Below are 327,648 nucleotides of genomic sequence, written 5' to 3' on the forward strand. Positions count from 1 at the left end.
TGGTCTACGACAAGTGCTCCTTAGAGAAAATATATACGACGCTCTGCGCTCCGAAATCCTCACCTGTCAACTGATGCCGGGTGAAGAAATCCACGAGCAGGATCTCGCCGCACGGTATGAGGTCAGTCGGCAGCCGATCCGCGAGGCGCTTCTACGGCTGCAGCAAGATCGCCTGGTCACCGTGCAGCCGCGCCAGGGATACCAGGTCAATCCGATTTCCATGAAGGACGTCAGGGATCTGTTTCAGTTTCGCCTCGCTCTCGAGCCTGCATGCGTCGCCGCTGCCGTCGAAAGCGCGAGCAATCAGACACTGGCCGATCTAGATCGCTTTCGGTCTATTGGCGCGCAAGAGGACTTCATCGATTACAACCGGGCCTTCCATGATGCCCTGGCGGCAGCATCGGGCAACGCGCGAATGGAGGCTGCCATCAGGGACGTCCTGGATCAGGCGGATCGGCTGGTTCGCCTGTCTGTCAGCACCATCAAGGGGCGAGATCCCCAGAAACTCGTTGCCGAGCATGGCGACATCATCGACGCCGTGCAGCGGCGCGATTCCCGAACTGCGCGCAAGCTCATTAGCGCTCACGTAATTTCCGGCCAAAAACGCGTGGCGTCCGCCCTCGGGCGCAGCGCTGTCCGTCCCTAATCTGGAGGAAGACCCATGAACCAGGCTACCCGCGAGCCAGCAGTTGAGACCCACGGCAATTTCATCGACGGCAAGGAAATCGAAGCCGGAACGGGGACGTCGATCGATGTGCGCAATCCCGCAACCGGTATGGTGATCGCGCGCATTCCGAATTCGACGCCAGCCGACGTCGATCGTGCCATGAAGAGCGCGCGTTTGGCCTTCGAAGGCCGCGAATGGGGTGGGATGGATATCCGCGCCCGCGCTCGCCTCATCAACAAGCTCGCCGATGCCTTTGAAGCCAATCTTGAGACGCTGTATCGTCTGGAAACGCTCAATAACGGCAGGCCGATCAATGAGACGCGCGCTCAGCTTTCTCGGCTTCCGGACTTCTTCCGCTATTTTGCCGGTCTTGCGCTTGCTCGTCGCGACGACGTTATCCCGGTCGAAGGATCTTATCTCAACTATACCCTGCGCACGCCGATCGGTGTCGTCGCCAACTGCACGCCGTTCAATCATCCGCTGATGATCATGTGCAAGTCGCTGGCAGCGGTCCTCGCTTCCGGATGCACGACCGTCGTAAAGCCCTCTGAATATACACCGCTGACGACCTTGAAGCTCGCGGAGATATTCTTCGAAGCGGGCCTACCCAAAGGCGTATTCAACGTCGTTCTCGGCTACGGCGCCGAAGCGGGCCGGCTCCTGGCGGAGCATCCCGATATCAACAAGCTGGTGCTGACCGGCGGTACGGAAGCCGGCCGGATCGCTGGCAGCGCCGCCGCCAAGGTATTCGCGCACCAGACGCTCGAACTCGGCGGCAAAACACCCGTGATAGTCTTCGATGACTTTGACATCGATCAGGCAGTGAACTACGCCGCGTTCGGTGCATTCATTGGCGCTGGCCAGACATGCGTGTGTGGTAGCCGGCATCTGGTACAGGAAACGATCTACGACGCCTTTGTCGAGAAGCTCGCCGCCAAGGCGCGCTCCATCCGCATCGGCGACCCGTTCAACCCGGAGACGCAGCTCGGACCCGTTATCTCGGCCAAGCAGCGTGAGCGCGTCCTTACCTATTCGCAGCTTGGCCGCGACGCCGGGGCCCGTGCGGTCGCAGGCGGCGACATTGCGACAGTTGCTGGGTTCGAAGGCGGCTACTTCGTTCAGCCGACCGTGTTTGCCGATGTCAATGCCGACATGCGTATTTTCCAGGAAGAAGTGTTCGGTCCCTTTACCAGCGTCACGCCCTTCAAGGATGAGGCGGATGCATTGCGCCTGGCCAATGATTCCCCCTTCGGTCTCGGGGCAGCGATCCGCACGCGCGACGTCGGCCGCGCCCATCGTGTGGCCGCACGCGTAAAGGCTGGCATCGTCTGGATCAATGATCACCACCGTCTGGATCCAGCCTCCCCATGGGGCGGCGTGGGCGAAAGCGGTATCGGCCGCGAATTCGGCCTGGAGAGTTTCAATGACCATTTCAACGTCAAGAGCGTCATGGTCGCGACCGAAGACAAGCCTTTTGATTGGTACAGCGCGACCGCGACGCAAACTCGTCTGAACTGACAGACACGGCGAGGCGCCAGCGGGAGGTTCGCTCCGCCTCGCGACCACGATTCATCTTAGGAGGAGACAATGTCGACCATCGTCAACGCGGGTGGGCGCCTCGACCGGCTGCCCGTAGGACCATTCCATTATCGCGTCATGTGGCTCATCGGAATCGGGATGTTCCTCGATGGCTTCGACATCTACGTCGCCGCAACGGTCTTGGGCGCGACGCTCGCGAGCGGCTTCTCGACACTGGGCGAGAATGCCATTTTTGTTTCGGCAACCTTCGTCGGCATGATGCTTGGGGCGTTCGGGACGGGTTTTCTCGGTGACCGTTATGGTCGGCGCTTCACCTATCAGATCAATCTGCTTCTCTTCGGCGCTGCGTCGATCGCTGCGGCGTTCGCACCGAATATGGAGGTATTGATCTTCCTGCGCTTCCTGATCGGCGTCGGCCTGGGCGCCGAGAACGTTGTCGGCTATTCGACGATGACCGAATTCGTGCCGTCGCGTTCACGTGGACGCTGGCTCGGTCTGATGGCCGTTTTTGTGGTGACTGGTCTGCCGGTCGCCTCCCTCTTCGGCTATCTGATCATCCCGGTTTTCGGCTGGCGCACGATGTTCATCATCGGCGGCGTTGCGGCTCTTGCCGTATGGTACATGAGAAAGAAACTGCCGGAATCGCCACGGTGGCTGGAATCGGTCGGCAGGATGGAAGAGGCGGAGGAGTTGGTTTCCCAGATCGAAGCCGAGGTTGCCGCCGGAAGGCAACTTCCTCCTCCGACCCCGGCGGCCACCCTTCCCCGCATCGAGCTGTCTGCACTTTTTCGCCCACCGATGCTGTCCAGGATGATCGTCGGCTGCGTGACACTCGTGGTCGTCAATACCTTGCTCTACGGCTTTGTTACATGGTTGCCCACTTTCTTCGTGAGCCAGGGTCTCAGCACCGCGAAATCCTTCGGCTTCGCCCTGCTCATGGGGCTCGGGGCGCCTGTCGGCTCGGCAATCGGCGCTCTGACCTCGGATGCATGGGGCCGAAAACCGACGATCATAGGCGCATCACTGCTCGCTATCATCTTCGGCATGATCTATCCGCAACTATCCGATCCCGTATGGCTGCCGATGGTCGGCTTCGCACTGACCGTACCGATCTATATTCTGGTTGCGGTTCTTTTCGGCATCTATATCCCCGAACTCTTCCCCACAGAGGTGCGTCTGCGTGCTTCCGGCATATGCCAGACTTTTGGCCGCGGTGCGACGATCGTAACACCCTTCATCGTCGTATCGCTTTTCCAATCCCACGGCATATCAGGGGTATTGGTTCTGATGATCGGCTTGCTGGCGGTCCAGATAATCGTGGTGGCCATTCTCGGTATCGAACCTCGGTCAAGGCGTCTTGAAGAACTTATGGAAGCAGAAACCGGCATTGCGCAAAGCACCGTCCCTGTCACCAAACATACGCTTGGTTGACGTTTCGTCCCGATCACCTTCTCAGGTCTGATGCGTTGATTTCACGGTGTTATGGTTCTCGCAAAGTCCACGAACGCCCGCCCAGTCGCTGGCAACTGCCGGCGACCGGGATAGGGAAGACAAAAGCCCGGATAGTACGGGCGCTAATCCTTCAGCATCCGCACCAGCCGGCCTTGCTCAACCAGGTCTTTAACTCAAATCATCACGACAGCTTCAACGCTTCGTTTCCATCCACGACCCGATCGCCAACCTATTTCATGTTCCGCGCCACGACATCCCTCCTGCCCATTATCGCGAGCTGCGAGGGGCCCCGATAGATTATAATGTGCCGTTCGGATGTAGGCCGTGCGAGGTATCTCGCGAAGTTGCGCGCGGCGAGCAACGTCAGAAACCTCGTCCCGTTCACGGTCCCCATATGTACATTCACAGACGACATAGTCGAAGCTGGGCCTCGGCGAAGGGCGGCTACATCAAGATGACGACCAGCAGCTGCGAACTGCTCGAATCCGTCACCTAGGAGATGAAGGCGGCCGAGGAGGCCATTGTCGGCGGCAAGTTCAAGCCGTTTGCGGGCGAGATCAAGGGCCAGAACGGCAACGTGAAGGTCGCCACCGGCCAGGAGCTGTCCGAAAACGATATCAAGGGCATGGCATGGCTGATCAAAGGCGTGCAGGGTACAGTGCCACGAAACTGATCGCGAGAGATCATTGACACAGACACCAGGCCCCGCATCCGGTGGGGCTTAGTCCACAACCTAAGGGGAAGGAACGCCGGTGGGCTCGACCGAAACACTCTTCACAAATGCTAAGCTAGCCGACGGCACGCTCAACGACATCGCAGTGCATGATGGACGCATCACCGCAATCAAGCCGGCGGGCTCCGGCGACGGCGCCGCGAACCTAGTCGATATCACCGGTTCCCTACTCGTGCCGGGCTTCGTCGAGGGTCACATACATCTCGACACGAGCTTCTATGGCGATAAGTGGATCCCGCACAAGCCGTGCAGAAATGGCTTCGACGTGCACGAGCGCGTCGCCTTTCAGGCCGAGAATATGGCCGCTGCCGCACCAATGGATGAACGCGCCCGCAACCAGCTCGACCTCTGCATCTCACACGGCACGCTCCAGATGCGCAGTCACGTGATGGTCGACGGCTCGGTTGGCCTGAAGTCGCTCGAAACCATATTGATGGTTCGCGAAGAATATAGTGATATCATTGACATCCAGCTCGTCGCCTTCCCGCAAAGCGGCATCCTGAAGAGCCCCGGCACGTCGGAACTGATGGATGAGGCGATTGCAATGGGCGCCGATCTCGTCGGCGGGCTCGATCCACTCTCCTTCGATCGCGATATCAAGGGCCACCTGGACGTGGTCTTCGGCATTGCGGAGAAGCACCGCGTCGACGTCGATATCCATCTTCACGACGCGGGCACGCTCGGCGCGATGACGATCGAGGAAATCTGCGTCCGCACAACAGCGCTTGGCATGCAGGGGCATGTCGCCGTCAGCCATGCCTATGGCCTTGGCGATCTCGCTCCGGAGGCAGCGAAGAAGATTGCCGCCCTGATCGCGAAAAGTGGCGTCTCCATCATGACGAACGCGCCCGGCAATCATAATTTCCCGCCTGTGGCACTTCTGCGCGCAGCCGGCGTCAACGTCTTCAGCGGCAGCGACAATATCCGCGATTCCTGGTGGCCATTCGGTGATGGCGACATGCTGCGTCGGGCAGAGATCATCGCCTACCGCTCCGGTTTCTACACTGACCCGGACCTCAGCGCCGCCTTCGAGACAGTGACGTCAGGCGGTGCCAAGGCGCTGCGGCTGCAAGGCTACGGCATTGCCGTTGGTGCGAAGGCCGATTTCGTGGCGCTTGCTGCTGAGCACGTGCCGGAGGCTGTGGTCGCTATTCCAAAGCCGCGACGCGTTTTCAAGGAAGGGCGCCTCGTGGCCGAGAATGGCGCCGTTGTCCGCTGATGTCCCATCCCGGCAAACCGACGACCAGGGCCGGTGGGCGGTCCCCCAGGGCCATGGTCACGACACCGCATTGGCTCGCCAGCGAAGCGGGCGCAAAAGTGCTGCGACGTGGTAGCAATGCGATCGAGGCGCTCGTCGCCGCGGGCGCGGCGCTGGCCATCACCTACCCCGCATTTCTGCGGGCTCGGCGGCGATGCCGTCTGGCTGGTGGCGGTGGAGACCGGCAAGGCACAAACCTTCCTCGGTATCGGTCGGGCGCCAGTCGTCATTGCGACGGAGATATTCCGCTCCGCGGTGCAGCTCCACCCTTACGACCGCCTGCCTCGTGGATAGCTGGGAGAGAGTGCTTGCCCATACCGCCGGCGAATGGGCAGGGTCGGAGAGTTTGCCAAGCTTGCTCGGAGATGCAATCGTACTTGCGGCGATGGAGCACGAGATATCGATGATCGGCGCCTTTCGTCCGCTCGGTGGACAAGCCAGCGTGATCCGCATCGGAGATAGTGGATTGATCGACCAAGCTCACGACCCGCGCAGCGATGGAGGTGCGATCCAATTATGAGCAAGTCCACCGATCATCTGTTCGATCTCGTCATCCGCAATGTCCGCATCGAAGAAAATGGCGCGCTGGTCGATGTCGCTATTCGGGACGGGCGGATCGCGGCCATCGAGCCAGACTTCCGCTGCGAGGCGATCGAGAGTGTCGATGGCCAAGGTGCCTTCGCCTTCGGCGGCTTCGTCGACACGCACATCCATCTCGACAAGGCTTGTATTCTCGATCGATGCGAAATTTGTGAGGGCACACTTGCCGAAGCCGTTCGGGAGACAGCCAGAGCCAAGGCCGGCTTCGCGGAAGGCGAAGTCTATGCCCGGGCGGCACGTGTCGTGGAGAAGGCGATTTCACATGGCACGGTGCGGATGCGTACCTTCGTCGAGATCGATCCCCGCGCCGGCTTCCGTTCCTTCGAGGCTATCAAGCGGATCCGCGACGAATATGCCTTCGCCGTCGACATCGAAATCTGTGCTTTCGCGCAGGACGGGCTGACCAACGAGCCCGAGACATTCGACATGCTCGACGCTGCCCTTTCAAGTGGCGCAGATTTGGTCGGAGGCTGTCCTTACACGGACCCCAACCCGAGCCGGCATGTGGAGATGGTCTTCGCGCTGGCAGTAAAGCACAACGTGCCGGTCGACTTCCATCTCGACTTCAGCCTCGACCCCGATCGGACCGACCTGCCGGCGGTGATCGACGCGACGCTCCGTCACGGCTGGCAGGGTCGTGTGGCGATCGGCCACGTCACCAACCTCTCGGCCATGCTGCAGGCGGACGTCCTATATATCGCCGACAGGCTGGCCGACGCCGGCATCGCGCTTTCGGTACTGCCGTCCACCGATCTTTTCCTTAACGGACGCGGGTACGAGCAGCTGATTCCGCGCGGCGTCGCGCCCGCCCATCTGCTGGCGGCCCGCGGTGTGGTCACCTCGATTGCGACCAACAATGTGCTCAATCCCTTCACTCCCTTTGGCGATGCCTCGTTGATCCGCATGGCCAATCTCTATGCCAATGTCGCGCAGCTCTTGCGTGACGAGGACATGGCCTCGGTCTTTGCGATGGTGGGCGAAGCGGCGGCGCGCCAGCTCGGTGTCGCCGGACAAATGCAGCCGGGCGCCGAGGCAACGATCGTGTTGCTTGACAGCCCCGGCCCGCGCGCGGCGGTGCGCGAGATTGCCCGCGTGGTTGCCGGCTGGAAAAATGGACGCCGGAGCTTCGATAACGGCAAGCCCCGGCTTCATAGACCGGCCTAACGTGCGGCGTAGATCGAGCGCAAAGGTACCAGACGAGCCGCCGCTTTTGCTTTGATTGCATTCGCTAGCGTGACTAACTACGCCGACATATTGCCGCAGCGGCCTCGATCCTCAATCCACCGCATTACGCAGATCGACCGGAAAGATAAATCCCGGAACCGGAGCTGTGGTTCGCCTGGCAATCAACTGAGGTTCGAGCCGAATCTTGCGCATCGTCGTCCGCCCTTTGAGCGTATCGAGCAGGAATCGTGCCGCGCCGTCTCCCATCTCTTTGGCGGGAACATCCATTGTGGTCAATGGCGGGCTGATATGGGCGGTGAAATCAAGATTGTCGAATCCGACAATCGATACGTCTTCTGGTACTCCGAGGCCCATTTCACGGCATTCTATAAGCGCGCCGAAGGCCAAAATATCATTGCCGCATATGATCGCCGTCGGGCGCGGATTGAGCGCCTGCAATATACGCAGCCCTTCTCGACCACTTGGGATGCTGTAGGGCCGCTCGACGATGGCTGCCGGATCGATCTTGATCTCGTTGCGGCCAAGTGCCTCGCATATACCCTGGACGCGCGTTGCCGCGCGGTCGTTGCCCTCCATGTAAGCGCAGATAATGCCGAAAGTGCGGTGTCCGAGGCCATATAGGAAGTCAGCGATTTCGAAAGAGGCATGCCGATTGTCTATGCCAATGCAAGGGTGCGGCCCGTCTGGCCGGAATACGTATGTATTGATGTAGGGTATGTCGGCCGCCGCGAGCATTGGATAGAAATCCGGGTGATGGGATTCTCCGACAAGCACAAGTCCCTCCGCGCCACGCTCCACCAGCATGGCGGTCTGTTCTTTCTCACGATCGAGGTCGTAGTCGAAAGTGGCGACAAGAACAGAATATCCCTCGCTGGCGAGACGCTGCTGCGCTGCATCAACCAGGCTGGCGTAGATGGCATGGTTCAGTGTCGGTATGACGATTCCAATCATACGCGAACGATGGGAACGCAAGGCTCTGGCTGCACTGTTCGGCATATAGCTGAGTGCACGTATCGCCGCCTGGACTCGCTCGCGCGTTTCCGCTGACACAAGATCCGGCGTATTCTGGACGCGCGAGACCGTTGCTGTGGAACAGCCCGCCAGCCGGGCTACGTCGGTCACTCGAACAGTGTCGCCTTGGTTTTTCTGTAATCGTTTTCTTTTTTCCGTCATCATGGTCAATCTTATAAACGCTGCCCTCATGCGTTGACAAGATACAAGTAAACTTTGCCGAGCAACCTATCCATATTTTCGCTCCGAAAAATGGCGGAATTTCCGCAGACGCAACCGGAAACTTCATTCAATAGCAGCCTTGCTCCCTTCGGCATGTTTGCGAGATTCCGTTTGACGGTTCTCGGAAACGGATGTAATCCATTACATCATCGTTGGAGATAATACGGCGTTTGGCGGAGGGGCCTTGCCCGTATGGTGCTTGCACCTGGGAGGAACGTATGACAGTTGAAATGGCATCGGTCGACAGGACCGAGGTTCACGGCGCCGACGATTTGGCTGCGGTACCGCGTTGGCTTCAATGGATCGACGGGGCCGCGATCGCCGTCCTGAATATCTCATTGATCGGCCAGGTTCTGCTGATTTTCGCAGCCACCATTCTGCGCAGCTACACCAACTCCCCGCTCGTGGTTGGCGTGGCTGAAACGGCCCATCCTTTTCTGGTGACCATTTCCTTCTTGGGCGGCGCCGTTTCCTACAGCCGCGGTAATTTCGTCGCCATCACCTTCCTGTCGGACAGGATGCCGGCACATGTAAAGCCGTTCCTCGCCGCGCTCGTCGAGTGGACGGTGATCCTGGTGACGGCACTTACCGCCTATTATTCCGTCCCTCTGTTATTTTCCAACCTGGAAGAGACGACGATCGTCCTTGGCATCGGCTACGCGTGGCTGACTTTACCGATCACGATCGGATGTATGCTCTTCGTTGCTCATGCAGCGGTCCGTTTGTTCCGGCTTCCTCTTGCAGCCGTTGTTTCCATGTTCCTCATTCCAGCGGTTGCAGTCGCGCTCTTCCTTATCGGCGAAGATGCGCTCGGTGCAAATCTTCCGGCCCTGTATACCGTACTCGCCGGCATGTTTTTGGTGCAACTGATCCTTGGAATTCCGATCGGCTTCGTCCTCGCCACGACAGGTATCGTGTGTGTTTTGTCATCACAATCTGCTGACATGGTAGCAGTTGTCATGAACGCCCAGCGCGGATCGGACGGGTTCATTCTGCTCGCTCTGCCGTTCTTCATCTTTGCCGGCTTCATCATGGACCGGGCCGATATCGGCTCCAGAATCGTGAACCTGATCGTTGCGCTGATCGGTCATATTCGCGGCGGATTGCTGCAGGTCATGGTGGTGGGTTGCTACCTCGGGTCCTGCATTTCCGGCTCCAAGGCGGCCGACATGGCAATGATCGGCATCCCGATGTCCAAGCAGCTCGAAGAGGAAGGCTATCCCGCTCCTGAGCGGGCCGCGGTGCTGGCGGCAGCGGCGGCAATGTCCGAATCCGTGCCCCCAAGCATTGCTCTCATTCTGATCGGATCGGCAACCGGCATATCGACGGGCGCCCTATTCGTCGCGGGCGTACTTCCGGCTGCGACGCTGGCGTTTTGCCAGATGTTGCTCATCCGCGTGCGCGCTTCGATGTTCGGATGGAAGCCGAGACAACGGGCGCCCTTCAGCCGGGTTATCTCAACCGGACGCAGCGCCTTTTTTCCCCTGCTCCTGCCCGTGATCCTCATCGGTGGCATCATTGGCGGTTTCGGAACGCCCACGGAAGTTTCCACCTTCGCTGTCGTATACGGGCTGTTTCTGGGCCTGCTCTACCGCAAGTTCACGCCTGCAACCTTCTGGCAGACGCTGACGAACGCCTCGATGCTGAACGGCATGGTCTTCTTCACTGTCAGCATGGCGACGGTCTTTTCCTGGGCGTTGACGTTGGAAGGCGTCACCAGCTCGCTTGCGGATTTCGTCGGCGGCTTCGGACCGACAGGATTTCTGCTGGCGGTGGTCGTCATTTTCATCCTGGTCGGAGCCGTTCTCGAGAGTTTCGTGACGATCATCATCCTGGCGCCATTGCTGATGCCTGTGGCGATGTCGCTTCACATCGATCCGCTGCACTACGGCATCGTGATGGCGGAGGCATTCGGCATTGGCGTCGTTCTTCCGCCGATCGGCATCGCGCTTTACGTCGCCTGCAAGATCACTGGCGCCAGGGTCGAACCCACCAGCCGCATATTGCTTTGGTATTTGAGCGTTCTTGCGATCGGCCTGCTCATATTGGTCGCCGTGCCATCGATAACAACAATCCTGCCCAGACTTTTCAACATCAAGGGTTGATGGGCAGCGAGGGGAAACAAGAGGAGAGTTATTATGTCAGCATTCGATTATACGAACAGCGCAAGCTCCAACGTCCTGTCGCGGCGACAGATATTGAAGCTCGGGGGCGCCATTGCAGGAGCTTCGCTTCTGCCGGCCGGTTTGGTCAGGGCGCAAGCGGCAAAGCGGCTTCGGCTCGCCCATCCCGCTCCCACCGAGCACGGCTGGCATCTCTGGGCGTTGGAATTCAAATCGCAGATGGAGACGCTGACAAACGGCGGTGTGACGGTGCAGATCTTTCCGAACGCGCAACTGGGGGGAGAGCGGGATATAGCGCAGGCAGTCCGCCGCGGCTCTGTCGAGATGGGAGGTATCGGCGTCGGTCTTTCGGGATGGGTGCCGGAGATGTCCATTACGGATGCTCCGTTCCTCTGGAAGACGCGCCAGCAAGCCTACAATGCGTTCGCCGGCGAATTCGGCGATGATCTGCGGAAGCTATCTCTCGACAAGGGGTTCAAGTTGGTCGGCTGGACTGATCTCGGCTTTCGCTGCATGACCAACAACGTCAAGCCAGTCCTGAAGGCGGACGATATGCAAGGTCTGAAAATGCGTGTACCCAATTCACGCGCCTATATCGCCCTCATACAGGCCCTTGGTGCCTCGACGGTCGCCGTCGATCTGAGCGAGCTTTATCTGGCGCTCCGGCAGGGCGTCGCCGATGGTCAGGACACGCCGGCGCCTGTTGTGAAATCCACCAAACTCTATGAAGTCCAGAAGTTCGTCTCCAAAACCGATCATGTACTGACGACCGCCTACATCGTCATCAATCCCGATGCCTATGCCAAGCTCTCGGATACGGAGCAGGCGGCTTTCAACAAGGCATCAAAGGCAGCCGATGATCACGTCAGGCAACTGACCGTGCAGCAGGAATCGGAATCCTACACCTTTTTCGCGGCCAACGGTCTTCAGGTCGCGACTGACGTGGATCGGGAGTCGTTCCGAGCCAAGACCGCATCGGTGCTCACCGGCAACCCCGATCTTTTCCCACCCAAATTGATCGAATTGGCCAATGCAACCGCTTCGTGACCGCACGGGCCAATTCCACAAATTCAACAATAAATGAGGTTCAATCGATGGAGCAGACCAAGTCTAAAACGGCCAACGCGCCTTTGGGGGCGAGACCGCAGCGCCCAATTACCGATGAGTTGCGCGAGCGAGTGCGGCGGGAATTGCCTGAAATTGCGGAGATCAAGAACGAGGACCTCCGCGCAAAAGTTGTCGAGGCGTGGGCTTTCTCGCTCGCCGGAAGCAGCTATGATTCGCTGATCGACATGCCGGCTTGCGGCGTGCCTGGCATATTCGAAGCGAAGAGCGGCAATCAGACAGATCATCTGCGCGCTGTCACACGCCAGGCCATTCTCGTGGCGGATGACTTTATCCGGAATTTCCCGCAGTTGGAGATAGACCGGGATCTGGTGGTCGCAGGCGCGCTTTGCCATGACATCGGCAAGCCGTGGGAATTCGATCCGGTGAACCGGGAGCGTTGGGCATCCTCGCGCCACACCGGGCGGCCGGCAATAAGGCATCCGGCCTACGGAGTCTATATTTGCCTGAGTGTCGGCTTGCCAGAGGAGGTCGCTCATGTCGCGGCAGCCCATTCGGCGGAAGGCAACATGGTCGCGCGCAGTATCGAAAATTCCATCATTCATGCCGTCGACGAAGCTTATTGGCAGGTCATGACCGCCGGCAATCAAGTCAATCCAGAAACAATACCGGCCGCTTTCCGACGCCCATAGGGGATTAGGAGCATCAGATGCAAGGGCTTCTCACCATTGAGCGGCCTGCTGCGTGTTGTTGAGGCATTTCCCGGTTCGCCGGCATGGAGGACTAAATGGTACAAGATAACATACGACTTGGTGTCGTCGGTCTCAGTTCAGATGAATCCTGGGCCGGCCGGGCGCATGTGCCGGCTTTGAAGGCGGTACCCGGTTACGAAATCCGTGCTTTGGCGACCTCCCGGCAGGAATCGGCCGCCGCTGCCGCCCAACGCTATGGCGTTCCGCATTTCTACAGCGATCCGGCCGAGCTTGTTGCCCGGCCGGATATCGATCTTGTGGTCATTGCGGTCAAGGTTCCCCATCATCTGGCCTTGGTCGATCTCGCTCTGAATGCGGGCAAGGCTGTCTATTGCGAATGGCCTCTAGGCAATGGCCTCAGTGAGGCCGAGGAAATGGCCGCACGCGCAAAGACCAAGGGCGTGCGGACCTTCGTCGGCCTGCAAGGGCACGCATCTCCGCCGCTTCGCTATATTCGTGATCTGATTGCGTCAGGTCACATCGGCGACGTGATATCCAGCACCGTCGTCGGTTCGGCCGGCGCCTGGGGCGCAACCGTGGAACCACGTTTGGTCTATGGGCTGGATAAGGCAAATGGCGTTTCGATGCTGACCGTGCAATTCGGTCATCTGATCGATGGGTTCTGCTGGTGCCTCGGCGAATTCTCCGAGCTTTCCGCAACACTTGCGACCCGGTATCCTTTGCCCAAGCGCACCGACAACGGCGAAACGGTCAAGAAGACCATTGCCGATCAGATAGCCGTGAACGGCCTGCTTCAGAACGGTGCGGTTGCCTCGCTTCACTATCGGTCAGGCTCTTCTCCCGCGGCGAATTTCTTCTGGGAGATCAACGGCAGCAAGGGCGACTTGGTCATAACGGCAGATAGCGGCCGTCTTCAATACAGCGACCTGCAGATCCGCCTCGCTTCCGCAGGGGGGAAACTTGAAACCATAGAAGTACCCGATAGCTACAGATTGGTTGCCGATGCGGCGCCGGGCAACATGCATTACACGCTTGCCAACACATATGCGCTGCTCCGTTCGGATCTACGGAATGGGACAGCGGAGGTACCGGATTTCGGCCACGGCCTGTTGCGGCACAAGATGATAGACGCAATCGAGAAAGCGTCCGAGAGCGGACACGGGCAGAGCTATTTGGCAAGTGATTGAAAATCTTGGCACGGGGTCACCATATTCTTTAAGCTTCCCCGCCGCCTGCCGGTCCTGGGTTTACAGCTTGCCCGCCTTCACCAGCTTATCGATGACATCACCGAGCACTTCGGCAATAGTCTTGCCCGCATCGATTGCCGCCTGCAGGCTCTGCACTAACGCATACGGCTCGAAATCGATCCGCTTGTCCTTGGTGACGACATGCTGCCGCTGACCGTCGCCTTGACCGACTGCTCGACGTCGTCGAGCAGGTATTTGCCCTCTGCACTCGAATTGTTTGTTGTCTGGCCGTTGGCATCCTTGCCGCCGTAGAGATCGATATTGGCATCGACCTGGTAGCCCTGGTACTTCTGCGAACCGACAAAGTCCAACCAGGTCAGCGTGCCGGTGTCGAGATTGACCTGGCCATCGCCGGAGATGATGCCGGAAGCGGCAAGATTGGTATTGCCGCCGACCGTGATGTTCTGGTCGCCGGTGGAATAGAGCCCGGCCGGCTGATCAATCCAATTGGTCGAGCCCTTGCCGGAGCCGAAGCCCGGCTGCACGCCGCCCAGCGTTAGGCCGCCAAGCGCCGTGCCGACATTGCCCATCGTCAGCAGGTCCTGCCCATCCGTCTTGCCGATCGTCCCTCCGGTAAAGGAGAAGCCGAGCGAGGACGAGCTGTTCGACTGGGTGCCGGTATTCGGTGTCGAGACGATGGAAAGATTGCCGCCGACGTCGCCGTTTATCGTGTCTGCCGAGAAGACGGTGTTGTTGAGCGTCGTGTCGCCCTTGGAGACGAAGGTGATGTTGTTCGACGCGCTGACGGTGGAGAGAACTTCAGTCGTCGAGGAGCTCGACGATTTCGACTGGCCGGCCGAGACGCTTGCCGTCGGGGTGATGCCAGTGACGCCGCCAATGCCAACGCCGACCGAGACGCCGATGCTGGCGCCGGCCGACTCGCTGTGCGAGGAAGCATCGGTCGTCGCATGGGCCCCGGCCATGTCGATATTGTTGGCCGATATCTGCAGGCCGCGGCTGACGAAATCACCATTGGTCGAAATGTCAACCGAGCTGCCCGATAACGTCGGCAGCACTGGCGTCGAGGTTGAAACCGACGTCTCGTTCTTCGACTAGTGAAGCCGGCCGTCAGCGAGACGGAAGCGAGATTGCCGGCATTGATACAGTCGGTGAGATTGGAGAGCGCCTGATAGGCCTTCAGACCGGCGAAGGCGACGTTGGCGGCGGACTTATGTCCAGGTTAGAATTATGTTCGACTCGACGCCACGTGGATCGTACGAAGATTCGATACTACCCCAAGCAAACGCATATTTTATAAACCCGTGAATGTCGCGGGAGTGTGGAGGGCCAAACGCGGCAATCAATACCTTATCGTGGTGCTGTCGAACTTTTTCGGGATCAGTGCGATCCTGATCCAGCAATACAAAAAAAACCTTCTTCAGCTCCTCGCGGAAAAAGCTCAGCATGGCTGAGGCTGGTCTTCCCAGAATGAGAATATTCGTAATCGAAATGTGCCGCCAGCCAGTATTTACCTCCCAATCGTTCCATACCGCAAAACCCATATCAAGAACCTGATGAAGGCTTGTGTTCCGGGCAAGCACCCGCCCTTCCTCCAAAAAAATGGAGCCGTCACTCCTGTCTATATTGCATATCATTTGTTTAATCCTTGAACGGAATGGAAAACAGCGGCACCAGCGAATTCTTAAAGTCGGGTATAAAAAACTGCGGAGCCCCGCCACTGCCCCACACCGGGTTTGCCGTGGTTGCGGAACTATATGCAGCCGATGTGTTCCCGTTCACCTGGTATATCGTAACGCCGTCTCGGTACGGCGGATAAGGTACATCAGTGTTGGGCTTTATCTGAAGCGCATTATAATATCCCTTTGCAGTACCGCCGGTGGCCAAATAGCCTTGCAGAGTGGTGTAATACACTGATTGACCCGGTGCGGCCCCCACTACATAACTTCCACCCGACAGCAGAATATCGACATAGTTATCGACGCCTGGATAGTAGCCGCTTCCCTGCCAAGCCCTAGCTTGCTGGGATGGCGAAAGTGCTGTGTTATTCGCTCCCGTATAAGCTGAACCACTCAGCGGTTCGAATTCGAATCCAAGGGATTGGTTGATAGCTGTCGCAGGTGCCCCACTTGTGGCTGCACCAATGAAAACTCCATTTATGACCTCCCAAGTCGCCAAAGCCTTGTCGACGGCTGCCCTAGCCTGAGCGGCTCCGGTGATCGTTTGTGCGGCGCTGTCGAGCTCGCCCGCAAAGTCCTTGGACGTAGTGTGCTCTGTGGCATAAACCTGCGAGGCAAGATTATAGAGGTTGAGCACCCGGGCAAAATACTGGGAGTTGATCGTCGCGTCCTGGTACTCATCGCCGTAAGCATGGAAATAATAGCAGTTGGTGCCGCCTGGTGCACATGCGGTATCACGAGGCGCTATGCTATCAAGGAATGCCGCCGCAGCGCTGTCCTGCGTCACGTCGGCGGCTGTCGCGTCAACCTGCTTCAGCGCCTGCATTGTTAGTTCGCCGACGGCGACATTGACCGCATCCTGACTGCAGCCGGAGGGACTAGTGGCGTTGCCGCAAAGACGCTGATCATAGGCGAACTGCGCCGCATTGTTCTTGATAAGGTTGGCCTCATCGATGTGCAGCTGCCGGTTATACTTTTCCGCGTCCAGCGCGGTAGCAGCACCTTGCGTGCCACCGGCCGCCATGCCAACCAGAACGGAGGCCCATTGACCAAGCGCATTGCGCTCGTCCTGTGTAAGATCGGGATTGTCTGCGAGTGCCTTGTCGACAACTGCGCCAATCAGCTCCTGCGCAGCGCCGGACAGCGCGCCTGTGCTAACGCTGCCACCTGAGATTAGAGCAGTGAGTGCACCAGCGGCCGCATGCAGCGCGACCTTTTCGGAGCCACCATCGGCGAGCCCGTACTTCTGCCCGAGATAGCCGATTGCCATATTCATCAGTTGCGACAGCGCCGCCGCACTTTGCTGCTGTGCCTTCAGTTTGTCGATGTCGAAAGGATCGACCTGGGTGCTGGCTTTGGAGGCGTCGGTGTTGAGCCCGGAGAGATCCTGCTGCTGGTTCGTCAAGTTCCAGTTGCCAGGCGTAATCGTCGCCAGCGTCTCGCCATGATCGTCTTGCTTGGCCGGCTGGCCGACGACCGGGACGGGAATGCCGGCACCGATCAGGCTGAAGCCGTAGCTCGTTGAGGAGGCCGACATCGAGTTTTCGATGTTGGAATAAAGGATCTGGTTGGCCGTCAGATCGTTATTCTTGGGATCGGCGGTCGAGCCGATGAATCCGCCGATGAGATCGATGGAACCGTCGGTGTTGACGTGATAGCCACCGGAGCCGGCGAAGATGCCGCTCTGTTGCGTGACGTTGGTATAGTCGCCGGTGATCTGCCTTGGTTATAGCCGCCAGAGATACCTCCGCTGCTAATGCCGAGTTGGGCGCTCTGCGTCTTCTCGTCATAGGATGCAGTGTCCTGGCGGCTCTCTATGACGATGCCATTGGCAGCGCTGGCATTGACCGTGTTGCCGGAAAGCACGCCACCCGCCAGCGTCAGCGTATCACCGGCGACGACCGTGACCGTATTCGTGCCGCTAACATTCGAATTGACCTGAGTGACCGAGCTGCCGTTCTCCTTGCCCGAGCTGTAGCTTGCGCTGGCGGTTGGGCCGCCGCCTAAGATATTGCCGCCAGCATCTATCCCAGCGGCAACACCAATGCTGACGCCACCAGCCTTGCTGCTGCTCTTGCTGTCACTCGTCGCCTGCACGCTTTCAAGGTCGACATTGCCGGCGGCGGAGATCAGCACATTGCCGTCGTTGGGATCATCGGACGCCGTCGGCGCCTCGCCGTCCTTGCCCATACCGGCGCTGATCTGCACGCCACGGCCGACGACATCACCGGATTGGGCGATGATGGTCACCGAGCTGCCGCGGATCGTGGGCGGAACCGGAATGGACGTCGTCGATTCCGATGAGCTTTCGCCGGAGCTTTAGCCGGCTTACTAGGAGAGTTTAATCGGAAATTGTACCGCGCGCCCATCGATAATATCAAAAACTGGCCTCAAAATCGCGGGCGACTTCGCATCTATTTGATGGAGTATACCTTCAAATTCACCCGGAATGGAGACATAATCTATAGGAACTCTCTCATATCGATATGTCCCACTAAACACACGGTTTACACCATTGATAATCACAAAATAAGATACCGTCTTATCTTCGCGATTTACGGATATTGAAGTAATCTCGACATTTTTCATCCTTATACGATCGCTTTAGAGTTAACGAATACTGAAATACCCCGAAATTCATTTTGGTTTATATACACTATACCCTGTCCAAGCTTTTTGAAAATCTGAGATCGTCATCGTATAAATTTGGCCGCGTTCGATCTTATTTGTGTCCCACCAACTGCAAATTAATCCCTCACCTCATCGCCTTGATGCAAGTAGCTACCTCACCGAAATAAATCGATAATATGCCCTGGAAGCGGGGGCGCTTTTTTTCCTATTTTTTTCTTCTTAATCCAGGAAAATACAATTAGATTGTCGCCGTCAATTCCCTCCTTAGCAAATATATCCATCGCCTCGTTTCTGAATTCTTCCAAACCACCCGAGAGGGGAACATCAATATATTTTCCGTCTTGTTTCCCCATTGTTTGGCCTACGTAGAAATCACCCGAAGAAACCAGGAAATCAACCAATGTTATCGCATCACTCAAGCGCTGCTCTGCTGATTTTTCAAAAGATACATCGTTCTCGTCTGCACTTACCATTCCCAGAATGTGCCCAAAAAAAGTCAGGTCGATATCGCCCTCATCATAGAGGTAGTTGACTATATCGTTCGCACGTTGCTCTGAGGTATTCATCTTTTACGGCTTTATGTGAATCTTATAGCCATTCTTGCTTCCCTTCGGAAACACGTCAATGGTGTTGCCGCCAGTCTCAGACTGGGTTCTCAGGCCAATCCTTGTACCGTCTGATTGTATTTTAAAGCCTTCGGGATACTTTGGCCCACCTGGCACGGTCTGATCAGCTCCAGCCGTGATTTCATCATATAGTTCTTGCAACTCAGCTTCCGTCTCGACATTGAATGCTTGGCCTCCCGTTCCATACGGAGTTGTTTTCTGGCGCACTATCGCTCGGATATCGGCTGCATCAAGGGCTTTCTCTGTACTAGATTGGTCAGGATCTTGCGACCCATCATCATCCGGATCTGGCGTTCCAGCGGCCGCACTTGAACCTCCGGTGGCGCCCGTGCCATCCCCCGACCCACTCTTCTGATTATAGACGATCTGGACGCCGTTACCGGCGCCGTTGACCATGCTGACGAAGGCGGCGAGGGTATCGGCCGAAAGTGGCTGTCCATCAGATCCGAAAGCGGATTCGACGCTGAACTGGCCATACGTACCTGTCACACCGAGCGTGATGTTCGCCACTGTCTAATCAGGAAACACAATATCGAGGTTGAGAAAGCCATTGTCTCGATTGCCGCTGAGACGGGCTTGTAGCCCATCGCCAAGCGATGCGGTCTTGTCGATCGATTGCTCACCAGAATTTGTATTCCAGAAGTACGCCAGCAGGCCGGCCGTTCCTGCAGCTAATACCGTTCCGCTGCCGCCCGCGAGCCACCTTGCAGCGTCAGAAGTTATCGAAATCGTCGTCGCATTGGCCGTCTCAGTGTAGCCGTAAGTGCGCTCCGTCACCGTGATGCTGCAAACCGTTCCGCTGGGCCGTTGAGCACACTCCGCTTTCTGCTTTTGAACGCTCGGATCGTTACTGTATTGTTCAAGTTTCTTTGCAGCTTCGGCATCTTGCGCCGAAATCTTGCCTGCAGCGGCTAGCTTGTCGATAAAATCGCCAAGCACTTCGGCAATCGTCTTGCCGGCCTGGATTGCCGCCGTGACACTCTGAACCGAGACATACGGCTCCAGATCGATATGCTTGTCCTTGGTGATGACGTTCTGCTGGGCCGGATCGGTGTTGATCTGATCGGCTGCCCCCGTCTGCCCGCTTTGTTCGAGCGCAGCCTGCTGATCGGGATTGCGGATGGTGATGTTGCCCGCACCACCGCTGCCGCTGATCGTCGCCTTCACCGACTGCTCGACGTCGTCGAGCAGGTATTTGCCCTCCGCACTCGAATTGTTTGTCGTCTGGCCGTTGGCATCCTTGCCGCCGTAGAGATCGATATTGGCATCGACCTGATAGCCCTGGTACTTCTGCGAACCGACAAAGTCCGACCAGGTCAGCGTGCCGGTGGCAAGACCGAAGCCCATAGAAAGCCACCGACTAGGAATTCCCCTCCGTCGGCCCGCCTAAGGTCACCCTTTTTAACGAGACATTGCGATTATTATGCAGAAGGAGAGTTTGGCACGTCGCGGACGAGCTTTGCCAAGTATATCAATATTAGCGGATCAAGCTCGAACCCAGAATACGATATTGATAATATGAGCTTGAAATCTTCGAGATTCATATCTGCGTTCGCTTCGCAGATGTATTCACAGAGCGTTTCAAACGCAAGTCTGCTTTCGCCATAACGAATATATTCGATGGCGAAATCAATCTGACATTGCTCGACTTTTCCACTAAATGACTGAGCGAGCAGGCTTATTTTCCTTTCGATTTCAGTCATGTTCATTTATTTGCTTGAGTCCGATTGGAGGACGACTCGAATCTCGTAGAAAGGGTTTCTGCGGTACGACCCGGCAATCCCGGAACAGCCTTTCCTCGCGCTATCCACGATCCTCAGGTCTTGCTTCATCAATTCCGCTGGCTTCCGAAACGCGAAGCTTTGATCTTGCATAGTGTTGGAGTCGGTTGGTGACGAATGAGACCTAAATTTTCGCGTCCGACGCACTTCCCTGCACGCCGACGACGACACTTTCGTAGAGGTTATCGAGATGCGAATACGCAGCTCCAAACACCTCATCGGCCTCGCCCGCTGCCAAAGTCATGGTGCTCAATTGCGAAACATCGAGGTTGAAGAAGAACAAGCGGGCCTCGCGTGTGCCTTCAACCAAAAATATTCTCCAGCAATCGAAGACGTCTACCGGAATGCAAATATCAAATCGTGCAGGCATGAAGCCCTCAGCTACATATTGAAGAATTTCATCACTGGTGCCATCCAAGGCTTCGGAGATTATTCGGAATGCTTCCGCTGGGGGCATATCAAGAAGTGCTGGGCAAAGCCTTTTGCCTCGATCACCTATGATGTATTTCATATTAACCACTAAATCGGCTAGCGACGTGACATCGTCATAATTTCCGACAACGTTGCCCTCCATCCAATAGCAGAATCGGCCGAATAACCGCGGCCCGCCATAATTCGCGTCCAACTCAAGCGTTATCCCGAATCTGGTTCTATCTCCGAAATCCATAGTCAATTCCCCAAGAATTTCCGCACTTCATTAGGGACCTTTGCCTCGGGTATTGTCCCACTGAAATGAACGGTACCTGCGTTATCCGAGAAATACCTATAATAGCCATCTTCACCCTTTCCATACCATGTCCCAATGCCACCACGAACCGCCCCATCTTCATAAACACTTTGCGCATCGGAGGGCTCTGGAGTCTTAGCTGGGTTATAAAGGGAGCTGCCGACATCATGCGCTTCATTAGCGTTGTACGGAGGTTTGATCCGACTTTCGACAACCGCCGGATTGTACGGACTATCAGAGAGAGCGGGGCTTTCTGTTTCTGGTGCGCGACCAGCCCCAACCATTTGTCGACCAAAAGCATCAACGTCGTCTGGCGTTGGCGCCTCACCTAAGACTCCCCCCACCCGCTGATATTTCTGGTACTCGCCATCGGGCCATTCGTCATCTTCCTGTCCCATCTGGCTGACGAAGATCTTATCTTCGGAGCTGGTAACAATAATCTTGGATCCGGGCTGAACGATGCCAATGATCGTAAGGGCAAGATCGGATGAAACGGCGCCGTATGCGGGGTCGATACCAGAGCAGCCTGTGCCGCTGGCCTGTTTTGCGCAGCTAGCAAGTGCCGCCTGGAGCTCTTTGTCGCCCAGGTGCAACAGAAGGTTGCGCGCTGTCTGACCGTCACCAGACGATATCTGCCGATCGGCGACCATCTTATCGAGCGCATTGCCGATTGCCTGCATCAGCGTCTGGCCGGCATCCACAGCCGCCTGCAGGCTCTGCACCGAGATATACGGCTCGAGATCGATATGCTTGTCCTTGGTGACGACGTTCTGCTGGGCGGGATCGGTATTGATCTGGTCGACCGCTCCCGTCTGTCCGCTCTGTTCTAGCGCCGCCTGCTGATCGGGATTGCGGATGGTGATGTTGCCGGCGCCCCCGCTGCCGCTAATCGTCGCCTTGACCGATTGCTCGACGTCGTCGAGCAGGTATTTGCCCTCCGCACTCGAATTGTTTGTCGTCTGGCCGTTGGCATCCTTACCGCCGTAGAGATCGATATTGGCGTCGACCTGGTAGCCCTGGTACTTCTGCGAACCGACAAAGTCCGACCAGGTCAACGTGCCGGTGTCGAGGTTGACTTGGCCATCGCCGGAGATGATGCCGGAAGCGGCAAGATTGGTGTTGCCGCCGACCGTAATGTTTTGGTCGCCGGTGGAATAGAGCCCGGCCGGCTGATCGATCCAATTGGTCGAGCCCTTGCCGGAGCCGAAGCCCGGCTGCACGCCGCCCAGCGTCAGGCCGCCAAGCGCCGTGCCAACATTGCCTGCCGTCAACAGGTCCTGCCCATCCGTCTTGCCGATCGTCCCTCCGGTGAAGGAGAACCCGAGCGAGGACGAGCTGTTCGACTGGGTGCCGGTATTCGGTGTCGAGACGATGGAAAGATTGCCACCGACCGTGCCGTTTATCGTATCGGCCGAGAAGACGGTGTTGTTGAGCGTCGTGTCGCCCTTCGAGACGAAGGTGATGTTGTTCGAGGCAGTGACGGTGGAGAGGACTTCAGTCGTCGAGGAGCTCGACGATTTCGATTGACCGGCCGAGACACTGGCCGTCGGTGTGATCCCGGTGGCGCCACCAATGCCAACGCCGACCGACACGCCGATGCTGGCCCCGGCCGACTCGCTACGCGAGGAAGCATCGGTCGTCGCCTGAGCGCCGGCCATGTCGATATTATTGGCAGAAATCAGCACGCTGCCATTCATCGGGTCATCGGCATGATCCGGATCAGCGACGGCCGAGATCTGCAGGCCGCGGCTGACGAAATCACCACTGGTAGAAATGTCAACCGAGCTGCCCGATATCGTCGGCAGCACCGGCGTCGAGGTCGAAACCGAGGTCTCATTCTTCGAGTAGGTGAAGCCGGCCGTCAGCGACACGGAGGCAAGATTGCCGGCGCCGATGCTGTCGGTGAGATTGGAGAGCGCCTGATAGGCCTTCAGGCCGGCGAAGGCGACGTTGGCGGCGGAATAGCCATCCGTGACATTGCCGAGCTTGGAGGCGAGGTTCTCGATGCTCTGGCCAGCGCCGACAAAGCTGGAGGACACACCGACGCTGACGCCGGCGAAAAAGCTGGTGGCGACCTCGTCGAAATTGGTGACGTCATTGCCAGAGAGGATATTGACGCCGTTCTGCCCAAAGATGGTGACGCCACCGCCGGCGGCGATCTGGCCTGCCTGGTCGTTAAAGGTGTCGCCGGCCGCAAGCGTGATGTCGCCGCCGGCGTTGATCGTCGACACCGCATTGGTGTCAGCGCTTTGGTTCACCTGGTCGGTGAAGCGACCGGCGCCGATGCCGATCGAGGCACCGCCGCCGCTGGTCGAGACCTGGATGCCGAAGCCGGAGCGCTTGTCGCTCTTCGAGGAATCGTCGCTTTCGTGACCCGGCAGGATGTTGATGTCGCCGGCCGCCTTGCCAGTAACGTCGCCGTTGGTTGCCTCGATCGAGGAGCCGATCACGTTGAGATCGCCCTTGGTCGCATTCAGGGTGATGTTGCCGTTGGCGGCAGTCAGCGTCGAGCCGACATTGTCCGTAGAGCTTTCGCTGGTCGTCTTGTCGTGGCTGCCGTAGATCGAGATAAACCCGCCGCCGGAGCCGACGCCGATGCCGGACTTCTTGGTCTGCTTGTCGCTCTCGTGCTCCTCCTCGGCCCCCATGATGGTGACTGTCGAGCCGGAGAGGCTGAGATTGCCGCCTGCGGCCATCTCCGAGCCGGAGACGACAGTCTCGTTGCCGGCATTGGCGGTGATGTTGCCAGAGGCGGAGATGGAGGAGCCGACGGTGTCTTCGTCATAGGTGTGGGTATGGGTCTTTGACGAGGACAGGAACCCGCTGGACTTGCTGTCGGAGGTGGTCTCGTCCGTATCCTTGCCGGAGGCAATGACGATGTTGCCGGCAGCTTGGATATTGGCATCGGCCGTGTGCGTGGCGTCGCCAGTAGTGACGTCGGAGGCCGAGATGGTGACGTTGCCGCCGGTGGAGGCGATGTTGACACCGGTCTGGCCGGAGATCGACGAGCCCTCGGCCGTCGTCGTTTCCTCGCTCGCCTTTTTCGAGCCGGACTGGCTGGAAGACGAGGCGCTGTCGGTCGCTTCGCCGATGGTGATGTCGCCCTTGGCGATGAGGTTTGCCGTGCCGCCTTGCGCAGCGATGTCGGAGCCGATGACGCTGACGTTGCCATTGTCGGCTTCGACCGTCACGTGGCCGCTGCCCGAGGTGATCGAAGAGCCGTTGTTGGTGAGCGAAGTCGAGGACGATTGGCCGCTCTTGTAGCCGTTGGCGGCACCCGCGATCGTCTTCGATTGGCTCGTCGTCTGGTCTTGGGAGGCGGTGATGGCGATATTGCCGTTGGTCGAGACAAGGCCGAGATTGCCCGCGGCATTGAGCGAGGAACCGGCAATCAGGATGCCCTGATTACCGGACACCAGCATGGCGCCGCCGGCGATGAGCGAGGAGCCCTGCTGCGTCAGGCTGGTGGTCGTGGTGATGGTGCCGCCTTGGGCAAGGCTCAGCTGGTCCTTGTTGAGGACGGTGTTCTCCACGCCGGCCGAGATGATGTTGACCGAACCGTTGGAGGAGAGGACGGAGAGATCGCCGCCGACCTTGGCGGAACTTGCGATGACATTGACGCCGTTCGTGCCGGAGATGTTGAGATTGCCGCCCGTCGTCACCGTGGTGCCAACAAGCGTTTGGACGCCGCCATTGTCCTGCTTGACGGCGCCGACCGTCACGGTCTGGCCGGAGAGCTGAGCCGAGCCGCCGGCCGCCACTTTGGTGCCGGAAAGCGTCAGGCTGCCGGCGCCGGCATCGACCTTCAGATTGCCACCGGCTGTTATGCCGCCATTGGCGGTGACGACCGTCTGGCCGCCGATGTTCATGGTCTGCGCGGCGAGCGTGATGCCGTTGGTGGCATTGAGGTTCATGTTGCCGCCGGCAAGGAAGGCGCCGCCATTGGCCTTGATATCGGTGGCATTGATGGTCATGCCGTCGGCGGCGGCAATGGCCCCGGAATTGTCCACGGAGCCGGCATCGATGCTGACCGTGTTGCCGGCGATGGTGGCCGCAGACGTGGTCTTGGCCCGATCGGCAGCCGAGAGATAGACGACCGGCACAAGTACCTGCGCGCCGTCGACGGTCTCAGTCTGGTAGATCACGATCGATTGGGTCAGCGACGCCGCCTGCTCGGGGGTAAGCGCCTGGCCGAGAGCAAGGCCGTTGGCCTCGGCGTAGGCCACACCATTGTCGAGCAGCGTCTTCATCTGATCGGTGGCGTTGTTGCCGGGGATGAAGGAGCCGGCGCCGAGGCCATCGCCGACCAGTTGCCGCAACTGCTCGTCGATGAGCTGGTTGTCGAAATAAGCGTCGCCAAGGAAGGGAACCTGGGTCTCGGGCGTATAGCCGATACGGTCGATGAAATACCCAGAACCGTAGAACGTCGACACGTCGAGGAAGGCCGCCCGTGTCTCGAACAGGAAGACCTGGCCCGGAACCGTGCCGCCGACGCCACCCGATTGCGGCTTGGCGAGCGAGGCGAGCTGGGTGCCGTTCACTTGCAAGACCTGGGCGAGATTGCCGCTGTTGCCGACGGCAGCCGTGAGCTTGCCCATCAGGCTATTCGGATTAACCGAGGTGTTACCCGCCGTGAGATTATTGCTGCTGATTGCAGCACCGCCGGACGCCGTCAGGCTATTGCCGCTGACCGAAGCACCGCCAGCCGCGGTTACGTTGTTGCCATTGACCGCGGTGCCTCCAGCCGCCGTCAGGCTATTGCCACTAACCGGAGCACCGCTGACTGCCGCCAAGCCGTTGCCACTGACCGAAGCACTGCCTGCCGCCGTCAGGTTGTTGCCATTGACCGAAGCACCGCCGGACGCCGTCAAGCCGTTGCCACTGACCGAAGCACCGCCGGACGCCGTCAAGCCGTTGCCACTGACTGAAGCACCGCCGGACGCCGTCAAATTATTGCCGCTGATCGACGTGCCACCAGCAGCCGTCAGGCTGTTGCTATTGATGGCCGGGCCGCTGCCGATCGCCGGGCCACCACCTGCAATCGACGGGCCGCTTGCGGCGGTCGCACCGCCATTGGCCGCTACGCCTGCCAGTGCGGCATTGACGTTGAACAAGGCGCCGCCCGCCGTCATGCTGTTCAAGGCGCCAAGCGGATTGCTCGCGGTCGCCGGAGCATCGATTGCAACCTGGCCGGCGATCGAACCATTGGCGGCGACGTTGTTGACCGTGCCGCCACCGTTGATGGCGAGCGCGCCCCGCGCCTGGATGACGCCCGACAGGACGCCGATCGCCTGCACGGTCACCGTGGTGCCGGCGGCGATATCCCTCGAAGCGTCACGATTGCCGTTGGGGTTGTCCGAATAGGTCAACGACGAGTCGTTGCTGCCGACGCAAGGATTGTTCGGGCCGCTGCAGTCGGGACCGCCATCGGTGGTGTCGGATTTGATGACGTCCGGATAATATTGGCAAGGTGTACTGCTATCGCAGATCGTTTGCGTCGTGCGGTTCAGCGTCGCGCCGTCATTGGTCAGCGTGCCCGCGACGGTGAGCAGCATGTCGCTGTCGGATTTGATCGAGCTGTAGGCGTTGGTCAGATTGACCGCATTGATGGTCAGGGGACCGCCGGCGCGGATCTTAGCTGAAGCGCCGGCACCCGAGATCAGTTGATCCTCGGTGACGATCTGGTTCACCAGATGATCGATCGTCTCCGTCCAGCCGTAGGTCGGCTCATGTTGTCCCGAGCCAGTGCCGCAACGTGTCTCGCACTTGTAGGTCTCGGTGATCAGGTCGTAGGCGCTGAGAATGGTGTTGGAGATCTGCACATTGCGCTGGATCGTCGGTCCGGAGGTCGTGGTGTTGGTCAGCCCGTTGGTCAGGATCGACATGCTGCCGCCGGACTGAATGAGCCCGGCGGAATTGACGACGGCACCGTTGCGCTGGCCGCCACCCGGGCCCGCAATGGCAAGGCTGTTACCCGCAAGGATGGCGCCCTGGTCATTGGTGAGCACGCCGCCGACGAACAGGTTGGCGTTGTCGCCGGCAAAGACGAGGCCGGAAGGGCTGTTGTAGAAATCGCCGGCGACGTTGAAGGTGAGATTGTTGCCGGCGGCGAGCTGGCCGGTGTTGGCAAGCGACGGCAGGGTGAGCGTCAGATCGTGCGCAGCAAGCAGCGATGTATTGGCGGTAGTGATGAGGCCCGCGGCGGAGATGGCGATGTCGCCGGAGCCGCCGGCATTGGTGACAGTGCTGACGTCGGCGTTGGAGAGGTCGGCATTGCCGGAAAGATTGAGCGCCAGACCCCCGAAGACGAGACTGCTGCCGGAAAGATTGGCGGAGGAAGCGTTGACGATCAACGTGCCGCCGCCCGCGATCCGGCTGCCCCTGGCGCCGGACAGATCGATGGCGCCGGTGTTGATCGTGAGATTGCCGCCGACGCGGGTGGTGTTGGTATAGGATATAGTGCCGGGTGCGGTGAGCGTGGCGTTGCCGAGGCTCTGCAGGCTGGCATAGCCGATGTTCTGCGTTGCCGAGGCGGCGAGATTGCCGCCAGACAGCAGCGCGTTGGCGCTGATGCTGCCGCCGGAGGCGGCAACCGTCATCGCGCCCGTCCGCTGCAGCATCAGGCTGCCGCCGGATGCAGCGTTGGTGGCGGCAAAGTCGACGCCGGACACCAGGGTGTCTATCGTCATCGACCTGGCGGCAAGATTGACGTTGCGAGCGGCAAGCGACTGGCCGGTGAGCGTGATCGCATTGCCGGCGGCAATCGCAAGGTCGCCATGTGCGACGGCATTGGCGCTGACATTGTTCGCCGCATTGGCCGTGATGGTGCCGGCGGCGAGCAGGCTGTTAACGGTCACGTTGCCGGATGTGGCCTTCAAGGTGAGATCGCCGGCCTGGCCGAGGACGATGTTGCCGGACGCCGACTGACCAGTTGCGGGGAAATCGACGCCGGCGACGATGACGTTGCCGCTGATATCCGAGCCGGTGATTGCGACGTCGCTTGCGCCGAGAAGCTGGCCGTTGATCGCGACCGCGCCGGGAGCGGTGGACGAACCGATCGAGACTCCGCCGTGGCTTGTAATGTTGCCGCCCGTGAACTTACTCGCGGCAACGTCAAGGCCGCCCGCTACAATCAGCGTGCCGGCTGTGGCACTTCCTGCATTTATGTCGAGGGCGCCCGTCGGCCCGAGGACAATCGCACCGTTGGCGGACCGGGCGGTGGCAGCGAAGTCGACACCGGTGATAGCTTGGTTGACTTGAACGGTTTGGCCGGAGAGTGAGACGTCGTTGGCGCCAAGGAGCTGGCCGGTGACGTTGACGCTGTTGCTGCCGGCAAGGGTGACGTCGTCGTGTGCCGTGACGGCGCCGGCTGCAATCGTGGCGGCATTGGCGTCAATAGTGCCTGCCGACAGCATGGTCGAGGTCGCGATGCCCACAGAGGCGTCAAGCTGCATGTCGCCGGACTGGCCAAGAACGATATTGCCGCCGGATGCCGTGGTGGCGGCAAAATCGACGCCGGAGATCAGTACCGGGGCGCTGATGCTGCCGCCGTTGATCGCGAGATCGCTGGCCGACAGAATCTGGTTGCTGACGGCGATAGTGCCGGCGTTACCATTTGCGGTGATCGCCACCTTGCCGTGACTGGTGATGCTATCGGCTGTGAGACTTGCTGCCTGGGCCACGAAGTCGCCGGCTGAAAGTATCGTCTGGGCGGCGATATTGCCGGTGGCGGTAAGGTTGATCGCGCCGGACTGCGCGAGCACGATATTGCCGCCCGCCGCATTGGTGGCGGCAAAATCGATGCCGGAGATCAGAACGGGTGCGCTGATGCTGCCGCTGGTGATCGCGAGATCGCCGGCGGCCAGAATCTGGCTCGTCACATCGACGTCGCCGACGATACCAACCGCACCGTGGCTGGTAATGCTACCGGCCTTGAGAGCCGCCGCCTTCGCTTCGAAATCGCCCGCCGAAAGGATCGTACCGGCAACGGCATTGCCGGCGACGGTGAGGTCCATGGCGCCGGAGGGAGCAAGCACGATATTGCCGCCGCTCGCCTCGGTCGCCGCAAAATCGACGCCGGAAACGAGAAGGCCAGCGTTGAGGCTGCCGCCGTCGATCGCGAGGTTGCCGCCTGACAGCACCTGGCCGTCGACGTCCACGCGACCGCTTGCGGTTGTCGTGCCGCTGGCCTTCAGGTCAGTATTGCCATGGCTGGTGATGCCGCCCGCCGTGAGATTGGCGGCTTGAGCGTTAAAATCGCCTGCGGAGAGAAGCGTACCGAGGGTGATGTCGCCGGTGGCTGCGAGCCGCACATCGCCGCTTGCCGACTGGATGATAGTGCCGCCGGCTGCAGCCGTCCGAGCAAAATCGACACCGGAGACGATGGCCCCGGCCTCTATGCTTGACCCGGAGATGCTGACATCGCTTCCACCGAGGATCTGTCCGCCGACATCCACCTGACCGCTTGCAGTCGTCGTGCCGGTGCCCGAAAGCGCGATACTCTTATGGCCAGTGATGGTATCGGCGGTGATGGTCGAACCGCTGGCATCGATGGTGCCGGCGGAAAGGAGTGTCGACGCCTGGGCGTTGCCGTTGACCGCGACCGTGAGGTCTCCGTTCGACGCAAGCACGATATCGCCGCCAGAGGCGTTGGTGGCGTCGAAATCGATGCCGGCGACGACGGTCTGGGCGGAAAGGCTCTGGCCGGTGATCAACACATTGCCGGCGCTGAGGATCTGGCCGCTGATGGTGGTGGCGCCTTGGAGCGTCAGATCGCCATGGGCCGTGACAGTATCGGCGGCAACCGTTGCGCCAGTGGCACTGAGGCTGCCGGCGGACAGCAGCGTGCTGGCGTTGACGCTGCCTGCGGAGGCAAGCGTGAGATCGCCGCTTGCGGTGAGCACGATATTGCCGTTGGCGGCAGCAGTCCCGGCAAAATCGACACCGGAAACGATGGCGCCTGCCTTAATGCTCGGGCCGGAGATGCTGATATCACTGCCACCTAAGACCTGGCCGTTAACGGAGGTGGCGCCGGAAAGCGTGATGTCCTTGTGACCGGTGACGGCATCGACGGTGATGGTCGCGCCGCCGGCATCGATATCGCCGGCCGCCTGTATGGTCGAAGCGGCGATGCCACCGTTCACCAAAACCGTCAGGTCGCCGCTCCGAGCAAGCACGATATCGCCGCCGGAGGCATTGGTGGCATCGAAGTCGATGCCGGCAACGACGGTCTGGGCGGAAAGGCTCTGGCCGGTGATCAACACATTGCCGGCGCTGAGGATCTGGCCGCTGACATCCACGCGACCGCTTGCGGTCGTCGTGCCAGTGGAACCTTTGAGTGTCAGGTCGCCGTGGGCCGTGACGTTGCTGGCGGTGACGGCCGAACCGGTAGCACTGAGGCTGGCGGCCGACAGCAGCGTGCCAGCGTTGACATTGCCGGTGGAGGCAAGCGTCAGATCGCCGCTTGCGGCAAGCACGATGTTGCCATTGGCAGCGGCAGTCCCGGCGAAATCGACACCGGCAACGATGGCACTGGCCTTGATGCTTGGCCCGGAAATGCTGATATCACCTCCACCAAGGACCTGGCCGTTAACGGAGGTGGCGCCGGAAAGCGTGATGTCCTTATGGGCAGTGATGGAGTCGGCGGTGATAGTCGAACCGCTGGCATCGATGGCGCCTGCGGCAAGGAGCGTCGACGCCTGGGCGTTGCCGTTGACCGCGACCGTGAGGTCTCCGTTCGACGCCAGCGCGATATCGCCGCCGGAGGCATTGGTGGCATCGAAATCGATGCCGGCGACGACGGTCTGAGCGGAAAGGCTCTGGCCGGTGATCAGGACATCGCCGGCACCAAGGATCTGGCCGCTGACATCCACGCGACCGCTTGCGGTCGTCGTGCCAGTGGCGCCTTGGAGCGTCAGATCGCCATGGGCCGTGACAGTATCGGCGGCAACCGTTGCGCCAGTAGCACTGAGGCTACCGGCGGACAGCAGCGTGCCGACATTGACATTACCGGAGGAGGCAAGCGTCAGATCACCGCTTGCGGCAAGTACGATGTTGCCATTGGCAGCAGCAGTCCCGGCAAAATCGACACCGGAAACGATGGCGTCGGCTTTGATGCTCGGCCCGGAAATGCCGACATTGCTTCCGCCCAAGATCTGACCGCTGATATCGGTGGCGCCGGAAAGCGTGATGTCCTTGTGACCTGTGACGGTATCGGCGGTAATAGTCGCGCCGCTAGCGTCAATGGCACCGGCCGCCTGTATGGTCGAAGCGGCGATACCACCGTTCACCGAAACCGTCAGGTCGCCGCTCTGAGCAAGCGCGATATCGCCGCCGGAAGCGTTGGTGGCGTCGAAGTCGATGCCGGCGATAACGGTCTGGGCCGACAGGCTCTGGCCGGTGATCAGCGCGTTGCCGGCACTGAGGATCTGGCCGCTGATGGTGGTGGAGCCTTTAAGCGTCAGATCGCCATGGGCCGTGACGGTATCGGCGGCAACCGTTGCGCCAGTAGCACTGAGGCTGCCGGCGGCCAGCAGCGTGCTGGCGTTGAGACTGCCGGCGGAGGCAAGCGTCAGATCGCCACTGCCGGCAAGCACGATGCTGCCGTTGGCAGCGGCAGTCCCGGCAAAATCGACACCGGCAACGATGGCACTGGCCTTGATGCTTGGCCCAGAAATGCTGACGTTGCCGCCGCCTAGGACTTGAGAATTGACGGTGGTGGTGCCGGAAAGCGTTATGCCTTTGTGACCCGTGACGGCGTCGGCAGTAATGGCCGCGCCGCTGGCGTCAATGGTACCGGCCGCCTGTACGGTCGAAGCGGCAATGCCGCCGTTCACCGAAACCGTCAGGTCGCCACTCTGAGCAAGCACGATATCGCCGCCGGATCTATTGGTGGCATCGAAATCGATGCCGGCGATAACGGTCTGGGCGGAAAGGCTCTGGCCAGTGATCAGCACATTGCCGGCACTGAGGATCTGGCCGCTGATGGTGGTGGAGCCTTTAAGCGTTAGATCGCCATGGGCCGTGACGCCGTCGGCGGCAACGCTTGCGCCAATAGCACTGAGACTGCCGGCTGATAGCAGCGTGCCAATACTGACATTCCCGGCCGAGGCAAGGCTCAGACCACCGCCGCCGGCGAGTACGATATTGCCGCCGCTAGCCGCCGTCCTGTCGAAATCGACACCGGAAACGATGGCGTCGGCCTTGATGCTCGGGCCGGAGATGTCGACATTGCTTCCGCCCAAGATCTGACCGCTGATATCGGTGGCGCCGGAAAGCGTGATGTCTTTCTGGCCAGTGATGGTATCGGCGGTAATAGTCGCGCCGCTGGCGTCAATAGCACCGGCCGCCTGCATGGTCGAAGCGGCGATACCGCCGTTCACCGAAACCAGTAGATCGCCTGATGGCGAAAGCGCGATCGCTCCGCCGGAGGCATTGGTGGCATCGAAATCGATGCCGGCGATAACGGTCTGGGCGGAAAGGCTCTGGCCGGTGATCAGCACATCGCCGGCGCCGAGGATCTGACCGTTAATGGTGGCGGCGCCTTGGAGCGTCAGGTCGCCATGGGCGGTGACGCTGTTGGCGGTAACAGCCGTACCGGTAGCACTGAGGCTGCCGGCCGACAGCAGCGTGCCGGCGTTGACATTGCCGGCAGAGGCAAGCGTCAGATCGCCACTGCTTGCGAGCACGATGCTACCGTTGGCGGCAGCAGTCCCGGCAAAATCGACACCGGAAACGATCGCGCCAGCCTTGATGCTCGGGCCGGAGATGTCGACATTGCTTCCGCCAAGGACTTGAGAATTGACAGTGGTGGCGCCGGAAAGCGTGATGTCCTTATGGGCAGTGACAGCGTCGGCTGTGATGGTCGCGCCGCTGGCGTCAATGGTACCGGCCGCCTGTATGGTCGAAGCAGCGATGCCATTACTGACCGACACCGTGAGGTCGCCTGCGTGGCCAAGCACGATCGTGCCGCCAGCAGCTTCGGCGGCACCGAAGTCGATACCGGCGACAACGGTCTGCGCCGACAGGCTCTGACCGGTGATCAGCACGTTTCCGGAGCCGAGAATCTGACCACTGACATCCACGCGACCGCTTGCGGTCGTCGTGCCCGTGGCGCCGCCGAGCGTCAGATCGCCATGGGCGGTGACGCTGTCGGCGGTAACAGCCGTCCCGATCGCACTGAGGCTGCCGGCCGACAAGAGCGTGCTGACGTCAATTGTTCCGCTCGAGGCAAGCGTCAGATCGCCGCTTGTCGTCTGTACGATGCTGCCATTGGCAGCGGCTGTTCTGGCAAAATCGAAGCCGGAAACGATGGCATCGGCCTTGATGCTTGGCCCTGAGATGCTGACGTCATTGCCGCCGAGAATTTGACCATTGACGGTCGTTGCGCCGGAAAGCGTGATGTCCTTATGGCCGGTGACGGCGTCCGAGGAAATGGTCGTCGCGCTGACATCGATAGCGCCGGCAGCCTGCACGGTCGACATCGCCGCGGCGCCGTTGACCAATACCGTGAGATCGCCGGCCTGGCCAAGCGCGATATTACCGCCGGCCGCATTGGTGGCATCGAAGTCGATGCCGGGGGCAAGCGTCTGAACCGTCAGGCTCTGACCGGTAATCGATACGTTGCCGGAGCCGAGAATCTGATCTGCGACGTTGATTGCGCCATTGAGCGTCATGTCGCCATGGGCGCTGACGCTGTCCGCGGTAACGGTCGAACCGGTAGCACTGAGATCGCCGGCCGACAGTAATGTGTCGGCTTTGAGTGCGCCGGAGGCCGTAAGCGTCAGATCACCACCGCCAGCGAGCACGATGGCGCCCCCGGAAGCAGCCGTCGCGGCGAAGTCGACACCGGAAGCGATTGCGCCGGCGGTGATGCTCGAGCCGGAGATGCCGATGTCGCCGCCGCCAAGGACTTGACCGCTGATATCCACGAGACCGCTTCCGGTCGCCGTGCCGGTGGCGCCGGAAAGCGTGATATCCTTATGACCCGTGACAGCATTGGCGGTGATGGTCGCACCGCTGGCATTGATGCTGCCAGCGGCTTGAATGGTCGAAGCCGCCACCGCGCCGTTGATCGCGACCGTCAGGTCGCCGGCCTGGCCAAGAACGATAGTGGCGCCGGCGGCATCGGTGGCGTCGTAGTCGATACCGGCGACGACGGTTTGCGCTGACAGGCTCTGGCCGGTAATCAGCACGTTGCCGGCACCAAGAATCTGACCGCTGACATCCACGTGACCGCTTGCGGTCGTCGTGCCGGCGCCGGCGAGCGTCATGTCGCCATGGGCCGTAACGCTATCGGCAGTAATGCTCGAACCGATAGCCTTGAGATCGCCGGCCGACAGCAGCGTACCGGCGTTGAGCGCGCCGGAGGCCCCAACCGTTAGATCGCCGCTGTTGGTAAGCACGACGCCGCCGCCAGAAGCAGCCGTCCCGGCGAAGTCGACGCCGGAAAAGATGGCGCCGGCCTTGATGCTGGAACCGGAGATGCTGATGTCGTTTCCGCCCAGGATTTGATCATTGACATCCACGCGACCGCTTGCGGCCGTCGCGCCGGTAGCGCCGGAGAGCGTGATATCGTTATGACCGGTGACATCATCGGCGGTGATGGTCGTGCCACTGGCATCGATGCTGCCGGCTGCCTGTATCGTCGACGCCGCAATGTCGCCGTTGACCAGCACCGTCAGATCGCCGGCTGACGAAAGTACGATATTGCCGCCGGATGTGTTGGTGGCATCTAGATCGATACCGGCAACGACCGTCTGGGCGGAAAGGCTCTGGCCGGTGATCAGAACGTTGCCGGCGCCGAGAATCTGGCCGCTAACGGTGGTGGCGCCGTCAAGCGCCAGATCACCATGCGCCGTAACGCTGTCGGCTGTGATGGCCGCTCCATGGGCGCTGAAATTACCCGCGGAGAGCAACGTCCCAACATCGAGCGTGCCGGCTGCCGACAGTGCAAGATTGCCGGTTCCAGCAGCCGTTGACGTGCCAAGCACGATCCTGCCGCCGGCGGCATCGGTAGCGGCGATATCGACGCCGGAGACAATGGCGTCGGCCTTAATGCTCGAGCCGAAGACGCTGACATTACCGGCGCCGAGCACCTGGCTGCTGATATCCACGCGACCGCTCGTGGTCGTCGTGCCAGTGGCACCAGTGAGCGTAATGTTCTTGTGGCCCGTAATGGTATCAGCGGTGATTGCCTGGCCGACAGCGTTGATCGCACCGGCCGCAAGCATGGTTCCCGCCTGGATCGCGCCGGCGCTGTCGTTGACGGTCAGATCGCCACTCTGCGTAAGCACAATATTGCCGCCGGCGGCCTTGGTCGCTGCAAAGTCGACGCCGGAGGCGAGAAGATCGGCGCTGACACCATTGCCGTTGCCATTGATGGTGACATCACCGGCGCTGAGCAACTGATCGGAAACATCGACGCCGCCATCGATGTCGACATTGCCGTGGCTCGTGAGAGCGTTTGCCTGCAGCAGCGTTGCCTGGGCATTAAGATCGCCGGCCGACAGCAGCGTGCCGACAACGATCGTGCCGGCGCCGGCGTTCAGATCGAGGGTGCCGGCCGGACCGAGAACGATGTTGCCACCCGCTGCATCGGTGGCGGCAAAGTCGACGCCGGAAGCGATTGTCGCCGCCTCTATGCCTTGGCCGTCTACGGATACATCACCGGAAGCGAGGAGCTGGCCGGCGACATCCACGCGACCGCTGGCGGTTGTGGTGCCGGTGGCGGCATCGATGCTGACGGCGCCGTTGGCCGTCAGGCTGTCGGCTGACAGTGAGGCGGCGTTGATCGCCACATTGCCGGACGAGAGCAAGCCGGCCGTGCTGATCGCGCCATTGGCCGTCAATTGCAGGTCGGCGGCGCTCGCCAGCACGGTCTTGCCGTTCGCAGCCGCCTGTGTGGCGGCGATATCGAGGCCGGAAGCGATCATGCCGGTCGACATCGAACGACCGGTGGCCGCAATCTTGCCCTGCGCAAACACATTGCCGGAGACGACGATGTCGAGGCCGGCGTTGAGGCCGATATTGCCATGGCTCAAGAGCGACGTAGCCGTGATCGTACCGGATGCCGCAGCGATCGAAAGCGCGCTATTGCTGCTGGCAGCACCCGTGAGGCTGACATTACCGGCCGAGGCCGACAGCGCTGCTGCACCACCGGCCGTCACATTGGCGGCGGAAATGCCGCCTGCAGACGTCATCTGCACATTGGCCGCGCTGTTGGTATCGCTCGCCACGCTCAGGAGGCCGGAGCCACTCGACAAAACGATATCGCTGTCGGCTGCCACCGATTGCAGCGTGATGCCCTGATCGGCCTGAACGGCGATCTTTGCCTTTGAGCTCACCTTGGCAGCCGTCACCTTGGACTTCGAGGTGATCGTGACACCTTGAGCACCCGACGCGTTGCCGATCGAGATCTTGCCGTCTGATGACAGTGACAGTTCGCCGCCATTGGCGGCCATGTCGCCGCTCATGTTGACGCCAGCGCCTTTCTCGGTGACGACTACCTTGATGCGGTCGGCCTGCATGGCGCCGAGCGCCGTGCCGTCGATCGCGTATTCCGGTGTGCCGGATGTGGCCGAAAGCGCCGTCGCCTCGCCGGTGGCATAGTCATATTTGCTGGCGCCGGCCGTCAGGCGCAGTGTCCTGCCATAGACAGGGCCGTTGACGTGAATGCTGCGGGAGACCACGTCAAAGAGATCGACCGCGCCGGGGCCGGCGGCGAAGTTGCCGCCATTGCCCTGAAAGGTGACGTCGCCGCCATTGACGGTAAAACCCGTCAGGCTTCCGTCGGCGCCGATATTAGGCACGCCGGTCGTCAAGGTGGCATGCGGCGTGTTGATGAAGCCGCAGCCGTCGCAGGTAATGCCGTTTGGATTAGCGATAACGACGTCGGCCTTGGTCCCGAAGATTTCCGTCGGGCCATTCAGCGCCGAGCGGTTGCCGCTGGTGACTTCGTTCAGGATGACCGAGGCCGGGTTCGACGCATTGAGGTTCGGATTGCCCGGCGTTGCGCCACCGAGATTGGAGATGCCGACCTCGCCCTTGTAGTTGTTGAGGATGACGCCTTGGGCGCCAACGTTGAAGTTGTCATATTTGTTGTGTGAAAGACCGGCAGCGTTGGGCGTGACGATATCGATCAGCGGCACGCCGTTCGGGGCAGCACCGACACTTGGCTGGTTGGCGGCGGGCGCGGTGGTGCTCGCGGAGACCGACTGGGCATTGGCGATGGTGGGCTGAAGAACAAGCAGCCCACTCAACAGCAGCGCCAGCGACTGGTGGGCAAGGCGCGTGAGCCGGCGGAACGAGCCGCCCTCGCCTGCTTCTATGCCGCGTTCTGCTGTCGCGGGCTTACGCCGCACGATCGTCCTGCTCATGGCACGCCTTCCGGTGCGTGATTCTTACGGCGACTGAATATCGCCGTGGTTGTGGTGGCATGCAGAGCGAGACCATGGCTTCGGGATGGGAGGCAACGTCGGCATGTGGTTGAGGTAAATGGATTTAAAACAAAAACGTGCTATTTGCTGCTTCAGGCGCCCTGCCTTTGGCAGGGCAACCTGTCGTGTGCTCTATTTCTTCACCAGCAGCCACTGCTTGACCTGATGCGTGAATGCATTCGCCAGCCGCTGCGCCAGGATATCTTCCGGCCCCGCCGCCTCTGCCGCATTGACGGCCATGGCCACAAATATTCCAAGCCCCTCTCCGCGCATGCCTGAATTGCCGGCGACAACATTCGGCTCTTCCGCGATGAGGCGACCAGTCTTGGCGTCTTCAAGCCTGACCGTCGCCGCGATGTCGCTGTCGCTGTGAATGAGGATGCGGCCAGCCTTGGTGCTCAAATCGACGACATGCAGGGTGACGACCAGTCGCGCATGTGTGGGGCCGCCGGGCAGGCCGATCAGTTCCTTCTCCATCGCGTTCTTCAGCGTACGAACGACAAGAGAAAGCTGCGGATCGGGTTTACCTTCAGTGAACAGGCCCGTCATCTTCACGTCAGGCGCTGTCTCGATACGGATTTCGCGCACCGAAGTTTGCTGAAGTGCCGCGATCAGCCGTGGATCGGTGGTGACACAGGAGGCAAGCATGGTCACGAGAAGCAAGGCTATCCCGCAAGACGCGCACCGCATCGACCGCACACTGAAGTTGCTGATATCGGACATCAAACGCATGGACATCATCACGCCACCTCAGCCGTCTCTCTTGGCCGGTGTCGTCTTCACACCGCCGTCGAGCTTCTTGTAGACTTCGCCCAATTGCGACTTGGGCACCGGGCACTTCCGCGAACGGGCAAGCTCGGTCAGCACCTGGTTGCGATTGCGCAAGGCGTCAATTTCGACCTTCTCTGGTGATTTGGGATCCATGAAGAATAACGCCGGCCAGAAGAGAAGAACGCCGGTGGCGCCGAGAATGACGTTTTTGCCTTGAGCTTGCGAGCGCTCCTTAACAGTCACGAGGATCTGGCGTTCGTTGGCTTCGAATTCGCGCGAGATCCCGCCGCAATCCATCCGGCTGTCGCCGACGTTGGTCGACGCGATCGGATGCGCTTCGCGGCCGCCGCAGCTCGAAAGCGCGATGGCACAACAGAGAAGCGCCGCCGCGGGAAGCGATGCCGAAGGTACCGTCTTGTTATCTTTCTGAATGAATAAGCCCATGATTTTCCTCTAAATATTAGTTACCAATGAACAGAGGAGCTGACGAAAAACAGCCCCGCATTCTTTTTATCGACAGTGCCGGCCAGCACGTCGGAATAGCCGATGTCGAGATTGAGATTGCCGCCGGCGAGCTTGGCACCAACCGTCCAGCCAAGCATGTCGCCGCCCTTGATCTGATACCGTGCTTGTGAGGCGATCCGCCCGTAGTCGAGCCCGACATAGGGACGCAACTCACCGAAGATTTTTGAAAGGGCGGCATTGTCGGCGAAGGGCTGCGTACGCCAGACCAGATCACTGCGGTCGAAAAAGCCGTTGTTGCCGTAAAGCATGGTCTCACGCGTGCCGCGGACGGTGGAATAGCTGCCGAGCGAGATCTGTTCGGCGCCAAACAGATTGTCAGGCGAATATTGTCCGGTCAGGATTGAATCGACTTCGAAGCGCTGTTCGCCGAGCTGGAACGGCCGGGTCATGGTGATCGTGCCGGTGAACTTCGAGAACCGCGGATCGGCGTCGCCTGCCCCAACATCACCCGGGTCGACGGCGTCGAACAGGTTGAGACCCTGGCCATAGGAAAGATCGAAGACCCAGAGGCCTCCAAGCATGCGTCGCGAGTGCGAAAGGCCGAGGTCGCCCACCGTATATTTGCGGCTGCCGACCTCGATCTTGCTGCCGAGCAGGAAATTGTTGGTTTCCTTGTAGGTCAGCCCGCTGTTGAAGGTGGTGATCGAATCCTTGTCACGGAAGATGACGCGGTCGGCACCGACGCCAAGCTGCTTGGAATTGCCCGAGGTGTGCAATGTTCCGAAATTGCCGGGAACCGAGCTGTCATAGCCGTACCAGGCACCGTTTGCAGAGAGTGTCCAATAGCCGTAGGGGACGCTGACATTGCCGGTATAGCTATCGCTCCTGCCCTGGCCGTCGTCACGCCAGGGATAGCCCGGGCCTGTGTGCTCGTAGCCAAAGCTCCACTGATCATTCACGCCGAAGAGATTGTCATAGCCGAACGAGGCCGAACTCTTGGAATAGCCCGTCTGCTGCTGGCCGAGATTGCTGTTGCCGACGGAGACATGCCAGGGATGACTGGGCTTGTTCTCGATGTTGAGGATCGATGTGCCGTTGATCTTGCCCGGCAGCATCGCCGTCTTGGCGTTATTGGAATTCAGCCGGTTGATCTGGTCGAGGCCCTGCTCAATATCTCGCAGATTGACGATATGGTCTTTCATGCCGGGAAATGCGGTGGCAAGCACGCCGGAGCCCGGCGCCGGCTTGCCGTTGATATAGATGTCGGCAAGCGTGCCCTCGACGGAGACCAGACGTAACATCTTGGTCTTGGCAATGTCTTGCGCCGGCACGAAGACGCGCGAGGTGACGAAACCCCTGTCGAGATAAAGATAGGTCAGATCGCGCAACAAGGTGTTGATTTCGCCGACGCCGATGCATCGGTTGCGATAGCGTGCCGTGACTTTGTCGACATCGGCGGCTGGGAAATGTTTGACCCCCTCCACCTCAACATCGGTGATCGGGAAACACGGGCCCCCTTTTTGCCCGCCATCTACTTGCCGTTGATCGACCGGCGCCTCCGATGGCTTCGGCGTGCTCTTGCGCAGCGCGTCGAGGCGCTGTTGCTCATTCTGCTGCGCCTGCCGGCGCGCGAAATCGTCATTTGGCGATTGCTGCGCAGCCGCTATCGATGCCGCCAAAGCTGTCGTGAGCAACACAATGACACCCATGATGTAGGAGGACATTGTGAAGGCAAGGCTGCGCTGGGCAGCCGTCGGTCGCCGGGCCGATGTCATGGGATCGTTCGGGTCGCGTCGTCAGTTGGAAGCGGGCTTCTCCAGTGCGTCCAAAGCCGCGGCCAATCCCTTCAACGAGAATTTGATGTTGACCTTCTGGCCATTCATCATCTGCACGTGACCGACCCCATCCGCCGCCTTTGTAAGGGCCGCGACCATTTTCGCGTCCAGTTTCTGCTGCGACCAGCAACCAGCCTGGTTGCAATTGCGATAGACAAGCTGAACGACGGGCTTATCGCCAGCATCAATGCCAAGTCCGGCCGGCAAATACATGTTGAGTGGCACAACCGTCGTCAGCACGAGATCGCTCGCCACCGGCTTCCCGCCCTTCTGCGTGGGAGCAGACGTCGCAGGCGTTTTGGCGATCGCCAAAGTCAGAACGTTCACGCTCTGCTCACCCTGCTTTACCGTCGCGATCTGAGCAGCTTCGCAACTCGTTGTCGCCGAACCGTCGGCTGCCTTGCCATCAACGCAGCGATAATACCAGTCGTCAAACTTCTGGACACGGGCTTGCGGTGCCGGCTGCTGCTGTCCGGCAGGCGCTGCGGCGGCGTCCTGCTGAGTGCCTGCATTGGTCGGCGCGGCTGCACCTGCCGCCGGCTGCTCTTGACCCATGCCGGATGATGCATAAAGGACGGATGAGACCAGAATTACAGATGCGAAATTCTTGACGGAAAACATGTCATTCAAAACGGCAAACGTCATGCAAAGCTTCCTAAGGTCAAAACTATTCGATTGAGCAAGACGGCACTTGCTCACCGACAAATCATCGAGTTCATGAAACAGCACCAAAACAGTGCGGCCGGTCATCGGCTTGACCCGCTCAATAACAGACTTCGTTCTACACACGGATAGTTAGAATTGCCGCAGCGTCGATTCGTGCTCGCTTTTGATGAGTGGCGTGTATTTTTGCAACAGAAGCGCTTACATTCACAGAGTATCCACCTTGCGTGAAGTTGAACTGCCGGCACTCAGTTTTTCGCCTCGGGTACAAAATACGATCCATTGGCGACGAGCCGCCGGGCCTTGAGGCGAGAACCGCCCGCCATGACACCATGAGAGGTGTGCCTCATTTTTGTGAATGGCTCCAATCCGGCGCGTTCGATAAAGCGGAGTCCGTTCCAATTAAATCAGGGAAGTCAGATGGCCGCTGAAATTGTCGAAACGGAATTTCTACACGTTGGGCGCCAGACACTGTACAATGATGAGATCACCATTGTCGCTACGGCCGAAGCACAGGTCTACATCGGCTCGTTCTGCGCGGTGGGTAAGAACCTTAAGATCATAACATTAAATCACGATTGGGATTATCCAGCATTACAAGGCACGTTCTATAGGCACCACTTTAATACCCCGCACCCCGGCGAAGTCGGTACACCCACGCGCGAGCGCACTAAGGCGACGTGAGAATCGGTAGCGATGTCTGGATTGGTGATGACGTTAAAATTATGAGCGGGGCAACGATCGGCGACGGCTGCTGCATCGGTGCGGGTTCCGTAGTTACTCAGTCGATCCCATCTTACACTATTGCAGCAGGAATACCGTGCAAGCCGCTGAAGAAGCGGTTCTCAGAGGGAGTCTGAGCGCTACTGTTGGAATTCCAATGGTGGAATTGGGACGAGGAAAGAATTCGCCAAAACGCGACATTTTTTCAGGCAAATATAGGCGCCATGGCGGCAGACGAAGTAGAGAGACTTTTGAAATAAAAAACTGCTACACCATTTGTGCGGCGTACGCCGCGAAGTCAGATACAGATGGAAACGGTAACGGTATGAGCGACGAACAGAGCGATTCCGTGCCTTGGCAGTAGATAAACCGTTTTGTTGACGCTATCGACGCATGTCCGCTATGCCGTCGGCCGCGGTAGGGAGGATGCACGCCTCTCACAGCAATAGGGAGGATGCATGCTTCTCACAGAAGAACCTATGTTTCTGCGTTATCTTAGGCGCTTGCAGAAAAAAAAAGAGGTTCGCTCACCTAATGGTCAACCCTTCGGGCGGCGCGGACAAGCCGTTTTCATTAATAACACCGCTGCAAGTTATCATTGGGGATGCTACGCGACCTCCATGGCAATTTACGAAGCGCTAATCAATGCTGGCTACTCAGTGGTAAGCTTCGACGTTGAAACGACGCACCTGGGCTTCGGTTCGGCCCCAGAAACATGTACCCCCGAGGTCATCGCCGCATATGGCGAACAGCTAGCGTCGGTCAATCCAATGGCTTACCGAGCGATCAGCGACAGCGATCTTGTTGTCGTCAACGGCGAAGGGACAATCCATAGATTTCATCAAGGGCCCCGTGCGCTTCTATCGACGATCAAGTTCGCGACCAGCATTGGGAAACGAGTGCATCTCATCAATCACTCGTGTTATCCGTCCGGCGGAGGCGATCCTGCGGCTCCACACGTGGAGGAGTTCTACAGAGAGTGCTTGAAAGACGCCGAGAGGCTTGTCGTTCGAGACACCGTTTCTTCGTTGAACCTCGATCGACTTGGCTTACCACATTCGGTAGGCTTTGATTGTCTACCGGCTTTTGTAAGCGGCCTTCAGCAAATTCCGTCGATGGAAGCTTCGATTGTTATTGGCGCAGCCTCTTGGTGGGAGCCTCACAGAGCAGCCAGCTTCGCTAAAAATCTCCTTGAGGCTGGTATCGATAGAAATCGGCGTATCATATTCCTTTCGGGCGGCTTTAAGCGAGGTCCTGAGGAGGATCCGGTTCACTTTGCCAATATGAAGGAAGTCATTCCCGAAATGGAATTCATAAATCCTCCCTCACTCGGAGAGTGGATGGGATGGATCAAGTCAGCTGAGATTGTTGTTACCGGCCGCTTCCATCACTTTATTGCGGCGGCAGCTGTTTCCGCTCCAATTGTCTATAGCCCCGGTAATACGCCAAAAATGGATGCTGTGGCGGAGATGATTGGAGCCCCTCCCTGCGTGGAGACGACAGGCGAGGGCGCCCATGTCCGATTGCGGGAAGCGATCGCCAGCCCATTCCGCACATCGGCAGATCAAGCTCAATGGGTGAGGAAGAGAGCGCTGGAAAATTTGCAATTCTGAAATGACGTTTTGCTCAAGTTTCCCAAACCCGGCGCGCTTATGCTGACTGCATCTCTGGATGGAGAGCAAGCGGCAGCAATACGAAGAGCTGAGGTCACCCTCATTTGGCAATGGGATATGGCGATAGTTATATCAATGTAAGCGGTGTCCCGATCGCACCTTGACCAAAATGCGTTAGGTAGTTTGGAGGAGGATTGACCACAGGCTTTTGCGACGGAAGGGCGCTATGAAATACCGTCGCCTGAAAAATCCCGCACCACGGCGTCTTTGATGGATCGTAATTCTGGCCGGCGGTCTTAAAGTAGGCCATCAGCTTCAGGCGGTCGCGTACCTCCTGCAAACCGACGTGCTTCTTCGCCTCGGAGATCCAAGGTAAATCGGTCATAAGCCTTTTCCTTTTTCCGGATTTACTTAAGTGTTCGCGGCACCATTGCGCAGTGCGAAATTCCCCGTAAAAAGTCTTCCGCATCCAATTTGGGGAAAGACGACTTCGCCATGGCCAGGACAGATCACAGCAACAGGCAGCATCCAATGCTCCGGGCTCTCGCCCGCAAGCAAAACGTCATGGCCGCCGTGATCCTGCGCGACATGCGGACCAGGTTTTTCAATCATGGCCTGGGGTTTATCGTCGTTCCGCTTTGGCCGCTTGTGCATATGGGCGTGCTAATTCTTATGCACACGGCGTCGGGTGGGAAGCCACCCTATGGAGAGAGCACGGCGGTCTTCTACGCGACCGGGCTCGTTCCCACGCTGACGTTTATGTATGTTTCCCGGTTCATGGGGTATTCGTTGGTCATGAACAAGGCGATGCTCGCATTCCCGGAGGTCCAGGTTTTTGACGTGATGATGGGCCGCGCGTTTCTCGAGATAATAGCAGCGTGCATCATGCTCTTCTTGATCGTCGCCATCCTATGGGCGCTCGGGGAAAACCCGTTTCCATTCGATCTTGAGCGGGCCGTATGCTGCTATTTGGCGACAATTCTACTGGCGGTCGGCTGCGGTGCGGTGATTGGAGTGGCGTCTATGTTCATGCCAGTAATCGTCACCGCATATGCGCTGATTATCATTCTACTTTACATCTCGTCGGGCACCATGTTCGTCGCGTCGAACCTCCCTGACCCGCTTGCCCATGCGCTCGCGTACAATCCTCTCTTAGTCTGTGTCGAGTGGATGCGGACAGCGTTCTATGAAACCTACAGCGATAAACTCGTCAGCCCGGAATATGTACTTGCTTGGGGTGTCGGAACCCTCTTCGCCGGCCTGTTAGTCGAACGCGTATTTAGGCGTCAGCTACTCGAGGCGTAGACCCGCGAATGGAGCAATTGCCGAAGCGCGGAAGACGTCAACCGTTCGTCCTGTATCTGGCTGGACATATCGCAGTTCATCATATCCCAGACGAGCGGCGAAATTCCATTCTGCCGTAGGGCGATCAAAGCACCATTGCATTGTGCGCCAAGGCCAAGCACCTGAGAAAGCTCCGGCAAAACATATAACGGATATGGCGGATCAGACCTGAATTGACCGTCGCCCATCGCCGTTCGCGATTGCACGACCCCGAGCTTAAACCAGCCCTCCGCTCCCGCTTTGTCTTCTTCTGCAAGGCACATGAACGCCAATTGCTGACATGCAGAGATCGTCTTGGTGGCCAGCATCGGCGCAAACCGGAGAAAGGGACTTTCCGCGCATCGCCGAAATGAATCGTGCGCCTTGTCCCTCTGCCCGTGTTTTTGTTCCAGCAGAGCCTTGACGTACAGCAACGAAACCGCCCACCGCACGTCTACGGCTCGGGTTTCATCAGTGATAGCCAGAAGATCCTCAAAGCCGGCGGTAAACGCCTGTACGGCCTCCCACGGCTGTTGCTGGCCCAAGATCAGATATGCCTTCACGCAGTATGCAGCGGCTATGTCTGAACGCTGTATAGAGGCCGCGATAATCTCATCCGCAAGCAACCACAGTTGTCGAGCGCTCATCACGCGGCTTTGTACAGAGACCATCGCCCGAACGAGCCAAGGGGTGTCGTACTGGCTGCGGAAGTCATCGAATGGGAAATCTGGAAACTTTGATGCCGGAAACTCCACACTGGCGGCCGTCACCGATTTCATCATCACCACGGCCTGCCATCCCTCGGTCCAATATTGTTGGTCCTTGAGATCGTATCGAGCCCATATCGGCTCTCTGACAGCCGCGGGGCTCTCGTTCGGTACATACAGAGCCTCAGCAATCAAGGAACCAGGCAGAGCCGAAGACAGCCACGCCTTATTCTGAATCTCCTGTCGATCCGGCGAAAATATTCCAAGCACGAGGCGTCCACCCGGATTCAATCGTTCGGCAAGGGCATCTAAAAGCTCCGCAGTCACATTCTCGGTGCAGTCAAAACCAGACAGCGCGATCATATCAAACTGGTCGTTTGCCGTTCCATCCGGTCTGTCGCCGGTCAAAACCTCCCTCGCAAGCGAATTGCCGGAGATCACACGGCGGGTGAAGCTGGCATGCTCACCGAGAGCGAGAACTCTGTCACGAGGCGAAACCAGCTTTCCGATCTCTGCCCAAAGGGAGCCTGCCATCTGCAAGTAAGCACGGTCTTTTGGGTCCGCTGCGTCCGTGTCTCGCTCGACAACGCAAAATTGGCAATCATTTCGAAGGCTCAATAGTTCGAAAGCCGATGCCCTCGGATGGAGCCTAAAACCGATGCCGTAAAGATCGTCAAGATGAGCTGCCATGCCCTCGCCTCCTGGAAGTGCGAGAACGATTGCTTTCCTGACGCTGGACACTAGACGCTGCATTTCAGAACCATCGCTAGGCCACCGATCCATAACGACGAAATCAAAATGCTCTTCTGACTGCTTATCTGTCGATGCAATCAGGCCGAACTTCCGAAGCTCAACCGCGAGTACCGTAGCATCTTGATTCAGGCATAAGACGGAGCCAAACCCGCATGCCTTCAAGAAGCACTGCACAAAAGCCGGGATCATCCCTCTACGGCTTCCAACTCTTGAATGCCCAAAACAAGCTCACTGACGATTGACCGCTTGATTTCAAGGCTCTCCTCGGCTCTCTGCAAAAGCCTTTGCAGACAATCGGAAAATGCTGCTGCACGACGAAACACGATCGAATGATTGGCTGCAGCCGCAATGAAAATATCGATCGATGGGACTCGAGATAATTTCGCAAGGTGCAAATGATCCATCCAGAAATGGCTCTGATATGGGTTGTTGAACTCCGATGCCGCGAAGATCGCCGCGGTTAGTCCCGCTCTCGAGCATGAGGCATAGTGCTCTTCCATATCAAGCAAATAATCTGGAGCATACTGAACAGCCAAGGACGGTGAAACGTGGAGCTTCCTCTTTAATCCCGCATCCGGGAATGTCTGAGGAGAGCAAGCCAGAACGTCGCTGTCTGCAATAAATCCACCGATTGCCAGCGCGGCATATCCTCCAGACGATTGCCCGAAGACCACGCTGCGCCGGCCAGTCACATGCTCACGGAGAAACGAAGCAATCCCTGAGATATCTGGCAGGATCTCAGAGCCGCCATACCACCAGCTAATCGTGTCTTGAAAGTAAAACACCCGAGAGCCAACCGAGCGAGCCGCGGACAACATTGAAAACCGTTCCAGATTCCCCGCGAAAATAATGAGATCCGTATTGCTCTCCCCGTTGCCCTCAAAAACAACGCACCCCAAGGTATGGGATACGTTGTTGAGATCCTGAATTATCAGACGCAGATCATCCAAGGGAATATTGGAAAGCGGTGTCTGCGAATATCTTACGCGAACTCCATGATTGACCGTATCCTCAAATATTACGCTCACTAATATACCTTTTTAGTATGTGCTCCCGATTTCGTGAACGTAGCCAATGATTCTAGAATTGGCAAATGAGGTCAGGGGCCCCTTAATGGTTCTTTCCCATCAATCGTTTGGCAGCAGACATGCCATCAAACCATCCCCGATACTTTTCAGCGATAATTGCATTTCGGAGGTTCGTTTCCTCCTTGTCTAGATTGTAAAGTGCAGCCGCCTTTCTGAAAGCAAGCTGCTCGTTCTCGACAATCTTCGACAGCTCGATTTCGCTGCTTGGCGCCAGTTCGTAGCCGAAAAATTGATAGAAGAAACGGGACTCTGTTGCCGATCGTTCGTATGTGTCCTTTGGCCCAAAATCATGGGAATGATAAACCGTGGCTGTCGGCGCGTAGATCTTCGAATACCCCGCCTCGATAATCGCTTTCGCCCAGATCTGATCTTCTCCGAAATCAACTTCCGGGTACGGCATTTCCTGCCAGACAGTTCGCCGCATGCACGAATTGTTATCGCTGTAGTAGTGCAAGACCTGTCGCCAGCCGATATCGCCGGACGCCCACTTTGCGGGGTCCGTATCCTTTGACAGCAGTAGAGGAAATCTCAGCATCTCATCGAAATGCTTGTTGATTTCATCTCGGATATGTCGCGGGTGCTCCGGATACGGCAAATGCCGGCCAAATAAACCCGCCGAGGATGGGAAATGGTCCATCATTTGACAGATATCGCTTGCCCAATAGCTTGTTGCCGGGATTGCATCCTGGGTTAGAAATGCGATGTATGGGCTATTCCCCAATGAAGCACCGAAGTTTCGGGTGCGCCCATGCTGGAACTCCCGCTGCGGAATTGTCGTGGTCTTGATATCTTTTTGAGCTGCCAGCCATTCAGCCGTCCCGTCCCTTGAACTTGAATCAACGCAATAGATCGCCATCTGCGGGTACAGGCTTTGCGAGCGAAGCGCTTCAACTACCTTCTCGATCTCGCCTATGCCGTTATAGGTCGGTATAACCACATCAAGCAGTTTTTCAGCCGACCTAACCACATTTGGCGCCTTCGCAAGATCCAAGCGCTCCAGTATCGCGGCTTCAACGGCCCTTGCGGACTTCTCCCAGGTTAGGGCGCCGACCCACTCAAACGCCTTCGCTGCCTGCCTCTGTCTTTCCTCAGGTGAGGCGATCAATTCGTTTATTTTGTTCTTGATGCTTTCCGGCTGAGGACCAGCGAGAGAAACGATCCCTTCCGGGAAAACGGCCCTTGTGCTTTCGCCGTCCAGCTCTATCAACGGTAGTCCGCACGCCATCATTTCTTGCGGTACCAAGGAATAATTGGTGGCAGAGAAACAGATACCGATATCGCAGACGTTATAGAGGTCTGCCAGCGCCGCACTGTCCAGAACTCCGTGGTTCCACGCCGGATAGTTCACTTCGTTGAATGGAAGCCTTTCCTGACCGTAGAAATGAACTTCGAAATCATCGCGTTCCCTGCCAAGCATATCCAGTGCCACAAGCGCTAGATTGACACACCGGCGGGATGTGGCTTCGCGAGCATAGACGGCGATCTTCGTCCTCTTACGATCGCCGAACCGCTTAGAAGCCTTTATCTTGTAAACCTCATGGTCATAGGCGAGATCGAAGCTACGCGCCCAACGGCCGTATCGCTTAGACATCAAGCCTTTCAGCCAGTCACCGGCACAAATGCACGCGAGATCGAAACTGTAGCTCTCCCGTGCAAGCAAGCTGTCTGAGCCTGTTGGATAGAATTCCGGCTCATGGTCTTGAACGAAATAAAACTTCTGCCTGAACTTTTCTGCCGCGGCCACCGGATAGACCGTGTTCCAGCTTGTGGCAATCAGAGCATCGCCGGCGGCGTCAATCACTCCGTCATCGGTGATTTTTATCTCGGCTCCTACGCACTGGAAATACTTCACGATATCGTCATATGCGTCTGAAGGCTGCTTATGAAGATCCCCGATGAATACCCAGATCGTGCACTTGTGACCCAATGTTTCAAGCAGATGAACCATGCGGAAGATGGTCATGTGTCCACCGCCGCCGCGGCTGAAATCTGGGATGACCCAATGGATATCAAGGCGGCCGGCTTCAGGTTTCCCGTGAACGGCAGGCTTCCCCTTATATTCCTTCAGTGACGCAATCGCGCTTAAGTAGCCCTGCACTGGTTTAGCGTCTTGGGAATACGCAACAGCCAAAGGCCCATCTGGTTTAGCCCGCCTCCCTTCTTTTCGGCCGGCAATGGCGTAATGGACCAACGGGTTAAGTCTATTCTGAAGAATATCCGGATAGGCTTCGAGATAGTAATGCGTCGAGAAATCCCGCGAAGGATCGCGCCGTTCCTGCCATCCCCACATGAGATAATGCTCGATCGGGTCGTGCCCAGATTTTGCAACGTCTGGATTTTGCGAACAGTAGAAATCCACATCAAAGAACGGCCTTACGGACTCAACGTCAGCTTGTGAGAACGTCGACGCCGTTCGTTGCTGATTCGCACCCTTCTCCACTGGAGATGGCGCCGCTTGATCGGAGAAAACCGCCTTTACAAAATGACCGAGCCGCTTTCTAATGGTTTTCATAATTCAATTTCCCGACAGGCTTAAAACTACTTTAACGACTGTTATCTGAATAACAGTCGATCAAGGCGCGTCAAGGCCTACGGGAAACAGTTTGTCTTACGAACAATGGAAAAGAGCAATCGTGGACAAGAGCCAAGAGGACCATTTCGCTTCATTGATCGCAACGCAGACGGCGATCCTTGCCAAAGTTTGCAATCTCCTGGTCAGCAAGAATATCGTTAGCCGCACAGAGTTCGTAAATGAAATGCATAAATTGCTGTCGATTGGCCTTGCCGCATCCCCCCAAAGGATCGGACCGCTAAACCATCTTCTCGCTTTGATAGATCAGTGAGCAACCTGCCCCGGCTGACCGAGCTTCTGTTGCGCCAATGAAACCGACTGCGCAATTTGGAGGGCCGTAACGGTTCCCGGCGACAGACCCATCTGCCTAATTGCAGTGTCCAAAATCTGGGGCAACGCAGCGACCTGTTCCGCAGTCAGAGTAATTGTCACGGAATTCGCCGGCGCAGGTGGGACTGGCTTAACTTCTTCAGCGGAAACGCCCGTCGCTAAGCCAGTGACAAATACAAATGCAGTTGCAATTCTTTTCAGCATTTTAATCCTCAACATGAACCTACAGCGTGAGCATAAAGAACGCCATTGGGGTCGACACACACAGCGCGGTTGCCTGTTCCGATAAGGCTAGACAGGATAACCGTGCCCAGGCCGCGATTGATGATGATAGGAGTGCTCAGGAACGCCCCGGTATCGGAGAACGCAGCGAACGCAAAATTCTTGCCCGCATTGCCACCGGTTTCAGCGGTTGAGGTTGCCCCAACCGTCCAACGCAGAGAACCGCCAGAATAGATGTTCGTGACACGGTTTGAAGTACCAGCCGCACCATTCAGTCCGAGTGCAGTCGATAGAGTCGCCTCAGCCGGCTTCAGGATCAGCGAATTACTACCGCTTGTTGCGGTCGAGTAGACATCCCAAGCACTGGTATTCGCCGCGGAGTACCACGTCAGGCTATGGCTGGGGGCCATGCCGATCGCCGGGGCGATGCGACCGGCTGCGATATCCAGCGATGTACTCCCGAAGAGATACCAATCTCGGCAGCCGCGCCATTAGTCACCATCTCTATGTAGGAGCTGATGTTCTGCGGATTGGCATGCTGACCATCGCCAGAGGTATAGCGCTTAACCGTGGTATGGCCAATCGGATTATAGCTGTGCGGGTCCGCCGCGGCAGTCGCCCAGCTGCGGCAAAGCGAGCTTAGAGCTGCGGCAGACCTGACATACCCATAGCAACAATCGCTCGTAAACGATTGGCAATATAGGCCAGGTGGCAGGTCATCGATGAATTCGGCCGCTGGGTTAGCCCAAGACACCGCTTACGAGTGCGCGAAGTGGCGGCATGAACAAGTTCGGGCGCGCCGCAGGCGGCGAATAACAACTATTCCGCGGCAGCCAGAGCTTCATAGTCCCTTGCCGCACTCTCAATCGCGTCGAGGCAATTCAACAGAGCAACCATGTCGCAAGCCTCCGGCCAGCCCATGCCGGTCAATGGGACGTCATCAAGCTTTGCGGGCTGCACTGTCACCCCATCGACCACCAGCCACTTACCGTCGACATCGTGTCGAAGATTGTATCGTCGCATCACGAACTCCTCCATCGGCGGGCGACCCTAAACACAAGACGCTAATTTTGAAAGCACTAAAAACACCGATCTCTACGGTGGCTGCGAACGAAAACGCGCCGGCAATCGCGGCAAGCAAGCCCACCGGCTGCCGTTGTCCGAGCGCAGAGGCAGCGACATCACGCATGGAACCGTGGACGAAATGGCAGAAAGTTCGTAAATCACCGCGGTCAGCGCGCATGTCGGCGGCGTTTTCTTGTGGGTCACACGCCTGCGCTAAACGCGGACAAAAAGACCGCCCCGGGCTGCGAGGCGGTCGATGCGGATTGGCATCCGCGACCTTTGGTGTGTAGGGGGCAAGAACACCAAAGTCGTTGGTGGGCTATCGCCCCATTGAGAGGAAGATATTGAGGCGATGAGGAAGGCTATCATCACGCAGCGCCTTTTGAAATTATACAGAGGTTGGCCCAAATGAGACCCAGGTATGAGGCATACAAGCGTGTTGCAAGGAATAATCTGCAACACATTGAAAAGCCAGGAAATCCGCTCGTTGTTAACCCTGAACCGGAAAATGTGGGTACTACGGGGATTTAGTGGGAAAAGACGAGAACAAGGCCGCGTGGGAGAGTGCTGAACATTCTTCAATTGGCTTCGCAACTGCCCTCAACTATTGCTTGCTCTGTCAGAAATTGCATTCTAAGTGGCCCTCGCCTGCGAATCCCCAATAATAATAGGTCGTCGTTGCAAGGGATCGGACGGCACCAGTGCTAGCGATAAACAATACGCTGGGGCCGTGCGGCTCGAAGCCCTTGAAGAAGTAGAACGCGCAGACCCGTTCGGCAAATTTGTCGATAACAGTGCACAGGCTTCAACGGTGTCAGCGCCGACCACAGCAAAACGGCTTTGGTCGTTGTTTTCGTATTAGAGAAAGGCTAAACGGGGCGGGATAAACTAAAACCGCCCACATCAGGCCTATCAAATTACTTGTCTGGCCTCATCAGGGTCGTGCCGAAAGGAGAAATGAAATTGGCGAAGAAAGCGTTGATAACAGGCATTACAGGTCAGGACGGCGCCTATCTTGCAGAACTATTGCTGCAGAAGGGTTATGAAGTTCACGGCCTTGCTCGGAGATCAAGCACTTCCGACGTCAATCTTAGCCGGTTGCAATGGCTTGGCATCGAGCGCGAGGTTCAAATTGTTGACGGAAATCTGCTGGATCTCTCCGGCCTCATTCGAACGATGCGCGACGTCAAACCTGATGAAGTCTACAATCTTGCTGCACAGTCTTTCGTGCGATCCTCCTGGCAGCAGCCATTCTTGACGGGACAAGTCACCGGTCTCGGCGTGACGAATGTCCTTGAAGCCGTTCGTTTGGAAAGCTCCGACGCCCGTTTTTATCAGGCGTCGTCTTCCGAAATGTACGGCCTCATTCAGGAGCCAATGCAGTCTGAGACGACTCCTTTCTACCCGCGCTCACCCTATGCAGTTGCGAAACTCTATGGCCATTGGCTAACCGTGAACTATCGCGAAAGCTTTGGCCTTCATGCCTCGAGCGGCATTTTATTCAATCACGAATCTCCCCTGCGTGGCATTGAGTTCGTGACCAGAAAGGTCACCGATAGTGTCGCTCGGATTAAGCTCGGCCTCGCGACGGAGCTCCGCCTCGGAAACATCGATGCGAAGAGGGATTGGGGGCATTCCAAAGACTACGTGCGCGCCATGTGGCTGATGTTGCAGCAGGATGTGCCCGACGATTACGTCATTGCAACGGGACGCACAACAACGGTACGCGACATGTGCGCGATTGCCTTCAAACATGCTGGTCTCGATATGGATAAACATCTTATCATCGACCCCGTGCTCTTCCGTCCCGCGGAAGTAGACATCCTTCTCGGCGACTCGACCAAGGCTCGACAGAAATTTGGCTGGGAGCCCAAGATTACGCTCGAAGACATGATTATCGAGATGGTTGAAGCCGATCTGAAGCGGCTCATGAAATGATACCTGGTTCCAGCTCCTAGGTCCTGTCCATGCCTCGCGAACATCGTCTTCTCATAACAGGTGCCAACGGCTTCGTCGGCACCTGGCTGCAACGCGAACTTGAAACACGCCGGCTTCAAGACGGCATCGATTTGACGGTATTGACCGCAGGTCATGGCGAGGTATCGGGTCTGACGGCGGATGTCGCCGACAAGAGCCAGGCGATGGCGCTTGTCGAGACCTCCCGCCCCTCGGCGATCATTCATCTTGCCGCGATTGCCGCCCCTAGCGATGCCCGCAAGGCTCCCGATCGCGCCTGGGATGTAAACTTTCGCGGAACGATGAATCTCGCTTACGCTCTGATGGAGTTTGCTCCGGATGCCCGCTTCATTTTCGCGGGGAGTTCAGAGGCTTATGGCGCCTCCTTTATCGAGAAGGCAGGCGCGCCGCTCGACGAAGATGCTGCGCTCAAACCCATGGGCGTTTATGGCGCGACGAAGGCCGCGGCAGATATGCTACTCGGCCAGCTCGCATATGAGGGAATGAAGACAATCCGCTTCCGCCCCTTCAATCATACCGGGCCGGGGCAAACAGACGCTTATGTCGTCCCTGCCTTTGCGAAGCAGATTGCGGAGATTGAAGCGGGTCTTCGTCCTCCGATTCTCAGCGTCGGAAATCTCTCTGGATTTCGAGATTTCCTCGATGCCCGGGACGTCGTGCGCGCCTATGCCGACGCGGCACTCGGCGATCTGGCCCCGAACGTTCTTGGCAAGGCTTTCAATTTGTCGTCAGGCCGACCGACGCAAATTCGCCGCATACTCGATCTGCTCATAGAGCTGTCACGAGTAGAGGTTGATATCGAAATCGACCCACAGCGCTTGAGAGGCTCGGAAGTGCAAACGGCATCCGGTCAAAACAAGGCTGCGCTTGCCGCTTTTGGATGGAAGCCGAAATTCGAGTTGCGCGACACACTCAATGATGTCCTTGCTGAATGGCGTCAGCGGGTGAAATCGCGATAGTGCCGGCATCCGCCACGCACCACATTGCCTAAGGGCCGGAGATAAGGATTTGCTGAGAAGCATCTGGAACTACCGACATTTCATCATCGCCTCCATCAAGGGAGAGTTGCGGGGACGCTTTGCGCGATCGCGCCTTGGGGCACTGTGGTTTATCTTGCACCCCTTGGCTCAGGCGCTGATATTTTCGATCGTCCTGTCAGAGGTCATGCGGGCGAAGATGCCGAATATGACCAACCCTGCTGCCTATCCAATCTATCTGCTCTCAGGCATGGCCGCTTGGGGCTTGTTCAGCGAAATTCTGATGCGCAGCATGAATGTCTTCATCGAGCAGGCCGCGGCCCTAAAGAAGATCTCCTTTCCACGGCTGTGCCTGCCGATCATTGTCTGGGGCAGCGCATTGATCAACCACGTACTCCTACTTGTTTCGATTGCTGTCATCTTCCTGTTCTTTGGACAATATCCCGGTCTTGCCTGGCTTTATCTAATTCCCGGGATGCTATTGATCTCCGCCTTAGCCTTCGGCATCGGCGTCTTCCTAGGCGTTCTGAACGTTTTCGTGCGCGATGTCGCGCAGGCCATGACCGTCGTAATGCAATTGTGGTTTTGGTTCACGCCTATCGTCTACGTGAAATCGGCGGTGCCAGAGAGTTTCCAAAACCTGCTGCGGTTCAATCCGATGGCCTCTTTGGTCAACCTCTATCAGAACGCCCTACTATTGAACGAGGGCCCATCATGGATGGGAATCCTGCCGTCCGTGGTGGTGGGCGCGATCATGGTACTGTTGGCGTTCACTCTCTTCCGGCGGGCCAGCGCCGATCTGGTGGACGCACTCTGATGAGTTCAGTACTGAACGTAGAAAACGTCTCCAAACGTTATCCAACTTATAGAAGCAATCTGCTGCGGTTCGCCAATTGGTTTGGCGCCTCTTTTGCTCCGACATCGGAATTTTGGGCTAGCCGCGACATCTCCTTTGAAATGCATCAAGGAGAAGCTGTTGCATTGATCGGTCAAAATGGCGCCGGCAAAAGCACCTTGCTGAAGATCGTCACTGGAACCGTACGGCCGACCAGCGGCGACGTTCGTGTTTCCGGCCGGATCAGCGCCATTCTCGAATTGGGCCTTGGTTTCAATCCGGAATTTACGGGTCGCCAGAATATTTACCAGGCAGGCGGCCTTATGGGATTCTCGGGACAGGAGCTTACCAATCTCATGCCGGAGATTGAGGCCTTTGCCGAGATTGGCGAATTTTTCGATCAGCCGGTGCGCGTCTATTCGAGCGGTATGCAGGCGAGGCTGGCTTTTGCGCTTGCGACGGCCAGCCGGCCGGACATTCTTATCGTCGACGAAGTGCTATCAGTGGGCGACAGCTATTTTCAGCACAAGAGCTTCGACAAAATAAGACAGTTCAAGGCCGAAGGAACGGCTATTCTCCTCGTGACACACAGCCTCGGCGACGTCAAAGCACTATGCGAGCGGGTGCTTCTCCTCGACAAAGGGAAGGTTCTGAAAGACGGCCCACCTGATGAAGTCGTGGACTATTACAACGCGATGGTGGCCGAACGTGAGAACAGCAAGCAGACGATACAGCAGAGCCGTGACCGTGACGGATGGCTAAAGACTCGCTCGGGCACGTTCGATATAGTTGTGAGCAATATTGACCTCCTGGATCGACAGAGTCTTACACGCGTTTCGACGGCGGTGGTCGGCCAGAAACTCACCTTGCGTATCGAACTGGAAGTGGGCCGGGCCGTACCCAAGATCGTTCTCGGAATTATGTTGCGAGACCGAACCGGGCATGTCGTATGGGGCACCAATACCTGGCATACGAACCAGGCGCTTTTCGATCAACCTGCCGGTCAACATATTCGATTTGACCTAGAGTTCGATTGCAATCTCGGGCCAGGCTCATTCAGTGTTACGACAGCCTTGACCGGTTCGGATACTCATCTTGATGCAAATTATGATTGGCAGGACAATGCGCTGGTGTTCGACGTGGTTAATACGTCCCTGCCATACTTCGTAGGCTCAAATGCCCTCCAGGCTCAGATTAAAATTGCGAAAGTAGATTGATGGACGGCCTTGAACGAACCCTAATGACCATCGGCTGCAAGGACTGCGAACATATCCCCAAGGTCGCGGATGCCGGTCGGATTATTGAAACCGAGAGCGGTCCGGTACAGATCATGCACAACGGCGTTAAAGTCGTTGCTGGCGGCTACCACGGCGATTGGATGGCGCATGTCATACGCGCGCTTCGTGGACATCATGAGCCGCAGGAAGAACTTATTTTCGACAGCTTGTTGCGCCTGTGTCGGCACAATTCGCTTATCGTCGAACTTGGAGCATTCTGGGCCTATTATAGTCTTTGGTATCTCCATGAGATACCGGGCTCTCGCGCAATCTGTGTCGAGCCCGACCCGCAAAATCGTGCCGTCGGTGAAAGAAATATTGCGTTGAACGACGTACAGCAACGTGTCGCGTTGCAAAGCGCATGGGTGGGAGAAAAGGAGCAGGCTGCGTTCGCGCTTCATGCGGAAAGTCTGGGCACCGAGTTGACACTCCCCTGCTTCAACATGGATTCGATTTCGAGGCTCGCCGGCGAAAACACGATCGAAATCCTTCATATGGATGTCCAAGGAGCGGAGCTGCCGTTTCTGAAGTCCATGGCGCAGGCAATCGAAAACGGACGGGTGCGATTTCTGGTCGCCTCGACCCATCATAGCTCCATCTCCGGCTCGAAGACGACGCATCGCGACTGTGTCGAGAAAATCACATCACTCGGCGGACGCATATTGATCGAGCATGATGTTCAGGAATCCTTCAGCGGCGATGGCCTTGTTGTCGCGAGCTTTTTCCGTCAGGACGCGAGTGTGACGCTACCTCATATAAGCCGCAATACTGCCCGCCATTCATTGTTTCCGGAACTATAATGTTTGTTTCTTACGCGCAAAATTTTGAAGACGTCATTCTTTGGCGAGCCCTGAAGCAGATCGAAAATGGGTTCTATATAGATATTGGAGCGCAGGATCCTGTCGTCGAATCGGTCAGCCGTGGCTTCTATGAAAAAGGCTGGCGCGGTATTCATGCCGAGGCAACGACGCATTATGCCGAAAAGGTGCGGCAAGACCGACCGGATGAGATTGTTATCCAAGCCGCGATCGGCAGCGGCGATGGCTCCATCCGCTTCTTTGAGGTTCCGGACACCGGCCTAAGCACCAGTGATCGCGATATCGCGGTGACGCATCAAACCGCAGGCCACAGCATCGTTGAAACCGATGTTCCACTTATGCCGTTATCGGCCGTCTTCGCGCAGGCTCAAGACCGGGAAATCCATTGGCTAAAGGTCGACGTCGAAGGTATGGAGGCATCGGTCATAGAGAGCTGGGCGCCGTCTCCTGCACGACCCTGGGTTGTCGTCATGGAAAGTACGTTGCCGAATTCACAGGAAACGAACTACGAAAAGTGGGAACCCAAATTGCTGGAGATGGGTTACAAGTTTGCGTATTTCGACGGTTTGAGCCGCTTCTACGTAAGCGAACAACATCAGGAACTTCTGCATTTCTTCGGCCCTGGCCCGAATGTCTTCGATGGTTTTGTGCTAGCGGATAAGACCCCCTACACCGCCGTCCTGCGGTCACGACTGGCCGAGCGCGATCAACAGTTGGAGCGCGCCCATACCGAACATGCCTATCAAATGGCGGAGCAGGCCCGGATCGTTCAAGAAGACGATCGACGAATCCGTATATTGGAAGGAGAACTCTCTGCATCACACTACCGAGAAGCGACAACCAGCTCGCAGTTGCACGAGGTTTACCAAAGTCTTTCATGGCGGCTGACGCGCCCGCTGCGTGAAGTCAACGCTCTGAAAGCAAGGTCACTCCGCCTGCCGCGAAACAGTGTAAAGATCCTGCTCGAAAAGATCATTCGCTGGCTTTCACGCCACCCTCAGTGGAAAGACAGATGTCTTCGGCTGCTTTATCGCTATCCGAAAATTAGGAGCAGGCTGGAAGCATTTGCAAGATCGCGTGGATATGGTGTAACGCCGCACGGTTTAGACGGCGGCCGCGAAGCAGAATGGTATATCGACGCGCCCAGAGGCGCTTCGGCCCGGTGGAAACAACTGCTCGAAGATATTCCAGCAAAAAGCGAGAGATAAGGGCCTATGCGGCTATGGATTGATGGTCAGTGCTTCCAGACGGCAAGCAGATTGCGAGGGATTGGGCGGTACGTACAGGAACTAGTGCTTGGAATTGTCGACAACCATCCAGATGTTGAACTTCTTGTTTCGCTCAATGCAGCAATGCCGCTGGAGGCGCTGGCGGCCCGCGATCATTTGCAGAAATGGATTAAGCCCGGCAACATCCACATATGGCATGGCGCTGCCGAAGCGGGCGAAGCGATCAACGGCTATACAGAAAAACGGCGGTTAAGCGAGGTTGCGCTTGCCTATCATGTCGCCTGTTTGAAGCCTGATATAGCACTCTCGACAAGTCCCTTCGAAGGTGTCGGAGAAAAGGCGGTCCCTCTTGTTCCGAACGACATCTCGGGAATGCCAATTGCTTCTATCTTCTACGATGCGATCCCCTATCGCTATCCTCAGCAATATCTCACGTCTTCTGCGATGCGAGCATACTACCATCGACGCCTCGCGCTCTATTCACGATATGACCTGAACCTTTGCATCTCGGAATATTCTCGCAACGAATGTGTTGAAATCTCAAGGAACCATCGCTCCATTAACATACTCGCCGGCGTCTCGAAGGATTTCATCGACGCGATCGAACATCCTGATATCAGGATGCCGCAATCGATCGAAAAGCCTTTTATCCTCTACGTAGGCGCGCTGGACTGGCGGAAGAATGTCAAGTCCGCCATCCAGGCCTTCGCGCAGCTCCCATCAGATGTGCGCGATCGCTATAGTTTCGTCCTGGCTGGAGATCACCCGCGAGCGCTCCTAAAGGATGAGGAGGACCGTTGGAAGAAGCTTGGTCTTCCAGAAAAAGATCTTGTGGTTCTCGGCCATGTCACTGACAGCCAGCTCGTTTCGCTTTATAAAGCGACAGATCTGGCAATTCAGCCCTCCTTGCTTGAAGGTTTTGGTCTTACTGCCCTGGAAGCCATGACCTGTGGCGCGCCGATCATTGCCTCGAATACGGGGGCTTTACCGGAGGTCATCGGCGACGAAGAACTTCTGTTCGATCCGGCCGATGTGAATGACATCGTTCGTGTCATGAAACATGCCCTTACCCATCCGGAAGCGACAAAGTCCGTCGCCGAAAGGCAGCGTTGCCGGGCTCAGGAATTCAGTTGGGCCAAATCCGCGGCCATTGCGGTCGAGGCTTTAAAAAAAGCTGCAGCTGCAGCCAATGTGAGGCCTGTCGGCGCCGAAGCCTCAGCGTCGGCGATCCAAGAGGCTGTCCTCCGAAACCTCGAAGACACAACCGTTCCGACCGACGCAATCGCCGAAACGCTGGCTCGCTCCGAAAAAGTGGCCTCCGCCGGGGCACGCCTCATCGTCGATGCGACCGCTACGTATCGCGTCGACCATAAAACTGGTATCCAACGCGTGGTCAAAAATATCTGCGCCAATCTTGGAGCAGCTCAGGACGAAAGTGAGAGCGGCGGGATCGAAAAGGTAATTGCATATAGCGATTCATCCGACGGCTGGTTCAGCATTCCCAACACTCTTGAGAAATCAGCCAGCCCCCTCGCCTTCACAGAAGACAATCGGCTGGAGTTCTCCTCCGACGACGTGATCTTGATGCTCGACAGCTCCTGGGAGTTTTACAGGCATCATTATATGACGTTGCGCTCTGCCCGCCTGCGGGGAGCCCGCGTAATCTCGTGTCTCTACGATACTATCCCGCTGCGCTTTCCGGCGTTTTGCAGCCCGATCATGCCGCCAATTTTTTCCGCCTGGTTCCAGACGGCCCTATCCTATTCGACAGCCTTTGTCTGCATCTCGAAGGCCGTCGCTGACGAGCTCACTGCCTTTCTCGAAGCAATCCAGTTTCCGAGAGAAATGAAGATAGGCTATTGGCATCTCGGTGCAGATTTCGCTGAAAATGGCGGTGCCACCGCGATTGATCCCGTTCGGCAAGATGAACGCCCGAGCATCCTTATGGTCGGAACGCTCGAGCCTCGCAAAGGCCATTCGGTCGCACTTGCCGCGTTTGAACAGCTATGGGACGAAGGTCTGGACATCAGCCTTACGATCGTCGGCAAGCCAGGATGGGGTGTGGAGCATCTCGTTCGAAAAATAGAAGGCCACTCCGAATACGGACGCCGACTGTTCTGGCACAATGGTATTTCTGATGATCAATTGCAGAACGAATACGCCCGCTGCAATGCACTTTTGGCCGCGTCCTATGCCGAGGGTTTTGGCCTTCCAATAGTCGAAGCGGGGCATTTTGGGAAATCAGTCATAGCGAGTGATATACCTGTGTTCCGCGAAGTCACCGCGCGCGGACAGAATTGCCAATTCTTTACCCCCGGTTCAGCAGAGTCTCTCGCGGACGCTGTCCGATCATTTCTCGCCGCAGCAGATGGTCCTCAGAAGAATGCGGAAGTCAACAACTGGACGACTTGGGGGGACAGCTCCAAGGAATTGGAAAGGGTCGTGTTGACTGAAGATTGGTATAAAATCTACCGGCCCACTTCAGACAAAGCATACGTACCGATCAGCAATATCGGAATGACAACGATGGTAGAGCCGCTGCCTCCCAGCGACACCCAAAATGAAATCGAGCTCGTTGATGGCCCGGCCGACGGCGGATCCACGGGAACGGTCAAGTACACGTTGCGCGTCACTAATCTTTCCGAAAAGCTATGGTCTAGCCTCGGCGCAAATGACGGGTCCTTCGCTATTACCTTAGGCTGTAGAGTACTGAGCGACGACGGAAGGACAGTTTTGGACGATCGCACAAGCGCCCGCATCCCATTCGTTCTGCCTCCGAAAGAGAGCTTGTACATTTCGATCGACATCCCCTCCGATCTAAAGAAAAGGGGCGGCGCTTACGCCGAGCTTGGCCTTTTTCAAAAGGCGGTCGGATGGTCGCGCGGTCCCTTGCGAGTTCCCCTATGATTGGAGGGGAGTCGCTAAGCCGGCACAATGTCCAGCGGCTAAGGATTGGCGTAGACGCACGAAATCTTGTGACTGAGATGACGGGAATTGGACGCTATGTCCTCGAAATGAGCCGTCATCTCCTTGATCTTGGTCACCAGCTCTATCTCTACTTGCCCGATACGCCGAACCGGGACCTGGAAAAGGAGCTTCCCTTCACGACGGTCCGCGCGTCTCGGTTTCCTGGCGGAATAAGGCGCATGATTTGGGCGCAGACACAGTTACCGCTACTTGCCGCGAAGGATCAACTCGACGTCCTTTGGGGACCTGCGCACCGGTTACCTTTTTTTTTCGATAAACGTGTCGCGCGTGTGGTGACGATACACGATCTGGTTTGGCGCGATATGGCTGCCACCATGCGATGGCAGACGTGGATGGGCGACCGCTGGTTAATGAAGCCTGCCATCGCAGTTGCAGATCAGGTGGTCGCCGATTCAGAGGCAACGGCGAACGCGATAAAACAACAGTTTCACGGCTTCGATGACAAACTGACAGTTATTTATCCTGGCCTCACAGCAATTTCGGAAGTGAATTCTACAAAAGATCTCTCGCAGTTTGGTATTGATCGCCCCTACATTCTTTTTGTGGGCACGCTTGAGCCTCGTAAAAACCTCCATAAGCTACTACAAGCTTATGCTTTACTACCTGAATCTACAAAAGATAGATTTTTTATTGTGCTTGCCGGCGGCCAAGGCTGGCGGCTAGGTGATCTAAAACAACTCGTTGCGGAATTGGGAATTGAAGCGTTTGTTCGACTAACGGGTTATGTGTCAGACGCCGATCTGGCGCAACTCTATGGCAACGCAAGGTTTCTTGCGATGCCATCCCTCTATGAAGGTTTCGGATTTCCTATAATAGAAGCCAACTCATGGGGAGTTCCCGTATTGACCTCAAACACGTCGTCAATGCCAGAAGTCGCCGGCGACGCGGGGATATTGGTGGACCCCGAAAACGTTCAATCGATAAAGGACGGGTTGCAGCGACTCGCGACTGACGATTCCCTGTACGCCAGGCTAGTTGAAAACTCCCGACCCAACGCAGCTCGCTTCAATTGGCAAAAGAGCGCGCTACAGCTCGTAGATGTATTCAAAAAAGCTATAATTGAGCGGGAGACTCGGCCACTGCAATAGTAGATTAAGCTTGATCATTCAAAACAATATTTGTTGCAGTATGGAAATTAAATGGCAGATCAAAATTTTCTTTACACGTTATTTATAACATAATATCGACTCGCAGAGGTTTTTCCTCGGCTTAAACTACGGTATAAACGTGAAATAGGACGCGAAACTACAAATTATATTTTTTAATTTTCTAGATATTGCCTTTAAATGGATCCGCGAGATTGAGAACGTGTCCAAATATGGACGACGTGGACAAATTTTGCTATCTGTGCTCCTGCGATGTGATACGTGCTCACTGTCCTCAACGGAAGCGAGTTGGAGATGCCACTTAAAGCGCTTGCGCTAATGGCGCCGCCGATAAGGCGTTTGTGGCACGACAGAATGGCACTGATTTCCGAGCGCGATGCCCTTGCAAAGGCCAACAAAGAGCTACTTCTCTCGCTCGAGGCTGGATCTCAGGTACAGCAAAATCCTTTCTTTCATTACAATTGCAGTTTCGATGCGTTAGACGTTCTGAAGAGACACGAGCAAACCAACCTCGTTGCCGATGACACTCACGTAACAAACTTCTTAGGCGTAAAGGTCTCCCCGAGATTTTTTCCAGGCATTCTCGACGGCAAAGCAGGAACGATAGAACCCCCTCCAATTCCTGCGAATTGGCACGCTGACATTGCAGAGTGGGCTGCTGCCTTGAGGGCAGTAGATCTGGCCGAAGAAAAGTTCAGGGCTGTTGAACTAGGCTGCGGTTGGGGCTGCTGGTTAAATAATACAGGGGTGGCAGCCCGAAATCGCGGCCTCAACGTCCAATTAATTGGTATTGAGGGCGATGGCGATCATGTCGAATTTGCCAAAGAGGCATTGGCTAGCAATGGTTTCTCATCCGGCGACTACAGAATAATTCATGGCGTTGCGGCTCCTCGAAAAGGCACGGCGCTATTTCCTGTCGTCGAGAATGCTGGCGCGTCGTGGGGCTCAGAACCAATTCTAAATGCAACCGATCTGCAAGTTCGCGAAGCAACTGCTTCGGGACAATTCCAGATATTGCCCGCTCTTTCGCTCGACGAGATCACGCTTGGCGAACCAATTGACCTCCTGCATATCGACATACAAGGCGGCGAAGCGGACTACGTAGACGCCACCGTGGAGGATTTAAATCAGTGCGTAAGATATATCGTAATTGGGACGCACTCCCGTCAAATCGAAGGACGCATAATGTCAACTCTATTGGCAAACGGTTGGAGCCTTGAGATGGAACGACCGGCTATCATCGGAATAGTCGGCGGAACACCGCAAATAGCCGTCGACGGTGTGCAGGGTTGGAAAGCTCCATCAACCGTCCGGCATTGAGTTTCATTCGTAGGTATAGATTGCACATGCGTCAGTTGTGCACTCGAGTTCAAGAATTGCAGGCAGCATGAAACCTAAGGCGACCTAGCTTGCCTGCGAGAAGACTATCAAGAGCTAGACTGCCCCGCACAAGCGAGATACTGCCACTTGCTGAAGCGTTTTGACGACGCTTTCATCCGGCCCATTGTTATCCGTCTACACGCACTCGAGCGACACAATCTGCGTATCCTCACGGTGACGGCTGCCTTGCGAGGTGACGGTCAGGGTGCTATCGCTTTGCGTGCAATGGAGAGAGGGGGAATCTTCATGAAGCAGCTCGCGTTACTTATTGGTCCAATACGTCGCCTCTGGCAGGAGCGACAAGATCTCATCGTGGAGCGCGATCATTTGCGCGCGGAGGCGAACCGCGTTAGCGAACTCTCGAGCAAGCTTGCAAAATTGGAAGCGAGCTTGAGTGTGGCCAAAGCGAGCAACGACTCCTTTTACTTGCTAGGCGGTGTGTTTTCCGGCAGTGCAAACGCGGAATATATGGCGCATTCGTATCCCATCGCATCGGACTTTTTTCATCCGGCCTACCGGGACTTCCTAACTTCCTTCAACGATCATCCGTTCCAGATGCACAGGAAGCTATGGGAGTTCGCGTACATTCAGCACAAGCTGACCATTGGTGGCATGATCGCTCCGGGAAAACGGGGCCTGTGTTTCGGCGCCGGGCAGGAGCCGTTGCCCGCCCTCTTTGCTGCAAGAGGCTGCAGCATTCATGCCACTGACGCGCCATCGGAAATCATTGGTGAGAAATGGACAGAAAGCAAAGAGTTCTCGCGCGCGCTTTCCGATATGAATTACCGCGGGATGATTGACGAAAAAGAGTTCTTCGAGCGCGTCACCTACTCCACCGCTGACATGAACCACATCCCTCCCGATCTCACGGGATTCGACTTCTGCTGGTCAGCTTGCTGCCTCGAACATCTTGGCAGCATCGAACTCGGCCTCGAATTCATTGCCAACAGCCTGAAGACGATCAAGGTTGGCGGCATCTCCGTGCAGACGACAGAACTCAACCTATCCTCAAATGAGGAGACTGTTGAAAATGGCGATACCGTCCTGTTCCGCCGCAGGGATCTGGAAGGCTTCATCGAGCGGATGCGCGATGAGGGCCATGAGGTGGAGGGACTAACGGTCACCCCCACGGCAACGCCGATTGATCACCATGTCGACGTACCGCCCTATAGCCACAACCCGCATCTTAAGCTTCTCCTGGGGCAATATGTGAGTACCTCGGTCGGCATCATGATCCGGCGCGGCAAATAGCCTGTACTTGGGAGAAAAAGTTGCCCACGCGCCGCCGACTTGGCCAAGTGAGTCTCAGCCCGCAATCGCCGAAACAAAAATGGCCGCCCTCGCTCACCAGCATCTTAGCCAGTGCCGATGCAGCACGGAAAAGATGCCCGGACGAGCCGATATGGTGGGGATGGAGTTGTCACTCCATTGGGTCTGCGTTACTGCTTCGCCCAAAGCGACTAATCGGGACGATTGCGGATGAATTTTGACCATATTGCCGAAGTGCTCATCCACGCGATGGTTGGGACACTGAGGTCATCAATCATTACGATCGTGCTGTTATTGATAGGGTTCCCCGTATCGAATTTTTTTTCGGCTCGCACTGGCGTAAAGGTGACCGCAGCATTCGGCATTATGTGTGGGATGCTTTTGGTTTCAGTAGCCTCTTGGTATGCTTTTAGGTTTGGTATCAGCGTAAAGCTGCCTTTTGCGACCTTAATCGTGATCGGCACAATCTGCGTAGTTGTTGCAGGTACTCGATATTTGAAGGCGAACGGACCCGCGACGATCCGCAAACAATTGCCACCATTGATGGCGACCGCGGCAACATTCCTGTTGCCGGTTTTTGCATACAGCATACTGAGTTTTGCCAAGATCAAGGTCGGCGCTTTGCCGCTGCTGACGAACGGCAACGGCGATCTTCTCGCGTACCTGAAATCGGGTGTAGTGCTTCTCGATTTGCCGTCAGCGACAACGATATTGAGCTCGATGGATCTCCGTGATTTCATCACGACCGACGTCTATGGTTGCTTTAATTTGGTTGCAATGTCGTCTTTCGTATTGCGGGTCGGCGTCGAAAAATGTGCGATACCAGTAATGGGTGTCGCCATAGGACTGGTCGCTCTTGGCATCGTCAATATATGTCAACGGGTGTTCGCTTTGCCCGCACGTCTGGCAGCCGTGATCGCCATATTGGTAACGACCTCCACGCTGTTCTCCTATATCGTTCTCTGCTATTTCCTCGCCCAGATGTTCTTCATGGGGCTCCTTTTGGTGTCGATCCTCTATATCGCCGAGGCCACCAACAAGACGGCATCATCCGTACACGCCGCCATTGCCACAATTTTGATATGCTCTGCCACCGTGATGTTCGTTTATCATCCCTGGTATGTCCAATACCTATTGTTGGCCTCATTCGCCTTCGGCGTCGCGCTCGTTGTCAGGAACTCGCCAGTTACATTAAGGAGTTTCTTTGCGGCGGGACTGGCCTCGCTTGGAATGTTGCTGGCCGTCAACCTTTTCGACCTCATCCTCGGCACCAGCCGCTACGTCATAGCCGCAAAGAAGATAATCTTTGCGGCTACCGCCGATGCGGGATGGCCAAAACCGTTTGTAAATCTTGCCTTGCTTCTCGGTGCACCAGTGCCATGGCAGGCGTCGGATTCATATCTTTCCGCCGGCATTCAATCACTACCCGTGATCCTTGTCGCCTGTGGCTGCCTGGTCATTGCTCTAAAATTCGACAGGACGGATAATCGAGCTGCCCGACTTTTCACACTCGGCTGTTTTGGCTTCTCAACAGCGCTTTATCTGGTGGCCTGGGGAGTATTTGGCGAATCCTATAAGCAATGGAAGTTTGCATCCACGTTACCCTTTACGATGGGGTTCGTTGTTGTGGCTTACATTCTCTGCCTTCTCCTCCTCCTATACCGTGGCCATGGCGCGCGAGCGATATTCAAGGGAGTGCTGACGGTCATCGCTCTATGTATAGTTGCGAATATCACGCTATATTTCACCGATGTGAGCAAAAATGCTTTCTATTTCCGCGAGAGCTTACGCGATGTGGCCAAAGCGGAAGATATTCCGACAGCGCAAGCCGTCTATATTGATGTTCCCGAAGTTATAGAGCGAATGGCTGCCGCTATCTACGTCAATAACAAACCAATCGTCTTTTCGCGCGCTACCAACTACGGCGCGAGCTCGAAGGAAGACTTGGTAAAATACACAGAGATAGCTTCCCTTCGCCAGGACTGCGTTGGACGAAAGAGCATTAAGTTGGTTACCGGCATTTCGGCAAAGGGCGCCGACCGCATGTTGCCGGTGAAAACTGAGATAGATTTGGCGGGAACTGAAACGGACTGCCTCAGATTGACTGGCTTCTCAGGTTCAGAATCGTGGGGACGTTGGACGAACGGAAACAACGCATCTCTCGAAGCCACATGTGAATGTGATTTAACAAAACAAGCGACCAATATTGTTCTTAAGGCCGGCACATATCTCGTGCCCGGCAAAGTTGAACGTCAGCGAATTATTTTCCGAGTGAACGGATCGGCACCACAGACGGTGGATATGAACTCAATGGACAAAAAAGACATCGTTCTGGCCGCTCCGGGTGATCCGGCAAATCCATCCTTGTTGGACGTTGAAATGGAATTTCCTGATGCTACATCGCCAGCCCGGGCGGGCTCAAGTGACGACCGCCTGCTTGGCTTGGCGATATCCAGCTTTTCGATTGTGCCAAAAGACTAGCACTAGACGCGCCACGTAAATGGTACCGCAGAGTTGCTTTTGGCGCGACGAAAGCAACATCGTTCCTGCATGCGAAGACGAGTGGGAAACCCGTTATGTTCAGGGCCTAAGTTAAGATCGACGATTGGACCGCTCCGGAGGCGGACAGTGCGAGCAAACTCTAGCTCCAAAGGCATTTGGCAGTAGAAACGCGGCGGCTCATCGGCCGCAATGTTTCGTTCAGCAGTTGATCCATTGCCGATAAATTATAGAAGACCAACAATCCTCCCGCTGATCCCGGTTTTGGATAATGTCGGCACTTGCGGGCAATCGGACTTTACCAAACCGCCGGGTCTGTATATCAGCTTCGATGGAATCAAATAGGTAGACCAGAGATTGCTATGGTTCCGCAAATTTCCCTGATTGTCCCCGTTTATAAGGAAGAGGCGAACATCCGCCCTTTTCTTGCTCGAGCCGAAGCGGTGTTCGAAAAAATGGGAAAAACATACGAGATTATTTTCTCCTTGGATCCGTCACCGGATCGTACCGAGGAGGTTATTCTCGAGGAAATCAATCGTAACTCCAATATCAAGCTCCTGTTGTTTTCGCGCCGGTTCGGACAACCCGCCGCCACCATGGCAGGCATATTGGCCTGCACTGGTGAGACGTGCGTCGTGATAGATGTCGACCTCCAGGATCAACCGGAACTGATCGAACAGCTTTATGGCAAACTCTCCGAAGGCTTCGAGGTGGTGTATGCCACGCGCCGCAGCCGACGCGGCGAGACTTGGTTCAAGCGTCTGATTTCGCATTTCGGCTATACCGTCATCAACAAGCTGAGCGACGTCAAAATCCCCCGCAACACCGGCGATTTCAGGATCATGACGCGCCGCGTTATCGAACAGCTGCGGCAACTTAATGAGACCCACGGATTTCTGAGGGGCTTGGTCGCATACGTTGGTTTCAAGCAGGGGTTCATCGAATATGATCGCGACGAACGATTTGCTGGAAAAGGAAACTATAACCGGCTGACCGGATCGTTTAAGATCGGTCTGAATGGGCTGGTCAGCTTCTCCTCGCGTCCCCTATTCATGATGTCGATTGCCGGTTTCATCCTTGCCGCATTCAGCTTCCTGCTTGGCGCGTGGTATGTTCTCCAGAAGATCATCGGGATAGATTTGTCCGCCGGCCTCTCAACGACAGTTCTAATCGTCACCTTCTTCTCAGGCGTCCAGCTGCTTGGGCTCGGCCTTATCGGCGAATACGTCGGTAGAATCTATGACGAGGTCAAGCGCCGGCCAATGTACATCGTCGATCGGCAGGTTAATTTTACGGAGCAGAAGTCGTGATCCCATTTAAGCTTCCCTCTCCCCAAGGCTATACCGAAGAGCCCGTGTGGAATGGCCGTGAGTTCGTTATAGGCGACAAGACGCTTCCTATATTGGAATACAGCGAAAATTTTGAAGGTTGGTCTGACGACCTTACCCAACTTCACGAAGAAGCAGCCGGTGAACATCACCCCATCGACGTGGCGTCCCGAACTCGCGCAATTAAAGAGATTGAGAAGTACAAAGGATCCGGCGATAGGGTCGTGATGGACATTGGTTGTTCATCGGGATTTTTGCTCCGAGACATGTCTAGCGCGCTTCCAGATTGTTCGCTGATCGGTGCGGATGTGGTCAAAGCACCTCTTATCAAGTTAGCGAGGGATCTTCCCAACATTCCGTTGGTTCGCTTCGATCTGCTGCAATGCCCGCTGCCGCCGGAATCCGTCGACGTCATTGTCATGCTCAATGTCTTCGAGCACATAGGAGACGATGTGCTGGCCATGAAGCGAGCATATGATCTTCTAAAGCCGGGCGGCCTCTTGGTCGTTGAAGTGCCCGCAGGACCCAGATTATTTGGTCCCTATGATGTCGAACTCCACCATTTTCGTCGATATACCCGGAGAGAGCTCCATCAAAAGCTGAGCAACGCGGGCTTTCGCATAGCAAGCGAATCTCACCTCGGCTTCCTACTGTTTCCAATGTTTGCTTTGGTGAAGCTGAAGGACAAGTATTTTGGCGCAAAAAGCGCCAAGAATACGGTGACACGTCAGGCCGCCTCGACTAGAAACAGCGTACTCATGGAACTGCTGATGAAGATTGAGGTCAATTTCCTGTCGGGAATCTCGCTTCCCTTTGGCATCCGAGTGACGATGACAGCCATAAAGTAGCACAATACGCTGACGCGTGTTATTGGCGGCCGCCGTGATGGGGATGGAAGCCTCGCTCACAGGGGTGGAGGCCACTGTCCACAGCAACGGGACGAAGTAAACGATGAATCTCCTTCACGACCCGAGGTTTCAGGTCATAAAGTACTTTTTGGTAGGAGCGTTGACTGCGGCGCTGTATTTCTCAGTTCTTTTCTTGACGGTAACGGTCCTCCATCTCCATCACGTCGTCGCCGTCAGTATTTCTTATTTCTGTGCAATTGCTTTCCATTTTTCCGCAAACAAAATATTTACGTTTAGAAGCAGGAGCCCCAAAATACTTATGGAGGCCCTGCGTTACATCTGCCTGGTCGTTGTGAACTACATCATCACTTTGATCGTCGTCTATATTGTGGTTGACGTCTCAGGTCAGTCCACATACCTCGGCGTTGGCGTCGCGGTTGCCGTCACGGTTGGACTGGGGTATGGGGTCACGAAACTGTGGGTTTTCCAGCATAGCAGGGGGTAATTTTGGCTAGCACATTTGTGGTGACGGGTTGCGCGGGCTTCATCGGAAGCAATCTGGTCGATCGTCTGCTCGGTGACGGACATGCAGTCATCGGCGTCGACAATTTTTCGACCGGCCAACGCCCTTTCCTCGAAGGCGCGCTAGCAAATGCGAATTTCCGGCTGGTCGAGATGGATATTCTCGATCTTGACCTCCTGAAGGCCGCTTTTCACGGCGCGGACGCAGTGTTTCACCTGGCCGCAAATGCTGATGTTCGCTTTGGTACGGAGCATCCGCGCAAAGATCTCGAGCAGAATACCATCGCGACCTATAACGTGCTGGAGGCAATGCGCGCTAACGGCGTTCGCAAGATCGCGTTCTCGTCGACCGGCTCGGTCTATGGGGAAGCGCCAGTCATTCCCACTCCGGAAGACGGTCCCTTCCCTATACAGACTTCCCTCTATGGCGCCTCGAAGGCTGCTGGAGAAGGCTTGATTTCGGCCTATTGCGAGGGCTTCGGATTCCAAGCCTGCATCTTCCGTTTCGTGTCCATTCTCGGCGAGCGCTACACACACGGCCATGTTTTCGACTTCTATGAGAAGCTGAAGAAAGATCCGACGCGTCTTCCGGTGCTCGGCAACGGCAAGCAGCGCAAATCCTACCTCCACGTTCAGGATTGCATCGATGCGATCCTCCTGGCGATGGAAAAGGCTGAAGCGAAGGTCAACATTTTCAATTTGGGTGTCGACGGCTATTGCGAAGTCAACGACTCGATCGGCTGGATATGTGAGACATTGGGACTGTCCCCAAAGCTGGAATATAGCGGCGGAGATCGCGGCTGGATCGGCGACAACCCATTCATTTTTCTTGATACCAAGCGCATCCAATCGCTGGGCTGGAAGCCGAAGTATTCAATCCGGGACGGCGTTTTGAAGACGGTTGAATACCTTCGGGCAAACGAATGGGTCTTTAACGCAAGGACGTAAAATGAAAGTTTGCGTACAAGGGCTTTGGCACCTTGGCTCCGTAACTGCCGCCTGCCTGGCCAGCGTTGGGCACGATGTGGTCGGCCTCGACGACAATTCGGAGGTCATCGCTGGCCTGAAAAAGGGGGCGGCTCCGCTCCTGGAACCCGGACTTGACGATCTTCTAGCGGCAGGTTTGGCCAGCGGGAAACTTGGTTTCACAACCGATCCGACCTCAGCGTTGGCCGACGCTGATGTTCTTTGGGTCGCCTACGACACGCCCGTCGATGATGATGATCGCGCAGATGTGCGATACGTTTCATCGAGGATCGAGGCGAGCTTGCCCCATCTCAAATCTGGCGCCGTCGTGCTCATCTCGTCGCAAATGCCCGTTGGCTCCATCGCGGCGTTGGAGACATATTCCCGGTCGATCGGCCGCGATCATCTGCACTTTGCGTGCAGCCCCGAGAATTTGCGTCTGGGCGGCGCACTAAAAGTCTTCCTCAGCCCGGACAGAATCGTCATAGGCGTACGGGATGCGATCACGAAAGAACGCCTTGCGGCGCTCTTGTCACCGGTGACCGACAAACTCGAGTGGATGTCGGTTGAATCGGCCGAGATGACAAAACATGCTATCAACGCGTTTCTCGCAACGTCGGTGACTTTCGCAAATGAGATTGCGGCCATCTGTGAGTTGGTCGGCGCCGACGCAAAGGAGGTCGAGCGCGGCTTGAAGACCGAGGCACGCATCGGTCCTAAGGCATATTTGTCGCCGGGTGGGCCATTTGCCGGAGGAACGCTGGCGCGTGACATCGAATTCCTTCGCGAGGCAAGCGGTGGCAAAGGTGGCCTCGCAACACCGCTTCTTTCCTCCGTAAAAGTCAGCAATGACGAGCACAAGACGTGGACACGCCGAAAAATTGGCGGTCTGGTGAATGCCTTGTCAGGGGTCAAGGTCGCTGTATGGGGTCTCACCTACAAGCCTGGCACCAGCACCTTGCGGCGATCGCAATCAGTGGAACTATGCGACTGGCTTATGGCTCAGGGTGCTGCCGTCCAGGTGCATGATCCGGCAGCCACTGAATTGCCGGAGCGGTGGGCAGGATCGGTTCACCGCCATCAAGATGCGGTTGAGGCAGCGCGTGGCGCCCGGATTCTGGTAATCGGGACCGAGTGGCCAGAGTATCGAAACCGTGTTGAAACGCTGCCGATGCCTGAATGCCGACAACTCGCAGTAATTGACGCAAATCGCTTTGTGCAAGCACAGGCAAAGGCATTGGGTTTAACTTACATCGCTGTAGGCAGCCCGCAGTCCGAAGGAATGTCCTAGTGGAAGAAAAGCCGCTTAAAGGCCGCGTCGCAATCATTACCGGCGCCAATCAGGGCCTGGGACTTGAGATCGCCCGTAGATACGTCACGGCCGGCGCTGACCTCATGATTTGTGCGAGAAACAGCGACCTGCTGGATGCTGCCAAGACAGAGCTCCAGGCTTTGGCAACTCCTGAGCAGCGGGTGTCATCTTTATCCGCAGACGTATCAAAGCAGGCTGATGTCGAAGCAGTGGTAAAAGCCACTCTGTCGGAGTTTGGAAGCTGCCAGATTTTGGTAAACAACGCTGGCGTCTACGGTCCGAAGGGCGAGATCGAAACCGTCGACTGGTCCGAGTGGGTCCGGGCCATGGAAATCAATATTTTCGGCTCAGTCCTGATTTGCCGCGAGCTCCTTGGGCATTTCAAGCACCAGAGTTACGGCAAGATCATACAGCTCTCAGGCGGGGGGGCCACCAATCCCCTGCCCCGCATAAGCGCCTATGCAGCGTCCAAGGCAGCAATCGTGCGTTTTGCCGAAACGCTCGCGGAAGAGGTCCGGGGGCTCGGAATTGACGTCAACTGCATCGCGCCAGGCGCGCTCAATACCCGTATGCTTGACGAGGTGCTTGACGCAGGGCCTGAGAAGGTGGGGCATGCGTTTTATGAGCGTGCATTGAAGCAAAAGGAAAGCGGCGGCGCCCCGATCGGGAGAGGCGCCGAACTCGCCCTCTTTCTGGCTTCCGCCGCAAGTGACGGAATTACCGGCAAGCTCATAAGCGCCGTATGGGACAATTGGGAGCACTGGCCGGAGCATAGCGACGACCTCGCTAAGACCGATGCCTATACGTTACGTCGAATTACGGGTCGAGATCGCGGCTTCACCTGGGGCGACAAGTAATGCCGTGGACAGGTGCAAAAAACCTGGTCGACGTTTCGCACGCCGACAGCTCTGACGAAGCTGCTTTGGCTTTCATTCACCTTAAATATAAGCGTCGTAGTCCGCAGTTTTTGCTGGAAAAGAGGCCAATATTTGAATCACAGCTTGCCGATGCCTCGGTCAAGAGGCTATCGGTTGCACCTCAACTTCGGCAGGACAAGGTTGTTTCGTTCTGATGACAGATGACGTATTCGGCGTAGCCATTATCGGTTGCGGATTGATCGGGCAAAAACGAGCGGGGGCGCTTGGTGCCAGGGCACGGTTGGTGGCATGTGCAGACAAGGATTTGCCCAGAGCCGAAAAGCTCGCTGCCAGTCGTGGCGCGCGCGCATTCAGCGATTGGCGGGACGTGCTGGGCTTGCCGGACGTAGATATTGTCATCATTGCCACACTTCATGACTCGTTGGCAGAATTGACACTGGCGGCAGCGCAAGCCGGAAAGCACGTACTCGTGGAGAAGCCGGCGGCTCGTTTTGCTGCCGAGCTTGTGCCGGTGATGGCGGCCGCTGAAGCAACCCGCGTAAAGGTGCACGTGGGCTTCAACCATCGCTACCATCGCGCCTTGCGCAAAGCCAAGGAGATCATCGATGACGGCGCTCTCGGTGAGCTGATGTTCATCCGCGCACGTTACGGGCACGGAGGTCGTATCGGCTATGATAGAGAGTGGCGGTCAAATCCCGCCCTGTCCGGTGGCGGCGAACTCATCGACCAAGGACCTCATCTCATAGATCTGTCGCGCTGGTTCCTCGGCGAGTTCGTCGATGTCTCCGGCTTCGCCAATACCTACTACTGGGACATGCCGGTCGACGATAACGGGTTCATGCTTCTCAAGACTGAAAAGAAGCAAGCAGCTTTCCTCCATGTCTCCTGCACGGAGTGGAAAAACATGTTCTCCATGGAGATCTACGGAAAGATAGGCAAGTTGGAGATTTCCGGGCTCGGCGGCAGCTACGGTGTAGAGCGACTGACCCACTATCATATGCTCCCCGAAATGGGGCCGCCTGAAACGACATCATGGGAATATCCAATGGCCGACAATTCATGGTCGGTCGAATTGGAAGAGTTTTATGACGACATCAAGCTCGATCGTCCGAGCGCAGCAGGGCTCGCTGACGCCTATGAGTCGTTGAGGATTATCGAAAAGATCTATCAGGAGTCTGGCTATGATCATCGCGCGTAGTCCGTTGCGCATCACCTTGGGCGGCGGCGGAACCGATCTGCCTTCCTACTACCGGGATCATGAAGGCTTTCTCGTCTCTGCCGCGATCGACAAATACGTGTATGTCACAGTGATGCGCCCTTTCACGGAAGGCATCTATCTAAAATATTCCCACCTGGAACACGTTGATAAGATATTGGACGTAAAACATCCGATTATCCGGGAATCGCTCCAGATGCTTGGGTTCAATACGCCGCAAGTGGAAATTACGACCCTTGCGGATATTCCTGCAGGCACCGGTTTGGGTTCCTCGGGAAGCTTCACCACTGCACTTCTCAAGGCGCTCTACACGCATCGCCGGCGTCATCTGCATCAAGAAGAGCTTGCCGAGCTCGCATGCCACATCGAAATCGATCGTCTGGGCGAGCCGATCGGCAAGCAGGACCAATATATCGCTGCCATCGGCGGCGTGACCTGTTTCACCTTCCACAAGGATGACAAGGTATCGGCCGAGCCGCTCGGTCTTTCGATGGATACGATGTTCGATCTGGAAGACAATCTTTTATTGTTCTTTACCGGCTTTTCTCGCAGCGCCAGCGGGATCCTCAAGGACCAGCAGGTCAGATCTCAGCAGCAAGACTCCGACATGCTGAAGAACCTGCATTATGTAAAAGACCTCGGCTATCGTAGCCGCGATGCATTGATCGATGGCAAGACGACCCTTTTTGGCGAACTCATGCACGAGCATTGGGAGCATAAAAAGCGCCGCTCCGGTGGAATGACCAATCCTAAGATCGATGAGTGGTACGAACTTGGAATGAAGAATGGTGCAGTCGGTGGCAAGCTCGTTGGCGCTGGTGGAGGAGGTTTCTTGATGTTCCTTGCCAAGGATCGCAACAAGCTGCGCCATACAATGGCGGCGGCCGGGCTCGAAGAAGTCAGATTCCGGTTTGACTTCGAGGGCACCAAAGTGGTTTTGGCTTCATGACGTTGGGCGTCTGCATACTGGCGGGTGGCCTGGCGACACGTTTGCGTCCGATTACCGAAAAGATTCCCAAGTCGCTGGTGGAAGTCGCGGGCGAGCCCTTCATTTTCCATCAGCTGCGTTATCTTCGCGAACAAAATTTGACCGACGTCGTGCTCTGCGTTGGTTACCTTGGCGAAATGATCGAAGATCTGGTGGGCGACGGTGCGTCATTCGGGCTCAATGTAAAATACTCTCCAGACGGCCCACGCCTGCTTGGTACGGGCGGAGCGGTGCGACAGGCGCTGTCCATGTTGGCAGACAGTTTCTTTATCCTCTACGGCGACTCTTTCCTGCCGATTGACTTCTCGAAGGTAGAGGCGGCCTTTCATGCGACGCGCAAACCGGGGCTGATGACGGTGCTCGACAATGGCGATCGGTGGGACAAGAGCAACGTCCTGTTTCGCGACGGGCAGCTGATTGAATACAATAAGCGCGAGCCAAGTCCAGATATGAAGTATATCGACTATGGCCTGGGGATACTGCAAGCGAGCGCACTAGAGACATACGAACCGGGAGAGGTCTTCGATATCGCCGACCTCTATCACGCTCTGTCAGTGCGCGGCCAATTGGCTGGTTATGAAGTCAGTGAGCGGTTTTATGAAATCGGATCCCATAGCGGTCTACAGGAAGCAGAAATCTATTTTAGGGAGCACCGGAAACAATGAGCTACGCTGAACAACACCTGAAAGAAGCTGCAGAAATCATCCAGAAGCTGGACATCAGCGCGATTGAGGGGATGGCCGACCTGCTGGCGACCGTGAAGGCAGAGGGTGGGCGAATCTTCTTCCTGGGCGTTGGCGGTAGTGCTGGAAATGCATCCCACGCTGTCAATGATTTTCGTAAGATCGTCGGCATCGAGAGCTATGCTCCGACTGACAATGTCTCGGAGCTGACGGCGCGCACCAACGATGAGGGTTGGTCCACAATCTTTGCCGAATGGCTGAAGATCAGCAAGCTGAATTCGAAGGATGTCCTGTTCATCCTTTCGGTGGGCGGCGGCAATCTCGAAAAGAACATTAGCCCCAATCTGGTCGAGGCTCTGAAGCTGGCAAGAGATGTTGGCGCAAAGATCACCGGCGTTGTCGGGCGCGATGGTGGCTATACGGCTAAGGTCGCGGATGTGTGCGTCGTCGTGCCGACGGTCAACACGGAAACGATCACGCCTCACTCGGAAGCTTTCCAGGCGGTTGTCTGGCATTTGCTGGTATCACATCCGAAGCTGAAAGCTAATGATACTAAGTGGGAATCGGCGGTACGCTAAATGGCCAAGGCAGTCTTCCTGGATCGGGACGGTGTGATAAACCGCGCTATGGTGCGCGAGGGCAAGCCCTATCCGCCGTCGACCGTCGAGGAGACGGAAATTCTGCCGGATGTCGCCGAAGCGCTGGCCAGGCTCAAGGAGCACGGTTACCTGTTAATCGTGATTACGAACCAGCCAGATGTTGCGCGAGGCACAACGACCAGGGAGGCCGTGGAGGCTATCAACAATTACCTCAGCGCCTCCCTACCGATTGACGAGTTCCGGACCTGCTATCACGACAGCGGTGATGGCTGTGATTGTCGCAAACCACGTCCTGGATCGCTTCTCGCTGCTGCAGCACTGCACAACATCGACATGACTCGCTCCTTCATGATCGGCGACCGTTGGCGCGATGTCGAAGCGGGACAAAATGCCGGCTGCAAAACGATCTTCATCGACTATGGCTACAGCGAAAAACAACCTGAAGCAGTAGACTGCCGCGTAACTTCGCTCGGCAAAGCTGCGGCTTACATTCTGGAGAAAGTGCAATGACCAAAGTGGAAGAGCTAAACGTCAAGATTTTTGCTGACGGCGCTGATAAAGCCGGCATGCTTGAAATGTATGCTAAGCCATTCGTCAAGGGCTTGACCACCAACCCGACGCTTATGAAGAAGGCGGGCATCACCGACTATCGTGCATTCTGCAAGGACATCCTGACGACGATTGCCGACAAGCCCCTTTCGTTTGAGGTGTTCTCAGACGATTTCGCGGAGATGGAAGCGCAGGCGTTGGAAATTGCCAGCTGGGGCGACAATGTCTACGTCAAAATCCCCGTAACCAATACCAAGCAAGAAACTGCCTATGCGCTGATCAAGAAGCTGGCGGCCAAAAAGGTGAAACTGAACGTGACGGCGATCATGACGCTCAGCCAGGTTCGTGATGTCGTTGCCTCGCTCGATCCGGATGTTGCAAGCTATGTATCCGTCTTTGCCGGACGTATCGCCGACACGGGCCGCGATCCTGTGCCCTTGATGGCCGCTGCAGTCGAAATGTTGAAGGTAGCTCCCGCCGCCGAGTTGATCTGGGCAAGCCCGCGCGAACTTCTCAACATCTTCCAGGCAGATCAGATCGGCTGTCACGTCATCACCGTGACCAACGATATTCTGAAGAAACTGTCGCTGGTCGGTTACGACCTTGATCAATATTCGCTGGATACGGTGAAGATGTTCTACAACGATGCCACGTCGGCAGGCTTCAAGCTGTAATCCACTCGAACTAGCTGGAGCGACCCCTTAATTCGACGAATTGAATAAGGGATAGAGATCACAGTGCTCCTGGGCACGATACCGGGTTCAGTGGATCGTGTCCTCGGTGTGGTCTCCTGTCCCTTGCTCAAGTGACAACGTCTTGGGGCGATCGATGTTCGTTTCGAGGTGTTCCCGCTGAATCCTCTGAGCAGCTGGATAAGTCGACGCAGACCCGTTTCGGACCTGCGTCAAAGGGGCTAGCGCGGTTCTTGTTTTTTCGGAATCGCCATAGAATTCCCAAATCTGAGGCACGTCTCCAGGAAGACCGACGCTGGCGGCGGGCGCTCTTCCCTGACGGGAGCGTTGAGACGCGCGCCGATCCCCTCACCCGCCATGGCGGAAGGCAACGCGGGGCAGCCGCGACAATCGCCGCGGCGCGGACACTCGGCCGGGATGCCGGCCTCGCCGTTCGGTTTGCACATGGTTTTCTCCGGGAATTCTCGGCGATGCTGCGGGCGGAGCCTCGATCCTCCGTCCGCAGCAGCCTCCTCAGGCCGCCAGCCTCAGCGCGTCGGCAAGCTGGGCGAAGTCGCTGGCCGATAGGCCCGGACGAACGGCGAAGTCGATGACCGCCTGGAAGATTGCCGGCGGCGCGTCCTTTTTCATGGCGCCCAAGAGTGCCGCGCGCTCCACCGGATTGATCGCCGGGACCATGATGCGCATGAAGGCCATGCTCTTTTCCGGCGGCAGGGAGGCGATGATGCGCATCTCGATACCGAGGATTTCGTTGTAGGTGAAGTTGCGCCACAACAGAGGGCCGGTCACCGTCTCCTCCTCGTGCATATGCGCGAGATCATCGGCGATATAGGCGGCGAAGGCAAGATAGAGCTTGCGGCCGCAGGCGGGCTTATGCAGCGGCCTGGCCTTTTCCCAGGCGGCGATCAGTTCTTCCAGCTCGCGGAAGGCGGTGCGGTGGTCGTCGTGCTGCTCGTCCAGCGTGACGGTCGAGACGCCCTTGTCGGCGAGCGCCATGTGGATGTGCTCATCCTCGTGATTGACGTGGGAAGCGGCGAGCATCAGGTAATTGCGAAGGTCGTCGATCAGGAAGCCCGTCTCCTCAGCGTTCTGGAAATCGGCCGTGCCGAGGCGTCCGAGCAGGTCGCAGCCGGCCTTGCGCAGGCCCTTGTGCACCGCGCCGTAGATGTCGTAACGGCCGTTGAGATCGGGAATGCTGGTAAGCGAGAATTCGTGGCTCATGATGGTTTTCCTCTCGTTGGCCGGCGTCTCTTCCTGTGCGCCGGGCTGATGGCCGAGAGATAGCCGAGGCCTTTCCGAGACGCTTCCTAAAACCATCCTAAGCAACCGCAGCGATTGCTAAGAATATCCTAACTAACTATCATCGCGGCATACCATGGGGAAAAGCAGTGCTGGGGTCGGAACTCGCGGAATTCATAGAAAGTCCCGTCATGATCCTGTTCGCGACGCGCGACGAGGCCGGCCGGCCGATGATTGGCCGCGGTTCCGGCGTGCGCTTCGACCGGGAGAGCGGGCATCTGCACTTTCTCGCCTCCCGCGGCCAATGGCCGAAGGCCGTGGGCGAGGCACTGCCCGGCCGACCGATTGCCACGACCTATGTGCGGGCCACCGACTACAAGGCCTGCCAGATCAAGGGCCGGGTCCTTGAGGCGGGGCCGGCGGATGCCGCCTTCCAGGCACTGGGCCAGGCTTATGTCGCAGAACAGCTCGCGCGGATGTTGGCGCTTGGGGTCACCCGGATGCAACTCTCCAGCACGCTCTCGGACCAGGAACTCGTCTGCCTGACGATCGAGCCTAAGGAGATCTTCGAGCAGACACCCGGGCCGGGCGCCGGGCGCAGGCTGACGCCGGAAGCTGTCGCATGATCCCACTCGAAAGGCTGCGCGACAGTTTCGAGGGCGTCATTCCCTCCGTCATCGCCACCACCGATGCGGATGGAATGCCCAATATCTCCTATCTCTCGCATGTGCATTACGTCGATGAGACGCATGTCGCGCTCTCCAACCAGTTTTTCTCCAAGACCGCCACGAATGTGGCGCGCAACGGGCTCGCGACCGTGATGGTGGTCGACGGCTATAGCGGCCAGCAGCACGTGCTCGACTTGGTGTTCGAGCGCTCCGAGACGGAGAGCGATACCTTCGAGCGGGTGGCGATCCATCTGGCGATCCTGGAAAGCCGGATGACCGGGATCATGAAACTGCGCGCCGTCGACATCTACCGGGTGGAGGACTGTCGGGCCGTGCCAGCCGCCCATCCGCTGGTCGAGCCGGAACAGCTTGTGCTGCCCGACCTGATGGGCAAGGTGGCGAGGCTGACGGCGCGGATGCCGGACTGCAGCGATCCGGAAACGCTGCTCGACGTGACGCTTGAGGGCCTTGGCGAGTTGTTCGGCTACCACCATTCCATGGTGCTGGTGCCGGACGGCGAACGCGGCGGGCTGACGACGATCGCCAGCCGCGGCTATGACCAGTTCGGCTTTGGCGCCGAAGTTCCGCCCGGGCACGGCATTATCGGGGTTGCGGCGGAGCGGCGGCGCAATGTGCGGATCACCGACCTGAGTCGCGGCCAGCGCTACATCCAGGCGGTGCGGGCCATGGCGGGCGTCGAGGATGCAACGCCGATCCCGCTTCCGGCGCTCGACAAGCCGCTCAGCCAGACCGCGCTGCCGCTTGTCTCGCGGGGAAGGCTCGTCGGCGTGCTCTTCTCGGAATCGGCGGAGCGGTTCACCTTCCGCCATCGCGACGAGGAGGCACTGACCGTGATCGCCGCGCATCTGGCCACCGCGCTCTCCTTTCTTTCCGAGGAACGCGAGCGGGCGGAGACGGGCTTGCGCGAGAAGGCGGAGGCGGAGGCCGACGAGGCCGTGAGGCTGCCTGGCGGTCGGCGCATCGCCGTGCGCTTCTATCCGCGCGATGGCTCGCTGTTCATCGACAACGATTATCTCATCCGGGGCGTGCCGGGGCGGCTGCTCCTGCACTTCCTCGAGGACTATGCACGCACCGGCAAGCGGGACTTTCTGAACCGTGAGATACGCCGGGACCGGCGCCTGCAACTGCCAGATTTCAAGGACAATCTGGAGACCCGGCTGATTTTGCTGCGCCGGCGACTGGAGGAAAAGGCAGGCCCGATCATGCTCGAGCGCGCCGAGCGCGGCCGCCTGCGGCTCACCCTTGCCGGCCGTCCCGAGATTGAGTTGGTGGAAGACTGACCGCGGCGGGTTTCCCCTCCTGGCTACTGGGCCGACGGAGAACCACATAATTCCTGATTATGAAGCCAGATTCCAAATAGATTTCAGATGGTTGGGAAATCAAAACCGCCTGCCACATAGGAGCGCGGTTTTTTTAGTTTCAACACTAAATATCCCGCCATGCTGCGGCGCGGAACACGCCATTGCCTGACGGTTCTAGAGACGATCATTGCTTTTCGGAATTGGGCGGGATCCCAAACCAGATTCGTGATCCATCATGGATGCTGGCATAGAAGCCAGTATCCATGACGCGACCCTATTGAGAGGAGTCCCCTCGCCCTCTCTCCACCATGGCCTCTTACCACGTCCGAAAATTCCAAACAGGAAGTCCAGAGGCTTCCTGACCATCCGGAAGGCCGATGTCGTGGCGCATGCGATCCGGCAGGTGGGAGATTTGGTTCTCCGTTTGGCGACGCCTCCAGACGACGAAAAACAACGCCCACGCCGTCTTCCAGACGCCGAATTTCTGGCACAGTTCATCGACTGTTGCCGAAAGGGTATCAACAACTAAAGATTGTGCTTCGCGCATAGTTTCTTCCCCGGCGCAATTACGCGGCCGGGTCCTTTCGAAGGTCATAAGACGCGCGGATACGGTCGCGGAAATGCGAACAGTCGCTCTGGTAGCCGGTGACGTCAGGATAATTGGAAAATGCTAAACGACAGAAATCCGGGGTTTAGTAACCCTGGTGCCAATGTCGGCTTGGGCTCGATGCACATCGCATCGACGCTGACACGGCCGTTCCGCCAGAGAAGCGTGCAAACACGAGAATAGATTTCATTTGACGCCTCCTCTGATTTGATTGCGAGAGCTGCAATGTTACACGAGATCGGTTTGTCGGCAAGTATGCAATTTCACATTGCAAACGCGAGGCAAGATTCGTTGCGAAAAGGCAACACTATACCGACGCCGCGCGCCAACTGTCTGGAAAACGATCGCGCGCCCTCCTCACCCATAAGGCTACGGCCCACAGCAACCATGCTGCAACAGCCGAACATGCTCCCCATGCTCAGCTGGCCGATCTGTTCGGGAAGCAATGCGACGCGGAACACGAGACATTGAGAGAAATCACCCAACCACCTGTAGGCGGCGAGATATCCCGTGGTGAGGCTAGACATTGCCCACTGAATATGAGGCTGGCTCGACTTTTGAGCCTGCTCGGGCGGTGCTTATGGCCTACGAGATCGTAGCTAAGCTTTCCAGCGCCCTTGATGTACGCTCAACCAATGCCGGTTCGCCGCAGACAAAAGCAAAGGGCCCCTGCGGCAGGCCAGCGGACCAGTCGAGCGAATGAGCGCAGCCAACCTCCGCCGCAATGATCGCCGCGCCGGCGACGTCCCATATATGTTCCCCGAAACCGATATAGAGATCGGCCTCGCCGAGAATAACGGCAATAAGGCTGGTCACCGCCGATCCCGTCCGACGATCGGCCAGTCCCAGTTCGTCGCGCACGAAACCGGACAGCCAGCGATCATTGTCCGTCGACATCCAGGTCGAAACGCCGGTATGCGCAATGCTGAGCTCCGTAGATCTGCCGCGCATCGGAAGCTTTTCCCCATTACGCCAGACACCCTTTCCTGATTCGGCCACCAGCAAAGTTCCCTCGACAGGCGCATTCAGTGCGGCGCCGATCGGGCGATCGGACGCCAATCCGATGGACACGCCCCAGGAGGAGCCGCCGCGGACAAAGTTATGGGTGCCGTCGATCGGGTCGATGATCCAGGTATGGCCGGATTTACTCGAAAGGTTATGCCCTTCCTCTCCAATGATGCCATCCTCGGGAAAGAGCCGGCTGATGCGGGATGAAATCATCGCCTCCACCGCGCGGTCGACATCGGTGACAAAATCGAGGTGACCCTTGGACATCACCGACAATGAAAGCTCACGTTGACGCGATCGGGCGAAGTCTCCCGCAGCGGTAGCCATTTCGGCCAGTTCTGAAATCAGTGGGACATCCTGCCTCAAGGTAAAAAACTCCAGATTGCATAATAAAATACAGTATTTCTAGCAAGTATAGGCGGTTTAATTTTCAACGATGAAAAATTATCAAGCGTTATGTCAAATGAATATTATATGAATATTTTGTGTCGCGGGATATTTCCAAATTTTTTCCATTTTATTCATCGAATTGTCACTGAACCTTCAAAGGTAATTCGTATTACCACTTTACACAATCGCTCCATCCGGACCTTACCAACATCGCAAAAAGGTGGACGTCATGAAACTTCGCACTGCACTAATGACAGCATCGCTTCTCTGCGCGGCCTATGCACAGGCAGGCGCGGTAGAACCAGTAGGCGCACCAGATTTCAACATCAAGACCAATGTAGATCTGAAAACGCTGACCCCCGCAAATTTCTACGACGTGCTCCTCCCGGCGGCCAAGGCGGAAGGCCACATCACCTTCTACGATTTCGGCGAATCGGAGAACGTCATTTTCGCCGAAATCATTCGTCGCTTCGAAGCCAAATACGGCGTCAAGGTCGAATATCATCAGGTCGATGGCGAACAGGCAGTACAGCAGCTGATCGCCGCCAAGCAGGCTGGCCAGCCTTCGCCGGCCGATGTCTTCTGGATGCCGAACGGCTCGGTCCGTGTCGCCGATCAGGCCGGCATAATCGCCAACCTGCCGCTCAACACCATGTTGCCGAGCGCTCCGGACCTCGAGCAGAACGCGGCGACCGTATCGCGCGGCTACGTCCACGGCGGCAAGGTCGTGCCTTACCACCGCAATCTGACCGCGATCGGTTACGATACGCGCGCCTTCCCCAATGGCAATGAACCGAAGAGCTTTGCCGAACTGCTCGCCTTCGCCAAGGCAAACCCGCAGAAGATGGCGGTGACCGATCCGACGCGCGGCGGCGCCGGCGGCGGCTTTCTCGAAAGCGCCATTCTTGCGATGACCAGCAAGGACTGCCAGGCCCACCTTTATGATTACACCGTGTCTGAAGCCGACGCGACCGCCTGGGCCAACGGCCCCTGCATGGATCCGGTTCTTGCCTATTTCAGGGAGTTGCGCCCCAACGTCGAATTCACCAACGGCAACACGGACTCGCTCAACCTGATGGCAAACGGCCAGGCCGAAGTGGCGACCGTATGGGAAGACGAAGTTTACGACTTCACCGGACGTGGTCTGCTGCCACCGACGGTCAAGTCCCGCCTTCTCACCGATGGCGAGGTCGGCGACGGCGACGGCGCCATGATGCCGTCTGGCGCCACTCACGTCGCCGGCGGTCTTCTCTTTCTCGATTTTCTGATGTCGGACGAAATCCAGCTTTATAAGCTCACCGTCAACGGATCGCGTTCCGCCCGCACAAAGCTCGACATTGAGAAGGCCCTGACTGCTGACGTCACCGGCCGCCTCGTGCCGCAGGACCAGTATCTGAACTATTCGCGCCCACGCATCGTCGGCGCCATCTCCGACGCTGCCGCCAAGCGCTTCGTCGAGACCATCCTGCAGGGTAGCTGATCGCGCCCATCCGCTCCTCAGCAAGGGCGGCGATCAGTCGCCCTTTTATCCTTCTTCATCGCTGGAATTACAGATCATGGCGCGCGTTCTCCTTGTCGACCTCCATAAGAGATTCAACGCCACGCTGGCCGTCGACAATTTTTCCCTCGACGTCGCTGAGGGCGAATTCGTTGCTCTCCTCGGCCCTTCGGGATGCGGCAAGACGACGGTCATGCGGATGATTGCCGGCATCGCCGAACCCGATAGCGGCGAGATCGCGATCGGGGGAAGGCGCGTCGATGGCTTGTCGCCCGAACACCGCAATGTCGGCCTGGTTTTCCAGTCCTATGCTCTGTTTCCGCATATGACCGTCGAAGCCAATATCGCCTTCGGACTTCAGATGCGCCGCGTTCCGCGCGACGAGATGCGCCGGCGCGTCACAGCCGTTCTCGACATGGTTGATCTCTCGCAGCTCGCCAAACGCCATCCGCGTCAGCTATCCGGCGGTCAACAGCAGCGCGTCGCGCTCGCTCGCGCGCTGGTCACCGAACCGGATGTTCTGCTTCTGGACGAACCGCTTTCCAATCTCGACGCCAAACTGCGCGAGCATCTGCGCGAGGATATCCGAAATCTGCAGCGCCGCCTCGGCATCACGACGATCTATGTCACGCACGACCAGTCAGAGGCGCTCGCTCTTGCCGACCGTATCGTCGTCATGAACAGCGGGCGCATTGTCGAGGAGGGTGGCCCGCGCGACCTCTATCAGACGCCGAGACGTCGTTTCACCGCCGAATTTCTCGGCCAGACCAATATTCTCGCCGCGACGGCTTCCGACGGCACCCTTCATTTTCCCTGGGGTGGCGAGCGGTCCGGCTGGAACGGTCAGCACGGCCGCCTCGACCTCTCGATCCGCCCGGAAGACATATCCATAGAGGCAGAGGCGACGGGCCCCGCGGTGGTGACCGATGTCACTTTTCTCGGTGCGGATATAGAGCACAAGCTCGATGTTGGCGGCTTGACGATGCGCGCGCGGGCGAGCGGACGCGGGGTGAAAATTCTGCCGGTCGGGACGCGGATCACCATCAGTCTTCCTGGCGATCTGCACGTGCTCTCGTAAAGGAGGCAATGGAATGAACCGACCGGCCGCCCTTCTCCTCCTGCTTTTGCCCGGTGTGGGATTTCTCGTTCTTTTCTTCGGGCTGCCGCTTGTTCTCGCGTTTCTCGCAAGCGTCGGCCTGGGTGCCCTCGGCGATAGCCATGGCTTCACATTGGAGCATTACCGTTCGATCTTCACCGACAGCGTCTATCGCGACGGACTGGTCTTCTCGATCTATATCTCGGTAGCGCCGACATTGGTCAGCCTAGTCATAGCCCTGCCGCTCGCCGTCCTCCTGCAGGAGAGCTTTCCCGGCAAGCGGCTCTTCCAGACGCTCTACAAGATACCGCTGGTCGTACCGGCAATCGTCGCCGCTTTCATCGTCATGACGCTCTTCGATCGCGGCGGCGAGATATCGCGGCTGCTGCAACCCTTTCACCTGCAACTGCCGAAGCTGGTGCGCGATCCTTGGGCGCTCGGCGTGATCATCGCCATGGCCTGGAAATCGATCCCGTTCATGACGCTGATCATCGGAGGCTCGGTCGCGGCGATCCCACACGATCTGAAACACGCCGTGCGCACGCTTGGCGGCAACCGCCTGACCGTCTTCTGGCGGATCGAGCTGCCCCTCGCGCTACCGGGTATCACGGCGGCCACGCTGCTCGTCTTCGTCGGAACGACTGGCGCCTTCGCGGTACCGTCACTGCTCGGGCCGATCTATCCCAAACCGCTGTCGCTGTGGATGTACCAGAGCGCGCTCGAGAAGAACGACTGGGCGACGGCATCGGCCATGGGCATCATGCTCTCGCTCGTCGCCTGCCTCGTGCTCGTTATCTACTATCGCATCACATCCGGCATGCGCACCGGCATCAGTGGAGAGACCAGATGACGATTGCCGTTTCACTTGGCTCGCGCCGGGATCGGGCAGATATCAGGCGTCGTCGACGACCTGAGGGATTGTGGTTGTCCGTCGGCCTCTATGCCGCGCTCACGCTGACGCTGTTGGCGCCGCTTGTCGTGACGCTCCTCTGGTCGCTGGTCGATCCGAAGGGAGGATGGTTCGCTCCCGATATTCTGCCGCGCGGCCTCTCTCTCGTCCATTGGCAGGCGATCGCTGAGGATCGCAGCCTGGTTTCAAGCATCGTCACGAGCCTGTCGATATCGGCCATCGTCATGGCACTCTCGGCAGTCCTGGCGCTGCCGACCGCCTTTGCGCTCGCCAAGATCCCATTCAGGGCCAAGCGGGTAGTGGAGATGTTCGTCCTGGCGCCGCTGATCGTTCCCGGACTGGTCGTCGGGATCGGCATCGGTTTCGTCTTTTTTCGCGTCGGCCTCGCCTATACCGTCCCCGGTGTCATCCTCGCGCAGACCATTGGCACGCTTCCCTTCATGATCCGCATTCTGTCGGCGACGCTGGAGAACCTGCCTATGGATCTTATCCATGCCGCCCGTACACTCGGCGCAAGCCCCCTCAAGGTTGCGCTGCGCATCGTCGTGCCGCTCACCTGGCCTGGTTTCGTCGCCGGCGGCCTTCTATCCTTCGTTTCGAGCTTCGAGGAATTCGAGAAGACTTTCATCGTCGGCGCCCCGCAGGTCGAGACATTGACCGTAAAGCTCTGGGCGGTTCTCGGCGGCAAGGTTCTGATTTTTCCAAACGCGGCTGTGGTGACCTTCATCCTGCTCGCACCCACCGTCATCATTTTCATCCTTGCCGAACGTGCGTTGCGCAACGAAAGCGCACTCGCCGCCGGTATGGGCAAGCTCTAGTCTCACCGATCAAGGAGAATTCAATGCTCAAGCTTCTCGCGCAGAACGCTGCCGAAGTTCACGTCTGCGGCCATCGCGGTCATTCCATCGGCGCACCGGAAAACACCATCGCCGCCTTTGCCGCCACGCGCGAACATGGTGGCGATTCAGCGGAGATCGATTGCGTGTTGACGGAAGACGGCGAGATCGTTCTGATGCACGACCAGACGCTGGATCGCACCACCAATGGCACCGGTCTCGTCTCCGCCAAAACCCTTGCCGACATCCGAGCGCTCGATGCCGGCGGCTGGTTCGACGAACGCTTTGCCGGCGAACGGATCCCGACGCTTGCAGAAGCGATTGAATTTGCGAAGACATATGATTTCGGCCTCGTTGTCGAGGTCAAGGAAGCACGCCAGATGGACCGGTTCGTCCGGCGCCTCGGCGCGGTTCTTGCCGAAATCGATGGCGCCGACCACCTCGTCATGATCTCTTTCGACCATGCCTTCCTGCGGGACCTGAAGGAGGCGCTGCCCAGCGTTCGCACCGAGGGCATTACCCATGCCCGCCATGCCGATTTCGTCGGCGTTGCGAAAGCGGCGCGTCTCGACTCTATCTCGATCGAGCATCAGATGTTCGCTCCGCAGGATGGGGCCGCCCTTCATAAGGCTGGCGTCGCCGTGCGTTTCCACCTGCAGCGGCCGGCCTACTACGATCGCTACAAGGCGCTCGGCATCGATCTGCTCGCGCCGGTTTCAGCCCATATCGCCGACGGCGTCATCGATACCATTTCCGGCGACGATGTCGCCTTCCTGGCCCAACTCAAGGCAGCAGGTGTTGCGAAATGAACGACTGGATCGCGCTCCCCACGGTCGAACAGGTCTCCGAACTGACAGTCGTCTCCCGTGATGAGCGCGAGCGTCTCCGCGATGGTCCGGTCGACGCCGCAACCTTCGCCGCAGCCTTCGATTCCATCCCGGCATTGCGCCAGATTGAAATCGGCGGGAATGGACCTCGGCGCACGCCCCCCCGTACTTCGCTGAGGGTGGCAAGCTGGAACGTCGGGCGATTGCGGCATCTCCAGGCGATCGGTGACACCTTGGCTCAGCTCGCGCCCGACGTCACGCTGCTGACCGAGATCGACAAGGGCATGGCGCGATCGGGAAATGGCCATCGCATCGCGGAGCTCGCGGCCCGCCTCGGCCAAGGCTACGCTTACGGCGTCGAATTCATCGAGCTCGATCGCGGCGACCCTGAAGAGCGGGCCATGCACGCCCATGAAATCGATCTTCTCGGCTTTCACGGCAACGGCATCATTACCGATCTGGTCCTGAGCCGGCCTTTCCTGGTGAGGCTGGAGGCTGAGGGGAAATGGTTCGGCTGGGAGCGGGAGGAACCACGCATCGGCGGCCGGATGGCGATCGGCGGGCAGATCGAGCTTGATGGCACGAAAGTGACCCTGGTTGCCGTGCATTTCGAAAGCCATTCCGACCCTGAGCATCGAGCCTCTCAGGCCGCGCATCTTCTCGATGTGATCGATCGCTATGACCCGGTTGCGCCGGTTCTGATCGGTGGCGATTTCAATACATCGACATTTTCGTGGGGGACAAAGTCGCACGACGCCGCAAGCGTCGCCGCGGCACTTGCCGCCGATCCCAGGCGACGCGTGGATGTCGAGCCCTATGAGCCGCTCTTCGCGCTGATGGCCAGGCGGAGATATGACTGGATCCGATGCAACGTTCCGGGCGTACCCACCGAAAGGCCGGACGAACCGACCGACCGCGTGCTCGGCAAGATCGACTGGTTTTTCAGCCGAGGGCTCAAGGCATCTCTTCCCGCCGTCATTTCGGCGCTGAAGGCGGATGGGACGCCATCCTCGGATCACGACTGCCTGATGGTGGAGATCGGACTTGCCTGAGCACGCCCCGCTGGCTGCGGCACGGCAACGAACGGCTGGCGTTGCGAAAGGCTGTGGTCGAAACGGCGTGACAAGATTGTTGTAGGCCCCATCTACAACCACGCCATTTCAGACCGCTATAAGGGGGTTCCCGTCCCGCGACTCGGTCGGGAGAAAGGTTATGCGGACACTTGTCGGCGACAACGAACAACAACGCGAATGACTGCCGGGAAGTGAAGCAATATGGCCCCGAATAAAAACAAAGAATCCCATTCCGTCACGTCTCATGACGTCGCCAGGGCGGCAAATGTGTCGCAGGCGCTTGTCAGTCGGGCATTCACCGGCAAAGGGCGTATATCGCCCGAGACCCGTGCCAGAATTCTGAAAGTCGCCGAAGACATAGGCTGGCATCCGAATGCACTTGCCCGCAGCGTGGTCACCGGTGATGCGCCACTTGTCGCCGTCGTCACGGCGCGATTGAACTTCGACTGGAGAGCGCAGGTACTCTCCCATCTGCTGAGATCGATCCAGGCATGGCACCTCAAGCCGCTGCTCTTTTATGCCGAGAACGATGAAGACGTCGATCGTCTACTTGAGGAAACGATGGAATGGCGGACGCGCGGCGTCATCGTCATGGCTGGCGATATACGGGCGCGCCGGGCGGAGGCGATCATCTCAGCCGGCAGGTTCCTGGCGACACTCAACCGGCCTGCCAACCACCCCGACGCCTTTGCCGTGGCGACCGATAATAGACAGGGCGGTGTCATGGCGGCCTCTCATCTTATCGAAGAAGGCCGGCAGAAATTCCTTGTCATGAGTGGGCCACAAAGTAACTGGGCAAGCGAACTCCGCACACAGGGTTTTGTCGATGCAATCCGTTCGCAAGGCGGATCGGCGGCCATTTGGCGCAACGAAGCCATGACGATGGAAGCCGGGAAGGAATGTGCAGCGGCATTTCTTGCGCTGCGCCATAACGAGAAGCCTGATGCGGTCTTTGCGACGGATGATGCCCTCGCGCTTGGCTTCATGGATGGCTTGCGAGGTCAGGCGCACGTTCCTTCGGATCTATCGCTTCTTGGCTTCGATAATATAGCCGCATCCGCCTGGCTGCCCTATCAACTGACGACATTCGAACAACCGCTCGATGAAATGGTGGGTCGGATCGTTCACCATATCGATCTGCATCAAAAGAAGCAGCTCGACACTTTTCATTCAACCATTCCCCATCGGATCGGTGAAAATGGTGTCGTCTACTGCCTACCGAAAATCATTCGACGGGCAACCACGAGATCTCCTGCTTGACCGGATTCGAACCACGACCAGCAAACCGCTCAGCTCCCTGGGGCGCCTAGCGGACGTTTCACTGCGTTTCTCAATGTTCATAAGTACCAGATATCGTTGATATATATCCGAGAGCGCACCTAAGATTCCGGCCATCCCTACACCCAGGCCCAAAACCTCTGCGCGAACATGAAGGCCTCCGGCGTCACTGTCTATACCGTAGGATTCAACGTCGTCGACTCTCAGAGAGCGAGAGACCTGGTCTCGAAATGCGCAACGGACTCATCGCATGTCTATCTGCAATCCACTGGACGGCTCTCAAGGACGCCTTCCACGCGATCGCCCAGGACATATCGAAACTGAGGGTCTCAAAATAACAGGGCTATCCGCGATTCTACTGTGACCTGGTGCCAGGCGGATGAAGCATATCCATGCCGCCAACAGCACGGTCGGACACTCCAAGCAGATCGGCCATTCTAATAAGATCGGCCACGGACTCCGCCCGCATCTTGCGCATCGCCTGGCCGCGGTGGACCTTCACGGTGATTTCGCTGAGGCCGATCTCGGCGGCGATCTGCTTGTTGAGGCGTCCGCGCGCAACGAGCGCCATCACCTCGCGTTCGCGCGCCGTGAGCGTGGCCAGGCGCTCCTGGAGATCGGCGGCCGAGGCCTCCTGCTGGAGCCGGGCGCGATCCCTCCCGAGGGCCTCCCGGATGGCGTCGAGAAGATCCTGCTCCCGGAAGGGCTTGAGGAGGAACTCCACCGCCCCGGCCTTCATCGCCCTGACGGACATTGGGACGTCGCCGTGGCCGGTCAGGAACACGATCGGGATGAGATTGCCAGTCCTCGCCAGCTCGTTCTGGAAATCGAGACCGCTTGCATCCGGCATTCTGACGTCAAGGACGAGACAGGCGGGTCCGTCGGACCGCGGATGAAGCAGGAAATCCTTTGGTGAAGCGAAGCTGCGAGTGTCGTAGCCAACGGACCGGAAGAGGCTGTCCAGCCCGTTCCGAACAGAAGGGTCGTCGTCGATGACGTAAACGGTCGGCCGCTGGTCCTCCATCTTCCTATCTCCTCGTACTGACGTCCAGTAGCAACGTGAAGCCGAACACCATGCCGTGCGGGAAGTTGGGCGCTGCGTAGATCGTACCACCGTGCGCCTCGACGATCGATCGGCTGATTGCCAGGCCCATTCCCATCCCTGCAGGCTTCGTGGTGTAGAAGGCCTCGAATATCCTGTCGAGGGCCGCGGGCACGCCGACACCGGAATCGCGCACGCTCACCGTCATTTTCTTTCCGTCGGTGGCCGCGCTGACCAGCAGTTCGCGCTGTTCGGGATTGACGTCGTTCATCGCCTCGATGGCATTGATGACGAAGTTCAGAATTACCTGCTGCAGTTGCACTCGATCCCCGGTCACTGTCGGCAGATCATTGGCAAATTCTGTCCGCAGCACGATGTGATTCTTCCGAACCTCGTTACGCATGAGCAATAGCGTCTCGGTGATCACGTCGATCATGTCGACTTTATCGAACAGAGGCGAGGCCCTCGCGACGAGGCGGCGGACGCGGCCGATCACTTCGCCGGCGCGATCGGCATCCTTTACGACCCTGTCAATGGCAATGCGCGCCTCGTCCTGGTTTGGCGGCGATGCCGAGAGCCAGCGTAGCGCCGCATTGCTGTTGGCAGCGATGGCGGTGACAGGCTGGCTGACCTCGTGAGCAATGGATGTGGCCAGCTCGCCCATGATCGTGACCCGCGACATATGAGCGAGAGCGGCTTGGGCCTGCCGTGCCTTTGCCTCGACGGAATCGATCCTGATCGCAAGATAGGTCGTCGCGCCTATGGCAAGTATGCTCAAGGCGCTATTCACGATGCCTGGCTTCGGATCGCCATGCTGGGTCAGCAGGTGACTTACGACAGTAAGAATGACGCAGCCAATTCCCACGACCATGACCGCCCGCGGACGACCGGATCGCACCGAGATCAGGATCACGGAGACGTATAGGACAGCGAAGGCCATCTCAAGGTCGGTCACCGTGTCGGCGATGAAGATGAGAGATGCAAGCACGGAGATGCCCAACCACAGAAGGGGCATCTCGGTCACGTATCGGACAAACTCACGCCTCATGCCGCGTCCTTCCCGTCAACATCGATTTGAACACAGGCCCGGCCTCGACAGCATGCAGCGGCGCCGCGATGGCCGCACCAGTGAAACTGCGGACTCAAGCGTCTCTCAAAACTAGCGCCAACACCGCTTCCTTGAAAGCCGATCACGAAACCGCGTGCGAGGGCGGTGATGAGATTGAAGGGCACTCGATTAAGTCCGATCGTCATGATTGTCGTTTCCAGCGTAATAGCGCGAAAGACGGCGGCGTTGGCGCCGCAGAATCGCAAGACTTGCACGATTGAGGCGCGCAGCAGTGCGCATGAGCACGCGTGTCTGGTAAGGCGACAGAACACCTTGGAAAAACAGTCGCGTGGTCCAACGCAGAACCCAGTGGGCACCCCAAAGAAGCGCCTGCATCTTCACTAGCGAGAAATACGTCTCGAAGCGTCCAGGTCCAGTCGCCAAAGTCATTCCGCAATGGCCGTGTTTGCGGCCGCAATGGCATGACTTGCGGCCATCCGCAAATAGGTGGAGTGCCGCAAGGACGCGGCCGCGTTCTTCGTTGTCTCTGCGCATGATGATCCCGCCTTGCGACCGGGCAGGTCGCGCGGTCCGACGCGCCGCCTAGAGTTGCGGGGCGCTCGAATCCCATGCGTGGTTTCCTGCCTCAGGCGCATACTGATTTCGAAGAGGTGTGATGAACGGCCGTCCCCTTGCTCCGGGGACGACCCGTCGTCGGTAATGATCGCTCATAGTCGCTTCCGCTGTTCTCTCAACTCGGATTTTCAAGCGTGAACAGGTCGGCATTTTCGTCATAAGCGAAGTATTCGGCGTAGCGCGCCCAGTTCGTCACCGCCTTCAGGGTGGTGTCGGCATAGTCCTCCGACATGTGGTCTTCGAGCTCGTCGCGGAAGCGGCGTGCCGGCGCGCGGTGCGTGGGGCGTTCATCAAGAACCCGGCGAATATGAGCGGCGAGCGGCACATAGGTCGCGAGATGCTGTTCGAACAGGCGTTTGCGCTCGTCGACGTCGCTGTCGGAGAAGCGCAGGCCCGGCGCCGTCAGCTTGATGTCGCCCCCCTCTAGGTCGGCGAAACGCAGGAGCTGAAGCGTCTCTGCCACGGGGAAGAGGTCGTCGATGTCGAGATGGAGGTGCGTGGCTAGCGGCGGCAAGTCGGCCTTGCCCCGATAAGGCTCGGCCGCGACCGTTTCGATCAGACCGGACATCAGGTTGGTCGACACCCGCGGCAGGGCCATGGCGATCCCCGTGCCTGGGAACAGCCCATCGCGCGCAGGTGCGCCGGTCTTCACGGTCATTCTGGCATAGATATCCTCGACCAGCATGCGGAAGGTGGGGTCGAGACGGTTGCGCGGCTGCGGCAGGTCCACGCGGATTTCGGCAATCACGCGGCCGGGATTCGATCCGAAGATCAGAATGCGGTCGCACATGAGAACCGCTTCCTCGATGTTGTGCGTCACCATCAGGATGGATTCGATCGGCATCCGGCCCTCGCACCAAAGGTCGAGAAGGTCGGTGCGCAGCGTCTCCGCCGTCAGCACGTCGAGCGCCGAGAACGGCTCGTCCATCAGCAGCACCTTGGGACGCACGACGAGGGCGCGCGCAAGACCGACTCGCTGGCGCATGCCGCCCGACAGTTCCTTTGGATAGGCACTCTCGAAGCCATCAAGACCGATGAGGTCGATGGCGGCAAGAGCGTGTTTGCGTCGCTCGGCCGGTGCAACACCCTGGGCTTCGAGACCGAGCTCGACATTCTGCAGGACGGTGAGCCAGGGAAACAGGGCAAAGCTCTGGAAGACGACGGCAATTCCCGATGTCGTGCCGACAACGGGTTTGCCTTCGAAGCTGATGGCGCCCTTGCTTGGTCGGATCAGACCGGCGATCGCACGCAGCAGGGTCGACTTGCCGGAACCGGATCTGCCGAGCAGGCCAACGATCTCGGCCGGACGGAGCTCCAGATCGACATTGTCCAGCACGACCAGCGAACCGGACGCCCCTTTGTCGTAGATTTGGCAGACCTGCTTGGCGGACACCAGGGGTGCATTTGCAGCAATCTCGGGCTTCTTCGTGAGTATGGTGGGTTCCATGTTTGTTACTCCGACTGGAATGGTTAGTTGAGACGCAGGCGGCGTTCGGCGAAGACGTAGAGCGGGCGCCAGAGGGTTCTGTTCAAGAGGGTTACAAAGAGCGACATCACCCCGATGCCGAGGATGACCCGCGGGTAATCGCCGGCCTCCGTGGCCTTGGCGATGTAGGAGCCGAGGCCAAAGGCCTCCAGCTTGGTGTGGCCCCAGCTCACCACTTCGGCGACGATGCTGGCGTTCCACGAGCCGCCCGACGCCGTCAGAGCTCCGGTGACATAGTAGGGAAAGATTCCCGGCAGAATGGCCCGCCGCCACCAGGTCCATGACCGGAGCTGGTAGACGGAGGCGGCCTCCCTCAGATCAGTCGGAAAGGCGCTTGCTCCGGCAATGACATTGAAGAGAATGTACCATTGCGTACCAAGCACCATCAGCGGTGAAAGCCAGACGTTCGGGCTCACCCCGGTCGCGACGATCGCAACGACCGCGAAGGGAAAGAGCACGTTCGCCGGGAAGGCTGCGAGGAACTGGGCGACCGGCTGAACGCGCTCGGCGACGGCTGGCCGCAGGCCGATCCAGACGCCGACCGGCACCCAGATCAGGCTCGCGACCGCAATCAGCAAGATCACGCGCAGCAGGGTGACAAGGCCGCCACTGAAGGCCTCCCATGCGTCGCTCCACGTCAGGGTCTGGCTCACAAAGGACAAAGCAGTCCAAATACCCCAAAGGCCGACGGCTGCGATCAGACCGAGCCAGGCATAGTCGAGCGCTCGTGTGGTCATGCTACGATCACGTCCCACGAGCGGCGCAGCTTGAGATGTCGCCGACAATCGAACGAGCATCAGGCTGCGCCATATCCAGCCGATCGGCCGCGTCAGGAGCTTTAAAAGGCGCGTGCGCTGAATCAGCGAGTAGACCCAGGAGCGGGGCTTGTCCTGCCCTGCCGTTTGCTCGAAGCGGAACTTGTCGGCCCAGGCCACGATCGGTCTGAAGAGGAGCTGGTCGTAGAGCACGATGACAATGCCCATGGCGAGCACTGCCCAACCCACCGCTGCAAAATCCTGCTTGTCGATCGCAACCGCAAGCCAGGAGCCGAGGCCGGGAAGCTGGACCGTCGTATTGCCGACGGTGATCGCCTCCGACGCGACGACGAAGAACCAGCCGCCCGACATGGACATCATTGTATTCCAGACGAGGCCGGGAGCAGCAAAAGGCGCCTCCAGCCGCCAGAACCGCTGCCATGCGGAGAGGCCGAACCCGCGGCTGACCTCGTCGAGATCGCGCGGTACGGTGCGCAACGACTGATAGAAGGAGAAGGCCATGTTCCAGGCCTGGCTGGTGAAGATCGCGAAGACTGACGCGCATTCGGCGCCGAGCTGACTTCCTGGGAAGATTCCCATGAAGAAGGTGACGGTGAAGGTGAGAAAGCCGAGTACAGGCACGGATTGTAGGATATCGAGGGCGGGAATGATGATCATCTCCGCCCGCCGGCTCTTTGCCGCCAGGGTCGCGATGACAAACGTGAAGATGAGTGACGCGGCAATTGCCGCGAACATCCGGAGCGTCGTGCGCAGCGCATATTGCGGCAGCCGTGCGGGATCGAGCGTGAGGGGCGCGCTTGCCAGCCCCTCCAGCGGCGCGCGCATCTCGGCCGCTCCATGCAGAGCCAGGACGGCCAGGGACGCGACGAATGCAAACGCGACGAGATCGTAGCCGTTCGGCAGGATGCGGGCCCGCGCCAGTTCGGCAACGGCGGCATGCCCTCGACGATCGTTGGAAAGAAAGACCATGTGTGACCTCATGGAAGAACAGGGTGTCGTCATCGGCATGTCCGTGCGGAGTCGTCATAGCCGCAATGATCGGCTCGACATCCGCGGACACGCAGTCGAAAGAAAGAGGCTCCGAGGAGGATCCTACGTCGCGCCGTGGCCGTGAGTGCCACGACTGCCACCTTCGTCGCGGATCGCGCGAGCTTCAGTGGTCCAGAAGCACTCCTGCTTTCCGTTGAAAGGATTGGTGTGCCAGACGGCAATAAGAGCGGGGCGCAGGACGTGCGCACGACCTGGGCGCTGCGGCCCAGCCTTGGCGGGCTGCGTTTGCATGATAGAAAATTTGGATGCGGCTGAGCGGCCGCGGAAAGGGATGATGTTGTTCATGGCTCACCTCCTCGGCCCGCTATCGGCGGGTCCGGATGGCGAGCCGGACAGGCTAGGCCCGACCAGCGCTCGCCCGGCGGATTCTGCCGGGAGCGGTCCAGGTTGTTATGATGACCATCCGGCGGCGGCCTGACACCGCAGCCGGACAGCGACTAAGGTAGCTGTCCATCTGCTTCTTGATAGGTTGTTTCGGTAACCAATGCACCGCGCTGTGGTGCGAAGGCATGGCCGTATTGTCATGGGGAAGGTGAGTGGTCAATCAGGCGTTGGTGCACTGCAATTACACCATCGTATAGTCGACGAACGCCGCCTTCCACGGCCCGCATACGGAATGGGAAACCATCAGCGGTTAGCGCGCGGCCGCTGATGAAGAGGACATAATCTTAAGGCGTATCTTGATTGAGTACTGCACGCTCCAAACGAAGTTCCGATCCGAATTGGCGAAGGATGAGCGCCGGTAATCCACGAGAATCGTCCGGCTCAAAGGAGATACGGAGGTCAACAACAGGCGAAGTAAAAGTTCTTTCGCCGCTTGCTACCAGCGGAACCGACTTGAGCGACCCAATCCGCAAAGTTAGATTATCAAAAGACCGCCTTACTGATAGAGCCTGCCTGAAAAAGAGCGCTTGCTCTCACTTCGTCCTGCCGGTCGGCAGACCGCACGCCGAAACCACATTCCCACGCAACTTGGCAATGATCGACAATCGCGATGCTTACGCCGGGGGTTGCATGTCGGTACATTAGGTCATCGAGCGACGACGGCGGGCCATTTCGAAGGGGAAATGGTGTTTCCGGCCTCAAGTCATGCAAAGCCTTCATGGCCCGATCATGGATAGATGACTTGTTCATCATTGGCACTCCAAGCAAGAATGGTGCGGCTAAGCGCAACGATTGCATTCAATGCCAGAACCATGACACTCAGGCGAACACATCCAAGCAGCCGTCGATCATGTGATGGCAATTTGAGGAATTCAGAGATGGTCATCAAACACCGACGCCGGTCTGCCTGGCAATTCCTTTTGCTACCCTTGCGGCTTGCCATAGCCCTGCTCGTAGTCATCAGCGAGATCGCCCGACCGCTATACCGACCATTCGTGAAGTGGTTCTCCTCGCTGCCCATCGTCGAGCACTTCAGCGAGCTTGTTGGTTCGTTACCACGAGCTGTGATTCTGGTTCTCTTCGTCGTGCCGCTTGCGATTGCTGAGCCGCTAAAGATTTATGCTTTATTCGTTATCGCCAGTGGTCATGTGATCACCGGGCTCGTAATAATCGCATTGGCTTACCTGATGAGCTTCCTCTTGGTCGAGCGCCTTTTCCACGCAGGCCGCGAGAAGCTGCTAACTTACGGCTGGCTCAGATGGACTATGGATCGCGTTGAGACTGTTCGAAACTGGGTCTCCGAGATGAAAGAAAGCGTCATCGCGACGGTGCGCGGTTGGCTCGGATATCTCGGGAACTAAGACGCCAAAGGTAACTCAAAGCTTCGCTTAAGGGCAGGAGGGCGCCCGACTTGACAGCTGCGTCAGTTTCCTGGCGAGAGGCCATGTTTGAAACCTCAATTGGTATTGCCGCAGCCGGTCGTTCGACCGTTGAACAAATCCCTCTCTATCCGAAGACAATCTGACAGGCCGAAGTGCTCGCCGGAAACAACCCGTCTTCGCCTACCGGTACGGGTACATCATCCAACGTCTTCACCTGCGCAATAGCTCCGCCTTTTGCAGTGAGTGCGAGGGTGCAGGACACGTCCTCATCATGTTCCGGGACATAGCGCCGCTTCCTGATTATCCAGTTCCCTTCAATCGACTCGTCCACATATGTCCTCGCGGGTATCCGCACCACGCGAGATCGCTGCCAGGTCAGCACGGCCGCGTCGCCAGAATTGCTGCGGTTCGTCGGTGCGCCAAACTTGTCCTGGAATTTCGAAATCGGTTTGCCACGCCATTGGCTGCCGACTTTGTTGTAAGGCGCTGCAGCGGCTATTCGAATGCCCTCCCCTAGCTTTGCAACACCAGCCTGTAGGCCTTTGACCGCTCCACCGCAGCCGGAAAGAATTAAAGGGAGTGCGGCAACGATCAAAAGCCTTTTTGTAAATTTCATTTCTGCTTCCAATTTCGCGACGTTTCGATCACAGGCATTTGCGATAAGATCGTGCTGGACCGGAAAACTCTAAGCGGGCTTCCAGAGCGCGTGTCCTTCTCGCGGTTCCGTGCCGTATACCGGTGGACTATTAACGGGCGTCAAAATCTATCGTTAAGATTGAATCGGGAATTTGCACCTCAACACGGCATTTCAAAAGGAGCTTTGAAGCATGCTAAGCGTCACGGTATCCGTTCTTGACAATCCTCGGAGGAAGATCACCGGGCGGTGCTTGATCCTCTGCGCCGGCGGACAACATCAGGCTCGTCATGGTGACCGGCGGCATCGGCGCCTCAACGGCTTCGCGCTCGGTGAACGGGTGATCGACGATCTCACTCAACGTGAATTTTTGAGTTAGCGTGCGGTCTGGACCTAGGAAGCCTCGATGGGCTCGCCCCGAGATCATGAATTGTGTATTTAGGTTTAACCGAACGCCCGGGGATGATCGAGGTTCTATCGCGGTACAATGCTATGATCGACGAAAAAAAGCTTGAAGAGCGTTTGGAGATGGTCGAAAAGGCCAAATCCTGGAGTCCGCGTGTCGTCTCGCGGCTTGAGATGCTGCTGCGCGCGGGCACGGACGAAGCACTTCATCGCATCAATCCGATTGAGTTCGCCAAAGAGAAATCGATTGCCGAGGCTGAAGCGATCGATCTTTTCCTCCATGCATGCGTGGCTGGATTATTCGATATGGATTGGCTGCTCGTTTGTCCGATGTGCTCCGACGTTGTCGAGAGCTTCCGGAGCCTGCGCAAACTGCACACGCATTTCCACTGCCACCTCTGTCAAAGCGATTACGACGCGGCGCTGGACGACTACATCACGGTGACATTTACGGTTTCGCCCGCCGTGCGCAGCATCCGCTTCCATACCCCGGATGCGCTTTCGGCCTGGGATTACGTCTTCCATTATAAATTGACGTCGGGCGGCATAATGCCCGACGGCGTGCCATGGCGGGAGGCTGCCAAAGAGCTGGTGAGAGTGCTCACCCGTATAGAGCCAGGTTCTACGGTCAATCTTGAGGTCGATGCCGCCGAAGGCGCGCTTCTGGGCCAGGATTTCGAAAGCGACGCCCAATTCTTCTTCCCAGTCGCAATGGGGACGGGTGCAACGCCATCCCACGTGCCGGTCATGCTCGACCACGGCAAATGCGTGGCCGCCACTGCAAACATCGCGCCGGGTAAGGTCGTCTTCGAAGTTCACAACGCTGGTACGCTGCCGGTGGTATTCGGCATCCTACAGCTTCCGATGGCGACGTTTCTGCGCCCGAGGCTTCACTTCAGTCCGTCCTTGTCCGGCAAACGGTTGCTGACGACTCAAACCTTTCGCGACATCTTTCGCTCAGAGGTGATCAGCGCCACTGAGGGCATTGCAGTTCTCGATATTACTCTCGTATTCACCGATCTCAAGGGCTCCACCGCCCTCTACGAGCGGATCGGCGACCTTAACGCCTACATTCAGGTGCAGCGGCACTTCCAGCATCTTCTCGACGCCACCGTTCGGCACAATGGCGCCGTCACGAAGACGATCGGTGACGCGGTGATGGCGGCGTTTTTGACTTCGGCCGATGCGGTGCAGGCGACGCTTGATATGCGCGAGGCCGTGGATCAGCTAAATCGGGACCGCTTGCAACGTGATTTCATCCTTAAAATCGGCGTGCACCGAGGTGCTGCGATTGCGGTGACGCTCAACGAGCGGCTCGACTATTTCGGTCAGACGGTGAATATCGCAGCGCGGGTGCAAAACCTTGCCGACGGCGACGAGATTTGCCTCACCGAAGAAGTTTACGGCGCGCCGGCTGTGGCGGAAATTATTGCGCCGTACCCGACGGCAAAAAGCGAGGTGGAACTCAAGGGCGTCAGCAAGACCATGTCGGTCTATCATTTAGGCCGGACAACATCGTAGCCCCTATCCAAGAAGACATATAGCCGATTGGAGCATCTTGGGTGATCCTGGCAAGCCTCAGGTCTAGCAGCCGCGTCAGCCAAGCATCGTCCCTCGTATGCCGGTGTTGACGTTGATCCGTTCCTTGCGAGCGCTCGGATCCGCCACCATCTTTTGCAAAAGTGCCCAGCGCTCTTCCGCCGCACGGTCATCCGGAGACCAGACTAACATCAGACAGCGGACATTCCAGGGGAGCAGGTCAGGCGCGCTGCTTGCTCTTATCGATTGGCCGAATTTTCCCGGGGTCCAAGTTAGGCAAATGGCGCAAAGTGACCTCGGGGTTCAGCGGATTTTGAGCCTCCGGCTCTAGCAAGAGCGTGCTTCCTTGGAGGGAATAGAGTTGATGATGTTTCATCAAGCCAGAAATAGAAGGCTTTGCGTGGATCGGTACGATTAATCCGCCGTCGAGCAGCGAAGGCAGGCCAAGCTCGGTTACCTCCCAACCGGTTGAGACTAAGAGTTGCACCAGCTTCGGGTGCGTTTCGACGATCACTGAAATAATGCCCGCAACAAGGCAGAATTCCATCACGCCGGTCATTAAGACATGTGAGGCTGGTATCCCATTGATTAGAATTTCCCCTTCCGCGACAGCGCAGCGAGTCCACTCGAAAATCTGGCGCGAACGCGGCCATGTTTGCCCGTTCATGATCTGCGGATAGACGTCGGATAAGAGATGAGGTTCAGTCGTCGGGAGTAATCGCGTATATCCCACGACAGTATCTTCAAAGAACAGCGCAAGGTGCAGGGCACGGTCGTGATCGAACTGGTCAATTTCCCGTCCGTCACTTCTGCGAAGTGCCTCCCAGCCGAGCCTTTCGACGAATTGCTCGTGCCGAAAACGCCAAATTTTCTCCATTGCTTGCCCGCTTGATGCGTTGCAACCGACGTAAAGTCTTATCATTCTTCCCTCTGTTTTGGGCGAGAATGCATGAGACTCCCTATCATTTAAATGAGTGAAATTACCTAGTTTTCACGCATCTGCCGCAGAACACCGTCGTACATGGTGTCGCGAAAAGACAAGGAATGCCAAAGGCCCTGCGCGACCCAGAACCAGCCCTGGGAGCCGCAGGCTCACGGCGTCTAGCGCCTCGCCGAAGTTGACCGCACGAACATCCGCCCACCGTTGAGGACACTGATTAGGACAGCAAAGCTTAAGAGGACCGATCTAAGGGACCGAGATTTGGCGCGCCAATGCTTTCGCTTGCATTGACGGCTCGACAGCATGGGAGCTTCTGGGGAACTTGCAACCGGCAAAGTCGATACTGGGCTCGCGGCTTCGCTCAGCCCTTACCCAGGATGTATGCTTCACCGAAGTATTCCGTAGCGAAAACTTTCCGCGATCATCTGCGCCGCGTTGACGACATTGAGCTTGCGTTGAACATTGAATATTTCGTTCTGAATGGTTCTATGTGAGCGGCCCAGAATTGCCGCGATCTCTACCGCTGTCTTGCCCGCAGCGCACCACTGAATGATCTCGCGTTCACGCGCTGTTATTCTCAAGAGGCCCTTATTTTCGGAGTTCGCTTTTGGCGTTAGTAGACTGCGCACTGTGTTATGGGCGTAAATAGATATGATATGCAGCGCCCCTCTCGCAGCATGCGACAGATCCACCTTCTCTGCCCCGAACGTTATAATTGCCTGAAAGCCGTCGGCCGTGTGCAGTGGCACGCTATAACCATCATTCATTTTGAATGCTCTGGCCTCGCTCATGACGCGGCGCGCATGGCGGCCGAGGTCTTGCCCCCGCAGTGCTTCTGACCAAACAAAAGCACCGTCTTGCATTTTACTCAGATGGATTACGGGATCGGCATGGACGTAATTGGCCGTTGAATAGCGTTCAAACCATTCACAGGGCCATCCGTTCAACAAGAAGTAAGGGTCAATGCGTTCCGTGGGCAAGGGTATGCCCGACATTGCAAAACAACTAAACCCAAAGTGGCGCGCTGTTCTGTCCAGCGACTTCAGTATATCCTCCCTGCTCTTCGCCACTGCGGTGTCCGACATAAAGTCGAACATTATGTTTGCGGTTGCCAAGGCTTCACTGTCCACTTTTCCCTCCAGGACATGCTATTTCGAGGAACTACTATTCTTTGTTCCCGCTTCTCGCAAAAGCTATTTCCCCGTTAATTGTTATAGATCAAAAGCTTAGCGAAGGAGGCGCCCCTTTGGCCAAATTGCCAAGGTAAGGCAAGACGGTTCATCATCAGCTCGGCATTTGCGAGTGACAATGCACGTCAAATACATATGCCATTGGGATGACGAGCCTACGACAATTCGCCTTTTTGACGCCGACAAAGGCGATGACGGTTACCGGCGCCTTAATTGATAGAAGCTGATTGGAATGGCAGCGAGAGCGGAGCATAATGTGGTTCAAGTCAGCACGATAATGCGAGCGTTTCGTCTTCATGTGCGACCCGACCGCCAACCTCTTCCATCTTCACCTAAACCGGACAAGCACTACTGAATATCGCAGGGTGCAAACCGCAGCCATGCTCACTTGGCGTGAGACAACTGTATCGATCGCCACATGAGCCGGGCACCTCTTCACTATTCTCTGCCTGGCGAAAAGGCGATGCTACCGGGTGGCTTCATCGGAAGTGACCATAAGCTAAGTAATAGTGCTTATTTACGGGTGCATTTATATAGCTAATATGAGTTAGAAAGACGGACGAGAATTGCGCCCCTGGGAATTTTTGGAGGCGCAACTCGCCGAATAGCACTCCCTCATTCAAGGTCAAGCGGCTCCCGAAAGCGTTTTGATAGTCGCAATTTCCACAGATCAAATATGCATCTCGGGCAGTTTCTTTGCCTCCTTCGGAAGGTTTGCTATTGCCTGAGTTTTTGGAATGGAAGGCGCAACCGCTGCGGCCCGGGCTGGCAGCGCAATGAGAAATACTGCCCGCCTACGCGTCAACTGAAATTTACCGACGACAGAGAATCAATGGCTTAACGCGGTGAATATGTGTTGGAAGCGCATCACAGCCCATTCGACCGCAATATTTTTCAATCTGGTTCCGGCAAGTCTCAACCGATCTTGGAGTTAGCCAATGACAGTTGCGTTTAGAAGTCAGCCAGCGACAGTTGCAGGCCCGCCCTATACAGGCCCGGCTATTGGCACTTCCGCGCCTGCAGTCGCACCGGCGCCTGCCTTCGCGCAGACCGATCTAGTTGCATTGTCGCGCTACTTTTGCCTTCTGATGATGCGTAACATCACAAGCGACGGCTATGTCATTGAGGATCCGGTATCGCCCGGTGTCTTTTCCCTCCCGGGCTGCATCATCGCTGCACCCTCCTATCCAGCGAACACCCCCGGCATCGACCAGGACTATGTTTTCAACTGGGTCCGCGATGGAGCTATTACGGCGATTGAGATGGCGCTTGCCGGCTTGCCGCCGGTTCCGGGTGGCGGCGTGCCGAGCCTGATCGACTACGTAAGCTTCGCCGCGCTCTGTCAGGCGAATGCGAAGAATTCCGCGACGGTCACACTTGGCCATGCCTGCTTCACCATCACTGGCGAGGTCCGTCCGTGGTCGGAGCAGAATGACGGGCCGGCCATTCAATCGATTGCTATCCTGACCTTTTTCGATCAGCTGGATGCTGCCACGCAGACAATCGCCAAACAATTGGTCGAGACTAACCTCGCTTATCTTCTCGAAGTCTATCAGAACAGGACGACAAATCTCTGGGAGGAATATGAGGGCTATTCCTTTTTCGCAAGAGCCGTACAGCTGCGCTTTTTCCGGGAAATTTCCGGAAATGCGATCGGGATTGCGGTGCCTGCAGGGGTGACCGATGCCATCTCGTGGCTGGAAAGCCAGCTGGCCAGCCACTGGAATGGGCAACTCTATGTGAGCATTCTGGATGGAGCGGTGCAAGCCGGTTACGACGCGAACATCGATATAGTCTCTTCGGTCTGCTATGGCGGGATCGAGCCGACCGATACCAAGCTTCTGGCAACGGCGGCCATCCTGCGACGCCAGTGGGCCGATCCTTCGTCTTCCAGCTATTACCCAATCAATGGCGCCGACGCGGCCAAAGGGCTCGGACCGCTCTTCGCGCGCTATCCGAGCGACCATTATGATGGCGATGTGGCCGCTCCGGTGGTCGGCGGGCATCCCTGGGCTTTGTGCACCGCCAACTTCGCCGAGTTTCAATATCGGCTTGCCAATGCCATCGAGGCCAGCGGCACCATCCCACTCGATCAGTTCTCCGAACCCTTCTTCGCGGAACTGGGGCTCGGCCCATCCAGCAGCGCTGCCGACGCTTCAGTTGCTTTGCGGGCTTCGTCTGACGCCATGCTGCGCGCCATCGTCTATCACAGCGATGACTATGAATTGAGCGAACAGTTCGATGGAACCACGGGCTATGAGAAAAGCGTCCGCAACCTGACCTGGAGCTACGCCTCTTTTCTCTCGGCAGTCAGAGCCCGCTCCGGTGGCACCCAGACCGCCAAGTCCAAACCCCGAAACCTTCGCAGCCCAAGATCCTGATGATTTCAGGCCCATCCGGCCTGACATCTCAATTGAACCCAAAGCGGCATGATCGGCAAAGCCTGATGCGGCTTTCCGGAATGATGGAGGACCAGAGTGCTTTTTCCCCTCGAAGCAGCGCTGAAAGCCGACGCCAAGACCGTCGAAGCGTCTGGCGACTACGATATCGTGATCGTCGGCGCCGGCATTTCCGGTGCAATCATTGCCAAGCAGGCTGTGGAAGCGGGCAAGCGTGTCCTTATCCTTGAAGCCGGAACCGGTGCCAATAGCACTCTGACAGGCTATAACGACCTGCTGACAACCTTCTATTCGGCAGCCAGCAAGGATAATCAGTCACCCTTTCCGCTGAATGCCAACGCGGCCATGCCCCGCAGCCCGCAGCTTCGCAAGCTGCAGGCGGGGGAAACCGATAGCTCGACCTATATCGTTCAATCCGGCCCTTATGTCAGCGATACGACATATACCCGCATTTTCGGCGGAACCACCATGCACTGGGAGGCAAAAACGCCTCGCCTGCTTCGCTCGGATTTCAAGACGCGCACCAATTTCGGCCAAGGGCTGGACTGGCCACTGGGCTTTGAGGAAATCGAGGACGATTACCGCCTGGCCGAGCGGGAAATCGGTGTATCGGCGAATGTCGAAGACCAGCAATATCTGCAGCAGACCTTCCCGGACGGCTATGTCTTTCCCATGCGCGGCTTGCCTCTTTCCTATTTGGACCAGCAGGTCAACAAGGGCATCGAAGGCACCAATGTCGAACTTTACGGCAAGACCTATCCCCTGAAGGTCAGGCCCTATCCGCAGGGGCGCAACAGCATACCAAACCCGGCCTATGATGGCGGGAAAGGTTACCGTCCAATCGGCGCAGTCAATACGCATCAGGTCGAAGAGGGCGGTCGCTGCCAGGGCAATACCAACTGTGTACCGCTCTGTCCCGTGCAAGCGCGCTACCACTCGGGCAAAACGCTTGCTAAGGCGTTCGCGGCAAACGGGAAAGAGGGCGGACGGCTTGTCGAATTGCTGTCGCAGGCGGTCGCATCGAGGGTCGACATCGATGCAGAAAGCGGGAAAGTCCGCTCGCTGGAGGTGAAGGTCTATAAGGACCCGGCCTCACCGGCCCATGAGACCATCACCGTGAAGGGCAAGGTCTTCGTGCTTGCGGCAGGCGCCATCGAAACGGCGCGTCTCATGCTGGCCTCCGGGCTGCGCAGCACCAGCGGCCTTGTCGGACGCAATCTGATGGACCATGCCTATCTGCTGAACTGGGCGTTGATGCCGCAAATCTGCGGCACGATGCGCGGAACCAGCTCGACGGGCGGTATCGTGGATCTGCGCGACGGCCCCTTCCGGGAAAGGCAGGCAGCCTTCGCCATCGATATCCATAACGACGGCTGGGGCTGGGCGACCGGCGCGCCGACCTCCGACCTTCTCGAATTGGTGGACGATCGCAACCTCCATGGGGCGGATCTTCGACGCGGCGTCATCGACCGGGTTTCGCGGCAGTTGTTGCTGGCATTCATGATCGAGGTCATGCCCGTCGAAAGCAACCGCATCACGGTGGATCCGCAATATACCGATGCCCTGGGCAATATGCGGCCCATCCTGTCCTTCACGGTTCCCGAATATACCATGAAGGGTGCCGCCTATGGCCGTCAGTTTGCGCGCACCGTCTTTGCACGTTTAGGCGCGCAGGATCATACCCGATACGACCCCAGCGACTTCGGCTATGTGGCCTACGAGAGACAAGGCTATGCGATCCGCGGCGGCAACCATCTGGCCGGCACCCATATCATGGGAACGTCGAAGACCAATTCCGTCGTGGACAAGAACCAGCGCAGCTGGGACCACGAAAACCTCTACCTCGTGGGCGGCGGCAGCATGCCGACGATCGGCACGGCCAATGTCACCTTGACGCTGGCCGCCATGTGCTTCCGAAGCAGCCGCGACATTCTGAAATCTCTGCATTGAACGAAGACCAACATCCGGTGCGCGGAATGAACGGACGACCTCGGCGCAAGCGACACCAAGCCGGCCTGTGCACCTAACTTATCTTCCATGGAGCTTGAGCATGCATTCTTACAGCATTAGGACGCTCGACGAGCTGAAAGAGTTTCTCCACCGGGCAATGCAGCTCGAACATGCGACGATTCCGCCGTATCTGACGGCGCTTTATTCGATAAAGCCCGGCGTCAACCAGGATGCGACCCAGGTTCTGCGCGTGATCGTCGTGGAAGAAATGCTGCATCTGACCATCGCGGCCAATATTCTCAATGCCATCGGTGGCACGCCGGATCTTACTAGGCCGGACTTCGCAGTTAGCTATCCCGCCTCTCTGCCGGACGGCGAGACCGATTTCAAGGTCAGCATCCAGGCTTTCAGTCGCGACGCGCTGGCGACTTTCCTGAAAATCGAGCGACCGGCCCAACGTCCCGAACATCTCGCTGGCAGGGGCCTGATACAGCGCAAGGCGTCCCCGCATACCACCGCGCTTGGCAGCCATCCGATGCACGAGGACCTCTATTTTTATAGTATCGGCGAGTTCTACGCGGCCATCGTAGAAGGCATCAAATACCTGGAAGCCGAAGCGCATCGGGTGGGCACAACCATTTTTACCGGCGACAAGTCACGCCAGATCACCTCGGAATATTATTATTCCGGCGGCGGCGAGCTGTTTCCCGTGACCGATCTGAAAAGCGCCTTGGAAGCCGTCGAGCTCGTCATCGAACAGGGCGAAGGCGACGGTGGCGGCATCTACGACGACGACGAGCACGAACTGGCTCACTACTATCGTTTCGAGGAGCTGGTCGAAGGCCGCTACTACCAGAAGGGCGACCAGCCCGGCCATCCCACAGGTCCGCAGTTGCACGTCGACTGGGAGGGCGCCTATCCCATCCAACAAAACCTGAAAGTGAACGACATAACCGGAGACCGGGAACTGCTTGAGGCGACGATCGCCTTCAACATACGCTACGGCGAATTTCTGCAGCTTTTGACGCGTGCCTATAACGGCCAGCCGAGCCTGCTGCTGGAAGCCGTTCCGATCATGTTCGAATTCCGCAACATGATCCTCGAACTCATCCGCAATCCCCTACGGGGCTGTCCCGGTAAGAACGGCAGCCCAACCTATGAGATCCCCTCCAGTACCAAACAGCCAGCCATTACCCGCCAGGCGGAGGTGACCGCATGAACAGCCGATTAGAGATATTCCTGGGCCTTTCTGTCGAATTGACGGCTTTCTCCCACTTCGATCTTCTGGGAACGGGCCTGACGGAACGCTATCTCGCTACACTCGACAAGGTGGTCGGCGGCGAGATCACCGACGCGCTGCTGGCCGCCTTCGTCGCCTTGCCGCCGGAAGACGAGGCCCGTATCCGGGCAATGCGCACGACCATTCTGGGCAATGAACTGCTGGGAGACGTGGCTCGCGCGCTGATTAAGCTCTGGTATTCCGGGACCTGGTTCGAGCTGCCCACCGCCTGGACGGAGCGCTTTGGTCCTAGGCCCGCGGATACCACCTTCGTCGTTTCACCCGATGCCTATGTCGAGGGTTTGCTTTGGAAGGCGATCGGAGCCCACCCCGCAGGCGCCAAAGCGCCCGGTTTCGGCTCCTGGGCCTTTCCGCCGAAAATTCCCCCTCTTCCGGGTCCCGACTATCAAAACCTGGTGCCACCGCCGTTGAATGGCCTTTAAAGAACTGGATCATTGTTATGACGACACATCTGCACCGACTGACGCCTGCCAAGGTCTGGCTTGGTGTCATCCCTACGCTCTGGTGGAATGACGATTTCATCAATATCGATATCGGCATCCCCTACGAGCAGGCTCTAAGTGAAATGGCGCTCGCCGGCTATGTTGGATGTGGCGTCGGCCATAAATATCCGACGGACCCGAAAGTGTTGCGACCAGCCCTTGAACTCAGGGGATTGCGGATCTCCGAGCCTTGGGTGAGCACTTACTTCACCATCAAAGCGATGAAGCGTCATACGCTGGACAATGTCGATGCTCAGCTCGACTTTCTCGAAGCCATGGAAGGTGACAGCCACGATCCGCGCAGGGCCGATCTGGTCGTCTCCGAGTTCGGCGGGGCGGTCAATCCGCTTCCGGTCGCCCTGTTCCCGAATTGCCCCGATTTCTCCGAGGACCAGTGGAAACACCTGATCGAAGGCCTGCATGAGGCCGGAGAGAAAGCCAGGGCCCGTAACCGCCGGCTCTGCTATCACCCGCATCTCGGAACCGGGGTGATGAAGACGGAAGCGATCCACCGGCTCATGGACGAGACGGATCCAGGCCTGGTCAACATGCTTCTCGATACCGCGCACCAGGCGGCTGCCGGTGTCGATCCGCTGGCATTGGCCAGAAAATACGCCCACCGCATCAAGCATGTTCATCTGAAAGACATTCGTGCCGGGGTGGTTGATGAGATTCACCGCGAGGGATTGTCCTTCCAGCAGTGTATCGAGGCGGGGATATTTACGGTCCCGGGGGATGGCTCCATCCAGACCTTTCCGGAAATCCTCGATGCGTTGGCCGAGGCGGATTTCGCCGGTTGGATCTGCGTCGAAGCAGAACAGGACCCGGCCAAAGCCAATCCGCTGCAATATGCGAAAATGGGTCGCGAATATCTGCGCAAGTTGCTCGGATGGTAGCCCAGGCACGGACTTTGTGTTTCAGCCCCGATAGCGATGTGGAGGAGCCGGGGGGATCTCTCCTCATGCTTAGATTCCAGATCTAAACCGCCTTTGTACAGTATAAAGTCGGCACACGCACCTCATGTCGGCTCCGTGAAAACCAATATTTACGAGTTTGCCTGCTTTCCATCGCGTTTCGTAAGATGTTTCAGAATATTCTTAAGGGATCGATCGCGAGGACGGAAGGTACATACTTCTCTATAAATTCCGAATTGATCACTAACCACGCGTTATTGGGTAACAATAGCTGGAGCAATGGCGATGACAGAGGCATTCAAGCGAGATATATATTTCAGCTTCTTTATGTTTACAGCCGATTTGAAGCCGAATGACGCGGGCTACACCCAGGTTCTCCTCAAACATCTGAAGGCCCTTACCGACATCGGCTACACTGGCTTTGATATGCATATCGCCCCACGACCGGCCCATGTCGGTCATTACGCTGAGGTCGAAAGCTATGTCCACCTCAAGAAGGCATTCGATCAGGCGGGTTTCCGGGATGTGAAATTCACAACCAATGTTGGGACCACGCGAACCTTCGATCCGACATCACCCTATGAGGAACAGCGCAAGCAGGCTCTGTCCTATCTCAAATCCCGCGTCGATATCACCTCGGTGCTGGGCGGGGAAAATACGATCATGTCCGGGCCGTTCCTCTACCCCTATGGTATCTTTCCGCTGACCGATGACGGTGAACAGATCTGGAGCGACGCGCTTCACGATTGGATAAAGCCACGATTCGCTGCGGCGAGCTCCATCTTTCGGGAGTTGGCGGAATATGCCTCCGAAAAGAGAGTGAAGCTCGCCATCGAGCCAGTCAAGAATTGGGAAACGCCTGCGCCGACCATGGTCTCGGAAGCGCTGGATTTCCTCGAAGACGCCGACATTCCGGTCTGTGGCGTCACGATCGATACAGCCCAGGTCGTGATGGAGAGCCAGGGTCCGGCAATCTTCAGGAAAAATGTCGCCCGTGCCACACAGCAGAACCGGCTGAACTACGTTCACATCTCGGCACCAGACCGGGGCGCTGTCAAAGACAGCTGGATTCCCTGGGAGATTATGTTGGGCGAAATCGAGCCGGTCTATTCCGGCCCCTACCTTGTCGAAGTCTTTAACGCGATTCCACCTTTCGAAAGCTCGATGAGAATGACGCGCAGACGCTTCTGGCGGCCCGGTGAGGACGAACGGGAGGCGAACGTCGACAGCGCCTACGACGTTGCGCGCGCGGCCCTGGAGACATTGCAGGAAAAGATCGCTTCTCACGGTCGTCAATCTCATCCGTGACGGCGCTCAGCCGCCCATGTTGGAAACAACCCAAGACGGCGACGCCGGAAAGGCAACCTCCATCCAAGACCCTCGAGGCCGGCATGGTAGCCAATACTGTCTGGCTGCCCTGCCCGAGTGAACGTCAAACATCAGCAAGCGACCTTTGAATCAGGGAGATACCTATGGTGGCGCAATTGCCGGATCCGATTAAAATCTTCAGGCGAGCAGGCGATCTTCGTATTCATACGTTCATTTCATCTTTCACAGATGACAATATCGCCAATGCAACGCACATAATCGAAAGCAAGAACAAGCTGGTTCTTGTCGATGGGCAATTCCTCGTTCCCTATGCGCTGCAGTTCAGGAAGTATGCCAATAGTATTGGCAAGAAGATCGAACGGATTTACCTGTCGCACAGGCATCCCGACCATTGGTTCGGTCTGGGAGCCGCATTTAGCGACATTCCGATTTATGCACTACAGGAAACGATAGAGTTCCTGAAGCAGGATGGGCAGGCTTCTCTACAAGACCATTGGAAATTGGGTAACCTCGTTCCGAACAGCCTGGTAATTCCCGAAGAAACTGTACGTGCCGGCGAGGAAATCATCGACGGAGTCAAATATGTATTTGACGAAGTCGTTAATACGGAGATCGATTTTCTTCTCACAATAGGTCTTCCAGACGTTGGCGTTTTCATTGCACAAGACCTGATTTATAGCGGGACGCACCTCTATCTTACGAAATACATGGAGCATTGGATTGGGATTTTGCAGAATATGCTGCTGTCCGACTATGACCTGTTCCTTCCCGGTCACGGCTTCCCGGCTGACAAAAATGAGGTTGCCAAAAATATAGAGTATTTGTCTGTCGCCATGGGGGCTGTTGGCAAAGGTCTCACCAATGATACTTTCAAGCGCTTCATGCTGGAAAGTTTTCCCGAACGAAAATGCCCCGCAATATTCGATATATACATGCCGCGCTTATTCGATAACGCGAGCGAGTTTTAATATATTGCAATTGCCGCCAACAGGGGAGCCTTTAGAACATGGGCGAGAAATTCACGGTTGGACAATATATGGTCGACAGACTTCATGAGCTGGGTCTGCGGCACCTCTTTTCCATAGCGGGCGATTATTCGATTGAATGGGTAAACAGTTACGTCGAGAAAAGCCCTATACGGGTCATAGAAGACGTGAATGAACTCAATGCGGGTTATGCCGCTGACGGCTATGCGAGACTGAACGGAATTGGTGCGTTGTGCGTTACCTATTCCGCAGGTGCGCTTTGCGCCACAAATGCGATCGCCGGATCCTACGTCGAGAAAGTGCCGGTTGTTTTGATCAACGGGGCGCCAAGCATCAAAAAAACGCTCACGTTCGAACAAACCGGCTACAGTTCGCATCACTTCATCAGTGGACGGGAAACGGATCTTCAGGTGTTCGAATACATAACTGCCGCTGCAGTCCGTATCGATAGCCCTCATCTTGCGCCGATGCTCATAGATTACGCGCTGACGCAGTGCATCACGGAGAGACGTCCGGTCTATATCGAGTTGCTGGAGGATATGGTGGACCTGGAATGCGCACGTCCGTTGACTGCATTAAAACCAGCGCCGGTTATGTCCGACGAAGACAGCCTGAATCAGTCGATTACGCAAATCAGCGAAAGATTGCAAAATGCTACCAAACCTCTGATCTGGATTGGTGTCGAGATCGACCGGTTTGGCCTTCACGACCAGGCAGAGCGACTCATCCGGGATCTCAAAATTCCCTACGTGACCGAGCTTTTGAGCAAGTCCATCCTGTCGGAAGACGATGCACAATTTGCCGGGGTATTTGATGGCAAATCGTCATCACCCTATGTTCAGTCTTTGGTTAAAGACTCCGATTTCGTATTGGCGTTAGGCGTCTGGTTGACGGACATCAATGATTTGGGCTGGCCTATCGATTTCGAAAAAACCGCATTTGCCTCCTGGGATACATTGAAATACGGCGCAAGCTTCGAGGCACAGGTTTCGCTGGCGGATCTCGTCAACGGCTTAATTGACAAAAGATTGACGTGCAAAACCCAAAGTTTTCCAGCAAAAACAGCCCCGCAAGCGCCGGCCGTGAACCTGGCAGACGGAATTACGTATCAGGGCTTCTACGATTTCATTCAGCACCAGATCGACGGAAATACTATCGTTGGTGCCGACGCGAGTTTGAATTATTTCGGGAGCATACTTCTGAAAGTGGGGGCGCGCCGCGGTTTCATCGTTCAATCATCTTATTCGGCGATCGGTTATATTGGGCCAGCCGCGACAGGGGTTTCTCTGGCGAAACAAGATAAACAAAGGCTGATGGTCTTTTCGGGGGACGGCGGGTTTCAGATGACCGCTCAATGCCTCTCGACACAAACCCGTTTCAATCTCAACCCGATCATCTTCGTGATGGACAACGGTGTCTATGGCGTGGAGCAGTGGCTTGCCGATGCATCGGTTTTTCATGGTAACACGCCGTTCTACAATTCATGCAACCTGCACCGATGGAATTACAGCAAGTTGGCAGAGGTCTTCGGCTGCCGAGGCTGGGAGGTGCACACCTATGGCGAACTGGAGGAAGCTGTAAATGGCGCCAAAGAAAACCTGAACAGCCCGTCCATCATCCAGGTTGTCGTGCCTCAGCGGTCGATCCCCGACAATGCGAATTGGAAGGCAAACTAGAGTGGCCGATGCCGCAGAAATTCTGGGGCGGCGAAAGCCGCTCTCGGGACGGCTTCCGCATAGTAGGTATCACACTGAACAACTGATCCAGTCTGTCATAGTGTGTTAAGACAATCTCGAAGCCTTTGGCGAAATGCTGGAAAAATTGTGCCGGAACATTTCCGACGACTAGACCAGTTGAAGGTCGATCTGGCGGTCGTTGGAGCAGCTCTGCTCCAACGTATGTGCGGTCTTCTTTAAAGATCCAGCCCCGCTTGCGAAGCCACACGTCAAGAGCACAACGGTCAATCGATACGGACCTATCCTCACTCGGGCATAGGACCATCTCGTTGAGGGCGATGTCCTTCTCAACATCGATCAAGCCAATGATAAATGAGACGGCCGTTCGACATAGATGCGTGACGAGCGTCTCGGCGATTGACTGCGCTTCGGATTATATTGACCTTCTCGCAAATGAGAGATTCACTTTCGGCGCATCCCTCAATCTTGTGGCGACAGCTTCTGCATCTCGGACAAATATTTCGTTCAAAGATACAAGATCGGAACGCTCCGAAATGCAGCGCGTCTCAGGATCATATGCACTTTGATGAAACCCATGGGACTGGAGCAAGCTGACGACCTCTGCCTTCGACGTCCCGAATCTCTGCAAGGTCCAGTCCTGCAATTCAATGACAAGCACTTTCAAATTCGGATTGCCGAGGAGGTTGGACGCCCCTATCAGAGCGTTCATCTCATACCCCTCCACATCCATCTTTATAGCTGCGGGGTTCAGCGCAATCTCCTGGTGGTCAAGGGCGACCATCTCGATGAGTGCAGTCTGCTTGTTCTCCACTCCGTCGGCAACTATGTGATCCAGCCCGCCTTTACTTGTCGTTATATTGACTGATCCTCGTTTTTCGCCAACAGCACAGTTATGCGTAAAAATTTTGGGTTCTAATTGATTGAGCCTGATATTTCTCTGGAGCTTACCGTATGTCTCAGGGTTAGCTTCGAATGCGACTGAGGTCGCTCCCGTGATTGTTGTGACCCAGATGGAGTATATTCCAACATTCGCTCCGACGTCGATAAATTGGTCTCCGTCGCGCAAAAAGTGGGCTAGAAGCATCATCTCTTCGTAGTCGGGAATAGAATTAGAATATACAGCAGAGCCGTAATTTTCCTTACGCCCCAATATGATATCAAATTTTCCGCCAACCGAAACCACATGCTCTGAGCGCATTGCTATCTTTGCAATGTTCCACAAAAAGTAATCACCTATGGCGCGAAATCTTGATCCATAGTTCAACGGATGTTGCCATATATTACGCATCACTGCGTATCTACCTCGCAGCATCCAATATATCCGATTGATCATGCCCTCCCCCCGAGTGCACATTGACGTAGAGTTCACTAACAAATGAATTCCCGCAACTAATCTCCGCGGTAGCAATCGGGCGCTTACTCCCGTTCGTCGGAAGACGAAAGGGAGTCTAGCTTGCAATAGCGGCCCTGCACGACATCAACATTTCATTCCAATCGCGCTTAGCCCCTTTATCACTCTCGCGTCGGAATCGCTTGTTTCCCAAGGCAGTGTCGATCGCGGATATGATCTTACGGAAATCGGCATCGTCGGTTGGCTCAAATTGCACCCCTAGGCGAGTGAGTTGAGCGTTAACTGCCCCAATGATCTCTGCCGCCCCCGCCCAATCCTCCTTGGCAGCAAGCACTCCGCTTATCGCGGACAGGGCGAGATTCACCACCATTGGGTAGTCGTATTTCTCTCCAATGGCCAGAGCTCTGCCCGCAAACGTGGCAGCATTCCGCCAATCACCGCTGTGTAGTCTAAAATGAGCAAGATTTTGGTACAGGTGCCCCGGCCAATAGGTGTCGCCCAGTTGGTCAAGTAGCTTCAGCGCTTCCTGATAGTGCTCTTCAGCGGTTGCTTCATGGCCCTCAGCGCGTTCCCCTTCCCCGATAGCAATAAGTGCAAGCACGGTTCCGTAGTCATCACCAATTCGACTTGATAGTTCCAACGAATTCGCGATCAACGCTCCCCCTGCCTCGAGATCGCCTGCCGTAGCGTTTGCGATGCCGGCAATAATCCCCGCACCTGCAATTCCTGCTTCGTTCTCCAGTTCGGAATAAATTCGGTGACTTTCGGCGCCGTATTCAAGCGCTGTCTGAGGGTCGCCAGACATGTATCTGATCAACGCCGCAGACTTCAAAATGCCTGCGAGCGGTTCCGGTTCGGCTGTTGCCCGCGCATGCTCCAGTGCCCTGTCTGACCACGTTCTCGCCTCGGAAAACTGGCCCCTGGATATCCAAAGCCACGTCAGTGCCTCAATCAGCTTTGCCGATTCCACAGCGCTGGAACCCTTCATCCGCCATTCCAACGCTACTCGAATGTTTCCAGATTCCTGTATTAGATGCTCCACGAAATCGCGCTGGTTGAACTTCAGGACATTCGGCGCGGACGAGAGAACTAGGTCGGCGAAATAGTCTGCGTGGCGATCCCGGATAACCTCGTACTCGCTCGAGTCTCGCAGTCGATCGAGGGCAAAATCGCGAATAGTGTCCAGCATGTTGAGGCGCGGTCGACCGAGAGCCATCGTCCTAGATAATAGACTTTTATCCAGGAGAGCTTCGACTTGTTCGACCACGTCGACATCACCCTTGAATAAGGATTCAGCCGCGTGGAGATCGAATCCGCCATTGAACACCGCCACGGCATAAAAAAACCGTCGTTGCCCTTCTGTCAGAAGATGGTCGCTCCAATCGATCATCATACGAAGGGTGCGATGACGAGGATCAATATCCCTTACTTTGCTTCGAAGGTCCTGCATTCTTGATTGAAGCCGGTCCTCCAATTCGGCGATACTTAATAGACCGACATGCGACGCCGCCAATTCAAGCGCTAGTGGTAGCCCGTCGAGCCGCCGACATATCCTAGAGACTAAAGTTAGGCTGTCACCTTTCAGGCTGAAGTCTGGTCGCTCGCGTTGCAGGAAATTGAGAAAGAGTTGAACGGACGGGTTTTCGCGAACCTGATCGTAATCTGCCCCTTCATCGGGAGGAGTTAGGGGACTTACGACGAGTTCGATCTCAGAGCGTAATTTGAGGAGCTCGCGGCTCGTGGTCACCACAGTGACACCGGGACATTTCCGAAGGATGACATTTACGACGGCCGCGCCATCTACAAGATGTTCAAAAGTATCAAGTATTAGCAATATTTCTGCGCTGCCGAGCGAATTGCACACGGTTTCCACAGCCGAAACGCCCGGCACCTCTTGCAGGCCGACGGCCTTGCAAATCTCCGAACCGATCAACTCCGGATCATCAATTTCTCTCAACTGTATGAAGAACACGCCACGGGAAAAGGAACTTATTGCTGTCCTTGCAGCATGGATTGCCAAGCTGGTCTTGCCTACGCCGCCAGTGCCGGTCAGGGTGATGAGCCGATTCTTCTTATCTACTATGATGCGATTGAGCTGGGCCATTTCGGCTTCCCGCCCGTAGAGCGTGGGTACGTCAGAAGGCAAATTGGTGCGGTTCGCGCCAATAGACGAGATAGGCGCGAAATCGCTTTGCAGTCCGGGGATCACCAGATCAAACAGGGCTTCCGGATACCGAAGGTCCTTTAGGCGATGGAAGCCGAGATCGCGTATTCCCACGCGCGTTCCAACCGGGCCCTGTGCTATCTCCTCACGGACAGTGTTCGAAATTACAATCTGACCTCCGTGCGCCGCAGAAGCGATACGAGCCGCACGATGAACTTCTATTCCAGTTATTGCGGTTTCGTGTCTCCTTACGTTTCCAGTGTGCAATCCCATCCGAACCAATGGCTTACAGCCTTGACGCCATTCTTCCGCAGTCAGTGCAACTTGCGCATCAATTGCGGCCTGAACGCCTTGAGCAGAGGCTGGAAAGAGTGCAAATACGGCATCTCCAACAACGTTTATCTCTTCGCCACCATAAGAATGAATGGCGTCGCGCAACAGCTCATAATGCCGAAAGAGCATGTTCTCATAGAGATCGGGGTAAGACTCCACTAGATTTGTTGATCCCTCGATGTCGGTAAACAGCATGCAAACGCTATTTCCCGGCAGGTGGTAAGGGCTTTCTACCTGGGTTTCCATAGCAGCACCTCTCCCGCTTTTGCTGCCTGATCCTGCGCAATCAAATATTTCCTTCGAAGACATTTCGTCAGAGCGAGTTGACCTAGGTATGTTCTTAGACGCTTAGAGTACGGTGAGTCATTTTCCACGAATTGCACCAGGTCGTTCCATGAGGCAGCACCATGGTCGTCGGCCAACTGACGTTCAGCTTGCCGGAGATCCTCGCTTTCTGGCCGAAGGCCACGTCGCTTCGCTTCGGAGACGGCCCTCTGATAAATGTTGAACTTCATCAGATAGGCCTCGAATTCGCCCGAACCCCGAAGTATATGCCAAATCAACGAGATCGGCACGGTGAATTCTCCGCTTTGGCGGTTAATTTCGTTGCGCAACCTGATGTAGGCCCTGCCGGAACAAAGAAGCCACTCGATAAATTCCGGCTCAATTTGCTGAAAGTCTGCGCCACTCAAAGGATCAGCGCTTCGCTCTCTACCGCTGCCTAGAAGCCCAAACAGTCGAGATGACCCGAACTGACGACCGGAACCGTTGTCGGCCTTCAGTAATCTCGAGACAAGCCGAGCAGCTTTAATCGCATCGGTGCGCTTTGTGTCTATCTCTCTCAAGAAGCCGAGGATGCCGCTAGGCAGTTGCAGATTGGCCCGTCGACAGGCACTGGACCACGTCCTGCGACTAAAGTGTAACGACTGAGCCGCCGCGATAATCTTTTCGGCCTCGGACGCTTCCACAAGGCCTTTCCTAATTGCTCGCCGTAAAGCAATCCTCATGTTGATAAGTGGTTCCGTAAGGGATGGAAACGGCATCTCCTCGCGAAACAGAACCGCGACCTCGTCCTCGTTGGATATCACTCGATCTTTGAACAACCGATATATGATCCCTGCGCCGAGCACCCCCGCGGGACGACAGTCGGCAGCTCGAAGTGCGCCCATGCTGGAGGCGCCGACCACAACCGCGCCGTCCTGAACAACGTCGACGACTTCACGTGGCGAAATGGAAAGCACACCGCCAAACAGGCCGTCGAGTAACAGAAAGTACCCGTGCCTTAGGATACGATAAGCATAAAGGTCCCCCCGACTTGCCGGAGGCCTTATGATCGCGTCTGGCAAAATGGACCGTATTTCCCATGCAGGGGCACTCGGACCAACAAACACAACCGGCGGCATTCTGCTTGCGTCCATCGCTACAACAGGTGTCTTGCGCTTCGCCAGCCGATGCGATGGCGATCGATTGAAAACAGCGAGAGGCCGGGGATGCGAACTCTTACAACCGGTAAGCCCAGTGACTTCCGTGTCATGTCGACTATTATCGTCTGTGTAACTCCAACTCCCTTCAACCTCTTGAGAATAAAATCGATTTCCGCTGCGAGGTCTGGCAACTTTGTGTTGGCAATCGTGGAGAAGTGATGTCTGGTCGAAGAATCTTGAAACCTACGCTCGGTACGCCGCGGGTGGGGTGGTATCTGGTTGTAGGAGTCACGAGCGCCATGAATAACTCCGAGCCGCGATTGGTATGATTCTAAGATCGCATGGGTGACAGCAGTCTCAGCAACAAGGTCCGCGCCCCAACCGACAAACGTCAGTGGCATCGGACCGTTGGTCCCACAAAAGGACGGATCGATCAAAGTGCATGAGATCACAGCGATCTCCAGATCAGTGGTTAGGTCTTCCAGAACGAGCTCTAGGTTTGCGTTTCTAGCGCGCTCGACAAGCGCTTTGGGTTTGGCAGGAAGCGACTCGAGATCAATCCGTCTGCCGATAGGTCCGGTGTCCCCCTCATCCCCATACTGTTTGAAGAACTGACATTGGCTGACAGAATCTCGTTCAACAATTTCCAGGATCGCGTTTCGCACAGCCTGACCATGGGTGAACCCTGCAGCCAAGCCATTGGTGTCAACCTGACCGAGGATACCTTCCTTTGCGGGGGATCGCGCCAGATCGGCTAAAATCCAGATCGGATGCGCGTTCATCAGTTCCCAGCCCTCGACCCATTCGAACAGCGATTCCGGGCGATAAGTCGTCTCGGGAGGAATGTCGAAAGACAAAGGATCTGCGACACGGGCATCCGAGACGGCAAGTTCGACATAACTGGCAATCCGAGGCTTGCTTTCGAACTCCTCCGCGGATACCCGCTCTACCGCCTCCATTAGCGCACCAATGCGAGCCGTTTCCTTGTTCGTTCCCTTGCCTAGATGGGTTGTTAAGTCTTTTGCCAAGGGGGTCACCGCAGCAAATACGGGAATACCCAAGACGTCGAGTGACGTGATATCGGTTACACGCGTAATCGGAATTTTACCGATCGCCGAGTTGAGAGATAGCTCGCGTTTGGCTTCTCTTGAAGCGCAATACCCCTCATCACAGCGGTCATAGAGCGGCCAACTGTCGAGCACATGAGGCGAAATCACGATTTCAGAATCCGCAGACGATAGAGTGTTCCTTGTTAAGATAAATATGCGACCCCGTTTTTTGGCCGATGTTCACCAGAACTCCGATTTCTTGATCGGACAGGTTTCCGATTACATCGTGCACCGCCTTCGGGAGCATATCCTCCTGTACGTCAGGGATCACATTCGCATCTTTCAGCTTCTTAAAGTTGGACTGGAAATCTGGCATCCTGACCTCCTTTGGGCCTGGAGAAATTTTCTAACTCTTTCCAGATCGCTGTCAATGATCGCGACAAATCGCTCGCCGCGCGCTGAGAACAATAGAGTTTTTTACGGGCATTTGTCGAGTATTATGGCATAGCTCGAAAGAGCTATCGGATTGGATAGCTGTTTTTAAACTGGTCCGTTCTCAAAATGCGCCTAGATTTATTATCCCTGATCCGTACCAAGAGGGGTGTCGTCATGGGTATGCTTAAAAGACAATCGAATAGTGGTATGATGAGGGGAAGAGTTGAACTCTGCTTGCCAACGCTTCACGCGGCTTTTGATGATCTTTGGCGAACAGATCCTGTTCGGGAAATAACCATTGCGTTCTTGGTCCTTCTTCATCAGATCATGCGAGCGTCCGTTCCCCTCATGCAAAGCGCAGCGGAACGATGCGACCAATTGAAGGGAGCCGATGAACTTGCGCCGTTGCTGGGGGAATATTATCGGCATCATGTAACTGAAGAAATGCATCACGATACCTGGGGCCTTGACGATCTTAAGGCTGCCGGATGCGATCCTAAGGCGGTTTTATCCGTCACACCCTCTGTCGAAGTCGCACGGTTGGTAGGCGCTCAATATTATTGGACCCTGCATCACCACCCGCTGATGCTGCTCGGATATATTGCTGTCCTTGAAGCTTTTCCGCCAGCAGACAGTAAGGTCGATGAGATACGAGATCGATCAGGTCTGCCGGAGCCCTGTTTTAGAACGTTGAGAATACACGGGGATCTTGATCCAACCCACAGCGAAGAGATCGATGAGACGTTTGATATGCTGCCATTAAACCAGTGGCATATTGAAATGGTTGGTTTAAGCGTCGTTCATAGCTGCAACACGCTGGCGGAAAGCGTCCGCGCTTTACGCCCACTTTATCTGCGCTAGCATAGCGAGAGCATCGGTGAGTCCGCTCTCGTGCAAATCGTCCCGAGCCATAAGCCAACGGCCTCAGCGATGGCGGGCTCGGGGAAGCGCAAGCGCTTGAACCCAGTCGTGGGCTGTTGCATCCCGGCACTTCCGCGCTTCAAAAGCCTACCTTTCCCGCACGCTACGATTTGCGTATATTAGTTATCTCTAAATTTATCGGGGTTCAACGATCGGCAAGAGGGGTGTTCGCCATGACAATTGGCCGCAGCATGCTTGCAGGCGCTGCTTTCTTCGCGCTTGGCCTTAGTTCGGCCTGGGCCCAGGAGGCCACAAGTACACCCGGTGCACCTGGAGCGACCGCGACAATCACGGGAAAGCAACTTCCGCCTCCAAGTCCGCCTTTCGGCGGCGTGATCAATGAGAAGGCCTCGGAATCGAAACCCTGGTGGGCACCGCGTGTTGTGCCGCCGAAAGGCGCTCCGAATGTGCTGCTCATCATGACCGACGACCAGGGGTTCGGCGCGCCGAGCACGTTCGGCGGCGTCATCCCGACACCGGCGATGGATCGCATCGCCAGCCAGGGACTGCGTTTCACGAACTTCCATTCCACATCGCTGTGCTCGCCGTCCCGTGCGGCGCTGATCACGGGACGCAATCACCACTCCGTCGGCTTCGGGGTCGTCGGCGAAATCGCGACCGGATATCCGGGTTACGATTCGATTATCCCGATTGAGAAGGGCACGATCGGCACGATCCTGAAGGAAAACGGATATGCCACGTCGTGGTTCGGCAAGGACCACAACACGCCGTCCTATCAATCGAGTCAGGCGGGCCCGTTCAACCAGTGGCCGACGGGCATGGGCTTCGACTACTTCTATGGCTTCGTCGGCGGCGATGCCAGCCAGTGGCAACCGAACCTGTTCCAGAACACCACCGCCATCTATCCGTTCGAAGGAAATCCCGGCTGGAACCTGGAAACGGCCATGGCCGACGAAGCGATCCACTACATCAAGCAACTCAATGAGATCGCGCCGGACAAGCCTTGGCTCGTCTACTACGTGCCCGGTGCCACCCATGCGCCGCATCACCCGACGCCAGAATGGATCAAGAAGATCAGCGACATGCACCTCTTTGACGAGGGTTGGAACAAGGTGCGTGAGAAAATCTTCGCCAATCAGCAGCGCCTCGGCATCATGCCCGAGAGCGCGAAGCTGACGCCATGGCCCGAGGGATTGCCGCAATGGGATTCCCTCAGTTTCGAGGATAAGAAACTGTTCATTAAGCAGGCGGATGTTTATGGCGCCTACCTTGCCTATGCCGACAACGAAATCGGAAGGGTCATCCAGGCGGTGGAGGACCTGGGCGAGCTCGATGATACCTTGATCATCTACATTGGCGGCGACAACGGGGCGAGCGCCGAGGGCATGATCAACGGCACGCCGAACGAATTCACCACCTTCAATGGTGTCGCTGTTCCCGTCAAGGACCAGTTCCTCTGGTATCCGTTCTGGGGCTCGGAGCGGACATTCCCCCACTATGCCGCCGCCTGGGCCTGGGCGATGGATACGCCCTTCAAGTGGGTAAAGCAGGTGCCGTCGCATTTCGGCGGCACGGCCCAAGGCATGGTTATGTCCTGGCCGGGCCACATCAATGACGCAGGCGGTATCCGCAGGCAGTTCCACCACTTCATCGACATTGTCCCAACGATCCTGGAAGCAGCCGGCATCCCGCAACCGGAGACGATCGACGGTATTAAGCAGGAGCCGATCGAAGGCGTCAGCATGGCCTACACATGGGACAAGGCAAATGCCAACGCCCCGACGCAACACAAGACCCAGTATTTCGAGATGCTGGGCAATCGCGCGATCTATCACGACGGATGGATCGCAGCGACGACGCCGGCGACACTCCCGTGGGAACTCAGCACCAAGACGCCTCCCGACGTGATCACGGGCTACAACTGGGAACTCTACAACGTCGACGAAGACCCGACGCAGTTCACCGATCTCGCCGCCAAGATGCCCGACAAGCTCGGGGAGATGCAGAAGCTCTTCTACGCGGAAGCGAAAAAGTACAATGTCCTGCCACTCGACAACTCGACGCTCGCGCGCTGGAACACCCCCCGGCCAAGTCTGACGGCGGGACGGACGGAATTCACCTATTCAGGCGAATTGAGCGGCGTGCCAGCCAGTGCGGCACCCAGCACCTTGAACAAGTCCTACACGATCACGGCCGAGGTCGAGATACCCGAGAGCGGCGCGGAAGGCATGATCGTCACCGAAGGAGGACGCTTTGGCGGCTACGGTCTCTTCCTTAGCAAAGGAGACTTCGGTGTCGGCCGGGGAAAGGTCGTGTTTCTCTACAACCTCCTCGACTTGAAGCGGACGATGTGGGAGGGGCCGGAGCTCGAACCCGGCAAGCATCAGATCATCTTCGACTTCAAGTCGGACGGGCCTGGTCTCGGGAAGGGCGGCACGGGCGTTCTGTCGGTTGATGGCAAGGAGGTCGCCAGGAACACTATCGAGCATGGCATCCCGGTTACCTTCCCGGAGGATGAGACCTTCGACGTCGGTCTTGACACCCGCACGGGCGTCGCCTTGCTGGAATATCGCTACGACACACCCTTCCGTTTCACGGGCAAGATCGACAAGCTGACCTTCCAACTGGAGCCTCCGGCAAAAGCCGGCCCCTAGCGTCAGCAGGTAAGGCAACAGCTCGGACGAGGACGGTTAGCGGAGGTGCGGACCGATGATGCGCGTGCTTGATGTCGCTGCGTTCGCGGAGATCGCCACAGGTCTCGCGCTCGCGGTCGTGCCTTCGTTCGTGGGGCAGGTGTTGCTCGGCGAGGGGCTGACGGGCGCGGCGATTCCGACGGCGCGGGTTGCGGGCATTGCCCTGATCGCATTGGGCATTGCCTGCTGGAAATCAGGTCTCCTCGCTATGCTGATCTACAGCGTGACCGTGACGTTCTATCTTGCCTACCTCGGATTATGGGGTGGCTTCAGCGGCATCCTCCTGTGGCCGGCGGTCGGACTTCATGCGGCCCTGTCGGTCCTGCTCTGGCGCAGTCGTCCGAAATCTAACACCACCTAGTTCATGTCTTCTTGGCAGTTCCTTACCTCCTGTTGGATCACCGTGTTTGGCCGAAGGGCGAGCTGGTCGCTTTTGGTTGCTGCCAAGCCACAACAGTTCGCGGTCGGGCTGCTTCGAGCAGGCGACTAAAGCGACGACCGATGCACAAAACGGGAAACTTCATTGCACTGTTCATCGACCTGGACCTGCGCTTGCTGCATCATGCGCACGCCTTGCATCCTGAGCACGTCGGTCTGGAAAGTGCGCCCAGGGGAGCCGGTGACAGGTGAGCGATAATCCGAATATTTTGCGGGCTGAGCTGTTAGCTGAAGAATTTGCAAACCCCAGGGATCATTTCATGTCTGAAGAGTATCAAGCGCTGCGCCCCGAATCCCGCGCCGCCGTGCCTTGGGTCGGCTTTGTTGCCATGTGCACCGGCATGTTCATGGCAATCCTCGACGTACAGGTCGTGGCAACGTCGTTGCCCACCATTCAGTCTGCATTGAACATCGATCCCGACCAGATGAGCTGGATACAGACCGCCTATCTGATCGCCGAGATCGTCGCGATCCCGCTGACGGGCTTCATGACCCGCCTTCTGTCGATGCGGTGGCTGTTCGTCGCTGCGATTGTCCTGTTCATTGCTGCGTCCATCGGCTGTGCGTCCAGCACCGGATTTGGTCAACTCGTCGCCTGGCGCGTGCTCCAAGGCTTCTCCGGCGGGACGCTGATACCGTCGGTCTTTGCCGCAGTCTTCATTCTGTTTCCGGATGAGCGACAACCCTTGGCGACAACAATCGCCGGCGTTCTTGCCGTTCTCGCGCCCACGGTCGGGCCTATTGTTGGCGGCTGGTTGACCGAAGCCTACTCCTGGCACTGGCTGTTCTTGATCAACGTGTTGCCTGGCCTCGCCTCGGCCCTGGTCGCGGCACGATATTTGCCGAGGCAGCCTATGGACCCGTCAGAACTGATCCAGATCGACATCCCGTCCCTGGTCCTGTTGGCGGGCGCGCTGACGACGCTGGAACTTAGTCTGAAAGAAGCTCCGACGAGTGGCTGGACGTCGGCCTATGTCGTCAGTCTCCTCGTGATATGTTTGCTCTCGGCAAGCACCTTCGCATGGAGGACGCTGCGAAAACGCCGCCCCCTCGTCGACCTCAGAAGTTTCGGCGACCGCAACTTTCTGATCGGTTCCACGCTGAGCTTCGTTCTTGGAATAGGCCTGTTCGGTTCGGTTTATTTGATGCCGGTATTCCTTGCTTTCATTCGAGGTCATAACGCTCTGGAAATAGGTATGACCATGATCGTCACTGGCGTGGCACAACTCATGACAGCCCCCATCGCAGTCGCGCTTGAAAAGCGCATGGACGCACGTGTGCTCTCTGGCGCTGGTTTCCTCGTCTTTGCCATCGGCGTCGGAATGAGTGCTTTTCAGGATCCGCGCACGGACTTCGACGCGATGTTCTGGCCGCAGATCGTCCGCGGCTCTGCCATCATGTTCTGTTTGCTGCCGCCGACCCGCTTGGCCCTCGGATCGCTTTCTCCCGATCGCGTTCCCGACGCAAGCGGTCTGTTCAACCTCATGCGCAATCTCGGCGGCGCAATTGGCATTGCTCTGATTGACACCATCGTCTACACGCGGTCCGATCCGCTCGGCGAAAGGATTTGGGATCGCCTCCAGGCCGGCGACATGAAGACGGCAGCCTTCGTCGGCGCTCCGTTGCAGGCGATTGCGGGACATACCGGTCCGTTCGACGCCGCGACCCGTTCCCTACTTGATCCTCTAGTCCAAACCGCAGCCAGTGTTCAGGCCATAAACGAAGCTTGGCTGGCGACCGCGACGTTAACCGGACTTGCACTCTTATGCGTGCCTTTTGCGAAACGGATACCCGATCAACGGGACGGCCATGCCTGATCTTCATGCACTGCCCGGCCGCGCGGTAGAGATCAGGAACCAACGCGCATTCGGTGATCGGCGATGCTATCAAGGCCATATTTCCGAAGTGGTAAAGGAGCAGTTCGAGATTGCCTGTTAAGCTCCTCAGCTTCGCGTCATGAGGTTCGGACGCTGATATGCGATCCTGTTTCTCACAGAAATACAAAACGCTATGGTGTTCGGCCAAGATCCGCCGCTACGTTTTGAACGCCGGCAATGGCCGCGACATCATTTCGGAAGCAGCGTAGCCTCGAAACCGATTTCGGTGTTCATGAGCTTCGAGACGGGGCAAAAGGCTTTCGCCTTGTGGGCAATGGCCTGAAAAGTCGCCTCGTCGGCTTCGGGAATCCGCGCGGACACCGAAAGGTGGACAGAGGTGATGCTGAAACCCTCTCCATCTTTTTCGATTTCGACTACAGATTTTGCATCCAAATGTTCCGGCGCCAGATTAACCGTTCCCAGCATTCGGACAAATGACATGGTAAAACATGCCGCATGCGCTGCACCGATCAGCTCCTCTGGATTGGTGCCCGGTTTATCGCCATAGCGACTGAAGAATGTGAAGATAAAGTCGTCCAAGGCACCACTCTCAGTCGATACCGAGCCGCTTCCGTCGCGTAAGTTGCCGCTCCACGCGGCAGATCCAAACCGTTTCATTGATGTTTATCCTCTCGATGATTTAAGGGGGCGCAGGCGGCACGGCTCGAGACGCGGCCATCCTTTCGATGAGCCTCATCCTGTAAACCGTGCGATAAGGAAGCAAAGCGATCAATACCTGCCGGCACTGGTGCGCATCCATAAAAAGGCGGGTGGCTAAGATTGCCCGCCTCATTCTCCCAATTTGCTCGCTGAGGCGCGACGTGGACACGACCGGAGCGACTATTCTCGTGGGACCAGCGTTTATTTGGCTTGAGATCTGGTATCAAATGCCGTTGCAACGCCTCGTCCCAATGTGCGAAGCTGCCTTCCCAAACGGTATCGTCTTCTTCCAAATACGAAACATCCGGATGCGGTCTGCCGGTCCATCGGCGCGGATAGGTCACTGCGATCATTTCGGCGCGACCATACTGATTGGTTGCCCAAGGCGCGCAGGCAATTTCAGAGACAATATCCGCATCGAGAGAGATGTTCATTCCTTGGGTCTGATAGGGATAGAAGTCTTCTATATTGTTTTGCGTATTGCTGAGGACGATATATCGAACGGGTTTTTCAAGCATTTTCAGAAATCTATTACGGAGACGCTCGTATTTACTTGCAATTCTCTCCACGTCGTCCTGGGTGACCGCATCGCTCAATTTCTCGTGCCAAAACCAAAGTTTGAAATCCTCCAGCCGCAGGGCTTCCTGGGCATGCGTGGGCACATAGAGGGAATGGGGCATGATCGGTCCGGAGTGCAGCCTTTCGACGACTTTTGCGATATCTGACGCGCTGACAAAGACCCAGTTGAAGAATGCGGACCGTTCGAGCAGTTGGTCGTTTAGGAGTGAGGAAAGGAACCCGGCGTGCCGCTGCAGCTGCTGAGCGGTTTGGCAGGATACACCGATGCTAATAAACGCCTGACTTTCGCTGACTATAGACATGCAATTATCCTCCTAGGCGTCAAGAAGACGGTGGGGAACCGGGAAGCGGCAGCTGCGCTCAACAAGGTGTGAAAGATGACCCTTGTCGACGTCCGGTTTTCACCTCCGGCGCGCGTGCTGGCTGTTTTGAACTACGAGTTCCGCGACTTCCTATAAACTTCGATCATCTCTTCCAAAGGAATACCATCTAGCGTTGCGCCGGTAAGTCGGCATTTCGAAAACTCCACCCCAGACAAATTGATATTCTGAAAACGCGAGCCTGACAGGTTCACATCGTTGACATGCCATCCGCTCATGTTGCTATCATTGAACTTGGCTCCAGAAAAATTGATCTGATTAAATGTGGTGCTTGAAAGATTGGCGTCGTTGAACATCGAACCCGACAAATCGGAATCATTGACATCCAGCTGTTCAGTCGCCCGATGAAGTTTCATTCGCTTCCTCACGTTCTTGTTTTCATCAGTATTTTGCCATCAGTCCAAGCCTGTTGGTCGCGAGGTCGACCAATGGCATCCTGTATATAATACAGGGATTTTGCGAAGGTAGCGTCGCGATGATTGTGATTGCGCTGTTTGGAAGGCCACCAAGGAGCGAGAATGATAAACATTGAAATCTCATTTCTCTCTCGTTTCGCAGACGCAGATTAATCGATGACACAAGGCGCACGAACAATGGTCGTTATGGACGCTGGAGAATCGCGCTTCCAGCTCCGTGCCGGTGGTTTGATCCGGTCTAACGGGCACATCCTCATTCATCGCGCCGTCGGAGACCCGTTCTGGGTCCTGCCGGGCGGGCGCGTGGAGTTTCACGAGGCGGGAGCCGAAACACTCGCACGCGAAATCGAAGAGGAGATCGGCTGCACGGCCGTAGTGGGTCCCTTGCGCTTCGTTATCGAGAATTTTTTCGAACTGGCGGGACGAAGAGTTCACGAGGTCGGCTTCTACTATGAGGCCGAGCTTGCCAGACCCCTGCCCTTCCACGAGACCGACATCGTGCACCGCGTCCGGGACGGAAGCGCCGACCTGGAATTCCGCTGGGCATTTCCAAACAAGGCCGTCCTCGATCAATTCGACCTTAAGCCTCTGCCGCTGCGCAGCCTGATCGAAACTATGCCAGCGGGCGTCCAACACCTGGTCCGTCGCAACGCGGTCTCATAATTGGTCCAGTCGGCTCGAAGCCGGGAACGTATAGGAAATGCGATCAAAACTATTGCAACCGAGCTGCTACATTTGCGGTCGGTTACCGATAGTGTCGCTGCGGTTCAGTATGGCCACACGATCGGAGCGGTGGCAGTCATTGTCGAGCGGTGGTTTGGAAAGCCGAAGCGGCAAGCGCATCCTGGATTAGCTTGTCGCGCTGACCGGCTTTCCTGTCATTGATAGCTACGGAGCCTGTATACCGACTGCCCCCACGAAAATCGAATAGAGTGACTTGGTCGCCGTGATGAACAGTTGGTTGCGTCGCGGTCCGCCGAATGTGACGTTGGATACGGTCTGCGGGATCAAAACCTTGCCAAGCAGCGTGCCATCCGAGGCGACGCAATGCACACCGTCGCCGGCGCTGGTCCAGATATTGCCATCACCGTCGACACGAAAACCGTCGGGTACGCCATTGTCCGTTTCGTAATGCACTGCACCACCCAGCAGACGGCCGTCGTCCGCAACATCGAAGACACGGATATGCCTCGGGCCATCGCGATAATGGGTGCCCCCGGAATCCGCGACGTAAAGCTTGCTTTCTCCGGGCGAGAAAGCAAGGCCGTTCGGCATGACGAAGTCGTCCGCCATCTTCGCCACTGCTCCGGTTTGCGGATCGACACGATAGACATTGCGGGTCGGCTGTTCGGGTTCGGCGCGGTAGCCTTCGTAATTGGACTGGATCCCGTAGGTGGGATCGGTGAACCAGACAGAGCCGTCGGATTTTACGACAACGTCATTGGGGGAATTCAAGCGCCGCCCTTCGAAACGATCGGCAATCACGGTGATGGAGCCATCCGCCTCGGTACGGATCACGCGACGGCCACCGTGTTCGCACGAAACAAGCCGACCCTGGCGGTCGCGGGTGTTGCCGTTAACGAAATTGGTCGAGCGAAAGACGCTCACATGCCCATCCGGCAGCCAGCGCAGCAGTTGCTGATTGGGAATATCGCTCCAGATCAGGCAGCCGAGGTCATGATACCAGACAGGCCCTTCGGCCCATCGACAGTCGGCGTAGTGCTCGACAAGTGTTTCGGTTTCGAACACAAGGAAACGGAAGCGGTCGTCACGGATGTCATAAAGCTGGGTGATTTGCTCTGCCATATTCAGACCTCATCGTTTTGTTGAACGCCAAGCGCAGATATTGGGTTCGGCTGCAATATTCCCTTCAAACCACGCATGCAAAGGCAACCGCGTCGAAGGGCTTGTCATCAATTCAATGCTGTTCGTGAGGCTCCCGTATGGTGCAGCAGCCAATCCGGGCTGCCGAAGGCTCCGGATTTCGAAAAACATAGGGTTCCCCGCCAGAGGCCAATGGTCATGCGCGAGGCAGGAATGCCTGGCTCACACTCGCCCTCGACTGAAAGTGTGTCCGCGTCGAGATGGCGGCAGCACGAGGCAAAGGTTTCGCCGCCGACGACGGTCAGGACGGCCGGAGCAGCAAGGTGGCGTGTGAGTGCGCCAATCCAATCGTCGATGAGCAGCGCGGCATCCAATGGTGACTGGCCAAGGGGAATGTCCGGTATGGCAATGCACGTACCCCGTGCACGCATAACTTCTTGGATGGCTTCGGCGCCTGCAACTCCGTCTGAACGGAAGCGTACGATACATCCAGGAAATGATGCGGCGAAGCGATTGATCTGGTCAAGCGTCACCGGATGATGCGATCCGATGACAACCAGATGTGGTGTGCTTTCCCGCCTAACCGGTACAGCCGGCTTGCCCGCAAGTGCCTGTGCAAGACCGGCAGCGCCACACCAAAGAGTGCACGGTGCATCCCGAAAGCGGGACACGACTTTGGAGAGATCTGCATCGGACCTTGCATCCGCTAAAATCAACTCGGTCCGATCCGTCTGCTCGCCGTCCCGCCCAATGCCATAGGACGAGAGCGCCGCCATCGGATCATCGATGCGCTCGAACAATCCGCCCGGTTTGGCGATGACTTGAATGCCATCGATCGTAAACCGACCCTGGGCGGGGAAGGCTGGCGCCAATATGACGCGCTCAAAAATTCCCGTCGCTAAAATTGCCGCCAGCTCGGCAGCCCAGTGGCCGCGCAACAGACTGTCGATTTTCTTGTAGGCGATGTCGGCGCCGCGAAAAGACGGCACCGTCCGGCGTGACAGTGCAATTGCCTCTGCGGCAGTGCCATCTCGGCAAGATAAGTTGAGGACAAAAGAGCCTGGTGGCTGGGCGACGCCCGGTTTGGTCAATACCGGAAGCGGTCCGAGCGCACCGGTGAATTGTGCAGCGCTGTCGAGCGCACCGGTCAAATCGTCTGCTATGAGGCGGAGGCAGCTCATGTGGGGCTCGTCACAGATTGCCGGAAGAAACGACGGTCACAACAACGCCCTGGTCGCGCAGGCGTTCGATTTCGGCAGGGTCGGCGCGATCATCCGTGATCATTTCGTGAATGTCTCGCATCTCGCAGATGCGGCAGAAGGCTGCGGCGCGGAACTTTGAGGCGTCTGCCAAAAGGACGACTCGACGGGCGGCAGCAATCATTGCTTGCTTCATCGCGGCCGCTTCGAGTGAAGTCTCCGTCAGGCTCGTACCGCTGATTGCATGTGTCCCAATGAAGGCAATGTCCGTATTGAGTTTGCCTAGAAAGCTTTCACCAGGCTCGCCCACCGCAGTCAGTGATCCTGCCCGCAACGTCCCGCCCAGCATGACAATCCGCATGTTGGCGCTGGTGGCAAGGGCCTGTCCGATTCTGAGATCGTTGGTGACAGCCGTGAGCGCGATACCGCGCTCCACGCAGGCGCGGGCGGCTGCTAGAACTGTTGAACTACTATCGAAAATGACGCTTGCTCCGGAAGGCACCGTGGCCGCGGCCGCAAGTCCGATCAACTCTTTTTGTGATCGGTCGAATTCGGCCGCGATCGCGGCTTCCGGCTCAAAGGTCGATTGCACTTGTTTGTGGATAAGGGCGCCCCCGTGCGAGCGCTCTAGATAACCACGCTCCTCGAGATGCTCGAGATCGCGGCGCACCGTTGATATCGATATGCCGATCTCCTCAGCCAGTTCCTGTATGGAAGCAGCCCCGCGCTTGCGGATATGTTCCAGCATCAAGGCTCGGCGCTGGGCGGGAATAAGCTCAGGTCGTCGGGTGGAAGGCATATCAGTTGGCTCGCCGATTGCGGTTGATCAGGAGCATTGCCAGGATTATCGCGCCAAAGATCATCTGCCGTACGGCGTCCTGCACCTGCATCAGCGATAGGACGGATGACATGAGCGTAATAAAAATTGCCCCAAAAAACGTGCCGGCATAGGTGCCACTGCCGCCGAGGATCGAAGTCCCTCCAATCACCACTGCCGCGATGACCGGTAGTAGGTAACTGTCACCCATTCCTTGATATGCTTGGTTCGCATAACCAACGAGCAGCAACGCCCCAGCGCTCGACATTAGCCCCGCAAAGGCAAATACGCCGATCGTTACCGCTTCAACCGGCGCGCCTGCCATGAACAAAGCGCGCTGTGATTGCCCGTAGGCATAAATATAGGTTCCAAACACGGTTTTACGCAAGAGAAACAGGACAATGGCGCCGACCACAACCCACAACAGGAAAGCGTTAGGAATGTCAAGGGTGCGACCATGAGCGATATAAACCGCAAGTGGAGGGGGCGCACCGTGGGGCTTGAACCCTCCGGTATAGAAGACCGTGATTCCGAGCAACATCGCATTGACGGCCAGTGTCCAGACCATAGCGGGTATCCGGAAGATCACGACACCGAGCCCGTTTATGGTGCCGATCGCTACGCCTGCCGCAAGCCCCGCGGGAATGGCGATGCTTTCAAGAAATGCGTTGCCGGATCCGGCGAGTGACGTTGACAGAATTGCCGTCCCGGTTACCGTTAACGGGATCGACAGGTCGATCTCGCCGAGGAGAATGACCAGCATCGCACCGGTCGCCAAAATTCCGACTATGGCGGCTATCTGCAATTGTTGCAGCAAGTAGCCGGCCGACAGAATACCGGGTGACACTGCTCCCGCGCCAAGGACAATCGCGACGCAGGCAATACAGACCAATATGACGGGCCGCTCGATCTTTGGCCGCAAAGTTTTCGTCGCGGGCATTTGGGAAGTTGTCTCAACAGGCATCAGATATAGCGCTCCAGGCGGGATCGTACGCGCAATATGCCGAGCGCGCCGACAATGATCGCGATTGCGAGAATCGCCCCCTCGAAGAAGGGCTGAGCGAGCGGTGGCAGGCCCGAAAAAAACATCAGGCTGGAAATTGTCTTGAGGATGAAGGCCCCCAGCGCCGCTCCTAGTGGCGAACCGACACCGCCAGACAACGCCACCCCGCCGATAACTGCTGCGGCGATGGAATTCAACGTGTAGGCCGGACCGATATTGGGATCACCCGTTAGCGTGACCATGCTCACGTAGAGCCCGGCAAGAGCGGCGAAAAATCCGCTCAGGCCGTAGGCAGCAAGCGTCACGGCAGGAGTGCGGATTCCGGTCATGACGGACGCCTCGTGCGAAGACCCTATCGCGTAGAGGCTGAGCCCGAAGCGTGTTGCGCGAAGGGGCAGCATAACGACAAAGAGCGCAACGCCGAGCAGGATCAATGACGAGGGAATCCCGTGCAGATCATAAGTCAGGAGATCGGACAAGGTGTCATCGATTGATCCACCGGGCGTCGGCCGCAACAGGAGGGCGACGCCCGAATAGACGCTGCCAAGCGCGAGCGTGGCGACGATCGGTGGTACCCGTCCCACCACGACCGCCGAACCGTTGACGAGGCCACAGAGGATACCAACGGCCAGAACGGCGACGACACCGCCTGCAACCTGCAGCGGCGACCCCGAAACGAGATAGGAAGCTAAGACATTGGCAAGCGCCACCATCGAGCCTACTGACAAATCAATCCCGCGCACAAGAATGACGAAGAATTGTGCAATCGCCGCGAGTGCGAGCAGGGTGCCCTGGTTTGCCCAAATGGTCAGAACATAGACCGACAGTCCGCGTGGGTGGATCGCTATGAACACGCCGAATAACACGGCAAGGAGAGCAGCCGTGAATGCCAGACGCGGAAAGCGGGGTAAAAGTCGTTTTGTCATTGTGCGGAGCTTCCCGCGTGGGCATTGAGCGCGGCTGCAATTAGGGCATCCGGCGTGACCTCGTCCGAGCTCATTTCGCGCGACACCCGGCCGCGATAGAAAACGTGGACACGGTGGCACAAGTGAATCAATTCCTCATAGTCTGTCGATTGGATGACGATTGCCAGCCCTTCGGCTGCCAGGTCCTGGAGGAGGCGATAGATCTGCGCCTTGGTGCGGACATCTATGCCGCGGGTTGGATCCATCAGCAGCAGGCATCGCGGGCCAAGCGCCAGCCATTTTGCAAGTACGACCTTCTGCTGGTTGCCGCCGGATAATGTCTTGACCGGGTCCGATAGCTGCCCATAGGTCAAGGCCAACCGCTCGACCAGCCGCTCAATGGCCGCGTCGGCAGGCGTCCTAGCCTGAAGCAAGCCGAATGGCTTGCGGCCCAAGGAGGCCAGTCGTAAATTATCCGCAATCGAGATATCCAGGATCAGTCCTTCCGTTTTGCGATCCTCCGGCACCAGCGCTATGTCCGTCCCCGGTGCTTTGGCGCGAACCGGCGTCATGGCGCCAAGGGCTTTCCCGTCGAGGGAAACGGTGCCCTCAAGTCGGCGCAATACCCCAAAAATAGCGTGCATCACATGCTGTTGACCTTGCCCATCAAGGCCGCCGAGGCCGATGATCTCACCTGGACGAACATCAAGGTCGATGCCATCGAGCACGGAAGACCAGCGGAGCCCACGACATGACAATATGGGTGAAATTTCCGCTGAGGGCGGTGCAATCCGCTCCGGAAAAAGCTCCTTCAGCGGTTGTCCGACCATCAGCCCGATCATGGCGTCGCGACTGCGAGAACCAGCGGCGAATGTCTCGATGTGGCGGCCGTTGCGAAACACCGATACCTTGTCGGCGAGAGCATCAATTTCGTACATGCGGTGCGAGATGAAGAGGATTGCTGTGCCCTCATCGCGCAGCCTGCGGATGACAGCGAATACGGTTGCGACGCGCTCGGCCGTAAGCGCTGAGGTCGCCTCGTCAAGGATAAGCACACGTGGGCGTCGATGAATGGCCTTTGCAATTTCAACCAACTGGCGGTCAGCCAGCGGCAGATCTGCGATCCGTTGTGCCAGCGCAATGTGCGTACCACCAACACTGTCGAGGGTACGCCGAGCCGCGTCGCGCGCATGTCGCCCGATCCAGGCGAATGGGCGCCCGCCATCACCGAGCATCAGATTGTCGCCGACCGTCAGGTGGGGCATGAGCGACAACTCTTGGAACATGCAGACAATGCCGAGAGCGCCGGCATCGCGTGGCGAACTGAAGCGCCGCGCAATGCCGTCAATCGTTATTGTGCCTGTGTCAGGCGCAATAACGCCTGCCAGAAGCTTCATCAACGTTGATTTTCCGGCACCGTTCTCGCCAAGTATGGCATGAACCATCCCGCGCTCGATCCTCAACGATATATCGGTCAACGCGGGCACGCCGCCGTAACTCTTCGATACGCCAGAAAGTTCGATCATTCCACTCATGACGCTCGTGCCCTGCGCAGCGACCCCTTCATGACGTTAGCCATTGTCCGAGGAATTCTGCCCCAAAAGCTCCTGCGGGGTGAACACTGGGAAGCACTGGGGATAGCCAGTCGTCGTGTAGAAGTTCGGGGGCAGGTCCGGGAAGAAATCCTTGCCTTCGACAAGATCGGCATTTGATTTATGCGGGATTGGCAGGAAAACTTTCTGTGGCAGTTCATTTCCCTTGAGAAGGACGACTGCTGCCTCAAGAGCAAGTGCAGCCATGGCCGGAGCCTGGGCTGCGGTGATACCCGGGTACTTGTCCTTGAACGCCAACTGCCGCGTACCGTTGCCGGCATCGACGCCGATCGGCACGATTGGATGATGTGCTGCCTCCATCGCATGTAGAGCGCCGATCGCGCCTTCCTGCACCAGAACACCATCGAACTTGCCATTGGTCGCGATGGCGTCCGCCGTTCCCTTTTCGGCCGTTCCCGCGTCCCAATTCCCGACCACTTGAACGACCTTCAATCCCTTGTACTGATCGAGAACCGAATGCATGCCTTCGTGGTTGTCGCGATCGACGCTGTTGCCGGGGAGGCCGGAAATTTCCAAAACCTGGCCTGTTACATCGCCTTTGGCCGCTTTGATACCGTCGACGACGGCCTGCGCTTTGAGCCGCCCGAGCTCGAACTGGTCCTCATTGACTTGTACGATCTTGTCGGAATCAAGCACGTTGTCGAAAGTGACGAGAACAGTGCCCGCCCGTTCCGCGCGCTTAACGACGGCATCGAAGGCCGTCGGGTTGACCGCGTTGATGATGACGGCGTCATAGCCAGCAGCAATGTAGTTGTCGATCGCGGCGATCTGGGCTGCAGAATCGTTGCCGACAGAGATGACTTTGAAATCGGAAAGCTGGTTCGCGTTGTCAGGTCGCGCGCCCCAGGCTTTGGCCGATTGGACGGACGTAATGCGCCAGTCATTGCCGACATAGCCGTTTACAACAGCGATCTTGTAAGGACCAGTCTTCGCCGGGTACTTGATCGTCTTCTTGTTATCCGACGCTGGGCTGAAGCACTCCGGTCTGTAGGTGGCGGCGCTAGCCGTGCCGGCAACAAGGAGCGCCAGCGAGGTAGCCGTTAAAAAATTCATCATCCGCGATCGATTAAGCATGCCTACTCCTCCCGCGACAAAATCACAGTCCGGGCACGTCGCTGATGCAATCCGGAACATTTTTGAAATAAAATGGCGTTTTATGGAATGTGTCAATCGATAAAATGTGGTGCAGTGCAGCGATTGGCGACCAAAATTGATGCAATGTGATATTTTTCAAATTGAATTGATACTTTTTGGCTTTTTCTGGAGCGCTTCTTGCGTTATGAAAATCAAAACAGGACATGGAGAGCACTAGTGAGGCAGCCAAGAATCGCGATCACCTCTGGGGATCCAGCTGGAATCGGACCGGAAATCATGGCGAAAGCGGCGGATTTTTTGTGGCCCCGGATCGAGGCAGGCGAATTGTCGCTTGCCTTGGTGGGGTCGCGGGCCGCGCATCGGCGCAGCCTTGCCTCGCTCGGTCTTGCGGATCGGGTAGAATCGATCGAACCGGATGCGGCGACAGATCGCATACGAGGTCTGACCTTCATCGACGTCGATCCTCGGTCCGGAAATGTGCCGATGGGGCGGTCCACGGCAGAAGGTGGCCAGATTGCCTACGATGCGATCGCAACTGCTGTGAAAATGGCGCTCGGTGGGGCGGCCGATGCGATCTGTACGGGGCCGATCAGCAAGGAGGCGCTCAATCTTGCCGGCTATCAATATAGCGGCCATACAGAATTGTTGGCGGACCTGACCGGCGCAAAGGACAGCGTCATGTTGCTGGCTCACGGCAACGTTCGGGTAAGCCATGTCACTACTCACGTTGCGCTGGAGGACGTCCCAAAGCGCGTTACGCCCGAACGGCTCGGCCGTGTCGTGACCCTCACGGATGAGGCCCTTCGCTCACTTGGCCTTGCACGCAGGCGCATCGCCGTCGCGGCGCTCAATCCCCATGCCGGAGAAGGGGGACTCTTCGGTCGGCAGGACATTGACGTGGTAGCGCCGGCGGTTCAGAAGCTGCGAGAAAGTGGTTTCGACGTGGAAGGACCGGTGCCGGGTGATACAGTATTCGTGAAGCTGCGCGCGGGCCAGTTCGATGCCGTCGTCGCCATGTACCATGATCAGGGTCACATCCCGGTGAAGCTGCTCGGGTTTTCTGTCGACGGGGCAACCGGACGCTGGGAGGCACTGAGCGGCGTCAATGTGACGCTTGGTTTGCCTATAATCCGCACCTCGGTTGATCATGGTACTGCCTTCGATATCGCCGGACAGGGCATTGCCAGCGAGACGAGCCTGATTGAGGCCATCGAATTGGCCGTAACGCTCACGGAAGCGCGAAGGGATGTATCTGTGTCGGGTTGAATTTTGGACCGGCTGCGCCGACCTCTCACAAGTCGCCTTTAGCCCTGCCTTGATGTGGAGGGCATAAAATTGCGATTTTGGTCGTCTCGACTTCGCTTCCCACCAGCCGATCGGACCTTGACGTCAACCCGCCCAGACGAAACTGGATTTAGACCGCCTATCTCGTCGCCGAGGTGGTGGCCAACCGAACCACTCCTCGAAAAGCGTTGCGATCTCGCCCCTCGTATTGAACTGCTCGATCCAGAGATTGATAACCCGGGACCAATCGACATCGCCTGCCGGAAAGACGGCGACGATCGCGGTCATTCAACTCGGTGACGTCAAGGCCGAGGACAGATCAGCTGTCGTGAAAGGTCGAAGAAAACAGTGCCGCCACACTTGCAGCCCGCGGCGGAGAACAACAGATGGTCTGAATAGGACGATTTATCGCGGCACTGCCACCGGCAGTTGGCCGCTGTCGCAGATGCCCAAACCCGGCTTATGAATTTAGGGGTGGATGAACGTCTCAATATCGTTCAAAGAGTGACCAAAAGGGCTGGCGCTCAGCGCCAGCCCTGGTCATCAGTTGTGGCGTATCTCCGTTCCGAGTACTTTCAAGCACTCCCGGATGAAAGCAGCAAGTGCGGTCCAGCCCTTGGCAGAAACCATCGTACCGTCAACATAGGCTTCTGTTGGCGACAGGTCGATATAGGTCCCGCCCGCCAACGTGACTTCCGGCTCGCAGGCACCAAGGGCACCCACCTTTTTACCGCGCACCACACCTTCGACCGCGATGAGAATCTGCACGCCGTGGCAGATGGTGAAGATCGGTTTTTGCTTCTCGTGGAAATGCCGAACGATCGCCTGGATGCGCTTGTCGGTGCGGATATATTCCGGACCGCGACCGCCGGCGCAATAGACAGCGTCGTATTGTTCAAGCTGCGTTTCCGCTTCCGAGAACGTCTTGTTGATCGTAAAGAAATGGCCGAGTTTTTCGGTGTAGGTCTGATCGCCCTCGAAATCATGGAGCGAGGTCTTGATCAAATCTCCGGCTTTCTTGTCCGGGCAGATGACGTGAACCGTATGTCCGACAGCCTCCATAGCCTGCTGGTAAACGAAAATTTCATATTCCTCGGTGAACTCACCGGTCAACATCAGTATCTTCTTGCCTGGCATGGTCTACTCCTCTTGACTTCAGGCGATGGGGCGGCGATTGCCGCCCCGACTATGTGCTGTTCAGAATGGGGAATCCGGGAAGTAATATTCCTTGGCGTTCGCTTGGGTGATCAAAGGGGCGTCGAGCTTTACGGTTCCGCGCACGGGTGCCTGGCCGACGAGATTTGCGACTGTCATGTAGATGGCGGTCTTGATCATCGATGGCGGATAGGGCGTTTCAACCGGAGTCATCGCGTCACCGTCGATCACCTTCTTGACGATATCCTTCATGCCATTGCCGCCAAGTGCAAGCTTGATATCCTTACGTCCAGATTCTTTGACTGCTTCCAAAACGCCGAGCAACATATCATCGTCGTTGGCCCAAACAGCGTCGATGTGCGGATATTTCGCCAGATAGTCCTGCATCAGCTTGAACGCCTCGTCGCTGTTCCAGTGGGCGTATTGGATGTCCAGCACCTTGATGCCGGTATCCTTGATGGCATCCTGGAAGCCTTTGATGCGTTCATCATCGATCACGGTCGGAATACCACGCAGCACGACCACGTCGCCTTTGCCGCCAAGCTTATCGATCATGTATTTCGCGGTGTTCTTACCGACGGCGATATTGTCGCCGGCGACATAAAGACTTTGAATCGTCGGATCCGTCAGTCCGCGGTCGACCACAGTGACGAACGTGCCTTTATCCTTGATAGCCTTGACCGGTTCGGTCAGCTCCTCGGAAGAATAAGGCAGGATGACCAGCGCATCGATCTTGCTTGAAGCGGAAAGATCCTCGATGGCCGAGACCTGTTCACTTGCAGATGGCGACGTCTTAACAATCACGTTGACGTCCGGAAATGCTGCGTTGATCTCTTTGGCTGCGGTTTGCGCGTGGTAAACGACCCCTGCCGTCCAGCCGTGGTCAGCCGCAGGGATAGAGACCGCGATTACCTTTTTGTCTGCGGCCAGGGCATGCCCCGCCGTCAGCAGCGAGCCAAGAGCGGCCGCCACTATCCACTTCTTACCTAACATTCATTCCTCCCAAGAAAATGGACCGACTGAGAATTGGCACCCGCGTGGTCCGGACACGAGCTATTTCGAGAACCTCTGTATGAGCATCGCGATGATGATGATGACGCCTTGAACGCCGGAGACGAGATATTCGGAAACGAAATTGGAAAGCACCATCAGGTTGGCGATCAGCTCGAGAATAACCGCGCCAGCCATTGTCCCCCAGATGTGCCCCTTTCCTCCCCGCAGAGCCGTGCCGCCGATGACGACGGACGTAATGACTTGGAGTTCCCACAGAAGGCCTGTCGTTGGCGTGGCTGCGCCCAGGCGAGGAATGTAACAGATGGCGGCGATGGCGACGCAGACGCCCTGGATGACATAGGCGATGGTTCGGGTCCTGATGATGGAGATCCCCGAATATCGTGCGACGTCTTCGTTTGCCCCCACCGCGGCGCATCGGCGGCCATATTTCATCTTGTAAAGTATGAGGGAGGCCACCGCCGCTACAACGATTGATATCAGGATCGGAATTGGAATACCCACGACCGAGCCGAAATAGACCGGGCGATAAGCTTCGCGCAGTGACCGGTCGATCGGGATCGTGCCACCGTCCGTCATGTAGGTGATGAGGGCCCGAAAAATTCCCATCGTTCCAAGCGTAGCGATGAAGGGCTCTATCTTGCCGATCGTCACGATCAAGCCGTTCAGCAACCCACAGAGCAAGCCGGCAGCGATCGCGACGACCATTCCAGCCGGAATCGCCCAGGTACCAAAGCCTGGTGCCAGGGTGTTCATGAACATAATTGTAATGCCGGTGATGAAGGCGGCCATCGAACCAACCGAGAGGTCGAGCCCTCCCGAGGAGATTACGAAGGTCGCGCCGACGGCGATGATGGCGATGAACGCACTGCGGGTGATGACATTTCCAAGATTTGTCGTTGAAAGGAAATCTGGATTAACCATGAACCCGATCAGCAGGAGTGCCAGAAGGGCCAGGAACGGCCCTATGTCCGTCCAGCCGATATTCCATTCACGCCCCGGTTTAACCGGCGTCGAACCCGTAATGACAGTCATGGTCTTCCTCCCTGATCCGCAGTGGCTGTCGCGCCGCCCGCGGCCAAAAGCGCTATGTTGTGTTCGGTCATCGTGTCACCTGCCACCTCGCCGGTGATGCGTCCCTCTCGCATCACCAGGATTCGATCGCAGACACCGATCAGTTCCTGCATTTCCGAAGAAATGACGATGCAGGCCTTTCCTTCTCCAACCAATCGTTGAATGAAGGAGTAGATCTGCGCCTTATTGGCGATATCAATGCCGCGGGTCGGTTCGTCGATAACCACGACGGAAGGATTGGTAAGCAGCACTTTGGCCAGCAAGAGTTTTTGCTGATTGCCACCGGAAAGCTGGCCTGCATTAACCCCGAAGCTTTTCAAGCGGATGTCATACTCGTTGACGGCGTCGACGAGCGCGGTCTGCTCGCGCCGTCTATGCATGAGGAGTCCAGGATGGAATCGACCAAGGGCAGAAAGAGTGAGGTTGGGTGCAAGCCGCTCCTGCAGCAGGAGACCTTTGCCCTTCCTGTCCTCGGTGAGATAGCCGATGCCGGCATCCATCCCCGCTCGCGGGGATCGCACATCGAGCGTCCTTCCATTCAGCTCCACTGTGCCGGTTGCCGGGCGAAGACCCATTATTCCTTCGAACACTTCCGTCCGGCCGGCACCGATCATGCCGGCGAAACCAAGTATTTCTCCCTTATGCGCTTTGAAGGAAATGTCCTTGGCATAGCCAGGTACGGCAAGGTTCTGGACACTTAGAATAACTTCGCCAATCAACTCGCCACTCTTCTCCGGGTACAGAGCGGCGAGGTCCCGTCCGACCATCAGCCGTGCCATCTCCATCTGGCTTAGAGTGTGGCCCGGAAAAGTCCCGACCATCTTGCCGTCCCGCAGCACGGTCACCTTGTCAGCAAGCCGTTGCACTTCGTCGAGGCGATGGCTGATGTAGAGGACAGCGGCACCCTGGTCTTTCAGTTGAAGAATAATGCCGAGCAACCTTTCGACCTCTTCCCCCGTCAGAACGGCCGTCGGCTCGTCGAAGATGACAAGCTTGTAGTCGTCAAGAAGGGCTCGTGCGATCTGCACGAGTTGGCGATCGGCAAGAGAAATGTCACGCACCAAAGCGTTGGGCGAGACGAGGCATCCCAGTTCTGAAAGTTTTTCGGCAGCAAGACGACGCATTGTTCGGTCGTCTGCCAGTCCACGGCGCATAAGCTCGCGACCAAGGAACAGATTTTCTGCGACGGTAAGCCCGTCGGCAAGCAGGATCTCCTGATGTACAAGCACAATTCCGGCTTTCTGCGCCTGCTCCGGCTTTAAGAAGGTGACCTCTTCGCCGGCCAGCGAGACCGTTCCGGCCGTGGGCTCGGCATAGCCGGACAAAAGACGCATAAAGGTCGATTTTCCCGCGCCGTTTTCCCCGATGATTGCGTGAATCTCGCCCGGTAAGATATCGAGGGTAACCTCGGACAATACCGTGACCGGGCCGTATTGCTTCGACAGGCCTTCAGCGCGAAGAACGGGGCGACTGACGAGATCATCGCTCTGCGACACGTCGCTGCTCCTTTCCCGATCGATACTCACGACATTGGCCATGTCTCGTCCTCAATCAAACGCCAGTACAAGCCGGTCCCGCGAATGCTCGATATGCTCACGCATCGCCTTATCAGCGGCGCAGGCATCCCCCGCGGCGAACGCGGCAAGAAGGGCTTCATGCTCGTCGAGAGCCTCCTCGGTCACGCGCGAGTGGAACATCAAACGAAAGATATGAAAGTGTGTGTGCTGATGGTTGAGCGTTTCTCGAATAAGCTTGTTTCCGGCAAACTCCATGATCCTGTCGTGAAAGACGGCATCCTGGCGGGCAAACGTCGAGTAGCGGATGCGTTCGTCGGTTCCCTCTCGACGGCCCATGACCCCAGCGGCTTCTCGAAGTGCTGCTAGCCTCGTCTCATCCATCGCGATCGCGGCTCTGGCCGCACTATCCGGTTCGAGCAAGAGACGAAGCTCGTAGAGTTCATCGAACCGGCGGCGGGTGATTTGCGGGGCCGCGCTATATCCAATTAAGTGGGTCTTGACCACCAACCCCTCGCCTTCGAGCCGACCAAGCGCCTCTCGGATGGGGGTCTGCGAGACGCTCAATTGCCTGACCAGATTATCCACGGGGATACGTGAACCGGGCGCGATCTTCAGCGACATGAGCTGGCCAAAAATCGCGTCGTAGACGCTTGCCGCGAGACTACTGCTTCGCTGGATCAGGGCACTGGTCGCCACGTCTTCCGATGACATGCGTCGATTCGAGTTGTGCATATTTTTGCCTCTTGACATGCACAAGGGCTAACACGATGCTGCGAGCAATTCAATCCCATATCCTATAGGATTTTATATTGGGTAACGATGTGAGAGTTCGACCAGCGGCGGACGTCCAAACAGCGACCGCGCTATCAAAGGGTTGCAGGGCTCAAAAGCCTCATGCTCGTTTGCTGACGACACCACTCCTCAGGTCCAACATCGGAAGCGTGTAGATGGGCAAGATCCACGACCATTCGGCCAGGAAGATATCGCTTCGGCTGCCGTGGGCTCTCACCGCCGATGGCCAGCCGACGGCGGGTGCGTCGCGTGCAACAAATGGACGGATAGCGCTCTTCAGCGATGCGACAGGGTATGGTCTTGGCATTGGGATAGAAGCAGGCACGCTCCAAACCGAGGCAGTTGCCAGGAAGGGCGGCGTGGCGTTTGCCATCCATGCGCCACCAAAGCCGCTAAGCCGCCTTTTATCTGATACGGTCCGCCCTTCTCGGCCCTTAGATCGCGATCCTCGATTGCAGCAAGGGTCGACGTTGCCTGTCCAAGGCGCGCCAAGGCCGTCGCCGATGAATATGCCATCGCGGCTCGGAGTTCAGACAAACACACTGCTTTCTCAGATCTCGAGTCACCGCTTGTAAAAGGACATCGACAATGAGCCATTTTGCCGCCATTCGGCTGCCGCACGAAATCCTGTTTGGAAAAGGGCAGCGTCACGCGCTGCCGAAGGTCGCTTTGAGGCACGGGACACGGGCCCTGATCTGCACCGATCAGCGTTTTGCCGGGACGGCAATATTTGCGGAAATATTGGCCGCGCTGGAAGACGCGTCGATCGCCGTCTTTGTCCACGACGGCGTCCTGCCGGATGTCCCGCGAAACTCGGTTTCCGTTTGTGTCGAGGGAGCACGCGGGTTTAAGCCGGACATGGTGATCGGGATCGGCGGCGGGAGCTGCCTGGACATGGCAAAGTGTGCCGCCCTTATTCTCAGCCATGGCGGCCAGCTGCAGGACTATTATGGGGAGTTCAAAGTTCCTGGTCCGACACTCCCTGTTATTGCCATGCCGACGACAGCTGGTACCGGTTCGGAGGTTACGCCCGTTGCGGTGGTGTCCGACCCCGACCGCACGCTCAAAGTGGGTATTTCCAGCCCCTACCTTATTGCCGCTGCGGCCATTTGCGATCCCGAATTGACCATGTCGTGCCCTGTGGGTTTGACAGCCGTCGCGGGCGCCGACGCGCTGACCCATGCCATCGAGGCTTTCACGGCGGCTCGACGCGGCACCGACGCATCCTTGGCTCAAAACCACGTGTTTATCGGCAAGAGCGCGCTGACTGATCATTTCGCCCTGCTCGCCATAAAATTGCTCGGGCGCAGTCTGGAGAAAGCTTGCAAGGACGGAGCGGACCAAGACGCGCGCGCCGATGTGATGATGGGTGCGCTTGCTGCCGGCTGTGCTTTCGGCACGGCAGGGACCGCGGCCGCACACGCCATTCAATATCCGGTCGGCGCACTTACCCACACCGCGCATGGTCTCGGCGTTGCGACCTTGATGCCTTACGTTATGAGCTACAACCGCTCGGCCTCGACGGAAGAACTGGCGGAAGTCGGCGCAGCCCTTGGCATCGTGCAGGCTGGCCTTGACGTGAAGGAAATGGCCGGGGCCGCTATCGAGGAGGTCCGACGGCTTTTCGCCGCAATCGGCATTACGCCGACGCTCAAGGCTCTCGGGCTTCCTGCAGACAAGCTCGACTGGACGGCCGAACAGGCGTTCGGCATCGATCGTTTGATCAAGAACAACCCCCGCCCTTTCGATCTCGAAGCCATGAAGCGCCTCGTGCAAGCGGCCTATGACGGCGACCTCGCCGCCAGCGCAATCTAAGAAAAGGAGTATCCCGATGACCATTGCCCAACCGATCCTCCCGCATGATCGTCGACTGCCCGATATTCAGGCTACCGCGCGCGGGCTTTACATCGATGGCCAGTGGCTGCCGTCGCAGTCGGGGCAAATGATCGAGGTCGTTGATCCGTCGACAGAAGCTGTGCTCAAGCAAAGTGGCCTCGGCCGCGAGGGCGGCCAGCATCACGGCATTGCCGAATTCATGGTAGCCAAATATATCGCAACGAGTTTTTGACGCGGGAAGAACGATTTGGAAAAGGATCCCTTCCGCATCCGCGGCCACGTCGCTGATTTCGATGCGATCGTCGATGACATTGTGGCGCGCAGCGCGGTGGCGCGCGACACGCTTCCTATGGTTCCTGACATTGCTTACGGCGACGATCCGACCGAAAGGCTGGATTTGTTTTTTCCGCAGAGGCGGCAGACCCGCATGCCGGTGCATATGTTCATCCATGGCGGCTATTGGCGGATGTTCTCCAAGCGGGACTACTCCTATATCGCCAATACAATAACGAGGACCGGAGCAATCGCCGTCATCGTCGATTACGCATTGATGCCCAATGCCAGAATGGCGCTTCTCATCAATCAAGTGCGGCAAGCCAGGCAATGGGTCTTCGAGCACATTGCAGAATATGGCGGCGACCCAACGCGCATGACAGTGAGCGGTCATTCCGCCGGCGCGCATCTGGCAAGTTTCGTGTTTCTGAGAGATACCAACCCGTCAGGGCTTGCCGCAGCTCTGTTGCTCAGTGGGCTTTACGAGCTTGAACCGCTTCGCTCCTCTTTCCTGCAACAAGAAATTCAACTCACTGACGAGGAGGTCGCCCGGTTCAGCCCTCTTTCCCACCAATTTGATCTGCGCACCAAAGTCTCGGTGTTGGCAGGCACCGACGAGACGCATCCGTTCTTGGATCAGGCCGACCGTTTTACCCGGCATCTCCGTTCACAGGGCCTCACCGTGGACCGCTCCGACGTGACGGACAGCAATCATATGACCACTGTCAGAGATCTCGGAATTCCCGACACACAGGCGGCAAACGCGCTGTTTCAAATTATTCGCAACGCCTAGCTCGCCCGAGAAACGACAGTCAGCCCGACACATGCAACAGCCCGTGCTGTCGTTGCATGTGTCGAAACCGGGGTGCCGCATCCGGCGGGCTATTCAACGACCCTATCCATGCGGCCGACGAGGAATACGTAGCAGAGGGCGGCGATGATCGCCAGGATCGAGCATAGCGCCAACGCAGGTGCAAAGCTGCCCCCCTGTACGAGATACCCAATTGCGATCGGAATAACGATGCTGGAAAGGCCCCCGAACAGGTTGAATACGCCGCCCGTCAATCCGATCAGCCGTTCCGGCGCCAGTGCGGAGACGTACGACCAGGTGATTGATGCCATTCCCGTGCCAAAAAACGCAACTGCCAGAAACAGAATGATGAGCGGTGGGCTATCGACTAATTGGGCGCCGACGATGAGGACCGACAGGGCAATACCCGTCAGAACGGGGATCTTCCGAGAGGCGCTCAAGCTAAAGCCCCTACGCAAGAGTGCGTCAGAAAGAAACCCGGAAACCAGGACGCCTGCAAATCCGGCGAGAAACGGCACCGAAGCGTAAAAGCCTGCCTTGATGAAATCCAGATGCCGATATTGGACCAAATAAGTGGGAAACCACGTCAGGAAGAAATTCGCCGAGGCCAAATAGCTGAATTGCCCGATGTAGAGCCCCCAAAGCTTCTTTTTACTCAAAACGATTTTAAGATCGGTCCAGGAGAAGGTCTTTCTATTCGCCTGCTCCCTCACGAGACGGGAGCTCAACTCTGGAACACCGCCTCCGGCTTTGATGAGGTCGAGTTCAGCGTCGTTCGTTCCCCGGAACTGTTGCGGGTCCCGATAGACAGTCGCCCAAAGCACAGCTGCAATGAGCCCAAGGATACCGGTCAGGATGAAGACTGAACGCCAGCCATAGCCCGCCTCGATCCAGACGAGTACCGGTGTCAGGAAACCAAGACCAACGTATTGTGCGGAGATGTAGATGCCGATTGTGCTGGCTCGTTCACGCTCCGGGAACCACGTGGTTACGATGCGGTTGTTGACGATATAACTCGGAGCCTCAAAGACGCCGACGGCCAATCGCAGAATGAACAAACTGACGATGCCGGCGACGAAACCAAGGCTGAGTGTGGCAATCGACCAAACCAGGATTGTCAGCGGGTAAACGACCCTTGGGTGCACGCGGTCGGCAAGCCACCCTCCCGGAATTTGCATCGCCGTGTATGTCCAGCCAAAAGCTGAGAACAGCCAACCCATCGTCACCGGATCGATTTTCAGCTCACCGGAAAGAGACGGTGCCGTAATCGACAGATTCGTCCGATCCAGGTAGTTGATGACTCCCGTTAAGAACAGAAGCGCAGTTATGATATAGCGGGTTCGGCTCGGGGCCGTCAGCGTTGCCGATATCGACATATATCCTCCTCCCAAATTTTTTTTGCAATCACCAGTTGGTAAAGCTTCCATCGCGGCGCCGCAGATGCGGCGGTTCAAAGAATTGGAATTCCAGTTTTTTCAAAGCATCTTCATTGACTTCAATGCCCAGTCCTGGGCGATCGGGTACCCTGTAGCTGCTGCCCTCCAGCGTGACCTGTTCGGGGAAGAGTTCGGCCGAATCGAATCCAAGCTGTTCGACCGGCGAGGCGCGGCATTCGAGCCAGGCAAAATTTGAAACAGCTGCAGCGAGATGAACGGTCGCGGCCGTGCAGATTGGGCCGAGAGGATTGTGCGGCATGAGATCGACGTAATGGGCTTCGCTCCATCCCGCGACCTTCATCGCTTCGGTGAAGCCGCCGACGTTGCAGATATCCAGGCGATTGAACTGATGGATATCGCGCTCGATGTAAGGCAGGAATTGCCATTTGGATGAAAACTCTTCGCCAATGGCGAACGGCACATCTGTCATCCTGCGTAACGCTTCGTACGCCTCCGGCGTCTCATCGCGAATAGGCTCTTCGATGAAGTCCAACGTCCCGCTTGGCATTTTCTGACAAAACGATGCGGCCTCCGCGACACTCAGCCGATGGTGATAATCGATCCCCAACACGGCCGCCGGTCCCAGTTCCTCTCTCGCCTTGACCATCCACGGTGCTGTGCGCGCAATTGACTCGCGTGGCTCGAAAATGTCGGTGGAATGCTGTCCCCATGGCACAAACCGGATACAGGTCCAGCCGGCACTCATGAGAGTTTTTGCCTGCTCGACCATTTCCGGACCAGGATCGGCGGGGGCCGTAGCAAAAGCTGGGACGAGGTCGCGCTGCTTCCCCCCTAGCAGGTCAAAGACCGGGACGCCCTGCGCCTTGGCGCGAATATCATGGAAGGCGATATCCAGCGCACCGATTGCCGCTGACAGAACACGTCCGCCTTCGAAATATTGGCTGCGATACATTTCCTGCCAAAGCGCGCCCGCTCGTCTGGCGTCGCGCCCCAAAAGAAACTCGCTGTAGTGTCTGATCGCGCCGACAACCGCATGCTCGCGGCCGGTTAACCCAGACTCACCCCAGCCATAGATCCCACTTTCAGTCGTTACCTTAACCAGAAGTTGGTTCCGGTGACCGACCCTGGGAGTAAAGCATTCAATTTTCGCAATTTTCATAGACGTCTACTTTTAAAGCTGTTGGAGATTGGAGGCTTCCAGGCGATCAGCGCCTTCGGCTCCTCGGATCACGAAGGCCATGGCGATATAGCGGGCCTCCTCCGCGCGACCGCCGGCGATGGCATTGGCGAGCGCCAGGTGCAGCGTCGGGTTTGGATCATAAGAGAGCCCATTTTCCAAAAGGGTAAGGTCAGCATGAAAAAGGGTGCGTAGCATCTCTTCGAGCGGGCGACGGAGACCTTGGATCAAACTGTTATGCGTTGCGTCAAGGATTGCCAGATGAAAGGCGATATCTGTCTCGATCGCCTCGGGAGACGGTGCTTCCTTCATCGAATTGGCGAGCGTCGATATTGCCGCTCTTTCGGCACTCGTCGCATTTGACGCCGCCATTGATGCGGCGCCCGGCTCAATCAACTCACGAAGCTGCGCGACCTCACGCCGAAATCGTGCGTGTGAAGAGCGATCGTGCAAGCGCCATCTGATGACGTCGACATCAAGACTGTTCCAGTCCGATCTGTCCGCGACCCGCGATCCGTAACGACGGGCAGTTCTAACAAGCCCTTTTCCCGCCAGCACCTTGACTGCTTCGCGAAGCGCATTTCGCCCGACGCCAAACTTGGCCGCCAAGTCGGCCTCCATGGGAAGCTGGGCACCAGGCTGCCATTCGCCTTGCACAATCGAGCGGCCCATGGCCTGAACTGTGTCTGATATCAGCCCTCTCGGCAGCATGCTTATCTCCTCTTGGGATGGGCTTAAATCCCATCTAGAAGAATGTCAATGCAGGGTTGACAAGATCGTGCCTCCGCTGATCGCGACCTTATCTTTCGTTCTGATCCCAACACAGAAGCCATCGAAGTGCTTCAACGATATGCCGGTCTGTTGGAATCCTTTCGTCGACGCCTGCCCTCCATTCCATATCGAATGAGGGCACGGATCGAAGAACACCGGGCCATTCTTGCCGCATTCGAGGCGCGTGACCCCGCGTCGGCGGCGAAAGCAGCGGCACGACACGTTCGCGCTGACGGCGACGAATTTCTGGAGGCTATGCGGCAGACCAAAGGAGATTGGCACGATCTGTGAGTTTTTGGCCAAGCCTCGGGAGAGCTGCAGTAAGCACTCGACGAGGCGCATGGAGGCGATCCCTGAAGATCGTGGGACGGCTGGATATGAGTCAATGAAAGGTTTAGAGCCCCAAACATATAGTCAATGGCAATTTTCCATGCTCGGGCCTATTCGCAGACGAATGGGGCCTTGTCGATTTTTGCGGGGGAATGATTAATGACGGTCGAATCTAGGCCACACAATCAATCGAGGCACGACGTTGTGGAACCTCTGCAGCTACCAGTGTCCTTGATCACTAGGATTTGAGACCCGATAAGACTTGGCCGGCAGCACGCAGCCCACTTTCCCAAGCGCCATGCGCAGTCGAGAAGTCGGATTGATGGGTCGCCTCTCCGGCGAAAAACAGCCGGTCGCCGATCGGTTGCGCCAGGATGGTGCGGGCACCGGCATGGCCGGGCAGCGCGTGGCTGTAGGAGCCACGAACCCAATCAGTGTGGCACCAGGACGAGGCCGCAAGCGGCCGCAGATGCCGGCGAATATTGTTTCCGATGAGCGACGACAGCTGGTCGAGCGCGAAGGAGAAGGCGTCGAGCAGGCCGGCCTGTTCGATGACGACGGCGCCCTTTCCGCCGAAGAAGCCTTCAACCACCGGGCGGCCGAGCGGCCTAATGTAATAGCTGCCGGTCTCGTCATTCCGGGGGTCGCCGAGCAGATGGGTTTCCGGCTCGAGGCCATGATTGCCGTGCAGCTCCATGAACAGCTTGTCCGCGAGGCCGAGCGGCAGCTGGCCTGCGGCATGCAGGTGATCGTCGGCCTGCGGATCGAAGGCGATGGTGCCGCGGGCGAGGACATTGGTCGAGACAGTGACGATCGCCGCACTAGCCGTGAGCGGGCCGCGATCAGTCTCCAGCCGAACACCCTCTCTGATCAGGGCGACCCGGCGAACCGGCGTCGACAGGCGGAGGGTCACGTCAGGAACGGCAGCCCCAATCAGGCTCCCGTAACCTTCGTGCACCCGCCAGTTGGCATCGGTCGCGGCATTGTCATAGGCAAGGAAATCGGCGACCGACAGTCGCTCCAGCGGCGCGCCGTTCAGATAGCCGCTGAGCGACTGGCAATAGGCATTCCATTTGCCATCGGGCTCCAGCGCGTCCGACGCCCTGTCGCTTTCGGGCGGATTGGTCCGCAAGCGGTTTTCAAGCGCGTCCCAAGCCGCGGCTGCAGCCGCTCGCTCATCCGGCGAGAAGCCGAGATTGCGCCATTGGTTCTGCCAGGCCGTCGCCCCGCGCTCGATCGTGAACCGCGCCTCGCGGCCGATGGCGACAAGGGGATTACGCTCGGCCGAATGCAGCCACCCGCAACCCATATCGAGCGGCATGCCGGAGAGTTCGATCGTCCAGGCGCGGCCGCCGACGCGGTTGCTGGCTTCGAGAATGACGACCGAGCGTCCGGCATCGGTGAGCTTTCGTGCCGCAGCAATGCCCGCCGCACCGGCGCCGATAACAGCCACATCGTAGTCCATCTTCACCGCTTTGCCCCCGCTTTCCGTCATCACCTTGATCGGCTTGAGTTTTACATGGGAGCTGCACCCGCTTCAATGCGCCCGAAAGCCTGCTACTATGCTGCCATGACCTTCTTCGAAACCCTCGTTGCATTGTTGGCTGTCGCCATCCTGCTGCTGCAGATCACGCGGCGCATGCACCTGCCCTATCCCGGTATACTGGCTGCCGCCGGCGTCGCGGTGGCGATGTTGCCTGGCGCGCCGACGATCCCGATCGATCCGCCGACGGCGCTTGCTTTGTTCATCGCGCCCGTGCTTGTCGACTCGGCCTATGACTTTCCGGTGGGTGCTGCGCGGCGCATGCTGCTGCCGCTATTCTTCTATGCCATCGTTGCCGTTCTGGTCACGACAAGCGTGGTGGTTTCAATCAGCATTCTGACTGTCGGGCTTCCGCTTGTGGTGGCGGTCGCGCTTGGCGCCATCGTTGCGCCGCCCGATGCTGCCGCAGCCACCGCCGTTCTTTCCAATCTGCCGGTCGCCCGTCGTGTTGATGCGCTGCTGAAAGGCGAAAGCCTGTTCAATGATGCGACGGCCCTGCTGCTGTTCGGCGCCGCGCTCACCGTCCAGGCACGGGGCGGGCTCGACGGCGCAACCGCGCTTCAGATCGGGTTCGCAGCACCTGGAGGAATTCTCTTTGGTATCGTCTTCGGCTTCTTCGTCTCAAGGCTTCGGCCGGTGACCGAAAATACGGTCGGCGGCACCCTGTTTCAGTTCGTCTATGCCTTTGCGACCTGGCTGATCGCCGAGCATCTGCACCTCTCGGCCGTGCTGGCGACGGTTGCGAGCGCCATGACGATCGCCGCCCTTGCGACAGTCGATGATTCTCCACGCATGCGGGTGCATTCCTTCGCCGTCTGGACGACCGTCGTCTTCCTGCTGAACGTGATCGCCTTCCTGCTCATGGGCCTGCAGGCACGCCGCATCCTGGAAGCGATGTCCGCCGAGGAACTTGAGCGGGCGCTCGGTTTCGCCGCCATTGTGGTTGTCGGCGTCATCCTCGCACGCCTGGCAATGGCCTTCCTCCTTCATGCGATCGTGGTGTCGCGCCACCGCCGCGGCAAAATGCTGGCGCCGTTTACGAGTGGGGAGACCCTGCTGGTCGGCTGGTCCGGCATGCGCGGCCTCGTGACACTGGCTACCGCCTTCGCGTTGCCGGGGGAGTTTCCGGAGCGGGACCTCGTCGTCCTGACCGCCTTTGCGGTTGTGCTGGCAACCCTGGTCATTCAGGGCGCGACGCTTGCGCCGATGATCCACTTCCTCAAACTCGGGCGGCAAGCGGAAGTCCACGAGGAACTGGAGGCGGCCCGACGCTCGCTCGCCGAAGCCGCGTTTCAGCGGCTGGAGAAGGAGGGTGGCGCTGAGGCTGAGGCGATCCGGACGATCTGCCGGGACCACTGGACCGAACCATCAGATAGTGCCAAGACCGCGCCGCTCGCTCGTCGCCGAAACCTGACGATCGCAGCTGTTATCGCCCAGCGTCAGCGCCTCGAGGAACTCCGAGACGCAGATCAGATTGGCCCGACGCAATATCTCGAACTGCAGGAAGACCTGGACTGGAAGCAGCTCTCGGTCGGTTCCGAAGAGGATCGGCGCATCACCGAGAGCTAGGCAGCAGCGAACCGACCTTGCCGTATAGGCATGAACGGCAGGCGAAGTGCGGCGATCGATCGGATAGCTGGCGAAGTCGGCCCTTTCACGCCATCGCTATCAATACCCCGTTCTTCTCAAGCCGCTAGTAAAGTGTCCTCTTGTATTCGTCTTCCAGATCGTCGTCCATTTTGCGCATCTCATCCTTATCGCTCGGCGCGCCGGTTGTTTCATCCAGAATGATCTTTATAAGTGACGGCATCTCGGTGCGACTCTGGAAATGATCCGGGCTCCACAGCTTAGAGCGCCGAAATGCCTTAGCGCAGTGCATGAAGACCTCACTCACTTTGACCACGATTGCGAGTTTAGGGGCGCGATCATTGACGCTCATGCTCTCCAGAAGGTCAGGGTCATTGACCAGAGTGGCGCGGCCATTCACGCGCAACGTATCGTCAAAACCTGGAATGATGAACAACAGGCCAACACTCGGATTGGCAAGAATATTGACGAGGGTATCGAGACGGTTATTGCCGGGCCGGTCAGGTATCGCCAGCGTGCGCTCATCAAGAATTTTGACAAAGCCGACGGGATCACCGCGGGGACTTACATCCGCTTTGCCATCCAGGTTCTGTGTGCCGATACATAGGAACGGCGAACGCTTGATAAACTGCTGTGCGTGTTTGCCGAGTGTATCCTGGCACTTCTGTATGGCCAGGGCATGTGTCGCCTCGAACAGACTTCGAAGGGATTGCTCATCTGTTATAGCGAACTCAGGATTAAGCTTGAACCCATTCATTCTATCACCTTTCGAGGTTCTCTTTTTGGTTTGGTCAGCCTCAACTGAGTGGTCTGTTTTGAATGTCAGCGCATTGGGGGTCTCTGGTCCTCCTAGTCGGTGAACTTCGGCACTAAGGAGTGACAATCATAGAAAGCGACATCAATATGATGTACGTACCTCATACCGGGTTGAATAGCGTAAATTTCGGTTGCAATCAAGCTCTCCTGAAATCGACCTTAGAGGCCCTCGTAAATCGCTTTATGCAGATGATAGGCAGGCGTTGCGTTTTCTTGTCCAGTGCGGAGTTACGCCCAACGCTGACAAGTTCCCGCAGTTGGCACAGGAATCCCGTCATTCTCCAGCCCCTTTAGATCCGAGGAAGCCGACCGCCCCGCCTCCTTCGAGGCGAAATGTGATATCGTTAGCCGCGACGACATCCGTGAATTCGCGAGCAAGATGAACGCCCCCCAAACCGTGGAAGCGTTTATGTTGCCGGAAATGTTACATCCGCTCGATCGACACCCGAGCTAATCAACGCGCTGCGCCAAAGCGCCGTTTAAGCGGCAACCACTTTGGCGCCATCGGCACCCTCGATATCAGCCGCGAACGCCGTTTCGACGTCGCTGAATTATCCCGAGCGTATCAGTTTGCCGGAAGGCAAATGCCAGAGTGTCGGCATGTCGCACGACATCGAGATCACCGACAGGTTCGGCCAATTTTTGTTCGCCGATCACGCCGCCGGGTAAGCCACCGAAGATGTGACTACTGCACAGAGATGCCGCACAGGAGCACGATCCGAGTAAGTGAGCACCGACACGCCGGATGCCGCCGGTCCGCCAGACCAATTCCGCTATGACGAATGAAAAAGGGCATGTACTTCATTCATTCTCTTTACAGGACATGTGCCTGCCGGACGAGCTCGGCCTTACGCCTTGAAGTCTCCAGTCCGAGCTCGATGAACTGGCGCGCGTGTTTGGCCAGCTCCACGTTGTCGTTCCAGAGATTGCGCCAAATAGCCGTTTTCAGGGATAGATCCTTGTCGACGATGGCCGTCGAGAAGGATTCAAAGGTCACGTAGTCGTTCCAGCCGATCGCAACAAGCGCATCGAAAACGGCGGCGAAATCGATATTGCCGGTACCGAGGTAGCCACGATGGCTTTCGCCGATATGGACGTAGCCGATCTTGTCAGCTGCATGACGGATCGCCAGCCCGACATCGGCTTCCTCGATGTTCATGTGGAACGTATCGAGATGGAGGAAGACGTTTGAGGCGCCGGTGTCCTTGATATAGGCCATGCCCTGTGCGGCGGTGTTCAGCAAGTTGCTCTCGAACCGGTTGACGATTTCGAGATTGAGAGTGACGCCGGCGGCTTTTGCCCGGTCGGCGACCTTCGACAGCGTGGAAACGCTCGTGTCCCAGCTCTTCCTGGTCAACGCGTGCTCCTGCTTGCCATGCGCCGAGCTCAAAATGCCAGCGAGCTTCGTGCCGCCGAGATCGCGCACCAGCGCCACTGCGCGCTCGAGGATGTCTTGGCCGTTGGAAACGACTGCCGGGTCGTCGCTGGAAACATCGCCCTCGGGCGGCAGTCCCATGCTGATCGCAACGTCGAGGCCGAGTTCCCGAATGCGCGAGGCAAGCCACGTCACATCCACCTGCTTCGGATCAAGGTAGGAGAATTCAATCAGCTTGAAGCCGAGTTCGTGCGATCTTGTGAGAGCCTTTTCCAGCTCGTTCTTCGACGAGCCGGCGCTCCAGACGAAGGAATGAACACCGATTTTGGACATGGGACGCCGCTTTCCGATTGGCAATGAAAATAGCGACCCGCCTGCACTGAGGCATTGCGGGTCGCTCGGGAGGAAACATTAGCGAGCTGCGGTCCAGCCCTTGTAATCCTTGATATTGTCGGCCGTAATCAGCTTCGGGTCGAGAAGGACAGTGTTTTCAGCCGGCTTCTTGCCGTTCAGCACGTCGACGGCCATCTTGAGCGCGTCGCCGGCCATGACATAGGGATCCTGCGAGGCGGACGCCTTGATCATCGAGTTGCCGCTGGCGAGCGACTTTTCGATGTCGGGCGCGCCGTCGACAGCCGTGATGAAGAACTCGTTGCGGTGCAGCTGCTTGGCGGCAAGCTCAGCACCGATGCCCGTCGGATCGTTGATTGCAAAGACGGCGTCGATCTTGTCGAAGCGCGTCAGCAAGCCCTGCATGACGGCGAGGCCGCCATCGCGCGAACCCTGGCCGTTCTGGTCGTCGGAGAGGATTTTTATGTCAGGGCTCTTCGACAGCACGTTCTTGCAACCCTGGACGCGGTCGAGGATCGAGGACGAAGCCGGGCCGTTAATGATGACGACATCGCCCTTGCCCTTCAGCTGATCGACGATGTACTGGCACGCCTCCTCGCCCGCCTTGATGTTATTCGTCATGACGGTGACATCGGCGCCCGGCGCCGAAACGTCGAAGGCGGCGACGATCACACCCGCCGCCTGTGCCTTCTTGACGGCCGGCGCGATGGCCTTGGCGTCGACGGCGTTCAGCATGATGATGTCAACGCCGGCGGCGATGAAGCTGTCGATCTGCGAAACCTGCTTATTGAGGTCGTAGTCGGCCGAAACCGAGGTGACCTGAACGTTCGGATTGATTTCCTTGGCGCGGTCCTCGATGCCCTTGATGGTTGCCACGAAGAACGGGTTGCCGAGCAGGCCGACCGAAATGCCGATCTTCTGAAGGTCCTTGGCCGCAGCCGGCATGGCGATGGCTGCCGCCAGAGCGGTGGCTGCGAGCAGTTTAGAGATCATACGCATATTTCCTCCTTATGGCGCTTCCTGCGCCCTGTTATCCGGTAACCCCGGTCCCTCGAGCCGCGCTTCACGTGCGGCTAAGCCCTTTCAGCCGGTAGCGGTCGAGCGCCACGGCGACGATGATGACAAGCCCCTTGATGATGTACTGCCAGATGTCGGAAACACCGACGAGGATGAGGCCGTTCGACAGAACGGCGATGATGAGAGCCCCAATCAGCGTTCCCCAGATCGAGCCGACGCCGCCGACGAAGCTGGTGCCCCCCAGGATGACGGCGGCGATCGCATCGAGCTCATAGGACTGGCCGAGTTGCAGGCCGTTGGCTGCGTAGAGACGCGCCGCCGACATGACCCCGCCGAGGCCGGAGAGAAGCCCGGACATGGAATAAACGAAGAGCAGCACGAGCGGCACTTTGATGCCGGTCAGACGCGCGGCTTCCACATTGCCGCCGACGGCATAGATCCAGGTGCCGAGCACGGTGCGCTTGAGGATCACCCAGGAGATCAGGATCGTCAGCAGCGCAATGATCGCCAGCCACGGCACGCCCAGAAAATTGCCATTGCCGATGAAGTCGAAGGGCAGATCCGGATTAAAAACAGTCGTGTCATTGCCGAGTAATCGGGCGATACCACGCATGGCGGTGAGCGAGCCGAGCGTCACGATGAAGGGCGGCAGCTTCAGAAAGGCGATGATCGAGCCGTTGACGACACCGCAGGCGAGGCCGACGGCAATCGCCGCCGGAATGCCCAGCAGGCCGATATCGGGCCAGAGCGAGACGATGACGCCGACCATTGCAGACGCCGCGAGAATCGAGCCGACGGAGAGATCGATGCCACCGGTGAGGATCACGAAGGTCATGCCGGCCGCCAGCACCGTATTGATCGATGCCTGCTGCATGACGATCGACAGGTTATTGACGCTCAGGAAGCGGCCGCTGAGCAGATGAAAGCCGATCGCCAATATAATGAGGACGGGAAGCATGCCGAGGGCGGTCAATGTCGACCGCAGCTTCATCTTGTCCATTGCTGTCTGTTCGCTTTGCGTTGCGCTCATTTCAGGTTCTCTCTTTTATCGCGCTTTATGCGTCTCGCTTGGCGGGTCCGGTGGACAGGGCCATGATGGCTTCCTGGCCGATCGGCTGTTGTTCGGATCCGACGATTTCGCCGGCGATGCAGCCCTCACGCATGACCAGCACACGATCGGCGATACCGATGATCTCAGGCAGGTCGCTGGAGATGACGACGATGGCGATGCCGCTCTGGGCAAGCTCGTCAATGATCCGGTAAATTTCCGACTTTGCGCCGACATCGACGCCGCGCGTCGGCTCGTCGAGGATGATTACCCTCGGCTTGGTTTCGAGTAGCCGGGCTAGCAGCACCTTCTGCTGGTTGCCGCCAGAGAGGGCTCCGACGTTGATCGATGTGCTTTTCGTGCGGATCGAAAGCGATGAAACGGCGCTGTCCGCCCGCTTCTTAGCCTTGCCGAAATCAAGGAAACCGCCGGACCGCGCATCTTCGGAAATGACACCGATATTGATGTTCTCGTTGATCGACATATCGAGGAAGAGGCCGAGTCCCTTCCGGTCTTCCGTCAGGTAGGCAATGCCCGCGTCGAGCGCTCCCCGTGGTCCGTTCAGCGAAAGCTCGCGGCCATCGAGCAGGACGCTTCCCGAGGTCTTGTGATCCGCGCCATAGATCAGCCGGGCGAGCTCGGTGCGTCCCGAGCCGACCAGTCCGGCAATGCCCAGCACCTCGCCGGCGCAGGCGTCGAAGGAACAGTCATGCACGCGACGGCCGTCGCCGATGTTCTTGACCGCCAGCACCACCTTCCGGTCATGCCCGACAGCGCGATGCTCCTTCTTGTAGAAGGACGAAAGATCGCGGCCGACCATCATCGAAACGAGGCGCTCGGCGGAAAGCTCGCTGCGCTCAAGCGTTCCGACATAGGCGCTGTCACGCAGTACGCTGACGCGGTCGGCTAGCGCATAGATTTCTTCCATGCGGTGGCTGATATAGATGATCGCGATCCCCTGTGCCTTGAGGCTGGTGATCACTTCGAAGAGCTTTTCGGTTTCGCGGCTCGTGAGCGACGTCGTCGGCTCGTCCATGACGATGATGCGGGCGTCGGTAGTGAGCGCCCGGGCAATTTCGACCATCTGGCGCTCTCCGAGCGACAGCGTCGATACCATCTGGCTCGGTGAGAAAGTGATGCCGAGACGTTTGAGGATCGGCTCCGCCCGCTTCCGGATGTCGCCGCGATCGACGAAGCCCATGCGCGAGGGCTCCGTGCCCAGGAACATGTTCTGGGCAACTGTGAGGTTGGGCGCAAGCGACAGTTCCTGATAGATGACGGCAATGCCATTAGCCTTTGCCTTGACGGGGTCGCCTGCGATTGCGGGGCGCCCGCTGACCAGGATACTGCCGCCGGGATCGGCGACATAGGCTCCCGACAGAACCTTCATCAAGGTCGATTTTCCCGCGCCATTCTCGCCCATCAGGGCATGAACTTCGCCCGGATAGACCGTGAGCGACACGTTCGTCAGGGCGCGGGTATTGCCGAAGGTCTTGCTGATGTTCTGCATTTCGAGAACAGGCGCGACACGTCGATCGGGTGCAGCAGCAGTGCTCATCCCATCTTCTCCTTCAACAGGGTCGCGTTCGGCGAGCGCGAATGCATCTCCTCGACGCGACGGCGCCATTCGCGCCGGTAGTTTTCGAGACCCTTTATGTTGGCTGGACGGACCTTCTCGGTTTCGTTGCTGAACGGTCGCAGCCCGGCCTGGCGAAACACGAGAGCCGCCGCGCCAAACGCGCTGCCTTCGGGATTGGCGCTCGTAAAGACGGTCTGGCTTCGCAGTGCGGCCAGCATCGGGGCAAAGAGTTCGGCCTTGACCAGCCCGCCATCGATGACGATGTCGTTTTCCGAGCGGATGAGATCGAGCGACAGATCGGTCATCAATGTCACATAGAGCAATGCGACCGCCGCCCTGTCTTCTCCTGACACGGGAGGACCGTCAAAACGGCCTTCGAAATCTGGGAATGGTCCGCCCGCGGCGAAGGATGGCAGGGCAAAGCTGGCCTTGGCGATGACAGCTTCGATTGCGGCAATCGAGATGTGCTCGGTCCAGCCATCGCTTGCCACGTCATATTCCCGGCCGCCCATGAAGCGGATCGTCGCGGCCGGCGCGTGATCGACGGTGACGTTTGCGAGCATGTCGCGCCTCCGGTCGAGCGCATTGAGGGGGCAGGCTTGATTGAAGATGATCACCCAAGTGCCGGTCGAGATCAGGGTGAATTCATCAAAACCGACGGATCGATAGTAGAAGAGCGCCGAGTTGCTATCGTGCACGCCGTTGTGCACGCAGACGTCGACGGTGCTACCATCGCCGAGGGTGACTTGGTGGGTGCCGAGCAATGAGCCAGCGGCTGCGAAATCAGGCATTTTCGACCGCCAGCCCTGACCATCGACCAGGCTGCTGAAATCATCGGCGAGCGGAGCCCAAAGGTGGGAATGGCAGCCGAGGTAGGAAACCTCCGACACGGCCCTGCCGGAGAATTTCCAGGACCAGAATTGCGGATAGGCGAGGATTGCCTCCGTCGCTTCAAGCGTTCGTGGATCCCGATCGGCAAGCCACAGCACATGCCGGCCGTAATTGAAGCCGAGTGGCAGACGTGGCGAGAAGGTTTCCGAGAAACTGGGAATCAGGGTGTCGATCCGGTCGGCAACCAATGCGGGCGGTTCCTGCTCGTAATCGAGGATGGGATGGCGAAGCATGTTGTCGCCGATGAGCGCAAAGGTACATCCGTGTCCGGAGAAGGTGACGTGGCGCACGCCGTGCGCCTCGACGGACTGCGCAAGTTCGTTCTCCATCCAGGCAAACAGTGCGGCATCATCGAGAACACGAATGTCGCCAAAGGCCCGCCAGACCGGTTTCGTGCGCCGCTCGGCGATGACGTTACCGTCGCCGTCGATTACAAAGAGCTTGGAATTGGTTTTTCCGAGGTCGAAGACTGCGACCGGCTGCTGGGCTGTCATGACACGCCTCCGACATTGGCGATGAGGATCGTCACGCCGGCATTTTCCACAAGCTTGGCATTCGCGTCGGAAAGGCCGTCATCCGTGACGATCGTTCCGACTCGCGACAGGGAAAGAACCAGGTTTCGCGGCTGGATCGAGAACTTCCGGCTATCAGCCAGAAGGACCACCTCGTCGGCGCAGGTGCTAAGCTCGCCAATCGCCTTGACGAGCAGCGGATGGGATTCGAACAGGCCCTGCGCGCCGATGCCTTGGGTGCCGACGAAGAACCGAGAGGCAAAATAGTCCGGCGCGCCGGAGGAAGGGTCGTGAATAATGCCTGGCTCACGGTAGAGCTCGCCGCCTGCAAGGCTCAGGTGGCAGCTACCATGTTCGCCGAGATAGGCTGCGAGGGGCATGGAATTCGTGTAGATTCGCAGGTTCCGCCGCGCCAGCAGCACACCGAGCTGAAAACATGTCGAGCCAGCGTGAACGATAATCGAGTCGCCGTCGCGCACCAGAGACGCAGCCTTGCCGGCGATTGCCCGCTTGGCTTCCACGGCAATGTCGCGATTTTCGTCATAGGGCCGGGCGGCCAGGCGCCCGCCGACTTCGAAAGCCGAGATTCCGCCATAGACTTTCTTGGCGCGTCCCGTTTCGTGCAGCTTGTCGATGTCGCGCCGGATCGTCGCCGGTGACACGCCCAGCCGATCCTGCAGGTCGCGAACCGAGGCAAACGGCGTATCGCGAAGCAGGTCGGTGATGATCTTGTGCCGGTCGGCGTCGTTCACTGCATTTTCCTCCCGGCCACTCCCAGCCGATGATTAAAGATAATCACAATGACGGAGCGGCCGCAAGCGTTGTGACGCAAAAACTTCATCATTGACGATATTCAATCGCATACCTACGATAGAGAAAGAGTTCGCTCACGTTTTGGTGAGAGGACGTCGAGGCTTGGAGGATTAATCTTGACGATGGCAGCACGTGGCGCGGAGAGCGAGTTCGACCGGTTCCTACGCCTGTCAAAACAGATTGGAACCGATATCCTCAAGACGCAGGGCGCCGGCGGCAACACATCGCTGAAGGATGGCGATACGATGTGGGTCAAGGCCTCGGGCACCTGGCTTGCCCAGGCAGGCGAACGCGACATCATGGTCCCCGTCCGCGTAGCACCGCTGGTCGAGGCTTTGCGCCGCGGCGATCCGCGCGCTGAAAAGGCGACCGACTTCGTCATCACGGCGCTGAATACGAGCGGGCTGCGGCCGTCGATCGAAACGAGCTTTCATGCGGCTCTGCCGAGCCCGGTTGTCGCGCACTATCACTGCGTCAACACGATTGCTCTTTCGGTGCTGAAACAACGCGATGAGATCTTTAGGACGAAGCTTGAGGCAGCGGGCATGAAATGGGCGACGGTACCTTACCGGCGTCCCGGTACGCCACTGGCCAGGGACGTCGATCTCGCGGCCGAATCGAATCCCGACGTCCTGATCCTCTATAATCATGGCATCATCGTCACGGGCGAGACCGTCGAAGAAGTTGCCGATCGGATCGAGCGGGTCACCGCGGCATTGACCTTACCTGCAAGACAGGTTCCGGATGCGGATATTGGGGCGCTTCAGCAGCTGAGCCAGGATAGCAGCTATTCCCCCGCAGCGGACCTCGCCAGTCACCAGTTGGCGCTCGTGCCTGAAAACATCCGGCTGGCGACCGGCGGATCGATGTATCCCGATCACGTGATCTTTCTCGGTACGACAGTCGGTCTGCTGAAAGCGGGTCAGTCCTTGCCATCCTATCTGGAACGGTTCGCAGATAAAGGTCAGACCGCGCCGAAGATGATCATCGTTTCCGGCTGCGGTATGCTCCTGTCGAATGAACTGACCCCGGGCGGGCAGGTTATGGCCCGCTGCCTTGCGGAAGTCGTGGCGCGGATTCCTGAGGGCGCCGACGTCGTCTACCTGACCGAGGCTGATGAATACGAACTGACCAATTGGGAAGCGGAGCAATATCGCCAGGCGCTCGATCGCGGAGCACGGACGTGACAAGCCGCCAATTCTCGGGAGCAGCAACTGTCATTGGCATCGATATCGGCACCTCTGGCGCACGTGCGGCTGCTCTTGCCGACGACGGCAACGTGGTGGCGATCGCCAGCGCGCCGTTTGAGGATGCCAAAGAATGGCGAACACCCTCGATTTGGTGGGAGCGCACATCGACCGTATTGCGGGAGCTTGCGGCGAAGACAAGTCTCGCATCGGTTCGCGCGATTGGCGTCGATGGCACATCCGGAACGGTCCTTGCGACCGACGACAGGGGCGAGCCCATCGGCACGCCGCTGATGTACAATGATGCGTGTCCGGATGCAGCGATTGTCGCGGACATCTCGCGGTTTGCCCCAAGCAACAGTCCGGCTCGGGGTGCGAGTTCGGCCCTGGCAAGAGCGATTTACCTCGCCCGCCAGCCAAATGTCGCGAAGATCGTTCACCAGGCCGACTGGCTGTTGATGAAACTTGGTGAGCGAGAATGCGCAAGCGATGAAAACAACGCGCTCAAGACCGGTTATGATCTTGACCAAGAACGGTGGCCAGACTGGATAGAGCAGGCCGGGCTCGACCGGCGCCTTCTGCCAACTGTTCGCCCGGCCGGTTCCGCCCTATCGCCGGTCGAGGGTTTTGTCCGGAGCCTCGGTGTCGATGCCACCTGTCGCTTTCATGCAGGAACGACGGATGGTTGCGCGTCTTTCCTGGCGACGGGCGCATCGCAGATCGGTGATGGTGTCACGGCTCTCGGCTCCACGCTCGTGCTCAAGCTTGCTTCCCATCGGCCGATCAACGCGCCGCAATACGGGATCTATTCGCATCGCGTGCTCGATTTCTGGCTGCCCGGCGGCGCGTCGAATACGGGCGGCAGCGTGATCAAGTCGCTTTTCGGAGACGATCGCCTCGATGCACTGACGGCTCGCATCGACATTGCGAGGCCCACAGGTCTCAATCTCTATCCGCTCATCAAGCCTGGCGAACGATTTCCCGTCAGCGATCCGAACTACGCGCCACGGCTGGAGCCGCGTCCCGAGGATGAAGCGGTCTTTTTCCAGGCTGTGCTGGAGGGGATGACCGAGATCGAACGGTGCGGTTATGGACGACTGACGGAGCTCGGTGCGGCCCCGCTGAAATCTGTGCGAACCGTCGGCGGCGGTGCGAAAAATCCGATTTGGACCCGGATGCGGCAGGCCGCTCTCGGCGTTTCCTTCGCGCCTTCGAACTCGACGGAGGCCGCGGTCGGCACGGCGGCACTCATTCTTCAATGGCAGGAAAGACAGCGTTGATCATCGCTCCCGAAATATCTCTTGCGGCTCTGATCGACCGCTACGACTATTTCCTCGTCGATCAGTTCGGCGTCCTGCGCGACGACGTCGGCGCCTATGATGGGGCGGCTGCGGCATTGCGCGCCCTGAAGGACAGGGGCAAGCATGTTATCGTGCTTTCAAATTCGGGAAGAAGCGGGGACTACAATGCCGAGCGGTTCGTTCGTCTCGGTTTCGACCGCGAACTCTTCGAGCGGTTCGTGACCTCAGGCGACGTTGCCTTCGATATATTGTCGGCATCCTCGGACATTCGGCCCGGCATGCGGGCCTTTACGATCTCCAGCGGCGGAGACCAGAATCTGGCTGACCGTCTGGGGCTGACCAGTGTTGCCCGATCGGACGAGGCCGATCTCGTCATCATCTCCGGCAGCGAGGCCGAGCGGATTGAACTCGAGGTCTATCGTCGACAACTGGCGCCCGCAGCGGCAAACAAGGCTCCCTGTATCTGCACCAATCCCGATATTCACAAGCTTGCCGGCGGCAAGATTGTGCCCGGCGCGGGGGCGATCGCACGGATCTACAACGATCTTGGGGGCATGGTCCACTGGATCGGCAAGCCCCATCGCGAGATCTACGAATTCGCAATAGCGCGGTGGAATAGTGCCGATCCCGCGAGGATCGTCTGCATCGGCGACAGCATCGAACACGATATCAAGGGCGCGACCGATATGGCGCTTTCCTCCGTGCTGGTGCGGACCGGCATTATGGCGGATGCCTCTGAGGAGGAACTATCGGAGCTGTCACGGCATTTCGCGGCGCTTCCCACCTATATCATGCCTGGGTTTTCGAACGATGGCTCCTGACGGCAACGCGCCCCTGCCATTTAGGATCCCTCGCCTCTGCCGCTTCGTAACCGCCCGCGAAATTCACGCTTAAGGTGCAAAGCCGCTCTCCGGCATATTCCAGAGCGAGCGCGACGCGTCGTCACTCTCGACTGTGACAGCATCGATCGCAGCAACAAGACGCCGGGCGTCGTGGCACGGACGCCCGGTGGTCTCAACTACAGGCAACTGATTGACCTGATCGCCGGCCTCGGCGGGCCCTTTATGCATTGAGGCGACGGGTCCTTTGCACAGCCCAGGCAAAAGTCCACCGCGTCCTGATGGGTATGCCTGTAAGGTCGCCGGGTTTAAATTGCCTCGGTCACAAGCTTCGTATTAACAAAGTTCTCCATGGCCTCAATACCGCCTTCCGAACCGTACCCGGAATCTTTGATACCGCCGAACGGGAGTTCCGGCAGCGCTAGTCCGTGATGATTGATCGATAGCATTCCACTTTCGATATCTCGAGCAAGCGCGGCGCTCGTCTTTGCAGAGGTCGTGTAGGCATATGCCGCTAGCCCATATGGCAGGCGGTTGGCTTCCGCAATGGCAGAATCATAGTCCGAAAATGCCCTCACAATCGCCATGGGACCGAACGGTTCTTCGTTCAGCACGCGCGCATCTTGTGGAACGTCCGTAAGAACTGTCGGCTGGAAGAAGTTGCCGAGATTGCCAATCCTCTTGCCTCCGGTTGCGATCTTCGCGCCGCGCATCACTGCGTCGGCTGTCAGCGACTCCATGGCTTCGACCCTTCGCGAGTTGGCAAGCGGCCCCATGGTTACGCCGTCTCTCAATCCATCGCCGACATTGATTGCCTCAGCTGCCTTTACGAAGCCATCGAGGAATTTATCAAAGACGCGCTCCTGGATAAGGAAACGCGTCGGAGCCACGCAGACCTGGCCGGCATTTCGAAACTTCGCACCGGCCAATAGTCTGACCGCAAGATCGATATCGGCATCATCGAAAACCAGAGCTGGCGCATGGCCACCGAGCTCCATCGTAACGCGCTTCATGTGGGCGCCGGCCAGCGAGGCGAGCTGTTTCCCGACAGCCGTCGATCCCGTGAAGGAGATTTTGCGAATGATTGGATGTGGGATGAGGTAGTTTGAAATATCGGCTGGAATTCCGAAAACGAGATTGAGGACGCCCGCCGGCAGGCCTGCGTCAGCAAAGGCGCGAACGAGTTCAGCGCAGCTTGCCGGCGTTTCCTCCGGTCCCTTCAAAATGATGGAACAACCGGCCGCAAGGGCCGCTGACACTTTGCGGACAGCCTGGTTCAGGGGAAAATTCCAAGGACTGAAGGCCGCCACCGTGCCGACCGGCTCCCTGACAACCATTTGTCTGATGTTGATCGACCTTGGTGGGATTAGACGACCATAGGCACGGCGTGCCTCTTCGGCAAACCAGTCAATGGTGTCCGCCGCTCCTGCTGTTTCCGCCTTGGATTCAGCAAGCGGCTTACCCTGCTCCAGCGTCATTATTCTAGCGATCGCTGCAGAGCGGCCGCGCAGGATCTCGGCGGCTTGGCGCATAAGCTTTGCCCGCTCGAACGCACTGACGCGCCGCCATTGTTCAAACCCGGCGGCGGCGGCCGCGAGCGCTTCGTCGAGATCACTATTGCTGGCGTTTGAAACGTGGCCGATGACCTCGCCCGAAGCGGGATTGAGGATGGATAGGTGCTCATTCGAGCCATCCTTCCAACGACCGTTGATGTGAAGTTGCGTATCCGGATATCCCGACATGTCACTCTCCATTTCCCTAGAAGCCGAGTGCACAACCGTCTTTTCGATGATCGGAAGCACCTAACAGAGTATTATTTTGGTCATCGATCCAGATCGCCTGCGCACCGCCGATCGCCCAATTCGGCGCGACAACTGTGAAACCGCGAGCTTCTAGATCATGGCCGATCGATGCGCGAAGCCGCTCCTCCATCTCGACTGTGGCCGTGCCCGGAAGCGGGAAGAGGCGGGGCAGATCGATTGCGCTTTGGATATCCAGATCAAAGTCGAAAAGCTTCGAGAGGAAGTGAGCGTGGCCCATCGCTTGGTAGTGGCCTCCCATGACACCGAACGAAAGCACCGATTTTCCAGCGCGAGTTACAAGCCCTGGGATGATCGTGTGCATCGGCCTCTTGCGCGGGCCGATAGCATTCGGATGACCTTCCTTCACGACGAAGCTTTGGCCGCGATTGTGGAACAGGACGCCGGAGTTTGGGGCCATCAACCCGCTTCCGTAGGGATGAAAGATCGAGTTGATGAAGCTCGCGACATTTCGCTCCTTGTCGACAACCGAGATATAAACAGTGTCCGAGTGCTCCACGCTTTCGACAATTGCGTTGACCTCGGCCGCCTTATTGATATCGATCCTAGCGGCAAGATCGTCGGCCAGTTTGTCGGACAAAAGGAACTCGACCGGAACATCTGATACTGCCGTGTCGGCTACCCACCGATCACGGGCGGCATAAGCCAGGCGGGTGGCCTCAACTTCAATGTGCAGATTGTCGACGCCGAGCGGATCGCCTTTGCGTTCAAAACGCTCCAAGATCTTCAAGATCATCAAAGCGACGATACCCTGTCCGTTTGGCGGGCATTCATGCACTGTCCATCCTCGATACGTCGCGCTGACAGGCTTCACATATTCGCCAGCGGCAGACGCAAAATCTTCAAGTGTATGAAGGCCGCCGAGCGAATTTAGCCGTGTCACCATGTCGTCGGCCACTGGACCGCGATAAAAGCCGTCACGGCCTAAAACCCCTATCGCTTCCAGTGTTTGTGCCAGCTCCGGCTGACGTTGCACCGATCCGACGGACGGGACCTGATCGTTGATCAAGAAAATACGGCGCGTCGAAGGATCCCGCAGCAGCAAATCACGTTGCTTGGAGATGTCGACGGCAACCCGTGGCGTGATTCCATAGCCGTCGCGCGCAAGTGCTATTGCTGGAGCAAGGATTTCCGCCAGCGACATCCTTCCATGATCGGCAACGAGACGCGTCCATGCCTCCACCGCACCAGGAATCGTCACTGCATGCGGCGACGATCGCTCGATCGAAGCAACGCCGTTTTCCCTGAACCAGTCGAAATGCGCCGCCGCCGGCGTGCGTCCCGAGCCATTATAGGCAACGACATTATCATTTCCATTTGCTGCAAGCAGCGCAAAGCAATCGCCGCCTATGCCGGTTGATCCAGCCTCGACCACGCATTGCACGGCACAGGCGCCCACCGCAGCATCGATCGCCTTGCCGCCGGCTTTGAGAATCTCGATCGCCGTCAAGGTCGCCATTGGGTGTGATGTCGCTGCCATCCCATTGCGGCCGACAGCTACCGATCTTCCGGGCATTTCGAAGTTTCGCATAGCATCGCTTCCTTCACTCAATAGAGGCCGGTCGCCCTGGCCCACCTGTAGGTGTCGTCTAACGCTCGGGTGGAGCGGTCGAACAATTCGTTGATCTGTGTTTCGGTGATGATAAGCGGCGGGCAAAGTGAGTAGTTGTCGCCAAGGGCGCGCGTGATGACACCATGGACCTGGGCCTGTTTGCCTGCGTGAATGGCAATGCCGTCCGTTGGCTTGAACGGCTCTTTCGTTTCCTTGTTGCGAACCAGTTCGAGGGTCCCGATGAGGCCGCGACCGCGGGCGTTGCCCACGAGCGGGTGGTCGCCAAGTTCGTTCAACCGCCGCTGGAACACCGGGGCGATGTTGCGGACGTGCCCAACAATGTCGCGTTCCTCGTAGATTTTTAGAGTTTCCAAGGCGACGGCGGTCGCAACAGGATGGCCGCCATAGGTGAAACCATGTCCGAATGTTCCGATTTTCTCGCTTTCGGCAACGACTGCGGAATGGACCTTTTCATTGATCATCAGTGCGGATATCGGCTGATAGGCCGCCGAAAGTTGTTTGGCCATGACGATCATATCCGGCTGAAGCCCGAAGCTTTCGGACCCGAACATCGTGCCGAGCCTGCCAAAGCCGCAGATGACTTCATCGGCGATCAGCAGCACGTCGTATTTTTTGAGGATTGCCTGGATCTTCTCGTAATAGGTTGGCGGTGGAACGATACAGCCCCCAGATGCCATCAGCGGCTCAGCGAAAAATGCAGCGATGGTTTCCGGTCCCTCGGCGAGGATCATCTGCTCAAGCGAATCGGCACAGCGCGTCGCGAACTCTTCCTCTGTTTCGCCCGGCCGACCGTAGCGATAATATTCCGGGCAATCCGTATGCAGCACGCGGTCAATCGGCAGATCGAAGTCACGATGATTATTAGGAAGGCCCGTCAGGCTTGCCGATGCGATGGTCACACCATGATAGGCGCGCATACGCGAGATGATTTTCTTCTTTTCCGGCATGCCGATCGCGTTGTGATAATACCAGACAAGTTTCATGGCCGTGTCGTTGGCCTCGGAACCCGAACTGGCAAAGAACACCTTCGACATCGGGACCGGTGAAAGCTGGATGAGGCGGTCGGCAAGCTCGATCGCGGTCTCATGCGATTTGCCGCCGAAGCTGTGATAGAACGGCAACTCCTTCATTTGGCGGGTTGCGGCATCTACCAGACGTTGTTCGCTAAAGCCAAGCGACGCGCAAAACAGTCCTCCAAGCCCTTCGATGTATTTATTGCCTTCGTTGTCGAAGATGTGGATCCCCTCACCCCTGGTCATCACCAGCGGGCCGTCCTTCAAATGTTGCGAGGCGTTGGTATAGGGATGAAGAACGAACGCGGCGTCGCGGGATTCAAGGGAGTTGAGAAGGATGGTCACAGTGGTTCTCCAAATAATAGGTTTGTTTCAATTGCGACGCTGGCAAAGCTCCGCCGGTCAGCCGGTGGACGTCTCGGTGCACCGGCTGCCGATTGCTGTGGGAATAGGGGCTTTACCGCTTAATCAAGAGTTGTCTTTATCCACTTCTGTGCAAGCTTGTTGATCGTGCCGTCCGATTCCGCCGCGTCGATCGCCGCATCGAACATCGACTTCAAGACTGTATCGTCCTTGCGAAGACCTGCCGCGATACCCTGACCAAAGACCCCGCCTTTGAAGGTCGGGCCCGCGATCGTGTAGTCTTTGAAGTCGTCCTTGCCGAGCGTTGCAGTCAATGACGTTTTCTGGGCAACGACAGCGTCGATACGACCGGCCTGGAGGTCCAGATTATGCTGCTCGACGGTCTTGTATTCTCTTGGATCGACAACGCCCTTGAAATAGGTATCGAGAAACGCTGCGTTTGCCGTCGATACCTGGGCGCCCACGGCCTTGCCCTTTAGGGCGTCTCTAAGCGGCTGCAATTCCTGATCGACCTTCGCCTTGTCTCCGGCGAGGTCGATCGTCGTCCCCTTACCCGGCAGATCTGCGAGAGGACCGGTTTTATCGACCATGAAGGCGGCCGCAGTCGGAGCATAGGGCTTGCTGAACGAGATGACGGCAAGACGCTTATCCGTAACGATCATCGAGGCCATGATGGCGTCGAACTTCTTCGCATTGAGCGATGGAATTAGCCCATCCCAGTCCTGGGCCACGATGGTGCATTTGACCTTCATGCGAGCGCAAAGGTCGTTGGCGAGATCGATCTCGAACCCGGCGAGCTTGCCGTCAGGACCGGTAAAATTCCAGGGCTCGTATGCACCCTCGGTCGCAATGGTAATCTCAGTTGGTTTTGTCTGCGCGGCGGCAGCGCCAGCCCCCATGACGCCAAGCAGAGCGGACGTCAACAAAAGTTTCGATACTTGCATTTTTGCATTCCCCTTTTTGGTGCGCCCTGCCCTTTTCCCAAGGCAAGGCTGTTGCAGACTCCGCGACGTCCAGCCCGTTTGCTAGGGCGCGCGAACCTTGATTGCCTCGGCCGCTAGGCAGAGGAGCTCGAATAAAACCTGCGCCGCGATTTGCGCCGTGTTCGAAGTTGGATCGTATTGCGGAGCGATCTCGACGACGTCGCCGCCGACGATGTTCAAACCTGCAAGACCTCGCAGAATTCCAAGTGCTTGGGCGGAGGTCAGCCCACCGACCTCCGGCGTCCCCGTGCCAGGCGCAAATGCGGGATCAAGAGAATCGACGTCGAAACTGACGTAGGTCGGGCCCGATCCGACGACTTCTCTTGCTTTTGTGATCACGTCCTTTATGCCGAGGTCGCCAACTTCTTCCGCATGAATGACGGTCATGCCGGACGCATACGAGAATTCCCACAGATACTCGGAATTCCCTCGAATTCCGATCTGGATTGTCCGCCTGGGATCAAGCACACCGTCTAGAACCGCTTGGCGGAACGGTCCGCCATGATGGAATTTGCACCCCTCAAATGAACCACCCGTGTCGCAATGTGCGTCGATGTGGATCATCCCGACGGGCTGATCCTTGCCAACGGCCTTGAGAATTGGAAGGCTGATCGAGTGGTCGCCGCCGACTGCCAGGGGGACAACGCCCGCCTCAACTAACCCATCGACAAATCGTTCGATATCTTCATGGGATGCCGCAAGATCAAAGCGGCTTTTGAACGGAACATCGCCCACGTCAGCAACACGTGCATAGGCAGTCGGGACGGCTCGCAAGACATGATCGTAAGGACCAACGCGATCGACGTTGCGTACGGCTCTCGGCCCGAACCGCGCACCCGATCGGTTCGTAACCCCGAGATCCATCGGAATTCCGAAAAGCGCAATGTCCATAAAATTGGGGGATGCGTCGGGACGATATGGGGCCTTCAGCAATGTTGGAACACCGCAGTAGGGTGCCTGACGACTATCTCCCTCGCCGAAGACCAGTTCGGCAACCTTGCGAAACTCCGGATCGAACACCTCACCCCCTGAAGCGTTCGAAAAGCGCTTTCGCAGTTCGTCCAGACTTAGAACCTCCGGCATTGGGCCTCCCTGTGTTCTGAACCTAATTTCAAGCCGCGTTCAAAAAGCGGACGAAGAGTTATTGCTTGTTGTAGCCAACATTGTATACATAATCGTATTCTTGTTGATCGGGCAAGAGGGAAAAAGGTATGGTGACGCTCGCCGGGCCCGGTGGATGGGCGAAGATATGGAAGGGGAATTGATTGGTATCGACCAAAACGGAACAGCGAGGCTCATTGCGTGAGAGCACATATTCGCAATTGAAGGACCTGATCCTCAGTGGCCAACTTCGCCCCTCGGAGCGCCTTTCAGAAATTACACTCGCCAAGCGTTTCGGCGTAAGCCGAACGCCGTTGCGTGAAGCGCTGATGAAGCTTGAGGAAGAAGGGCTTATCGTAGGGCAGCGGAATTTTGGCTACACGGTGACCGATCTTGATGTCACCAAGTTCTGCAATTTGCTGGTTGTTCGCGAGGCGCTCGACGTTTGCGCGGCCGAGCTCGCCTGCGAGATGGCGACCGAGGAAGACCTCGATCGGCTGCGGGGTGTGATCGCCCAGATGGTGGAGCTCAAGGAGACGACCAACGAGACGCCTTCGGACGCAGCCCGCAACCTCGACCTTGGACTATACATCCATCGCGTCATCGCGGAATCGACCCGAAACGAAGCGCTCGTGAGAGTGACCGACCAAGTCTATCAGCAGCTCCGTCTGGCATTGTGGCTCGAAGTCCTTTGGGTTGATCTTGAACACACGGATCTCGACGAGCATCGGGCAATCGCGGACGCCATCTGTGCACGCGACCGGCAGGCGGCTGCGAATGCAGCCCGTGCACACGTTCAAAGCTCGCTCAAGAATATGTCGAAGCTCCAGCGCATTTGGGCGCATCGGCGAGCAGCCGACTGACGCAAACCTGATCGTTCACAAAGAGGTCCACGCATGGAACTTATCGATAGTTACCTGGCGCTCGTCGGCTTTGGACAGACGGGTTGGGGTTCGCTCCTTCTGACCGCAGCGGCCATGACAATCGGCGTCTCAGTCTGCGGCTTCCTGGCTGGAACGGTCATCGGCACCATGATCACCTTCATGCAGTTGTCCCGGCACATGGTCTTTCGCGGGCTGGCGGACTGTTACACGACGATTCTGCGCGGCGTACCGGACCTTCTCGTCATCTATCTTTTCTATTTCGGAGGAAGCGCGTTCCTTGGATCTATCGGTTCCCTGTTCGGCTACCACGGTTTCATCGGAATGCCCGCATTTTTGACTGGGACGCTGGCGCTTGGGGTGGTTTCGGCGGCTTATCAAGCTGAGGTCTTTCGCGGCGCCTACAGATCGGTTGCTCGTGGCGAAATCGAAGCCGCCAGCGCTGTCGGTATGCGGCCATGGCCTAAGTTCAGGCGCATCGTCGCGCCACTCGTGCTTCGCTATGCCATTCCGGGTCTCGGAAACACCTGGCAACTTGTGCTGAAGGAATCGGCATTGATCTCCGTGACGGGCCTCGTTGAACTGCTCCGCCAATCGCAAATTGCAGCCGGATCCACGCGCCGTCCGTTTGAATTCTACCTGACGGCGGTCGTCCTCTATCTCATCGTAACCTGGTTCTCCTCAATTTTGTTCAGACGAATGGAAACGCGAACGACCCAGGGCATAAAGGGAGCGTTGTGATGGATATTGGCTTTATGTGGGACACATTTCTCACGCTTCTGTCCGGTTTGCCACTGACCCTTGAGCTTGCAGTCACGTCGATCTTGGCCGGAAGCGTCTTGGCGCTTGCTATCGCGCTTATTGCAGTGACGGGCGGTGAAATCGGCCGAACCATTACGCGTGCTTATGTCTTCGTTTTTAGAGGTTCGCCCCTCCTCGTCCAAATGTTTCTGATCTACTACGGCCTCGGCCAGTTTCGGCATGGGCTGCAGGACCTTGGCGTCTGGTGGTTCTTTCGTGAACCCTATTGGTGCGCGGTGCTCGCGCTCACTCTGAACACTGCCGCTTACTGCAGCGAAATATTCCGTGGCGGCCTGCAGGCGGTCTCTATCCAGCAGATTGAGGCGGCACGCGCTTGCGGCATGTCGGGTGTTCTTTTGTTCAGACGGATCATCCTTCCGATTGCTATCAGGCACGCGCTACCTGCCTATGGCAATGAGATCATCTTAATGGTCAAGGCGACAGCACTCGCGTCTGTCATCACGATCATGGAAGTCACCGGCCTGGCTGGGAAGTTGATCGCCGACAGCTTTCGCGCTTTTGAGATCTTCATCGTCGCAGGGGCGATCTATCTTGCGATCAACTTCGTCGTCACGCGGATGCTCATGGTGGTCGAATTTTGGCTTTCGCCTCACATGCGCATGCGGCTGCAATCTTAAACGGGAGTGTGCATGTCTGGCAGGGGAACAGTTTTGGCTAGCGAAAATGACAATAAAATCGCAGCCGTTTCGGTCAAAGATCTTCGGAAATGCTTTGGTCCATTGGAAGTCTTGAAGGGCGTTTCGTTTGAAGCACACGAGGGGGATGTCATTTCCATTCTCGGTTCATCCGGCTCCGGCAAATCGACGATGCTCAGATGTCTCAATATGCTCGAAGTCCCCGACAGTGGAGAAATTCGTATCGGCGGAGAGATGTATGGTCTGAAGAAGGCGGGGTATAGAACCGAGCCCGCTGACCGCAGGCAAGTCGATCGATTGCGCGAACATATCGGTATGGTGTTTCAGAGCTTCAATCTTTGGTCGCATATGACCATCCTGGAGAACGTGATCGAAGCGCCGGTGCACGTGCAAAAACGCAACCGAGCGGAATGCATTGCGGAGGCCGAAGCTCTGCTCGAACGGGTCGGTATCGCCGACAAGCGAAACTTTTATCCCGCGCACCTCTCCGGGGGGCAGCAACAACGGGCTGCTATCGCTCGCGCGCTCGCGCAGCGGCCCAGGGTGATGCTGTTTGATGAGCCAACTTCTGCGCTTGATCCCGAACTTGTTGGCGAAGTGCTCAAGGTGATGCGCTCCCTTGCTGAAGAAGGTCGGACCATGCTGGTAGTGACCCATGAGATGGCGTTCGCGCGAGACGTTTCAAATAAAGTGCTATTTCTTCACAGAGGTGTTGTCGAAGAAACGGGTGAGCCTGATGAGCTTTTCAGGCATCCGAAATCTGAAAGATTTCGCCAGTTTCTTGCCAATGAACGACGTTAGGCCGGAACGAGCGCAGCGCTCGATAGGCAACAGTTTGTACGATGGGATTTCAACATGCAGGAGCCGACGATCTGGGCGAGGATTTGAATGTCCACGTGCAGATTAAGCCAGCCTTAAAGCCAGCAGCGATTCAACCGTCGATGCGTATCCAGCGTTCTTGATCAGCGCATTCAAAGGGCCGATCTCATTATTTATCTGATTGCCCAACGACGATCTAAACGGAGGGGCGCGGCCGCGAGATCAGATACCCCACGACCGAATCTGATTGCCCATCCGCGTTGGGCGCCTGACTTGACTGAGTTCGAGCGCCTTACGGGTAGGCCAGCTGGGCGAGCGAATGATAACGAAAGCGCGACCCGCCGCACTCAGTTAGCGGTAGACCGTCGTTTAATACCAGCGTCCCCGGCCGTACCAGCCGCCGCCGCCTAGCAACAGAAGTACTACAACTATGATGAGAAGTGTGGTGAGATCCATGTACGTCTCCTCGGAGTTCGCGCCCGATGGGCGCTGCTCATGGTGGACTCCCTGACTTACAACGGCAAAGAACCGGGGTTGGTTCCATTCCACAAAACAGGTGGAAAAAAGCCTGATCGACCCCGCCCAAGGCGCGTCTAACGACTCGCAGGATCGATCGCCCCTTTGGAGGACCGGTTCACCGTTCTTCAGAGTTTGTTGCAGCGGCCAAGGTAGGGGTGGCCTTCTCCAGTTAAGCGGCGCGCTCGCCAGCGCAGGCATGCTGGGGGCCGCTAGAACCGTGGATCCCACTTGCTGCGGCCACGCTTGAAGAGCATTTTTCGTCCGCGCTTATCGATTTGAGGTATAGCTCAACTCTATTGCGCCCGGTCCGCTTTGCAGCGTAAAGCGCCTGATCTGCCTGATCGCGCAGGCTCTGTGCATTGCAATCGCCTCTCCAAATAGCAATCCCCGCGCTGACACTCGGCGTTATCGTCTCGGAGGCAGAGGCGAACACCAAGGCATTTACCGCTGTGCGGATTTGATCGGCGATGCCAAAGGCGGAGCCTTCTGTCTGGCCGCGCAGGAACAGCGCAAACTCCTCCCCGCCAAGACGGCCCAGCACGTTGCGTCCAGCCGCCGTGGCGATGGCTCTTGCCACGCCGACAAGTACGACGTCACCTGTCTCATGGCCGAAGCGGTCATTGACGCTTTTGAAGTGGTCAATGTCGATCATGATAAAGGCGTCCCCGGCCTGGAGCTGGTTTGGAAGCGACGCGAGAAAATGCTGGCGGTTTGGCACTCCCGTCAAGGCGTCAGTATCGGCCAGACGCTTGAGTTGAGCTTCGGCTCGCTCCTGAACGAGGACAACCACGAAAAGCGCGACTGAGAAATGGCAAATGATCAGCATGAAAAAAGCATAGCGCGGTTCGATCGGACCATATTGCGGAACGATCATTCCGATTGTCACCAATATCGAAAAGCCCGTCGCCGCTGCAAGTGACGCAAGCAAGCCCAATCTCGCGGGCAATCGGTCAAGCAAAAAACCTCTCAAGATGACAGCACAGGAGACGCCAAGGAAGACAGCGGTGTTCGCATTGAACAACGCAGCGCGCGTACGATTGTCTGCATACCAATGCATGCCGCCGACGGCGCCCGACACCATCAGAGCGATCGCTACCAGAAGCCAATCTGAAGCTTTTCGCCGCCGGCCACTTAACCGGACCAACCCCATCCCCATCAACGCGTATCCTGTGACGCCGATGAAAAAGCTCCCGAGCGTCCAGACCGCAAACGGCAGTACGCCCTGCTCTCCCATACCGGCAAGCGTCGATGCAAAGGCGAGAAGACCGAAACCGACCGCAAGCAGATCGAGGCCCAACTCTTGGGAGCGCCACCTGATATAGGAGAAGCAGATCGCGCCCACGATAAAAGAGGATTTGTGGAGAAGAAGAATTGTAGCAAGATCCATCGTCAAACCAAGAACCAACCCAGGACGCCGACGCGTATAATTGCCAAGAACTACTTTTGAATGAATTCCTACGCGCGAACTCGAACGACATAAGCCAGGCGGTGGAACTGGTGGGCGCGGAGAGTTATGTCTACGCCACCCTTCGGGATGGCCAGGCCATCGTCTTTCGTGTCTCCGGTCGCTCCCGAATTGCCATCGATACCGAGCTTGTCATTATGGCGTCCGCCGAGAGCCTGCATTTCTTTGACAGCGACGGAAACGGGAAAGATCGGCGCGGGTGATCTGAATCTTATAGCGGCTCATCAAGGGTCGATGAACTTCATGACCAGGGACTCAAAGATCTCTTCCGTCGACATGGCGGGACGAACCCGATGGCCTACATCATCGGCAGCGAGATCTACGGCGAGTTGGAGAATGTCGTCGACCGTTTCGAGGATGTTGCCAATGAAATAAGCGGCATCATGATCGAGAACGTCTGATGGGGGCCACCCTCGCCCTTCCGCTGCTGGCGGGTCTCATTGCAGTGGCATTGTTCTTTGACTTTCTGAACGGGCTGCACGATGCCGCCAATACGGTTGCGGTTATTGCCATCACAATATATCCCGGGAATGCCGCTCGAAATTGTTCCGTTCGCCGCCCTTACGATGAGGGGCGAACTCCGAAACCGACCACATCCCGGAGCTATTGAATGCATATCCAACCGCAGCACCGGATCTATGCCTGCTTCTTTCTCTTCGCCACGTCGATGGGAGCCCTGCTATCTCGATTGCCTGATCTTCAGGTGGCCCTAGACATCAACAAATCCGAGCTTGGCCTGACGCTGATCGGCGCGGCAATCGGTGCACTGATTTCCCTGACCTTTGCGTCCCCGCTCATTGCACGGTTTGGCGCGCGCAGGACGGCATTCCTGACGGTGCTTGGCACATCCGCTCTGCTGGCGACCGTCCCCTGGGCCGGCTTCGCGCCATTGGTTTTCTTCATTCTGTTGTGTGAAGGTCTGCTGGCCGGGGCGCTGGAGATCAATCTCAATGTCGAGATCGACCGCATCGAAGCTCAACTTGGCCGGGGCGTCATGAACCGGGCACATGGGTTCTGGAGCCTCGGATTCTTTTTGACCGCTCTCGCTTCCTCGGGCGTTCGCCAGGCGGGCGTTCCCATGCAGCTCCATCTTGCGCTGACCTTCGCCTTCGTTCTGATCGTCGGCACGATTTTCATTTCAGGCATGAAGAGCGCGCCGGCCCGCGCCGGGCTCGGGCATACGGATGCTCCGAGCATGGCGCTGCCGACTCTGGGGCTTCTACCTCTCTGCGTGATCGGCATTGCAGCTTTTCTAGTAGAGGGTGCGGGCATCGACTGGTCAGCGATCTACATGCGCGACGTCTTTGCAGTTGAGCCCTTCATCGGCGGACTTGGGCTGACGTTGTTTACCTTCTTCATGGCGGTGGCACGGCTGTTTGTCGATCCACTCGTCGACCGGTTTGGTGCGCGCGCCGTTGCAACCTTTCTACTTGTTCTCTCGGTGGCAGGTCTCTGTTCCGTCTGGCTTGCGCCACACCCTTATGTCGCGCTGGTCGGTTTTGCGCTGATGGGCGGCGGCTGCAGCGCGGTTTACCCTCTGGCCGTTTCCGCAGCGGCGCAGCGGACCGATCGCCCGGCCCATCTGAATGTCGCAGCGCTCGGGCAAATGTCCTTCGTCGTGTTCTTTCTGGCACCGCCTCTGCTCGGCTTTGTGGCCGAACATGCCGGTATCAGGTTCTCATATCTAGTATGCCTGCCGATTATTATTGCAGCCCTGTGTTTGACGAAAGCGTTGAAGACGCGTGAGGTCGAAAGCAGAGCTGGGATCGAGAACAGAGCCGATCAGGCAGCAAGCGGCTAGGCGATCGATAGAGGCCGTCGCGAACAGCTGTCGGAAGCGGCGACAAGGCGTCTGGCGGAATTTGATTTTTCGGAAGCCACCTGGGCGACAATGTGTACTTGGTCGCCCTGAACGGAATCGAACCGGAAACTCGCTAATTAAATGCCGCGGAAAAACAATGATTTATGGGGCGTGGATTGGGCTGGGCGCCTTATGGAACTGGCCAGCGCACGTTCCAGTTTTGTAGCGAGAAGCAGGATTTTGGAACAGCAGCAGGTCGGTTGATCGGCCAGCCTCGCTCTTGCCTAGTGTTTGTTCTACCACCACCGAAATGTCCTGCAGCTTCGTCGTGCGGCCATCGAGGCGCTCGAGCCGATCGTTCTCCTCGGCCAGAGCCCTTGTCACATATTCCTCCTTGGCCGGAAGCAATCAGAGCGGCAGCGAGGCGCCTCCGGCAACGATAATTGGGATCCGGCCGAAGAAGAGCGCTGCGGTACGCCCTGTGCTCATGTGCAGCGCAACAACGATTGTCACTTGCAATGTTTATAAAAATATCTATCACTAAACATATTGCTAAACATGAGGATTGACGAGTTCATGTAGGCATTCTCTGAAATTGGTGAACTTTGCACGTCGGCAGGGAGCCGGCCTTTGGTTCTGGGAGGAACGTATGCAAACGAAATCGAAAGCCCTTATCGGGCTGGCCTCGGCATTCATCATGTCGTCAGCGCTGCCCAATCTCGCAAAAGCCGACCAACTGACACTCTGCTGGGCGGCTTGGGACCCGGCGAACGCGCTTGTCGAACTCTCGAAGGATTTCACCGCCAAGACCGGCACCGAAATGAAATTCGAGTTCGTGCCCTGGACCAGCTACGCGGACCGCTTCCTCAATGAATTAAACTCCCACGGAAAACTCTGCGACCTGATCATAGGTGACAGCCAGTGGATCGGCGGATCGGCGGAAAACGGCCACTACGTCAAGCTCAACGACTTCTTCGACAAGGAAGGCATCAAGATGGATGACTTCGTGCCGGCGACGGTGGTCGGCTACTCGGAATGGCCGAAGAATACGCCGAACTACTGGGCGTTGCCCGCCATGGGCGACGTGGTCGGCTGGACTTATCGAAAGGACTGGTTCGAAAGGCCGGAACTGAAGAAGGAATTCAAGGAGAAGTATGGCCGGGATCTCGCCGCCCCAAAGACCTACGACGAGCTGAAGCAGATTGCCGAATTCTTCCAAAAGCGTGAAATCGACGGCAAGACCGTTTATGGCGCTTCGATCTACACCGAGCGCGGCTCCGAGGGCATTACCATGGGCGTGACGAACGTGTTGTACGACTGGGGTTTCCAGTACGACAACCCGGACAAGCCCTATGAAATGGAAGGCTTCGTCAACTCGCCGGATGCGGTCAAGGGCCTCGAATTCTACAAGGCTCTTTATGATTGCTGCACCCCACCCGGCAGCTCCAATGTCTACATGGTCGAATCCGCCGATGCCTTCAAATCCGGCCAGGTCGCAATGCAGATGAACTTCGCCTTCACTTGGCCAGGCCTTTACAAGGACGAGAAGGTCGGCGGCGACAAGATCGGCTTCTTCCCCAATCCTGCTGAAAAGAAGCATTTCGCTCAGCTCGGCGGACAGGGCATCTCAGTCGTCTCCTATTCCGACAAGAAGGATGCCGCTCTGCAGTACATCAAGTGGTTCGCCCAGCCTGAAGTCCAGGCCAAATGGTGGAAACTTGGCGGCTACTCCTGCCTGAAATCGGTCGTGAACGCGCCGGACTTTGCCTCCAGCCAGCCCTATGCCCAGGCGTTCTTGGACTCCATGGCAATCGTCAAGGATTTCTGGGCCGAGCCGAGCTACGCAACCCTCCTCCAGGATATGCAGAAGCGCGTGCATAACTATGTCGTGGCCGGCAACGGCACCGCTCAGGAAGCGCTTGATGGCCTGGTGAAGGACTGGTCGGAAGTCTTTAAGGACGACGGCAAGATCTAGTGTCCACCTCGACGCGCAACATTTTTGCCAGAATGGCGGCCCGGATCGCCAAGAGTGCCGGGCCGCCTGATGTCTCACATACGCAAAGACCAGGTGACATCTTGAACATTTCCTCTTCATCCGTGGTCGAGAAGGCAGCAGACGTGACCGCAAGGGCGACGCCAACATCGGTCGCTCACCGCGTCCGCGGCCTGTCCGATCGAGCGATCGCCTGGGTGTTCATCGCCCCCACCATCATCCTTCTTCTCGCCATCAACATCTTCCCGCTCATCTGGGCCATCTATCTCTCGTTTACGAACTATCGCGCCAATCGTCCAAATGCGCCGGTCCTGAACGTCGGATTGAACAATTACCAGCGTGTCCTGACCGACCCCGACATCTGGCAGGCGATGCAGACGACGGCGCACTTCGTCTTCTGGACGATCCTGCTGCAGACGGTGATTGGTTTCACGCTCGCCTATCTCATCGACCGCAAGTTTCGCGGCCACGCGTTCTGGACAACGCTGATCCTGATCCCGATGATGCTATCGCCGGCCGTTGTCGGCAACTTCTGGCGCTTCCTCTACGAGCCACAGATCGGCCTCTTCGCCTACGCCGTCTCTCTCGTCACGGGCATACCGACAGCCGAGATTCAGATGCTCGGCAGTGTCTCGCTGGCGCCCTGGGCGATCATCATCGTCGATACCTGGATGTGGACCCCGTATGTGATGCTGATATGCCTTGCAGGTCTGCGCTCTATTCCGGACTATATTTACGAGGCCGCCGAGGTCGATCGCGCCTCCGCATGGCGTCAGTTCTGGTCGATCACCGTGCCAATGGCCCTCCCCTTCATCATGCTCGCTGTGCTTTTCCGCGGCATCGAAAACTTCAAGATGTTTGACATGGTCACGCTCTTGACCGGCGGTGGCCCGGGCTCGACCACCGAAGTCGCCTCCATCACGCTGAAGCGTGCGGCCTTCGAGAGCTGGGCAACAGGTCGGGCCTCTGCCTTCGCCATTGTCCTCTTCGTGGCCGTGTTCGGCCTCGCCAACATCTACGTCAAGGCACTCAACAGGGTGAAACAACGATGAGCTCCGTCACCTCAGCCCATTCGGTCGTAGAGCCGAGCCCGACCAGCAAACGCATCGCCGGCGCTATCGTGATCCTCTACGCCTTGATTACCCTGATCCCGCTCGTCTGGATTTTCCTGACCAGCATCAAGTCACCGCCGGATTCCATCAGCTATCCCCCCAAGATCGTTTTTACGCCGACGCTCGAAGGCTATTGCAACCTTCTGACGACCAGGACGCGCCAGACGCCGGAATACATCGCCTCCCTGCCCGTGCCGAGCGGCACCTGTGACGAGGTGACACGCAAGCGAAACATGGTGATCGCCGGCCCCTCGAACTTCCTGCCGCGTTTCGCCAACTCGCTGGTGATCGCCTTCGGTTCGACGTTTCTGGCGGTCTTTCTGGGAACGCTCGCCGCCTATGGCTTCTCCCGCTTTAGGGTGCCGCTTGCCGACGACCTGCTGTTCTTCATCCTGTCGACGCGCATGATGCCGCCGATCGCCGTCGCCATCCCGATCTATCTCATGTACCGCGAGCTTGGCCTCTCCGATACGGCGCTTGGCATGATTTTGCTCTACACGGCTGTCAACGTTTCGCTTGCAGTCTGGCTGCTTAAGGGCTTCATCGACGAGATCCCGCGGGAATACGAGGAAGCCGCGATGATCGACGGCTATACCCGGCTGCAGGCTTTCTGGAAAGTTGTCCTGCCGCAGGCAACCACGGGCATCGCCGCCACCGCGATCTTCTGCCTGATTTTCGCCTGGAACGAGTATGCCTTCGCGGCCTTGCTGACATCGGGCGAAGCTCAGACGGCGCCACCCTTTATTCCGACCATCATTGGCGAAGGCGGGCAGGACTGGCCGGCAGTCGCGGCGGGAACGACGATCTTCCTCATCCCGATCCTCGTCTTCACCATTCTCCTGCGCAAGCAGCTGTTGCGTGGCATTACCTTCGGAGCGGTCCGCAAATGACGCATCTCATCGAAACACCGCGCCCTTCCCGCCCTAAGCGCCCTTTCTTCCTGCGCCGCGGTCCGATGGAAAACATCGCAACCACACTGATTGCGATCGGTTTTCTCATGCTCTTCCAGCCGTTCCTGCTGGTACTCTATACCTATTCGCTGGTAACGCTGCTCGCAGGCACGGCCATGTTCATCATCGTCTCGAAGTTCCCGGAGTGAGCCATGGCGGACATCAGAATCGAAAATCTCCGCAAGCAATTCGGCAGCTTCGTCGCCGTGCAGGATTCGACCTTCCGCATTCATGACGGCGAATTCCTGGCACTGCTCGGACCGTCTGGCTGCGGCAAGACGACGACGCTTCGTATGATTGCCGGACTTGAACTTCCGACCAGCGGCAAGATCCATCTTGACGGCGAAGACGTCACTTTCAATCGGGCGAGTGCCCGGGACATAGCCTTCGTGTTCCAGCTTTTTGCGCTCTATCCGCATATGAACGTGCGCAAGAACATCGGCTTTCCCCTGCTCTCCCAAGGCATGCCGAAGACCGAAATCCGCCAGCGCGTCGAGGAAACTGCACGGCTGCTGCAGATCGATCATATTCTCAACCGATCCGTTTCCGGACTTGCCGGCGGCGACCGCCAGCGCGTGGCTCTCGGCCGGGCGATCGTGCGCCGTCCGAAGTGCTTCCTGATGGACGAACCCCTCGGCACGCTCGACGCTGAATTCCGCGAAGTCATGGTCCACGAACTGCGCGAACTGCACAACCGCATCCATGCGACGACGGTTTACGTGACGCATGATCAACACGAGGCCATGGCGATGGCCGACAAGATCGCGGTCATGAACCATGGTGTCATCGAACAATTCGGCACGCCGCAGGAAATCTACAGCAAGCCGGCCACCATGTATGTCGCGGATTTCATCGGCTCACCGCCGATGAATTTCATGCGCTTCACCTCAGGCCTTCAGATGGGGGCGCGGTCGATATCGCTTCAAGGCGTCGATATCAGCATTCCCGAGGTGCACCAGGACTTGGCCGAAGCCGAACTGGCGCTTGGGGTCAGGCCCGAACATATTCGTTTCAGCGATGCCTCTCCCTTGCGCGGAGCGGTCTACGGTAGCGAATATCTCGGGACCAATCAGGTTGTGGCAATCGAGACGTCGAGCGGCGTCATCAAGGCACGCGTCCCGGCAAATCGCAACTTTCGTATCGGCGAGACGGTTGGTCTTGAGTTCAACCCGGCCAAGCTCGCGCTGTTCGATTGCCAGTCGGGCCGCGCCATTGCTTCGGCACTTTATTCGGAGGCACCGCATGGCTGACGTCGCTCTCAAAGGCCTCAACAAGCGTTTTGGCGATACACAGGCTCTTGCTGATTTGGACCTCTCAATCCGTGACGGTGAGTTCGTCGTGCTGCTTGGGCCAACGGGCGCCGGGAAGACAACGACGCTGCGCCTCATTGCCGGCCTGGAGCGCCCGGACAGCGGCCGCATCGAGATAGGCGGTCGCAACGTCGCAGGCGAAGCTCCGGCCGACAGGGACGTCGCATTCGTCTTCCAGCAATATTCGCTGTATCCGCATATGACGGTCTACGACAACCTGGCCTTCCCGCTACGAGCGCCAGTGCGCAAGCTCAGCAGCGAAGAAATCGACCGGCGGGTGCGGGAAATTGCGCGCATGGTCAGGATCGACCATAAGCTGGAGAACCGTTCGACGCGACTGTCGGGTGGCGAAATGCAGCGCGTTGCGATTGGGCGGGCGCTGGTGCGCCGTCCGGCCATCTATCTTATGGACGAGCCACTCTCGTCGCTCGATGCAAAGCTACGTGCGGAACTACGCCTGGAACTCAAGCGGATTCAGAAGGAACTCGGCTCGACGTTGCTTTATGTAACCCACGACCAGGTCGAAGCCATGACGATGGCGGATCGGATCGGTATTGTTGCGGGAGGAAGGCTGTTGCAAGTCGGAACGCCCCGCGAAATCTATGGCAATCCGGCCAGCCTTCATGTCGCGGCCCGTCTTGGCCAGCCGCACATCAACCTATTGCCCGCCGACCTTCTTCCTGGCGCCAATCCGCCCCCAGGCACTAAGACGATCGGCGCGCGAACAGAGCATCTCGATATCATCGTCGACGCGAACGCCAATGCCAAAGTCGACTGGATCGAGCACCTGGGAGATCAGAACCACCTGCACATCCAGGTGCATGACCATAAACTCGTCACGCTTGCCGATCCATATTTCGCGATCCGGCCAGGTGATCGAATCAGCCTGACGCTGCGCGATCCGCTCTATTTCGACGCCAGCGGCCAACGCCTCGGATAAGCAACGGAACGAACAAACGCACTGGCACGAAAAGACAGGTCTCACTCCATGAAACATTTCTTCAATCGCCGAGAAACCATCGTCACCGAAGCTCTGGACGGCCTGCTCCTGACAAGCAGCGCCGGTCGACTTGCCCGTCTGGATACCTTCCCCGAGATCAAGGTGATCCTGCGCGCGGACTGGGATAAGTCGAAGGTCGCAATCATCTCCGGCGGCGGGGCCGGTCACGAGCCATCGCATGCCGGCTTCGTCGGCAAGGGCATGCTCACCGCGGCGGTATCCGGCGAGATCTTTGCCTCGCCCAGCGTCGATGCGGTGCTGACTGCCATCCGTGCCGTAACCGGTCCCAAGGGCGCTCTCCTGGTCGTCAAGAACTATACGGGCGACCGTCTGAACTTCGGCCTAGCCGCCGAGAAGGCGCGTGCCGAAGGGTTCGACGTCGAGATGGTGATTGTCGCCGACGACATCGCAATCCCTGGCATCAACCAGCCGCGTGGCGTTGCCGGTACGCTGTTCGTGCACAAGATTGCCGGCTATCACGCCGAAGCTGGCGCTGACCTCGACAAGGTTGCAGCCGAGGCGGCGACCGCAGCACACGACATCGTTTCGCTCGGCATGTCGCTTTCGACCTGCAGCGTGCCCGGTCAGGCGCATGAAGATCGGCTTGGCCCCGACGAAGGCGAGCTCGGTCTTGGCATCCACGGCGAGCCAGGGGTCGAACGCATTATGCTACAGCCCGTTGCCGATCTGGTGGCCACCATGACGAACCGGTTGGCCGCCAAGATTGACGAGGAAGAAGACTATGCCCTGCTGATCAACAACCTTGGCGCGGTGCCACCGCTCGAGATGGGCGTTATCGCCCATGCGGTGCTGTCCTCACCTCTTTCCGACCGTGTTCGACTGATCATCGGGCCGGGACCGATGATGACCGCACTTAACATGAACGGCTTCTCACTGTCGCTGATCCGGCTGGATGTTACTCGCGAAGTCGCATTGAAGGCTGCGGTCCAGCCGCATGCCTGGCCGCCGGCCACCGAACGGCACGAGATCGCCATTGTTCCTGCACCGCGAGTATCCGCGCGGCAAGCATCGACGCCGGCCAGCGACGACAGTCGGAATCGTCGCCTATTGACGGCGCTTTGCGAGCATCTGGTTACCCTCGAGGCCGAGCTGAATCGCCTGGATGGCCGCGTCGGCGACGGCGATACGGGTTCCACCGTCGCGACAGGAGCGCGCAGTATTCTTGCCCGCATCGACATGCTGCCGCTGAAGGATCCTGCCGCCACCATGGCCTCGGTCGGCGAGATCCTGAGCACGAGCATGGGCGGTTCGAGCGGCGTGCTGCTCTCGATCTTCTTTACCGCCGCATCCAAGGCCATGGCGGATAAGGCTGATTTAGCTGTCGCTCTGCTTGCGGGGCTCGATCGGATGACGTTTTATGGTGGGGCCGGCGTCGGCGATCGCACGATGGTCGACGCACTGGCACCAGCGCTCTCTGCCTTGGTGTCAGGTGACGTCGTGGCTGCGGCAAAGGCTGCGGCTGCCGGCGCCGAATCGACGAAGGCAATGCGAACAGCAAAGGCCGGCCGCGCCTCTTACGTTGGAGAGAGGGATCTGGAGGGAGTGCCGGATCCGGGCGCGGTGGCTGTGGCACACGTATTCGGAGTTGCAGCATCGCTGACATAGCTGGCGCTGCTCTTGGGAGGGCAACACGTGCAGGCGGAACCAGTTCTTCTTGCGGGATTGATTGAAGTTTGCCGTGCGACGATTGCGGCAAACAGCGATCATCTCTGCGAACTGGATCGCGCAATCGGTGACGGCGATCATGGAACCAATATGCAGCGCGGCTGTGAAGCGGTTAGCGCCGAAGAAGCAACGGTCTCAAGCCTTCCCCTGCCTGACGCGCTGGAAAGGATCGGCCTGACACTGGTGATGAGCATAGGCGGTGCGGCGGGCCCACTCTACGGAACGCTGCTAATGGAGATGGGACGCGAGCTTCGCAAATCGGACGAGGGACAGGACTTTTCCGCGGCGTTAAAACAGGCCATTGATGCCGTTGCCCGTCGCGGGCGTTCGCACCCTGGAGATAAGACCCTGCTCGACGTGCTGTACCCTGTGCAAGATGCGCTTGCGCACCGTTCGCCGTTGACCGATATCGTGCGTCGGGCCGAGCTTTCCGCCACGTTTACCGCCGCCATGAAGGCCATGCGCGGCCGGGCAGCCTACCTTGGAGAACGTTCGATCGGCCACGTTGATCCCGGCGCATCGAGCTGCGCTCTCCTGACAATTGCTATCTGCCGTTACCTTGAGGAGCACCGCCCGGCATGAGTGTGAAGACCCCAAACGTCGGGATTGTGATCGTCTCACACTCGCCGCTGGTCGCGCGAGGCACGGCCGACATGGTGCGGCAGATGGTGGGCGACAGCGTGCCACTCGCCTGGTCAGGTGGCAATAGTCAAGGAGAACTCGGCACGGATGCCGGCGGTATCCTCACGGCCATCGAAGCGGCCTGGTCAGAGGCAGGAGTCGCCGTGTTCGTCGACCTTGGCGGGGCCGAAACGAACAGCGAAATGGCCATCGAAATGCTCGGTTTGCCGCGCGCAAAGCTCATCTCGATCTGCAATGCTCCGGTGGTGGAAGGCGCGGTCATCGCCGCTGCCGAGGCCTCCGGCGGGGCGTCGCTGGCAAAGGTTGTCGCGACAGCAGAGGAACTGTCACCCTGATGAGCGGCGGGTTGCACATAGGAAACCGGGAGGCCGAACAAGTGCATGCCAGGTGCCAGACGGAGGTCGAAGTGAAACACGGGGTAGGCTTGCACGCCCGCCCCTCGGTAACGTTCACGCGGCTGGCAAAGTCGTTTCCCTGCTCGATCGAAGTCGCGGTCAATGGCAGCGACGTCTGGCTGAATGGCAAGAGCATCATCAAGATCATGGGTGCTAGGATCCGCAAGGGATCCATGCTGAAAATCCGCGCCGACGGAATCCTCGCAGAAGAGGCCATCCGGGCGTTGAAGGGCCTCATCGAGCGCAACTTCGATGAAGAAAAGAAACATGGCCGCACCGCTTAGATTGAACGCAACGAGCGCCTCTCCGGGGGTCGCATCCGGACCGGCCTATATTGCGGAACCGCCGACGGCCGCTGCCTTGTCACAATCGGCCGTTTCGGGGTACGCGGAGTTGGCAGCGGCCATCGAAACCGCTATCGACGAGCTTCAGAAGCTTGCCACGGGCACGGACGCAGAAGGCGGCGACATCATCGATTTTCAGCTCGAAGTACTTCGGGATCCGACGATCGCCGAAATGGCAGGCGCGCGTATCGATGCTAACGAGAATGTCGTATTCGCGTGGGTCGGGACACTCGACGGATACATCCGTGAACTGGAGAGTGCAGAAGAAGAACCGCTGCGGGCACGGGCCGTCGATATTCTGGACATCAAAAATCGCGTATTGGCGGCGCTGACGGGAGCGCCGGTTAAGGACTTTCCAGCCGGGTCCATCTATGTCGGCAAGGACATGGAGCCCAGCCGCTTCCTCGCGCATGACTGGTCTGCAGGCGGCGGCATCGCGCTCTATGCCGGCAGTGCCGCGGGCCATGTCGCCCTTCTTGCCAGATCACGCTCGGTCCCGATGGTTATCGGCGCGGGACGTTTCCTCACCACTGGCGGCCAACACATACGCGTCGATGGAGATGCAGGCGTGATCGTCCTTCAGATGGACAAGGAGGGCGTAGCGCCAATCCGGCCCGAGCTTACAGCATCAACGACAGTACCGGCTGAAGACAACGGGGTGCTGCAGACGGCGGATGGCAGGCAAATTCTGTTGTCTATCAACCTCAACGCCCCCGACGAAATCGACGGGATCGCAGCAACGACGGCGGCTGGTATCGGATTGATGCGTTCCGAATTCGCAGTCACGTCACTCGCGGATGCCGCAAACGAAGAGAAGCAACTCGCCATCTACCGCCGCGTCCTTGACTGGGCGGACGGCAGATCGGTGACGATCCGCATGCTGGACGTCGGCGGCGACAAGCCGCTCTCCGGCCTCGCAACTTCGCCCGAATTGCGCGGCATTCGCCTTCTTCTTGCCCGTCCCGAGATCACGCGCGTTCAAGTGCGTGCGTTGTTGCGTGCAGCCGTTTTCGGTAATCTGCGCGTCATGCTGCCGATGGTGACTTTTCCATCGGAAGTCGATGATATGCGGCAGATCTTTCGAGAAGAGGCGGCCGAGCTTGCGCGCCGGGACGTGCCGCACCGCTTCCCTTCGATTGGCATGATGGTGGAAGTGCCAGCCGCCGCGCTCATGCTCGAGCAATTCGAAGGCGCGGACTTCTTTTCATTCGGCACCAACGACCTAACGCAGTATCTCGTCGCCTCGACCCGTGAAGATGCCGATTTCGCCGCGCACCGCGAGAAGGCCGCGCAGGCTGTCCTGCGCCTGCTCGCTTATGCCGTGAAACTTGCCGGTAGCAAACCGCTCAGCATCTGCGGCGACATGGCCGGCGATCCGCGTCTGACAGCCGAACTGCTCGCCGTCGGCATTCGGCATTTTTCCATGGCGCCCGCTCAACTTCCCGCGATAAGATCGGCAATCGTCGGTTTGAACGCCGGTGGGACAAAGGCAGCCGGAGAATAAGATGGCGCGCGAAGAAACCGAAGACGCCATTATCGCCTACAAGTCAATTCTGGCGCAGATCATCGACAACCGACCTTCCGGAACCCGTCAGCGGCTGGCCACGGAACTGGGCAAGCATCGCAGCTTCGTCACGCAGATAACAAGCCCGACCTATGCGACGCCTCTTCCTGCGCGGCATCTCGCGACGATCTTCCGGGTCTGTCATGTCAGCGCCGCCGAACAGGAGCGTTTTCTGGAGGCCTATCAGAATGCACATCCCGGCAAACTGCCTGAGCTTGGCGCCTCGGAAAAACTGCGGCATCTTTCACTGATGGTCCCTGATTTCGGCGACGAGCGACGCAACCGGCTGCTGGAGGAAGCAATCGTCGATCTGGTGCAGAAGATTGCCGCAATTTCGGAGTGAACGGCGTTGCGCTTAGTGCGACAAGACTGAGACGATCATCGCCTTGGGAGGGGCTTGATGAAGAAGTTCATCAACACAGCAGAAACCATGGTCGCCGAAAGCGTCGAGGGCTTTGTGCGCGCTCATGAGGAGTTCGTTGTGTTCGGCGTCGACCGCAAATTTATCCGCCGTCGCCACATGGTTCCGGGCAAGGTGGCGATCATATCCGGCGGCGGCGCGGGTCATGAGCCAATGCACATAGGCTTCGTCGGCCGCGGCATGCTCGATGCGGCTTGCGTCGGGCATATCTTCACGTCTCCCACGCCGAGCCAGATCGCGAGCGCCATCGAGGAAGCGGACACCGGGGCCGGATGCGTGCTGGTGGTGAAAAACTATGACGGCGACGTCATGAATTTCGAAATGGCGGCAGAGATGGCATCCAGCCGCCACAAAATAGAAACGGTGATCGTCAGCGACGACATCGAAACGGCTAGGACAGGCGATGGTCGCGGCCGCCGTGGAGTCGCGGGTACTCTGATCATAGAGAGGCTCCTTGGCGCCGCGGCCGAACGAGGCATGACCCTCGCCGAACTGAAAGGCCTCGGCGACAGTCTCGCTCCACGCATCCGATCGATGGGCGTTGCCCTGACCGGCGTGACGGTACCGCACACGCAACGCACAACTTTCGTTCTCGGACCAAGCGAAATGGAAATGGGTGTCGGCATTCACGGGGAGCCGGGCCATTCGAGAGAGCCCTTCTCCAACGCCGACACCATCGTCAGGCATCTGAGCGAAACGATCTTCAACGACATCGCCCGAGCCGCCGACAAAGCGTTGCTTTTCGTCAACGGGCTTGGCGGTACGCCACCGGCCGAACTCTATCTCGCCTACAACACTGCTTACGAGTTCATGGTCGACCATGGCCTGCGGATCGAGCGCTCGCTTGTCGGCACTTATGCCACGTCGCTCGACATGCAGGGCCTCTCCGTCACGCTCGCCTCCCTCAGCGACGAGGAGTTTTCCCTATGGGATTCACCCGTTGCAACCGCTGCGTTGCGCTGGGGGTGCTAGGTTTCGGCACGACTACCGAAGCTGATTGCCCGTACGACAACCCGCAATGCTTCTGGAAAAGGTCGGATCGGACGCGACGCTTGCTGAGCGAATTAAACAGTGTGCAGCCGGAAGGCCGACGCGCTCAAGCCTTCGGGCCGTACAGTATTTCGCGCGGCGTACGCGTCAGGCGTTCCCCCCCACCCCGGGAGACGGAGACGGTTTCGCTAAAGCCGAGACCAGCCGCCGTTGTGTAGGCATGGAAAACCATGCCCTCTTCCAGGGCCCAGTCCGATGTCGGCAGCAGAACGCGGGAAAAGTCGCTCGTACGCGCCGTGCGCGTATAAAGGCCGAGCGTATAGGCGGTGACATTCTGATAGGTCGGCCGCAGTCCCTGCGACAGAGCCCCCTCGCGGAGGACCGCATCGACTTCGCTCGCAATCGCGCCCGCCTTCATCGCTTCGATCTGCCGGTCCTGTAGCGCGATCAGTCGCTCGGCAGTCTCTCGCATTGCCCTGGAGGGCCGGCCGACGACGATGGGCCTCATCAGCCGGGCGCTGTAATTGGCAACGCGTGGAATAAGCTCGACATGCAGGATATCGCCTTCGTCGAGGCGTTCCGTCTTGAAGATGCCGTGCAGGAATTCGTGGCTGCCGGAAGCCTTCACCACCGGTCCGACCTCGCCGGTATCCGCCCCTTCCCTTAGGAAAACGGCGGATGCCACCGCCGCGGCATCCCGGGTAGTCATGCCCGGCCGCGCAATCTGCGCGATTGCCAACATTGCCTTGTCGGCGATTGCGGCCGCCTGCTGGAGCGCACCGATTTCCGCCGTAGACTTTACCCAACGCAAGCTCTCGCTGAGACCCGGCATTGGCACGATCTCGGCGCCGGCAAGCAGCGCGACAAGCTTGGCATGCGTTGCCGCGCTGTGGCACGGCGAATGCGTATCCACGCCGATACGCGCCCCGGCGAAACCGCGGGCGCGAACATTCTCGGCGATGACCGAATGCGGGTTATCCGTATCGGCAAAGCCGACGACATCCTCGATCCAGGTCTTTTCCCGGCCGGGCGCTTCGTCGAGCGCACGCAAAACGAACCAGGGATTGCCGTCGCGCGGCAGGAAGGCCGCGCGATACATTGTTTCCGAGACGGTATAACCGGTCAGCCAGGCCAGAAGCTCGCCGCTGTCGACGAGCAGGAGATCGACGTCAGCAGACGCCATCGCCTGCCGGGCTTTGGCGATGCGCCAGTGATATTCGTCCCGCGGAAACATCGCTTACGCCGCCTCGCAGATATCGAGAATGGTGAGCATGTAGACGCGGATCATGTCGAGATAATCGACGATGTCGACACGCTCGTCCGGCATCGTGTTATAGCGTCCACCGGGGCCACAGACGATGCCTTCCATGCCGAGCTCCTTGTAGAGATGGCCGGCGTCCGTGCCGTAGAAGCGTGTCGGCGTGATGGCGCCTGTCGGCTGCTTTTCGCCGCGCACAGTTTCGTAGGCGCGGTTGATCGCCTTGACGATCCGCGATTCTGGGGACACCTCGAAAGGAGGCATGAGCGGACGTCCCTCGATCATTTCCGGCACGAGCTTGGCCTTAAGACCGGGGAAACGCCCTTCCAGCGCGGTAAGCTCTGCCTGCAAATCGGCCAGGACACCTTCCTGCGTCTGACCAGGCGCGTAGCGGCAGGAGCCCTTCAAACGAACGAAGTCAGCCACCTGCGGCGGCCGCCATTCTTCGAGATTGCGGCCGAGCGCACCATGAACCACGCCCACATGGCCACGATTGATCGACCGGTGCACTTCGCTCCTGGCCCCGCTGAACGTCATGGCATTGATACGCGGAATGATGTCGCAGGCGGCGGCAATCGCGTCGACCGATTCTTCCCGTTTGGACAAGTGGCGAGTATCGCCGGTCAGCTCGATGACGAAGGAAAGGGCTGCGGCATGCATAGTGACCGCAACGAGATCGCTCGGCTCGCTGTTGACGAAATAGTCCGCCTTCACGCCGCTGCGAATGGCGGCAAGCGTGCCGACACCACCCTGCAATTCGCCGACGACGAAAGTCAGCACGACATCGCCCTTGAGCTTGACGCCCGCGTCCAGCAAGGTCTTGACGGCGCAGAAATAGGCGGCATCGCCTGCCTTCATATTGGAAACGCCGATCCCGTAGATAAACTTGTCGTCCACCAGGCCGCCATAGGGATCGACGGTCCAGCCCTCGGTCACCGGGTTGGTGTCGAGGTGACCGTTGAACAGCAGGCTCTTGCCGCCGCCCGTTCCCTTCAGCCTGCCGATCGCATTGAAGCGCTCGCCATTGTCGAAGGGCTGCAACTCGGCATCGAGGCCAATCGCCTTCATCTCTTCGGCCATCACGCGGGCAAGCTCCCGCTCGCCATCGGTCTGCGAATGGCTCTTGTGGCGGACCATCTTCGACAGGAAGTCGAGACAAGCTTTCTCATCGATTTGGCCGACGAGGGATTTGGGGTCCATAATCATGCTCCTTACATTGCAATATCAGGCTTGAGTGCCCGCGGGTGGTGGCACCGCTTCCAGGAGCCGGCGCGTATAGTCGGCACGCTCCGGACGGTCGATCTCCTCGGCCCTCGCGATTTCGATGAGATCGCCGCGATACATCACCGCGATGCGATGGGCGATCTGGCGGATGAGATTGAGGTCGTGGGTGATGAAGAGATAGGCCGTGTTGCTGGCTTTCTGCAGTTCAAGCAGCAGCTGGATGATCGAGGCCTGGACCGAGACATCCAGCGCGGAGGTGATCTCATCGCAGATGACGAGTTTCGGCTTGGAAGCAAAGGCGCGGGCGATCGCCACACGCTGCTTCTCGCCACCGGAGAGCTGGTGCGGATAGCGATCGGCATGGCTGCGCGGCAGCCGAACCTGCTCCAGCATGGCGCCGATCTCCTCGGTATTGGAACCATCCTTGCCGTAAAGCTTCAGCGGCCGCGACAGGATCTCGCCGATCTTCTGGCGCGGATTAAGCGAGGCGTCGGGATGCTGGAAGATGATCTGCACGTCCTTGCGATACTCAGTGCCCATGTCCCGAAGACCGGAGATCGGCTTCCCGGCAAACCAGATCTTGCCTTCGAAGCGATTGAGGCCGGTCATCGCCTTGGCAAGCGTGGACTTGCCCGATCCAGACTCGCCGACAATGCCAAGGATTTCACCGGGATTGACGGTCAGGCTGACGGCGCGATTGCCGACGGTCCCTTGATGCGCCCGGCCCGTCAGCGCCGCGAAGATTGGCTTTCGGCCATAGTGCACGCTGACATTCTCGACCTTGACCAGCGGCTCTTTGGCTGCATCGATTTCGGTCTTCACCAAGCGATGGCGCGGATCGGGAACTGCGGCGATAAGTTCGCGCGTATAGTCGTCCTGCGGAGCCCCGAAAATCTGCGCCGCATCGCCCTGCTCGACGATCACGCCGCGGCGAATGACGGCGACGCGGCTCGCTGTGCGGGAGACCAGCGCAAGGTCGTGCGAGATATAGAGGCAGGCGACACCCGTTTCCGCCTGCAGCGCAACGAAGAGATCGAGGATCTGCCGAGAGGTGATAACGTCGAGCGCCGTCGTCGGCTCGTCGAAGATGATGCATTCGGGATTGCAGGCGAAGGCGGTGGCAATGACGACACGCTGCTTCTCGCCGCCCGAGGCCTCATGCGGCATGCGGTGCATCATGTCCGCCGGCGTCTTGAGACCGACATGCGCCAGCATCGCCTCGCCTTCCTTCCAGGCCTGCGTTTTCGTCAGGCCTCGATGCCGCACCAGCACTTCGGAAAGTTGCCGTCCAAGCGAGAGCGTAGGATTGAGCGAGGTGCTCGGGTCCTGGAACACCATGCTGATACGCCGGCCGCGCAGTTTGTCGATCTCGGCCGCGGATTTGGCGGCTAGGTCCTCGCCGGCCAGGAGAATGCTGCCGCCGGTCTCGCGTGCGTTCTTCGGCAGGTAGCGCATGATCGACCAGGCAAGCGACGTCTTGCCCGATCCGGATTCGCCGACAAGCCCGAGGATTTCGCTTCGGCCGACCGAAAGATTGATATCCTTCAGCGCATGGAACCTGCCGCCTGATGTCGCGTAGTCCAGCGAATAGTTGCGGATGTCGAGGGTTGGCGTTGTGGCATTCGTCATGGTGCCGTCCTCACGTTCGCGGGTTGAGAGCGTCGCGCAGACCGTCGCCAAGAAGGTTGAACCCAACGGCGACGATGGCGATGGCAAGGCTGGGCCAGATCAGGATGCCAGCGCTGAGGTGCATATATTGACGTGCTTCGGAGACCATCAGCCCCCATTCGGCGGCCGGCGGCTGGGCTCCGAGCCCGAGGAAGCTCAAGGTGGCAAACAGCATCACGGCGAAGGATATCCGGATCGTCATCTCGACGATGATCGGCGCCACCACATTGGGAAGCATTTCGCGAAGGATGATATAGGACGAACGTTCGCCGCGGGCGATCGCCGCGCTGATATAGTCCTGTTTGCGCACCGAAAGCGCAACGCTGCGGGTGACGCGCGCCATGCTTGGCGCGAAGGCGACCGCGACGGCGATCAGCGCATTGGCGGTGCTCGAACCCAGCAGATTGACCACCAGCAGCGCAAACAGCAGGCTTGGAATGGACATGACCGAATCGACCGTCCGCATGATCACTTCGTCGGACCGCCCGCCGAGAAAGGCCGAGGTTGTGCCGATCAGCGCGCCGACCAACGTGCCGGCGACGGTTGCAAGCACGGCCATACTGATGGTGGCGCGGCCGCCGATGAGCAGGCGGCTCAGAATGTCGCGGCCGTATTGGTCCGTTCCCATGAGGTAATTCAGGCTTGACGGTTTGTAGCGGGCAAGCGGCGCGAGGCTTTCGGGATCATGTGGTGCGAGAGACGGCCCGAAGAGCACGATGACGAGTGCCAGCAGGACAATGAGGAGGCCGATCGCGCCCTGCGGGGTGCGTAGCAGCCGCTTGAGAAACTCAATCATATTGGATCCTCTTGTCGAGCCACGCATAGAGGATGTCGGCAACGAAATTGACGATGGAATAGGTGGCGGCCATGATCAGCACGCCCGCCTGGATCGACGGCAGGTCGCGGGTCTGGATCGCCACGATCAGCGCCCGCCCAATGCCGGGAATGGCGAAAATCTCTTCCACCACGATGACGCCGCCGAGCAGATAGCCGACATCCAGCGCCACGACGGTAATCGTCGGCAAAAGCGCATTCCTGAGGGCATGGCGGAATAGCACTGTCATACCTGATAGTCCCTTGATCCGCGCAGCCCGTACATAATCGGTGTGCAGGACGTCGACCAGTTCGGATCGGACCATGCGCGAGACATGGGCGATCAGGATGATCGATATGACGCAGACAGGCAGGATCAGATGCTGAATGCCGCCAAGGACGTTTTCCGTCAGCGGCACATAGCCGGTCGGCGGCAGCCATTTCAGCCAGTCGCCGACAATCAGAACGGCAACCGTCGCGGTCACGAATTCCGGCAGGGAGATGCCGGCATAGGAAATCAGGCTCACCACCATGTCGGCGATCCGGCCGCGGCGCACCGCCGCGATGATGCCGAGAGGAATGGCGAGGATCAGCATCAGGGCGATCGACAGGACGGCCAAGAGCAGCGAACGGCTCAGCGCTTCGAGCATGACGGGGCCGACCGCCTGACCGGTTCGAAGCGACGTCCCGAAATCGCCATGCAGGACACCGCCGAGCCAGCGGCCATATTGTACCCAGACGGGCGCGTTGAGGCCCATGCTTTGACGCAGGGCATCCAGCGCTTCTTTGGTTGCATTCTCGCCCAGCATGATGACGGCGGCATCGCCAGGCAGAACCTGGGTGATGGCAAAGACGATCAGCGACACGATGAAGAGCGTGTAGACGATCATCATCACGCGCTTGAGGATATAGTTCGGCGACACCTGGTCTTCCTTCCAACGACAGAGGCCGGACGCCCTTCGACGTCCGGCTTGGCGGCAGGCTTTTAGCCGCGCTTCGGCGCCTTGTCGGTCAGCGAGACATAGTCCAGCCGGAAGACCGATGCGCGCGGATGCACCTGGAAGCCCTGTACCCAGCTGCGCTTGGCGGCGAGCACGTCGAAGAAGGACGGGATGATCGACGGCACCTCATCGTTCATCAGCTTCTGCGCCTGGGCATAGAGCTCCTTGCGCTTGGCTTCGTCCTTCGTACCGCGGGCGGCCGCGATCAGCTTGTCGAAGTCCTTGTTGTTCCAGCGCGTCTCGTTCCAGGCGGCGTCGGAGGTGTAGAGCAGCTTGAAGATGCCGTCCTCGGTCGGCTGCATGTTGTAGAAGCCGACATAAAAGCTGCCCTTCTTCCAGACCTGCTCGAGATAAGTCGCATGCGGCATTGTCTGGACATTGATCTTGACGCCGGCTTCCTTGGCCATTTCGCGGAAGGCGACGGCAAGCTGGGTGCGCACCGCTGGCGTGTCGGAGGCAATCAGCGTCGCCTCGAAGCCATCGGGATAGCCGGCTTCGGCCAGCAGCTTCTTGGCCTCGTCGATATTCGCCTCGCGAAGCGGCATATCCGAATAGAAATGGTAGGACGCGTTGATCGGCGTGTCGTTGCCTGGCGTGCCGAAGCCTTCAGTGACGAAATCCACCATTGCCTTGCGGTCGACAGTCAAGGCGAGAGCGCGGCGGACGCGCGGATCGTTGAACGGCTTGGTATCGCAGCCGAAATTGATGTTGCAGAACTGACCAGACGGGACGCGAAGCACATCGACGCCATCGCTGCCCTGCATCCTCAGATATTCCGTCGGTTGCACAGTCGACATCACGTCTACGTCGCCGGCGATCATCGCGGACCCTTCGGCGGAGATGTCAGGGAAGACCTGCACTTCGATACGGTCGAGGTAAGGACGCGCCGGATCGTAATAATTGGGATTCCGTTCGACGACGATCAACCGGTCCGGTTCGTAGGAAACCAGCTTAAACGGGCCGGTGCCGTTGGCCGCGGTGGACAGCTTCTTGAAGTCGCCGGTCGCGATGGAGGCCGGAATGATACGGGCGTTCGTGTAGGCGAGAGCGGCTGGCAAGTCGGCGTAAGCACCCGATAGCTTGAAGACGACGGTGGCGGGATCTTTCGCCGTGACATCGGTGATCGGACCGACATTGTTGCGGCCCGGCGATGCATTCTTTGGATCGAGGATCGCCTTGAAGGTCGCGACGACGTCGGCCGAGGTCATGGCGGAGCCGTCATGGAATTTGACGCCGTTGCGCAGCTTGAAGGTCCATTCGGTGAGATCGTCGCTGGCGCTCCAGCTCTCGGCGAGATCGGGCTCAACCGTCATGTCCACCTTCAATCGCGTCAGGTTGCTGTAGAGAAGCTCCGTGACCAGATATTCCGGATTCACGCGCGTCAGCAGCGGATGGATGACGCTGGCGGCCTGATCGATGGAAATGCGGAGCGTCCCGCCCTTGGCTGGTGCTGCCGCCTGAGCGAAGCTCAGTGACGGCGCAGCGAGGAAGAATGCGGTACCGGCAAGAAACCGGCGTCGATTCATTTCAAGCATGTCGAAGTTCCCTTTATAGGTTATGGCTGATGTTCAGGAATGCGATCGGGCGCAAAATCTCTGGAGAGATAGGCGAGGATAGTTTTCGCCAGGGAGACGATGTCCTCACAGGTCGTGTGCTCCTCCGGGCTGTGGATGCAGCTTTCCGGGCGTCCAAGGCCACTCAGGATCACCTCCTGCATGCCGGTGATCTGCTGCACGTACCCGAAATCCGAACAGCTTGCGGCACCCCATTTGCGAAAGTCCTCCGGCCGGTACCCAAAGCCGAGGCAAAGCGCCTCCTGCCAGCGCGGCCAGTGGGGACCGTAGGGATCGGATGTCGGAATGAGATGGCCAACCAACTGAATGTCGAGGCCGAGACCGGGTACCGAGTCAGCGCCTGACCGGATGACAGCCTCGATTTCGGCCCGAGCCTCTTCGTAGTTTTCTTCCGGCGCGTAGCGACGGCTTACCAAAAACCGGACCTCGGCTGGCACCTGGCCGCCGCTCGTGCCGCCTTGGATGGTGGAAATTGTCAGCTGCGGCCTGAGCGGCCCCGTTGCATGCGGCGGAGGCGGCAATTTCGATTCCCGCGTGGCAATATCGGGCTTCAGTGCTTGCAACGCATTGAGGATAGGCAGCGCACCTTCAATCGCATTGATGCCGGCGCCAGTCCGGTTGCCTTCACCGGCATGCACGGCGTGGCCTTTGATGCGGACCTGTAGGTGAAAAACACCGAAGCAACCAGCCCAGATACGTGCAGCGGCCGAACCGTTGAAATTGACGATATGACCCTTCAACATCCCCTGCTCCGCCAGATACCGGATTCCAGGATAGAGCCCACCTTCTTCGTCGGTGCACAAAAGGAGCATGGGGTTATAGGCAAGCTCGACACCGTGCTCCTGAGCGGCCCACAGCGCCAGCAGGGACGCGGCAATTGTGCCTTTCATATCGGCCGCGCCAAGACCGAAAAGCCGATCCCCTTCACGAGTCAGGTGAAATGGATCGTGCGCCCACCCAGGCGCCACAGGCACCGTGTCGACATGATAGTAGAGACCGCATACCGGTTTTCCGGTGTTTCGTTCCGCGACTAGATTGGTTCTGCGCCCGCTCGCAGGACCACCCTCCACGCGCCACAAGGCCTCGGGCACGACGATGCGGCGCGCTTCGAAAGCAAGCGGCGTCAAAAGCTTTTCCATGAGCGCGGCAAAAGCATCGTATCCCTGACCAGGCGGGAAAGAGGTATCAACCGCGATCATCCGCGAAAGATCGTCAATTGCCCGCTCGACATTGGCTTCGATTGACGCCATGGCTCTCGAAAGCTGCGGTGATAACAGGGGTTCGTGCAGGTCCATCCCAAAATCCCAAGGCGGCCGATGAAAGCGCATCGCCAAGCGCTTTTATATAAACTATATAGTAATGATGCAAATCGCGCAGCCAAGTGTCAACTCCAAATAAGAGGCAAATCATTGGAGAAAACGCCTATTTCTTCAGCAGATATCGTCCGCGCATCGGACTTCTCACTCCCGCTGTACGAGGTGGTCAAACGGCAGATCTCCGAAGCCATCATGCTGGGCAAATGGGAGGCAGGCACGGTTCTACCGAGTGAGATCGCACTATCGCAACAGTTCGGCGTCGCCGTCGGAACGATCCGCAGGGCGTTGATGGATCTCACGAACGAGGGCCTGCTCAGCCGCCGGCGCAAGACCGGCACCGTGGTCACCGGCCGGACGCCCCAGCATAGCCTTCGGTTCTTTTTTCAATATTTTCGATTGCATGGCCTCGATGGATCGCTTCAGCACTCGATGACAAAGGTCACTTCGCTTCACAGGGGCACAGCGACGGAGGGTGAATGTACGAAATTGCAGCTCGAGGCGAACAGCAGCGTCGTTCGCTTCCATCGCCTAAGAAGCGTTGATGGCAAGCCGATCATGCATGAGACTCTCGTCCTTGCAGAAGCGCGGCTGCCAGATTTTACCGAGGACAAGGACGAGATTCCGCCCCTCTTCTACCTGTACCTGCTCGACCGCTATGGCATACGGATCTCGGCCGTTCGTGAACAGATAGCGGCTGTACTCGCCGATGAAGATGACGCCAAATGGCTCAAGCTTCCGCTACCCGCGGCGGTTTTGACAATTGAAGAGGTTGCCTACGATCAATCCGCGGTCCCGGTATTGGCCTCGACCCATCGCGCGACGACAAACAATCACCGTTATGTGCACGAGATTCAATAGTTGTTGAGCCGGAAAGGCAGGCGTGCGCCGGTTGCGATCGCAACTATCAGGCGTTGTCGATACCAGAGCAATACTCCCCAGTTTAACGTAGCCGCTGGTCTTCCGGCGCGCGCCTTGGAAGACCAGCGGCGCGTCATCACCGTTACTGCTCTGGATGGCGAGAGACAATTGGCGGTAAAAAAATTTGGCGGGATAGTCATGATCTTAGATTTGCATCGGCAAGAGATGCCGGTGACAGCGATCGCCAGGCAGACCGGTGTCGATCGAAAGACAATTCGCAAATATATCGAGCGTGGTCTTGAGGCACCTGCTTACGGGCCAAGGAAGTTCAGATCCCCCGACGATAAGCGTCATCAAAACACCATTGTGGACAGATCCGCGTAATTTCCGGTAATCTCGGAGCATCCAAAAACAATTCGGACACATGAAAAAGCCAATGAAAATCGATATCCAGCCAGGCGTTGAAGATCGTCCTTCGAGCGCTAACCAAGGCCGCCTTGGTGTGCGGGTGCGGCTTGCTAGGCAGACGCTCGGGATGACGCTCAAGGCGCTTGCGACGGAGGCCGATTGTTCGGAGAGCCTGCTTTCGAAAATCGAAAACGGCAAGGCATCGCCCTCCTTGCCGATGCTGCATCGGCTGGCTGAGGTGCTCCATACGAACATCGGTTGGATGTTCGAAGAGGCCGACGGCGAAGAAGGCATCGTCTTTCGCGCGGGAACGCGCCCTCTGATTGGACTTGATCCGCTCAGACGCGGCGAAGGCATCTCGCTTGAGCGTATCATTCCGTATTCACCAGGCCATTTGCTTCAGTGCAATATTCACCACATCGAACCGGGCGGGGAAAGTGCCGGCCCCATTCAACATGCCGGCGAAGAAGTTGGCTATATGCTTGCGGGCTCCATCGAGTTGATGGTCGGCGAAAAGACATTCAAGCTTTCGGTCGGCGACTCCTTCGTGTTTAATTCCGAGTTGCCGCATTGGTACAGAAATGTGGGAACAACGCGCGCGAGCATATTCTGGGTCAATACGCCGGCGACGTTCTGACAATTCGGCGCGATCTGCGAACCTCTGGTCTCCTTTCACAGGCTGCGTCGAGTAAATTCAAGAGACTTGACAATCATTAAAGTCTCTTGAATTATGCCTCCGCTGACAACGCCAATGAGCCCGTCCACGGGCCTTTCCGCAAGGGGAACACACATGCGCCTTTCCAAATATCTAGCAGGCTGCGCTGCCGCCGCAGCTCTAACGTTCGCTTTCGGCTCCGCTTCGGCCTTTGCCGAAACCTTCGCGCTGGTGACCATCAACCAGCAGGCACTCTTCTTCAACCAGATCAACGACGGGGCAAAGGCCGCGGCCAAGGCTGTCGGAGCCGATCTCGTCATCTTCAACGCGAACAACGTGCCGAGCGCGCAAAACGACGCGATCGAGAACTACATCACCCAGAAAGTCGATGGCATCATTCTGGTCGCGATCGACGTGAACGGCGTAAAACCTGCGGTCACGGCCGCCAAAAACGCCGGAATTCCAGTCATCGCCATTGATGCGCAGATCCCCGATGGCGACAACATCGCCTTCGTCGGTGTCGACAACACAAAGGCCGGCGGCGACATCGGCAAGTTTTACGCTGACTACGTCAAAAGCAAGATGGGCGGTTCCGCCAAGATAGGCGTCGTCGGGGCGCTCAATTCCTACATCCAGAATCAGCGTCTCGACGGCTTTAAAAAGGCAGTTGCCGACAGCGGCGAGAAAGTGACGTTTCTGGATACGGTCGACGGCCAGAACGTTCAGGACGTCGCACTCAGTGCCGCCGAAAACCTGATGACGGCCAATCCTGACATGACGACGCTTTATGCGACCGGCGAGCCGGCGCTTCTCGGCGCGGTTTCGGCCGTAACAAGCCAGGGTCGTACCGGCGACGTCAAGGTGTTCGGCTGGGATCTGACCAAGCAGGCGATCGAGGGTATCGACCAGGGCTGGGTCACCGCAGTCATCCAGCAGGATCCGGCTGGCGAAGGCAAAGCTGCTGTTGAAGCGCTTGACAAGGTCAAAAAGGGTGGAACGATCGACAAGATCATCAATGTTCCGGTCACCATCGTCACCAAGGACAATGTCGACAAGTTCCGGGACATGTTCAAGTAGGCGGCGGCTCGAATACGCAAACCGTGACCACGAATGGCTGCGGTTTGCATGACATCCGCGCAGCAGAAACTCTTGTCAGGTGGAAACGCCATGAACGACGAAACCTACCGCGTCAGAATGACCGGTATCTCCAAACGTTATCAGACGATCCAGACCCTTGACGATGTGTCGCTGACCTTGAAGCCGGGGGAAGTTCTCGGCCTCGTCGGTGACAACGGCGCCGGCAAGTCGACCTTGAGCAAGGTTCTGTCCGGCGCGGTCATTCCCGATTCCGGATCCATCGAAATTGACGGAAAGACCGTCGCCTTCGCATCTCCCGCCGATTCACGCGCAGCGCGCATCGAGATGGTCTACCAGGATCTGTCCCTCTGTGACAGCGTCGATGTAGCCGGCAACATCTTTCTGGGCCGGGAGCCCCGTCGCCGCCTGCTCGGACTTCCGTTTCTCGACAATAAGAAGATGCACGACGAAGCGCGCGATATGCTCGAGCGGCTCGGTATCGTTATTGCCGATACGCGGTTGAAGGTGGAAAATCTGTCCGGCGGGCAGCGTCAATCGATCGCGATCGGGAGAGCGGCTTCGTTCAACCCGACCGTGCTGATCATGGACGAACCAACGGCGGCGCTTGCCGTCGCCGAAGTCGAGGCCGTACTTGATCTCATCAAGGCGGTCAGTGCGCGGGGCGTCAGCGTCATTCTCATTACCCATCGGCTCCAGGACCTGTTCCTCGTCTGCGATCGCATTCAGGTCATGTATGAAGGGCACAACGTCGCCGAGCGCAGAATTGAAGACACGAGCATCGAGGAAGTCGTCAATCTTATCGTCGGACGCAAATTTGAGGCCCGGTCGGCCGGTCATCGCAAGGACCAGGGAGTGCAGGCATGACAACATCCTCTTCCACAGCCCACGCGCCCACCGCGGCAACACCGCGTTCGCGTGTTCATAAAAGCAGATGGCGCGACAAAGTTATGAGCAATGGCAGCATCGTGTCGATCGCGTTGTTCTTCTTTGTTGTCTGCGTCTTCTTTTCCATCTTCACCAGCGCCTTCCTGACGGCCCCCAACCTCTTGAATATCATTCGCCAGTCCGCACCCTTGTTGATTGTCGCCGCGTCGATGACCTTCGTCATCACTACTGGGGGAATAGACCTTTCCGTGGGATCCGTGCTCGCTTTAACCGCCACTCTTTCGGCTGCATCGCTGCAGGCGGGGATAGCCTGGCCGCTTGTGGTCGTGCTTATGCTCGTCCTGGGCGGTGCCGTCGGGGCCTTGCAGGGTTTCTTCATTGCTTATGAGCGCATTCCTGCCTTTATCGTCACGCTTGCCGGACTTTCGGTCGTACGTGGTCTGGCGTTGCTGATCACCGCCGGCTATTCCATTCCTGTGGACGCGGAAAGTCCTTTCACGGCAATCGGCAGGGCGTGGTTTTTCGGCGTGCCCGTGCCGGCACTGATTGCGCTCCTTGCCCTGGTCCTTGCCTATATCACGTTCAACCAGACGCCTTTCGGCCGTTATGTAACCGGTATTGGCGCCAATGCCGAGGCGGTGCGTCGTGCAGGCGTCAATACCCGCTTCGTCACCCTATGCGTCTATGTTCTGTCCGGTACGGCCGCCGCCATGGCCGGCATCATTCTCGCTGCCCGGCTCGGGTCGGGATCCTCCAATGCCGGACAGGGTTTTGAACTCGACGTCATCGCTGCGGTGGTTCTCGGCGGCACCAGCTTGTTCGGCGGCCGTGGCACGATCTTGGGCACTATTCTTGGTGCGCTGACCGTCGCCGTCATCGCCAACGGCCTGATCCTTGCGCATATGTCACCATTCCTCACACCGATCGTCACCGGCGCTATCATTCTCATTGCGATCTGGCTGAATTTCCGGATCTTCAGAGGGGCCGTCAGGAGCCGATGACCCATGGATGATCTGTTTAAAACACAGCCCAGGGAGCGGGCGGCAATCGGTGTTGCATCCGGCACTGCCATGACGGTTCTGGGACCAGTACCGGTCGCCGACCTCGGCATCACGCTCATGCACGAGCATATCCTGCTCGACGGGGCGCGGACCTGGAAATGCCCCTGTCATCCCGACGACAGGCTGATTGCCGAGCAGAAGGTCAATATCGAGATCGTCGGCGAATTGCGGATGAATCCGTATATGAACCGCGACAATGTCTCGTTAGATGACAGCGATCTGGCGCTTGCCGAGCTGAAGAAATTCCAGGCGCTCGGTGGCCACACGGTCATCGAGGCGACCAATATCGGTATCGGCCGCGATCCGGAAAAGCTTGCGCGTATATCACGCATGTCCGGCATGAAGATCATCATGGGGACAGGGTTCTATCTTCAGCATACCCATCCCGAGTGGTTGAAGGATATGGACGTTGATGCCGTCACGAAATTCATCGTCAACGATGTCGGCGGTGGCGCCGTTCAACCGGAGATCATGGCCGGTATCATCGGCGAAGTGGGTGTCAGCAAGGATTTCACGTCCGAGGAGTTGAAATCACTCCGCGCCTCGGCCCGCGCTTCCCGCATCACCGGCCTGCCGCTTTCGATCCATCTTCCCGGCTGGGAGCGGCTCGCCCATAAGGTGCTCGATGTCGTGGAAGAGGAAGGGGCCGATCTCCGGCACACTATCCTGTGCCATATGAACCCAAGCCATAACGACCTCGCCTATCAGAAAGGCCTGGCCGAGCGGGGTGCGTTTCTCGAATACGACATGATCGGCATGGACTACTACTATGCCGATCAGGACGCGCAATCGCCCTCCGATGAGGACAATGCCCGTGCCCTTCGGTCCCTCATCGATATGGGTTTTGTCGACCGTCTGCTGCTGTCGCAGGATGTCTTCCTGAAAATCATGCTGACGCGCTATGGCGGTTTTGGCTACGGCTACATCCTCAAGCATTTCGTGCCACGGCTGAGGCGCCATGGCGTTGAGCAGGCAGCGATCGAACAAATGCTGACCGACAATCCGAAATCCGTTTTTTCCGCCGCTTGACCGGCTAAGAAATCCGCATCGCAAGGAGCATACATGTCCAAGAAGAAGATCCTTCTCGCTGGAGAATCCTGGGTATCGACCGCAACCCACATCAAGGGTTTCGATCAGTTTCCGACCGTGACCTATCACACCGGCGCCGACGAATTGCTGGCGGCGCTGAAGAACAGTGACTTCGACGTCACCTTCATGCCGGCGCACGAGGCGCAGCGCGATTTCCCGCAAACCATCGAGGCTCTGTCCGCCTATGATGCGGTTGTGCTGTCGGACATCGGCGCGAACACGCTGCTCCTGCATCCCGATACCTGGATTCATTCAAAGACGACGCCGAACCGTTTGCGCTTGCTGCGCGATTATGTCCGGAGTGGCGGCGGCTTACTGATGTTTGGCGGCTATTACAGCTTCCAGGGCATCAATGGCGGCGCGCGCTACCGCAAGACACCCGTCGAAGAAGTCCTGCCGGTGGAATGCCTTTCCGTCGACGATCGGGTCGAGGTGCCGGAAGGGTTCGCACCCGTCGTCACCGGCGACGAGAGCCATCCGATCTTGGCCGGGCTCGGCAAGGACTGGCCGGTTCTTCTTGGTTTCAACGAAGTCATCGTCAAGGACGCAGCAGAGGTCCTGGCGACCGTTTCCTCCGACTATGGTTCGCTGCCGTTGCTAGTCACAGGGCGCTATGGCAAGGGGCGCACCATTGCCTGGACATCCGATGTCGGGCCGCACTGGCTGCCACCGGGCTTCATTGCCTGGAGTGGCTACAAGACGCTGTTTGAACAGATGCTTGCCTTCGCCACTGCCAAGGATTGAGCCATGCCAATCCATGTCGTCGACATCGCCGGATTGTACCGATGAGGCCCGAGGTCAACGGTGAGCGCCTGCTTCGCCGGTTGAGCGACTTCGCCGAAATCGGCAAGACAAAGGCCGGCGGGGTCAACCGACAGGCATTGAGCAGCGAAGACCGGGCGGCGCGACGCCTTCTCGCCGATCTCGTGACCGCACGCGGTTTCAACGTCTTTCAGGATGCGATCGCCAACCTGTTCGTGCGCCGTGAGGGCCGCGATGCGACGCGGCCGGCGATGCTGATCGGCAGTCATCTCGATAGCCAGCCAACAGGCGGACGCTTCGATGGCGCGCTCGGCACTCTCGCCGCATTCGAAGTGCTGGAGGCTTTGGAAGATGCGGACCATGAGACGGCCTCTGCAATCGAAGTCGTCGCCTGGACGAACGAAGAGGGCAGCCGCTTTGCGCCCGGCGTCATGGGATCGATGGCCTTTGTCGGTGCCGCGCATCCAGACGATTTTCGGTCCGTTGTTTCCGGCGACGGAGAGAGCTTCGGCCAAGAACTCGCCGCTACACTCGCAGCTCTGCCCGAGGCGACAATGCGCCCGCTTGGCACGCCAATCTCGGCCTATCTCGAACTGCATATCGAGCAGGGGCCTTCGCTTGAGCGCGAAGGGCTCGCCGCAGGTGTTGTCACCGCAGTTCAGGGCACGCGATGGCTGGCCGTGACCTTCTCGGGAAGTGCAGGTCATGCCGGCACCACGTCGCTTGCTTACCGCCGCGATCCGATGGTAGCGGCAACCTCGGCGCTGAACCGGCTACAAATGTCGATCATGCCGCAGGACGACGACGCAAGGCTGACCGTTGGGCGGTTTTCGACCCATCCGGGTTCGATCAATGCCATACCGGATCATGTGACTTTTACCGTCGATATCAGGCATCCGGATGCGTTAAGCCTAGCGGCCATCGAAGCAAGGATTCGCGCAGTTTGCGAGGAAGCGGCATTGTCGCAGCGATGCAGCGTCGAGATCTCGACATCCTTCGATATGCCGCCCGGCTCGTTTTCAAAGGTCATGACGGATCGGATTGAAACGGCCGCACGAGCACTTGCCTTGCCGTACAAGCACATGATTTCCGGCGCGTTCCATGATGCGCTGTTCGTCTCCCGGGTTGCACCCACTGCAATGATTTTCGTGCCTTGCCGAGACGGTGTTAGTCATAACGAGACCGAATATGTCGAGCCGGCTCACGCCATCAATGGCGCCCGACTGCTTCTCGCCGCGACACTGGAAAGCGTGTGTTCGTTGCTCGTGATCGTGTGATTTGACCGTCTCCAGAATTCAGCCGTCTGCACGACGCTAGCCAACTGTGCAAGTCACGAAACGATCAGAAATTGGCTGCAGTCTTCAGCCCCAGCACGACGACGTCCTTGTTCTCACTGATGCCACCGGGATTGACCACGTACTGGATGTTCGGGCGGAAAAGCAGCCCGGTTGTGGGACGATACGTATAATACAGCTCGAAGGCGTACTCGGATCCGGGGACCGGACGGTCTTGCGCGGCTTGGGCGTCGGCGACGCGATTGTTGACGTGCGTGGTGCCGACCGCAAAGCCGATATCGTCTTTGGGGCGGGAGCTGAATAGGCCTGTGTAGATCAATCCCCCCGCTATCTGACGATCAGTAGTGGCAGTACGATCATCCGCAACGACGGCATTGAGGAAAAGGCTCAGATTGCTTGTCACCTGCTGCTGGAAGTTGATGTAGGCGCCGTACCGCCCGCGACGCTCACGCGGGGGCAGGCCTGTTAGGGCGAAAAAATTGCCATTGACGTCGGACACGACATCATCAGCGCTGGATGTGTCATACCACCCACCAATCTTGTAGCTGCCCGGCAGCCCCTCATCGCCCAACTTGGGAAGCCAGCCGAGTTCCACCGGTATCAGCGCCCCGGTAGAACCGGAAAAGTACACTGGAAGCACCTGGTCATCGACGCCCAGATATTTGGTGTTTACGTCGTAGACGCCGGCTTGGATGTAGCCGAACCCGCTTAGAGCCACCTTGACGCGGGTCGCCCACTGGCTGATAGGCCAATTGTAGATGTAGTTGCCGACAATGTTGCCGGGGTTCGCACCACAGAATGTCAGATTCTGGAAGTCACATGAAAATGACGCAAAGTCCCCGCCGAAGGTCATGCGGCCGATCTTCCAGTCAATCAGTCCGTCGGCATATTTCTGGTCGAACCAGAATTCCGTCAATCGGATGGTCTGTCCTCGACCGTACACCTCCTGTACCTGCTGAAGCGTGCCGAGCTCGGCGTCGGCGCTGAGGTTGCGACCAAGGCGTTGCGTCAGGGTGACCTGGAACTGCGCGCTCGGGATGCCGAGCAGGCGATCGAGGTCAAACGTCACTCCGGCCGCATACTGGTCAGCATATCGCGTCGTGTGCTCGATGCCACCGGCCGGGTTGTAGGCGATTTCGCTGGTATATCCGAACTGAAAATCGATACCCATCCTTTGCAGACGGGTCCGTTCTCCGCCCCAGTCGCCAAGCAACCAGGAATCCGGCGGAGCGCCGGCGCTCGTCGGATCAACCGCTTTGGTTGCGCGATCTCCGGCATGAGCAACGGCAGTCGAAAAAATCACTGCCAACAGGATTTTTACAACGGACAATGTCTGTTGCCGCATATCCACCCCCGTCCCACTAAGCCCCCCAAGGGAAGCTAACACGATTCGCAGAGATCCTAGTCAATAAGGAGACCCACCACAGCGAGCTGACATTCTCTACGATCGCCCAAATCAACGGCAATCGCTCTCGGACGTCCTGCCGTCGGACCCGCCACGAGACGGTCAATGTGTTTGCCGATCTCGTCGATTCGGCGCATCGAGCCAGCCGACAGGCGGGCGCTTCGATGGCGCGCTCGGAAGCGTTGGTGGAGCGGGAGGAGGAAGCGCTGGAGGAAGACTGAGGATTGCCAGATTGGACGCGGCGTTTGCTTCTTGCCCGGTGGGCGACGCGCCGCTGCAGTCCGTCGGGCCTTATCTATCGATGAGGCGCTTAGCTGAGACGGCGGCCGGTCCATTGGCGGCACGGCATGCAGATTAAATGAAAGGCGACAACAGGTCATCGTGACCTTCGCATTTTCGTGCCGGGCGCGGCACCCTTATTCTCCCTTTGCTGCCGAGCAACAGTTATACTTCGTCGCACGAAAGTAAGCCGTGGGGGGCGAACATGAGCCAGCAACCTATTCCGCTCAAAGTGACCGCTGGCAGATTTGCCCGCGCAGTCAAAATGTTTATGACTTCACATGTGGGCCGAAGAGCAAGGTTGCTCGCTTTTGCCTTGGCAGTTCTCTTTTGCGGCATCAGCGCGCTTAATGTCGTCAACAGTTTTGTCGGTCGAAACTTCTTCACCGCCATTGCCGAGAAACAGACTACGGAATTTATCCGGCAAGCGTTTCTTTATACCGGAGTATTCGCTGCCTCGACGATTGTATCAGTCATCGCCCGCTTTGCCGAGGAACGCCTCGCTCTCCTCTGGCGGGAATTCCTGACACGTCGCGCGGTCGGGCTCTATATGAGTGACGGTACTTTTTATCGCGTCGGTGTCACCGGCAAGCTTTCGCACCCGGATCAGAGAATTGCAAATGACATCGGCACGTTCACGGTCACCACGCTTTCCTTCATTCTCATGCTGCTCAATAGCGGCCTGACGATTTTAACCTTTTCAGGCGTGCTGTGGACAATCAGTCCATTACTTTTCAGCATTGCGGTCGTGTACTCGGCATTTGGATCCTACATGACCATCGTCCTCGGCCGGCCGTTGATCAACTTGAACTATGATCGACTCGACAGCGAGGCAGCCTTCCGCTCCAGCCTTATCCATGTGCAAGAAAACACCGAGTCAATCGTGTTTGAGGGCGGAGAAGAACGCCATGCCAGTCTTTTGTTGAAGCGGTTCGATGACCTCGTCAGCAATCTCAGGCGAATTATAGTGATCAATCGCAACGTGGGCTTCTTCACCACCGGCTATAATTGGATGATACAAATCATTCCGGTTATCATCATCGCCCCGGCCTTTATTCGCGGCGACATGGAGTTCGGCGTGATCACCCAGTCCGCGGCTGCGTTTGCGATGCTTGTCGGTGCATTCTCCTTCATCGTCAGGCAGTTCGAGTCGATCTCCAATTTCGCGGCTGTTGTGGCCCGTATCAGTTCCTTGGTGGAATCTATCGAGGAGGCTCGCAAACCGACACGCTCGAATCTCGAGCTCGTTGAGCGAGATGGCGAACTCGTTTTTGACCACCTCACATTGACCTCGTCCGCAAAAGGCGGCCTGTTGAGAGATTTATCGGCGTCCGTCCCTACCGATACGCGCGTGCTTGTCGTCGGGGAGGACGAAACTGCCGGCGTCGAGTTGCTCCGGTCCACAGCTGGCATCAGCGCTTCCGGCAGCGGACGCATCACCCGCCCACCGCGCAATCAAATCCGTTTTATTCCCCAGCGCCCTTACATGGCCCCTGGAACATTGCGGCAGACCCTTGTCCCGGCGGATATGGCGGCAGGAATATCCGACGAGCAGATTTTGACGCTGCTCGAAGAACTCGGGCTTGGCCATGTGGTCAACGCAAAAGACCTGGATGTCGAACAAGACTGGGGGACTGTTCTTTCGCCGCGGGAACAGCAGCTACTGGCAATTGCGAACGTCCTTATCGTGGCTCCGCGATACCTGTTTGTGGAGAAGGGCGAAGTGACTTTTGGTCATGAATTAATGAACCATATCATCGGGCTCCTCGCTGAAAGATCAATCACGTGCATCAACTTCGCAGAGCCCGGCGCATCGCGTAACCGGTACGATATAGTTCTTGAGTACCATGCAGACGGAAGCTGGACGTGGATCGATCAACGGGGCAAATCCTAACGGAGCACACCCTGGCACAAAGCAATTGACCTGCTCAGCTTCTTAGGGAATGCGGTCGGGGCATTCCCCCGCGATCACAATGAACGGCATTGAAAGCCGTGGCGCCTTTAATCGTCGGCTACGAATCACGTCTGGTCGCAACGCTTGCGCGTCAGTTGCAGATGACTCGCAACAGGTTTATCTTCTCGTTGGCATAGCCATGCGGAGTTGAAACCGAGATGCTGGTCAAAGATGTAATGACGATAGCGCTCGTCAAAATATCACCTGACAATAGTGTCGAGCAGGCGGCTCGGGCGATGTTGGCCAGCCATGTCAGCGGAATTCCTGTCGTCGATGACAATGGGCGTCTGGTCGGTATCATCAGCGAAGGCGACTTGATCCGGAGAACAGAGCTCGGGGGTGCAGCAATTGCCTCGCTCACTGACGCGACCGTTCCCCACCAAGCGAGAGTGAAAGCTTACATCAAGCGCAACTCATGGCGGGTCGGTGATGTGATGACCACCAATCCCGTAACCATAGACGAGGACTCCTCCCTTGCCCGGGCCGCGCAAGTAATGGAAGAGCATGGCGTCAAGCGAATTCCTGTCATGAAAGGTGACCAGCTGGTCGGCATTGTCAGTCGCGCCGACCTGCTCCAAGCATTTCTTGTGACCCGGCGGGACAAAACAATAACCGATGACGACGCCATTCAGCGCATCATCTCGACCCGTTTGGGAGAAAATACCGGACTGGAGGGATTTGCGTTGAAGGTGACCGTTTCCGATGGAATTGTGCATCTGTGGGGAAATGTCGATACCGAAGAAGGCAGGAAAGCCGCACGCATTGTATCGGAAAGTGTCAATGGCGTCAGAGGGGTCGTCGAGCACTTCTCAGCGCGCCCTTCCTGAACGCGCAAGCCACCACCAAGAAATTTAGCTGCCTAAGCTTCTTCATAGTCTAAACTATTGGAATGTACTGTGCATACCCCGTTTTCGACGGGGTATTGAAACGTGCATCGCTATCCACGGCTTGATGGTGTGAGCACGTCATGAATGGGGAACACTGCGGTTTGCGACAGAGGCACGATCGTCCCGCATTCCGATGGCTCGATCCCCCAAGAATGCGGTGTCTCAACTACTTGAGACGGGCGAGCATGGGAGACAAGGGGCATGACCAGCGACGACGCAGTCCTTCCGGCGGGCCTCCCGCGGCAGCATGCGCCGGAGAATCTGTTGCAGCAATATGGCTGCGGGCCAATCAAATTCAACGGCAGCAACAACGCCCTCTATGAGCGGCATTTGCTTTTCGACAACGCACTCGCCCCATCGGAAGCCGGGAACCGCGAGCGGTACGAGGCAGCCGCCCGGTCCGTCCGGGACATACTCTCGCAACGCTGGCAACAGACCGAGCAAGTCTATAGCCGGGAAAATCCAAAGCGTATCTATTACCTCTCGATGGAGTTTTTGATCGGCCGGTCGTTGAGCAACAACATCCTCAACCTGCGGCTCGAGCCGCTTGTCGGTCAGTTCCTTAAGGAAAACCAGTTGGACGAGTGGGCGATACTCGCAGAAGAACCCGATGCCGGCTTGGGCAACGGCGGACTTGGGCGGCTGGCGGCATGCTTCCTGGACTCAATGGCATCCATGCAATTACCGGGCATGGGATATGGATTGCGATACGAATACGGCATCTTCAAGCAGACGATCGTAGATGGCTGGCAGCAGGAGCAACCCGACAACTGGCTGCGCAGACCCGACCCCTGGGAGGTGGCCCGTCCTCAATATGCAGTCGCGGTCGAGCTCGGATGCTCCTTCGAGGTGCGCGGCGGAAGCCTGAAAGCGATCACGGGCAAACCATCGAAGTTGCTCGGCATACCCTATGACAGGCCGATAGTAGGCTATGGCGGCAAGACCATAAACACCTTGCGGCTTTGGGCCTCAGCCACTCCCGACAGCTTTGATTTTCAAGAATTTAGTGCCGGAGAGTTCGTCGGCGCGTTGGCGGAGTGCCTGACGGCGGAAACAGTCACCCGGGTGCTCTATCCGGACGATTCCACGAGCATGGGTCAAGGGCTGCGGTTCGTTCAGGAATACTTCCTTGTCGCATGCTCGCTGGCAGATCTTATCCGCCGCTTTCGCATGAACGACAGCAACTGGAATAGTTTGCCCGACAAGGTCGCAATCCAGCTCAACGATACGCATCCGAGTCTCGCCGTCGCAGAACTGATGCGCGTTCTGCTGGACCATGCAGGGCTGGGTTGGGAATTGGCCTGGGATATCACGAATCGGACATTCGCCTATACGAACCACACCCTCCTCCCTGAGGCGCTGGAGAAATGGCCACTTCAGTGGTTCGAACTCATGCTGCCGCGTCAACTCCAGATCATACTGGAAATCGACCGCCGGCTCAGGGAAGAGGTGGCGGCACGCTGGCCGGACGACACCAGTCGCGCGGAACGGATGAGTATTGTTGAGCATGGTGGTCGCCTCGTCCGGATGGCGCATCTCGCGATTGTAGGCTCCCACAGTACCAATGGCGTTGCCGCGATACACTCAAGGTTGCTGCGGGACGTGACGGTAAGAGATCTAGCTGAACTGTACCCCGAGCGTTTCAACAACAAGACAAACGGCGTTACACCGCGGCGCTGGCTGCTCTTGTCGAATCCCGGTCTTGCCAGTTGCATCACCAATGCCATTGGTGACCGCTGGATCACGAAAACAGACGATCTCCAGAGGCTGAAGCCGCTTGCCGATGACGGTGAATTTATTGCCGCCGTCCGCGGAGCCAAACGCCAGGCAAAATTGCGTTTTACCGAATGGCTGAAATCGCAAGGGGGTATCCAGGTTGATCCCGACACGATCTTCGACTGCCAGATCAAGCGCATACACGAATATAAGCGGCAATTGTTGAACGGACTGAGGATCGCGGCGCTTTATAACCGACTTCGCGAGAGTCCACATTCCGACATGCCGTCCCGTACCTTCTTCTTCGCGGGAAAAGCCGCACCCGCCTATCACGTGGCGAAGTTTATCATCAAATTTTTGAACAATCTTGCCGACACCATCGATGGCGACCCCGTAGCGCGTGGCCGTCTCCGGGTTGTATTCCTGCCCGAGTACAGCGTCTCAATGGCGGAACGCCTAATTCCCGCGAGCGATGTGTCGAACCAAATCTCGACAGCCGGATACGAAGCCAGCGGCACCAGCAACATGAAATTCATGATGAACGGCGCCTTGACGCTCGGCACCCGAGACGGTGCAACGATCGAAATGGCCGAGGCAGCGGGCGAGGAGAACTTCTTCCTGTTCGGTTTGACCGCAGAACAAATCGCCGCGAGCCAGGGCTGGTACAGTCCCTGGTGGCACTATGAGAATGAGCCCGAGACCCACGCCGTTATCGACCTCATCCTTTCCGGTCACTTCTCTCGCCACGAACCTATGCTTGTCGACGCGTTGCGCAACATACTTCTGGCTGGCGGCGACACTTACAGGCATCTGGCGGATTTCGTCTCCTACATGGAGGCAGACCTGCGTCTTCAATCACTCTACGCCAAGCCGGAAGACTGGACGAGAAAGGCGGTGCTTAATCTTGCCAGTTCGGGGAGGTTTTCCAGTGATCGCACGATCTCGGAATATGCGAGCGAAATTTGGAACGCCAAACCATGCCCCGTGCTGTAGTGACCGGGTAGATAATACCGTAAAATACACCGAAAAGTGGCGTCCAGCCGGCCTCCGATCAACTTTTCCTATGACTTGGGCAGTGTTTATGTGATACTAATATAATGGGCATCGCATGTTTTGGTGAGGCGGTAGCCGCTGGCAAGCTCTCCGGCGGTATCAGCTAACATCCACTTTTTTGGGTCTACATACGCCCGAGCTGCAAGCAGCCCAATTTCATTGAACAGCACATCTACAATCCTTGAATCGTTCTCGACAATAGTCCGACTTCATCAGGAGACTTCGATGGCTTCGCTTGAGACGGCAATTAGCAAACAATCTGCCATAGGCGGCACGCCGACAGAAAAGCATCTGTCGGCCGATGAACTTCATTTGGTTGATGCCTACTGGCGGGCTTCCAACTATCTTTCGGTCGGCCAGATATACCTGCTCGACAATCCACTCTTGAGAAAACCCTTGAAACGCGGACACATAAAGCCGCGCCTGCTGGGGCACTGGGGAACATCGCCCGGCCTGAACATGCTCTATACGCATCTAAATCGGGTCATCAAGCGTGACGACCTCAACATGATTTACGTGATTGGTCCTGGTCACGGCGGACCATCGCTCGTCGCTCACGCCTACCTGGAAGGCACCTACAGCGAGGTTTATCCAGACATCAGCCAGGACAAGGAAGGCATGAAGAAACTGTTCAAGCAGTTCAGTTTCCCAGGCGGTATACCAAGTCATGTCGCCCCGGAAACGCCGGGCAGCATCCATGAAGGCGGCGAGCTTGGATATGCCTTAAGCCACGCCTATGGCGCAGCCTTCGACAATCCGGATCTGATCGTTGCCTGCATTGTCGGCGACGGGGAGGCTGAGACCGGGCCACTCGCAACCGGATGGCACAGCAACAAGTTCCTCAACCCCGCTCGCGACGGCTGCGTTCTACCGATCCTCCACCTCAACGGGTACAAGATCGCCAACCCATGCTTCCTCGCCCGTATCCCCAAGGACGAATTGCGGAAGTTCTTCGAAGGCATGGGTTACAAGCCCTATTTCGTCGAGGGCCATGATCCCGATAGCGTTCACCAGCAGCTCGCCGGGACGCTCGATACCATCATCGCCGAAATCCGGGCGATTTGGGCCGACGCCCGCGCCAACCGCAAAGTCAAGCGCCCAGCTTGGCCGATGATCGTCTTCCGGACACCGAAGGGATGGACCTGCCCGAAGGAGATCGACGGCAAGAAATGCGAGGATTACTGGCGGTCGCATCAGGTGCCCATGGGCGAAATGGACAAGTCGGAGCACATTCGCATTCTCGAACAATGGATGAAAAGCTACCGGCCGGAGGAACTCTTCGACGAGAGCGGCCGGTTCAAGCCGGAATTGGCCGCATTGGCTCCCACAGGCCATCGCCGGATGAGCGATAATCCCCACACCAATGGTGGACTGCTGTTGCGTGACCTCAAAATGCCAGACTTCCGCGACTATGCCGTGGAGGTTCCGAGCCCGGGTGCTACGACGGTCGAGTCTGCGCGTGTGATGGGAAAATTCCTGCGCGACGTGATGAAATCAAACCTCGAGAGCAAGAATTTCCGCCTGTTCAGTCCAGACGAAAACAATTCCAATCGATGGCAGGATGTGCTGGAGGTCACCGACCGCTGCTATATGGCGGAAATCTATCCCGAGGACGACCATCTTTCACCCGACGGCCGCATCATGGAAGTTCTGAGCGAGCACCAATGCCAGGGATGGCTGGAGGGCTACCTCCTGACGGGGCGCCACGGCTTCTTTTCCTGCTATGAAGCCTTCATCCACATCGTCGACTCGATGTTCAACCAGCATGCAAAATGGCTGAAAGTCTGCAACGAAATCCCCTGGCGACGGCCGATCGGCTCGCTGAACTATTTCCTCAGTTCTCATGTCTGGCGGCAGGACCACAATGGCTTCAGCCATCAGGATCCTGGCTTCATCGACCACGTCGTCAACAAGAAAGCGGACGTCGTCCGGGTCTATCTGCCGGCGGACGCCAATACGCTTCTTTCGGTGACGGACCACTGCCTGCGCAGCCGCAACTATGTCAATGTGGTTGTCGCAGGCAAGCAACCCGCGCCGCAATGGCTGACCATGGACGAGGCCGTCAGGCATTGCACCATGGGCGTCGGCATTTGGGAATGGGCGAGCAACGACAGGGGCAGCGAACCCGATGTGGTCATGGCGTGCTGCGGCGACGTTCCGACCCTCGAAACACTCGCAGCGGTCCAGTTGCTCCATGAACATTTGCCCGAATTGAAGGTGCGGGTCATCAATGTCGTGAACCTGATGAAGCTGCAACCCAAGGAGGAGCATCCGCATGGACTGTCGGACCCTGATTTCGACGCCCTGTTCACCAAGGATAAGCCGATTATCTTTGCCTTCCATGGTTATCCATGGCTGATCCATCGGCTCACCTATCGCAGGACAAACCACGGCAATCTTCACGTGCGCGGTTACAAAGAAGAGGGCACCACAAGTACGCCCTTTGATATGGTGGTCATGAACGAGCTTGATCGGTTCCATCTCGTCGAGGACGTCATTGACCGGCTGCCTCAACTGGGCGCCCGCGCCGCATACTTCAAGCAGGCAATACATGCCAAGCTCATCGAGCATCGCGAATACATCGAGAAATATGGCGATGACATGCCGGCGATAAGCGGATGGAAGTGGGGCCCGAAAGGCGCATCGCAAGCATCCCGAAAAACATCTACGGAAGGAGACAATCTCTGAGGCGCGCTAAATGGCGACCTTTCCGTTAGCGACCGAGCGATCCTTGGCTACCTATGACCCAAATGCTCTCGACCGACCCCGATCTTGATCGTCTGCCCACCGAGGAGGACCTTCGGCGGCTGCAGTTCACTACGATCCTGTACTATCTTCAGTGCACCAATCCGGATAACGGGCTCGTTCGCGACAAGACACAAATCGATGCGCCAGCCAGCATCGCTGCAATTGGAATGGCCTTGGCAACGCTCCCTGTCGTGGTGGAGCGCGGCGTCATCATTCGGCCTTTTGCGGCCAAGATTGCCCGGAGGCGTCTGGCGTTCTTGCTGTCATGCCCACAAGGGCCTGAACCAGACGCATCCGGCTATAAAGGCTTCTTCTACCATTTCCTGGACATCGAAACCGGCCGCCGGGTCTGGCAATGCGAATTGTCCACCATCGACTCGGCATTCCTGTTCGCTGGAGCCTTGACCGTGGCCGCCTATTTTGATGGCGACACCCCAGACGAGGTTGAAGTCCGTCGGCTGGCCAATGAAATCTACGAACGAGCGGACTGGAACTGGGCTTGTGATCACGGGCTCACTCTCACGCACGGGTGGCGACCGGAAAGCGGCTTCATTCCTTATCGCTGGCGGGGATATGATGAGGGTCTGCTGCTTTATTTTCTCGGCTTGGGATCGCCGACACATCCGTTGCCGCCCGAAGCCTATGCCGCCTACACCGACAGCTATGAGTGGAGAAATATCTACGGGCGTGAGCTGCTCTATTCCGGACCGCTTTTTACTCACCAGCTCTCGCATATGTGGATTGATTTCCGCGGTATCCGCGACGAGTTCATGAGGGAGCACGATAGTGACTACTTCCAGAACAGCCGCCATGCGACCTATGTCCAGCAAGAGTACGCCATCCGCAATCCATTGAAATTTGTCGGCTATGGAGAGCACTGCTGGGGGTTCACGGCAAGCGACGGACCTGGCTGGACCAAGAAGACGGTCGATGGCGTGGAAAGGGAGTTCTTTGACTATGTTGCCAGAGGGGCGCCCTTTGGACCGGACGACGGGACCGTCTCGCCGTGGGTGGCCATCGCCTCCCTGCCTTTCGCTCCGGAGATAGTCATTCCGACCGTCCGGAATTTTGCGCGAATGCAGCTCGGCATGACCCGTCTCTACGGGTTCAAACCGTCGTTCAACCAGACCTACGCGCTAGAAGACAGTGAGGAAGGATGGTGGATCAGTCCCTATCACTTCGGTATCGATCAGGGGCCGGTCGCCTTGATGATTGAAAACTACAGAACAGGACTGCTCTGGAATATCATGCGCCGCTGCCAACCGGTTGTAACCGGCCTGCGCCGCGCGGGTTTCACCGGAGGGTGGCTCTAGGATGGCGGTACGAACAATGTCTCCGCGGACGGAGAGGCCGGTCGGCGATATTTTTGCCAAGGACGTTCCGGCCTGGGTGGAGACGCTGTTCATCATCGAGTTGGCAATCAGCATCGCGCCCGACCTGGATGGCAAGCGCGACATCGACCAGAAAGCGATCGAGCGTCTCACGCAGTTCGGCCTTGGAGCGCCGAGCGCTGCTATCCCCTCAGCCGTTTTGCTGTCACGGGCCAACTCGGCCCGCATCCGGCTCGTCTCCTGCCTGGTCGCCGTACCGCCTGCGGATGCGCGGCATCATAATGCTACAGTTCAGAGCTCGTAATGGCCATGGATACAATCCTTGTTGTCAATGCTGGATCGTCCAGCCTCAAATTCGAGGTCTTCTCTATCGAAGACGGGCTGAGGAAACGTCTTCGGGGGCAGATGGAAGGCATCGCCACGGCGCCGCGGCTGCGGGTCAACGGCAGTGATGGCAAGATGCTAGCGGACCGGAAGCAGGCGGCGGCGGATGTGCCCGACCTGCCCGCAGCTATGCGAATTGTCGGCGCCTGGCTGCGTGAAAAGCACGAGGGCCGGCTTGTCGCCGTCGGGCACCGTGTCGTCCATGGCGGCCCTGACTACGACCGGCCGGTACTGATCACAAAGGAGGTACTTGGCGATCTGGAGCGCTACGTGCCGCTCGCCCCGCTACATCAACCGAACAATCTCATGCCGATCCTTGCGGTGCTAGATCGTCGGCCGGATTTGCCGCAGGTTGCGTGCTTCGACACGTCGTTTCATCGGGGGCAAAGTCTGGTGGCGAACCACTACGCAATTCCGGAGCAATTTTTCGCGGAGGGAGTGCGGCGCTACGGCTTTCATGGGTTGTCCTATGAATACGTCGTCGGACGCTTGCGGGAGGTCGCACCGGACATTGCAAACGGCCGGGTGATCACGGCGCATCTTGGCAGCGGCGCGTCCTTATGTGCCCTTTTCGAAGGGAAAAGTATCGAAAGCACGATGGGCTTCACGGCGCTCGACGGACTGCCGATGGGCACCAGGTGCGGGCAGATCGATCCCGGCGTTCTCCTGTATCTGCTCGACCAGAAAGGCATGTCGCCCAAGGATGTGCAGAACCTGCTTTACAATGAATCCGGCCTCAAGGGCTTGTCTGGCGTCAGCAATGACGTGCGCGTGTTGCTGGCAAGCGAGGACCCGCGCGCCGGCTTCGCCCTTGATCATTTCGTCTATCGGATCGGTTTCCACGCCGGGGCGCTGGCGGCCGTGCTCGGTGGTATCGACGCCTTCGTCTTTACCGCAGGGATCGGCGAAAATTCTCCCGAGATGCGGGCGAGAATAGCGGCCAGGCTGGAATGGCTCGGCGCTAGGCTGGACCCGGAAAAAAATATCAGAGGCGAATTGCTGGTCTCCAAGCCCGACAGCCGCCCGGAGCTCTATGTTGTGCCGACCGACGAAGAACTCATGATCGCGCGCCATACGCTCAAGCTCATCGGCGGGTAGATACCGGCCCGAATTTCACGGCCACGCATGGATGGTAGTGACCAGAAACGCCAAAAGCCGCTCGGGCCGCCAACTTCCTATCAAGCGACAAAACGCCTCCGGCGGCTGGTGATCGCCGGAGACGGCCGGGCGGTAGGGCGCAGCAACAGATGCGACCCAGCGCTAATGATGCCCATTCTCGGTCTTGTAGCCGGCTTGCTGGATGGGATGCGCGTCGGCGAACGCCGAGAGTTCGAAGCAGCGCTTCCCAAGGGCCGCCACGGCGGGAAACGCCGCTAAGTCCAATTCAAAAAGATTGGCCATGACGATTTGGCCAGCAATGCAGATGTCAGCGATCGTCGGTGCAGGTCCCAGCGCAAATGGAGCGGGTGGGCGTCGCGTTAGCAGCCGCTCGTAGGTCGCAAGTCCTTCGTCCACCCAATGTTTGCACCATGACTCGATTGCAGCCGCGTCGGCGCCGAATGCCGCGCCGAGATGTTTACGGACGCGCGGCACGATAAATGGATGGGAATCGGCAACCGAAACCAATGCAAGCGAACGGGCATAGGCGCGCTCTTTCGCATCGGCAGGTAGGAGCCGGGGCTCCGGCCAAATGTCGTCGAGATATTCCATGATGGCCAGCGACTGGAAAATGCGATGGCCGTCATGAACAAAGGTGGGCACCACATGCTCCGCATTCACTTCCGCATAAGCGGTATCGAACTGGCGTCCGGATAGAATATCGATTTCGATTTCCTCGAAGGGAAGTTTCTTCAACGCAAGTGCAACACGGACGCGGAATGCCGCATTGGATCGCCAGAAGCCGTAGAGTTGAATTGGCAATGGATTGGTCCTTTCCTGATACTTCCATCAGAAAGATAAGCGAAACCCTATCATGGGCTGAGTGGAAACCGATAAGCGAGACATGCGGAGCGGCAATACCCGAGCACTCCGATCCCGGGTCCCCGCTATTCGATCAGAATAGCAGAGCCCGCAGAAAGTGTTTGGTAAAGTCTTCCTCACTTCAGCGTGCGCATCAATACGACGCAGGCCAGCGCTGAAAGGCAGGCACAGAATCCCATCACGCCCATCCATGCCAAACCCGTACGATCGTGCTTCCGGCCAGCCCGCGGCTCCTCCGAGGAAGATGGCGGAGGTAGAGTGTGTTGATTCTGTTCTGTGCAAGTCGATTGAGCGCGAGGGCACGTATCTGGCGGCGATCCGCTTGGGGCCGGCGATCTATTTCCGGCGCAAGGGCATGCATGCGGCCGCTAAAATGAACCGCTTTGCGTGACGTTGAGCGTCGGCGCGGGGGCCCACAGGCGTCCGTTGGAAAGGGTGATATTGCCAGTTTCTCTGTGTTGCACCAGCCGCTTGTTTACAAGAGCCGGCGTAGCTTAGTGAAACAACAAGTAGACAAGCGGGTAGGCGTGGTGTATGTCAAACAATCGAAGCTTTGTTTGCTGATATTTGTTTTTGCTGCGCCTGGCGCCTCTTCACGAACTTCCCCTCTCAAAGTCGAAACAACCGCCGTGCGCCGCCCGGCGGGGGATTAAATGTTGCTATGAAAGGGTTTCGTATGACCACAGGCACAGTTAAATGGTTCAATGCCACCAAGGGCTTCGGCTTCATTCAGCCTGACGACGGCAGCGCCGACGTCTTCGTTCACATTTCTGCCGTCGAACGTGCTGGCATGCGCTCGCTCGTCGAAGGCCAGAAGCTCGCCTTCGAACTGGAGCAGGATCGCAAGTCGGGCAAGATGTCCGCAGCCCAGCTCCAGGCCGCTTAAGCCTTAGCGTCCCGTGACCACGGATGTGCTGGCACGGGATCAAGGCGTTCAAAGGCTAGGCACATGTCTGGCCCTTTTTCCGTTGAAGTGTTGATCCACGCGGATATCTGCGGGACTTCCTTTTGAGGCCAACATGCGCTTCAACCCGCGACCCCCAGAAATCCGATAGGGAAAATACATTGAGAAACCTGAACGACAACAGCTTTGCTGAGCGCCGCAAATCCGCGGAGAATGCCAAGCGGGAGCTTTTGGCGAAGTTTGCGTCCACCCCGAAATCGACGGATCCCGCGATGCAGGAACGGCTGGCGGCACGCGAGGCTGTTGCTGCAGCAAGGGAGGCGCGCCGAGCCGAGCGTGACGCCTTAAAGGCAGCGGAGAAGGAGCGTCTCCTGATGGAAACCGCCGCATTAGCGGCAGCGGCGCAAGCCCAGGCGAAAGCAGTCGCCGAAGCCGCGCAAGCAGAAATCGACAATCGCAATTCTCGTGTTATGGCCGACGAAGCTGCGCGCAAGGCCGAACGCGATCGCCGCTACGCGGCACGCAAGGCCCGTCAAGGCTGACGGCTGAAGACCATGCCCGAAGCGCGGAGATGAATCCCGCTTCGGTGACGCTCACGCCGAGGACGGAGAACGGATCGAATTCCATGAATGGCAACGCCCACGCAATTCAGGCACCTCGCGAAGAAGCCGCCGGCGCCTGGCTGAAGATCCTCTCGAAGTACCGGCAACCGCGGTTTGGACGCAGCGCCTTCGAGCTTTTTGTTACGGTTTTGCCTTTTGTGGCATTCTCGGCCGGCGCATATGTCTCTCTCTCCCAGCAATTCTGGCCAGGGCTGATTCTTATCTTGCCGGCTGCGGCCTTTCTACTGCGCCTCTTCATGATCCAGCATGATTGCGGGCATGGCTCGTTCTTCGCCCGACGGGGCCTCGACAGCTGGACGGGGCGCGTCATCGGCGTATTGACGTTGACGCCTTATGATTATTGGCGGCGGGCGCACGCCGCCCATCATGCGTCAGCCGGCAATCTGAACGAGCGAGGCGTCGGCGATATTACCACACTGACCGTCGCGGAATATCATCGCCTTTCCTGGTCGGGACGCCTTGCTTACCGGCTTTACCGGCATCCGCTGGTGATGTTCGGTATTGGACCCGCCTGGCTGTTTTTATTCAAGCAACGCCTGCCTTTCGGAATGATGGGCTCCGGCGCTTTGCCCTGGTTTTCAACCATGACGACGAACCTAGCGATCGCAGCGGTCACGGCATTGATGATATGGGCCGTCGGACTCGTGCCGTTTCTCCTGATCCACCTGCCGATCGTGTTGCTTGCCGGCGCGGCAGGCGTGTGGCTCTTCTACGTTCAACACCAGTTCGAGGAAACCCATTGGTCGAAGGCCGAAGCGTGGCGATTTCCCGAGGCCGCTCTTCACGGGGCATCCCACTATGATCTGCCGCTGGTGCTCCGGTGGGTTACCTGCAATATCGGCGTTCATCATGTCCATCACCTGTCGAGCAGGATCCCCTATTACCGGCTCCAGGAGGTGCTGCGCGATCATCCCGAATTGGCGGGGATCGGACGCATAACGTTATGGCAGAGCCTTCAATGTGTCAGGTTCGTGCTTTGGGACGAAAACAGCGGTAAGCTCGTTTCCTTCCGCGATGCCACAAAGGCGGCGACGCCTGCATAACCTATCCGGCGCCGATGCAAATTCGCTAATCCAGACTCCAAACCATCCACCTCGTTATCCAAGGACCGAACATTGAACACGACCACGGACAGAAATCAGAACGCCACACCCGCGGTCATCGAGCTTACGCCGACCCAGATCAAGGGTCTGAAGCTCGCCAAGGATGGTGACCTGTTCCCTCAGGACGCAAAGAAATGGACGCATCTGAACGCCGTCGTCACTTATGCGAGAACCGACCGATTCAAGGAGCGGCCGCAGAAAGTCAAATTCCTGACGACGACAACATTGGACGAATTGCGGGAATTGGGTCTTCTGCGAAGCCTCAATCCGAACGCAAAGACCGATGAAGCCGCGCATGGAATTACCATGGCAGGCAAAGTGTGGCTAATGAGAAACAAATAACCCGGTCTTCCGGCGATATCGCGGTGGGCTGATCCGGAAGCAGCGTCGTCGCCATCCGGGTTGTGCGAAGTCCAGCTCTCACTATTGCAGACCGCACAGGTTCGACAGGCGTATTTGTGCCCAATTGCGCAGGAATTCTTGCGTTTGTGGCAGTTTCGATAAGAGCTCGGCGGCTGGACCGCTAATATTTATAGTTGAATCCGTTATCTTGCATGCGCCGATATCGAGCGTCACTTTCGCGACGACCTTACCATCCAGCGGTGACAATTGCAGGAAGGATTCCGTACTCGACCCGCAAGTCACAGACACGTTTGCCGTGACCGAAACACCATTTGGAGCTGTACAGAAATCAACGGCCGTTACCTCAAGTCTCCTCGTGCGATTTGGTCCGGCTGGCATCTGTTCGCATAGCTTCGCGGTAGAGATTATTGACGTGATTTGTCGCCATTCCGGACTTTTCAAAGCTGACCAACAGCCAGCCGAGGCAAAATCGGAAAATACAACAGATAATCCTACGGAAATACAGACTACTTCCGCGACTCTGACAAATCGGCCTCTCATGTGACCGCTCTCTATATTTTAAGGACGCTGAATTCTACATGGGTTTTGCACTGCGTTCAACCGTCAAATCTTTGGAAACACTACTAAAGATTTTCGCACACGCCTATTGCGCCGCGTCGGCAGCGTCAAACAACGTCGTTCGCGCGTGCGTCCATCGACATTAATTCCCTTGGCCACATGCCGACGGCACACACCGTCCAGTTCATTCGCTCGCTGCTTTCGCCTGGCCCGCCTCTCTTCCCATCCCCAAGTCGACGCGTCGCGCTGATCGCAACAGATCAACGATAGCGGTTCGCGTCCTAGCTGCGGCCGAGCAGCAGTTTCACGCGCTCAGCCGTCCACTGGCGATGGAAGGTTCCAAGCCAGCCCAGATAGGCGATAACCCCAATCAAAATTGTCAGGCCGAGGCGAAAGCCAATATTCCAGTCAAGTATTTCTGACCTCGTCCACCAGGTCGCAAGACCCATAAATGCAGATCCAATCGCCGCCGGAGCAAGCCCTCGATACACAGAAAGATGCGCCAGTTTCAGTCTCTTATGCAGGAATAAATTGCCGGCAATGCCATAGACCAATGCGGGCGCGGACATCCAGATAATGGCAGCTTGGGGAGAAATCTTCGGCAAGCACAAGAGCACCGTGATGCAGGTCACTGCCACCGCGATACTATATTTCAATGAGGCCCTGTTCAGATTCAAGGCGTTCATCGCAATTGGGTTAAACCATGCAATCGGAATCATCAGGGATATGATGGCGACAGACCGAATGATTGGCGCCACGCCATAATACGCATGCGGCAACAGCAAAGCGACGATATCATCTGAAATGACAAACAGCCCGGTGAATGCAGGCAATGAGACAAAGGCCGCCGTTCGGATGATTGCAACGTAGACCTCTTGCTCCTTCGCGATGTCGCCTCGAACCTTTGTCATCAGGGGAAGCCACAGCGAAAACAGTGGGCCGATGAGAGGCCCTTGCATCGTTTCACCGATGCGGTCGGCCGCGCGAAACAAGCCGACGGTCCGTTCATCGTATCGCAGGCCGAATATCAAGACCACCGCACGCTGCGTCGACAGGCTGAGCGCCGCAACGGACCACAGGGGAAGGAAGCGTCGCAAGATATTCCGAGCGATGTGCCAATCGGCATCAAATCCAGGACGCCAACGCGTATAGCGATATTCGAACAGAAGAACCGCGAGTACCGACACGACCCTTTGAACAACCAGCGCCCAGATCGCCCAGGGAGTGAAGGCAAGCATAATCCCGGCAGCGCCACCTGCAAACGTGCTTACGATATTACGCTGGGTGAATGTCTTGAAGCCGAGATCCTTCATGATCAAGGCATCCATCACCGAAAGCCACGGGGTCGCCAAAAGCATCAATCCGAATATCGGCATAAAATAGCGTATCAGCGGTGCGTTTTGGTAATCGGCGACTAGCGGGGCGGCAGCGACCAACAGTGCCGCAAACGGCAACGCGACGGACAACAAACCGTAGAACGCCGAGTTCAGTGTTTTTCTGTCGTAGCCTTTCGCCTGGATAACGGCATCCATGCCGGCATATCTCCCTTCGTTGGCAAGGAAATCTGCAATCACCGAAGACAGGGCAACGACACCGAAGAGTTCAGGCGGCAACGCCCGTGCGAGGATCAAAAAGATGACGAAGCCGGATGCCTGGGAGAGGATCGCATTGACGCTGCTCCACAAAATTCCACTGCGAAGGGCTCGTGAAATCGAGATTTCGGTCATTCAGTTTTCCCGTCCCGCTCACGCCCGCCTTAAACACACTATAGAAAACTTCGCCAATTAATAAGGCACCAAGATGGATGAAGCCGCCACCGGTGATCTGGCTATACTTTCTATGCGCCGTCGTCCCGAAGGCCATGTTTGGTAGACTTTTTATCGGCCAAATTTGCAGCCCCGGGTCAAAGAGGAGCATCCGTGTCCTGAACTTGACAGAATAACAATACCTCCCCGGGAAACGTACATCGCCGAAGTCGCTCAAAAGACGATCCGCGGTGAATCCGCCGCGATATTGCGGGGAGATCGCGACGAAACGAGCCATCATGGTGAAGCAACGCCCTGGCTAAACACAGGAGAGAGCGCCTGGCCCCACCCAAACCATCATGGCTTCAAGAGCGCCCAGATCAGTGTCGTCTTTATCCGCCGGCGAATGCTCTTCTTGAAATTCGTTTCCCCAATCTTGTTGACCGCGTCCCAATAGGGCGTGCGCTTGAGGTAATGATAGTATTTCCAAATATAAGGATGGTATCCGTCGATCGACCAGGGTTTGTTATGTTCGGTGAAATGGATGATCTTTGGGCGCCGGTCGTTTGCCATCTCGGACTTTTCGGCAAAACACGGCCTTCCTTCCTGCATCAGCATCCGGCGCTGGACGTTCCAAAGCGGGTCGAAATGCTTCCATTGGCCCCAAAAGACGACGTTGAGTGCGTCCTGATCGATTTGATCGAGCTCTTCGAACCGTGTTTCCAACAGATCCAGGACCTGCGAAAACTCATTGCCTTGCCGGATCCTTTCAAGATCCAGCAGAAGAATGCCGGAGTTGAAATAGGCCAATCGCTTGGGCGGCAATCCGAAATGTTTTGCAAATGCTTCAGAATCGATACCAACGTCGTAGACGCCGCCAATCATGCAATCGCCGAGGTCCTGCATCCAAAGCTCGCGTATGTCACCGATCACCACAACATCGGCATCGAGATAAAGAACCTTGCTGACATCTGCCGGTGCAAGATCGGGAAGCGCCAAACGATGGTAGGCAGCGCGGCTAACATGCCTTCTTCCCTCCATGTTCAACAGGCGTGAATCCGTGATCTCGAGCCATTCAAACCTTTGGCCCGGTGCGCAACGTTCCAAATCCGCGTGTTGGTCGAGCGGTATGCCGTCATGGACAATCAGAAAACGGAATCGAGCATCACGGGCGTTATCGATCAAGGACGTGAGTGCTACAGCCGCGTGCGGCAGGTAACCAGCGTCGATGCCGAAGGCGATAACAACCTCCGAGACATCGCGTGGCGGTATTTTCGAACGGGCCTCCCAAACAGCGGGGTCGTCCGTTACTGAGGAGATGTCGCCTGGCAGGGAAACGTTTGTCCTGGCGAAGGGCATAGACTTTGCAAAGAAGGACGGACGCTTACTCACGGAAACTGGCGTTCCATGTGCCCCTACTGGTTCAACCATCACCATTCCCCTTTTTTAAGTTTGCGAGAGGCGATCTGCGGCCGGTTTTCTTGGGCCACGCGCAAGCGGTCCTATTGCCAGCCGGGATAGCCCGACCAGTTCCTTCGCATTCCGATCTTCACGCATGCCCAATCTGCCAAGGCATCCAGCGCCAGAGGTGCGCTGAATTTCCATCCCGCCTTGTCGAGCGCATCCAAATGAATGCCGAGATTTTCGCGGCCGTGATCCTGTTTCCACCACGCGATGATGCGGCGGACATAATATCGGCGGAACCGAAGCAACTGAGCGCTGTATTCCGGGCCGAAAGCCAACGGGCCATAGCGGGTCATCAAATGTAGCGCATCGCGCGTCCACGCTCTTGTTTTGCTCGCCGAGGTAAGGGATGTCATTGTGTTGGCGTGGACGCGGGTAAATCCAAGGTTTTCGTGAACGAAACCGAAGTCCGACCGCGTCAGCATTTTCAGCACGGCATCGAGATCCCAACCACTGTCTACGGCATCCTCGAACAGAGGATGGAGCTGATCGGCAACACTTTTTCGCCACATCATCTGCACCGGCATCAACACGCCCTGGCGCAGCAACGTCATCCGTATCGCCTCCGTCCCGTTGAAGACGGTTCGATCCTTGGGCCAGAAAAAATCCTGGACCGCACCGGCACAATGATGCAGGCAACCGACCGCGCCGACCCCGGGGTTGTTCTCTGCAAGAGCGGCCATCTTCGCCACGGAATCGGGCGTTATCGTATCGTCGTCACAGAGGTAACGGACATAAGCGGCCTCAGCCGGTACGTGTGAGTAGGCGCGATTCCAATTGTCACGCTGACCGAGCGTTTCGTGGTTGTAGTATGATACGACCGGAACGCGCTTGTTGCTGTAGTTTGCTATGATTTCGGCTGTTCCATCGGTGCTGTTATTGTCCAGCACGATATGCACGACGCTCCGCCATATCTGTTTTTGCACCGACTCCATTGTTTCGGCAAGAAAGCGTGCGCCATTGTGAGTCGGTGTAACAATAGCAACGAGCGGCGCTGTCATGCCTTTCCGACCCACCCTTTGAATAGAAACTTTCATAATCTCGAATTTAAGATTACCGTCACCAAAGGGTTAGTCAACGCTATATTTACAAACACGCTTTTATAACGTGCAAAAATGACTCTATTTAATAACTAATAGGTTGTTTTTGCGTTTATATACTTCATATGTAGTATGATTCAGCTAACTAAAATGGGCTATTTGTTGAATTCCCAGGACTGTTCTGTGACTCGCCAGTCAAGTTTCGGCATGGGCGGGCGCTTGACGGATGAATCAAAAAAACCGGTCGCCTCTGCGCCAGGCAAGAAACGGCGGGCCTGCAAGAGAATAGGACGATTTATTGCAGTCCGCGATTAAGCCCCGCGGGCTCGAGGAAGGTCGCTGAGAGCGGCTGACGGGTTGGACAAGACGTGCTCAAGAAGCAAATGGCTCTCCTGAGGCTTTTATTCCGATCTGTTCAGGCGATAGACTTGAACGCGGGAATGGTGTCGTCACTCCTCGAACGCGCACACGATTTCAATGTTCGCGGGCCGATCGAAAATGGAGGCGCTATCGAACTCTAATTTGGTCGGGCTCGATCCTATGCATCGCTGCCGCACTGAAATATCAGCAGGGGAATTACACAAAGGATGGCTGCGATGATGCTGTCGATCGTTGCTCGAATTCCATTTCTGAAAGAGGTGCTTGCCCGCCAGCCGAGCTTCTGTAGCGCCGTTTCCACATCGGCCGTCTCTTCGCGCTCAAGGACACGATCATTGATCGCTCCGAAGCGAAGCAGGTCGGATCGCCCCATCAGCTTACCGATCGTCTCGATGCTGTCCCTCAGCCTCATCAACGATCCAGTTCCGATGTCTATTGGCTCAGACCCTGTCCATGGCAGTGATCCAACGCGAAGAAAAGCGTCTACCACATCGTCAACGTAGACCCAGTCCAGCATCCTGCTTCCGCTTCCGACTTCTGCGATCTGCCCGGCCTTCAGCCTGTTTATCACGTATGGTAGGACCTTGTTGCTCTTCTGCCGCGGCCCATAGGTCATCATGAGCCGGAGAATCGAGACCTCCAATCCTCCAAGCGCCGAGATCATCCGCCCATAGGATGTAATTGTCGATTTTGCGGCAGCGTAGGGGGAACAAGGAAAATCGTCGTCCCTGTTCGGTTCCTCGAAGGATCCCGCCAGCACGACGCGAACCTTGCCAATCCTGGTCGCCTCGACAAGAACGTTCGTCCCGGCGATTATATCGTTCCGCACGCTGTCGGGTACGATCGCTATCTCGCGCCCGCCCTTGCTGTCGCTGGTGAGGTGGTAGACGATCTCGGGCTGCACCTCTTCGAAAAGCCTTCTGACGTCTTCGATGATGCTCGCGTCGCATTCCTTCCAGGTCATGTTTCGACCGGAAGGGAGATGGCGGCCTCTGATGTTCCTGGAGACGCAGACAACATCTGCCCCTTCCCGGGCCAAGGCCGACGCGAGATGCGATCCTATGAAGCCCGTGGCTCCGATTATGACAACCTTCCTGCGTTCCAGGTCGTGATAAGGCAACGTCCCACCAACTTCATCTCTTGAGGCTAATTTAGCCGCCAGCAACTCGAAATTTCGTGCGGATGTAAAAACTGACGGTGCAGTACGAAGCTAAAGTATCAGATTTGCGCTTGGATGAGAATACATTAACGACGTTGGACAGTGCTTCGAATTCGGGCTGACGCGATCTGCTGCTTGCCAAAAGTCTGATTCCCTATGCCTCGGGACAATCTGCTTGTCGTAATTTGGCTATACCTGATCATTTCCCGGATATTGTCTGAGATACATTCCATGACTTTGGTCATAAACTGCATTTGCGATCGAGAGGTTGGCAAGGCTGATGTCTGGAAAGCAAAAAGCCGCGTGCCTTTCAGAACCGGATCGGCCTCACGCTGCCCCTTTTTGAATGATCCGGGTCACTCAAACCGGCCGCAATGACATTGCGTATCGGCCAGCCTTCCTCCTCGCCTGGCCGTCGGTCATCGGATGGACGATCAAGCCAGCGGCGTAATAAATGAGGAACGAGCCGATCGTGTACTGATTGAGAAAGTCGATTTCGACAAATGACCGACTGATGAACAGGATCGTAAATCCGAGCATAACCACGTCTTCCTGACACGAGCCTGCCGCCAAAAGCCGTTTCAGTTGTGCTGCCAGGAGCGAAATGATGACAACGCTCAACAGCAAAAGCCCAACATATCCAAGCTCCACCATCGTTTCGATATAGGTGTTATGGAAATGGAAGCCCATACGAGACGGAATGTAGAACTGGTCCCAGAGAATTTCTGCCCTCGTGAAGCCTTGCACCCAAAAAGCTTGAAAGCCTTCGCCCAGAATTGGGTTTTCCTGCGCAATCTCAAGGCCTCGCTGCCACAGATAGGTGCGGCCCGTCAAAGTGATATCCTTGCCGAAAATGCTGAGCAGGACGTTGAACAGGCCAGCGCTTGCGCTGATCAAGATCGCCACGGTCCCCAAGGGGACAAGGACGAGAAAGAAAACCGTCCGATGTCGTGGCGCAAATCGTCTGAGGAATACGGCGGCAAAAACGGCAGCGATTGCGACAACAAGTGTTATGGCCGAGGCCGCAGATTGCGATGCACCCAGGCAAAACAATGCAAATGCAGCGGAAATCGCCGACCATACACGCCAAGCTATCCTTGATCGCATGGCAAAAAGGCCCACGAGGCCGGTGTAGGCGCCGAGGGAAGCGTAAAGGCCAAGCTGGTTTTTCGAGCCAAACGCACCGACAAAGCTGTATTTGCCATCCAGCGGATCGTAGCTGAACTGACCAAAAAGCAGGGAGTAGACAAGCACCACCGCGACGCCAACGCCAAGCCCGGATACCATCGTGCGAACGCTGATGACGCGCGACGCGATGAGCGCGCAAATGATCGTCGACAGATATTGAAGGCCACCACGCAACGACAGTTCGGGCACCGCGGACCAGGCACAGGAGATGCAGGCAAAGATTGCAAAACCCAACACCCAGTAGAGGCGGATTGGATTTCCGATCACGGAGCGATAGTCGGTCAGAACAAGCGGGAACCAAATCGCATAGAAGATCACGATAAAGGCGGAGCCATAGTTCGGCGCATATGCCGACAGGAATACTGTGGCAGCCACGGCAACCGTACCGTAGCCTGCATTTTCGTCCGGAGAGGCGATGCGTCCCATTCTGATACGCATGAAGATGCCATGTAATTAGGATTTAAACCAATATCGCGGGCTTACGACCGCCCGTTCGCAATCGTTACCTTCACCAGATCGCCCGGTAGAAGCGATGTCCCCTCTCCTGCCGGGATTTCCTGCACCTTTCCGTCCACCGTCCTGACCACCGTGTAGCTGATCAGCTTGCTGTCGTCGCCGCCAGCCAACTGCGAGGCTGCCGGCGAGTTGACCAGAGCCTCGTTCATCAGCCGCTTGTACATGAGCATCTTCAGCGCGTTTTCATCGAGTCGCTGTTGCGTGTCCAAGAGTTCGGCTGCACGCTTGGATTTCTGTTCATTTTGGAGATCGACTGAATCAAGCGCTGCCTTGTTCATCTCCTGCTTGGCCCGCAGCGAGGCCGCGTCGATATCGAGTATGTTGCTTTGCGTATCGGAAAGGGTGCTCTCGAGGCCGAGCACACGGGCTGACGTTACAAGCCCCTGGTCGGCCAGCTTGGTTGTCCTGTCGAGTTCCTTTCTGTAGAGATCCACTTGGTGGGTCTCATTGTCCATCTTCTTTTCAAGCGATCCGATCTCGTTGCTATAGAGTGTTCTAAGCTCATCAAGACCCTTCAGACGCAGCCCGACGGAATCACGGTTGGTTTCCATGATCGCAGTCTCATCTTGGATGAGCGTGGCAGCTTTCGGGTTGGATTTGAGTTCATCCGGCATTTGGACGGCATCGCTGCCCTCCTCTTCCGACATCAGCCGCGCACGCTTTGCCACCAGCCGGTCGCGTTCGGCGACGAGGACCTCGTAGCCACCTTGGGCATTGATGAAATCTCGCTCATAACGCTGGCCTTCATCCAAGCCACGCCGCATGCCTCCCGCAAGGCTAACGGCCTTGAGCACCGTCATCTCCGGATCGTAAGGGTATTTTCCCGGCGTATGCACTTCGCCTGCAACGAAGATCGGACGAAATTCGAGGATCTCGACCGATGCTTCCGGGAGATCCGACAAGCCGAACCGCATTTGGAGATTATGGGCGATTTCTTGAGCGACGTCCGCTGTCGTTCGACCTGCAACCTTCAATTCACCGGCAAACGGCAACGCCAGGCCACCGTTCGGCCCCACAAGATATTCACCGGTTATGCCCGGCCACTCACGAAATTTTCCCTCAGCCGTCTGCCACTCGACGACGCGAATGGACAGCTTATCCATTATTCCGAGCTTGTAGTCATCGGCCAATCCCGGCATTGCGACGAGCAGGGTGACAAGTGCGGGAAGGATGCAACCAAGAAGGCGTTGCAATCCTCTCGTCCACCGGGCTGCGACGGCGATCAAGAGCCAATGCATCATGCGCATAATCAAGCTTCCTGTTAACGACGGAGCCAATACCAACAAGAGACATTTTCTAAGCCCCGTCGGGCTTCTACCTGAGCGACGGATGACAATGCCGTCAGTCCTACCCCCTATTCACGCTATCTTCGTTCACCACGAACCTCGGGCCGACAAGACCACGGGAACCGTCTTCAGGATGATCATGAGGTCGCGGGTAAAGGTCCAATGCTCCACATAATGTCGATCGATCTTAACCCGCTGATCGTATGAGATATCGCTGCGACCACTGGCTTGCCATGCCCCCGTGATGCCCGGCCTGGATCGGAGGTAGTATTGGCTGGATTCGCCATAGAGATAGATCTCCTCACGCACGATTGGGCGCGGGCCGACAAGGCTCATCTCTCCGCGGATCACATTCAAGAGCTGGGGCAATTCATCGAGACTGAGCTTGCGCAGGACATAACCAATACCGGTGACGCGCCCGTCATGCCGCAATTTACGGCAGCTAGCCCATTCAGCGCGTGCGACAGGGTCCGATTGGAGATACGCCGCTAGGCGTTGATCACTATCGGGAACCATCGTCCGGAATTTGAAACAGAAGAACGGCTTGCCGTTATGGCCAATGCGCCGATGGCCGTAAAAAATATCGCCGCCGTCGCATAATTTTATTGCAAGCGCTATCAATCCGAAAATCGGCAAAAGAATAATAATTATGAGAGAGGCGGCAACGACATCAAATATGCGCTTTTGTATTCCCCCGATCGGGGCACCCTCGCCTGGGGCGACGTAGGGAGAGTAAATCGAACAACTTGGGAGTTTATTGTCATCTGGCATGATGGCTCCCCAATTTCGCTTCCCACAACTAATTAAGCATCATAATTCAACCACAAAATAAGAACAACTAATCCATTGTAAGTACAACCAAAAATTATATAAATACTAAAGGCTTAGAAGAAGATGATTATACGTCAGGCCCTTGGCATTGAATTTCGACAGGGCCTGGATCGTCTCCCGTTGCGATACTCTCATGATAGATCTTGCATCAAATCTGGTCGGATAGAGACATTGAATACCATAAAAACAGAGCGTTACTTCCAAATGACCCAAGGAGGGCTGCCGCTCTCCCAGGCTTTTTCGAGCACCATTTTGTCGCGCAGGGAATCCATGCTTTGCCAGTAGCCTTGATGCCAATAGGAGCCAACCTTGCCGAGCGCGACGGCCCGGGTCATCGGCGCGTCCTCCCACATATCGTCATCGCCATCGATCAGATCGTAGACTTCGGGCTCACAAACAAAGAACCCGCCATTGATCAACCCACCGTCGCCAGCTCGCTTTTCGCGAAATCCGCGGACGCGCGTTGCATCCTCCGACAGGCTAAGCGCCCCATAACGTCCGGGTTGCGTCACCGCTGTCAGCGTGATCCAGTTTCCGTGTCTTTCATGCAATTCTATCGATTGCTGAATATTGGTGTTGGACACACCGTCACCATAGGTAAGCAAAAACCGTTCCTCGCCGATGACGTGGCGAGCACGTTTGATCCGTCCTGCGGTCATGGTTGCGATGCCGGTGTCGAGAACGGTTACCTTCCAGGGTTCGACATTTGATTTCACGATAGTCACTTCACCTGTCGCGAGGTCTATCGTAAAGTCACTTTTGCTCATGGCGTAGTTCAAGAAGTAATTCTTGATATGTTCCGCTTTATATCCCGCAAGAACAACGAACTCGTTGAAGCCAAAATGAGAATATAGCTTCATGATGTGCCAGATGATGGGTCGGCCGCCCACCTCGACCATCGGCTTGGGACGCAGCGCCGTTTCTTCAGAGAGTCTACTGCCATAGCCACCAGCGAGAATAACGACTTTCATAGCGGTTCCCCTTAAGACATCCTTGTCAAAACGTCTGCCATTCATCCGAATGTCGGCACCTGAACGCGTCGGGATCTCTGCGTCCCTTCAAAGCTATCCGTCACTGCCCAATTCCTCTGTCGCTAAATTGCGGAAGGTCTCGATGCCGTGAAAGACGGGATCGAAGGATGGCCAGGCGGCATCCTTCACAGACAATTCAATGGGTTCGTTCGGCCAGGCGATGGCAAAATAGGGATCGTTCCATCGTACGCCCCGTTCGTGCGAGGGCGAATAGGCCGCGCCCATCAGATAGATAATCTCGACATCGTCTGTCAGCGTCATCAGGCCATGTGCACAGCCTTTCGGCACATACATCATGCGACGATTTTGCGCCGACAGGACCTCTCCGAACCATTTGCCGAAGGTTTTGGAGTTCGGCCGAAGATCGAGAATGCAGTCCCAAATTGACCCTCGGATGCATCGGACGACCTTTATTTCCGCAGCCGGCTCCAGCTGGTAGTGCATGCCGCGAAGCGTACCGGCTCGGGCACTCCAGGTCGTATTGATCTGGGCGATATTGAGCGGCAAATCAGCCCGTCGAAATTCATCGTCACAGAAAACGCGCGCAAAAAAGCCTCTGTCGTCACCTTTTATGTCCAGATCTATCAGACTTGATCCCACCAATCCGGTTTTGCGGAACATCATTGGACTCTAACCTGCCTCGGTCGCTATTTGACAGTGTTGACGTTTTTTCCCGGGCGCACGGTTTCGCACGGGATTATGGTTGCTCTAGGCTTCGCGACGAAACGGAAGCGATGATTGATCGCGATGATTTGCCGTCCGACGGTCCAACCATCTGACGTCGGCACTGAGCTGACCGCTTTCGATGCCTCGCGTCAGCACATTCAAGCGGACCAGGTCAGACGAACGGTAGTTGGCGTCGCTAAAACCGGACGCTACAAGCCCATCATGAATGTCGGCAACCGCGGCAGGAAGCGTCACCCTCGGCTGATGATCCGGGGCAAGCCTGCGGAAGAGATCGAAATTGACCCGATAGGAGCGCTTGTCCGGCGGCGCATTGGCGTTGATATCGACCTCGACGCCGGGGATCGCCATTTTGACGGCCTCGGCAAGCTCGCGGACCTGATAGTTCCACTCCTCACATCCGACATTGATCGCCAGGAACCCGTCATATTCTGCGCGCCCCAGGGCCCATTCGATCGCCCGTGCCATATCACGGACGTGGATCAGTGGTCGCCACGGCGAACCGTCACTCAGAACCGAAACCCGGCCAGTCGACAGCGCCGACGCCACAAAATCGTTAAGCACGAGGTCGAGTCTCAGCCGGCCGGAAAAGCCGCATGCAGTCGAAAATCGCAAGGCCGTTATCAGCATGTTAGCCCGTGCCGATATATCCCGCAATCCGGCCTCCGCGGCTACCTTTGAGCGGGCATAGGCTGTGAGCGGATTGAGAGGATCAGTTTCTCGGCGCGCACCCTCCTCGGCATAGCCGTACATTGAGCAGCTGGACGCAAAGACAAATCGCGCCACGCCGCTTGCCGCCGCAAGTTCGGCCGTGCGCAACGTGGCACGATGATTGATCTCATCCGTTACCTGTTCGAAGCGAACGCCCATTGGATCGTTCGAGATCGCCGCCAAATGGATGACGGCGTCGACTCCGCTAAAAAGATCCGGTGTCAAATCCCGGACGTCACTGAAGACCTGCGTATCGACCAGATGCTCCGGCAAGCCACGCTCTGTCAGGCAATGGCCGAACAGTGCCGTATCAACGCCAATGATCGTGCAACCGTCGAATTGCTGGCGAAGATGGGAGACGACCGCCGGACCGACATAGCCCATGTTGCCCGTTACCATGATCCTCATCGCAGTCATCCTTTCCATATCGCTACAAGAAATCTCTTCAATAAACGGGAGCTCACTACTTCATCTGTCTATTGCCGAGATAATTTTTTGAACTTCTTCGAAGTTATGCCGCTCAAGATCACGGTGCTCACGATAGTAGCTGGAGAATCTCGCGAGAAGATATTCCGAACTTCCGTAGGAACTATAGGTATATAGCTTCTCAAGGTCCGCTTTGTTTAAAATCATTCCGAGCGTTTTAGCTGCGATCTGCGGCTCGGCCTCCAAAATAGTCTTGACCAGAGACCGTGGCGTCTCGCCCCACTCGGCAACCATAACAAAGCCGTCAGCCAGTCGCTCAAAGGCTTTCGTATCGAATACCGGACCAAGCGGCGGGAGGTCGACTATGACATATTTGAAGGTCGTGCGCGCATCTTCCAGGAGTCTCGCCATGGCGACACCCGAGATCAGGTCGCTTGTGTTGGGATACTGGAAACTTCCGCTCGTCGGAAGAATTTCCAGTTTGGTTTGGCCATCGACAACGATGATGTCCCGCCAGCGCGAATATTGCGGCGGCTGCAAAGCCAGGACATCCGAGAGGCCGGTCTTCACGGATATATCCAACAACTTCGTCAGCGCCGCCTTGCGCAGGTCGGCGTCGATCAGCAGCGTTCTCGCCTTGGTCGAGGCGAGCAATGCCGCCAAATTGGCCGCAACCGTGCTTTTGCCTTCGCCGGGCAGCACCGACGCGATGCCAATGACTTTGCATTGCTGATAGCCAAGCATCGTATCGGCCACGATTTTGGCATGGCGAAGCGTTTCGGTGAACTGCGAACCCGGCGCCGCTGTCGCAAAGCGCATGATGTCGATCACAGGCGACTCTTCCGTCGATCCATCCGACTCCTCAGGAGGCACAATTCTCGGCAGGTAGCCCAGAAATTTTATGCCGAGCGTTCTTGAAACATCCTCGCCGATGCGCAAGGTCACTTCACGAAACTCTCGCCATCCGCCAACGCCCATGCCGAACAAGGCACCGAGCAGCAAAGATCCTGCCAAAAGCAGCGTGCGCTTCGGACTGGATGCCTCTGTCGGCGGCGTGGCGGTGGAAATCACCCGCGCTTCGGTAATCGGAAACGATTGGTTCTGGGCCGTCTCCTGATACCTTGTCAAATAAGTCTTATAAAGGTCGCTGATCGCGTCGGCGTTGCGTTCGAGATTTTTCAGTTCAACCAGCGATTCATTGTCCTCCGATGTTTGGCCGGTGACCTGCAACAGCCCGTCTTTCAGCGACGCCTCCCACGACTGCGCCACTTCATATTGGTTGCGGTAGCTTTCGGTCATCTGCTTCAGTTCGTTGTAAATCTGCCTTCCAACCTCGTTCTGCTCGCTGCGCAGACTGATCGCCTGCGGATGGGCGCTACCAAATTTGTCCTCGATTTCCTGAGCCCGTTTTTCAATGGCGTGATAACGTTCTCTCAGCGTCGTAATCACCGTGGGGCTGTCCTGGTTGGAAACGGTTGCCGCATTGTCGACAGCGCTCTGCTGCCCCGCTTCCACGATCGACTTGTATTGATTGTAGAGCGCAAGCGCTTTTGCACTTTGCGCTCTTGCCACAATGACCTGCGTGCTCATGTCAGAGAGTTGCTCCTCGGACAGAAGGGCACCCTTCGTCGCCGTCAGATGGTTCGCAGATCGGAAACGCTCGACACGGAGGCTGGCTTCTTGCGATTGATCTTTGAGATCAGTCAGGCGCTTTCGAAGCCAGACGGTGGCGCGTTGCGAAGCATCGAAATTCGCGTCAAATTTATCCGACAAATATGCTTCGGCGTAAGCATTCGCAATCGCTGAAGCAAGGACGGGGTCGGTTGAGGTATAAAATAGATTGACGACGAAGCTCTGGGGCTCTTGTTCGACCCGAAGGTTGTCGAGCAACACGGCAACTGCGGTTCCGCGCCTGACATTCTCATTGCTGAAATCCCCACCCTTGCCGCCTCTGCCGGCAATGAGGTCCATCGTCCCCTTCACGAGCGATTTGAACCGCGCAAACATAGACGGCGACGGATCGATGAAGGCGTAGTTGTCGTAGAGATGGAGACTATCGACGACCTTTGCAGCGAGCGCAGACGACTTCAGGATCGCGACCTGGCTCATGATCTTTTTGTCGGCCTCCATATTGGCAGGCGCTGGCGAGATCTCGCTGCCGAAGCGGTTGAGATTCTCGTCTAGCAGGATGCTGGTGCCGGCCGTGTAATAGTATGTTGCAAATGCAAGGTTGGTGACGCCGATCAACAGTCCAATGCCGGCAAACAGCAGGACAATTCTAATCTGCCGCCGGAACATTTGAAGGAGATGATCAAGGTCGATGAATTTTTCGACCTCTGGTTCCGCGTTTTTCGGACCAGATCCTCCGCCTCTGAAAGTCAATAGCGTTTCCTGCATGTTCGCTACCTGGCCCCGTAATGTTTCAACTTGACCCAGTCTTGGGCCCCTATGGATGGACAGGAGCGGCCGAAACCTGCTCCACGACATCTGATCTTTTTGAATACCCAGCCCGACAGAACAACGTCGACACAACCAAGGATCGCAATCCACCGACCCCGCATCCGCTTTGGCTCAGCGTTTCTGAGCCCGCCCGGACCATGATTGCCGTGTAGCCTCACTGCGGAAACAGACCCTTCGGCACATGCAATCGCGGCGGCAATCGTCCTCCGATCACTGGAGCAGTCGACGACGACGAGGACCTCCGCCGACATGCCTATCTGCGACACCGCGCTTTCCACGCCATGACCGATCGTCTGTTCGGCTTTGTCGGCAGCAATAAGAAGGGACACATCAGGTGCCATGGGATGACCTCCCTGGCGAATGCGCCTCTCCATATTGTTCGATTTCTCTCATGCCCACCAAGGCGCTGACGACGCCTAGATGCAGGATGGCGCGCAGCGCATATCGGTAACGTGGAACGGGCGATAAAATGCTGACAGCGGATGCTGCGGCGCAGAAGCTGAATTTAGCCAGCGCCACAACGACTTCCCCCATGTAGGACAGTGCCTGGGAGCGTTGGCGCAGCAGTCGACCATGGGTCTGTCCGCCGCGAAATTTTCTCTTTGCAAGCCATGATAGGCTGGTGCGATTGTCTGGAACCGGATCAAAAACAATCGCGGCGGAAGAAAACGCAATGCAGCCGCCGGCCTGATACAAGCGATGGAAGAACTCCGTGTCCTCGCCACCACAGCGCCCAAGCGCGAGATTGAAACGGCGGTTTTTGACATAGGGCGATGACAGACGCAGAAGCGCATTACATGTATGGCCAGTACGAATCTCTCCCTTCACCCAGACGGGCAGGGTCGAATGGAAATCGCCGTCCCGCATCCAGGATGGCGCCCGCTCGGAGTAGACGCTGATGGATGGGCCGAGCACAACATCGGCCTCCGTATGCGATATTGCGGCGACAAGCTCGACAAGCCAGTTCTCGGTCGGGTGTTCGTCGTCATCTATGAATGCTAGAAAATCGCCGGTGGCATGGTCGAGACACGCATTGCGGGCAATCGATATGTTGGAGGCAGGGCAATGCACGTAGATGACATCGTGCGGGATCATTGCGCGCGCACTTTCCACCAGCGCCTTTGCACTCGGAACGCTGTCATTATCGGCGACGATGACGCGTATCCGTGCTCCTGCCGGCACGGCAAGCGCTGCGATCGACAGCAGCGCGGCCTTGAGGGCCGGACGGCGATAGGTACAAATGCCAATATCGATCTGCAGGGCGGCGGTCTTTGTCATGGCGACCGCCGATTTTTGAAAGACGCGAGCAGTTCCATCCAGAAACCGGTGGACCAGGCGAAATGCATCACCATGGCCGCCAACCCGGCAAGCGGACCAGAGGGATTGCCTCGCCTGACCGCCATCCAGAAGCCATAGCAGACGCAGACGAGAGCCCAGAGAACAAACGGCACGGCGGCTATCCAGTGCAGCTCGGCCAAAAAAGCACCCATGACTATGGGAAGTACGATGAGGGGCAGCATCTGCCGCGGACTTGGCAAATGTCCGTGCTTTAATATGTTCTTCGCGCGGCCGCGACCATAACCGAGATACTGAAGGAACAGGCTTCCGACACTTGCACGCGGATAATAGATCATACGTGTCTTATCGGTCATCCAGATCCGGAAACCCGCCTTTCGCAGGCGATAGTCCAGTTCTGCATCTTCATTGTGACTGAATGTTTCATCATAGCCGCCGACGGCTTCAAACGACGCTATCCGCATCAGCGCATGATGACCGTGACGGGTCCAATGACCATGCGCATTTCCCCGATGCTTAGAGCCGCCATTGCCGAGCCTTGAGTTCTGCGCGCAAGCGGTAGCCCTTTGAATGAGGCCAAATCCGACGGTATCCATGGCGACAACCACGGAATCAGCGCCTGTCACCTCGGCCTCCTCCATCAGGCGTTTGCAGTAATCGGAGGGATATCGGCCGTGTGCGTCAATGCGGATGAAATAGTCGAACCCGCTGCCAAGGCTTTTGACGGCGAGGTTGACGCCGGCGCTTTGCAATCTTGCCGGGTTGTCCAAGAGTATGATGCGCGGCTCGTCTTGTCTCAGCCGGGCGACAACATCGACAGTACCGTCGCTGCTACCGCCATCGACCACGACAATGCAGGAAACCTGCTCATCAAGCGCGTGGCGCAAGTCAATCAGCAGCGCTTCGATGTGCTCCACCTCGTTCAGACATGGAATGACAATGAAGCCACGTCGGTTCATATCCGTTCACCATTTGAGCTGACATTCGCGGAAACAAAGCACTGCAATCGCAATTGCGGCGGCTGAACTGCGCTGATCTCCATGAGCTTACGAACAAATGCCACGCAGTCCCTTCGGCCTGCGGTCCAGCGATTTTGATCTTTGCTCTTCACAGCCGTGCGCAATCGCCGAAACGTCACGCTATCCATTCGGGACAAAAGTGCAGCCAGCCCCTCAGGTGTCGCCTCTTGAAGGCAAAGACCGATGGCCTCGCGCGCAAGAAATCGGGCTGTTTCCGTTCCCTCAAACGCAATCGGCACCGCTCCATGAAGGCATCCTTCATAAAGGCGGTTGGGCAGGAGCCAGTTTGAATTCAAGCCTTCTTCGAAGAAGTCGATCGCCCAGGCAAAGTGCACAGCGCCATAGATCGCACAGAGTTCCTCCGGATTCTTATAGGGACCAAGAAATGAGAGATAAGGTTCTTTCGCAACGACGGCATCAAAATCGTCAAACGCCGCATAGGCCGGTCGGCCGCGGAGCACGATTTCGAACCTGCCGTCCAGAGCGCGGGAAAAGTCGGCGAGCAATTGCAGCGACCGTCGGCACCGCAATGCACCGAACCAGCCAATCTTCCAGGGCGTTCCATTGGGCGGCCCGGACACATCGGTTGGCTGAGCCGGGTCGTCGAATGCAATCACTTTATTTTCAATGAGCATAAACGGCCCATGAAGCTCTGACATCGGCCGAAAATAGTGATCGATAAAAGCCGGCGAGCTGGTCACGACCAGCTGGGCTCCTCGGCCTAAATACCCCTCACCTCGGCGGATAATCGCACCGACCAAGTCATCGCGCAGAAGCAGGCGATGAATATCGAGGCATTCGTAGACGATCGGCACCGCGCCGCCGAAAATAGCATTTGCCCGATGCGCGATCGCCAGCATCTCGAGGTTGCGGCCGATGATGACATCAGGCTTCGTAATGCGTTTGAAGAGGCGTTGCAGCGCCAAGATGGCGCGCGCGACCGCATAGGTGCGCTGGACAAATTTCCCGTCGATGGTCTGACCGAGGTCGATCGGCGTGATACCCTCGATTGCCACTGCGCCACGTGCGTCTCTGTGGAATCCGGCGAGCGTCACGGTTGCCCCTCCGGCCGCCAGCATGATCACCCGGCGGCGAACTGCCGGATCGTTGAGGTCGTGAACGAGATAAAGGACATGAGGCATCGGATCTTCTTCGCATAGGCCGGCTGACCGGCAGGGGCTTCCAGAATGATAAACCGTCGACTCTACCGTTTCCCAAGCTGTTCCAGAGTGCAGACAATCGATTGCGGGAACTGGCATTTGTCGCCGGCGGCGGTGAAAGCCACCCAATCGACTTCAAGTGTGACGGGTCGAGAATAGGTAAATTTGCCCATCCAGTCGGTCAGCGTGTCCGTTCCCCAGAGACTGAAGAGTATCTTCTGAGGACTGGTCGGCACCTTCGATCCATCTGTAACGTCGCGAACCAGATGACCATTCAGAAAGTAACGCAAACGCCCGGGTTGCCAGACGAAGGCGTAGGTGTTGAAGTTTTGGTCAGCCGGATTGCCGATATCGATGAATTTTTCATTTCCTCCTTTGCCGTTCACAAACTGATTGAGTTGTACCGCGCTCGTATTTTTGCCGAGGATCTCGAAATCGATCTCATCGTGAATTTGCTGAGCGGGCGGACCAACATAGGTGAAGAACGCGGAATTGAGACCCGAGCCATTCGCCACCTTGAGGCGAGCTTCGTATGTGCCGTAGCCGTAGCGGCGGGTCGTCTGAATTTCGCCGCAGAGATAGTCTCGATCCTGGGATTTGCCCTTGGTGAGGGTTAGGGCAAGGTTATCCCCATCGATGCGAACCTCGTTGCGTGACCACGTACAATTTTGATGACTGCCATTATTCCAGCCGTCGGATATGTACCAAAACGCCGGGTTGATGCTCTTGAAATCATCTCGAAATGATGCCCCGCTTTGCGGGTCTTGCGCTGAAGCCGCTGTCGCAACCATCACGACGCAACCGGAAGCGATCAAGGCGTTTCTAAGCATTTAGCCCCCTTTTGTTCGTTGCGCTCAATTCGCCGCGGAAGAGAAGAGTCTTGTGCTTCGGACACACCCCTCCGGAAAACGTCAAACTGCTAAAAAGCGTCACGATGATCGTTTCTCGGACCACCAGAGCGTTCAAAGCAGAAGAAGACCCAAAGCGGGCGCATGAGAACGCTGCGATATGCGACCACGTCCTGAGGGAACAGGAACCTGCCCAACCGAAACGGGTAGAAATAATAGCCTTTGCAAATAGAAATCCGCAAAGACTATCATATTATTCTCAATTGCCGCATTGTGAAATTTCGCCAATTAAACAATGGCTTATTCATTCACAGCACTACCCGCGCTCTCGCACTTGGCTATCCAAGTATCGATAAAACAAGGTAGTTTAGTTTACTGTATAGCGCAATATTCAATAGCGGGTAGGCAGTTTAATACTTTTTAATTATGGATAATTAGCTATTTTGGGTGAAAAATACTTCCAACGAAACTGATCAGCCGCGCGCGACAGGAGCTCGCTCGCAATGGGAATCGCGGACGTGGGCGCGGGTGATGGTGCGTTGCAAACGTTGAGGGAAGGCGCCGTCGATTTTATCAAGAAAACATGAACAAAGGTGCCGTCCTTCTTTTGCCCTCCGCTCTCTCGCAAGGGGACGCCGACTGAGCGCGTCAACGCTGACGCCTGCCGCAATATGCGCCATGGCAATGGCCTTACCAACACCGCTGCTGGCGCCGGTCACTACCGCGACACGGCCGGCAAAGGTCACGCCGGTAGGGAGGTCACGGGTTCGTTCCTTTGCAGCGCGCCAGCAGGGCATGCTGCGTGAGAATGTCGGCCGCATCGGCTATGACGTCGAAGTCAATCCCGGCGCGTTCGGCGATGTCGAGAAGCGAGTGGTCACCATCCGAGAAATTCAACACCCAAAGCATCGCCATCTGCCGTTCCTTCGCATCGGAACGCCCGCCTATCGATGCATAAAGACCACGCTTTCCAAGCTGTGGCTCGCACATCGGCTGAAGATTTTGAAATCGGCCATTGCGATTGAGAACCCGGATGATCTCGATATAAGCACCAAGAGAATGCTCCAAAGCCTCCAGCTTTACGAGATCCATATTGTCCGCGGACGTATGGTATTCTGGAAACTGGCCGTAGGGCGTACGGGACAGGCAACCGAACGGCAAGTTGATACCCGGCGAGCAGAATTGTCGTTCATCATAGCCGTAGGGAGAAAAATCGACCACTGTAAAATCGTCCTTTCGCCTGTGTAGGACATATTCCACCACACGATCGATCTCGGCGCGTCCGCGACGACTGCGCTTGTAGTGAAGGTGGCCGGGGTCGCCGAGATTTACCGCAATGAGGCCGTGGCGTATCGTTTGCAGACGTTCCACATTCGTGGCCAGCCAGACAATCGACCCTATCGTTCCGGGAATGAACAGAATGCGGATGGAGTAATGTGAACCGGTGGCGGCAAGCAGGCTTTTTGCCAGCTCGACTGAAACCGCGATGCCCGAGAGGTTGTCATTGGCAAGGGATGGGTGGCAGATATGCGTCGAAATGACGATCTCGTCGGATGTCGCGCCGGGAATAAAGCATTCTCCCCAGATCAGTTTGCCATCTGCGAGCGTCGAATCGATACACACCGTGTAGTCGTCGTCCGGCAACGCTTCTAGTGCGGAATGTGCCAGGCAAAAGCCCCAATCCTCGCGGTAATAGCTTGTACGATAGGGAATCCAATCCGGATGCTCGGGATCCGAATAGAGGTGTGGCCGCAACTCGGCAAGCCGCAAGCACGTGTTGATCGGGCAACTGTAACTCACCACGTGCAAATTGTGCGCATGAAAGTCGATCACTCGCTCTCCGCGGCTGTTTTTTACAAAGGCGTCCCGGATCGTCCATTGCTTCGGCACAGTCCAGTCGAAAACGGCGGTGCCACTTGCAATCTCATGAATCTCAAGCGGAATTTGTTGACTTATGATGTCCAGTGTTTCCGCCACGCCGGCTCCGGTGATACTCCGGCATATCGGGTACAGCCGTTCGATCAGACCGTACATCGTCGCGCCGCTTTCGGTGGTGCGGGTTGATATCGCTGACGACATCAGCTGAGCACCTCCACATCCGGCAACGGCACGACGAACTGACCTCCCCACTGTCTTATGACCGACATCTGCTCCATGATTTCGGATTTGATGTTCCAGGGCAGAATAAGGACGTAGTCCGGCTTTGTCTCTTCGATTTTATCGGGTGCGTGGATGGGTATGCGCGTGCCCGGCAGCAGACGACCCTGCTTGTGCGGGCTGATATCGACCGTATAGTCCAGAAGATCAGTCTTGATGCCGCAAAAATTCAAAAGCGTGTTGCCTTTGGCGGGAGCGCCATAACCAACCACGCTCTTCCGATTTTCCTTCGCATCGCTCAAGAACCGCAGAAGCTGACGTTTGCTGCGGTGTACTCTCTCGGCAAAATCATGGTACCGCGCCAATGAATTCACCCCACCTTCAAGCTCGCGATCGCGCAGCGCCTTGACGCGTACCTCCAAAGAATGCGTCTCGTCCTGCGCGTGGCAGGCGTAGATGCGGAGAGACCCTCCCTGAGGAGCAATCTCCTCGACATCGAAGATCGTCAGCCCATGGCGGGCAAAGATCTTCTCGACGCTAAAGAGCGAAAGATAGGAATAGTGCTCGTGGTAGATCGTGTCGTAATAGATGTTCTCCAGCATTTGCATTAAGTGCGGAAATTCCATCGTTATGATGCCGGTTTCGGACAGGGCGATTTTCATGCCCGCCACGAAATCGTTTATATCAGGCACATGCGCCAGAACGTTGTTGCCGATGATAAGATCGGCCAACAAACCCTCATCACGAAGTGATTTTGCCGTTTCAGCGCCGAAGAACTGAACACGAGTTGGAATCCCAGCTTCTAGCGCGGCATCTGCAACACTTCTGGAGGGTTCGATCCCTAAAACGGGGACGCCGCGCTGCTTGAAGTTTTTAAGGAGATAGCCGTCGTTGCTGGCGATTTCGACGATTTGACTTCGGGCGTCAAACTTAAATCGTTCGACCATCTTGTCGACGTAGTTCTTAGCGTGCGCCAGGACGGAGGATGAATAGGACGAGAAATAGGCGTAGTCCTCATCGAAAATGTTTTCTCTCGCCGTCATCGTCGGAACCTGAACGAGAAAACAACTGCTGCAAACAAAGGCATGCAGGGAGAAAAACGGCTCCAGATCCATAATTCGTTCGGGAGAAACGTAGGAATTTGCGAGAGGAGACGCCCCCAAATCAACGACAGTTTCAGTTAACTTGCTCGCACAAAATCGGCAGTTCAATGCAACCATATGCTGAGACCTCCACGCATCAGATTTTACAAATAGCCGCGTACCGCAAGCTGCGAAGAATATCCGAGATAACCGTATGGCCTTCAACATGACCATAAAGCTTATTAGAATATACGCAAAGTCCGTCGACGGATCATGGACGCGTTCGCCCTTAAACCAATTGTAAACGCCATAGAAATCGGTTTCGGATTTGACAAAACCGCCTGACTTGCTGTCGATCCTTCTTCGCTCGTGGCAGGCCAGACTGCGCATAGTTCCGTCGCTTGCTATTCCGGCACGGTCTTCGTTCGAGACCGACGCGTCAGCCGAAGCATCGGGCGTTCAATGAGGACGTAGCAAATCAGGGTAAGCCCGAGCGAGCCTGCCACGACGAGCAAGGGAAGCGCGGCATGTGGTGTCCCAACGCGCAACAGAATCGCCGTCACCACGACGCCGGTGAGCACATGCCAGATATAAATTGAATAAGAGGCATCCCCCAAGAAGTGCACGACCGCCAGCTCCGGCGAGCCTCGCTCTCGTTCGGCGAAAGCAACACCCAGAACCAGAAGAGTTGCCGGCACGCCCCAGCGCACGACGCGATCGACGTCGGGCAGCAAAGCGCTCGTCAGCAGCAAGACAACTCCGCCTGTCATCAAAGCCATGGCGATATGAAAAGGAATTCTAAAATTCTGTGTCCACAGGCGTCCGATGATGACGCCCGCCGCGAACTCGAGAATGACCGGCTCGGTAAAGGCACGCGCGTAGCTGAAAGGCATCTGGGAATGCAAAGCAACCAAAAGAACTAGAGCGATTACCAAAAAGCAAAACCGATTGAACTCTGAAAGGAGCAATGAAATGGAGAAAATAAGATAAAAGAACATCTCGTACGACAACGTCCAACCCTGCACGACAACGGGATGCAACGCTTCATCCTTGATAAGAGGCAGGAAAAAGAGAGAGCCGATCAGATTCTCAGCACTTGGATCAACGTCGAAAAAGAACAGTGGCTTCACTGTAATCACAACAACCGTCACGATCGTAGCGATCCAGTAAACTGGCACTATTCTCGATATTCTTCGCGACATGAACTCCTGCGGGCTCACCAATTTTCCTTGTGTGGTAACCCACATGATGAAGCCGCTGATCACGAAGAATATATCGACACCGGAAGCTCCAATCTTGAATCCCAGATCGTATGTCTCACTGACATGAAAGAAAACGACGGAAATCGCCGCCAAGGCTCGCAGATACTGAATACTCCTGACCTGGCTATGGCTTTCCAACATATCGCCTGAGAATCCTCTTCGGCTCGTCCAGGGGAGATCGGAAACGACGCTCCCGTCTCGCCTCAAATGAATGTTTCTACAATAGCTGACATTCGATTGGATTCCGCCAAACGTGGCGAAGATCATGCAGTAGCAAGAGGAGCCGCTTTGGCATCTCTATAGACGCCAATAAAATCGAGAGACGAAGACGCGATCAGCTACCCAATCACGATGCACTAAAGCCCGCGGTCCAACCGTCCGGCGACCGGTGCTTCGTAAGTCGCTGCTAACAGTGCGATTTTATTTTCGCATGCTACGCCGTTCGATTCGACCGTACAAGCTGGCCTATAGGCTATGCGAGGCTAACCCTTCTACTCCAATATGATGATCCAATAACGCTCGCTTCGTCGAGCAGCGCGGTTTTGGGGCCAGAAAGGGAGTGATAATATCTGCGACGAGGTGCAGGAGCGAAACATCGCGGATTTCGTCCGCAAAAACACCGGTCTACCAGAAGGTTGACCCGCCTTGCTGCACCAGAGCAAAGGATCTAGCTGATGAGCGTCAACTGTCCCATCTGTGAAGCCGAAGCCGAAGAAAAGCTACCGCGTGCAAGCGACCACATTGAGATCGTCTGCCCGATGTGCCATCGTTTCGGCATCACCGCGTCCGCCCTCGCGATCGTTTACCATCGCCTGCCAGAGGATCGACATGCGGCTCTTTATCATGCCAGGGCAATTGCCGCGCAGGACAAAAAAACACCGCTCATCACTTCCGGGATGTTCTGAATATTCTCTCTAAACCCACCTACCGCAAACATACACGGCGCGAGCACCGGCCGAAGGCTCGGAATGAGGCCGTCAAAGGCAGCTCGAACCTCTGAGGTCGGTCAGATCGATCTCACGAAAAGCCGACAATTTTGCCGTCGATGAAGAGACACGGCGGCTGACCGGCTGGCATGCCGATGCCCACCACATAGCCACCCGGCACGTCGATCGCACGAGCGTCAAGGTGCCGAAACTCAATTCGCTCTTCTCTTCCCCTGATGGGACGAAATAGCAGTACGGAAGCTCTGCCGTGATTGGAGCGATGGGTATATCTTGAATGATCCGGCGGATGCAGTTGGCTAGGCTGAGCCGAGCTATGGAGGGTGCCATGGATTTGCGTGAGGTTAGAAAAAGCTATGAGCAAAGAATCGCCGAGCATGAAAAACAGCTTCGGTCGATAGAGGATAAAGACGTCCGCCACTTTCGCCAGGAAGGCGAAGGGCCGCTTGCGGAGATCACCGAAGAGATCAAAGCGGAATACCATCGACACATCGAAACCTATGCTGCTCTGATTGCCCAGATTGATGCGATCTTGGGAGTGTAAAAGTGGGTCCGGATATAGGGGAGTTCGAAGGAGAGGCTTTTGGGGCCTCCCCTCATTTTGATCATGCTACCAATTCGTAGACTTGCACCGCGGCCTCGAAACCCTTCGGCCTCACGATATCAACTGGATTAAAGGTAAACCGATCCGCCACGCGTTCCCGGACGGCCTCGCTGACGAGGATCTCGGTGCCGTAGTCCTTGTTGAGCGCCTCCAGCCGGGCCGCCAGGTTCACGGTTGCGCCGAAGACCGTATAGCTCATTCGATCCGACGAGCCGACGTTGCCGACGACTGCCTCGCCCGTATGGAGACCGAACCGCGTCCTGTAGGCCGCCCAGCCCTCCCGTTCGAACTCCTGAATAAGCATATTGCTCGCATCACGACATGCGAGCACCGCTGAACAGGCATGCGCGACATGATCCGGATCCTCTGCCGGGGCATTCCAAATCGCCATCACCGCATCGCCGACAAACTTATCAACCGTGCCATTGTTCGTCATGATCACCTCCGTTAGCGCTGCAAGGTAACGGGACGTGTAGAGCATAAGCTTCTCGGGATCTGCGTGCTCCGAGATGTTGGTGAACCCCGTGATGTCCGTGAACAGGATCGTGACCTCGCGGCGGGAGCCACCCAGCCGCAACGCTGTCCCGCTCTCGACAAGCTGCTGTACGAGGCGCTTCGGGACGAAACTTGAAAAGGTTTGGACAACCGTGCGCATGGTCGAAACGGATTGGCCCAGATCGTCGATCTCACGGATCATGGAGCGTACCCGCTTGCCCTCTCCCTGTACATCAAAACGCTGGATCTGCTCGGTTTCCACGGCCAGAGCATTCATGGAGCGGGATAGCAGCGAGCCGATCCACCAGACGATGGGCAACGAGGCTAGAACGAAGGCGAGCGCGAGCAAGAGCAGCCTGCGCCTTCCCGCCTCTACCTCCGAAAAGAACTCATCAAGCGGCGCCACGACAGCCAGACGCAGATTCGCCGAACCGGCTGTCTCAATCGAGCGGAACGCCGCAACGTAGGTCCGGCCGTCCCTGCCCTCAAAAAACTGCTGGGCATCGCCGCTCTGCCTCCATGCCATCAATGGAACGCTGATATCGATGGCCTCAACTCGATCAAGTCGCGGCAGGTCTGTAGTGCCGTCCGAGGACCGCGCTTTCAAGAACTCGGTCATCCGAGGATGGGCGATCAACCGCCCGCTGTCGTCGAACAGGAAGACGACACCCGACTGCCCGAGCTTCTGGGCGCGCAGGAAAGCGTCAACGTCGGCGAGCAGTATGTCGCCGGCGACTATACCACGCCGCGGCGCCGTGAAGGGCGTCCGCACGGTGTACCCGGTCAGGTTGACACCCTTGAAGACGTAAGGGGCAGTAATCGCGCCGGCGCCGGGCTCGAAGGCGCCGAGATACCAGGGCCTGTTCCGAGGATCGTAGTCCGCCTCGCGCTGTGCCTGGGTGAGCGTCTTGAGGTCGTCGGAGAGAAAATAGGTGGTCCGCGTCCGTGTAGACGATCCAGGCGGTCGGTCAATCACGGTCAGCCGGAATGCTGCAGTCGCGGGCGCCTTAACTTGCGCCCGGACGGCAGGACCGGCTCGGTCAAGGGCGTCAAGCTCGATAAAAGCTCCGTCGTCGTACCCGACGTAAACATTGTAGAGCTGTTCGTGTTGGCGAAGAAGCACTGCCAGGATTGCATAGAGGGACTGATTGTCCGAGATCGCTGCGCTTTCGACGGACGGGAGTTGCTTCAGCACCGCCAGGGCGCTCTGGACCTCCTTGAATTGCCCGTCCACCCGCTCCGCCGTATGTTCTGCAACCCGGTCTATGAAGGTCATGGCGGCGGTACGGGTAATCGCCTTCGCCCGGTCGAAGCTCAGATAGACAAGCGCTAGGCCGACACAAAGGACGACCGCAACAAAAAGCGCTGTGATTGAGAGCTGAAATCCGATCCTGACGCGGTGGCGCGCTTTTCCCGTCGACGTTTTCGGCATCTGCGAGCCTGTGTCTTGAGCGGCAACATCGCCCATCGGGTGCAACCTCTCGGGAGGTCCCATAAAAGTACACGCTACTTTAGACCCTGACCCGGTGCAGTGTCGAGCGTAACGGGTGTCTCTCTTTGGGTTTCAACTTGTTATTGGTAATATTTGACCACTCCGAATCTCAATCGATGAACTTGACGACGACACCCGGTTTGACCATCCCCGCCAGTTCCTCCGCATCCCAGTTCGTCAGGCGCACGCAGCCGTGTGAGCCCACTTTGTCAATGAGTTCAGGATTAGGAGTCCCGTGGATTCCATAGGTCGGCTCGGTCAGATCAATCCAGACGCTGCCGACCGGGCCATTCGGCCCTTTGGGTATGGTTAGGATCTTGGAGTTGTGGCCCTGTTTGAAATTGACTTTTGGGTTGTATCTATAAACGGGCATTCTGGCGACGCCTTTAACCTTGTGCGTGCCCGAGGGGGCAGGGTTATCTTCACTGCCGATCGTTGCGGGATAAACCGCAAGCAACGACCCGTCCTGCGCGTAGGCCAGGACCTGTCCCGTCTGCTTGCGAACCTCGATGCCCTTGACCTTCCCTGCCCTGGGTGATCCCGGGGACACGACCCACACCGTTTCGCCAGGAGCATATTGCGAGTGTGGATTGAGTGCCTTGAGGAGATCGATATCCATGTGAAAGCGCTCGGACAGGCTCTCTGCGACGCTCGTGTAGCCGAGGCGCGCCATCTTGGCTTTTTCTCCGTAGTCATCCGGAATACTATCGACGAGTCCCGTGGCATCCGCTTTTGAGATCACGTAGCTCTCGACAATGGGTACATTGGTCTCCAATCGCGCGATCACCTCAGGATCCAGCCTTCCGTCAGAAGGAAGGCCGCTCATCTCCTCGAATCCCGCGACGGCTTTGCTGACATTCTCACCATAATAGCCATCGACTACGCCAGGAGACGAGCCGGCGCGGTCAAGGAGAACTTGGAGACGTACGATCGCAGGGTCCGGATCAGGCGCCGCCTTGGACGGACGCTCTGCAGCAATAGAGGCAAGGGGTGCAGTGTTGATAACCTCCGGCCCAAGCTCCACCGCGGCGGCACCGCCGAAGGATAAGACTAAAGCCAGCATCGCGATCGGAGGAGCTATTTTCATGGAAGGCCAAATGGCCGGGATCGGAACTTGTTCCACGGGGCAACGTTGTGGCCGCAACATCGCCACGGCCACGTTTGCCGATCCGACGGGGGGAAGTCGATTGAAGATAGCTACCTACAACATCAACGGAGTGATCGCACGCCTCGACGTCCTTCTTCGTTGGCTGAAAGAAGACTCCCCCGATATCGTCTGCCTGCAGGAATTGAAGACGACCGACGACAAGTTTCCGCGAAAGGAACTTGAACGTGCCGGTTACGGAGCCATCTGGCATGGCCAGAAGAGCTGGAACGGCGTGGCAATCCTCTCCAAGGAAGTGATGCCCATTAGGACCCGTCGTGGCCTTCCAGGCGATCCCGACGACGCCCACAGCCGATACATCGAGGCCGCCGTGAGCGGCATGCTTATCGGATGCCTGTATCTTCCAAACGGGAATCCCGCTCCCGGTCCGAAGTTCGATTACAAACTTCGCTGGTTCCGGCGCCTTCACGACTATGCGGCCGAACTCCTCGACTTGGAGCTGCCCGCGATCCTGGTCGGGGACTTCAACGTCATGCCGACGGACATGGACGTCTACGCGCCGGAGCGGTGGCGAGACGACGCGCTGTTCCGCCCGGAGGTCCGCAAGGCCTATGCAGATCTCGTCGCGCAGGGATGGACAGACGCCGTCCGACACCTTCATCCGGACGAACGGATCTATACGTTCTGGAAATACTGGCGGAATTCCTTCGAGCGCGATGCCGGCCTTCGCATCGACCATTTCCTTCTCAGTGCCGTCGCCGCCCCCTGGCTCCGGTCTGCCAGCGTCCGCACGCGGCCGCGATCGTGGGACCACACGAGCGATCACGCCCCCGTCATGATCGAGATCGATGCGCCTGAAGCGGAGTTAGAGGAGCGATGAGCATGCAGAACCTACCACCCGCTGCAAATTCCCGACCGTTGGAGCAGGCTTCCACGTAGGCCCTTTCTTGCTGAAGGTTGTGCGCGAAGACCGGCTAATTTTAATGCTAACGCCGTCACCTCATCTATCGCGAAGCTGAGTGCCGACCGATATTTCGGTGCAAGGGCTGGATGAGGATCGGGGCGTAGGATGGATTAGCATGAGCCGGCACGGGGCGCGCGCCGCCTCAATCGCTCACCCCAGACTGTTGGGTACACTCCACCCGTGAAGACGTTCAACCTCAAATGCGAGATCTTCCGTTTTCGCCTTGCCCTACTGTGACACATTTAGATGCCAACCGGAATCTCCGCCAGCGCATCCAAAAGTATTGTCCGCTACTTTCCCGACTGGAACCTTTGTTGCAGCCAAAGGTTTGTCTTACGGAGGAGTACCTCTATGAGGAGTTATTTCAATAGACCAGGCCTAGACCTTGGTACGTCGCCGTCTTCACGTCGCCGTCCTTGGGCGCCCTGGATGGTTATCTTCGCGGTTGTTGTCCTAGCCGCATTGGCTTGGAACTTCTGGCCTCACACAATCCCGATGACTGCAACAGTTCCGGCCGCTGAGTCCACCACGACACAGACACCGGCAACGCAGCCTACGACGGCACCTCCTCAGTAGTAGAGAAGGTCCACCAGCAATGAGGAGAACTGCCCCATGGCAAAGGATGACAAACCGCCGGTAGTGAGCGCAACGGATGTGAAGCAAGCTGAAAAACGCGATGCTGGCGCATATGAGCGTGGCGCGAAAGCCGGCCAACAGAAGAACCCGGAAGATGGCAACCCCTATCCCGAAGGCAGCTCCGGCGCCAAGTCGTTTGAACACGGACAACTAGACGCCCAAAAAGTCAGAAGCAGCGACAAACCGCCGGGAAGATAGGTGCCTTCGTTCAATGCGTCCGATATCTCCATCTCATTGGAATTAGTCTGCCAGCACTCATCTAAGGGCGTAGCGTAATTTATCGTTGCCCAACTGAATGGGCGGCTGCGACCGAGAGACACAAGCGCGCTCGCGCCGAAGTACGAAAGGGCAAGCCATGTTTAGCTTACCCGCAAAAAATAGATCTTCCTATTTCCATTTCGAAAGTCCGAGAAATCTTCAAAAGCGCATGTCGGCGCCGTGGACTACGTCAAAATAGCTACTAGGCTCAGGACCTATCCACAGTAATGCTCTCTATATATGCTATGGGAATCCGCGACAGCAGTCGATTTCGCGATTAGGCCAATTTCTATCCGTGAGCGGGCCAAAACATAGAAACATATGACGCCAAAAGAAAAAACCCTCTGCTGGTTAAGCAGAGGGAAAGATTAATATAGTCCAGCATGCCGGGTCGCGGTTGATCCGGCGCAGTTATTAGCGCAGCTTTACACACTTTGCGCAATAAACTATTTAAATTCCGCGCCATTTATTGAGCTGCATGACAAAGAAAATCTTTTGCGCACGCTCACCCGCTCAATCCCAGTAGATATTGGATCACGTGGGCCCTAAGCCGACCGGATCAGGCATTCGTCCATGCGGTACAGGCCGGCGCCAATTTCAGCTCCTAAATGGAAGGCTGGATACGACTATCGTTGACGACCACACTCCAAGCGCAGAGGCCAGGATTGCGTAAAGGCCGCGCCACTACAAAATACGTGGTAACCCCAATAGTATTCGCGTGGGCTATTAACTTTCTGTTTTAGCGAGTCTATTTACGGGGCGCCTTGGGCGCTTCGCGGCGCACCGAACGATGGCGGGCGTATGAGTGGTTTTCGCGCTCGTCATTTTTGATCGAGCAGCGTCGGCGTCCTGCGCCGGGAACTTGATCCTGCTTGATGACTTGCTTCGCGAAAAGGCGGCGGCTGGCGAGCCAAACTAAACATCCGTGTTCGAGACCGAGCTTTCAAATAGTCGAGTAGCGTTGAGGGGGACTGAGGCCATGCAAACTTCATTGGATACATCTTTTCCGAGTGCGTCGAAACTGCGGCTTGAAACTTATTATGCCGAGCAAGATCATTGCGCGCTCCCTCGGAACAAAGCATCCGATCGCCGGTTTTTCCTTCGGAGGAACAAAGCCATGCCAACACAATGGTGGGATAGGACCCTGACGCTGGAAACAAAACATCTCGGCCGAGCAGTCACGATCAACAGCACCGAGCGGGCCGCCGACTTTCTACTGCACGAATGGCCCCAACTAGAAACCGGTAAAGCCTATGAAGTGGCCAAGAAAGCGCTTCTCGCCGCACACGAGGGGAAAATAACGCCTGACGAGGTCAGAGAAGCGATGATCGCGGCAGCCCGTGAGGATGGTGTGTTTGTGTATGGAGCGTGAGATCATGCAGCGCTCCAGTTGCTTGTGAATTGCCTTGAGCGCCTTGGGTACTCGCGGTTGTCGGTTTGGGATAGGCGTCGTCTCTGCCTGCCGAACTGAACAGGCAGTGCCCAAACTACGTGCCGCACCTTCGCTTGGCACCTTCCGCTAGAGATGGGGTGCGTGGCGTGAAAGCAGACGCCTCAGGTTCAAAATACGTCACAAGGACGAACCGTAACAAAAATTTGATCGAATAAATTAGTTGCTCAACCGTTTACTAACGCACGAAAAACCCACCACAGGAGTAATTGATGCGTTTCAATACCCGCACTTCCATACCACTCGCCGCTGCTTTCATGCTCGCCTTTGCACCACTCGCAGAAGCGAAAACGATGAAATTCTGGGGTAAGCTCGGCGCGGAAGGATCAGCCGTTTCAAACGCCACCGGGCAGGTTTCCGGAACCTTCAACACCAAGACCGACAAGGTGACGTACAAGATCACCTATTCTGGCTTGACCGGTCCAGTAACCGTCGCCCACTTCCATGGGCCGGCTGGCCCTGGCGAAGATGCTGCCGTTATGTTGCCTATTCCTGGTCCTTACAAGAGCGGCATGACAGGTACCCTTACTGCCGACGCGGCAACCGCAAAGGCGCTCCTGGCAGGCCAGACCTATATAAACCTGCATACAGCCAAGTACCCGAAGGGCGAAACCCGCGCGCAAGTTCAATTCTCCAAATAAGGGACTTGTCTTCATTGGCGAGCAATGGCGGCCGCCATTGCTCGCCAATGGCCCATGCGTGGGGTGGACGCCTCTACTTAGCGATGGGAAGTGCCAAACCGCCGGCCAATGAGGAACGGGGCGAATTGTATGGCGCGGTTCCGACCGTCAACCGGGCAGTTTCCGGATGGTGTCCATCAGCGCGATGATCAATGGCTTGGTGAATTGGGCGGCGAAATGCTCCGCTGACGCTGTCCGATTGCGGTCATCCAGCGACAGGGCACTGTGGAGAGCTGTGCGCTGACGTTTCGATAGACCACCTGGGAGCGCAGAAGAAATTCCGTTCTCCTTTGCCTCCAAGGCGTTGGCGGCACCAAAGGGCCTTTGTCCCGTCAGCATCAGATAGGTTATGACGCCGAGGGAATAGATATCGTCGCCTTCGCTGGGTTCGGCGCCCATCAGGCGCTGCGGCGAGGCATAGATCGGCGTGACGGCGCCGAGGCGGCCGAGGATCCTCGCCGTATCTTCCTCACCGAGGCGCGAGACGCGCGCGACCGGATAGGCAATGTTGAAATCGATAAGCTTCACCCGGCCGCTGCGCTCGATAAAGACATTGCCCGGCTTGAGATCGGCGTGAATGATATTGTTGGCATGGGCATAGCGAAGGGCAGCGGAAATGTCGGCGACGATTCTTTCGATCTGCGAAAGCTCCAGCCGATGCTCTGTCGCCTCCCGCAGGATTTTCGCCAGCGTTTGTCCTTCCAGATGCTCCATGACCATGAAATGGACGTTGCCGTCGCAGTCCATGTCATAGACGCGCACGATGTTCGGATGCAGGAGTTCGCGTAGCCGACGTGCCTCCCGGTACATGAGCGCAAGAATATCCTGATCGGTTTCGGCATCCTCGACGATGATCTTCAAGGCGACGAAGGCATTGGCAAGGCCCGCCCTGACAGCAACGAGATCCCTTGCCTTGTAGACCACGGAAAGGCCCCCGCGGCCGATTTCGGCAATCAGCTCGAAGCGATCGCGAAGAATCGCACCTGGCTCGACCATCAGGCCCCGCGACCGCAGCGGCAGATCGATGACATCCTCGCGTTTTGCCTCAGCGCTCATGGTAGCCCACCCAAACCAAAATGGCCGTCACGTCGTCCGCCGACCCGCCGGCGATGGATTTCGCCAGCAGCCGGTCCACGGGCGCATGACCGTCCGATTCAAGGAGATCGGCGACCGCCGTCTCGCTCATGCCTTTGAGAAGCCCGTCGCTGCAGAGCAGAAAGACGTCGCGATCCCTGACTTCGATGACCCGCCGATCAACCTCCAGACGAGGAGCCGAACCGACCGCACGCGTCAGAATGCCACCTTCCCCTACGTGATCCTCGGAGATCAGATAAAGCCAGTTATTGCGGAAAAGATAAAGGCGAGAATCGCCAGCCCAGAGGCAACATGCATAATTCTCATCGATGATGACCGCGACGACCGTCGAACCGGAAATATCGGTTCCGGGCACGGCAATCGTCTGGTCGTGCAGCGCCTTGTTGACGGTCTGGATCGCCTGTGTCGCCATCTCGATCCTCTGCTCGAAGGACGCCTCGCCGGTAAGCGTGCGCTCCAGCAGTGCAATGATCGCGCCGCTGGCGACATGGCCGTCACGATGCCCGCCCATGCCATCGGCGACCGCGAAGAGACCGGCATCGAGATTGACGGTGTAGGCGTCCTCGTTCACCGTATGCTTGCGGCCGCGGCTGGTCGCGGCTTCCGCCTCCAGGAACTGCGACCTGCCCGCCGGATGCTCGTCCGTCATGACCCTGCCTCGCCTTTGACTGCAGGGGCCGACAGGGTCCAGCCATGCTTTGGCCAGTCGCCAATGAGGAAGGGTATGGCGGCCTGTGCGACGGGAAGACCGCGGCTGATGCAGACGGCGGCGGGCTGCATCCGGGTGTCATCGTGCCACCAGAGGCATAGACGGGAGGCCTCTCCACCCTCGGCTCCGGTACCTGCCCAAGAATAGGCCGTCCGCGATGAGCCATGCTCGCCCTCACCGGACAGGCAAAGGATATCCTCTCCATCACGTGGCATCAGCAACTCCTTGCCACCTTCGGCGGGGAGTTGCTTGAGGGATGTGCGCAGCGTTCCGGCACAGACATCAATCTCAGCAACCAGCTCCTCCCGACTGGCCTGCCCCTCCATGAAGGCGAGCATCTGGGTCTCCAGAGCGTCGAAAAACGGGTCGATCGTCGCAATCGGTTGTCGGGCGGCGGGATCGAGATCGACTGATATCATGACGGTAAAGGGAAACTCGCGACCGACACGGTCGATCGACCCCGCAAAAAGTCCAACCCAACTTTCCGTGCTGACGACATCGCGGGCAAGCGCGAACCGCCAGACCGGCGACGTTAGGAAGGACTTCTGGAATGAAGCCGCACCGGCCGGTCGCGCCGCGGCCAGCCAGCGCTGCATCTGGCTCGCCCAGATTTCCGTCATGCGGATGGGCAGCGCGCGAAAGACGAAATCGCCGACCGAAGGAACCTTGCCGAAATAGCCCTGCGCCTCCATCGCCGCCTACGCCTAAAGTGCCGCAGGGCAGCGGAAGGAGGAATAGAGATCAAGATTGAATGGATTGGTGACGCTGCCGGCCTTGAGTCTGAAGCTCGCCTGCACCTTGTCCTTCGCGATCGAGAAGACGAACTGATCCTGACCCTTGACATTGGCGAGGCCGGAATTGCTCAGCATCCGGAAGATCGCCCAGTTGCCGGTACGCTCCAAAGTCTGCGACGTGCCGTCCAGAAGATTGATGCGCAATGTCGCGGTGCTGGAATCCAGCTTGCTCGGCCAGGTAAAATCCTGGCCCCGAACCGGGCCGTGGCGATAGTCCAGCTGTGCATCGTCGAGGATGAAGGAGGATTTGAGTGCCTTCGGATCGAGGAAGAAGGGTTCGACCGTGAATTTCGCCTGCGGCGTCGTGCCACCAGCGCCGAAGAAGGCATCGCGGATCGTTTGCGCTCTCGCAAATTGCGCCAGCGAATCCTTCGAAAGCCCGAGTCCTCCCCCCTGCCCGGCCAGCTCTGTCAGCTGCCGGCCCCTGACGCTGACGAACGGCGTGAGATAATCGCTGAAGAACTTGTCGATGATGCCGCTCGGCTTGAAAAAATCGGAAAAATCCTGCAGCGAAACTTCCTGTTGCGAATCGAGCGCAAAGGGATAGCGGTCTGTCAGGATGTTGTTGCAGACAGGGACGACCTCCTGCTGCCAGCGGCCGTTGATGTAGGCATAGCTCTGCCGCATCAGCTGGTCGAGAGTCCGCTTCGAGACAAATCCGACCATGGATCGCACCGGCTCCGGCTTCGTCGCCGCTTCCGCCCCGAGCTTCGAAAAGCTGTCATTGATCGGGCTCTTGGCACGCTGGGAGATGAAGTCATAGGCGGCGGCGGACGGGTCCGGCGCCGATGTGACGCTGGCGACGGTGCCCAACATGTCGCCGAACAGCTGCTGCACCTGATTGAGCGAGCCCAACGGGTTCTGCGGGTCGACAAGGGAGTTCAGCGGCCTGAATGCATCGCCGATCGTCGTGCCGGGCCACGGCGCATTGCCGAAAGCCGTCGATATCGCTGTTTTCGCCATGGCATCGGTGGCTTCGCCGGCAACCGCCGTGACCAGCCCGGCCGGCCCGCCGACCTTTGCCGCGGCCTGCGAAGCGGCTTCGTCGGCAGCACCGCCTTCTTTGACGGCCGGCAGCGGCAGCTCGGTATTCTCCCTGACTTCGTTGAGCAAGGCGGTCAGCGGCGACTGCGGATTGGACAGTTCCTGCAGAACCATTTGGGCGCGGCTCAGCGAATCGAAATCGATAACCCGGACCTGGCCGATGGCGCTGCGCCAAGCCGCAATATAGTCCTTCACATAGGCGGCGACGATCTGCTGGGCCACCTTATTGTAGGCATCGTTGCTGATGGCGTTGTTGCCGAGAACCCAATCGGTGCCGGTGGAATTGCGGATGTATTCCGGCAGGCGTGGCAGGAAGAAATTATAAAAACCGTCCTTGGTGTAGAAGCCGGGAACAACGCTGCTGCCGCCAAGCCCTGCGGTATCGGCCCGCAATACGCTGGTGCCGAGAACATTGACGATGCTGATTGGCGTCAGCTGATAGCGGCGGTCAGCATCCGTCACCATGCGCCGATAGATATCCTGCGCCGGCGGAACCCGGCTCAGGCGCTCGCGCGCGTCCTCCACGGTGCCTTGGTCGGGCTGGATCCGCTTTGGCAGGAGGCCGACAAGTTGCTCCATATGCGCGTCCATGCGGGAATGGTCGGCGGGGTCGAGGGCGAAAACCGCATCGTTCTGCTTGGCGAATTCCTGCTCGACCTTCGGCTTGGCAAAGTTCTGGCCGGTGGTCAGCATCAGATAGGTTTCGAGCTGGTCGCGCAGCAGAAGATTGTTGTTGTCGCCCGAGGAGGAGAGCAGTTGAACCTGTGTCTGCAACCGCTTCGTCACCGTCGGCAGCAGGTATTCGCCGAGCACATTGTCATAGGTGACATCAGCGGCGGAGGCCAGTTGCGGGCGAGCGTCGATACCGAAGATCTGCCCGAACCAGCCGAAGGATCCGGAAACGCTGTCGCGCAGCGCGCTCGCGGTATCGAGCGCCGGCAGGATCGTGTTCAGGCTGCGGCTCTGATTGGCCGCGGCAAGCCGATCGCGCAGCGCATCGGTGGTGTCGTTGGTCTGCTTGATCTGCGCAAGCGACGTGCCGAGGCCATAGAGCCAGAAAGCTGAAAGCCCGATTGTAAAGACAATCAGCGCCGCATAGGCACCGTAGCGGGCCGTTGCCAGCCGCCGTTCGAGCTTGGTGTTCCTGCCGACCAGATTCTGTTCGGCGAAGATGATATCGGTCAGAAGCTTGCGGATGAAGAAGGCCTTGCCCTGCCCGCTCATCGGCATTTGCTGGCTGGGTGCCAACGAGAAGCTACGGCCCATGGCGCCGAGCAGCCGGTCAAACGGCGTACCTTCCTGAGTGCCCGAGGTGAAATAGACGCCACGCAGAAGCGGCTGAGCCTCGTAACGATTGATGCGGAAAACATCGGTGACGAAGCCGCGCAACGTCGTCGCCATCGAGCCGAATTCATGCGGAAACTGGTAGATGCGGCAGCGGCGGCTGTTGCTGCGCTCGGCGGAGAGCTTGAGCGGGAGGCGGCGCTCGAGGCGGGCAACGAGATCGGTGAAGCCGGATTCGAATTGCCGTCCGAATGTCATCTGCTCGTCGTCGCGGGTAAAGGTCATGCCCCAGATCTGCTCGCGCTCCTCCTCTTGCGTCTCGTCGAAGAATTCCTCGAAACCGGCGATCAGGTCGCATTTCGTAAAGAGCATGTAAACCGGCAGTCGCATGCCGAAGGTACGGTGCAGTTCGCGCAACCTCTGGCGCAGGGTCTCGGCCTGCTTCTGGCGCTCCGCATCGCTGGCGAGCATGACGTCGGCAATGCTGAAGGCAAGCAGCACGCCATTGATCGGCCGCCGACGACGATGCTGCTTTAAAAGATCGAGGAAGCCGTTCCAAGCAGCGGCATCGATGCCGGCATTGATATCCTGCGTCGTGTAGCGGCCGGCCGTATCGATGAGCACGGCCTCGTCGGAAATCCACCAATCGCAATTGCGCGTGCCGCCGATCCCCTGAAGCGCGGGGTCGCCATCCACGGCCAGGGGAAAGTTCAGGCCAGAATTGCGCAGGATCGTCGTCTTGCCGGTGCCCGGCGGGCCGATGATGATATACCAGGGCATATCATAGATGAAATCGCGCTTGCGGCGGCCGTCGACCGGATTGTCGCGCAGCGTCTTCAGCGTCTTTTCAAAACGCTCACGGATGATTTCGATCTCGCCCGAGGAGAAGTCGCTGCCCATCGAAACGAGCTCGTCATTGGCGAGCATCGAGTTGATCAGCCGGGCATTGGCGCGGCGGGCGAGCAGATGACGCAGAAACGTCACCAGAAAGTAGAAGACGAAGACCCCAATAATGACGTAGGCGCGCAGGGACGCATCCGCAAACGGCCTGACGCCTTCTATGGCAAGCGTCCCGCCGAAGAGCCAGAAAACCACCGAAAGCGCTGCAAGCACGAGCAGGATGATCAGGCTGGTCGATCTCAGAAGAGTAACGAGATAGGTTCTCAACATTGCACGAAAACCCTATCCCGCCGTCAGCGCATGAATTTTGGCGAGCAACGGCGCAAGAGCGTTGGAGAGCGTGAACTGCGCGTAGACATGCACAATGATGAGCACGCAGATCGCCGAAACGACCACCATCCAGAGCGGTATGGCGGTGCGGATTCTCCGTCCGTCCTTGGCAGCCTTCGCCTCCCGTGAGAGAGGCTCTTCGGGTTTTGCCTCGGAATAGCGGCGGATCGTCCGCGAAAGGTCGTTTCGCAACTCCTCCAGCAGATCGCGGCCGCGCTCCAAAACCCTGTAGCGTCCCTCGAAGCCAAGCATCAGGCAGGCATGGATCAGAAGCAGCAACGGCAGCTTCTTCTCGCCATTGGTCTTGACGCGATCGAGGATGGTGAAGACCTTTTCGCCGCCCCAGGTTTCGTTGTGATATTGGTTCAAAAGGCTGTTGGCGCTCCATTCGCTGCGGCTGCCCCAGGGTGTCATCAGCACCGTCTCATCGAGCATCGAGCAGAGGACATAGCGTGCGGCGATGATGTCGCCGGCCTCGCTGCCGCTCTTTTGCGCAGTCTGCTGGAACCGGTCCATTTCCTCGGCGACCTGGCGGCGCAACGCTGCGACATCGGCACGATCGACGGAATTGCGCAACTGTGCCGCAATCAGAAGCAGGGGAGCGGCGGCGCGCACGAGTTTTCTCTCAGGCGTCGCCTCAAGCTGCTGAACGATGGCCGCGGCGCTCTGCAGCGACGATGTACCGGTTGCCGGCGCTTCGGTAGGCGGATTGTTCTGGCGATGCATGACGACGGTCGGCGCATCCTCTTCGCTCTGGGCAGCGAGCGCGGTGCGCGCCCGTGGGCTCAGGCGCCGGGCGATGGTCGGGTGATCGGACTCCTCGCCTGCATCGCTCATTGGGCCGTTCCCCTCTGGATCGCCCAGAGTTCAAGGTTGAGCCCCGGATAGTCGCCGCTGACATGCAGCGCAAAAGCCGCCGAATCGCGGAAGCGGCTCCAGAGCGGATTGCTGTCGTCGAGCTCGAAATAGACGGCGTTCTGCATGAAGGGAATTTCGCGCGGGGCGACGGACAGCGGCTGGACACCGATGCCGGGCAATTGCAGATTGACGAGATCGCGGATCTGCTCGACCGGACCGATCTTGAGCTGGATCGGCATCTGCACGCGGATGGTTTCCAGCGCAATGTTCGCCCGTGCGATCAGCACGAAGCGGCGGCCGGTGAAGGTCATGCGGTCCTTGATCTCGCCGAGCCAGATGCCGTAATCCCTCTCGGTCAGCGGGATGCTGACGGCGTTGCGCTCAACGATGACGCTGAGCAGGTTGCGCAGGATCGGCATCAGGTTTTCGAAGCTCGTCCGGAGGTCGCGATGATTGTAACGGCCGAGATCCGGCAGCTTGCGTCCAGTCGCGGCATAGGCCGAAAGCTCGCCAGCAAGGGCGATGCATTCGCGGTAGACAATCTCCGGCGTGTGGACGGCGGCGGCGATCATGTGATCGAAGACCGCCTGATAACGGTTGACGATGCCAAGCGTGATGAGATCGATCGTGCCCGACCGCGTGCCACCGTCTTCGCCGGCAGCGCCGGAGGCCAGCGCATCGGAACGGCTTTTCAGAAGGCCGCGGATCTGTTCCATCAACGAGACAAGCCGCAGGCTGGCGCCGGCGACGAGCGCCGGCGGAATGAAGGTTTCCGACAACGTCACCTGGCCCTGCGCATCGACGGCCTCTATTTCGGCGATCGGGACATAGACCAGCTCATCCAGCGATTCGCCTTCGATCACCAGGCGCGCATTTAAGGCGGCAAGGTAGATATCCGCCGGCGGCCGGTCCGCCTTGGCGCTATCGCGCAGCTCCGTCGCGAGACGGCGGAAGCGCTGGGTAGGATTGTCGTTATCGGCGACATCAATGCCGCCGGGTGCCCGCAACGGCACAGCAATAAAGAGCCGCTTGTCTTGAAAATCGGTGGTGAGATGCCGCGCGGGCGGCAAAGGTTGTGCTACGGGCGCGGCATAGACGGTCCCATCGGGAAAGACCATTTCGACCGAGATGACCCTTACTTGGCCGTTCTTCAACGCATTCGGATCGAGTTGCAGGCTACGCAGACCCCAGGAATGCGGCAGCAACGCCGCGACCCGCTGCTCGAGGCTGTCCTCGATCCAGCGGTCGTATTGCTGCAGATGCTGTGGGCGCAGAAACATGCCCTCCAGCCACAATGGCTTACCCGTCGACACCGATCGTTCCCTCCGAGGACCCTCGCCTCATAAACTCTCTGCCCATCAGCCGAACCAGCCGCTCGCCTTCTGAATCCGGACCGCAGCGCTGGTGAGATAGACGACCAGCCTGTTCTTCGAACCCTTGTGCAGCTCGATCGAATCCCGCCAGGTCGCCGACTGGATGTTGCGAAAGGAGGCGACGACGCCGATATAGGCGGCTTCGCTCGAAATCTCCTTCTGGTATTTCTGCTGGCTGCCCGGGGTCATCTCGTATTCTCGGCTGGCGATGAGGTCGGCGCCGAGAAGCTGCGTATCCTTGTCGAAATCGAAGAAATTGGCGTTGTTGAACGCCTTGATGCCCTTCAGCTCATAAATCCTGACGACGACGGGAGATGCCGCGCCGGTCTCGCCCGGGTTGATGCCCGGATCGGCATTCAAGACGATGGATGTGGGCGTCGGATCAGGCGTATGGCCGCAGCCGGCGAGAGCCAGAAGAGCGCTCGCACCCAATCCTTCGAAAACGGCACGTCTCGTCACTGTCACTGCTTTGTCTCCCAATAGGCGGATGCCGCCTTTCGTGCCTGCTCTTCTTGAACCTGTGCAAACGCCTCGGCGATGATCTGGCGGGCGACCCCGTCGATGTTGCCGCTCATGCGGGCATGGCTTTCGACATAGGTTTCCCATTTTCCCTTGCGGGCGCCGAGACCGCGGATGCGCAGGCCACCCTCATCCTCCGCATCACGGGCGATGATCTCGGGCGAAAGTCGCCGGAAGAGAAGATTGATGGCCCGCTGCATCGCCGACATGGTCAGAACGGCATGCTGCTGCAGATCGGCGAAGGCCGAGGCAACGGATTCGGCCGGCGGCTGGAACCCGCCGCCCTTGGTCAGGAACAGCTCGTCGAGCGCCAGTTCTGCGATCTTGAAATGCTTGAGCGCATTGTTCTCCTCCGGCTGTACCTGGGTCTCGTCCATCCGGAATTCAGCCTTCAGCAGGCGCCGCGCCGCAAGAAGCGCAATCAGGCCTTCTGCCGATTCGCGCACCAGTTCACCGGCTTCCTTGGCGATCGTGCGCCCCTGCTCCGCCGTCACGCGTTCGGCCGAAAAGCCCATGCCGGTCAGAAGCGCTGCGATGATCGTCATGTCTGCAGCGTTGACGTCGCGATTTGCGATAACTGGGACAGCCTCGGGCGGTAGCTGCGAACCGGCGGGTATGGGCGCCGGTTTGGGCGTTTGTGCCGCGCTGGTCGCAGACGCTGTGGGAACTGCCGGGGGAGACGGTGGAAGCGGAATGGGCGGAACGACACCGCCGTTGCCCTTCGCCTTTTCCAGCAATGCCGCCTTGCGCTCCTCGCGGCGGCTTTTCATCGCCTCGAGCGGATCGAACGGCTCTCCGGCCGCACTAGGCTGGAGAGCACGGGGGACTGCGGTCGGGGTCTCGACCTTCACGAAATCCGCAAGTAGAGCCGGGCTCAGCGGCTCGGGTGGCCGCACGGCAGGCACCGGCGGCAAAGGCGCCCGCGGCGCGGACAGAGGGACCGGTGCTGTGACCGAGACCGGTTGGGAGCCGGATGTGCGAGGCTGGCCGAAGGCGGTCAGAGGGTCGAAATCGTCCGGAATGAGCCTTGCCGCCGGTCGAGCCGCGGGCGCTACGAAAGAAGGCCGAACGGGGGAAACAGCATTGGCCGGAGAGGATCCCGGAACGGGCGAAGGGCTGCTTTCCTGCCTTGCGCCGAAGGACGCAAGAAAATCCTCCGGGATGGACCGGGTGACAACCGGCTGCGGCGCAAGCATCGGCTGGGGTATTGTGATGGGCTGCGGTGCAGCAGGCTGCGCGGGCTGCGGCGGGGCGAACGCTTTGACCGGCGGCTCAGCGGGTATCGGTCGATCGAACCTCGGACCGTTGCCTCGTGAAGCCGGCGCGCCGGCAAAGAGATCGTCGAGGCTACCGTCGCCAGCGAGCGGCTGGGGGGACGGAACAGCGGGCACGCTGCCCAAACCGGCGTCATGGCTTAGTTGCGAGGCGCTATAAGCAGGAATTCCGGGTGTGGGATAAGCAGAGGCGACACGAGGGCCGGCAATATCCACCGAAACCGGCGTATCGAGGTAAGCGAGCGGATCCTGTGGATTGCGCCCCGCGGCTCCGTCGAACAAGCCGTTTTGGCTGAGGGCCGGTCCGCGCAGCTCACGGGCCAACGGTACCGGCGCGTCAGGCCAGGGAGACGGCACGGACGCCCGATAGGCGGGCATGCCTTGATCGGCATCGCGGACCATCTGCGCTTCGATCAGGAATTTTGCCGCATAGAATCGCAGCCCGTCCTGCAGGACAATGGAATTACCGCGGCCGAGCGGATCCTGCCGGCCATCGAGCAGGATGCCGTTGGTGCTCTCATCGATCAGCAAGTAGCGGCCGTTCGAGAACTGTATCCGACCATGGATGGAGGAGAGAATATGCTCCGGATCCGGCAGCACCCAATCACATTTGGCGGATCGGCCAAAGGCGCCGCCCTCCGGACCGAATGTGTGGCCGGTCTTCTCCGACGCACCGACGAGAGACAAGCGAACCTTCATTGCCCCGCTCTCGCCCCCTTGAAGCGTAGCGACCCGTTCACGCCCGGCATTGGGTGGTGAACCAAATCGTCGCTAAAATCCTCGTCTTCCTGGTCCGCGTCGCGATCGGCCTCGAGGACTGCAAGCCTCACGGTGCTCTCCAGATGATCCGCATCATGGGCATAGAGCCAGCCGGACCAGCCGAGCTTCATCTCTCCCAAACATCCCATTGGGACGGTTTCTGGCTCGAACTCGAACTGCATGTCCCAATCGAGCGGCTCACGATTGACCATCGACAGCAGTTCTGAGAGCTGCCGATGACGGCTTCCTCCCGGAAGAAAGGGCGCAATGGCCGAAAATGGCGACCGGCCGAGACAAACCCGGAATTTCCCCAGATCGTCGTCGATCTCGCTGCCGATGATCGTATCCTCGCCGAGCTGGTTGTTCGCCACACCAAGCTGGAACTGGGCGTCCCTATCCATAACAACATGCCGGTCGATGAATTCCTCGATCCGGCAGGGTATCTTGAAGAAGTTGGAAAGGGTTGCCGATACGACATCGGCGGAACTGGAATAGAGCGACAGAAGACCGACATGCGGCAGCAGTGCCGATCGTGAGATCTGGCCGATGCGATCCCTGTCCTCGATCGGAAAACCGCAAAGCGCCAGAAACCGCTTGGATAGAGCGTCCGATCCACCGGTTTCGTAGCGCAGATAATAACGATACTTCCGCCAGATCACGTGCAGCAGCGAAATCAGGCGATGATTGAAAAGGTCGAGCAGGTCCTCGACAGAGGCCTGGGCCCGATCCTCCTCGATAATCCGTTCCGTAAAAGAAGGCGGCAGCGGCGAGGCCGGACCGTAAAGGCCGAAGAAATTGACCCGGATATCGAGACGCTCGCCATCGTCGCTGTAGTCGACCGCGGAGAGATCGCTAGGGCCGAAGCTCAGGGATCGCGTCGCGCGGAAACGGATATACTCCTCGGCGGGATCGCCGAGCGCGCCCACAGGGCGGCTACCCTGCCGCTGCATCTCGATCAGCGTGATCAGTTGGTGGAATCGGAAATGGCGCAAGCCGGCCAGGCGATCGGCGCGCGCTTTGCGCAGATCGATCCGCTCTTCCGCCGACGTCGCGGCGATGACCGTGCCACCGTCCGGCGTCATAGCGTCGCTGCCTCTCCCCACTTGGGAGCCCACGTGTAGGTCGTGTTCGTATCCAGCCCCCGCACCGAGAAGCGGTGCAGGCTGTTGATGCTGGCATAGGACTTCAGGAATTGGTCCAGGATCGTGCCGAAGAGATACATTTCCCCTTCGCCGCCCATCTGGCTCTCGGAAACGGTCAGCGCCAGCTCATAAGCTCGGGTCGGCCGACCACGGCGCATGATATCGATGCCACGCCGTTCGAAACGGCGAAAACTCTGCAGCAGGAGATCGCGCTGCTGCGCGGCCTGCTTGTCGGCATTGGCGCGAAAATCATAGGCGCCAACCACCGTCCGTAAAGCGTCGACATCGATCAACGACGCGAAATTGCGCGCCAGATTGGCGATCAGCGTCCAGAGGATATTGTCTTCGAGCGGCGGCGGGACTTCACCGAGGATCGGCGTGATGTTCGAAAAATCGAGCTTCGGCGGCGTCGACGAGGTCGGCTGATTGACCGAGCCGATGCCGTGCTGCAGGGCCAGCGGACCGTTGGAGCAGAGAAGCTTCATCGACACCGTCTCCGTCTCCGGCCTGCCGATCTCGTCGAGACGGGTGACGAAGGAGAGGTAATGGTCGACGCCGTTTCCGAGAATGGCCGGACGCACCTGCGTGCGATAATAGAGCTTGGCCGTACCCTCGTTGGCGGGGTCATGCCGGAAGCTTTCAAAGGCTTCGTAATCGACTCGCCTGCCACTTCCCTGCACCCAGCCGACGACGGACTCCACCGCATGGACGCTGCGCTTTTCGAACCCTCCCGTCGCCCGGACCGGATATTCCGAACGGTCGTGCGAGATCATCAATGCCTGACCCTCGACCGAAAAGAGATTGACGGCGGGCGACGTGTTGAGCGCGAACTGGTCCGCGGTCAGCCGCGACGCCTCCGGAAAACGCTGCGCCATGTCAAAGGAAAGACTGAAGCTGTCGGTCTGCTGGTCGGCGAACCTTTCGAGGCCATGCAGCCGGGCATACATGAACTTTTCCGGACAGGAGAAATATTCCTGCATGGTACGGAAACCGTCGAAAGACCCCTGCGGATAGGGCAGCGTCGCTTCATCGGCAGAAAAGCCGAGCGGCTGGATCCTGAGCGGCACGACGACCGGCTCGCCGCCCTTCGGCGTGAAAGAGACGCGCTGTACCTTTTCCATGAAGAAGAGGTAGAGCTGACGGGCGACCGCAGCATCGCGATGGCTGTTGAAGAAAATCGTCAACGGCGCCTCGGCAAGCGCCTGCAGGCCATTGCCGGCCAGGCGCTCGAAATTGAGGGTCAACCTTGCGCTGTTCTTGCGATTGTCGAGATCGACCCCGGTGATGTCGAGCGGCAGAACCGAAAGGTCATAGCTCGTGCTGAAGACCACGGCCTCGCCGCCCAAGGGCTTCGTTTGAACCTGCGTCCCGCGCGGCACTTTCATCGAGGCGCCACTTGCGCCTTCGGCAAAACGGAACTGGACGGTGGTGATCGGCGGGACCGGACGCAGGTAATGCGGCCAGACGAGCTGCAGCAGCGTCAGCGCCAGCTCCGGCATTTCCGCATCGAGCCTCTGACGGAGCCGCCCGACCAGGAAGGAAAAGCCTTCCAGAAGCCGCTCAACATCCGGATCGGATGCCTCCTTGGCGAGATAGGCCGACAGGCGCGGATTGGCCTTGGCAAACAGGCTGCCCATTTCCCGCAAATAGGAAAGCTCGTCCCGGTAATAGCTGTTGACGGACATTCGGTTCGACCTTCTATCCGTTGAGACGCATATAGCCGTCGCTGCCGAGGACGGAATCGAAGGAAATCCGCACCGTGCGGTCGCTATAGGCGAGTTCGCCATTGATGTGGAAAATCAGCTGCGACAGCTGGGTCTTGTCCTCGACCGCCCGGACAACGACGTTGCGGATACGCGGCTCGAACAGCCTGATCTGCCGCTCGACATCACGGGCAATCAGCGGGATCGAACTGCGGTAGTCCTCTGTCGCGTTGAAATCCCGCAAGCCGTAGTCCGGACGGGTCTCGCAACAATTGCGCCGGCTGTTCAATAGTGTCCGCAGGTTGCTGAGCACGCTGTTCATGACCGCGGTGTCGTCGTTGACGGTGGAACCCGATCCGCCAACGACATCATCACGCTCAAGACGCTGCAACAAACTAACCGATACCATTCCCAACTCCCTTCCGACGCCGGCTCCAGCGGGCAAGATTGCCACGTTTCAGGGCCGGCGGCGGCATTCAACGCGCGCTTCAGGCCTTGTCCAGCTTGCCCTTCAGGGAGAGGGTAAAATCCGCGCCCATATATTTGAAATGCGGCTGAACGGACATGCCGACGCTGTACCAGCCCGGTTCGCCATCGACATCCGAAACGGTTATCTGCGCCTTGCGAAGCGGACGGCGCGAACGGACGTCGGCGGACGGATTGTCCTGATCCGACACGTATTGGCGGATCCAGTTGTTGAGCTCGTTTTCCAGCTCGCCGCGGTTCTTCCAGCTGCCGATGTTTTCGCGCTGGAGCACCTTGATGTAGTGCGCCAGACGATTGACGATCATCATGTAGGGAAGCTGGGTGCCGAGCCGGTAATTCAGTTCGGCATTCTTGCCTTCGGCGGAGTTGCCGAAGAATTTCGGCTTCTGCACCGAATTTGCCGAGAAGAAGGCGGCATTGTCGCTGCCCTTGCGCATGGTGAGCGAGATGAAACCCTGCTCGGCCAGCTCATATTCCTTGCGGTCGGAGATCAGCACTTCCGTCGGAATCTTGCTCTGCAGCTGGCCCATGGCCTCAAAGGTGTGAACCGGCAGGTCCTCGACAGCGCCGCCCGACTGCGGGCCGATGATGTTTGGGCACCAGCGATAGCTGGCGAAGCTGTCGGTCATGCGGGTGGCAAGGGCGATTGCTGCATTGCCCCAGAGATAGTTCTCGGTGCGGCCCTCGGCGCGCTCTTCATAATTGAAGGCCTTGACCGGAACCGTTTCCGAACCGTAGGGCGTGCGCAGAAGGAAACGCGGCATTGCCAGACCGAAATAGCGGGAGTCTTCGGATTCGCGGAAGCCGTTCCATTTGGCGTATTTCGGACCTTCGAAGATCGATTCCATATCCTTGAGGTTTGGGATCTCTTCGAAGCTGTCGACGCCGAACATCGACGGTGCGGCGCCGGCGATGAAGGGTGCATGCGACATGGCACCGACACTGGCGCAATATTGAGCGAGCTTCACATCCTGGGCACCGGGGCCGAAGGCATAGTCGCAGACGACGGCGCCGACCGGCTGGCCACCGAATTGGCCGTATTCGGCGGTATAGATGTGCTTGTAAAGGCCGGACTTGGCCACTTCCGGGCTGTCCTCGAAGTCGGTCAAAAGATCGTCTTTCGAGACGTTCATGATCTCGATCTTGATGTTCTGACGGAAATCGGTGCGGTCGATGGCAAAACGGAGGCTGCGCCAGGTCGATTCAAGCGTCATGAAGTCCTTGTTGTGGAGGACTTCGTCGACCTGGGCCGATAGCTTCATGTCGATTTCGGCGATCATCTGGTCAATCGCCGCACTGTTGACGGTACTGTCGCCACGCGTCGGCTTCAGCAGTTCGGCAATGAAGGCGCTGACGCCCTTCTTGGCGATATCGTAGCCATCGTCGCTCGGGGAAAGCTTGGTTTCCTGCAGGATCTGGTCGAGCAGCGATCCTTCCGTTTCCTGGTAGGTCGTCTCGACTTGCTGCGCCGTCTCTCTCTCAGACATCGTGTGAGCCTTTATTCGATCGTCATCAAAAACGTGAGGTCAGTCCGCAAACTCCACAGGCCGGGCGGTCAAGCCCGGCACAGATGGAGATCCGGTCACTGGTCTTTTTTGGAGGATTCAGTATGGGCAATCAGTTCCGCGAGAAGCTTTTCGCGGGCGTCGTCGTCTCCGAGCACACCCTGGATCGCCTTGCGGAAGGCTGGGACATTGCCGAGCGGACCCTTGAGCGCCACCAGTGCTTCGCGCAGCTCAAGCAGCTTCTTGAGCTCGGGCGTTTGGCGGGCGATCGCTTCCGGCGTGAAGTCGTTGAGGTTGTTGAATTTCAGCGAAACGCTCATCTGGCCTTCTGCGCTGCTTTCGTCGGCAAGCTTGTTGTCGACGGACAAATCGAGCGACAGATTGTGGCTCTTCATAACCTCGTTGAAGTTTTCCTTGTTCACATTGATCAAGGAACGATCTTCGACCGGCGTGTCATCGGCGCGCATCGTATAATCTGCGAGGAACACCATCTTCAGCGGAAGTTCGACTTCTTCCTTCGCATCGCCGGTGGCTGGTTTGTAGCGGATATTGACGCGCTCTTTCGGCGCAACAGACGATTCGTTCGCCATCACCTAATCCCAATCCATGCCTATCGAGGCATATAAAACAAACATTAAGTATAAACGCCGGGGCGCGCCGAAGAGCTTGCCGGTCAGAATATTGCGTGGCCCGAAATGAAGGCCATCGGGATAATGACTGATTGAAATGTCAGTTTTACAACGCTTTTGTCACGGCAATGAAAAACGTGCTGCCATGACTATGTCGAGGCCCGCGAGTGTCGAAACGACCGCGCTCTTGCTTTCCAGCAGCTGGCCCTCATCCATAAAGCGTTTCGCATTCTTGTGGTCGAGCGCCCGCCAGGACAGATTGGCGAGTGCTGCCGCCACCTGCGGTTCCCAATGCGCAAGGCCGTTCTTTTCAGCAATGGTTTCAAGCTTGCCCACAAGCGCCAGAAGCGGCTGCAACAGATCGAAACGCAGGCAATATTCGCCGACTTCGAGACGGGCAAGAAAGCGGTCACGCTCACCATGCCGACCCTCCGCAAAATCCGCCAGAAGCTTAAGGCCCGGAAGGATCTGGCCCTGCTGTGCGAGCTTGGTGGCCTCGGCCTTGGCGATATCGATGTCGGCACCCGGTGCATTCGCGCCATCTCCGGCTTCGACCTCCGCAGCAATCCAGCTGATCGTTTCAGCACTGGCAAACGGCGTTCCGTCACTAAACGAGAGCTGCGCAAGACCCGGCACTCTCTTCAAAAACAGCGCGAGTTCACCGGCGACCGCGATGCGCGCCTGATCATATGGCGCCCCGAGCGCCTGCATGGATTGCGCGATCATATATTGCGCATCGAGCCAGAAGGGCGACGAAAAGAATGCGCTTTCGGCCGACATCAGCAAGTCCTGGTAATTTCCGGCGGCATGCAGGGCCTTGATTTCAGCCAGCCGGCTCGCCTGCGGCGGCGGCAGCAGCGTCTTTCCGGCCCTTTCGGGCGGAAGTCGGTCGATCTGGCCCCATATTGCAAAGCGGGCGCAGAGATAGACACGGGCATCGGCCGGGGCCTCCTGCCGGACCGCTGTCGCGATACGCGCGGCTGTGCTGAAGAGCGTTTGCAACGCCTTTTCCGCGCCCTCACCGACCGCTATCTCGGGCACGGCCGGCATGGCGACCGCACTGGCGGAAGGAACGGGCGACGGGGTCGAAACAGGCACCACCGCTGCCGGAGGCGGCGTTTCGGCGGGCGTTTCGGGTCGCGGCGGCTCAACCGGCGCAGCGACGGCCGACGGCTCCGTCGCGGCCCTTTCCAGCTCGGCTTCGCGTGCAGCCTGGGCCTCGATAGCCTGCCGCGCCTCCCGGCTATGCGGACGCAGGGCACGCACGAGCGGTCCCATCGCCACCGGGTATTTCTTCAGTTTTTCGGACAAAAGCGTGTCGAGCTCGACGAGACGATCATGTGCAATCAGGGCAAAAAGTTTTTTGTCCTCGGCGGGCGGCTCGCTTTCAACCGTCGTCGCCAGCTTTTCCGCCAGCCAATCTAGCGTCCCTGCCCTTCCGCGCTCGCGGCTGAGCGGTGGGAACATGCCCTCCCAATGCTCCGCTACCATGCCGCGCAGGATGCTGATCCCGACCGCCATGCCGCGATAACCTTCCTCGCGATACAGCCCGTAGACAAGCCGCGATGCCAGGACGAGATCCTTCGAACGGCCTTGCAGAATTTCAAGCGTCTTCCGGTTCAACAGCTTCCAGTCGACCGCAGTCGGGCCACCGGTTTCAATCTTGCGGAATTCCGTCTCCAAGGTCTCGAATTCCGGTTCGCCGCGCAGATCCTCACCGGAAGGCAATGGCTCGATCGCAAGCGCACCGATGTCCGCGCGAGAATCGTCGAGAATAAGGCCAAGATTGATGTCCGTCATAAAGGTCTCCGGCTGCCGACCAAGAAGCGGCGACAGGCGCTGATGAAAAGGAAGATTGCGGCAAATGGAGCAAAACGAAACAACGTCATAGTCGTGTAAATTGTAACTTCTATGAAGTGGCGTTCGAAACGCTTCGTCCGCCTACGCAGGGCGAGCGCGCAAACTGTGACGACGGGCGCAGATCAACGAGAAGGCACTGGTGAATGCTTGAGCTGGCGGATTCTTTCGAGAACGGCGCGACAATCGTCCATGCGTCCGGAAAGCTTGACACGCTGACGGCCAAATCCTTCGAGACACATCTGAGGGCGCATGTCGAGACGGGCGGCGGGCCGCTTCTCGTCGACATGCAGGCAATCGACTATGTCAGCAGTTTCGGCCTGCGTTCGCTGCTCATCATCGCCAAACAGATGGCGCCCTATGGCAGAAAATTCGTATTGTTTTCACCCAACGCATCGGTGCTCGAGGTTCTCCGCGTCTCCGGCTTCGTGCGGATCATCGCCGTTGCCGATAGCAAGGCCAAAGCCCTTGCCGATATCGCCGAACCGGCCAAAAGCGGCGTGCAAGAGAACTAGGCATGACCAGGGGCACTGTCAGAACACGTGACATCGATGACGCGCATGATCCGCGAAATAACCGTCGATAACAGGCTCGAGCAGCTGACGGAGATCTACAGTGGCCTCGAAGACTTCGTCGCCGCCAACGGTCTATCAGACGATATCAAGAATCGCCTGTTCCTGGTCACCGAAGAACTGTTCACCAACCTCGTACACTATGGCTACCAGGACGGCGTCGGCGATCTTATCGTCATAAGGGTCGAACGGCAGGGGCTGATCATCCGGCTGACGATACGCGACCATGCGGTGGCCTTCGACGTATCACAGCCGCCGACAGCGCCGGCTTCCGACGCGGATGTCGAAACTATGGAAATCGGCGGCCTTGGACTGTTCCTCGTCCATGAATTCGCACAATCCGTGCAGAGCCGGAGGGAAGGCTCCGAAAACGTCACCGAACTGGTTTTGCCACTATAGGAACGGCTCTATCTCTTTGTTTTTCCACTGGTTACGGATGGAAATCCGCTGCACCTGTTCCTGGAATGCCTCTAGAATTCCACACGCAGAAACGAAAAATCGTCGGGCAGCGTTTCATCTCCGTTGATCGCACGCGCCCAGGCGAGAACGGCGGCCGGCTCGTCCCCACCCGGCTTGCGCGTAAAATCGAGAATATCCTGGAAGGTCAAAGGCTCGCTGCCGTCGGTCCCGATTTCATAAGTCCCGTCGCTCAGCACCAGCAGCCGGTCACCCGGCTGCACATGGACCGTTGATGCGTCGTAATCCAGATCGGCGATCGCGCCGATCGCCATGCCGCCGCTGCCGATCAAAAGATCAGTGCTGACGGAACCATCCGGCATGTCATGGAGCAGGATCGCCGGCGGATGCCCGCCGCTTGAAAAGACAAGCTGTCCGGTCGATCGCTGATACACGCCGTACCAGATGGTGAAGAACATGTTGTTCTGCTTTTCCATTGGAAAGGCCGCGTTCAAACCGGCGAGTACCGCGGAGGGATCGCGAAAATCGGCGTTGGGAAGAGCCGAGGCCCTCAGAACATTGATGACGGATGCGGATAAAAGCGCGGCACCGACGCCGTGACCGCAGACATCGAGCAGATAAATGGCAAAATGATCCGCATCGATATCGTGATATCCAAAGGAATCGCCGCCAAGTTCCGTAGATGGAACAAGCATCCAATCCGTGCGCGGCCCGCTTTGCCGCGGCTGCGGCAATAGCGACAGGACATAGCGCAGCGCATCGTTCAATTCTTCTTCCAGGCGTGTCTGGACGCGCTGAAGCAGCATATTGCTCTCGGCAAGCTGGTCCTCCACCGCTTCGCCATGCTCGATAGTCGCCTCATATAGCAACTTGAGATCTTCGTTCTCGGCACGAAGCGCCTCAACTTCCGCAAGCAGCCGCGCCATGGCGTCGCCGCCGCCGGCGGTTGAAGAAGGACGTTCGTCATCGATCGTGCTGGTAGAAGCCTGGATATCTTGCATAGCGGATTGAACGGGCCAAAAGGTGGTTTCGAGGCGTCACAATAAACGCGCCATGTGACATAATACTGTCAACCGCCGTCTATAGTTTGGTCATCGGAGAAAAGATCGACCGTATATCTTCGATGCGGCAATTACTTGATTTCTAATATACTTGCTCCCGCTTTTTGGGACTTTCCAGCATATTTTCAATCCTGGTTTTGGAAATGAATATAGCAGCCTTTCCGCCCGACACGTCTTCCGCGGCCAAATTTCAATCGCTCATCGAAGTCGATATGGAGATTGGTGTATTCGGTTCGAATTGGAGCCATTGCGATCGTCTTTCCTCCTATGTGGCGCGCATGATCAGCCACAACCGGACTGACTCTTTGCTCTATTCCAATCTTTTCTCCTCGGCTCTCAACGAACTTCTCGAGACCATCTTTCGCACCCATGAAGGATCGGGCAAATTCAGCTGCTCCGTGCGTCGAAATGGCGCGGTCGATCGCGTCGAACTTATCCTTCCCTGTAGCCCCAGCCAGGCGGGCTTTTATCGCGACACCGTCGAACTCGCGAGGGGTCCGGACGCCACGGAGAAATACAGGGAGATGCTCTTTTCATCGGATGTGGTCGATAGGCGCATCGGCCTGTTCGAACTTGCCGTCGACTATTCGGCTGAAATCTCCATCGAGGCCACTGGCGACAACACCATCAAATTGATCGCCGAGCTGGCGCTGGAAGATACGGTAGATTGATGTCGGAAGCAGCAAACAGCACGTACAAGGTCCGCTTCGACGAGAACAATCAGGAGTTCTCGATCATCGGTTCGATGCGCCCGCAATATGTCGAGGAACTCGATTCCTGCATTCGTTTGATGGAAAGCTCGATCGCCAAGGTCAGGGGCACCGTCTACGTCAACGTCAAGCGCCTCGTGCGTCTCAACAATCTTGCCTTTCATGTGCTGGCTAACCTTCTCGTGAAGGCCTGCGCGGAACGGCCGGATCTGAAAATCTCCGTCATCACCTCGAGCGTCGTCGGCTGGTCGACCCGCAAGTTCAGCGCACTTCGCGAAATCAGCCCCAATATCGTCATCGAGCAGTATGACAGCGCCTTCTATCCGGGACAGACCTTTCTGGAAGAGGGTGGGTTCATTCCGGTATTGCGGACCCAGACGAAAATGACGTGGCAGCACGAAAAGGCGATCCTGCCGCGGCATGGCATGCGTGAGGGACTGACGATCGCCGATATCTGCTGCGGCATCGGCGATTTCGCGGTGTTGCTGCACAAGGAATTCCAGCCGGCGCGGCTGGTCGCGCTCGACCATTCGAAATCAAGCCTTGCCTATGCCCGCAAGGTCGCCACCGATTTCGGAATACAGGGCATCGAATATATCTATGGCGACGCCTCCGAAATGCTGCTCGACGAAAGTCAATTCGATTTCGTCACCTGCCGCCATTCGCTGCAGGTCTTCGACCGGCCGGAGCTGATCCTGCGAGAGCTCTACCGTATCTGCAAGCCCGGCGGCCGCGTCTACATCACCAATGAGAAGAACTCCCATTGCCTGGGCGAGCCGCGCGCGGAGTCCATTCAGTGGACATATAACGAAGTCGCCAAGCTCTGGGCGCATTTCAACATGGATATCGAGCTCGGTCCGAAAAGCCGCCGCTATATGACGGAAGCCGGCTTCGAGGACATCCGGATCGAATCCTTCATGGTCACCAATCTCGACGGCGACCCGCAGAATTTCGCTGATATCATCCAGTCGTGGGAAGATGTCTATGCCGGCCAGATGTCGGTTCAGCGCGGCGACAGCGCCGAATTCAACGAGAAATTCCGGCGCGGCTTTCAAGATCACATCTTTGCGGCGCTTCATCCGAAAGGCTATGCCGGCTGGCCGGTCTGGGTCGCATCGGGACGCAAGCCACAATGACAATGGTTGATGACGCTATCGCGCAACCACCGGCCGTCGGCCGCTTTTCCCGTCGCAGCTTTCGCGCAAAATTCATCCTCGTGGTCGGCGCCGCCGTGCTCTTCGATTTGATGCTGGGTGGCGGCATCGCCATCTGGAACGTGCAGCGCCTCTCCCACAACGCCACGCAGCAGGTTGGCGAAGGCCTGACGGAGGCGAGCGAGGAATATCTGCGGACCTACATCAATACGACGGCCGAGCGCGCCGACCTGCTCTTGGATCAGGTGCATTCGGAAGTGGAATCCCTGGCGAACTCGATGCAGGGGCTGATCGACAATCCCGATCTGCGCCAAGACCTTGGAACTACAATCGAGGCCAACCCTCAATTGCGGGACGATCTCGTTTACGACGCAACCGGAAACTGGGCGCAAAACACCGGCGGTGCCTCGGTCATCAGCGTATGGAGCTATCTGCTCGGCCCGGACAAGAAGCCCCTGCCGGAGGTCGATGCGCTCGTCAAGCAGAGCGCCGCCTTCAATCTCTTTGCGCCGGCCCTGCTTGCGACCGGGGCGCCGAAGCTGCAGATGTACTATGTCGGGCCGAAGGATCGGCCGATCATGCGGACAACGCCCTATTCGCAGCAGGCCCAGACCTTCGACAAGCTCTACCCCGGTCACAACAACATGAATTTCTGGGATTTCTTTTTTCCCGGAGTTTACGAAGGCTGGCAGAACTGGATCAAGGATCCGTCTTCGCGCAAAGTTCCTTCCTTAATCACCACGACCGCGCCCTATATCGATGCGATCACCGGCAAGCTGATCGTCAGCTTTTTCCACCCGCTTTGGACGAAAGATCGCAGCGACGTCGCCGGAATGACCGCAGCCGACATCACGCTCGACCAGCTTGCCAGTGTTGTGCAAAGCGTCAACATCGCCAAGACCGGCTTCGGCTTCCTGGCAATGTCGAACGGCAACGTCATCGCCACCAGCAAGGCGGGCGAGGAAATCCTCGGGCTGACGTCGAGCGATGTCGGTGGGCAGGGCGTCACCGGCATCAACCGTTCGCTGCGCAACAGCTCCCAGTCCGCCATTGCTTCGCTGCAATTGCCGCAGGATCAGAGCACGACGATCAAGCACATCTTCCTCAACCGCGGTGGCGAGGACGTCCCCTATCTGGTGGTGCTGAAGCAGTTAAGGCCCGCCAACCTGTGGGACGGCAAGAATATCGTTGAAGAAACGATGTCGCTCGGCTTCGTCGTATCAGAACGCGAGATCTATCAGGCGCTGATCGCTGCCCAGGACAATATATCGAAAGCGACCTCCCGTATCGTCGACTACCAGCTGCTGGCGGTTCTGGTCAGTCTGATCATCGTTCTGATGGCGGTCTTTGCCATTTCCGGCCGTATCACCGCCGGTCTCAGTGCCCTGACCGATGCCGCAAGACGCTTGCAGAAGAAGGACTATAGCGTGCGCGTCAGCGTCTCGACCCGCGATGAGATCGCGGAGGTCGGGCATGCCTTCAACCGCATGGCCGAGGAAATCAGCTTCCACACCGAGAATCTCGAGAGGCTGGTCGACGAGCGAACCCGCGAACTCGAAGATGCCAACGAGGAGATCACCACCCTCAACGAGCGTCTGAAAAGCGAAAATGTCCGTCTCGGCGCGGAACTCGACATTGCCCGCCACATTCAGATGATGGTTCTGCCCAAGGCCAACGAACTAAACGACATCCAGCAGATCGAGATTGCCGGCTATATGGCGCCTGCCGACGAAGTGGGCGGCGACTATTACGACGTGCTGCACGAAAGCGGCCGCGTCAAGGTCGGCATCGGCGACGTCACCGGCCACGGTCTCGAAAGCGGCGTGTTGATGCTTATGGTCCAGTCCGTCGCCCGCGCCCTTCAGGAGAAGGGCAGCGACGATCCGAAGATGTTCCTCGAAGTCTTAAACCGCGCCATCTATAAGAATATCGAGCGGACGAATTCCGACAAGCACCTGACGCTCGCATTCCTCGACTATCACGATCGGAACGTGACGCTCTCAGGCCAACACGAGGACGTTCTCGTCATTCGCCGCGACGGTGCTATGGAGCGGATCGATACCGGCGATCTTGGATTCCCGGTCGGCCTGGAGAGCGATATTTCCGCCTTTGTCGCAACCCGCAACCTGCCCTTCGAAAGCGGCGACATCATCATATTGCACACCGACGGCGTGACCGAGGCGGAAAGCCCGAGCGGCGAGCTTTTCGGGTTCGACCGGCTTTGTGCCAGTGCGCACGACTACCGCTCGGGCGGTGCCGACGAGATCGTTCGCGGCATCATCGCGGATCTGATGGCACATATCGGAACGCAGAAAATTCACGATGACATCACGCTCGTAGTTATGAGGCATCGCTAGGCATGATCCAGCAATTCGGACACACCGATTCTGCAAACGGGGCAGCAGCCGATCTCAGCAAGCTCCGGCTTTCGGAAGGCTCGCTTGATATCAGTTGGCATCATTGCAGCACAACTGCGGACTTTCTCGGCGACTTCTTTGCCGTCCAGGCAAAGGCCGGCGATCCGGAACTCAACGAAATTCGCCATGCGATCGGTTACCTCGTCAACGAACTTCTTGAGAATGCAGTGAAATTCCGCGCGCCCGGCGATATCGAGATCGAGGCCTCCTTCGAAGACGGCAATTTCGAACTGCGCGTCTTCAACCTGATCGAGAAAGAGACCGCCCTGCGTTTTCAAGAGCTACTGTCAGAAATCACCGCTCGCGACGCAGGGGTACTTCTGATAGAGCGGATCGAGCAGAATGCAGCCGATCCTTCGTCGAGCGGATCCGGCCTCGGCCTGCTGACATTGATGAGTGACTACGGTGCGCGTCTGGGGTGGAAATTCATACATGACGAGGCGGCCGGCCCAGTAGAGCTTCAAACCTATGCCGCGCTTTCCCTCTCATGAGACGCAGATAAACTGAGAAACGGTTATCGAAAATGGAAATTAAGACCAAAGAATATCGCGTGTGGCGGGAAGAAGCGACGATCCACTACGAGGGAACGATGCGCCTTTCCGGGACGGAGGCCTATGCGCCCATTCTCGAACTGATGGGTGACGTATTGAAATCGAAGCCGGAAACGATCGTTCTCGACGTGACGGAGCTCGAATTCCTCAATAGTTCCGGCATTAATCTTCTTGCGAAATTCACCATCGAGGTTCGCAATCAGCCGGATGTCGGCATGGCGGTCAAGGGGTCGACCCGGATTCCGTGGCAATCGAAGTCCCTCCCCAACCTGAAGAAGCTCTATCCGGCCGTCGAACTGACGATCAACTAAACTGTCTGGCGCCGCCAAGACCTGAAGCAGCAATCGCTGGGAGAAAGACGTGGCGGAGCCGGAAAAACAAAGCGCGGTCAAGAGCCTCGCAGCGGTATGCGAGGCGATTGCACATGCCAGCTTCGACGATGCGGAACTGCTCTTCAATATCGTCGCCGACGAGACGGTTTCAGAAGACATTCGCAACCTCGCGGAGACGTTCGCCAGCATGATGGTGCAGGTCGAGGCGCGCGAATTTCACGCCAGCCAGCTGATCGCGGATCTCAAGGAAACACAGCGCCAGCTCGAGGCGGCCCAACAGCAGCTGCAGCGCGAAAACACCAATCTTAAGCAGCGCTTGAAAAAGCTCGATGTCCATTTCGATGAGACACAGGCCGATCTCGAAATCAAGGAAATCGTCGAGACTGAATATTTCCGCGAACTGCAGCAACGGGCAAAATCGCTGCGGTCGAAATTCAAACACCAGGCCAACGGCGAGTCCCCGTGACCAAGATCATCTCGACCCACTCCTATCGCGGCGGCACCGGCAAATCGAACCTCACCGCCAATCTTGCCGCGGGCCTTGCGCTGCGCGGCTACCGCGTCGGCGTCATCGATACCGATATTCAGTCCCCGGGCATCCATACGCTTTTCAAGGTCGATCCGCACAACCTCCGTTTTACGCTCAACGACTATCTTTGGGGCCGCTGCGGGGTGACGGAGACTGCGCTCGACGTTACTTCGGGCGTGGTCGATGAAAACGATACCGTGGTGGTGCCGGAAGGTGGGCGCGTCTTCCTCGTTCCGTCGAGCATCAAGACTGGTGAAATCGCGCGCATCCTGAAGGAGAAATACGATGTCGAGGACCTGAACAGCGGCTTTCAGAACCTCTGCGTCGAGCTGAAGCTGGACTATTTGCTGATCGACACGCACCCCGGGGTCAATGAGGAAACGCTGCTGTCGATCGCGATTTCGGATACGCTGATGCTGTTGCTGCGTCCGGATATCCAGGACTACCAGGGAACGGCTGTCACTTTGGAGCTCGCGCGTAAACTGGAAGTGCCGCAGCTGCTTCTGGTGGTCAACAAGGCGCTGGAAAGCTTCGACTTCCAGGACCTGTCGCAACGCATCTTTTCTAGCTACCGGACGCCGGTTGCGGCTGTGCTGCCGCTGTCGACCGATCTGGTGCGCATCGGCAGCACCGGTCTCGTCAGAACGCTATCGCCGGACCATGCCTTTTCGGCGGGTGTAGAGGCGATCCTCGATCTCATCGAGGAATAGAGCGTTTTTTCGACTCATCCTATCGCGTGAACCGCTCTGAGGACGGTCAGGTCTCGAAAAGGCCGTGGACGAATTCGTCGACCGAACCGATGCGCTCTTCCCTCTCGAAGCGGAGAGCTCCGGCAATCGCCGCCCAGGCGGCAGGGTCGAGATCGGCAATCGGCTCCGGCTCGATCTTTTGCGCGGCCACCTGGTTGGACGGCTGCATGAGGAAGGGATGAATGCCCGTCAGCAGCTGATAGGCAATGCAACCGAGGGCGAAAATATCGTCGCGCGGATCGCGGATTGCGCCGTCGAACATTTCGGGGCTGGCATAGGACGTCGTCAGCGCGTTCAGCGACTGGACATCGAAACCGCCCAACGAACCAGCCGTCGCAAGACCGAAATCGAGCAGTTTCACGCTATTGTCATCGCCAACGAAAATGTTTCCCGGCTTGAGATCGGAATGCACGACGCCGTTCTGGTGCGCGTAGGCAAGCCCAGCGCAAATACCCTTGAGCATCGAGACGATCTTGCCGCCCGGCATGGCCTCACCGGCTGTGCCGGCCAGAAGCCTGCTGAGCGGCCTGCCGGTCAGCAATTCCATGACGATGAATATCTCGGACCGATCGCGGTCGAAATCATAGACCGTGGCGATGTTCGGATGGGCAAGGCTTTGTGCCTTGCGAGCCTCGGCCTCGAGCACGCGCAGAGAATCGGAATTGTTGCGGAATTCGTCATTGAGAAGCTTCAGCGCCACATAGGGCGCGCCGGCCCCCGCCTCCAGACGCCGCCGGTCGACCGCTGAATAGACGATGCCCATGCCACCCCGGCCGATCTCCGCATCGAGGATGAAGCGGTCGCGGAGAATGGCGCCGACGCCGGCGCGCTGGCCGTTGAAACCATCCATCTTGCCGAGCTCGAGTCCGTCCCGGGCATTGCCGCTGACGGCACGGCGCGCATCGGAGCGGAACCTGGCGCTCTTATAGTTGGCGAGCAGCCCGTCCAGCGCGTCCGGGCGGCCGGCGGTCCTGGAGGCGGCATCTGTCGACTGCCTGTCCTGTCGCAGGCCGCGGTAGTCCTTGACCAGGGCGGACAGGACGACATCGTCGACCTTGCTTTGCACATCGCTATATTGCGGCGGCGCGGCCCCATGACCGGGCAGGCCCACATAGGATGATGGTAGCGGGGGAATTTTTTCCGGGGGGTGCTTCGGCGTCGTTGCCGCGGATTCTGATGGCGATCCAGTTTGCCGCAGCAATGGTACGGTTGGTTCGTCAAACAAATCCTCATCGGGAGCATGCGATGTACCGGCACTTCTGTCTGCTTCCGGCTCCCCCGACCGCCCTGAGGCTGATGCGGGCAACAGCTTCAGGAGAATATCGGCAATGTCGACAGGAAGCCGGCCCACCGTCGCCGCATTGGAGATGGCCTCCCGAACCCTTGCCGCGCCCGCTTCGCCGCTGGCAATTTCGGCGGCCAGCCGGCTGACGAGGCCGTCATAGGTCAGCTTCCCGGTGATGAACAGTCCAATCGCCCCATCCGCGTCTTCGGCGGGAGGTTCGCTATGATCACCTTTTTTTCCCAGCAAGAATTTCAGGTTTCAACACTCTCGAGATCGATGCGCGATACGGAGCCTGGACGACGAATGTCATAGCGTTGGAGCTTCTCGACAATCGTGCGTCGGCTGACATTGAGATTGCGCGCCGCGCGGCTTTGATTCCAGTTCACTTCCCGCAATTTCGCTTCGATCACCAGAGCCTCATATTGGCCGACGATCGATTTCAGGTCCCCGGCGGGGATCGTGCTCGACATTTCCACCGCCGGCTTTCCGGCAAAACCGGTCAGTTCGGTCGGAAGATGGATGCGATCTATCTGCTGGCCATCATCGACGAGCAGCACGGCCCGCTCCAGGATATTGCGCAACTCGCGCACATTGCCGGGATAGCTCCAGCACATCAGCGAATCCAGCGCCTCAGCCGAGAGCTGCGGTGCCTAGCGTCCGATATTGCCGGCAGCGATGGCCAGGAAGTGATTGACCAGCTTCGGTATGTCAGACGGTCGTTCGCGCAGCGGCGGAACGACGATCGGGAAGACATTGAGGCGATAGAAGAGATCCTTGCGGAACTCGCCACGCTCGATCTTCTCCTCGAGATTGACGTTGGTGGCTGCGACGATGCGGACATCAACATAGTCTGCCTTCGTCGAACCGACGCGCCGAACCTCGCCCTCCTGCAGCAGGCGCAGCACCTTGGCCTGCAGGCTGAGCGGCATGTCGCCGATCTCGTCGAGAAACAGCGTTCCCTGATGCGCCTCGTGAGCGAGGCCAGGCTTATTGGCGACGGCTCCGGTGAAGGCGCCCTTGACGTAACCGAACAGCTCGCTTTCCAACAGGCTCTCTGGCAATGCGGCGCAATTCTGCGCCACGAAGGGCTTGCCGCTGCGCTCGCTCGACGAATGGATGAAATTCGCCATCATCTCCTTGCCCGTGCCGGTCTCGCCGCGCAACAGGATGGGCACGGCGGAGCAAGCGGCGCGGGCAATCAAGCCATAGGCGCGCTCGATCGGCGGACTGTCGCCAACAAGGCCCTTGGGCTTGACGACTTTGCGCGCCACCTTGTTGAGGAGGCGGCTATTTTCCTGAAGCAATTCCTCGTTCTGGCGGCCGAGCTGACGGATCAGCCGCTGGTTTTCCTCCAGCAAGCGGGTGTTCCAGATGGCGACAGCGGCATGGGCGGCAAAGCTCTGCAATGGCCGCAGGAGGAAATCCGGAAGTGCGCCGACGGCTCCCGTTGCCTTGTCGCGGACATTGACGAGCTGCAGAATGCCGATCGTCTGGTCGCCATGAATGAGCGGCGCGATGACGAGGGACGATGTCTGGAAGCCGATCGCCTTGTCCATCTGCCGGATGTTCGAGAAATCATAGCCGGCGGCACTGTTGATATCGGCGAGATTGACGGCGGTTGCCGTCGAAACGGCGAAAGCGGCAGGCTCCTGCAGATTGAGCTGGAGCGACTTCCCATAGATTGCGATACGCGCCTCCGACTGCGATCCCTCGGTCAGGCCGCGATAGTTGAAGGATACGCGGTGCAGATGCCGAGCGAGCCGATCCAGCGTGAAGATTGCCGCGCCTTCGGCATTCGACAATCGCATGGCTGCCTCGACAACGCGTGACATCAAGGTCTCGATACGTCGCTCGTTGGAGAGCGCAATCGTCAGATCCACAAGGTCTTCATAGATCGTGCGATTGTTCATCTTCGCGACCTTGGACCTTTCCTCTCTCGGCAAGCGTTGATCCAGCGCCATCGCAGCCCCTCGCCGCCCCTGCACCAGCAACTAAGACAGGAGGTAAGCGAAGCCTCCCGTTTCCGCGAGTTCGACGCTGACCTTGTCATGGCTCCTGCCCTCTTCGCCGAGATTGCTGAGCAGCTCGGTCGCGAGCTGCGGCAGGAGCGTACGATTGATGATGTGATCGATATTGCGGGCACCGGTTTCGACTTCCGTGCAGCGGGCAGCGATGGCGTTGACGACGTCGTCGGAATAGGAAAACGCCATCTTCTGGTTTTCGCGCAGACGCTTGCCGACCTTGTTGAGCTTCAGCCTGACGATCTTTTCGAGCGGTTCGCCAATCAACGGGTAGAAGGGCACGATCTGCATACGGGCGAGCAACGCCGGCTTGAAATGGGCGCTGAGCGTCGGGCGGATCGCCTCAACCAGTTCCTCTACCCCTGGCTTTTCGCCGCGCGTGCCGAGTTCGGTGAGGATGTCGGTCGCGAGATTGCTGGTCAACACGATGATGGTGTTCTTGAAATCGACCAGGCGACCTTCGCCGTCGGAAAGCATGCCTTTGTCGAACACCTGGTAGAAAAGGTTCATGACTTCCAGATCGGCCTTCTCGACCTCGTCGAGCAGGACGACCGAGTAAGGGCGCTGGCGCACCGCTTCCGTCAGCACGCCACCTTCACCATAGCCGACATAGCCGGGGGGCGAGCCGACGAGCTTCGAAACCGTGTGCTTTTCCTGAAATTCCGACATGTTGATCGAGATCAGGAAGCGTTCGCCGCCGAAGAGCTGATCGGCAATCGCTGTTGCGAGTTCGGTCTTGCCGACACCCGAAGGGCCGACGAAGAGAAAGACGCCCATCGGCGCATCCGGATTCTGTACGCCGGCCTTGGCGACGCGCACGCCATGGTCGATCGCCTCGATCGCCTGATCCTGACCGATCACGCGCTGGCCGAGATTTTCGGCAAGCGTCAGGATCGACTTGGCTTCGTCGCGGACCATGTTGCCGAGTGGAATGCCGGTCCAGTCGGCGATCACCTGGCCAATGGCTTCCGACGTCACTTCGAAGGAGACCAGCGGATTGCCGCGCTGCAGCTGCTTGAGCTTGGCGGAAGCCTCCTGGAACTCGCTCTTCAGTGCATCCGCATCGATGGCAGAAGCTGTGGCTTCGCCGCTCACCTCTGCCGGCGTCACCGCCTTATCGCCGTCCAGCGGCAGGCCGAGCTGGCTGCGGATTTCGAGGATGCGATGCACGAGCCCGACTTCCTCGTTGCGCTTGGCGATCAGGTCGGCAGCCTCGGTTTCGAGGGTTGCGACGTCAGCTTCGATTTCCGCGATGCGCGGATCGGTGTCGCCAAGATTGGAGTGATCATCGCGCAGCAGCGCTTGGAGCGCGCGCTTCTGCTCGGCGATTCGCTTCTGCTTGAGCTCAATGACGGAAGGCGTCGAGGACAGTGACAATTTGACCCGGGCACAGGCGGTGTCGAGAACGTCGACCGCCTTGTCGGGCAATTGTCGGCCGGAGATGTAGCGGGCGGAGAGCTTGGCCGCGGCCTCGACGGCGCTGTCGCGGATATAGATGCCGTGTGCCTTCTCATAGGCGCCACGCAGGCCGCGCATGATCGTGACCGCCTGTTCCGGGCTCGGCTCATCGAGCTTGACGAGCTGGAAGCGGCGGGCGAGAGCCGGGTCCTTTTCGAAATATTTTTTGTATTCGCTCCAGGTCGTGGCAGCGATCGTGCGCAGCTCGCCACGGGCAAGCGCTGGCTTCAGAAGGTTTGCGGCATCCGCCCCGCCGGCAGCACCTCCGGCGCCGATCAGCATGTGTGCTTCATCGATAAACAGGATGATCGGCTTCGGCGAGGCCTTGACCTCGTCGATGATCGCCTTGAGCCGGCTTTCAAATTCACCTTTTACACCGGCTCCGGCCTGCAACATACCGAGATCGAGGCCGATGAGTTCAACATCCTTCAGGAAATCCGGAACATCGCCCTCGGAAATCTTCAGGGCCAGGCCCTCAACGACAGCCGTCTTGCCGACACCCGGATCGCCGACACAGATCGGATTGTTCTTGCGCCGGCGGCCGAGGATATCGATCATCTGCTGGATTTCGAGATCGCGGCAGAAGACGGCATCGATCTTGCCGGCGCGCGCCTGGCTGGTGAAATTCGTGCAGAATTTGCCGAGCGCGCTGTCGGGATCAGCGCCCGCCACGGCGCCCGTGCCGGCAACGGCGGCTTCACCGCGGCTTGCGGCCGCAGCCTCGCTCTCCTGCGAGCCGTCGACGGCGGTGACGAATTCCTTCTTCAGACGTTCGAAGGAGATAGAACCGAGAACGGACAGCCACCGATCATCGCCAAAGCGATTGGGGCGAGCAAAAACAGTCGCAAAGAGACTGCCGGAACGGACCTGGTCAAGCCCCAACTCCACGGAACTTACCAGCCAAGCGTCGGTCAGCCATTCCACCAGAAGCGGCGAGAAGACCGGGCGACCCTGGTTGCCACTGCGGATCGTTTCCAGAACCCCCTGCAGCTTGCGCTTCAGGTTTGCCGGATCGACCTCGAAATAGCGGCAGATGGATTGCACATCATGCTGCGTGTCCTCGATGAAGACGAGCAAAAGGTGCTCGATCGAGACTTCATAATGGCCGCGGGAAACCGCAAGGCCTGCAGCCGATTCCAGAGCGCGACGGCAATAGGTGTCAAGGCGCCCGATCAGGCGACGAAGGTCCAGGTCAACCAACGAAATATATCCTTGTTCGCGTCACAGAAAAAAGGACGCTTGAAAAGTCTCAATTGAAAATACTGTCGACATATAGCTAGCGTGCCGATGTAACAGGAATTTTTCAACTGTCACAAAATCGGCTTTCAATGAGGCCGTCCCCGCAAGATACGGGAACGGCTGCAACCGGGCATCGCAGGCTCCAACGGGAGCAAACTCCGCGTGAACCCGATCAGGCGACCGGCTTGCGCCAATCGTCGGAAGCCGAAGTGCCGGCCTTCTCGTGGGTCCAGTCGCACTTGCGGTAGGTGAACGACCATTCTTCGACGTTGCCACGGGAGTCGTTGGCGGAGTCATGCACGTCCGGGAGGATCGTCTTGCCTTCGACGAGAACGGCATCGGTCCACTTGATGGTGTAGTAGTGTTCCTGCGTGCCCTTGGTCGAGGTGCGCCAGAACTTCAGCTCGATTTCGAGGTTTTCGCCAGTGGCAAGCGCCTGCCAGAGCATCGGCGAAGCCTTGTCGAGCGGCTTGACGAACATGGCCGGCTCATGACGGCGCGTGCCGATGGCGGTGCCGGAGTTCGGATCGCGCGGAACGATCGCGTTGCTGCGGAACGAGTAGACGATGGATTCGCCTTCGTGGCCTTCCTGCCAGGTGTTGCCGATGGAGTCAGCGGTCGAAGCGTCCTTGGTGATGGCGCCCTGAGTAGAGCCAGTGATGGTAATGTAGCCGATGTTAGCCATGAAAAATGTCTCCAGAAAAATCGCAAATGATCAACTGACGGTTCGAGGGTGTCAGCGCCAACATCAGCAGCAAGCAGCATGCCAGTCTCATCGCGGAAAAATTCCTCAAGCTTAACCAGAGACTTGAAGCGGTGACATCGATTTTTCATCCGCTTTCAGCCGAGCAGTTTTCTTCTCAGCACCGCTGCAATCGCGCGGGTTTCCATACGGGTGCTTCGGGCGGAAACATCACGGGATCGCATCATCAATGGGAGAGGTCCGATTGATTTCATTGGCTTTCCTGTCTCCACCCTCCATTGCCGAAATGGGCACTGCGCATTTTTTCTGGAATTGACGGCATCGCCCGATCGGAGAAATTTGCCCGCCAGACCTGCGCAGATCGGGCCGGGACCGAGTTTTCAGAAGAGGAGCGACGAGCATGCCAGCCATCATCAAGCCGTCGCGCATTGCCACCGCCATTCATATGGAACCGGCCGAAGGCGGTGGGCAGATGACCCTTTCGGCCTTCCTTCTGTTCGATTTCGCCACCCCTCGTAAGTTCTTGACCGACCAGGCGCTGTGGCCGATGGTCGTCGAGCAGATGCCCAAGGGCGCTATCTTCGACAAGGGTCAATTGAAGCCCAAGGGCGAAATGATCGTCGTCGGCGCAGCACTTGCGCCCGGCGACCAGCCGGTCACCGGCATCAAGGTCACCGCAAGATTGGGAGCGATCGAGAAGCGGCTTGCCGTTTTCGGCGATCGCTACTGGCGAATGACCGACCGCGGCATCCTCATGACCGAGGCCCGACCGTTCGATCGCATGCCGATCGACGATCAGCATGCATTCGGCGGCCCGGACCATAAGCTCAATCTTCGCGGGAAAGGTGACAAGGCCCGGCAGATCGTCGACGCAGGCTATGAAGCACCCCTGCCCAACGTCGAGGATGCCGACCGGCCGATACGCTCGATAGACGATAGGCCTCTACCGGCCGGTTTCGGGCCTCTGCCGCCCGATGCGGCGCAGCGCATGCGTTATGCCGGAACCTACGACCAGCACTGGATCAAGAACGTCTCGCCGAGCAAGCCTGTGGACTTCAATCCGCTTTTTCACTGCGACGCGCCCGAAGACCAGCGCTTCGACACGCATTTCAATGGCGACGAGGCATTTGCCGTCTCGGGCATGTCGCGCGGCGGCTTGCACGCCGGCAGGTTGCCGCATGTGCGGCTTCGCGCGTTCATCCACCGCAGCGACGACAGCCTCGCGGAAACGCGGATGGTCTGCGACACCGTGACGTTGTTTCCGAACATCACCAAGGCGACGATGGCATTCCGCGCCTTAGCGAAAGGTACAGATTCGCTCTGCGCGGACATCGCTACGGTGATGATCGCCATGGAACACGCCGAGGCGCCTCCCCGCCCGGCCGACTACTATCGCCATATTTTCGGATTGCGTACCGATCGGCAGGAATCCCACAAGCACGCCTTCTCCGATTTCCAGCTGATGCCCGAGGTCGATCCCGGGATCATTTCCGCCCGCCGCGCCGCCAAACTCGAGGACGCGCGCGCAAAGCAGCTTAAGTTCATGGACAATCTGAATTGGGCCGCAAGAAAGGCCATCGAGGACCGGGGCCTGCCTGCCGATATGGTGCCACCGCCGGACAACAGTGGTGTCGCGGCCCTGCCGCTGGTTCCGCAGCCGAGCGCTCAGGAAATTGCTGACGGCGATTTTGATCTTGCCGAGCTCATCGATGACGTGAAGACCATGGAAAAGGCGGTTCTCGAAATGAGGGACCGCGAGATGGCTGCCGCCGAACTCCAGCGCCGCGCCTTGATAAAGTCGACGCCAGCGGCGTTTTTGACGGATTTTCTGAAGCAGCCGATCGTCGACGATGCCCATATGGAGCGCTTCTCCGATCTTGCGCTCGACGAAGGCTTCGCCTCGGGCCTTGCCGGCGCCGATCGTGTCCTCGGCGACAACAAGACGGCGCTCGAAGGGCTCCATCCCGAGTTCTCCGGCGAGGCGTTCGCGCATCTGCCCGACGAGCTGGACAGTATTTTCGATACACTTGGCGACGGCGGCCCAGTGGATGCGGAAGCGGTCGAGAAACAATTGGCGACAGCCTGCGCCCGGGCGATGCGACAGCCGGAAGGCTCGCTGCTGTTCGAAGCGCGGCAATCGATCGCAAATACCAAACTGGACAGTTTCGACTTCAGCCAGCCGGTAGACGAGACATCCGATGTGCATCGGGAATTCGCCGATCTCTTCGGTAATATAACCGCTGAGACGCCGTCCGCAGAAGCAGCGACCGCCCCCGCGGGACTCTTTCCGACAGAGGAGATCGCCTTCGACCGTAGCGATGCCGAGCAGGCACTGGCGAAGGCCGCGGCAACCATCGAGGCGAAATTCCCGCATCTGGTGGGCAATGGCGGCGATGGCGACGCGATCGAGCGCCTGATGTCGAAAGTCCGTGAATTCACGCCTGCCGCCTCGGACCAGGAGGGCAACAAAACGGTTCCGGCCAGATTGGTAGAACAGAAGAAATCGGAGGCCCTGCAGAATCTGGATGAGGCCGAGGAGATGGTCGACGAGGCGATCCTCGCCGGCAGACAGAAGACCCCGGCCGCAATCTTTCCGATGCAGGCTTTCCTACCTGGTGTCGCCGAACGGCTCGGCGCTTTCGTGATCGAAAAGCTGAAGGAAGGACATGACTTCAGAGGCGCCGATCTCGCCGGTGCCAACCTCCGCGATGTAGACTTCAGCGGCCTCGATCTGCGCTCAACCTTCTTCGAGCGCGCAGATCTCACCAATGCCCGTTTCGTCGGCGCCAACCTGGAGGGCGCGGTCTTTACCGAGGCTATGCTCCGCGGCGCGGATTTCAGCGGCGCGGTGATGAACAAGGTAAACCTCAGCAAGGCGGTGCTGCGCGACAGCAGGCTCGACCGGTGCCAACTCAACAATTGCACGCTTGTCGGCACGGATTTCACCGGCGCGTCCGCGCGTGAAATGCGCGCGTCACGGATCACGATTATTGAATCAGTTCTCGACGACGCTGACTTCAGCGGCGTCGATATGGCCGAAATGCAGATACTGAAAGGCAAAGCCGATGGTCTGGTTCTGGACAGGGCTCGCATCAGCCGCGCATCCTTCATGGTGCTCTCCATGAGGGACGCATCCTTTGAGGAGGCAGCGCTGGAGCGGGTCGCCTTCATGGAGCTGACGGCGCCCGGCGCGAATTTCGCGCATGCCCAGATGAATTGCGTCGGCTTCATCGGCAAGGGCGATCTGAGCGGCGGCCGCTTCGACGAGATCGTGGCCACCGATACATCCTGGAACACCGCCGACATGACGGAGTCCTGCTTCCTCAGGGCGCGGTGCGACTCGTGTCTTTTCAACGATTGCGACATGAGCGCGTCCGATCTGCGCCTTGCCTCGCTGAAGCGCGCCCGCTTCGATAAATCCATTCTTGCCGACAGCGATCTCTTCGGCGCCAATCTCTATGGCGCATCGATCGGCAAAGTCGATCTGCGACGGACATCGCTGCGCGGCGCCAACCTCTATCTTGCCGACTTGACCGACACCAAGCTTGGAAGCTGCGACCTGACCGGCGCCAATCTGGGCAAAACGCTGCTGGAGGCGCCGAGCGATGCCTAGACAGCCCGAGAGAATACCCACCAATTTGGACGAGATCTTCGACTATCTTGCGCATGCGCAGCCGGTGATGCTGAAGATCGCGTCCGGCACCGATTTTGCGCGGCAATCGATGCGGAAAGCATCCTTCGTTCTCTGCACTCTCAAAGCCAGCTCTTTCGTCGACGCGGACCTGACGGGCGCCTCCTTCACCAGCTGCGATCTCTCGGACACGGTCTTCACCGGCTGCATCCTGTCCGGAACGCGCTTTGTCGACTGCGACCTGTCGCGCGCCGATTTCCGCGATTGTCAGTTGGAGACGACGCAATTTGTCGCCGGCAAAGCGGTCAAAGCAGCCTATCAGGGTGCCGCGATCACCAAGGCGTCCTTTGCCAAGACGGATATTTCCGAGACCGATTTCCGGGACGTCACGGTGGAGCGCTCGGCCTTCCTGGATTGTCCGATCGAGGGACTGTCGCTGACCGGCGCGGTGCTTTCCAGCGTCATGCTGACGAAGGCCGATCTGCGCGATATCGATCTGACCGATGTTCACATCGACACCGCGGTTTTTGCCGAAGCCGATCTTTCCGGCAAAGATCTCAAGGGACAGTCGCTGCAGAGATGTACCTTCTACAAGGGCAAGTTCACTCAGACGCGTCTCGATGCCGCGCGGCTCGACGGCAGCGTTTTTGCCGATTGCGATTTCGAGGCAGCCTCGGCATCTGGAATTTCGGGGAACATGACCTGCTTCACCAAAAGCCGGATGGACGGGCTGGATTTGTCGAACAGCAATCTGTCGATGGCGAATTTTGTCCAGTCCAGCATCAAGGGCGCTATCTTTAACGGCAGCCAGCTCTATTCGGCCGCCTTCACCGAAGCCGACGCGAAAGCCGCGCAGTTCGAACGCTGCAACCTGCAGCAGGCAGACTTTTCCCGTGCGGATCTTTCAGCCGGCAATTTCGGCGCGGCAACCTTTTCGAATACCAAATTTCACGCGGCCAAGCGCGACGGTGCGCTGTTTGCCGGCGCATCCGGTAGCGTGATCGAGACCGACCAGGACCGCGCCATCAGCGAGCTCTATTCGCCGCGGATCGTCGTGCTCGACGGAGACGATACCAGGGAGACGAGATAAAGAATGTTCGTGAATTCACAAGGCCCCATTCCGGGAATGGATTTCTCGGCGCCTGACGTCTACCTGCAGCCCACACCCGTTGGTCCCGTTCCCGTTCCCTTCATGAGCATGGGGATGCGCCCGACCGACATTCCGACGAATTTCCGTTTCCTTATCATGTGCATGCCATCGCACAATCTGATGAACGAGGCCCCGGTGACGATCAGCGGCCCCGGCCCCGGTGTCGCATCCGGCATGGTTTGTTCCGAGAGCCACAACGCCATTGGCTCCGTCAAATTCTTCATTCAGGCGATGCCGGCCACGCGCGCATTGCTGGATCCCACCCTGCAGAACGGCATTTCACCCAATTCGGTCGGAATGACGATCGTTCCCTCCCAAGTGCGCCTGATCAACCCGAGCGCCTGACGACGATAGACGAGAGAGTAGAAGATGAGCACGAATAGCATGCAGGAAATGCTGATCACGCTGCCGGGTGCAACGTCTGATGTGGTCTATGTCGAAAGCGTCAGGGGACGCGAGGCGCTCTCGAACGCCTACGAATTCGAGGCCGATGTCGTCTGCCGCAATCCACTTCAGATCGAGCCGATGCTCGGCAAGGCAGCGAAACTCGAGCTGCGCGTGCTCGACGAGGAGGCCGTGGTGCATGGCATCGTTGCCGCCGTCATGACGCTCGATCCGACCACCAACCGCGAATTCTGCTATCGCTTCGTCATTGCGCCCGAGTTGGCCCTGATGAAGCTCAGCCGGCAAAACCAGATCTACGGCACCGATCGCGACATGAACGTCGTCGACATCGTCGAAAAGGAATTGAGCGACGGCAATAAAAGCGGCTCGAAGACCGCCTCCAGCCGCGTCGGCCGCTCCATCCCGCATCAGATCCTTGCCGACAAATCGAGCTATCCGAAACTCGATTTCACCATGCAATACAACGAAAGCGACTTCGACTTCATTTCGCGGCTCTGTGAAAAATTCGGCATCTTCTACATGTTCGATCAGAGCGGCGATCAGGAGGTCGTCCAGTTCTGCGACCGCAAAGAACATTTCCGCCGCGTGGCGGGACGCAAGCTGACCGAGGAGCTGCCGTTTCGCAGCGAATCGCAGATCCGCAGCCAGGGCGACTTTGCCATCCGCTCTTTCAAAGGCACGTTCAAGGTAGCGGCCGGTTCGATCCATCGCCGGGAATTCAACGATGAAACCCCGACGGTCGATCTGTCGGTTTCCCACTACGCCGCCTATTCCGGCCAGGGTATCGACGTGCGCTACGGCGAAAACTACCGGACCGTCGGCGAAGGCAATTTCCTGGCGACGCGGCGGATGGAACAGGTGAGTGCCGAACGGCAGACATTCGCGGGTGAAAGCAATATTCCACTGCTCCGGCCCGGAATGATCTTCAAGCTGGTCGATCATCCGATCGCCGAACTCGAAGCCTATTACGTCATCACCCAGGTCGAGCACGAGATGGCCGAGCCCACGCCGCTCGGCTTCAGCTCGGCGGACAAAAAGAGCGAGCCCTATCGCAACCGTTTTACCTGCATTCCCTTCACCATCCAGTACCGTCCGCCGCTTTCGACACCGAAGCCTGTCGTCAATGGCTTCCTGATCGGCTTCGTCGATGGCGAAGGCAGCTCGAAGCGGGCGGAACTCGACCAATACGGCCGCTACCGCATCCGCATCATGGACGAGGAGAGCGGCCTCTCCGGTGGCAAAGCGAGCTATCTCGTGCGCAAGGCTGAGCCCTATGGCGGTGGTGACGGCTTCGGCTCGCATTCGACGCTGAACGTCGGCACGGAGGTCATCCTCGGCTTCCTGCACGGCGATCCGGATCGGCCGATCATCATGGGCGCCTTCTCCAATGCCCACCTTTCCAATCCCGTCACGCAAACCAACAGCAATGTCGCTCATCGCACGCGCACCGCATCCGGCATCATTCTGCAGATGTGCGACGGCGCTGCCCGTTGACGATAGCCAAAGGACACGGCAATGACCGACGCATCCTCCCCCTCGGTTTCAGTCTCCGATACCTCAGGTACGGCCTACCAGAACTCCTCCACCTATCTTTTCGTCCCCGGCACATTGGGCAGCGATGCCTCCGCATCGAGCGACGACGGCAGCACGCCTGGTGCCTTTTTCCGTCTTGGCAGCTATTCGGACATGGAGACCGGCTCGCAAAGCAATGCCACAAACCGAGGACTTTTTTTCCCCCGCAATCACGTCAAGGACGAGGCAGCAAAGGGAAGTCAGAGTGTCGGGAAGGGTATCCTGCTTGCCTGCAACGGCCGGCTGCTGATGCGCAGCTCGAACGAAACTTATCTCCATAGCACGGGCTCGATCAATATCGACACCGAGAACCAACTGAACGTCAACGCGGACAAGGCAATCCTCATCAATTCAAGTGACACGATAACGATCCAGAATGCCAATACGAAGAGCATCTCGATCATTGCCGGCGAGGGTCAGGGGAACCTGACGACCAAGGGCCTGCAGGCGACCATCGAGATCAACGGCAACGAATTCAAATCCACCACCCAGGACAGCTTCAGCTATTACCGGTGCAACGTCTACACGTACAAGCTCGGCGGCATGGTCGACGTGACACTGGGCGGCAAGTTTTCCTACTGGCTCGGCGACGCGCTGAGCATCACCACGTCGATCGACCTGACGATCTCGCTCAGCATTGCCATGACCCTCTATATCGTCAAGGTCGACATAGGTCTCATAAAAGTGGACTTCGTGCGCAACAAATACGAAATGAAGGAAGGCAAGTTCGTCGCGGCCAAAGCCAATTTCTTCATCTTCGGCGCCAAGGCGGAAACAACGGTCACAAAGGCTGACGAAACAGCGGTCAGCAACGAAACGAAGGCCGTCGATTCAGGAGATGCCGGCGTGCAGACCTGGGTCAAGGGCGTGGTGTCGAAGGTCAGCGGACCGGATTCGGAAATATCCGAAATCAAGAGCAACATGTGACGCAATACCGGAAAAACCGGATGGGGAAATAGCATGACAGGACCCATGACGAGCCGATCGGCGGTTCAGCATGCCGCAACGATGATTCAACCCGCGGCCTCCGCCGGTGGATTGATCCGCGGCACGGTCAAGACATTGATGACCGTTACCGAGGCAGGCGTCGAGACGGATGCAGGAGAGAGCGTTCATGCCCGGCAGGCGGCGAGCTGTCTGCTGGCGCCGGCGATCGGCGATCGCGTCCTTCTCTGCATGATCGGCGGCGAAACCTATATCCTCGCCGTGCTCGAACGGGAAAGCCAGCACGCAGCCGAAATCTCCGTTCCGGGTGCCCGCAAGGTCACGATCAGCGCCGGTGAGAAGCTGGAGCTGAACGCGCCGTCGATGAGCCTTGCCGCCCGCCAATTGACCCTGCTGGCACGCAACATGGCGCAGACGGGGCAGTTTCTCACCAGCAATTTCAAGACCATCGTCGAAACGGTCGTCGACAAGACGATCGGCGCCCGCAGCCTGACGACGAAGGCGGAGATACGGACCGCCATCATAACTGAGGTGGAAATGCTGAATGCCGGTACGCTTGTGCAAAACATCGACACGGTCGCCACGCAGAACAGCGAAATCGCCCTCGTCACCGCCCAGCGTGATGTCAGGCTCGATGCGGAGCGCGTCAGTGTCGGCTGAACGGTTCGGTCATGGCAGCGTGGCATCTTTCTCGCCACGAACCGCTGGAGCCGCAGAATGTTGCTGATCGACCAACGGCTGTCCGCCGCCCGAAGCCATCGTTCCGCCGGGCGCAATGACGATGCCGCGCTGCTCTATGAAAGCGTGCTGGATGTCAGCCCCTCGAACATTGCGGCCCTCAAAGAGCTCGCGGTGATCCGGTTGACGGACGGACGCCTGGATGCGGCAATGGACCTTGCCATGCGGGCCGCGGCGAAGGCGAACACGGATTGCGACGCGCTCGCCCTGCTTGCCAGGGTCGCGCTTCTGTCGGACCGTTCGGATATCGCTGCCGTCGCCATCGACCAGGGCCTGGCGCTGGATCGTTATCACCCCGAAATCAACAGACTGAAAGCAAGCACGTTGCTGCAAGGTGGCGACCAGAAGGCGGCCGAACGATTGCTAATCGAGGCGTTGACGCGCCATCCTGATGATGCCGGCCTGCTGACCGTTCTCTCGCAAATGTACATGGAGGACGGGTTGCCCGGTCCGGGGCTGACCTATAGCCGCAAGGCTCTTGCGCAGGATCCCGACAATCCGGATCTCCTCACACTCGTCGGCTCGCAGCTTTCCGTGCTCGGCAACCACGCCGAAGCCCTTCCCTACCTGGAGCGGGCCCATCTGCTGCAACCCGCGAATGTTCCCCTTCAGAGCTACCTCGCCGAGACGCTCCTCAGCCTCGGGCAGCTGACGGAGGCGTATCGTCTCGCCAAGCGGGTGGTCACGCTGACGCCGCACCTGCTCTCCGGCTGGCAGACCTATGTGAAGGTCATGGCCTATCGCGGCGAAGCGGAGGCGGCCCTTGCCGAATTCCTGGTGATCGCCAAGCAGCATCCCGAAAAAATCGATGCGGCGCTGACGCTGGCCGGCGCCCACAGAATTTCCGGCAATCCAGCCCAGGCGCTGCGCCTGCTGCAGCCACTAACGGCCAAATTCGCGACGCTGACCCTGACGCAGAAGACTCTCACCATGGCTCTGATCCGCGACTGCTGCCTGACGCTTGGCCTGTTCGACAAGGTGGCGCCGACCTTCCTGCAGACGGACCTGCATGCCATGCTGGGCCTCGGGCAGTACGGCGGGAAAGATGCCGGGACCGACGATGAGCTCTCTGCGGCGCTTGCCGAAACGAGCCTCGTCATTGACGGCAATCTTTCCAGCCTCGATGCCATGGTCCTGCTACGGTTTGGTCTGTGCCCACCCGAAACCGGCTCTCCGACAACCGTGCTTGGAGCGTCAAGCCTTGCCGATATCGTCGCTCTCATGCCGAGCAAGCATTTCGAAGCCAATGACGTACCGAAGGCCGAGGACCAGGATGATGTCGTCCGCGCCCTGCCGCTCTCCTACGCCCTGGCACTTCCTGAGCGCCTTCGCGGCACCATGACCTCCACCCTACCCTATGTGAGGGCGCCCCAGGACCGCCGGAAAATCTGGCGCCGCTCGCTTGCCGGACTGCCAAGGCCATTGATCGTGCTAGCGTGGGACGCGACACGGCCGGGGTTGCTCCTTGAGGATTATCGGATTGCTTTCAACAGTTTCCAAGGCACCCTCGTCAGCGTCATGTGGGACGAGGCCCGCCATCAGCTTTCCGATTGGTCTCTCGTCATCGATGCCGGCGTTCACTTCACGTCGATGGCGGATCTTGCCGCCGTCATCGCCGAGACGGATGGAATCATCGGCCCGAACGGCGTTCCCCTGCACCTGGCGGGCGCCATGGGTGCGAAAGCCATGCTGCTGACGCTGCCGAACTGGCCATGGTACTGGCATAACGAAGACGGCGTGTCATCGTGGTATCCCTCCGTGAAGGTCGTGAAGACCGGGACCATCGGCAGCTGGGCCGCGAGGACTGAGGAGATTTCTCCGGCGATCGGAGAGTTCTGCCGCTCTTTGCATGTCCCGGCTCTCGCATCGAACGATGATCATTCCATCAACTTTTCCGCAGCCGAGGGAGGCAAGGCATGACATCCTGGCGTCCGCCAACGCGTGAACCGGATGCGCTTCGAGCCGCCCTTCACGACTATCTTCGCAACCGAGCAGCACAGGTGTTCCTCACGAAAGCCGCGACGCTGCAATCGCTGGGGCGCGCGGAGATCGTCATGAGCAACGGCCGCAACCTCGCCATCGACCTTCGCATATCGCCCGTCGACATCTCGAAATTCGCCAATCGCGCCACAATCGCCTTTACCGTCGAGGGGCACGCCGCCGAGAACGGAACCGGCTACGAGGTCAACGGACGGATCGTCCTCGATCGCGAGACGCTGGCCTACCTCTCGATCGAGGTCAGTCCCACGGTCGTCAACAGCTCCACGCGCACCGGCTAGGCTCCGGGATCAGCGGATCGAGGCTGGGAGGCGCTATCGCTCAGCGTGCTGTGCCGCACACCGTGCGTCTAAATCAGAACTCTGATCCGCAAAATTCGAAATTTTGAGCTGACGTTACCAAAGGGAAAATTGGGCCGCCTGTTGGGGATCATGTGGGCGGCCCAGTGCAGCTGCATGTAGCAGCCATGTAGGCGGAAAGTCGCCTAACAGTTAAATAATATCATTTAACGTTTGAATTTCAATTCAACTTTTGAATTAATTAAATTGGATATTTAGCAGAGAGTGCTCTAATCGCGTTATTGGCAACAATTGTTGCTTGGCAGATGGGGTGGTTGCCGTCCTCCCCCAGCGGCTTCTGAAAGTGCCGCAAATAAAAGCCTGACAGAAGACCGCACTCGATCACACGTCAAAATGGTCAGACACGACTTGCGCAACGGACGGCAACCACAGAAGTTAATCGTGAGAATCGTCGATCTTCATTCTCGACGCTCGTCGGAAGAGATAGCGTGCCAGCCGCAGGCTGGCTCGGTCTCAAAGCACCTCGATCTGGAAATCCGCGCCTTCCCAGCGCTGTGCATCCGTCCAGAAGATCGTGAGGTCGACTATGCCCGGGCCAAGCGTCTCCGTCGGCAGGTCGAAGATATGCATGCCGAAGCCGGTGTCGTGGCACTGGCTGTTGGTGACGTTTGCCCAGCCGTCGGTGGACCAGCGCACTAGGGCGGGCTCCGGCAGTTCAATGCGCAGGGCCCGGCCTGCCGCCATACAGTCGCGCTTCGCAGTCAGCCGCCAGGAGAACGGTGCCGGTGCCGGCTTTGCCGCGACGTAACGCCCAAAAGTCTGGGGCGGCATATCGAAGATTGCGCCGTCGCGGATCGAGCGCAGCAGCTTGATGTGTTCTGCGTGAGCCCATACCAGCGGCATGGCGCTGCCGGAGGGGCGACCGAGTAAGAGCTCGCGTTCCGGCACGTCGTCGCTGTCCCAGATCTGCTCCGGCAGCAACCCGCCCTCGCTTGCCGAGGCTTCCAGAGCGGCCAGCAGGCGCTGCGCCTCATCCGCTCGCCCGGCGGCGAGTTCATAATGGGCGCGCTCGCCGGTCAAGAGCGGCCAGAGTCTTCCGACACCGCTGCCTGCGAAGGGCGCGCCGCCGATGCGCTCGCCGTAACCATCGTCATTGTAGCGATACCAGTAGGGTCCAGCAGGAAGGTCTCGCCGCAATTCCGCATCGATCGCCGCAATGGTGCCGAGGATGCGCGGATCGTCGGCGGCCCTGAGGCCGAACCGCACGAGCGCCAGCGCGTCGGGGCTGAGGAGCAGGTCCGCCTCCAGGACGGCGTCGCCGTCGTCGCGATTGCGGATCGGAATGAAGTCGCGTCCCAGAGACGAGCTGCCATCCATGGCCGAGGCGATGCGCACGTAATAGCCTTCTATGCCAAGACTGCGCGACAGTTCCGTATCGGTGGCGTAAGTCCACTCCTCTATGCGCTCGTTCCAGCCGTCGGCCACTTCGCGTAGATATTGCGCCGCAGCCGGCCGCCCGGCCGCTTCAACCGCATCGGCCGCCGCGAGCAAGCCGGCGATCTCGACGGCGAGCGTAAACGGCGAGTAGCCGGCATCCTCCTCCCAGCGATCCTGCTGGGTGGCGGGACCGTTTCTAACGATATAGGCCGCAGCCGCCTCGACCATCGGCAGATATCGCTCTGTCTCCGACGTGTCGATCGCGCCGGCGCGCAGCAGCATGTCGTAGAGCAGAATGGGAAAAGCCGTCTCGTCCATCTGGATCCCGTACCAATAAGGCCGCCCGTCCAGCCAGGCATTCTGCACCCAATGGCCGTCCGCTTCCTGGATCGCCGCGAGATAGTCGAGCACGGACCGCGCATCGGCCGTGGCACCGGCGGCAAGCAGCCCGCCGGCCGTCTCCACCAGATCGCGCGTCCAGACCAGGTGATAGCCGCCAAGGTCGTCGTCGCTCTTGCTGAAGCCCCACGGGATGGAAAGACTGGCGATGATGGCGCCGGAGGCATCGTCCCGATGGGTGGCAAGCACCCCAGTGCTGACGCGATAGCGGTTCAGCTGGCTGGGATCATGGGGCTCGTCCAACGCAAGCAGGCCGGCCTGCCACTCCCGCCAGCCGCTGCGATAATGCTTCAGCGCCGGTTCGGCGCCTTGTTCCAAACTGAGGATAGCGCGCAAGGCGGCCTCCTCCGGCTGCGTGCCGAAGCCGATGGCGATCAGCGCCCGCCCCTCGCCTGCCTGAATATCGAGTGTCCCTGATAACGCGACATTGCCGGACGTGGCGCAGCAATAGTCTTGGTTCAGCCCGTCGCCGCGCGACAGTGTCTGCCATCCGTCGGAAATTCCGACATAGCCGGCCGACCGCGCAAGCCAGGGCACCGAGGCGGCAACCGCGAGCGCCCGCCCGGACCCCTCGGCAAAGAGCATCGGCGTGCCTTTGAAATCGGCATACCAGCCGGTGTTATCAGCACCGCCATTGACGAGATGCGGGGCTACGAGTGCATGCAGCCGGTAGTCGGAGAGACTGCCTGTCAGCGCCTGAAAGCGAATATCCTGCAGCACCACCTCCCGCTCCGGGTCCGAAAGGATGGTCTTGGTGATGCGATAGCGGCCGTCGCGGGCGGTATTAACGAGGCGGAAAGCCGGAACGCCGTCCTCGATCGCCTGCACGCGATGATCGGCGTCGCGCTTCTCCTCGGAAAAGTAACCCTCTGCCGTCACGATGAAGCCGAAATCACGCACGCATGCCATATCGAGCCGTGGCGCATAGATCTCGTTGAGGATGCCATGGCTTGCCGTGAACCAGACGCAGCTCGCCGAACTGACGGCGGTCCCGACCGCGCTCTTGTCGCTGGAGGTCCAGCGGGGCTCGATGCCGGGGGCACCGGGCGGCTCGACGGAACCGGGTGGCAGTGTCGGATAGGCCAAGTGCTGATCCTCCGCTCGCTAGAGCGCCGCGCGTTCATTCGAACACGCAAAGGTCGCTCTATTCTTTTGAATCGAGAGCATCTTATCCGCTTGCGGGTGATTCCACCTGAAAGCGGGATGCTCTAGTCGCTCCTCTTCAATGAGCCATCCTGGGATGAAATCAAGCGATCCGCAATATGGTGGGCTTGACAGCCAGTACCAATCTTGCGCCCGATAGAGTCATGCGGGAACGATTGAGAGCACGTTCCGGAGAGGAGCGCTAGGCATGGCTGACATGACTGAAGAACCGAAAGCGAAGCAGACACTCGTCCAGGGCGAGCCGAAAGCGGGTGGCGCGCCTGCCGGCCGCACTGTGCTTGCCGTCGATATCGGCGGGTCGCACGTGAAGGCGGAACTCAGCAGTGGCAGCGATCGACGCGCGGTAGCGTCGGGGCACCAGATGACGGCGGCCAGGATGGTGGCGGCGCTGCGCGATCTGACGGCCGACTGGCACTATGATGTCGTCGCCATGGGCTACCCCGGACCCGTCGTCGCCCACCGTCCCGCGGCCGATCCGTTCAACCTTGGGTCGGGATGGAAGAATTTCGATTTCGAAGCCGCCCTCGGCCGGCCCGTGCGGATGGTCAATGACGCGCTGATGCAGGCGATCGGCAGCTACGAGGCGGGCCGTATGCTCTTCCTTGGCCTCGGCACCGGCCTCGGCTCGGCCATGATCGCCGAGAATGTTTGCTTGCCCCTGGAACTGGCGCATATGCCCTACCGGAAGGCGACCTTCGAGGACTATGTCGGTGAACGCGGCCTGGAACGTCGCGGCAAGAGCAAATGGCGAAAATCGATATTCGACGTCGCCGATCGCCTGAGCGCGGCCCTGCTGCCGGACTACATCGTCATCGGCGGCGGTAATGTCGAGCGCCTCAAGGAACTGCCCGCGAAGTGCCGACGCGGCAACAACGACAACGCCTTCCGCGGCGGTTTCCGGGTCTGGCTGGACGACAGCCTGCGCCTCTGAACGGAAGTTAAACAAACGAACTTGGTGGCCGCAGCGTGGCGGTGGCGGCAGACCCGACAGCTCGCCAGTATAGGTGAATGTGTCCCGGCCGGTGATGGCGCGGCTGTTGGCCGAAGCGCGTGGCAACCCTGTTGCCCAGCGGGGACCTCGTGGACAGCCGGCGCCTACTCCTGATGAAACTCGTCCACCAGGAAGTCGATAAGGGCTCGAACGCGATGACTAGCCGGACTGCCGTTCGTGACGGCATATAAATTAGCACTGTCCGGCAGGAATCTGTCGAGTGCCGTCACCAGCTCACCCGAAGCCAACTCTTCGCGGATGTCCCAGGCTGGGCTCAGAAAGACACCATAGCCCTTCAAGGCCCACCGCGTCTGGGGAGATCACTCCCATCGATCCTTACGAACTTGCTCCGCGAGGGCTGCATCTGACATGGCCAATGCTGCAGCATTACGTTGCAACGCCGGCCCAGACCGCCGAAGCCGCCGCCGATCTATTTGCGGGGATAAAATCAGGCGTCCTGAAAGTCGATCCTACTCGCATCTATTCATTCGACGACGTTGTCGAGGCTCATCGCGATCTGGAAGAGCGACGTACGACGGGCTCAGCGGTCCTTCGCGTGACACAATAGCGAAGGGCAACTGGCCGCAAAATTGTCTCGCAAGGTTGCGTCTGATCTCGATAAGGAAGATCATTCCAGCACCGCGACGCCAGGTTCGGCCTCGGCTGACCTCAGCCATGGCGACGTTGCACGACGCGACTCTGACTTATCCAACCCTCATACATTTTTCGCGGCTGATAGCGGCGTGCGTAATCGAAACTTTGGATATCTGGCTCGAAAGGGCCGGCAGTAGGGAGATTCGTTATGAAAATTGTTATCATTGGCGGCACCGGGCTCATCGGGACCAAGACCGCAGCGCGTTTGCGCAATAAGGGCCACGAGGTATTAGCCGTATCGCCAAAGACTGGTGTCAACACCGTCACCGGCGAAGGCCTGGCGGAAGCGCTGGCCGGTGCCGAAGTCGTCGTTGACCTTGCAAACGCACCTTCGTGGGAAGACAGGGCAGTCCTCGAGTTCTTCGAAACCTCGGGCCGCAATCTGCTCGCAGCGGAAGGCAAGGCCGGAGTAAAGCACCATATTGCCCTGTCTATCGTGGGGACCGAGCGGCTGCCGGAAAACGGGTATTTCAGGGCTAAACTTGCCCAAGAGAAACTCATCAAAGCCTCGTCTATCCCGTACACGATCGTCCATTCCACCCAGTTCTTCGAATTCCTGAAGGGCATCGCCGATGAAGCCACCGTCGGCACCGTCGCTCGTCTTTCTCCTGCAAGCTTCCAGCCTATCGCATCGGACGACGTCGCCGATGCGGTGGCGGACGTCGCCCTCGGGAAGCCGCTCAACGGCACGATCGAGATTGCGGGTCCCGAGCGTGGTCGCATGCACGAGATCGTTGCCCGGTATCTGAAAGCGACCAACGATCCGCGGACGGTCGAGGCAGATGTCCATGCACGCTATTTTGGGTCTGAACTGGACGATCGGTCGCTTGTGCCCGGCGAGGGCGCCAGGATTGGCAAGATCGGTTTCGAGGATTGGGTTCGACACTTCCAGCAAGGGTAGTGGCTTTTTGGGTTTTCGACCTCGAAACGCAATTATGCAAACGCAAATCGGCATTCAACAACAGAGGGATTACGACAATGAATTCAGCTTTGTTAACGCTCTTCGTGTCAGCTACCGTTTGCTTCCTTGGCGCGTTGCCGGCTGCCGCTGACAACGCTGCAAAGGTTACACCACTCATGAAGAAGGACCTTCCAAATTATCCAGGCAAGGAAGGGCTGATGATATCCGTCGAGTATGGGCCGGGAGGTTCTTCCCCCATTCACAAACATGAGGCAAATGCATTCGTCTACGTTCTGGAAGGCTCGATCGTGATGCAGCTCAAGGGAGACAAAGAAGTCACCTTGTCGCCGGGAGAGACCTTCTACGAAGGTCCTTCCGACATTCACTTGGTCAGCCGCAACGCAAGCAAGACTGAACCGGCAAAATTTGTCGTCGTGCTGCTCAAGAACAAGGGCGCTCCGGTTGTCATGCCTGTGAAGTGACATTCAATACGACGGCGACGAACCGAAGGAGAAGCCTGTGGATTAGGGGGATATTGGTTTGTGAGCACTTGCTAATGAGCGTATAACATTTTGTGGGTTACACCGAAAATCTTTCGGTGTCCCGGTACCCTGGCTTAATGCCGTGTCCTGCTGATACAGCATTAATATGCCTTGGGGTCGTCAGCCTCACCGTTGCCCCCCTGTAGCGGTGAGGTTTTTTGCGGGGAGCAATTGCCTCATCGCGCTATTCCAAATCAACTGGAACTTTTCTCCGTCGCTCTGGTTTGAAAAATGTGGCTAGGGGTAGCCACCGGGTATCGCGCCCACCAAGCAAGCGATGCCCGTGCCCGTCGCTTGCGTTCCCAACCGCAGCGGCGGGTTTCTATTTGGCACCTCCCCTATTGATAGCCAGGAGCTACTGTTAGAGGAAGAACATCCGCACTTCCTTGGCGGCGGCAAGAAGGGCGACGCGTGCCTCGAGTTCGTCTCCGGCCCGAGCATCTCGCGCGGCGGAACTTGACAACACATTTATCCGTTGGAGGATGAATGCCCGTAGCCTTCACTTGTCAAACAGGATCCACTCATGCACTAATAAAGTGCATTGATGCCCTGTTCCTGCGATGACGGGAGCTACGTGAAGCTGCTTGTTGCGGATGGTGCCATCGGGAGCGCGGCACCTGAGGCGACAGGGGTGCCATGGCAGCGCCGCTCGACCCATGATCGTCAGACCTTGGAACACTGGCGGAGTCGAGAGCGCTTTCACAGGCGGGTTGGCGCAGCGCTGGGCAGAAGAAAGCAATAGTCCGCTGCCGAACCGGCTCCCAATCTGAAAGCCAAGAATTCTGGAATAGAGCACCATGTCGCCTGACATCTACGTCCAAATTCCCGCTTACAAAGATCTGGAGCTGCCGGAGACGCTCCGGTCGCTGTACGATCGGGCGAGGCGGCCCGATGCCCTGCGGGTGCGAGTCCTTTGGCAACGCGGACCGGAGGAGAGGCTGCCCTTCGACGTTCGCCGGCTACCGCGACTGGAAATCGACGAGATCGACGCTGGACGAAGCGAAGGACCGAACTGGGCCCGCCATCGCCTGCAATCCAACTGGACCGGGGAGCGTTACACCCTTCTGTTGGACTCCCATCACCGTTTCGTCAAATCGTGGGATGTCACCGCTATCGACATGCTTGAGGCTATCCGGTCTGGCGGCACGGAACGTCCGATCCTGACTGCCTACCTTCCCGACTATCATCCTGACTTTCCGTCAAAGAGACGCCGACACCCCTATAAGATCTACCCCCTCGGTCGCGAGAATGGAGTGCTGATGCGGTTGACGAGCATGCCGATCCTCGGCTGGCGGGCGCTTCACGGGCCCATTCCGGCCGACTTTCTTTCACTCCATTTCCTGCTTGCCGACGGCCGCTTCAACATCGACGTCCGTCTCAACCCGGCGATCTATTTCTTTGGCGACGAGGTGCAAACAAGCCTCAGGGCGTTTGCGGCTGGGTATCGACTGTTTCATCCCCATCGCGTGCTCGGTTGGCATGCATATGACCGGTCCGCCCGGACGCCCCACTGGGACGACCACCGGGACTGGGTTAGCCGCAACCGACGCTCACTCGAGATGTTGAAGCGACTTTACCGCTCCCGCCGGCCCATCGACGGCAATCCCCAAAATGGGCGAGTAGCGGACTTCGAACAGCACGTCGGATTGAAGCTATGGCTGCAGTGACGTCAGGAGATCTCGCACCTGGGCAGATACTCTGTCTCGATAACTACCTGGAACCCGGGGAGTGCGAAACGCTGCGCGACGGACTGCGATACGTCTGGTGGTGGGATAGCCGCCTCGCCTATATCGATCCTCACGGCAAATTGTCGTCGGGGCTATCGGTCCGGCGCACAAGCAGTACCTCGAGCGAGGAATGGATGGACGAGGAAATGCGCGCGCAGCTTCGTCAATTGGAGCAGCGGCTGGTGTCACAGCTTTGCCTGGCACCGGACCGTTTCGAGCTCTGGCAGGCGGCGCGTTACCGTCGAGGACAGCGCTTCGACGAGCACCACGATGCTGGCTTCTTCGGCTCCAGTCCCGAAGGAGAGAGAACGCATACGATAGTCGTGTACCTCGAAGATCACGAGCGCGGAGGCGGCATCGTCTTTCCAGATCTCGGAGTTCGGTACCAGCCCAAGGCTGGACGAGTGCTGGTCTGGCGAAATCTGCTTGATGACGGCACAGTCGACCGAAGAATGCGGCATTCCGGACGACCGGCGGTACGCACCAAGACAATATTGACAACCTGGGTGAGACAGAATGCCATCACCCCTCACTGACGAGGACGACCACTCCAATGCCCAAAGCGACCAAGGAAGACCGAATCATTCGTCAAATCATCAAGAAGTATGGCAATCGGCTCGACCTGAAAGCCGAGCCACATGTTTTTCTCGAGATCGTCCGCAAGTACGCTCTCGACTTGTCGGGCCTCGAGGCGTCGCCGGATGGCGGGCTGCCGCCCGGTGGCGTCGGCCCGGTTGGCCCCACCAGCCACCAAGTCGGACCCAGCGTCGAGGACCTGATGAAGGAAATCCTCAAGCTGCAGCGACAACTGGCGCGGCTGGCGGAAAAACTCGGGCAATAGCCGGCGTGCCAAAATCTCGTTCTTGATCCGGTGAGAGCGGGGTGTGGAGCAACTGTCGTCACGGGATGGCGCCTCGGCCGTCTCTTAGGATCTCCGGAGTGAAGTCACGGGCGGGCAGCCTCGTTGGGCGACCGATGTCGACTTTCCTCGTGTGAAACGCAACTGCGTGCCCCCAAATTGGCAGATAATGATCACACCCGCCAACGACGCTTAACCGTCGATGCCGAAGGTTGAATGAACGTCCATCGGCGTATCAAATTGGCGAAGATGGCTATCACCGCTCGCCACTAATGGCGGCTTCTACATCGAAGCGCAGACGCTTTGGGTTGTCCGCGACGAGCGCGCTCCAGAGCATTGACGAAACGGCGTATTCCGCCGAGGTTGGCACTCAGGCGCCTGCTCCAAACGTGTTCATTGGAGTTCGAGTCGCCGCTAACATCCGAAATTCGTGTCTGAGCCAGGTCGGAGGCATATGGAACCAACCCACTTATTCGAGCTGGTCATTGCAATGTTTCTCGCCATCATTGCTCTGCACTACGCAGCCCACAGGCTCGGACTACCACCCTCTGTCGCGCTCTTGGCCGGCGGCGCCTTGCTCGCATTTATGCCGGGACTGCCGGCGATTACTGTCGATCCTGGGCTCGTACTCGTCATCTTCCTGCCGCCGCTGTTGCTCGACGGCGCGTGGTCCATTGCCGTAGCGCGGTTGCGACGTCATGTGATCGGTATCGCCTCTCTTGCCGTCGGCGCGGTATTTTTCACCTGCGCTGTCGTCGCCGTTGTGACCCATCTCCTTTTTCCATCGCTTCCCTGGGCTGCCTGCGCGGCACTTGGTGCGATCGTTTCACCACCAGACGCAGTTTCAGCTCGTGCCGTACTCGAGCGCGTAAGGCTGCCCCGGAGGCTTCAAATTCTGCTGGAGGGCGAGAGCCTGCTCAACGATGCCAGCGGCCTGGTTCTCTTCCGCTTTGCCGTTGCCGCCGCCGCAACTGGAGCCTTCAGCGCGGTAGAGGCGATTGGGAACTTCTTTGTTCTGGCGTTAGGCGGCGCCATCGTTGGCGTCGTAGTTGGAACGGCATGGGTCAAACTCGTCCGGCGTCTCGGCGACGAATATCTCATCATTGCTGCCACGACGCTGCTCGCCTGGGTTTCCTATCTGCTTGGAGAGTTGCTGCATGTCTCCGGCGTCATCGCCACTGTTACCGCGGGCCTGATTATGACCTGGCACCAACACACAGTGCTTTCAGCAGCAATGCGCATGCGAGGCACGTCGTTCTGGACGGTGGTGATCTTCCTAATGGAAGCTGCGGTCTTCATATTGATCGGGCTCTCGCTCCGGGATGCCGTTGAACGCGGTGGCGGCTTCGCCACGGTGATCGCGACAATGGGACTGCCGATGCTCGCAATCCTCGTCACGCTCGCGATTGCGCGTTTTGCCTGGGTATTCGCCTCCGACCTTGTCATTAGATCATGTCGGGCGTTGGGGTTCGAGCGCGCGCAGCCGCTGGGCGTCGGCGGCGCTACTGTTCTGAGTTGGGCCGGCGTACGTGGTGTCGTCACGCTTGCCCTGGCGCTCAGCCTGCCCGAAGGGTTCCCCGGCCGCGACTTCATCCTCGTGACGTCGTTTGCCGTCATTGTCGGAACTGTGCTTGTGCAGGGCACGACATTGGGGCGCGTGATCGCCTGGGCGCGGCTAGTAGAGCCGGAGTCGGAAAAGGCGCGCCTCACGATGAGCCAAGCCGAAGCCGCCATGGCCCAGGCGCAACTTGTGACCGTTCAAAGTTTGGCATACGACCCGGAGGGAACCCTCATTCACCCTCGATTGCTGGAGCAATACCAGCGCAGAGCCACCGCGATCGTCGATTACGCTGAGAGAACCGAGCATTACATACCGGCGCTCCATGCTCATTTCGACGTCGTTCTTGAGGCGGTCGCAACTGGACGCCGGGAACTCATTCGACTCCATCGAGTGGGCGACATCGATGACGAGACGTTACAGGAACTGGAGCGGGATCTCGATCTCGAAGAACTAAGCGCGATCTCAGCCAAGTCGTGACGGCAAGCGCACGGCGTCTGGAAGTCGTCGGTAGAACTTGCCTCCGTGACTTGATAGCGAAAACGAACCATTGGCCTTGAGAGGGTCCGCTTGGCGCGCCAATAGTAGGCATTCACTGAACTTGTCATGCACTAGCCGATCCAATACCGAGCGGCTGCGCGGAAAGTGCCGCCCGAACTCGCGACCAGGCTGCAGAACTGGCAACACCCGCATAAGACGCCTCACACTCAGGTCTATGTTTGGCCAACCTCAGTATAATTTCAAAGGATGCGCTTTAATGTTACGCTTTCCCATTGGCTCGACATCTTCCTCCCATGGGGCGACAGCCCACGAAGGACTTTGGTGTTCACCCCTCTACACACCAAAGGGCCGCGGATGCCAATCCGCATTGACCGCCTCGCCCGACTCGAGGCGGTCATTTTCATGGCGTGCATGACGGCAGGACGAAAAACCCACCAACTGATTAAACCGATAGATTACCCTGTTGGTGGCATCCCGCTCGCTGGTGCCCGGAAACTCAGCATTTTCTCCCAGTACGGCCGGAACGCACGTCGAGAGCCTTTACCGAAAGCTCGGCGTCAGCACACGTGCGGCTGCCGCTCTGATCGCCTCCAAACGTGGCCTAGTGAACTGATTTACGAGAACGCTTGACTTGGCCATCGGCGGTGTCACTCTCTCAACAGAGCAAAGGATAACCGAAATGACACCTGCTCGATTTACCGAATGCCTTTTGCATATTCGCTGGACGCCACTCAATCTTGCGAGCGCTTTGCAATGCGACTTGTCATGGGTGGAAGCATTGGAGGCCGGCAATGTCGAAGTGCCGGATGGATTGGCAGCATGGCTGGAAACTCTCGCGCAATGTCATGAGGCGGCCGGCGTTCCAACGACATATCGCGGGCGCGGCCACGATTGAGATTGACGAGGCGAGCCTGGAAGGTGACGGGGCTCGGACGCTGCGGCTAATGCGAAGTATCAATAGGCAGTCACCCTCAAATGGAGGGAATTCGGATGAATGATGATTTTCGCTTGAAGCTTATCAAAATTAGAGACGAAAAGGTCGCCCATCGCGATGAACTGCTGGCGATGAAGATGCAGGGCGCAAGCGCGAAATGGGTTAACGAGGATATCGATATTGACGACCTGATCGCCCGCGAGCAGCTGGTGATCGATAACCTCGACGATACGATTGCCCGCCTCAGCTAAAAGCGTTCGATCGATTGCCATATAGGTGCGATGTAGTGGGTTCTCGATCTTTGTCGCACTCCTCCATTCCCAAAGAGATAGTCTTGCGACGTCCTTTTTCGACGCACGTGCGCCCATTCGTTGGTCGAGATGCGAACAACGACAGCGGCTCCTGACGGCTCGCTACCGCCCGCCCTGACGTTTCCCAACTTTGGGTGCGCGGCCACTCTCTGGAAAATAAGCCTGCCTTCTGTCCGGCCAACAAAAACACGGCTCGATTTACAAACTCAGTGCGAGATACCACGTCCATCCGCATGTCAGCGATTCAATAAAAAGCCCCTATCCGGTTAAGAATAGGGGCATAATTATCATGAAGTGCTTTATTCCGGCCGTCGGGCGCGGGCACGTCCGACATGTTATTTAGAACATTATTATATTGCGAAGGATATACGTCGTTTGGTCGATCCAAGTAGACGATCCGGTGTCATTCCAACCGGAGAGACGTAAAGTTTGCATCAATAGGCCACCCCTTGACACGAGAGTGCCGCCCGATGACTACCCTGACCCAGCAGTTGGGCCGCCGTGGCCCGATCGGGCTCTGAATATATTCATTCAGGTTCCTTGAAGCGTTTGGGTGCGCGGCTAGATTGAATATTATCGCGCGCTATATCTCGGGGGATTTTCAGATGTTTCGGCCGTCAATCGCTGCACTCCTGGTAGCGCTGCTCGCGCTGTCCGCATGCGCCAATACGCTCCGCGGCATGGCGAAGGATGCAAAGGAAACCGGCCAGGCGATGGATTCAAGTGGCCACACGGTCCTGAAGGCAGGCGCCAGCGGCAATAAGGCCGCCACCAATTAACCGCCACATTTTACGCCGGCAAATTACCGCATCGTGCGCATTGTGGACGCGGCTCGCAAAGACCCGTCAGGATAAGTTCCGGCACATCGTTGATGAGTGGTTGGAGACGAACGCCAGCCCACTGATCCGCCTGCTGAAACAATTCGCGGATGAAGACCGCTTCGCCCTTCAGGCTACACAAGGAGGCGGAGTGTCGCCGGTCTGCCCCGATCCGTCGTTCTTCCATCTTGTTTTCTCTTTCTAGCTCCATTGGCTTGAATGCCGCCATTTCTGACGCTATATTCCGTCACAAGAACTGGCATTAGAAAACGGAGGTGAGAGAAATGGGTCTCGCCCAATATGCAGACGACGGACTGTTCGCACCGCGGAAAATCGCCGACGCATTCCGCACGACGAGTGAGGAAATCGCCCGCACAGCCGGCCTGGGCAAAGATGCAATTCAGCGCAAGGACCGGATCCGCTCCGTCAGGACGCAGCGGCGTTTGCGCGAGATGATCGAGGTAGTCAACAAGGTCGAGCCGCGCTTCGGCTCGGCACTGATGGCCTATGCCTGGTATCGCTCCGAGCCCCTGCCTGGATTCTCGGGCCAGACGGCCATGCAGTTGGTGCGCGATGGACGTGCGGATGAGGTGCTCGACTATATCGACGCGGTCGACGCTGGCGTTCACGCATAGCCGATGCGATATGAAGGCAAGCTCTATCGGGCGCTGAATCCGATCTACGCGCGCGAGCCCCTTTCTGGCCGGGGAGCCGAACTCTATGGCGGCCGGTTTAATCCGAAGGGGATGCCGGCACTTTATACATCGCTGTCGGTCCTGACGGCGCTTCGCGAGGCCAATCAGGTCGGCAATTTGCAACCAACGACACTCGTCTCCTATGACGCTGCGTTCGAACACATCTTCGATAGTCGCGACGAAGATGCCCTTAAGGCGGAAGGGATGGATGCCGTCGCGATTGCCGACCCGACGTGGCGCGACCAGATGAAGGCGGGCGGCGAGGCTAGAACGCAGGGCTTTGCCCGGCGGCTCATCGCAACCGGTTATCAGGGTCTGCTCGTCCGGAGCTTCGCTCCCGGAGCAACCAGGGACGATTTGAACCTCGTCCTCTGGACTTGGGGCGAGAGCGCTTCGGCGCGACTGACCTTGATCGATGATGAGAACCGGCTGGATCGACCCGAATAGAGACGCCGGATCGCAAATGATTCATGGCTGGCGACGGTAACGCCAATCCATATTGCTCGATAATTCGAAGGGCATCCCGCCGCGTCGAAACGTCTAAATGGTCGGTCCTGAGGCAATGTAAGCCGGGTTGTCCCTGGGAACGTCCGACACGACCAACAAGACGAGGCGAGCTTTGGTACTCGCAGCCAACAGCCCGCCTTTCCTCGACCTTGACAGGTGCGATGTATTGCTGTGCGGCCAATCCGTCCCCAAAACGCATCGCCCGACATGACGTGAAATCAACGCGCGCGCATTCGATTCTATATCCGCAGAGAGAGGTGCGATAGCCACTTCAACCTCCCTGGCCTCAGGCGCCACACTTTCCGCGCACTTGCTATCGTACGGTTACATTGTTGTACGACAACTTATGTGTCAATATGAATCGATCGCCTGTGCAAAAGAGGCTTGCTCGGGCATGTCACAGATTGGCGAAATCGCGAAATAGTCAGGAAAATCAAATGCCGGCATTGGAGAAAAGAAGCATAACCGCAGGTGGGTTGACAGTCACCACGATGGGTTTGGGGGGAACGGGACTCGGCAATATGTACCGCGCCACTGATCCAGAAGTGGCACACGAAACCGTTCATGCCGCCTTCAAAAACGGCCTGCGCTATTTTGACACTGCGCCGGTCTATGGCTTCGGTCTTGCCGAAACGCGTCTCGGCGAGGCGGTTAGGGCTCTGCCGCGGCAGGACATCGTCATTTCCTCCAAGGTCGGATACGACCTGGCGCCGATCCCCGAAAGCGAGGTCAAGCCAGTCCTTTGGGACGAGGCCCCACCTTTCCGCGCCGACTTCGACTATTCGCGCGATGGCGTGCTTCGCTCGATCGAAAGCTCGCTGAAGCGGCTCGGTACCGATTACATCGACATGTTGGCGATTCACGATCCGGACGAAGCAATCCACTTCGGGAAGGGAGAAAATCCCTATGCCCGCAGCCGCTTCAAGGAGGCGATGGAAGGCGCCTACCCCGCGCTTGACGAGCTACGATCCCAGGGCGTCATCAAGGCGGTCGGTGTGGGTATAAACCAGTGGCAGATGCTTTCGGATTTCGTCGAGGCCGGACAATTCGACTATTTCCTTCTTGCCGGACGCTATACGCTTCTGGAGCAGGAGCCGCTTGCCACACTTTTTCCCGCCTGTGAGCGCAAAGGCACCAAGCTCGTCATCGGCGGCCCGTATAATTCGGGTATCCTGGCGACGGGTGCCGTCCAAGGCGCGACGTTCAACACAAAGAACGCGCCGCAGGAGGTGCTTGACCGCGTAGCGCGCCTGAACGCCGTTTGCGAAAGCCATAAGGTTCCCCTGCCCGCCGCAGCGCTGCAATTTCCGCTTGCCCATAAACTTGTCGTCAGCGTCATTCCGGGAGCCCGCTCCGTTGGCGAATTGGAACAGAACCTCGACTATATGCGATGGCCCATCCCGGGCTCCCTGTGGTCAGATCTCAGAAACGAAAAACTCATCGATGAGGCTGCGCCTCTACCTTCGGACGCAGCCTGACCAGAGGATATCGGCGCGTTCAGGGCTGCCGACACCGCCCGTGGTGGGTCTTGAAGACCTCATCCCTTCAAATAGGGCGGGCGGCCAGTCCGCTTCGAACATCATCGCGTTGTCGTTTCAATCGTCATCCGCCCATCCTCACAATCGTGGTTGCGGTTGCGGGCGCGCAAGCATAGTCAGGCGTCTGCGACAAACCTCGCGCAGCGCGGTTTGTCGCAGACGCGACCAAAGAGCAGAGTAATTAGACGCCGGTTGTCGCGGCCGATGGAAAGAGGCGATCGATCTCAGACCACAGGTCTTCGGGAATGGATTGCCGTGACCATGCCAGGTTTTCGGCAACCCGTTCCGGCCGGCTCATACCGAGGACGACAGCGGATGCCAGCGGATTGCGGAAGGGGAACTGTATGGCTGCCGCTTGCAGGGGCACACCGTACCGATTGCACACCGCTTCGATCCCTTTGGCACGGGCCACGATGTCTTCTGGAGGCGCGCCATAGTCGAAGGTCGTCCCGGAGGTGCCAGGCCCGGTCGCGAGTATCCCAGAGTTGAAGACGCCGGCGACGACAATCTCCATTCCCTGACGCTTGGCCTCCGGCAGAAGGTCCGCCTCTGCGCCTCGATCGAGCAAAGTGTACCGGCCGGCCATCATCACGGCATCGAGGGAACAGGCCCTGATGAAACGTGTGGCGACATCGCTTTCGTTGACGCCAACGCCGATTGCCTTGATATGCCCAGCTTTGCGTAGATCGTCGAGAGCGCGATAGCAGCCCTCGATAGCCTCGTTAAAGCGGCGCTCATAGGCATCGCCGTGCGTGAAGCGATCCACATCATGGATGTAGATCAGGTCGAAATCCGCGATCCCCAGGCGGCTTGCCGATTGTTCCAATGACCGCATCGTACCCGAGTAGCTATAGTCGAACACCGGCTTCAAGCGCAGCGGCGCGGCCCAGAGCCCGTAGTTCACGGTCTCTCCATAGGGCGGGATCATGTAGCGACCGACCTTCGTCGAAACGGTAACGGTTTTCCGGTCGATGGTTCGCAGGAAGCGACCCAGCCGCAATTCGCTGAGACCATGTCCATAAAGCGGTGCGCTGTCGAAATACCGCATCCCGCCTGCATACGCCCTTTCGAGAACCTCCGCCGCCTGGATCTCGCTCACGTCGCGATAGAGAGTGCCGATGCCGCTCGCCCCGAAGCCTAGCCGCGAGGCAAAGTTAATGCTTTTCCGAGTTGGGTTGCCGGTCATGCGTTCCGCTCCTGGAATTGCGGCAGGCGATACGCCTCGATGGCGTTCATGCCGAGGATCTTCTTTCGCTCGACCTCGGAGAGATCCTTGATGCATTCCTGAAGGGCATCGACCACCCGGTCGTAACTCGCGGCCACGAGGCAGACAGGCCAATCGGTGCCGAACATGCACCGATCCGTGCCGAAGACGTCGAGCACCTCGTGGACGTAAGGTTTCAGGTCCCGCGGCGTCCAGGACTTCCAGTCGGCTTCGGTGACCATGCCCGAAAGCTTGCACCAGACATGGTTTCGCTGGCTGCGAAACCTGCGGATCAGAACTGCCCACTCATCGAAGCCGCGATTGCGGATCTCCGGTTTCGAAATATGGTCGAGAACGAACCGCATTTCCGGAAAGGCCTCGACCGTACTGATGCAAGACGGCAGCTGCGGCAGGTTTGGCACGAGATCGTAGACAAGATCAGCGCGCTCGACCGCCTTTAGACCATTCTGGACGTCAGCGCGCAGGAGCCAACTCGGATCGCTCTCCGTTTGAATCAGATGGCGCACGCCGACAAGCCATTTGCCTTGGGGAGATGCCATTAATTTTGAAAGCGTGTCGCCCACCTTGCCGTCGGTCAGATCGACCCAGCCGACGACGCCGGCAACGAAATCGCTAGCCTCCGCCGTTTGAATGAAATCCCAGGTCTCGCCGAGATCATTCCAGGTTTGCACGAGAATTGTGCCGGTCACGCCGTTCTTCTGAAGAGCCGGCCGCAAGTCCGCCGGTTCGAATTTCCTGTTGATCGGCTCAAAGGGTCCGCTCAGCCAGCCATAGTCTCCGCCGCTGGCCGGATCCCAGAAATGATGATGGGAATCGATGATCGGTGTCGTCATGGTCTGTCACCCCTACCAACGCTGATGAACATATTGCTTGATGTAGGTGTCGTAGATCGACCTGATCTCCTGCATGGCAGCTTGCGAGATCGCAGGAAGATCGGCCGCTTCGGCGTTGGAGCGGGCCTGCGACGGGTTGCGCGCGCCGGGGATGGCAACGGTGACGGCGTCAAACATCAGGATCCAGCGAAGGGCAAATTTCGCCATCGTCGTATCGCCGCAAACCAGTGGACGCACCTTCTCGACGGCCTCCAGGCCCACCTCGTAAGGCACGCCGGAAAAGGTCTCGCCAATGTCGAAGGCCTCGCCATTGCGGTTGAAGAGCCGGTGATCGTTGGCCTCGAACCTGGTGTCTTTCTTGAATTTGCCGGAAAGCAGCCCGCTTGCGAGCGGCACGCGGGCAATGATGGCGACCTTTTTTTCTTCAGCCTGCTTGAAGAAATGCTCGATCGGGCGCTGGCGGAAGGCATTGAAGATGATCTGCACGCTGACGACACCTGGATATTCGGTGGCCTTCAGCGCTTCTTCGATGCGCTCGACGCTGACGCCGTAATTGCGGATCTTGCCCTGTTCCACCAACCGGTCGAGCCGCGCGAAGACCTCCGGATGATAGTAAACATCCGTCGGCGGGCAATGCAGTTGTACGAGATCCAGGCAGTCGGTTTCGAGATTCCTCAGGCTGCGGTCGATCCAGATATCGAGGTTCTCGGCGCTATAGCCGTCAACGGACTGCTGCGGCAGGCGACGGCCGGCCTTGGTCGCAATGAATGGGCGTTCGCCACCGCGTTCGCGCATGACTTTTGCGATCAGCTGCTCGGAATGGCCGTCGCCATAGACATCGGCGGTGTCGATGAAGGTTACGCCGGAATCGAGCGCGGCGTGGAGTGCCGCAAGCGCCTCCTCGTCGTTGACTTCGCCCCAAGCAGCACCGATGGCCCAGGCGCCGAAACCGATTTCGCTGACATTTCGGCCGGTCCGGCCGAACTCCTTCATTCGCATATCTCACTCCCTCGTTTGCGGCCGTCGGTGACATCGGCACCGGCTGGCCGGACTTGCTTGACATTCTCCATCAAGCCATTTATCAGAAAACAGGGTTGTACGACAACCCGGTAAGTACGCAAAATCTGCACTGGGAGGATGAGACCGTGCGATCATTGGTGTTGGGAGGCATTTCTATTGCGCTCGGCCTCGGCGCGTCTGTGCATTTGGCATCGGCGGAAGACACGATCAAAATCGGCGTTGTTGCCGCAGAATCCGGCGCCTTCGTTTCGGCCGGACATACGCTGCCTGCGGGCATCAGCCTCGCGGTAAAGGAAATCAATGACGCTGGCGGCGTGAAGGTCGGCGACAAGACCTTAAAGATAGAGCTGATCAAGCGCGACGACCGCACGGACATCTCGACAGCGATTGCCGCAACGCAGGAACTCGTTCGCGACCAGAAGGTCGCCGCAATTTTCGGCTCTGAAACCCACGATTTCACCCTGGCGATGACCAAGATCACACAGCCGGCGAAGGTGATCCAGATCGCCGGCAACAGCACGCTTGCGAAAATCCTGAACCCGCAATCGGTCGCTCCGGGTGGCGAAGACCATTATCTGTTCCAATCAGAACCGCAGGAATTCCAGCGCTCCGGCTCGACGGCCCGCGGCGTTCTGAGCCTGCTGACACCGCTCGTCGGCCATCCGCTGAAGAAGTCTGTGGTCATCGTCGGCAATGATGCAACCGGCCAGTTCCTGACCTCCTACTACGTCAAGGCGCTGAAGGCAGAAGGACAGGAGGTTCCAGAAGTAATCTCTTATCCGCCGGATACGACGGACTTTTCTCCTTTCCTGACGCGAGCCAAGAGCCTCAACCCGGACGTCGTGCACTTCTGGTATAACGGCGACTCGACGCTGACGGCGCTGCCGCAGGCACTCGAACTCGGCGTTGCGCCCAGCTATTTCCTCTTCGGCGTCGACCCTGGGATCTGGAAGGAGCGCGGCCTGAGCGCCGACGTCCCGGTCGCGATGAGCTGCGTTCCGATCTGCTGGGGCGAGTCCTCAAATGCCAACGCAAAGACCTATTTCAAGAACTACTTTGCTGCCGGTGCGCCGAAGGGCGTGACCTCCTCGGTTTCGCTACTTTACTACGATTACGTCCATATGCTGGCCGAAGCCTGGGAGAAGGCCGGCTCGACCGATCCGGACAAGACCGTCGCAGCGCTGGAATCGCTCCACCACAAGGGCGTGGTCTCCGACGACCTTTCCTTCAACAAGAGCCACCAGGTGACACACGCCACTGAGGTCTGCGCCGCCGCGCCCGGCGGCGACATATCCTGCGCGATGCAGCAACCTCCGGCCGAAGCCCCCGCGGAATAAGCTGTCAAAGCGCTTCCCGCCGGCTGCTCCTGCGCCGGCGGGATTTTTATCACAGGACATGGCGGGCCCGCCGGCCTGCGTAACAGCGGAATACAGCCGTGGACATTCTCATTCAACAACTCCTCAATGGTCTGTCGATCGCGAGCGTCATCACGCTGATCGCCGTTGGGGTCACCCTGATCTTCGGCTTGACCGGCATCATCAACTTCGCACATGGCGAGTTCCTGATGGTCGGCAGCATCGTCACCTGGCTCGCCGTCCAGGCCGGTCTCGGCTTTCTGCCAGCCTTGGTTCTGGCGGTTCTTGCCGTCGGCGTCATGGGGTTCGTGCTGGAGCGTGGCCTTTTTCAGTTCACGCTGACGCGGCCAACCAATGGCTTTATCGTGTCGCTCGGACTGATCGTCGTGCTGCAGCACATCGTCATCTTCTTTTATGATCCGAACCAGAAGAGCATCCCGCGCCCTCTCGCAGGCATCTGGGATGTCGCCGGCGTCCGCATCGCGTCCGTACGCGTGATGGTCATTCTCGTGACCATCGCTGTCGTCGCCATGACCTTTGTCATGGTGACCCGGAGCCGGTACGGCCGCGCACTTCGCGCCGCGGTGGACGATCGCGACACCGCAGCCCTGATGGGCATTCCGGTTCGCCGCTACGTTACCGGTGTCTTCGTTCTCGGCAGTGCGCTCGCCGGCCTCGGCGGCGCGTTGTTGATCGCGCTCTTTCCAATCACACCTTTTACCGGCGGCACCATGGTCATGAAGGGCTTCGCCGTCGCCCTCATCGGCGGGCTGGGCAACCTGACGGGCGCCGTCGTTGCGGGCCTCATCCTCGGTATCGTCGAGGGTTTCAGCGCCGGATACGGCTTCTCGGAATGGACCGACGCCTATTCCTTTGCCCTGATGATCCTGGTGTTGCTGTTACGGCCGAACGGCCTCTTCGGCGGCACCAGCGGTCCGAAGATGGCCTGAGAACGGAGCGACGAACCATGTATAATTCGCTCTCGCCCATCCGCTCCTTGATCCCCGTCCTTGTGGTGTTGATCGTGCTTGCCCTGGTGCCTGCGATGGGGCCGAGCAACCGCATGCTGTCGCTTGCAATCTCGGCAGGCATCAACATTGTCGCCCTCTATGGCCTCTCTGTCCTGTTTGGACAAACGGGCATTCTTTCGATGGGGCACGCCGCGCTGGTCGGCGTCGGCGCCTATGCGGCCGCTCTGCTTGCTCGCGATACCGGCATCGGCTTCTGGTTGGCGCTGCCGCTCGGCGGGATATTCGCCGCAATAGCCGCCGCCATCATTGGCATTCCGTCGTTGCGCGTCAGCGGCCACCACTTCGTCATCATGACGTTTGCTTTCGGACAGTTGCTGACGATCGTACTGACCAACGGCGGCGACTATACCGGGGCGGCGACTGGCCTCGACCTGCAGCTTCCGGTCAATTTCTTAGGCACGCGGGCCGATGACCTCATGCCCTACTATTTCGTCGTTCTCGCTTTCGTGACGTTGAGCGCGGTCGCAAGCTGGGCCATCATCAACTCCTCTTATGGCCGCACATTGCGGGCCATCCGCGAAAACGAAAAACTTGCGGCCTCGCTCGGCATCAATGTCGGCCGCCAAAAGATCGGAGCTTTTGTCGTCAGCGGGGTGTTTGCGGGTATCTCGGGCGTGCTTCTTGCCTATTTCCTCCGGCATATCTCGCCGAGCCAGTTCACCTCCTTCCCCAGCATCTATCTTGCATTGATGGTGATGATCGGCGGCGCTCGGCTGCTTCTCGGTCCGATCGCCGGCGGCATTCTGGTCGCCTTCCTCCCTGAAGTGCTGAACCTTGACCCCGTCGAATCGCGCATCCTTTACGGTGTCTGTCTGATCGCCGTTATTCTCCTGCTGCCGAATGGGTTGATTGCCGGTGCAATTGACGGCTGGCAGAAACTCACACGTAATTCGACGCGCAAGCAGCCCGGCACTCCGGCGACGAATGCCGAACATGCCTCGGAGGCAGGCCGATGAATGCGATCCTGGAAATCAAGGGACTGAAGAAGCAGTTCGGCGGCGTGGCGGCCCTTTCGGGGATAGATCTGTCCATCGAAGAAGGTGAGATCCTTGGCATCGTCGGGCCGAACGGGTCCGGCAAGACCACGCTTTTCAATGTGATCACCGGTGTCCACAAACCAACGGAAGGCCATGTCAGCTGGCGCGGCCGCGACATTACCAGCCTCGCCGCCCATGAAGTATCCGGGGCCGGCATCGGCTACACCTTCCAGCAGGCCATGGCCTTTCCCGGTCTCTCGGTGCGGGAAAACGTCCAGATCGCCTGCGAACATGCGCGCAGGACCAGCCGCCCCTATCCGTGGACGACGCCCTCTGCCCTGCTCGACTTCGTCGGCCTGACCGCCCTTTCGAACGAACAGGCGGGCATTCTGCCCTTCGGCAGCCTACGTCTTCTCGGTATCGCCTTGGCTCTTGCCACAAGACCCTCCCTTATTTTGCTCGATGAGCCCGCGGCCGGCCTCAATGATCGGGAAACGGCAACGCTTGTAGGTCTTGTGAAGCAGTTTCCGGGCTACGGTATCAGCGTCTGCGTCATCGATCACGACATGAAGCTCATGCAGATGCTTTGCAAACGGCTGGTCGTCTTGGATTTTGGATCGAAAATCGCCGACGGCCCGACGCAGGCGGTGCTCACCGACCCAAAGGTCCTCGAAGTCTATCTGGGAGGTGCGCTGTGAGTTTGCTCGAGGTTTCGAACGTGACGACAGGCTACGGCGCGACGGTCGTCAACCGCGATGTCTCCCTGAGCCTGAACGAGGGCGAAGTCATCACAATCCTCGGTCCCAATGGGGCGGGCAAGTCGACATTGCTGCGCACCATCGTGGGCCTGGTCAGGCCCCGCGCCGGAAGCGTCACCTTCGCGGGGGAAAACCTGACGGGCCGAACACCGGATGTCATGGCCAAGCGCGGCGTGGTGCTGGTGCCGGAAGGCCGGCGCATCTTCGCCGATATGTCGGTCGAGGAAAACCTTCGTCTTGGCGCTTACGCCAGGCGCGACACCGACGCCGTCGAGACCGACGTGAAGACGATGGAAAGCTTCTTCCCGATCCTGGCAACGAAGCGCCATCAGAAAGGCGGGTCGCTCAGCGGCGGCCAGCAGCAGATGCTGGCAATAGCCCGCGGCTTGATGGCAAGGCCGCGCGTCCTGCTCCTCGACGAGCCTTCACTCGGACTCTCGCCGCTGCTCGTCAAGGAGATACAGGCAATCATTCTCGATATTGGCAAGACATTCGGAGCATCCGTGCTCCTTGTCGAGCAGAATGCCGGCCTGGCGCTCTCTGTGGCAACACGCGGCTATCTGATGCAGAACGGACGTATCGCAACATCCGGACCGATATCGGAACTCAAGGATATGTCGCTGATGCGCGAGCTCTATCTCGGCGGCGCGGCTGGGCAGGCATGACGATGAACGCGACCTCCCTCTCCTATGGCCGCGGCCATCTCGACATTGCGCTACCCAGCGGTGCGCAGCCGACTCTGATCCGCAAACGGGCACTGCCGAAACTCGCCGATCCCATCGAGGCGATCGCTACGGCCCTCAATGCACCGGTGGCTTCCGCGCCGCTTTCCGAGCTCGCCAAAGGCCGCAACAGCGCCTGCATCCTGATCTGCGATATCACCCGGCCCGTCCCCAACCGGCTGTTCCTGCGGCCGATGATCGAGACGATGGTCTCCGCAGGGATCCCGCTTATGGCAATCTCCGTGCTGGTCGCAACCGGCCTGCACCGCCCGAACCTCGGTGATGAACTCGCCGAACTCATCGGTGATCCCTGGGTGCTGGAAAATGTCCGCGTCGACAACCACTATGCCCGCGACGAGGCCGCCCATGTCGATCTCGGCCATACGCGTACGCGCAACACGCCGGTCAAGCTCGACCGCCTGTTCGTCGAAGCCGATCTCAGGATCGCCACCGGCCTGGTCGAGCCGCATTTCATGGCCGGCTGGTCGGGTGGCCGCAAGGTCATCGCGCCGGGGGTTGCCCATCACGAGACCATCCGCACCTTTCACTCCGCCCGCTTTATGGAGGACCCCCTCGCCGTCCAGTGCAATCTGATCGGCAATCCCCTGCATGAGGAGCAGCTCGAAATCGTCCGCATGCTCGGCGAAGTCTATGCGCTCAACACCGTGCTCGACGAGGATCGCGATCTCGTCTGCGTCACTTTCGGCGAGATCATCGCCAGCCATCAGGCGGCGGTCGATTTCGTCAGCGCGGCAACACATGTG

At 58.0% G+C, this 327,648-nt stretch carries 278 protein-coding genes and 10 pseudogenes; 159 read left to right on the top strand and 129 right to left on the bottom strand.

Going from position 1 to position 327,648, the window contains the following annotated elements:
* Positions 1-13: 13 nt before the first annotated feature.
* The 8 genes and pseudogenes from FHT86_RS26950 to FHT86_RS26980 all read left to right on the top strand — a co-directional run bounded on the left by FHT86_RS26950 (position 14) and on the right by FHT86_RS26980 (position 7,413).
* Positions 14-646, top strand: coding sequence for a GntR family transcriptional regulator (locus FHT86_RS26950; protein ID WP_133710135.1), 633 nt, complete (start codon positions 14-16; stop codon positions 644-646).
* A 15-nt stretch (positions 647-661) separates the two neighbouring features.
* On the top strand, positions 662-2,185 hold the full coding sequence (locus FHT86_RS26955; RefSeq protein ID WP_133710134.1) for an aldehyde dehydrogenase: 1,524 nt from the start codon (positions 662-664) through the stop codon (positions 2,183-2,185).
* Positions 2,186-2,254: 69 nt separating this feature from the next.
* Positions 2,255-3,637, top strand: a complete 1,383-nt coding sequence (locus FHT86_RS26960) for an MFS transporter (protein WP_133710133.1) — start codon at positions 2,255-2,257, stop codon at positions 3,635-3,637.
* Positions 3,638-3,833: 196 nt separating this feature from the next.
* Positions 3,834-3,947 (top strand): annotated as a pseudogene (locus FHT86_RS38205) (IS6 family transposase); the annotation flags it as partial.
* 210 nt (positions 3,948-4,157) lie between these two features.
* A complete protein-coding gene (locus tag FHT86_RS26965) occupies positions 4,158-4,331 on the top strand; it encodes a hypothetical protein (protein WP_166656941.1) in 174 nt (57 codons plus the stop codon).
* Positions 4,332-4,410: 79 nt separating this feature from the next.
* Complete coding sequence (locus FHT86_RS26970) at positions 4,411-5,610, top strand: amidohydrolase family protein (RefSeq protein ID WP_133710132.1); 1,200 nt, start codon at positions 4,411-4,413, stop codon at positions 5,608-5,610.
* 117 nt (positions 5,611-5,727) lie between these two features.
* The gene (locus tag FHT86_RS38685; protein WP_312862534.1) at positions 5,728-5,943 is read left to right on the top strand and encodes a hypothetical protein; all 216 of its coding nucleotides are present in this window, start codon (positions 5,728-5,730) and stop codon (positions 5,941-5,943) included.
* Positions 5,944-6,165: 222 nt separating this feature from the next.
* Entirely contained in the window at positions 6,166-7,413 is a 1,248-nt protein-coding gene (locus FHT86_RS26980; RefSeq protein ID WP_183868929.1) for an amidohydrolase family protein, read from the top strand.
* Between the two features lie 111 nt (positions 7,414-7,524).
* Here the strand turns inward: FHT86_RS26980 and FHT86_RS26985 are convergent, their stop codons facing one another.
* On the bottom strand, positions 7,525-8,556 hold the full coding sequence (locus FHT86_RS26985; RefSeq protein ID WP_166656940.1) for a LacI family DNA-binding transcriptional regulator: 1,032 nt from the start codon (positions 8,554-8,556) through the stop codon (positions 7,525-7,527).
* A 329-nt stretch (positions 8,557-8,885) separates the two neighbouring features.
* Here FHT86_RS26985 and FHT86_RS26990 point away from each other — a divergent pair, with 329 nt between their 5' ends.
* From FHT86_RS26990 to FHT86_RS27005, 4 genes are all read left to right on the top strand, one after another.
* A complete protein-coding gene (locus tag FHT86_RS26990) occupies positions 8,886-10,772 on the top strand; it encodes a TRAP transporter large permease subunit (RefSeq protein ID WP_133710130.1) in 1,887 nt (628 codons plus the stop codon).
* A gap of 33 nt (positions 10,773-10,805) precedes the next feature.
* Complete coding sequence (locus tag FHT86_RS26995; protein ID WP_133710129.1) at positions 10,806-11,837, top strand: TRAP transporter substrate-binding protein; 1,032 nt, start codon at positions 10,806-10,808, stop codon at positions 11,835-11,837.
* Between the two features lie 47 nt (positions 11,838-11,884).
* Positions 11,885-12,547 (top strand): HDIG domain-containing metalloprotein, encoded by a 663-nt coding sequence (locus FHT86_RS27000; protein WP_133710128.1) that lies wholly within the window; start codon positions 11,885-11,887, stop codon positions 12,545-12,547.
* 95 nt (positions 12,548-12,642) lie between these two features.
* Positions 12,643-13,755, top strand: a complete 1,113-nt coding sequence (locus FHT86_RS27005) for a Gfo/Idh/MocA family protein (protein ID WP_133710127.1) — start codon at positions 12,643-12,645, stop codon at positions 13,753-13,755.
* Positions 13,756-13,910: 155 nt separating this feature from the next.
* On the opposite strand, the gene FHT86_RS27010 is transcribed toward FHT86_RS27005, so the two are convergent.
* The 14 genes and pseudogenes from FHT86_RS27010 to FHT86_RS27075 form a co-directional block, all read right to left on the bottom strand.
* Positions 13,911-14,831, bottom strand: coding sequence for a hemagglutinin repeat-containing protein (locus FHT86_RS27010; protein ID WP_133710126.1), 921 nt, complete (start codon positions 14,829-14,831; stop codon positions 13,911-13,913).
* Between the two features lie 153 nt (positions 14,832-14,984).
* The gene (locus tag FHT86_RS27015; protein WP_132526543.1) at positions 14,985-15,356 is read right to left on the bottom strand and encodes a hypothetical protein; all 372 of its coding nucleotides are present in this window, start codon (positions 15,354-15,356) and stop codon (positions 14,985-14,987) included.
* Positions 15,357-15,414: 58 nt separating this feature from the next.
* The gene (locus FHT86_RS27020) at positions 15,415-16,989 is read right to left on the bottom strand and encodes a hypothetical protein (protein WP_133710125.1); all 1,575 of its coding nucleotides are present in this window, start codon (positions 16,987-16,989) and stop codon (positions 15,415-15,417) included.
* A 38-nt stretch (positions 16,990-17,027) separates the two neighbouring features.
* Positions 17,028-17,756 (bottom strand): annotated as a pseudogene (locus FHT86_RS27025) (hemagglutinin repeat-containing protein); the annotation flags it as partial.
* A gap of 482 nt (positions 17,757-18,238) precedes the next feature.
* On the bottom strand, positions 18,239-18,649 hold the full coding sequence (locus tag FHT86_RS27030) for a hypothetical protein (protein ID WP_133710123.1): 411 nt from the start codon (positions 18,647-18,649) through the stop codon (positions 18,239-18,241).
* Positions 18,650-18,652: 3 nt separating this feature from the next.
* Positions 18,653-19,219, bottom strand: a complete 567-nt coding sequence (locus FHT86_RS27035) for a hypothetical protein (protein WP_133710122.1) — start codon at positions 19,217-19,219, stop codon at positions 18,653-18,655.
* Between the two features lie 3 nt (positions 19,220-19,222).
* A complete protein-coding gene (locus FHT86_RS27040; protein ID WP_133710121.1) occupies positions 19,223-20,056 on the bottom strand; it encodes a hypothetical protein in 834 nt (277 codons plus the stop codon).
* Positions 20,057-20,130: 74 nt separating this feature from the next.
* Complete coding sequence (locus tag FHT86_RS27045; protein WP_166656939.1) at positions 20,131-20,412, bottom strand: MafI family immunity protein; 282 nt, start codon at positions 20,410-20,412, stop codon at positions 20,131-20,133.
* 202 nt (positions 20,413-20,614) lie between these two features.
* Positions 20,615-21,157 (bottom strand): Imm42 family immunity protein, encoded by a 543-nt coding sequence (locus FHT86_RS27050; protein WP_133710119.1) that lies wholly within the window; start codon positions 21,155-21,157, stop codon positions 20,615-20,617.
* A gap of 2 nt (positions 21,158-21,159) precedes the next feature.
* Entirely contained in the window at positions 21,160-37,593 is a 16,434-nt protein-coding gene (locus tag FHT86_RS27055; RefSeq protein ID WP_133710118.1) for a hemagglutinin repeat-containing protein, read from the bottom strand.
* A 192-nt stretch (positions 37,594-37,785) separates the two neighbouring features.
* Positions 37,786-38,343 (bottom strand): hypothetical protein, encoded by a 558-nt coding sequence (locus tag FHT86_RS27060; protein ID WP_133710242.1) that lies wholly within the window; start codon positions 38,341-38,343, stop codon positions 37,786-37,788.
* 60 nt (positions 38,344-38,403) lie between these two features.
* A complete protein-coding gene (locus FHT86_RS27065) occupies positions 38,404-38,868 on the bottom strand; it encodes a hypothetical protein (RefSeq protein WP_133710117.1) in 465 nt (154 codons plus the stop codon).
* Positions 38,869-38,888: 20 nt separating this feature from the next.
* Entirely contained in the window at positions 38,889-40,664 is a 1,776-nt protein-coding gene (locus tag FHT86_RS27070; RefSeq protein WP_133710116.1) for a ShlB/FhaC/HecB family hemolysin secretion/activation protein, read from the bottom strand.
* A gap of 21 nt (positions 40,665-40,685) precedes the next feature.
* Positions 40,686-41,369: an invasion associated locus B family protein gene (locus FHT86_RS27075; RefSeq protein ID WP_133710115.1), complete on the bottom strand. Its 684-nt coding sequence runs from the start codon at positions 41,367-41,369 to the stop codon at positions 40,686-40,688.
* Between the two features lie 438 nt (positions 41,370-41,807).
* On the opposite strand from FHT86_RS27075, the gene FHT86_RS27080 reads away from it, so the two are divergent.
* The 3 genes from FHT86_RS27080 (at position 41,808) to FHT86_RS27090 (ending at position 43,723) form a co-directional block, all read left to right on the top strand.
* Positions 41,808-42,071, top strand: a complete 264-nt coding sequence (locus FHT86_RS27080; RefSeq protein WP_133710114.1) for a hypothetical protein — start codon at positions 41,808-41,810, stop codon at positions 42,069-42,071.
* 41 nt (positions 42,072-42,112) lie between these two features.
* The gene (locus tag FHT86_RS38935; RefSeq protein WP_409527627.1) at positions 42,113-42,247 is read left to right on the top strand and encodes a hypothetical protein; all 135 of its coding nucleotides are present in this window, start codon (positions 42,113-42,115) and stop codon (positions 42,245-42,247) included.
* Positions 42,248-42,568: 321 nt separating this feature from the next.
* Complete coding sequence (locus FHT86_RS27090) at positions 42,569-43,723, top strand: polysaccharide pyruvyl transferase family protein (protein ID WP_133710112.1); 1,155 nt, start codon at positions 42,569-42,571, stop codon at positions 43,721-43,723.
* A 127-nt stretch (positions 43,724-43,850) separates the two neighbouring features.
* On the opposite strand, the gene FHT86_RS27095 is transcribed toward FHT86_RS27090, so the two are convergent.
* Positions 43,851-44,108: a hypothetical protein gene (locus FHT86_RS27095; protein WP_133710111.1), complete on the bottom strand. Its 258-nt coding sequence runs from the start codon at positions 44,106-44,108 to the stop codon at positions 43,851-43,853.
* A 179-nt stretch (positions 44,109-44,287) separates the two neighbouring features.
* On the opposite strand from FHT86_RS27095, the gene FHT86_RS27100 reads away from it, so the two are divergent.
* Entirely contained in the window at positions 44,288-45,028 is a 741-nt protein-coding gene (locus tag FHT86_RS27100) for an ABC transporter permease (protein WP_133710110.1), read from the top strand.
* Here FHT86_RS27100 and FHT86_RS27105 read toward each other — a convergent pair.
* The 5 genes from FHT86_RS27105 to FHT86_RS27125 form a co-directional block, all read right to left on the bottom strand.
* Positions 45,010-46,695, bottom strand: a complete 1,686-nt coding sequence (locus tag FHT86_RS27105) for a hypothetical protein (RefSeq protein ID WP_133710109.1) — start codon at positions 46,693-46,695, stop codon at positions 45,010-45,012. The two genes, FHT86_RS27100 and FHT86_RS27105, sit on opposite strands and share 19 nt — an antisense overlap.
* Positions 46,692-47,456 carry a hypothetical protein gene (locus tag FHT86_RS27110; protein ID WP_133710108.1) on the bottom strand — a complete coding sequence of 255 codons (765 nt, stop codon included), beginning with the start codon at positions 47,454-47,456 and terminating at the stop codon, positions 46,692-46,694. Before FHT86_RS27110 ends, FHT86_RS27105 begins: the two co-directional genes overlap by 4 nt.
* A 160-nt stretch (positions 47,457-47,616) precedes the next feature.
* The gene (locus tag FHT86_RS27115; protein WP_133710107.1) at positions 47,617-50,106 is read right to left on the bottom strand and encodes a glycosyltransferase; all 2,490 of its coding nucleotides are present in this window, start codon (positions 50,104-50,106) and stop codon (positions 47,617-47,619) included.
* A 602-nt stretch (positions 50,107-50,708) separates the two neighbouring features.
* Positions 50,709-51,128 (bottom strand): hypothetical protein, encoded by a 420-nt coding sequence (locus FHT86_RS27120; protein ID WP_133710106.1) that lies wholly within the window; start codon positions 51,126-51,128, stop codon positions 50,709-50,711.
* A gap of 409 nt (positions 51,129-51,537) precedes the next feature.
* Entirely contained in the window at positions 51,538-51,741 is a 204-nt protein-coding gene (locus FHT86_RS27125; protein WP_133710105.1) for a hypothetical protein, read from the bottom strand.
* Positions 51,742-52,746: 1,005 nt separating this feature from the next.
* Between FHT86_RS27125 and gmd the strand changes: the two genes are divergently transcribed.
* From gmd to FHT86_RS27245, 24 genes are all read left to right on the top strand, one after another.
* The gene (gene gmd / locus FHT86_RS27130) at positions 52,747-53,721 is read left to right on the top strand and encodes a GDP-mannose 4,6-dehydratase (protein WP_208116682.1); all 975 of its coding nucleotides are present in this window, start codon (positions 52,747-52,749) and stop codon (positions 53,719-53,721) included.
* A 29-nt stretch (positions 53,722-53,750) separates the two neighbouring features.
* On the top strand, positions 53,751-54,719 hold the full coding sequence (locus FHT86_RS27135) for a GDP-mannose 4,6-dehydratase (RefSeq protein ID WP_133710103.1): 969 nt from the start codon (positions 53,751-53,753) through the stop codon (positions 54,717-54,719).
* 49 nt (positions 54,720-54,768) lie between these two features.
* Positions 54,769-55,554 carry an ABC transporter permease gene (locus FHT86_RS27140; protein WP_133710102.1) on the top strand — a complete coding sequence of 262 codons (786 nt, stop codon included), beginning with the start codon at positions 54,769-54,771 and terminating at the stop codon, positions 55,552-55,554.
* A complete protein-coding gene (locus FHT86_RS27145) occupies positions 55,554-56,789 on the top strand; it encodes an ABC transporter ATP-binding protein (protein WP_133710101.1) in 1,236 nt (411 codons plus the stop codon). Before FHT86_RS27140 ends, FHT86_RS27145 begins: the two co-directional genes overlap by 1 nt.
* A 161-nt stretch (positions 56,790-56,950) precedes the next feature.
* Positions 56,951-57,649, top strand: a complete 699-nt coding sequence (locus FHT86_RS27150) for an FkbM family methyltransferase (protein WP_246779708.1) — start codon at positions 56,951-56,953, stop codon at positions 57,647-57,649.
* Positions 57,649-58,875: an FkbM family methyltransferase gene (locus FHT86_RS27155; protein WP_133710099.1), complete on the top strand. Its 1,227-nt coding sequence runs from the start codon at positions 57,649-57,651 to the stop codon at positions 58,873-58,875. The genes FHT86_RS27150 and FHT86_RS27155 overlap by 1 nt, the downstream gene beginning before the upstream one ends.
* Before the next feature lie 84 nt (positions 58,876-58,959).
* The gene (locus FHT86_RS27160; protein WP_166656938.1) at positions 58,960-61,803 is read left to right on the top strand and encodes a glycosyltransferase family 1 protein; all 2,844 of its coding nucleotides are present in this window, start codon (positions 58,960-58,962) and stop codon (positions 61,801-61,803) included.
* A 77-nt stretch (positions 61,804-61,880) separates the two neighbouring features.
* A complete protein-coding gene (locus FHT86_RS27165) occupies positions 61,881-62,972 on the top strand; it encodes a glycosyltransferase family 4 protein (protein ID WP_246779710.1) in 1,092 nt (363 codons plus the stop codon).
* A 372-nt stretch (positions 62,973-63,344) separates the two neighbouring features.
* A complete protein-coding gene (locus FHT86_RS27170; RefSeq protein ID WP_246779682.1) occupies positions 63,345-64,310 on the top strand; it encodes a class I SAM-dependent methyltransferase in 966 nt (321 codons plus the stop codon).
* 147 nt (positions 64,311-64,457) lie between these two features.
* The gene (locus FHT86_RS27175) at positions 64,458-65,621 is read left to right on the top strand and encodes a hypothetical protein (protein ID WP_166656937.1); all 1,164 of its coding nucleotides are present in this window, start codon (positions 64,458-64,460) and stop codon (positions 65,619-65,621) included.
* A gap of 228 nt (positions 65,622-65,849) precedes the next feature.
* The gene (locus tag FHT86_RS27180; protein ID WP_133710094.1) at positions 65,850-68,120 is read left to right on the top strand and encodes a hypothetical protein; all 2,271 of its coding nucleotides are present in this window, start codon (positions 65,850-65,852) and stop codon (positions 68,118-68,120) included.
* A 299-nt stretch (positions 68,121-68,419) separates the two neighbouring features.
* Entirely contained in the window at positions 68,420-69,448 is a 1,029-nt protein-coding gene (locus FHT86_RS27185) for a glycosyltransferase family 2 protein (protein WP_208116681.1), read from the top strand.
* Positions 69,445-70,314, top strand: a complete 870-nt coding sequence (locus tag FHT86_RS27190) for a class I SAM-dependent methyltransferase (RefSeq protein WP_133710093.1) — start codon at positions 69,445-69,447, stop codon at positions 70,312-70,314. The genes FHT86_RS27185 and FHT86_RS27190 overlap by 4 nt, the downstream gene beginning before the upstream one ends.
* A gap of 103 nt (positions 70,315-70,417) precedes the next feature.
* A complete protein-coding gene (locus FHT86_RS27195) occupies positions 70,418-70,819 on the top strand; it encodes a GtrA family protein (protein WP_133710092.1) in 402 nt (133 codons plus the stop codon).
* A gap of 2 nt (positions 70,820-70,821) precedes the next feature.
* Positions 70,822-71,784, top strand: coding sequence for an NAD-dependent epimerase/dehydratase family protein (locus FHT86_RS27200; protein WP_133710091.1), 963 nt, complete (start codon positions 70,822-70,824; stop codon positions 71,782-71,784).
* A gap of 1 nt (position 71,785) precedes the next feature.
* Positions 71,786-73,093, top strand: a complete 1,308-nt coding sequence (locus FHT86_RS27205; protein WP_133710090.1) for a UDP-glucose dehydrogenase family protein — start codon at positions 71,786-71,788, stop codon at positions 73,091-73,093.
* Entirely contained in the window at positions 73,093-73,971 is an 879-nt protein-coding gene (locus tag FHT86_RS27210; protein WP_133710089.1) for an SDR family NAD(P)-dependent oxidoreductase, read from the top strand. Before FHT86_RS27205 ends, FHT86_RS27210 begins: the two co-directional genes overlap by 1 nt.
* Positions 73,971-74,186 carry a hypothetical protein gene (locus FHT86_RS27215; protein WP_133710088.1) on the top strand — a complete coding sequence of 72 codons (216 nt, stop codon included), beginning with the start codon at positions 73,971-73,973 and terminating at the stop codon, positions 74,184-74,186. The genes FHT86_RS27210 and FHT86_RS27215 overlap by 1 nt, the downstream gene beginning before the upstream one ends.
* The gene (locus FHT86_RS27220; RefSeq protein ID WP_133710087.1) at positions 74,186-75,190 is read left to right on the top strand and encodes a Gfo/Idh/MocA family protein; all 1,005 of its coding nucleotides are present in this window, start codon (positions 74,186-74,188) and stop codon (positions 75,188-75,190) included. The genes FHT86_RS27215 and FHT86_RS27220 overlap by 1 nt, the downstream gene beginning before the upstream one ends.
* A complete protein-coding gene (locus tag FHT86_RS27225) occupies positions 75,174-76,157 on the top strand; it encodes a galactokinase (protein ID WP_133710086.1) in 984 nt (327 codons plus the stop codon). Before FHT86_RS27220 ends, FHT86_RS27225 begins: the two co-directional genes overlap by 17 nt.
* Entirely contained in the window at positions 76,154-76,861 is a 708-nt protein-coding gene (locus FHT86_RS27230; RefSeq protein WP_133710085.1) for a nucleotidyltransferase family protein, read from the top strand. The genes FHT86_RS27225 and FHT86_RS27230 overlap by 4 nt, the downstream gene beginning before the upstream one ends.
* The gene (locus FHT86_RS27235; protein ID WP_133710084.1) at positions 76,858-77,457 is read left to right on the top strand and encodes an SIS domain-containing protein; all 600 of its coding nucleotides are present in this window, start codon (positions 76,858-76,860) and stop codon (positions 77,455-77,457) included. The genes FHT86_RS27230 and FHT86_RS27235 overlap by 4 nt, the downstream gene beginning before the upstream one ends.
* A complete protein-coding gene (locus FHT86_RS27240) occupies positions 77,458-77,988 on the top strand; it encodes a D-glycero-alpha-D-manno-heptose-1,7-bisphosphate 7-phosphatase (protein ID WP_133710083.1) in 531 nt (176 codons plus the stop codon). It begins immediately after the preceding gene.
* On the top strand, positions 77,985-78,701 hold the full coding sequence (locus FHT86_RS27245) for a transaldolase (protein ID WP_133710082.1): 717 nt from the start codon (positions 77,985-77,987) through the stop codon (positions 78,699-78,701). The genes FHT86_RS27240 and FHT86_RS27245 overlap by 4 nt, the downstream gene beginning before the upstream one ends.
* Positions 78,702-79,232: 531 nt before the next feature.
* Here FHT86_RS27245 and FHT86_RS27250 read toward each other — a convergent pair.
* A complete protein-coding gene (locus FHT86_RS27250) occupies positions 79,233-79,940 on the bottom strand; it encodes a hypothetical protein (RefSeq protein ID WP_133710080.1) in 708 nt (235 codons plus the stop codon).
* 167 nt (positions 79,941-80,107) lie between these two features.
* Here FHT86_RS27250 and FHT86_RS27255 point away from each other — a divergent pair, with 167 nt between their 5' ends.
* Entirely contained in the window at positions 80,108-80,584 is a 477-nt protein-coding gene (locus FHT86_RS27255) for a hypothetical protein (RefSeq protein ID WP_133710079.1), read from the top strand.
* Positions 80,581-81,927 carry a GAF domain-containing protein gene (locus FHT86_RS27260; protein WP_133710078.1) on the top strand — a complete coding sequence of 449 codons (1,347 nt, stop codon included), beginning with the start codon at positions 80,581-80,583 and terminating at the stop codon, positions 81,925-81,927. Before FHT86_RS27255 ends, FHT86_RS27260 begins: the two co-directional genes overlap by 4 nt.
* 337 nt (positions 81,928-82,264) lie before the next feature.
* Here FHT86_RS27260 and FHT86_RS27265 read toward each other — a convergent pair whose 3' ends face one another.
* Complete coding sequence (locus FHT86_RS27265) at positions 82,265-82,495, bottom strand: DUF1127 domain-containing protein (RefSeq protein ID WP_133710077.1); 231 nt, start codon at positions 82,493-82,495, stop codon at positions 82,265-82,267.
* A gap of 645 nt (positions 82,496-83,140) precedes the next feature.
* On the bottom strand, positions 83,141-83,929 hold the full coding sequence (locus tag FHT86_RS27270) for an inositol monophosphatase family protein (protein WP_133710076.1): 789 nt from the start codon (positions 83,927-83,929) through the stop codon (positions 83,141-83,143).
* Positions 83,930-84,182: 253 nt separating this feature from the next.
* Between FHT86_RS27270 and FHT86_RS27275 the strand changes: the two genes are divergently transcribed.
* The 7 genes from FHT86_RS27275 (at position 84,183) to FHT86_RS27305 (ending at position 91,453) form a co-directional block, all read left to right on the top strand.
* Complete coding sequence (locus FHT86_RS27275; RefSeq protein ID WP_133710075.1) at positions 84,183-85,433, top strand: extracellular solute-binding protein; 1,251 nt, start codon at positions 84,183-84,185, stop codon at positions 85,431-85,433.
* Positions 85,434-85,509: 76 nt separating this feature from the next.
* Positions 85,510-86,529: an ABC transporter ATP-binding protein gene (locus tag FHT86_RS27280; protein ID WP_133710074.1), complete on the top strand. Its 1,020-nt coding sequence runs from the start codon at positions 85,510-85,512 to the stop codon at positions 86,527-86,529.
* Between the two features lie 13 nt (positions 86,530-86,542).
* Positions 86,543-87,397 carry an ABC transporter permease gene (locus tag FHT86_RS27285; RefSeq protein WP_133710073.1) on the top strand — a complete coding sequence of 285 codons (855 nt, stop codon included), beginning with the start codon at positions 86,543-86,545 and terminating at the stop codon, positions 87,395-87,397.
* Entirely contained in the window at positions 87,394-88,275 is an 882-nt protein-coding gene (locus tag FHT86_RS27290; protein ID WP_133710072.1) for an ABC transporter permease, read from the top strand. Before FHT86_RS27285 ends, FHT86_RS27290 begins: the two co-directional genes overlap by 4 nt.
* Positions 88,276-88,298: 23 nt before the next feature.
* Positions 88,299-89,102 carry a glycerophosphodiester phosphodiesterase gene (locus tag FHT86_RS27295; protein WP_183868933.1) on the top strand — a complete coding sequence of 268 codons (804 nt, stop codon included), beginning with the start codon at positions 88,299-88,301 and terminating at the stop codon, positions 89,100-89,102.
* Positions 89,099-90,172: an endonuclease/exonuclease/phosphatase family protein gene (locus FHT86_RS27300; RefSeq protein WP_133710070.1), complete on the top strand. Its 1,074-nt coding sequence runs from the start codon at positions 89,099-89,101 to the stop codon at positions 90,170-90,172. Before FHT86_RS27295 ends, FHT86_RS27300 begins: the two co-directional genes overlap by 4 nt.
* Positions 90,173-90,394: 222 nt before the next feature.
* Positions 90,395-91,453 (top strand): LacI family DNA-binding transcriptional regulator, encoded by a 1,059-nt coding sequence (locus tag FHT86_RS27305; protein WP_133710069.1) that lies wholly within the window; start codon positions 90,395-90,397, stop codon positions 91,451-91,453.
* Between the two features lie 373 nt (positions 91,454-91,826).
* Here the strand turns inward: FHT86_RS27305 and FHT86_RS27310 are convergent, their stop codons facing one another.
* From FHT86_RS27310 to FHT86_RS38940, 7 genes are all read right to left on the bottom strand, one after another.
* Positions 91,827-92,495 carry a response regulator transcription factor gene (locus FHT86_RS27310; protein WP_133710068.1) on the bottom strand — a complete coding sequence of 223 codons (669 nt, stop codon included), beginning with the start codon at positions 92,493-92,495 and terminating at the stop codon, positions 91,827-91,829.
* A gap of 4 nt (positions 92,496-92,499) precedes the next feature.
* The gene (locus FHT86_RS27315) at positions 92,500-93,561 is read right to left on the bottom strand and encodes a sensor histidine kinase (RefSeq protein WP_133710067.1); all 1,062 of its coding nucleotides are present in this window, start codon (positions 93,559-93,561) and stop codon (positions 92,500-92,502) included.
* 189 nt (positions 93,562-93,750) lie between these two features.
* On the bottom strand, positions 93,751-94,116 hold the full coding sequence (locus FHT86_RS27320; RefSeq protein ID WP_133710066.1) for a hypothetical protein: 366 nt from the start codon (positions 94,114-94,116) through the stop codon (positions 93,751-93,753).
* Between the two features lie 196 nt (positions 94,117-94,312).
* Positions 94,313-95,644: an AAA-associated domain-containing protein gene (locus tag FHT86_RS27325; protein WP_133710065.1), complete on the bottom strand. Its 1,332-nt coding sequence runs from the start codon at positions 95,642-95,644 to the stop codon at positions 94,313-94,315.
* A gap of 23 nt (positions 95,645-95,667) precedes the next feature.
* A complete protein-coding gene (locus FHT86_RS27330; RefSeq protein WP_133710064.1) occupies positions 95,668-97,428 on the bottom strand; it encodes an ABC transporter permease in 1,761 nt (586 codons plus the stop codon).
* 123 nt (positions 97,429-97,551) lie between these two features.
* A complete protein-coding gene (locus FHT86_RS27335; protein WP_133710063.1) occupies positions 97,552-97,794 on the bottom strand; it encodes a hypothetical protein in 243 nt (80 codons plus the stop codon).
* 582 nt (positions 97,795-98,376) lie between these two features.
* On the bottom strand, positions 98,377-98,691 hold the full coding sequence (locus FHT86_RS38940; RefSeq protein WP_133710062.1) for a serine hydrolase: 315 nt from the start codon (positions 98,689-98,691) through the stop codon (positions 98,377-98,379).
* Positions 98,692-98,771: 80 nt separating this feature from the next.
* On the opposite strand from FHT86_RS38940, the gene FHT86_RS27345 reads away from it, so the two are divergent.
* Positions 98,772-99,254, top strand: a complete 483-nt coding sequence (locus FHT86_RS27345; protein ID WP_133710061.1) for a hypothetical protein — start codon at positions 98,772-98,774, stop codon at positions 99,252-99,254.
* Positions 99,255-99,399: 145 nt separating this feature from the next.
* On the opposite strand, the gene FHT86_RS27350 is transcribed toward FHT86_RS27345, so the two are convergent.
* On the bottom strand, positions 99,400-99,891 hold the full coding sequence (locus FHT86_RS27350; RefSeq protein WP_133710060.1) for a hypothetical protein: 492 nt from the start codon (positions 99,889-99,891) through the stop codon (positions 99,400-99,402).
* Between the two features lie 510 nt (positions 99,892-100,401).
* Here FHT86_RS27350 and FHT86_RS27355 point away from each other — a divergent pair.
* The gene (locus FHT86_RS27355; RefSeq protein ID WP_246779683.1) at positions 100,402-101,835 is read left to right on the top strand and encodes an adenylate/guanylate cyclase domain-containing protein; all 1,434 of its coding nucleotides are present in this window, start codon (positions 100,402-100,404) and stop codon (positions 101,833-101,835) included.
* 75 nt (positions 101,836-101,910) lie between these two features.
* On the opposite strand, the gene FHT86_RS38505 is transcribed toward FHT86_RS27355, so the two are convergent.
* The 3 genes from FHT86_RS38505 to FHT86_RS27365 form a co-directional block, all read right to left on the bottom strand.
* Entirely contained in the window at positions 101,911-102,045 is a 135-nt protein-coding gene (locus FHT86_RS38505) for a hypothetical protein (protein WP_281413728.1), read from the bottom strand.
* A 28-nt stretch (positions 102,046-102,073) separates the two neighbouring features.
* Positions 102,074-102,775: an acyl-homoserine-lactone synthase gene (locus tag FHT86_RS27360; RefSeq protein ID WP_166656935.1), complete on the bottom strand. Its 702-nt coding sequence runs from the start codon at positions 102,773-102,775 to the stop codon at positions 102,074-102,076.
* Positions 102,776-103,179: 404 nt separating this feature from the next.
* Positions 103,180-103,923: a LuxR family transcriptional regulator gene (locus FHT86_RS27365; RefSeq protein WP_133710058.1), complete on the bottom strand. Its 744-nt coding sequence runs from the start codon at positions 103,921-103,923 to the stop codon at positions 103,180-103,182.
* Positions 103,924-104,921: 998 nt separating this feature from the next.
* On the opposite strand from FHT86_RS27365, the gene FHT86_RS27370 reads away from it, so the two are divergent.
* The 8 genes from FHT86_RS27370 to FHT86_RS27405 all read left to right on the top strand — a co-directional run bounded on the left by FHT86_RS27370 (position 104,922) and on the right by FHT86_RS27405 (position 115,019).
* On the top strand, positions 104,922-106,364 hold the full coding sequence (locus FHT86_RS27370; protein WP_133710057.1) for a glycoside hydrolase family 15 protein: 1,443 nt from the start codon (positions 104,922-104,924) through the stop codon (positions 106,362-106,364).
* Between the two features lie 96 nt (positions 106,365-106,460).
* The gene (locus FHT86_RS27375; RefSeq protein ID WP_133710056.1) at positions 106,461-108,332 is read left to right on the top strand and encodes a GMC oxidoreductase; all 1,872 of its coding nucleotides are present in this window, start codon (positions 106,461-106,463) and stop codon (positions 108,330-108,332) included.
* Between the two features lie 100 nt (positions 108,333-108,432).
* Positions 108,433-109,551, top strand: a complete 1,119-nt coding sequence (locus FHT86_RS27380) for a ferritin-like domain-containing protein (RefSeq protein ID WP_133710055.1) — start codon at positions 108,433-108,435, stop codon at positions 109,549-109,551.
* Positions 109,548-110,054 (top strand): hypothetical protein, encoded by a 507-nt coding sequence (locus tag FHT86_RS27385; protein ID WP_133710054.1) that lies wholly within the window; start codon positions 109,548-109,550, stop codon positions 110,052-110,054. The genes FHT86_RS27380 and FHT86_RS27385 overlap by 4 nt, the downstream gene beginning before the upstream one ends.
* Before the next feature lie 17 nt (positions 110,055-110,071).
* Positions 110,072-111,010 carry a myo-inosose-2 dehydratase gene (gene iolE, locus FHT86_RS27390; protein WP_133710053.1) on the top strand — a complete coding sequence of 313 codons (939 nt, stop codon included), beginning with the start codon at positions 110,072-110,074 and terminating at the stop codon, positions 111,008-111,010.
* 297 nt (positions 111,011-111,307) lie between these two features.
* Complete coding sequence (locus tag FHT86_RS27395) at positions 111,308-112,336, top strand: sugar phosphate isomerase/epimerase (RefSeq protein WP_183868935.1); 1,029 nt, start codon at positions 111,308-111,310, stop codon at positions 112,334-112,336.
* A 164-nt stretch (positions 112,337-112,500) separates the two neighbouring features.
* Positions 112,501-113,325: an MBL fold metallo-hydrolase gene (locus tag FHT86_RS27400; protein ID WP_133710051.1), complete on the top strand. Its 825-nt coding sequence runs from the start codon at positions 112,501-112,503 to the stop codon at positions 113,323-113,325.
* 38 nt (positions 113,326-113,363) lie between these two features.
* On the top strand, positions 113,364-115,019 hold the full coding sequence (locus FHT86_RS27405) for an alpha-keto acid decarboxylase family protein (RefSeq protein ID WP_133710050.1): 1,656 nt from the start codon (positions 113,364-113,366) through the stop codon (positions 115,017-115,019).
* A gap of 210 nt (positions 115,020-115,229) precedes the next feature.
* Here the strand turns inward: FHT86_RS27405 and FHT86_RS27410 are convergent.
* From FHT86_RS27410 to FHT86_RS27435, 6 genes and pseudogenes are all read right to left on the bottom strand, one after another.
* Positions 115,230-115,395: pseudogene (locus tag FHT86_RS27410) on the bottom strand (IS630 family transposase); the annotation flags it as partial.
* Positions 115,396-115,452: 57 nt separating this feature from the next.
* Positions 115,453-116,262, bottom strand: coding sequence for an FkbM family methyltransferase (locus FHT86_RS27415; protein WP_166656934.1), 810 nt, complete (start codon positions 116,260-116,262; stop codon positions 115,453-115,455).
* A gap of 226 nt (positions 116,263-116,488) precedes the next feature.
* The gene (locus FHT86_RS27420; protein ID WP_246779684.1) at positions 116,489-119,134 is read right to left on the bottom strand and encodes an ATP-binding protein; all 2,646 of its coding nucleotides are present in this window, start codon (positions 119,132-119,134) and stop codon (positions 116,489-116,491) included.
* Positions 119,119-120,291 (bottom strand): TfuA-like protein, encoded by a 1,173-nt coding sequence (locus FHT86_RS27425; protein ID WP_246779685.1) that lies wholly within the window; start codon positions 120,289-120,291, stop codon positions 119,119-119,121. The genes FHT86_RS27420 and FHT86_RS27425 overlap by 16 nt, the downstream gene beginning before the upstream one ends.
* A gap of 17 nt (positions 120,292-120,308) precedes the next feature.
* A complete protein-coding gene (locus tag FHT86_RS27430) occupies positions 120,309-121,529 on the bottom strand; it encodes a YcaO-like family protein (RefSeq protein WP_312862541.1) in 1,221 nt (406 codons plus the stop codon).
* A 4-nt stretch (positions 121,530-121,533) separates the two neighbouring features.
* A complete protein-coding gene (locus FHT86_RS27435; RefSeq protein WP_133710047.1) occupies positions 121,534-121,737 on the bottom strand; it encodes a hypothetical protein in 204 nt (67 codons plus the stop codon).
* Positions 121,738-121,970: 233 nt separating this feature from the next.
* Here FHT86_RS27435 and FHT86_RS27440 point away from each other — a divergent pair, with 233 nt between their 5' ends.
* The 4 genes from FHT86_RS27440 (at position 121,971) to FHT86_RS27455 (ending at position 127,626) form a co-directional block, all read left to right on the top strand.
* Positions 121,971-122,657: an iron-containing redox enzyme family protein gene (locus FHT86_RS27440; protein WP_133710046.1), complete on the top strand. Its 687-nt coding sequence runs from the start codon at positions 121,971-121,973 to the stop codon at positions 122,655-122,657.
* Positions 122,658-122,890: 233 nt separating this feature from the next.
* Positions 122,891-125,332: an arylsulfatase gene (locus FHT86_RS27445; RefSeq protein WP_133710045.1), complete on the top strand. Its 2,442-nt coding sequence runs from the start codon at positions 122,891-122,893 to the stop codon at positions 125,330-125,332.
* 55 nt (positions 125,333-125,387) lie between these two features.
* The gene (locus FHT86_RS27450; RefSeq protein WP_133710044.1) at positions 125,388-125,732 is read left to right on the top strand and encodes a hypothetical protein; all 345 of its coding nucleotides are present in this window, start codon (positions 125,388-125,390) and stop codon (positions 125,730-125,732) included.
* A 337-nt stretch (positions 125,733-126,069) separates the two neighbouring features.
* Positions 126,070-127,626: a DHA2 family efflux MFS transporter permease subunit gene (locus FHT86_RS27455; RefSeq protein ID WP_133710042.1), complete on the top strand. Its 1,557-nt coding sequence runs from the start codon at positions 126,070-126,072 to the stop codon at positions 127,624-127,626.
* Positions 127,627-127,875: 249 nt separating this feature from the next.
* On the opposite strand, the gene FHT86_RS27460 is transcribed toward FHT86_RS27455, so the two are convergent.
* The 3 genes from FHT86_RS27460 to FHT86_RS27470 form a co-directional block, all read right to left on the bottom strand.
* Positions 127,876-128,304 carry an OsmC family protein gene (locus FHT86_RS27460; RefSeq protein WP_133710041.1) on the bottom strand — a complete coding sequence of 143 codons (429 nt, stop codon included), beginning with the start codon at positions 128,302-128,304 and terminating at the stop codon, positions 127,876-127,878.
* Positions 128,301-129,227 carry a hypothetical protein gene (locus FHT86_RS27465; RefSeq protein ID WP_133710040.1) on the bottom strand — a complete coding sequence of 309 codons (927 nt, stop codon included), beginning with the start codon at positions 129,225-129,227 and terminating at the stop codon, positions 128,301-128,303. Before FHT86_RS27465 ends, FHT86_RS27460 begins: the two co-directional genes overlap by 4 nt.
* A gap of 131 nt (positions 129,228-129,358) precedes the next feature.
* On the bottom strand, positions 129,359-129,661 hold the full coding sequence (locus FHT86_RS27470; protein ID WP_133710039.1) for a pentapeptide repeat-containing protein: 303 nt from the start codon (positions 129,659-129,661) through the stop codon (positions 129,359-129,361).
* A 216-nt stretch (positions 129,662-129,877) separates the two neighbouring features.
* Here FHT86_RS27470 and FHT86_RS27475 point away from each other — a divergent pair, with 216 nt between their 5' ends.
* Positions 129,878-130,384, top strand: coding sequence for an NUDIX domain-containing protein (locus FHT86_RS27475; protein ID WP_133710038.1), 507 nt, complete (start codon positions 129,878-129,880; stop codon positions 130,382-130,384).
* Between the two features lie 225 nt (positions 130,385-130,609).
* Here the strand turns inward: FHT86_RS27475 and FHT86_RS27480 are convergent, their stop codons facing one another.
* From FHT86_RS27480 to FHT86_RS27510, 7 genes are all read right to left on the bottom strand, one after another.
* Positions 130,610-131,527, bottom strand: coding sequence for an SMP-30/gluconolactonase/LRE family protein (locus FHT86_RS27480; RefSeq protein ID WP_133710037.1), 918 nt, complete (start codon positions 131,525-131,527; stop codon positions 130,610-130,612).
* A 107-nt stretch (positions 131,528-131,634) separates the two neighbouring features.
* Complete coding sequence (locus FHT86_RS27485) at positions 131,635-132,726, bottom strand: four-carbon acid sugar kinase family protein (RefSeq protein ID WP_133710036.1); 1,092 nt, start codon at positions 132,724-132,726, stop codon at positions 131,635-131,637.
* A gap of 10 nt (positions 132,727-132,736) precedes the next feature.
* Positions 132,737-133,492 (bottom strand): DeoR/GlpR family DNA-binding transcription regulator, encoded by a 756-nt coding sequence (locus FHT86_RS27490; protein ID WP_246779687.1) that lies wholly within the window; start codon positions 133,490-133,492, stop codon positions 132,737-132,739.
* Positions 133,493-133,544: 52 nt separating this feature from the next.
* Entirely contained in the window at positions 133,545-134,525 is a 981-nt protein-coding gene (locus FHT86_RS27495) for an ABC transporter permease (protein ID WP_246779688.1), read from the bottom strand.
* Positions 134,525-135,490, bottom strand: coding sequence for an ABC transporter permease (locus FHT86_RS27500; RefSeq protein WP_133710034.1), 966 nt, complete (start codon positions 135,488-135,490; stop codon positions 134,525-134,527). The genes FHT86_RS27495 and FHT86_RS27500 overlap by 1 nt, the downstream gene beginning before the upstream one ends.
* Complete coding sequence (locus FHT86_RS27505) at positions 135,487-137,004, bottom strand: sugar ABC transporter ATP-binding protein (RefSeq protein WP_133710033.1); 1,518 nt, start codon at positions 137,002-137,004, stop codon at positions 135,487-135,489. Before FHT86_RS27505 ends, FHT86_RS27500 begins: the two co-directional genes overlap by 4 nt.
* A 36-nt stretch (positions 137,005-137,040) precedes the next feature.
* Positions 137,041-138,156: a substrate-binding domain-containing protein gene (locus tag FHT86_RS27510; RefSeq protein ID WP_166656933.1), complete on the bottom strand. Its 1,116-nt coding sequence runs from the start codon at positions 138,154-138,156 to the stop codon at positions 137,041-137,043.
* A gap of 237 nt (positions 138,157-138,393) precedes the next feature.
* Between FHT86_RS27510 and pdxA the strand changes: the two genes are divergently transcribed.
* Positions 138,394-139,443, top strand: coding sequence for a 4-hydroxythreonine-4-phosphate dehydrogenase PdxA (pdxA, locus tag FHT86_RS27515; RefSeq protein ID WP_133710031.1), 1,050 nt, complete (start codon positions 138,394-138,396; stop codon positions 139,441-139,443).
* A gap of 561 nt (positions 139,444-140,004) precedes the next feature.
* Here the strand turns inward: pdxA and FHT86_RS27520 are convergent.
* The 5 genes from FHT86_RS27520 to FHT86_RS27540 are packed head-to-tail and all read right to left on the bottom strand — an operon-like array spanning position 140,005 to position 144,929.
* On the bottom strand, positions 140,005-140,598 hold the full coding sequence (locus FHT86_RS27520) for a DJ-1/PfpI family protein (protein ID WP_133710030.1): 594 nt from the start codon (positions 140,596-140,598) through the stop codon (positions 140,005-140,007).
* 60 nt (positions 140,599-140,658) lie between these two features.
* Positions 140,659-141,609: a substrate-binding domain-containing protein gene (locus tag FHT86_RS27525; protein ID WP_133710029.1), complete on the bottom strand. Its 951-nt coding sequence runs from the start codon at positions 141,607-141,609 to the stop codon at positions 140,659-140,661.
* Between the two features lie 60 nt (positions 141,610-141,669).
* Positions 141,670-142,662, bottom strand: a complete 993-nt coding sequence (locus tag FHT86_RS27530; protein ID WP_133710028.1) for an ABC transporter permease — start codon at positions 142,660-142,662, stop codon at positions 141,670-141,672.
* Positions 142,659-144,239 (bottom strand): sugar ABC transporter ATP-binding protein, encoded by a 1,581-nt coding sequence (locus tag FHT86_RS27535; RefSeq protein ID WP_133710027.1) that lies wholly within the window; start codon positions 144,237-144,239, stop codon positions 142,659-142,661. The genes FHT86_RS27530 and FHT86_RS27535 overlap by 4 nt, the downstream gene beginning before the upstream one ends.
* A 9-nt stretch (positions 144,240-144,248) precedes the next feature.
* The gene (locus tag FHT86_RS27540) at positions 144,249-144,929 is read right to left on the bottom strand and encodes a GntR family transcriptional regulator (protein ID WP_246779690.1); all 681 of its coding nucleotides are present in this window, start codon (positions 144,927-144,929) and stop codon (positions 144,249-144,251) included.
* Between the two features lie 669 nt (positions 144,930-145,598).
* Here FHT86_RS27540 and FHT86_RS27545 point away from each other — a divergent pair.
* From FHT86_RS27545 to FHT86_RS27555, 3 genes are all read left to right on the top strand, one after another.
* On the top strand, positions 145,599-146,825 hold the full coding sequence (locus FHT86_RS27545) for an iron-containing alcohol dehydrogenase (RefSeq protein WP_133710025.1): 1,227 nt from the start codon (positions 145,599-145,601) through the stop codon (positions 146,823-146,825).
* Positions 146,826-146,841: 16 nt separating this feature from the next.
* Entirely contained in the window at positions 146,842-147,078 is a 237-nt protein-coding gene (locus FHT86_RS27550) for a hypothetical protein (RefSeq protein WP_133710024.1), read from the top strand.
* A gap of 96 nt (positions 147,079-147,174) precedes the next feature.
* Positions 147,175-147,912, top strand: coding sequence for an alpha/beta hydrolase (locus FHT86_RS27555; protein ID WP_312862542.1), 738 nt, complete (start codon positions 147,175-147,177; stop codon positions 147,910-147,912).
* 89 nt (positions 147,913-148,001) lie between these two features.
* Here FHT86_RS27555 and FHT86_RS27560 read toward each other — a convergent pair whose 3' ends face one another.
* Genes FHT86_RS27560 through FHT86_RS27570 form a run of 3 tightly spaced genes read right to left on the bottom strand, consistent with a single transcriptional unit; the run spans position 148,002 to position 151,215 of the window.
* On the bottom strand, positions 148,002-149,384 hold the full coding sequence (locus FHT86_RS27560; protein WP_208116680.1) for an MFS transporter: 1,383 nt from the start codon (positions 149,382-149,384) through the stop codon (positions 148,002-148,004).
* Positions 149,335-150,486: a mandelate racemase/muconate lactonizing enzyme family protein gene (locus tag FHT86_RS27565; RefSeq protein WP_133710022.1), complete on the bottom strand. Its 1,152-nt coding sequence runs from the start codon at positions 150,484-150,486 to the stop codon at positions 149,335-149,337. Before FHT86_RS27565 ends, FHT86_RS27560 begins: the two co-directional genes overlap by 50 nt.
* A gap of 12 nt (positions 150,487-150,498) precedes the next feature.
* Positions 150,499-151,215: a FadR/GntR family transcriptional regulator gene (locus FHT86_RS27570; protein WP_133710021.1), complete on the bottom strand. Its 717-nt coding sequence runs from the start codon at positions 151,213-151,215 to the stop codon at positions 150,499-150,501.
* Between the two features lie 126 nt (positions 151,216-151,341).
* Between FHT86_RS27570 and FHT86_RS38945 the strand changes: the two genes are divergently transcribed.
* Positions 151,342-151,566, top strand: coding sequence for an FCD domain-containing protein (locus FHT86_RS38945; protein WP_166656932.1), 225 nt, complete (start codon positions 151,342-151,344; stop codon positions 151,564-151,566).
* Positions 151,567-151,843: 277 nt separating this feature from the next.
* On the opposite strand, the gene FHT86_RS27580 is transcribed toward FHT86_RS38945, so the two are convergent.
* Positions 151,844-153,070, bottom strand: coding sequence for an NAD(P)/FAD-dependent oxidoreductase (locus FHT86_RS27580; protein ID WP_133710234.1), 1,227 nt, complete (start codon positions 153,068-153,070; stop codon positions 151,844-151,846).
* 105 nt (positions 153,071-153,175) lie between these two features.
* Between FHT86_RS27580 and FHT86_RS27585 the strand changes: the two genes are divergently transcribed.
* Positions 153,176-154,717, top strand: a complete 1,542-nt coding sequence (locus FHT86_RS27585) for a cation:proton antiporter (protein ID WP_133710233.1) — start codon at positions 153,176-153,178, stop codon at positions 154,715-154,717.
* 124 nt (positions 154,718-154,841) lie between these two features.
* Here the strand turns inward: FHT86_RS27585 and FHT86_RS27590 are convergent, their stop codons facing one another.
* From FHT86_RS27590 to FHT86_RS27620, 7 genes are all read right to left on the bottom strand, one after another.
* Complete coding sequence (locus FHT86_RS27590; protein ID WP_133710020.1) at positions 154,842-155,492, bottom strand: pyridoxamine 5'-phosphate oxidase family protein; 651 nt, start codon at positions 155,490-155,492, stop codon at positions 154,842-154,844.
* A gap of 873 nt (positions 155,493-156,365) precedes the next feature.
* Complete coding sequence (locus FHT86_RS27595; protein WP_133710019.1) at positions 156,366-157,259, bottom strand: sugar phosphate isomerase/epimerase; 894 nt, start codon at positions 157,257-157,259, stop codon at positions 156,366-156,368.
* Positions 157,260-157,337: 78 nt separating this feature from the next.
* On the bottom strand, positions 157,338-158,276 hold the full coding sequence (locus tag FHT86_RS27600; protein WP_133710018.1) for an ABC transporter substrate-binding protein: 939 nt from the start codon (positions 158,274-158,276) through the stop codon (positions 157,338-157,340).
* 64 nt (positions 158,277-158,340) lie between these two features.
* Positions 158,341-159,324 (bottom strand): ABC transporter permease subunit, encoded by a 984-nt coding sequence (locus FHT86_RS27605; RefSeq protein WP_133710017.1) that lies wholly within the window; start codon positions 159,322-159,324, stop codon positions 158,341-158,343.
* A gap of 25 nt (positions 159,325-159,349) precedes the next feature.
* Positions 159,350-160,900, bottom strand: a complete 1,551-nt coding sequence (locus tag FHT86_RS27610) for a sugar ABC transporter ATP-binding protein (protein WP_133710016.1) — start codon at positions 160,898-160,900, stop codon at positions 159,350-159,352.
* Positions 160,897-162,306, bottom strand: a complete 1,410-nt coding sequence (locus tag FHT86_RS27615; RefSeq protein ID WP_133710015.1) for a carbohydrate kinase — start codon at positions 162,304-162,306, stop codon at positions 160,897-160,899. The genes FHT86_RS27610 and FHT86_RS27615 overlap by 4 nt, the downstream gene beginning before the upstream one ends.
* A complete protein-coding gene (locus FHT86_RS27620; RefSeq protein WP_133710014.1) occupies positions 162,303-163,076 on the bottom strand; it encodes a DeoR/GlpR family DNA-binding transcription regulator in 774 nt (257 codons plus the stop codon). Before FHT86_RS27620 ends, FHT86_RS27615 begins: the two co-directional genes overlap by 4 nt.
* Positions 163,077-163,259: 183 nt before the next feature.
* On the opposite strand from FHT86_RS27620, the gene FHT86_RS27625 reads away from it, so the two are divergent.
* The 4 genes and pseudogenes from FHT86_RS27625 to FHT86_RS38215 form a co-directional block, all read left to right on the top strand.
* Complete coding sequence (locus FHT86_RS27625) at positions 163,260-164,324, top strand: class II aldolase/adducin family protein (protein WP_133710232.1); 1,065 nt, start codon at positions 163,260-163,262, stop codon at positions 164,322-164,324.
* Entirely contained in the window at positions 164,321-165,604 is a 1,284-nt protein-coding gene (locus FHT86_RS27630) for an FGGY-family carbohydrate kinase (protein WP_133710013.1), read from the top strand. Before FHT86_RS27625 ends, FHT86_RS27630 begins: the two co-directional genes overlap by 4 nt.
* Positions 165,601-166,446, top strand: coding sequence for a TIGR01459 family HAD-type hydrolase (locus FHT86_RS27635; protein WP_133710012.1), 846 nt, complete (start codon positions 165,601-165,603; stop codon positions 166,444-166,446). The genes FHT86_RS27630 and FHT86_RS27635 overlap by 4 nt, the downstream gene beginning before the upstream one ends.
* A gap of 40 nt (positions 166,447-166,486) precedes the next feature.
* Positions 166,487-166,680 (top strand): annotated as a pseudogene (locus FHT86_RS38215) (arginase family protein); the annotation flags it as partial.
* A 92-nt stretch (positions 166,681-166,772) separates the two neighbouring features.
* On the opposite strand, the gene FHT86_RS27645 reads toward FHT86_RS38215, so the two are convergent.
* The 5 genes from FHT86_RS27645 to speB form a co-directional block, all read right to left on the bottom strand.
* Positions 166,773-168,206, bottom strand: coding sequence for an NAD-dependent succinate-semialdehyde dehydrogenase (locus FHT86_RS27645; RefSeq protein WP_133710011.1), 1,434 nt, complete (start codon positions 168,204-168,206; stop codon positions 166,773-166,775).
* Between the two features lie 16 nt (positions 168,207-168,222).
* On the bottom strand, positions 168,223-169,815 hold the full coding sequence (ggt, locus tag FHT86_RS27650; RefSeq protein WP_133710010.1) for a gamma-glutamyltransferase: 1,593 nt from the start codon (positions 169,813-169,815) through the stop codon (positions 168,223-168,225).
* A gap of 17 nt (positions 169,816-169,832) precedes the next feature.
* Entirely contained in the window at positions 169,833-171,215 is a 1,383-nt protein-coding gene (locus FHT86_RS27655; protein ID WP_133710009.1) for an aspartate aminotransferase family protein, read from the bottom strand.
* 119 nt (positions 171,216-171,334) lie between these two features.
* Positions 171,335-172,177, bottom strand: a complete 843-nt coding sequence (locus FHT86_RS27660) for a transporter substrate-binding domain-containing protein (RefSeq protein WP_133710008.1) — start codon at positions 172,175-172,177, stop codon at positions 171,335-171,337.
* An 81-nt stretch (positions 172,178-172,258) separates the two neighbouring features.
* A complete protein-coding gene (speB, locus tag FHT86_RS27665; RefSeq protein WP_133710007.1) occupies positions 172,259-173,299 on the bottom strand; it encodes an agmatinase in 1,041 nt (346 codons plus the stop codon).
* 182 nt (positions 173,300-173,481) lie between these two features.
* Here speB and FHT86_RS27670 point away from each other — a divergent pair, with 182 nt between their 5' ends.
* The 4 genes from FHT86_RS27670 to FHT86_RS27685 are packed head-to-tail and all read left to right on the top strand — an operon-like array spanning position 173,482 to position 176,456.
* Positions 173,482-174,180 carry a GntR family transcriptional regulator gene (locus FHT86_RS27670; protein WP_133710006.1) on the top strand — a complete coding sequence of 233 codons (699 nt, stop codon included), beginning with the start codon at positions 173,482-173,484 and terminating at the stop codon, positions 174,178-174,180.
* A 33-nt stretch (positions 174,181-174,213) separates the two neighbouring features.
* Entirely contained in the window at positions 174,214-174,939 is a 726-nt protein-coding gene (locus FHT86_RS27675) for an ABC transporter permease (RefSeq protein WP_133710005.1), read from the top strand.
* Positions 174,939-175,637, top strand: a complete 699-nt coding sequence (locus FHT86_RS27680) for an ABC transporter permease (protein WP_133710004.1) — start codon at positions 174,939-174,941, stop codon at positions 175,635-175,637. Before FHT86_RS27675 ends, FHT86_RS27680 begins: the two co-directional genes overlap by 1 nt.
* Before the next feature lie 12 nt (positions 175,638-175,649).
* Positions 175,650-176,456, top strand: coding sequence for an ABC transporter ATP-binding protein (locus FHT86_RS27685; protein ID WP_133710003.1), 807 nt, complete (start codon positions 175,650-175,652; stop codon positions 176,454-176,456).
* Between the two features lie 706 nt (positions 176,457-177,162).
* On the opposite strand, the gene FHT86_RS38220 is transcribed toward FHT86_RS27685, so the two are convergent.
* Positions 177,163-177,867, bottom strand: a complete 705-nt coding sequence (locus FHT86_RS38220; protein WP_246779692.1) for a GGDEF domain-containing protein — start codon at positions 177,865-177,867, stop codon at positions 177,163-177,165.
* A gap of 611 nt (positions 177,868-178,478) precedes the next feature.
* Here FHT86_RS38220 and ugpC point away from each other — a divergent pair.
* The 17 genes and pseudogenes from ugpC to FHT86_RS27775 form a co-directional block, all read left to right on the top strand.
* Positions 178,479-178,661: pseudogene (gene ugpC / locus FHT86_RS27695) on the top strand (sn-glycerol-3-phosphate ABC transporter ATP-binding protein UgpC); the annotation flags it as partial.
* Between the two features lie 24 nt (positions 178,662-178,685).
* Positions 178,686-178,859: pseudogene (locus tag FHT86_RS27700) on the top strand (DUF47 family protein); the annotation flags it as partial.
* A pseudogene (locus tag FHT86_RS27705) lies at positions 178,859-178,975 on the top strand (inorganic phosphate transporter); the annotation flags it as partial. The pseudogenes FHT86_RS27700 and FHT86_RS27705, both read left to right, overlap by 1 nt.
* A 93-nt stretch (positions 178,976-179,068) precedes the next feature.
* The gene (locus FHT86_RS27710) at positions 179,069-180,259 is read left to right on the top strand and encodes an MFS transporter (RefSeq protein ID WP_133710000.1); all 1,191 of its coding nucleotides are present in this window, start codon (positions 179,069-179,071) and stop codon (positions 180,257-180,259) included.
* Positions 180,260-180,908: 649 nt separating this feature from the next.
* On the top strand, positions 180,909-182,234 hold the full coding sequence (locus tag FHT86_RS27715) for an ABC transporter substrate-binding protein (protein WP_133709999.1): 1,326 nt from the start codon (positions 180,909-180,911) through the stop codon (positions 182,232-182,234).
* 101 nt (positions 182,235-182,335) lie between these two features.
* A complete protein-coding gene (locus FHT86_RS27720) occupies positions 182,336-183,304 on the top strand; it encodes a carbohydrate ABC transporter permease (RefSeq protein ID WP_183868939.1) in 969 nt (322 codons plus the stop codon).
* Positions 183,301-184,254: a carbohydrate ABC transporter permease gene (locus tag FHT86_RS27725; protein ID WP_133709997.1), complete on the top strand. Its 954-nt coding sequence runs from the start codon at positions 183,301-183,303 to the stop codon at positions 184,252-184,254. Before FHT86_RS27720 ends, FHT86_RS27725 begins: the two co-directional genes overlap by 4 nt.
* Complete coding sequence (locus tag FHT86_RS27730; protein WP_016555186.1) at positions 184,251-184,463, top strand: hypothetical protein; 213 nt, start codon at positions 184,251-184,253, stop codon at positions 184,461-184,463. The genes FHT86_RS27725 and FHT86_RS27730 overlap by 4 nt, the downstream gene beginning before the upstream one ends.
* A 3-nt stretch (positions 184,464-184,466) precedes the next feature.
* A complete protein-coding gene (locus tag FHT86_RS27735; protein WP_133709996.1) occupies positions 184,467-185,564 on the top strand; it encodes an ABC transporter ATP-binding protein in 1,098 nt (365 codons plus the stop codon).
* A complete protein-coding gene (locus FHT86_RS27740; protein WP_133709995.1) occupies positions 185,557-186,564 on the top strand; it encodes an ABC transporter ATP-binding protein in 1,008 nt (335 codons plus the stop codon). The genes FHT86_RS27735 and FHT86_RS27740 overlap by 8 nt, the downstream gene beginning before the upstream one ends.
* Positions 186,565-186,612: 48 nt before the next feature.
* A complete protein-coding gene (locus FHT86_RS27745; protein ID WP_133709994.1) occupies positions 186,613-188,250 on the top strand; it encodes a dihydroxyacetone kinase subunit DhaK in 1,638 nt (545 codons plus the stop codon).
* A 27-nt stretch (positions 188,251-188,277) separates the two neighbouring features.
* Positions 188,278-188,892, top strand: a complete 615-nt coding sequence (gene dhaL, locus FHT86_RS27750; RefSeq protein WP_133709993.1) for a dihydroxyacetone kinase subunit DhaL — start codon at positions 188,278-188,280, stop codon at positions 188,890-188,892.
* Entirely contained in the window at positions 188,889-189,287 is a 399-nt protein-coding gene (gene dhaM, locus FHT86_RS27755) for a dihydroxyacetone kinase phosphoryl donor subunit DhaM (RefSeq protein WP_133709992.1), read from the top strand. Before dhaL ends, dhaM begins: the two co-directional genes overlap by 4 nt.
* Positions 189,287-189,631, top strand: coding sequence for an HPr family phosphocarrier protein (locus FHT86_RS27760; protein ID WP_133709991.1), 345 nt, complete (start codon positions 189,287-189,289; stop codon positions 189,629-189,631). Before dhaM ends, FHT86_RS27760 begins: the two co-directional genes overlap by 1 nt.
* A complete protein-coding gene (locus FHT86_RS27765) occupies positions 189,615-191,195 on the top strand; it encodes a putative PEP-binding protein (RefSeq protein WP_133709990.1) in 1,581 nt (526 codons plus the stop codon). The genes FHT86_RS27760 and FHT86_RS27765 overlap by 17 nt, the downstream gene beginning before the upstream one ends.
* A 1-nt stretch (position 191,196) precedes the next feature.
* Positions 191,197-191,598, top strand: a complete 402-nt coding sequence (locus tag FHT86_RS27770; RefSeq protein WP_133709989.1) for a hypothetical protein — start codon at positions 191,197-191,199, stop codon at positions 191,596-191,598.
* A 57-nt stretch (positions 191,599-191,655) separates the two neighbouring features.
* The gene (locus FHT86_RS27775; RefSeq protein WP_133709988.1) at positions 191,656-192,648 is read left to right on the top strand and encodes a dihydroxyacetone kinase subunit DhaK; all 993 of its coding nucleotides are present in this window, start codon (positions 191,656-191,658) and stop codon (positions 192,646-192,648) included.
* 124 nt (positions 192,649-192,772) lie between these two features.
* Here FHT86_RS27775 and FHT86_RS27780 read toward each other — a convergent pair whose 3' ends face one another.
* The 7 genes from FHT86_RS27780 to FHT86_RS27810 form a co-directional block, all read right to left on the bottom strand.
* Positions 192,773-193,900 carry a M24 family metallopeptidase gene (locus tag FHT86_RS27780; RefSeq protein ID WP_133709987.1) on the bottom strand — a complete coding sequence of 376 codons (1,128 nt, stop codon included), beginning with the start codon at positions 193,898-193,900 and terminating at the stop codon, positions 192,773-192,775.
* A 3-nt stretch (positions 193,901-193,903) separates the two neighbouring features.
* Positions 193,904-195,124, bottom strand: coding sequence for a M20 family metallopeptidase (locus FHT86_RS27785; RefSeq protein WP_133709986.1), 1,221 nt, complete (start codon positions 195,122-195,124; stop codon positions 193,904-193,906).
* Between the two features lie 24 nt (positions 195,125-195,148).
* On the bottom strand, positions 195,149-196,777 hold the full coding sequence (nikE, locus tag FHT86_RS27790) for an ABC transporter ATP-binding protein (protein ID WP_133709985.1): 1,629 nt from the start codon (positions 196,775-196,777) through the stop codon (positions 195,149-195,151).
* Positions 196,778-196,787: 10 nt separating this feature from the next.
* On the bottom strand, positions 196,788-197,612 hold the full coding sequence (locus FHT86_RS27795) for an ABC transporter permease (protein ID WP_133709984.1): 825 nt from the start codon (positions 197,610-197,612) through the stop codon (positions 196,788-196,790).
* Entirely contained in the window at positions 197,605-198,552 is a 948-nt protein-coding gene (locus FHT86_RS27800) for an ABC transporter permease (RefSeq protein ID WP_133709983.1), read from the bottom strand. The genes FHT86_RS27795 and FHT86_RS27800 overlap by 8 nt, the downstream gene beginning before the upstream one ends.
* Before the next feature lie 62 nt (positions 198,553-198,614).
* Positions 198,615-200,165 (bottom strand): ABC transporter substrate-binding protein, encoded by a 1,551-nt coding sequence (locus FHT86_RS27805; RefSeq protein WP_133709982.1) that lies wholly within the window; start codon positions 200,163-200,165, stop codon positions 198,615-198,617.
* Between the two features lie 20 nt (positions 200,166-200,185).
* Positions 200,186-201,499 carry a M20 family metallopeptidase gene (locus FHT86_RS27810; RefSeq protein ID WP_133709981.1) on the bottom strand — a complete coding sequence of 438 codons (1,314 nt, stop codon included), beginning with the start codon at positions 201,497-201,499 and terminating at the stop codon, positions 200,186-200,188.
* A gap of 21 nt (positions 201,500-201,520) precedes the next feature.
* Here FHT86_RS27810 and FHT86_RS27815 point away from each other — a divergent pair, with 21 nt between their 5' ends.
* From FHT86_RS27815 to FHT86_RS27855, 9 genes and pseudogenes are all read left to right on the top strand, one after another.
* On the top strand, positions 201,521-202,378 hold the full coding sequence (locus FHT86_RS27815; RefSeq protein WP_133709980.1) for a GntR family transcriptional regulator: 858 nt from the start codon (positions 201,521-201,523) through the stop codon (positions 202,376-202,378).
* A gap of 198 nt (positions 202,379-202,576) precedes the next feature.
* Positions 202,577-202,711 (top strand): annotated as a pseudogene (locus tag FHT86_RS27820) (helix-turn-helix domain-containing protein); the annotation flags it as partial.
* Between the two features lie 103 nt (positions 202,712-202,814).
* A complete protein-coding gene (locus FHT86_RS27825) occupies positions 202,815-203,423 on the top strand; it encodes a cupin domain-containing protein (RefSeq protein WP_133709979.1) in 609 nt (202 codons plus the stop codon).
* Between the two features lie 153 nt (positions 203,424-203,576).
* A complete protein-coding gene (locus FHT86_RS27830) occupies positions 203,577-204,518 on the top strand; it encodes a substrate-binding domain-containing protein (RefSeq protein ID WP_133709978.1) in 942 nt (313 codons plus the stop codon).
* A 90-nt stretch (positions 204,519-204,608) separates the two neighbouring features.
* A complete protein-coding gene (locus tag FHT86_RS27835) occupies positions 204,609-205,403 on the top strand; it encodes an ATP-binding cassette domain-containing protein (protein ID WP_133709977.1) in 795 nt (264 codons plus the stop codon).
* Positions 205,400-206,425, top strand: a complete 1,026-nt coding sequence (locus tag FHT86_RS27840; RefSeq protein WP_133709976.1) for an ABC transporter permease — start codon at positions 205,400-205,402, stop codon at positions 206,423-206,425. The genes FHT86_RS27835 and FHT86_RS27840 overlap by 4 nt, the downstream gene beginning before the upstream one ends.
* A gap of 3 nt (positions 206,426-206,428) precedes the next feature.
* Positions 206,429-207,514: a phosphotriesterase gene (locus tag FHT86_RS27845; protein WP_133709975.1), complete on the top strand. Its 1,086-nt coding sequence runs from the start codon at positions 206,429-206,431 to the stop codon at positions 207,512-207,514.
* 33 nt (positions 207,515-207,547) lie between these two features.
* Positions 207,548-208,318, top strand: a complete 771-nt coding sequence (locus FHT86_RS27850) for a glutamine amidotransferase (protein WP_133709974.1) — start codon at positions 207,548-207,550, stop codon at positions 208,316-208,318.
* A 41-nt stretch (positions 208,319-208,359) separates the two neighbouring features.
* Positions 208,360-209,613, top strand: a complete 1,254-nt coding sequence (locus FHT86_RS27855) for a Zn-dependent hydrolase (RefSeq protein ID WP_133709973.1) — start codon at positions 208,360-208,362, stop codon at positions 209,611-209,613.
* A gap of 64 nt (positions 209,614-209,677) precedes the next feature.
* Here FHT86_RS27855 and FHT86_RS27860 read toward each other — a convergent pair whose 3' ends face one another.
* Complete coding sequence (locus FHT86_RS27860; RefSeq protein WP_133709972.1) at positions 209,678-210,976, bottom strand: carbohydrate porin; 1,299 nt, start codon at positions 210,974-210,976, stop codon at positions 209,678-209,680.
* A 544-nt stretch (positions 210,977-211,520) separates the two neighbouring features.
* Here FHT86_RS27860 and FHT86_RS27865 point away from each other — a divergent pair.
* The 7 genes from FHT86_RS27865 to FHT86_RS27895 all read left to right on the top strand — a co-directional run bounded on the left by FHT86_RS27865 (position 211,521) and on the right by FHT86_RS27895 (position 222,486).
* Positions 211,521-213,209, top strand: a complete 1,689-nt coding sequence (locus FHT86_RS27865) for an ABC transporter ATP-binding protein/permease (RefSeq protein ID WP_133709971.1) — start codon at positions 211,521-211,523, stop codon at positions 213,207-213,209.
* Positions 213,210-213,427: 218 nt separating this feature from the next.
* The gene (locus FHT86_RS27870; protein WP_133709970.1) at positions 213,428-214,096 is read left to right on the top strand and encodes a CBS domain-containing protein; all 669 of its coding nucleotides are present in this window, start codon (positions 213,428-213,430) and stop codon (positions 214,094-214,096) included.
* Between the two features lie 261 nt (positions 214,097-214,357).
* Positions 214,358-216,865 (top strand): glycogen/starch/alpha-glucan phosphorylase, encoded by a 2,508-nt coding sequence (locus FHT86_RS27875; RefSeq protein WP_133709969.1) that lies wholly within the window; start codon positions 214,358-214,360, stop codon positions 216,863-216,865.
* Between the two features lie 285 nt (positions 216,866-217,150).
* The gene (locus tag FHT86_RS27880) at positions 217,151-219,613 is read left to right on the top strand and encodes a phosphoketolase (protein WP_166656931.1); all 2,463 of its coding nucleotides are present in this window, start codon (positions 217,151-217,153) and stop codon (positions 219,611-219,613) included.
* 53 nt (positions 219,614-219,666) lie between these two features.
* A complete protein-coding gene (locus FHT86_RS27885; protein ID WP_133709968.1) occupies positions 219,667-220,986 on the top strand; it encodes a glucoamylase family protein in 1,320 nt (439 codons plus the stop codon).
* A 16-nt stretch (positions 220,987-221,002) separates the two neighbouring features.
* Entirely contained in the window at positions 221,003-221,308 is a 306-nt protein-coding gene (locus tag FHT86_RS27890) for a hypothetical protein (RefSeq protein WP_133709967.1), read from the top strand.
* Between the two features lie 5 nt (positions 221,309-221,313).
* Complete coding sequence (locus tag FHT86_RS27895) at positions 221,314-222,486, top strand: acetate/propionate family kinase (RefSeq protein WP_133710230.1); 1,173 nt, start codon at positions 221,314-221,316, stop codon at positions 222,484-222,486.
* 162 nt (positions 222,487-222,648) lie between these two features.
* On the opposite strand, the gene maiA is transcribed toward FHT86_RS27895, so the two are convergent.
* Entirely contained in the window at positions 222,649-223,308 is a 660-nt protein-coding gene (maiA, locus tag FHT86_RS27900; RefSeq protein ID WP_133709966.1) for a maleylacetoacetate isomerase, read from the bottom strand.
* Between the two features lie 304 nt (positions 223,309-223,612).
* Between maiA and FHT86_RS27905 the strand changes: the two genes are divergently transcribed.
* The 5 genes from FHT86_RS27905 (at position 223,613) to FHT86_RS27925 (ending at position 226,340) form a co-directional block, all read left to right on the top strand.
* Positions 223,613-223,759 (top strand): hypothetical protein, encoded by a 147-nt coding sequence (locus FHT86_RS27905; protein WP_166656930.1) that lies wholly within the window; start codon positions 223,613-223,615, stop codon positions 223,757-223,759.
* A 285-nt stretch (positions 223,760-224,044) separates the two neighbouring features.
* Positions 224,045-224,254 carry a cold-shock protein gene (locus FHT86_RS27910; protein ID WP_133709965.1) on the top strand — a complete coding sequence of 70 codons (210 nt, stop codon included), beginning with the start codon at positions 224,045-224,047 and terminating at the stop codon, positions 224,252-224,254.
* Between the two features lie 179 nt (positions 224,255-224,433).
* Positions 224,434-224,814: a DUF6481 family protein gene (locus FHT86_RS27915; RefSeq protein ID WP_133709964.1), complete on the top strand. Its 381-nt coding sequence runs from the start codon at positions 224,434-224,436 to the stop codon at positions 224,812-224,814.
* An 83-nt stretch (positions 224,815-224,897) separates the two neighbouring features.
* Positions 224,898-225,938: a fatty acid desaturase gene (locus FHT86_RS27920; RefSeq protein WP_133709963.1), complete on the top strand. Its 1,041-nt coding sequence runs from the start codon at positions 224,898-224,900 to the stop codon at positions 225,936-225,938.
* A 72-nt stretch (positions 225,939-226,010) separates the two neighbouring features.
* Positions 226,011-226,340, top strand: coding sequence for a hypothetical protein (locus FHT86_RS27925; protein WP_133709962.1), 330 nt, complete (start codon positions 226,011-226,013; stop codon positions 226,338-226,340).
* A gap of 860 nt (positions 226,341-227,200) precedes the next feature.
* Here the strand turns inward: FHT86_RS27925 and FHT86_RS27930 are convergent.
* From FHT86_RS27930 to FHT86_RS28015, 19 genes and pseudogenes are all read right to left on the bottom strand, one after another.
* Positions 227,201-228,646 carry an oligosaccharide flippase family protein gene (locus FHT86_RS27930; RefSeq protein ID WP_133709961.1) on the bottom strand — a complete coding sequence of 482 codons (1,446 nt, stop codon included), beginning with the start codon at positions 228,644-228,646 and terminating at the stop codon, positions 227,201-227,203.
* A gap of 375 nt (positions 228,647-229,021) precedes the next feature.
* A complete protein-coding gene (locus FHT86_RS27935) occupies positions 229,022-230,056 on the bottom strand; it encodes a glycosyltransferase family 8 protein (protein WP_166656929.1) in 1,035 nt (344 codons plus the stop codon).
* Between the two features lie 110 nt (positions 230,057-230,166).
* Positions 230,167-231,129: a glycosyltransferase family 2 protein gene (locus FHT86_RS27940; protein WP_166656928.1), complete on the bottom strand. Its 963-nt coding sequence runs from the start codon at positions 231,127-231,129 to the stop codon at positions 230,167-230,169.
* A 577-nt stretch (positions 231,130-231,706) separates the two neighbouring features.
* Positions 231,707-232,711, bottom strand: coding sequence for an NAD-dependent epimerase/dehydratase family protein (locus FHT86_RS27945; RefSeq protein ID WP_246779694.1), 1,005 nt, complete (start codon positions 232,709-232,711; stop codon positions 231,707-231,709).
* A 354-nt stretch (positions 232,712-233,065) separates the two neighbouring features.
* The gene (locus tag FHT86_RS27950) at positions 233,066-234,331 is read right to left on the bottom strand and encodes an O-antigen ligase (protein WP_133709958.1); all 1,266 of its coding nucleotides are present in this window, start codon (positions 234,329-234,331) and stop codon (positions 233,066-233,068) included.
* Positions 234,332-234,372: 41 nt separating this feature from the next.
* Complete coding sequence (locus FHT86_RS27955) at positions 234,373-235,656, bottom strand: polysaccharide biosynthesis/export family protein (protein ID WP_133709957.1); 1,284 nt, start codon at positions 235,654-235,656, stop codon at positions 234,373-234,375.
* Between the two features lie 126 nt (positions 235,657-235,782).
* The gene (locus FHT86_RS27960; protein ID WP_133709956.1) at positions 235,783-236,466 is read right to left on the bottom strand and encodes a sugar transferase; all 684 of its coding nucleotides are present in this window, start codon (positions 236,464-236,466) and stop codon (positions 235,783-235,785) included.
* A 254-nt stretch (positions 236,467-236,720) separates the two neighbouring features.
* Entirely contained in the window at positions 236,721-237,497 is a 777-nt protein-coding gene (gene rfbF, locus FHT86_RS27965) for a glucose-1-phosphate cytidylyltransferase (protein ID WP_133709955.1), read from the bottom strand.
* Positions 237,498-237,590: 93 nt separating this feature from the next.
* Complete coding sequence (gene rfbC, locus FHT86_RS27970; RefSeq protein ID WP_246779695.1) at positions 237,591-238,178, bottom strand: dTDP-4-dehydrorhamnose 3,5-epimerase; 588 nt, start codon at positions 238,176-238,178, stop codon at positions 237,591-237,593.
* 87 nt (positions 238,179-238,265) lie between these two features.
* Complete coding sequence (locus FHT86_RS27975) at positions 238,266-239,360, bottom strand: NAD(P)-dependent oxidoreductase (RefSeq protein WP_133709953.1); 1,095 nt, start codon at positions 239,358-239,360, stop codon at positions 238,266-238,268.
* Between the two features lie 60 nt (positions 239,361-239,420).
* The gene (locus tag FHT86_RS27980; protein WP_133709952.1) at positions 239,421-241,928 is read right to left on the bottom strand and encodes a polysaccharide biosynthesis tyrosine autokinase; all 2,508 of its coding nucleotides are present in this window, start codon (positions 241,926-241,928) and stop codon (positions 239,421-239,423) included.
* Positions 241,929-241,969: 41 nt separating this feature from the next.
* Positions 241,970-242,212 (bottom strand): annotated as a pseudogene (locus FHT86_RS38950) (hypothetical protein); the annotation flags it as partial.
* The gene (locus tag FHT86_RS27985) at positions 242,169-243,116 is read right to left on the bottom strand and encodes a glycosyltransferase (protein WP_133709950.1); all 948 of its coding nucleotides are present in this window, start codon (positions 243,114-243,116) and stop codon (positions 242,169-242,171) included. The gene FHT86_RS27985 and the pseudogene FHT86_RS38950, both read right to left, overlap by 44 nt.
* Positions 243,113-244,093: a glycosyltransferase family 2 protein gene (locus FHT86_RS27990; RefSeq protein ID WP_166656927.1), complete on the bottom strand. Its 981-nt coding sequence runs from the start codon at positions 244,091-244,093 to the stop codon at positions 243,113-243,115. Before FHT86_RS27990 ends, FHT86_RS27985 begins: the two co-directional genes overlap by 4 nt.
* Positions 244,090-245,208 (bottom strand): glycosyl transferase family 1, encoded by a 1,119-nt coding sequence (locus FHT86_RS27995; RefSeq protein ID WP_312862545.1) that lies wholly within the window; start codon positions 245,206-245,208, stop codon positions 244,090-244,092. Before FHT86_RS27995 ends, FHT86_RS27990 begins: the two co-directional genes overlap by 4 nt.
* 149 nt (positions 245,209-245,357) lie before the next feature.
* The gene (locus FHT86_RS28000) at positions 245,358-246,143 is read right to left on the bottom strand and encodes a glycoside hydrolase family 16 protein (protein WP_133709949.1); all 786 of its coding nucleotides are present in this window, start codon (positions 246,141-246,143) and stop codon (positions 245,358-245,360) included.
* Between the two features lie 777 nt (positions 246,144-246,920).
* Positions 246,921-248,240, bottom strand: a complete 1,320-nt coding sequence (locus tag FHT86_RS28005) for a DUF4910 domain-containing protein (protein ID WP_133709947.1) — start codon at positions 248,238-248,240, stop codon at positions 246,921-246,923.
* Positions 248,240-249,478, bottom strand: a complete 1,239-nt coding sequence (locus tag FHT86_RS28010) for a class I SAM-dependent methyltransferase (protein WP_133709946.1) — start codon at positions 249,476-249,478, stop codon at positions 248,240-248,242. The genes FHT86_RS28005 and FHT86_RS28010 overlap by 1 nt, the downstream gene beginning before the upstream one ends.
* 266 nt (positions 249,479-249,744) lie before the next feature.
* A complete protein-coding gene (locus FHT86_RS28015; RefSeq protein WP_133709945.1) occupies positions 249,745-250,743 on the bottom strand; it encodes an acyltransferase in 999 nt (332 codons plus the stop codon).
* Positions 250,744-251,276: 533 nt separating this feature from the next.
* On the opposite strand from FHT86_RS28015, the gene FHT86_RS28020 reads away from it, so the two are divergent.
* Entirely contained in the window at positions 251,277-251,507 is a 231-nt protein-coding gene (locus FHT86_RS28020; RefSeq protein ID WP_133709944.1) for a hypothetical protein, read from the top strand.
* A gap of 367 nt (positions 251,508-251,874) precedes the next feature.
* Entirely contained in the window at positions 251,875-252,090 is a 216-nt protein-coding gene (locus FHT86_RS28025; RefSeq protein WP_133709943.1) for a hypothetical protein, read from the top strand.
* A gap of 61 nt (positions 252,091-252,151) precedes the next feature.
* On the opposite strand, the gene FHT86_RS28030 is transcribed toward FHT86_RS28025, so the two are convergent.
* Together FHT86_RS28030 and FHT86_RS28035 are read right to left on the bottom strand one after the other, a co-directional pair.
* Positions 252,152-254,113, bottom strand: coding sequence for an adenylate/guanylate cyclase domain-containing protein (locus FHT86_RS28030; RefSeq protein WP_246779696.1), 1,962 nt, complete (start codon positions 254,111-254,113; stop codon positions 252,152-252,154).
* A gap of 133 nt (positions 254,114-254,246) precedes the next feature.
* Positions 254,247-255,224, bottom strand: a complete 978-nt coding sequence (locus tag FHT86_RS28035) for a L,D-transpeptidase (protein ID WP_133710227.1) — start codon at positions 255,222-255,224, stop codon at positions 254,247-254,249.
* 100 nt (positions 255,225-255,324) lie between these two features.
* Between FHT86_RS28035 and xth the strand changes: the two genes are divergently transcribed.
* From xth to FHT86_RS28055, 4 genes are all read left to right on the top strand, one after another.
* A complete protein-coding gene (gene xth, locus FHT86_RS28040) occupies positions 255,325-256,122 on the top strand; it encodes an exodeoxyribonuclease III (RefSeq protein WP_133709942.1) in 798 nt (265 codons plus the stop codon).
* 696 nt (positions 256,123-256,818) lie between these two features.
* Complete coding sequence (locus tag FHT86_RS28045) at positions 256,819-257,040, top strand: Sf3a2-prov protein (protein ID WP_133709941.1); 222 nt, start codon at positions 256,819-256,821, stop codon at positions 257,038-257,040.
* 1,039 nt (positions 257,041-258,079) lie between these two features.
* The gene (locus FHT86_RS38225) at positions 258,080-258,472 is read left to right on the top strand and encodes a DUF982 domain-containing protein (protein ID WP_246779697.1); all 393 of its coding nucleotides are present in this window, start codon (positions 258,080-258,082) and stop codon (positions 258,470-258,472) included.
* Between the two features lie 290 nt (positions 258,473-258,762).
* Entirely contained in the window at positions 258,763-259,191 is a 429-nt protein-coding gene (locus tag FHT86_RS28055; protein WP_133709940.1) for a CHRD domain-containing protein, read from the top strand.
* Between the two features lie 147 nt (positions 259,192-259,338).
* On the opposite strand, the gene FHT86_RS28060 is transcribed toward FHT86_RS28055, so the two are convergent.
* The 14 genes from FHT86_RS28060 to tssA form a co-directional block, all read right to left on the bottom strand.
* Positions 259,339-260,286, bottom strand: coding sequence for a serine/threonine-protein kinase (locus FHT86_RS28060; protein ID WP_133709939.1), 948 nt, complete (start codon positions 260,284-260,286; stop codon positions 259,339-259,341).
* Positions 260,276-260,974: a PP2C family protein-serine/threonine phosphatase gene (locus FHT86_RS28065; protein ID WP_133709938.1), complete on the bottom strand. Its 699-nt coding sequence runs from the start codon at positions 260,972-260,974 to the stop codon at positions 260,276-260,278. The genes FHT86_RS28060 and FHT86_RS28065 overlap by 11 nt, the downstream gene beginning before the upstream one ends.
* Positions 260,971-261,726 carry a type VI secretion system-associated protein TagF gene (tagF, locus tag FHT86_RS28070; RefSeq protein WP_133709937.1) on the bottom strand — a complete coding sequence of 252 codons (756 nt, stop codon included), beginning with the start codon at positions 261,724-261,726 and terminating at the stop codon, positions 260,971-260,973. Before tagF ends, FHT86_RS28065 begins: the two co-directional genes overlap by 4 nt.
* A 12-nt stretch (positions 261,727-261,738) precedes the next feature.
* The gene (gene tssM / locus FHT86_RS28075) at positions 261,739-265,326 is read right to left on the bottom strand and encodes a type VI secretion system membrane subunit TssM (RefSeq protein ID WP_133709936.1); all 3,588 of its coding nucleotides are present in this window, start codon (positions 265,324-265,326) and stop codon (positions 261,739-261,741) included.
* A gap of 12 nt (positions 265,327-265,338) precedes the next feature.
* Complete coding sequence (gene icmH / locus FHT86_RS28080) at positions 265,339-266,223, bottom strand: type IVB secretion system protein IcmH/DotU (RefSeq protein ID WP_133709935.1); 885 nt, start codon at positions 266,221-266,223, stop codon at positions 265,339-265,341.
* A complete protein-coding gene (tssK, locus tag FHT86_RS28085) occupies positions 266,220-267,557 on the bottom strand; it encodes a type VI secretion system baseplate subunit TssK (protein ID WP_133709934.1) in 1,338 nt (445 codons plus the stop codon). Before tssK ends, icmH begins: the two co-directional genes overlap by 4 nt.
* 45 nt (positions 267,558-267,602) lie before the next feature.
* Positions 267,603-268,082: a type VI secretion system lipoprotein TssJ gene (tssJ, locus tag FHT86_RS28090; RefSeq protein WP_166656926.1), complete on the bottom strand. Its 480-nt coding sequence runs from the start codon at positions 268,080-268,082 to the stop codon at positions 267,603-267,605.
* The gene (gene tagH, locus FHT86_RS28095; protein WP_133709932.1) at positions 268,079-270,109 is read right to left on the bottom strand and encodes a type VI secretion system-associated FHA domain protein TagH; all 2,031 of its coding nucleotides are present in this window, start codon (positions 270,107-270,109) and stop codon (positions 268,079-268,081) included. The genes tssJ and tagH overlap by 4 nt, the downstream gene beginning before the upstream one ends.
* Positions 270,106-271,251 (bottom strand): type VI secretion system baseplate subunit TssG, encoded by a 1,146-nt coding sequence (gene tssG / locus FHT86_RS28100; protein ID WP_133709931.1) that lies wholly within the window; start codon positions 271,249-271,251, stop codon positions 270,106-270,108. The genes tagH and tssG overlap by 4 nt, the downstream gene beginning before the upstream one ends.
* Complete coding sequence (tssF, locus tag FHT86_RS28105; protein WP_166656925.1) at positions 271,248-272,996, bottom strand: type VI secretion system baseplate subunit TssF; 1,749 nt, start codon at positions 272,994-272,996, stop codon at positions 271,248-271,250. Before tssF ends, tssG begins: the two co-directional genes overlap by 4 nt.
* Before the next feature lie 13 nt (positions 272,997-273,009).
* A complete protein-coding gene (gene tssE, locus FHT86_RS28110) occupies positions 273,010-273,423 on the bottom strand; it encodes a type VI secretion system baseplate subunit TssE (RefSeq protein WP_133709929.1) in 414 nt (137 codons plus the stop codon).
* Positions 273,424-273,502: 79 nt separating this feature from the next.
* Complete coding sequence (gene tssC, locus FHT86_RS28115) at positions 273,503-274,987, bottom strand: type VI secretion system contractile sheath large subunit (RefSeq protein ID WP_133709928.1); 1,485 nt, start codon at positions 274,985-274,987, stop codon at positions 273,503-273,505.
* 95 nt (positions 274,988-275,082) lie between these two features.
* Complete coding sequence (tssB, locus tag FHT86_RS28120) at positions 275,083-275,595, bottom strand: type VI secretion system contractile sheath small subunit (RefSeq protein WP_133709927.1); 513 nt, start codon at positions 275,593-275,595, stop codon at positions 275,083-275,085.
* A gap of 159 nt (positions 275,596-275,754) precedes the next feature.
* Positions 275,755-277,434, bottom strand: coding sequence for a type VI secretion system protein TssA (gene tssA / locus FHT86_RS28125; RefSeq protein ID WP_133709926.1), 1,680 nt, complete (start codon positions 277,432-277,434; stop codon positions 275,755-275,757).
* 203 nt (positions 277,435-277,637) lie between these two features.
* On the opposite strand from tssA, the gene FHT86_RS28130 reads away from it, so the two are divergent.
* Both FHT86_RS28130 and FHT86_RS28135 read left to right on the top strand, forming a co-directional pair.
* Complete coding sequence (locus FHT86_RS28130; RefSeq protein WP_133709925.1) at positions 277,638-278,006, top strand: STAS domain-containing protein; 369 nt, start codon at positions 277,638-277,640, stop codon at positions 278,004-278,006.
* Between the two features lie 36 nt (positions 278,007-278,042).
* On the top strand, positions 278,043-278,462 hold the full coding sequence (locus FHT86_RS28135) for an ATP-binding protein (protein WP_133709924.1): 420 nt from the start codon (positions 278,043-278,045) through the stop codon (positions 278,460-278,462).
* 71 nt (positions 278,463-278,533) lie between these two features.
* On the opposite strand, the gene FHT86_RS28140 is transcribed toward FHT86_RS28135, so the two are convergent.
* Positions 278,534-279,481, bottom strand: coding sequence for a PP2C family protein-serine/threonine phosphatase (locus tag FHT86_RS28140; RefSeq protein WP_133709923.1), 948 nt, complete (start codon positions 279,479-279,481; stop codon positions 278,534-278,536).
* A gap of 203 nt (positions 279,482-279,684) precedes the next feature.
* Here FHT86_RS28140 and FHT86_RS28145 point away from each other — a divergent pair, with 203 nt between their 5' ends.
* Genes FHT86_RS28145 through FHT86_RS28175 form a run of 7 tightly spaced genes read left to right on the top strand, consistent with a single transcriptional unit; the run spans position 279,685 to position 285,944 of the window.
* Entirely contained in the window at positions 279,685-280,212 is a 528-nt protein-coding gene (locus FHT86_RS28145; protein ID WP_133709922.1) for a ubiquinone biosynthesis methyltransferase UbiE, read from the top strand.
* Positions 280,212-281,387 carry a class I SAM-dependent methyltransferase gene (locus tag FHT86_RS28150; protein ID WP_133709921.1) on the top strand — a complete coding sequence of 392 codons (1,176 nt, stop codon included), beginning with the start codon at positions 280,212-280,214 and terminating at the stop codon, positions 281,385-281,387. Before FHT86_RS28145 ends, FHT86_RS28150 begins: the two co-directional genes overlap by 1 nt.
* Positions 281,384-283,762, top strand: a complete 2,379-nt coding sequence (locus tag FHT86_RS28155) for a SpoIIE family protein phosphatase (RefSeq protein WP_246779699.1) — start codon at positions 281,384-281,386, stop codon at positions 283,760-283,762. Before FHT86_RS28150 ends, FHT86_RS28155 begins: the two co-directional genes overlap by 4 nt.
* 2 nt (positions 283,763-283,764) lie before the next feature.
* Positions 283,765-284,313 carry a slr1658 superfamily regulator gene (locus FHT86_RS28160; RefSeq protein WP_133709920.1) on the top strand — a complete coding sequence of 183 codons (549 nt, stop codon included), beginning with the start codon at positions 283,765-283,767 and terminating at the stop codon, positions 284,311-284,313.
* 32 nt (positions 284,314-284,345) lie between these two features.
* The gene (locus FHT86_RS28165; RefSeq protein ID WP_133709919.1) at positions 284,346-284,684 is read left to right on the top strand and encodes a slr1659 superfamily regulator; all 339 of its coding nucleotides are present in this window, start codon (positions 284,346-284,348) and stop codon (positions 284,682-284,684) included.
* A 49-nt stretch (positions 284,685-284,733) separates the two neighbouring features.
* The gene (locus FHT86_RS28170; RefSeq protein WP_133709918.1) at positions 284,734-285,171 is read left to right on the top strand and encodes a hypothetical protein; all 438 of its coding nucleotides are present in this window, start codon (positions 284,734-284,736) and stop codon (positions 285,169-285,171) included.
* Positions 285,168-285,944 (top strand): MinD/ParA family protein, encoded by a 777-nt coding sequence (locus tag FHT86_RS28175; protein ID WP_133709917.1) that lies wholly within the window; start codon positions 285,168-285,170, stop codon positions 285,942-285,944. The genes FHT86_RS28170 and FHT86_RS28175 overlap by 4 nt, the downstream gene beginning before the upstream one ends.
* 46 nt (positions 285,945-285,990) lie before the next feature.
* Here the strand turns inward: FHT86_RS28175 and FHT86_RS28180 are convergent, their stop codons facing one another.
* The 5 genes from FHT86_RS28180 to FHT86_RS28200 form a co-directional block, all read right to left on the bottom strand.
* Positions 285,991-287,514, bottom strand: coding sequence for a serine/threonine-protein kinase (locus FHT86_RS28180; RefSeq protein WP_133709916.1), 1,524 nt, complete (start codon positions 287,512-287,514; stop codon positions 285,991-285,993).
* Positions 287,515-287,519: 5 nt separating this feature from the next.
* Positions 287,520-287,882: a helix-turn-helix domain-containing protein gene (locus FHT86_RS28185; protein ID WP_183868941.1), complete on the bottom strand. Its 363-nt coding sequence runs from the start codon at positions 287,880-287,882 to the stop codon at positions 287,520-287,522.
* Between the two features lie 36 nt (positions 287,883-287,918).
* A complete protein-coding gene (locus FHT86_RS28190) occupies positions 287,919-289,178 on the bottom strand; it encodes a sigma 54-interacting transcriptional regulator (protein ID WP_183868943.1) in 1,260 nt (419 codons plus the stop codon).
* Positions 289,179-289,259: 81 nt separating this feature from the next.
* The gene (tssH, locus tag FHT86_RS28195; RefSeq protein WP_133709914.1) at positions 289,260-291,947 is read right to left on the bottom strand and encodes a type VI secretion system ATPase TssH; all 2,688 of its coding nucleotides are present in this window, start codon (positions 291,945-291,947) and stop codon (positions 289,260-289,262) included.
* 211 nt (positions 291,948-292,158) lie between these two features.
* Positions 292,159-292,671 carry an Hcp family type VI secretion system effector gene (locus tag FHT86_RS28200; protein ID WP_133709913.1) on the bottom strand — a complete coding sequence of 171 codons (513 nt, stop codon included), beginning with the start codon at positions 292,669-292,671 and terminating at the stop codon, positions 292,159-292,161.
* A gap of 418 nt (positions 292,672-293,089) precedes the next feature.
* Between FHT86_RS28200 and FHT86_RS28205 the strand changes: the two genes are divergently transcribed.
* Genes FHT86_RS28205 through FHT86_RS28240 form a run of 8 tightly spaced genes read left to right on the top strand, consistent with a single transcriptional unit; the run spans position 293,090 to position 303,409 of the window.
* The gene (locus tag FHT86_RS28205) at positions 293,090-296,302 is read left to right on the top strand and encodes a DUF2169 domain-containing protein (RefSeq protein ID WP_133709912.1); all 3,213 of its coding nucleotides are present in this window, start codon (positions 293,090-293,092) and stop codon (positions 296,300-296,302) included.
* Positions 296,295-297,410 (top strand): pentapeptide repeat-containing protein, encoded by a 1,116-nt coding sequence (locus FHT86_RS28210; protein WP_133709911.1) that lies wholly within the window; start codon positions 296,295-296,297, stop codon positions 297,408-297,410. Before FHT86_RS28205 ends, FHT86_RS28210 begins: the two co-directional genes overlap by 8 nt.
* 3 nt (positions 297,411-297,413) lie before the next feature.
* Positions 297,414-297,815 carry a PAAR-like domain-containing protein gene (locus FHT86_RS28215; RefSeq protein ID WP_133709910.1) on the top strand — a complete coding sequence of 134 codons (402 nt, stop codon included), beginning with the start codon at positions 297,414-297,416 and terminating at the stop codon, positions 297,813-297,815.
* A 24-nt stretch (positions 297,816-297,839) separates the two neighbouring features.
* Positions 297,840-299,369 carry a type VI secretion system Vgr family protein gene (locus FHT86_RS28220; protein WP_133709909.1) on the top strand — a complete coding sequence of 510 codons (1,530 nt, stop codon included), beginning with the start codon at positions 297,840-297,842 and terminating at the stop codon, positions 299,367-299,369.
* A 21-nt stretch (positions 299,370-299,390) separates the two neighbouring features.
* The gene (locus FHT86_RS28225; RefSeq protein WP_133709908.1) at positions 299,391-300,374 is read left to right on the top strand and encodes a hypothetical protein; all 984 of its coding nucleotides are present in this window, start codon (positions 299,391-299,393) and stop codon (positions 300,372-300,374) included.
* Positions 300,375-300,407: 33 nt separating this feature from the next.
* Positions 300,408-301,052 (top strand): DUF3540 domain-containing protein, encoded by a 645-nt coding sequence (locus FHT86_RS28230; protein ID WP_133709907.1) that lies wholly within the window; start codon positions 300,408-300,410, stop codon positions 301,050-301,052.
* Between the two features lie 57 nt (positions 301,053-301,109).
* Positions 301,110-303,050: a tetratricopeptide repeat protein gene (locus FHT86_RS28235; protein WP_133709906.1), complete on the top strand. Its 1,941-nt coding sequence runs from the start codon at positions 301,110-301,112 to the stop codon at positions 303,048-303,050.
* The gene (locus FHT86_RS28240) at positions 303,047-303,409 is read left to right on the top strand and encodes a hypothetical protein (protein ID WP_133709905.1); all 363 of its coding nucleotides are present in this window, start codon (positions 303,047-303,049) and stop codon (positions 303,407-303,409) included. The genes FHT86_RS28235 and FHT86_RS28240 overlap by 4 nt, the downstream gene beginning before the upstream one ends.
* A 531-nt stretch (positions 303,410-303,940) precedes the next feature.
* On the opposite strand, the gene FHT86_RS28245 is transcribed toward FHT86_RS28240, so the two are convergent.
* A complete protein-coding gene (locus tag FHT86_RS28245; RefSeq protein ID WP_133709904.1) occupies positions 303,941-306,349 on the bottom strand; it encodes a glucan 1,4-alpha-glucosidase in 2,409 nt (802 codons plus the stop codon).
* Between the two features lie 265 nt (positions 306,350-306,614).
* Here FHT86_RS28245 and FHT86_RS28250 point away from each other — a divergent pair, with 265 nt between their 5' ends.
* Positions 306,615-307,358 (top strand): ROK family protein, encoded by a 744-nt coding sequence (locus tag FHT86_RS28250; protein ID WP_133709903.1) that lies wholly within the window; start codon positions 306,615-306,617, stop codon positions 307,356-307,358.
* A gap of 164 nt (positions 307,359-307,522) precedes the next feature.
* Here FHT86_RS28250 and FHT86_RS28255 read toward each other — a convergent pair whose 3' ends face one another.
* On the bottom strand, positions 307,523-307,717 hold the full coding sequence (locus tag FHT86_RS28255; protein WP_246779700.1) for a LysR substrate-binding domain-containing protein: 195 nt from the start codon (positions 307,715-307,717) through the stop codon (positions 307,523-307,525).
* Positions 307,718-307,794: 77 nt separating this feature from the next.
* Here FHT86_RS28255 and FHT86_RS28260 point away from each other — a divergent pair, with 77 nt between their 5' ends.
* The 12 genes from FHT86_RS28260 (at position 307,795) to FHT86_RS28315 (ending at position 317,365) form a co-directional block, all read left to right on the top strand.
* Positions 307,795-307,986, top strand: a complete 192-nt coding sequence (locus FHT86_RS28260) for a zinc-binding dehydrogenase (RefSeq protein ID WP_246779701.1) — start codon at positions 307,795-307,797, stop codon at positions 307,984-307,986.
* A 234-nt stretch (positions 307,987-308,220) separates the two neighbouring features.
* Positions 308,221-308,973 (top strand): SDR family oxidoreductase, encoded by a 753-nt coding sequence (locus FHT86_RS28265; protein ID WP_133709902.1) that lies wholly within the window; start codon positions 308,221-308,223, stop codon positions 308,971-308,973.
* Between the two features lie 77 nt (positions 308,974-309,050).
* A complete protein-coding gene (locus tag FHT86_RS28270; RefSeq protein WP_183868951.1) occupies positions 309,051-309,455 on the top strand; it encodes a cupin domain-containing protein in 405 nt (134 codons plus the stop codon).
* Between the two features lie 857 nt (positions 309,456-310,312).
* Complete coding sequence (locus FHT86_RS28275) at positions 310,313-311,182, top strand: GlcNAc-transferase family protein (protein WP_133709901.1); 870 nt, start codon at positions 310,313-310,315, stop codon at positions 311,180-311,182.
* On the top strand, positions 311,170-311,778 hold the full coding sequence (locus FHT86_RS28280; protein ID WP_133709900.1) for a 2OG-Fe(II) oxygenase: 609 nt from the start codon (positions 311,170-311,172) through the stop codon (positions 311,776-311,778). Before FHT86_RS28275 ends, FHT86_RS28280 begins: the two co-directional genes overlap by 13 nt.
* Positions 311,779-311,795: 17 nt before the next feature.
* On the top strand, positions 311,796-312,083 hold the full coding sequence (locus FHT86_RS28285) for a hypothetical protein (RefSeq protein ID WP_133709899.1): 288 nt from the start codon (positions 311,796-311,798) through the stop codon (positions 312,081-312,083).
* 472 nt (positions 312,084-312,555) lie between these two features.
* Entirely contained in the window at positions 312,556-314,139 is a 1,584-nt protein-coding gene (locus FHT86_RS28290) for a Na+/H+ antiporter (protein WP_133709898.1), read from the top strand.
* Positions 314,140-314,839: 700 nt separating this feature from the next.
* Positions 314,840-315,055, top strand: a complete 216-nt coding sequence (locus tag FHT86_RS28295) for a hypothetical protein (protein ID WP_133710223.1) — start codon at positions 314,840-314,842, stop codon at positions 315,053-315,055.
* Between the two features lie 95 nt (positions 315,056-315,150).
* The gene (locus FHT86_RS28300) at positions 315,151-315,345 is read left to right on the top strand and encodes a hypothetical protein (protein ID WP_133709897.1); all 195 of its coding nucleotides are present in this window, start codon (positions 315,151-315,153) and stop codon (positions 315,343-315,345) included.
* 665 nt (positions 315,346-316,010) lie between these two features.
* Positions 316,011-316,184 (top strand): entericidin, encoded by a 174-nt coding sequence (locus FHT86_RS28305; RefSeq protein ID WP_133709896.1) that lies wholly within the window; start codon positions 316,011-316,013, stop codon positions 316,182-316,184.
* A gap of 323 nt (positions 316,185-316,507) precedes the next feature.
* On the top strand, positions 316,508-316,858 hold the full coding sequence (locus tag FHT86_RS28310) for an MbcA/ParS/Xre antitoxin family protein (RefSeq protein WP_133709895.1): 351 nt from the start codon (positions 316,508-316,510) through the stop codon (positions 316,856-316,858).
* A 3-nt stretch (positions 316,859-316,861) separates the two neighbouring features.
* Positions 316,862-317,365 (top strand): RES family NAD+ phosphorylase, encoded by a 504-nt coding sequence (locus tag FHT86_RS28315; RefSeq protein ID WP_133709894.1) that lies wholly within the window; start codon positions 316,862-316,864, stop codon positions 317,363-317,365.
* A gap of 7 nt (positions 317,366-317,372) precedes the next feature.
* Here FHT86_RS28315 and FHT86_RS28320 read toward each other — a convergent pair.
* Positions 317,373-317,584 (bottom strand): annotated as a pseudogene (locus tag FHT86_RS28320) (DUF4147 domain-containing protein); the annotation flags it as partial.
* 278 nt (positions 317,585-317,862) lie between these two features.
* Here FHT86_RS28320 and FHT86_RS28325 point away from each other — a divergent pair.
* The gene (locus FHT86_RS28325) at positions 317,863-318,903 is read left to right on the top strand and encodes an aldo/keto reductase (RefSeq protein WP_133709893.1); all 1,041 of its coding nucleotides are present in this window, start codon (positions 317,863-317,865) and stop codon (positions 318,901-318,903) included.
* Positions 318,904-319,144: 241 nt separating this feature from the next.
* On the opposite strand, the gene FHT86_RS28330 is transcribed toward FHT86_RS28325, so the two are convergent.
* From FHT86_RS28330 to FHT86_RS28340, 3 genes are read right to left on the bottom strand one after another with little or no spacing between them, the layout of a single operon-like run.
* A complete protein-coding gene (locus FHT86_RS28330; RefSeq protein WP_166656923.1) occupies positions 319,145-320,149 on the bottom strand; it encodes an aldo/keto reductase in 1,005 nt (334 codons plus the stop codon).
* On the bottom strand, positions 320,146-321,021 hold the full coding sequence (locus FHT86_RS28335) for an amidohydrolase family protein (protein ID WP_133709891.1): 876 nt from the start codon (positions 321,019-321,021) through the stop codon (positions 320,146-320,148). The genes FHT86_RS28330 and FHT86_RS28335 overlap by 4 nt, the downstream gene beginning before the upstream one ends.
* A 12-nt stretch (positions 321,022-321,033) precedes the next feature.
* The gene (locus FHT86_RS28340) at positions 321,034-322,020 is read right to left on the bottom strand and encodes an aldo/keto reductase (protein WP_133709890.1); all 987 of its coding nucleotides are present in this window, start codon (positions 322,018-322,020) and stop codon (positions 321,034-321,036) included.
* Between the two features lie 146 nt (positions 322,021-322,166).
* On the opposite strand from FHT86_RS28340, the gene FHT86_RS28345 reads away from it, so the two are divergent.
* The 6 genes from FHT86_RS28345 to larA all read left to right on the top strand — a co-directional run.
* The gene (locus FHT86_RS28345; protein ID WP_133709889.1) at positions 322,167-323,378 is read left to right on the top strand and encodes an ABC transporter substrate-binding protein; all 1,212 of its coding nucleotides are present in this window, start codon (positions 322,167-322,169) and stop codon (positions 323,376-323,378) included.
* A 98-nt stretch (positions 323,379-323,476) separates the two neighbouring features.
* A complete protein-coding gene (locus tag FHT86_RS28350) occupies positions 323,477-324,346 on the top strand; it encodes a branched-chain amino acid ABC transporter permease (protein ID WP_133709888.1) in 870 nt (289 codons plus the stop codon).
* 17 nt (positions 324,347-324,363) lie between these two features.
* The gene (locus FHT86_RS28355; protein ID WP_133709887.1) at positions 324,364-325,383 is read left to right on the top strand and encodes a branched-chain amino acid ABC transporter permease; all 1,020 of its coding nucleotides are present in this window, start codon (positions 324,364-324,366) and stop codon (positions 325,381-325,383) included.
* Complete coding sequence (locus FHT86_RS28360; protein ID WP_133709886.1) at positions 325,380-326,102, top strand: ABC transporter ATP-binding protein; 723 nt, start codon at positions 325,380-325,382, stop codon at positions 326,100-326,102. The genes FHT86_RS28355 and FHT86_RS28360 overlap by 4 nt, the downstream gene beginning before the upstream one ends.
* A complete protein-coding gene (locus FHT86_RS28365; RefSeq protein WP_133709885.1) occupies positions 326,099-326,827 on the top strand; it encodes an ABC transporter ATP-binding protein in 729 nt (242 codons plus the stop codon). The genes FHT86_RS28360 and FHT86_RS28365 overlap by 4 nt, the downstream gene beginning before the upstream one ends.
* Positions 326,828-326,829: 2 nt before the next feature.
* The coding region (gene larA, locus FHT86_RS28370; RefSeq protein ID WP_133709884.1) for a nickel-dependent lactate racemase at positions 326,830-327,648 on the top strand (819 nt) is incomplete at its 3' end.

The organism is Rhizobium sp. BK313 (assembly GCF_014193655.1).
Lineage (GTDB): Bacteria > Pseudomonadota > Alphaproteobacteria > Rhizobiales > Rhizobiaceae > Rhizobium.

Excerpts from the sequence above, each read along its gene's own strand:
- FHT86_RS26955 (WP_133710134.1), top strand. The coding sequence starts at position 662 with ATGAACCAGGCTACCCGCGAGCCAGCAGTTGAGACCCACGGCAATTTC.
- FHT86_RS26960 (WP_133710133.1), top strand. The coding sequence starts at position 2,255 with ATGTCGACCATCGTCAACGCGGGTGGGCGCCTCGACCGGCTGCCCGTA.
- FHT86_RS26965 (WP_166656941.1), top strand. The coding sequence starts at position 4,158 with ATGAAGGCGGCCGAGGAGGCCATTGTCGGCGGCAAGTTCAAGCCGTTT.
- FHT86_RS38685 (WP_312862534.1), top strand. The coding sequence starts at position 5,728 with ATGCGATCGAGGCGCTCGTCGCCGCGGGCGCGGCGCTGGCCATCACCT.
- FHT86_RS26980 (WP_183868929.1), top strand. The coding sequence starts at position 6,166 with ATGAGCAAGTCCACCGATCATCTGTTCGATCTCGTCATCCGCAATGTC.
- FHT86_RS26990 (WP_133710130.1), top strand. The coding sequence starts at position 8,886 with ATGACAGTTGAAATGGCATCGGTCGACAGGACCGAGGTTCACGGCGCC.
- FHT86_RS26995 (WP_133710129.1), top strand. The coding sequence starts at position 10,806 with ATGTCAGCATTCGATTATACGAACAGCGCAAGCTCCAACGTCCTGTCG.
- FHT86_RS27000 (WP_133710128.1), top strand. The coding sequence starts at position 11,885 with ATGGAGCAGACCAAGTCTAAAACGGCCAACGCGCCTTTGGGGGCGAGA.
- FHT86_RS27005 (WP_133710127.1), top strand. The coding sequence starts at position 12,643 with ATGGTACAAGATAACATACGACTTGGTGTCGTCGGTCTCAGTTCAGAT.
- FHT86_RS27020 (WP_133710125.1), bottom strand. The coding sequence starts at position 16,989 with ATGTCGGCCTCCTCAACGAGCTACGGCTTCAGCCTGATCGGTGCCGGC.
- FHT86_RS27030 (WP_133710123.1), bottom strand. The coding sequence starts at position 18,649 with ATGAATACCTCAGAGCAACGTGCGAACGATATAGTCAACTACCTCTAT.
- FHT86_RS27040 (WP_133710121.1), bottom strand. The coding sequence starts at position 20,056 with ATGGGCTTCGGTCTTGCCACCGGCACGCTGACCTGGTCGGACTTTGTC.
- FHT86_RS27045 (WP_166656939.1), bottom strand. The coding sequence starts at position 20,412 with ATGACTGAAATCGAAAGGAAAATAAGCCTGCTCGCTCAGTCATTTAGT.
- FHT86_RS27050 (WP_133710119.1), bottom strand. The coding sequence starts at position 21,157 with ATGGATTTCGGAGATAGAACCAGATTCGGGATAACGCTTGAGTTGGAC.
- FHT86_RS27055 (WP_133710118.1), bottom strand. The coding sequence starts at position 37,593 with ATGAGCAGGACGATCGTGCGGCGTAAGCCCGCGACAGCAGAACGCGGC.
- FHT86_RS27060 (WP_133710242.1), bottom strand. The coding sequence starts at position 38,343 with ATGCGGTGCGCGTCTTGCGGGATAGCCTTGCTTCTCGTGACCATGCTT.
- FHT86_RS27065 (WP_133710117.1), bottom strand. The coding sequence starts at position 38,868 with ATGGGCTTATTCATTCAGAAAGATAACAAGACGGTACCTTCGGCATCG.
- FHT86_RS27070 (WP_133710116.1), bottom strand. The coding sequence starts at position 40,664 with ATGACATCGGCCCGGCGACCGACGGCTGCCCAGCGCAGCCTTGCCTTC.
- FHT86_RS27075 (WP_133710115.1), bottom strand. The coding sequence starts at position 41,369 with ATGACGTTTGCCGTTTTGAATGACATGTTTTCCGTCAAGAATTTCGCA.
- FHT86_RS27080 (WP_133710114.1), top strand. The coding sequence starts at position 41,808 with ATGGCCGCTGAAATTGTCGAAACGGAATTTCTACACGTTGGGCGCCAG.
- FHT86_RS38935 (WP_409527627.1), top strand. The coding sequence starts at position 42,113 with ATGAGCGGGGCAACGATCGGCGACGGCTGCTGCATCGGTGCGGGTTCC.
- FHT86_RS27090 (WP_133710112.1), top strand. The coding sequence starts at position 42,569 with ATGCTTCTCACAGAAGAACCTATGTTTCTGCGTTATCTTAGGCGCTTG.
- FHT86_RS27095 (WP_133710111.1), bottom strand. The coding sequence starts at position 44,108 with ATGACCGATTTACCTTGGATCTCCGAGGCGAAGAAGCACGTCGGTTTG.
- FHT86_RS27100 (WP_133710110.1), top strand. The coding sequence starts at position 44,288 with ATGGCCGCCGTGATCCTGCGCGACATGCGGACCAGGTTTTTCAATCAT.
- FHT86_RS27105 (WP_133710109.1), bottom strand. The coding sequence starts at position 46,695 with ATGATCCCGGCTTTTGTGCAGTGCTTCTTGAAGGCATGCGGGTTTGGC.
- FHT86_RS27115 (WP_133710107.1), bottom strand. The coding sequence starts at position 50,106 with ATGAAAACCATTAGAAAGCGGCTCGGTCATTTTGTAAAGGCGGTTTTC.
- FHT86_RS27120 (WP_133710106.1), bottom strand. The coding sequence starts at position 51,128 with ATGGCCCCCAGCCATAGCCTGACGTGGTACTCCGCGGCGAATACCAGT.
- FHT86_RS27125 (WP_133710105.1), bottom strand. The coding sequence starts at position 51,741 with ATGCGACGATACAATCTTCGACACGATGTCGACGGTAAGTGGCTGGTG.
- FHT86_RS27135 (WP_133710103.1), top strand. The coding sequence starts at position 53,751 with ATGCCTCGCGAACATCGTCTTCTCATAACAGGTGCCAACGGCTTCGTC.
- FHT86_RS27145 (WP_133710101.1), top strand. The coding sequence starts at position 55,554 with ATGAGTTCAGTACTGAACGTAGAAAACGTCTCCAAACGTTATCCAACT.
- FHT86_RS27150 (WP_246779708.1), top strand. The coding sequence starts at position 56,951 with ATGGCGCATGTCATACGCGCGCTTCGTGGACATCATGAGCCGCAGGAA.
- FHT86_RS27155 (WP_133710099.1), top strand. The coding sequence starts at position 57,649 with ATGTTTGTTTCTTACGCGCAAAATTTTGAAGACGTCATTCTTTGGCGA.
- FHT86_RS27165 (WP_246779710.1), top strand. The coding sequence starts at position 61,881 with ATGACGGGAATTGGACGCTATGTCCTCGAAATGAGCCGTCATCTCCTT.
- FHT86_RS27170 (WP_246779682.1), top strand. The coding sequence starts at position 63,345 with ATGGCACTGATTTCCGAGCGCGATGCCCTTGCAAAGGCCAACAAAGAG.
- FHT86_RS27180 (WP_133710094.1), top strand. The coding sequence starts at position 65,850 with ATGAATTTTGACCATATTGCCGAAGTGCTCATCCACGCGATGGTTGGG.
- FHT86_RS27195 (WP_133710092.1), top strand. The coding sequence starts at position 70,418 with ATGAATCTCCTTCACGACCCGAGGTTTCAGGTCATAAAGTACTTTTTG.
- FHT86_RS27205 (WP_133710090.1), top strand. The coding sequence starts at position 71,786 with ATGAAAGTTTGCGTACAAGGGCTTTGGCACCTTGGCTCCGTAACTGCC.
- FHT86_RS27215 (WP_133710088.1), top strand. The coding sequence starts at position 73,971 with ATGCCGTGGACAGGTGCAAAAAACCTGGTCGACGTTTCGCACGCCGAC.
- FHT86_RS27220 (WP_133710087.1), top strand. The coding sequence starts at position 74,186 with ATGACAGATGACGTATTCGGCGTAGCCATTATCGGTTGCGGATTGATC.
- FHT86_RS27225 (WP_133710086.1), top strand. The coding sequence starts at position 75,174 with ATGATCATCGCGCGTAGTCCGTTGCGCATCACCTTGGGCGGCGGCGGA.
- FHT86_RS27230 (WP_133710085.1), top strand. The coding sequence starts at position 76,154 with ATGACGTTGGGCGTCTGCATACTGGCGGGTGGCCTGGCGACACGTTTG.
- FHT86_RS27235 (WP_133710084.1), top strand. The coding sequence starts at position 76,858 with ATGAGCTACGCTGAACAACACCTGAAAGAAGCTGCAGAAATCATCCAG.
- FHT86_RS27240 (WP_133710083.1), top strand. The coding sequence starts at position 77,458 with ATGGCCAAGGCAGTCTTCCTGGATCGGGACGGTGTGATAAACCGCGCT.
- FHT86_RS27245 (WP_133710082.1), top strand. The coding sequence starts at position 77,985 with ATGACCAAAGTGGAAGAGCTAAACGTCAAGATTTTTGCTGACGGCGCT.
- FHT86_RS27250 (WP_133710080.1), bottom strand. The coding sequence starts at position 79,940 with ATGAGCCACGAATTCTCGCTTACCAGCATTCCCGATCTCAACGGCCGT.
- FHT86_RS27260 (WP_133710078.1), top strand. The coding sequence starts at position 80,581 with ATGATCCCACTCGAAAGGCTGCGCGACAGTTTCGAGGGCGTCATTCCC.
- FHT86_RS27265 (WP_133710077.1), bottom strand. The coding sequence starts at position 82,495 with ATGCGCGAAGCACAATCTTTAGTTGTTGATACCCTTTCGGCAACAGTC.
- FHT86_RS27275 (WP_133710075.1), top strand. The coding sequence starts at position 84,183 with ATGAAACTTCGCACTGCACTAATGACAGCATCGCTTCTCTGCGCGGCC.
- FHT86_RS27280 (WP_133710074.1), top strand. The coding sequence starts at position 85,510 with ATGGCGCGCGTTCTCCTTGTCGACCTCCATAAGAGATTCAACGCCACG.
- FHT86_RS27285 (WP_133710073.1), top strand. The coding sequence starts at position 86,543 with ATGAACCGACCGGCCGCCCTTCTCCTCCTGCTTTTGCCCGGTGTGGGA.
- FHT86_RS27290 (WP_133710072.1), top strand. The coding sequence starts at position 87,394 with ATGACGATTGCCGTTTCACTTGGCTCGCGCCGGGATCGGGCAGATATC.
- FHT86_RS27295 (WP_183868933.1), top strand. The coding sequence starts at position 88,299 with ATGCTCAAGCTTCTCGCGCAGAACGCTGCCGAAGTTCACGTCTGCGGC.
- FHT86_RS27300 (WP_133710070.1), top strand. The coding sequence starts at position 89,099 with ATGAACGACTGGATCGCGCTCCCCACGGTCGAACAGGTCTCCGAACTG.
- FHT86_RS27305 (WP_133710069.1), top strand. The coding sequence starts at position 90,395 with ATGGCCCCGAATAAAAACAAAGAATCCCATTCCGTCACGTCTCATGAC.
- FHT86_RS27310 (WP_133710068.1), bottom strand. The coding sequence starts at position 92,495 with ATGGAGGACCAGCGGCCGACCGTTTACGTCATCGACGACGACCCTTCT.
- FHT86_RS27315 (WP_133710067.1), bottom strand. The coding sequence starts at position 93,561 with ATGAGGCGTGAGTTTGTCCGATACGTGACCGAGATGCCCCTTCTGTGG.
- FHT86_RS27320 (WP_133710066.1), bottom strand. The coding sequence starts at position 94,116 with ATGCGCAGAGACAACGAAGAACGCGGCCGCGTCCTTGCGGCACTCCAC.
- FHT86_RS27325 (WP_133710065.1), bottom strand. The coding sequence starts at position 95,644 with ATGGAACCCACCATACTCACGAAGAAGCCCGAGATTGCTGCAAATGCA.
- FHT86_RS27330 (WP_133710064.1), bottom strand. The coding sequence starts at position 97,428 with ATGGTCTTTCTTTCCAACGATCGTCGAGGGCATGCCGCCGTTGCCGAA.
- FHT86_RS27335 (WP_133710063.1), bottom strand. The coding sequence starts at position 97,794 with ATGAACAACATCATCCCTTTCCGCGGCCGCTCAGCCGCATCCAAATTT.
- FHT86_RS38940 (WP_133710062.1), bottom strand. The coding sequence starts at position 98,691 with ATGCAATCGTTGCGCTTAGCCGCACCATTCTTGCTTGGAGTGCCAATG.
- FHT86_RS27345 (WP_133710061.1), top strand. The coding sequence starts at position 98,772 with ATGGTCATCAAACACCGACGCCGGTCTGCCTGGCAATTCCTTTTGCTA.
- FHT86_RS27350 (WP_133710060.1), bottom strand. The coding sequence starts at position 99,891 with ATGAAATTTACAAAAAGGCTTTTGATCGTTGCCGCACTCCCTTTAATT.
- FHT86_RS27355 (WP_246779683.1), top strand. The coding sequence starts at position 100,402 with ATGATCGACGAAAAAAAGCTTGAAGAGCGTTTGGAGATGGTCGAAAAG.
- FHT86_RS38505 (WP_281413728.1), bottom strand. The coding sequence starts at position 102,045 with ATGTTAGTCTGGTCTCCGGATGACCGTGCGGCGGAAGAGCGCTGGGCA.
- FHT86_RS27360 (WP_166656935.1), bottom strand. The coding sequence starts at position 102,775 with ATGATAAGACTTTACGTCGGTTGCAACGCATCAAGCGGGCAAGCAATG.
- FHT86_RS27370 (WP_133710057.1), top strand. The coding sequence starts at position 104,922 with ATGACAGTTGCGTTTAGAAGTCAGCCAGCGACAGTTGCAGGCCCGCCC.
- FHT86_RS27380 (WP_133710055.1), top strand. The coding sequence starts at position 108,433 with ATGCATTCTTACAGCATTAGGACGCTCGACGAGCTGAAAGAGTTTCTC.
- FHT86_RS27385 (WP_133710054.1), top strand. The coding sequence starts at position 109,548 with ATGAACAGCCGATTAGAGATATTCCTGGGCCTTTCTGTCGAATTGACG.
- iolE (WP_133710053.1), top strand. The coding sequence starts at position 110,072 with ATGACGACACATCTGCACCGACTGACGCCTGCCAAGGTCTGGCTTGGT.
- FHT86_RS27395 (WP_183868935.1), top strand. The coding sequence starts at position 111,308 with ATGGCGATGACAGAGGCATTCAAGCGAGATATATATTTCAGCTTCTTT.
- FHT86_RS27400 (WP_133710051.1), top strand. The coding sequence starts at position 112,501 with ATGGTGGCGCAATTGCCGGATCCGATTAAAATCTTCAGGCGAGCAGGC.
- FHT86_RS27405 (WP_133710050.1), top strand. The coding sequence starts at position 113,364 with ATGGGCGAGAAATTCACGGTTGGACAATATATGGTCGACAGACTTCAT.
- FHT86_RS27420 (WP_246779684.1), bottom strand. The coding sequence starts at position 119,134 with ATGGAAACCCAGGTAGAAAGCCCTTACCACCTGCCGGGAAATAGCGTT.
- FHT86_RS27425 (WP_246779685.1), bottom strand. The coding sequence starts at position 120,291 with ATGCCGCCGGTTGTGTTTGTTGGTCCGAGTGCCCCTGCATGGGAAATA.
- FHT86_RS27435 (WP_133710047.1), bottom strand. The coding sequence starts at position 121,737 with ATGCCAGATTTCCAGTCCAACTTTAAGAAGCTGAAAGATGCGAATGTG.
- FHT86_RS27440 (WP_133710046.1), top strand. The coding sequence starts at position 121,971 with ATGGGTATGCTTAAAAGACAATCGAATAGTGGTATGATGAGGGGAAGA.
- FHT86_RS27445 (WP_133710045.1), top strand. The coding sequence starts at position 122,891 with ATGACAATTGGCCGCAGCATGCTTGCAGGCGCTGCTTTCTTCGCGCTT.
- FHT86_RS27450 (WP_133710044.1), top strand. The coding sequence starts at position 125,388 with ATGATGCGCGTGCTTGATGTCGCTGCGTTCGCGGAGATCGCCACAGGT.
- FHT86_RS27455 (WP_133710042.1), top strand. The coding sequence starts at position 126,070 with ATGTCTGAAGAGTATCAAGCGCTGCGCCCCGAATCCCGCGCCGCCGTG.
- FHT86_RS27460 (WP_133710041.1), bottom strand. The coding sequence starts at position 128,304 with ATGAAACGGTTTGGATCTGCCGCGTGGAGCGGCAACTTACGCGACGGA.
- FHT86_RS27465 (WP_133710040.1), bottom strand. The coding sequence starts at position 129,227 with ATGTCTATAGTCAGCGAAAGTCAGGCGTTTATTAGCATCGGTGTATCC.
- FHT86_RS27470 (WP_133710039.1), bottom strand. The coding sequence starts at position 129,661 with ATGAAACTTCATCGGGCGACTGAACAGCTGGATGTCAATGATTCCGAT.
- FHT86_RS27475 (WP_133710038.1), top strand. The coding sequence starts at position 129,878 with ATGACACAAGGCGCACGAACAATGGTCGTTATGGACGCTGGAGAATCG.
- FHT86_RS27480 (WP_133710037.1), bottom strand. The coding sequence starts at position 131,527 with ATGGCAGAGCAAATCACCCAGCTTTATGACATCCGTGACGACCGCTTC.
- FHT86_RS27485 (WP_133710036.1), bottom strand. The coding sequence starts at position 132,726 with ATGAGCTGCCTCCGCCTCATAGCAGACGATTTGACCGGTGCGCTCGAC.
- FHT86_RS27490 (WP_246779687.1), bottom strand. The coding sequence starts at position 133,492 with ATGCTGGAACATATCCGCAAGCGCGGGGCTGCTTCCATACAGGAACTG.
- FHT86_RS27495 (WP_246779688.1), bottom strand. The coding sequence starts at position 134,525 with ATGCCTGTTGAGACAACTTCCCAAATGCCCGCGACGAAAACTTTGCGG.
- FHT86_RS27500 (WP_133710034.1), bottom strand. The coding sequence starts at position 135,490 with ATGACAAAACGACTTTTACCCCGCTTTCCGCGTCTGGCATTCACGGCT.
- FHT86_RS27505 (WP_133710033.1), bottom strand. The coding sequence starts at position 137,004 with ATGAGTGGAATGATCGAACTTTCTGGCGTATCGAAGAGTTACGGCGGC.
- FHT86_RS27510 (WP_166656933.1), bottom strand. The coding sequence starts at position 138,156 with ATGCTTAATCGATCGCGGATGATGAATTTTTTAACGGCTACCTCGCTG.
- FHT86_RS27520 (WP_133710030.1), bottom strand. The coding sequence starts at position 140,598 with ATGCCAGGCAAGAAGATACTGATGTTGACCGGTGAGTTCACCGAGGAA.
- FHT86_RS27525 (WP_133710029.1), bottom strand. The coding sequence starts at position 141,609 with ATGTTAGGTAAGAAGTGGATAGTGGCGGCCGCTCTTGGCTCGCTGCTG.
- FHT86_RS27530 (WP_133710028.1), bottom strand. The coding sequence starts at position 142,662 with ATGACTGTCATTACGGGTTCGACGCCGGTTAAACCGGGGCGTGAATGG.
- FHT86_RS27535 (WP_133710027.1), bottom strand. The coding sequence starts at position 144,239 with ATGGCCAATGTCGTGAGTATCGATCGGGAAAGGAGCAGCGACGTGTCG.
- FHT86_RS27540 (WP_246779690.1), bottom strand. The coding sequence starts at position 144,929 with ATGTCATCGGAAGACGTGGCGACCAGTGCCCTGATCCAGCGAAGCAGT.
- FHT86_RS27545 (WP_133710025.1), top strand. The coding sequence starts at position 145,599 with ATGAGCCATTTTGCCGCCATTCGGCTGCCGCACGAAATCCTGTTTGGA.
- FHT86_RS27550 (WP_133710024.1), top strand. The coding sequence starts at position 146,842 with ATGACCATTGCCCAACCGATCCTCCCGCATGATCGTCGACTGCCCGAT.
- FHT86_RS27565 (WP_133710022.1), bottom strand. The coding sequence starts at position 150,486 with ATGAAAATTGCGAAAATTGAATGCTTTACTCCCAGGGTCGGTCACCGG.
- FHT86_RS27570 (WP_133710021.1), bottom strand. The coding sequence starts at position 151,215 with ATGCTGCCGAGAGGGCTGATATCAGACACAGTTCAGGCCATGGGCCGC.
- FHT86_RS27580 (WP_133710234.1), bottom strand. The coding sequence starts at position 153,070 with ATGGACTACGATGTGGCTGTTATCGGCGCCGGTGCGGCGGGCATTGCT.
- FHT86_RS27585 (WP_133710233.1), top strand. The coding sequence starts at position 153,176 with ATGACCTTCTTCGAAACCCTCGTTGCATTGTTGGCTGTCGCCATCCTG.
- FHT86_RS27590 (WP_133710020.1), bottom strand. The coding sequence starts at position 155,492 with ATGAATGGGTTCAAGCTTAATCCTGAGTTCGCTATAACAGATGAGCAA.
- FHT86_RS27595 (WP_133710019.1), bottom strand. The coding sequence starts at position 157,259 with ATGTCCAAAATCGGTGTTCATTCCTTCGTCTGGAGCGCCGGCTCGTCG.
- FHT86_RS27600 (WP_133710018.1), bottom strand. The coding sequence starts at position 158,276 with ATGCGTATGATCTCTAAACTGCTCGCAGCCACCGCTCTGGCGGCAGCC.
- FHT86_RS27605 (WP_133710017.1), bottom strand. The coding sequence starts at position 159,324 with ATGAGCGCAACGCAAAGCGAACAGACAGCAATGGACAAGATGAAGCTG.
- FHT86_RS27610 (WP_133710016.1), bottom strand. The coding sequence starts at position 160,900 with ATGAGCACTGCTGCTGCACCCGATCGACGTGTCGCGCCTGTTCTCGAA.
- FHT86_RS27615 (WP_133710015.1), bottom strand. The coding sequence starts at position 162,306 with ATGACAGCCCAGCAGCCGGTCGCAGTCTTCGACCTCGGAAAAACCAAT.
- FHT86_RS27625 (WP_133710232.1), top strand. The coding sequence starts at position 163,260 with ATGGCAGCACGTGGCGCGGAGAGCGAGTTCGACCGGTTCCTACGCCTG.
- FHT86_RS27645 (WP_133710011.1), bottom strand. The coding sequence starts at position 168,206 with ATGTCGGGATATCCGGATACGCAACTTCACATCAACGGTCGTTGGAAG.
- ggt (WP_133710010.1), bottom strand. The coding sequence starts at position 169,815 with ATGCGAAACTTCGAAATGCCCGGAAGATCGGTAGCTGTCGGCCGCAAT.
- FHT86_RS27660 (WP_133710008.1), bottom strand. The coding sequence starts at position 172,177 with ATGCAAGTATCGAAACTTTTGTTGACGTCCGCTCTGCTTGGCGTCATG.
- speB (WP_133710007.1), bottom strand. The coding sequence starts at position 173,299 with ATGCCGGAGGTTCTAAGTCTGGACGAACTGCGAAAGCGCTTTTCGAAC.
- FHT86_RS27675 (WP_133710005.1), top strand. The coding sequence starts at position 174,214 with ATGGAACTTATCGATAGTTACCTGGCGCTCGTCGGCTTTGGACAGACG.
- FHT86_RS27680 (WP_133710004.1), top strand. The coding sequence starts at position 174,939 with ATGGATATTGGCTTTATGTGGGACACATTTCTCACGCTTCTGTCCGGT.
- FHT86_RS27685 (WP_133710003.1), top strand. The coding sequence starts at position 175,650 with ATGTCTGGCAGGGGAACAGTTTTGGCTAGCGAAAATGACAATAAAATC.
- FHT86_RS38220 (WP_246779692.1), bottom strand. The coding sequence starts at position 177,867 with ATGATCGTTCCGCAATATGGTCCGATCGAACCGCGCTATGCTTTTTTC.
- FHT86_RS27710 (WP_133710000.1), top strand. The coding sequence starts at position 179,069 with ATGCATATCCAACCGCAGCACCGGATCTATGCCTGCTTCTTTCTCTTC.
- FHT86_RS27715 (WP_133709999.1), top strand. The coding sequence starts at position 180,909 with ATGCAAACGAAATCGAAAGCCCTTATCGGGCTGGCCTCGGCATTCATC.
- FHT86_RS27725 (WP_133709997.1), top strand. The coding sequence starts at position 183,301 with ATGAGCTCCGTCACCTCAGCCCATTCGGTCGTAGAGCCGAGCCCGACC.
- FHT86_RS27730 (WP_016555186.1), top strand. The coding sequence starts at position 184,251 with ATGACGCATCTCATCGAAACACCGCGCCCTTCCCGCCCTAAGCGCCCT.
- FHT86_RS27735 (WP_133709996.1), top strand. The coding sequence starts at position 184,467 with ATGGCGGACATCAGAATCGAAAATCTCCGCAAGCAATTCGGCAGCTTC.
- FHT86_RS27740 (WP_133709995.1), top strand. The coding sequence starts at position 185,557 with ATGGCTGACGTCGCTCTCAAAGGCCTCAACAAGCGTTTTGGCGATACA.
- FHT86_RS27745 (WP_133709994.1), top strand. The coding sequence starts at position 186,613 with ATGAAACATTTCTTCAATCGCCGAGAAACCATCGTCACCGAAGCTCTG.
- dhaM (WP_133709992.1), top strand. The coding sequence starts at position 188,889 with ATGAGTGTGAAGACCCCAAACGTCGGGATTGTGATCGTCTCACACTCG.
- FHT86_RS27760 (WP_133709991.1), top strand. The coding sequence starts at position 189,287 with ATGAGCGGCGGGTTGCACATAGGAAACCGGGAGGCCGAACAAGTGCAT.
- FHT86_RS27765 (WP_133709990.1), top strand. The coding sequence starts at position 189,615 with ATGGCCGCACCGCTTAGATTGAACGCAACGAGCGCCTCTCCGGGGGTC.
- FHT86_RS27770 (WP_133709989.1), top strand. The coding sequence starts at position 191,197 with ATGGCGCGCGAAGAAACCGAAGACGCCATTATCGCCTACAAGTCAATT.
- FHT86_RS27775 (WP_133709988.1), top strand. The coding sequence starts at position 191,656 with ATGAAGAAGTTCATCAACACAGCAGAAACCATGGTCGCCGAAAGCGTC.
- FHT86_RS27780 (WP_133709987.1), bottom strand. The coding sequence starts at position 193,900 with ATGTTTCCGCGGGACGAATATCACTGGCGCATCGCCAAAGCCCGGCAG.
- FHT86_RS27785 (WP_133709986.1), bottom strand. The coding sequence starts at position 195,124 with ATGGACCCCAAATCCCTCGTCGGCCAAATCGATGAGAAAGCTTGTCTC.
- nikE (WP_133709985.1), bottom strand. The coding sequence starts at position 196,777 with ATGACGAATGCCACAACGCCAACCCTCGACATCCGCAACTATTCGCTG.
- FHT86_RS27795 (WP_133709984.1), bottom strand. The coding sequence starts at position 197,612 with ATGATTGAGTTTCTCAAGCGGCTGCTACGCACCCCGCAGGGCGCGATC.
- FHT86_RS27805 (WP_133709982.1), bottom strand. The coding sequence starts at position 200,165 with ATGCTTGAAATGAATCGACGCCGGTTTCTTGCCGGTACCGCATTCTTC.
- FHT86_RS27810 (WP_133709981.1), bottom strand. The coding sequence starts at position 201,499 with ATGGACCTGCACGAACCCCTGTTATCACCGCAGCTTTCGAGAGCCATG.
- FHT86_RS27815 (WP_133709980.1), top strand. The coding sequence starts at position 201,521 with ATGAAAGCGCATCGCCAAGCGCTTTTATATAAACTATATAGTAATGAT.
- FHT86_RS27825 (WP_133709979.1), top strand. The coding sequence starts at position 202,815 with ATGAAAATCGATATCCAGCCAGGCGTTGAAGATCGTCCTTCGAGCGCT.
- FHT86_RS27830 (WP_133709978.1), top strand. The coding sequence starts at position 203,577 with ATGCGCCTTTCCAAATATCTAGCAGGCTGCGCTGCCGCCGCAGCTCTA.
- FHT86_RS27835 (WP_133709977.1), top strand. The coding sequence starts at position 204,609 with ATGAACGACGAAACCTACCGCGTCAGAATGACCGGTATCTCCAAACGT.
- FHT86_RS27840 (WP_133709976.1), top strand. The coding sequence starts at position 205,400 with ATGACAACATCCTCTTCCACAGCCCACGCGCCCACCGCGGCAACACCG.
- FHT86_RS27845 (WP_133709975.1), top strand. The coding sequence starts at position 206,429 with ATGGATGATCTGTTTAAAACACAGCCCAGGGAGCGGGCGGCAATCGGT.
- FHT86_RS27850 (WP_133709974.1), top strand. The coding sequence starts at position 207,548 with ATGTCCAAGAAGAAGATCCTTCTCGCTGGAGAATCCTGGGTATCGACC.
- FHT86_RS27855 (WP_133709973.1), top strand. The coding sequence starts at position 208,360 with ATGAGGCCCGAGGTCAACGGTGAGCGCCTGCTTCGCCGGTTGAGCGAC.
- FHT86_RS27860 (WP_133709972.1), bottom strand. The coding sequence starts at position 210,976 with ATGCGGCAACAGACATTGTCCGTTGTAAAAATCCTGTTGGCAGTGATT.
- FHT86_RS27865 (WP_133709971.1), top strand. The coding sequence starts at position 211,521 with ATGAGCCAGCAACCTATTCCGCTCAAAGTGACCGCTGGCAGATTTGCC.
- FHT86_RS27870 (WP_133709970.1), top strand. The coding sequence starts at position 213,428 with ATGCTGGTCAAAGATGTAATGACGATAGCGCTCGTCAAAATATCACCT.
- FHT86_RS27875 (WP_133709969.1), top strand. The coding sequence starts at position 214,358 with ATGACCAGCGACGACGCAGTCCTTCCGGCGGGCCTCCCGCGGCAGCAT.
- FHT86_RS27880 (WP_166656931.1), top strand. The coding sequence starts at position 217,151 with ATGGCTTCGCTTGAGACGGCAATTAGCAAACAATCTGCCATAGGCGGC.
- FHT86_RS27885 (WP_133709968.1), top strand. The coding sequence starts at position 219,667 with ATGACCCAAATGCTCTCGACCGACCCCGATCTTGATCGTCTGCCCACC.
- FHT86_RS27890 (WP_133709967.1), top strand. The coding sequence starts at position 221,003 with ATGTCTCCGCGGACGGAGAGGCCGGTCGGCGATATTTTTGCCAAGGAC.
- FHT86_RS27895 (WP_133710230.1), top strand. The coding sequence starts at position 221,314 with ATGGATACAATCCTTGTTGTCAATGCTGGATCGTCCAGCCTCAAATTC.
- FHT86_RS27905 (WP_166656930.1), top strand. The coding sequence starts at position 223,613 with ATGGCGGAGGTAGAGTGTGTTGATTCTGTTCTGTGCAAGTCGATTGAG.
- FHT86_RS27910 (WP_133709965.1), top strand. The coding sequence starts at position 224,045 with ATGACCACAGGCACAGTTAAATGGTTCAATGCCACCAAGGGCTTCGGC.
- FHT86_RS27920 (WP_133709963.1), top strand. The coding sequence starts at position 224,898 with ATGAATGGCAACGCCCACGCAATTCAGGCACCTCGCGAAGAAGCCGCC.
- FHT86_RS27930 (WP_133709961.1), bottom strand. The coding sequence starts at position 228,646 with ATGACCGAAATCTCGATTTCACGAGCCCTTCGCAGTGGAATTTTGTGG.
- FHT86_RS27940 (WP_166656928.1), bottom strand. The coding sequence starts at position 231,129 with ATGACAGCGCCGCTCGTTGCTATTGTTACACCGACTCACAATGGCGCA.
- FHT86_RS27950 (WP_133709958.1), bottom strand. The coding sequence starts at position 234,331 with ATGCGTATCAGAATGGGACGCATCGCCTCTCCGGACGAAAATGCAGGC.
- FHT86_RS27955 (WP_133709957.1), bottom strand. The coding sequence starts at position 235,656 with ATGCGCATGATGCATTGGCTCTTGATCGCCGTCGCAGCCCGGTGGACG.
- FHT86_RS27960 (WP_133709956.1), bottom strand. The coding sequence starts at position 236,466 with ATGCCAGATGACAATAAACTCCCAAGTTGTTCGATTTACTCTCCCTAC.
- rfbF (WP_133709955.1), bottom strand. The coding sequence starts at position 237,497 with ATGAAAGTCGTTATTCTCGCTGGTGGCTATGGCAGTAGACTCTCTGAA.
- rfbC (WP_246779695.1), bottom strand. The coding sequence starts at position 238,178 with ATGTTCCGCAAAACCGGATTGGTGGGATCAAGTCTGATAGATCTGGAC.
- FHT86_RS27975 (WP_133709953.1), bottom strand. The coding sequence starts at position 239,360 with ATGAGGATCATGGTAACGGGCAACATGGGCTATGTCGGTCCGGCGGTC.
- FHT86_RS27985 (WP_133709950.1), bottom strand. The coding sequence starts at position 243,116 with ATGACAAAGACCGCCGCCCTGCAGATCGATATTGGCATTTGTACCTAT.
- FHT86_RS27990 (WP_166656927.1), bottom strand. The coding sequence starts at position 244,093 with ATGAACCGACGTGGCTTCATTGTCATTCCATGTCTGAACGAGGTGGAG.
- FHT86_RS28000 (WP_133709949.1), bottom strand. The coding sequence starts at position 246,143 with ATGCTTAGAAACGCCTTGATCGCTTCCGGTTGCGTCGTGATGGTTGCG.
- FHT86_RS28005 (WP_133709947.1), bottom strand. The coding sequence starts at position 248,240 with ATGTCGTCAGCGATATCAACCCGCACCACCGAAAGCGGCGCGACGATG.
- FHT86_RS28010 (WP_133709946.1), bottom strand. The coding sequence starts at position 249,478 with ATGGTTGCATTGAACTGCCGATTTTGTGCGAGCAAGTTAACTGAAACT.
- FHT86_RS28015 (WP_133709945.1), bottom strand. The coding sequence starts at position 250,743 with ATGTTGGAAAGCCATAGCCAGGTCAGGAGTATTCAGTATCTGCGAGCC.
- FHT86_RS28020 (WP_133709944.1), top strand. The coding sequence starts at position 251,277 with ATGAGCGTCAACTGTCCCATCTGTGAAGCCGAAGCCGAAGAAAAGCTA.
- FHT86_RS28025 (WP_133709943.1), top strand. The coding sequence starts at position 251,875 with ATGGATTTGCGTGAGGTTAGAAAAAGCTATGAGCAAAGAATCGCCGAG.
- FHT86_RS28030 (WP_246779696.1), bottom strand. The coding sequence starts at position 254,113 with ATGGGCGATGTTGCCGCTCAAGACACAGGCTCGCAGATGCCGAAAACG.
- FHT86_RS28035 (WP_133710227.1), bottom strand. The coding sequence starts at position 255,224 with ATGAAAATAGCTCCTCCGATCGCGATGCTGGCTTTAGTCTTATCCTTC.
- FHT86_RS28045 (WP_133709941.1), top strand. The coding sequence starts at position 256,819 with ATGGCAAAGGATGACAAACCGCCGGTAGTGAGCGCAACGGATGTGAAG.
- FHT86_RS38225 (WP_246779697.1), top strand. The coding sequence starts at position 258,080 with ATGCAAACTTCATTGGATACATCTTTTCCGAGTGCGTCGAAACTGCGG.
- FHT86_RS28055 (WP_133709940.1), top strand. The coding sequence starts at position 258,763 with ATGCGTTTCAATACCCGCACTTCCATACCACTCGCCGCTGCTTTCATG.
- FHT86_RS28060 (WP_133709939.1), bottom strand. The coding sequence starts at position 260,286 with ATGAGCGCTGAGGCAAAACGCGAGGATGTCATCGATCTGCCGCTGCGG.
- FHT86_RS28065 (WP_133709938.1), bottom strand. The coding sequence starts at position 260,974 with ATGACGGACGAGCATCCGGCGGGCAGGTCGCAGTTCCTGGAGGCGGAA.
- tagF (WP_133709937.1), bottom strand. The coding sequence starts at position 261,726 with ATGGAGGCGCAGGGCTATTTCGGCAAGGTTCCTTCGGTCGGCGATTTC.
- tssM (WP_133709936.1), bottom strand. The coding sequence starts at position 265,326 with ATGTTGAGAACCTATCTCGTTACTCTTCTGAGATCGACCAGCCTGATC.
- icmH (WP_133709935.1), bottom strand. The coding sequence starts at position 266,223 with ATGAGCGATGCAGGCGAGGAGTCCGATCACCCGACCATCGCCCGGCGC.
- tagH (WP_133709932.1), bottom strand. The coding sequence starts at position 270,109 with ATGAAGGTTCGCTTGTCTCTCGTCGGTGCGTCGGAGAAGACCGGCCAC.
- tssG (WP_133709931.1), bottom strand. The coding sequence starts at position 271,251 with ATGACGCCGGACGGTGGCACGGTCATCGCCGCGACGTCGGCGGAAGAG.
- tssF (WP_166656925.1), bottom strand. The coding sequence starts at position 272,996 with ATGTCCGTCAACAGCTATTACCGGGACGAGCTTTCCTATTTGCGGGAA.
- tssE (WP_133709929.1), bottom strand. The coding sequence starts at position 273,423 with ATGGTATCGGTTAGTTTGTTGCAGCGTCTTGAGCGTGATGATGTCGTT.
- tssC (WP_133709928.1), bottom strand. The coding sequence starts at position 274,987 with ATGTCTGAGAGAGAGACGGCGCAGCAAGTCGAGACGACCTACCAGGAA.
- tssB (WP_133709927.1), bottom strand. The coding sequence starts at position 275,595 with ATGGCGAACGAATCGTCTGTTGCGCCGAAAGAGCGCGTCAATATCCGC.
- tssA (WP_133709926.1), bottom strand. The coding sequence starts at position 277,434 with ATGACGGACATCAATCTTGGCCTTATTCTCGACGATTCTCGCGCGGAC.
- FHT86_RS28130 (WP_133709925.1), top strand. The coding sequence starts at position 277,638 with ATGCTTGAGCTGGCGGATTCTTTCGAGAACGGCGCGACAATCGTCCAT.
- FHT86_RS28135 (WP_133709924.1), top strand. The coding sequence starts at position 278,043 with ATGACGCGCATGATCCGCGAAATAACCGTCGATAACAGGCTCGAGCAG.
- FHT86_RS28140 (WP_133709923.1), bottom strand. The coding sequence starts at position 279,481 with ATGCAAGATATCCAGGCTTCTACCAGCACGATCGATGACGAACGTCCT.
- FHT86_RS28145 (WP_133709922.1), top strand. The coding sequence starts at position 279,685 with ATGAATATAGCAGCCTTTCCGCCCGACACGTCTTCCGCGGCCAAATTT.
- FHT86_RS28150 (WP_133709921.1), top strand. The coding sequence starts at position 280,212 with ATGTCGGAAGCAGCAAACAGCACGTACAAGGTCCGCTTCGACGAGAAC.
- FHT86_RS28155 (WP_246779699.1), top strand. The coding sequence starts at position 281,384 with ATGACAATGGTTGATGACGCTATCGCGCAACCACCGGCCGTCGGCCGC.
- FHT86_RS28160 (WP_133709920.1), top strand. The coding sequence starts at position 283,765 with ATGATCCAGCAATTCGGACACACCGATTCTGCAAACGGGGCAGCAGCC.
- FHT86_RS28165 (WP_133709919.1), top strand. The coding sequence starts at position 284,346 with ATGGAAATTAAGACCAAAGAATATCGCGTGTGGCGGGAAGAAGCGACG.
- FHT86_RS28185 (WP_183868941.1), bottom strand. The coding sequence starts at position 287,882 with ATGTGCTGGAGCTATCCCGGCAATGTGCGCGAGTTGCGCAATATCCTG.
- FHT86_RS28190 (WP_183868943.1), bottom strand. The coding sequence starts at position 289,178 with ATGAACAATCGCACGATCTATGAAGACCTTGTGGATCTGACGATTGCG.
- FHT86_RS28200 (WP_133709913.1), bottom strand. The coding sequence starts at position 292,671 with ATGGCTAACATCGGCTACATTACCATCACTGGCTCTACTCAGGGCGCC.
- FHT86_RS28205 (WP_133709912.1), top strand. The coding sequence starts at position 293,090 with ATGCCAGCCATCATCAAGCCGTCGCGCATTGCCACCGCCATTCATATG.
- FHT86_RS28210 (WP_133709911.1), top strand. The coding sequence starts at position 296,295 with ATGCCTAGACAGCCCGAGAGAATACCCACCAATTTGGACGAGATCTTC.
- FHT86_RS28215 (WP_133709910.1), top strand. The coding sequence starts at position 297,414 with ATGTTCGTGAATTCACAAGGCCCCATTCCGGGAATGGATTTCTCGGCG.
- FHT86_RS28220 (WP_133709909.1), top strand. The coding sequence starts at position 297,840 with ATGAGCACGAATAGCATGCAGGAAATGCTGATCACGCTGCCGGGTGCA.
- FHT86_RS28225 (WP_133709908.1), top strand. The coding sequence starts at position 299,391 with ATGACCGACGCATCCTCCCCCTCGGTTTCAGTCTCCGATACCTCAGGT.
- FHT86_RS28230 (WP_133709907.1), top strand. The coding sequence starts at position 300,408 with ATGACAGGACCCATGACGAGCCGATCGGCGGTTCAGCATGCCGCAACG.
- FHT86_RS28235 (WP_133709906.1), top strand. The coding sequence starts at position 301,110 with ATGTTGCTGATCGACCAACGGCTGTCCGCCGCCCGAAGCCATCGTTCC.
- FHT86_RS28240 (WP_133709905.1), top strand. The coding sequence starts at position 303,047 with ATGACATCCTGGCGTCCGCCAACGCGTGAACCGGATGCGCTTCGAGCC.
- FHT86_RS28250 (WP_133709903.1), top strand. The coding sequence starts at position 306,615 with ATGGCTGACATGACTGAAGAACCGAAAGCGAAGCAGACACTCGTCCAG.
- FHT86_RS28260 (WP_246779701.1), top strand. The coding sequence starts at position 307,795 with ATGCTGCAGCATTACGTTGCAACGCCGGCCCAGACCGCCGAAGCCGCC.
- FHT86_RS28265 (WP_133709902.1), top strand. The coding sequence starts at position 308,221 with ATGAAAATTGTTATCATTGGCGGCACCGGGCTCATCGGGACCAAGACC.
- FHT86_RS28270 (WP_183868951.1), top strand. The coding sequence starts at position 309,051 with ATGAATTCAGCTTTGTTAACGCTCTTCGTGTCAGCTACCGTTTGCTTC.
- FHT86_RS28275 (WP_133709901.1), top strand. The coding sequence starts at position 310,313 with ATGTCGCCTGACATCTACGTCCAAATTCCCGCTTACAAAGATCTGGAG.
- FHT86_RS28280 (WP_133709900.1), top strand. The coding sequence starts at position 311,170 with ATGGCTGCAGTGACGTCAGGAGATCTCGCACCTGGGCAGATACTCTGT.
- FHT86_RS28285 (WP_133709899.1), top strand. The coding sequence starts at position 311,796 with ATGCCCAAAGCGACCAAGGAAGACCGAATCATTCGTCAAATCATCAAG.
- FHT86_RS28290 (WP_133709898.1), top strand. The coding sequence starts at position 312,556 with ATGGAACCAACCCACTTATTCGAGCTGGTCATTGCAATGTTTCTCGCC.
- FHT86_RS28295 (WP_133710223.1), top strand. The coding sequence starts at position 314,840 with ATGACACCTGCTCGATTTACCGAATGCCTTTTGCATATTCGCTGGACG.
- FHT86_RS28300 (WP_133709897.1), top strand. The coding sequence starts at position 315,151 with ATGAATGATGATTTTCGCTTGAAGCTTATCAAAATTAGAGACGAAAAG.
- FHT86_RS28305 (WP_133709896.1), top strand. The coding sequence starts at position 316,011 with ATGTTTCGGCCGTCAATCGCTGCACTCCTGGTAGCGCTGCTCGCGCTG.
- FHT86_RS28310 (WP_133709895.1), top strand. The coding sequence starts at position 316,508 with ATGGGTCTCGCCCAATATGCAGACGACGGACTGTTCGCACCGCGGAAA.
- FHT86_RS28315 (WP_133709894.1), top strand. The coding sequence starts at position 316,862 with ATGCGATATGAAGGCAAGCTCTATCGGGCGCTGAATCCGATCTACGCG.
- FHT86_RS28325 (WP_133709893.1), top strand. The coding sequence starts at position 317,863 with ATGCCGGCATTGGAGAAAAGAAGCATAACCGCAGGTGGGTTGACAGTC.
- FHT86_RS28330 (WP_166656923.1), bottom strand. The coding sequence starts at position 320,149 with ATGACCGGCAACCCAACTCGGAAAAGCATTAACTTTGCCTCGCGGCTA.
- FHT86_RS28335 (WP_133709891.1), bottom strand. The coding sequence starts at position 321,021 with ATGACGACACCGATCATCGATTCCCATCATCATTTCTGGGATCCGGCC.
- FHT86_RS28340 (WP_133709890.1), bottom strand. The coding sequence starts at position 322,020 with ATGCGAATGAAGGAGTTCGGCCGGACCGGCCGAAATGTCAGCGAAATC.
- FHT86_RS28355 (WP_133709887.1), top strand. The coding sequence starts at position 324,364 with ATGTATAATTCGCTCTCGCCCATCCGCTCCTTGATCCCCGTCCTTGTG.
- FHT86_RS28360 (WP_133709886.1), top strand. The coding sequence starts at position 325,380 with ATGAATGCGATCCTGGAAATCAAGGGACTGAAGAAGCAGTTCGGCGGC.